The 461,373-nt window shown below is 71.0% G+C and carries 371 protein-coding genes, 2 tRNA genes, 22 pseudogenes and 2 riboswitches (1 of these 397 running past the window's edge); of the genes and pseudogenes, 221 read left to right on the forward strand and 174 right to left on the reverse strand.

From position 1 onward, the window contains the following. Nucleotides 1–26: 26 nt before the first annotated feature. From FHX80_RS30095 to FHX80_RS30120, 7 genes and pseudogenes are all read left to right on the forward strand, one after another. Nucleotides 27–899, forward strand: coding sequence for a peptidoglycan DD-metalloendopeptidase family protein (locus tag FHX80_RS30095; RefSeq protein WP_145767643.1), 873 nt, complete (start codon nt 27–29; stop codon nt 897–899). Nucleotides 900–1,031: 132 nt separating this feature from the next. Beyond that, nucleotides 1,032–1,607, forward strand: coding sequence for a GNAT family N-acetyltransferase (locus tag FHX80_RS30100; protein ID WP_145767644.1), 576 nt, complete (start codon nt 1,032–1,034; stop codon nt 1,605–1,607). A gap of 110 nt (nt 1,608–1,717) precedes the next feature. Continuing rightward, the gene (locus tag FHX80_RS30105; RefSeq protein WP_145767645.1) at nt 1,718–2,269 is read left to right on the forward strand and encodes a nitrobindin family protein; all 552 of its coding nucleotides are present in this window, start codon (nt 1,718–1,720) and stop codon (nt 2,267–2,269) included. A 580-nt stretch (nt 2,270–2,849) separates the two neighbouring features. Further along, nucleotides 2,850–3,038, forward strand: a riboswitch (cyclic di-AMP (ydaO/yuaA leader). A 3-nt stretch (nt 3,039–3,041) separates the two neighbouring features. Beyond that, nucleotides 3,042–3,914, forward strand: a complete 873-nt coding sequence (locus FHX80_RS30110) for a LysM peptidoglycan-binding domain-containing protein (RefSeq protein WP_145767646.1) — start codon at nt 3,042–3,044, stop codon at nt 3,912–3,914. Nucleotides 3,915–4,115: 201 nt separating this feature from the next. Then, nucleotides 4,116–4,211: pseudogene (locus FHX80_RS36885) on the forward strand (hypothetical protein); the annotation flags it as partial. A 198-nt stretch (nt 4,212–4,409) separates the two neighbouring features. Then, a complete protein-coding gene (locus FHX80_RS30115; protein WP_145768117.1) occupies nt 4,410–5,489 on the forward strand; it encodes an NAD(P)H-dependent amine dehydrogenase family protein in 1,080 nt (359 codons plus the stop codon). Next, nucleotides 5,486–5,965 (forward strand): carboxymuconolactone decarboxylase family protein, encoded by a 480-nt coding sequence (locus FHX80_RS30120; RefSeq protein WP_145767647.1) that lies wholly within the window; start codon nt 5,486–5,488, stop codon nt 5,963–5,965. Before FHX80_RS30115 ends, FHX80_RS30120 begins: the two co-directional genes overlap by 4 nt. Before the next feature lie 147 nt (nt 5,966–6,112). Here the strand turns inward: FHX80_RS30120 and FHX80_RS30125 are convergent, their stop codons facing one another. Further along, a complete protein-coding gene (locus FHX80_RS30125; RefSeq protein WP_145767648.1) occupies nt 6,113–7,699 on the reverse strand; it encodes a GMC oxidoreductase in 1,587 nt (528 codons plus the stop codon). 249 nt (nt 7,700–7,948) lie between these two features. Between FHX80_RS30125 and FHX80_RS30130 the strand changes: the two genes are divergently transcribed. Next, nucleotides 7,949–8,137 carry an antitoxin gene (locus FHX80_RS30130; protein WP_145767649.1) on the forward strand — a complete coding sequence of 63 codons (189 nt, stop codon included), beginning with the start codon at nt 7,949–7,951 and terminating at the stop codon, nt 8,135–8,137. Nucleotides 8,138–8,306: 169 nt separating this feature from the next. Here the strand turns inward: FHX80_RS30130 and FHX80_RS34925 are convergent, their stop codons facing one another. Then, entirely contained in the window at nt 8,307–8,483 is a 177-nt protein-coding gene (locus FHX80_RS34925; RefSeq protein WP_167523775.1) for a hypothetical protein, read from the reverse strand. A 330-nt stretch (nt 8,484–8,813) separates the two neighbouring features. Between FHX80_RS34925 and FHX80_RS30135 the strand changes: the two are divergent. Continuing rightward, a pseudogene (locus tag FHX80_RS30135) lies at nt 8,814–9,651 on the forward strand (PP2C family protein-serine/threonine phosphatase); the annotation flags it as partial. Between the two features lie 37 nt (nt 9,652–9,688). Here FHX80_RS30135 and FHX80_RS30140 read toward each other — a convergent pair. Further along, nucleotides 9,689–11,014, reverse strand: a complete 1,326-nt coding sequence (locus tag FHX80_RS30140; protein ID WP_145767650.1) for a geranylgeranyl reductase family protein — start codon at nt 11,012–11,014, stop codon at nt 9,689–9,691. Between the two features lie 915 nt (nt 11,015–11,929). Between FHX80_RS30140 and FHX80_RS30145 the strand changes: the two genes are divergently transcribed. After that, a complete protein-coding gene (locus tag FHX80_RS30145; RefSeq protein WP_244318742.1) occupies nt 11,930–14,527 on the forward strand; it encodes a SpoIIE family protein phosphatase in 2,598 nt (865 codons plus the stop codon). A 75-nt stretch (nt 14,528–14,602) separates the two neighbouring features. Here FHX80_RS30145 and FHX80_RS30150 read toward each other — a convergent pair whose 3' ends face one another. Then, nucleotides 14,603–16,789, reverse strand: coding sequence for a discoidin domain-containing protein (locus FHX80_RS30150; RefSeq protein ID WP_145767652.1), 2,187 nt, complete (start codon nt 16,787–16,789; stop codon nt 14,603–14,605). Nucleotides 16,790–17,263: 474 nt separating this feature from the next. Here FHX80_RS30150 and FHX80_RS30155 point away from each other — a divergent pair, with 474 nt between their 5' ends. Continuing rightward, nucleotides 17,264–18,715, forward strand: coding sequence for a helix-turn-helix domain-containing protein (locus FHX80_RS30155; protein ID WP_244318676.1), 1,452 nt, complete (start codon nt 17,264–17,266; stop codon nt 18,713–18,715). Between the two features lie 68 nt (nt 18,716–18,783). Here the strand turns inward: FHX80_RS30155 and FHX80_RS30160 are convergent, their stop codons facing one another. Further along, nucleotides 18,784–22,266 (reverse strand): M28 family peptidase, encoded by a 3,483-nt coding sequence (locus FHX80_RS30160; RefSeq protein ID WP_145768119.1) that lies wholly within the window; start codon nt 22,264–22,266, stop codon nt 18,784–18,786. A gap of 497 nt (nt 22,267–22,763) precedes the next feature. Here FHX80_RS30160 and FHX80_RS30165 point away from each other — a divergent pair, with 497 nt between their 5' ends. Continuing rightward, on the forward strand, nt 22,764–23,687 hold the full coding sequence (locus tag FHX80_RS30165) for an aldo/keto reductase (RefSeq protein ID WP_145767654.1): 924 nt from the start codon (nt 22,764–22,766) through the stop codon (nt 23,685–23,687). Further along, nucleotides 23,684–24,676, forward strand: a complete 993-nt coding sequence (locus tag FHX80_RS30170) for an aldo/keto reductase (protein ID WP_145767655.1) — start codon at nt 23,684–23,686, stop codon at nt 24,674–24,676. Before FHX80_RS30165 ends, FHX80_RS30170 begins: the two co-directional genes overlap by 4 nt. A 9-nt stretch (nt 24,677–24,685) precedes the next feature. Here the strand turns inward: FHX80_RS30170 and FHX80_RS30175 are convergent, their stop codons facing one another. The 4 genes from FHX80_RS30175 to FHX80_RS30190 all read right to left on the reverse strand — a co-directional run bounded on the left by FHX80_RS30175 (nt 24,686) and on the right by FHX80_RS30190 (nt 27,951). Further along, nucleotides 24,686–25,828, reverse strand: coding sequence for a serine/threonine-protein kinase (locus FHX80_RS30175; protein WP_244318678.1), 1,143 nt, complete (start codon nt 25,826–25,828; stop codon nt 24,686–24,688). Nucleotides 25,829–25,980: 152 nt separating this feature from the next. After that, entirely contained in the window at nt 25,981–26,721 is a 741-nt protein-coding gene (locus FHX80_RS30180) for an HAD family hydrolase (protein ID WP_145767657.1), read from the reverse strand. Nucleotides 26,722–26,745: 24 nt separating this feature from the next. After that, a complete protein-coding gene (locus FHX80_RS30185) occupies nt 26,746–27,231 on the reverse strand; it encodes an Lrp/AsnC family transcriptional regulator (protein WP_145767658.1) in 486 nt (161 codons plus the stop codon). 129 nt (nt 27,232–27,360) lie between these two features. Further along, nucleotides 27,361–27,951 (reverse strand): lytic polysaccharide monooxygenase auxiliary activity family 9 protein, encoded by a 591-nt coding sequence (locus tag FHX80_RS30190; RefSeq protein ID WP_145767659.1) that lies wholly within the window; start codon nt 27,949–27,951, stop codon nt 27,361–27,363. A gap of 357 nt (nt 27,952–28,308) precedes the next feature. On the opposite strand from FHX80_RS30190, the gene FHX80_RS30195 reads away from it, so the two are divergent. Together FHX80_RS30195 and FHX80_RS30200 are read left to right on the forward strand one after the other, a co-directional pair. Further along, complete coding sequence (locus FHX80_RS30195) at nt 28,309–29,817, forward strand: FUSC family protein (RefSeq protein WP_145767661.1); 1,509 nt, start codon at nt 28,309–28,311, stop codon at nt 29,815–29,817. 104 nt (nt 29,818–29,921) lie between these two features. After that, entirely contained in the window at nt 29,922–30,992 is a 1,071-nt protein-coding gene (locus tag FHX80_RS30200) for a lactonase family protein (RefSeq protein ID WP_145767662.1), read from the forward strand. Between the two features lie 132 nt (nt 30,993–31,124). On the opposite strand, the gene FHX80_RS30205 is transcribed toward FHX80_RS30200, so the two are convergent. The 3 genes and pseudogenes from FHX80_RS30205 to FHX80_RS30215 all read right to left on the reverse strand — a co-directional run. Continuing rightward, nucleotides 31,125–32,048 carry a sirohydrochlorin chelatase gene (locus tag FHX80_RS30205; protein WP_145767664.1) on the reverse strand — a complete coding sequence of 308 codons (924 nt, stop codon included), beginning with the start codon at nt 32,046–32,048 and terminating at the stop codon, nt 31,125–31,127. Nucleotides 32,049–32,143: 95 nt separating this feature from the next. Beyond that, the gene (locus tag FHX80_RS30210) at nt 32,144–33,148 is read right to left on the reverse strand and encodes an N-acetylglucosamine kinase (protein ID WP_145768121.1); all 1,005 of its coding nucleotides are present in this window, start codon (nt 33,146–33,148) and stop codon (nt 32,144–32,146) included. Nucleotides 33,149–33,243: 95 nt separating this feature from the next. Then, nucleotides 33,244–33,708 (reverse strand): annotated as a pseudogene (locus tag FHX80_RS30215) (uracil-DNA glycosylase); the annotation flags it as partial. A 217-nt stretch (nt 33,709–33,925) separates the two neighbouring features. On the opposite strand from FHX80_RS30215, the gene FHX80_RS30220 reads away from it, so the two are divergent. Beyond that, on the forward strand, nt 33,926–34,603 hold the full coding sequence (locus tag FHX80_RS30220) for a uracil-DNA glycosylase (protein WP_145767665.1): 678 nt from the start codon (nt 33,926–33,928) through the stop codon (nt 34,601–34,603). A 942-nt stretch (nt 34,604–35,545) separates the two neighbouring features. Here the strand turns inward: FHX80_RS30220 and FHX80_RS30225 are convergent. Further along, nucleotides 35,546–35,662, reverse strand: a pseudogene (locus tag FHX80_RS30225) (IS3 family transposase); the annotation flags it as partial. Between the two features lie 424 nt (nt 35,663–36,086). Here FHX80_RS30225 and FHX80_RS30230 point away from each other — a divergent pair. Continuing rightward, a complete protein-coding gene (locus FHX80_RS30230) occupies nt 36,087–36,815 on the forward strand; it encodes an SDR family oxidoreductase (protein WP_145767667.1) in 729 nt (242 codons plus the stop codon). Between the two features lie 308 nt (nt 36,816–37,123). Beyond that, nucleotides 37,124–37,873, forward strand: coding sequence for a nitroreductase (locus tag FHX80_RS30235; protein ID WP_145768123.1), 750 nt, complete (start codon nt 37,124–37,126; stop codon nt 37,871–37,873). Nucleotides 37,874–38,292: 419 nt separating this feature from the next. Here FHX80_RS30235 and FHX80_RS30245 read toward each other — a convergent pair whose 3' ends face one another. Together FHX80_RS30245 and FHX80_RS30250 are read right to left on the reverse strand one after the other, a co-directional pair. Further along, nucleotides 38,293–39,381, reverse strand: a complete 1,089-nt coding sequence (locus FHX80_RS30245) for a WD40/YVTN/BNR-like repeat-containing protein (protein ID WP_145767668.1) — start codon at nt 39,379–39,381, stop codon at nt 38,293–38,295. 270 nt (nt 39,382–39,651) lie between these two features. Beyond that, on the reverse strand, nt 39,652–40,710 hold the full coding sequence (locus FHX80_RS30250; protein ID WP_145767669.1) for a LacI family DNA-binding transcriptional regulator: 1,059 nt from the start codon (nt 40,708–40,710) through the stop codon (nt 39,652–39,654). A gap of 214 nt (nt 40,711–40,924) precedes the next feature. On the opposite strand from FHX80_RS30250, the gene FHX80_RS30255 reads away from it, so the two are divergent. The 19 genes and pseudogenes from FHX80_RS30255 (at nt 40,925) to FHX80_RS30340 (ending at nt 84,234) form a co-directional block, all read left to right on the forward strand. Continuing rightward, entirely contained in the window at nt 40,925–42,169 is a 1,245-nt protein-coding gene (locus FHX80_RS30255) for an extracellular solute-binding protein (RefSeq protein ID WP_208764856.1), read from the forward strand. A gap of 2 nt (nt 42,170–42,171) precedes the next feature. Then, nucleotides 42,172–43,101, forward strand: coding sequence for a carbohydrate ABC transporter permease (locus FHX80_RS30260; RefSeq protein ID WP_145767672.1), 930 nt, complete (start codon nt 42,172–42,174; stop codon nt 43,099–43,101). 4 nt (nt 43,102–43,105) lie between these two features. Then, nucleotides 43,106–43,996: a carbohydrate ABC transporter permease gene (locus tag FHX80_RS30265; protein ID WP_145767674.1), complete on the forward strand. Its 891-nt coding sequence runs from the start codon at nt 43,106–43,108 to the stop codon at nt 43,994–43,996. A 52-nt stretch (nt 43,997–44,048) separates the two neighbouring features. Further along, complete coding sequence (locus tag FHX80_RS30270) at nt 44,049–46,457, forward strand: beta-xylosidase/alpha-l-arabinosidase (protein ID WP_145767676.1); 2,409 nt, start codon at nt 44,049–44,051, stop codon at nt 46,455–46,457. 157 nt (nt 46,458–46,614) lie between these two features. Beyond that, a pseudogene (locus FHX80_RS36890) lies at nt 46,615–47,109 on the forward strand (glycosyl hydrolase 115 family protein); the annotation flags it as partial. A gap of 15 nt (nt 47,110–47,124) precedes the next feature. Further along, nucleotides 47,125–47,699: pseudogene (locus FHX80_RS36140) on the forward strand (glycosyl hydrolase 115 family protein); the annotation flags it as partial. A gap of 36 nt (nt 47,700–47,735) precedes the next feature. Beyond that, a complete protein-coding gene (locus tag FHX80_RS30280; RefSeq protein WP_145767677.1) occupies nt 47,736–48,128 on the forward strand; it encodes a hypothetical protein in 393 nt (130 codons plus the stop codon). 63 nt (nt 48,129–48,191) lie between these two features. Further along, nucleotides 48,192–48,464 carry a DUF1876 domain-containing protein gene (locus FHX80_RS30285; protein ID WP_145767679.1) on the forward strand — a complete coding sequence of 91 codons (273 nt, stop codon included), beginning with the start codon at nt 48,192–48,194 and terminating at the stop codon, nt 48,462–48,464. A 446-nt stretch (nt 48,465–48,910) separates the two neighbouring features. Then, the gene (locus FHX80_RS30290) at nt 48,911–52,195 is read left to right on the forward strand and encodes a LamG-like jellyroll fold domain-containing protein (RefSeq protein ID WP_145767681.1); all 3,285 of its coding nucleotides are present in this window, start codon (nt 48,911–48,913) and stop codon (nt 52,193–52,195) included. Nucleotides 52,196–52,300: 105 nt separating this feature from the next. Further along, entirely contained in the window at nt 52,301–52,813 is a 513-nt protein-coding gene (locus FHX80_RS30295) for a GNAT family N-acetyltransferase (RefSeq protein ID WP_244318681.1), read from the forward strand. Between the two features lie 799 nt (nt 52,814–53,612). Next, the gene (locus FHX80_RS30300; protein WP_145767682.1) at nt 53,613–53,831 is read left to right on the forward strand and encodes an MbtH family protein; all 219 of its coding nucleotides are present in this window, start codon (nt 53,613–53,615) and stop codon (nt 53,829–53,831) included. 402 nt (nt 53,832–54,233) lie between these two features. After that, on the forward strand, nt 54,234–68,732 hold the full coding sequence (locus FHX80_RS30305; protein WP_145767684.1) for a non-ribosomal peptide synthetase: 14,499 nt from the start codon (nt 54,234–54,236) through the stop codon (nt 68,730–68,732). Next, a complete protein-coding gene (locus FHX80_RS30310) occupies nt 68,729–76,288 on the forward strand; it encodes a non-ribosomal peptide synthetase (protein ID WP_145767686.1) in 7,560 nt (2,519 codons plus the stop codon). The genes FHX80_RS30305 and FHX80_RS30310 overlap by 4 nt, the downstream gene beginning before the upstream one ends. A 614-nt stretch (nt 76,289–76,902) precedes the next feature. Continuing rightward, on the forward strand, nt 76,903–77,988 hold the full coding sequence (locus FHX80_RS30315; RefSeq protein ID WP_145767687.1) for an ABC transporter substrate-binding protein: 1,086 nt from the start codon (nt 76,903–76,905) through the stop codon (nt 77,986–77,988). 194 nt (nt 77,989–78,182) lie between these two features. After that, a complete protein-coding gene (locus FHX80_RS30320; protein ID WP_145767689.1) occupies nt 78,183–79,835 on the forward strand; it encodes a sugar ABC transporter ATP-binding protein in 1,653 nt (550 codons plus the stop codon). Continuing rightward, nucleotides 79,832–80,806, forward strand: coding sequence for an ABC transporter permease (locus FHX80_RS30325; protein WP_145767691.1), 975 nt, complete (start codon nt 79,832–79,834; stop codon nt 80,804–80,806). Before FHX80_RS30320 ends, FHX80_RS30325 begins: the two co-directional genes overlap by 4 nt. Continuing rightward, complete coding sequence (locus tag FHX80_RS30330) at nt 80,803–81,864, forward strand: ABC transporter permease (protein ID WP_145767693.1); 1,062 nt, start codon at nt 80,803–80,805, stop codon at nt 81,862–81,864. Before FHX80_RS30325 ends, FHX80_RS30330 begins: the two co-directional genes overlap by 4 nt. Nucleotides 81,865–81,978: 114 nt before the next feature. Continuing rightward, complete coding sequence (locus FHX80_RS30335) at nt 81,979–82,992, forward strand: LacI family DNA-binding transcriptional regulator (RefSeq protein WP_145767694.1); 1,014 nt, start codon at nt 81,979–81,981, stop codon at nt 82,990–82,992. Between the two features lie 168 nt (nt 82,993–83,160). After that, complete coding sequence (locus FHX80_RS30340) at nt 83,161–84,234, forward strand: aldose epimerase family protein (RefSeq protein WP_145767696.1); 1,074 nt, start codon at nt 83,161–83,163, stop codon at nt 84,232–84,234. A gap of 78 nt (nt 84,235–84,312) precedes the next feature. Here FHX80_RS30340 and FHX80_RS30345 read toward each other — a convergent pair whose 3' ends face one another. Both FHX80_RS30345 and FHX80_RS30350 read right to left on the reverse strand, forming a co-directional pair. Further along, nucleotides 84,313–87,333, reverse strand: a complete 3,021-nt coding sequence (locus tag FHX80_RS30345) for a carbohydrate binding domain-containing protein (RefSeq protein WP_145767698.1) — start codon at nt 87,331–87,333, stop codon at nt 84,313–84,315. Between the two features lie 518 nt (nt 87,334–87,851). Further along, nucleotides 87,852–88,520 carry a DUF305 domain-containing protein gene (locus FHX80_RS30350; RefSeq protein ID WP_145767699.1) on the reverse strand — a complete coding sequence of 223 codons (669 nt, stop codon included), beginning with the start codon at nt 88,518–88,520 and terminating at the stop codon, nt 87,852–87,854. Between the two features lie 175 nt (nt 88,521–88,695). Between FHX80_RS30350 and FHX80_RS30355 the strand changes: the two genes are divergently transcribed. Next, nucleotides 88,696–90,186 carry an LVIVD repeat-containing protein gene (locus tag FHX80_RS30355; protein WP_145767701.1) on the forward strand — a complete coding sequence of 497 codons (1,491 nt, stop codon included), beginning with the start codon at nt 88,696–88,698 and terminating at the stop codon, nt 90,184–90,186. Between the two features lie 306 nt (nt 90,187–90,492). Here FHX80_RS30355 and FHX80_RS36145 read toward each other — a convergent pair. The 7 genes and pseudogenes from FHX80_RS36145 to FHX80_RS30390 form a co-directional block, all read right to left on the reverse strand. After that, nucleotides 90,493–90,716, reverse strand: a pseudogene (locus FHX80_RS36145) (hypothetical protein). Nucleotides 90,717–90,829: 113 nt separating this feature from the next. After that, nucleotides 90,830–91,009, reverse strand: coding sequence for a hypothetical protein (locus FHX80_RS30365; RefSeq protein WP_145767703.1), 180 nt, complete (start codon nt 91,007–91,009; stop codon nt 90,830–90,832). A 70-nt stretch (nt 91,010–91,079) separates the two neighbouring features. Beyond that, complete coding sequence (locus tag FHX80_RS30370) at nt 91,080–91,781, reverse strand: HAD family hydrolase (RefSeq protein WP_145767705.1); 702 nt, start codon at nt 91,779–91,781, stop codon at nt 91,080–91,082. Between the two features lie 47 nt (nt 91,782–91,828). After that, complete coding sequence (locus tag FHX80_RS30375) at nt 91,829–92,524, reverse strand: phosphatase PAP2 family protein (RefSeq protein WP_145767706.1); 696 nt, start codon at nt 92,522–92,524, stop codon at nt 91,829–91,831. A 90-nt stretch (nt 92,525–92,614) separates the two neighbouring features. Continuing rightward, complete coding sequence (locus tag FHX80_RS30380) at nt 92,615–93,550, reverse strand: M56 family metallopeptidase (protein WP_145767707.1); 936 nt, start codon at nt 93,548–93,550, stop codon at nt 92,615–92,617. An 86-nt stretch (nt 93,551–93,636) separates the two neighbouring features. Further along, nucleotides 93,637–94,227 carry a DUF5134 domain-containing protein gene (locus tag FHX80_RS30385; protein WP_145767709.1) on the reverse strand — a complete coding sequence of 197 codons (591 nt, stop codon included), beginning with the start codon at nt 94,225–94,227 and terminating at the stop codon, nt 93,637–93,639. A 144-nt stretch (nt 94,228–94,371) separates the two neighbouring features. Beyond that, nucleotides 94,372–94,758: a VOC family protein gene (locus FHX80_RS30390; RefSeq protein ID WP_145767711.1), complete on the reverse strand. Its 387-nt coding sequence runs from the start codon at nt 94,756–94,758 to the stop codon at nt 94,372–94,374. 141 nt (nt 94,759–94,899) lie between these two features. Here FHX80_RS30390 and FHX80_RS30395 point away from each other — a divergent pair, with 141 nt between their 5' ends. Continuing rightward, nucleotides 94,900–95,457: a GNAT family N-acetyltransferase gene (locus FHX80_RS30395; protein WP_145767713.1), complete on the forward strand. Its 558-nt coding sequence runs from the start codon at nt 94,900–94,902 to the stop codon at nt 95,455–95,457. A gap of 7 nt (nt 95,458–95,464) precedes the next feature. Here the strand turns inward: FHX80_RS30395 and FHX80_RS30400 are convergent, their stop codons facing one another. Next, nucleotides 95,465–96,148, reverse strand: a complete 684-nt coding sequence (locus tag FHX80_RS30400) for a glycerophosphodiester phosphodiesterase (protein ID WP_145767714.1) — start codon at nt 96,146–96,148, stop codon at nt 95,465–95,467. Between the two features lie 531 nt (nt 96,149–96,679). Here FHX80_RS30400 and FHX80_RS30405 point away from each other — a divergent pair. The 4 genes and pseudogenes from FHX80_RS30405 (at nt 96,680) to FHX80_RS30420 (ending at nt 100,603) form a co-directional block, all read left to right on the forward strand. Next, on the forward strand, nt 96,680–98,077 hold the full coding sequence (locus FHX80_RS30405) for a DUF6421 family protein (RefSeq protein WP_145767716.1): 1,398 nt from the start codon (nt 96,680–96,682) through the stop codon (nt 98,075–98,077). 26 nt (nt 98,078–98,103) lie between these two features. Then, complete coding sequence (locus tag FHX80_RS30410; RefSeq protein ID WP_145767718.1) at nt 98,104–98,871, forward strand: SDR family NAD(P)-dependent oxidoreductase; 768 nt, start codon at nt 98,104–98,106, stop codon at nt 98,869–98,871. After that, entirely contained in the window at nt 98,850–99,929 is a 1,080-nt protein-coding gene (locus tag FHX80_RS30415) for a threonine aldolase family protein (RefSeq protein WP_145767719.1), read from the forward strand. Before FHX80_RS30410 ends, FHX80_RS30415 begins: the two co-directional genes overlap by 22 nt. A gap of 75 nt (nt 99,930–100,004) precedes the next feature. Further along, nucleotides 100,005–100,603: pseudogene (locus tag FHX80_RS30420) on the forward strand (transglutaminase-like domain-containing protein). Nucleotides 100,604–100,876: 273 nt separating this feature from the next. On the opposite strand, the gene FHX80_RS30425 reads toward FHX80_RS30420, so the two are convergent. Continuing rightward, on the reverse strand, nt 100,877–101,599 hold the full coding sequence (locus FHX80_RS30425) for a lysophospholipid acyltransferase family protein (protein ID WP_145767721.1): 723 nt from the start codon (nt 101,597–101,599) through the stop codon (nt 100,877–100,879). Between the two features lie 218 nt (nt 101,600–101,817). Here FHX80_RS30425 and FHX80_RS30430 point away from each other — a divergent pair, with 218 nt between their 5' ends. From FHX80_RS30430 to FHX80_RS30450, 6 genes are all read left to right on the forward strand, one after another. After that, nucleotides 101,818–102,144: a TlpA family protein disulfide reductase gene (locus FHX80_RS30430; protein ID WP_145767723.1), complete on the forward strand. Its 327-nt coding sequence runs from the start codon at nt 101,818–101,820 to the stop codon at nt 102,142–102,144. 72 nt (nt 102,145–102,216) lie between these two features. Next, entirely contained in the window at nt 102,217–102,297 is an 81-nt protein-coding gene (locus tag FHX80_RS36895; RefSeq protein ID WP_401600229.1) for a putative leader peptide, read from the forward strand. 46 nt (nt 102,298–102,343) lie between these two features. Then, on the forward strand, nt 102,344–102,850 hold the full coding sequence (locus FHX80_RS30435) for a flavin reductase family protein (RefSeq protein WP_145768125.1): 507 nt from the start codon (nt 102,344–102,346) through the stop codon (nt 102,848–102,850). Nucleotides 102,851–103,051: 201 nt separating this feature from the next. Then, complete coding sequence (locus FHX80_RS30440) at nt 103,052–103,837, forward strand: electron transfer flavoprotein subunit beta/FixA family protein (protein ID WP_145766134.1); 786 nt, start codon at nt 103,052–103,054, stop codon at nt 103,835–103,837. Nucleotides 103,838–103,917: 80 nt separating this feature from the next. Further along, nucleotides 103,918–104,880: an electron transfer flavoprotein subunit alpha/FixB family protein gene (locus FHX80_RS30445; protein ID WP_145767724.1), complete on the forward strand. Its 963-nt coding sequence runs from the start codon at nt 103,918–103,920 to the stop codon at nt 104,878–104,880. A 181-nt stretch (nt 104,881–105,061) separates the two neighbouring features. Next, entirely contained in the window at nt 105,062–106,360 is a 1,299-nt protein-coding gene (locus tag FHX80_RS30450; protein WP_145767726.1) for a DUF6986 family protein, read from the forward strand. An 85-nt stretch (nt 106,361–106,445) separates the two neighbouring features. Here the strand turns inward: FHX80_RS30450 and FHX80_RS30455 are convergent, their stop codons facing one another. Then, entirely contained in the window at nt 106,446–107,474 is a 1,029-nt protein-coding gene (locus tag FHX80_RS30455) for a LacI family DNA-binding transcriptional regulator (RefSeq protein ID WP_145767727.1), read from the reverse strand. Between the two features lie 180 nt (nt 107,475–107,654). On the opposite strand from FHX80_RS30455, the gene FHX80_RS30460 reads away from it, so the two are divergent. Then, nucleotides 107,655–108,617 carry an ROK family protein gene (locus FHX80_RS30460; protein WP_145767728.1) on the forward strand — a complete coding sequence of 321 codons (963 nt, stop codon included), beginning with the start codon at nt 107,655–107,657 and terminating at the stop codon, nt 108,615–108,617. A gap of 59 nt (nt 108,618–108,676) precedes the next feature. Here FHX80_RS30460 and FHX80_RS30465 read toward each other — a convergent pair whose 3' ends face one another. Beyond that, nucleotides 108,677–110,725 (reverse strand): NPCBM/NEW2 domain-containing protein, encoded by a 2,049-nt coding sequence (locus tag FHX80_RS30465; RefSeq protein WP_145767729.1) that lies wholly within the window; start codon nt 110,723–110,725, stop codon nt 108,677–108,679. 263 nt (nt 110,726–110,988) lie between these two features. On the opposite strand from FHX80_RS30465, the gene FHX80_RS30470 reads away from it, so the two are divergent. From FHX80_RS30470 to FHX80_RS30490, 5 genes are all read left to right on the forward strand, one after another. Beyond that, nucleotides 110,989–112,278, forward strand: coding sequence for an ABC transporter substrate-binding protein (locus tag FHX80_RS30470; RefSeq protein WP_145767730.1), 1,290 nt, complete (start codon nt 110,989–110,991; stop codon nt 112,276–112,278). Between the two features lie 16 nt (nt 112,279–112,294). Then, complete coding sequence (locus FHX80_RS30475; RefSeq protein ID WP_145767731.1) at nt 112,295–113,209, forward strand: carbohydrate ABC transporter permease; 915 nt, start codon at nt 112,295–112,297, stop codon at nt 113,207–113,209. Next, the gene (locus FHX80_RS30480) at nt 113,206–114,117 is read left to right on the forward strand and encodes a carbohydrate ABC transporter permease (protein ID WP_145767732.1); all 912 of its coding nucleotides are present in this window, start codon (nt 113,206–113,208) and stop codon (nt 114,115–114,117) included. Before FHX80_RS30475 ends, FHX80_RS30480 begins: the two co-directional genes overlap by 4 nt. A 440-nt stretch (nt 114,118–114,557) precedes the next feature. After that, on the forward strand, nt 114,558–116,183 hold the full coding sequence (locus FHX80_RS30485) for a TROVE domain-containing protein (protein WP_145767733.1): 1,626 nt from the start codon (nt 114,558–114,560) through the stop codon (nt 116,181–116,183). A gap of 381 nt (nt 116,184–116,564) precedes the next feature. Continuing rightward, nucleotides 116,565–116,831 (forward strand): hypothetical protein, encoded by a 267-nt coding sequence (locus FHX80_RS30490; RefSeq protein ID WP_145767734.1) that lies wholly within the window; start codon nt 116,565–116,567, stop codon nt 116,829–116,831. A 258-nt stretch (nt 116,832–117,089) separates the two neighbouring features. On the opposite strand, the gene FHX80_RS34930 is transcribed toward FHX80_RS30490, so the two are convergent. Beyond that, nucleotides 117,090–117,266 (reverse strand): hypothetical protein, encoded by a 177-nt coding sequence (locus FHX80_RS34930; RefSeq protein ID WP_167523777.1) that lies wholly within the window; start codon nt 117,264–117,266, stop codon nt 117,090–117,092. A 195-nt stretch (nt 117,267–117,461) separates the two neighbouring features. Between FHX80_RS34930 and FHX80_RS30495 the strand changes: the two genes are divergently transcribed. Then, a complete protein-coding gene (locus tag FHX80_RS30495) occupies nt 117,462–118,499 on the forward strand; it encodes an NUDIX hydrolase (RefSeq protein ID WP_145767735.1) in 1,038 nt (345 codons plus the stop codon). Here FHX80_RS30495 and FHX80_RS30500 read toward each other — a convergent pair. Together FHX80_RS30500 and FHX80_RS30505 are read right to left on the reverse strand one after the other, a co-directional pair. Further along, nucleotides 118,458–119,080: pseudogene (locus tag FHX80_RS30500) on the reverse strand (MBL fold metallo-hydrolase). The gene FHX80_RS30495 and the pseudogene FHX80_RS30500 sit on opposite strands and share 42 nt — an antisense overlap. Nucleotides 119,081–119,306: 226 nt before the next feature. Continuing rightward, nucleotides 119,307–120,671, reverse strand: coding sequence for a dipeptidase (locus tag FHX80_RS30505; protein WP_145767736.1), 1,365 nt, complete (start codon nt 120,669–120,671; stop codon nt 119,307–119,309). A 183-nt stretch (nt 120,672–120,854) separates the two neighbouring features. On the opposite strand from FHX80_RS30505, the gene FHX80_RS30510 reads away from it, so the two are divergent. Continuing rightward, nucleotides 120,855–122,072 (forward strand): geranylgeranyl reductase family protein, encoded by a 1,218-nt coding sequence (locus FHX80_RS30510; RefSeq protein WP_145767737.1) that lies wholly within the window; start codon nt 120,855–120,857, stop codon nt 122,070–122,072. Between the two features lie 129 nt (nt 122,073–122,201). Here the strand turns inward: FHX80_RS30510 and FHX80_RS30515 are convergent, their stop codons facing one another. After that, nucleotides 122,202–122,660 carry a nitroreductase/quinone reductase family protein gene (locus FHX80_RS30515; RefSeq protein ID WP_145767738.1) on the reverse strand — a complete coding sequence of 153 codons (459 nt, stop codon included), beginning with the start codon at nt 122,658–122,660 and terminating at the stop codon, nt 122,202–122,204. A 128-nt stretch (nt 122,661–122,788) separates the two neighbouring features. On the opposite strand from FHX80_RS30515, the gene FHX80_RS30520 reads away from it, so the two are divergent. The 3 genes from FHX80_RS30520 to FHX80_RS30530 all read left to right on the forward strand — a co-directional run bounded on the left by FHX80_RS30520 (nt 122,789) and on the right by FHX80_RS30530 (nt 125,850). Then, nucleotides 122,789–123,589 carry a TetR/AcrR family transcriptional regulator gene (locus FHX80_RS30520; protein ID WP_145767739.1) on the forward strand — a complete coding sequence of 267 codons (801 nt, stop codon included), beginning with the start codon at nt 122,789–122,791 and terminating at the stop codon, nt 123,587–123,589. A gap of 156 nt (nt 123,590–123,745) precedes the next feature. Continuing rightward, nucleotides 123,746–125,098 carry a sensor histidine kinase gene (locus FHX80_RS30525; protein WP_145767740.1) on the forward strand — a complete coding sequence of 451 codons (1,353 nt, stop codon included), beginning with the start codon at nt 123,746–123,748 and terminating at the stop codon, nt 125,096–125,098. Nucleotides 125,099–125,184: 86 nt separating this feature from the next. Continuing rightward, nucleotides 125,185–125,850: a response regulator gene (locus FHX80_RS30530; RefSeq protein WP_145767741.1), complete on the forward strand. Its 666-nt coding sequence runs from the start codon at nt 125,185–125,187 to the stop codon at nt 125,848–125,850. Here FHX80_RS30530 and FHX80_RS30535 read toward each other — a convergent pair. The 3 genes from FHX80_RS30535 to FHX80_RS30545 all read right to left on the reverse strand — a co-directional run bounded on the left by FHX80_RS30535 (nt 125,811) and on the right by FHX80_RS30545 (nt 128,156). Beyond that, a complete protein-coding gene (locus tag FHX80_RS30535; protein WP_145767742.1) occupies nt 125,811–126,128 on the reverse strand; it encodes a DUF6332 family protein in 318 nt (105 codons plus the stop codon). The two genes, FHX80_RS30530 and FHX80_RS30535, sit on opposite strands and share 40 nt — an antisense overlap. Nucleotides 126,129–126,487: 359 nt before the next feature. After that, nucleotides 126,488–126,859 carry an SCO4225 family membrane protein gene (locus FHX80_RS30540; protein ID WP_145767743.1) on the reverse strand — a complete coding sequence of 124 codons (372 nt, stop codon included), beginning with the start codon at nt 126,857–126,859 and terminating at the stop codon, nt 126,488–126,490. Nucleotides 126,860–126,938: 79 nt separating this feature from the next. Further along, nucleotides 126,939–128,156 carry an MFS transporter gene (locus tag FHX80_RS30545; RefSeq protein WP_145767744.1) on the reverse strand — a complete coding sequence of 406 codons (1,218 nt, stop codon included), beginning with the start codon at nt 128,154–128,156 and terminating at the stop codon, nt 126,939–126,941. Nucleotides 128,157–128,278: 122 nt separating this feature from the next. On the opposite strand from FHX80_RS30545, the gene FHX80_RS30550 reads away from it, so the two are divergent. Continuing rightward, nucleotides 128,279–129,493 carry an ROK family protein gene (locus FHX80_RS30550; protein ID WP_145767745.1) on the forward strand — a complete coding sequence of 405 codons (1,215 nt, stop codon included), beginning with the start codon at nt 128,279–128,281 and terminating at the stop codon, nt 129,491–129,493. Nucleotides 129,494–129,782: 289 nt separating this feature from the next. Here FHX80_RS30550 and FHX80_RS30560 read toward each other — a convergent pair. After that, nucleotides 129,783–130,330: pseudogene (locus FHX80_RS30560) on the reverse strand (TetR/AcrR family transcriptional regulator); the annotation flags it as partial. A 101-nt stretch (nt 130,331–130,431) separates the two neighbouring features. Here FHX80_RS30560 and FHX80_RS30565 point away from each other — a divergent pair. From FHX80_RS30565 to FHX80_RS30575, 3 genes are read left to right on the forward strand one after another with little or no spacing between them, the layout of a single operon-like run. Further along, nucleotides 130,432–130,722, forward strand: a complete 291-nt coding sequence (locus FHX80_RS30565; protein ID WP_145767746.1) for an SHOCT domain-containing protein — start codon at nt 130,432–130,434, stop codon at nt 130,720–130,722. Further along, nucleotides 130,719–131,495, forward strand: a complete 777-nt coding sequence (locus FHX80_RS30570) for an ABC transporter ATP-binding protein (protein WP_145767747.1) — start codon at nt 130,719–130,721, stop codon at nt 131,493–131,495. Before FHX80_RS30565 ends, FHX80_RS30570 begins: the two co-directional genes overlap by 4 nt. Continuing rightward, a complete protein-coding gene (locus FHX80_RS30575) occupies nt 131,492–134,062 on the forward strand; it encodes an ABC transporter permease (RefSeq protein WP_145767748.1) in 2,571 nt (856 codons plus the stop codon). The genes FHX80_RS30570 and FHX80_RS30575 overlap by 4 nt, the downstream gene beginning before the upstream one ends. Nucleotides 134,063–134,802: 740 nt before the next feature. Here the strand turns inward: FHX80_RS30575 and FHX80_RS30585 are convergent. The 5 genes from FHX80_RS30585 to FHX80_RS30610 form a co-directional block, all read right to left on the reverse strand. Continuing rightward, nucleotides 134,803–134,877 (reverse strand) — tRNA-Trp (locus tag FHX80_RS30585). 113 nt (nt 134,878–134,990) lie between these two features. Next, nucleotides 134,991–135,809 carry a hypothetical protein gene (locus FHX80_RS30590; protein WP_145767750.1) on the reverse strand — a complete coding sequence of 273 codons (819 nt, stop codon included), beginning with the start codon at nt 135,807–135,809 and terminating at the stop codon, nt 134,991–134,993. Between the two features lie 45 nt (nt 135,810–135,854). After that, complete coding sequence (locus tag FHX80_RS30595; protein WP_244318682.1) at nt 135,855–136,325, reverse strand: hypothetical protein; 471 nt, start codon at nt 136,323–136,325, stop codon at nt 135,855–135,857. Between the two features lie 698 nt (nt 136,326–137,023). Continuing rightward, complete coding sequence (locus tag FHX80_RS30605; RefSeq protein ID WP_208764834.1) at nt 137,024–137,545, reverse strand: ATP-binding protein; 522 nt, start codon at nt 137,543–137,545, stop codon at nt 137,024–137,026. 219 nt (nt 137,546–137,764) lie between these two features. Beyond that, a complete protein-coding gene (locus FHX80_RS30610; protein WP_145767752.1) occupies nt 137,765–138,082 on the reverse strand; it encodes a hypothetical protein in 318 nt (105 codons plus the stop codon). 228 nt (nt 138,083–138,310) lie between these two features. Between FHX80_RS30610 and cds1 the strand changes: the two genes are divergently transcribed. After that, nucleotides 138,311–139,462 (forward strand): L-cysteine desulfhydrase Cds1, encoded by a 1,152-nt coding sequence (gene cds1, locus FHX80_RS30615; protein ID WP_145767753.1) that lies wholly within the window; start codon nt 138,311–138,313, stop codon nt 139,460–139,462. Between the two features lie 27 nt (nt 139,463–139,489). Here the strand turns inward: cds1 and FHX80_RS30620 are convergent, their stop codons facing one another. The 4 genes from FHX80_RS30620 to FHX80_RS30635 form a co-directional block, all read right to left on the reverse strand. Continuing rightward, nucleotides 139,490–139,969, reverse strand: a complete 480-nt coding sequence (locus FHX80_RS30620; protein ID WP_145767754.1) for an SRPBCC family protein — start codon at nt 139,967–139,969, stop codon at nt 139,490–139,492. Between the two features lie 185 nt (nt 139,970–140,154). Then, a complete protein-coding gene (locus tag FHX80_RS30625; RefSeq protein ID WP_145767755.1) occupies nt 140,155–142,158 on the reverse strand; it encodes a hypothetical protein in 2,004 nt (667 codons plus the stop codon). Between the two features lie 120 nt (nt 142,159–142,278). After that, on the reverse strand, nt 142,279–142,731 hold the full coding sequence (locus FHX80_RS30630) for an SRPBCC family protein (RefSeq protein ID WP_145767756.1): 453 nt from the start codon (nt 142,729–142,731) through the stop codon (nt 142,279–142,281). Between the two features lie 140 nt (nt 142,732–142,871). Further along, a complete protein-coding gene (locus FHX80_RS30635) occupies nt 142,872–143,714 on the reverse strand; it encodes a DeoR/GlpR family DNA-binding transcription regulator (protein WP_145767757.1) in 843 nt (280 codons plus the stop codon). A 184-nt stretch (nt 143,715–143,898) separates the two neighbouring features. Between FHX80_RS30635 and FHX80_RS30640 the strand changes: the two genes are divergently transcribed. Next, complete coding sequence (locus FHX80_RS30640; RefSeq protein WP_244318684.1) at nt 143,899–146,292, forward strand: hypothetical protein; 2,394 nt, start codon at nt 143,899–143,901, stop codon at nt 146,290–146,292. Here the strand turns inward: FHX80_RS30640 and FHX80_RS30645 are convergent. From FHX80_RS30645 to FHX80_RS30655, 3 genes are all read right to left on the reverse strand, one after another. After that, nucleotides 146,252–148,684, reverse strand: a complete 2,433-nt coding sequence (locus tag FHX80_RS30645) for a right-handed parallel beta-helix repeat-containing protein (RefSeq protein ID WP_145767759.1) — start codon at nt 148,682–148,684, stop codon at nt 146,252–146,254. The two genes, FHX80_RS30640 and FHX80_RS30645, sit on opposite strands and share 41 nt — an antisense overlap. Before the next feature lie 151 nt (nt 148,685–148,835). Beyond that, on the reverse strand, nt 148,836–149,444 hold the full coding sequence (locus FHX80_RS30650; protein WP_145767760.1) for an Rv1733c family protein: 609 nt from the start codon (nt 149,442–149,444) through the stop codon (nt 148,836–148,838). Between the two features lie 397 nt (nt 149,445–149,841). Next, nucleotides 149,842–150,315, reverse strand: a complete 474-nt coding sequence (locus tag FHX80_RS30655) for a DUF6643 family protein (protein WP_145767761.1) — start codon at nt 150,313–150,315, stop codon at nt 149,842–149,844. Between the two features lie 256 nt (nt 150,316–150,571). Here FHX80_RS30655 and FHX80_RS30660 point away from each other — a divergent pair, with 256 nt between their 5' ends. After that, nucleotides 150,572–151,927: a TerD family protein gene (locus FHX80_RS30660; RefSeq protein ID WP_145767762.1), complete on the forward strand. Its 1,356-nt coding sequence runs from the start codon at nt 150,572–150,574 to the stop codon at nt 151,925–151,927. 9 nt (nt 151,928–151,936) lie between these two features. On the opposite strand, the gene FHX80_RS30665 is transcribed toward FHX80_RS30660, so the two are convergent. Continuing rightward, nucleotides 151,937–153,109: a glycosyltransferase gene (locus FHX80_RS30665; protein ID WP_145767763.1), complete on the reverse strand. Its 1,173-nt coding sequence runs from the start codon at nt 153,107–153,109 to the stop codon at nt 151,937–151,939. Between the two features lie 58 nt (nt 153,110–153,167). Here FHX80_RS30665 and FHX80_RS30670 point away from each other — a divergent pair, with 58 nt between their 5' ends. Then, entirely contained in the window at nt 153,168–153,953 is a 786-nt protein-coding gene (locus tag FHX80_RS30670; RefSeq protein WP_208764835.1) for a glutamate racemase, read from the forward strand. Nucleotides 153,954–154,022: 69 nt separating this feature from the next. Next, complete coding sequence (locus FHX80_RS30675; protein WP_145767764.1) at nt 154,023–154,586, forward strand: hypothetical protein; 564 nt, start codon at nt 154,023–154,025, stop codon at nt 154,584–154,586. Between the two features lie 260 nt (nt 154,587–154,846). Here FHX80_RS30675 and FHX80_RS30680 read toward each other — a convergent pair whose 3' ends face one another. Next, complete coding sequence (locus tag FHX80_RS30680; protein WP_411977557.1) at nt 154,847–155,263, reverse strand: O-antigen ligase family protein; 417 nt, start codon at nt 155,261–155,263, stop codon at nt 154,847–154,849. A gap of 204 nt (nt 155,264–155,467) precedes the next feature. Here FHX80_RS30680 and lnt point away from each other — a divergent pair, with 204 nt between their 5' ends. The 3 genes from lnt to FHX80_RS30695 all read left to right on the forward strand — a co-directional run bounded on the left by lnt (nt 155,468) and on the right by FHX80_RS30695 (nt 159,431). Then, complete coding sequence (lnt, locus tag FHX80_RS30685; RefSeq protein WP_145767765.1) at nt 155,468–157,063, forward strand: apolipoprotein N-acyltransferase; 1,596 nt, start codon at nt 155,468–155,470, stop codon at nt 157,061–157,063. 29 nt (nt 157,064–157,092) lie between these two features. Beyond that, nucleotides 157,093–157,572, forward strand: coding sequence for an NUDIX hydrolase (locus FHX80_RS30690; protein WP_145767766.1), 480 nt, complete (start codon nt 157,093–157,095; stop codon nt 157,570–157,572). Nucleotides 157,573–157,727: 155 nt separating this feature from the next. Then, on the forward strand, nt 157,728–159,431 hold the full coding sequence (locus FHX80_RS30695; protein ID WP_244318686.1) for a serine/threonine-protein kinase: 1,704 nt from the start codon (nt 157,728–157,730) through the stop codon (nt 159,429–159,431). A 1,035-nt stretch (nt 159,432–160,466) separates the two neighbouring features. On the opposite strand, the gene FHX80_RS30705 is transcribed toward FHX80_RS30695, so the two are convergent. Then, nucleotides 160,467–161,201: an SDR family oxidoreductase gene (locus FHX80_RS30705; protein ID WP_145767767.1), complete on the reverse strand. Its 735-nt coding sequence runs from the start codon at nt 161,199–161,201 to the stop codon at nt 160,467–160,469. Nucleotides 161,202–161,486: 285 nt separating this feature from the next. Further along, entirely contained in the window at nt 161,487–161,669 is a 183-nt protein-coding gene (locus tag FHX80_RS30710; RefSeq protein ID WP_145767768.1) for a DUF6381 family protein, read from the reverse strand. A 196-nt stretch (nt 161,670–161,865) separates the two neighbouring features. Here FHX80_RS30710 and FHX80_RS30715 point away from each other — a divergent pair, with 196 nt between their 5' ends. Next, a complete protein-coding gene (locus tag FHX80_RS30715) occupies nt 161,866–162,594 on the forward strand; it encodes a ribonuclease H family protein (RefSeq protein WP_145767769.1) in 729 nt (242 codons plus the stop codon). 171 nt (nt 162,595–162,765) lie between these two features. Continuing rightward, complete coding sequence (locus tag FHX80_RS30720; RefSeq protein WP_145767770.1) at nt 162,766–163,500, forward strand: CDP-alcohol phosphatidyltransferase family protein; 735 nt, start codon at nt 162,766–162,768, stop codon at nt 163,498–163,500. On the opposite strand, the gene FHX80_RS30725 is transcribed toward FHX80_RS30720, so the two are convergent. Continuing rightward, nucleotides 163,469–163,915: an FAD synthase family protein gene (locus FHX80_RS30725; protein ID WP_145767771.1), complete on the reverse strand. Its 447-nt coding sequence runs from the start codon at nt 163,913–163,915 to the stop codon at nt 163,469–163,471. The genes FHX80_RS30720 and FHX80_RS30725 overlap by 32 nt on opposite strands. A 211-nt stretch (nt 163,916–164,126) precedes the next feature. On the opposite strand from FHX80_RS30725, the gene FHX80_RS30730 reads away from it, so the two are divergent. The 3 genes from FHX80_RS30730 to FHX80_RS30740 are packed head-to-tail and all read left to right on the forward strand — an operon-like array spanning nt 164,127 to nt 168,399. Beyond that, the gene (locus FHX80_RS30730) at nt 164,127–165,389 is read left to right on the forward strand and encodes a glycosyltransferase (RefSeq protein ID WP_145767772.1); all 1,263 of its coding nucleotides are present in this window, start codon (nt 164,127–164,129) and stop codon (nt 165,387–165,389) included. After that, on the forward strand, nt 165,386–167,158 hold the full coding sequence (locus FHX80_RS30735) for a lipopolysaccharide biosynthesis protein (protein WP_244318688.1): 1,773 nt from the start codon (nt 165,386–165,388) through the stop codon (nt 167,156–167,158). The genes FHX80_RS30730 and FHX80_RS30735 overlap by 4 nt, the downstream gene beginning before the upstream one ends. After that, nucleotides 167,155–168,399: an MATE family efflux transporter gene (locus tag FHX80_RS30740; RefSeq protein ID WP_145767773.1), complete on the forward strand. Its 1,245-nt coding sequence runs from the start codon at nt 167,155–167,157 to the stop codon at nt 168,397–168,399. The genes FHX80_RS30735 and FHX80_RS30740 overlap by 4 nt, the downstream gene beginning before the upstream one ends. Here FHX80_RS30740 and FHX80_RS30745 read toward each other — a convergent pair. Further along, nucleotides 168,368–169,882 (reverse strand): hypothetical protein, encoded by a 1,515-nt coding sequence (locus tag FHX80_RS30745; RefSeq protein WP_375882028.1) that lies wholly within the window; start codon nt 169,880–169,882, stop codon nt 168,368–168,370. The genes FHX80_RS30740 and FHX80_RS30745 overlap by 32 nt on opposite strands. 104 nt (nt 169,883–169,986) lie before the next feature. On the opposite strand from FHX80_RS30745, the gene FHX80_RS30750 reads away from it, so the two are divergent. Further along, complete coding sequence (locus FHX80_RS30750) at nt 169,987–171,147, forward strand: glycosyltransferase (protein ID WP_145767774.1); 1,161 nt, start codon at nt 169,987–169,989, stop codon at nt 171,145–171,147. A gap of 1 nt (nt 171,148) precedes the next feature. Here the strand turns inward: FHX80_RS30750 and FHX80_RS30755 are convergent, their stop codons facing one another. Genes FHX80_RS30755 through gmd form a run of 5 tightly spaced genes read right to left on the reverse strand, consistent with a single transcriptional unit; the run spans nt 171,149 to nt 178,722 of the window. Then, complete coding sequence (locus FHX80_RS30755; protein WP_145767775.1) at nt 171,149–171,976, reverse strand: glycosyltransferase family 2 protein; 828 nt, start codon at nt 171,974–171,976, stop codon at nt 171,149–171,151. After that, nucleotides 171,973–172,686, reverse strand: a complete 714-nt coding sequence (locus FHX80_RS30760) for an Rv1352/Rv1906c domain-containing protein (protein WP_145767776.1) — start codon at nt 172,684–172,686, stop codon at nt 171,973–171,975. The genes FHX80_RS30755 and FHX80_RS30760 overlap by 4 nt, the downstream gene beginning before the upstream one ends. Then, nucleotides 172,683–174,938 carry a LamG domain-containing protein gene (locus tag FHX80_RS30765; RefSeq protein WP_145767777.1) on the reverse strand — a complete coding sequence of 752 codons (2,256 nt, stop codon included), beginning with the start codon at nt 174,936–174,938 and terminating at the stop codon, nt 172,683–172,685. Before FHX80_RS30765 ends, FHX80_RS30760 begins: the two co-directional genes overlap by 4 nt. Then, nucleotides 174,938–177,712: a LamG-like jellyroll fold domain-containing protein gene (locus FHX80_RS30770; RefSeq protein ID WP_145767778.1), complete on the reverse strand. Its 2,775-nt coding sequence runs from the start codon at nt 177,710–177,712 to the stop codon at nt 174,938–174,940. Before FHX80_RS30770 ends, FHX80_RS30765 begins: the two co-directional genes overlap by 1 nt. Continuing rightward, nucleotides 177,709–178,722 carry a GDP-mannose 4,6-dehydratase gene (gene gmd / locus FHX80_RS30775; RefSeq protein ID WP_145767779.1) on the reverse strand — a complete coding sequence of 338 codons (1,014 nt, stop codon included), beginning with the start codon at nt 178,720–178,722 and terminating at the stop codon, nt 177,709–177,711. Before gmd ends, FHX80_RS30770 begins: the two co-directional genes overlap by 4 nt. 111 nt (nt 178,723–178,833) lie before the next feature. Here gmd and FHX80_RS30780 point away from each other — a divergent pair, with 111 nt between their 5' ends. After that, nucleotides 178,834–179,817: a GDP-L-fucose synthase family protein gene (locus FHX80_RS30780; protein ID WP_145767780.1), complete on the forward strand. Its 984-nt coding sequence runs from the start codon at nt 178,834–178,836 to the stop codon at nt 179,815–179,817. Nucleotides 179,818–179,916: 99 nt separating this feature from the next. Here FHX80_RS30780 and FHX80_RS30785 read toward each other — a convergent pair whose 3' ends face one another. After that, nucleotides 179,917–181,419 carry an exopolysaccharide biosynthesis polyprenyl glycosylphosphotransferase gene (locus FHX80_RS30785; protein ID WP_145767781.1) on the reverse strand — a complete coding sequence of 501 codons (1,503 nt, stop codon included), beginning with the start codon at nt 181,417–181,419 and terminating at the stop codon, nt 179,917–179,919. 418 nt (nt 181,420–181,837) lie between these two features. Here FHX80_RS30785 and FHX80_RS30790 point away from each other — a divergent pair, with 418 nt between their 5' ends. Next, entirely contained in the window at nt 181,838–183,097 is a 1,260-nt protein-coding gene (locus FHX80_RS30790; RefSeq protein ID WP_145767782.1) for an FAD-binding protein, read from the forward strand. 209 nt (nt 183,098–183,306) lie between these two features. On the opposite strand, the pseudogene FHX80_RS30795 reads toward FHX80_RS30790, so the two are convergent. Together FHX80_RS30795 and FHX80_RS30800 are read right to left on the reverse strand one after the other, a co-directional pair. After that, a pseudogene (locus tag FHX80_RS30795) lies at nt 183,307–183,801 on the reverse strand (MASE1 domain-containing protein); the annotation flags it as partial. Nucleotides 183,802–183,915: 114 nt separating this feature from the next. Further along, the gene (locus FHX80_RS30800) at nt 183,916–184,749 is read right to left on the reverse strand and encodes a PP2C family protein-serine/threonine phosphatase (protein ID WP_145767783.1); all 834 of its coding nucleotides are present in this window, start codon (nt 184,747–184,749) and stop codon (nt 183,916–183,918) included. A gap of 273 nt (nt 184,750–185,022) precedes the next feature. Between FHX80_RS30800 and FHX80_RS30805 the strand changes: the two genes are divergently transcribed. Together FHX80_RS30805 and FHX80_RS30810 are read left to right on the forward strand one after the other, a co-directional pair. Then, the gene (locus tag FHX80_RS30805) at nt 185,023–185,322 is read left to right on the forward strand and encodes a DUF1876 domain-containing protein (RefSeq protein ID WP_145767784.1); all 300 of its coding nucleotides are present in this window, start codon (nt 185,023–185,025) and stop codon (nt 185,320–185,322) included. 94 nt (nt 185,323–185,416) lie between these two features. Further along, on the forward strand, nt 185,417–186,037 hold the full coding sequence (locus tag FHX80_RS30810; protein ID WP_145767785.1) for a DUF6629 family protein: 621 nt from the start codon (nt 185,417–185,419) through the stop codon (nt 186,035–186,037). A gap of 107 nt (nt 186,038–186,144) precedes the next feature. On the opposite strand, the gene FHX80_RS30815 is transcribed toward FHX80_RS30810, so the two are convergent. Further along, entirely contained in the window at nt 186,145–187,845 is a 1,701-nt protein-coding gene (locus FHX80_RS30815) for an acyl-CoA dehydrogenase family protein (protein ID WP_145767786.1), read from the reverse strand. A gap of 58 nt (nt 187,846–187,903) precedes the next feature. Next, nucleotides 187,904–188,515, reverse strand: a complete 612-nt coding sequence (locus FHX80_RS30820; RefSeq protein WP_145767787.1) for a TetR/AcrR family transcriptional regulator — start codon at nt 188,513–188,515, stop codon at nt 187,904–187,906. A 462-nt stretch (nt 188,516–188,977) separates the two neighbouring features. Here FHX80_RS30820 and FHX80_RS36150 point away from each other — a divergent pair, with 462 nt between their 5' ends. Further along, entirely contained in the window at nt 188,978–189,631 is a 654-nt protein-coding gene (locus tag FHX80_RS36150) for a lamin tail domain-containing protein (protein WP_244318690.1), read from the forward strand. Nucleotides 189,632–189,770: 139 nt separating this feature from the next. Here FHX80_RS36150 and FHX80_RS30835 read toward each other — a convergent pair whose 3' ends face one another. After that, nucleotides 189,771–191,798: a SpoIIE family protein phosphatase gene (locus tag FHX80_RS30835; RefSeq protein WP_425281711.1), complete on the reverse strand. Its 2,028-nt coding sequence runs from the start codon at nt 191,796–191,798 to the stop codon at nt 189,771–189,773. 261 nt (nt 191,799–192,059) lie between these two features. On the opposite strand from FHX80_RS30835, the gene FHX80_RS30840 reads away from it, so the two are divergent. Continuing rightward, nucleotides 192,060–193,949, forward strand: coding sequence for a rhamnogalacturonan lyase (locus FHX80_RS30840; RefSeq protein WP_145767789.1), 1,890 nt, complete (start codon nt 192,060–192,062; stop codon nt 193,947–193,949). Nucleotides 193,950–194,037: 88 nt separating this feature from the next. Here FHX80_RS30840 and pgm read toward each other — a convergent pair whose 3' ends face one another. Together pgm and FHX80_RS30850 are read right to left on the reverse strand one after the other, a co-directional pair. Beyond that, entirely contained in the window at nt 194,038–195,678 is a 1,641-nt protein-coding gene (gene pgm, locus FHX80_RS30845) for a phosphoglucomutase (alpha-D-glucose-1,6-bisphosphate-dependent) (protein ID WP_145767790.1), read from the reverse strand. 46 nt (nt 195,679–195,724) lie between these two features. After that, complete coding sequence (locus FHX80_RS30850; RefSeq protein WP_145767791.1) at nt 195,725–196,462, reverse strand: 4'-phosphopantetheinyl transferase family protein; 738 nt, start codon at nt 196,460–196,462, stop codon at nt 195,725–195,727. A gap of 184 nt (nt 196,463–196,646) precedes the next feature. On the opposite strand from FHX80_RS30850, the gene FHX80_RS30855 reads away from it, so the two are divergent. After that, complete coding sequence (locus FHX80_RS30855; protein WP_145767792.1) at nt 196,647–197,141, forward strand: GNAT family N-acetyltransferase; 495 nt, start codon at nt 196,647–196,649, stop codon at nt 197,139–197,141. A gap of 121 nt (nt 197,142–197,262) precedes the next feature. Here the strand turns inward: FHX80_RS30855 and FHX80_RS30860 are convergent. Beyond that, nucleotides 197,263–197,578: pseudogene (locus tag FHX80_RS30860) on the reverse strand (MFS transporter); the annotation flags it as partial. Nucleotides 197,579–197,673: 95 nt separating this feature from the next. Next, the gene (locus FHX80_RS30865; RefSeq protein WP_145767793.1) at nt 197,674–198,120 is read right to left on the reverse strand and encodes a MarR family winged helix-turn-helix transcriptional regulator; all 447 of its coding nucleotides are present in this window, start codon (nt 198,118–198,120) and stop codon (nt 197,674–197,676) included. Nucleotides 198,121–198,518: 398 nt separating this feature from the next. Between FHX80_RS30865 and FHX80_RS30870 the strand changes: the two genes are divergently transcribed. From FHX80_RS30870 to FHX80_RS30895, 6 genes are all read left to right on the forward strand, one after another. After that, nucleotides 198,519–202,808, forward strand: coding sequence for a discoidin domain-containing protein (locus FHX80_RS30870; RefSeq protein WP_145767794.1), 4,290 nt, complete (start codon nt 198,519–198,521; stop codon nt 202,806–202,808). A 331-nt stretch (nt 202,809–203,139) separates the two neighbouring features. Next, nucleotides 203,140–204,567, forward strand: a complete 1,428-nt coding sequence (locus tag FHX80_RS30875) for an extracellular solute-binding protein (protein ID WP_145767795.1) — start codon at nt 203,140–203,142, stop codon at nt 204,565–204,567. Nucleotides 204,568–204,655: 88 nt separating this feature from the next. After that, entirely contained in the window at nt 204,656–205,615 is a 960-nt protein-coding gene (locus FHX80_RS30880; protein WP_145767796.1) for a carbohydrate ABC transporter permease, read from the forward strand. A 15-nt stretch (nt 205,616–205,630) separates the two neighbouring features. After that, the gene (locus FHX80_RS30885) at nt 205,631–206,590 is read left to right on the forward strand and encodes a carbohydrate ABC transporter permease (protein ID WP_208764836.1); all 960 of its coding nucleotides are present in this window, start codon (nt 205,631–205,633) and stop codon (nt 206,588–206,590) included. 143 nt (nt 206,591–206,733) lie between these two features. Further along, nucleotides 206,734–208,359 carry a glycoside hydrolase family 13 protein gene (locus FHX80_RS30890; RefSeq protein WP_145767797.1) on the forward strand — a complete coding sequence of 542 codons (1,626 nt, stop codon included), beginning with the start codon at nt 206,734–206,736 and terminating at the stop codon, nt 208,357–208,359. 90 nt (nt 208,360–208,449) lie between these two features. After that, nucleotides 208,450–208,776, forward strand: coding sequence for a cupin domain-containing protein (locus FHX80_RS30895; protein WP_145767798.1), 327 nt, complete (start codon nt 208,450–208,452; stop codon nt 208,774–208,776). A gap of 9 nt (nt 208,777–208,785) precedes the next feature. Here FHX80_RS30895 and FHX80_RS30900 read toward each other — a convergent pair whose 3' ends face one another. Then, nucleotides 208,786–210,054 carry an RNA polymerase sigma factor gene (locus FHX80_RS30900; protein WP_145767799.1) on the reverse strand — a complete coding sequence of 423 codons (1,269 nt, stop codon included), beginning with the start codon at nt 210,052–210,054 and terminating at the stop codon, nt 208,786–208,788. Further along, the gene (locus FHX80_RS30905) at nt 210,054–210,410 is read right to left on the reverse strand and encodes a YciI family protein (protein WP_145767800.1); all 357 of its coding nucleotides are present in this window, start codon (nt 210,408–210,410) and stop codon (nt 210,054–210,056) included. Before FHX80_RS30905 ends, FHX80_RS30900 begins: the two co-directional genes overlap by 1 nt. Nucleotides 210,411–210,565: 155 nt before the next feature. On the opposite strand from FHX80_RS30905, the gene FHX80_RS30910 reads away from it, so the two are divergent. From FHX80_RS30910 to FHX80_RS30955, 10 genes are all read left to right on the forward strand, one after another. Then, a complete protein-coding gene (locus FHX80_RS30910; protein WP_145767801.1) occupies nt 210,566–211,192 on the forward strand; it encodes a GNAT family N-acetyltransferase in 627 nt (208 codons plus the stop codon). A gap of 99 nt (nt 211,193–211,291) precedes the next feature. Continuing rightward, nucleotides 211,292–212,164, forward strand: a complete 873-nt coding sequence (locus FHX80_RS30915) for an ABC transporter substrate-binding protein (RefSeq protein ID WP_145767802.1) — start codon at nt 211,292–211,294, stop codon at nt 212,162–212,164. A 137-nt stretch (nt 212,165–212,301) separates the two neighbouring features. Then, nucleotides 212,302–212,565: a type B 50S ribosomal protein L31 gene (locus tag FHX80_RS30920; RefSeq protein ID WP_145767803.1), complete on the forward strand. Its 264-nt coding sequence runs from the start codon at nt 212,302–212,304 to the stop codon at nt 212,563–212,565. Between the two features lie 156 nt (nt 212,566–212,721). Next, nucleotides 212,722–213,957, forward strand: a complete 1,236-nt coding sequence (locus FHX80_RS30925; RefSeq protein ID WP_145767804.1) for a beta-ketoacyl-[acyl-carrier-protein] synthase family protein — start codon at nt 212,722–212,724, stop codon at nt 213,955–213,957. A 67-nt stretch (nt 213,958–214,024) separates the two neighbouring features. Further along, nucleotides 214,025–215,935 carry an acyl-CoA dehydrogenase family protein gene (locus tag FHX80_RS30930; protein WP_145767805.1) on the forward strand — a complete coding sequence of 637 codons (1,911 nt, stop codon included), beginning with the start codon at nt 214,025–214,027 and terminating at the stop codon, nt 215,933–215,935. 264 nt (nt 215,936–216,199) lie between these two features. After that, a complete protein-coding gene (locus FHX80_RS30935) occupies nt 216,200–216,460 on the forward strand; it encodes an acyl carrier protein (RefSeq protein WP_145767806.1) in 261 nt (86 codons plus the stop codon). Continuing rightward, nucleotides 216,457–217,680, forward strand: coding sequence for a beta-ketoacyl-[acyl-carrier-protein] synthase family protein (locus FHX80_RS30940; protein ID WP_145767807.1), 1,224 nt, complete (start codon nt 216,457–216,459; stop codon nt 217,678–217,680). Before FHX80_RS30935 ends, FHX80_RS30940 begins: the two co-directional genes overlap by 4 nt. 80 nt (nt 217,681–217,760) lie before the next feature. After that, nucleotides 217,761–217,949, forward strand: a riboswitch (cobalamin riboswitch). Nucleotides 217,950–217,985: 36 nt separating this feature from the next. Then, nucleotides 217,986–219,053 carry an ABC transporter substrate-binding protein gene (locus FHX80_RS30945; protein WP_208764837.1) on the forward strand — a complete coding sequence of 356 codons (1,068 nt, stop codon included), beginning with the start codon at nt 217,986–217,988 and terminating at the stop codon, nt 219,051–219,053. Further along, a complete protein-coding gene (locus tag FHX80_RS30950) occupies nt 219,050–220,141 on the forward strand; it encodes a FecCD family ABC transporter permease (RefSeq protein ID WP_375881981.1) in 1,092 nt (363 codons plus the stop codon). Before FHX80_RS30945 ends, FHX80_RS30950 begins: the two co-directional genes overlap by 4 nt. Continuing rightward, nucleotides 220,138–220,926 carry an ABC transporter ATP-binding protein gene (locus FHX80_RS30955; RefSeq protein ID WP_145767809.1) on the forward strand — a complete coding sequence of 263 codons (789 nt, stop codon included), beginning with the start codon at nt 220,138–220,140 and terminating at the stop codon, nt 220,924–220,926. Before FHX80_RS30950 ends, FHX80_RS30955 begins: the two co-directional genes overlap by 4 nt. A gap of 111 nt (nt 220,927–221,037) precedes the next feature. Here the strand turns inward: FHX80_RS30955 and FHX80_RS30960 are convergent, their stop codons facing one another. Next, on the reverse strand, nt 221,038–222,069 hold the full coding sequence (locus FHX80_RS30960) for a PRC and DUF2382 domain-containing protein (protein ID WP_145767810.1): 1,032 nt from the start codon (nt 222,067–222,069) through the stop codon (nt 221,038–221,040). A gap of 218 nt (nt 222,070–222,287) precedes the next feature. On the opposite strand from FHX80_RS30960, the pseudogene FHX80_RS36155 reads away from it, so the two are divergent. The 4 genes and pseudogenes from FHX80_RS36155 to FHX80_RS30985 all read left to right on the forward strand — a co-directional run. Beyond that, nucleotides 222,288–222,761 (forward strand): annotated as a pseudogene (locus FHX80_RS36155) (OPT family oligopeptide transporter); the annotation flags it as partial. Nucleotides 222,762–223,186: 425 nt separating this feature from the next. Then, nucleotides 223,187–223,582: pseudogene (locus FHX80_RS30975) on the forward strand (alpha/beta hydrolase); the annotation flags it as partial. Nucleotides 223,583–223,781: 199 nt separating this feature from the next. Beyond that, nucleotides 223,782–224,384, forward strand: coding sequence for an adenosylcobinamide amidohydrolase (locus FHX80_RS30980; RefSeq protein ID WP_244318692.1), 603 nt, complete (start codon nt 223,782–223,784; stop codon nt 224,382–224,384). A 56-nt stretch (nt 224,385–224,440) separates the two neighbouring features. Next, nucleotides 224,441–225,349 carry an NAD(P)-dependent oxidoreductase gene (locus FHX80_RS30985; protein WP_145767811.1) on the forward strand — a complete coding sequence of 303 codons (909 nt, stop codon included), beginning with the start codon at nt 224,441–224,443 and terminating at the stop codon, nt 225,347–225,349. Between the two features lie 57 nt (nt 225,350–225,406). Here the strand turns inward: FHX80_RS30985 and metX are convergent, their stop codons facing one another. From metX to FHX80_RS31020, 8 genes and pseudogenes are all read right to left on the reverse strand, one after another. After that, nucleotides 225,407–226,600: a homoserine O-acetyltransferase MetX gene (gene metX, locus FHX80_RS30990; protein WP_145767812.1), complete on the reverse strand. Its 1,194-nt coding sequence runs from the start codon at nt 226,598–226,600 to the stop codon at nt 225,407–225,409. Nucleotides 226,601–226,620: 20 nt separating this feature from the next. Then, nucleotides 226,621–227,983: pseudogene (locus tag FHX80_RS30995) on the reverse strand (bifunctional o-acetylhomoserine/o-acetylserine sulfhydrylase). A gap of 207 nt (nt 227,984–228,190) precedes the next feature. Next, nucleotides 228,191–228,292: a putative leader peptide gene (locus FHX80_RS36900; RefSeq protein ID WP_359456430.1), complete on the reverse strand. Its 102-nt coding sequence runs from the start codon at nt 228,290–228,292 to the stop codon at nt 228,191–228,193. A gap of 239 nt (nt 228,293–228,531) precedes the next feature. Further along, nucleotides 228,532–229,029: a thioesterase family protein gene (locus FHX80_RS31000; RefSeq protein ID WP_145767813.1), complete on the reverse strand. Its 498-nt coding sequence runs from the start codon at nt 229,027–229,029 to the stop codon at nt 228,532–228,534. Continuing rightward, the gene (locus FHX80_RS31005; protein WP_145767814.1) at nt 229,026–230,087 is read right to left on the reverse strand and encodes a 3-hydroxyacyl-CoA dehydrogenase NAD-binding domain-containing protein; all 1,062 of its coding nucleotides are present in this window, start codon (nt 230,085–230,087) and stop codon (nt 229,026–229,028) included. Before FHX80_RS31005 ends, FHX80_RS31000 begins: the two co-directional genes overlap by 4 nt. A gap of 57 nt (nt 230,088–230,144) precedes the next feature. Beyond that, nucleotides 230,145–231,038 (reverse strand): beta-keto acid cleavage family enzyme, encoded by an 894-nt coding sequence (locus tag FHX80_RS31010; protein ID WP_145767815.1) that lies wholly within the window; start codon nt 231,036–231,038, stop codon nt 230,145–230,147. An 87-nt stretch (nt 231,039–231,125) separates the two neighbouring features. After that, entirely contained in the window at nt 231,126–232,022 is an 897-nt protein-coding gene (locus FHX80_RS31015) for a TetR/AcrR family transcriptional regulator (RefSeq protein ID WP_145767816.1), read from the reverse strand. 101 nt (nt 232,023–232,123) lie between these two features. Beyond that, complete coding sequence (locus FHX80_RS31020; protein ID WP_145768133.1) at nt 232,124–232,996, reverse strand: SigB/SigF/SigG family RNA polymerase sigma factor; 873 nt, start codon at nt 232,994–232,996, stop codon at nt 232,124–232,126. 627 nt (nt 232,997–233,623) lie between these two features. Here FHX80_RS31020 and FHX80_RS31025 point away from each other — a divergent pair. From FHX80_RS31025 to FHX80_RS31040, 5 genes are all read left to right on the forward strand, one after another. Then, entirely contained in the window at nt 233,624–233,917 is a 294-nt protein-coding gene (locus FHX80_RS31025; RefSeq protein WP_375881969.1) for an MDR/zinc-dependent alcohol dehydrogenase-like family protein, read from the forward strand. Continuing rightward, a complete protein-coding gene (locus FHX80_RS31030) occupies nt 233,914–234,669 on the forward strand; it encodes a GNAT family N-acetyltransferase (protein ID WP_145767817.1) in 756 nt (251 codons plus the stop codon). Before FHX80_RS31025 ends, FHX80_RS31030 begins: the two co-directional genes overlap by 4 nt. A gap of 311 nt (nt 234,670–234,980) precedes the next feature. Further along, nucleotides 234,981–236,195, forward strand: coding sequence for a PP2C family protein-serine/threonine phosphatase (locus FHX80_RS31035; RefSeq protein ID WP_244318694.1), 1,215 nt, complete (start codon nt 234,981–234,983; stop codon nt 236,193–236,195). Nucleotides 236,196–236,259: 64 nt separating this feature from the next. Further along, a complete protein-coding gene (locus tag FHX80_RS34935; RefSeq protein ID WP_167523779.1) occupies nt 236,260–236,418 on the forward strand; it encodes a hypothetical protein in 159 nt (52 codons plus the stop codon). 123 nt (nt 236,419–236,541) lie between these two features. Beyond that, on the forward strand, nt 236,542–236,862 hold the full coding sequence (locus FHX80_RS31040) for a DUF6191 domain-containing protein (RefSeq protein WP_145767819.1): 321 nt from the start codon (nt 236,542–236,544) through the stop codon (nt 236,860–236,862). A gap of 111 nt (nt 236,863–236,973) precedes the next feature. Here the strand turns inward: FHX80_RS31040 and FHX80_RS31045 are convergent, their stop codons facing one another. Further along, nucleotides 236,974–237,576: a phosphatase PAP2 family protein gene (locus FHX80_RS31045; protein ID WP_145767820.1), complete on the reverse strand. Its 603-nt coding sequence runs from the start codon at nt 237,574–237,576 to the stop codon at nt 236,974–236,976. Continuing rightward, nucleotides 237,576–238,220 carry a DedA family protein gene (locus tag FHX80_RS31050; RefSeq protein ID WP_145768134.1) on the reverse strand — a complete coding sequence of 215 codons (645 nt, stop codon included), beginning with the start codon at nt 238,218–238,220 and terminating at the stop codon, nt 237,576–237,578. The genes FHX80_RS31045 and FHX80_RS31050 overlap by 1 nt, the downstream gene beginning before the upstream one ends. Nucleotides 238,221–238,487: 267 nt before the next feature. Here FHX80_RS31050 and FHX80_RS31055 point away from each other — a divergent pair, with 267 nt between their 5' ends. Both FHX80_RS31055 and FHX80_RS31060 read left to right on the forward strand, forming a co-directional pair. Next, nucleotides 238,488–238,844: a BlaI/MecI/CopY family transcriptional regulator gene (locus tag FHX80_RS31055; protein WP_244318747.1), complete on the forward strand. Its 357-nt coding sequence runs from the start codon at nt 238,488–238,490 to the stop codon at nt 238,842–238,844. Beyond that, nucleotides 238,841–239,779: a M56 family metallopeptidase gene (locus FHX80_RS31060; RefSeq protein WP_145767822.1), complete on the forward strand. Its 939-nt coding sequence runs from the start codon at nt 238,841–238,843 to the stop codon at nt 239,777–239,779. Before FHX80_RS31055 ends, FHX80_RS31060 begins: the two co-directional genes overlap by 4 nt. A 197-nt stretch (nt 239,780–239,976) precedes the next feature. On the opposite strand, the gene FHX80_RS31065 is transcribed toward FHX80_RS31060, so the two are convergent. The 5 genes from FHX80_RS31065 to FHX80_RS31085 all read right to left on the reverse strand — a co-directional run bounded on the left by FHX80_RS31065 (nt 239,977) and on the right by FHX80_RS31085 (nt 243,250). Next, entirely contained in the window at nt 239,977–240,483 is a 507-nt protein-coding gene (locus tag FHX80_RS31065) for an NUDIX hydrolase (RefSeq protein ID WP_145767823.1), read from the reverse strand. A 57-nt stretch (nt 240,484–240,540) separates the two neighbouring features. Next, nucleotides 240,541–240,951 (reverse strand): PTS sugar transporter subunit IIA domain-containing protein, encoded by a 411-nt coding sequence (locus FHX80_RS31070; RefSeq protein WP_145767824.1) that lies wholly within the window; start codon nt 240,949–240,951, stop codon nt 240,541–240,543. Continuing rightward, on the reverse strand, nt 240,948–241,562 hold the full coding sequence (gene dhaL, locus FHX80_RS31075) for a dihydroxyacetone kinase subunit DhaL (RefSeq protein ID WP_145767825.1): 615 nt from the start codon (nt 241,560–241,562) through the stop codon (nt 240,948–240,950). The genes FHX80_RS31070 and dhaL overlap by 4 nt, the downstream gene beginning before the upstream one ends. 58 nt (nt 241,563–241,620) lie before the next feature. Beyond that, the gene (dhaK, locus tag FHX80_RS31080) at nt 241,621–242,607 is read right to left on the reverse strand and encodes a dihydroxyacetone kinase subunit DhaK (protein WP_208764838.1); all 987 of its coding nucleotides are present in this window, start codon (nt 242,605–242,607) and stop codon (nt 241,621–241,623) included. 247 nt (nt 242,608–242,854) lie between these two features. Beyond that, nucleotides 242,855–243,250, reverse strand: a complete 396-nt coding sequence (locus FHX80_RS31085) for a TOBE domain-containing protein (RefSeq protein WP_145767827.1) — start codon at nt 243,248–243,250, stop codon at nt 242,855–242,857. 229 nt (nt 243,251–243,479) lie between these two features. Here FHX80_RS31085 and FHX80_RS31090 point away from each other — a divergent pair, with 229 nt between their 5' ends. Next, nucleotides 243,480–244,985, forward strand: coding sequence for an MFS transporter (locus FHX80_RS31090; protein WP_145767828.1), 1,506 nt, complete (start codon nt 243,480–243,482; stop codon nt 244,983–244,985). A 13-nt stretch (nt 244,986–244,998) separates the two neighbouring features. Next, nucleotides 244,999–246,030, forward strand: a complete 1,032-nt coding sequence (locus FHX80_RS31095; RefSeq protein ID WP_145767829.1) for a glutathione S-transferase family protein — start codon at nt 244,999–245,001, stop codon at nt 246,028–246,030. Nucleotides 246,031–246,036: 6 nt separating this feature from the next. Here FHX80_RS31095 and FHX80_RS31100 read toward each other — a convergent pair whose 3' ends face one another. After that, nucleotides 246,037–246,537, reverse strand: a complete 501-nt coding sequence (locus FHX80_RS31100) for a tetratricopeptide repeat protein (protein ID WP_145767830.1) — start codon at nt 246,535–246,537, stop codon at nt 246,037–246,039. 193 nt (nt 246,538–246,730) lie between these two features. On the opposite strand from FHX80_RS31100, the gene FHX80_RS31105 reads away from it, so the two are divergent. From FHX80_RS31105 to FHX80_RS31120, 4 genes are all read left to right on the forward strand, one after another. After that, a complete protein-coding gene (locus tag FHX80_RS31105) occupies nt 246,731–248,953 on the forward strand; it encodes an NADP-dependent isocitrate dehydrogenase (RefSeq protein WP_145767831.1) in 2,223 nt (740 codons plus the stop codon). Nucleotides 248,954–249,426: 473 nt separating this feature from the next. Next, entirely contained in the window at nt 249,427–251,157 is a 1,731-nt protein-coding gene (gene ctaD, locus FHX80_RS31110) for an aa3-type cytochrome oxidase subunit I (RefSeq protein ID WP_145767832.1), read from the forward strand. 74 nt (nt 251,158–251,231) lie between these two features. Further along, complete coding sequence (locus tag FHX80_RS31115) at nt 251,232–251,534, forward strand: hypothetical protein (protein WP_244318748.1); 303 nt, start codon at nt 251,232–251,234, stop codon at nt 251,532–251,534. A gap of 129 nt (nt 251,535–251,663) precedes the next feature. After that, nucleotides 251,664–253,025: an NAD(P)/FAD-dependent oxidoreductase gene (locus FHX80_RS31120; protein ID WP_145767833.1), complete on the forward strand. Its 1,362-nt coding sequence runs from the start codon at nt 251,664–251,666 to the stop codon at nt 253,023–253,025. Nucleotides 253,026–253,471: 446 nt separating this feature from the next. Here FHX80_RS31120 and rho read toward each other — a convergent pair whose 3' ends face one another. The 4 genes from rho to mutA form a co-directional block, all read right to left on the reverse strand. Continuing rightward, nucleotides 253,472–254,638 (reverse strand): transcription termination factor Rho, encoded by a 1,167-nt coding sequence (gene rho / locus FHX80_RS31130; protein ID WP_425281707.1) that lies wholly within the window; start codon nt 254,636–254,638, stop codon nt 253,472–253,474. Between the two features lie 351 nt (nt 254,639–254,989). After that, nucleotides 254,990–255,988, reverse strand: coding sequence for a methylmalonyl Co-A mutase-associated GTPase MeaB (gene meaB, locus FHX80_RS31135; RefSeq protein WP_145767835.1), 999 nt, complete (start codon nt 255,986–255,988; stop codon nt 254,990–254,992). Nucleotides 255,989–256,000: 12 nt separating this feature from the next. Further along, nucleotides 256,001–258,202, reverse strand: coding sequence for a methylmalonyl-CoA mutase (gene scpA, locus FHX80_RS31140; protein WP_145767836.1), 2,202 nt, complete (start codon nt 258,200–258,202; stop codon nt 256,001–256,003). Next, complete coding sequence (mutA, locus tag FHX80_RS31145) at nt 258,202–260,061, reverse strand: methylmalonyl-CoA mutase small subunit (protein ID WP_145767837.1); 1,860 nt, start codon at nt 260,059–260,061, stop codon at nt 258,202–258,204. The genes scpA and mutA overlap by 1 nt, the downstream gene beginning before the upstream one ends. 219 nt (nt 260,062–260,280) lie before the next feature. On the opposite strand from mutA, the gene FHX80_RS31150 reads away from it, so the two are divergent. The 6 genes and pseudogenes from FHX80_RS31150 (at nt 260,281) to FHX80_RS31175 (ending at nt 263,832) form a co-directional block, all read left to right on the forward strand. Next, entirely contained in the window at nt 260,281–260,709 is a 429-nt protein-coding gene (locus tag FHX80_RS31150; protein WP_244318696.1) for a DUF6325 family protein, read from the forward strand. Nucleotides 260,710–260,765: 56 nt separating this feature from the next. Beyond that, the gene (locus tag FHX80_RS31155; protein ID WP_145767838.1) at nt 260,766–261,071 is read left to right on the forward strand and encodes an SHOCT domain-containing protein; all 306 of its coding nucleotides are present in this window, start codon (nt 260,766–260,768) and stop codon (nt 261,069–261,071) included. Between the two features lie 338 nt (nt 261,072–261,409). Continuing rightward, nucleotides 261,410–262,207: a tyrosine-protein phosphatase gene (locus FHX80_RS31160; RefSeq protein ID WP_145768137.1), complete on the forward strand. Its 798-nt coding sequence runs from the start codon at nt 261,410–261,412 to the stop codon at nt 262,205–262,207. Nucleotides 262,208–262,276: 69 nt separating this feature from the next. Further along, nucleotides 262,277–262,588 (forward strand): annotated as a pseudogene (locus FHX80_RS31165) (hypothetical protein); the annotation flags it as partial. A gap of 295 nt (nt 262,589–262,883) precedes the next feature. Next, entirely contained in the window at nt 262,884–263,288 is a 405-nt protein-coding gene (locus FHX80_RS31170; protein ID WP_145767839.1) for a DnaJ family domain-containing protein, read from the forward strand. Nucleotides 263,289–263,340: 52 nt separating this feature from the next. Then, on the forward strand, nt 263,341–263,832 hold the full coding sequence (locus FHX80_RS31175) for a GNAT family N-acetyltransferase (protein ID WP_244318698.1): 492 nt from the start codon (nt 263,341–263,343) through the stop codon (nt 263,830–263,832). Between the two features lie 70 nt (nt 263,833–263,902). Here FHX80_RS31175 and FHX80_RS31180 read toward each other — a convergent pair whose 3' ends face one another. The 3 genes from FHX80_RS31180 to FHX80_RS31190 form a co-directional block, all read right to left on the reverse strand. Next, a complete protein-coding gene (locus FHX80_RS31180; RefSeq protein WP_145767841.1) occupies nt 263,903–264,292 on the reverse strand; it encodes a VOC family protein in 390 nt (129 codons plus the stop codon). Nucleotides 264,293–264,467: 175 nt separating this feature from the next. After that, nucleotides 264,468–265,295, reverse strand: a complete 828-nt coding sequence (locus tag FHX80_RS31185; protein ID WP_145767842.1) for a VOC family protein — start codon at nt 265,293–265,295, stop codon at nt 264,468–264,470. 167 nt (nt 265,296–265,462) lie between these two features. Continuing rightward, nucleotides 265,463–265,795 (reverse strand): DUF6479 family protein, encoded by a 333-nt coding sequence (locus FHX80_RS31190; RefSeq protein ID WP_145767843.1) that lies wholly within the window; start codon nt 265,793–265,795, stop codon nt 265,463–265,465. 197 nt (nt 265,796–265,992) lie between these two features. On the opposite strand from FHX80_RS31190, the gene FHX80_RS31195 reads away from it, so the two are divergent. The 4 genes from FHX80_RS31195 (at nt 265,993) to FHX80_RS31205 (ending at nt 268,995) form a co-directional block, all read left to right on the forward strand. Then, nucleotides 265,993–266,382 (forward strand): hypothetical protein, encoded by a 390-nt coding sequence (locus FHX80_RS31195; RefSeq protein WP_145767844.1) that lies wholly within the window; start codon nt 265,993–265,995, stop codon nt 266,380–266,382. A 109-nt stretch (nt 266,383–266,491) separates the two neighbouring features. After that, complete coding sequence (locus FHX80_RS36460) at nt 266,492–266,626, forward strand: hypothetical protein (protein ID WP_280118785.1); 135 nt, start codon at nt 266,492–266,494, stop codon at nt 266,624–266,626. Between the two features lie 204 nt (nt 266,627–266,830). Next, nucleotides 266,831–267,346, forward strand: coding sequence for an ATP-binding protein (locus FHX80_RS31200; protein WP_244318700.1), 516 nt, complete (start codon nt 266,831–266,833; stop codon nt 267,344–267,346). 236 nt (nt 267,347–267,582) lie between these two features. Beyond that, entirely contained in the window at nt 267,583–268,995 is a 1,413-nt protein-coding gene (locus FHX80_RS31205; RefSeq protein ID WP_145767845.1) for an NADP-dependent succinic semialdehyde dehydrogenase, read from the forward strand. 115 nt (nt 268,996–269,110) lie between these two features. Here FHX80_RS31205 and FHX80_RS31210 read toward each other — a convergent pair whose 3' ends face one another. Then, a complete protein-coding gene (locus FHX80_RS31210; protein WP_145767846.1) occupies nt 269,111–270,226 on the reverse strand; it encodes a baeRF3 domain-containing protein in 1,116 nt (371 codons plus the stop codon). 119 nt (nt 270,227–270,345) lie between these two features. Between FHX80_RS31210 and FHX80_RS31215 the strand changes: the two genes are divergently transcribed. The 3 genes from FHX80_RS31215 to glsA all read left to right on the forward strand — a co-directional run bounded on the left by FHX80_RS31215 (nt 270,346) and on the right by glsA (nt 272,880). After that, nucleotides 270,346–270,840 carry a DUF1269 domain-containing protein gene (locus tag FHX80_RS31215; RefSeq protein WP_145767847.1) on the forward strand — a complete coding sequence of 165 codons (495 nt, stop codon included), beginning with the start codon at nt 270,346–270,348 and terminating at the stop codon, nt 270,838–270,840. A gap of 121 nt (nt 270,841–270,961) precedes the next feature. Further along, nucleotides 270,962–271,528 (forward strand): hypothetical protein, encoded by a 567-nt coding sequence (locus FHX80_RS31220; RefSeq protein ID WP_145767848.1) that lies wholly within the window; start codon nt 270,962–270,964, stop codon nt 271,526–271,528. Nucleotides 271,529–271,542: 14 nt separating this feature from the next. Continuing rightward, nucleotides 271,543–272,880, forward strand: coding sequence for a glutaminase A (glsA, locus tag FHX80_RS31225; RefSeq protein ID WP_145767849.1), 1,338 nt, complete (start codon nt 271,543–271,545; stop codon nt 272,878–272,880). Nucleotides 272,881–273,100: 220 nt separating this feature from the next. Here the strand turns inward: glsA and FHX80_RS31230 are convergent, their stop codons facing one another. Next, a complete protein-coding gene (locus FHX80_RS31230; protein ID WP_145767850.1) occupies nt 273,101–273,925 on the reverse strand; it encodes an endonuclease I family protein in 825 nt (274 codons plus the stop codon). Between the two features lie 252 nt (nt 273,926–274,177). Between FHX80_RS31230 and FHX80_RS31235 the strand changes: the two genes are divergently transcribed. From FHX80_RS31235 to FHX80_RS31265, 7 genes are all read left to right on the forward strand, one after another. After that, entirely contained in the window at nt 274,178–274,378 is a 201-nt protein-coding gene (locus tag FHX80_RS31235; RefSeq protein WP_145767851.1) for a hypothetical protein, read from the forward strand. Nucleotides 274,379–274,480: 102 nt separating this feature from the next. Next, nucleotides 274,481–275,638 carry a methyltransferase gene (locus FHX80_RS31240; RefSeq protein WP_145767852.1) on the forward strand — a complete coding sequence of 386 codons (1,158 nt, stop codon included), beginning with the start codon at nt 274,481–274,483 and terminating at the stop codon, nt 275,636–275,638. 106 nt (nt 275,639–275,744) lie between these two features. Further along, complete coding sequence (locus tag FHX80_RS31245; protein WP_145767853.1) at nt 275,745–276,923, forward strand: acyl-CoA dehydrogenase family protein; 1,179 nt, start codon at nt 275,745–275,747, stop codon at nt 276,921–276,923. Nucleotides 276,924–277,112: 189 nt separating this feature from the next. Further along, entirely contained in the window at nt 277,113–277,622 is a 510-nt protein-coding gene (locus tag FHX80_RS31250; RefSeq protein WP_145767854.1) for a GPP34 family phosphoprotein, read from the forward strand. A 71-nt stretch (nt 277,623–277,693) separates the two neighbouring features. Then, entirely contained in the window at nt 277,694–278,593 is a 900-nt protein-coding gene (locus tag FHX80_RS31255; RefSeq protein WP_145767855.1) for an oxygenase MpaB family protein, read from the forward strand. A gap of 17 nt (nt 278,594–278,610) precedes the next feature. Further along, nucleotides 278,611–280,878 (forward strand): serine/threonine-protein kinase, encoded by a 2,268-nt coding sequence (locus FHX80_RS31260; RefSeq protein ID WP_145767856.1) that lies wholly within the window; start codon nt 278,611–278,613, stop codon nt 280,876–280,878. Nucleotides 280,879–280,935: 57 nt separating this feature from the next. Continuing rightward, nucleotides 280,936–282,480: a phytoene desaturase family protein gene (locus FHX80_RS31265; RefSeq protein WP_145767857.1), complete on the forward strand. Its 1,545-nt coding sequence runs from the start codon at nt 280,936–280,938 to the stop codon at nt 282,478–282,480. A gap of 9 nt (nt 282,481–282,489) precedes the next feature. Here FHX80_RS31265 and FHX80_RS31270 read toward each other — a convergent pair whose 3' ends face one another. The 11 genes from FHX80_RS31270 to FHX80_RS31320 form a co-directional block, all read right to left on the reverse strand. Beyond that, nucleotides 282,490–283,464 carry an acetylxylan esterase gene (locus FHX80_RS31270; RefSeq protein ID WP_145767858.1) on the reverse strand — a complete coding sequence of 325 codons (975 nt, stop codon included), beginning with the start codon at nt 283,462–283,464 and terminating at the stop codon, nt 282,490–282,492. A gap of 4 nt (nt 283,465–283,468) precedes the next feature. Next, nucleotides 283,469–285,901 (reverse strand): polysaccharide lyase 8 family protein, encoded by a 2,433-nt coding sequence (locus FHX80_RS31275; RefSeq protein WP_145767859.1) that lies wholly within the window; start codon nt 285,899–285,901, stop codon nt 283,469–283,471. A gap of 11 nt (nt 285,902–285,912) precedes the next feature. After that, complete coding sequence (locus FHX80_RS31280) at nt 285,913–287,064, reverse strand: GDSL-type esterase/lipase family protein (protein ID WP_145768138.1); 1,152 nt, start codon at nt 287,062–287,064, stop codon at nt 285,913–285,915. Next, entirely contained in the window at nt 287,061–288,140 is a 1,080-nt protein-coding gene (locus tag FHX80_RS31285; RefSeq protein WP_145767860.1) for a DUF1565 domain-containing protein, read from the reverse strand. The genes FHX80_RS31280 and FHX80_RS31285 overlap by 4 nt, the downstream gene beginning before the upstream one ends. After that, nucleotides 288,137–288,739, reverse strand: coding sequence for a YesL family protein (locus FHX80_RS31290; RefSeq protein WP_145767861.1), 603 nt, complete (start codon nt 288,737–288,739; stop codon nt 288,137–288,139). The genes FHX80_RS31285 and FHX80_RS31290 overlap by 4 nt, the downstream gene beginning before the upstream one ends. Nucleotides 288,740–288,741: 2 nt before the next feature. Beyond that, nucleotides 288,742–290,721: a hypothetical protein gene (locus tag FHX80_RS31295; RefSeq protein ID WP_145767862.1), complete on the reverse strand. Its 1,980-nt coding sequence runs from the start codon at nt 290,719–290,721 to the stop codon at nt 288,742–288,744. Between the two features lie 3 nt (nt 290,722–290,724). Further along, entirely contained in the window at nt 290,725–292,512 is a 1,788-nt protein-coding gene (locus FHX80_RS31300; protein ID WP_244318702.1) for a heparinase II/III domain-containing protein, read from the reverse strand. Next, entirely contained in the window at nt 292,500–293,264 is a 765-nt protein-coding gene (locus FHX80_RS31305; RefSeq protein ID WP_145767863.1) for an SDR family NAD(P)-dependent oxidoreductase, read from the reverse strand. The genes FHX80_RS31300 and FHX80_RS31305 overlap by 13 nt, the downstream gene beginning before the upstream one ends. Nucleotides 293,265–293,309: 45 nt before the next feature. Continuing rightward, nucleotides 293,310–294,233: a carbohydrate ABC transporter permease gene (locus FHX80_RS31310; protein WP_244318704.1), complete on the reverse strand. Its 924-nt coding sequence runs from the start codon at nt 294,231–294,233 to the stop codon at nt 293,310–293,312. Further along, nucleotides 294,220–295,062, reverse strand: coding sequence for a carbohydrate ABC transporter permease (locus tag FHX80_RS31315; protein ID WP_145767864.1), 843 nt, complete (start codon nt 295,060–295,062; stop codon nt 294,220–294,222). Before FHX80_RS31315 ends, FHX80_RS31310 begins: the two co-directional genes overlap by 14 nt. A gap of 138 nt (nt 295,063–295,200) precedes the next feature. Beyond that, entirely contained in the window at nt 295,201–296,472 is a 1,272-nt protein-coding gene (locus FHX80_RS31320) for an ABC transporter substrate-binding protein (RefSeq protein WP_145767865.1), read from the reverse strand. A gap of 225 nt (nt 296,473–296,697) precedes the next feature. Here FHX80_RS31320 and FHX80_RS31325 point away from each other — a divergent pair, with 225 nt between their 5' ends. Then, nucleotides 296,698–297,810, forward strand: a complete 1,113-nt coding sequence (locus FHX80_RS31325; RefSeq protein ID WP_145767866.1) for a LacI family DNA-binding transcriptional regulator — start codon at nt 296,698–296,700, stop codon at nt 297,808–297,810. Nucleotides 297,811–297,918: 108 nt separating this feature from the next. Here the strand turns inward: FHX80_RS31325 and FHX80_RS31330 are convergent, their stop codons facing one another. After that, nucleotides 297,919–299,310 (reverse strand): glycoside hydrolase family 10 protein, encoded by a 1,392-nt coding sequence (locus FHX80_RS31330; protein WP_145768141.1) that lies wholly within the window; start codon nt 299,308–299,310, stop codon nt 297,919–297,921. A 654-nt stretch (nt 299,311–299,964) separates the two neighbouring features. After that, a complete protein-coding gene (locus tag FHX80_RS31335) occupies nt 299,965–300,591 on the reverse strand; it encodes a TetR/AcrR family transcriptional regulator (RefSeq protein ID WP_244318706.1) in 627 nt (208 codons plus the stop codon). 120 nt (nt 300,592–300,711) lie between these two features. On the opposite strand from FHX80_RS31335, the gene FHX80_RS31340 reads away from it, so the two are divergent. After that, nucleotides 300,712–301,740 (forward strand): aldo/keto reductase, encoded by a 1,029-nt coding sequence (locus FHX80_RS31340; protein WP_145767867.1) that lies wholly within the window; start codon nt 300,712–300,714, stop codon nt 301,738–301,740. 133 nt (nt 301,741–301,873) lie between these two features. On the opposite strand, the gene FHX80_RS31345 is transcribed toward FHX80_RS31340, so the two are convergent. Then, nucleotides 301,874–303,724 (reverse strand): serine hydrolase domain-containing protein, encoded by a 1,851-nt coding sequence (locus FHX80_RS31345; RefSeq protein ID WP_145767868.1) that lies wholly within the window; start codon nt 303,722–303,724, stop codon nt 301,874–301,876. Nucleotides 303,725–303,907: 183 nt separating this feature from the next. Here FHX80_RS31345 and FHX80_RS31350 point away from each other — a divergent pair, with 183 nt between their 5' ends. The 4 genes from FHX80_RS31350 (at nt 303,908) to FHX80_RS31365 (ending at nt 309,310) form a co-directional block, all read left to right on the forward strand. Beyond that, complete coding sequence (locus FHX80_RS31350) at nt 303,908–305,017, forward strand: NAD(P)H-dependent flavin oxidoreductase (protein ID WP_145767869.1); 1,110 nt, start codon at nt 303,908–303,910, stop codon at nt 305,015–305,017. Continuing rightward, nucleotides 305,014–306,555, forward strand: coding sequence for an acyl-CoA synthetase (locus FHX80_RS31355; protein ID WP_145767870.1), 1,542 nt, complete (start codon nt 305,014–305,016; stop codon nt 306,553–306,555). The genes FHX80_RS31350 and FHX80_RS31355 overlap by 4 nt, the downstream gene beginning before the upstream one ends. A 58-nt stretch (nt 306,556–306,613) precedes the next feature. Beyond that, nucleotides 306,614–307,720: a calcium:cation antiporter gene (locus FHX80_RS31360; RefSeq protein ID WP_145767871.1), complete on the forward strand. Its 1,107-nt coding sequence runs from the start codon at nt 306,614–306,616 to the stop codon at nt 307,718–307,720. Nucleotides 307,721–307,810: 90 nt separating this feature from the next. Next, nucleotides 307,811–309,310, forward strand: coding sequence for an acyl-CoA synthetase (locus tag FHX80_RS31365; protein WP_145767872.1), 1,500 nt, complete (start codon nt 307,811–307,813; stop codon nt 309,308–309,310). Nucleotides 309,311–309,338: 28 nt separating this feature from the next. On the opposite strand, the gene FHX80_RS31370 is transcribed toward FHX80_RS31365, so the two are convergent. The 3 genes from FHX80_RS31370 to paaK form a co-directional block, all read right to left on the reverse strand. Continuing rightward, nucleotides 309,339–309,695 carry a DoxX family protein gene (locus FHX80_RS31370; protein ID WP_145767873.1) on the reverse strand — a complete coding sequence of 119 codons (357 nt, stop codon included), beginning with the start codon at nt 309,693–309,695 and terminating at the stop codon, nt 309,339–309,341. Nucleotides 309,696–309,905: 210 nt separating this feature from the next. Beyond that, nucleotides 309,906–310,697, reverse strand: coding sequence for an SAM-dependent methyltransferase (locus tag FHX80_RS31375; protein WP_145767874.1), 792 nt, complete (start codon nt 310,695–310,697; stop codon nt 309,906–309,908). 336 nt (nt 310,698–311,033) lie between these two features. Further along, nucleotides 311,034–312,329, reverse strand: coding sequence for a phenylacetate--CoA ligase PaaK (gene paaK, locus FHX80_RS31380; protein WP_145767875.1), 1,296 nt, complete (start codon nt 312,327–312,329; stop codon nt 311,034–311,036). Nucleotides 312,330–312,606: 277 nt separating this feature from the next. On the opposite strand from paaK, the gene FHX80_RS31385 reads away from it, so the two are divergent. Beyond that, on the forward strand, nt 312,607–314,130 hold the full coding sequence (locus FHX80_RS31385; RefSeq protein WP_145767876.1) for an alpha/beta fold hydrolase: 1,524 nt from the start codon (nt 312,607–312,609) through the stop codon (nt 314,128–314,130). A gap of 27 nt (nt 314,131–314,157) precedes the next feature. On the opposite strand, the gene FHX80_RS31390 is transcribed toward FHX80_RS31385, so the two are convergent. After that, nucleotides 314,158–315,792: an FAD-dependent oxidoreductase gene (locus tag FHX80_RS31390; RefSeq protein WP_145767877.1), complete on the reverse strand. Its 1,635-nt coding sequence runs from the start codon at nt 315,790–315,792 to the stop codon at nt 314,158–314,160. A 265-nt stretch (nt 315,793–316,057) separates the two neighbouring features. Here FHX80_RS31390 and FHX80_RS31395 point away from each other — a divergent pair, with 265 nt between their 5' ends. From FHX80_RS31395 to FHX80_RS31425, 7 genes are all read left to right on the forward strand, one after another. Beyond that, entirely contained in the window at nt 316,058–317,179 is a 1,122-nt protein-coding gene (locus FHX80_RS31395; RefSeq protein WP_145767878.1) for a SchA/CurD-like domain-containing protein, read from the forward strand. 76 nt (nt 317,180–317,255) lie between these two features. Then, entirely contained in the window at nt 317,256–317,690 is a 435-nt protein-coding gene (locus tag FHX80_RS31400) for a cupin domain-containing protein (RefSeq protein WP_145767879.1), read from the forward strand. Then, complete coding sequence (locus FHX80_RS31405) at nt 317,687–318,955, forward strand: beta-ketoacyl-[acyl-carrier-protein] synthase family protein (protein ID WP_145767880.1); 1,269 nt, start codon at nt 317,687–317,689, stop codon at nt 318,953–318,955. Before FHX80_RS31400 ends, FHX80_RS31405 begins: the two co-directional genes overlap by 4 nt. Beyond that, nucleotides 318,952–320,202, forward strand: coding sequence for a beta-ketoacyl synthase N-terminal-like domain-containing protein (locus FHX80_RS31410; protein ID WP_145767881.1), 1,251 nt, complete (start codon nt 318,952–318,954; stop codon nt 320,200–320,202). Before FHX80_RS31405 ends, FHX80_RS31410 begins: the two co-directional genes overlap by 4 nt. A 39-nt stretch (nt 320,203–320,241) precedes the next feature. Next, nucleotides 320,242–320,499: an acyl carrier protein gene (locus tag FHX80_RS31415; RefSeq protein ID WP_145767882.1), complete on the forward strand. Its 258-nt coding sequence runs from the start codon at nt 320,242–320,244 to the stop codon at nt 320,497–320,499. A 1-nt stretch (nt 320,500) separates the two neighbouring features. After that, nucleotides 320,501–320,980 (forward strand): SRPBCC family protein, encoded by a 480-nt coding sequence (locus tag FHX80_RS31420; protein ID WP_145767883.1) that lies wholly within the window; start codon nt 320,501–320,503, stop codon nt 320,978–320,980. Between the two features lie 81 nt (nt 320,981–321,061). Then, complete coding sequence (locus tag FHX80_RS31425; protein WP_145767884.1) at nt 321,062–321,394, forward strand: TcmI family type II polyketide cyclase; 333 nt, start codon at nt 321,062–321,064, stop codon at nt 321,392–321,394. Nucleotides 321,395–321,467: 73 nt separating this feature from the next. On the opposite strand, the gene FHX80_RS31430 is transcribed toward FHX80_RS31425, so the two are convergent. The 3 genes from FHX80_RS31430 to FHX80_RS31440 all read right to left on the reverse strand — a co-directional run bounded on the left by FHX80_RS31430 (nt 321,468) and on the right by FHX80_RS31440 (nt 325,437). Next, a complete protein-coding gene (locus tag FHX80_RS31430) occupies nt 321,468–322,541 on the reverse strand; it encodes a methyltransferase (RefSeq protein ID WP_145767885.1) in 1,074 nt (357 codons plus the stop codon). Nucleotides 322,542–322,576: 35 nt separating this feature from the next. Beyond that, on the reverse strand, nt 322,577–323,650 hold the full coding sequence (locus tag FHX80_RS31435) for a right-handed parallel beta-helix repeat-containing protein (protein WP_145767886.1): 1,074 nt from the start codon (nt 323,648–323,650) through the stop codon (nt 322,577–322,579). A 158-nt stretch (nt 323,651–323,808) separates the two neighbouring features. Continuing rightward, nucleotides 323,809–325,437, reverse strand: coding sequence for an acyl-CoA synthetase (locus FHX80_RS31440; RefSeq protein ID WP_145767887.1), 1,629 nt, complete (start codon nt 325,435–325,437; stop codon nt 323,809–323,811). Between the two features lie 166 nt (nt 325,438–325,603). On the opposite strand from FHX80_RS31440, the gene FHX80_RS31445 reads away from it, so the two are divergent. The 7 genes and pseudogenes from FHX80_RS31445 to FHX80_RS31475 all read left to right on the forward strand — a co-directional run bounded on the left by FHX80_RS31445 (nt 325,604) and on the right by FHX80_RS31475 (nt 332,989). Then, a complete protein-coding gene (locus tag FHX80_RS31445) occupies nt 325,604–326,404 on the forward strand; it encodes a crotonase/enoyl-CoA hydratase family protein (protein WP_145767888.1) in 801 nt (266 codons plus the stop codon). 15 nt (nt 326,405–326,419) lie between these two features. Then, nucleotides 326,420–327,361: a Zn-ribbon domain-containing OB-fold protein gene (locus tag FHX80_RS31450; protein WP_145767889.1), complete on the forward strand. Its 942-nt coding sequence runs from the start codon at nt 326,420–326,422 to the stop codon at nt 327,359–327,361. Beyond that, on the forward strand, nt 327,362–328,414 hold the full coding sequence (locus tag FHX80_RS31455; protein WP_145767890.1) for a thiolase domain-containing protein: 1,053 nt from the start codon (nt 327,362–327,364) through the stop codon (nt 328,412–328,414). After that, nucleotides 328,407–329,573: a thiolase domain-containing protein gene (locus FHX80_RS31460; protein ID WP_145767891.1), complete on the forward strand. Its 1,167-nt coding sequence runs from the start codon at nt 328,407–328,409 to the stop codon at nt 329,571–329,573. The genes FHX80_RS31455 and FHX80_RS31460 overlap by 8 nt, the downstream gene beginning before the upstream one ends. Before the next feature lie 267 nt (nt 329,574–329,840). Beyond that, nucleotides 329,841–330,248 (forward strand): ACT domain-containing protein, encoded by a 408-nt coding sequence (locus FHX80_RS31465; RefSeq protein WP_145767892.1) that lies wholly within the window; start codon nt 329,841–329,843, stop codon nt 330,246–330,248. A 141-nt stretch (nt 330,249–330,389) separates the two neighbouring features. Beyond that, entirely contained in the window at nt 330,390–330,890 is a 501-nt protein-coding gene (locus FHX80_RS31470; protein WP_073738907.1) for a hypothetical protein, read from the forward strand. A 274-nt stretch (nt 330,891–331,164) separates the two neighbouring features. Beyond that, a pseudogene (locus FHX80_RS31475) lies at nt 331,165–332,989 on the forward strand (glycoside hydrolase family 95 protein). Here FHX80_RS31475 and FHX80_RS31480 read toward each other — a convergent pair. Next, nucleotides 332,965–335,178 carry a terpene synthase family protein gene (locus tag FHX80_RS31480; RefSeq protein WP_145767893.1) on the reverse strand — a complete coding sequence of 738 codons (2,214 nt, stop codon included), beginning with the start codon at nt 335,176–335,178 and terminating at the stop codon, nt 332,965–332,967. The pseudogene FHX80_RS31475 and the gene FHX80_RS31480 overlap by 25 nt on opposite strands. 403 nt (nt 335,179–335,581) lie before the next feature. On the opposite strand from FHX80_RS31480, the gene FHX80_RS31485 reads away from it, so the two are divergent. Continuing rightward, on the forward strand, nt 335,582–336,913 hold the full coding sequence (locus FHX80_RS31485; RefSeq protein WP_145767894.1) for an N-acetylmuramoyl-L-alanine amidase: 1,332 nt from the start codon (nt 335,582–335,584) through the stop codon (nt 336,911–336,913). A 91-nt stretch (nt 336,914–337,004) separates the two neighbouring features. Here the strand turns inward: FHX80_RS31485 and FHX80_RS31490 are convergent, their stop codons facing one another. After that, complete coding sequence (locus FHX80_RS31490; protein ID WP_145767895.1) at nt 337,005–338,141, reverse strand: aminoglycoside phosphotransferase family protein; 1,137 nt, start codon at nt 338,139–338,141, stop codon at nt 337,005–337,007. A gap of 231 nt (nt 338,142–338,372) precedes the next feature. On the opposite strand from FHX80_RS31490, the gene FHX80_RS31495 reads away from it, so the two are divergent. Next, nucleotides 338,373–339,872 (forward strand): DNA-binding protein NsdB, encoded by a 1,500-nt coding sequence (locus tag FHX80_RS31495; RefSeq protein ID WP_145767896.1) that lies wholly within the window; start codon nt 338,373–338,375, stop codon nt 339,870–339,872. 151 nt (nt 339,873–340,023) lie between these two features. Here the strand turns inward: FHX80_RS31495 and FHX80_RS31500 are convergent, their stop codons facing one another. Together FHX80_RS31500 and FHX80_RS31505 are read right to left on the reverse strand one after the other, a co-directional pair. Continuing rightward, the gene (locus tag FHX80_RS31500) at nt 340,024–341,481 is read right to left on the reverse strand and encodes a PP2C family protein-serine/threonine phosphatase (RefSeq protein ID WP_145767897.1); all 1,458 of its coding nucleotides are present in this window, start codon (nt 341,479–341,481) and stop codon (nt 340,024–340,026) included. Nucleotides 341,482–341,820: 339 nt separating this feature from the next. Continuing rightward, nucleotides 341,821–342,114, reverse strand: a complete 294-nt coding sequence (locus FHX80_RS31505; protein WP_145767898.1) for a hypothetical protein — start codon at nt 342,112–342,114, stop codon at nt 341,821–341,823. A 230-nt stretch (nt 342,115–342,344) separates the two neighbouring features. Between FHX80_RS31505 and rpmG the strand changes: the two genes are divergently transcribed. Next, entirely contained in the window at nt 342,345–342,509 is a 165-nt protein-coding gene (rpmG, locus tag FHX80_RS31510; protein WP_145767899.1) for a 50S ribosomal protein L33, read from the forward strand. Between the two features lie 520 nt (nt 342,510–343,029). Here rpmG and FHX80_RS31520 read toward each other — a convergent pair. From FHX80_RS31520 to FHX80_RS31535, 4 genes are all read right to left on the reverse strand, one after another. Next, complete coding sequence (locus tag FHX80_RS31520; protein WP_244318707.1) at nt 343,030–343,698, reverse strand: YoaK family protein; 669 nt, start codon at nt 343,696–343,698, stop codon at nt 343,030–343,032. 96 nt (nt 343,699–343,794) lie between these two features. Continuing rightward, nucleotides 343,795–345,168: a cryptochrome/photolyase family protein gene (locus tag FHX80_RS31525; RefSeq protein ID WP_145767900.1), complete on the reverse strand. Its 1,374-nt coding sequence runs from the start codon at nt 345,166–345,168 to the stop codon at nt 343,795–343,797. A gap of 70 nt (nt 345,169–345,238) precedes the next feature. Then, nucleotides 345,239–346,768: an SDR family oxidoreductase gene (locus FHX80_RS31530; protein WP_145767901.1), complete on the reverse strand. Its 1,530-nt coding sequence runs from the start codon at nt 346,766–346,768 to the stop codon at nt 345,239–345,241. Nucleotides 346,769–346,890: 122 nt separating this feature from the next. Next, on the reverse strand, nt 346,891–347,514 hold the full coding sequence (locus tag FHX80_RS31535; protein WP_145767902.1) for an RNA polymerase sigma factor: 624 nt from the start codon (nt 347,512–347,514) through the stop codon (nt 346,891–346,893). Nucleotides 347,515–348,028: 514 nt separating this feature from the next. Between FHX80_RS31535 and FHX80_RS31540 the strand changes: the two genes are divergently transcribed. The 6 genes from FHX80_RS31540 to FHX80_RS31565 all read left to right on the forward strand — a co-directional run bounded on the left by FHX80_RS31540 (nt 348,029) and on the right by FHX80_RS31565 (nt 353,330). Then, entirely contained in the window at nt 348,029–348,895 is an 867-nt protein-coding gene (locus FHX80_RS31540) for a VanZ family protein (protein WP_425281708.1), read from the forward strand. A gap of 312 nt (nt 348,896–349,207) precedes the next feature. Next, on the forward strand, nt 349,208–349,723 hold the full coding sequence (locus FHX80_RS31545) for a DinB family protein (protein WP_145767903.1): 516 nt from the start codon (nt 349,208–349,210) through the stop codon (nt 349,721–349,723). 114 nt (nt 349,724–349,837) lie between these two features. Next, entirely contained in the window at nt 349,838–350,560 is a 723-nt protein-coding gene (locus FHX80_RS31550) for a DUF4230 domain-containing protein (protein ID WP_145767904.1), read from the forward strand. 531 nt (nt 350,561–351,091) lie between these two features. Beyond that, on the forward strand, nt 351,092–352,090 hold the full coding sequence (locus FHX80_RS31555; protein ID WP_145767905.1) for an alpha/beta fold hydrolase: 999 nt from the start codon (nt 351,092–351,094) through the stop codon (nt 352,088–352,090). Between the two features lie 149 nt (nt 352,091–352,239). Continuing rightward, the gene (locus tag FHX80_RS31560) at nt 352,240–352,686 is read left to right on the forward strand and encodes a nitroreductase family deazaflavin-dependent oxidoreductase (protein ID WP_145767906.1); all 447 of its coding nucleotides are present in this window, start codon (nt 352,240–352,242) and stop codon (nt 352,684–352,686) included. A gap of 245 nt (nt 352,687–352,931) precedes the next feature. Next, nucleotides 352,932–353,330, forward strand: coding sequence for a DUF6221 family protein (locus FHX80_RS31565; RefSeq protein ID WP_145767907.1), 399 nt, complete (start codon nt 352,932–352,934; stop codon nt 353,328–353,330). 109 nt (nt 353,331–353,439) lie between these two features. Here the strand turns inward: FHX80_RS31565 and FHX80_RS31570 are convergent, their stop codons facing one another. Beyond that, entirely contained in the window at nt 353,440–353,628 is a 189-nt protein-coding gene (locus tag FHX80_RS31570; protein WP_145767908.1) for a DUF6381 family protein, read from the reverse strand. A 152-nt stretch (nt 353,629–353,780) separates the two neighbouring features. On the opposite strand from FHX80_RS31570, the gene FHX80_RS31575 reads away from it, so the two are divergent. Together FHX80_RS31575 and FHX80_RS31580 are read left to right on the forward strand one after the other, a co-directional pair. After that, complete coding sequence (locus FHX80_RS31575) at nt 353,781–353,993, forward strand: hypothetical protein (RefSeq protein ID WP_145767909.1); 213 nt, start codon at nt 353,781–353,783, stop codon at nt 353,991–353,993. 60 nt (nt 353,994–354,053) lie between these two features. After that, nucleotides 354,054–354,127 (forward strand) — tRNA-Met (locus FHX80_RS31580). A 94-nt stretch (nt 354,128–354,221) separates the two neighbouring features. Here FHX80_RS31580 and FHX80_RS31585 read toward each other — a convergent pair. Next, nucleotides 354,222–354,503, reverse strand: a complete 282-nt coding sequence (locus tag FHX80_RS31585; protein WP_145767910.1) for a hypothetical protein — start codon at nt 354,501–354,503, stop codon at nt 354,222–354,224. A 463-nt stretch (nt 354,504–354,966) separates the two neighbouring features. On the opposite strand from FHX80_RS31585, the gene FHX80_RS31590 reads away from it, so the two are divergent. Together FHX80_RS31590 and FHX80_RS31595 are read left to right on the forward strand one after the other, a co-directional pair. Continuing rightward, entirely contained in the window at nt 354,967–356,292 is a 1,326-nt protein-coding gene (locus tag FHX80_RS31590) for a hypothetical protein (RefSeq protein ID WP_145767911.1), read from the forward strand. A 136-nt stretch (nt 356,293–356,428) separates the two neighbouring features. Further along, the gene (locus tag FHX80_RS31595) at nt 356,429–357,382 is read left to right on the forward strand and encodes a DUF389 domain-containing protein (RefSeq protein WP_244318708.1); all 954 of its coding nucleotides are present in this window, start codon (nt 356,429–356,431) and stop codon (nt 357,380–357,382) included. Nucleotides 357,383–357,984: 602 nt separating this feature from the next. Here the strand turns inward: FHX80_RS31595 and FHX80_RS31600 are convergent. After that, entirely contained in the window at nt 357,985–358,359 is a 375-nt protein-coding gene (locus FHX80_RS31600; protein ID WP_145767912.1) for a nuclear transport factor 2 family protein, read from the reverse strand. Nucleotides 358,360–358,858: 499 nt separating this feature from the next. Between FHX80_RS31600 and FHX80_RS31605 the strand changes: the two genes are divergently transcribed. Both FHX80_RS31605 and FHX80_RS31610 read left to right on the forward strand, forming a co-directional pair. After that, on the forward strand, nt 358,859–359,749 hold the full coding sequence (locus tag FHX80_RS31605; RefSeq protein WP_145767913.1) for a metalloregulator ArsR/SmtB family transcription factor: 891 nt from the start codon (nt 358,859–358,861) through the stop codon (nt 359,747–359,749). Further along, entirely contained in the window at nt 359,746–360,348 is a 603-nt protein-coding gene (locus FHX80_RS31610; protein WP_145767914.1) for a dihydrofolate reductase family protein, read from the forward strand. The genes FHX80_RS31605 and FHX80_RS31610 overlap by 4 nt, the downstream gene beginning before the upstream one ends. Nucleotides 360,349–360,728: 380 nt before the next feature. On the opposite strand, the gene rph is transcribed toward FHX80_RS31610, so the two are convergent. Beyond that, on the reverse strand, nt 360,729–363,329 hold the full coding sequence (gene rph / locus FHX80_RS31615) for a rifamycin-inactivating phosphotransferase (RefSeq protein ID WP_145767915.1): 2,601 nt from the start codon (nt 363,327–363,329) through the stop codon (nt 360,729–360,731). Nucleotides 363,330–363,782: 453 nt separating this feature from the next. Between rph and FHX80_RS31620 the strand changes: the two genes are divergently transcribed. The 5 genes from FHX80_RS31620 (at nt 363,783) to FHX80_RS31635 (ending at nt 367,356) form a co-directional block, all read left to right on the forward strand. Beyond that, on the forward strand, nt 363,783–364,787 hold the full coding sequence (locus tag FHX80_RS31620) for an ISAs1 family transposase (RefSeq protein ID WP_145767916.1): 1,005 nt from the start codon (nt 363,783–363,785) through the stop codon (nt 364,785–364,787). A 258-nt stretch (nt 364,788–365,045) separates the two neighbouring features. Further along, the gene (locus FHX80_RS31625; protein ID WP_145767917.1) at nt 365,046–365,387 is read left to right on the forward strand and encodes a hypothetical protein; all 342 of its coding nucleotides are present in this window, start codon (nt 365,046–365,048) and stop codon (nt 365,385–365,387) included. 379 nt (nt 365,388–365,766) lie between these two features. Then, on the forward strand, nt 365,767–365,928 hold the full coding sequence (locus tag FHX80_RS34940) for a hypothetical protein (RefSeq protein WP_167523769.1): 162 nt from the start codon (nt 365,767–365,769) through the stop codon (nt 365,926–365,928). Then, nucleotides 365,925–366,368 carry a sigma-70 family RNA polymerase sigma factor gene (locus FHX80_RS31630; protein ID WP_244318709.1) on the forward strand — a complete coding sequence of 148 codons (444 nt, stop codon included), beginning with the start codon at nt 365,925–365,927 and terminating at the stop codon, nt 366,366–366,368. The genes FHX80_RS34940 and FHX80_RS31630 overlap by 4 nt, the downstream gene beginning before the upstream one ends. Nucleotides 366,369–366,489: 121 nt before the next feature. Continuing rightward, nucleotides 366,490–367,356 carry a hypothetical protein gene (locus tag FHX80_RS31635; protein ID WP_145767918.1) on the forward strand — a complete coding sequence of 289 codons (867 nt, stop codon included), beginning with the start codon at nt 366,490–366,492 and terminating at the stop codon, nt 367,354–367,356. Between the two features lie 98 nt (nt 367,357–367,454). On the opposite strand, the gene FHX80_RS31640 is transcribed toward FHX80_RS31635, so the two are convergent. Beyond that, a complete protein-coding gene (locus FHX80_RS31640) occupies nt 367,455–368,384 on the reverse strand; it encodes a carbohydrate kinase family protein (protein ID WP_145767919.1) in 930 nt (309 codons plus the stop codon). A gap of 204 nt (nt 368,385–368,588) precedes the next feature. On the opposite strand from FHX80_RS31640, the pseudogene FHX80_RS31645 reads away from it, so the two are divergent. Together FHX80_RS31645 and FHX80_RS36465 are read left to right on the forward strand one after the other, a co-directional pair. Continuing rightward, nucleotides 368,589–368,909, forward strand: a pseudogene (locus FHX80_RS31645) (aldo/keto reductase); the annotation flags it as partial. After that, nucleotides 368,906–369,034 (forward strand): hypothetical protein, encoded by a 129-nt coding sequence (locus FHX80_RS36465; RefSeq protein ID WP_280118786.1) that lies wholly within the window; start codon nt 368,906–368,908, stop codon nt 369,032–369,034. The pseudogene FHX80_RS31645 and the gene FHX80_RS36465, both read left to right, overlap by 4 nt. Before the next feature lie 257 nt (nt 369,035–369,291). Here FHX80_RS36465 and FHX80_RS31655 read toward each other — a convergent pair whose 3' ends face one another. Beyond that, a complete protein-coding gene (locus FHX80_RS31655) occupies nt 369,292–370,338 on the reverse strand; it encodes a PP2C family protein-serine/threonine phosphatase (RefSeq protein ID WP_341874047.1) in 1,047 nt (348 codons plus the stop codon). Between the two features lie 610 nt (nt 370,339–370,948). On the opposite strand from FHX80_RS31655, the pseudogene FHX80_RS31660 reads away from it, so the two are divergent. Beyond that, a pseudogene (locus FHX80_RS31660) lies at nt 370,949–371,724 on the forward strand (SDR family NAD(P)-dependent oxidoreductase). Nucleotides 371,725–372,340: 616 nt separating this feature from the next. Here the strand turns inward: FHX80_RS31660 and FHX80_RS31665 are convergent. Next, nucleotides 372,341–373,309, reverse strand: a complete 969-nt coding sequence (locus tag FHX80_RS31665) for an alpha/beta hydrolase (RefSeq protein ID WP_145768146.1) — start codon at nt 373,307–373,309, stop codon at nt 372,341–372,343. Nucleotides 373,310–373,932: 623 nt separating this feature from the next. Here FHX80_RS31665 and FHX80_RS31670 point away from each other — a divergent pair. The 4 genes and pseudogenes from FHX80_RS31670 to FHX80_RS31685 form a co-directional block, all read left to right on the forward strand. Continuing rightward, nucleotides 373,933–375,279 carry a molybdopterin-dependent oxidoreductase gene (locus FHX80_RS31670; protein WP_145768147.1) on the forward strand — a complete coding sequence of 449 codons (1,347 nt, stop codon included), beginning with the start codon at nt 373,933–373,935 and terminating at the stop codon, nt 375,277–375,279. Beyond that, on the forward strand, nt 375,276–375,839 hold the full coding sequence (locus FHX80_RS31675; RefSeq protein WP_244318711.1) for a hypothetical protein: 564 nt from the start codon (nt 375,276–375,278) through the stop codon (nt 375,837–375,839). Before FHX80_RS31670 ends, FHX80_RS31675 begins: the two co-directional genes overlap by 4 nt. Nucleotides 375,840–375,909: 70 nt before the next feature. Next, nucleotides 375,910–377,760: a glycoside hydrolase family 15 protein gene (locus FHX80_RS31680; RefSeq protein WP_145767921.1), complete on the forward strand. Its 1,851-nt coding sequence runs from the start codon at nt 375,910–375,912 to the stop codon at nt 377,758–377,760. 11 nt (nt 377,761–377,771) lie between these two features. After that, nucleotides 377,772–378,236, forward strand: a pseudogene (locus FHX80_RS31685) (SbcC/MukB-like Walker B domain-containing protein); the annotation flags it as partial. Here the strand turns inward: FHX80_RS31685 and FHX80_RS31690 are convergent. The 3 genes and pseudogenes from FHX80_RS31690 to FHX80_RS31700 all read right to left on the reverse strand — a co-directional run. Then, nucleotides 378,209–378,848, reverse strand: a pseudogene (locus FHX80_RS31690) (IS256 family transposase); the annotation flags it as partial. The pseudogenes FHX80_RS31685 and FHX80_RS31690 sit on opposite strands and share 28 nt — an antisense overlap. A 61-nt stretch (nt 378,849–378,909) precedes the next feature. Next, complete coding sequence (locus FHX80_RS31695; RefSeq protein WP_411977561.1) at nt 378,910–380,433, reverse strand: acyl-CoA carboxylase subunit beta; 1,524 nt, start codon at nt 380,431–380,433, stop codon at nt 378,910–378,912. Between the two features lie 270 nt (nt 380,434–380,703). Continuing rightward, nucleotides 380,704–380,907 (reverse strand): acyl-CoA carboxylase subunit epsilon, encoded by a 204-nt coding sequence (locus tag FHX80_RS31700; RefSeq protein WP_145767922.1) that lies wholly within the window; start codon nt 380,905–380,907, stop codon nt 380,704–380,706. 329 nt (nt 380,908–381,236) lie between these two features. On the opposite strand from FHX80_RS31700, the gene FHX80_RS31705 reads away from it, so the two are divergent. The 5 genes from FHX80_RS31705 (at nt 381,237) to FHX80_RS31725 (ending at nt 385,642) form a co-directional block, all read left to right on the forward strand. After that, complete coding sequence (locus tag FHX80_RS31705; protein ID WP_145767923.1) at nt 381,237–381,647, forward strand: VOC family protein; 411 nt, start codon at nt 381,237–381,239, stop codon at nt 381,645–381,647. A gap of 374 nt (nt 381,648–382,021) precedes the next feature. Beyond that, a complete protein-coding gene (locus tag FHX80_RS31710) occupies nt 382,022–382,549 on the forward strand; it encodes a helix-turn-helix transcriptional regulator (RefSeq protein ID WP_145767924.1) in 528 nt (175 codons plus the stop codon). After that, nucleotides 382,546–383,214 (forward strand): VOC family protein, encoded by a 669-nt coding sequence (locus tag FHX80_RS31715; protein ID WP_167523780.1) that lies wholly within the window; start codon nt 382,546–382,548, stop codon nt 383,212–383,214. The genes FHX80_RS31710 and FHX80_RS31715 overlap by 4 nt, the downstream gene beginning before the upstream one ends. Before the next feature lie 61 nt (nt 383,215–383,275). Beyond that, complete coding sequence (locus tag FHX80_RS31720; RefSeq protein WP_145767926.1) at nt 383,276–383,761, forward strand: iron chaperone; 486 nt, start codon at nt 383,276–383,278, stop codon at nt 383,759–383,761. Between the two features lie 1,014 nt (nt 383,762–384,775). Next, nucleotides 384,776–385,642, forward strand: coding sequence for a helix-turn-helix domain-containing protein (locus FHX80_RS31725; RefSeq protein ID WP_145767927.1), 867 nt, complete (start codon nt 384,776–384,778; stop codon nt 385,640–385,642). Nucleotides 385,643–385,685: 43 nt separating this feature from the next. Here FHX80_RS31725 and FHX80_RS31730 read toward each other — a convergent pair whose 3' ends face one another. The 3 genes from FHX80_RS31730 to FHX80_RS31740 form a co-directional block, all read right to left on the reverse strand. After that, nucleotides 385,686–386,921, reverse strand: a complete 1,236-nt coding sequence (locus FHX80_RS31730; protein ID WP_244318712.1) for a ParB/RepB/Spo0J family partition protein — start codon at nt 386,919–386,921, stop codon at nt 385,686–385,688. 1,573 nt (nt 386,922–388,494) lie between these two features. Beyond that, on the reverse strand, nt 388,495–389,331 hold the full coding sequence (locus FHX80_RS31735) for an ABC transporter permease subunit (RefSeq protein WP_208764840.1): 837 nt from the start codon (nt 389,329–389,331) through the stop codon (nt 388,495–388,497). Further along, nucleotides 389,328–390,251: an ABC transporter ATP-binding protein gene (locus FHX80_RS31740; protein WP_145767929.1), complete on the reverse strand. Its 924-nt coding sequence runs from the start codon at nt 390,249–390,251 to the stop codon at nt 389,328–389,330. The genes FHX80_RS31735 and FHX80_RS31740 overlap by 4 nt, the downstream gene beginning before the upstream one ends. Nucleotides 390,252–390,480: 229 nt before the next feature. Here FHX80_RS31740 and FHX80_RS31745 point away from each other — a divergent pair, with 229 nt between their 5' ends. Both FHX80_RS31745 and FHX80_RS31750 read left to right on the forward strand, forming a co-directional pair. Further along, on the forward strand, nt 390,481–391,254 hold the full coding sequence (locus FHX80_RS31745; RefSeq protein ID WP_145767930.1) for a gamma-glutamyl-gamma-aminobutyrate hydrolase family protein: 774 nt from the start codon (nt 390,481–390,483) through the stop codon (nt 391,252–391,254). A 59-nt stretch (nt 391,255–391,313) separates the two neighbouring features. Continuing rightward, nucleotides 391,314–391,820 carry a carboxymuconolactone decarboxylase family protein gene (locus FHX80_RS31750; protein WP_145767931.1) on the forward strand — a complete coding sequence of 169 codons (507 nt, stop codon included), beginning with the start codon at nt 391,314–391,316 and terminating at the stop codon, nt 391,818–391,820. Between the two features lie 124 nt (nt 391,821–391,944). Here the strand turns inward: FHX80_RS31750 and FHX80_RS31755 are convergent, their stop codons facing one another. The 4 genes from FHX80_RS31755 to FHX80_RS31770 form a co-directional block, all read right to left on the reverse strand. Further along, nucleotides 391,945–393,327 carry an NDP-hexose 2,3-dehydratase family protein gene (locus tag FHX80_RS31755; RefSeq protein WP_145767932.1) on the reverse strand — a complete coding sequence of 461 codons (1,383 nt, stop codon included), beginning with the start codon at nt 393,325–393,327 and terminating at the stop codon, nt 391,945–391,947. Beyond that, a complete protein-coding gene (gene rfbB / locus FHX80_RS31760; protein WP_145767933.1) occupies nt 393,324–394,304 on the reverse strand; it encodes a dTDP-glucose 4,6-dehydratase in 981 nt (326 codons plus the stop codon). The genes FHX80_RS31755 and rfbB overlap by 4 nt, the downstream gene beginning before the upstream one ends. 116 nt (nt 394,305–394,420) lie before the next feature. After that, the gene (locus FHX80_RS31765; RefSeq protein WP_145767934.1) at nt 394,421–396,808 is read right to left on the reverse strand and encodes an ATP-binding cassette domain-containing protein; all 2,388 of its coding nucleotides are present in this window, start codon (nt 396,806–396,808) and stop codon (nt 394,421–394,423) included. Nucleotides 396,809–397,040: 232 nt separating this feature from the next. After that, complete coding sequence (locus FHX80_RS31770) at nt 397,041–397,397, reverse strand: VOC family protein (RefSeq protein WP_145767935.1); 357 nt, start codon at nt 397,395–397,397, stop codon at nt 397,041–397,043. Nucleotides 397,398–397,560: 163 nt separating this feature from the next. Here FHX80_RS31770 and FHX80_RS31775 point away from each other — a divergent pair, with 163 nt between their 5' ends. Beyond that, entirely contained in the window at nt 397,561–399,099 is a 1,539-nt protein-coding gene (locus FHX80_RS31775; protein WP_145767936.1) for an alpha/beta fold hydrolase, read from the forward strand. 174 nt (nt 399,100–399,273) lie between these two features. Here FHX80_RS31775 and FHX80_RS31780 read toward each other — a convergent pair whose 3' ends face one another. Next, nucleotides 399,274–400,620, reverse strand: a complete 1,347-nt coding sequence (locus FHX80_RS31780) for a nucleotide disphospho-sugar-binding domain-containing protein (RefSeq protein ID WP_145767937.1) — start codon at nt 400,618–400,620, stop codon at nt 399,274–399,276. A 68-nt stretch (nt 400,621–400,688) separates the two neighbouring features. Further along, a complete protein-coding gene (locus FHX80_RS31785; RefSeq protein WP_341874048.1) occupies nt 400,689–401,885 on the reverse strand; it encodes an MFS transporter in 1,197 nt (398 codons plus the stop codon). Between the two features lie 75 nt (nt 401,886–401,960). Between FHX80_RS31785 and FHX80_RS31790 the strand changes: the two genes are divergently transcribed. After that, nucleotides 401,961–403,250 (forward strand): ATP-grasp domain-containing protein, encoded by a 1,290-nt coding sequence (locus FHX80_RS31790; RefSeq protein WP_167523781.1) that lies wholly within the window; start codon nt 401,961–401,963, stop codon nt 403,248–403,250. Nucleotides 403,251–403,285: 35 nt separating this feature from the next. Here FHX80_RS31790 and FHX80_RS31795 read toward each other — a convergent pair whose 3' ends face one another. Continuing rightward, nucleotides 403,286–404,083, reverse strand: coding sequence for a phytanoyl-CoA dioxygenase family protein (locus FHX80_RS31795; protein ID WP_145767939.1), 798 nt, complete (start codon nt 404,081–404,083; stop codon nt 403,286–403,288). A 331-nt stretch (nt 404,084–404,414) separates the two neighbouring features. Between FHX80_RS31795 and FHX80_RS31800 the strand changes: the two genes are divergently transcribed. The 9 genes from FHX80_RS31800 to FHX80_RS31840 all read left to right on the forward strand — a co-directional run bounded on the left by FHX80_RS31800 (nt 404,415) and on the right by FHX80_RS31840 (nt 414,821). After that, nucleotides 404,415–405,782, forward strand: a complete 1,368-nt coding sequence (locus tag FHX80_RS31800; protein WP_244318713.1) for a formylglycine-generating enzyme family protein — start codon at nt 404,415–404,417, stop codon at nt 405,780–405,782. Next, entirely contained in the window at nt 405,782–407,188 is a 1,407-nt protein-coding gene (locus tag FHX80_RS31805) for an MBL fold metallo-hydrolase (protein ID WP_145767940.1), read from the forward strand. Before FHX80_RS31800 ends, FHX80_RS31805 begins: the two co-directional genes overlap by 1 nt. Then, nucleotides 407,185–408,198 carry an alpha/beta hydrolase gene (locus FHX80_RS34945; protein WP_167523782.1) on the forward strand — a complete coding sequence of 338 codons (1,014 nt, stop codon included), beginning with the start codon at nt 407,185–407,187 and terminating at the stop codon, nt 408,196–408,198. Before FHX80_RS31805 ends, FHX80_RS34945 begins: the two co-directional genes overlap by 4 nt. After that, nucleotides 408,186–410,027, forward strand: a complete 1,842-nt coding sequence (locus tag FHX80_RS31815) for an asparagine synthetase B family protein (protein WP_145767942.1) — start codon at nt 408,186–408,188, stop codon at nt 410,025–410,027. Before FHX80_RS34945 ends, FHX80_RS31815 begins: the two co-directional genes overlap by 13 nt. After that, entirely contained in the window at nt 409,966–411,069 is a 1,104-nt protein-coding gene (locus FHX80_RS31820; RefSeq protein ID WP_167523783.1) for a hypothetical protein, read from the forward strand. The genes FHX80_RS31815 and FHX80_RS31820 overlap by 62 nt, the downstream gene beginning before the upstream one ends. Further along, on the forward strand, nt 411,066–411,308 hold the full coding sequence (locus FHX80_RS31825) for a hypothetical protein (protein ID WP_145767944.1): 243 nt from the start codon (nt 411,066–411,068) through the stop codon (nt 411,306–411,308). The genes FHX80_RS31820 and FHX80_RS31825 overlap by 4 nt, the downstream gene beginning before the upstream one ends. A 2-nt stretch (nt 411,309–411,310) precedes the next feature. Further along, nucleotides 411,311–412,444 (forward strand): threonine aldolase family protein, encoded by a 1,134-nt coding sequence (locus FHX80_RS31830; protein ID WP_145767945.1) that lies wholly within the window; start codon nt 411,311–411,313, stop codon nt 412,442–412,444. Further along, nucleotides 412,441–412,902: a pyridoxamine 5'-phosphate oxidase family protein gene (locus FHX80_RS31835; RefSeq protein WP_145767946.1), complete on the forward strand. Its 462-nt coding sequence runs from the start codon at nt 412,441–412,443 to the stop codon at nt 412,900–412,902. Before FHX80_RS31830 ends, FHX80_RS31835 begins: the two co-directional genes overlap by 4 nt. A gap of 167 nt (nt 412,903–413,069) precedes the next feature. Further along, the gene (locus FHX80_RS31840; protein WP_145767947.1) at nt 413,070–414,821 is read left to right on the forward strand and encodes an FAD-dependent monooxygenase; all 1,752 of its coding nucleotides are present in this window, start codon (nt 413,070–413,072) and stop codon (nt 414,819–414,821) included. Nucleotides 414,822–414,943: 122 nt separating this feature from the next. Here the strand turns inward: FHX80_RS31840 and hemG are convergent, their stop codons facing one another. The 3 genes from hemG to FHX80_RS31855 form a co-directional block, all read right to left on the reverse strand. Beyond that, nucleotides 414,944–416,428: a protoporphyrinogen oxidase gene (hemG, locus tag FHX80_RS31845; RefSeq protein ID WP_145767948.1), complete on the reverse strand. Its 1,485-nt coding sequence runs from the start codon at nt 416,426–416,428 to the stop codon at nt 414,944–414,946. A 131-nt stretch (nt 416,429–416,559) separates the two neighbouring features. After that, nucleotides 416,560–418,020: an FAD-dependent monooxygenase gene (locus tag FHX80_RS31850; RefSeq protein WP_145767949.1), complete on the reverse strand. Its 1,461-nt coding sequence runs from the start codon at nt 418,018–418,020 to the stop codon at nt 416,560–416,562. A 44-nt stretch (nt 418,021–418,064) separates the two neighbouring features. Beyond that, on the reverse strand, nt 418,065–419,531 hold the full coding sequence (locus tag FHX80_RS31855) for an FAD-dependent monooxygenase (RefSeq protein WP_145767950.1): 1,467 nt from the start codon (nt 419,529–419,531) through the stop codon (nt 418,065–418,067). Between the two features lie 219 nt (nt 419,532–419,750). Here FHX80_RS31855 and FHX80_RS31860 point away from each other — a divergent pair, with 219 nt between their 5' ends. From FHX80_RS31860 to FHX80_RS31870, 3 genes are all read left to right on the forward strand, one after another. Further along, nucleotides 419,751–420,479 (forward strand): SDR family oxidoreductase, encoded by a 729-nt coding sequence (locus FHX80_RS31860; protein ID WP_145767951.1) that lies wholly within the window; start codon nt 419,751–419,753, stop codon nt 420,477–420,479. A gap of 30 nt (nt 420,480–420,509) precedes the next feature. Continuing rightward, entirely contained in the window at nt 420,510–420,785 is a 276-nt protein-coding gene (locus FHX80_RS31865; RefSeq protein ID WP_145767952.1) for an acyl carrier protein, read from the forward strand. An 81-nt stretch (nt 420,786–420,866) separates the two neighbouring features. Continuing rightward, nucleotides 420,867–421,745, forward strand: coding sequence for an NmrA/HSCARG family protein (locus FHX80_RS31870; RefSeq protein ID WP_244318714.1), 879 nt, complete (start codon nt 420,867–420,869; stop codon nt 421,743–421,745). A gap of 8 nt (nt 421,746–421,753) precedes the next feature. Here the strand turns inward: FHX80_RS31870 and FHX80_RS31875 are convergent, their stop codons facing one another. Then, nucleotides 421,754–422,371, reverse strand: coding sequence for a mycothiol-dependent nitroreductase Rv2466c family protein (locus FHX80_RS31875; protein ID WP_145767953.1), 618 nt, complete (start codon nt 422,369–422,371; stop codon nt 421,754–421,756). Between the two features lie 40 nt (nt 422,372–422,411). After that, entirely contained in the window at nt 422,412–423,197 is a 786-nt protein-coding gene (gene fabG / locus FHX80_RS31880) for a 3-oxoacyl-ACP reductase FabG (RefSeq protein ID WP_145767954.1), read from the reverse strand. 312 nt (nt 423,198–423,509) lie between these two features. On the opposite strand from fabG, the gene FHX80_RS31885 reads away from it, so the two are divergent. From FHX80_RS31885 to FHX80_RS31910, 6 genes are all read left to right on the forward strand, one after another. Next, complete coding sequence (locus FHX80_RS31885) at nt 423,510–424,541, forward strand: methyltransferase (RefSeq protein WP_145767955.1); 1,032 nt, start codon at nt 423,510–423,512, stop codon at nt 424,539–424,541. Nucleotides 424,542–424,631: 90 nt separating this feature from the next. Then, complete coding sequence (locus FHX80_RS31890) at nt 424,632–426,107, forward strand: FAD-dependent monooxygenase (protein WP_145767956.1); 1,476 nt, start codon at nt 424,632–424,634, stop codon at nt 426,105–426,107. Nucleotides 426,108–426,150: 43 nt separating this feature from the next. Then, the gene (locus tag FHX80_RS31895) at nt 426,151–427,116 is read left to right on the forward strand and encodes an aromatase/cyclase (protein WP_145767957.1); all 966 of its coding nucleotides are present in this window, start codon (nt 426,151–426,153) and stop codon (nt 427,114–427,116) included. Then, nucleotides 427,113–428,303 carry an FAD-dependent monooxygenase gene (locus FHX80_RS31900; protein WP_145767958.1) on the forward strand — a complete coding sequence of 397 codons (1,191 nt, stop codon included), beginning with the start codon at nt 427,113–427,115 and terminating at the stop codon, nt 428,301–428,303. Before FHX80_RS31895 ends, FHX80_RS31900 begins: the two co-directional genes overlap by 4 nt. Further along, a complete protein-coding gene (locus FHX80_RS31905) occupies nt 428,290–429,771 on the forward strand; it encodes an FAD-dependent monooxygenase (protein WP_145767959.1) in 1,482 nt (493 codons plus the stop codon). Before FHX80_RS31900 ends, FHX80_RS31905 begins: the two co-directional genes overlap by 14 nt. A gap of 73 nt (nt 429,772–429,844) precedes the next feature. After that, complete coding sequence (locus tag FHX80_RS31910) at nt 429,845–430,600, forward strand: antibiotic biosynthesis monooxygenase (RefSeq protein ID WP_145767960.1); 756 nt, start codon at nt 429,845–429,847, stop codon at nt 430,598–430,600. A 70-nt stretch (nt 430,601–430,670) separates the two neighbouring features. Here FHX80_RS31910 and FHX80_RS31915 read toward each other — a convergent pair whose 3' ends face one another. Genes FHX80_RS31915 through FHX80_RS31930 form a run of 5 tightly spaced genes read right to left on the reverse strand, consistent with a single transcriptional unit; the run spans nt 430,671 to nt 436,043 of the window. Further along, on the reverse strand, nt 430,671–432,557 hold the full coding sequence (locus FHX80_RS31915; RefSeq protein ID WP_145767961.1) for a hypothetical protein: 1,887 nt from the start codon (nt 432,555–432,557) through the stop codon (nt 430,671–430,673). Then, the gene (locus tag FHX80_RS31920) at nt 432,554–432,880 is read right to left on the reverse strand and encodes a 4Fe-4S dicluster-binding protein (RefSeq protein ID WP_145767962.1); all 327 of its coding nucleotides are present in this window, start codon (nt 432,878–432,880) and stop codon (nt 432,554–432,556) included. The genes FHX80_RS31915 and FHX80_RS31920 overlap by 4 nt, the downstream gene beginning before the upstream one ends. A 60-nt stretch (nt 432,881–432,940) precedes the next feature. Beyond that, the gene (locus tag FHX80_RS31925) at nt 432,941–434,446 is read right to left on the reverse strand and encodes a type I glutamate--ammonia ligase (protein WP_145767963.1); all 1,506 of its coding nucleotides are present in this window, start codon (nt 434,444–434,446) and stop codon (nt 432,941–432,943) included. Between the two features lie 2 nt (nt 434,447–434,448). After that, nucleotides 434,449–434,625: a hypothetical protein gene (locus tag FHX80_RS34950; protein ID WP_167523784.1), complete on the reverse strand. Its 177-nt coding sequence runs from the start codon at nt 434,623–434,625 to the stop codon at nt 434,449–434,451. Between the two features lie 2 nt (nt 434,626–434,627). Beyond that, a complete protein-coding gene (locus tag FHX80_RS31930) occupies nt 434,628–436,043 on the reverse strand; it encodes an amidase (RefSeq protein WP_244318715.1) in 1,416 nt (471 codons plus the stop codon). 172 nt (nt 436,044–436,215) lie between these two features. Between FHX80_RS31930 and FHX80_RS31935 the strand changes: the two genes are divergently transcribed. The 3 genes from FHX80_RS31935 to FHX80_RS31945 are packed head-to-tail and all read left to right on the forward strand — an operon-like array spanning nt 436,216 to nt 437,976. Next, nucleotides 436,216–436,662 (forward strand): carboxymuconolactone decarboxylase family protein, encoded by a 447-nt coding sequence (locus tag FHX80_RS31935; protein ID WP_145767964.1) that lies wholly within the window; start codon nt 436,216–436,218, stop codon nt 436,660–436,662. Nucleotides 436,663–436,681: 19 nt separating this feature from the next. Beyond that, nucleotides 436,682–437,350, forward strand: coding sequence for a sulfotransferase family protein (locus tag FHX80_RS31940; protein WP_145767965.1), 669 nt, complete (start codon nt 436,682–436,684; stop codon nt 437,348–437,350). A 20-nt stretch (nt 437,351–437,370) separates the two neighbouring features. Next, nucleotides 437,371–437,976, forward strand: a complete 606-nt coding sequence (locus tag FHX80_RS31945) for a dTDP-4-dehydrorhamnose 3,5-epimerase family protein (RefSeq protein ID WP_145767966.1) — start codon at nt 437,371–437,373, stop codon at nt 437,974–437,976. Nucleotides 437,977–438,062: 86 nt separating this feature from the next. Here the strand turns inward: FHX80_RS31945 and FHX80_RS31950 are convergent, their stop codons facing one another. Beyond that, nucleotides 438,063–439,061, reverse strand: a complete 999-nt coding sequence (locus FHX80_RS31950) for a Gfo/Idh/MocA family protein (RefSeq protein WP_145767967.1) — start codon at nt 439,059–439,061, stop codon at nt 438,063–438,065. Nucleotides 439,062–439,261: 200 nt separating this feature from the next. Here FHX80_RS31950 and rfbA point away from each other — a divergent pair, with 200 nt between their 5' ends. Together rfbA and FHX80_RS31960 are read left to right on the forward strand one after the other, a co-directional pair. Next, nucleotides 439,262–440,131, forward strand: coding sequence for a glucose-1-phosphate thymidylyltransferase RfbA (rfbA, locus tag FHX80_RS31955; RefSeq protein WP_145767968.1), 870 nt, complete (start codon nt 439,262–439,264; stop codon nt 440,129–440,131). A 69-nt stretch (nt 440,132–440,200) separates the two neighbouring features. Continuing rightward, on the forward strand, nt 440,201–441,277 hold the full coding sequence (locus FHX80_RS31960; RefSeq protein ID WP_145767969.1) for a nucleotide disphospho-sugar-binding domain-containing protein: 1,077 nt from the start codon (nt 440,201–440,203) through the stop codon (nt 441,275–441,277). 204 nt (nt 441,278–441,481) lie between these two features. Here FHX80_RS31960 and FHX80_RS34955 read toward each other — a convergent pair whose 3' ends face one another. Beyond that, the gene (locus FHX80_RS34955) at nt 441,482–441,673 is read right to left on the reverse strand and encodes a hypothetical protein (RefSeq protein WP_167523770.1); all 192 of its coding nucleotides are present in this window, start codon (nt 441,671–441,673) and stop codon (nt 441,482–441,484) included. Nucleotides 441,674–441,763: 90 nt separating this feature from the next. Then, nucleotides 441,764–442,945: a glycosyltransferase gene (locus tag FHX80_RS31965; RefSeq protein ID WP_145767970.1), complete on the reverse strand. Its 1,182-nt coding sequence runs from the start codon at nt 442,943–442,945 to the stop codon at nt 441,764–441,766. 243 nt (nt 442,946–443,188) lie between these two features. Between FHX80_RS31965 and FHX80_RS31970 the strand changes: the two genes are divergently transcribed. From FHX80_RS31970 to FHX80_RS31980, 3 genes are all read left to right on the forward strand, one after another. After that, nucleotides 443,189–443,452 carry a hypothetical protein gene (locus tag FHX80_RS31970; RefSeq protein WP_145767971.1) on the forward strand — a complete coding sequence of 88 codons (264 nt, stop codon included), beginning with the start codon at nt 443,189–443,191 and terminating at the stop codon, nt 443,450–443,452. 67 nt (nt 443,453–443,519) lie between these two features. After that, nucleotides 443,520–444,791: an adenylosuccinate lyase gene (purB, locus tag FHX80_RS31975; protein ID WP_145767972.1), complete on the forward strand. Its 1,272-nt coding sequence runs from the start codon at nt 443,520–443,522 to the stop codon at nt 444,789–444,791. Continuing rightward, nucleotides 444,775–445,176 carry a GNAT family N-acetyltransferase gene (locus tag FHX80_RS31980; protein WP_145767973.1) on the forward strand — a complete coding sequence of 134 codons (402 nt, stop codon included), beginning with the start codon at nt 444,775–444,777 and terminating at the stop codon, nt 445,174–445,176. Before purB ends, FHX80_RS31980 begins: the two co-directional genes overlap by 17 nt. A 69-nt stretch (nt 445,177–445,245) precedes the next feature. Here the strand turns inward: FHX80_RS31980 and FHX80_RS31985 are convergent, their stop codons facing one another. The 15 genes and pseudogenes from FHX80_RS31985 to FHX80_RS32055 all read right to left on the reverse strand — a co-directional run. Continuing rightward, nucleotides 445,246–447,177, reverse strand: coding sequence for a multicopper oxidase family protein (locus FHX80_RS31985; protein WP_145767974.1), 1,932 nt, complete (start codon nt 447,175–447,177; stop codon nt 445,246–445,248). A 125-nt stretch (nt 447,178–447,302) separates the two neighbouring features. Beyond that, nucleotides 447,303–449,104, reverse strand: a pseudogene (locus FHX80_RS31990) (ABC transporter ATP-binding protein); the annotation flags it as partial. Nucleotides 449,105–449,126: 22 nt separating this feature from the next. Then, nucleotides 449,127–450,350, reverse strand: a complete 1,224-nt coding sequence (locus tag FHX80_RS31995; RefSeq protein ID WP_145767976.1) for a ketosynthase chain-length factor — start codon at nt 450,348–450,350, stop codon at nt 449,127–449,129. Beyond that, nucleotides 450,347–451,618, reverse strand: coding sequence for a beta-ketoacyl-[acyl-carrier-protein] synthase family protein (locus FHX80_RS32000; protein WP_145767977.1), 1,272 nt, complete (start codon nt 451,616–451,618; stop codon nt 450,347–450,349). The genes FHX80_RS31995 and FHX80_RS32000 overlap by 4 nt, the downstream gene beginning before the upstream one ends. Continuing rightward, nucleotides 451,615–451,941 (reverse strand): TcmI family type II polyketide cyclase, encoded by a 327-nt coding sequence (locus FHX80_RS32005; RefSeq protein ID WP_145767978.1) that lies wholly within the window; start codon nt 451,939–451,941, stop codon nt 451,615–451,617. The genes FHX80_RS32000 and FHX80_RS32005 overlap by 4 nt, the downstream gene beginning before the upstream one ends. Before the next feature lie 32 nt (nt 451,942–451,973). Next, the gene (locus FHX80_RS32010; protein ID WP_145767979.1) at nt 451,974–452,198 is read right to left on the reverse strand and encodes a hypothetical protein; all 225 of its coding nucleotides are present in this window, start codon (nt 452,196–452,198) and stop codon (nt 451,974–451,976) included. A gap of 168 nt (nt 452,199–452,366) precedes the next feature. Continuing rightward, the gene (locus FHX80_RS32015) at nt 452,367–453,257 is read right to left on the reverse strand and encodes an ABC transporter permease (protein ID WP_145767980.1); all 891 of its coding nucleotides are present in this window, start codon (nt 453,255–453,257) and stop codon (nt 452,367–452,369) included. Then, nucleotides 453,241–454,053 (reverse strand): ABC transporter ATP-binding protein, encoded by an 813-nt coding sequence (locus FHX80_RS32020; protein ID WP_208764842.1) that lies wholly within the window; start codon nt 454,051–454,053, stop codon nt 453,241–453,243. Before FHX80_RS32020 ends, FHX80_RS32015 begins: the two co-directional genes overlap by 17 nt. A 91-nt stretch (nt 454,054–454,144) precedes the next feature. Further along, a complete protein-coding gene (locus FHX80_RS32025) occupies nt 454,145–455,281 on the reverse strand; it encodes an ABC transporter substrate-binding protein (RefSeq protein ID WP_145768155.1) in 1,137 nt (378 codons plus the stop codon). Next, nucleotides 455,278–456,651 (reverse strand): sulfate adenylyltransferase subunit 1, encoded by a 1,374-nt coding sequence (locus FHX80_RS32030; RefSeq protein ID WP_145767981.1) that lies wholly within the window; start codon nt 456,649–456,651, stop codon nt 455,278–455,280. Before FHX80_RS32030 ends, FHX80_RS32025 begins: the two co-directional genes overlap by 4 nt. 2 nt (nt 456,652–456,653) lie before the next feature. Next, nucleotides 456,654–457,592, reverse strand: a complete 939-nt coding sequence (gene cysD / locus FHX80_RS32035) for a sulfate adenylyltransferase subunit CysD (RefSeq protein WP_244318752.1) — start codon at nt 457,590–457,592, stop codon at nt 456,654–456,656. A 2-nt stretch (nt 457,593–457,594) separates the two neighbouring features. Beyond that, on the reverse strand, nt 457,595–458,179 hold the full coding sequence (cysC, locus tag FHX80_RS32040) for an adenylyl-sulfate kinase (protein WP_375887254.1): 585 nt from the start codon (nt 458,177–458,179) through the stop codon (nt 457,595–457,597). A 62-nt stretch (nt 458,180–458,241) separates the two neighbouring features. Continuing rightward, the gene (locus tag FHX80_RS32045) at nt 458,242–459,018 is read right to left on the reverse strand and encodes an alpha/beta hydrolase (protein WP_145767983.1); all 777 of its coding nucleotides are present in this window, start codon (nt 459,016–459,018) and stop codon (nt 458,242–458,244) included. Nucleotides 459,019–459,129: 111 nt separating this feature from the next. Beyond that, the gene (locus tag FHX80_RS32050) at nt 459,130–459,750 is read right to left on the reverse strand and encodes a response regulator transcription factor (RefSeq protein WP_280118787.1); all 621 of its coding nucleotides are present in this window, start codon (nt 459,748–459,750) and stop codon (nt 459,130–459,132) included. A gap of 70 nt (nt 459,751–459,820) precedes the next feature. Beyond that, nucleotides 459,821–461,373 carry the 3' portion of a sensor histidine kinase gene (locus FHX80_RS32055; protein WP_167523785.1) on the reverse strand. 514 nt of this gene lie beyond the right edge of the window, so only the last 1,553 of its 2,067 coding nucleotides appear in the window; its start codon lies off the right edge, out of view; it ends in the stop codon at nt 459,821–459,823.

The following is a 461,373-nucleotide window of genomic DNA, read 5'->3' on the forward strand; positions in this document are numbered from 1 at the left end:
GTCGTAGTAATAACAAGGGAGTTGCCGTGCACAAGAGCCATGGGCCCGACGGCGGCCAGGAGGTCCGGCCGCGGATCGAGATGAGCCGGCGCATGTTGCTGCGCGGCTCGGTCACCACGCTCGGTCTGGCGGCCGGCGGCGTGCTGTTCTCGGGGAACGCCGCCCAGGCGCTGGACATCTACAACCCGTTCAGCGGATATCAGATGACCGGTACCTGGCAGGACCACCTCAACGACGGCTCGCTGGGCGGACTCGACTACGGGATGGGCGTCGGCACCGCGCTGCCGGCTGCGGGTGCCGGTGTCATCACGAACATTCCGAACAACGGTACCGGTGGACACACGGTGACCATCACCCACGGCGACGGGTACCGGACGCAGTACATGCACCTGTCCCAGTTCCTGCTGGGCAACGGCGCCTCGGTCGGCAAGGGAGGGATCGTCGGGTACTCAGGAGGCGCCGTCGGAGCCCCGGGCTCGGGAAGCTCCACCGGACCACACGTGCACTGGCACCTGATCACCCCGGGCGGCACCCGGGTCAACCCGCTGGACTACCTGGGCGGGGGCGGCGGAGGCGGGCTGCCGAAGACGTCGACGGAGCAGGACGGTGTTCCCGGTGCGGTGATGTGGAAGCGGACGCAGAACTGGTTGCGGATCGAGTCGGGTTACACCGGTCCGATCGACGGGGTACCGGGGCCCAACACCTACGCCGCGCTCCAGCGGAACATGCGTAACTGGGGTTACACCGGCCCCATCGACGGGGTACCCGGTACCAACACCTGGGCCGCCGTCCAACGCCTGGCCGCCCAGAACGGTTACACCGGCCCCATCGACGGCGTGATGGGACCCAACTCCTGGCGCGGCTTCAGCCACTTCATCAACCAGGACCGCTGGAACTGACCCACCCCCCAGGGTTTCCGCGGACCGATCAACGAAGTTCGCCCGGTCGGTCCGCGGTTCTCCGCTGCTCTCGTCTGTCCGCGGAAGGTGTCCAGGTATTTCGCTGGGTGAGGGTTGGTTAGGCTGCGGGTCATGAACACGGCTTCGAACGGCGGTGGGACCCTTGAACCCGTCGTCCTGGACGCGACGGAGCCGACGTCTGATCCGGACCTGCGGGCCCGGTTCGCGGTGTCGGTCCATCGGATCCTGGCGGACCTGGTCCGTGAAGGCGCCGCGCTGGGGTGGGTTGATCCCCCGTCGTACGACGAGGTGGCGGAACTCCTCGACCACGTCTTCTCCGCGGTGCACGCGGGTGATGCCGCCCTGCGTGCCGCGTATCTGGACCGTGAGCTGGTCGGGGTGGGGTACTGGCTGCGCCACACGCGGCCTACCCATCGTCCGCACGCCGATCTCGAAAAGATCGCGGTGGCGGCGTCCGCCCAGGGCCGTGGTATCGGCCGGGCACTGACCGCCGCCCTGATCGACGATGCCCGACGGGCGGGGATCGAGGTCCTCACGCTGGATGTCCGCGGCGACAACAGCGGTGCACTGCACCTCTACCGGGCGCTGGGCTTCACCGAATACGGGCGCCTGCCCGGCTTCGTCGCTGTCGGTGAACGCCGCTACGTCAAGGTGTTCTGCATGATGGACTTCCGTCAGGAGGAGTGACTCCCTGTCAAAGGCGCGGTGCGTGAAGGCGTGGCATCGGCTTCCTCGCGTTCACTGGTCCTACGGTGCCACCCGGCACCGGCACCGTCCCCGACCCAGGAGCTCGCAAGATGTTCGACCCCGCCCGGAAACACCCGTACCCCGACGCGTTCCGACCGGACGAAGCGCCTGCCCCGCATCCGCTGCTCGCACCGCTGGCCGGCTTCCTGGGCACCTGGGCCGGGCGGGGCCGCGGCGGATACCCGACGCTCGCCGGGGAGTTCCGGTACGCGCAGGAGGTCACCTTCAGCCACGACGGGCGGCCCTTCCTCCACTACGAGGCGCGCGCCTGGCTGCTCGACGCGGACGGCGCCCCGCTGCGGCCGTCGGCACGGGAGAGCGGCTGGTGGCGGATGCAGCCCGACGGGCACGTGGAGGCGTTGATCACTCAGCCCACCGGTGTCGCGGAGATCTTGACGGGCCACGCGGTCGACGGCGTGGCCGACCTCGCCAGCCATCAGGTCGCCCTCGCACCCACCGCCAAGGAGGTCGGCGCCACCCGTCGCCGCTACACCCTGACGGACGACGGCACGCTCGAATTCGTCCATGACCTCGCGGCGGTAGGTCAGCCGCTGCAGCATCACCTTTCGGCGCAGCTCCGACGCGGGGGCGGAAGCCGGTAGCGCCTTGCGGCGGATGGTGCGGAGTTCCGCGTCGGTGCGGTGACTGGGGTTCGCGCCCGGCTTCACCGCACTCTGCTTCGCCGTGCCCACCGTGCCCGGCTTCACCGCGCCCGCGTCGTCGACACCAGGCTCGGCGAAGCGCTCGAAGTACTCGAAGCGCCCGAACGGCATCTTGCACCGGAGGCCGTCGGCGCCGGCTGCGGCCGTGAGCGGCGGGTGGGGCGCCGACCGATGCCGAGCCTGCCCGGAGTCCGGGCAGGCCGACTCCCCGAGACACCCAAATGTCTTGATTGGGGGCAATTGCTACGAATAAATCGCAATGAACCTCCTTGGGTAGTTTTCTACTAACCAAACGCTATCAAATCCATCAAACCGCCCCTTTCGGGCGCAGTGGTCAGCGTCACTTTTCCGGCCCCGCACGCGGGGTATCGGGCTTCGGTTCCCTGTCGCGCCAAGAGAATTGACTTCCTCGGCGAGGCCTGATTGTGAGCGTTTCCTTTAGTTGATCTTGCGAATCAATTGGGATTCGGAATTCAGGGCTTGTTTCGCTCGGCGCCTTTCGCTTACGGTCACCGTCAATCCGGATGGAACGCCGAATCCTGCCGCCGTCCGGTGACCCAACCCACTCGCGTACGGCAGGAGCGGGGGACCCAGTTTTGCCGCCGGTCCGGTATCCGGAGCGGCTAGGGGTGAAGTCGCCATCACGTGCGGCCGGACATCTCCAGTCCGAACCCGACAGCTCACCTCGCAGGCGGCGGAGAGGAAATGCGCCATGCCCATCATGGGTAAGCACCGTCGTTCCAAGTCCACCTCCCTGACCCGCGGTTTCATCGCCGTGAGCACGGGCGGAGTCGTTCTCGCGCTCCCCCTGATCGGGGCCGGGTCGGCTTCGGCCGCACCGGCGCACTCCGTCGCCGCGGAAAAGGCGAAGGCCTCGACTTCCGTTGCTGCCAAGGAAATTGCCGTCCGCGATGCGGAGCCGACCATCTATTCCGTGGTCTCCGGTGATTCACTTTCCAAGATCGCCCTGGGGTATTCCCTCAGTGGCGGCTGGGAGCGGCTCTACGAGGACAATCAGAGTGCGATCGGCGGAAATCCCGATCTGATTCACGTGGGCCTCAAGCTGACCATCGGTGCCAAGTCCGCGGCCACAGCGCCCGAGGCGGCCCCCACGGCCGAATCGAAGGCACAGCCCACGACTGAGTCCAAGCCCGCGGCCGAGGCCTCGCAGTCGGCCGACCGCGCCGACCGTTCCCAGCGGACGGCCACGCCCGTCGCGCAGAAGACCGCGGCCACCGCTCCCGCGCCGGCCGCGACGTCGTACACCAACGACCTCGACGGCTGGATCAAGGAGTCGCTGGCCGTGATGGCCCAGCACGGCATCCCCGGCAGCTACGACAGCATCTACCGCAACATCATCCGCGAGTCCTCGGGCAACCCGAAGATCGTCAACAACTGGGACTCGAACGCCGCCGCCGGCACGCCCTCGAAGGGCCTCCTGCAGGTCATCCAGCCCACCTTCCAGGCCTACCACGTACCCGGCACGTCGATGGACATCTTCGACCCCGTCGCCAACATCACCGCCGCGTGCAACTACGCAGCTGCCACGTACGGCTCGATCGACAACGTCTTCGGGGCCTACTGACGTCACACGGCTCCGCCCTCGGGAGGAGCCGGGCGCAGGGGTGGGAGGGAGCCGAGCGGCTCCCTCCCACCCCTTTCGCATGGCCGTACGACCCTTGCGCCGCGTAGGCGGTCAGACGCGGGCTACGTGACCGTTCGGTACGGCGCGGCGTCGGGCATCGGGACCTGCCTGCCCGTGGTGTTCAGCCAGAGCACCCCCGGGGTGCCGGGGGCCGCCGAGGCGGGTGACGCCTTCGGTGGCGCTCTCGCCACCGGCGACCTCGACGGGGACGGCTACGACGACGCGGTCGTCGGTCTGCCCGGCGAGGACGTCGAGCCGGTGACCGACACGGGCGGCATCGTCGTGCTGTGGGACTCCCTGAAGGGGCTCTCGGGCGGGGACAGCCGGGAAGCCGGCCGGCCGGGGCGGAGCCTGCGGGCCTGCCCCGGCCGCCCTCCTCAACCGGGTGGGCGATGGCACTATGAACCTTTCATCCCGCGCGCTACCCTCCGCCGCATGATTTCCACGGTGGTCTGGGGTACCGGCAATGTCGGCCGCGCGGCCATCCGCGCCGTCGAGGCCCATCCGGCCTTGAAGCTGGCGCATGTGCTCGTCCACGATCCCCGCAAGGTGGGCCGCGACGCGGGCGGCCTTGCCGGGATCGGCCGCGATCTGGGCGTCGCGGCGACCGATGACATCGACGCGGTGCTGGCCACCGCTCCCGGCGCGGTGGTGTACGCGGCCTCCGGCGACATCCGCCCCGACGAGGCATTGGCCGACATCGCCAGGGCGGTCCGGACGGGTGCGGTGGTCGTCACTCCCGCCCTGTACGCGCTCTACGACCAGCGGGGCGCCCCGCCCGAACTGCGTGAACCGGTTCTGGCCGCCATCGCGGACGGCGGCGGCTCGCTGTTCGTCTCCGGCGTCGACCCCGGCTGGGGCAACGACGTACTGCCCCTGCTGATCAGCGGACTCGGGACCGAGGTCGAGGTGATCCGGTGCCAGGAGATCTTCGACTACTCCACCTACGACCAGCCCGACTCGGTCCGCCATCTGATCGGTATGGGACACCCCATGGAGTACGAGCCGCTGATGCTCGCGGCCTCCATCCCGACGATGGTGTGGGGCGGGCAGATACGGCTGATGGCCAGGGCCCTGGGCGTGGAGCTCGACGACATCCGCGAGACCATGGCCCGGCGGCCGCTGGAGACGACGGTGACCACCCGGACGATGGGAGAGTTCGAGGCGGGCACCCAGGGCGCGGTGCGCTTCGAGGTGCAGGGCATCGTCGAGGGCGAACCCCGCATCGTCATTGAGCACATCACCCGCATCCACCCGTCCTGCGCCCCGGACTGGCCGGCACCGCCGGACGGGGCCGGTGCCCACCGCGTGATCATCGAGGGCCGTCCGCGCATCGAGGTCACGGTCGAGGCCACCGACGAGGACGAGAACCGTTCGGCGGGCGGCAACGCCACCGCGGTCGGACGGCTCGTGAACGCCATCGACTGGCTGGTGGACGCGGAACCCGGACTCTACGACGCACTCGACGTCCCCCTGCGCCCCGCAACCGGCAGACTCGGAAGGAAGCAGTCATGATCATCGACATACCCGAGGGCCAGGAACCGATCGGATACGTCTGGGGCGGCATGGTTCCCGGAATCGGGATGGCCGCCGCGAACTTCTCCCTGTCCGTGTACCAGCACACCTCGCTCGGCCTGCGTGAGTTCGAGGCCGCCCGGCTGCGGATCGCGCAGATCAACGGGTGTCTGTTCTGCCTCGACTGGCGCACCGAACGGGACGGCGACAAGGTCGAGGAGGAGTTCGCCGATGCGGTGAGCGAGTGGCGCACCGCCGAGGGCTTCGACGACCGGACCCGGCTGGCCGCCGAGTACGCCGAGCGGTACGCCCTGGACCACCACGGTCTGGACGAGGAGTTCTGGACCCGGATGACCGCGCATTACAGCCAGCGCGAGATCGTCGAGCTCAGCATGAGCATCGGCTCCTGGCTGGCGTTCGGCCGGCTCAACCACGTACTGGGACTCGACGCCGTGTGCGTGCTGCCCGGGCACTGAACCGGACATCCCGGGTGCTGAGCGGGGTGTCCCGGGTACTGGGCCGCCCCACCCCGGGCCCGTCGGTTCGGTTCGCACCCGGGGCGTAACCCGGTAGGAGGCCCGTCCCCCCGCCTCCTACCGGCCGGCCCGCCGCGTCGCGCCCTGTCACAGATCGGTGGCGATGATCTTCTCGATGTTCCGTTCGGCCAGGGCCGTGATCGTGACGAAGGGGTTGACGCTGGTGTTGCCGGGGATCAGCGAGCCGTCGATCACGTAGAGGCCCGAATACCCGTGCAGGCGACCATAGTTGTCGGTGGCCCGGTCCAGTACCGCGCCACCGAGCGGGTGGTAGGTGAGGTGGTCGCCCCAGATCTTGTACACACCGAAGAGATCGGTCCGGTAGATCGTTCCCTCCTTCGCGTTGATCTTGTCGAAGATCGTTTTTGCCATGTCGATCGACGGCTGCTTCCACGAGGTCCGCCAGTTCAGGTCGACCTTGCCGGTCGCGGCGTTCCAGGAGAACTGGGCGCGGTTCGGGTTCTTCGTGATCGACAGATAGAACGAGGCGAACGTCTCGATCCCGGTGGGCAGCGGCGCGACCTCGGCGAACGCGCCACCTGCGGCCCAGTTGTCGATGCCGCCGCAGGGGATGCTCGACTGGACCGCACCGGTCGGGTCCCACACATGGTTGGCGCGGCCGCACATGACGTTGCCGTTGTCGCCCCAGCCCTTGCCGATCTCGTCGTTGAGGCCGGGCAGTCTGCCGGTGGCCTTCAGCTCGGTCAGCAGTTTGCTCGTGCCGACGCTGCCGGCCGCGAAGAACACCTTGTCCGCGGTCACCGTCTTGGTGGCCTGGGTGCTCCCGTCGGTGCGGAGCTGGTCGATGACGACCGTGTAGCCGCCCGCCGATGCCGGGGCGAGCGAAGTCACCTTGTGCAGAGGCGAGATGGTGACGCTTCCGGTCGCCAGGGCCTGGGCGAGGTAGGTCTTCTGCAGCGACTTCTTGCCGTAGTTGTTGCCGTAGAGGATCTCGCCGTCCAGCGCCGACTTGGGCACCGTGCCGGCCGCCTCCTGCTCCATGTAGTCCCAGTCGTACACATCGGGCACGAAGACGAACGGGAAGCCGGAGCGCTGGGCCTGCTTACGGCCGACCCTGGCGTACTGGTAGCAGGCGACGCTGTCGAACCACGCCGGGTCGACGGTGCCGACGCCGAGGCCCGCGTTGGCGCGCGGGTAGTAGGTGGAGTACATCTCGTCGGCGTTGACCGTGGGGAGGACGGCGCCGAAGTTCTCCCGCCTGGGCGTGACCGCCATACCGCCGTTGACCAGTGAGCCGCCGCCGACCCCGCGCCCCTGGTAGACGGTGATGCCGCTGAAGTCCTCGGCGTCCAGGATTCCGGTGTAGCGGGGGATCGACCTGTCGATGGGGAAGCCGAGGAAGTTGCTGAGGGGCTGCTTGGTCTTGGTGCGGAGCCAGTACGAGCGGCCGTCGGGAGTCGTCGTGTTGGCGAAGATCTTGCCGTCCGACCCAGGGGTGTCCCAGGACATCCCCATCTCGACCATGTGGACGTGCATGCCCGCGCGGGCGAGCCGCAGAGCAGCCACGGAACCGCCGTACCCGGTGCCGATCACCAGGACCGGGACGTGCTCCCCGCTGCCAATCACCGTGGCCATGGCGCGGCTCGCCGCCAGGGAGGCGGTGGCGTGACCGGATAGGGCTGCAGCCCCCAGTATGAAACCTGTTCTAGCCATGAATGTGCGACGCGAGACACCACTGGATCCCTTGTGAGGTAAGATTGAGTCCGCCACGTGATGTTCCTCACTCTCGATGGAATGGAAACGAGTTCTACTGGCGCTCACGCAAGAAGTCACTACATACCTGTGAGTAATTTCCCGGGGTCGTGACCACCTGTCGCCTGTCTCGGCCCCCTCTGTCCGGGGTGCGGCGCCGGCGCATCGCATGGATGCTGGAAGCGTCAGCGTTCCATGAGGAGGACAGTCATGAGCATGCTCGACAAGATCAAGGGTCTGATGAAGGGGCACCCCGACCAGGCCCATCAGGGAGTCGAGAAGGGTGGCGACTTGATCGACAAGAAGACGAACGGTAAGCACAGCGGTCAGGTTGACTCGGCCCAGCAGAAGCTCAACGATCAGCTCGGTGACAGCCGTCCGCCCACCGACGGTCGCTAGAACGGGTTTTGAGGACTCGGGAAGCCATCGCGCGATCCCCTGCGGCCCTCGCGCAATCGCGACGGACGCCCTCGCGCAATCCGAACCGCGCAATCCGAACGGAGCGGCAGCCGCCATCGAAATGGTGGCTGCCGCTCCGTTCGTGATGTGGTGGCACTGGTGCCGGAGGTCAGTTGTGGCCGAACTTCCGCTCCCGCTTGTGCGAGACGTGCTCCGAGATCGCTTCCACCCCTTCGGGTGCGGGTGTGGGCGCGGTGCTCGTCTGCTCCTTGGGCTCGGCGGCCGAGGAATGCTCATGGCCGCCGCTGCGGGCGCCACGGTTGTGCCGACTCTGCTTCTTGCCCATGATCGTGCCTCCTGTGCGGATGTCGGACTATGGGCTTGCTTTGAGACTCGCATACAAGTGTAAAGGGTGCATTTCCTCTTGTAAGTGTTGCTTCTCCTGAAGTGCGGGGCGCAGCGGCCCAGGAGCATGCTTGGTGTGTGACCTGGTACGGCGCGGCCCGGGGCGCACCGCTCGGCGAACGCGGCAGTGCGCCCGGGCGACTGGAGGACGGCCGGGCGCCGGACGAACTGTCCCTGGTGCTCGCCCAGGCAGTCGTGAACGGGGTCGAGGCGGCGGGCGGGCAGGCGGGCGGCGCCTATCTGCGCTCCCGCACCCCCGGACTGCTGCGGCTCCTCCGGTCAGCACGTCGGCTCGTGCATCCTCGGTTTCGACCAGCCGCGCGGCTTCAGCCCCGAGGAGCGCACGATCCTCACCGCGCTGGCCGGCCTCATCGCCCAGGCACTGCACCGGGCCCAGCGGTACGACGCCGAGGCCGCCCTCGCCCGCGGACTGCAGGAAGTCCTGCTGCCGCACCGGCTGCCCGTCGTCGACCACGTGGACACCGCGGGCAGGTACCTCGCGGGCACCCAGGGCATGGACGTCGGCGGCGACTGGTACGACGTCATCGAGACCGGCCGCAAGCTGGCCCTGATCATCGGGGACGTCCGGGGCCACGGAGCCGCGGCCGCCGCGACCATGGGTCAACTACGCAGCGCAGTAAGGGCCTTCGCGCTCAGCGGACACGGCCCAGCCCGTGCTGCGCCATCCGGACGGCACGACCGAGGTCATGGACCTGCCGGGCGGAATCGTGCTCGGCGTCGACGCCGACGCGGCCTACCCCGTCACCGAACTGCACCTGGCCCCGGGCGCGATGCTCGCCCTGTACACCGACGGCATGGTCGAGCAGTCGGGAACGGACATTGACGTCGGCATCGAGCGGCTGCGCCGCACGATCGCCGATTTCGGCCCGGCCCCGCTGGCCGATACGGCGGAACACGTGATCGGGCGGGCCAGACAGGCCCCGGACCGGCCCGACGACATCGCGCTGCTGCTTGCCGCCCGCTGGGACGACGCGGACGGCGGGACGGCCCCCACCCCACGAGCGGCGGGAACCGGCCGTCCGGCGGACGGCTTTGGAACCGCACCACCCGCCACCGCGGAGGAGCAGGGGGAAGAGCGCGAGGGCTGACGGCGCGGATCCGCCCGGTACGAACGGCCCGGCCCGGTCAGCGGCGGCGCGCGTTCGGAGCGGGAACGAGACGTACCGCGGTGTTGAGGACATGGTCGATCACATCGCGCGAGGGGTTGTCCGTCAGATTGCTGAGCAGCCGGGCCAGCGTGTTGAGCAGGACCGGCGAGCCCATCACATGCCGGTTGAGGATGGGCTGGAAGCCCGACCGGCTGAAGACGAGATCGGCGGCCGCGTTGCCGAGCCGGTAGTAGCGCCCCCAGCGCCGGTTCATCTCGACCGGGTAGTGGTGGAGCGCCCGTTCCCGCCGCGGGCCCGGGGGCATGGCCAGGGCCAGCGCGGCGCTCTCGGCGGCGACCTCCCCGGCCTCCAGCGCCTGGCCGATGCCCTCACCGTTCCACGGACTGATCATGCCCCCGGAGTCGCCGACCAGGAGGAGGCCTCGGGTGTACAGCGGATGCCGGTTGAGACCCAGCGGCAGCGCGGCGCTGCGGACGGGCCCCTCTGCGTTCTCCTCACGGAGCCCCCACTCGGACGGGGTACGGGCCAGCCACTGGTCCAGGGTGGCCCGCAGATCGGGCTTGCCGTGGCGACGGTGCGGGATCGCGCCGAGTCCCACGTTGACCCGGCCGTCACCCATCGGGAAGATCCAGCCGTACCCTGGCAGATAGCGGTCGCTCCTGGGGAACCGGAGATCGGCCCAGAGTTCGAGGAACTCCTCCCGGGAACGATCGGGGCTGCGGTAGTAGCGGCGGGCCGCCGTGGCGATCTGACGTTTCGTGTCCCGCTGCAGCCCCATCGCGAGAGCCAGCCGGGCGGAGGCGCCGTCGGCGGCGATGACGACGGGCGCCCGGTGCACCACCGGCTCCTCCCTCCCGGACACCGCCGTGACGCCGGTGATCCGCCCGGCCCGGTCGGTCACCGGTTCCGTCACCCTCACGCCGGTGCGCAGCCGGGCGCCGGCGGCAACGGCATGACGGGCCAGGATGTCGTCGAAGTCGTGCCGGCTCCGGGTGAGACCGAAGTCCGGGTAGCCGCCCAGGGCCGGCCACTCGATCTGCACCTGCCGGTCCCCGGTCACCCATCGCATCCCGCGCGACCGCGTCCAGCCCGGTGCCTTGATGTCGACGCCCATCCTGATGAGCTGGTGCACCGCGCGCGGCGTGAGACCGTCCCCGCAGACCTTCTCCCGGGGGAAGCCGGACTTCTCCAGGAGCAGCACGTCCACGCCCGCTCTCGCGAGGTGGAACGCGGCGGACGAGCCGGCCGGCCCCGCCCCCACCACGATCACCTGGGCCTCCTCGGGCCGGCCGGAGGCGGACTGTTCGTCCGGCGGGGACTGGTCTGCGTGCTCTTCCCGCATCGGGAACCCTTTCCTGGGACGGCCGGAGCCGCCCGGGGAAGGCGGCCCTGTACACCGACATCCTGCCGGTTCGGGCCGCCCCGCGGCAGGGTGATCAGGAGTGCGAGGAGTGTGGGCTTTCGGTGAGTTCGGCGAAGCCGCCGCGACACGGATCGGGGCCGCACGGAGTGCGGCCCCGAGGACGACGGGCGAAGGGTGACGGGGTCAGTACGGCAGCGGACGCCCGGACGGAGTACGCAGATCGAGCGGCGGCGGCCGCGACGGAAGCTGGGGACGTCTGACAACCCTGATGCGGCCCACTGCCACCACCTCCTGTCGGTCACCCGACCTATGCCCGACAGTACGCCCTTCACACGTCCGGGGGCAGGTGATCACTTTCTGTTACTACTCTCCGTCTGCTCCCGGGGTATGGGGTGACGGTGGTGTGCCCGGCGTGCCTCGGCCATGAGCACCGCCCAGGAGCCGACGAGCACGGTCGGCACGAGGAGCACCGTCGCCCGGCCCACCGCCCTGAGACGGAGCGAACGGCCTTCCCCGCCGGAGCGGCAGCCCGACCGCCTCTGTCAGGAACACAGGCACCATTTCCGGGTCATGCCCGGCCCCGGCGGACGGGCGCGGCGGCGACGTCCGTATCACCCGATCGGAACGTCTCCACCGGGTCCCGCGCGGGGGTGCCGGGTCCCGCTCCGCGTTCCGGTCCCGGCGATTCGTGTTAGACCTGAGGACGTGTGTGGAACAGGTCGGTTCCGGGCGTGGATTCACCGCTCCGCCCGGCGGCCGCATCGGCGCGATGCCGGTCACCGCCCGGGCGGTGACCGGAATGCGCCCCCAGGTTCGGACGCGAAGCAGTCCTCACGGGGGCGCCGGCTGCGTGCCCTCGTCAGCTTTCGCACCGTGGCCGGTCAGGTCTTCTTCATGATGCTGGGCATCGTGGTGCTGCTCGTTGCCGCCGCGATCGCCTCGCTGGTGCTTCAGGGCCGGCGCGAGAGCATGGGCGACGCCGAGACCCGTTCGCTGAGCGTCGCCGAGGCGTTCGCCCACGCACCCGGGATGGTGGCCGCACTGGACAGCCCGGACCCCACCGCGGTGCTCCAGCCGCTCGCGGAACAGACGCGGATGGAGACCGGCGTCGAGTACATCGTCGTGACCGGGGCCAACGGGATCCGCTACACCGACTCGGACCCTTCACAGATCGGGAAACAGGCCAATCCGCGGTACAAGGAGGCCTTGCAAGGGCGGGGGTTCACCCGGACGTACAAGGGCAGCCACGGCCGCGCGGTCGTCTCGGTGGTTCCCGTGCCACGGCCCGGCGGCCCGCCTGCCGGACTGGTGACCGTGGGCATCAAGGTCGAGACCGTGAACAAGCTGGCCCACCCGAGCATCCCGTTCGCCATCGGCGCCGCGGTGACCGCTCTCGCCCTCACGTCGGGCGCCGCGGCCCTGGTGAGCCGCCGCCTGGGCCGACAGACGCGCGGCCTCGGTCCGGCCGAGATGACCCGGATGTACGAGCACCACGACGCGGTGTTGCACGCGGTCCGCGAAGGGGTCCTCATCATCGGCGCCGACCGCAGGCTGCTGCTCGCCAACGACGAGGCCCGAAGACTCCTCGAACTGCCCGCCGACGCCGAGGGGCGCGCCGTGACGGATCTGGGCCTGGAGCCCCGTACCGCCGAGCTGCTGGCCTCCGGCCGGGTCGCCACGGACGAGGTGCGGCCGGCCGGGAACCGGCTGCTGGCCGTGAACCTCCGCCCCACGGGTGAACGCGGTGGACCACCCGGCCTCGTGGCGACCCTGCGGGACACCACGGAACTGCAGGTCGTCACCGGCCGGGCAGAGACCGTACGGGAGCGTCTGATGCTCCTGTACCGCGCGGGTGACCGCGTCGGCACCACCCTCGACGTCACCACGACCGCACGGGAGCTCGCGGAGGTCGCCACCCCCGAATTCGCCGACTGCGTGACGGTCGATCTCGCCGACGCGGTGCTGCGCGGAGAAGAACCGGAGCCACCCTCCGGCGATGTGATCAACGTGCGCCGCACCGCCATCTCCGGCACCTCCACGGACCACCCCCTCTACCCGCTCGGCCGCGTCATCGGGTTCGTTCCCCTCGCCCCCGAAGCCATCGGCAGCAGCAGTGGCCACACCTGGATGGTGCCCGATCTGACCAGCTCCGAGCAGTGGCGGAAGGTCGACCCCGAGCAGGCCGCGAGAATCCTGGAGCACGGATTCCACTCGCTGCTCTCCGTGCCGCTGAACGCGCGTGGTGTCATCCTCGGCATGGCCAACTTCTGGCGCGCGGAGAACGAGGAACCCTTCGACGCCGAGGACCTGTCCTTCGCGGAGGAGCTGGTGGCGCGGGCGGCCGTCAGCGTCGACAACGCCCGGCGCTACACCCGCGAGCACGAGATGGCGGTGACCCTGCAGCGCAGCCTGCTCCCGCGCGGTCTTCCCGAGCAGAACGCCCTGGACGTGGCCTTCCGCTATCTGCCGGCCCAGGCCGGGGTGGGCGGGGACTGGTTCGATGTGATCCCGCTGTCCGGCGCACGGGTCGCCCTGGTCGTCGGCGATGTGGTCGGGCACGGTCTGCATGCCGCGGCCACCATGGGCCAGCTGCGCACCGCGGTGCAGAACTTCTCCACGCTGGACCTGCCCCCCGACGAACTTCTCAGCCACCTCGACGAGCTCGTCGCCCGGATGGACCAGGACGAGCAGGTCGTCGGCGGCATCGCGGTCACCGGGGCCACCTGTCTGTACGCGATCTACGACGCGGTCACCGGGCGCTGCTCGGTGGCCCGGGCCGGTCATCCCGGGCCCGCCCTCGTGCTGCCCGACCACACTGTGGAGTTCCCCGAGATTCCGGCCGGTCTGCCCCTCGGTATCGGCGGAATGCCCTTCGAGGCGACCGAACTGCAGGTGCCCGAGGGGAGCCGCCTGGTCCTGTACACGGACGGCCTGATCGAGCGTCTTGACCGGGACTTCGACAGTGGTCTGGAGCAGTTGAGCCAGGCCCTGGCCGACCGGGACCGGACGCCGGAGGAGACCTGCGACGACGTGCTGGAAGCCATGCTGCCCACCCGTCCGGGCGATGACGTGGTCCTGCTGGTGGCCCGTACCCGCACCCTGGACCCGGCCCGGCGCATGCAGTGGGAGGTGGCCCGTGACGCCTCGGCCGTCGCGGGCGTCCGCAAGGAGGCCACCGAGTGGCTGGCCGACCAGGGGCTCGACGAGGAGGGGTTCGTCACCGAGCTGATCCTCAGCGAGCTGGTCACCAACGCCATCCGTTACGGCTCCGAGCCGATCACCGTGCGACTGCTGTACGACCGGGCCCTGATCTGCGAGGTGTCGGACTGCAGCAGCACCTCGCCACATCTGCGCTACGCCGAGGCGACCGACGAGGGCGGGCGGGGGCTGTTCCTCGTCGCCCAGTTCGCCGAGCGCTGGGGCACCCGCTACACCGCGCGCGGCAAGGTGATCTGGTCCGAGCAGACGCTCGACGAACCGCCACCCGAGTAGGGCCGTACCGACGGCGACGCGGGGTCCGGCAGCAGCTGCCGGACCCCGCGCCGTTCGTTCATCTCAGGAGGTGCGTCACGGGAAGGACACCACGTTCGACGGGACGGTGGACGTCCCCGACGTGGGTGATCCGGTGTTGTTGATGACGTGTTCGTACTGGCCCTGGCCGCCGAGCGAGACGACGAGCAGGTCGTGGAACTTCACTCCGGGCTTCACCGGAGCTTCGAAGCCGTGGCCCTGGCGGATCGTCGGGTCCACGTTGAAGTAGCAGTAGCTGCCCAGGCCCCAGCCCTCATGGGTGGTCACGGAGTCGTCGACCTTGTAGGCCGCGTATCCCTTGGTGCCGCCGTTCTGGACGGCCGCCTGGTTCGGGGCGTCGTACGCCTTCTCGTTCTGGAAGAAGATCGTCTTGCCGTTCTCGCCGGACCAGCGGACGTCGTACTTGTTGAAGTGCTCGACGAACAGCCCGGTCGCCAGCACGTCGTCGCCGTTGACCTGGAGGCCGTAGTCGGACCGGTTGGTCTCCCAGCCGACGCCGTCACCGTGGTCGGCGCGCCACAGCCAGGTGTGGTCGATGATCGTGTCGTCGTTGTTGATCACCATGCCGGTGGTGGCCTTGCCCGCACCCGCGCCGCCGACCCGGATGAACACGTCCTGGACGGTGGTGGGGTTCGCCGAGTGGTCGGCCGAGGCGCCGGTGGGGCCGACCTGGACCAGCACCTGGGAGTTCTGCGTACCGGCGTCGACGAGGAGGCCGGCCAGCTTCACGCCGTCCACGTCACCGACCTTGATTGCCGTGACCCCGTTGTCCGGGATGATCGTGGCAAGACCCAGGCCCAGCACGACCGTGTTGGCGCGGTCGATGTTGATCGTCTGGTTCACGTGGTAGATGCCGGGCGTGAACAGCAGGTGCAGACCCTGCTGCACGGCCGCGTTGATGGTCGCGGCGGTCGCGCCGGGCTTGACCACGTAGAACTGGCTCAGCGGGATGGACTCGCCCTGCGGCGTGCCGTTCCACGAGACACCGCGTGCGTTGGTGCGCTTGGCGGGGACGAACACCTTGTAGTTGTTGCCGTCCAGGTACAGGAACGGCTTCTCGCGGGAGACCGGGGTGTTGTTGAGGGTGGTGTAGGGCGGCTCAGGGAAGCTCTGGGCGGGTGCGCCCTCGACGCCGGAGAACGTCATGTTCCAGACGCCGTTGCCCCAGCTGCCGATCGAGCTGTCGCGGGTGTACCACTGCTGCTGCGAGTACGGCGCGACCTGACCGTCGATCTTGCTGTCGGCGATGTACCCGCCGCTCGCCCAGCCGTAGCCGTTGGGGGCCAGGTTCAGCCCGCCCTTGACGTGCATCCGGCGGAACGGGGCGGCCTGGGAGACGGCCCAACGGTCCGTGCCGTTCACCGGGTTGAGTGCCAGGTTCTCCGCCGAACGCCAGAAGTTCTGGGTGGCGTTCCCGTTGAACCAGCCCGCGTCGACGGTCACATCACCGTTGAACGTGGTGTCGTCCGGCTTGAGACCGAGACCCGCGATCGAGGTGTAGAAGCCGATCTGCGCGTTGATGTTGTTGTACGTGCCCGGCTTGAACATCAGCGCGTAGCGGCGGGTGCCGAACTGCGCCGACTCCTGCTGCTTGAAGATCTCGTCGACCTTGGCCTGGATGTTGGGCGTCGAGGGATCGAAGACCAGGACGTTTGGACCGAGGTCGCCGCCGCCGGGGATCTGCGGGCCGCCCGGGTCGCCGCCGGTGGTGCCGAAGACCTGGAACTCCCAGAGCGAGTAGCCGTACTGGGTGGCCCGCTCGGTGCCGGTCAGTCGGACGTAGCGAGCGGTACCGGAGAGGTTCAGGGTCTCGTTTCCGCCGTGGCCCGTGGTGGTCGAGTAGGCGGTGCTCCAGGTGTTGTTGTCCGCGGAGAACTCGATCCGGTAGCTCTTGGCGTAGGCGGTCTCCCACTTCAGCGCGATCTGGCTGACCGAGGCGGCGGAGCCCAGGTCGACCTTGAGCCACTGGGGGTCGGAGGCGGCGCTCGACCAGCGGGTGCCGTTGTCGCCGTCCACGGCGGAGGTGGCCGGAGTGCCGTAGTTCTCCTGGCTCGAGGCGGTCACCGTCTTGCCCTGGGAGAGCAACGAGGGTGCGGCGCTCGCCGGGGCCGACGGCACGATGGCCAGGAGCGAGACGACGAGACCGGCGACGGCGGCCAGCACGCCAGTGCGTCTTCTGCCGGTCGAGGGCAAGGTTCTGTGGAACACGGGGGGTGCGTACATGGGGAATGTCTCCTGAGTCGCGGTACGGGTGCACGACACGAAGTCGGAGAGCGCTCTCTCCGACCGATGGGGATACTTCTCCCTCCGTTCCCTACGCGTCAATAGGTGTGCAACCACCGCTTGGCCAAGCGTCCTTGAGAACAAGAGTTGATGACTGATAGCTCACGATTAACCGACTTCCGCACCCCTTCAAACCTGCTCCGCCGAAGATCTGACGGGGCGTCGATTCAGGTGATGACGGTGCGTACGCGTGGCGTGACGAAGGCGTTGCATGCCGTTGCCACCGCAACCGGACGCCGGCCGGAGGCACGTGTGGCGGGTCGGAGGATCTGCGCACCGGAGGTCACCGCGTCTGTTACCGGACATCTTGCCGCCACTGCGGGGACACGGGGTGCGAGTGCTCGCTATCCTCCGGGGCATGAGCCGTGAGCGTGGCAAGCGCGGCGCCCTTGACCAGGCGCGACGGTGGTCCGGGTGACCGGGGACATGGGCCCCGTGCCGTCGGACGCCGGTGGCGCGGAGGCATGGAGATCCTTCGGAGTCCGCCTGCGCCAGTGGCGCAGGCGGGCCGGGCTGACACAGGCACAGGTGGGCGCACGCGTCGGCTACGACCACACCGCCATCAGCAAACTCGAACACGGCAGCCGCCGGACGCCGCTGCCACTGGCCCGCCGGCTGGACGACCTGTTGACGGCGGGCGGCGACCTCGTATCCGCCTGCGAGGCGGCCGAGGCGAGGGAGGCCGCGGGAGCCACCGGCGGGGCGGGTGAGGGTCCGCGCCCTGGGGACACCCCGGCCCGCCGGGGCCCGCTGCCCGGTGAACCCGCGGGCGGCGCGCTCCTCGCGATGCTGCCACCGGGAACGGTGCTGCCCAGCAGCCTTCCCGCGTACGGACTCGCCTGCCCGGTGCACGGCAGGGACGGCTGCGCCGTACCCGCGCTCAGCGACGTCGTCGAACTGCACGCGGCCTTCTGCGCCCTGGGCCCGGACGCGTCGTCCCACCCCGCGCTGGACGCCGAGACCGTGCACGCGCTGACGGCCCTGCTCGCCGTCTGTCTGCGCGCCGACGAGGAACGCGCCTGGCCGGGAGCGACCGCCGTCGTCGAACGCACGTTGCACGCCATGCTCCGGTGGATGGCGTTGCCCGCGGCGCCCTATCAGCGTCAACTAGCCCCGCTGGCAGCCGAGTACGCGCAGTCGGCCGGCTGCCTGCGGCTGCTGTGGGGCCGCAACGGCACCGCGATGGCCTGGCTCGACCGGTCGCTGCTCTGGTCCGCCATGGCCGGCCGGGTGGGGACCGAGGTCGCGGCGCTGAGCGACATGAGCACCCTCGCCCGGCTGGAGGGCGACGGGCCGTCGGCGCTGGCCTACGGCGGGGCCATAGCCCAGGCCGCGGCGGGCCGGCCCTGGGCGGGCGCCATGAGCGATCTGTACCAGGCACGCGGCCACGCGGTCCGGGGAGATGCCCCGCAGACCCTGAGGCACATCGACCGCGCCTGGTCCCAGCTGGACCGGGTCGAGGAGCGGGACGAGACGGAGGCGCCCTGGCTCTCCGTGGCCTCGGTGAGCCTGCGGGTGGAGTCGGGCGCGGCGGGCGCGCTGCGCGATCTCGCCGCGGCCACCGGGGACCGCCGGTTCGCCCTGCGCGCGGTCACGGCGGCGGTTACCGCGCTGGGCCTGCTGCCTCCCGGGATGCACTCGGCCCGGATGCTCTTCCTGGCCCGGATGGCCGACGCCCACGCCTGCGCGGGCGACCTGTCGGCGGCGCAGGCGGTGGCCGGGCCGGTGCTCGACACCACCGAGGTGACCCCGTCGACACTGCTCGGCCAGGAACTGCGCGGACTGCACGGGAGGCTGGCCGCCCGCGGAGCCGGCCGCCCCGAGACGGACGACTTCGTCCGCAGACTCGCCGCGGTGGTCCGCTGACGGTCCGCTGAAACGCCAGGGGGCGGGGCGTGTGGATCACGCCCCGCCCCCACCCCCCTGATGACGGGTCAGCTCACGTCGAGTGCGACATCGTCCACGACGAAGCTGGTCTGCAGGTAGGCGTCCTCCTTACTGGTGAACCCCAGCGTCACCGTCTGCCCCGCTGCGGAGCCGACGTCGAAGCTCCGCTGGACGTAACCGCTGCTCGCGTCGAGATTCGAGTACGTGGCCAGCGTCCGCGTCCCCAGCTTGACGGTGAACGTGTCGTACGCGGTCGCGTCGGCCGCCGACTCGGCGGTGTCGGTGCGCACGAAGAACGACAGCCGGTACGTCGAGCAGCCGGCCGGAACGGTCAGCGACTGCGATGCGCTGTCGCTGTGGGTGCGGCCCCAGCCACCGAACCAGGCCTGGTAGGAGCCGCTGTGCGCGGGCTTCTCCGAGGTCCGGTTGTTGATGACCCCGTCCGTCTGGGTCCACGGCGCCGTGCCGTTCTCGAAGCCGCCGTTGGCGACGACCTGCCGGGCCTGGCAGGTGCCGCCGCCCCCCACGACCAGCGAGTAGGTGGTGGTGTGGGTGGCGGTGCCCGTTCCGGTCACCGTGATCGTGTAGGTACCCGCGGTGACCTGCGTCCCCACCGAGACGGTCATCGTGGAGGAGGACCCCGACTGCACGGACGACGGCGCGAAGGAGACGGTGACACCGCTCGGCGCACCGGAGGCCGTCAGCCGGACACTCTGCCCGGAGCCGCTGGTGGTGGCCGTGGACACGGTCGCGGTGGCGGAGGCGCCCGGCTGGACGTTGCCGGAGACCGGGTTCACCGAGACGGAGAAGTCATCGGCCGGTGCCGTGCTGCCGACGGCCGTCTTCCATACGGTGTAGGCGATTCCGTCGGCGCTGCGGTCGAGAGCGGTCGCGTTGATGTTGCTGGTGGTGTCGCACGCCTGGTGGTAGCACGGGTCGTAGGAACGGCCCGCGGTTCCGCCCCACTTGGCCGCCTGGGCCGAGGTCTTGGTGGCGCTGGCACCGGTCGCGTAACCCGAGGTGGCGATACCGCCCTGCTGGAACGAGTAGTCGTCGGAGCGTCCCTGGCCCTCGGTGTTCTCCTCCGGAGCGAGGCCGAGCGAGGTCCAGTACTCCTTCATCGGGGCCGACGCGGCCGAGTTGAGGTTGTTGATGAAGTAGCCGCTGTTGGTGGAGGAGATCATGTCGAAGTTGTAGTACGCGCTGATGGCGGTGCGCTGGGCGGAGGTGAGCTGCCCGACGTAGTACTGGGAGCCCTGCAGGCCCTGCTCCTCGCCGTTCCACCAGGCGAAGCGCACGTGCTTGGTCATGGTCGGGTTCTGCTGGGCCAGCGCGAGGGCGTTCTCCAGCAGCGCGGCCGATCCGGAGCCGTTGTCATTGATGCCGGGCCCGGCGCTGACGCCGTCCAGGTGGGCGCCGAACATCACGGTCCGGTCCGTCGGTCCGCCCGGCCAGTCCGCGATCAGGTTCTTGCCCGCGTAGGTGCAACTGGTGCAGGTCTGCTCGCTGACGGTGTAACCGGCCGCTTGGAGCTTGCCCTTCACATAGGCGAGCGAGGCGGTGTAGCCGGCGCTGCCGGCCCGCCGGTTGCCACCGTTCTGCGAGGCGATGGTGTTGAGCTGCGACAGGTGGGACTGCACATTGGCGACGCTGATGTCAGGAGCCGTGCCGCCCGGATTGCCGCCGCCGTCATTGACGGTCAGTGTGTACTGAGCGGTGTGTTCCTGGGTGCCGGCACCCTTCACGGTGAGGGTGTACGTCCCGGGCACCGCGGCCGACGTCGTGGAGACGGTCATGGCCGAGGTCGCACCGGACTGCACTGCGGACGGGCTGAACGAGACGGTCACACCGCTCGGCTGACCCGTCGCGGACAGGTTCACCGTCTGCGCGCTGCCGGAGCTGACGGTCGTCCTGACCGTGGCCGTCACCGAGTTGCCCGGCTTCACCGAGCCGGTGGCCGGGTCCAGCGACATCGAGAAGTCGTTGTTGCCGCTCGGGGTGCAGGTCGGGTCGCCGCTCTGGGCGGGGACACTGACGGCGTCCCAGGCAGCCTTCGCCCGGTTGAACAGCACACAGGTGGCGTCGAGCGCCTTGGCCGAGGTGAGCGTGGCCGTGCGGTAGCGCTTGTACGTCATGCCGCTGGTCTTGAGCAGCATGCCGCCGTAGAAGACCTTGCCGGCGCTCTGGATGCCCACTCCGGTGACCGAGGAGCTGTTGCACGTAGGGCTGGACGGCTTGCCACCGCCGGGGCTCGATCCCTCGGCCAGCAGGTAGAACCAGTGGTTGAGCGGACCGGCCGCCGCGTGCTCCTCGGTGGTGGGTATGGAGGAGCTGTAGCAGTTCGGGTCGCCGGTCTGCCCAGGGTTGTACATGATGCGGATCGGCCCGTTGCCCACGAGGTTGATCTTCTCGCCGACGGTGTAGTCCGGGTCGTCGTACGGGGCCGGCTCGTTGGTGTACGCCTCGGTGAGCGCCCCCATGATGTCGCCGGTGGCCTCGCCGAGACCGGACTCGTTGTTGGCGCCGCCGGGCGTGTACTGGTCGATGCCGTGGCCGAACTCATGGCCCACGACGTCCATGGCCGCGATCCACTGGTTGGCGTTGTTGTGGCCTATGGAGACCGTGGAGCCGTCCCAGTAGGCGTTCACGTCGTTCAGCCCGACCTTGACCGGCCAGCTGCGGCCGTTGCCGTCGTGGCCGTTGCGCCCCAGCCAGTCACGCAGCATGTCCCACTCGTGCTGGGCCGCCCACATGACGTCGACGCAACCGGTCTCCTTGCTGGAGGCGCTCCCGGTGCCCCAGGAGTCGGTCGACTTGGTGAAGACGCCCCCCGTGCTGTAGTCGGCGCAGCTCAGTCCCGGCCTGCCGGGGTCGCGCAGCGAGTAACTGCCGCCGGAGGAAGTGGTGTTGATCGACAGCGGGGACGGCCCGTTCCACTGGCTGTTGCCGGTGCCGGCCTTGACGTCGTCATAGCTGTCGAGCACCGCGCCGGTGCCCGCGTCGACGAAGACGTGCAGACGGCTGGGCACCTTCGCCGTACGGCCGGTCAGCACGGTCTCCCAGGCCAGCCGAGCCTTCTTGCCGGTGGCCCGGACGACCAGCCGGTGGCTTTCCACCCGCTCCACCGATTTCAGCTTCTTGCGCGAGGTGGCCTCGGCCTTCCCGGCCGAAACGGTCGCGGTGGTCGGGACGTTGATCCGCCGGGAGACCGCCGACTGCGCGCCGCGGACCCGCCCCTTGGAGTCCGCCACCACGACGGCGTCCCCGCCGACGACCGGCAGTCCGCGGTAGGTGCGTTGGTACGCGACGGAGTAGAGCCCGTTGACCCACGGGGTCACGTTCTGGCGCTCGTAGCGCTCCTCGGGCCCCTTCGCCAGGGCATCCAGGCCGCTGACCGCCGCCCGGTCGGCGGCCGACACGGCAGCCGCGAGGGGGGTGGGGGCGGGGGAAGACGGTTCCGCGGAAGCTGACTGGCTACTTGTGGCGACCAGCATTCCGGCGAGGACGGCCAGGGTTGTCCCGGCCGTCATCGGTCTGCGTTTCATCGAGGCTCCTCGGTTCGTGGGGACCTCGATCACGGGCAGTGGCGTGGGGAGACGCACCCGCCCATGCGACTGCTGTCGGCTTCCGCCCAGGTGGTGTCCGTGATCGAGCGACCGAACACTCACACGTAGCCATGGCGTCGTCAACGAACTGGGGCCGCACTGAAGGGAGTTGGCAAGTCTGGTCAAGTCGCCCTGGTGGGATCGCACAGCAGGGGCACAGGAACGGCGGAAGCGCGCGAAGGGGGTGGTGTGCCGGCCGGGTGGCTCGCGAGAGATCGACGGCGCGGGGACACTCGGGCGCCGGAGGTCGCGAGGGGAGTGGACGTATCCGCGGGGCGGAGCTACTCTACATCCGCATTGAATGATCACGTCGTAGAAATATTCATCGCTACCTTATCACCCATCAGTCAATTACGCAAGCTCTTCTGGTGCTCCATCACCTGGCCTGCTCCGGCCCGCGACCAATGAGGAAGACGACAGTCATGACTTCGGGAACAACCACCGCGGCGGCCGCCGGTACCTGGCGACTGGGTGATCTGACCGTCAACCGGATGGGCTTCGGCGCCATGCGTCTGACCCAGGACGGCGCGGCGCTCAGCAATGACCGCACCCCGCACGACCGGGACCGGGCCATCACCGTGCTGCGCAGGGCCGTTGACCTCGGCGTGAACCACATCGACACGGCAGCCTTCTACTTCTCACCGATGCGCTCGGCCAACGAGCTGATCAACCGGGCACTGGGCCCCTACCCGGACGACCTGGTCATCACCACCAAGGTCGGCCCCGGCCGGGGACCGTCGGGCGACTGGCTGAACTGGGCCCGGCCCGAAGACCTGCGCGGTCAGGTCGAGGAGAATCTCCGTCAGCTCGGCCGCGACCATCTCGACGTGGTGAACCTGCGCATGAACGGCCCCGCCTCGATCGCCGACAGGTTCGGCGCGCTGGCCGAACTGCGGAAGGAGGGGCTCATCCGTCACCTGGGGCTCTCCAACGTCGGCGCCGGCCAGATCGCCGAGGCCCTGCCCATCGCGCCGGTCGTCTGCGTGCAGAACCGCTACGCCATAGCCGCCCGCAGTGCGGACTCCGAGGAAGTGCTCCGGATCTGCGGGGAACGGGGCATCGCGTTCGTGCCCTTCTACGCCATCGCCGGCGACGGCCGCGAGTCCGGGGCGGCCGCCGCAACCGAGAACGATGCGGTGTCCGCCGTGGCCAAGGCCCACGACGCCTCGCCCGCCCAGGTCCGGCTGGCGTGGACGCTCCAGCGCGGCCCGCACGTACTGGCCATCCCGGGCACCGGCAACCCCGACCACCTCGCCGAGAACGTCGCGGCGGCCGCCCTGCGGCTCACCGAGGAGGAGTCGCGGCTGCTCACCGAACTCGGCCAGGACGCCGGCCAAGTAGCATGATCTTCATGGAACAGCGCGAACTGGGCAGGACCGGACGGGACGTATCGGTCGTCGGACAGGGCACCTGGCAGCTCGGCGGGGACTGGGGCGAGGTGCGGGAGGCCGATGCCTTCGGCGTGCTCGACGCGGCCGTCGAGTCCGGCGTCACCTTCTTCGACACCGCCGACGTGTACGGGGACGGCCGGAGCGAACAGCTCATCGGCCGCTATCTGAAGGAGCGTCCGGACGCACCGGTCCTCGTCGCGACGAAGATGGGCCGACGCGCCGAACAGGTGCCGGAGAACTACGTCCTGGACAACTTCCGTGCCTGGAACGACCGCTCGCGGTCCAACCTCGGCGTCGACACCCTCGACCTCGTGCAGCTGCACTGCCCACCCACCGCCGTCTACTCCTCGGACGCGGTCTACGACGCCCTCGACACCCTGGTCGCCGAGGAGCGGATCGCCGCCTACGGCGTGAGCGTCGAGACGTGCGCCGAGGCGCTGACGGCCATCGCCCGCCCCGGCGTCACGAGTGTCCAGATCATCCTCAACCCGTTCCGCCTCAAGCCGCTGGACGAGGTGCTCGAGGCCGCGCTCGCCGCCGGGGTCGGCATCGTCGCGCGAGTGCCGCTCGCCTCCGGGCTGCTCTCAGGCAAGTACACCGAGGAAACCGTCTTCGCCCCGGAGGACCACCGCACGTACAACCGGCACGGAGAGGCGTTCGACCAGGGCGAGACCTTCTCCGGAATCGAGTACGCGACCGGGGTCGCCGCGGCAGCCGAATTCGCCGTACTCGCTCCCCAGGGGGCGACTCCGGCGCAGACCGCGCTGCGCTGGATCATTCAGCAGCCCGGCGTCACCAGCGTGATCCCCGGGGCGCGTTCGGTCGGGCAGGCGCGCGCCAACGCGGCCGCGGCGGCGCTGGAGCCGCTGCCGCAGAAGGCGCTCGACGCGGTACGTGACCTCTACGACCGCAGGATCCGCGCGGCGGTTCACGACCGCTGGTAGCGGGCGGGGCTACCGGCCCTCGTCCGGGGCCGGTGATTGCGCACCGCTCGTCGAGGTGACGTCGTCCGGTGTGGTGGCCGAGCTGGAATCGGGGGAGAACAGGCTCATCCCCAGGTACACGGCGGCGAGGAAGGCGACCGTGCCCGCGATGGCGCTGGCCACTCTCGGGCGGCGTCTTATCGCCTCGCGGGTGCTGCGCCGCCGGGTGCTCCTGGACCGGCCCGCCGCGCGCCGCCCATGGCCGGCCGCCTGGGGCAGCCGGTAGGTCGTTGGACCGCCGGAGTCCTCACCGGAGCGCTGCGGGGCCGGGGGAGTCGGTGCGGACGGCGGCGCGTAGGGCATGGCCGGTGCGCGCGGGGGAGCGGGCCGGTACATCGGCAGCGGCTCCGCCTGCCCCCGCCAGGCCTCGCTGTGGAACCAGTCGGCGACCTGCTGGGCCGTCGGCCGGTCCTCGGGCTGCTTCGCGAGCAGGCCCAGCAGATACGAGTCGAAGGCAGGGGACATCTCGACGCCGCGCTGCCGCAGCGGCACGGGGGGCGAGTCCACGTGCTGGTAGAGGGTGGCGGTCGGGGTGTCCGAGCGGAACGGCGGCTGACCGAGCAGCAGTTGGTAGACCACGCAGCCGAGGGAGTACATGTCGGACGCCGCGTCGGCCGTTCGGCCCAGGGCCCGCTCCGGAGCGAGGTAGAGGCTCGTGCCGACGATGTGGCCCGTGGTGGTGAGTGCGGCTGAGGGATCGTCGACGAACTGGGCGATGCCGAAGTCGCCGATCTTGACGGTACCCTCCGCGTCCACCATCAGGTTCCCGGGCTTGATGTCCCGGTGGACTATGCCCTGCCGGTGGGCCGCGGCCAGCCCGGCGGCCGCCTGGCCCGCGATACGGGCGACCTGTTCCGGATCCAGCCGTTCCTGAGTCAGCAGCAGATCGGCGAGGCTCCTGCCCTCGACGAGCTCCATCACGAGGAAGAGCCGGTCCTCCCAGGACCCGAAGTCGAACACGGCCACCAGATGGGGATGGCTCAGCCGGGCGGCGGTCTGGGCCTCCAGCCGGAAGCGCGCGGTGGCCGACTCGTCGGCGTGCTCCCCCAGCAGCAGCTTCACGGCGACGGACCTGCCGAGGACCTCGTCCGTGGCGCGCCAGACCTCGCCCATACCGCCACGACCGATAGCGGATATCAGTCGGTACCGACCAGCAACCAGCACCTGCGCACACCTATCTCGAATGTCTTGGGCCGAGGACCGCTTCGACTGCCGCGGCTGCGACCTCATCGGGAACCGGACGGGGTGGGGGACACGCAGCAAGATCAGGATATCCGGCGTGCGGCCTCCGGACGACCGTCGGCCGGCGTCGGCACCGATCCGGGGAACAGCCACGCGTATGCGCCCTGCGCGCTGAACTCGCCCTGCCCGCCGGGAAAGAGCAGATCAGCCGCCGTGAACACCGGATCGCCGGCCGTCGCCGGGACATAGGGGACGGCGATGCAGCGCATGCCCGCCGCCCGGGCCGCGGCGACGCCCGGCGCGGCGTCCTCCACCACCACGCAGTCGGCCGGCGCGGCGCCGAGACGCCTGGCGGCCTCCAGGAAGACGTCCGGCTCCGGCTTCCCGCGCGCCACCTCCTCGGCGGACACGTACTCGGTCAGATACGCGTCGAGGCCGGTGCCCTTCAGCACGGCGGCTATCGCGGCCGGCGACGAACCCGACGCGACCGCCATGGCGACGCCCCGGGCGTGCAGCATCTCCACGAACGTGCGCATCTCGGCGAAGGGTTCGGTCGAGGTGCGTGCCAGCTCCAGATAGATGGCGTCCTGCCCGGCCGCCAACTCGTCGACACCGGCCCCGATGCCGTACTCGGTGCGCAGCACGGCCAGCGCCTCGCGGTTGCTGATTCCGAGGAACCGGGCGTTCTGCTCCCAGGTGAAGTCCGGTACTCCGTACCGCTCCAGCAGCAGCCGTGCCGATTCGTAGGCATTCGGCTCACTGTCCACGAGTGTGCCGTCCAGGTCGAAGACGACCGAAGGGGCCTGTGCGCGCGATGAGTTCATGGCGGTCATGCTCTCAGTCGGCGATCACTGCGGGCCACCCGCCGCCGTCCGGCCCACCGATTCCACCAGGGGCAGCAGCCGGTGCGGCACCCGCTCGCGCAGGGCCACCTCGGTCCGGGTCCTGACCACGCCCGGCAGCTGGATCAGCTGCTGGATCACATCCTCCAGATGCCCGTTGTCCCGGGCCACCACCCGGGTGAGCAGGTCGCCGCCACCCGTGGTCGAGAAGGCCTCGACGATCTCCGGCACGGCGGCGAGCGCCTCGCCCACATCGTCCAGATGCCCCTGCGTGACCTCCAGGTGCACAAAGGCGAGTACCGGGTGGCCGAGCGCGGCGGGCGAGAGGATCGGGCCGCTGCCGGTGATCACACCGTCCCGTTCCAGCCGGTCGATGCGGGCCTGGAGGGTGCCGCGTGCGATGGAGAGGATCCGTGCGTACTCGCGCACGCTGGTGTGCGGCTGTTCGATGAGCAGCCGAAGAATGCGAGTGTCGAGTGCGTCGACCGCCATGGTCCGCCGGCCTCTTCCTGGTACGTCGGTCGGGGCAGCGACTGTACCAATGGCGCACCGTGGGCCTCCGTGGCGGGCCGCCACCCCGTACCGGCTGGAGGCCGGGCGGCTCGGGGCGGCAGCTGGACGTCAGAACTGCATGTCGGAACAGGCGTAGAAGGCGTTCCCGGTGTCGGAGATCGTCCAGACGCCGAGGATCAGATGCTTGCCGGACTTCTGCGGCAGCACACCCGAGTGGCTCACGGTCGAGCCGGGCAGCTTGCCGCCGAAGGGCACGGTGAGGAACGGCTGCGGTTCCAGGTCGGCCCGGGTGAGCGGCCGGGTCGGGTCGTAGCCGTCCTTGGTGATGTAGTACCGGAAGTCGGTCGTGGCGTGCCGCGCCTCGATCCGCCAGTTGAACGTGTAGTTCTGACCGGCGGTGACCTTGGTGGCGGGCCAGGCGCCGCCTCGCGGGTCGTCGAGCTCGGAGAACCGGCCGATGCCGCCCGAGCAGATGTGGCCGTCGGCCGGTCCGCGGGTGGGGAAGCCCTTGGGTCCCTCGACGCTCGGGGGCTCCCACTGGATCTGCCCACAGTGCTTGACGGTTCCGATCCCGCAGAGTTGCTGGCGGCTGATGGGGGAGTCGGTGTAGCCGTGGCTCTCGGCACTGCCGGAGGTGGCGAACAGTGCCGCACCGGCCAGGCCGAGCCCGGCCAGTAAGGAAGTGATCCTTCTGCGCATACGTAGCTCCTGGAGATGTGGGGTGATGTCCGGAGAGTTCTGCGGTCTAGACCAAGGGTGAGCGTAGTCATGTCAACCAACCGTGTCCATGCCGTCCTGAGCGGGCCGCCGCCCGATCCCGCCCGGGGCTGTCCCGCGGAGGGTGGGAGCGCCGCGGGCCTCGCATCGGGTGGTCCGTTGGTCGGCTGCCGGCGTGTCAGAGAGGCGTTTCGGTAAGCCAATGGTTCATCGTTTGGAACTCAATTTGAGCCAATAGGTTGATGGATGCTCTGATGTACCTGTCGATGGCGCTGCGGACCCCGCGGCGCCTTTTTCATGCCGGTACGCAGAGCCGGCGGCAGAGGCGGGGGAGCATCAGTGCTGAAGAGAGCGTTCGTGGCCCGGGACCCGGGGAGGCTGCGGCTGCGCAGCGCGGTCCGGGCGGTCCTCGGCATCGGTCTCGCGGTGGCCGTGTGCGGACTCGCGGGTCACTCGCTCGTCGCCGCCGTCACCGGTGGTCTGGCCGCGCTGCTCGCCCTGTTCACGGTCACCGACACGACGGTCCGCGGCCAGGCCGTCACCACCGCGCTGCTGCCCGCCGTCGGCTTTCCGGTGCTCGCGCTCGCCGCGCTGCTGCACGGCCATCCGGTGGCGCGCGGCGTGGCCTTCCTCGCCGTCATGGGGGCGGGTGTGTACGGGCGGCGGTGGGGGCCGCGCGGACACTCCCTCGGTGTGTTCGCGTTCATGGCGTTCTTCACCACGCAGTTCCTCCACACACTGCCCGGACAACTGCCCGAGCTGTACTCGGCGGTCGCCCTCTCACTGCTCTCCTCCTCGGCCGTCCGCTTCGGACTGTGGTGCTACGAGCGCGGGCTGACCCCGGCGGCCGTGCCCGCACCGGTGAGCGGCACGGGCCTGGCCAGGGTCACCACCCGCCAGGCGATCCAGGCAGCCACCGGCGGAGCCGTCGCGCTCATGGCGGGGCAGCTCCTCTCCGACCAGCGCTGGTACTGGGCCGTGGGGGCGACCTGGTGGGTCTTCGTGAACACGGCCTCGCGCGGCGAAACCCTGGTACGCGGCTTCCGCCGGGTCCTGGGGACACTGATCGGCATCCCCGTCAGCCTGTGCGTCGTCGTCCCGCTGCACGGCGCTCCGGTACCCACCGCCCTCCTCGTGGCGATCGGGGTGTTCGGGATCTTCTACACCGCCGCGGTCTCGTACACCTGGATGATGCTCTCCGTGACGGTGATGGCCGGGGCGCTCTACGGGGCGCTCGGAGTGCTCGATCCGGCGCTGCTGGCCCTGCGGCTCAGCGAGACGGCCGTCGGCGCGCTCGGCGCGATGCTCGCGGTGCTGCTCGTGCTGCCGGTCACCACGCATGCCGCCACCGACGCCTGGATCCAGCGGGCCCTGCGCTGCGTGCACGCCTGCACCGAGGAGGCCGCCGCGCGGCTCTCCGGTTCGACGACGGCCGACCCGGCGCCGCGGATCGCCGAACTGGAGGCGCTCCTGGGACGCGTCCGGCTGTCGCTCGCCCCGCTGGTGCACCCGCTGAGCCCGCTGCGCGCCCGCAGGGTCCGGGCCGGACATGTGCTCGCCCTGCTCGACGCGTGCGCGCGGGAAGTGCGCGGACTGGCCTCCGTGGCGGCCGACCCGGAGGCCTCCCACGACGCCCGGCTCGCCGCCGCCTGCTGGCGCGTCGAGAGCGCGGTGGAAGCGCTGACGGCTGCCGAGCGGCCGGCCCGCACCCTGCCCGCCGTCGGCGTCCCGGCGCACGCCGGCGCCACGGAACCCGCCCTCGCCCATCTGCACGGCCTGGAGCGCGCACTCGCCGAACTGGCCGCACCACTGCACAGCTCACCGCGTGCCCCGCTCGTCGCGAACTGACCCCCACCCTTTGGTCCAGACCACATAGGTGCACTGCTACCGTCGCCGCGGAAGATCGCGACGGTCCTCACCGCCGCGATCAGTCGGCGGAGAAAGGCAGTGCGGTGGACAGCAGCAACGGCGTCGGACGGGCATTCATCGGGTCGTTCACCTCGGGGGGCGGGCGGGGAGTCACCGCCGTCGCCGTGGACCAGGAGACCGGGGCGCTCACCGTCCTCGGCGCGACGGATGCCGTCCCGGATCCTTCGTACCTCGCGCTCGGCCGGGGCAGCGGCCCCGGCGGCGCCGTCCTGTACGCGGTCAGTGAGACCGAGCAGGGGGCGGCCGCGGCCCTCGACATCAGCCACGACGTTCCGCGGCCGATCGGCGCCGCCCGGCCGGTGAACGGCGACAGCCCCACGCACCTCGCGCTCGCGGGCGGCCACCTGATCACCGCCAACTACGGCTCCGGCAGCGTCACCGTGCTGCCCGTACTCGCGGACGGGTCGATCGGCGCCGCCTGCAGCGTGCTCCAGCACGAGGGGAGCGGGCCGGACACCGGGCGCCAGCAGGGCCCGCACGCCCACCAGGTCCTCCCCGACCCCTCGGGGAACTGGGTGCTCAGCGTCGACCTCGGAACCGATTCGGTACGGATCTGCGCGCTCGACCCGGACACCGGGGCGCTGCGCCTGCACGGTGAGACGCTGCTGCGGCCCGGCAGCGGACCGCGCCATCTCGCCTTCCACCCCGAGGGCGCCCACGCCTATGTGCTGAACGAGCTCGAACCCACCCTCACGGTGTGCCGGTGGGACGCCGCCGCCGGGGTCCTCGAAACGGTCGACGAGACGTCCGTTCTGCCCGTGGAGGCGACCGGGGACACCGCCGCGGCGAGCTATCCGTCCGAGGTCGTCGTCTCGCACGACGGCCGGTTCCTCTGGGTGGCCAATCGCGGGCACGACAGCATCTCCGTGCTCACCCTCGACGCCACGGGCGAGAAGGCGTCCCTGGTCACCACGGTGAGCTGCGGCGGGCACTGGCCGCGCGACCTCGCGCTCGACCCCACCGGCCGACGGCTGTACGCGGCCAACGAGCGGTCCGGGAACGTCGCCTGGTTCACCGTGGACCCGGAGACCGGGATCCCGAGCCAGGAAGGCTCCCTGGAGGCTCCTGCGGCCTCCTGTGTGATCTTCGCCTGAGGCCCGCACACGCTGGGTGGTGAACCAACCGGGTCATCAGCTGCGTCCGTACGTGTGCGGGGCCCGGGACGATCCGGGCCCCGCACACGACGCAGGACACACCGTTTCGCCGGGTCCACCCGGCGGAACGGATCAGTGGGCCTGTGCCCCCTGCGCCACGGGGGGAGCGATACCGAGCGCCGTGGTGTACATCGACAGCACCAGCTTGCCGATCGCCGGGTAGGCGCCGAGCGGCTCGGCCGTCGCGCAGCCCGCCTCCTTGACGGCGGAGTCCAGCAGCCCCTCGGCCACCTCGGGACCCACCAGGTACGGCGCGACCGCCAGCTGGAGCGAGCCGGAGTCCTTCAGCTGCGCGGCGATCGACGCGACCGAACCCTCGACATCGAGTGCGGCGGCCATCACCGGCACCGCGAGCCGCGCGGCCAGCAGCATCCCGGTGATCCCGGCGGCCTGCACGGCCTCCTCGCCGCCCACGGTGGCCAGCACGATCCCGTCGGCGGCCGTCGCCACCGTGAACAGCCTGGCCCGGTCGGCGCGGGCGAGACCGGCCTCGGAGAGGCGCACGTGCAGTGCCTCGGCGAGGAGCGGGTGCGGGCCGAGCACATCGGTCAGTTCGGTCGGTGCCTGGCTGTCCGTGATCGCGTGGCGTATCCGCTGCACAAGGGTGTTGTCCGGCCCCGCGAGCAGCGGCACCACGACGGCGGCCGGGCCCTCGGGCGGAGCGACCTCGCGGCCGGCGGCGGTCGCCTGCTCGAAGCGCGCGATGCGCTCGGCAGCGGAGTGCGCCAGCACGGAGGCAAGAGCGGGGTACTCGGCATCATCGCCGTCGAGGTAACCGATCAGGGCGTTCAGACCGGGCAGCTCGGAGCGGGCAATGCTGATCACCTCTTCGGCCAGGCTGCGGGTGGCCGAAGAGGGGGTACCGGGAACGGCGAGAACGAGCGCGGCAGCGCCCTCAGGTGCGACCACGGGCTCCGGGCGGCGGTGCCGTCCGGACTGGCGAGGTCGCGGCATTCGTACAGGCAGGCCGGAAGCGGGCCCAGTGGGGGTGCTCATGGCGCCGCATGCTACTGGTTTTGGGTACCCCGCTGCGCGGGGAGGGTCCGGTCGCGCGTTGTCTGTCCTTATTTATCCGATGGGCGGCTTACCGGTCAACTGCCCTGGTCTGTCACCCCTCTGCCGGGCTGTTGGTCCGGCCCGGACAGCGGAATCCGGAGCAGCGTCGGATGGGGCGGCAGGAGCAGGGCATCGGTGGCCAGCGCCTGCGCGATGCGCAGCGATCCGATCAGGGGATCACCCGAACCGGGGACCGCCCGTGCGTGCGGCAGCTGCCGGGCCAGCTCCTCGCGCAGCGGTACGAGCAGCGGGTCGCCCATCCGGAACAAGCCACCCGTCAGCGCCACTTCGCAGTCCTCGTTGTCCGCCCCGGCCTTCGGGCACACGGCGGCGGCCGCCTGTGCGATGTGCCCGGCGGCGTCGCGGAGAATGCCCTCGGCCACGGGGTCGTGTGCCGCGCAGGCGGCCACCTCGGGAGCGAACGAGGCCAGGACCGCGGGCCGGTCGGTACGCGGATAGAGCAGACCCGGCAGTTCGGGCGCCGGGCCGAACACCGCCTCCAGCCGGGCCAGCAGTGCCGGGGATCCGCCGCGCCGCCCGTCGTGGGCGCGCATCGCCGCATCGAGACCGGCCCGGCCGATCCAGGCGCCGCCGCCGCTGTCGCCCAGCAGATGGCCCCAGCCGTCGGCCCGCCGCCACTGCGTCAGGTCCGTGCCCAGGGCGATCAGGCCGGTGCCGCCCGCGACCACCGCGCCGGGCCGCTGCCCGACCGCTCCGGCGTACGCGGTCACCGCGTCGGCGGCGAGCGCCAGCCGTCGCACACCGAGCGCGTCCGCCAGGGCCGCGGGCAGCTCGGCCCGCAGCTGGTCGCCGAGGGTGGCCATGCCGGCCGCACCGATCGCCGCGGCGGTGATCCGGCTTCCGCCGCCGTGCCGCATGAGCAGTTCCCGGGCGGTGGGCAGCAGTTGTTCCAGCAGATGGGCGGCGTCGATACCGCGGGGCCCGGTCCGCACCGGTTCGGCACAGGCCGCCGTGGCCAGGGGTGCCTGCGAGCCGACGGTGCCCAGAGCCACCCGCAGGCCGGAACCACCCGAGTCCACCCCGAGGACGAACTCCGTGCGGACGTGCTCCCCGACGTCACCCGGCCGTCCGGGGCCGCCGGTCGCCGCCGGGCCGTGCCCGTCGGACGCAGCCGTCACGGCAGTCGCCAGTCGACCGGCTGGGCGCCCTGATGCTCCAGCAGCTCATTGGTCCGGCTGAACGGCCGTGAACCGAAGAACCCGCGGTCCGCCGACATGGGGGAGGGGTGCGAGGACTCGATCGCCGGGAACCCCCCCAGCGACGGACGCAGATTGCGGGCGTCGCGGCCCCACAGGACCGACACCAGCGGGGTGCCCCGCGCGGCCAGTGCCGAGATCGCCTGCTGGGTCACCTCCTCCCAGCCCTTTCCGCGATGCGCGGCGGGCCGGCGGGGCGCGGTGGTCAGAGCCTTGTTGAGCAGCAGCAAACCCTGCTCGGCCCACGGCGTCAGATCGCCGTTGGAGGGGCGCGGAAGCCCCAGGTCCGAGTGGAGTTCCCGGAAGATGTTCTCCAGGCTGCCGGGCACCGGGTGCACGTCGGGTGCGACGGAGAAGCTCAGCCCCACCGCGTGTGCGGGAGTTCCGAGATGTGGGTGTTCGGGACGAGAGGTTGGCCTGGCGTGATGACGGTGAGTGAGCGGCTTGATCGCTGGACGCAACGGGCCCCCTCGTTCCTGCTGAGCGGCTGCGAGCTGTACTTGAATGGCTTGATGATCTCGATGACGAAGGGTAGCGCCTTGGAGGTGGCTTCCCTGCAAGGGGGCGTCTCCTATGCGTGGTTGGGTAGGCTGACCGGTCATGGCACCACGACCCTTGAACGAGCTTGTCGAACCCGGATGGGCGAAGGCGCTCGAACCCGTAGCTGAACGTGTCGGCGCTATGGGCAACTTCCTTCGCGCCGAGATCGCCGCTGGCCGAACGTATCTGCCGGCCGGCCCGAACGTGCTCCGCGCGTTCCAGCAGCCCTTCGATGATGTCCGAGTCCTGATCGTCGGACAGGATCCATACCCCACCCCGGGAATGCCCATCGGGCTCAGCTTCGCCGTGGCCCCCGAGGTGCGAAACGTCCCAGGCAGTCTGGAGAACATTTACCTGGAGATGTGTCGCGACGTCGGTACGTCAAGGCCCTCCAACGGTGATCTGACACCCTGGACACAGCAAGGTGTTCTCCTCTTGAACAGAGTTCTTACGACTGCGCCCCGCCAGTCAGCGGCGCACCGGGGCAAAGGCTGGGAGGCGGTGACGGAGCAGGCGATTCGCGCCCTCGCGGCGCGAGACAAGCCGCTCGTGTCGATCCTCTGGGGCAACGATGCCCGCAGCCTGCGCTCACACCTCGGCCGGTACCCGGTCGTCGAGTCTGCGCATCCGTCGCCTCGATCGGCGGACCGTGGGTTCTTTGGCTCACGGCCTTTCAGCAGGGCGAACGATCTGCTCAAGCAACAGGGTGCCCAGCCGGTCGATTGGCAACTTCCGTAACGGCTGTTCATCCCGTCCCTTCCCTATGAGGGTGCCCCTGCACCTCGTACCCCCGTTGAGGTAGAAGACGGCGAGCACAGAGGCAGGCGCGTTTTAACCCGGATCCACCGGCTTGATGCCTGTGGATGGTTTCTCCGGATGAAGAAGTTCCTTGTGACCTGCGATGATGGGGTTTCTCTAGGACCGCATCAGGCACGATCGGCAAGGCACTTCCGAGATGCAGTCTTCCCATGCCGCAGCGGCGGTCTCATCCGTGTTCGATGATCCGAACCTGGTCGCGTACGGCGGACTGGAACCGGTGATCCGACTGGCCGAGCGGTGTGCTCTGCCGACCCTGGCCGATGAGCTCATCCGGCTGCCGTGCTCGAAGGACGGCACCGGCGCCTTCCCCGCCGCGAAACTGATGTCGCTGGTGGGCGGCATGGTGCGGGCGCCGACAGCATCGAGGACATGGACCGGCTACGGCACGGCGCGATGGGCCGTCTCTTCCGCGGGGTGCGGGACCCATCCACGCTGGGGTCGTTCCTGGTTTCCTTCACGCACGGACATGTGGAGCAACTGCACGCCGTGGCCCGCCGGTTCCTGCCCGAACTGGCCCGTCACACCCCGCTGCTGCCCGGCGCGGACCACGTCGCCCACGCGGACATCGATGACACCATCCGCCGCACCCACGGCTACGCCAAACAAGGCGCCGGATACGGATACAGGCCAGGAGTTCGGTGCTGTTCACGCGACCACCTCGAAGGAGTCGCGCCAGGCGGGTGTGGGTGCGGTGACCGAGCGCGTGTGGATGAATCCGGACGGGACGCCGGTCGTCGAACGGCGGGCCGAGTGAGCCGCCCGTTGGAAGGCGTATTGATCGTGGGCGGCGGCGCGGCCGGACTCAGTTCGGCGCACTGTCTGACGAGGACGCAATCCACCGCCGTGATCGTCGTCGCTCGTGTCCGGCACTGTGGTGATCACCCGCTTGCCGCGGAGGGCGCCGGCAATACCGAGCTCGCGCATCAGGCGTTCGACGGTGCACCGGGCCACCGCGTGGCCTTGCCGGTTCAGCTCGCGTCAGACCTTCCTTAGCCCCACCGACGACGACCGCCAGCCAGAAGAAAGCCACGGCAAGGGCAGTGAACCCGCCTGAACCGTCCTTCCTCCCGTGCCGGTCCGTGACTGGCACCACGGGGCGAGATGGCCAAGGGGTCCGGGCCAGGCAGGGGTTCGATCCGCCCCTCCTCCGCAATCCGGACGCAACGCCCCCGGACGCGGTCGCCGCTCGACCATCCCCCGGGCCGCACCGGAGTCCGCGTGCGCCGCGAGCCGTGCTGCGGGGCCATCAGGCGACAGCCGGGCGCTGCGCGGCGAGGCGGTCACGTTCGTCGACGGCCTCTGACGCCGTCCCTCATTGGTCGATCAACGAGCCGCTTCATGCTGCGTCCACATAACATTGCATATGCCATCTTGCGCACGTAATCCCCACGAAAGGTATGTCATGAAGATCGCAGTCATCGGCGGTACTGGGCTGATCGGGGCGCAGGTCGTCAAGAAGCTGAACGCCGCCGGGCACGAGGCGGTACCGCACTCGCAGTCCACCGGAGTCGACGTCATCAGCGGCCAGGGGCTGGACGAGGCGGTGGCGGGAGCCGATGTCGTCGTCAACCTGACGAACTCCCCGACCTTCGACGAAGCCTCCCCGGCCTTCTTCCAGACCTCGATGGACAACCTCCTGGCGGCGTCCCGCAAGGGCGGCGTCGGCCACTTCGTCATCCTCTCGATCGTCGGCACGGACCAGGTGCCGGAGCTGGACTACTACCGGGCCAAGGCGCTCCAGGAGAGCATCCTCACGGTCGGGCCGATCCCCTACTCGATCGTCCGGGCGACGCAGTTCATGGAGTTCATGGACGCCGTCATGTCCTGGACCGCCGACAAAGACACCGTCCGGCTGCCCGCCACGCCGATCCAGCCGATCGCCTCCAAGGATGTGGCCGACGCGGTGGCGAAGGTCGCCGCGGGCACCCCGCTGAACGGCGAGCACAACATCGCCGGCCCCGAGATCTTCCCCCTGGACGAGCTGGGCCGGATCACGCTGTCCCACAAGGGCGACAACCGTACCGTCGTCACCGACCCCACCGCCGGCATGTTCGCCGCCGTCAAGGGTGACGTCCTCACCGACAAGGACGCCCACCTCGCCCCTACCCACTACGCCGACTGGCTCTCCTGACATCCCCCGCCTCCTGCGCGTCCAGTCCCAGCCCGGCAGTCCTTTCGTTGCGCCCGCCGGGCGTGGCAGCTTGAGTCGGACGGGTATCCGGCTGCGGTCCCCCGGTCCCCGGTCAGGCGGAGAGCGGGGGACTCGCATGCACCCACTCTCGTCCCGCCGGGATAGACGGGCCACGGCTCTCGGGGTGGGACGGGCCCGAGGGCGTCGCGACAGTCGACCGCCGGCATGGCGCTGGATGCGCCGGTGCCCCAGCGGTCCCGGATTGTCACTGAGCGGACAGGTGGAGCAGATGAGGGAGGCAGATGATCCTGGATGTCTATGAGGCGGTCACGAGCCGACGGGCGGTGCGCGGGTTCACCGACCGGCCCGTCCCGAGGCGCGTGCTGGAGCGGGTGCTGTCCGCCGCGGCCTGGGCGCCGTCCGGATCGAACCTCCAGCCATGGCGCGCCTACGTGGTGACCGGTAGGCCGCTGGCCGAGCTCAAGAGGCGCGCCGGCGAGCGCGTGGCGGCAGCCGACCCCTGGGACGAGCGGGAGTACGAGATGTACCCGCCCGCACTGAAGTCTCCGTACCATGAGCGCCGATCCGCCTTCGGCCATGAGCGCTACAGCGCACTCGGTATTGCGCGCGAGGACTGGGAGGCACGCCAGAGGGCCGCCGCCGCGAACTGGGACTGCTTCGGTGCACCCGCCGCCCTGTTCTGCTACATCGACCGCTACATGGGCCAGCCTCAATGGTCCGACGTCGGCATGTATCTGCAGACCGTCATGCTGCTGCTCCGCGCCGAAGGGCTGCACAGTTGCCCGCAGATGGCGTGGTCGGTGTATCGCAGGACGGTCGCGGAGATCCTGTCACCACCGGACGAGCTCATCCTCTTCTGTGGCATGTCGATCGGGTTCGAGGACGCAACGGTGGGTTGCGCCCGTACAGGCCGGGCGCCGCTCGACGAGGCCGTCACGTTCGTCGAGGAGGAGATTCACGACTGCGTGACGATCACGATCGGCCGGGACGCCATCCTGGTCGGCGGCGACGCCGGTTTCCGCACCGGCTGCCACTGAGCACGACGTCCCGGCGACCGGACCACGGCCCGGCCATACCTATCGCGAGCTGTCCGGCGGCCCGCTGGACAGGCAGCTGATCGAAGTGACCCGCTGGACGGATCAGGAGATCACCGCCCGCGCGTACCTGATCAGCCCTCACAGCGCATACGGACCGGGCGGGCGAGCCTCGTACGCGCCGACCATCAGCCGTCCTGACGGCCCGTGGGTATGGGAGGGCGACCTACTCTGATCGACCGAGTGCGCGGCAGGTTAGACGGTCGCTAACGGGCGCGGCCTCCAGGCGGTCCAGGCGCGCGGACGAGGCGGGCGCGGTTCTGGACGCAGCGCACGGTGCCCTCCAGCTTCGCGGACAGCCGGCCTTCTGCGGAGGTCGTGCTGCCACGGGCGGCACTCCACTGCTGATACGACGGTATGGATCAACCGCCGGTGGCCGCCGCCCGGACGCACAGGACATCCGGAAGGTGTGAGATGAGCTGCTGCCAGCTGTCGCCGTCGTCCGCGCTCGCGTACACCTCGCCGTTGCGGTTGCCGAAGTAGACACCCGCCGGATCGGCGTCGTCCGTACAGAGCGCGTCGCGCAGCACCGTGCCGTAATGCGCCCCCTCCGGGAGTCCCGCCGACAGCGGCTCCCAGCTGTTGCCTGCGTCGCGGGTCCGGAAGACCCGGCAGCGGTGCTCGGCCGGCACCCGGTCGGCGTCGGCGTTGATCGGGAAGACGTACGCGGTGTCCGCCCGGTGCGGATGCGCGGCCACGGCGAAGCCGAAGTCGGAGGGCAGGCCCTCGCCGATGTCCGTCCAGTTGCTCCCGGCGTCGTCGCTGCGGAACACACCCCAGTGGTTCTGGAGGTAGAGCCGGTCGGGATCGACCGCGTCCCGGCTGACCTTGTGCACGCACTGGCCGAACTCCGGGTTCGGGTCGGGCAGGAAGACGGCCGACACCCCCTTGTTGGCCGGGGTCCAGCTCTCGCCGCCGTCCGCGGTCCTGAACACCCCGGCGGTGGAGACCGCGACCGTCACCGCCTGTGCGTCCCGTTCGTCGGTCAGGACCGTGTGCAGCCCCTCGCCGCCCCCTCCCGGCACCCACTTCGAACGCGTCGGATGCTCCCAGAGCGGGCGGACCAGTTCGAACGACTCGCCGCTGTCCCGCGACCGGAACAGTGCGGCCGGCTCGGTGCCCGCGTACACGACGTCGGGGGCCTCCGGGCCCGCTGGGTGCAGCTGCCAGACCCGCTCCAGCGACGTCCCGGTGAACTCCGGGAATTTCACGGCCGGTTGTCTGGGCTCGATCCAGGTGGCGCCCAGGTCGTCGGAGTGGAAGACGGACGGGCCCCAGTGCGCGCTGTCGCCGCCGACCAGCAGGCGGGGCGCTTTTCCGCGGGTGTCGATGGCGATCGAGTAGATGGCCTGGGCATTGAAATGCGGACCGTCGAACCTCCACGCACCCTCGTGCCTGCGGCCGATGAAGAGTCCCTTGCGGGTACCCACGGTGAGCAGAACATCGGTCATGACCGAACCTCCCGAAACGCCGTTGTGTCGGATACCGACCAGTCTGCACCGGGCCACTGACAGTGGCGCGCAGGACGGCTCGGGACACGGCCGCGTCCGCGGCGGGCCCGGTTCCGGGCGGGAGGGATGGCGTGTACGGGCGCGTTGAAGCCGACGAGGAGAGGCCGCCGGGTCGCACGGCTCCAGCCGCGGCCGGGCCGTGCGCGGAGAGGGAGTTCTCATGGCGTGCGCTCGCTGCGCGGACGGGCCCGCGCCCCGCCACGGCCTCGGTCAGCGGCCGGGTGCGGCCGTGCTGCTGCGCACCACCAGATTGGTGGCCAGGTCGACCCGGGTCGTCGCCGGCTGCCGGCCCCGGCCCAGGTCGACGACCAGGCGGGCCGCGGTCTCGGCCATCTCTATGAGCGGCTGGCGCACCGTGGTCAGCGGCGGTCCGATCCACCGGGTGAGCGGCAGGTCGTCGAAGCCGACGACGCTGAGGTCCTCGGGGATGCGTAGACCCAGCTCCCGCGCCGCCTCGTACACGCCGAGCGCCTGCAGGTCGTTGCCGGCGAAGATCGCGGTCGGCCGGTCGGCCTGCCGCAGCAGCTCCAGGCCCGCGGTGTATCCCGCCTCGTGCTGGAACTCGCCCTCGCGGACCAGCGCCGGATCGATCGGCAGGCCCGCGGTCTCCATGGCGGCGCGGTAGCCGTCCACCCGGGCCCGGCTGCACATCATCCGGGACGGGCCGCTGATGACCCCGATCCGCCGGTGCCCGAGCGCGGTGAGGTGGCGGGTGGCGGCCAGGCCGCCCTGCCAGTTCGTCGTTCCGACCGAGGGGATGTCGTCGCCGGGATCGCCCGCCGGGTCGACCACCGCGTAGGGGATGCTGCGGCTGGTCAGCTGGGCGCGCTGGGCGGCGGTGAGGTCCGAGAGCACCAGGATCACCCCGACCGGCCGGCGGGCCAGTACCCCGTCCACCCAGGTCTGCCCCGGGGTGAGCCGGCCCGCGCTCTCGGAGAGGACCAGGCTCAGGCCTTCCTCCCTGGCGACGTTCTCCACCCCGCGGACGACCTCCATGGCCCAGGCGCTGTCCAGCTCGTGGAAGACCAGGTCGATGAGCTGGGACTGGGTGGTGGAGCCGCGTCTGCGGCGGTAGCCGTGAAGCAGCAGCAGCTCCTCCACCTTGCTGCGGGTGCCCGGGGCGACGTCGGCGCGCCCGTTCAGCACCTTCGAAACTGTCGGAGCCGAGACTCCGGCCGCTCGGGCGATTTCCGCCAGGGTGGCGGTGCCTTCCGACGGTTCGCCGGCGGGCGCATTCTCCTGATGTGACTGGACGTTTGCGGGGCTCATAAAGGGATCGTAGCTTCCCGTGGTCCCGGCCGACGCCTGGGTCAGGCGGGAGTAAATACCGCTCCCCGACCCCTTGACGCACCCGAAACCCGACCGTACCGTTCCGGCAACATTCGGAAGTCACACCGAAACATTCGACAGAGGTGCGGTCATGCGGTCGGGTATTTTCACTCAGGGCACACGTACGGCGAGATGGACCGCGGCCGGCGCCGCCATGGTCATGGCCGGTCTGCTGGCCGGATGCGGTTCCGGAAGCGACAGCGGCGGCGGCGCGACCCTCACCGCCTACGTCTACGGGGACGACGCAGTAAAGATCCAGGAGGCGGCGGTCAAGGAGTTCAACAAGACCTCCGACGTCAAGGTCAAGCTCGTCTCCGTACCCGGCACCGACTACGTCAACAAGCTCCGCAGCGCCATGGGCTCCCCGAGCGCCCCCGACATCTTCTACAACTGGGGTGGCGGCTCCATCAAGCCGTACGTCGACGCCAAGCAGGTGGTCGACCTCACGTCGACGATCAAGAACGACCCCACCCTCAAGGACGGCTTCCTTCCCTCGATCGTCGCCGCGGGCAGCCTGGACGGGAAGATGTACGGCATCCCGATGCGCGGCATGCAGCCCGTGATGCTTTTTTACAACAAGACCCTCTTCGCCGAGCACAGGCTGCAGCCGCCCAAGACCTGGGAGGACATGCAGAAGGCCATCACCACCTTCAAGGGCAAGGACATCACGCCGTTCGCCCTCGGCGGCTCCGACAAGTGGCCCGAGCTGATGTGGATGGAGTACCTCCTCGACCGGATCGGCGGCCCCGAGGTCTTCCGCCGGATCCAGGGCGGCGACAGCTCCGGCTGGGGCGACCCCGCCGTCCTCAAGTCGGCCCAGGCCGTCAAGGAACTCGTCGACGGCGGCGCGTTCGGCAAGAACTTCAACTCCGTCGACTACGGCAACGGAGGCGCCCCCACCCTGCTCAACAAGGGCAAGGCCGCCATGCACCTGATGGGTTCGTGGGAGTACTCGACCCAGCTCGGCAAGGCGCCCGAGTTCGCGAAGAAGGACCTCGGCTGGACCGCGTTCCCGACCGTGGCCGGCGGCGTCGGTGATGCCGCGGACGTGGTGGGCAACCCCACCAACTACTGGTCCGTCAACACCCGGACCAAGCACAAGGACGAGGCCATAGCGTTCCTGAAGACCATGGCCGCCACGTCCTACAGCAAGGCCCTGGTCGACAACGGCGACATCCCGACCACGGCGAACGCCGCCTCGATGCTGGACTCCTCGCCCAACCCGCAGTTCGCGCACGACCAGTACACGATGGTCCAGAACGCGCCGAGCTTCACACTCTCCTGGGACCAGGCGCTGGAGTCGCAGATCGCCACCCCGCTGCTCACCGAGATCAGCAAGCTGTTCGCCGGGAAGTCGACCCCTGCGCAGTTCGTCGCCGCGATGAAGGCCGTCAAGTAACGATGTCCCACGTCTCTCCGTACACCAAGGTGCGTGGAGGAAGGAGGGCGGCCGTCGGCAACGTCGGCCGCCCGCCGGTCGGCTGGGCCCTGCCGGGCATCCTCTTCTTCGCCGTCTTCGCGATCGTCCCGCTGGCGATCGCCGTCTACCTGTCCTTCTGCCACTGGGACGGGCTCAACTCCCCGACCCCGGTCGGCGTGGACAACTGGACCCGGCTGTTCAAGGACCCCGAGTTCCGCCAGGCCGCCTGGCTGAGCCTGCTGCTCACCACCGTCAGCTGGGCCTTCCAGACGCCGGTGGCACTGCTGCTGGGCGTCTGGGCGGCGGGCAGACAGCGCAGCCGGACCTTCCTCTCCGCGGTCTTCTTCATCCCGCTGCTGCTCTCCACCACCGCCATCGCGATGCTCTTCCACGCCCTGCTGGACCCCAACTTCGGTGTGATCAAGCAGATCGGTCCCTGGTTCGGCATCGACCCGAACCTCATGGGCTCGTCCACCGGCGCCCTGCTCACCGTGGCCTTCGTCGGCGGCTGGCAGTTCATGCCGTTCCACACCCTGATCTACCAGGGCGGCGCCCGGCAGATCCCGGAGGTCCTGTACCAGGCGGCCGCCATCGACGGTGCCGGGATGCTGCGGCAGTTCTTCCACATCACCCTGCCGCAGCTGCGCAACACCATCACGACGTCGTCGGTCCTGATGATCGTCGGCTCACTGACGTACTTCGACACCGTGCTGATCATGACCAAGGGCGGTCCCGGCACGGACACCACGATCCTGCCCTACCTGATGTACCGCACCGGCTTCCAGACCTACGACCTCGGCTACGCCGCGGCCATCGCCACGGCCCTGGTGATCGTCGCCACCGGTCTGTCACTGATTCTGGTGCGCTTCAGCGGCTTCGGGTCCATGCGGTCGACACGGGAAGGTATGTGACGCCATGTCAGTCGACACCCGTCGTGCGGCGCGGCCCGCGCCGGCCGCGTTCCGGGCACGAGGCACCGCCGCGCGCCGCCGGAGGTGGGGAAACCCGCTGGCCGGCCTCGGCTCGCTGGTCTGGCTCGTCATCGTCGTCGTACCGCTCTACACGCTGGTCTCCTCGTCGCTGATGCACCAGGACGAGGCGCTCAGCGGCGATCCGCTGGCGTTCCCGACCCACCCCACCCTGGACAACTACAACACCGTTCTGCACAGCGGCTTCTTCACACTGCTGGGCAACACCGCGATCGTGGCCGCCTCCACGGTGGCCATCGTGCTGGTCCTCTCCGTGCCCGTCGCCTATGTCGCGGTCCGCACCCGCAGCCGGCTCTCCTCGCTGGCCTTCCGGACCTTCCTGCTCGGCGTGGCCATCCCGGCGCAGGCCGTGATCGTTCCGCTGTACCTGCTGATCGGCAAGATGGGCCTGTACGACACCCTGCCCGCGATCATCCTGCCGACCGCGGCCTTCGCGATGCCGGTGGCCGTGCTGGTCCTGAGCGGCACCATGCGCGACGTCTCCGAGGAGATGTACGAGGCGATGGCCCTCGACGGCGCCACGCCCCTGCGGATGCTGTGGCAGCTCGCCATCCCGATGTCCAAGGCCGGCATCAGCACCGTGGCCATCTTCTCGGCGCTGCAGGCCTGGAACGGATTCCTCTTCCCGCTGATCCTCACCCAGTCGCAGGAGAAACGCGTCCTGACGCTCGGTCTCTTCAACTTCATGTCCCAGTTCGGAGTGAACATCCCCGCCGTGCTGGCGGCGATCGTGCTCTCCGTCGTGCCCATCTTCGCCGTGTACCTCGTGGCGCGCCGGGCGCTGGTCAACGGACTGATGGGGGTGGGCGGCAAATAACGCACCCACGCCGCCCCGCACCACCGCACTCATGAGAGGAACCCCTGCCCCCATGGCAATCCCCGCTGGCCCGCACACCCGCCGCACCGAGGCGGCCCCGGCCGCCGACGGTCCCTGGCGCGACCCCTCGCTCACCCCCCAGGCACGGGTGGCCGACCTGGTCCCCCGGATGACCCTGGAGGAGAAGGCCGCCCAGCTGTACGGAATCTGGGTGGGCGCCGACGCCGACGGCGACGGGGTCGCACCGCACCAGAACGACATGGTCGACCCGGTCGACTGGGACGACCTCACCACCCGCGGCCTCGGCCAGCTCACCCGGCCGTTCGGCACCGCCCCCGTCGACCCCGGGGTCGGGGCGCTCGCCCTGGCCCGCGCGCAGCGCCGGATCGCCGGGGCCGGACGGTTCGGCATCCCGGCCCTCGCCCACGAGGAGTGCCTGGCCGGCTTCACCGCCTGGGGCGCCACCGCCTACCCCGTGCCGCTGTCGTGGGGCGCGGCCTGGAACCCCGAACTGGTCACCGGGATGGCCCACCGGATCGGCCGCGACATGCGCTCGGTCGGCGTCCACCAGGGCCTGGCACCCGTGCTGGACGTGGCACGCGACCTGCGCTGGGGCCGCGTCGAGGAGACCATCGGCGAGGACCCCTACCTCGTCGCGACCATCGGCACGGCGTACGTCCGCGGACTGCAGTCCGCCGGCATCGTCGCCACCCTCAAGCACTTCGCCGGGTACGCGGCATCGGCGGGCGCCCGCAATCTCGCGCCGGTCCGGGCCGGGGCCCGCGAAATGGCCGATGTGACCCTCCCGCCCTTCGAGATGGCGCTGCGCGAGGGCGGCGCCCGCTCGGTGATGTCCTCCTACACGGAGATCGACGGCGTGCCCACGGCGGCCGACCCCGTCCTGCTCACCGAACTGCTCCGGGACACCTGGGGATTCACCGGGACCGTCGTCGCCGACTACTTCGGCATCGGCTTCCTGGAGACCCTCCACAAGGTCGCCGCCGACCGCGCCGACGCCGCCCGGCTCGCCCTGGGCGCCGGGGTCGACGTGGAACTGCCCACCGTCCGCAGCTACGGCGACGTCCTCGTCGCCGCCGTGCGGGACGGAACCGTGGCCGAGGAACTGGTCGACCGGGCCCTGCACCGCGTTCTGCTCCAGAAGTGCGAACTCGGCCTGCTCGACCCCGACTGGTCGCCGCTGCCCACCGCCCTGAGGGACGCGGACCCCGCGCGGGCCCGGGACACCGTCGACCTCGACCCGCCGGAGAACCGGGCCCTGGCCCGGGAGCTCGCCGAGCAGGCCTGTGTGCTGCTCGCCAACCCCGGCGGCGCGCTGCCGCTGCGCGGCACCGGCCGGATCGCGGTGGTCGGTCCGCGCGCCGACGACGCGCTGGCCATGCTCGGCTGCTACTCCTTCCCCAGCCACGTCGGCGTCTCGCACCCCGAGACCGCGATGGGGATCGACGTGCCGACCGTGCTGGAGTCGCTGCGCGCGGAACTCCCGGGCGCCGGCGTCGAATTCGCCGTCGGCTGCGAGGTGGACGGTACGGACACGTCCGGGATCCCGGACGCCGTCCGGCTGGCCGGGGACGCCGATGTCTGTGTCGCCGTGCTCGGTGACCGGGCCGGACTCTTCGGCCGCGGCACCTCCGGCGAGGGCTGCGACGCGGCCGACCTCTCGCTGCCCGGCGTCCAGGGCGAGCTGCTGGACGCCCTGCTGGCCGGCGGTACTCCGGTGATCCTGGTGCTGCTGACCGGACGGCCGTACGCGCTGGGGCGCTGGGCGGACCGGGCGGCCGCCGTCGTGCAGGCGTTCTTCCCCGGCGAGGAGGGCGGTCCGGCGCTGGCCGGAGTGCTCTCCGGCCGGGTCAACCCCTCCGGCCGGCTGCCGGTCGGCGTACCGAACGGTCCGGGGGGTCAGCCGTGGACGTATCTTCAGCCGCCGCTGGGGCTGGTGAGCGGGGTCAGCAACCTGGACCCGACGCCGCTCTACCCCTTCGGGCACGGCATGTCCTACACCTCCTTCGACTGGGAGCCGGGAGCCCCGGTCCCGGACGAGATCCCCACCGACGGGTCCACCGACATCGAGCTCACGGTCCGCAACACCGGTGACCGCGACGGCGCCGAAGTGGTGCAGCTGTACGTCCACGACCCGGTCGCCCAGACGACCCGCCCCCAGGCGCGGCTGATCGGATACGCACGGGTGCCGCTCGCCGCCGGAGCGGCGGCCCGGGTCCGGTTCCGCTTCCACGCCGACCTGGTGTCCTTCACCGGCATCGGCGGCCGTCGTGTCGTCGAACCCGGCGAGCTCGAACTGCGGCTCGCCGCCTCCAGCGCCGTCACCGCCGTCCGCCGGACGGTGCGGCTGCGGCTGACCGGGCCCGAGCGTACCGTCGACCACCGGCGGCGGCTGGTCTGCGACACCTCGGTCGAGCCCGCACCGGAGCGCGCCGCGAACTGACCGGCTCCGCCCGCCGCGCCGCGCCGTCCCCTCGCTCCGCCCCGCCCGTGAACCTCCCCGCCGGATCTGCGGGGAGGTTCACGAAACTTTCGACATATCTCGGGGTGCAGATCAGTCCAATCAGTCATGAGTGCGAACAAAAGCAGGGGAGGGCAGCATGGGCAAGCACTTCCCGCGACCGGTCGGCCGTAGATCGGTCCTGGGGCTCGGCCTCGGCCTCACCGCCCTCACCGCGACACCCCTCGGCTCCCTCCTCGGACTCTCCGCCGAGGCGTCGGCCACCGGGCACGGCCCCGACGTACGGCCGACCGACCCCGGCGCGTACATCTCGTTCACGTCCCGCCCCGGCAGCTTTCCGCTGGTCCGCGACGGCCGCGCCGCGCCCGTCGTGGTCAGCGACCGCGACTGGGCGGGCGTCGTCCGGGTGGCGGGCGACCTCCGGGACGACATCGAGCGCGTCACCGGCATCCGGCCCGCCCTCGCGCACGGCACGGTGCCCATGGGGCGCGAGGTCACGATCATCGGGACCGTGGGACGCAGTCCGCTGATCGACGGGCTGATCGCGAAGGGCAGGCTCGACGTCTCGGCCATCGAGGGCAAGTGGGAGACCAGCCTCCAGACCGTGGTGGACAAGCCGCTGCCCGGCGTCGATTGGAGTACGCCTGGAACCCCGGTCGTCGATCGTCCGGTGCTCTCCCGCTCCCGGCCGGCCGGTTTCGTCGAGGCCAACGGGTACGTCTCCATCGAGGCCGACCACTACGGCCGGGCCGTGAACGGCGGCGGCGTCGGCTGGCAGCGCATCGCGGACATCGGCCGGACGGGCGCCGGGATGGAACCTTCCCGGTCACCGCACCCCGGCAGACTCCGGGCGGTGGCAGCCCGCGGTTGGAGTACCGGGTCAGCCTCTTCACCACCGGACCGGTCACCGTCCACGCATACCACCCGCTGCCGACCGACGGGCTGACGTACGCCGTCTCCTTCGACGACGACGCACCGCAGCCGGTCAACGTCACCCGGGTGACCGCGGCCGTCGACGGGACGATGAACGCGCAGTGGGCCCGTAACACCTCCGACAACGCCAACGTCACCAGTACGGTGCACCGCATCGGCACCGCCGGCGTGCATGTGCTCAAATTCTGGATGGTCGACCCGACGGTGGTGCTCCAGAACCTGGTGGTCGACACCGGCGACGGCCTCAAGCCCAGCTACCTGGGCCCGCCGGAAAGTCTCCGGCTGCGCTGAGGGCCGGGAGGCCCGGGCAAGGGGAGAAGAGAGCGAATGAAGAGCGCGAACGAGGACAGCGGTGCACCGGCCGGACACCTGGAGGTGACTCCGGTCGGTGCGGGGGTCGAGATCAGACTCGGCACGCCGTCGGGAGAGCTCTCGCTGATCTGCACCCCCGACCGGGCCCGGGAACTGGCCACTGCTCTCGGCCTCGCGGCGGACGAGGTCGAGAGCGTGCGCTCGGCGGACCCGGTCACGGTCAGGGCGGACGAGCTGCGCCGCGGAGACGTACGGGACGGCAGCCGTGCGATGACGGTGGACGGGGTCAGGGCCGACGGGGACACCGTCCATGTCACCTGGAAATCGGGCGCCGGGCGCAGCTGGAACCAGCTGTACGACGCCGACGCCGCCATCACCCTGCGCCGCCGGGGACGCCGGACACAGTGATCCGCCGCGCATGGCCGGGCGAAGGGGCGCACTCTGGAGACAGAGGCTCCGGAGGTGAGCACCATGACGCAGACCGCTGTCGGATGGCACATCGAGCTGGAATTCGAGGAGGACGCCCACCGCACCCGCGCCGCCGCTCTGGTGCGGCTCTCCGACGGGAGCGAGGTACGTGCCCACGGCTACGCCAGCCGGCACCCCTCCGACTCCGCGCAGCCCCGGGTGGGCGAGGAGATCGCGGGCGCCCGTGCGCTCAATGAGCTGGCGATGAAGCTGCTGACCAAGGCGCACGACGAGATCGACGAGGTGTCCGGCCGCACGTCCTACCCGCTGACCTGAGGGCTGGACCGGGGGCTCGCGCACGAGAGGCATCGGCTCGGCACGCGGTGTGCGAGCCGCTCGGCACGGTGCGTGCTCCCGAGCAGCACCGAGCCGCTCGGCACCGTGCGTGCTCCCGAGCAGCATGGCTGCGCGATCCGGTCGCACCCGCGACCATCCGCCCTCCCCGCACACGCCGTCCCGTGACGGCGTGTGCGGGGAGGGCGGATGCGTGCCGTGCGGACCGGCGGCATCCGTTTCCCGCGCATGCACGCGGTACGGCAACTTTTCCGACGGGGACCATTACCGGCAGCACGCTCGGCGGTGCTCCGGCAGCCTGTTTTTCTATCGTTGAAAATTCTCCATGCACGACTGTTGTTTTGCGTTTGGCGCTGTGGCTCAATGTTCGATTATGTGCTGTGCCTCACAGGTTTGAGGCACTTCAGCTCTCTCGACAGGACGACGCCTTGAGACGACAAACGCCCCGACCTCGTGCTCTGTTCAGAACGGTGGCCTGCGCCGCCGCACTCCTGATACCCGTCGGGGCCACCCTGGTCCCCGCCGCCGCTGCCACCCCGGCCCCCGCCGCCGCCTCCGCGTTCGCGGCCGACAATCCGGCCACCGCCGTGCACGGGCTGAAGGGCGAGTACTTCAGCATGTCCGCGCCCGGCGCGAGGGACTTCTACAAGCTCGGCGGTGTCGCCCTCGACCCGGAGATCAACTTCCCGGGTCTCACCGGCACGTTCGAGTCCGCGACCGGCCGGACCGAGAACACCACCGCACGCTGGACCGGCACCATCCAGGCGCCCGAGACCGGCGACTACACCTTCTTCGCGAGCGGCGACAACGGATTTCGGCTCTTCATCGACGGCAAGGCGGTCATCGACCACTGGGAGCCCGACTGGGACAACGAGCAGACCAGCGCCCCGGTCGCGCTGAAGGCCGGCGAGCCGCACGAGTTCAAGCTGGAGATGTTCCAGGACACCGGCGGCGCCAACATGTTCCTGCGCTGGTCCAGCGCGAAGCTCCCGAAGCAGATCGTGCCCGAATCGGCCTTCACCCCGCCGGCCGACTTCGAGGTCTACCCGGTCGGGCTGAGCGTCGCGAGCGACGGACAGAAGCTCCGGGCGACGTTCGACGACAAGGTCGGCAACCTCTCCGAGGTGAAGGACCATCTCAGGATCGAGGCGGACACCTCACCGATACCGGTGAAGTCCGTCGCCCGCGCGCCCGGCAACGCCGAGGAACTCCTCGTCACCCTGGCCGCGCCCGTCCAGAAGGGCCAGCAGGTCCGCGTCGCGTACGACGGCAAGGGCGGCCTCCAGGCAGGCGGCAAGGACGTCCCCGCGATCAGCCGCACGGCCAGGAACCTGTCCACGCACCGGCTGACCACGACCTGGGGCGACGAGCTCGACCGCAATCACCCGCTGCCCGAGTACCCCAGGCCGCAGCAGGTCCGCGACCGGTGGAAGAACCTCAACGGCCCGTGGGAGTTCGCCGGAGCCGCGGCGGGCGAGCAGCCCGTCTTCGGGAAGAAGCTCGGCGAGCGCATCACCGTGCCGTTCCCCGTCGAGTCACAGCTCTCCGGTCTTGAGCGCCACGAAGACCACATGTTCTACCGCAAGCTCGTCACCGTGCCGAAGAACTGGTCCGTGGACCAGGGCAAGGGTAAGCAGGGCAAGGACGGCAACCGGCTGAAGCTCAACTTCGGTGCCGTCGACTACCAGGCCCGCGTCTGGGTCAACGGCAAGCAGGTCGCCGAGCACACCGGCGGCTACACCTCCTTCAGCGCCGACATCACGGACGCGGTCAAGGGCAGCGGCCCGCAGGAGATCGTCGTCGCGGTCACCGACACCACCGGTGACGACCAGCCGAAGGGCAAGCAGTCCCGCAACCCCGGCGGCATCGTCTACACGCCGTCCTCCGGCATCTGGCAGACCGTCTGGATGGAGCCGGTCGCCCCCGCCTCGGTGGACGCCCTGACGACCACCCCCGACATCGACCAGGGCCGCCTGGCCCTGACGGTCAACTCCGCCGAGGCCTCGGCCGGTGCGCGGATCAAGGCCGTCGCCCGGGACAGGAAGGGCAAGGTCGTCGGCACGGTCACCGGCCCGGCCAACCACGCGCTGAGCCTGCTCGTCGGGAAGCAGCACCTCTGGACCCCGGACGATCCCTACCTGTACGACCTCGAGGTCACCCTCACCGACGGCCGCTCCAAGGACACCGTCGACAGCTACTTCGGCATGCGCTCACTCGGCATCCAGAAGGTCGGCGGCTACCAGAAGCTGGTGCTCAACGGGAAGCCGTTCTTCTCCCTCGCCATGCTGGACCAGGGCTTCTGGCCCGACGGCCTCTACACCCAGCCGAGCGACGCCGCGCTGACCTTCGACCTGAAGGCCCAGAAGGAGCTCGGTTTCAACGCGGTGCGCAAGCACATCAAGGTGGAGTCGGCTCGCTGGTACTACCACGCGGACCGGCTCGGCCTGCTGGTGTGGCAGGACTTCGTCTCCGCCGACATCACCGGCGCGAAGGGGCAGCAGGCCTTCCTCTCGCAGGGCAAGCAGATGATGGAGCAACTGCACAACTCGCCCTCGATCGGCGGCTGGATCGTCTTCAACGAGGGCTGGGGCGAGTGGGACCGCACCGAGACCGGCAAGATCACCGATTCGGTCAAGGCCGCCGACCCGTCCCGCGTCGTCAACGCGCACAGCGGTGTCAACTGCTGCTCGTCGAAGGGTGACTCGGGCAGGGGCGACATCATCGACCACCACGACTACGTCAACAACGACGCACCGTTCCCGGACGACCGGGCTGCGATGGACGGTGAGCACGGCGGCTTCACGCTCCGTACCGCCGGCCACATGTGGCCGGGCGCACCCGCGGCGATCTACAGCGGTGTCGCGGACAAGGACGCCCTCACGGCCAAGTACGTCGACAACACGCGTACGTACTACCTGGCGGCCGCCGGCGCCGAACTGTCCGGCGCGGTGTACACCCAGGTCAGCGACCTGGAGAACGAGCTGAACGGCCTCTACACCTACGACCGGCGCGAGATCAAGATCGATCGCAAGAAGGTCAGGCAGATCAACGAACAGGTCATCGCGGCCGGAGCGGCCGCCGGCCACCGCGACGCGGTGAAGGGCGGCGCCGCCTGGAACCTCGACGAGGGCAAGGGCACCAAGGCGAGCGACCAGGGCCCCAACCGTCTCCCGCTGACCCTCTCCGCGGGCACCACCTGGACGCCCGGCGTCCAGGGCTCCGCGCTGAAGTTCAACGGTGAGGGACAGTACGCCCAGACGGAGGGCCCGGTCGTCGACACCACCGGCAACTACACGGTGTCGGCCTGGGCCACGCTCGACGCGCTGCCGGGCAACTACGCGACGGTGGTCAGCCAGGACGGCCGACGCACGGAGAACCCGTTCTATCTCCAGTACGGGCAGGGCGCGTTCGCCTTCAGCGCCCCGGGCGGGAAGCGGGCCCGGGCGGAGATGACGCCCGAGACCGCCAAGTGGTACCACCTCGTGGGTGTGCGCGACGGCGACGAGCTGAAGCTGTACGTCGACGGCAGCCTCGCGGCCACGGCCCAGGCCGGTCCCGCGGACGTCAGCACAGGACCGCTCTCCGTGGGCCGTGCGCAGTACGCGGGCGAGAAGGGTGACTTCTGGAACGGCGCCATCGACCAGGTCAAGGTGTACGACAGGGCCCTGACCGCGGACGAGGTGAGCGCGCTGCACGGCACCGAGCAGCCGTAGACCGTCCGGCACAGTGAGCCGCTGCCTGCCGTCGCACCCGTGCGACGGCAGGCAGCGGCATGCCCGGCAGCCCCTCCGGGCGCGGCGTCGTGTGAGGATCAAGGGATGGAGCAACCCGAGATCCGTCGCCGCCGCGACGACGACATGGCGGCGTGTGCGGAGGCGCTGGCCACCGTGTACGTGGCGGACCGCTACCCGGCGCGCTGGCCGGCCGACCCGGGCGGCTGGTTGACCCCCGCGGGCATGCTCGCCGCCTGGGTGGCCCTGGACGGTACCGACGTCCTGGGGCATGTCGCACTCACCCGGACCGGCCCCGCCATGGCGGCGACGGCCGGGCTTCCTCAGGACGAACTGGCTGCGGTGTCAAGGCTGTTCGCCACGGCATCGGCCCGGCGGCGCGGAGTGGCGAGCGCGCTGCTGGCGACCGCCTCGGCAGCCGCGGTGGCCGACGGCCTGAGGCCGGTCCTGGAGGTGGAGGACGGCGGCGGCGCCGCCGTCCGGCTCTACGAGCGCGCCGGTTGGCGGCTCGTCTCCAGCCGCGTGGGCGACTGGACGACGCACGACGGCCGGACAGCGCTGCTGCACACGTACATCGCACCGGCCGGTGCGGCGCGGTAGCGCGCCTGCCGGTGCCGGACCGACGGCCCGGGCGCGACGCGATTGCGTCTCGTCCGGGCCGTCGGCGTGCGTGGTGCGGGGAGGGCAGGGAGCCAGGGGGGTCTCCACCGCCCAGGTGGTGTCCTCGGTGAACGTGGCCGGGTTGTCCCAGGCGTGTGTGCCGCCCGGTGTGGCCGGCCACACCTCGGAGCCGATGGGGCGCAGGCAACTGCCCGGCAGGCCGTTTCCTCTCCGCTCCCGCAGCCGTTGACTCTTCAGCGTGCACCGTGCGGAACGTACGGCCTGTCGAGGGCTCCGTCTGGTTGGACGGGGCGGGGTGCGAGCGGGGTGCGGGACCGGCGCACGGGAGCGCGTTGTGATCTGGGTGTGCCAGATCGTCTGCGGGCGTACGCCGTCGGCTATCCGGATTTGATCGGGTCGTATTCAGTAATACGCGCGCAATCGGGACATCGAGTGGCTGAATGTTTTCGTTGAGGGCGGTTCGGCCTGTGTCTCGGACGGGTCTCGGTCCTTCTCGGCCCATTGGGTGCTCCTGGGCAATGGGTTGAATTTTCATCTTCGGTCGACGAGGGTCCTCTATTGTGATCGGCGTGAGCGGACGAGGCCGGGAAGTCCGGCTCGGCCATGAGCGATACGTCGGTATCCCAGGGCGAAACGTATCTCCATCCCACGTGACGGAGATCGGGTCGTGCGGGGCGGGCGGTTCGACCGACGGCCGCATGAATTGATCGGTGCGGTGCGCTCGGAAGAGACTGATGAACATGTCGTGGAAAGCGTGAGAACAGGTGGGGGGACGGTCGTGGCCAATCCTTTCGATGACGAGTCGGGACGGTTCGTGACGCTGGTGAATGGCGAGGGTCAGTACTCGCTGTGGCCGGTGCACATTGATATCCCGGGCGGCTGGAGCGTCGGCGGCCCGGAAGGATCGCGTCAGGAGTGTCTGGACGCGATCGAGGCCGCGTGGACCGACATGCGACCCACCAGCCTGGTGCGGTTGATGGAGGCGGGCACCGGATAGTCGGACGTCCGAGCCGTCGGAGGTCTCGTGGGCCACCGCCGGGCCGGACGGATGCCGTCACTCCTGCCTGATCGAATGTGCTCCCAAGTGGGCAGAAATGATCAGGCGGGAGTGCTAATTGGTCATGTCTCGACTGTGAAAAGTCATGTTGCCCGTGCGGCTTTCATGAATCATCGGCGGACTGCTTCGCGGCTCGTCCTCGAATGAGTGAAGGCAGCGGAGTGCCCTGCCGGTTTGCCTGAGCCGGACGGTGCCCCGCCGGTGCCCGGTGCCTTGAGTGCGGCCACGCTCCACTTCACTTTATCCGGCCGCGGTCGGTCATGAATGCCCCACCGGCGCGGCCGGTTTTTGTTGCGCCTTCCTCGTCCCCCGCGAAATCTCTCCCCAAAGGTGTGGTTCGGCATGCGTGAAAACGGATCCTTCTCCTCGGGAACGGTTCCCGAAGAGTTCTTCGGGATGACCACTGCCCAACAGGGTGTGTGGTATGGACAGCTGGTCGATCCGGAGAGCCCGAAATACAACATCGGGGAATGCTTCGAGATTCGTGGCGACCTCGACCAAACCCTGTTCGCCGAGGCGCTCGACCGGGCCGTCGCGCTGTACGACAGCCTCAACGTCGAGTTCGTCACCGTGGACGACACCGTCCGCCAGCGTGTCGTCCCCAGCTCCCCGGCCGGAACCAGCCGGCTCTGCTTCGCCGACCTGTCCGGCGCAGACGACCCCGACGGCGAGGCCCAGCGCTATCTGGCCGACGACATGACCACCGTCGACCGTCTCGACGCCCCGCACCACCACTTCGCGCTGCTCCGGCTCGGCCCGCGGCTGCACTACTGGTACGTACGCTTCCACCACATAGCCGTCGACGGCCTCGGCGGCGCCGTCTTCGCCCGCTCCGTGGCCGACCTCTACGGACGAGCGGTGCGGGGTGAGAACCTCGCCGAGGCCGAACTGCCCGGCACGTCCCTGCGCGATCTCGTCGCCGACGAGGCGGCGTACCGCGACTCGGGCCGCTACGAGGCCGACCGGGCCTACTGGACCGGCCGGTTCGCGGACCTGGCCGCCGACCGCCCGTCGGACCCGGCCGGTGCCGGGGACGACGCGGACACACACGGCGGCGGAACGCTCATCCGCCGGCGCACCGACGCCCCGGCACCGCCCGGGTCCGACGGGCCGGAAACCGGCCTGCACACCGGCGAGACGCTGCCCGTCGCCGTCCTCGACAGCCTTCGCACGCTCGCCTCCGCCAACCGCACCAGCTGGAGCGCCGTCCTCGTGAGCGCGGTCGCCGCCTACGTCGGCCGGGCCACCGGAACGCGGGACATCACTCTGGGCCTCGCCTCCAACGGCCGGCACGGCGGACTACGGCACATCGTCGGGATGACGGCCAACATCCTGCCGCTGCGCCTGACCGTCACCGCCGACATGACCGTCGGAGCGCTCGTACGCGCCGTCGCCGCAGAGATGCGCGGTGCCCTGCGGCACCGCCGATTCTCCCGCGAACAGCTCGCGCGTGAACTGAACATGGCCGACGACGCTGCCCGTCTCACCGGTGTCGTCGTCAACATCATGGGCTACGACTACGACCTCGACTTCGCGGGCAGCCCCGGCGCCTCGCGCGTGCTGTCCATCGGGCCGGTCGACGACGTGTCGCTCTTCGTCTCCGAACGGGCCGAGGGCACGGGGCCGTTGATCGGGTTCGACGCCAATCCGGAGCTCTACCGGCCCGAGGACGCGCTGCTGCACCAGCGGGCCGTCGTCTCCTTCCTGTCCGCCCTGGCCGAGGCGGACAGCGACACGCCCCTGCGCGAGCTGCCCTTCCTCGACGGGACGACCGCCGTCGCCCTGCGGACCCAGGGGCGCGGCAGCGCCCTGCCGCCACAAGCCGTGGCATCGAGCCTGCCGGAGGCGTTCGCCGCACAGGCCCGCCGGACCCCCCGGGCCTTGGCGGTGGTGGACGGAGCCGTCACCCTCACCTACCGGGAGCTGGCACGGACGGCGGAAGACCTCGCGGGCGCCCTGTCCGGCCTGGGCATCGGCGCCGAAGACGGGGTCGGCGTGCTCGTCGGCCGCTCGGCGGCCGTGCTCTGCGCCACGCTCGGCGCGGTCCGCGCGGGAGCCGCGTACGTACCGATGGACGCCGCCTGGCCGGCCGAACGGCTCGAGCGCGTCGTGGAGACGGCCCGAGTCCGTGCCCTGGTGGCCGACGAGGCGGCCGCCGCCCTGCCGTGGGTACGGGAGGCGGCCGCCGGGCTGCCGCTGATCGTCCTCGACGCTCGCGGCCGGGCCGTGCGCGGCGCTCCGCCGCACCCCGGACCGCTGTCGCGCGTGACCGGCGGTGACCGGCTCGCCTACGTCATGTTCACCTCCGGTTCCACCGGTCTGCCCAAGGGCGTCGGCGTCACCCACGCCGACGTCCTCGCGCTGGCCGCCGACAGTGCCTGGACGGACGGCGTGTCCGACGCGGTGCTGATGCACTCGGCCTATGTGTTCGACGCCTCCACCTTCGAGATCTGGGCGCCGCTCCTGAACGGCGGCAGGGTGGTCGTCGCACCCGGCGGCGTCCTGGAGGGACCGGTCCTGCGCGACATGGCGGACCGGCACGGCGTCACCGCCCTGTTCCTCACGACGGCCCTGTTCAACGTGATGGCCGAGGCGGACCCCGCCGTGTTCACCGGGCTCCGCGTGGTCGCGACGGGCGGAGAAGCGGCGACCCCGGACCTGATGCAGCGGGTGGCCGCCGCGACACCCGGCACACTCGTCCTGCACGTATACGGCCCCACGGAGACCACGACCTTCGCCGCACGTCATCCGGTCGCACCCGGCACCGCGGGTGTGCCGCCCATCGGCCGGCCCCTCGACGGCATGAGCCTGTACGTCCTCGACGACACCCTCGCCATGGTGCCGCCCGGCGTCGTGGGGGAGCTGTACGTGAGCGGCCACGGCGTCGCACGCGGCTACCAGGGCAGTGCCGCGCCGACCGCGACCCGGTTCGTCGCCGACCCCTACGACGCCTCCGGCCGCCGGATGTACCGCACCGGCGACCTCGTGCGCTGGACCGCGCGGGGTGACATCGAGTACGTCGGGCGGGCGGACGGCCAGATCAAGCTCCGCGGATTCCGCATCGAACCGGCCGAGACCGAGAACGTCCTGCTGGCCGACCCGGACGTGCGTGCCGTCTGTGTCGTGGTCCGTGAGGACACACCCGGCGACCGCCGTCTTGTCGCCTACGTCGTGCCGGCCCCCGGAGCCCAGCCGGACGAGTCCGCCCTGGCCCGCCGCGTCGGGCGCGCCCTGCCCGCGTACATGGTGCCCTCCGCGTTCGTGTCGCTGGACGCGCTGCCCCTGAACCCCAACGGCAAGGTCGACCGGCGCGCCCTGCCCGCCCCCCGCGCGGCAGGCGGCAACGGCCGTGCGCCTCGGACCGCCTACGAGGAGGTCCTGGCCGGCCTCTTCGCCGACGTCCTCGGCATGACCGGCGTCGGGGTCGACGACAACTTCTTCTCGCTGGGCGGCCACTCCCTGCTCGCCACCCGGCTCGCCGGCCGGGTGCGGACGGCCCTGGGCGCCGAACTCGGCCTGGGCACCCTCTTCGACCACCCCACCGTCGCGTCCCTGGCCGCCGCCCTGGACACCACCGCGGCGCTCCGCCCCGCCCTCTGCCCGCAGCCGCGCCCCGAAGCCGTACCGCTGTCCTTCGCGCAGCAGCGCCTCTGGTTCCTGAACCGGGCGGAGGGCCCCGGCGACAGCTACAACGTTCCGCTGGTCCTCGAACTCGACGGCCCCCTGCACACGGACGCCCTGGCCGGCGCCCTCGCCGACGTGGTCGCCCGGCACGAGAGCCTGCGCACCGTCCTGGCCGAGCACGACGGCGTCGCCCGCCAGGAAGTCCTCGACGCGGACACCGCGGCACCGCTCGTCCCCCTCGTCGTCGAACAGCCTCCGGCAGGGGAGAGCGCCGACGCCTGGGCCGAGCAGACCGTGCGACGCCTGACCACCACGCCCTTCGACCTCACCGGCGGCATCCCCGTCCGTGCCCGCCTGCTCCGGCTGGGACCCGCCCGCCACACCCTGGTCCTCGTGCTCCACCATGTCGTCGCCGACGGCTGGTCCCTCGCCCCGCTCAGCCGCGACCTCGGCGCCGCCTACCGCGCCAGGAGCGAGGGCGCGGGTGCCCCGGACCTGGCACCGCTGCGCGTGCAGTACGCCGACTACGCCCTGTGGCAGCGGCGGCTGCTCGGCGACGACAGCGACCCGGACAGCCTGGCCGCTCGCCAGCTCGCCTTCTGGAAGGAGGCGCTGCACGGCGCCCCCGAACTGCTGGACCTGCCCCTCGACCGGCCCCGCCCGGCGGTGCCCAGCCACCGGGGCGGAGCCGTCCCCTTCGAGCTGCCGGCCCCCGCGCACGCCGCCCTGCTCCGGCTCGCCCGTACCGCGGGCTGCACACCCTTCATGGTGCTCCAGGCGGCCCTGGCCGTGACGCTCCAGGCCCACGGAGCCGGTTCCGACATCCCGCTGGGCACCGCGGTGGCCGGACGCACCGACGAAGCCCTCGACGATCTGGTCGGGTTCTTCGTCAACACCGTCCTACTGCGCGCGGACCTGTCCGGTGATCCGACGTTTCGCGAACTGCTCGACCGGGTCAAGGCGTTCGACATCGCCGCCCTCGGCCACGGTGACATCCCGTTCGAACGGATCGTGGAGGCACTCAACCCCGAGCGGTCCGGCGACCATCACCCCCTCTTCCAGACCATGCTGGTCCTTCAGAACCAGGAGCGGGCGCGGCTCGATCTGCCGGGCGTCACCGTTCACGACCGGTCCCGGCACCGCGGGGGCAGCAAGTTCGACCTGACGTTCTCGCTCACCGAAGTCACCGCCACGGAGACCACCGGGGCTGCCGACAGCGCAGCGGTCGCCGGAAACGCCGCAGGAGCCGGCCCCGCCCAGGACACCGCTCCGGGCGGCGCCGGCACCCCGTCCGGTGCCGGAGGCATCGGCGGATACCTGGAATACGCGACCGACCTCTTCGACGCCGCCACCGCGCACGCCCTGTGTGCCCGGTTCGCACGCGTCCTGACCCTGGCCGTGACCGACCCCGGCCGGGCCGTCAGCGACCTGGACCCGCTCGCGCCGGGCGAGCGGGACCGCCTCCTGGCCCAGGGGCGCGGCGCGGAGCACTCCCTGCCCTCCGGTACCGTCCCCGAGGCCGTCCGGGACCGGGCCGCGCGCGCACCGCACGCCGTCGCGGTGCGCGACGCCCACACGAGCCTCACCTACGCGGAACTCGACGCCCGGGCCGACGCCCTCGCCCGGCTCCTCGCCGACCGCGGCGCGGGCCGTGAGGGCATCGTGGCCATCGCCGCACCGGCATCCGTGGACAGCGTCGTGGCCATGCTGGCCGTACTGCGGGCCGGTGCGGCCTATCTGCCGGTCGACCCGCAGTACCCGACCGCCCGCATCCGCCACATGCTGGACGACGCCCGCCCGGTCCTGCTGCTCACCACCGCGGCCGTCCGCGCGGGGCTGCCCGACTGCGACGTCCCGTGGCTCGCCCTCGACGAACCGGCCCCCCGGAACACCGGCCGTTCCCGGAGCCTCCCGGACACCCCCCGTCCCGCGGACCCCGCCTACGTCATCTACACCTCCGGCTCCACCGGCCGTCCCAAGGGCGTGGTCGTGCCGCACGCGGCGCTGGCCAGTCACATGGCCTGGATGGCACGGCACCTGACGGTCACCCCGCAGGACCGGGTCCTCGCCCGTACCTCTTCCAGTTTCGACGCCTCCGTGTGGGAGCTGTGGCTCCCGCTGATGAACGGCGCCGAAGTCTGTGTGCTGCCGGACGGCGCCAACACGGAACCCCGCGCCCTGGTCTCCTGGATGAGGCGATTCGGCGTCACCGTCGTCCAGTTCGTGCCCTCCCACCTCGCCCTTGTCCTCACCGAGGCGGCCCACGCCGCGCCGCTGCCCAACCTGCGCGCCGTCCTGTGCGGCGGCGAACCGCTGCCCCGCGCCCTCGCCGCCGAGGTCGCCGGGCTGTGGCGGGCCGAGGTGCACAACCTCTACGGGCCGACCGAGGCGACCATCGACGCGACCGCCCACCTGATCGATGCTCCCGAGGACGACGTACCCGCCGAGCCCGGCACACCGTACGAGACCGTGCCGATCGGCCGCCCCGTCGACTCCATGCGCGTCTACGTCCTCGACGGCCGGCTGCGGCCCGTCCCGCCCGGTGTCACCGGTGAGCTGTACCTGTCGGGCCCCAACCTGGCCCGCGGCTATCTGGACCGGCCCGGCCTGACCGCCTCCCGGTTCGTCGCCGACCCCTACGACGGCGCCGGCGCGCGCATGTACCGGACGGGCGACCTCGTGCGGTGGAACCGTCACGGCCTCCTCGACTACGTGGCCCGCGCCGACGACCAGGTCAAACTCCGCGGCTTCCGCGTCGAGCCGGGGGAGGTCGAGGCCGCCCTGCTCGCGTGCCCCGGCGTCACGGCCGCCTGCGCGGTGATCCGTGAGGACATACCCGGCGGGCACCGCCTCGTCGCCTACGCCGTCACCGCCGACCCGGCCCTGCGCCCCGGCACCCTGCGCGACGTCCTCGCCGAGAGCCTGCCGCACTACATGGTGCCCGCCGCCGTCGTCGTCCTGGACGACCTTCCCCTCCTGCCCAACGGCAAGGTGGACCGGCGCGCCCTGCCGGAGCCCGCGCCGGGCTCCGGCACCACCGGCGGAGCGGGCCGGCACACCGTCCCGGAGGACCTGCTCGCAGGTGTCTTCGCCGATGTTCTGCAACGGCACCGGGTGGGCCCGCACGACAGCTTCTTCGAACTCGGCGGGCACTCCCTGCTCGCGATGCGCGTCGTCAGCCGCGTCCGGGCCGTCCTGGGCGCCGAGATCGCCGTGCGGACCCTCTTCGAACACCCGACCGCCGCGGGCCTGGCCCGCGTCCTGGACAAGCAGGGCCGGGCCCGACCGCCGGTGGTCCCCGCTCCACGGCGGCCCGATCCGCTGCCGCTCTCCTTCGCCCAGCAGCGTCTGTGGTTCCTCAACCGGCTGGAGGGGCCCGACTCCGCCTACAACATCCCGCTCGTGCTCGAACTCGAGGGCGCCCTGGACACCGAGGCCCTGCGCGCCGCGCTGCGCGACGTGGTCGAGCGGCACGAGGCGCTGCGCACCCTGTTCCCCGAACGGGACGGCGTGCCACACCAGTTGGTCCTTCCCGCCGCCGAGGCCACACCCCGGCTGCCCGTCGTGAGCACGGCACCCGCGGATCTGGAAGAGGCCGTCCTCGCCGCCGTGCGCGAGCCGTTCGACGTCGTCACGGACCCGCCCCTGCGCGCCCTGCTGCTGCGCTCCGCACCCGGTCACCACGTCCTGGTACTCGTCCTGCACCACATCGCGAGTGACGGCTGGTCCCTCGCCCCGCTCGCCCGCCACCTCGGGGAGGCCTACGGGGCCCGTCTCACGGGCCGGGAGCGCGGGCCGGCCGGCGGCACCCCGCTCCAGTACGCCGACTACACCCTCTGGCAGCAGGCCGCGCTGGGCGACGGCGTGGCACCGCAGAGCGTCCTGCGCCGGCAACTCGACCACTGGCACACCGCCCTCGCCGGACTGCCCGGACTGATCGAACTGCCGCTGGACCGGCCGCGCCCGGTCACCACCGACCCGCGGGGCGCCGTCCACACCTTCGGCGTACCCCCCGCTCTGTGCGGCCGGCTCCGGCGCCTGGCCGGGGAGTCGGGCAGCAGCCTGTTCATGGTGCTCCAGGCGGCGGTGGCTACCCTGCTGCACCGGCACGGCGCGGGCGAGGACATCCCGCTCGGCTCGCCCGTCGCCGGACGCACGGACGAGGCACTGGAGGACATGGTCGGCTTCTTCGTCAACACGCTGGTCCTGCGCACCGACCTGTCCGGCGATCCGACCTTCGCCGAAGTGATCCACCGGGTGCGGGAGTTCGACCTCGCCGCCTACGCGAACCAGGACGTGCCCTTCGAGCGCCTCGTCGAGAGCGTCAACCCGGTCAGGGCGCGCAACCACCATCCGCTGTTCCAGACCATGCTGGTCCTCCAGAACCAGGAGACCGCCCGTCCCGACCTGCCCGGCCTCACCGTGGAGAGCCGGCTCGTCCACAACGGCCTGAGCAAGTTCGACCTCACCTTCGCCTTCGAGGAGGAGCCGGGCGAGGGCGGCCTCAGCGCAGGGATCGAGTACGCCACCGCTCTGTTCGACCGCTCCACCGTCGAAGCCCTCGCGAACCGCCTGGTCCGGCTCCTGGAGCAGGTGGCGGACGACCCCGCCCGGCCGCTGGCGGGCTACGACCTGATGACGCCGGACGAACACACCCGCGTCACCCGATGGGGCACCGGCGGCGCTCTGCCCGCGCACACCGCGCAGGCCACCCTGCCCGCGCTCTTCGCGGACCGGGCACGCCGCACCCCGGACGCCGTCGCCGTCGTCGGCGACGGCATCGCCCTCAGCTACGCCGGACTCGACCGGATCTCCCTCGACCTCGCCCGCGCCCTGGCCGGCCTGGGCGTCGGCCCCGAGTCCGGGGTCGGCGTGCTGCTCGGCCGCTCGCCCGCGGTCGTCGCGGCGTCCCTCGGCGCGGTCCGCGCGGCCGGTGCGTACGTCCCGCTCGACGCGCGCTGGCCGGGGGAGCGGCTCGAACAGGTGGCCGCGGTGGCGGACGTGCGCGTCCTCGTCGTCGACGAGGACGCCCTCGCCTCTTCCTGGGTGACCGGGGCGGCCCGCCGGATGCCGGTCGTGGTCGTGGACCGGCTCGGCCGGATTCTGCGCGGCGCGCCCGAGCGGCCGGGAGAGCCCGCCGCCGTGCCGGGTCCCGGAGCACTCGCCTATGTGATGTTCACCTCCGGGTCGACCGGCCTGCCCAAGGGCGTCGGCGTCACGCACGCCGACGTGGTGGCGCTGACGGCCGACTCCGCCTGGCGGGGCGGTGCCGCCGACGCGGTCCTGATGCACTCGGCCTACGTCTTCGACGCCTCGACGTTCGAGATCTGGGCCCCGCTCCTGCACGGAGGCAGGGTCGTCGTCGCACCGGACGGTGTGCTGGAGGCCCGAGTCCTGGCCGACGCCGTCCGCGAGCACGCGGTGAGCGCGGTCTTCCTGACGACGGCCCTGTTCAACGTGATCGCCGACACCGCACCGGAGGCCTTCGCCGGCCTCCGGCTGGTCTGCGCCGGGGGCGAACTGGCCTCACCGGACGCGATGCAGCGGGTCGCGGGCACCGCCCCCGGCATCCGCGTCCTGCATGTGTACGGCCCCACCGAGACGACCACCTTCGCCACGCGCCACGACGTGCCGGCCGACCTGCCGCCGGGCCCGCCCCCCGTCGGACGCCCCCTGGACGGCATGCGGCTGTACGTCCTGGACGGCTCCCTGCGCCCGGTCCCGCCGGGCGTCACGGGCGAGCTGTACCTCGCCGGACGCGGCGTGGCACGCGGGTACACCGGCATCCCCGGCCTGACCGCCGCCCGATTCGTCGCCGACCCGTTCGACGCGGCGGGCGGGCGCATGTACCGCACCGGCGACCTCGTCCGGTGGACCCGCGAGGGGCACATCGCCTACGTCACCCGCGCCGACAGTCAGGTGAAGCTGCGCGGCTACCGCATCGAACTCGGAGAGATCGAGGGCGTACTGGCCTGCTGCGAGGGCGTCGCCGACTCCTTCGTCGTCGTCCGCGAGGACATCCCCGGCGACCGTCGGCTCGTCGCGTACGTGGTGCCCGCCAACGGTGCCCGCCCCGACCCCGCCGGAGCCGTCGGCCGTTCGCTGCCCGCCTACATGGTGCCCTCGGCCTTCGTCCTGATCGACGCGCTGCCGCTGACCCTCAACGGAAAGGTGGACCGCAGCGCCCTGCCCGAGCCCGCGCACCACGCACCGGTCCGCGGGCGCGCCGCCCGCACGGCGCGCGAGGAAATCCTGTGCGGACTCTTCGCCGACGTGCTCGGCCTCGACGGGGCGGGTGCCGACGACGACTTCTTCGCCCTGGGCGGCCACTCCCTGCTCGCCACCAGGCTGGCCGCGCGCATCCGTACCGCGCTCGCCGTCGAGGTCCAGGTCAAGGCGGTCTTCGAACACCCCACGCCCGCCGCGCTCGCGGCCGCGCTGGACGGCGCGGAGGAGGCCAGGAACCCGCTGGAGCGCGCCCCGAGCCGCCCCGATCCGTTGCCCCTGTCCTTCGCCCAGCAGCGCCTGTGGTTCCTCAACCGGTTCGAGGGACCCAGCGCCACGTACAACGTGCCGCTGGTGCTGCGCCTGGACGGCCCGCTGGACGCGGACGCCCTGCACAGCGCCCTCACCGACGTCGTCGGACGACACGAGAGCCTGCGCACCGTCTTTCCCGAGACCGGCGGGGTGGCGCGCCAGGTCATCCGTGCCGCCGAGGACGCCGACCTCGACCTGAGCCCCCGCGACACCGACCCCGCCCGCCTCGACACCGTCCTGACCGCCGAGGTCGCGCACACCTTCGACGTGAGCACCGAACTGCCCGTACGGGCGCGGCTGCTGCGGCTCGGCGCCGACAGCCACGTCCTCGTGCTGCTCGTCCACCACATCGCCGGCGACGGCTGGTCCCTCGCCCCGCTCGCCCGCGACCTCGGCGACGCCTACCGGGCACGCCTCGCGGGCGAGGCACCGGACTGGCGGGAACTCGCCGTCCAGTACGCCGACTACACCCTGTGGCAGCGCGCACTGCTCGGCGCCGAGGACGACCCGTCCAGCCAGGCCGCCCGCCAACTGGACTTCTGGCGCCGCGCACTCGACGGCGCCCCCGACCTGCTCGACCTGCCGTGCGACCGGCCCCGCCCCGCCGTCACCGCCTACCACGGGGACGCGTTCGCCTTCCCCGTCGACGCCGCGACCCACCGGGCACTCTCGGAACTCGCTAGGTCCCGCGGATGCAGCCTCTTCATGGTGCTCCAGGCGGCCCTCTCGGTCCTCCTCTCCCGGCACGGCGCCGGTGAGGACATCCCGCTCGGCACCGCCGTCGCCGGCCGCACCGACGAAGCACTCGACGACCTGGTGGGCTTCTTCGTCAACACCCTCGTCCTGCGCACCGACCTGTCGGGGGACCCCACCTTCGCCGAAGTCATCGACCGAGTAAGGGAGTTCGACCTGGCCGCCTACGCACACCAGGACGTGCCGTTCGAACGGCTGGTGGATGCCCTGGGCCCCGTCCGGGCCCAGAACCACCACCCGCTGTTCCAGACCATGCTCGTCCTCCAGAACCAGGCGGACACCGCGGTCGGACTGTCCGGCCTCACGGTGACCGCACAGCCCGTGCACACCGGCATCAGCAAGTTCGACCTGACCTTCACCTTCACCGAGACCCGCGACGCCGCGGGCCGCCCCGCCGGGCTCGACGGCGTCCTGGAGTACTCCACCGACCTCTTCGCACCCACCACCGCCCACGCCCTGGCCGCGCGCCTGACCCGGCTGCTCGCCCTGTTCACCGCCGACCCCGGCCGGCACGTCCACAGCGCCACGCTGCTGGACGCGGCCGAACTGGCCGCCCTGGAACGGGCCGCGCACGGTCCCGTCCGGCCGGTGGCGGCGCGCACCGCCCCCGAGGCCTTCCGCGGACAGACCGCCCGGACCCCCGCGGCGATCGCCGTACGGGACGGCGCCCACCGGCTCTCCTTCAGCGAACTGGACGCGCTCTCGGACGACTTGGCACACCACCTGCACGACCGCGGCATCGGCCGCGGCGACCTCGTGGCCCTCGCCCTGGAAGGCACCGCCGGCCAGGTCGTCGCGATGCTGGCCGTGGCCAAGGCCGGAGCCGCCTACCTGCCGGTCGACCTGGAATACCCCGAGGCGCGCATCACCTACATGCTCGACGACGCCCGTCCGGCACTGCTCCTCACCCACGGCACCGACCGCGCCGCACGATACGTCCCCTCCGTACCCTGCCTCGACCTCGACGACCGGGCGGCCTGGTCCACGGGCCGCGCCGCGCCGCCCGTCGCCGGACCGGAACCGCTCGACGCCGCCTACGTCATCTACACCTCGGGCTCCACCGGCCGCCCCAAGGGGGTCGTCGCCACCCACGCCTCCCTGACCAGCCACATGGCCTGGATGGCCGGCCACCTCGGCCTCACCGACGACGACCGGGTCCTCGCACGCACCTCGCCCAGCTTCGACGCCTCGGTCTGGGAGACCTGGCTGCCGCTGCTGCACGGCGGCTCCACCTGCCCCGTACCGCCCGCCGTCAACCACGACCCCTCCGGCCTGCTCGCCCGCATGCGCGAAGCCGGGGCCACCCTCGCGCAGTTCGTGCCCTCGCACCTCTCACTCGTCCTCAACGAGACCGCTCCCGAGGAGGCGCCCGCGACGCTGCGGGCCGTCCTGTGCGGAGGCGAACCCCTGCCCAGGTCCCTGGCCGAGCGCGCCGGACAGGCCTGGCGGGTCGAGGTGCACAACCTGTACGGACCCACCGAGACCACCATCGACGCAACCGCGCACCACCATCGGAGCGGCGAGAAGGGCACCGCGGCGGGGGAGGGGGGCGTGCCGCTCGGCCGCCCCGTCGACAACACCCGCGCCTACGTCCTGGACGCCTCCCTCCGGCTGGTACCGCCGGGCGTCACCGGCGAGCTCCACATCGCCGGCGAGGGCCTCGCGCGCGGCTACCTGGGGCGCCCCGGCCTGACCGCCGAGCGGTTCGTCGCCGATCCGTTCGGCCCCCCGGGCAGCCGCATGTACCGCACGGGCGACCTCGTCAGACGCGGCGCCACCGGGCTGCTCAGCTACGTCTCCCGCGCCGACGACCAGGTCAAGCTGAACGGCCTGCGCATCGAACTCGGCGAGATCGAGGCCGCGCTCACCGCACTCCACGGCGTCGCCGGCGCCTGCGTCCTCGTCCGCGAGGACCGGCCGGGCGAACGGCGGCTGGTCGCCTACACCGTCCCCGACGGACGCGGCGACGGTGCCGAGCGCCCCGCCGACGGCGAACTGCGCGCCCGGCTGACCTCGGCCCTGCCGCCGTACATGGTGCCGGCGGTCTTCGTCGCCCTCGACGCCCTGCCGCTCCTGCCCAACGGGAAGACCGACCGCAAGGCCCTGCCCGCCCCGGCCCGCCCGGCCGCCGCCCGGCCGGGCGGGCAGCCACGCACCGCACGGGAACGCGCGCTGTGCGACGCGTTCGCCTCCGTCCTGCGCACCCCCGCAGTCCGCACGGACGACGACTTCTTCGCCCTCGGCGGCGACAGCATCCTCTCGATCCAGCTGGTCAGCCGGGTACGCGAGGCCGGGCTCGGGGTCTCACCGCGCGATGTCTTCCTCCACCGCACCCCCGAGGGCATCGCGGACGCCGCCACCGACCTCGGCCGGCGCACCCCCGCGCCCGCCGACCAGGGCGTCGGCGAGATGCCGCCGACCCCCATCGCCGCCTGGTTCCTGGACAGACCGGGCGCCACCGACGGCTACAACCAGTCCGGGGTGCTGAGCACGCCCGCGGGGGCCGCCGAGGACACCCTCGTCGCAACCCTTCAGCTCGTCATCGACCACCACGACATGCTCCGCATGCGGGTCACCCGCCCGGCCGGGGGCGAACCGGTCCTCGAAACCCTGCCCCCCGGCGCCGTCCCGGCCCGCCGCCGCTTCACCCGTGTCGACATCACGGGTCTCGACGCGGAAGCGGCCCGCGCCGCCGTCACCGAGGCGGGCGAACAGGTACGCAGGCGGCTGCGCCCCGCCCGCGGGAACGTGGTCGAGGCCGTCTGGTGCGACGCCGGACCGCACCGACGCGGGCGACTGCTGCTCGTCGTGCACCACCTGGCCGTCGACGCGGTCTCCTGGCGCGTCCTCGCCGCGGACCTGGCCCGCGCGTGGCAGGTGGTCACCGGCGCCGCTCCGGCCGCCGCGCTGCCCGCCGTCACCACGTCCTACCGGGGCTGGGCGCACCTTCTCGCCGCCCAGGCGCGCGGCGAGGCACGGGAAGCCGAACTGCCCCTGTGGCAGGACGTGCTGAGCACCGCGGACCCGCAGCTGGGATACCGGCCGCTGGACCCCCGCCTGGACACCGCCGACGGGACACGCACCCTGGTCACCCGCCTTCCCGCCACCTGGACCCGGTCCCTGCTCACCACCGTGCCCGGCGCGTTCCACGCCGGCGTGGACGACATCCTGCTCACGGGCCTCGCCCTCGCCGTCTGCGCCTGGCGGGCGGAACGTGCCCCCGGCCCCGGCGGATCCCAGCACACCGGAACAGGTGTCCTGCTCGACCTGGAGAGCCACGGCCGCGAGCAGATCGCCGACCACGTCGACGTGTCGCGGACGGTCGGCTGGTTCACCAGCCTCTACCCGGTTCGGCTCGACCCGGGACCCGTGGACGCCCGCGGCCCCGGCGGCTTCGACGCCGCGCTGGTCGAACGCGCGGTCAAACGCGTCAAGGAGCAGCTGCGGACCGTTCCCGACCACGGTGTCGGCCACGGAATGCTGCGCCACCTCAACCCGGCGACCCGCCCCCGGCTGGCCACCGCGGCCGAACCCCAGATCGGATTCAACTACCTGGGCCGGTACGCCGTGTCTCCCGAGACCGCGGACGGCGGCCCGGCGGCCGACTGGGCCGTCCTGCTCGACGGCGGCGGGCCGCGCGCCCAGGACCCGGACATGCCCGTGCACCACGTCCTGGACATCAACGCGCACACCGAGGACCTGCCCGACGGCCCGAGTCTGGTGACCCGCTGGACCTGGCCCAGCGACCTCCTCAAGGAGGAGGACGTGGGAGCCCTGACCGAGGCGTTCACGCGCGCGCTGCGCGCCCTCGCCGACCACGCCGAACGGCCCGACGCGGGTGGCTACACGCCCTCCGACCTTCCCTTGGTGTCACTCAACCAGGCCCAGATCGACCGACTGCAGAACAAGTGGGGTGGACGCAAGTGACCGGCTTCCAGCTGGAGGACGTACTACCGCTGACGCCGCTTCAGGCAGGCATGCATTTCCACGCCCTGTACGACTCGCAGGCCGTGGACGTCTACACCGCGCAGGTCGTCCTCGACCTCGAAGGCACCGTCGATGTTCCCGCGCTGCGCGCGGCCATCGGCAGCCTGCTGCGCCGGCACGCCAACCTGCGCGTCGGCTTCCTCCACGAGGACCTGGACGAGCCCGTGCAGGCCGTCGCCGCCGAGGTCCCGGTACCGCTGGAGGAACTGGACCTGACCGCCGCGGCCGCCACCGGCACCGCTGAGGAGCGGCTGACCGCGTTCCTCGCCGCCGACCGCACCGGACGCTTCGACCTGACCACCCCGCCCCTGATGCGGTTCACCCTGGTGCGCACCGCGCCGAAGCGCCACCGTCTCGTCATGACGAGTCATCACATCCTGTTCGACGGATGGTCGATGCCCCTCCTCGTGCGGGAACTGTTCGCGCTCTACACGAGTGGGGGCGACGACAGCGCCCTGCCTCGCGTCACCCCCTACCGCACTTACCTGGGATGGCTCGCGCGGCAGGACCGCACCGCCGCGCTGGACGCCTGGACCACCGCTCTGGCCGGGATCGAGTCGCCGACCCTCCTCGCAGGGCCCGGCGGCGCGGGCGCGCAGGAATCCGCCGAACTGCCCGAAACGCTCGTCCTCGACCTGGACCCCGCCACGACGCTCCGGCTGCGCGAGACGGCCCGCGCCCACCGGCTCACCCTCAACACCCTGGTCCAGGGCGCCTGGGGCCTGCTGCTCGGGCACCTCACCGGACGCCCGGACGTCGTGTTCGGGGCCACCGTGTCCGGCCGCCCGCCGGAGATCCCCGGCATCGAGTCGATGATCGGGCTGTTCATCAACACCGTGCCGGTACGCCTCCGTCAGGAGCCCGGCGAAACCCTGGCCGGGCTGCTGACGCGGCTCCAGGAGGAGCAGGGGCGTCTCCTGGGCAGCCAGCACCTGGGCCTGAGCGAGATCCGGGGCGTCACAGAGCTGGACGAACTCTTCGACACCCTCGTCGTGTTCGAGAACTATCCGATGGACGACGAGGCCCTTCGCACCGCGCAGCGGGGGCTGCCGGGCCTGGCCGTCACCGGGTTCAGCGGCACGGACGCCGCCCACTACCCGCTCACCCTCACCATCGCGCCGGGCGACGCCCTGAGGATCACCTTCGGCTACCGCTCCGCCGTCCTGAACCGCGACGACGTGGCACGGACGGTCGCCCGTATGAGGCGCCTGCTGACGACGATGGCGCAGGGGCTCGACCGCCGCGCCGACGCCGTGCCCGTCCTCCTGGACGGCGAGCGGGAGACCCTGCTCTCACTGGGCGATGGCGCCGAACTGACCTGCCCGGCAACGGACATGAGCATCCCGGACGCGGTGGCCGCGCGGGCCGACCGGCACCCGGACACAGTGGCCGTCTGCGGCGCCGGCGAGCAGCTGACGTACCGGCAGCTGTCCGACCTCTCGGACGGTCTGGCCGGCGCCCTGACCGGGCTCGGGACCGGTCCCGAGGACGGCGTCGGGGTCCTCGTGGGCCGCTCGGCCGCCACGGTCACCGCCTCACTGGCCGCCCTGCGCGCGGGCGCCGCCTATGTGCCGCTCGACCCGCGCTGGCCGGCCGACCGGCTGCGCCGGGTGGCCGAGGTGGCAGCCCTGCGCGTCCTGATCGTCGACGGGACCACACGCACTCACCCCTGGGTGCGCCGGCTCGGCCCGGACACGGCCGTACTGACCGTCGACGCGGCAGGCCGCGTCCGGGAGGGGGCTCCGGTCCCCGCGGGCGCCCTCCCCGCCGTCACGGGCGGCGACCGGCTCGCCTACGTGATGTTCACCTCCGGCTCCACCGGCCTGCCCAAGGGCGTCGGCGTCACCCACGCCGACGTGACCGCCCTCGCAGCGCACCGGGCGTGGGCCGACGGCGCCGCCGACGCGGTCCTGCTGCACTCGGCGTACGTCTTCGACGCCTCCACCTTCGAGATCTGGGCTCCCCTCCTGAACGGCGGCCGCGTCGTCGTGGCGCCCGAGGGCACGCTCCAGCCCGCCGTGCTCAGGGACCTCGTCACCCGGCACGGGCTGACGGCGGCGTTCCTGACGACGGCCCTGTTCAACGTCCTCGCCGACACGGACGCGGCCGCCCTCGGCCTGTTGCGCCTGGTCGCCGCCGGAGGCGAGGCCGCCGCGCCCGGAGTCCTGCAACGCCTCGCCGCCGCCCACCCCGGCACCGCCGTCCTCCACGTCTACGGGCCCACCGAGACCACTACCTTCGCCACCGCCCACCGCGTCCGCCACGGCGCCGCCCCCGCCGGCGCCGCCCCCGTCGGACGGCCGCTGGACGGCATGCGCGCCTACGTCCTGGACGGGGCGATGCGGCCCGTGCCGCCCGGCGCCGAGGGCGAGCTGTACGTCGCGGGCACCGGGGTCGCACGCGGCTACCTGGGGCGGCCCGGCCTCACCGCCACCAGGTTCGTCGCCGACCCGTTCGCCGGGACCGGGGAGCGCATGTACCGCACCGGTGACCTGGTGCGCCGGGACGCCGACGGCACCCTGCACTACGTGGCACGCGCCGACCAGCAGATCAAGCTGCGCGGCCACCGCATCGAACCCGCGGAGATCGAGTCGGTGCTCCGCGCCGATCCGTCCGTGCACGCCGCCTGCGTCCTGGTCCGCGAGGATCTGCCCGGCGACCGCACCCTCACCGCCTACGTCGTCCCCGCCCCCGGCCACGCCCCGGACCCCGGTGCGCTCGCCGCGCACGTGGGACGCCGACTGCCCGCGTACATGGTGCCCGCGGTCGTCCAGCCGGTCGACGCGCTGCCGCTCACCCCCAACGGCAAGCTCGACCGGGCCGCCCTGCCCCGGCCCGCGGACCCGCCGGCCGGCCGGGGCCGGCCGCCGCGCAGCGCCACGGAGGAGATCCTCGCCGGGCTGTTCGCCGATGTGCTCGGCGTGGCGCGCGTCGGCATCGACGACGACTTCTTCGCCCTGGGCGGCCACTCCCTGCTCGCCACCCGCCTGGTGGGCCGGATACGCACCGCCCTGGACACCGAGACCGAGATCCGCACCCTCTTCGAGAACCCCACGGTCGCCGCCCTCGCCACCGCCCTGGAGGCGGCGGGCAGGCCCGCCCGCCCCGCTCTCGTCCCGCAGGAACGCCCCGCCACGCTGCCGCTGTCGTACGCCCAGCAGCGCCTGTGGTTCTTCCACCGGCTCGACGGCCCGTCCCCGACGTACAACATTCCCTTCGCCGTGCGCCTCGACGGACCGCTCGACACCGAGGCCCTGCGCCGGGCCCTGCACGACGTTGCCGGCCGGCACGCCGCTCTGCGCACCGTCTTCCCGGAGGGCGTCGCGGGACCGCACCAGCACATCACCGCCCCGCAGGACTTCCGCCTCCCGTTCGTCACGGAGCCGGTCGACGAGGACAAGCTCCACCACAGGATCAGAGCGGCAGCCGCCGAACCGGTCGACATCGAGCACCGCCCCCCGCTCCGGGCGACCCTGCTGCGGGTCCGCGACGACGCCCACGTCCTGGTGCTCGTGATCCACCACATCGCCGCCGACGGCTCGTCCCTCGCACCCCTCGCGCACGACCTGGGCGTCGCCTACCGGGCCCGTGCCCGCGCCGAGGAACCCGCACTGGGCGCACCGCCCGTCGACTACGTCGACCACACCCTCTGGCAGCGCCGCCTGCTCGGTGACGAGCACGACCCCGAGAGCGTCGTCTCCCGTCAGCTGGACCACTGGAAGGGTGCGTTGAGCGGCCTTCCGGAGATGATCGAGCTGCCGTGGGACCGCTCGCGCCCGGCCGTGCCCCGGCACACCGGAGGGACCCACGGGTTCGCCGTCGACCGCACCACCTCCCGGCGGGTCGCGGAGCTCGCCCGTACCAGCGGGTGCAGCGTCTTCATGGTGCTCCAGGCCGCCCTGTCGACGGTTCTGTCCCGGCACGGCGGCGGCGACGACATCCCGCTGGGCACGGCCGTCGCCGGCCGGACCGAAGAGGCCGCCTCCGGACTCGTCGGCCTCTTCGTCAACACCCTCGTACTGCGCACGGACCTGACAGGCGACCCGACCTTCCTCGAACTGCTCCAGCGGGTCAAGGAGTTCGACCTCTCGGCGTACGCGCACCAGGACGTCCCCTTCGAGCGGCTGGTGGAACTGCTCAACCCCGCGCGCGCCCAGGGCCACCACCCGCTGTTCCAGACCATGCTGGTCCTCCAGAACCACGCCCCGGCCGCCGGCATCGACCTGCCGGGCCTGAGCGTCAGCGGCGTACCGGTCGACGCGGGGATCAGCAAGTTCGACCTCTCGTTCACCTTCACCGAGACGTACGACGGGAGCGGCGCCCTCAGCGGCATGAGCGCCACCGTCGACTACGCGACGGAACTCTTCGACGCGGCGACCGTCCGCGGCCTCGCCGACCGGTTCGCCCTGCTGCTCGGCGCCGCCGCCGCCGACCCCGACCGCCCGCTGCACACCTACGACGTGCTCACGGCCGCCGAGCACACCCGCCTCGCCGCATGGAGCACCGGACCCGCCGGGCCTTCGGCAGGGCAGACGGTCCCCGCGCTCTTCGAACAGTGGGTCAGCCGTACCCCCGACGCCCCCGCCGTCCGCGACGCCGGCACCACCCTCACCTACGGCGAACTCGACGCCCGCGCGGCCGCCCTCGCCCGCCGGCTCGCCGCACGGGGCATCGGACCCGAGGACCGGGTCGCCGTCGCCCTGCCCCGCACCCACCACCTCGTCGTGGCCCTGCTCGCCGTCCTCAGGACCGGGGCCGCCTACGTGCCGATCGACCCCGACTACCCGGCCCGGCGCCTGACCTACATGCTCGACGACGCCGGCCCGCGCCTGCTCCTCACCACCCCCGCCATTCACCGGGGCCTGCCCAGCACCGAGGTGCCGCACCTGTACGCCGACGAACCCGGTGACGCGCCGGCCGCGTACGACGGTGCCGCCCCCACCCCGTTCCTCGTCCCGGAGCATCCCGCCTACGTCATCTACACATCGGGCTCCACCGGCCGCCCCAAGGGCGTCGTCGTCACCCACCGGGGCGTCGGCGCCATGGTCCGGACCCAGAGCGAGCGGCTGCGCGTCGGCCCCGGCAGCCGGGTGCTGCACATGGCCTCCGTCAGCTTCGACGCCGCGTTCTGGGAACTGTGCATGGGGCTGCTCACCGGGGCCTGCCTGGACATCCACGCACGCGAAGCGCTGCTGCCCGGCCCCTCCCTCGCCGCCCTGGTCCAGGAGCGGGGCATCACCCACCTCACCCTGCCGCCTGCAGCCCTCGCGGTGATGCCGCCCGGCTCGCTGCCCGCCGGAACCACGGTGGTCCTCGCCGGGGAGGCGTGCCCGCCCGCCCTGGTGCACGCCTGGGCACGGGACCGGTACCTCGTCAACGCCTACGGCCCGACGGAGACGACCGTCTGCGCCACCATGAGCGGTTACCAGCACGCGGACGGCCCGCTGGCCCCCGATCGCACGGTGCCCATCGGCGCCCCCGTGGACGGCACCCGCGTCCACGTCCTGGACGACCGGCTGGCACCCGTACCGCCGGGTGTGGCGGGTGAGCTGTACGTGTCCGGTGCGGGAGTCGCCCGCGGGTACCACGGCCGGGCCGCGCTCACCGCGTCCCGGTTCCTGGCCGACCCGTTCGACCGCGCGGGCGGCCGCATGTACCGCACCGGCGACGTGGTGCGCTGGACGGCCGACGGCGAACTCGTCTACCTCTCCCGCGTCGACGACCAGGTCAAACTGCGCGGCTTCCGTATCGAACTCGGCGAGATCGAGGCGGTGCTCGCCTCGATGCCCGGCGTGGCCGCGGCCTGCGCCGCCGTCCGCGAGGACCGGCCCGGCGACCGGCGCCTCGTCGTGTACACCGTGCCCGCGGACGGTGCGGCCGGCCCGGACGAGGCCGAGGTGCGCGCCCACCTCGCCGCGAGCCTGCCCGGCCACATGGTCCCCGCCGCCCACGTCGGTCTCCAGGCCCTGCCCCTCACCCCCAACGGCAAGACCGACCGGCGCGCTCTGCCCGCGCCCCACCGCACCGGAGCGACGGACGGCCGCGCACCGCGCACCGCGCGCGAACGCGTCCTGTGCGAGGTGTTCGCGGAGACGCTCGACGTGCCCGGCGTGGGAGTCACGGACGACTTCTTCACCCTGGGCGGCCACTCGCTGCTCGCCGTGACCCTGGCCCGGCGGATCGGGGAACGGTGCGGCCACCGCCCCTCCCTGCGGGCCCTGCTCGCGGAGCCGACCGTCGAGGGCATCGACCGGCTGCTGGGGAGCGCGGCGGGGGAGGCCGGCCCGCGGAGCACCGAGACATCCGGCTTCGCCGCCGAGGTCGCACTGGCCGACGACATCACGGGCAGGGGGAGGAGCCGGGACACGGCCCCCGCGCACAGGCGCCTCCGCCCGTCCGCACGGCCCCTCCTGACCGGCGCGTCCGGCTTCCTCGGCGCCTTCCTCCTGCGCGACCTCATCGAGGCGACGGGGGGCCCCGTCGACTGCCTGGTACGGGCGCGTGACGCCCACCAGGCGGCGGACCGGCTGCGGGCCAACCTGGAGCGGTACGGCCTGTGGCGCCCCTGGTACGCGAACCTGATCCGTCCCGTCCCCGGCGACCTCGCCGCCCCCGGCCTCGGTCTGTCCCCGGGCGACCGCACCGCCCTGGCCCGGCGCCTGGGCCCGGTCCTGCACAACGGTGCACGCGTGAACTTCGCCGCCGCCTACGGCGACCTGCGCGCCCCCAACGTGGCCGGCACCGAGGAACTGCTGCGCCTGCTCGCCGATTCGGCCTCACCGGGGATGCAGTACATCTCGACCACCGGTGTCTATGCCCACCGGCCCGGCCCCGTCGCCATCACGGAGTCGACCCCGACGGGCCCGGCATCCGGCCTGCCCGACGGGTACGCGCGGAGCAAGTGGGTCGCCGAGGGGCTCGTCGGCCTCGCGCGTGAACGCGGCCTGCCGGTGACCGTCCACCGGCCCGGCCGCATCAGTGGCGACACCGCCACCGGCGCCTGCCAGGACCGCGATCTGCTGTGGCAGCTCGTCAAGGGCTGCCTCCAGGCGGGGGCGGTGCCGGACCTGCCCTACGGGTCGACCGACTGGGTGCCCGTCGACTACGTCAGCGCCGCGGTCGTGGCGCTCTGCGGATCGGACCCGGCGGGCGTGCGGACGTACCACTTCACCAATCCGGACGCGCCGGGCCTGGACCGCGTCTTCGAAGCGGCCGCCCGCCTGGGGCACAAGCTGCGAACCGTTCCGGCGGCGGACTGGCGGGCCCGTGTGGCAGCCCGGCCCGACAACGCGGCGCAGCTGTTCCTCGGTGACGAGGTGCAGACCCGGCACGAGGCGACGGACCTGCGCCGCTTCGACTCCCGCCGGACGGCCGAGGCGGCGGCGGCCGTGGGAATCCGCCAACAGCCCCTGACCGACGAGATCCTGACCCGCTACCTGACGTACTTCCACGACACGGGCTTCTTGCCCGCTCCGGGGGCACCGGCCACGTCGTAGCGGACGCCGGAGCACCACCCCGGTCCCCGGCCGAAGCGACGGCCGGCGACCGGGGTGGTCAGCACGGCCGGAGGAAGCCCGTTCGCCGGGGCTTCTCCGGGATACCCGCAGGCGCGGGGCGCCTGAGCCCGTCGGCGCACGGCAGGTGCGGGCCGCCATGACGCACCGGTCCGCAGGGATGCCGGAACGCGCGCACGGCAAGGCGTGCCGTCGCGGCAGGAAGGGCCGCGTGGCAAAGGTCTTGCAACGTTAGAAAAATTGCTTCCGGCGGTATGACAGCACGGCGCCGGGCAGCTGTCCAGTGGTGCGGCGGCAACCGGTGGGATGGGGGCCGCCGTTCGGCCCGGTCGACTCCGAAACGTTTTGGAAACGCATCGACAACGCTCTTGCCGCCTGTGCCGCACCGCCTATATAACGTTGTAAACCGAGCCGCCGAGAGGCCGCGCAGGCTCTCACGACCGCAGTTCGTGCAGCTGGGGGCCACCCCGGTGAAGCACTGGCGGGGGTCGTGAGGAATGCAGTGACATCAGCCGCCGAGCGGCCGATGCATCGTCCAGCCATGCCCGACCGCACGCCCGTCGGTGTGCCGTCATCCCGCCAAGGAGCTCCCGCGCATGATGATCCAGCGCCGAACCCGTACCCTCGCCGTGGCCTGTCTCCTCGCCGCCACCGCCACGCTGGCCGCCTCCGGCTGTTCCAAGTCGGAGGGCTCCGACAACGCGTCCGCTGACAGCAGCCAGGGCGCCCAGGCGGCCAAGTCCCCTGAGACCTCGTCCGGTTCCGGCTGCTCGCTGCAGACCTACGGGTCGCCGAAGCTGGACCTGAAGGACGCGGTGGTCGGCTTCTCCCAGTCGGAGAAGGAGGCCAACCCGTTCCGGATCGCCGAGACCCAGTCCATCAAGGACGAGGCCAAGAAGGTCGGCGTCAAGAAGCTGCTCACCACCAACGCCCAGTCGCAGCTGTCCAAGCAGATCAGCGACATCCAGGACATGCTGTCCCAGGGCGCCCAGTTCCTCATCGTCGCCCCGCTGAACTCCGACGGCCTGGAGCCGGCGCTGAAGGCCGCCGCCGCCAAGAAGGTCCCGGTCCTCACCATCGACCGCAAGCTCAACTCCACCGCGTGCAAGGACTATGTGGCCTTCCTCGGCTCCGACTTCGTCGAGCAGGGCAAGCGTGCGGCCGACGCGATGATCAAGACGACCAGCGGCAAGGGCAAGGTCGCCATCCTCCTCGGTGCCTCGGGCAACAACGTCACCACCGACCGCACCAAGGGCTTCGTCGACCAGCTCAAGGCCAAGGCGCCCGGCCTGGAGATCGTCGCCCAGCAGACCGGCGAGTTCGCCCGCGACAAGGGCCAGCAGGTCATGGAGCAGCTCATCCAGTCCAAGCCCGACATCACCGCCGTCTACGCGGAGAACGACGAGATGGGTCTCGGCGCGGTCACCGCGCTGAAGGCGGCCGGCAAGAAGCCCGGCAAGGACGTCAAGATCGTCTCCGTCGACGGCACCCGCAACGCCGTTCAGGCCCTGGTCAACGGCGAGTACAACGCCGTCATCGAGTCGAACCCGCGCTTCGGCCCGCTGGCCTTCGCGACCGCCCAGAAGTTCTACGGCGGCGAGGAGATCCCGGAGAACGTCATCATCTCCGACCGCGCCTACGACGAGACCAACGCCAAGGCCTCGCTCGGCGGCGCGTTCTGACTGTGACCGGCCCCATCTGCCCGTAGTACCCGCAGGGATGCCACCGGGACGGGCGGGGCGCGTACCGATCCGTACGCGCCCCGCCCCCCCGCCCGCACCGGCACCCGGCGGCTGAACCGCCGCCACGACGCTCCCACCCGTCGCGGCGGCCACCGGGCCCACACCCTTGGAAGAGCGGAAGGCCAAGACCAGCCATGGCACCACCCGAAGCAGTACCGCAGCCGCCGGAGCCGGGCGCCGCCGCGAAGGAGGCACCCGTGCCGGCCGCCGCGGAGGAGATCACCGCACCGGCCGGCGCCGTCCTCGAAGCCCGCTCGGTTAGCAAGCGTTTCCCGGGCGTCGTCGCCCTCGACGACGTCACCTTCTCCCTGCGCGCCGGGGAGACCCACGCACTGGTGGGCGAGAACGGAGCCGGCAAGTCCACCCTGATCAAGGTGCTGACCGGTGTGTACCAGCCCGACGAGGGCGAGCTGCGGCTGACCGGACAACAGGTGTCCTTCGCCCGGCCGTTCGAGGCGCAACAGGCCGGTATCTCCACGATCTACCAGGAGGTGAACCTCGTCCCGCTGATGAGCGTGGCGCGCAACATCTTCCTGGGACGTGAGCCGAAGAACCGTTTCGGCCTGATCGACTTCGGCCGTATGCACCGCGAGACCACCGAACTGCTCGACGGCTTCGGCGTACGCGTCGACCCGAAGCGGCCCCTGCACACCCTGGGCATCGGCACCCAGCAGATGGTCGCCCTCGCCCGCGCCGTCTCGGTCAACGCCCAGGTCGTCATCATGGACGAACCCACCTCCTCGCTGGAACCGCGCGAGGTCGAGACCCTCTTCCGGGTCATCGAGGACCTGCGCGAACGCGGCATCGCGGTGCTCTACGTCAGCCACCGCATGGATGAGCTCTACCGGATCTGCGACCGCGTCACCGTGCTCCGCGACGGCCGCCACATCCACACCGGCGACCTCGCCGACCTCGACCGCATGCAACTCGTCTCGATGATGCTCGGCCGTGACATGGCGGAGGTCAGCCGCTCCGGCCTCACCAGCTTCGGCCCCGAGGGCCACGACGCCGCGCGCACCCCGGTGCTCACCGCGACCGGCCTTTCCCGCAACCACCAACTCCACCACATATCACTGTCGTTGTACGCCGGTGAGGTGCTCGGCCTCGGCGGTCTCCTCGGCTCGGGCCGCAGTGAGACCGCGAAGGCCCTGGCCGGTGCGCTGAGCCTGGACTCCGGTGAGATCGGGGTCGGCGGACGCACCCTGCGCAGGCTCACCTCCGCCGGCGCCATCCGGGCCGGCATCAGCCTGCTGCCCGAGGACCGCAAGGCCGAGGGCATCGTCCCCGGCCTCTCGGTCCGCGAGAACATCGTGCTGGCCGCGATGCCGCGGCTCTCCCGCGCCGGTGTCGTCTCCCGCGCCAGGCAGGACCGCATCGTCGACATCTTCATGAAGCGGCTGCGGATCAAGGCGGCGAGCCCCGAGCAGAAGGTCGGCGAGCTCTCCGGCGGCAACCAGCAGAAGGTACTGCTGGCCCGCTGGCTCTGTCTGGAGCCCAAGGTCCTGCTGCTCGACGAGCCCACCCGCGGCATCGACGTCGGCGCCAAGGCCGAGGTCCAGAGCCTCATCGACGACCTCGCCCGCGAGGGCCTCGCCGTCCTGCTCATCTCCTCCGACATCGAGGAACTCATCGAGGGCGCCGACCGCATCGTCGTCCTGCGCGGCGGCGCGGTCGCGGGCGAACTGGCGGGCGACGAGGTGGCCGAGAGCCATCTGCTCGAAGTGCTCGCCGACCACTCACCGGCGCCCGCAGGGAAGGCCCCGGCCGCTCAGGAGGACCCCCGATGACCCAGGCCACGCTCTCCACACCCGCCGCCCGCCCCCTGGCGCGGCTGCGCGACCCCGCCTGGTACCAGGAGTACGGCGTGTACCTCGCCGTCGCGGTGGTGCTCCTCTTCAACGCGCTGTTCACCGAACACTTCATGACCGCGGACAACCTTCGCACCCAGCTCGTCCAGGTCGCCCCCATCGTCATCGTCGCCCTGGGCATGGCCCTGGTGATCGGCACCGAGGGCGTCGACCTCTCCGTCGGCTCGACCATGGCGGTGGCCGCCGCGCTCCTGCCGCTCTACCTCGGGTACGGGCTGGTGCCCGCGCTCGTCATGGCGCTGCTGGCCGGTGCGCTCGTCGGAGCGGTCAACGGCACGCTGGTCTCCCTCGTCGGGCTCCAGCCGATCGTCGCCACACTCGCGCTGTTCGTCGGCGGCCGCGGCCTGGCCCTGGTCATGGCGGACGGTCAGCTCAAGCAGATCGTCAACCCCGACCTGCTCTCGCTCGGCACCGGATCCTTCCTCGGCATCCCGCTGGTCGTGCTCATCGCCGCGGTCCTCGCGGTCGCCGTCGCCTTCCTGGTCCAGCGCACCACCTTCGGCCGCCAGGTCGTCGCCATCGGCGGCAACCGGTCCGCCGCCTCCCTCGCCGGACTGCCCGTACGCCGGGTACTGATCGGTGTGTACATGCTCTGCGGAGTGCTGGCCGCACTGGCCGGCATCCTCGCCACCGCCAGGCTCACCGCCAGCGACCCCTCCTCTCTGGGCACCCTCATGGAGCTCTCCGCCATCACGGCGGTCGTGGTCGGCGGCACCCCGCTCAACGGCGGTTCCATCCGCGTACTCGGCACGGTCGCGGGTGCCCTGCTGATGCAGCTGCTGCGCGCCACCCTCGTCAAGCACGACCTGCCCGACTCCACCGCACAGATCGCCCAGGCGGCCATCATCATCGCCGCCGTCTACGTCGCCCGGGAGCGTCGGTCCCGATGAACGAAACCTCACCCGCCCCGGTGGCCCAGGCCCCGGCGCCGCGCAAGACCCCCGCAGCGGCCGGCGGCGGCGCGCCCCGCCCCGTGACCGGCGCCCCACCCCCGCTCGGGCAACGGCTCGCCGAACTCCTCCAGCGCCAGGGCGTGCTCGCGGTCCTGCTCACGGTCGTGATCGTCGCGTCCTTCATCTACCCGACGTTCGCCACCCTGGACAACGCCCGCGGCGTGACCGTACAGGCGTCGTTCCTCGCCGTGGTGGCCCTCGGCATGACCATGGTCATCATCACCGGCGGCATCGACCTGTCCGTCGGATCCGTCTTCGCGCTGGGCGGCGTCCTCGCCGCCTGGGCCTCGCAATGGGGCTTCCTGGCCGCGCTGTTCGTACCACTCGTGGTGTGCGGTGCGATCGGACTGCTCAACGGCTTCCTGGTCGCCCGCGCCGGGATGGCACCGTTCATCGTCACGCTCGCCACCCTGCTGGGGGCCCGCGGCATACTCCTCGCCTTCACCGACGAGGGGGCCACCACCTACCTGGTCCCCAAGGGTTCGGCCTTCGCCGAGCTCGGGCAGGGCAGCGTCCGGGGCTTCGGCTACCCGATCCTGATCGCCCTCGTGCTGTTCGGCATCGGCGGGCTGGTGCTGCAGCGCACCTCGTTCGGACAGACGCTCTTCGCGGTGGGCGGCAGCAGCGACGCGGCCACCCTGATGGGCCTGCCCGTGGCCCGTACCAAGGTCCTGGTCTACGCGCTCAGCGGACTGCTGGCCGGACTTGCCGGCGCGCTCAACGCGGCCAGGCTGTCGTCCGGGGTCACCATCGTCGGCGTGGGCATGGAACTCGACGCGATCTCCGCCGTCGTCATCGGCGGCACGCTCCTGATCGGCGGCGCCGGATCGATCAGCGGAACGCTCTGGGGCGTACTGCTGCTCGCCGTCATCCAGAATCTGATCAACCAGATCGGCTCGCTGAATTCCTCGTACCAGTCGGTGGTCAGCGGGGGGTTCCTTATCGTTGTCGTCGTGGCACAGCGCTACCTGGCGCGCAGCCGCAGAACCACTTGAACCCGTACCACTTGAACCCGTGCCGGGGCCGCGGTCCCGGCACGGGGCGAGCCGAACCGGGGCAGAGCCGGGCCACTGCGCTTCAACGCGCGTCAAGTCGATTCAGGGAGTGCCGTGGGCGTCAGCCTCAAGGACGTTGCGCAACGGGCGGGCGTATCCATCAAGACCGTGTCGAACGTGGTGAACAACTATCAGCACGTCACACCGAAGATGCGCGCCAAGGTGCAGCAGGCCATCGACGAGCTCGGCTACCGTCCGAACCTCACCGCCCGGCATCTGCGCAAGGGCCGCACGGGCATCATCGCCCTCGCCGTCCCCGAGTTCGGCAACCCGTACTTCGCGGAACTGGCCGGTGAGGTCGTCGACGCGGCCGCCCGGCACGACTACACCGTGCTGGTCGACCACACCGGCGGTCTGCGGGAGAAGGAGCTCCTGGTCAGCCAGGGATTCCGGTCCCATGTGATCGACGGCCTCATCCTCAGCCCCATCCATCTGGAGACCGAGGACCTGATGGCGCGCACCGAGACCGCCCCACTGGTGCTGCTGGGCGAGCGCGAGTACGAGGCCCCGTACGACCACATCGCCATCGACAACGTGGCGGCCTCCCGCGAGGCCGTGCGCCATCTCATCGATCAGGGGAACCGGCGGATCGCCTTCCTCGGCTCACGCACCGGCCGCGAACGGCAGCCGGCCCATCTCCGGCTGCGCGGCTGGCGTGAGGAGCTCGCCGCCGAGGGCATCACCCCCGACGAGTCGCTGGTCGTGGTCACCGACGGCTACGGCCGCGAGGACGGGGCCACGGCGATGGCGGCCCTCCTGGACCGCGGGGAGCAGCCCGACGCCGTGTTCGCGTACAACGACCTCATCGCCATCGGGGCGATGCGCACCCTCTCCGAACGTGGCCTGCGCATTCCCGAGGACGTCGCCGTCGTCGGGTTCGACGACATCGAGGAGAGCCTCTACGGAGCCACCACCCTGACCACGGTCGCTCCGGACAAGAAGGCCATCGCCCGGCTCGCCGTCGACAGCCTCGTCGAACGCCTCTCCGGCGACCCGGTGCCCGCACCCCGGCGGCCCCGGCCCGGCTACCGGCTCATCGTCCGGGAATCCACCGCCCCCCGGCCCTAGAAAATGCCCGGACCGCGCCGGACTCCGCGAGCCCGGCACGGTCCGGACGAAGACCGCCAGGGCCCGTCGTCGAACCGCGGTCCGCCCCGCGCGGCGCCCGGCACACCCGCTCCGGCCGTACCCGCCCAGCCCGGCCGTCCGCTCGTCCGCTCGTCCCAAGGATCTCTGATGCCTCGCCCCACCGTGAACCGCAATCCGTTCGGCGCCCATGGGAACACGGACGTCGATGTCTGGACGCTCGATTCCGGCGCCGGAGTCCGGGCCGAGATCCTCACCTACGGCGGCATCCTGCACCGCCTCACCGTGCCGGACACCGCCGGAGCCCCCGCGTCCGTCGTCCGGTCGCTGCCGGGCCTGGACGACTACACGGGCGGCAACCCGTTCTTCGGCGCTCTCATCGGCCGCTTCGCCAACCGCATCGCGTACGGCCGGTTCACCCTCGACGAGGCGGAGTACCAGGTCCCCGCCACCGACCGGGGGCACGCCCTGCACGGCGGGCCCGGCGGCTTCCACACCCGTGTCTGGCAGGCGGCCGGGGAGGCCACCGACGCGGCCGCGACGCTCCGACTCACCCTGCACAGCGCCGACGGCGACATGGGATTTCCCGGAGCGCTGGACGTCACCGTCACCTACGCCCTCGACGCGGCGGGCACGCTGGCCCTCGACTACACCGCGACCACGGACCGCCCCACCGTCGTCAACCTCACCAACCACGCCTACTTCGACCTCGCCGCACAGGGCGACATCCGCGGCCACACGCTCCAGGTGGACGCCGACAGCTACCTTCCCGTCGACGAGGACGGCATCCCCGAGGGCCCGGCCACGACGGTGCACGCCACCCCGTTCGACCTCACCGCCCCGTGCACCGTCGGGGAACGGATCGCGCTCCCCGACGAGCAACTGCGCAGGGCGGGCGGCTTCGACCACTGCTGGATCCTCCGCGCTCCCGGGACGGGACTGCGCCGGGCCGCCCGTCTCACCGCCCCCGGGGCCGGCCGGATCATGGAGGTGTGGACCACCGAACCCGGCATCCAGGTCTACACCGCCAACCAGCTCGACGGCACCCTCGCCGCCCCCGGCGGCGGGCGCCACGACCGCCACAGCGCCGTCTGCCTGGAGACCCAGCACCTGCCCGACTCGCCCAACCGGCCGGACCACCCCGGCACCGTCCTGCGCCCGGACGAAGTCTTCCGCAGCCGGACCGAGTTCAGGTTCCCGCACCTCGCCGCCGTCACGGGCTGAGCCCCCGGCCGCGCCCATGAAACGGCCCGGCCCGCGGATGTCGCACACTCCGCGGGCCGGGCCTCCTGGCATGCCGTGCTACTTCAGGTACGGACCCGCAGCCCCGACCTTCCCCGGAGCGGCGTTGCGGCCGCCGAGGTCCAGGACGTAGACCCGCATGTTGCCCTTGCCGGGGGCCGCCACGGTCAGCCTGCCGTTCGCCACCACCTGGGTGTCACCGGTGACGGCGTCCTTGTAGGTGCCGTTGGGGACACCGGTGTACGTGGCCGCGCCGGTGACCGTCACCAGGGCGAAGCTGTCCACTCCGCTGGCGGCGTCGGTATAGCGCCGCTTGTACGCCATTCCCCCGGTGATGCCCTCGGTGGAGTACTGGCCCATCTGCAGGGCCGGCACCGCACGGCGGATGTCGTTGAGCCGCTGGACATGCTTGACCAGGGGCTTGCTCAGCGTGTTCGCGACCTCGCCGGTGGCCGACGAGACCTTGCCGAAGTCGGACGCCTCGACCGTGCCCGCGAGACGGTCGCCGTAGTAGGCGCGGCCGGTGGTCGCCAGCGGGCAGCTGGGCCCGCAGTCGATCTTCTTGCCGGCCTGGAACTCAACCTCCGATCCGTAGTACAGGGTCGGGATGCCGCGGAACGTCCACATCAGGGCCATGTTCTCGGCCCAGGCGTCGGTGCCGCCCGCATAGCGCTCACCGCTCTTGTTGGGACCGTAGTCGTGGCTGTCCACGTAGACGACGTTGTACGTGGCGTCGTTGTAACTGTCGTCCGAGTCCTTGCCGTTGTTGTACGCGTTGTTGGCATCCCCGAAGTTCATGTGCATCCGCATGTCGATGACGTTCATGCCGGAGAACTTGCTGTGGTCGGGCGTGTGATAGGCGTTCCCGTCCAGGAAGGAGTTGGTGGACGTCGGCTGCGCCCCGGTGCCCAGCTTCTCCTCGTGGTCGTACATCTCCAGTGCGGCCTTGGTGTCGTCGGCGTCGTACTCCTTGCGCTCCTTCCACGTGAAGAACTGCGCGGAGTGGTTGACCGATCCGCGGTTCCACTTGTCGTTGACGAACGCGCCCACCTCACCGAAGACGAAGAAGTTCTTCGCCGCCTCCGCGCCGAACTGCTGGGTGACGCGCTCCTGGATCGCCGGCAGGAACCGGCGGTTCCAGGTGGTGCGCGGAATGTGAACGGCGGTGTCGATGCGGAAGCCGTCGACGCCCATGTCGATGTACTTGTTGTACGCCCCGATCAGGTAGTTCTGGACGGGTGCCGACTCGGTGTTGAAGTCGGCCAGGTCGTCGTGCAGCCAGCAGGAGCGAGAGTCCTCGCCCTCCCAGTTCCCCAGCCAGCAGTTGTGGTAGTACGCCTTCGGGAACATGCCGGAAGTGGGGTTCGGCCACTGGCAGTTGTAGATCCTGTAGCCCTCCGGGGAGGTGTACTGCGTGGGCTTGCCCCAGTCCACGCAGGTGTTGCCGGCCGGCTCCTCGGTGGACCACAGGTCACCGTTGTAGTACGACTTGCCGGTCTTGGGATCGATCGTCAGACCGTCGTACGCGAAACCTTCCTTCTTCTCGTCGTAGTACCAGCTCCATTGGCTGTCCCGGACCCCGTAGACGGTCGGCGTGTACAGGCCCTTGGCGCCCCAGCGCGAGGAGTGGTTGTAGACGACGTCCTGGTAGATCTTCATGCCCTTGGCGTGCGCGGCGTTTATCAGGTCCTGGTACGAGGCGCCCGCCGATTCGAGCCGGGGGTCGACCTTGTAGAAGTCGTAGCCGTGATAGCCGTGGTAATCGTAGTCGGACCGGTTCAGGACCACCGGAGTGATCCAGATCGCGGAGAACCCGAGCCCCTTGACGTAGTCGAGCTTGTTGACCAGGCCCTTGAAGTCCCCGCGGAACATCGGGTCGTTATTGGCGGCGTTGCCGGACTTCACATCCTGGTTGCCGCCTCTGTTGTTGCTCGCGTCCCCGTCGTTGAAGCGGGCGGTGAGGACGAAGTAGATCGGGTCCTTGCGCGGGTCGGTGCCCAGCGGCTTGCCCGTTGCCGGAGCCGTGGGCCTGGTCCCCGTGGTCGCCTTGGCGGCGGTCGAGGGCGCAGAGGTGTTGCCCGCCGCGTCGACCGCCCTGACGGTATAGCTGTATGCCGTCTTCTCCTCCAGGCCCGCATCGGAGAAGACGGTCGAGCCGACATCGCTCACCATCGTGCCCTTGCTGCCCCCGGTACGGGTGACCTGGTATTTCGTCACTCCCCGGTTGTCGCTGGACGGTTCCCAGGTGAGGACGACCGATACGCCGTCCGCGTCGGCCTTCACGGCGGTCGGGACGGTGGGTGCCTCGGTGTCCGGCGGTTCGGCGACGCACGGGTCCGCGGCGTCCTTGGTGACCTTCCGGTCCTTGACCGTGGTGACGCCCGCCGGGATGAGATAGTCGCTGCCGTTGTTGTTGTCCCAGACCCCGTTGCCGTTGTTGAACGCGGCCTGCATCTCCGTGGCGGCGCCGAGGTCGACCGAGCGCTTCACCCATCCGGTGCAGGCCGCTTCCATGCCGACGCCCGGCACGGTGGTCCAGGAGCCGCCGGTGGGCCGGTAGTGCAGGTTGGTGGTGCTCCAGCCGACGGTCGTGGTCGAGTAGTAGACCGTCGCGTTGTTCCCCGTACCGGGCGAGGGGCCCGGGTCGGTCCCGGTTCCGGCGCACGGGTCGCTGTGCGCCACCACGCCGTCCTTGACGGTGATGGTGCCGGTCCCCAGCGCGTAGTTCTTCCCGGAGTTGTTGTCCCAGATCCCTGATCCGTTGTTGAAGGTGGCGGCCAGTCCCGATGAACTGCCCAGCGAAACGGTCTTCTTGACCCAGTCCGTGCACGCGGCCTCCATGCGCACGCCGGGCACGGCGGTCCAGGAGCCGCCGTCGGGCGCGTAGTGAAGGTTGTACGCGGACCAGTCACGGGTCTTGGTGTAGTAGAAGACCGTTGCCGTGTTCTCCGCGGCCGCCACGGGTACGGCGGATGACGGTCCCGCCGGGTCCGGTGCGGCGGTGAGCAGGCCCAGCAGTCCGGCAGCGGCCGCGGCGGCTGCGAGGGGGCGTCTGAGCCGCAGGTGAGGGGAGCGTTTCATTCGTCTCTCCAGGAGGGAGTGCGACGACCTCCCGGCCGCCGCAGCCGACAACGCGGTGCTCATCGAGCGGCCGCGGGTCCCGCCGGAGAACCCGGACGCGCCTCGGGGTTCGGGCGAGCAGTGCAATCGACAGCAAGAACTATCTGAATTTTTCTGCAATCTTTTGCGGTCAGGAAGTTACCGGGGCATGACAGGTTCGTAAAGAGCCCGGACGGCGCCGGTTGTCCGGGCTCCTGCGGCGATCGGCGACGCTCGTCCGGGGACCGACCACCTGCCCCGACGCTCAAGAAGTTCGACCGGGCGGAGGCGGAACCGCCTTCGACCGGGCGGAGGCGGAACCGCAGCCCGATGCTCCGGAACGGCGTCCCGCCTGCGGTACATCGGGCGGCAGGGGATGCGTCACCAGAGCCTGGGCGACGCAGATCCCGCAGGGGCCGCAACGGGCGACGGCGACGCGTTGCACGGCGCACCTTTCCCCCCGAGGGACCCGGTGGGGGAGAGGTGCGCCGCGTGATTCGTCAGGAGGAGAGCGCGCGCATCCGGCCGATCTCGGCGGTCTGCTGGGCGATGACGTCGTCGGCCATCTCCTCGACCTGGACGTTGTTCCCCTCCGACAGCACCGCGGTCGCCATGGTGACCGCACCCTGGTGGTGGGTGATCATCCGCTTGAGGAACAGCTGATCGAAGGCCGTGCCCTTCGCGGCGCGGAGCTGTTTCAGCTGGCCGGCGGTGGCCATACCGGGCATCGCGCCGTGGTCGTGGCCGTCGGCCTGCTCCGGCCGGCCGTGGCGGCTGAGCCAGCCCCTCATCGCGCCGATCTCGGGCTGCTGGGCCGCGGTGATGCGCTCGGCGATCCGCTTGACCGCGGCCGAGCCGGAACGCGAGGGGACCAGTTGGGTCAGTACCAGCGCCTGGGCGTGGTGCTGGATCATCAGCCGAACGTAGCGCACGTCCGCCGAGTTGGGGGTGTCCACCCCGGCCTCCTTCGCGGCCTGTGAAGCCGACAGCGTACGCGCGGGCTCCCCCGGCTTCCCGGGAGCCACGACCGAACCACCCCCGCCCGCACGGTCCTTCGAGCCGTTGGCACCGCCGCCCCCGTCGCAGCCGGCCGAGGCGAGCACGGCGGCGCTGACGACGACGATGAGGGCGAATCCGCGGAACCGCCGGACCTGACGACAAATCAACAAAGCAACCTCCGTTGACACATGGGTGGTTGCGCTCTGTCCTAGCACGTCAACACACAGCTGCGATCAGAAACTTTCATTACGTCTCTGTTGCCATCTGTTGGTGTGCCCGTGAGAAGGACGATACTGCCGGGGTCCGTGAACCGGTCAACTACATTCGGATCCAAGGGAGGACGCAGTGACCTCGTTGCACACCACCCCGGTGCGGCGCAGACGTCTGGGCGTGGCGGCTGCCGCCGCCGGGCTCTTCGCGACTCTGCTGATGGCCGGACCCGCGGCCGCGACACCCGACCCAGGTGACTCGACCGCAATCCGAACCGACGCTTCCACACGCCAAGAGGCGGAGGCGACCGCCGCGATCAGGAGCGGGGAGATACCCGGCGTGGACGAGATCGTCCACAGCCGCAACATCACCCACCTCGCCAACGTCCCGAAGGACGCGCTCCAGGGGCTGAACACGGACCTGGCGTTCCAGGGGAAGTACGCCTTCGCCGGGAACTACGACGGCTTCAGAATCTTCGACATCAGCAATCCGAAGTCGCCGAAGACGGTTGCCCAGGTCCTGTGCCCCGGATCGCAGAACGACATCTCCGTCTCCGGGAACCTGCTCTTCCTGTCCACCGACTCCTCGCGCAGCGACAACTCGTGCTCGAGTACCACACAGCCCGCCACGGAGAAGTCCTCCTGGGAGGGCATGAAGGTCTTCGACATCAGCGACAAGCGCAATCCGAAGTACGTCGCCGCCGTCGAGACCGCGTGCGGATCGCACACCCACACGCTCGTCCCCGAGCGCAAGAACGTATACGTGTACGTCTCCTCGTACTCACCGAGTGAGGCGTTCCCGGACTGCCAGCCCCCGCACGACGGGATCTCCATCATCAAGGTGCCGCGCCAGGCACCCGAGGAGTCCCGCGTCGTGAACTTCCCGGTGCTCTTCCCGGACGGCGGAAACCCGGGCGCGCCCACGAACCCGGGCGTTTCCAGGACCACCGGCTGCCACGACATCACCGTGCTGCCGTCCAAGGACCTGGCTGCCGGTGCATGCATGGGTGACGGTCTGCTGTTCTCCATCAAGGACCCGGAGCACCCGAAGATCATCGACCGGGTGCAGGACAACGTGAACTTCGCGTTCTGGCACTCGGCGACGTTCAACCAGCGAGCGGACAAGGTCGTTTTCACCGATGAGCTCGGCGGCGGTGGAGCGGCGACCTGCAACGAGGAGATCGGCCCGAAGCGCGGCGCCGACGGCATCTACGACATCGTCGGCAGGGGTGACCATCGCAAGCTGGTCTTCCGCAGCTACTTCAAGATCGACCGTCCGCAGGCCGACACCGAGGTCTGCGTCGCCCACAACGGTTCGATCATCCCGGTCAAGGGCCGTGACCTGATGGTTCAGGCCTGGTACCAGGGCGGAGTCTCGGTGTGGGACTTCACCGACTCCTCGAAGCCGAAGGAGATCGGCTTCTTCGAGCGCGGTCCCGTCAGCACGGACCAGGTCACCACGGCCGGCCCGTGGTCGGCGTACTACTACAACGGCTACATCTACTCCAACGACATCGCCAAGGGCTTCGACGTCCTGAGGATCGACGACCGGCGCACCGATCCGGCGAAGCGGGTGCGGACGGACGAGCTCAATGTCCAGACGCAGCCGGACTACTTCGACCGCTGAGCAGACGGACCGGACTGCCGTTGGGCCGTACGGCCTGATGGTGCCGACCGCCGTTGGGCCGTACGGCCCCGTGGCCCGGCTGCCGCACCGGTCCCGCAGGGGTCCCTCACCTTGCGGGACCGGTGTTCACCCGGGAGCCGTACTTCACCCGCGTGACGGTTCATTGACCGCTGGGCCGCACCGGGACATGCTGTACACCCGCGTAGACCGGAGGCGGACCGTCAGGAGCCGCGCGCTCCGCGGGACCCGGTCCACCGGGGCGACCGCTGGTTCCGGCGACGCAGGGGATCGCCGGAATCAGACGTCTCAGGCCGCCTCGTACCGGTGCGCCCGAGCGCCCCGCCACTCGACCCACTCGGGCTTGTCCAGGATCCGCTCGGGTCGTCGAGCCCCGCACCCTCCAGGAACACGATCACATCGTGGTCGGAGTGCGCGAGGCCGAGTATCTGGACCCGCCCGTCACGCTGCACGGTGACGCGTCGCCCGCCCGAGGGGGACGGACGGAAGATCACGATCGGGGGAGAAGTCATGCCTCCAGGGTGCGACGCGCCGACGGTCGCCGCACAGCGAACCGGAAACCGGACGCGGAGCAGATCGTGGAGAGGTACGGAGGGCGAAAGGGGGTCGCCCGACCGGGCAGCGGTCAGGCGGCGGACCTGGCGCCGCCGCCCGTGGCGGCGGCCCACTCGACCAGCAACCGCTGGTACTCCTCCTCGTCCTCCGGCGACAGACGTCCGCCCGAGCGCTGCCACAGTTCGCGAATGTCTTCATTCACCACTGCGGCGGAACGCACGGAGCCGGACGGGCACGGAGTCGGGGGCATACCTACCAGGCTAAGGCCACGATGTGACAATCCGACCCATTGGGCGCAAGGGACATCTCTCACATGTTCGTCAGGCAACCTCGGGCACCAATCCGAGCTCCCGTAGTCCGTGCGGCCGCTCGGCCAGCGGTGCGTGCTTCACGAACCGCACCTCACAGCCCAGTGCGGCGGCTCCGCCGTCCGCGTGCCGGCTGTCGCCGACCATCACCACATCTGTCGGATGCTGTCCCAGAAGTGTGCAGGCGGTGCGGAAGAGTCGTGCGTCCGGCTTCTGGATGCCGTGCTCGAAGGACAGCACATAGGCGTCGACGAAGGCGTCCAGGCCGTGCGCCCGGAAGACCGGCCGCAGATCCCATCCGATGTTGCTGACCACTCCGATCCGGATGCCGCTGTCGGCCAGTGCGCCCAGCACCTCGGCCGCGTCCGGATACGGGGCCCAGGCCGCCGGGGTCCGGTGCCGTTCGTACAGCGCGTCGTACAGCCCGGGGTCCGGCAGTGCGACCTGGCGGGCCAGACCGGTGTACGCGACCCGGTGCAGGTGCGCGCTCTCGTCACGGGAGGCCCAGGCCTCGGCCAGGGTCTCCGGGACCCGCGGCGCAGTGGGCCCGCCCGGTAGTGCGCAGGCGGCCTCCAGCTCCGTTGCGTACCGGTCGAAGGCGGCCTCGTCCACGCTCAACCCCAGCTCGGCCAAGGCCGCGGCGAGCCAGGACCGGACGGACTCGATCCGGAACAGCGTTCCGGAGAAGTCGAAGAGCACACCCTTGATCTGCATGGCCTCGATCCTCTCCAACGCGCCGACGACGCGGCAAGGGCGACTTTTCAGTCGCCGGGCAAAGGCCGCCCACGCGACTCGTACCGTTCGAATCCGGCCACCGCGAACGCGACCAGTGCGGCCCCCAGCAGCCACCCGCCCAGCACATCGGACGGCCAGTGCACGCCCAGGTAGAGCCGGGTCGCACCGACCCCGAGCACCGAGACCCAGGCCGCCGCCAGAGCCGCCCGCCACATCCGGGGTCCGGTGCCGTGCCGCCGCAGCAGCCACAGCAGCAGTCCGCAGCTCACCACGGCCGTCATCGCGTGCCCGGAGGGGAACGCCGCGTAGTGGGCGGAGTCCACCGGGTCCGGCCACCGGGGACGCTCCCGGCCGACAGCGGCCTTGATTGCCTGCTGGAGCAGGCTGGAGGCCAACGTCGTCGCAGCGACCCAGCCCGCGAGCAGCCGGGCGCCGCGCCACCACAGGGCCACCACGGCAACGGCGATCAGCGCGCGCATTGTCCAGGGGTCCCACAGCCAGTCCGTCAGCACCCGGTTGACGTGGACGAGGCCGGGCTCCGTCACCGCCCGCCGGTGCAGGGCGTCGGAGACCGTACGGTCCAGGTCCATCAGCGGGGACCACCGCACGGCGACCAGGACCAGCAGCACCAGGGCGAGGGCCGCACAGACAGTCCCGGTCCGCAGGGCCTGCCGAGAGGAGCGGGTGTGGTTCGGACGGGAGAGGAGCGTGGAGTGATGCATGGAAGGATCCTCGCCGACGAAGGGTGTGCCGGGCCATCCCGGTACCCCGTTTCCGGGCGGGGCGTCCCGTTGTCCCCCGGCTCTGTCCCGCTAACCCAGGGCGCTGAGCGCCGGAACGACCGCGACCAGCAGCGGAATCGCCGGTACGAGCGCGGCCGCCGCGGTCAGCCGCAGCCGGCGGCCCGCGGTGAGGCGCCCCGCGGGCGCCAGCAGCCGGCTGACCCGAAGCGGCACCGACGCGTCCGGTGTCGGGCATGGGCCGAACACACCCCGGTCCTCGTTGAGTTCGACCAGCGCCAGGGCGATCGTCAGCCGGCCGAAGCGTCGTGAGGCCACATCGTCGGCGGCCAGCTCCACGAGCCGGTGCATCTCACCGCGGAAGGCCGCGAACACCGGCACCTGCGGAAACCCGGATGCCAGCGCGGCGGAGCAGTTCAGCAGCCAGTCGTGGCGCGCGTTCGCATGACCCTGCTCATGCGCGAGCACCGCATCCAGCTGACGGCCCTTCAGCCTTCCCAGCGCCGCTGTGGTGATGACCAGTTGGGGCGCCGCACCCGGCAGCCACCAGGCATCGGGGCGTTCCCCCTCCAGCACCACCAGCCGTTGACTTCCGGGCTCCTCGCCGGGCATCAGCGGGGAACGAACCAGGAGTTCGGCACGGCGCTGCCTGCGCCGCAGCTGCGCCCGGTGGATCTCCCGGGTCAGCATCGCGGCCGTCCACACACCGCCGAGAGCCAGCAGTACGGCCATCACCGCCGACCACGGTCCGTATGCCGCGAGGGCATACGCGTCGACGACAGCGTGCGGCGCGGGTGCGAAGACCTGGCCGCGCACCGCCTGCCAGGCCGCGGCCGCGCTGAACGTCATGGACAGTCCGAACGAGAGCAGCACACCGGCCACCACGCACTGCCACACCCACAGCGCCACAACGGGCTCGCGCTCCGGCCATTCGGCCCGCGCCATCAGCCGCGGGGTCACGACAGCGGCCAGTGCACCGAGCAGCAGCAGCGCGAGGGAGACCAACATGGCGTCAGCCTATGAGGGGTACGGCACACACGGGTATGGCTGCGCTCGCCAAGTGACGTACGCCACGGTTTGCCCGGCCCGCTCCCTCAAAGAGTGAGCAGCATCGCGAACATCGATATCCCCATGGTCAGCCGGCAGGCCAGCGCCAGCTCCGGCAGCATGGTCCAGCCCGTCGCCGGCGCTCCGCCCGTCGCGGGCCCGCCACTGGTCGCCGTCGCGGCCACCGGGATCAGCCGGGCGCCCGAGCGCAGTACGTAGACGGCGTAGTAGGCGAGGAGGAGTCCGGTCAGCAGCGGTACGCCCCCGGCCGCGGCCATGGCGTGCGATCCATGACCGCCGTGCGCCGCGCCGCCCGGCCCCGCCATCGCGACGGCCATGTAGACCATCGCCGAGGAACCGACCAGATGATGCAGATGGTGACCGCTGCGGCGGGAGAACCAGAGGGCGCGCAACGCGGCGACGCAGAACAGCGCCGCGTACACGGCCCATCCCCACGCGGGCGGGGCGAAGACGGCCGCGGGCACCGCCATCGCGGCCATGCCGAAGCCCATCAGGGCCTCCGCCCGCGCCGTCCTGCGCTCCTCCGCTGTCCCGCTGCGGGTACGCAGCAGGCAGTACGCACCGGTCAGCGCGCACAACGCCATCAGCAGCCAGCCGGACATCGCCTGTCCATGCACAGCAGACCTCCCCCGGGCGAACGACATCGCCGTTGCCTAGTCGATGCCCGGGGCAGGACACCCGTACGCGGCGCACTGGGGTACTGGGGGAGCGCGCGGCGGGGGTGCAATGGCGACGTGGCCCGGTGGGAGCGGCCCCGGACGTCAGGGCCGGAAGCGCAGTGGGTGGTCCCCCGGCACCTCGACGACGGCGATGCGGACCCCGTCCGGATCGGAGATCCACATCTCGTCGAGTCCCCAGGGCTCACGCCGAGGTGCCCGCAGGACCTCCACCCCGTGGGCCGACACCTCCTCGTACGCCGCCCGCACATCAGCCACCTGGAGCCACAGCAGCAGCCCGGGAGCCGGTGGCGCGTCGCCGCGTCCAGAGAGTTCGAGGAAGCCGCCGCCCAGGAAGTAGACCGTCCCCCGCTCGGGACCGGTGCCGAATTCCCGGTAGACCGGCAGTCCGAGGGACTCCCCGTAGAACGCACGTGACCGTTCGGGATCCGTGGGGCGCAGCAGGATCCGGCTGCTCAGCACATGAACCATGATCCGGAGCGTAGTGCCGCGAGCCAGGCCTTTCGTCCGGATCATGCCGGGCTCGCAGGGTCCCGGCGCGAGGACCTCGACTCCTGACGAGGGAGTTACTCTGCAGCGGCACGGCCACAGCAGAGAAACGGAGAGCCCCTCATGAACACCGCCCCGCCCCGGGACTCGGGAGAGCTGACCTTCCGAGACGCGACCGACGCAGATGTGCTCGCGCTCGTCGAGCTGATCCAGTCCGCGTACCGCGGTGACTCCAGCCGCGCCGGATGGACCACCGAGGCAGACATCCTGCAGGGGCAGCGCATCGACCCGCAGGGGGTCCGCGCGGTCGTGGAGGCCCCCGGCAGCCGGCTGCTCGTGGTGGAGCGCGACGGTGAACCGGTCGCCTGCTGCCAGCTCGAGCACCGGGGTGAGGCCGCCTACTTCGGCATGTTCGCGGTCCGCCCCTCGCTCCAGGGCGGGGGACTAGGCAAGGTGATCATCGCCGAGGCCGAGCGCACGGTACGGGAGAGCTGGGGGGCGCGGGAGATGCACATGACCGTGATCTCGGTCCGGCACGACCTGATCGCCTGGTACGAGCGGCGCGGCTACCGCCGCACGGGAGAGCTGAGCCCGTTCCCGTACGGCGATGAGCGCTTCGGTGTTCCGCAGCGCGACGATCTCGCCTTCGAGCTGCTGGTCAAGGACCTGTCGACGGGCTGAGCAGTGGTCATGCGGTGAATCGGCCCGCGCGGCGGATCTCCGGGAAGTCGGTGGTCGCGCCGTCGAGCCCGAGCCCGCGGGCGAGCCGCAGGTGGTCCTGGGTGTTGACCACCCAGCCGACCACCGTCAGCCCCTCGGAGTGCGCCCTCTCGACCAGTTCCAGGGTGATGCGCCGGACGTTGAGCACCAGCCGGGTGGCGCCCACCGCCTTCGCGCGGTCCGTCACGTCGTCGCCCCAGCGGCTGGCGACGAGCGCCGTGCGCACCCCGGGAACCAGTTGCGCGATCTCGGCGATCGCCTCGTCGTGGAACGAGATCACCTCGACCCGGTCGACGAGATCGCGCCGCCGCATCACCTCCGCCAGCGTGCGGGCGGCGGCCACGTCCTTGATCTCCGCCTGCAGCGGGGATCCCACGGCGTCGAGAACCTCCTCGAAGACCGGCACCCGCTCACCCCGGCCGGCGTCGAGTTCGCGCAGTTCGGCCAGGGTCTTCTCCGCGATCGGGCCCTTGCCGTCGGTCGTACGGTCCACTTCGGCGTCGTGCATGACGGCGAGGGCGCCGTCCTTGCTCAGGTGAAGGTCCAGTTCGATGAGGTCCATCCCGGCCTGCTCGGCGTGGACGAACGAGCGCAGGGTGTTCTCCGGTTCGACACCCATCACCCCGCGATGACCGATGGTGAGAAAAGGCAAGGCACTCTCGCTTCCGTCGACGGCGTCTCCCCGTGTGCTGCTCCTACCCATGCGGCACCACGGTATGACCGCACATCGGCAGCCCAGTGCCCCGCCGCGGCGAGCGGGCCGGCCGGGCGAGCGGGGCGCCGTGGCCCCGGACATCGGCTGCGGCGAGCAGGAACCCGGTGATGACGGCTGCGACCAGAACGGCAGGATGTTCACGCGGCGGTGCTCCAGGGCGGTACGGGAGGGGTTGACGCCGTCCGTCCCACCGGCAGCGGCGCGCGCCCCGCGAGCTGTGTCACTCATGCGTGGGCGTGTCCCGCACGCACTTGCCGGGCAGGTGTGCGAAGGCGGCGGGGGCCTCGTCCCCCTGGCCGACCCCGCACGGCCATCGTCCCGATGAAGCGTCTGCCGCAATGCGATGGCGCAGGAAAAATAGCGGTGACCATGGGGTCGGACAGGATAATTTTCAGGTCTCCACTTGTCTCAAGGAACCGCACACGGATACGGTTGCTTGACGCGAGGTTCTCCCGTGAAGGAAGTGTTATGACGGAAATTCTTGTGCACGACGTCGCAGTCGGCGGCATAACCGCAGCCCCGCGGGTGATCGAGCACCCGGCCTGGCCCGCGCTCAAGAATGCCGTGGAGGAGATCCGGCCCTGGCAGTCGAAGGACGGCTCCATCGACTTCGAGGCCGAGGGTGCGCCGTCCCCGGCGGTCGCCGGGGCGACGCTGGACCGGGTGACAGCCGCGGTCGAACAGCTCTCCCCGCTGCTCCCGCACGACGCCGCGTATCACCGAGCCCTTGTCATGGACCTCCGTCGCTGGGCGGCCACCGGCTTCGGCGTCCCGGACTTCCTCGACTCGCTGCTCGCCTTCCAGCCGGCCAAGGACCGCACCGACGGTCTCCAGCACCTGGTCGTCTTCGCGATGTACACGCAGAACGGCAACCCCGACCGCAACCTCGAAGCGGTCGTGCTCCGGATGGTCTGGCCCGAGTGGCTCGCCGACCTGGAGGCGACCCGCTACGACAACCCGCTGTTCTGCGGGATCACCTTCGAGGACTTCACCTCCGGGTACGACACCAACTCCGCGGTGCTCTTCCCGGAGACCATCGCCGTGCGCGAGGCCCCCGAGCGCTTCAGCTGGGGCGGCATCTTCTGCGACCGGGAGGCCGCCCGCTTCCGCCGGGTCACCGAGGCGTCCGTCGAGCTCCTCGGCGTCGAGCTGCCCGAGGACATCCGCGAGATGGTCGGCGACCAGCAGCGCTGCGAGCAGGCCTTCGTGCTCTGGGACATGGTTCACGACCGCACCCACAGCCACGGTGACCTGCCGTTCGACCCGTTCATGATCAAGCAGCGCCAGCCGTTCTGGATGTACGGCCTCGAAGAGCTGCGCTGCGACCTCACCGCCTTCAGGGAGGCCGTGAAGCTGGAGGCCGACGGCTTCGGCCAGGGCCGCGACGTGCAGTACGCCGTGCTGTTCGACCGGATGTTCCGCTTCCCGGTCACCGGCGAGCGCGTCCGCAACTACGACGGTCTCGGCGGCCAGCTGCTCTTCGCGTACCTCCACAAGCACGATGTCGTGCGCTGGACCGACAACACCCTGAAGATCGACTGGGAGCTGGCCCCGCGGATCACCAACCAGCTCTGCGACGAGATCGAGAAGCTCTACCGCGACGGCATCGACCGCCCCAAGCTCGTCCACTGGTTCGCCGCCTACGACCTGGTCGCCACCTATCTGGCACCGCACCCCGGCTCCCTGTGGGCCAAGGGCCCCGACGCCCTGGACCTCTCCCAGCCGCCCCGCAAACTCGTCGACGACGTGCTTCCGGACGAGTTTCCCCTGAGCATGTTCTATGAAGCGCTCTCCAAGAAGCTGAAGAACGTGATCGCCTCCACCAAGGGGATCACCGCCGCGGACGCCGGGCGGGCGGCCGCGTGAGTGCACGGAGCGAGGAGGCGGTGGCCATGAACGGAAACGGCAAGGGCAACGGGAGCGGTGCGCTCGAAGGTGCCGTGGTCGCCGTGGCGGGTGCGGCCGGACCGGCCGGCCGGGCCACGGTGCTCCGGCTCGCCGAGGCGGGTGCGGTCGTCGTCGCGTCTGACGCGAACGCCACCCGGCTCGCCGAGGCCGTGGACGCGGCCCGCTATGCCCATGGTGGCGCCACCGTCACCGGGGACACCGTGGATCTGCTCGACCTCGGTGCGGCCCGTGAGTGGGCCGAGCGGACGGAGAAGGAGTTCGGCCGGATCGACGGGCTCGTTCACCTCGTGGGCGGCTGGCGCGGAAGCGCAAGCTTCGCCGAGACGGACCTCGCGGACTGGACGGTGCTGGAGAAGCTGCTGATCCGTACCGTCCAGCACACCTCACTCGCCTTCCAGGGCGGTCTGCAGCGCAGCGACCGCGGCCGCTATCTGCTGATCAGCGCGGCCGGGGCGAGCCATCCCACTGCGGGCAACGCCGCGTACGCCGCGTCGAAGGCGGCGGCCGAGGCCTGGACCCTCGCGCTCGCGGACGCCTTCCGCAAGGCGGGGGGCGAGGACGGGTCGCGGAGCGCGGCTGCGATCCTGGTCGTGAAGGCACTGGTGCACGACGCGATGCGCGCCGAGCGCCCGAATGCGAAGTTCGCGGGCTTCACCGACGTCAAGGAGCTGGCCGATGCCATCGCCGGCGTCTGGGACCGGCCTGCCCCGGAAGTGAACGGAAAGCGCCTGTGGCTGACCCCGCAACCGTAAGGACCGACGCGCGTCGGCATCACGACCCGCAGGTACGCGGTTTCGCCAGTGACAACTACGCGGGAACCCACCCGGAGATCCTGGCGGCCCTCGCCCTCGCCAACGGCGGCCATCAGATCGCCTACGGCGAGGACGAGTACACCGGTCATCTCCAGCGCGTGATGCACAGCCACTTCGGCCCCACCGCCGAAGCCTTCCCGGTCTTCAACGGAACCGGCGCCAACGTGGTCTCGCTCCAGGCGATGACCGACCGCTGGGGTGCGGTCATCTGCGCGGAATCCGCCCACATCAACGTGGACGAGGGCGGCGCCCCGGAGCGGGTCGGCGGCCTCAAGCTGCTCACGGTGCCCACCGAGGACGGCAAGCTCACACCCGAGCTCATCGACCGGCAGGCCTACGGCTGGGACGACGAGCACCGCGCCATGCCGCAGGTCGTCTCGATCACCCAGAACACCGAGCTCGGCACGGTCTACACACCCGGCGAGATCCGCGCCATCTGCGAGCACGCCCACGGGCACGGCATGAAGGTCCACCTCGACGGGGCCCGGATAGCCAATGCCGCGGCCTCCCTGGACGTACCGATGCGTACCTTCACCAATACCGTCGGCGTCGACGTGCTCTCCTTCGGCGGCACGAAGAACGGGGCGATCTTCGGCGAGGCCGTCGTGGTCCTGAACCCCGATGCCGTCCGCGCCATGAAGCATCTGCGTAAGCTGTCGATGCAGCTCGCCTCCAAGATGCGATTCGTCTCGGTGCAACTGGAAGCACTGCTCGCAGGCGACCTGTGGCTCCGCAATGCCCGGCACGCGAACGCCATGGCCCAGCGGCTCGCCGAGGGGGTCCGCGCGGTGGACGGCGTGGAGATCCTCCACCCCGTCCAGGCCAACGCGGTCTTCGCGCGCCTGCCGCACGCGGTGAGCGAGCGGCTGCAGAAGCGCTTCCGGTTCTACTTCTGGGACGAGAAGGCCGGAGACGTGCGCTGGATGTGCGCCTTCGACACCACGGAGGACGATGTCGACATGTTCCTCCTCGCGCTGAAGGAAGAGATGGCGGCCTAGCCATTCATGCATGATTATGCGGCCGACCGGAAAGTGATTGACTTCCGGTTGGCCGCATACTTGCGCTCGGCGGCCATGGAACTGACTCAGCAGGTCCCCGCGATCTCGGCCTATCTCATGGCCGACGAAGCGATCGACCATGAGCATCCGCTGGTCAGGGAGACGGCCGCGCACCTGCGTTCCGAAACCGAAGACGCATACACATACGCCGCTGCCGCCTTCGACTTCGTACGTGACGCCATCGCGCACTCCGCCGACACGGGCGACACGCGGGTCACCTGGCGCGCCTCGGACGCCCTGGCGACCCGCAACGGCATCTGCCACGCCAAGTCCCACGCCCTGGCCGCCCTGCTGCGCGCGGAGGGTATTCCGGCGGCCCTGTGCTATCAGCGACTCGCGGGCGGCAACGGGGACCCGGGCCCGTGCACGGACTGATCGCGCTTCGGCTTCCCGGCCGGGACCGCTGGGACCGTCAGGACCCGCGGGGCAACCGGCCGGGCGTCGACGCGCGGTTCTCGCGGGAAGAGGAGCGGCTGGCCTGGCCCGTCCGGCCGGAGTTCGACGAAATGGACTATCCAGTGCTCTACGCCGCACCGCATCCGCTGGTTCTGCGCGGCCTGCGGGCCGCGGCCGACCGCGCCCAGCTCTGGCACACGCTTCCGGCAGCGCTCTGATCCGTGACGAGGCAAGGCGGCCCATACCCCTGGCCGTCACCGATTCCGGTGAGGCGCGAGCCCTCGCCCGGCACTTCACGCACCTCGCGGTCGGGGCGCACGGCTTGGCCGACGGGCCCGGCGGCGAAGCCCGGTCGGCGCTGCTGGGCGAGGTCACGCGCCGCCTCGCCCCACGACTCGACGGCCGGTCTCCGCACAAGGCCCCCGCATGGCCGCCGGGCGCGGCCCGTACGGCGGAGTGACGTTTCAGCCGTTGCCGCGAACCGGTCGGCGTCAGCTCCGCTCGCGGACCTCGGCGGGCGTCGGGGCCGTACCGCCCAGATGCGCGGGCACCCACCAGGTGTCGCTCGCGTCCTTCGGGCGCACCGGGTAGGCGCGCTGGGCGGCCTCGAGGAGCTCCTGCACGCGCTCTCGCAGCCGACGGGTGATCGCGCCCGCGTACTGGTCGGTGGGGGCCTCCACCGGCTCGCCGACGCGGATCGTCACCGGGATGTGGCTGCGCCTGAAGTTGCGCGGCCGGCCCTTGGTCCACAGCCGCTGTGTTCCCCACAGCGCCATCGGGATCAGCGGCACCCCGGCCTCCTGGGCCAGTCGTGCGGCACCCGACTTGAAGTTCTTCAGCGTGAAGGACTCCGAGATCGTCGCCTCGGGGAAGACACCGACGATCTCACCCGAGCGCAGCGAGGCGAGGGCGTGCGCATACGCGTCCTCGCCCTGCTTGCGGTCGACGGGGATGTGCTTCATGCCGCGCATCAGCGGTCCGGAGACCTTGTGACGGAACACCGATTCCTTCGCCATGAAGCGGACGAGCCGCTTCTGCGGCAGCGTCGCGAGCCCGGTGAAGATGAAGTCCAGATAGCTGATGTGATTGCTGACCAGAACCGCGCCACCAGTCTTCGGGATGTGCTCCGAACCCTGGGTGTCGATCTTCAGGTCGAGCGCCTTGAAAAACGTGCGAGCGGCGCCGATGACCGGCCGATAGACGAGTTCTGCCATCTGGGGGAGACCCTTCTTCAGCGCCTGGGGAGGGTTCTCCCGGCGGAAGTTACGCAGCCGTAGGTTTTCGGCATTGCGCCGATCGTGCCCCATGCGCGTCGCGGTGGCCAGTCTCGGCGGGCGCGGGGCGCGAGATTCTCGTCACGTGGAACGGCCGGGAATGTCCCGGCGACCGCGAGCGCTGACCCTTTGCGTAGAGCTCTGACAGGAGGCCGAAGGTGGACGGGCGGACAGACGTGAACAAGCTGGATTCCGCCCAACTCGGCGTGGAACTGGGTGAGCGGGCGACTCTCGTCCAGTTCTCCAGCGCCTTCTGCCAGCCCTGCCGGGCCACCCGGCGCACACTCGCCGAGGTGGTGGGAATGGTCGACGGCGTCACCCATGTGGAGATCGACGCCGAGGCGCATCTCACTCTGGTGCGAGCGCTCGACATCAGCAGAACCCCGACCGTACTGGTGCTCGATGCCTCCGGCCGGATCGTCCGACGGGCCGTCGGGCAGCCACGCACCGTCGATGTCGTGGCCGCGCTGGGGCAGGCGATATGACGGGCCGTGATGCATCTCCCACCTTGTGGGACGGTCTTGACTGCACCCACCACGCATCGTCAGTCTGACGTTATGCCGCCAGTACTCCTTCTCTACGGCCGGGTCCATGTCGACCTCGTCCGCTACGCGAGCGCGCGCTGTCCGGATGCCTGAGCATCCACGGCCCCGCACTCCCGACGCGCAGAAGGACGACATCTCCATGACGGCATCACCCGAGCTCGGCCATACCCGTACGGCATCCCCGGACCTCCTTCGCTCCGTGTTCCGGCAGCACGCCGCCGGAGTCGCCGTGATCACCGCCGCCGGTGACCGGCCGGTCGGCTTCACGGCGACCTCCCTCAACTCCGTGGCCGCCGAGCCACCGCTCATCTCCTTCGGCGTGGGGACCTCGTCCTCCAGCTGGCCGGTCATCGCGGAGGCGGAGCACATCGGCGTCCACGTACTCGGCGAGCATCAGCAGGAGCTGGCCGCCACCTTCGCGCGCAGCGGCGCCGACCGGTTCGGTCCGTCCACCTATTGGCGCAGTGGGCCGGAAGGTGTTCCGGTGCTGGACGGCGTGCTGGCATGGCTGGTGTGCCGGGTCGTGGCGCGGATTCCGGCGGGGGACCACCGGATCGTGATCGCCCAGGCGGTGGTCGGGGATCCGGCCGGATCCGGGCGGCCGCTTGTCTATCACCAGGGACGGTTCACGGCTCTGCGAGACTGAGAACCCCTTGGTGGCACATGGGCGCCGGGCGTTGGGCAGATCACAGTGCAAAGCGCTTGCTTATAGGGCATGCACTGGGTGTACTGGCGAGTAATATTACGGTCGGAGCGCCAGCCGCCCCGACCGGAAATCGCCCCATCAGGCGCCTATGCTGCGTGCAACAAGGCAGCCCGGAAATGACGATGCAGTAGGAGAGCCGGCGTGAGCTTGAGGATCGTTGTCTGTGTGAAGTACGTGCCCGACGCGACCGGTGACCGGCATTTCGCCGATGACCTGACGTTGGATCGTGAGGATGTCGACGGTCTGTTGTCGGAGCTGGATGAGTACGCGGTCGAGCAGGCGTTGCAGATCGCGGACGAGGCTGATGATGCGGAGGTCACTGTGTTGACGGTGGGTCCGGAGGATGCCAAGGACGCGTTGCGCAAGGCGTTGTCGATGGGTGCGGACAAGGCTGTTCACGTCGAGGACGACGATCTTCACGGTACGGATGCGGTGGGTACGTCGTTGGTGCTGGCGAGGGCGGTCGAGAAGACGGGTTATGACCTGGTGATCTCGGGGATGGCGTCGACGGACGGCGCGATGGGTGTGGTTCCGGCGCTGCTCGCGGAGCGGTTGGGGGTGGCGCAGGTGACGTTGTTGTCGGAGGTGGCGGTTGAGGGTGGTGTGGTGACCGGGCGTCGTGATGGTGATACCGCGTCCGAGCGGGTTGAGGCGTCGTTGCCGGCGGTGGTGTCGGTGACGGATCAGTCGGGTGAGGCCCGGTATCCGTCGTTCAAGGGGATCATGGCGGCGAAGAAGAAGCCGGTGGTGTCGCTGGATCTGGGTGATCTGGGTCTGGATGCGGGTGAGGTGGGTCTGGGTGGTGCGTGGACGGTGGTGGATTCGGCGGTGCAGCGTCCGGCGCGGACGGCGGGCACGATCGTGAAGGACGAGGGTGAGGGCGGCAAGCGGCTGGCCGAGTTCCTGGCGGGTCAGAAGTTCATCTGAGCCGGTTGTCCGTTTCTCGTTGTCCGTTGTCGTTGTCTGTCCTGGTTGTTTCGTCTCGATCTGCGGGAGATTGAAGTTTCATGGCTGAGGTTCTCGTCTTTGTCGATCATGTGGATGGTGCGGTCCGCAAGCCCACGCTGGAGCTTTTGACGCTGGCGCGTCGGATCGGTGATCCGGTCGCGGTGGTGCTGGGTGGTGGTGCGGGGGTGGCTGCCGGTGTGCTGGCGGAGCATGGTGCGGTGAGGGTTCTGGCCGCGGATGCGCCGGAGTTCGCGGAGTTCCTTGTGGTGCCGAAGGTGGATGCGCTGCAGGCCGCGGTCGAGGTGGTGTCGCCGGTGGCGGTGTTGCTGCCGTCGTCGGCGGAGAACAAGGAGATCGCGGCGAGGCTCGCGGTCCGGATCGGTTCGGGGATCATCACGGACGCGACGGATCTGGAGGCCGGTGAGGAGGGTGTGGTTGCGACGCAGTCGGCGTTCGCCGCTTCGTTCACCACGAAGTCCCGGGTGTCGCGGGGTGCTGCGGTTGTCACGGTGAAGCCGAACTCGGCTCCGGTCGAGGCTGCTCCGGCGGCGGGTGTGGTGGAGGAGTTGGTGGTGGTGTTCTCGGCGCTGGCGCGGGGGACGAAGGTGCTGTCGCGGACGCCGCGTGAGTCGACGGGGCGTCCGGAGCTGACGGAGGCGGCGATCGTGGTGTCGGGTGGCCGGGGTGTCAATGGTGCGGACAACTTCCGTGTCATCGAGGCGCTCGCGGACTCGCTGGGTGCTGCGGTGGGTGCCTCGCGTGCGGCGGTGGACGCGGGCTGGTACCCGCACACCAACCAGGTCGGGCAGACCGGGAAGTCGGTCTCGCCGCAGTTGTACATCGCTTCCGGTATTTCGGGGGCGATCCAGCACCGGGCCGGTATGCAGACGTCCAAGACGATCGTCGCGATCAACAAGGACGCCGAGGCCCCGATCTTCGACCTCGTCGACTACGGCGTCGTCGGTGACCTCTTCAACGTCGTCCCCCAGCTCACCGACGAGGTCACCGCCCGCAAGAACTGACCCGCCGGACAGCACACGGCACACAGGCACGACCCGCAGTCCGGGGCCGCACGGTGAACCCACCGCGCGGCCCCGCAGCCCTTCCGGTCGCCATTGACGCAGGTACGGCAGCCTTATAACTTCACCATATGGATTGTTGATTCCGGGAAGCGGAAACAGCGAGAGCGTGGAGGGTGCGGAAATGGGCCAGCAGGAGATGGTGGCGACGAGCCTCGCCGGTGCGGTCAGCGACGGGATCAGTGCCTCCCTCACCGAGGTGGACGCCGAACTCGCCCGCCGCTACCCCGGCGATCCCGGGACCCGTCAGCCCGTCCACACGGTCTACGTCCCCGGGGACACCTTCACCGCCGGCACCATCCGCTCCTGGGGCGACCAGGCACTGAAGGCCCTCGACGAGCACGCCCCCGACGCGGCCTCCCTCGCCGCGGTCCTCGGCATCCCGGACGAGCTCGCCGTGGCCGTCCACGACCGGGTGCGCGCCAAGCTGGAGCGCGAGCCGGTCGAGGACCTGCGGATCGACTTCGAGGACGGCTACGGTCCCCACTCCGACGCGGAGGAGGACGAGGCCGCGGCCCGGGCGGCGCGGCTGATCTCCGATGCGTACGGCAACGGCACGGCCGCCCCGTACATGGGCATCCGGATGAAGTGCATGGAAGCCGCCGTGCGGGACCGGGGAATCCGCACCACCGATGTCTTCCTCAGCGGCCTGATGCGGGCGGGCGGGCTTCCGGCCGGGCTTGTGCTCACGCTGCCGAAGGTGACGTACCCCGAACAGGTCACCGCCTTCGTCCAACTCCTCGAAGCCTTCGAGAAGGTGCACGGGCTGCCCTCGGGACGGCTCGGCTTCGAGATCCAGATCGAGACCAGCCAGTCCATCGTGGCCGCCGACGGCACCGCCGCCGTGGCCCGGATGATCGACGCCGCGCAGGGCCGCGCGACCGGGCTGCACTACGGAACGTTCGACTACAGCGCCTGTGTCGGCGTCAGTGCCGCCTACCAGGCGAGCGACCACCCGGCGGCCGACCACGCCAAGGCCGTCATGCAGGTGGCCGCCGCGGGCACCGGCGTACGTGTCAGCGACGGCTCGACCAACGTGCTGCCCGTCGGCCCGACCTCGCAGGTCCACGACGCCTGGCGGCTGCACTACGGCCTCACCCGGCGAGCCCTGGCCCGCGCCTACTACCAGGGCTGGGACATGCACCCGGGCCATCTGCCGACCCGTTACGCGGCCGTCTACACGTTCTACCGCGAGGGCCTGGAGCAGGCCGCGGCCCGGCTTGCCGCGTACGTGGCCAAGGCGGGCGGCGACGTGATGGACGAACCCGCCACCGCCAAGGCGCTCAGCGGCTACCTGCTGCGTGGCATCGACTGCGGCGCCCTGGGCACCGCGGAGGTGGCCCGGCTGACCGGGCTGACCCGCGCGGACCTCGACGGCTTCGCCTCACCGAGGCGCGGCGGGCTGACGGTCATGGCGCCGTAGCCGGTACCGCCGTCCATGGAGCCTCTCGGGTGACCTCTGATCGGGCGATCGAGGGTCACCCGACAGGCTCTTCGCGGCCCCGCGCTCAGGACGGGCGCAGTTCGCCCGAACCGCGCGGGATGAGCTTGGTGGGGAGCTCCACACGCACCGGTGCGTGGTCGGCGCCGTCGAGCCGGCGGAAGAGGTGCTCGGCCGCGGTGCGGCCGACGGCGGCGGCGTCCTGGGAGATGACGGTGATGCCGAGCAGGTCCGCGAGCTCGATGTCGTCGAAACCGACCAGGGCCACCGGGCGCTCCCGGCCGGCCAGGGCGCGTACCGCGGTCACCGTCACCCGGTTGTTGCCCGCGAACAGTGCGGTGACCGGTTCCGGGCCGCTGAGCATGGTCTCGACGGCCCGGCGGACCCGGTCGGGTTCCGTGGAGCCGAGTGAGACCCAGGAGTCCTGCACGGCTATTCCGGCGTCGGTCATGGCGGTGTGATACCCGCGCAACCGCTCGGTGGCGGTGTGGATGCGGGGCTGGTCACCGATGAACCCGATCCGGTGGTGGCCGTGCGCGATCAGATGGGCGACGCCCTGACGCGAGCCGCCGAAACTGTCCGAGAGCACCATGTCGGCATCGATCCGGCCCGCCGGCCGGTCCACGAAGACGGTCGCGATGCCGGCCCTGATCTCCTGCTCCAGATAGCGGTGGTCGTCGCCGGCCGGAATCACGATGAGCCCGTCGACCCGGCGCGCACACAGCGCGAGCACGAGCTCCTGCTCGCGCTCCGGGTCCTCGGCGCTCGAACCGTTGATGAGCAGGGCGCCGTGCGCACGGGCGACCTCCTCGACGGCGCGGCTCAGCGGCCCGTAGAAGGGGTCGGCGAGGTCCTCCAGGACGAGCCCGATGGAGGCGGTACGGCCCTTGCGCAGCACGCGCGCGCTGTCGTTGCGGCGGAAGCCCAGCGCGTCGATGGCCTCCTGGACCCGGCGCACGGTGTCGGGCGTGACGCCCGGCTCGCTGTTGACCACGCGGGAGACCGTCTTGAGCCCTACTCCGGCACGCGCGGCCACATCCTTCATGGTCGGCCGGTTGCCGTAACGGGGCTCGGGGTGACGGGTGGTCTCGGCCACGGTGCGCTGTCCTGTCGTCGGGTGCGGGCTGTCCGGCGGGGCCGCGGGGAGTAGCGCGGACGGGCCGGAGGCTGTGGCGTCGAGCATAGGCCCTGGACAACGTTGTCAGCTGAATGGAGACTGGGCAGACTATTTACTGAAGCCGCAGGTCCCACCCCTCACCATCCGGAGCCCACACCGATGCATACCGACCTCGTCACCGCGCTGGACATCGGCGGCACCAAGATCGCCGGCGCGTTGGTGGACGGCAGCGGCACGCTCCTCGTACGCGCGCAGCGCCCGACCCCCGCCCGCGAGAGCGGGGAAAGGGTGATGGAGGCGGTCGGTGAAGTGCTGGCCGAGCTGACGGCCTCACCGCTGTGGGGGCGGGCCTCGGCCGTCGGGATCGGCAGCGCGGGCCCGGTGGACGCCTCCGCCGGGACGGTCAGCCCCGTCAACGTTCCCGGCTGGCGTGATTTCCCGCTGGTGGAGCGGGTGAGCAGGGCGGCCGGAGGGCTGCCGGTCGAGCTGGTCGGCGACGGCGTCGCGATGACGGCGGCCGAGCACTGGCTCGGCGCGGCCCGCGGTTACGACAACGCGCTGTGCATGGTCGTGTCGACCGGTGTCGGCGGCGGGCTCGTCCTCGGCGGCACCCTGCGGCCCGGCCCGAGCGGCAACGCGGGACACATCGGGCACATCAGCGTCGACCTGGACGGCGATCCCTGCCCGTGCGGTTCACGCGGCTGCGTCGAGCGCATCGCCAGTGGGCCCAACATCGCCCGCCGGGCACTGGAGGGTGGCTGGCGGCCCGGCCAGGACGGCGACGCTTCGGCCGCGGCGGTCGCGGTCGCCGCGAGGGCGGGGGACGCGGTCGCCGTGGCCTCCTTCGAGCGGGCCGCGCAGGCACTGGCCGCCGGTATCGCCGCGACGGCCACGCTGGTCGAGATCGACATCGCGGTGATCGGCGGGGGAGTGGCCGGTGCGGGCGACGTCCTGTTCGCCCCACTGCGCAGCGCCCTGCGCCGCTACGCCACGCTCTCGTTCGTCCAGCAGCTGACGGTGACGCCCGCGGTCATGGGCAACGACGCGGGGCTGGTGGGCGCGGCGGCCGCGGCATTCGCGGCGCGGGCCGGCGCGGACGGGGCGGTCCCGGTACAGGTGTGAATCGTCCCCGAGGAGCGGGCCCGAGGTGCCGGGTCCGCCCGTCGCACGCGGGTGCCCGGTCAGCAGCTGATGCGGAGGTCGCCCCAGTCCGCGTGGTCGGAGTCGACACCGTCCCCTCCGTCGGTGACCACCAGGCGTACGACCTGCGCACCGCTCACATCCGCCGAGACAGGCTGCGCCGGCATCGCGTTGGTCAGTACCCCGGTCGAGGCCGCCTTCGTGCCGTCCGCCCATATCTCGAAGGTCACACTTCCCTTGGTGCCCTTCTCGTCGTCCACGCCGACCCGGGCCGTCACGGTGCCGCACGCGCCGCCCGCGTAGTACTCGACCGTGCTGTCCGCGTGCACCCCCAGCCCCTTCGCGTACACCTCGCCGCCGATGGTGAGCGGATTCCCGTCGCCCGCCGCGCTCTCACCGTTGCTGGTGTCCTTCTCGACCGGTCCGTAGCCGTTCGACGCGGAGAGCTGCGGCAGATCGCTCAGAAAGCCGCCGCCGGCCGGTGGTGCCACCACCACATGGGCCTGGAAGGGCACGGAGGCGCGCACGTGCTTCCCGGCGGGCGAGCGGTACCGCGCGGTGAGCGTCAGGTCGTAGGTGCCGGTGGTCGTGCCGGCCGGGGCCGTCACCCGCCAGCGCGTGGTCAGCGCCCGTCCGGTGGGCAGCGCCGCGGCGGTCGTCGCCGAGTCGGCCCGGACCTGCCAGCCCGACGGCCCGGTGAGCGCCGCCGAGACCTTCAGGGCGGGTGTACGGCCCAGATCGGTGACCGTGGTCGTCAGCGGTGCGGTGCGTCCGGCCTCGACCAACGGGCTTCCTTGCAGGCCGAGTTCAGCGGCCGGCGGATGTGAGGTCCAGGTGCTGTCGGCGGCGACGCGCAGCAGTACGGTGCCATGTGCCGCGACGGTCGCCGAGATGTCGCCCGCCGTGTTGTAGTCCGTGTGCTCCCACAGATCACGCATCGTGTACGCGGCGGCCCGAGGCAGTCCCGCCGCCGTGGCCGTCGTCGAGATCCGCTGTGCGCTCCCGGTCTCGTTGAACAGCGCGACCACCCGGCTGCCGTCGCGCATCTCCTTGGTGACGACCCAGCGTCCCCCGTCGGAGGAGAGCACGGTCCCCTGCTTGCCCAGCGGGTCCTGGTCGACCGCGATGACCTCGTGGTTGGAGAGGATGTCGAACGTCTCGGGCGTCACCTTGCGCAGATCGGAGCCGATGAGGAGCGGGGCGGCCATCACCGACCACATGGAGAAGTGGGTGCGGTACTCCGTGTCCGTCATCCCGCCGTTCCCGACCTCCAGCATGTCGGGGTCGTTCCAGTGTCCGGGCCCCGCGGCTGCGGCGAGCGGCAGATTCTGCTTCATGATCGACAGCATGCTGCTCCAGCTGTCGTTGATGTCGCCCGTCGTGCGCCAGAGGTTGCCGAGCTCCGCGGCCCATTCCCAGGGCTTGTTCTGCCCCCATTCGCAGATGCTGTAGACGATGGGCCGGCCGGTGGCGGCAAGCGCGTCCCGCATCGTCGTATAGCGCTCTTTCGCGTCGACGCCCTGATTGTTGCAGTTGTCGTACTTGAGGTAGTCGACGCCCCAGTCGGCGAACTGCCGCGCATCGCTGTACTCATGGCCGAGCGCGCCGGGAAGTCCGACACTGTCGCAGGTCTTGGTGCCCGCGCTGGTGTAAATGCCGAGCTTGAGGCCCTTCGAGTGGACGTAATCCGCGACGGACTTGATGCCGTTCGGGAATCGCGCCGGATCGGCCACCAGCTTGCCGTCCGCATTACGCTGCGGCACGGCCCAGCAGTCGTCCAGATTGACGAACTGATAGCCGGCGTCCTTGAGGCCCTTCTCGACGAAGATATCCGCGATGCCCTTGACCATCGACTCGTTGAACTCGGCCCGGCAATGGGTCGAGTTCCAGTTGTTGAACCCCATGGGGGGTGTGAGAGCGAGATCGCTGCCGGCCCGCGCGCCGGGAACGGACACCGGTGCGGGGGCCGGTTCCGGGGAATCCGCGGCGGCGGGGAAGGCGACCCCCGCCGCGCACAGGAGGCCTGCGGCCAGCGCTCCGATGACTCTGCGGCGGCCTGTGCGGGCTGTACGGGTTGGAAGATGACGCATCGTTACGTTCCTCCGGACTCGTGCCGAATCAGGTGACGACATGTGCACGCCAAGACGAGCGATTACGTTAGAGCGTGTTGAAGTCTGTTGGAAGAGGGGTGGCGCCGGTTGTTCGGTATCTCGTCAAAACCCTTGACGGGGACCCTGGTTGGGGGTGTGATCCAAGCGCACGTTCGGTTGTGTTGGGTTACCTTCCGGAGGAGGGGGTCATGGCGCGCTCGTACGACAGGTCAGATGTGCCCGGCAGTGTCGCAGGACATCGGATGTCCCGGCGAAGTCTGTTACGTGGCGCGGCAGTCGGTGCCGGAGCGGTCACGCTTCCCGCACTGCTCACCGCATGCGGCAGCGGTCCCGGCGGTGACGGCAAGACGATCACCCTTGGCTCGAATTCGTCCGACCCCGTTCCGAAGAAGGCGTTCGCCGAGGCCTTCAGTGCTTACGCGGCTCAGTCGGATGGCCGAAAGGTGAAGGTCAACACGGTTGACCACAACACCTTTCAGGAGAACATCAACCGGTACCTGCAGGGCAAGCCCGACGACGTCTTCATGTGGTTCGCCGGAAACCGCATGCAGTTCTTCGCGGAGAAGGGCCTGTTGCACGACATCAGTGACAACTGGCACGGCTACAAGGGCTTCTCCGCCGCTCTGAAGGCCCAGTCCAGCGGCGCGGACGGCAAGCAGTACCTCACCCCGTACTACTACTATCCATGGGCCGTCTTCCACCGTAAGAGCCTGTTCACCGAACGCGGCTATCAGGCGCCGAAGACGCTGGACGAGTACGTGGCACTCGCCAAGCAGATGAAGAAGGACAAGCTGGACCCCATCGCGTTCTGCGACAAGGACGGCTGGCCCGCGATGGGCACCTTCGACTACATCAACATGCGGACCAACGGCTACGAATTCCACAAGAGCCTGATGGCCGGCGAGGAAGCCTGGACGGACAAGCGGGTCAGGGAGGTCTTCGACACCTGGCGCCGCCTCCTTCCGTACTGCCAGCAGGGCGCCAACGGCCGTACCTGGCAGGAGGCGGCGACCAGCCTCCAGAAGCGCGACGCGGGCATGGCGGTCTTCGGCCTGCCGCACCCCGGGGCCCAGTTCTCCAAGACCGAACAGGGCGACCTCGACTTCTTCCCCTTCCCCGTCATCAACCCCGAACACGGCCAGGACGCGGTCGAGGCGCCCATCGACGGGTTCCTGCTGGCGAAGAAGTCGAAGAACCTCAAGAACAAGAAGTCCCTGGAGAGCGCCAAGGACCTGCTGAAGTGGCTCGCCACCGGCAAGGCCGAGGACATCTACCTGAAGAGCGACCCGAACAACATCGCGGTCAACGACCAGGCGGACACCTCCCAGTACTCCGCGCTCCAGAAGAAGGCCGTCGACCTGGTCTCCGGGGCGAAGCAGATCTCCCAGTTCATGGACCGTGACACCCGCCCGGACTTCTCCTCCACGGTCATGATCCCGGCGATCCAGAAGTTCATCAGCAGTCCGAACGATGTGGACGGCCTGGTCAACGACATCGAACGGCAGAAGAAAAGCATCTTCACCTCGGACTGAACCTGGAGCACCGACCGTGTCGTTCATCTCGGGGCGGCGCACCGGACAACGGGGAACGCGGCGGTTCACCCGCCGCGACCTCGTCGTGCTCGGCGTGCTGCTCGGCATCCCAGTCCTGCTCGACATCGCCATCGTCTGGGGGCCGACCCTCGCCTCCGTCGCCCTCTCGTTCACCAGCTGGGACGGCATCGGCGACATCAAGTGGGTCGGTACGCGCAACTACGCGAACCTGTTCACCAACTACCCGCAGTTCTGGCCGGCCGCCCGCCACAACCTGCTCTGGCTCGGCTTCCTCGGCCTGGTCGCCGCACCGTTCGGGCTGCTCCTCGCCGTACTCATCGACAAGGGCGTGCGCTTCAGCCGCTTCTACCAGTCGACCCTCTACATGCCCGTGGTGCTGTCCCTCGCCGTGGTCGGCTTCATCGCCCAGCTGATCTTCTCCCGCGACCAGGGCGCCCTCAACGCGATCGTCGGCGACACCCGGACGCCGACCGACTGGCTGGGCGATCCCGACCTCAACATCTGGATGATTCTGCTGGCCGCCGCCTGGCGCCACACCGGCTACGTGATGATCCTCTACCTCGCCGGACTCAAGGCCGTCGACCCCTCGCTGAAGGAGGCCGCCGCGATCGACGGCGCGAGCGAGACCCAGACCTTCTTCCGCATCGTCTTCCCCACACTCCGGCCGGTCAACGTCATCGTCGGGGTCATCACCGTCATCGAGTCGCTGCGCGCATTCGACATCGTGTACGCGGTCAACCACGGCCGCAACGGCCTCGAACTGCTCTCGGTACTTGTCACCGACAACATCATCGGCGAGGCCAGCCGGATCGGATTCGGCTCCGCCATCGCCGTCGTCCTGCTCGCCGTCTCGCTGGGATTCGTCGTGACGTATCTGGTCCAGGAGCTCCGAGGGGAGAAGAACCGATGACCACCCGAGCCGCCGCCGTCCGGCCGGCACCCCCCGCCCCCACCACTGCCCGACGCAGGCTCCGCCCCGGCCGGCTCGGCGTGCACGCCTTCCTGATGACGGTCTCGATCGCCTTCCTCGCGCCTCTCGTCCTCGCCGTGTACGCGTCGCTACGGCCGTACGACGAGACCTCCGAGTACGGCTACTTCTCGCTGCCGCGCCATCTCTCCCTGGACTACTACCGGCAGGCGTTCACCGACTCCGGCATGACGAAGTACTTCGTCAACACCATGATCATCGCGGTTCCGGGGGTGCTCGTCACCCTTTTCCTCGCCTCGTTCGTCGCCTTCGCACTCGCACGGCTGAAAATGCGCGGCGGGCTCGTCCTGCTGATGCTCTTCACCGCCGGGAACCTGCTTCCGCAGCAGGTGATCGTCACGCCCCTGTACGTCGTCTTCAACCGCATCCCGCTGCCGTACTGGATGTCCGACTCGATGACGATGTTCGACTCGTACTGGGCCGTCGTCCTGGTCCAGATCGGCTTCCAGCTCGGATTCTGCGTCTTCGTGCTGGCCAACTTCATGCGCACCCTCCCGCAGGAGATCCTGGAGGCGGCCGTCGTGGACGGAGCGGGCGTCTGGACCCAGTTCTGGCGGATCACCCTGCCCCTGTGCCGTCCGGCACTCGCCGCTCTCGGCACACTCCAGTTCACCTGGATGTACAACGACTTCCTCTGGGCCCTGGTCTTCATCTCCGACGGCGACAAACTCCCGATCACCTCGGCACTGAACAATCTGCGCGGCCAGTTCTTCACCGACTACAACCTGCTCGCCGCCGGCTCGGTGATCGTGGCGCTCCCGACCCTCGTGGTCTTCATGCTGCTGCAACGGCACTTCATCGCGGGGCTCACCCTGGGATCCAACAAGTGACGGCCCGACCTGGTGAGATGCCGGACACCGAGAGGGTCCCGCAGCCGAACGGCAGGCGCGCACACGCCCGCATGCCGTTCGGTGGCTAGCCCGCTCAAAAAATCCCTACGGCAAAACCGATGTGATGAATACAGTGGCCCTCAGATTCATGCACCTCCCGGTGCGCGGGGTCCGCCTACTTCTTCCAAGCGCCCGGCGGCCCCGTTCCTGATCTCGGGAGGCGCAGCATCGGGGTGCCCGGTGCGCAGGCGACGGATACTTCTCCGACTGAGACCGACCGGCAACTGACGGCCGGTCCACGAGAGGACCCGGGTTCGAATCCCGGCCGCCGTTCCACGGACCGACGGTAGCTCAGCGGCCCAGAGCACTATGTCTCCGTCACCGATTCTGATCTCGGGCACCCCATCGCTGAGCTTCCCCTCCATGCGAGGGGTTCTTCCATGTCCCGCTTCAACAAGCTCGGCACCCGTCCCGCCGCTGCCTCGGCCGTGCGGACCACGGGCATACGCACCAGCACGGCCAAGGGCGCCACCGGCTATCTCCGGGACGCCAAGTCCGAACTGTTCCTGCTGGCAGTGACCAACTTCGTCGCGCAGGACACCTTCTACGAGCGGGGCGGCGAGCGCGACGACCGCTACACCCAGCTCGTCCGCAAGCTCGCGGTGGAGGACCCCGAGTGGGTGGCCGGCCTGCTGAAGTGGCTGCGCGGCGAGGGCAACATGCGTACCGCCGCCCTGGTCGGTGCGGCCGAGTTCACCACCGAACGCCTCCTGCGGGAGGCGCCCGGCCACTCCCGCCAGGTCATCGACTCGGTACTCCAGCGCGCCGACGAACCGGGCGAACTGCTGGCCTACTGGACGTCGAAGTACGGCCGCCGGCTTCCGAAGCCCGTCAAGCGCGGCATCGCCGACGCCGTGCGGCGCCTCTACGACGAGCGGGCCCTGCTCAAGTACGACACCGGCTCCAAGGGATACCGGTTCGGCGACGTCCTCAACCTCGTCCACCCCAGCCCGGCGAACGACAGGCCGTGGCAGGGAGACCTGTTCAAACACGCCATCGACCGGCGCAAGAACCGGGACGAGGAGATCCCGCACCTTCTCCACACGCTGCGCGCCCGCGACTCTCTGATGAAGATGCCTGTCGAGGACCGCCGCGGCGCCCTCGGCGACCCGGACGTCACGGACCTGTTCAACGAAGCGGGCATGACGTGGGAGGCACTGGCCGGCTGGCTCCGGGGCCCCATGGACGCGGCGGCGTGGGAGGCGGTCATCCCGTCCATGGGGTACATGGCGCTGCTCCGTAATCTGCGGAACTTCGACGAGGCGGGGGTCGGCGACGACGTGGCGGAGCAGGTGGCGAAGCGGCTCTGCGCCCCCGAGCGGGTGGCCCGGTCCCGGCAACTGCCCATGAGGTTCTACTCCGCGCACAAGGCCGCACCGTCCCTGCGCTGGGGGCACGCCCTCGACAAGGCGCTCACCGCCTCGCTCGCCGGCGTTCCGCGGCTGGACGGCCGGACGCTGGTCCTCGTCGACACGTCCGCCTCGATGGACGAGGCTTTCTCCCGTGACGGCTCACTCATGCGCTGGGACGCCGCAACCGTCTTCGCCATCGCCCTGGGGCGCCGATGCGCACAGGCCGACGTGGTCTCGTTCTCCTCCACCCGTGAGTACTGGGACCAGCCGCCCGGTGCGAGGACGAAGGCGTTTCCGCTCGCCCCCGGTGGATCCCTCCTCGGCGATGTCCGGAAGTGGAAGGACGGGGGATGGTTCCTCGGAGGAGGCACCGACACCGCCCTGGCCCTCCGAGAGACGTTCCGCGACCACGACCGAGTCGTCGTCATCACCGACGAACAGGCCGGTCACGACGGCCAGGAGGTCACCGAGGCCGTTCCCGGGACGACACCGATGTACACCTGGAACCTCGCCGGGTACGAAGCCGGGCACGCCCCGTCCGGCCGCGCCCGGCGGCACACCTTCGGCGGACTCACCGACCAGGCGTTCCGCATGATTCCGCTCCTCGAAGCCGGGCGGGACGCGGCGTGGCCGTGGGAAGTCGCGGTCGCGTGAACCGGACCCACGGCGTCGCGGTCGCGTGAACCGGACCCACGGCGTCGCGGTCGCGTGAACCGGACCCACGGCGTTCCGGTCGCGTGAACCGCTGATCAGCACCTCTGCCGACGCGGCCCCGTTGACGCCCGGACCGCGCAACCACGCCTCGGCCAGGCGCTCGGAGGGACGAAAGCGTTCGGACAGTGCGGTCCAGGGCTCCCGGTCGGCATCGGTCTCGGCCATCCGTCGATTGAACAGCTCCGGAGTTGAATGATCAATGCCTTCTCATGTCCCTGGGCTGCGTACACACGCGGCCCGAACGGGCGGACATGCCTCCGATCGAGTCACACGGGCCCGCTGACCGAGGAAGTTGTCAGTGGGCGGTGCGATCCTTCTGATATGGACGAGATCATGCGGCGGCGCGTGTACGGCGCCGATCACGACGACCCCGACCCGGGTCCCCGGCCGGGGCGTGTCTACCGGGAACTGGTGGGCGGCCCGCTCGACGGCCTGCTGCTGGATGTCACCGGCTGGACGGGGGTCGCCCTCGCGGACGGCACCGCCCTGATCACCGAGATCGGCTCCTACGGGGCCGGCGGCAGGGCCGAGTACGGACCGCGGGCGAACGAGCCGTACAAGTGGGACTGGCGGGGCGATACCCCCTGAGCGCCAGGGCGTGTGCTGCACTACGGGCCGGTGGGATCGGCGGACGGCGGGCACTTCAACCTTCATGAGCCGGGCACCGTCCGCGCCCCGCTCGCCGAGGCACGGCCCCGCGGCCGGTGCGCCGACACCCCACGGTCCGGCAATTGGATGGCTGGGCCTCTTCGACGCCGTGTCCGCGCGCCGGAACGAGGCTGCGCCCCACCGGACAGGCAGGCCGACGAGCGGTACCGGTCGTTCACCTGCGTGTCCCGCCAGGGCTCAGCGGCCCCGGTCCGAGGACTGCTGGGGCACGACCACCAGGAACGCGTCTTGTTCCAGGTCCATCACGACCTCCGCCGCGACACCCTCGACGCGGCGGGCCGCCGCGAACTCCTCCGCCGGCCAACTGCCCCGCGGACCTCCCGCGGGGAACTGCTCAAGCACGGTGCGAGGCACGATGCACCCCCTGTCGTTCTCTCTGCTGTCGGCTCCAACGACGCCCGGCCTTCCCCGTTACGGCTCCGAGCCGCCGTTCCCGCTACCCCGGGACACCTGCCTGTGGCTGCGTTCGTGCAACGGCATCGCCTCAAACGGGTTTTCGAGGGAGGGTGTTGCGGGCAAGCCACAGGGGGCTACGGAAGAGGGGGAACCGTGATCGTCTGGATCAACGGTGCGTTCAGCGCGGGCAAAACCAGCGCCGCGCGCGAACTGATCGATCTGATCCCGAACAGCACCTTCTACGACCCGGAACTGACCGGCGCGGGGCTGCGGCATCTGCTGCCCCAGAAGAAGCTCGCCGAGGTCACCGACTTCCAGGACCTGCCGATCTGGCGGCGCCTGGTGGTGGACACCGCGGCGGCCCTGCTCGCCGAGGTCGGTGGGGTACTGGTGGTGCCGATGACGCTGCTGCGACAGGAGTATCGCGACGAGATCTTCGGAGGGCTCGCTTCCCGGCGCATTCCGGTGCGCCATGTGCTGCTCTCACCCGACGAAACGATCCTGCGGCAACGGATCGCCGGCCGAGTGGAAATCGCCGACGATCCGGAACACAGCGAACGGGTCCGTCAGTGGGCGTACGAGCACATCGGGCCCTACCTGTCGGCGCTCGACTGGATCACCGGGGACGCCCACACCATCGACAACAGCGCGCTCACCCCGCACGAGACCGCCGAGCTCATCGCCGAGGCCCTGGACACGGGGGCGGCACCGGCCTGCGAGATCGTGCAGACACCCGACCCGACGTCGGAGACCGTCGCGGCGGGGGTGCTGCTCTTCGACGAGGACGGCCGGGTCCTGCTCGTCGACCCCACCTACAAACCCGGCTGGGAGTTCCCCGGCGGCGTGGTGGAGTCCGGTGAAGCCCCGGCACAGGCCGGGATCAGAGAGGTCGCCGAGGAGATAGGCATACGACTCGAACGGGTGCCGAAACTGCTCGTCATCGACTGGGAGGCGCCCGAGCCGCCCGGATACGGTGGGCTGCGGCTGCTCTTCGACGGCGGCCTGCTGCCGGGCCGGGAGGCCGAACGGCTGATGCTGCCCGGTTCCGAACTACGCGGCTGGCGGTTCGTCACCGAGGCCGAGGCGGCCATCATGCTGCCGCCCACCCGGTACGAACGGCTGCGCTGGGCGCTGCGTGCCCGCGAGCAGTCAGCCGTGCTCAACCTGGAGGCCGGAGTCCCGGTCGGCTGAGGCGTGCAGTACCGCGGCGGCGTCGGCGGTGACGGGATCACCGTGGCCGAAGCAGACCGTGGCCGGTTCCAGTGCCGCCGGCCGCTGGAACGAGGCCACGGCCTGCTCACGGTGGATGTTGAAGACGTCCAGCATCACCTGCCCGACGCCCCCCACGCAGTCCCCGGTGAACAGCACCCCGTGCGCGGGGAGATGGAGACCGATGGAACCCGGGGTGTGACCGGGGGAGTGGATCACCCGCGCACCGCCGCCGAAGCCGATCGTCGAGCCGTCGGAGAGCTCGCGGTCGACCCGGGCCGGCGGGGCCGCGGGCACGGTCAGCGCGTGCTCGTACAACGGACGTTCCCCGTCCAGCAGCACCGGGTCGCCGATCTCCTCGTCGCCCCGGATCACTGGTGCGTCGAGCCGGTGGGCCAGAATCTCGGCGCCGTGGCGGTCGGCCAGTTCCTGGGCGGCGCCGTAGTGGTCGCGATGGCCGTGCGTGATGACGATCCGGGAGATGCGGGCGGGGGCCGGGCGATCAGGGTGAGATCCGCCCCGTCGCGCCAGAGGTACGCCTGACCGATCGGGAACCGGAACATGTGCAGCCGGGGAAGCACTTCGACGAGATCCGTGCGACGAACGTATGCAGCGGCGGACGTCCGCCGCACGGATCTACGCTCTGGGCGTGCTCCGCTCAACGCGTAGCGGAGGCCGGCGGGCAGGGGCCGGCGGGCCCGGCCCGGTGTGACCCGGCCCGGATCAGTGCGACCCGGTTCGGCCCCGCCCGCCCGACCGGCCCCGCCCGCCCGACACGGGCCGGGCTGCTCAGACCTTCTTGGAGGCGGCGTAGTTCCGCAGGAACAGCGCCTCGGCCACCGACATCCGCTCCAGTTCCTCGGGCGACACGCTCTCGTTCACCGCGTGGATCTGCGCCTCGGGCTCGCTCAGTCCGATCAGCAGGATCTCCGCCTCCGGGTACAGCCCGGCGAGCGCGTTGCAGAGCGGGATCGAGCCGCCCATGCCGGAGGACTGCATCTCCTCGCCGGGGTACGCGACCCGCATGGCATCCGCCATCGCCGTGTACGCAGGGCTGGTGACATCAGCGCGGAACGGCTGCCCCTGGCCCACCTGCTCGACCGAGATCCGGGCACCCCACGGGGCGTGCGACCGCAGATGTGCGGTGAGCAGCCTCGTGGCCTCGTCGGCGTCGCCGCCCGGCGGCACCCGCAGGCTGATCTGTGCCCGTGCGCTCGCCTGCACCGAGGGCGTCGCACCGACGACCGGCGGGCAGTCGATGCCGATGACCGTGACGGCCGGCCGCGCCCAGATCCGGTCCGCGACCGTCCCCGTGCTGATCAGTTCGACCCCGTCGAGCACCTTCGCGTCCTTGCGGAACTCGGCCTCGGGGTACTGGAGACCGTCCCACTGGGCATCGGAGGTGAGCCCGTCGACGGTCGTCGTTCCGTCCTCGGCGCGCAGCGACGCGAGGAGTTGGATCATCGCGGCCAGCGCGTCGGGCGCGGCGCCGCCGAACTGCCCGGAGTGCAGGTTCCCTTCGAGGGTGTCGAGCCGGACCCGCAGCATCGTCATCCCGCGCAGGGTCGAGGTGACCGTGGGCAGGCCGACGCGGAAATTGCCGGTGTCGCCGATGACGACGGTGTCGGCGGCGAGCAGTTCCGGATGCGCCTGCGCATACTGCTCCAGACCTCCGGTGCCCTGCTCCTCCGAGCCCTCGGCGATCACCTTCACGGAGACCGGCACCCCGCCGTTCGCCTTGAGGGCGCGCAGCGCGAGGAGATGCATGATGAAGCCGCCCTTGCAGTCGGCCGAGCCCCGGCCGAACCAACGGCCGTCACGCTCCGTCAGCTCGAACGGCGGGGAGAGCCAGGCGGACTCGTCGAGCGGCGGCTGCACGTCGTAGTGCGCGTAGAGCAGCACGGTGGGCGCACCGGCCGGACCGGGCAGGAAGCCGTAGACGGACCGGCTGCCGTCCGGGGTGTCGAGCAGGGCGACGTCCTGGAAGTCCTCGGCGCGCAGCGCCCCGGCAACCCACTCGGCGGCGGCGTCGCACTCGCTCCTCGGGTACACCGCGGGATCCGCCACCGACTGGAAGGCCACCAGCTCGGCGAGCTCCGCCTTGGCACGGGGCATCAGAGAGGCGATGGTCCCGGAAATCGGATGGGCGGTCATGGGCACGCTCCTAGCAGGTGCGACGTTATGTGTACGAATCCGTGTACTTGAGCGCTGCGAATGCGGCGTTGTGGTTACGACGGAGGCACGGCCGATCCTCCCACAGCAGGGGTCGGGCGGAACGCGCCGTAGGATGCCGTGAGCAGCTTGGGCCACTGGTGGGATCGGGAGCAGAAGCACATCGTGAGCAGCGAGAACGCAGACGCCGGACATGAGCACGAAGAGTTGTCCGTGTGGGATGTCGTCGTAGTCGGCGCCGGACCGGCGGGAGCCTCCGCGGCATACGCGGCGGCGGTCGCCGGCCGTCGGGTGCTGCTGCTGGAGAAGGCAGAACTGCCCCGTTACAAAACGTGCGGTGGCGGCATCATCGGGTATTCGCGTGATTCGCTGCCGCCTGGATTCGAACTGCCCTTGCAGGACCGGATCCACGCGGTCACGTTCTCGCTGAACGGCAGGCTCGCGCGGACCCGCCGCTCAAGGCGCATGCTCTTCGGGCTGATCAACCGCCCCGAGTTCGACGCGGGTCTGGTCGAGGAGGCGCAGAAGGCCGGTGCCGAACTCCGTACCGGCGCGACGGTGTCGCGGGTCGAGCAGCACGGTGCCGCGGTGCCGGACCGGCGCACGGTCGCGGTCGTGCTGTCCGGCGGCGAGACCGTCCTGGCCCGTGCGGTGGTGGGTGCGGACGGCAGTGCCGGGCGGATAGGAGCCCACGTCGGGGTGAAGCTCGACCAGGTGGACCTGGGCCTGGAGGCGGAGATCCCCGTTCCGCAGACGGTCGCGGAGGACTGGGCCGGCCGGGTGCTGATCGACTGGGGTCCCATGCCGGGGAGTTACGGATGGGTCTTCCCCAAGGGCGACACCCTGACGGTCGGTGTGATCTCGGCGCGCGGCGACGGTGGCGGTACCAAGCGGTACCTGGAGGACTTCGTCGCGCGGCTCGGTCTGGCCGGCTTCGAGCCGAAGATCTCCTCCGGCCATCTGACGCGCTGCCGCAGCGACGACTCGCCGCTGTCGCGCGGCCGGGTGCTCGTGTGCGGTGACGCGGCCGGTCTGTTGGAGCCGTGGACCCGCGAGGGCATCTCGTTCGCGCTGCGGTCGGGGCGGCTCGCCGGTGAGTGGGCGGTCCGTGTCGCGGAGTCGCACGACGCGGTGGACGCCCGCCGTCAGGCGCTCAACTACGCCTTCGCCATCAAGGCCGGGCTGGGTGTCGAGATGAGCGTGGGGCGGCGCATGCTGAAGCTCTTCGAGCGGCGCCCGGGTGTGCTGCACGCGGTGCTGACGGGATTCCGCCCGGCGTGGAACGCGTTCGCGGGGATCACCCGGGGGACGACCTCGCTGGCCGAGCTGGTTCGTTCGCATCCGCTGGCGCAGCGTGCGCTGTCCGTGATGGACCGCAAGTAGCCACCGCCGTTCGCGGCGGGAACGCCAGAGGCCCGGCCGGACCGGACAGTTGCGCGGATCCGGCCGAGGCGGCGTGAGGGAGCCGGTGCGGGGGAGGCGGCGCGGGGAATCGGTTGTCGGGCCGGGCAGTCAGTCCTCGACGGTGATCCGGAAGACGGGGTGGTCGGGGCAGGCCGCGAGGAGTTCGGCGTCCGTGGACTTCGCCGTGATGCCCTGGAAGTACTGGTTGACCTCCCAGCCCCAGCGCTCCAGGTAGGCGCGGACGACGATCACCTTCTGCTCGTCGTCCGCGATCTCCACGGCGGTGAAGACGCGGTTCCTGCGGCCCTTGCGCAGTTCACCGCCGCCCGCGGCCCGCATGTTGCGAACCCACTGCGAGTGGCCACGGGCCGAGACCAGGTACTGCGCGCCCTCGTAGGTGTGAGGGTTGACGGGGATGCGCTGCATCTGACCGCTCTTGCGTCCGCGCACCGACAACTCCTGCGAGCCGAGCAGGCTGACGCCGTGCCGGGCGAGCCAGCCGATGACGCTGTTCAGCCGGACGTTGAGCGGGCTTCCCTGAAGGTAGTAGGCCTGCGGCTGCGACATGGTGATCCCCACTAATTGGGAGAGCGGTGCTCTCGCTTGAGATCAGTGTGCACCGGAGTGGTGCACTAAAGCAAGAGCACTGCTCTCATTATTGGTCGCCGCTCTGATCGCGTGGCAGGATGATGCCCATGAGCGCTATCCGAGGAGCCAGGGAACGGGCCCGCATGGAGGTCACCGCCGCCATCAAGGACGAGGCGAGGAGGCAGCTCGCGGCCGAGGGCGCGGCGAAGCTCTCGCTGCGTGCGGTGGCGCGCGAGCTCGGCATGGTCTCCTCCGCGCTCTACCGCTACTTCCCCAGCCGCGACGAACTGCTGACGGCCCTGATCGTCGATGCGTACGACTCCGTGGGTGAGGCCGCCGAGAGTGCATACCGGACGGCCGGTCCGGGCCCTTCCGCGCCCGCTGCTCATCTGACCCGCTGGATCGCGGTCGCCTGTGCCGTACGCGACTGGGCGCTGGCGCACCCCCATGAGTACGCCCTGATCTACGGCTCGCCGGTGCCCGGCTACACGGCGCCGCAGGCCACCGTCGGCCCCGCGTCGCGCGTCGGCCTCGTCCTCATCGCCGTCGTCGAGGATGCCCACCGCACGGAGGGGCTCGCGCTTCCGCCGTTGGCCGAAGAGTTGCGCCCCGAGGCCGAGAGGCTCGCCGCGGACCTGGCCCCCGGCCTGCCCCCCGCGGTGGTCCCACCGCTCGTCGCCGCTTGGTCGCAGCTGTTCGGACTGCTGTCGTTCGAGATCTTCGGTCAGTTCAACCGGGTCGTGGAAGCCAGGGAGATCTTCTTCCGCCATGCCGTCGAGGAGCTGGCCCACACGGTCGGCCTGCTCGGCGGCGGCAGCCGCAGCGGCGGAACGGGCGGCAACCGCGGCGGTACCGGCACGGCAGGCCGAGCGCGGAGCCGACATCGCTCTGATCCCGGGCGCCCCTGATCCCGGGTGTCCAGTGGGCCGGCCGCTTCGGCTGCTTCGGCCCCTCCCGCCCCTCCCACCCCTCCCCTCTCCGTTCGCCGTACTCCACAGGGAGTACGGGTGATCACCACGCCCGGCGGACGCCCGCGCGGTGGTCCGCGGTCTAGCGTGGCCGGCATGGAACAGCAGCGCTCACAGACAAGCGACGGTCCCCCCGGTGACCAGGGCGGAACGCCGCGGCGACGGTCCTGGGCGCGCGCAGAACCGGACAGCGGGACTGCAGCGGCAGCGCACGGATCAGGGGGGCCCTGGAGCCACGGCGAGCCGCCGCGCTGGCTGACCGGAGTGCGGGCAGGGGCCACCACCCGTCTGCCGTGGCTGTCGACTCTGCTGCTCGGTGTCGTCGTCATGGTCGGATCGGGTATCGCGGCCCACGGCCAGCTCGGCGAGAAGGCCCCGCTGGACCTCTTCGCCCGGCTGCTCCTCCTCGTCTCCGTGGCCGTGCTGCTGCTGCGCCACCGCCACCCCGTCGTGGCCGTCTTCGTGAGTTCGACCGCGGCGATGGTCTACCTCGGTGTCGGTTACCCGTACGGTCCGGTCTTCCTGGCTGTCGCCGTGGGCTGCTTCAGTGCCGTCGTCGCCGGACACCGTCGGGCCGCGTGGTCGGCGGTCGGCATGGTGTGGCTGGGGCATCTCCTGGTCGCCCACTGGCTCTACCGCTGGCTGCCTCCCTCCGGTGACTCGGCCCCGCCCTGGGGGCAGGAACTGGGGGTCACCGCCTGGGCGGTGGCCATCGTCGCCGCCGCGGAGTTCGTCCGCGTACGCCGCGAACAGTGGGCCGCCCAGCGGATGGAACGGGCGGCCGCCGAGAAGCGGCGGGCCGACGAGGAACGCCTGCGGATGGCCCGCGAACTCCACGACGTCCTCGCGCACAGCATCTCCGTCATCAACGTCCAGGCCGGTGTCGGCCTCGCCCTGCTCGACTCGGACCCCGAACAGGCCCGCACGGCGCTCACCACGATCAAGGCCGCCAGCAAGGAGGCGCTCGGCGAGGTCCGACAGGTCCTCGACACGCTTCGCACCCCCGGGGACGCGCCCAGGACGCCGGCGCCCGGACTCGACCGGCTGCCCGAGCTGGTGGAGCAGGCCGCGAGCACCGGCCTGAGCGTCACCGTCACGACGGACGGCGCACGCGGCGCCGTGCCGCCCGGCGCGGACCTCGCCGCGTTCCGGATCGTGCAGGAGGCGCTGACCAACGTGGTGCGGCACTCCGTTTCGCGTACCGCGGAGGTCGGCATCGGTTACGATCCGGGCCGCATCCGACTCCGTATCGACGACCAGGGACCGGCCACCGGCACGGACGCCGGGGGCAGCGGCAACGGACTGGCGGGCATGCGGGAGCGGGCCGCGGCGCTGGGTGGCACGATCGAGGCGGGGACCCGTCCCGACGGAGGCTTCCGGGTACGTGCCGAACTTCCGCTGCCGACCGACGGAACGGACCGGGCGCCGCACCGCCAGGAGGCATCGTGAGCCCGGCGAACGGACCGGGCACCGCACCGCCAGGAGGCATCGTGAGCCCGGCGAACCGGCCGGGCGCCGCACCAGAGGGAGACACCGTGATTCGCGTACTGCTCGCCGACGACCAGCTGCTGGTCCGGGCGGGATTCCGGGCGCTCCTGGACGCCCAGCCGGACATCGAGGTGGCGGGCGAGGCCGCCGACGGCGGGGAGGCCGTCCGCCTGGTGCGTGAACTGCGGCCGGACACCGTGCTGATGGACATCCGGATGCCGCATCTCGACGGCCTCGCCGCGACCCGCGCCATCACCGAGGACCCCGGGCTGAACGAGGTGAAGGTGGTCATGCTCACCACCTTCGAACTCGACGAGTACGTCTTCGAGGCGATCCGTTCCGGAGCCTCCGGATTCCTGGTCAAGGACACCGAGCCGGAAGAGCTGCTGCGGGCAGTCCGGGCGGTGGTCGCCGGTGACGCGCTGCTGTCCCCGGGCGTCACCCGCCGTCTGATCGCCGAGTTCGCGGCCCGCTCGAAGGAACCCGCGACGCCGACGGGTCTGAGCGAACTGACGGAACGGGAACGGGAAGTGATGGCCCTGGTCGGCATAGGGCTCTCCAACAACGAGATCGCCCGCCGACTCGTCGTCAGCCCGCTCACGGCCAAGACCCACGTCAGCCGCACCATGGTCAAGCTCGGTGCCCGCGACCGGGCCCAACTGGTTGTCCTCGCCTACGAGTCGGGGCTCGTGCGACCCGGCTGGCTGGGCTGAACCGGTGGTACCGGATCACCCGGCGCCCCGATCTCGACAGTGGCGTCGCGGTGGCCGAACCGCCACAGTACGTCGATGACGCGCCCCATGAAGACGAGCCCGGCCACGCCGGCCGCGATCATGAGCAGCACGGACCGCACACCGCCGTGCGGTGCGAGGAACACGCTGGGGACGCTGACCGCGATGAACGCCCCTGCGGCCATCAGGGCTCCGGTCAGTACCGCGAAGCCGATCTCGACGGTCATGGCGTCACGGTCGGCCTGGCTGCGGTGTCCCATGTCCGAAGTGTCACAGGTGCGGTGACCGGGGGACAACCCCGCTCTGCGGGATTTCGGCAGGAGCACCCGGTCCGTTTCGTCGGCCGGCACCACACGGGCGCAGCGACGGCAGCAGCCCTGTTCACCAGGCATTCCGGCAGGGCAGCCGGGAAGGAACGCGTGCGCCGCCGGAACAACCCCGCCCTGGCGTGAGCCGGCGCCCCCATCCGCGGAAGGGGGCGCCGGCTCAGGACCAGGTGACGGCCGAGTGCTCGCGCCGCGGCCGGGCGAGATCGGGGTCGCCGGTCACGGTGAGGGCGGTGAGCAGCAGCCGCCGCGCTCAGCAGGTGAGCGGCGACGGCGCGGCGAAGAACCAGTGGTCAGGCACCCTGGGGGTGGGCGGAACGCGTCCGGCCGGAACCGCCGCGCAGCAGGCGCACGAACCAGCCGAGGGCGAACGACTGCACCAGCACGGACACCACCAGAGCCAGGTACACATACCAGTCGGGCCCGGCCGCCTCCGCGCCCCACATCGAGCTGCCGAGGAGGAAGAGGAGCACGGTGGGCGCCGCCAGGAAGAAGAGCCAGACACCTGAGAACGAGGCGTCCTCGTGGGCGACGAACAGGGTGTCCACGGTGACGAACACGGCAGTGGCTGCCACGATTCCCAGATAGATCAGTGAGGCGGTGTTGCCGAAGGTCAGGCGTGCGACCGTGCGAAGGTGCTGGTTGGTTATGACCGGCTTGTTCATCATTGCTCCCCGTTGGTGGCTGACCTCTCCATCGTGCGTCCGGGGAACCGTTTCTGCCTGAGTACGGCTACTCATTCGCTCAGGTGTGTGCCACGTTGCGGGCTCCGTACCCCAGCGCCGCCGCCGCGGTTGCCAGTAGGGCCACCGTGGTGAGAGCCGCGGGCAGTGAGAACCAGTCGGTCAGGAAGCCGATCGCCGGTGGTCCGAGCAGCATTCCGCCGTAACCGAGCGTCGAGGCCGCGGCCACTCCGCCGGGACCCGCCAGCTCACCGGCCCTGCTGACCGCCACCGGGAAGATATTGGCCAGGCCGAGTCCGGTGATCGCGAACCCGAGGAGCGCGAGCCAGGTGGTCGGGGCGAGTGAACCGAGCAGCATGCCCGCCGCCGCGGTGCCGCCGCCCGCGACCAGGGTCCGGGTCTGGCCGAGCCGTTCGAGCAGTGCCGTGCCGCTGAGCCGGCCGGCCGTCATGGCCAGGGCGAACAGCGAGTAGCCGGCCGCCGCGATCCCGGGGTGGGCGTGCAGGTCCTGTTCCAGGTGGAGGGCGCCCCAGTCTGCCAGGGCGCCCTCGCCGTACGCCGTGCAGAGCGCGATCATGCCGAAGAGAAGCACCACGCGGCGCGCCCGTCCGGACAGGCGCTTGGGGCGCTGCTCGTTCGCGGCAGTCTGCGCCGCGGGTTTCGCAACGGTGTGCCGCAGCAGTGCGGGGCCCGCGACGGCTGTCACGAGCAGTCCGAATCCCGTCAGGACGAGGAGATGCTTCGAGGGCGAGAGGCCGCCGGCGACGAGCCCGCCGAGCCCGGCACCGATCATGCCGCCGAGGCTGAACGCGGCGTGGAAACTGGGCATCACGGGGCGTCGCAGAGTGGCGACGAGATCCACCGCGGCACTGTTCATGGCCACGTTCATCCCGCCGTACGCCGCACCGAACACCAGCAGCACCAGGCCGAGCGAGAGTGCAGTATGGGTCTGTGCGGGCAGTGCGATGCTGAGCGGGAGCAGGACGCCGCAGACCACGGTCACCCGATGGCTGCCGAAGCGGTGGCAGAGCCGGCCGGTGAGCATCATGGTGATCACGGCACCGGCGGATACGCCGAGTAGTGCGAGGCCGAGGGTGGCGGCCGAGGCGCCGGTCTGCTGCTTGATGGCCGGGATACGGACCACCCAGCCGGCGAACAGGAACCCGTCGAGGGCAAAGAATACGGTCAGCGCGGTACGGAGGCGGGAGAACGAGGGTGGGGCGGTGTCGCCGCCCGGTCCCCCCGGCAGGGCCGTCCGCAGTTTGTTTAGTTGCGGCACAAACTCAGCATAGAGGCCTGCGGACAACGTACGCAAGACGGTTGATGGCCGGGGTGGCGCGGGGAGCGAGGCCGGCCACCATGGCGTCGGCAACACCTCCGGATCATGGGAGACTCGCCCCCATGAACGGCAAGGTGACCACCACCCGGACGAAGTTGGAGAGGGGCCGCAGCGCGCTCGGACCCGCACTGGAACTGGTCCATACCGGACGCGCGCCCACCCGCGCCGTCCTCACCTCCGAGCTCGGTGTCACCCGCGCCACGGCGGGCGCTGTCGCCGCGGAGCTGGAGGCCCTCGGCCTGATCAGGGTGGACTCCAGCCCCGGTTCGGCCGCGGGCTCGCAGGGCCGGCCCTCGCACCGGCTGGCCGTGCGGGAGTCCGGGCCGGTGGCCGTCGCGGCCCAGGTCCACGCGGACGGCTTCCGGGCCGCGCTGGTCGGGCTGGGCGGCCGGCTCGTCGCGACCGCCCCGGGCTGTGTCACCGTCACGGCGGACCCGGCGCAGGTCATCGGTGAAGTCGTGGACGACTGCGCCCGGTTGCTGCGTGACAGCGGGCTGAGGTGTGTGGGTGCGGGGCTCGCCGTGCCGTCCGCGGTGGCCGAGCCGGAGGGCACCGCCCTCAATCCGCTTCACATCGCCTGGCCCGCGGGCGCCCCGGTCCGCGAGATCTTCGCCACATGCGTCCGCGAAGCGGGCATCGCCGGACCTGCGTTCACCGGCAACGACGTCAACCTCGCCGCCCTCGCCGAGCACCGGCACGGGGCCGGGCGCGGCGCCCAGCACCTGCTCTGCGTGGCCACCGGCCACCGCGGCGTCGGCGGTGCGCTCGTCCTGGACGGCCGCCTGCACAGCGGGAGTTCGGGCCTGGCCCTGGAGGTCGGTCATCTCACGGTGAACCCGGAGGGCCGGCCGTGCCACTGCGGCGGCCGTGGCTGCCTCGACGTCGAGACCGACCCGCTGGCCTTCCTCACGGCGGCCGGGCGCGCACCCGGCCCCGAGGAGTCACTCCTCAAGCAGTCCGGGGACCTGCTGCGCAACGAGTACAACGACGTGGCGGTGCGCACCGCCGCCGAGGAGCTGATCGACCGGCTGGGCCTCGGTCTCGCCGGGCTGGTCAACATCCTCAACCCGGACCGGATCATCCTCGGCGGACTGCACCGCGCGCTGCTCGACGCCGACCCGGAACGGCTGCGGGCCGTGGTCGCCGACCGCAGTCTGTGGGGACGCAGCGGCAGTGTGCCGATCCTGCCGTGCACCCTCGACCACAACAGCCTGGTCGGTGCGGCGGAGCTGGCCTGGCAGCCGGTGCTGGATGACCCCCTGGGCGCTCTCGCCTGAGGCGCGGACGGGCGGACGGGCGGGTGGACGGACGGACGGCCGCGCGCCGGCGGGTCCGCGATCCCTCCGAACGCGAGGAACGCACCCGCCCGCGCCGCCGCCTGCTGAGCGCCGCCGCCCGGCGACCGGTGGAGGTGCCCGAGAACCACCCGGTGCGGTGTGACATCCAACTCCCCGCGCGGCAGGGTGAGTACGTCGGGTGTGGCGGTGTCAGCTCCGGATGGGCGGCGATCGGCGCACCCGTGTGGATGGTGCGCTGCCTGCTCGTTGCCACTACGTGCACGCCCGCCGAACCCGAGGCACGGGCCGGCACATGGCCGCCCTGCACCGTTGCGACGATCGTCGCCGCGCTGCCGTCCGGAACCAGGGGACGGGTGAACTCGCCGCGGTCCAGGCAGTCCTGGTCGATCGCGGACGGCCTGCCGCGAAGCCGCGCAATCGTCTCGTCCACGGGTGCCCGCAGTTCGTCGCTCGCCATGACCTCCGGGGCCATCGTCAGCCGGTCCACCGGGCAGCGCCGCAGTACATCGCGCTCACCCAGCGGGTGACGCGAGATCCGCTCGTACGCCGACCCGGGGGAGTCGAAGGCGCGGCCGGCCGGCGCAGCTCGAAGGCCGTACGCCGAATGGCCGCTGTGAGAGCAGGATCGGGCTTGCCGCTGACGTGGCGGTACATGCTGCCCTGGCCCGCGCCCGCGTGCTGCTGGATGGCCTCGGGACGCGTACCCACGTAGCCGCGCTCCCACAGAAGCTCCCGGTTGGCTTCGAGCAGACGGTCCGGCGGACACCGGGCGGGAGCAGCCGCCGACCCGCCGGCTACTCCCGCGGGGGTACGCACACGGCCGCTGGCCGTACGACGACGCGGACCCCTCCCCGGAGACAGGCTCGGAAGCGACAGAAAGACGTGCAGGAGAACCCTGAAACGAGGAGCTGACCGAGATGAACACCCTGGCCTTCAATGGCGGACCCGGACCGTGGATCCTCCTCCTCCCGCTCATCTGGGCGACCGCCGTCATCGGTGTCGTCACGGTCGCGCGTCGCACCGTATGGCGCCGCCGACGCGGCCCCTGGCAGGCCGGAGCCGCACAGGGCGGACCCGTCGAACCCTCACCGATCGCGATGCTCGGGCGCCGCTTCGCCGCCGGGGAGATCGACGAGGACGAGTACTGGCGCCGCCTCTCCGTCCTCGACGAGCAGTTCGGCATCCGTGGCAAGGGCGGTGCGGCATGACCGCCACCGTCGCGACCACCGGCACCACGACCGCCGCCCGGGTCGTCGACGCGGTGAAGCTCTACGGCACGGGCGACACCGAAGTCAGGGCCCTGAACGGGGTGAGCGTCGACTTCCCGGCCGGCCGCTTCACCGCGATCATGGGGCCCTCCGGCTCCGGCAAGTCCACCCTGATGCACTGCGCCGCCGGCCTCGACACCCTCACCTCGGGGGCGGCCTACATCGGCGACACCGAACTCGGCACCCTCGACGACCGCAGGCTCACCCTGCTGCGCCGCCGACGTATCGGATTCGTCTTCCAGGCGTTCAACCTCCTGCCGACGCTGACGGTCGCCGAGAACATCACACTCCCCATGGACCTGGCGGGGGAGCGCCCCGACCAGGCGCGGCTGGACGCGCTCATCGACACCGTCGGGCTGCGGGACCGCCTGCACCACCGGCCCAGCGAACTGTCCGGCGGCCAGCAGCAGCGGGTCGCCGTGGCCCGCGCCTTCGCGGGCGGTCCCGAAGTCGTCTTCGCCGACGAACCGACCGGCAACCTCGACTCGCGCTCCGGCCAGGAAGTGCTCCGGCTGCTCGGCCGCACCGTCCGGCAGACCGGCCGCACCGTCGTCATGGTCACCCATGACCCGGTCGCCGCCGCTCATGCGGACGAAGTCGTCTTCCTGGCCGACGGCAGGCTCGTCGACCGGATGCCGGACCCCACCGCCGAACGCGTGCTCGACCGCCTCAAGGCGTTCGACCCCGCGCCGAACACCCAGGGGACCGCATGACCAGCACCGGCGCCTCCGTACGCCTCAGCCTCTCCGCGCTCCGCGCCCACCGGCGCCGCTTCGTCGGCACCCTGACCGCCGTGCTGCTCGGCGTCGCCTTCCTCACCGGAACGCTCATCATGGGGGACACCCTGCGCGCGAGCTTCGACACGATGTTCGGCAACGCCGCGAGCGGCACCGACGCGGTCGTCCGCAGCACCAACGTCGTCACGGTCTCGGGCGATTCCGAGGGCACCCGGCAGCCGGTGAGCATCGCCCTCGTGCAGCCGATCGCGAAGCTTCCCCAGGTCGCCGCGGTCGCCCCCGACATCCAGGGCGCCGGCCAGCTGATCGGCTCCGACGGCAAGCCCATCGGCGGCCAGGGACCACCCACCCTCGCGGGCAACTGGATCGGCGACCCGAAGCTCAACCCCTACCGGATCGCCGAGGGACGGGCCCCGGCCGCGCCCGGCGAGGTCGTCGTCAACCGGGGCACCGCCGACAAGGGCGGGCTGAAGATCGGCGACACGACCGTACTGCGTACCCCTGACCCGGTACATGTCACCGTCGTCGGCCTGGCCACCTTCGGCGGCGAGGACGGCATGGCACAGGTCACGTACACCGGGATGACGCTCGCCGACGCGGAGAAGCACCTCACACCGAAGCCCGGCCAGGCGTCGAGCATCCAGGTTCGCGCGGGCGCCGGCACCAGTCAGCGGGAACTCGTCGACGCGCTGCGCCCCGTCCTGCCCCCGAACACCGAGGCCATCACCGGGCAGGCCTCGGCAGCCGAGAACCAGGACAAGATCTCCGGCGCCTTCCTCAGCCTGTTCACCACCCTGCTGCTGGTGTTCTCCGGCATCGTGCTGCTCGTCGCGACCTTCTCCATCCACAACACCTTCGCCATCGTCGTCGCCCAACGCACCCGGGAGAACGCCCTGCTGCGTGCCCTGGGGGCCTCCCGGCGGCAGATCCTCGGCTCGACCCTTGTGGAGGCGACCGTGGTCGGCGTGATCGCCTCCGCGGCCGGTCTGGCCGGCGGCATCGGCATCGCCGCCGGACTCCAGGCGCTCTTCCCGGCGATCGGATTCCCGTTCCCGGCGGGATCCCTCGTCATCAGCGGTGTGTCCATGCTGCTGCCACTCGGCGTCGGCCTCGTCGTCTGCGTTGGCTCCGCCCTCGTGCCCGCCGTCCACGCGGGACGCACCGCACCGCTCGCGGCCCTGCGGGAGACCGCGGTCGACGACTCGGCGGCCTCCCGGCCCCGTGCCGTCACCGGGCTCGGGCTGCTGCTCGCCGCGGTCGCCGTAGTCCTGGCCGGTGCGCTGGTCAACCCGTCCGTCTGGCTGTCGGTCGTCGGCGCGGTGCTGGCGCTCACCGCGTTCGTCGTACTCGGTCCGGTCGCCTCCACGTACGCCGTACGCCTCCTCGGGGCGCCGCTCGGCCGACTGCGCGGCGCCACCGGCCACCTCGCCCGGCGCAACGCGCTGCGCAGTCCCAAGCGGACCGCCTCGACCGCGACCGCCCTGATGATCGGTGTCGCGGTGGTCTCGCTCTTCACGGTGTTCGGAGCCTCGCTGAAGGCCACCATGAATCAGACGGTCGACCGTTCCTTCGCCGGTGACGTCGCCATCAGCGCACCCGCGTTCGGAGCCGGCGGCAGCGGTCTCAGCCCGCAGTTGGCCCCGGCCGTCGGCCGGCTGCCGGACGTGGACACCGCGGTGGGCCTCGGAAAGGGCGTCGCGGAGGTCAACGGCTCCGGGCGCGCCCTCACCGTCACCGACCCGGCCGCGCTGGCCAGGGTCTTCGACCTCGGCGAGGTCGACGGGACGATGAAGTCGCTGGGCACGAACGGCATCGCGGTCTCCGACACCGAGGCGGGCAAGCGCGGACTGCACACCGGCTCCACCGCCCGGCTGACCTTCACCGACGGCAAGGAACAGACGTTCACCGTCCGCGCCGTCTTCGGGCAGTCGGAACTGGCCGGGGACTATGTGATCACCCGGCAGGCGTGGGCGCCTCATCGCGCCCAGGACTCCGACTCACTGATCGCTGTGTCCTTCAAGGCAGGGGTGTCCACCGCCGACGGGAAGGCAGCGGTCGCGAAGACCGCCGCCGCATACGGGAACCCGGATGTGCAGACCCGCGGAGAGTACGCACAGTCCTCGGCGGGCGGCATCGACATGATGCTCACCCTGGTCTACGCACTGCTGGCACTCGCCGTGCTCATCGCCCTTCTCGGCATCGCGAACACCCTCACCCTGGCCATCCATGAACGAACCCGGGAACTGGGTCTGCTGCGGGCCGTCGGACAGACCAGGAGGCAGCTGCGGGCCATGGTCCGCTGGGAGTCCGTGCTGGTCGCCGCGTTCGGTACGGCGGGAGGCCTGCTGCTGGGCGGTGCCCTCGGCTGGGTGCTGGTCAAGGCGTCCGAAGGGGCGGGCGACACGGCGTTCGCCTTCGCCCTCCCGCCGCTCAGGCTCCTGCTGATCGCCCTGGTGAGTGTCACCGCGGGTGCCCTGGCCGGCTGGCGACCGGCCAGGCGGGCGGCACGGCTCGATGTGCTCCGCGCCATCGCCACCGACTAGCTAGCGCGAACCCCGTTCCGGCCACGCAGGCCAGGACGGGGCCACACCCGGGGCGGCCGCAGCCCTGAGGGCAGGAACGACGGCGCGCCGCACGGGTGGCGACAGTGCCACCCGTACCACCACACATCCATCTCTGAGAGGCACACGCATGGGCATCTTCCGGCACGACGAGAACACCGCGATCAACGGAGGCGGAGAAAGGTTCATCGTGCTCATCCCCCGCCCCCGCCGCAGGATCGGCCGCCCGCAGCCCAGCATCCCGGCCCCCGTTACCCGCTGCCCCAGCGTCGCCTTCCCGGTTCCTGGAGCAGGTGATGGCCGACCAAGACCTGGTCGACGTCGACCCGAACGACCCCGGCGACGGCTCGATACCGGTCCTCCGGTGGAAGCGGGCCGGGACGGGGGCCCGCACAGCCCGGGCGGCCGCAATCGCCGAAACAGGCAAGAGAGCGGTGGCGATGTCGGTGGTGAGGTCCTTGACGTCCCACTGGGTCTCGTGGGCGTTGGCGGTGGAGTGCAGGAGGCCGTCGTCGCCGGGCTTCTGGTAAGCCAACTGAAAGACGGCGGTGGACTTCATGTCATGAACGGGAAGTCCTTCTTCAGCTGGTCCGGGTCGTTAGCGGCCTTGAGCCGCCGCCACAGGGGGTGGGGGCACCGGCCGCTACTCTCCGAGGCCGCCGGTAACGGGCGGCTCACGGCTGCGCCGGGGGCGGTGCGCCTCGGCGAGGCCGTCGGGAAGGCGGAACCGGCCGGATTCGAACCGGCGTCCTCGCGGTTTTGGAGACCGCGCGCGACGACCTCTGCGCTACGGTTCCGCCCCGTCCGCCATCTTAGGGATCCAGCTGCGGCCGCGATTCCGTCGCCCACTGTCCTCGCGACGAGACCGGCGGCTGGACAGGCCGACGGGTGGCCAGTTGTCTCCCACTGCCTACGGTTCTCGGACATCCGAAGAGACCGCGATGAGGATCGGGCCCGATAGCCCCGTCACCGCCCGGGTCGAGTCCGCGAACACCTCCGTCGTCCACGCGGCCACATCCGTCGACCACTCGCGCACGTCGCAGCGGAAGGCGAGCGCCCGGCGCAGGCCCTCGGCCTGCACCACCCCGGCGAGGGGACGGGCGAGTCCCGCAGTCATCGTGCCGGCGGGCTTGAGGGGCTCGACCGTCATGTGCCGGTACGTGCGTTCAAGCGCCGCCTCGCGGATCTCGGTAGCGCGCGCGGCGAGGTTCGCCGACGGCAGGGCGGACACGGTGACCGTCAGCGAGGCCGCGCCGGACGGGTCGGCGAGGGCGAACCAGTCCGCCACTTCGGCGAGTTCGATGCGGGCGTCCCCGGCACGGTGCAGCGGCACGAGGGCGTGTGCGCCGGTGAGGCGGACGGTGCCGACGCGGCGTAGCGCGTCCGAGAGGACCGTGATGACGGGCAGGATCGGGAGGCGGCGGGCGCGCTGCCTCTTGCCCGGAGTGTTCACGGGCCGGGGCAGCGAAGACTGCAGCCAGGCCAGCTGGCGGACCTGCCCGTCCTGTGTCCAGTCGCCGTCGGCGTCGTTGTGGTCCCAGCAGTTGTCGGCGGGGTTGTCCGTAAGAGCGGTGGAGCTCCAGGCGTAGGCGGACGCCCGCTTCACGGCGAGGCTGAAGACGTCCTCTTCGAGGTCGAACTCGGCGCTCACCCGGTCGATCCAGGGATGACGGTCCAGTACCCCGTGCAGTCCCACGATGAGGGTGGCGCCCGGACCGGTGTCGCTCATGGTCGTACTCCTGGATCAAGCGGGTGCGATGGCGTAACCAGAAAATCAGACGCCGCACTTGACCGTGACCGGCTTCGTGTAGACCTTCTCCGGCGAGTCGCTCACGCCGATGAGGTCGACGTCGATCTTGGTGCGCCACTGGCGTTTGCTGAGGTTCGTGCACTTCTTGCGCGCGACGACCCGGCGAGCGCTGCCGCCGTTGCCGGACTTCAGGTTCTTCGCGTTCTTGGCGACCGAGTGCCACTTCTTGCCGGACTTCATCTGCAGCCAGATGGTGACCTTGGCCTTGGTGCCGGGGCCGCTGATGTGGGTCCACCAGGCGTGGGCCGACGCCGTGCGCGGCGGGGTGCTCGAGATGTGCACGCGATCGCCGTTGGTGATGAAGACGCCGGGGCCCTTCGCGGTGGCGGGCGCGGCCGTCGCGGGGGCGACGGTGGCGGGCGCGGCCGTCGCGGGGGCGACGGAACCGGCGAACAGCGCGGTGGTCAGAGCCACCGACGTTAAGAGGGTGCGCATGTGCATTGGTGTGGTGTCCTCCGTTGGTCGTGATGCCGTGTGCGCGGGATGCGCCAACGGTGGACGGAGCTGACACATGCGTGCCGTACCGGGCGTGCCGTACCCGCGTCGGTCGAGCGCGGGCGCGTGACATGACGTCAGCCCCGGGATCATCCCCGTGATCCCCGTTCCCCGTGGGCGGTCGGCAGGAGCGGTGCCGTCCGCGCGCACACCACGCTACGGGGGGAGCACGCTGCGGTGCAATCACACAATTGATGGCGATTCATCGACTCTTCGTGCGAGTTGCCGGTCAACTGGTGGGTTGACCGTTTCACGGTCATACCCGTTGACGCGGCCGGAAGCCCAGGGGCGATGGCCATCCTCTCGGTCTTGTGCAGAGGTGGAGCGTGGACCGCTCGGCTGTCAGTCAGGGCCTATCGGTGAGGTGCGGCCCCTGCTCGCCGAGCGAGGGTGCGCCATCAGTCCCGACGTGCGGCTGCGAACCCTGACCGCGTCGTTGACCTTCTCGGCGCGAGAGGGAAGACCGGTGCCGGCGCCAAGGGCTCGGAGTACGGACCGGTGGACGCGTCGTGCCTCGGCGCGGCTTGTCCAGAGGGCGCATCTCGCCGTTCGTTCGGGTGACCGACGAGCGCGTAGTGGCGGCTCACGTCGTGAACGATGACGAGCGGACGCCTCAAGAGGCGCCCGCTCCTACTGCGTCAGCCGACCGAAACGGACCGTGCCACCGAGGGCTGCACGTACTCCGGCGACATGATGCCGCTCAGGTCGAACGGCCCGTCGGTCGTCGCCCCGTACACCGAATGCGGTGGCTGGACGGCGAACAGGGAAGGGGCCGGAAGGGTGAACCAGACGATCTTCCCGGCTCCGCCCCGGGGGCGGACGCCCCAGCTCTCGCTGACCGCGGCGATCAGCGCGAGGCCGCGCCCCGATGTGCTGGAGTCGTCGGCCTGGCGCACGGTCGGCAGCCGTGGGTCGTGGTCATGGACGGACACCGTCAGCCGTTCGAGCAGCAACTCGATCTCGACGGTGCATGATTTGTCCGGCTGTGCGTGCCGGTGGACATTGGTCAGCAGTTCCGTGACGCCCAGCGCTGCATGGTCGATCAAGGGATCGAGATGCCAGTAGCGCAACTGCGCCGAGATGATTCTGCGGACCTGACCGATCCGCGACGGCAGGGCCTGGAGCTCCACCGTGCAGTGCCTGCTTGGCTCGCTGATCACGGCTGCGACTCCCCGAAATAGGTCCGGAAGAAGACGAAGGGACGGATCCAGCAGATGGCTGGCTGCTGATTCCGGGCCGGCGGGCTGGATCACAGAGTCACCGCCGGTTAACCATGAGTGACGTGTCTCCAATGTCGCTCAGGGGATACGACTCCGCAACTCGCGGTGTCCCCGCTTCGTCCGCCCCGCCCCGCCGGCCCCGTCCGTTGTGCCGCCGCGTCAGTCCCGTTCGCCGCCCGCGTTGCGTAGCGCTTCGAGGAACCGGCGCGCGGGACCGGCGCCGTCGGACTTTCCGGGGCGTCGCGGCATCGTCAGCCGGTATCGCGTCCCGTTGACCCGCGCCACCGTCGCGTCCCCGCCCGCGAACCACGCCCTGCCCGCGCTCACGGTCCCCACCGGTGCGCTGTCGATCTCCCGGCCGTAACTGGTCAGCAGGGCGACCCGGCCGTCCTTGACGGTCACCTGCCCGGCCCTTGAGAGTGATCGCGCCCACCGGTCGATCCGTACACCCGTCTCACTGAACTCCGTTTCGGACATGACCTCTTCGCCCCCTTCGTCGCGCCCCTGAGAGAAAGTGTGCACAACCCCGCTCGGGTGCACCAGACCGGGGCGGGGCGCAATGACGCATTTGCGCCGCGCAGGCGCCCACGGGGTCCCGCACGCAACACCAAGGCAGGGCTATGGACTATCAAAGTCAATGTTTGTGCAGGTAGGGGGAATATCGTGGGGCGCGCCGAGACCGGTCGTACGAGGAGAAGCGCGCTGATGGACACGAGTGAGCACAGGCACGACGGCGAAGCCGTGGCGACCGTCGACATCGACCGCACGGACCTGGCGTACCGGGCCTGGCTCAAAGAGGCCGTGCGCAAGGTCCAGGCCGACGCCAACCGCTCCGCCGACACCCATCTGCTGCGCTTCCCGCTGCCCGAGAGCTGGGGCATCGACCTCTATCTCAAGGACGAGTCGACGCATCCCACCGGCAGTCTCAAGCACCGGCTTGCGCGCTCGCTCTTCCTCTACGGGCTCTGCAACGGCTGGATCCGCCCCGGAAAGCCGGTGATCGAGGCATCGAGCGGCTCGACCGCCGTTTCGGAGGCGTACTTCGCCAAGCTGATCGGGGTGCCGTTCATCGCCGTGATGCCCCGCACCACCAGCCCCGAGAAGTGCCGGCTCATCGAATTCCACGGCGGTCGCTGCCACTTCGTCGACGACTCGCGCAGGCTGTACGAGGAGTCCGCCACCCTCGCGGCGGAATCCGGCGGCCACTACATGGACCAGTTCACCTACGCCGAGCGGGCCACGGACTGGCGCGGCAACAACAACATCGCGGAGTCGATCTACCAGCAGTTGAGGCTGGAGCGGTATCCCGAGCCCGCCTGGATCGTCGCCACCGCGGGCACCGGTGGTACCTCGGCGACCATCGCGCGCTATGTGCACTACATGCAGCACGACACCCGGGTCTGTGTGCCCGACCCGGAGAACTCCTGTTTCTTCGACGGCTGGACGCACCACAACCCCCTTGCCACCAGCGACTGCGGATCGCGCATCGAGGGCATCGGCAGGCCGCGGATGGAGCCGAGCTTCGTCCCGGGGGCCATCGACCGGATGATGAAGGTCCCGGACGCGGCCACTGTCGCGGCCGTGCGCGCCCTGGAGCGGTCCATCGGCCGCAAGGCGGGCGGTTCCACCGGGACGGGGCTGTGGAGTGCGTTCAAACTGGTCGCCGAGATGCTCGCGCAGGGCCGTACCGGCAGCATCGTCACACTGATCTGCGACCCAGGTGACCGCTACCTCGACAAGTACTACTCCGACTCCTGGCTGGCCACACAGGGTCTGGACATCGTGCCGTACACCCGTACCATCGAGCACTTCCTGGCCACTGGCAACTGGCCCGGCCAGGCGGGGGGCGCGGCCTGATCCACCGGACGCGGAACGCGACGCGCCTCAGGCCCCGGCCGCCGGGAGCCGCCGGTCGAGGTTGCGCACCGCGTCCCGGAACGACCTGCCCACCGCCGCCCGTCCCCGCCGCATCAGGAACCGGAACAGCGGCGAACCGTCGGCGGCGAAGGTCCACTGCACACGGGTGCCGGCACCGGCCGGGGCCAGCAGCCACTCCTCCAACAGGGCGTGCAGTCCGGGGGCGTTGGACGCGTCGACCCGGTACGCGTACCGCAGGCCGGGTTCCGCCGCGACGACCGTTTCCCGGAACGCGATGCCGCCCCGGAGCCGCACCTCGCGGCCCGCGCCCGCGTCGACCGGCCGCGCCGCCGTCACCTGGGTGAACCAGCCGGGCCAGCCCTCGACATCATCGGCCAGGGCGCGGTACACGGCATCGGGCGGCGCGGCCACCTCGGCGGCGAAGACCAGTCGCAGCGGAGCGGACTCGACGAAGTCGAGGCCCACGGAGCGGAGTCGGCGTGCCATGGAACGCACCTCCCGTGCTGTCGGCGGCGGACGGCCGCGACCCACCATATCTGGCGTACCGTCAGATGCCGTGGGTAGCAGCGGCGTCGGAACGTGCGGAGGGAAGCGAACCACGTCATGGTGCGGCTGTCACCGCGCCGCCGATCACGAGTTGCTGACACGGCACGCTGATCACCGAGTTGCTGTCACCGCACCGCTGTGAGCGAGCCGCCCTCCCGCAGCCGGCCCGTCAGCTGCACCGTGGCGTTCCTCGGCGCCCGCACCGCGAGCGTCGTGCCCTTCGCCGTGCCCCGGACCGCCCCGGCGGCCTCGATCCGGCTCACCGCTCGGCTCCCCGCGGCCAGCACGTACCACCGACCGGAGGATGCCCTCCAGTGCGTGCCCGCCAGGACGTGCTGACCGAAGCGGCTGCACAAGGCCGTGTCGCGCTCCTCGCCCACCACGGTCCCCGGCGCGGTGAGTGACGGGTCGGGCCCCAGGAACTGCACCAGAACGCGTCCGGGGCCCTGCCAGGTGTCGGCGCGGGTGCAGACCCACTGGGCCGGGGCATGGCCCTCCGGGAGGCGCTGTTCGGCGAAGTCCCAGTTGTTGACCGCACGGACGCCGGTGCCACGCAGTGCCCGCAGCGAACACGCGGTGCGCGCCCAGCTCAGCAGGGCGGGGCCACCCGTCGCCTCCCTCGGCTGCCGTGCGGGTGCGCCGCCGCCCGGCTTCGGTGTGAACGTGAGGTGGGCCGGGGTGGGATCACCCAGGTCGGTGACGAGGAAGGCGTGCTTCTCCACGATGCGTTCGGAGGAACGCAGTTGCATCACCGGCCAGGCGTCACAACTGCCGCCGGGGGACGGACGCGCGACGGCGGCGGTGACGCCGTCCGCACCCACCTTCAGCGCACGCGCCGGAGTGTTCGGCCTCAGCAGATCACGGGTCGTCGTCCCGGAGATCCAGGGCGCCAGCAGAAAGCGCGCACGGTCACCCCTGCGGCTGACGACCACGGCCGCGCCCGTTGTCACGTCCGCGCCATCGGTCCGGGCGAAGTCCAGCGCGGGAGCGCCGGGCCCGGACAGCGGTTCCGCGTAGCGCACCACCCGTACCCCGCCGTCGTGGAACAGCACCACGGCGGCACCGTCCACCTCACCCGCGTACAGCAGTTGCGGCGGCTGGACCGGGGGCACCGGGAGGGTCCCGGGCGTGGTCGAGACCGGGGTGTCCCGCGGGGTTCGGCCCCAGGTCCGCAGCGCCCGGCCGAGCAGGGCCCGGTCGTCGGCACGGTCACCGCGGACAGGCCATGCGGTGAAGTCGATGCGCGCGGTGTCCGCCCAGTCCTCGGCGGCGGTGCGCAGCAGCGTCGCCGGGTCGAGGGCGGGGGCGAGCGCGCTCCGGCCGTCGGGGAGACGGACCGCCGAGCCCTCCTCGGCCAGCGCGACCACGCCGCCCGCCATCACGCACAGCGCGGCGACGCCCGCCGTCACCCGCACCCGGTGTCTGCGCCGCAGCAGATCGTTCGGGCGCGTCTGCAGCACGCACGGGTCGAACTCCCCGGAGCGCAGCAGCGCCTCGGTGCCCGCACGGTCGGCGCCCCCGAGCAGCCCGGCCGCCCGCACCGCCCCCGCCGGGTCCAACGCGCCCGCGCGCGCGAGCAGCGCCTGCGCCTCGGGCTCGTCGAGTTCCTCCAGCAGCCGAAGCGCGAAGGCCGCTCGGACGGCTGCGGGGACCGCCGACAGCGCCTGGTCCAGCGCCAGTTCGGCCGCGCCGCCGGCACGCGGGAAGAGCCGCAGGCCCCAGACGGCCGGGAGCGAGGGGCGCAGCGCGGCAGGTGCCGGAAGTCGCCCCGGCCACCAGCGCGGCCGCCGCTCGTGGGCCAGCGCCGTACGCAGCACCCGCACGCGCATCCAGGCGTACGCGGACGTGGCGCCGTCCCGCGGAGCGGTCCGGTGCGCGGCATCGCGGGCCTGCGCCGGAATCCGGGCAGGGGCCGGCGCCTCGGGCACCGTACGCACCCCGGGCAGCGCACGCTGTACCGAGGCGTGGGCGGCCAGCACCCTGCGGTGCCGGCCGAGCGCCGGTGGCAGCACCAGATAGGCGAGCCGGACGAGACGCGGATAGTGCTCCACGAGCGCGGCCTCGGCCTGGGGGACGCCGGGGCGTTCGCCGCTGCCGGAGGACCGTTGCTGTGGTTGGTGGATCGGCATGAATTCGGTGCCTTCTGAGCCGTGGGCGGAAACCGTCACACCGACAAACGAGTCGATCGTGTGACGGTCACATCACCTGCTCCAGGCTTCCCTCAACCCCTGCACATGTGCGGCCGCCGGTCAGTGATACCCCTGCCCGGGCCGGTCGAGCATGGAGTCGAGCACCCGGCCGAAGACCCGTCGGCCCGCGCCGGAGATCAGCGGATCACCCCACCTCGGCAGCAGCCGGATGCTCAGCTCCTCCACCCACACCACATGGGAGCCGGCATGGGTGGGATAGACATCGATCGACGCCCGGCCGAGCACCACCCGGCCACGCTTCTCCAGACGGCACATCCCCGCCCGGCTGCCGGACGGCGGGGACCACCGGACCACTTCCATCGGATCGTCGAACGCCAGCGGACCGACTCCGGTGCGTGCCACGAAGACCGTCCCGGTCCGGGTCGGCAGCCCGGCGGGCACCGTGATCGTGGTCAGCGGGACATGAGCGGCGTGCCGTTCCCAGTCCGTGACCCGGCGCCAGGACTCGGCTGCGGGCAGAGGGGTGAAACGCTCGATCCGGAAGACGGCCACAGCACGATCCTAGGCCGTGGCAGCCCCGTCGCGAGCTGAGCGGAATCCGCAGCCCCGTCGTGAGCCGCGTGCAATCCGCAGCGCCACCTTGAGCCGCGTGGAATCCGCAGCCCCGTCGTGAGCCGCGTGGAATCCGCGGCTCAGCCCTGCGCGGGCTCGCCGTCCGCGTTCCGGCCCGCGACCACCAGACCGGGCAGATGCTCCTCGATCTCCTCGCGGGCCGCCGGGGACAGGCCCGCGTCCGTGACGAACGTGTTCACCTGCTCCAGCGTGGCGAATGAACTCAGGCCCACCGTGCCCCACTTGGTGTGGTCGGCGACCACCACCACCCGCCGCGCCGACTGGACGAAACGGCGGTTGGTCTCGGCCTCCGCCAGGTTCGGCGTGGACAGACCGGCCTCCAACGAGATCCCGTGCACACCGAGGAAGAGCACATCGAAGTGGAGCGAGGCGATCGCCTGGTCGGCGACCGGGCCGACCAGCGAGTCGGAGGGCGTCCGCACGCCACCGGTGAGCACCACGGTCGCGGCACCCGACCGGGCGCCCGGCGATCCCGGACGCTGCGCCGCATGGAACACATCGGCGACCCGCACCGAGTTGGTCACCACCGTCAAGTCCGGTACGTCCACCAGGTGCTGGGCGAGCGCGTAGGTCGTGGTGCCGCCGGAGATCGCGATCGCACTGCCCGGCACGGCCATCGCCGCGGCCGCCCGTGCGATGTCCTCCTTGGCGGTCAGCTCCAGCGTCGACTTGGCCTCGAAACCGGGTTCGTGCGTACTCGCCTCGACCACCGGTACGGCGCCGCCGTGCACCTTCTCGATGACCCCCTGCCGGGCCAGTGCGTCCAGGTCCCGGCGGACGGTCATGTCGGAGACGCTCAGCTTCCGGGTCAGCTCATTGACCCTGACTCCGCCGCGCCTGCGCACCTCGTCGAGGATCAGCGCACGCCGCTGCTCCGCGAGCAGATTCTGATTCTCGCTCAACGCCGGGTCCGGTCCTTCCCTCTGGCCGTGCAGGAGTCCGTTCGGACGGGGTCATCCTGCCACGCGGTGTCGCGGGCCGCCGCACTGGGGAGATTCCGTGGGAGCGGTACGGATACCGTCGCTCAGCCGCGATTCCGGTGACCGGCCATCGGCCGCCTTCCCACTTCGAGAGCGAGTCACCTCAGTGCCACCTCCCACCCAGACCCCGCAGGCCACCGGGCCAGCACTGGAACTGCTGGTCCACGGTGTGGGCGGAGCCACTCCCCAGGAAATGCTCGACGACCCGCGCACGGTGAGGGTCACCGGTGACGCCACCGCCGCCATATACCGGTGTTCCGGTGACATCGACGCGGAACAGCACCCCGAGCGGTACCGGGACAGGCCCATCCCCGAGGCCTACTGCTGGTCCAACCTGACGTCCGGCAACGGCTCCCGGGCGCTGTGGCTCCTGCTGCTCCCGTTCATGGTGATCAACCTCGCCCACTGGATGCGCCCGGCCGCAACGGGCCGCCCCCGCACCATCCGGCTCTACGGCGCGCTCGTCCGGCTCGTCGCGCTGAGCCTCACCGTCCTGCTGACGGCCGCGGCCTGCGAGGTCGCGCTCGACCTGACGGCCTGGCAGTGCGCCGGCGTGCCGGTCTGTTCCGACCAGCGGTCATGGCTGGGATTCCTGTCCTCCGCACAGGGCGGCTGGTGGTCTCAGCCGGGCCGCCGGATCGCGCTCGCCGCCCTGGTGCCGACCGCGCTGGTGGGACTGCTCTGGTACCTGTCCAACCGCACCTGGAGCGCTTACGAGTCCCAGCGCCCGCTGACCGGCACGGTCCCGGACGACGGCGAGCCGGGCACCGCCCCCGAATCCGGCGCCGCACCCGCCGCCGTGCCGCTGCGGCCCGCACTCGGACGCCCCGGATTCTGGTTCGGGCGCCGCCTCGTCGCCCGGCTGCGCGCCGCCCACACTGCCGCCGGGTTCCTGACCGTCACCGCTTCCGTCGCGGGCGCCGCGGCCCGGCACGACCGTTCCGCCGAGGGGCCGGTCCCCGCCGTGTACGGCCGGCTGATCGAGGCGCTGCTCGTCCTGGGCATGCTCGTGGTGCTCTGGGTCGTCTGCCGACGCGGCCGGAGCGAACGGCGCCTCGACAACCGGCTCGACCGCGCCGTCATCACATACCTGCCCGGGGCGGCACTGATCCTGCTCGTCCTGGCCTCGGTGCACGCTTCCTGGTCGCGTCCCGGCTGGGTCTCCGCGGGCACGCTCCCCGGTGACGTCGTGTTCCGCGTCGTCACCCTCGCCCAGGGCGCCCTGGTCGTCGCCCTGGCCGTGGTCGCGTGGAGCCTGTACCGGCGCAGCCCCGAACCGCGCACCGTGATGCGCGGACTCGGCGGCCCCGCGGTCGCGATGCTCGCCTGCGCACTCGGCGGCGTGATGACCGGCGGGGTGGCCCAGCGGGTCGCCGACTGGCTCGACGGACCCGGCAGCCCCGGCATGGGACGCAGCGCCGTCATAGAGGGCCCGCCGGTGCTGCTCAGCTGGCAGGCCTCCGTCATCCCCGTACTGCTGGTTCTGCTCCTGGTGCCCGGCATCGCGCTCGGCGTACGGACATACCTCACCGCCCGCCGGCTGGAGCCGGTCGTCGACGCCGAGTACGAGGAGTCGCGGCCCGACCCCGCCCGTACCAAGCAGATCGCCCGGACCCGGGCCACGGCCGCGCTCACCGACTCCGCGCCCGGCATGCTCGGCCTGGTCTCCGGCGCCACCCTGCTGCTCGGCGCCGCGGCGGTCGGCGGGGCCTGGGCGAGCGGACAGGTTCCCGGACTCGCGATGGACGGCAGCAGCCCCTTCGTCGAATCGGTGGCCGAGGCGGCGCAGTCGACCGGCTCCTGGATGATCGGCTTCGGCTTCCTGGTCTTCGTCGCCTGCGGCCGACGCGCCTACCGGGACGCCGCCGCCCGGCGCACCATCGGCATCCTCTGGGACGTCGGTACGTTCTGGCCACGCGCCGCACACCCCTTCGCACCGCCCTGCTACGCCGAGCGCGCCGTCCCCGACCTGGCCTCACGCATGTCCGGCTGGACCGCACGCACCCGCGGCAGGCTCGTCATCTCCGGCCACTCCCAGGGCAGCGTCCTCGCGGCGTCCGCGGTCTGGCAACTGCCCGCCGAGACCCGTCGCAGGGTCGCCCTGCTCACCTACGGTTCACCGATCGAGCGGCTCTACGGGCGCTGGTTCCCGGCCTACTTCGGGCCCGCGCAACTGCACGGGCTGCACCGCTCGGTGCACTGCTGGCGCAACCTGTGGCGGGCCACCGACCCGATCGGCGGCCAGGTCCGGCTCGGCATGGACTCCGGGCCCGAGGTGGACCGGGGCCCGCTGAAGGACCCGCTGGTCTACGGGCGCACCCCCGAACACCCGCTGCCCGAACCGGTGCTGGGCCACTCCGACTACCAGGCGGACCCGGTCTTCGGCCAGGAGCGGGCCGCGCTCCTGGAACGGCTCCTCCCGGTCCTGCCCCATCAGGCCGACGAGTCCCGCCGCGAACTCAAGGGAGTTCCGGAAGGTCCTCCGGATACAGCAGGGTGAGGTCGTCCGTGCTCATCTCGGCGAGCTGGGCGACCCGCCCCGCATGCCGCTCCACCATCGACTCGAAGGTCTGACGGGCCGTACGGCCGTTGCCGAAGGCGGGCCCCTTGGGGAGCTCGGTGAAGTACTTCAGCAGCGCCTCGTCGGTCCCGGGGGCCAGGCTGTACTCCTGCTCCTCGGTCTGCTGCTCGACGATCCGCAGCAGTTCCTCCGGCTCGTAGTCGCTGAAGGTGATGGTCCGTGAGAAACGGGACGCCACGCCGGGGTTGACGGTGAGGAACCGCTCCATCTCGTGGGTGTACCCGGCGACGATCACGACGACCGCGTCCCGGTGGTCCTCCATCAGCTTCACGAGCGTGTCGATCGCCTCCCGGCCGAAGTCCCGGCCGGAGTCCTCCGGGGACAGGGCGTACGCCTCGTCGACGAACAGCACCCCGCCGCGCGCCCGGTCGAAGGCCTCCTGGGTACGGATGGCGGTCGAGCCGATGTGCTCGCCGACCAGATCGACCCGGGACACCTCGACCAGATGGCCCCGCTCCAGCACGCCGAGGGAGGCCAGGATCTCGCCGTACAGCCTGGCCACCGTGGTCTTGCCGGTACCGGGGGAGCCGGTGAAGACGAGGTGGCGGCGGACCGAGGCGGCCTTCAGACCGGCCTCCCGGCGTCGCCGGCCCACCTCGATCATGTCGGTGAGGGCGCGCACCTCGCGCTTGACGCTGTCGAGGCCGACCAGCGTGTCCAGCTCGCCCAGCACCGCCTCGGACGTGCGCGACGGTTCGGCCGGCTCCTCCACGGCGACCTGCTCGACCGCGCGCGGTGCGGGGACCGCGCCGAGCAGTCCCGGCGTCGTCTGGGTCGCCGTCAGGACCGTGGGCGGCGGGGGGGTGGCGGTGCGCAGCGCGCTCTCGTCGCTGGTGCAGTCCTCCACGACCGGCCCGGTGCCCGACCCGTCGCCGTGGGAACCGCCTTCCGCGAACTCGTAGCCGCCGCGGGCGCACCGCTCGGTACGGCACCGGGTGAGCGTCGTGCGGCAGCCGTCCATCACATGGAAGCCGTAGCCCTCGCTCCCGGTGACCCGGCAGCTGTGGAAAGTACCGCGGCCCTCGGCCGACACATAGAAACCGGCTTCGGCCGGCGAGGTGACCGTGCAGCGCTCGATCGTCGGATCGGCGCCCTTGGTGACGATCACGCCTGTCTGGGCGGAGTCGATGGTGCAGTTGTTCAGGGTGCCGCCGCTGCCGTGGTCGCGGAACCAGGCACCGGTGGACACCTCCCGGATCCGGCAGTCGTCGAGCTGCGCGGTCGCCCCGTCGCTGACCGACACCGCCGTATTGCGGACCTGGGACAGATCGCTGTCCACGACGTCGGCGCGCGAGCCCCGGTCGAGCACGAAGATGGCGTCCGGCACGTCGTGGACGCGGCAGGAGTCCAGTATCACGGTCGCCCCGTCGCTGACCCAGACCGCCGGGTAGTCGCCCGTACTGTCGTGGATCTCGCACTGGTTGGCGTCGACCCGGGTACCCGGGTCCCACACCGAGAGCCCGTTGCGGCCGAACCGGCGCACGGTGGACCGGGTCAGGGTGAGGATCGAGCGGGAACGCAGATCCACCGCGTTCTCCGGGATGTCGTGGATGTCGCAGTCGGCCAGTGTGAGAACCGCGTCGGTGTCCAGGGTGACGCCGTCCGCGGACGTGCGGTGCACCGTGCAGTTGGTGAGGTGGGCGGAGGCGCGGGCGGCCACCTGTATTCCGCTGCCCTTGATCTCGTAGATCTCGCAGCCGACCGCCTCCAGCCCGCTGCCCTCGCCCGTGACGGACAGGCCGGCACCCGAGGAGTGGTGGACGCGGCAGCGCTCCAGCCGGGGGCGCCCACCGTCGCGCACCGAGACACCGGCCTGGCCGGCCGAGACGATCTCGCACTCCTCGAACACACCGCCCGCGCCCTCGAGCACGGCGATGCCGACGCCGGCCGGATTGTCGACGGTGCAGCGGCGCACGGTGGGCCGGGCCGCCCCCCGCACCTCGATACCGGCGGCCGAGCGGGTCACGATCCGCAGGTCCGCGAGTTCCGGAGCGCCTTCCTCGATCAACAGGGCGGGGGCAGCCGAGTCCTGACCCTCCACATGCAGATCCAGGACGACGGCCGAGGCACAGAGGGTCAGCGGTACGCCGTCGACGGGGGCGATCCGGACGGATCCGAGGGAGCCCTCGGGCCCGCGCAGCGTCACCGCGCGGGCGATGACCAGATTCTCCCGGTAGGTGCCCGGAGCGACGGTGAGCACATCACCGTCCGCCGCCGCCTCCAGCGCCGCGGTGAGGGAAGCGTATTCGCCAGTGCGGCGCCGCCACCGCGAAGTGCCGGTGTGCGTCACCTGGACCGTGCCCTGTGCCATGGCGCTGTTGTGCCCCCGCCTCGTGCGTGTGTGATGCCCGGGTCACCGGCCTCGCGGCAGTGACCACCCAGGGTCCGCCTGCCGAAGTGACGGGCGGGCCGGTCCACCGTAGCGCGCGTGGAGGGCGGCAGTTGACCCGATCAGCAGCTCTTCAGCTGCCGGTGCCCGTCCTGCCCCAGTCCGGACCGGCCTCGGCCCATGCCCGGTCGAGCCGCTCGTACCGCTGTTGCACCATGCGCCATACGATCAGACGCCGTCCCGCCTCGATCAGCAGGGCGGCCAGCATCGCCGCGCCGAACCCGGCCAGTACGGCATGGGTGTGCGCCGTCGGCGCGTCCATGGGGCGCAGCGTGGGCTGCCCGTCCCGGTCGGTCCAGATCCGCACCCGGGCCCCTGGCGCGGTATTGCGCGAGGAGGTCGTCACCGTGGCGCTGCGGGCCGTGCCGTCCGGTGCCTGCCAGCGGGCCGACACCGTGGTCAGGGCCGCCCGGTCGGTGGATATCTCGGGGTCGGCCACGAAGCGCCGTGCCCCTGTCGCCCGGCGCACCACGACGGCGGTGGTGAGATGGCTCCGGGCCTGCTGGGCCCGAACGGCTTCCTGGAGTGTGTCATCGGCGCGCGACCCGAAGAGCCAGCCGAGCGCCGGCGCCGCCAGTACGAGCAGCAGGAACGCGACCAGGGCCACCCACGCCTCGCGCCGGTCCGTGGCACGGCGCAGGGGGTTGCGCCGCCAACGCCAGACTCCCGAGAGCGCCCGCACAGTTCCGCACCCCCTTCCGTATCCGCCTCGACCCGATACGGTGCGGTCCGCGCGCCGGAGCAGCGCGGAGAGAGTATTCTCACCCGGCCCAACGCACCGGGCGTCCACGAGAGTTCCCGTCCGGGCAGGGCCGCCCGGACGGCGTTCGTACCGGATCCCCGACCCGAATGACGTCACGTCGGCCCTGCTCCCCGGCTACGGGGCTTCTGCCGCGGGCATCGGCAGGAATCGGGCGAGGTCCGCAGTCGAGTCCCCATGGCTCGACTGCGGTTTCGCCGGTCGTCAGTGCCGTCGGAGCTCCGGCCGGATCACTGCGGACGGGCCTCGGTACGGCAGGGCGCGGGTGTCCAGTGCGTCAGCCAACGCGCACAGCCCGCCCCTTGTGCGGCAGTGCCCGCTAGTACCCCCGGCCCTGGTACGGGCGGTTGTACGGGTCCTCGTACGGGGACTGCGCGGGGGCCGGCCGCGGCGACGCCGGGCGCATCGACTCGTAACCGGTACCCGGCGCGGGCCGCTGCTGCTGCTGCGGGGGCTGCTGGTAGCCGCCGCGGCCCGCGATCGGCTGCTGCGGAATGTACGGCGCGGGCGCGTGCTGCAGATGCGCCGGCTGCATCGGCGGGTAGCCCTGCTGCGCCGCCGGCTGCTGGTAGCCGTACTGCGGACTGGGCTGGGAAGGCGCCGCGGGAAGAGCAGGCAGGGCAGCCGGGAGGGCCGGGAGATAGCTGTTGCCGGTGTCGTAGGCGGCAGGCACTCGGATCGGCGCGATCTGAGGGGTTCCCCGCTCCGCGACCAACGAGTCGTAGATCGGGGTATCAGGGAACGACGGTGCGGCGTAGTAGCCGCCGCCGTAGGTGGAGCGAGGGGAGGTCATGCCACCTAAGTTAAGCCCACGATGTGCTGAATGGGGAGCCCGATAAGAGGGTTGTTTGACGTGTTGTGAGTGAACCAGGATCCCCAATGCGAGCGAACTTGGGAAAAAAGGGCACCGGAACGCATCTTGATCGTGTAAAGAGCGAGTTTACGGGGGGTTGCCGGTGGGTGCGTGGGCGCCTCCCGGTGCCGCAGTGGGTTCTGTGGTGGGACGGGCATTAGGTTGACCGGGATAGGTCTCGGCAGCCGGACTCGCGATGGGGGCGAGCATGACCATGCTAAAAGGAACCAACGTTCCAGTGGCGGCACAGGCCGTGCGCGTCGAATTGGGGTGGCACAGCGCCCCGGGAACACCGGACGTCGACGCCTCGGCGCTCCTGCTCCAGGGATCGGGAAAGGTGCGCAGTGACGCGGACTTCGTTTTTTACAACCAGCCGGCCCACGCATCCGGTGCGGTACGCCACGAAGGCAAGCGAGTCGCCGGCGGCGCGACCACCGACACCCTGACCGTCGATCTGGCACGGGTGGAGCCGGTCGTCGAGCGCATCGTGCTGGCCGCCTCGGCCGACGGCGGCACGTTCGGCCGGGTGACAGGCCTGTACGTACGGATCCTGGATGCGGCGAACGGCTCCGAACTGGCGCGGTTCGAAAGCGCCGACGCCACGGTCGAAACCGCGTTCATCCTCGGGGAGCTCTACCGGCGTCAGGGCTCGTGGAAATTCCGGTCCGTGGGCCAGGGATACGGAACCGGCCTCGAAGGCCTCGCCACGGACTTCGGGATTTCCGTCGATGAACCACAGCAACCGCAAAGGGCTCCTCAGCCCCAAACGCCCGCGCAACCTCAACAGCCCAACCCGGCAACGCGGGTCCCCTCCATGCCGCCGCCGCAGCCTCAGTACCCCCAGCCCGCGGCCGCCGCACCGATGACATCTCCTGTCCCTCCCGCGCCTCCGGCGCCGCCCGTCACCCAGCCCGTCCGGCTCACCAAGGTGACACTCACCAAGGAGGCGCCGTCCGTCTCGCTGGCGAAGCAGGGCGGCACTTCGGGATCCATGCGCGTCAATCTCAACTGGGAAATGCGCAAGCAGTTCAAGGGATGGGGCAGCAAACTCGGCAGGGCCGTCGCGAACCACGCGGATCTCGACCTTGATCTCTGTGCCCTCTACGAACTGGCCGACGGACGCAAGGGCGTGGTGCAGGCGCTCGGAAACGCCTTCGGAGCCCTTCAGCAGCCGCCGTACATCCACCTCGACGGCGACGACCGGACCGGCGCCGTCGCCTCCGGCGAGAACCTGACCATCAACCTCGACCAGAAGGCCAGGATCCGCCGGATCCTGATCTTCGTCACCATCTACGAAGGGGCCCGGAGTTTCGCCGATCTGCACGCGACCGTGACCCTTCAGCCACAGCACGGCGCCGCGATCGACTTCTCGCTCGACGAATGCACCGTCCCGTCCACGGTCTGCGCACTAGCGCTCATCACCAGCAATGGGGGCGACCTCACCGTGCAGCGCGAGGCCCACTACCTCGTGCCGCAGCGCGGAGTGAGCCCGCAGCGCACCATCGACCAGGCCTACGGCTGGGGCATGAACTGGACCCCCGGCCGCAAGTGAGCCCACCGGTCACTGGTCTGGTGCGGCCTCGGGACGGGCGTACGTACGCCCCTTCCAGGCCGCACCGCGGCCCCGGTAGTGCTGCACCGCCGAATCGACCGTCATCAGCAGGTACAGCAGCGCGGTGAACGGCAGCAGCGGTGCCGGCCACAGAGACTGCCGGTAGTACCCCAGCATCGGCATGTACGTGCACGCCATCACCCCCCAGGCGACGCCCCCCGCCCAGGCGGCCGCCGGTTCGCCGCCCAGCAGCCCCGCCACGAGCGTCACGGGCGGCGCGAGGTAGACGAGCGCGAGCCCCAGCACCGTGCCGAGCAGCACCAGCGGGTTGTGCCGCAACTGGGCGTATGCGCTCCGCGAGATCATCCGCCACAGGTCGGCCAGGCACGGATAGGGCCGCACGCTGTCCACCCGGTCCGCGAGCCCCAGCCAGATCCGGCCGCCGCCGCGCTGTACCGCACGGGCCAGCGACACATCGTCGATCACCGCCTGCCGGATCGACTCCGGCACCCCCGCCCGTACCGCGGCCTCGGTCCGCAGCAGGACGCATCCGCCCGCGGCCGCCGCGGTCCGCGCCCCCACCCGGTTCACCCACCGGAACGGGTAGAGCTGCGAGAAGAAGTACACGAAGGCCGGCACGACGAGCCGTTCCCAGACGCTCTCCACCCGCAGCCGCGCCATCTGCGAGACCAGATCGAACCCGCCCGACCCGGCCGCCGCCACCAGCTCCCGCAGACTGTCCGGCTCGTGCGCGATATCGGCATCCGTGAGCAGCAGGTACTCCGGGTCCCGGGCCCGCGCCAGCGCCATCCCGTGCCGCACGGCCCACAGCTTGCCCGTCCAGCCGGGCTCGGGCTCCCCGGGCGACACCACCGTCACCGGCAGCCCACCATGCCGTACGGACAGCGCACGGGCGAGATCCCCGGTGCCGTCCTCGCTGCAGTCGTCGACCAGAAAGATCTCGGCCGCTCCCGGATAGTCCTGCGCCAGCAGCGACGGCAGGCTCACCGGGAGCATGTCGGCCTCGTCACGTGCGGGGACGACGATCGCGACGGACGGCCAGTGCGCGGGGGCCGCGCGGTCCGGCAGCCGCTGGTCCGTCCGCCAGAAGAACCCCTGCCCCAAGAGCAGCCATACCCAGACGGCAAGCGAACCCACGGCGATCCAGACAACGGCGCTCATTGGCCGAAGTCTGCCCCACTGAGCCGGGACCGCAAGGGGGGTCGACTATGGTGACTGGGTGAAGATCGCGCTCATGGACTCCGGAATCGGCCTGCTCGCCGCCGCCGCCGCAGTACGCCGGCTGAGGCCGGACGCCGATCTGGTGCTCTCCTCGGACCCCGACAGCATGCCCTGGGGCCCCCGCACCCCCGAAGACGTGACGGCCCACGCGCTCGCGGTGGCACGCGCGGCCGCCGCCCACCGGCCCGACGCACTGATCGTGGCCTGCAACACCGCCTCCGTGCACGCGCTGGCGGCCCTGCGGGCGGAGCTCGAACCCGCCCTGCCGGTCATCGGCACCGTCCCCGCGATCAAGCCGGCCGCGGCAGCCGGCGGCCCCTTCGCGATCTGGGCCACCCCGGCGACCACGGGCAGCCCGTACCAGCGCGCACTCATCAGGGACTTCGCCGGCTCCGCGGCCGTCACCGAGGTCCCCTGCCCCGGTCTCGCCGACGCCGTGCAGTACGCGGACGAGGCGGGGATCGACCGGGCCCTCGCCGCGGCCGCCGCGCTCACCCCGCCCGACGTACAGGCCGTCGTGCTGGGCTGCACCCACTACGAGCTGGTCGCCGAGCGCATCCGCAGCGCCGTGCGGCAGCCCGGCCGGCCCCCCGTGGCCCTGTACCCCTCCGCCGGAGCCGTCGCGGCCCAGGCACTGCGCCGGATCGGGGCCGTACCCGCTCCATCGGCCGAACCGGGCACCGGACTTGTCGTGCTCCTCGGCGGCCGCGAGTCCGAGATGCCCGAAGCCGCTCTGGCCTACCCGGAAGGGCTTCGGCTCTCGGTGGTCAGCCCCGCCCGCTGACCGTCCGGCGAACTGCAGGGTGCCGTTGGACCCGTTCCGCCGTGCGGTTTCTTAAGTACGCTGCTTGCCATGAGGGACCATCCCCGAGAACCGAGGCAAACCGGAACCGACTTCCACTCGGCGGTCTGGACCGGCCGGGCCACCAACCGGACCCAGTGGGTGCTCGCCGCAGTGGGCGCCGCCTGTCTGGCGCTCGGCATCCAGCTTGCCGTCAGCTCCACCTGGACCTCCGGCATCGCCCCGCTGCTGATGTCCGTGATCGGCTGCATGGCGGCCGGACTGCTGATGCTCTTCGGCACGCTCGCCTTCGTGAACGTGGCCGTCCGGGTCGACGGCGACGCCCTCGAAGTGCGCTGCGGTCACATGGGGCTGCCGCGTCGCCGGATCCTGCTCACCCATGTGGTGGGCGCGGAGTTCGTACCCCAGGTCACGCCACGCCAGTGGGGTGGCTGGGGCTACCGCTGGCGCCCCGAGCAGGGCACCGCCGTGGTCGTACGACGAGGCGAGGGCCTGGTGCTCCGGCTCGGCGACGGCAGGACCTTCACGGTCACGGTGGACGACGCGGAAGCCGGCGTCCGGTTCATCCGCGAGCGGCTGCACCTGTCGGCCACCGGCGCACCGGCCGAAGCCTGAGACACCGCGCCGACGCCCCACGTCCGTGGCCGCCTCACAGCCCGGCGCGGTCTCGTCGCGGATCATGTCCGGGCACGCCCTCCCCACCTTGCGGAGCAACCGCTCCGTGCCGGTGAAACGGTCCGCCCCGCCGTCCCCGATCGGCCGCTTGGCGGACGCCGGCCCGGCCGGCAGGCCGGCCCCCGCCGTCACCGGCGTGAAGCTCAGCGCGCTGCCCGCACTGGCCGGTGCGGCCAGTGCCGTGAGCGCGGCACCGGCGGTCAGGACGAGCTGGGTGCCGCGCGGCGAGCGCCACAGCATGTACAGCAGCCAGCCCCAGCAGCACTACCCCACACTCCCTGCTCGGCCGCCTGCTGCAACGGCGCCGAGTGCGGCTTGCCGTCGGAGCGGAGGGTCTGCCGCGCGGTGGTGCTCAGCTCGGCGAAGCGGTCGGAGCCGATGCCGCGCACCGGGTGCTGCCCGGCCAGCTGTACCGCGTCCTGCCAGAGCTGAACCCGGTTCCTGGTGAGCAGGCCCTCCAGGGAGACCGTGAGCCCGTCGGGAGACACGTCCTCGGCCGTCCCCACGGAAAGGCCGACGACCAGACCGGCGGCCGGGGCGAGCCCGACGAGGCCGGCCGGCCGACGGCGCATCCTGGCCGCGGCGAGTGAGCACAGCAGCACCCCGAGTGCCGCCACGCACCCCGCCACCGAGCCGAGTCCGAGCTGTGACGGTCCCGTGCGCGACGGCCGGATCCGACCGGTCGGCGGGGGACCGGCGCACAGGTTGACGGCCCCGGCGGGCATATGTGCAGAAGATGCGGAGAATCGATCCGGCGGTGAGGATTCCGGCGTCACGACAGAGCTGCCGGGCACACAGCGGGCCACCGTAGACTCCGCCTGGTGAGCACCATCATCGCCCCGGTCGGCGACCCGCAGCAGCCCGCCTCCGTCCCCCGAGCCAGGCGCCTGCTGCCTCGACTCGCCCGCCCCTGCGCAGCCGTGCTCTCCGGGCTGATGTTGTACGTGAGCTTCCCGCCCCGGCCTCTGTGGTGGCTGGTTCTGCCCGGGTTCGCGCTGCTCGGCTGGGTGCTGTTCGAGCGCAGGATCCGCGCCGCGTCCGGGCTGGGTCTGCTCGCCGGGCTGGGCTTCATGCTGCCGTTGCTGCACTGGACCGGGGAAGAAGTCGGCCCGGTGCCCTGGCTGGCCCTGGCCGCCGCCGAGGCACTGTTCATCGCGGTGGGCTGCATCGGCATCTCCGCCGTGTCCCGGCTCGCCGGCTGGCCGTTCTGGGCTGCCGCCGTCTGGACCCTGGACGAGGCGGTACGGGCCAGGGTGCCGTTCGGCGGCTTCCCCTGGGGCAGGATCGCCTTCGGCCAGGCGGACAGCGTGTTCCTGCCGCTCGCGGCGCTCGGCGGCACACCGCTGCTCTCCTTCGCCGTGGTCCTGTGCGGCTTCGGTCTCTTCGAGGCGGTCCGCCGGTTCCGGGTCCGCCGCACCACGGGCGAGCTGCCCCGACTGGCCGCGGCGGTGACCGCGGCGGCCGTTCTGGTGCCCGTCGCCGCGGCCCTCGCGTCGCTGCCGCTGGTGGACGACTCGGCCGAGGACGGCACCGCGACCGTCGCCGCGATCCAGGGCAACGTGCCGCGGCTCGGCCTCGACTTCAACTCCCAGCGCCGCGCCGTCCTGGACAACCACGCGAACCGTACGGAGCAGCTCGCCAAGGACGTGAAGGCGGGCAGGGCGCCGCAGCCCGACTTCGTCCTGTGGCCGGAGAACTCCTCCGACCTCGACCCCTACCGCAACGCCGACGCGAGGATCGTGATCGACGACGCGGTGAAGGCGATCGGTGTGCCGACCGTCGTCGGCGCGGTCGTCGAGCCCGACACCGGGAATCTGCGCAACACCCTCATCCAGTGGGACCCGGACAAGGGCCCCGTGGCCACGTACGACAAGCGCCACATCCAGCCGTTCGGTGAGTACATGCCGATGCGTTCCTTCGTGCGCATCTTCAGCTCGGACGTGGACCGGGTGCAGCGCGACTTCGGACCGGGAAAGAAGGTCGGCGTCTTCGACCTCTCCGGAACCTACGTCGGGCTCGTCACCTGCTACGAGGCCGCGTTCGACGACGCCGTACGGGACACGGTCGAGCACGGGGCCCAGATGATCGCCGTCCCCAGCAACAACGCCACCTTCGGCCGCAGCGAGATGACCTACCAGCAGCTGGCCATGTCCCGGGTGCGCGCCGTCGAGCACAGCCGGTCCGTCGTCGTCCCGGTCACCAGCGGCGTCAGCGCGGTCATCCGCCCGGACGGCACCGTCGTCCAGAAGACGAAGATGTTCACCCCGGACGCGCTGGTGGACGAGGTCCCGCTGCGGTCCTCGCTGACCCCCGCGACCCGGATGGGACCGCTGCCCGAAGGAGTCCTGTCCCTGCTCGCGGTCATCGGCCTCGGCTGGGCGGCGACGCGGACGGTACGGATGCGACGCGGCCGCTGAGCCGATACGCAGCCACGTAGGGTCGGCCCATGGCAATTCCTGACTTCATCCGCGAGATCCGCGCCACGGCGGGTCATCAGTTGCTCCTGCTGCCCGGCGTCACCGCCATCGTCTTCGACGAGGAGGGCAGAGTGCTGCTCGGACGGCGTGCGGACACCGGCAAGTGGTCGGTCATCGGAGGCATCTCCGAGCCGGGGGAGCAGCCGGCAACGACGGCCGAGCGCGAGGTGTACGAGGAGACGGCCGTGCACTGCGTGGCGGAACGCGTGGTGCTGACCCAGGCCCTGCCGCCCGTGCGGTACGAGAACGGCGACCACTGCCAGTACCTGGACGTCACCTTCCGCTGCCGGGCCACCGGCGGCGAGGCCCGCGTCAACGACGACGAGTCGTTGGAGGTGGGCTGGTTCGGTGTCGACGCGCTGCCGCCGCTGGAGGAGTTCGCGCTCCTGCGCATCAAGCAGTCGCTCAACGACGGACCCACCTGGTTCGAGGCCACCGCCTCGCACTGAACAAGACGGAACGGACGGAACGGGCGAGCCGCGAGCGGCCTCCGTTCCGGTCCGAAACCCCTGCCGGATCAACGGGGTTGCCGCTCGGCGCGTGGACACCGGGTGTTCGGGCAGGAGTCGTGGCCCGGCGTCTGCGGATGTGGCACAGTCGGGCCGTGGACGCACTGAGGCCCCAGGACCCCGCGCGAATAGGCGCCTATCAGCTGCTCGCCCGTCTCGGTGCGGGAGGCATGGGGCAGGTGTATCTCGGCCGGTCTCCCGGCGGACGGCTGGTGGCTGTGAAGGTCATCCGCGACGAGATCAGCGATCACCCCGACGCGCTGGCCCGGTTCCGGCGCGAGGCCGCGACCGTCGAGACCGTGCGCAGCGCGTACACCGCCCAGTTGATCGAGGCGTCGCTCGACACGTCCCCCTACTGGCTGGCCACCGAGTACGTTGCAGGGCCCACGCTGCACGGCGCCGTCCGCGTGAGCGGCCCCTTCCCGCCGGACAGCGCCCTGCGGCTGCTGGCCGCGCTCGCCGAGGGGCTGGCCGCGGTCCATGTGCACGGAGTCACGCACCGGGACCTGAAACCGCACAACGTCATCCTCTCGCCACAGGGACCACAGCTGATCGACTTCGGAATCGCGCGGGGACTCGAACAGTCGATCCTCACCCGGGACGGGATGGCATCGGGAACGCCCGGCTACGCGGCCCCCGAGGTTCTGCTGCGCAACGAGGTGGCTCCGGCGGCGGACGTGTTCGCGCTGGGGGCGACGCTCGCGTACACGGTGACGGGCCGTCCCCCGTACGGCACGGGCGACGCCGCGTCGGTCAGCTACCGGACCGTGTACGAGGACATCGATCTGTCGGGAGTACGCACGGACCTGGCCACAGTGATCCGGATGTGCGTCGCCAAGGACCCGGCGGAGCGTCCGGCGCCGGCCGCGGTGATCGCGCTGTGCGGGGTGGACTCGCCGCTGGCGTCGGACGCCCACTACCACGCGCTGGTACGCACCGCCGAACCCGTCCTCGTACCAGGAGACTTGAACACGCTGTCCGGGGCGTACGGTGCGCACGCGGAGCCGGGAACGGTGCCGGGGCCCGCGGCCCGGACTCGGCGGGCGGGGCGCGAGCCGGCCGACCAGCCGGCGGACAGACGGCGGCACCCCGGCAGCCCCCGGCGGGGGAGGGTCTGGCTCGCCGTGTGCGCCGTGGCGCTCGCGGTTCCGGTGACGGCCTGGCTGTTCCTGGAGGCGGACGGCAAGGGCGCCGACGCCGCACCCGGGTCCGGGGCCACGTCCGGCCGGCCTGCCGCGAGCCGTTCGGCAACCGCGGACAAGACGGCCGGCCCGCCGGACCACATCGTCAACGACCGTGTCTCGAAGGACCGTTGGACTCTGTCGCACGATCAGAAAGAGGCCGCTCGGGGCAGCGGATCCTGCGATCTGGCCGGTATTGCCGAGTCCCTTCCACTGTCGGGTCTGTTGTCGTCCGTTTCGCACACCACCGGCTCCGGCACCGCCTCGGTGTCGATGCGGCCCGAGGGCGCCGGGGAAGGGAAGAGGCCCGCGCCCTACTACGTCTCCGTGGGGGTGCGGCCCCCGCACGAGACCGACCGCTCCACCGGACGGCCGCTGCGGTCCACCGCCAAGGGCATCGGTTTCACCAGCAAGCCCGTCGATCTCTACTCCCGCTGGAACTCCGGCGGAACCGTGGAGTTCAAGTACCCCGACGACTTCCGGGCCCACTTCGGTGACAAGGTCCTCGACGCGATCCCGGTGGGGGACGACCGGGGCGACTGGACCGTGGTGATCTACCACGTCGAGGGCGGGCCCACGAAGTACACATCCGTCGCGTGCCTCGGCTTCCACGCCTGAGGCGGACGCATCCGCGGCTCTGCACGGGGCCCCGCCCGCCGCGGACGCCGTAACAGGGGCCCGAGACGGTGGCTGACCGCCCGCCGTCACGGCCTTGAGCTCGTCGAGCGACTTCCGGATGAGCTCCGACTTGTCCGGCCGGCCGGTTCCGCTGATCCAGCGTTCGAACGCGACCTGGAAGACGGATATCCCCACCTCGGATGCCAGGCTCGCGGCCGGGTCCGCGACGCCGCGCCGACGGAGCGTGTCAGCGAGAGCAGTGGGCAGTCTCACGAGCGTGATCAGCTCGCGTTCCTGCAGCTCGGCATGGGCAGTGATGATCATCTGGCGCTGCCGGGCATGTTCGTGGCGGCCCCGGAAGACGCCCGCAGCTGCATCGGGCGCCGCGGCCACACCGCGTCGATCGGTGCAGTGGACTCCGGCACGCCCGTGAGCGTGTCCACGAAGAGTTCCTGAAGGGCGGACGCGCCCGCGAACAGGACCTCGCGCTTGTCGGCAAAGTGCCTGAAGAACGTCCGCTCGGTGTGCCCGGCCCGGCTCCCGCGCGGGAGGCGGGGCTTTCACGTACGAAGTCCTCGCCGCGGATCGGCGTGAACCCGCTGGACAGTCGTGCCCAGCGTCAGCGCCTCATGGAGGTTGTGTTCGACCACTTCCCGCATGAACTGCCGGTTCAGGATGACCGGACTGCTCAGCGCCGCCATCTGTCGTTCGCGATGCGTACCTCGATCCGGACGAAGGCCGAATCCGCCGCTCTCAACTGCCCGTCCACGGCACCCGGTCCCGAGCCGGGAAGGGATACACGGTGCGCCTTTCCCCGTTCGGTGCGAAAGCCGACCGTGCCGGCCGGCACACCGTGCACGTCCACCCTTGCCACGGCCGGATCACCGCCCGTCGCCAACAGCTCACCGGTCCCGGCGCCCCGCCCGCCTGCCGAAACCGTGAACGACCGCTCGACCGCTACAGATTCCGCGATCCGACTCCGGCTCCGGCATCCGTTCGGACGCCCGTCGCAACGGATCGTCGTGCATCGGCGCGTCAGCGTCCGCCCGCCACGCGCAGAATCGCCCCGGTGGCGTACGAGGCATCGTCCGAGAGCAGCCAGGCAACGGCGCCGGCGACTTCCTCGGGCTGCCCGGGCCGGCCCAGCGGGATACCGGCGGCGGCCTTGTCGGGGCGCTCTGGGTCCTCGTGGAAATCGGTGCGGATGATGCCGGGCGACACCGCGTTGACCCGGATGCCGGCCGCGGCGACCTCCTTGGACAGGCCGATGGTCATCGTGTCCACGGCCGCCTTGGCGGCGGCGTAGTGGACGTACTCGCCGGGACTGCCGAGGGTGGCGGCCGCCGACGACATGTTCACGATGGCCCCGCCACCGGTCCGGCTCATATCGCGCACGGCCCGCCGCGCGCAGAGCAGATACCCGACGACATTGACGTCCAGGGCCCGCCGGAGCCCGGCCGCGTCCGCGTCCGCGAGCGAGCCCGTCGGACCTCCGACCCCCGCGTTGTTGACCAGCCCGGTGACCGGGCCGAGATCGGCGGCCGCGGTCTCGAAGAGCCGGTCGACACCTGCCTCGTCGGTCGTGTCCATACGCACCGTGACACAGCGCCGGCCCGTCTCCCGCACGGCCTCGGCGACTGCGTCGGCCGCTGCCGCGTCGGAGCGGTAGCCCAGCGCGATGTCGTGGCCGTCGCCCGCCAGACGTACGCAGACCGCCGCGCCGATTCCGCGACTGCCGCCGGTGACCACGGTGACCGGATGACGGCTCATGAATGCCCCTGACTCCAGTGCGAGGACCCGATGACCCCGGCGCAGGGACCCATCGTAGGGAGTGATGATCGATTCGACCGGATCTTCGTCGGACCCGGGCGGATGCTCTTCCGGCGCACTCCGGCGGGCCGGTCCGATCCGGGCCGCGCGGCGACTGAACCCGGCGTATCCGCAGACCCGCAGCGGGCCCATTCACGAACGGGGCCGGACAGCACTGAGCGACCGATGGACGCCACCCACTCATGGAAGAGTGGCGGTCCATCGGTCGCCCGTGTGATGCGGTGACTACATGGGGGGTTCGCTGCCGCCCCGGCCGGCCTGCTGCTCGCTCTGCTCGTGCAGCTTCCGGGCCTTCTCCTGGAGCCGTCGGCGCTGCTCCGGGTCGTTGGTGCGCTCCGCGGCCTCGGTCATGTGCTTGGCCTTTTCGCGCATCTGCTGGGCTCGGCCGGTTTCTCCTGCAACGCTCATCGTCGCTCCTTGAACGGTAGGGAAGAGCGGGCTCCCTCAGAGAACCAGCGCTTCGCGTCCGCCGCACCCCGAACCGCTACGCACCGTGAAGGTGCCAGGTGAGGCGGGTGTCGGGTGCCGGTGGTCACGGCGGTGCGGGCGCCGGCGTCCGCACCGGCGTGACTCACGGTCCCCTGACGCTGGCATGATCAGGGGTATGAACGAGCGCATGATCGCCGCGTGTGACGGGGCGTCGAAGGGTAATCCGGGGCCTGCGGCCTGGGCGTATGTGGTGGCCGACGCGGCGGGCAGGCCGTTTCGGTGGGAGGCGGGACCGCTGGGCACCGCCACCAACAACGTCGCCGAGCTCACCGCGCTGCAGGAGCTGCTGGAGTCCGTCGACCCCGGTGTGCCGCTCGAGGTCCGGATGGACTCGCAGTACGCGATGAACGCGGTGACCAAGTGGCTGCGGGGCTGGAAGCGCAACGGCTGGAAGACCTCGGCGGGCAAGCCCGTCGCCAACCGCGACCTGGTGGCCCGCATCGACGCCCTGCTGACCGGCAGGGCCGTGGACTTCGTCTACGTACCCGCCCACCAGGTGGACGGCGACCCGCTGAACGCCCTCGCCGACCAGGCGGCCAGTGAGGTGGCCGTGGCACAGCGTGCGGCAGGCACCTCGCAGGGTTCCGCGGACCTGCCGGTGCCCGTGGCCGCCCGCGCCTCCGAAGGGCGGCGGACCGGCGGTACGGCGAAAAGCGCCGACGGTACGGCGAAGAGCACCGGCGGTCCGGGGAAGGGCGCGGGTGGCGCGCCGCGCTCCGGCGCCACCATCCGCGCCAGGTTCGCCGGGCGGTGCCACTGCGGGAAGCCGTACGCGGCCAAGGACACGATCGCGAAGAACGACCAGGGCTGGGGCCACCCGGAGTGCCGGACCGTCTCCGCCTGACCCACGCCGTCCCCGCCCCGCGGCCCGCTCTCCGGCCGGCCGGGGCGGGAACCGCCGTCCGGACCGGGCGAACCGGCCCGCGGGGCGGGTTCCGCGTGCCATGATGCGGCTCCGGCGGAGAGATCGATACGCCGCCGGGGCCGCGGAGAACGGCGACACGCTGGGGGGCGTATGGAAAGCACGGTCACGGTGCTGCGTGAACTGCGCGGGGCACAGAAGTCGGCCAAGGGAGTTTCGCTCTACTCGCGGTACGTGAACCGGCCGGCCGGCCGGATCTTCGCGGCCGTCGCGTTTCGGCTGCGCATGACGCCCAATCAAGTCACCTCGGTGAGCGCGGCGTTCACATTCGCCGCCCTCGCCTCCGTGGCCCTGGCCAGGCCCACATGGGGGCTGGCCGTCCTGGTCTACCTGGGGCTGGCCGTGGGCTTCGCCCTCGACTCGGCCGACGGGCAGCTCGCCCGGCTCACCGGCCGGGGAGGCCCCGACGGCGAATGGCTCGACCACGTCGTCGACTGCGCCAAGATGATCCTCGTCCACACCGTCGTACTCATCTCGTTCCACCGGTATTTCGCCCTGCCGGCCGACGGCTGGCTGCTCCTGCCCCTCGGCTTCCTGTTCGTGGCCGTGCTGACCTTCTGCGCGGGGCTGCTGCGCGAACAGCTGGGCAGGGCCGCCGCCCGCTCCGGGCCGGCCGGTGACGCCGGGCCCCGGCAGGCGGTCTCCCGGCTGCGGGCCGTGGCGCTGCTGCCGGCCGACTACGGGGTGTTCTGCCTGGTGTTCCTGCTGCTCGGCGACGAGACGGCGTTCCGTATCGGCTATGCCGTGCTCGCCGCCGTGCACGCGCTGTTCCTGGTCGCGTTCCTCGTCAAGTGGTTCAGGGAGCTGAAAGCGCTCCGGGCGGACTGACCAGCGAGTCCAGCGCCCGGCGTAGCTGGGTGCTGGACGTGTGGACGGTGTACGGGAAGTAGACGACCTCCACGCCGACCTCGGCGAAGTCGCGTTCGAGCCGTCTGCCCTTCTCCGTGTCCCGCCAGTCGTCCCCCTTGAAGATGACGTCGAACCTGACCTGCTGCCAGGTCTCCACCTTGTCCGGAACGGTCTCGACGAACGCGGCGTCCACGTAACGCACGCTCCGTACGATCTCCAGCCGCTCCGGCAGTGGAATCACCGGCCTGTGGCCCTTCGCGAGCGCGGCCATCTCGTCCGAGACGACCCCCGCGACCAGGTAGTCGCACTGACTGCGGGCATGCCGAAGGATATTGAGATGACCTATGTGGAACAGGTCGTAGACCCCCGGCGCGTAGCCGACCCTGTGCACCATCCGTTCTCTCCCCCCACGGTGAACGTAATGTCCGTGTCCCGCCGACAGGTATCCGGACATGGCATCCGGTCCGGTGGGATATCGGTATCGGTGTTGATCGTGCAACGACCTTACTGTGAAGACCACTTGCTCATCTCGTGAACGGATAAGCTCACTTTTGGGGCTGTTCCTTGGGGGAACACAGATGGCTCCGGGGGAGGGCGATCATCCGATGCCAGACGAAGACCAGCACAGACCGTTCCAGCACCGCCGTCTGCTGGTGGTCTCGACGAACTACGCACCGGAGCTGACCGGAATCGGCCCGTACGCCGCGCAACTCGCGGAGCACTGGGCCGCGTCCGGGGCCGAGACCCATGTGCTGACCGGGATGCCGCACTACCCGTCCTGGCGGACCGAGCCGGAGTACCGGGGCGTGTGGCGGACCGATGAGGACCGCTCGGGGGTGACGGTCCACCGGCGAAGACACTATGTGCCGAGCCGTCAGAGCGCCCTGCGCAGAGCCGCCTTCGAGGCATCGGTCCTCGCGCACGGCCTGATCTCACCGCCCGCCGTGCGGGCGGACGCGGTGATCTCCCAGATGCCGAGCCTCGCGGGCGGCGTCCTGGGCGCCCGGCTGGCCCGTCGCCACCGGGTCCCGTACATACCCGTCGTGCAGGACCTGATGGGCGCCGCCGCGGCACAGAGCGGCATCCGCGGCGGCGGCAGGGCGGCGGCGGTGGCATCCGCGGCCGAACGGTACGCACTGCGTGCCGCCTCGCTCGTCGGCGTCATCCACGAGAGCTTCGTCCCGCGTGTCACCGCCTACGGAGTCGATCCCGGACGCATCCGTCTGGTCCCCAACTGGACCCACGTACAGGCCCCTTCGGCCGACCGCGCAGAGACGAGGGCGCGCCTCGGCTGGCGCGAGGGCACCCCGGTGGTCCTGCACTCCGGCAACATGGGACTCAAACAGGGCCTGGAGGTCCTCGTCGACGCGGCCCGGCTCGCCCCGGGGATACGCATCGTGCTGATGGGCGACGGCAACCAGCGCGAAGCCCTGCTGGCCCGCGCGGCCGGACTGCCCAACCTCGACTTCCTGCCGGCGGCCGGGGCGGACGAGTTCACCGACGTCCTGGCCGCCGCCGACGTCCTCGCCGTGACCCAGCGCGCATCCGTGCTCGACATGAGCGTGCCCTCCAAACTGACCTCGTACTTCGTCTCGGGCCGCCCCGTCGTCGCCTCGGTGGCCGACGAAGGCGGCACCGCCCAGGAGGTTCAGCGCTCCGGCGCCGGACTCCTCGTCGCCCCCGAGGACCCGGCCGCGGTGCTGGCGGCCGTCCGCAAACTCGTCGAGCAGCCCGCCGCCGCCGACGAACTCGGCGCCAACGGACCCCGCTACGTGGCACGTCACCTCAGCCGGGAAGCCGGTCTCGCCCGCTTCGACGCACTGCTCACCGAGGTCCTTCACGACGCCCAAGGGAGACCACGCCGATGACCCAGCCGATCCGTGCCCTGGAGGATCAGGACGAACCCGCACTGCTGCGGGACCAGTTCCGCCAGCTCCTGCGCTACCGCGCCCTGCTCGCGTGCGGTGTGGTCGTCGGACTGCTCGGCGGCGGCTGGCTGGCCCTGAGCGGCGAGGACACCTACAGCTCCACCGGCGAGGTGTCCGTACGCTCGGCCACCTCGGACCCGTTCGCCGCGGGCGCCTCGGCCGACAAGGGCATCAACATCGGCTCCGAACGCCAGACCGCCGTCAGCGACGCCGTGGGCACCGTCGCCGTCGGCTCGCTGGTCAAGCACGGCGACCGGGTGGAGGTAGGAAAGCTGCTGACCGGCCTCCAGGTCACCAACCCGCCCAACACCCTGGTGCTCAAGTTCTCCTACACCGCCCGCAGCCCCGAACAGGCCAGGGCCAGGGCCCAGGCACTCGCCGAGGCGTACCTGGAGATCCGCAGGGAGCGCACCGAGAACAGCATCGACAACATGGTCGACGGCTACCGCGCCCAGCTGAAGCCGCTCACCGAACAGCGCGACCGGCTGGCCGAGCAGACTACCGGCACCGTCGGCAGCGACGTCACCAGCGCCCGCGCCAACCTGATCGTCGCCATCTCCGAACTGAGCCAGAAAATATCGGAGTTGCGCGCCCTCGACACCACACCCGGCTATCTGAACACGAAGCCGGTCGCGCCGGAGCACCCCACCGGCGCGGGACTGCCCCTGCTCCTCGGACTCGGCGGCGTCGTCGGACTCGCGCTCGGCCTGCTGCTCTCCTGGGTACGGCTCGTCTTCGACCCGGCCGTCCGCTCCACCCGGGAACTCGTCCGCTCGCTCGGCGCCCCGCTGCTCGGCACCCTGCCCAGGGAACGCGCCGCTGCGGGCCGGCTGCTCGCCATCGGGCGCGGCGGCAGCCGGCTGGCCGAGGAGTACCGGGCGGTGGCCTTCCGGCTCGCGTACGACCCCTCGTTCGCCGAGCGCCGGCGGGTCCTGGTCACCGCGCCCCGCGGCGACAACGACATGGCCGCCGCCGCCGCGGTCAACCTGGCGGCAGCCTTCGCCGAGATGGGGCGTGACGTCCTGCTGGTCGAAGCCGATCTGCGCACCCCGTCACTGGCCAGGGACCTCGGTGCCGCGGCGCAGGGCGGCCGGCCACGCTGGGCCGCGGAGCGCGACGAGCGGGGCTGGCCCTCGGACAGCCGCACCAACGTGGACGTGCCCGGATCGGGGGCCTTCACCCTGATCGCGGGCCGCCGGATGGACAACGTGCCGCGCGCCCTCACCTCCGCGCCCGTCGGCCGGATCGTCGCCGAGGGCGGCCGGCCCGGAGCCGTCGTCATCGTGCTGGCCCCGCCCATCCTCTCGTACGCCGACGCCGTCGCGCTCATCGACCGCGTCGAGGGCGTCGTGGTGGTCTGCGACCCGCGCGAGGTGCACCGCAGCGACCTGGAGCGGATCCGCGAGATCATCGGCGCCGCGGGCGGATCGGTGCTCGGCACCCTGCTGCACCCCGGCCACGGACGGCTGGAGCGCCGGGCGCGCAGGAAGGCCGCCAAAAGCCGTGCCCGCAACCGGCAGACACCCGGACAGGGACGGGACGAGCAGGACGGCCACGGACAGCCGGACGGACCCGACCGGACCGACGGCGGGCGCACGGGCGACCCCACCGAGACACTCGGCCTGCGCACCCTGGACAGCGGCACCCGGCACAGCGGCAACGGGCACAACGGCGACAGCGACCACAGCAGCACAGCCGGACGCCGATGAAGGCACGCACCGCGATCGTCTGCTCGGTCGCGGACCAGGGGGTGGCGGCACTCACCAACATCCTGGTCCTGGTGGTGGCGGCCCGGCTCTCCACCGTCGCCGACTTCGCCCGGTTCTCCGGCGTCTATCTGGTCTTCACCGTGCTGCTCGGCGTCTTCGGCGCCTACACCGGACAGCCGCTGGTGCTGCGCCGCGGAGCGAGCGACGAGACACGCGGCGCCTGCCGGTCGGCGGTCGCCTTCACCCTGCTCGTCTCGGCCGCACTCGGCGGCCTGCTCGCCGCCGTCTGTACTGTCCTGCCGGGGGACACGGCACGGGCCCTGATGATGCTGGGCATCGTCCTGCCCGTCGTCCTCGGACAGGACACGGCCCGCTACGCCTTCGCCACGCTCCAGGCGCAGCACCTGGCCCTGGCCGCGGACACACTCCGGCTGGTCTGCGTGCTCGGCGCGCTGGCCGTGCAGCCGCACGGCGCGTCCGCCGCCCGGCTCGTCACCGTCTGGGGCCTGTCCGCACTGCCCGCACTCCTGCTGTCCGCCACCGTGCTGTACCGCAGGACGGCCGGCACCTCCGTGCGACTGCGGCCCCTGCTGCGGCGCGGGCACCTCGGCCGGAGGTTCGTCGTCGAGTTCGCCGTGGGCAACGCGACCAGCCAGCTTTCCGTGCTCGGCCTGGGCGTGGTCGGCAACCCCCTCGTGGTCGGCGCGCTGCGCGGCGCGACCACGCTCTTCGGCCCGCTGAACGTGCTGTTCACCTCGGCCACCGGCTTCGGCCCCCCGTTGCTCGGACGGCTCGCCACCGACCGGCTCAGGGTGCGGGCCACCATCGCCCTGGCCGCAGTCCTGGCGGCGACCGCCGCCGGCTGGGCCACCGTCCTGGCCCTGCTGCCCGGATCGGCGGGCCGCCATCTGCTCGGCGACACCTGGCCCACGGCGGCGGCGCTGCTGCCCGCGACCGGCGGCCAGTACGCGGCGATGGCCGTCGGCACCTGCGGACTGCTGGCGCTGAGACTGCTCGACCCCCGCACCACGCTCTCCATCCAGGTGGTCTTCTCGCTCGCCTCGGTCGCTTTCCTGACCGGCGGCTATGTGCTCGACGGGGTCCCGGGCGCCGCCTGGGGCCTGTGCCTGGGCTCCGTCTGCAAGGCGATCGCCACCTGGACCCGGGTGGCGCGGCTGACCCGTCCCGGCGCGGCGGGGCGGGCCCCGGTCAGTGCGACCGCCGTCCGCTCCGGTCCCTGAAGCTCGTGACCAGCAGCAGACACAGGGCGGCGATGGCCAGCTTCCCGGCCGCCTGCAACAGCGGGCCGCGCAGCAGGATGAAGGTGTACCCCGCGATCAGCGGAGCCGCGATGGCAAGGATGCTGCCGGACCCCGGACCGTCCCGGGAGACCGCCCGCGCGTGCCGGCGGTCGGTGCGCGCGGCCGCGTACCCGATCACGGCGAAGCCGCCGATCATGCCCGGGGCTCCGAAGTCGACCCAGAGCTCGGTCCACAGCGGCGCCGAGAGGTTGGTCATGTTCATCCCCATCCACTGCCCGACCCGTACCCCGGTGTCCTGCGGCTTTCCGCTCCACGCCGACCGGGGCACGAAGAAGAAGGCGGAGCCCGCCAGTTGGCGGCCGTAGGTGTGGCCCCGGGTGCCGACCCAGGAGATGGTGTTGGCGAACATGACTGTCTGGTCGTAGTCCTTGGTGGCCAGCGGCTCGAAGACCGAGGACGACTGCACCGGCCGGTACCCGGAGTCGTCGTAGCGGAACCGGTCGGCGTACGGGAACAGCACCAGTGCCCCGATCACGCCCATGGCCAGCACCGAGCGGTACATCGCCGCGCCGGCCGGGAACGCGGTGAACAGCAAGGAGACCAGCACCGTCAGGAACCAGTAACGGGCGTTGGAGACGGGGTTGTTCACGACCAGGTTCACGATCAGCAGCGCGAACCAGACCAGCACGGTGGACGGCGAGCGGCGGGCCCGGCGCGAGGTCACCAGCCGCCGGGTGTAGAAGAGGAGCGCCAGCAGGGCCGGAACCGTACCGAACCCCTTGAGGAACGCCGACCCCACATTGGACTCGCCGGACATCACCCCGCTGTCCGCGACCGAGGCGCTGATCTCCTGTCTGCTGGAGAAGAAGACCGCGGGCCCGCCGAGCTTCAGCACGTAGTAGCCGCTCGCCGCGAACGCCAGCAGCACCAGCAGCCGAAGCCGGACCGGATGCGCGGTTGCAGGAGCGCCGCCCCCGCGCGCGGCGGTACGCCCGCGCAGCGGACGCCGGGAGGCCAGCAGCGCCCCGAGGTCGAACGCGGCGCACCCCACCAGGACGAGCGCGACCGCGGTCACCAGGTCGGAGCGCGGCCCGACCATCGGCGTCGGGGTCTGCCCGATGACGGCCTGGGCGAACGGGGCCACCCCCATCGCGATGTACACGAACATCCAGAAGACGCCCTGCAGCAGCCGGCGCCGGGTGGAGAGGATCATGGTCGCCAGTCGCGCCCCCGAATAGCACGTCAGCACCAACTGCAGCCAGTACGCGGTGTCCCGGACCCCGGTACCTGCCTGCGCGGCGATCAGCGCAGGCAGGAAGCAGACCAGGCCGAGGATGAGCGGAACGGCCATCGCGCGCGACAGCATCGCCCAGGACATGGGCTTGGCCGGTGGCTCGGCCGGACGGCGCGGTCCGCCCTCCCGGACGGGAGCGGACGGCGTCGCCCCGTGCACGGACGTCATCTCTTCCCCGTTCCGTGATCCTGTGAACACTCTAACGAATCAACCCACTTGGGGCGATGCGATGACTAGTCTGTGAACTGCTGCCGAGGTCGAGGGGAACCCTGGTGAAGATCCTGCACGTCGTCACACTGCACACCCCGGACCACGCCTTCGGCGGTCCGACCCGGGTGGCCCTGAATCTCTCGAAGGTCCAGCGGGCCGAGGGGGACGACGCCCGCATCATGGCCCTGGGTGACGGCTTCGACGGCCCGCTGCCGTCCCGGGTGGAGGGGGTGCCCGCCCACCTCTACCAGGCCCGCCATCTGCTGCCGATGTTCGAGGTCAGCGGCATCACCTCGGGGCCGCTGCTGCTGGCCGCGCGCCGGATGATGCGCGGCGCCGACGTCGTCCACGTCCACCTGATGCGCGATCTGGTGACGCTGCCCGCCGCGCTGCTGGCGCTGGCCTCCGGAACCCCGCTGGTCGTACAGACGCACGGCATGGTGGACCCCACCGAGAAGCGGGTGGCGCAGCTGACCGACCTGCTGGGCGTTCGGAGGGTCCTGCGCGGCGCGGACGCGGTGCTGCACCTCACCGAGGCCGAGCGGATCGATGTGAACGCCGTCGCGGCCCCGGTGGAGCTCACCCGGACCGTACGCCTGGTCAACGGCGTGCGGCCGCAGGAGCGAAAGCCCGACCGGGACCCCGCGCGACCGCCCACGGTGCTCTTCCTCGCCCGGATACAGGAGCGCAAACGCCCGGAGGACTTCGTCGCCGCGATGCCGGAGGTCCTGGCCGAGCACCCGGACGCCCGGTTCGTGCTGGCGGGCCCGGACACCGGGGCACTCGACGGGACGCTCCGGCTGGCCCGCAGGCTGGGCGTGCTGGACTCGCTCGACCACGTCGGACCGCTCGGCCACGAAGAGGTGCTGGCGGCGGGGCGGCAGGCCGATGTGTACGTCCTTCCGTCGATCGAGGAACCCCTCGGTGTCTCGGTCCTCGAAGCGATGTCCGTCGGCACCCCCGTGGTCATCACCCGCACCTGCGGCCTCGGACCCGACGTGGCGAAGGCCGGGGCGGGCCGGGTGATCGACAGCAGGGTCGGCGAGGACGCGGCCAATGCGGGGAAGGTCGCACGGGCCGTCCTGGAACTGCTGGAGCCGAAGGCCAACGCCGAGGCCGGGCAGGCCGCCTGGGAGCTGGTCGGTGACCACTTCACCATCGACGCCGTGACCCGGACGCTCCGGCGGACCTACGAGAACGTGGTCCGCCGGAAGCGCCGGTGACTCAAGAAGCTGACGCCCCACGCGACTTCAGGGCGATCTGCCACCGGTAGAAGCTCATCGCCAGGGCGAAGTCCAGGCCGGCCCGCCCGTCCAGGAAGCCCCGCCGGTACACGTACATGTACGCGAAGGACACCAGCGGTTTGAACGGTGCCTTGTGGAACAGCTGCCCCTGACGGGACTTGACCCTGCGGACCTGCTCCTTGACCTCGGGGTGATGCTCCAGCCACGCCTCCCAGTCCGAGTACCGGTTGTGCCGCTCGAACCAGGCGGTCACCGGGTCGAGATCCTGATGCTCGATCGGGTTACGGAGTGTTCCCGCGCTCACCGCGACCGGCTGGTAGTGGCCCTCGACCTCACCGATGCCGGGGGCATCGAGATCGCCCACCTCCGGATACCGGCTGCGGGTCCGGTCGGTCAGCGACCGCTTGCGGATGGTGTAGCCGTGCCGCAGCCGCTTCCCGGAGAACCAGTAACCCAGCGGGATGTCGTACGCGGCGGGCCTCGGCGCGTCCGGGTCGGCGAAGACCTGCCGCAACTCGGCCAGCAGACCGGGGCTCAGCCGTTCGTCGCCGTCGAGCAGCAGGATCCAGTCCAGGTCCGTGCGGACATGGTCCAGGCACCACTGCTTCTTGCGCGGATGCCCGCCGTCCCAGGTGTACATGACGACCTCGGCCCCGCACTCCGCGGCGATCTTCGCCGTGTCGTCCGTACTGTGCGAGTCGACCACCACGACCGCCTCGAAGTGGCCGAGGACCGACTTCACCGCCTCGGCGATGTTGAGCCCCTCGTTCTTCGTGGGGATGGCCACGGCTATCGGCAGCCTGTTCATCCGTTGCCTCCTTCGGGCAGCCAGGCGTAACAGCCTGTGGAGGTGAAGGCGCGGGCCGCCACCGGGATCGTGATGCGGCTGCGCTTCCCGTCGCCGGACGAGCCCGACGCCAGGACCTTGCCGTTCGCCCCGGTGATCTCCCAGCCGCAGTTCTTCGTGGGTGCGACATCGCGGTAGCGGCCCGGCCGCAGCCGCGCGCCCTTGTACGTGCCGTCGGGGTACGCCAGCGAGGCCTGCTCCACGAGCTCCTTGTGCTGCGTGCACAGGTGTCCGGCGGCGGGCTCGGCATCGGCGATCTCGCCCGTGGCCACGGCGCCGACCGCGATGTCCCGGTCGACCTTGACCAGATACGTCAGCCGGTCGCAGGTCTCCTGTCCGCTCTGGAGCACCGCCGCCGGGTCCATGCCCTTGGGCACCCGGTCGACCAGGTACTTCTTCTGCTTCTTGGTGAACGTGCCTGTGGCCGGGGTGAGTTCGACGGTGGGTGTCTTCGGCGGCTCACTGGAGCGCGAGGCCCGCGGACCGGCCGGGGCCGCGCCCGGCCCCGCGGAGCCGTCCGGGCTCGCGGGCGCGCCGGCCACCGGCCCCGCCGAGGCCGCAAGGCCGGCGCCGGCCGTCTTCTCCCCGCCTCCGTCGGAGGAGGAGCCGCAGGCGGCCAGCGCCGCCGTCGTGATCACGACGACGGCGCCGGCCAGGAACGGATGTCTCATCCACCTGTCCTCAGGGCGTAGTGGGCACTGACCTGGGCCGCGGTCAGCGCGGTCGGGTACACGGCGGTCTCGTCGATCTGTCCGGCGAAGAAGTCGCTCGTCGGACGGTTCGGCCAGGTCGCCAGGTTGTCCCCGCCCACCCGCCAGTAGCCGGTGTAGTTCTCGTTCGTGGTGTACAGCGCGTTCGAGACACGGAGCTGTCCGTCCACGTACAGGGCCATGCCGCCTGAACCCTGGGTCGCGACGACGTGGTGCCAGGCACCGTCGTTGTAGGCCGTGGATGTGCTGACGGTCCGGCCGCCGCCGTCGTGGGTGCCGAAGGTGAGGCGCCCGTTGTTGAGCATGTACACATGCTTGTCGTACTGGCCGCTCACTTCCATGGTCTTGCTGCCGAAGCCGATGATCTTCCCTCCCCGGATCGTCGTCGTCTTGATCCAGGTCTCCACGGAGAACTTCGTGGCCTGGGCGTGGCTCCGGTTGCTGTACGCGTACTGAGTGGTCCCGTTGAACCCGATGGCGGTCGAGGGCCCGGCCACGGCGGCCGGGGTCTGCCGATAGGAGGGCGCGTTGCGCAGGAAGCCGTTGTCCAGACCCGCTCCCGTGTCGGCGGCGAAGGTAGACGTGCCCTCGTCGTAGCGCCAGTACAGGGTGGCGCCGTCGGACAGCACCCTGGCCGGGTAGCTCTCGGCCTTCGACGCCACGATCGCGGTCACCGCGGGTGACTTGGCGCTGGTGTTGATGCCGTCGCTCGCACTGATCCGGTAGGTGTGCGTCTCACCCGGTGCGACGTCGGTGTCGGTCCATCGCAGCTGCGGGCGGTCCCAGAACACGGAGTAGCCCGTCGTGGTGTGGACGGGTGTGCTCGCGCCGTCCCGGTAGACGCGGTAGATCAGCTCCCCGTCGTCCGTGTCGAAGCTCGTCTGCCAGTTCACGTCCACCTTGTTCGGGGCGACCGTGGAGACGCTCACGTTGGGCACCCACGGGGCCCCGGTGTCGGGGCCGTCGGCGAAGCGGGTCAGCCCCTGCTGCGGTGAGCTGTTGACGGTGGTGAACTCGCCGCCCACCCACAGGTAGTGATGCCCGCCGCTGTCGGTCTGCGCCATCACCCGGGGGCCGACCGGCTCCCCGATCCCGTCATTGGTGTCGGGGAACCACGGAAGCAGCTTGGGGTCGTCGACGGACTGCGCCAGCAGATGCTTGCGCGGCTGGTCCGGGAACTCACCCATCGAGGCGCAGTCATGAGCGTGACTGCCGCTGTAGAGCACCCCCTTGTGCACCAGGACGGCCTGTGTGGCACCGAGACAGGTGTCCCGCCACACCTGCTGGAAGGTGGTCAGGTCAACGGCGATCCGGCCGTCGAAGACACCACCCCCGGTGCCCTCGTTGGCGGTGTAGAACTTGGTGGCGTCCGTGGTGAGGTCCTGCACCGTCGAGGTGTTCGGGATGAAGCCCGGGTAGCTCTTGTCCAGGGCGCCCGTCGTCGCGTTCACCACCGCGAGGGCGTGCGACGCGGTGCCGTTGACGGTGAAGAAGTCGCCCCCGATCACGACGTGCTGCCCATCGGGAGTGACCTCTACGGCCCGCCCCACCTCGTCCGTGTTGGCCGTCCACGGCTTCAGCGCGGCGCCCGTGGTGACCGCGGCGAACTTGTTGCGGGTCTGCCCCGCGACACTGTTGAAGTCACCGCCGAGATAGACCGTGTCGCCGGTGACGGCAAGGGCCCGGACGGTCGCGGAGACGGCGATCTTGAAGTTCGTGCGCGGGGTGCAGGTCGCCGTGTCGATGGCCACGATGTTACTGACGCCGACCCCGTTCACCGAACCGAACTGGCCTCCCGCGTAGAGGGTTTTGCCGTCGGGGGAGAGGGTGAGGGCCCGCACGGTCGCGGTTCCCGAGGAGAGGGTGAACGACAGGCTGCAGCCGGTCGGCGCACCGGTCGCGGCGTCGAACGCGGCGAAGTTCACCGCGGGCTGTTCGGACGATCCGGCAGGCGCGCCCGGCGGCCGTACGGTGGAGAAGGTGCCGCCCGTGTAGACGACCCCGTCGTCCGACGCGGCCATCGACCAGACGATGCCGTTGGTCTGCCAGGTGGAGAGATTGTCGGCGGTGAGCGAGACCGGCGCGGTGAGCGCTGTGGCCGGGGAACCCCCGGCAGCGGCGGCGCTCAGCGCCCCGGCGAGCAGGCCGAGCGCGGCGGCCGCGGCCCGTACCCGGCCACGTCCACGGGATCTGCGCCCCGTACTTTCGTTCATCATTCAGCTCCGAAGGTGAGAACGAGCTGCGGCCGGTGGGCCGCGGTTGCGACCTCGCTCGACCAGATGCGGAGAGAGTCCGTTCCGCCGCTGGTGAGGGCGAGTGAGTAGGAGGAGCCCAGGGCTCCGCCCAGCGCCGGCGCGTCCAGCTCCACCGCGTAGTCGGTGGAGACGGCGGTCGCGCCGGAAATGGTCCCGAGCACCGTCGCGGCGAGCGACGGCCGGGAGTTGTAGGTGACCGCCGACTCGGTCCACGCGCCGGTGACCGGCACGAGGGTGTGGCTGTCGGCCGAGCCCGCCGTGGGGTCCGACGAGGTACGGAAGGTGAGCCGGGCGCTCTTGAGTTCCTGCCCGGCCGGGGCGGCGGGCAGGTCGTACCGGAGGTAGCTCAGATAGGCCGTGGTGCCCCGGGAAGCGAGCTGGTTGTCGTCGTACGTGGTGTTCGCGGCGACGCTGTTGACGTACGCGTCCTCGGTCGGTGTCAGGGTGACGGTGGTGTCGCCCGGACCGGACGGGGTGTCCGCCAGATCATGGTGCGCGGCCACCTGCGCCGCGGTCAGCGCCGACGGATAGATCGCCGTCTCGTCGACCTGCCCCGCGAAGTAGGTGCTGGTGGGGCGGTTCGGCCAGCCGTTGGTCATGGCGTCCCCGCCGACCCGCCAGTACCCGTTGTACGAGCGGTTGCCGGCCGTGGGGTTGGAGCCGACGGACACGCCGTCCACGTACAGCCTCATGCCGGACGGTCCCTGGGTGGCCACCGCGTGGTGCCAGGCGTTGTCGTTGTACGAGGCGGCCGAGGTGACGGTGGGGCGGCTGCTGGTGCTGCCGACCTGGACACCGAAGGTGAGGCGCCCGTTGTCGGTGAGGTACAGGAGCTTGTCGGAGATCCCGCTGGTGTGCCCCTGCGCGCTTCCGATGTTGTTGCCGTAACCGACGATCCGGCCGCCCCGGCCCGTGTCGGTGCGGAACCAGGTCTCGATGGAGTACGGGGTCGGCGACGTGTAGTGGTGCAGCCGGTCACTGTAGACGTACTCGTCGGTGCCGTTGAGGGCGAGCGCCGCGGAACCGGCCACGGCGGACGGCGTCGAACGGTACGAGGGCGCGTTCATGTACACGCCGCCGTCTTCGTTGTCCGAGGCATCGGCGGCGAACGCGCCGCCCGCCTCGTCGTAGCGCCAGTACAGATCCGCCCCGTCGGCCAGTACCCGCTGCGCGTACGGACTCGACGAAGCGGCCGCGGTGACGGAGAAACTGGGGCTGAGCGCACTGGTGTTGGTGCCGTCGCTCGCCGTGATCCGGTACGAGTAGCTCCGCCCCGCCACGACATCGGTGTCGGTGAACGTGAACTGCGGCCTGCTGAAGAAGAGCGAGGAACCGGTCATGGTGCGGACGGGCGTCGAGCCGCCGTCGCGGTATACCCGGTAGGTGAGCAGGCTGTCGTCCAGGTCCAGGCTCGCCCGCCAGCTGACCCGCACCTCACCGGCCCGCGGCGCCGAAAGGCTCACCACGGGTACGGAGGGCGCCCCGGTGTCCGGGGCGTTGGCGAACCGGGTCAGGGCCTGCTGCGCCACCCCGTTGACGGTCGTGAACTCCCCGCCCACCCAGAGGAAGTCGCGGCCGCCCCGCGACGAGACGGTCAGGGCACGCGGCCCCACCGGTTCACCGATGCCGTCATTGGTGTCCGGGAGCCAGCCCAGCATGGCCGGATCGTCGACCGACTGGGCGGTGAGGTGCTTGCGGACCTGGTTGGGGAACCCGCCCATGGTCGAGCAGTCGTGGACATGGCTGCCCGCGTAGAGCACCCCCCGGTAGACCCGCAGGGCCTGCGTGGCGCCCTGACAGGTGTCCCGCCAGCGCTGGTCGAAGGTGTCGAGCCCCATGGCCAGACGGCCGTCGAAGGAGGCGCCGCCGGCACCCTCACCACCGACGTACCAGCCGTTGGACGCGGTGTCGGTGATGATGTCCTTGATCACGGCGGAGGACGGGATGAAGTTGCCGGTGTAGGCACGGGTCAGCGCGCCCGAAGCGGCGCTGGTCACCGCGAGGGCGTGAGAGTTCGTGCCGCCCACGGTGAAGAAGTCGCCGCCGATCAGCACGTTCTGCCCGTCCGGGGTGACCTTCAGGGTCCTGCCCGGATCATCGACGTCCGGGTTCCAGCCGGTCACCGCACCGGCGGCCGTGACCGCGCCGAAGAAGCGGCGGGTCCGGCCGTTGAGGCTCTGGAAGTCGCCGCCGGCGTAGACGGTTCCGTCTGCCGCCACGTCCAGCGCCCGCACGGTCGCCCCGAAGTTCGGTGCGAACCCCGGGCGCAGCGTGCAGTTGCCGGTGTTGATGGCGACCAGGCCGTTGGCGCCCGTCCCGTTGACCGCGTTGAAGTAGCCGCCCGCGTACAGCGTGGACTTGTCGGGCGAGACCGCGAGCGCCCGCACGGTCGAGGTGCCGCTGCTCCGGGTGAAGGAGAGCGAGCAGCCGGTGGGTGCGCCGGTGGCCGCGTCGAACGCGGCGAAGTTGACCGCGGAGGTGGTGTTGCCGCCCGCGGGGGAGCCGGCCGGGCGCACACCGGTGAACGTGCCTCCCGCGTAGACGACGCCGTTCGCCTCGGCGAGCGACCAGACGATGCCGTTCGTCTGGTACGTGGCGAGGCTGTCGGCGGTGAAACCGACGGGCGGAGTCAGCGCGGCGGCCGGGGGAGCGGTGACCCCGGACACGGTGAGGACCCCGGCCGCCAGGGAGAGCACCGCGGCGAACACCCCGCCACGTCCGGGGCGGCTCACCGGTCGACCCGCACGGCGGCCCCGGTGAGCTGGTCGGCCAGCTGCCGGACATCGGCGTCGACCATGATCCGGGCCAGCTCCCGCGATTTCACGGCCGGCTTCCAGCCGAGCTGTTCCGCCGCCTTGGACGCGTCCCCGATCAGCGCGTCGACCTCGCTGGGCCGCTCGTACTTCGCGTCGTACCGGACGTGGTCGCGCCAGTCCAGACCGGCGTGCTCGAAGGCGTACTCCAGGAACTGCCGGACGCTGACCCCCTCACCGGTGGCCACCACGTAGTCGTCCGGGGCGTCGCACTGGAGCATCCGCCACATCGCGTCGACGTACTCGGGGGCGTAACCCCAGTCGCGCACCGCGTCCAGGTTCCCCAGGTGCAGATGCGTCTGCAGGCCCGCCTTGATCCGGGCCACCCCGCGAGTGATCTTCCGGGTCACGAATGTCTCGCCGCGACGCGGGGACTCGTGGTTGAACAGGATCCCGTTGACCGCGAACATCCCATACGCCTCACGGTAGTTGACCGTCGACCAGTACGAGTAGACCTTCGCGACGCTGTACGGGCTGCGCGGATGGAACGGCGTCCGCTCGCTCTGTGGCGGCGGGTTGGCGCCGAACATCTCCGAGGAGGACGCCTGGTAGACACGGGTGTCGATGCCGCTGGCGCGCACGGCCTCCAGGAGGCGGATCGTGCCGAGCCCGGTGATGTCACCCGTGTACAGCGGGGCGTCGAAGGAGACCCGGACATGCGACTGCGCGCCGAGGTTGTAGACCTCGTCGGGCCGGATGTCGCGCAGCAGGTTCACCAGGGCGACACCGTCGGCGAGATCGGCGTGATGCAGGACGAAGGAGCGGTTCTCCTCCTCGGGACCCTGGTAGATGTGGTCGATCCGCTCGGTGTTGAAGCTCGACGAACGGCGGATGAGTCCATGGACCGTGTATCCCTTTTGGAGCAACAGTTCGGACAGGTACGAACCGTCCTGTCCGGTCACGCCGGTGATGAGCGCGGTCTTCGCCACGTCTCCCCCTTCTGTGGTCGCCGAGAGGCTGTTGGCCGACGAAATTTCAGAGTTTGAGCGATCTGCGGTAAAACGTCACCGCGACATGGAGCTGCTGGCACAATCCGAGCCATGACGACTGATCTCCCCGGCCCTTCCCAGGAATCCGTCCCGTCCCTGCTACGTCCCGGCGCCCGTGTGTTCGTCGCCGGCCATCGCGGTCTGGTGGGCTCGGCGGTGGTGCGCCGACTCACCGCCGAAGGCCACGAGGCGATCACTCGCGGCCGTGACCACCTGGACCTGCATGATGCCGAGCGGACCGCGGCCTTTCTGCGGGACGCGCGTCCGGACGCCGTGGTGTTGGCCGCCGCCAAGGTCGGCGGGATCATGGCCAACAGCACGTATCCCGTGCAGTTCCTGGAGGACAATCTGCGGATCCAGCTGAGCGTGACAGCCGGGGCGCACGCGGCGGGCGTCGAGCGGCTGCTCTTTCTCGGCTCGTCCTGCATCTACCCCAAGCGCGCCCCGCAGCCCATCCCCGAGAGCGCCCTGCTCACCGGCCCGCTGGAGCCGACCAACGAGGCGTACGCGCTGGCGAAGATCGCCGGGATCGTGCAGATCCAGTCCTACCGCCGGCAGTACGGCGCCTCGTACATCAGCGCCATGCCCACCAATCTCTACGGACCGGGTGACAACTTCGACCTGGAGACCTCGCACGTCCTGCCCGCGCTGATCCGCCGCTTCCACGAGGCGCGGCGGAGCGGGGCGCCTGCCGTCACGCTCTGGGGCTCCGGAAGCCCCCGGCGCGAGTTCCTGCACGTCGACGACCTGGCAGCCGCCTGTGTACTGCTGCTGGAGCGATATGACGGTGACGAACCCGTCAACGTCGGCTCCGGAGCGGATCTGACGATCCGTGAACTCGCTTCGACAGTATCTGATGTGACGTCCTATCAGGGAATCGTCGAATGGGACACCGCCAAGCCGGACGGCACGCCGCGCAAGCTGCTGGACGTGTCCCGGCTGGCCGCCCTCGGCTTCGAACCGCGGATCGGGCTGCGTGAGGGAATCGCCAGGACGTACGCTTGGTGGCTCCAGCAGCAGGGCGCCCAGGTCTGACCGACGGCCGGGACCGGCCCTCCCGGCCGGGTGGGTGGACGCCTTCGCGCTGCCGCCCACCCGGCCCTCTCCCGCTCCTCGCATCTGCCGCCGCCGCTCTCAGTACGCCCCGCGGCCGTCGGTGACGGCGCGCAGCGTACGGGCCATGAGCCCCATGTCCGTGGCCACCGACCAGTTGTCCACGTACCACAAATCAAGCGATACGGTCTCCTGCCAGGACAGATCGGAGCGCCCGCTGACCTGCCACAGGCCGGTCAGTCCCGGTTTGACCGCGAGCCGTCTCAGCTCGCGCTCGTCGTAACGGGACACCTCGTCCGGCAGCGGTGGACGCGGTCCGACCAGGGACATGTCACCTCGTAGAACATTGAAGAGCTGGGGCAGTTCGTCGAGGGACGAGCGGCGCAGCAACCGGCCGACGCGGGTGACCCGGGGGTCGCGGCGCATCTTGAACATCGGGCCGTCGTTCTCGTTGGCCGCGGCGAGCCGCGCCCGGTGCTGTTCGGCGTCCGCGATCATCGTGCGGAACTTCCACATGGTGAAAGGCCGGTTGTGCTGCCCGTGGCGGATCTGCCGGTGGAAGACCGGTCCGCCGGAGGTGAGCCGGACCGCCGCCGCGACCAGCAGCAGCAGTGGGGCCAGTGTGAGCAGGCCGAGGGCGGCGCCGGTACGGTCCACCGCGGCCTTGAGCACGGGCTGCGGTCCGCGCCGCAGCGGCGGCACGATGTGCAGCAGAGTCAGTCCGGCGGCCGACGTCGGACGGACCCGGCCCACCGCGATCTCCGAGAGGTGCGACAGCACGGACAGTTCGAGTCCGCCGTCGTGAAGGCCCCAGGACAAGCATCGTAATCGCTCCTCGGCGAGCTCCGGCCCCGGTATCACCAGAGCCAGATCGGCGTCGTGCGCGAAGGCCGCGCCCAGCACCGTCGAGGCGTCGTCGTCGGCAGGCGCCGGCGCGAGCCGCCCCGGGACCGGGGCGTCGCAGTCCAGTGCCGTCGTTCCCACGGGTACGGCGGCCACCACGAGGTACTCGTGGTCCGAACGCGAACCGAGCAGTCGCACCGCCCGGTCCACCCCCGCGGCCTCGCCGACCACCAGCACCCGGCGGGGCGTCCGCCGTTTCCCCCACCGCGGCAGCTGAAGCACTCCGGACACGGTCGTGGCCGCCAACAGGCCGGGGATCAGTGCCACGACCGCCGCCGCCGGATCGATGGACCCGTCGGCCACCGTCCAGAGCACCGCCAGTACGCCGATGAGCAGCAACCAGTCCCCGGACGCGGTCAGCGCTCCCGCCGCGGGGCCGGGGGCCCGGAACGAGTACCGGCCGCGCGCGGCCCGCACCCCGGACCACACCAGCGCGGCCGCGGCCGCACCGGCCAGGGCCCCGGGCTCTCCGTCGGTGCGCAGGACGAGCCAGCCGGGAAGCCCGAGGCCGAACAGGTCGAAGCAGATGACGAGTGGCAGGTACCGGCCGGGCCTGTTCCTCGGCCCGGTCCGGGCGGAACGCTCGCGCTGTACGGTCGGGCCCTGCGGCAGCCGGTCGAACTTCTGGCTGCGAGGGCGGTTGGAAACGGTCCTTGGACGCGGCGCCCCCGCCAGTCCCACAGGTCCTGATATCTCGGATTCGGGTAGCTCGACATGCCCCATGAACCCCCCAGTCACAGTCGCATCTCCACAAACGGGGCGCATCCGCCGATCCTGTGGACTGACGGACGCGCCCTCGCTCGGTGCACGATATCCACACACGTGCCATTTCGCTGGAGTTCCAGTGAAGTTCAGACATGCGGTGTGAGCCGGAACTCGTCCCGTTCCGTGCTGGATCAAGGGTTCTGTGCGCGGGTGTCGGTATGTGGGACGCACCGGAATCGGGTGGTGTGCGGATATGTACCGCTCCTCAGTCAACCACCTTACGTGGCCGATTCGTTGGTCCGCGCTGCCTGCTCGCCGGACGGGTCCGGCGGGCCGTCTGGGAGAATGCACCGCCGGGGGACTTCGCCCGGCCACGAGTGAAAGAGGACGCACGGTGACTCCCGCGGAGAAGAACTGGGCCGGCAACGTCACGTTCGGGGCGAGGCGACTGTGCGTGCCCCGCTCGGAGGCCGAACTGCGGGAGACGGTGGCCGCTTCCGGCGCGGTGCGTGCCCTGGGCACCCGGCACTCCTTCAACACCGTCGCCGACACCTGCGGGGACCTCGTGTCGGTGGCCGGTCTGCCGCGCGTGGTCGAGATCGACCCGGCGGCGGGAGCGGTGACGGTGAGCGCGGGGCTCCGCTTCGGCGAGTTCGCCGACGAGCTGAACGGGAGCGGCTTCGCCCTGCACAACCTGGGTTCGCTCCCGCACATCTCGGTGGCCGGCGCCTGCGCTACCGGAACCCATGGCTCGGGTGTCGGCAACCGGTCGCTCGCGGGAGCCGTCCGGGCACTGGACATGGTCACGGCGGACGGCGGGACCGTGTCGCTGCGGCGTGGCGACACGGACTTCCCCGGAGCGGTGGTGTCCATGGGGGCGCTGGGCGTGGTGACCCGGCTGACGCTGGACATCGTCCCGGCCTTCGACGTACAGCAGTGGGTCTACGAGGACCTTCCCGAGTCCCGGCTGACCGGCGGTTTCGACGAGGTGATGTCGGCCGCGTACAGCGTCAGCGTCTTCACCGACTGGCGCCCCGGACCGGTCGGCCAGGTATGGCTCAAGCAGCGGGTGGGGAGTGGGGGAGTGCGGCAGGCGCCCGGCGAGTGGCTGGGCGCACGGCTCGCCGACGGCCCGCGCCATCCGATCGCCGGTATGCCGGCCGGTAACTGCACCCGGCAGCAGGGCGCCGCCGGAGCCTGGCACCGGAGGCTGCCGCACTTCCGGCTGGAGTTCACCCCCAGCAACGGGGACGAGCTGCAGTCGGAGTACTTCGTGGCGCGGGAGGACGCCGCAGCCGCCTACGAGGCCGTGGCCCGGCTCCGCGACCGGATCGCCCCACTGCTGCAGATCTCCGAGATCCGTACCGTCGCGGGTGACGACCTCTGGCTGAGCCCCGCGTCCGGCAGGGACTCGGTGGCCTTCCACTTCACCTGGGTACCGGACACCGCGGCGGTGGCACCGGTGCTCGGGGAGATCGAGGAGGCGCTGGCGCCGTTCGGCGCGCGGCCGCACTGGGGCAAGGTGTTCACCACCGCCCCCGATGTCCTGCGCACGCTGTACGGGCGGTACCCGGACTTCGAGAAGCTGATGGCCCGCTACGACCCGGCCGGCACCTTCCGCAACGACTTCCTGGACCGGCACTTCCCGCGCTGACCCCGGCACTTCCCGCACCGGCCCCGCCGCTTCCCGCACCGGCCCCGCCGCTTCCCGCACCGGCCCCGCCGCTTCCCGCACCGGCCCCGCCGCTTCCCGCACCGGCCCCGCCGCTTCCCGCACCGGCCCCGCCGCTCCCCGTGCTGCGCCGGCGCTTTCCGAGGCGGCCCGGTGTGGCGGCCCCGTTCGGCGGCCCCGCGCGGCGGGGGTCAGCGCCGCTCGCGCTCGTCGCTCGCCCGGGACGGCCACACCGCCGCCGACCGGCCCGGTGCGAGCTGGTCCACCACCTCGGTCGGCTCCCCGCAGGCGCGCTCGATCCGGCGGCGGACGTTCTGCTTCTCGGCGACGACGGCGGCCAGCAGCAGCGAGGTCAGCGCCACGGCTCCGTTGAGAACCGTGAGGTTGACCATCACCTCGACCATGCCGTGGCCGGCGAACGGACCCAGCCGGTCCGTCCCCGCGACCACCGCCAGGACGGACACCAACAGGGCGCACGGCGCGCTGCCCGCCAGCTGGAACCGCAGCGCCGCCCAGATGAGGATCGGGAACACCAGACAGAGCATCGACAGCGCACTCCGGGTGGCCAGCAACGAGGCCGCGACCGCGACGACCAGCAGCGCACCGGCCTCGACCCATCGGTCGGTCACCCGGGGCATCCGCGCCGTGAGCAGCACGACCAGTACCAGCGGGGTGACCACGAGCACCGCAGGGGTGCCGCGGCCTTGCGCCGGTACTTCTCGCTGCGGATCACTGTTCTCATCAGACACCGGCCCCCGCCGGAGGCGGCCGCGTGACACGTACCGGCCCGGATCGCTCGGTCATCCGGGGGCGGCGGGGAACTCCTCGTGCCGCAGGACGAGCACGGCGGCGTCGTCCTGGTGCCCGGTACGCTCCGCCGTCCTCAGGATCGCGTCGGCCAGCTCGCCCGCGTCGTCACCGACCCGGGAGCGCACCAGCCGGACCACGGCGTCCATCCCGTCGTCGATCGAGTAGGACGGCCCCTCGATCACCCCGTCGGTGAGCAGCACGAAGGCCCCGGCGGTCGTGAGGTGCCGTGTGGTGACCGGGTACTCCTCACCGCTCTGGATCCCGAGCGGCAGACCGCCCTCGTCCTCGGTGGTGCCCGACAGCCCGTTCGCCGGGGCCCACACCGCGGCGACATGACCCGCCCGCGCACTCTGGAGCTCCCGGGTGAGCGGGTCGAGCCGGACGAAGGCACAGGTGGCGAGGAGGTCGGAGTCCACGGACAGCAGCAGTTCATTGGTCCGGCGCACCACTTCGCCCGGATCGGCCGCGGTGACGGCCGGCGCACGCATCGCGATCCGGATCTGGCCCATGAAGGCCGCCGCCTCGACGTCGTGTCCCTGTACGTCCCCGATGGCGAACGCGAGCGAACCGTCCGGGAGCCGGAACCCGTCGTACCAGTCGCCCCCGATGTCCAGACCGCTGCGGGCGGGCGTGTAGCGGGCGGCGGTCTGCAGCCCCGGCAGGGCGGGCAGGGAGGAGGGCAGCATCTCGCGTTGACTCACCTCGGCCAGTTCCGTCCGCGCCTGATGCCGCTCCACCTCGCGGCGCGCCCGGGAGGTGAGGTGCTGGAGCGTGGTCAGGAGTTCCTCGGAACTGGCCGAGTGGGGAGGACGACGCCGGTTCATGGACCGCTCCGCGGTGCGTGTGGTGGCGAGCCGCACTACAGGGTCTGTCGTGGCGGGACGATCCGGGAGGCACATGCCTCGGATTCGGTACGGGGCCGCGCGCCGACTGCTCCGGAACACGGCCCACGTCATCCTCATTCGGTGCGGGGATCCGCGCAGGACGAGCCGTTCGGGCGGCCGGGAACGCGCGCGGCGTGCCGATCGGGTGGATGCTGGGAGTGAACCCGTGTGGCGGCTGTCGAACGGCGGCCGGCGCGGGCTTGGAGGTGTGCGATGAGCCGGACGATGGAGTGGACGGTCCGCGTCGATCTGTCCGAGGAGGACGGCGCGACGAAGGCGGCGGCGGTGCTGGACACCGGCACGGCGAAACTCACCGGCCACGGGGTCGCCCATTGCAGCCCGCAGGATCCGGACGTTCCCACCATCGGCGACGAGCTCGCGGCGAGCCGTGCGATGCGCGATGTCGCGGCCCAGCTGATGAGCGTGGCCGACCGCGAACTCGGTGAGGCCGGCGCGGGGTCCGCGGACGGGCCCGTGCCGCCGCCGTACGCCTGGTCGGACGCGACGACCTGAGCCCGCCGCGTCAGTCCTCGCGCACGGCGCGGGGGTCGTAGCGTGCCCGGGGAGGAGACCGGTTCACGCGAACGAGAAACCCCCGGGTGACGCCATGTGCTGGAGCGCGACCGCCGATCTTGTCGCCGGCACCGCCGTCGCGGCGATCGGCGTGGCCTGTGTCGTACGGACGCGGCGGCTCCAGGACCTGCCGCTCGCCGCGCTCCCACTGCTGCTGGGCGCCCATCAGATCATCGAGTCCGAGGTGTGGCGCTCGGACGGCGGCACCGGCCCGGCCACCGTGGCCTGGGCCGTCATCGCGCTCCCGCTGCTGGCGCTGTGGGTGCCACTGGGCGTCCTGTGCGCGGCGCCGCCGCAGGCCCGGTGGCAGCTGGTGCTGCCGCTGGCGGCCGGAGCCGCGACGTCCGCCGCCCTCGGGTACAGCCTGGCCGTCCGGCCCGTGACCGCGCAGATCCGCGGGCACACCCTCGGCTATGTGCTCGACCTGCCCCGCCCGGGACTGCTCGTCGCGGGCTATCTCCTGGCCACCGTCGGATCGCTTCTGCTGTCCGGCGACCGGTGGCTGTGGTGGCTCGGGGTGCTGGCAGCGGGCGGGGCCGCGGTGTGCGCCGCCCTGTGGCGGTTGGAGTTCATCTCGACCTGGTGCGCGTTCGCCGCCGTGTGCTCGGTGGTCCTGCTCGGCTGGTCCGGGAGGCGCCCGGCCGACGCGGTGTGACAGACAGGGGCGGGCCCCGCGCCTCCGCATGGTCCGGCAACCCGAGGCACCGGCCTCACCCCCCGCCTCAGCCTCCCGCCTCAACCTCCAGCCTCAGCCCGTCGGCCTCACCCCTCGCCGAAGTGCCGGGCCACGATCGCGGCGGCGTCCGTGCCCCGCGGCAGGATCCCGTACTGGTGGCCGCGGGCCTCACCGAGCCGGGCCGCCACGAACGCCTCGGCCATCGGCGCGGGAGCGTGGCGCAGCATCAGCGAGGACTGCAGGGCCAGCGCCATGCCCTCGACCGTGGCGCGTGCACGGGTCTGCGCGGCGACCGGGTCGCGCAGGTCCTCGGCGAGGTCCCGCCGTACCCGGCCGATGTGCGCGTCCAGGACCGGGCTGGCTCCCGCCGTGCCCTCCAGCTCGGTCCAGAACGCCTCCAGCGACTGCGGGGTGCGGGCGATCCCGCGCAGCACGTCGAGCGCGATGACATTGCCCGAGCCCTCCCACACCGCCATCACCGGCTGCTCCCGGTAGCGGCGGGCCAGCGGCCAGTCCTCGGTGTAGCCGTTGCCGCCGAGGCACTCCAGCGCCTCGTAGGCGTGGTGCGGGCCCCGCTTGCAGATCCAGTACTTCGACACCGCGGTGGCCAGCCGGCGGAACATCGCCTCCGGCTCGCCGCCGCCGTCCTCGTACGCGTGGGCCAGCCGCATCGACGTCCAGGTGGCGGCCTCCGTCTCCAGTGCCAGGTCCGCGAGGACCGCGGTCATGGCCGGCTGGCCGGTCAGCCGCGCGCCGAACGCGCTGCGGTGGTGCGCGTGCCAGATCGCCTCGGACACCGACTGGCGCATGCCGGCGGTGGTGCCGAGCACACAGTCGAGACGGGTGTGGTTGACCATCTCGATGATGGTGGGCACACCCCGGCCCGGCTCGCCGACCCGCACTGCCCAGGTGTCGTCGAACTCCACCTCGCCCGACGCGTTCGACTTGTTGCCCAGCTTGTTCTTCAGCCGCTGGATGCGGATGGTGTTGCGGGCGCCGTCGGGCAGGACCCGCGGTACGAGGAAGCAGCCGAGGCCGGCCCCGTCCTGGGCCAGGACCAGGAACGCGTCCGACATCGGCGCCGAGAAGAACCACTTGTGCCCGGTGAGCAGATGGGCCCGGCCGTCCGGGTCGGAGGCCACCGGGACCGCCCTCGTGGTGTTGGCGCGCACGTCGGACCCGCCCTGCTTCTCCGTCATCCCCATGCCGAAGGTGAGCCCGGACTTGCTGCCCGGGGCGATCGGCCGGGGATCGTACGAACGGCTGAGCAGGCCGGGCAGCCAGTCCCGGCCCACCTCCGGATCGCGTTGCAGGACCGGGACCACGGCGTGCGACATCGACATCGGGCAGGCGTGCCCCGGCTCGATCTGGGCGAACAGCATGAAGGCCGCGGCCCGGCCCACGGCGGCGCCCGGTCCGGGGTCGGCCCACCCCCCGGTATGCGCGCCGTGCCGCACGGCCGCGCCCATGACCTCGTGATACGCGGGGTGGAAGTCGATCTCGTCGATCCGGTTGCCGTACCGGTCATGGGTGCGCAGAACGGGCGGGGAGGTGTGGGCGAGTTCGGCATCGGCCTGGAACGTCTCCGAGCCGACCAGCCGGCCGATTCCGTGCAGCTCCGGCTCGTGCCGGCCGGCACCGAACACGGCGACGGCCTCGGTGAGCGGCACATTGGTGCCGTACTCGTCGAGCCCGCTCCGGGGCGGCGCCTGGTTGGTGACCTCGTGCGTACGGTGCGCCGCGGCGGCCCCGGTGTGCGGGCCGGCCGGGTGTGCGGTGGTGGTCATGGCGGGATTCCTGTCTGCGTCCGGCGGCGGGCGGCGGCTGTTTCGGCGGGTGGCCGGGTCAATCGGCGGGGGATCCGACCGCCCTGAGGCACAGCGCGGTGATGCCCTCCACCACCGCGGTGGGGTCGGTCCGCTCGCCGACGGGGGACAGCGGACCGAGCAGCGCCTCGCCCACCGCCCCGATCAGGGCGGCGGCCGAGAGCCGCGGATTCTGCCCCGGCAGCTCACCCGTGGCGACACCCGCCGCGACGGCCGACTCGGCGAGCGCGTGATAGCCGCGCCGGTAGGTCAGCCGTTCCTGCTCGACGAGCGGGTCGACCGGCTCGGCCAGCAGCGCCCAGGCGGTACGCGGGCTGCGCAGCGCCCGGTACGAGAACGCCTCGACCAGGGCCCGCAGCTGTTCCGCCGCCCCGCTCCTGGCGTGCACCGCCTCCCGCACCGCGGCGAGCTCGTGATCGGCGACATGGCGGAAGACCGCGGCCAGCAGCTCCTGTTTGGAGGCGAAGTGGTTGTAGACGCTGCCGGTGGCGACACCGGCCCGCTCCGCGACGGCGGAAATGCCGGCCGCGGCGTAGCCGCCCTCGGCCAGCAGCTGCCTCGCGGAGTCCAGCAGCCGCTCCCGGCGGGCGAGCCGGGTCGCCTCGGTACGAGCGGTGGGTCGGTAGGCCACGATGTTCTGAACCTCGATTCATTACTTACCCTGCCACTCAACCACTCCCGGTCCGCCGGTGCAATCACTCGCTTCGCCCGATGTTCGAGAGAACTTGCGTGCACTCCTTCCCGGAGTAACGGAACGGGCATTCGGATGCGGCGGTGTGGCGGCTGTTACAGATTCCGGGTCCGGATCCGCGGCGCCCGTGCGGGCTTGCGGCGGAGGACGCGCCGGGGTGTCGGTCTCCGTCAACCCGGTGCCGTACGGCTGGATGCAGCGGACAGGAATTGACAGGTACCCGGACGGGTTCGGTGGGTGGCGCCTGCAGGCGTGTGTGACGGATATGTCATCACTTCGTAACACGTACCGGGGTGGTTTCCACTGATCGGGCAACAGCGCCAAAGTGTGCCTTCTCGGCATCACGCCGGGACCGAACAACGCCCGGACCGCACGGCCCGGGCCTGCATCTGAGGGGTCTTCATGTCCCGTTCCGCACGGCGGATCACCGCCACCGTTCTCGCTTCCGGCGCGCTTCTGGCCGCTGCCGCTCTTCCGGCGACCGCAGACGGTCGCGACCACGGCCGCGATCGTGACCGCGACCACGGCCACAGCCGCGACGATGGCCGCGACCACAGCCGCGATCATGGCCGTGACCAGGGCCACGGCCGCGACGATGGCCGTGACCAGGGCCACGGCCGCGACGATGGCCGCGATCACGGCCGCGATCATGGCCGCGACCACGGCCGCGACCACGGGCACAGCAAGCCGGCCCAGCGCTCGGCCGTCGTCCTGGGCAAGATCCAGTACGACAGCCCCGGCCGCGCCAACGGCTCGAACCGGAGCCTGAACGGTGAATGGGTCACGGTCACCAACACCGGCCGCAGCCCGGTCAACCTGCGTGGCTGGACGCTCAGTGACGAGAGCCGCCGCGTCTACCGCTTCGACCTGCGTCTGGCCGGCCGCTCCTCGGTGCGCGTGCACACCGGTGTCGGCCGTGACAACAGCCGCGATGTCTACCAGGACCTCCGCCACTACGTCTGGGACGAGAGCGACACGGCAACCCTCAGGGACGCGCACGGTCACAAGGTCGACTCGAAGTCCTGGGGCCGCCACCACCACGGCGGCCGCCGCTGACCGCTGACCGCCGCCCCCTGAACCCGGGGCCGCTGCCGGCTTCCTGACCGCGGCGCACCACGGCCCACCCGGCCGCGGTGCGCCGCACCCGTGTCCGCGGAGCCGGGCAGCCGGCCCGCCCGCACCGGCTGCCGGTCCGTCAGGAGCTGTCGTCGGGGTCCGGGATCTCCTGTTCGGTCCACAGGGCCTTGCCGTGGGTGCCGTACCGGGTGCCCCAGTGCGTGGCGAGCTGCGACACGATGAACAGGCCGCGGCCGCCCTCGTCGACGGTGCGCGCGTGGCGCAGGTGGGGCGCCACCGGGCTGGAGTCGTGGACCTCGCAGGTGAGGGTGCTGTCCAGCATGAGCCGCAGGTGCAGCGGCGGCGTTCCGTAGCGGACCGCGTTGGTGATCAGCTCGCTCGCGATCAGTTCGGTCGCCCCGATCGTCTCCTCGTCGAGGTTCCACCCTTCGAGCCGGTCCCGGACCAGCGTGCGGGCGACGGCCGGTGTGGTCGTGTCGTGGGCCAGTTCCCAGGTCGCGAACCGGTCGGGCGGGACCACACCGGTCCTGGCGAGGAGCAGCGCGGCACCGTCGGGAGGGGTGTCGGCGGGCAGGCTGTAGACGATGTCGTCGCACAGCTTCTGCAGCGGGCGGTCCGGATAGGCGAGCGCGTCCTGCACCCTGGCCACGGACCGGGCGTCCGGCAGCAGCGAACCGGTGAGGAACGCCAGCACACTGCCCTCGTCGAGCTCGAACGTCGCCGTGGCGAAGGGGGCGCTGTCGTCGGAGAAGAGCGGCGGACCCTCCGGGACGTCGAGGACGATCGGGCTGCCGTCGGGCGCGACGGCGACCGGCGCCGGATGCCCCGCCCGTGCCACGGTGCAGGTCCGGGCGAACGGGTCGTAGACCGCGTACATGCAGGTCGCCGTCAGGGCCTGGTTGTGCAGCGAGTCGCCCGGCGGCAGCGACCTGCGTTCCTGGGCCAGCCGGTCGGCCGTGTCGTTGAGACGGGCCAGCACCTCGTCGGGCTCCAGGTCGAGACTGGCCAGCGCAAGGATGGCGATGCGCAACTGCCCCATGGTGATGGCCGTCTGCAGCCCCTGCCCCTCGACGTTGCCGATGATCAGCGCGGTGCGCGCACCGGACAGCCCGATGGTGTCGAACCAGCAGCCGCTGTTGCGCCCCGGGAGCAGCACGTGCGCGGTCTCGACGGCGATCCGGGCACCGTTGTGCCGCGGGAGCAGCCGGCGCTGGACGGTCGACGCGATCACATGGCTGTGCTCGAAGCGCCGCGCGTTCTCGATGCTCAGCGCAGCATGGGCGGCCGCCGTCAGCGCGAGGGAGAGGTCGTCCTCGTCGTACGGCTCGACGCCGCGGAACCGGTAGAGGCTCACCAGGCCGAGGACGGCGCCGTGATGTTTCAGCGGGACCACGATCAGGGAGTGGGCCCCGGACACCTCGACCATCCGCGCGCTGTCCGGATCCTTGGCCAGCCACGGGGTGTCCGGGCCGAGCGCGGACAGCCGGGGGCGCAGATCCGTGACGGCCAGCGCGAACGGCGTACGGCGGGGCAGCCGCCGCATGTCTCCGGCCACGTGGTCCCCGCCGAGCCCCCGCTGCGCCGCGCGGCGCAGCGGCACGTCGTGCCCCAGCGGACTGAGCGGTGGGGGTGAACCGCGCAGGACCTCGTCCACCACCTCGACCACGGCGAAGTCGGCGAACCGCGGCACCAACGCCGCGACCAGCCCCTCGCAGGTCGCCGCCACATCGAGGGATTGGCCCGCCTCCCGGCGCACGGCCGTCAGACAGTTCGCCCGGGCCCGCGCCTTCTCCCGTTCGTTGACATCGACGACCGCTGCCAGCAGTCCGAGCGGCCGCCCCTCGGGGTCGTCCAGGCGGTGGAGGGTGACCATCAGGCTGCGATGGGGGCCGGGGGCGCTCATCAGCCGGCCGCGGATGACCCGGTTGAGCACGGGAACGCCGCTCTCCAGCACCTTGCGCAGCACTCGTTCCGCCTCGTCCGGATCATCGAGCCGGTACGCCTCGGTGAAGTGCAGTCCCACGATCTGTTCGGCGCCGACCATGTCGGGCAGGGGGTTGACGCGCTCCACCCGCAGCTCGGTGTCCAGGACGTGCAGTCCCACCGCGGACTGGTTGAACAGGGCGTCAAGGAGCGCCGCCGTCATGACATCGCCCGTGGTCGTCCCGGGAGCCTGCCCACCGGCGTCCGTCACGTCGCACCCCCGTCCGGAACCGCCGCCCCATGAATCGGCAGCTCTCGGGACAGCCTGCGTACGTCCGGTCCGGCCCGCCACCGCGCAGGGCCGTACGGGTGAACCGGCTTCCGCGCGCACCGCCGTGATCCGGGTACGGAGGGACGGCAACCTTTCCAGGCCCTGTGGTCACTGACGTTACGAAACCCGCCCCCACCCCGGAAGGCATCCACCGTGGCTCCTGAGCAACCCCGATCCGCCCGCAGACGCCGCACCATCGGTCCCCGCACGCTGCTCGGCGCGGTGGCGGCGGGTCTGCTGGCCACCGCCGGACTGGTCGTCTCCGGCCAGATCTCGCAGGCCGCGACCGTACGCCAGGCAGAGGCGCTGGACCGCGGCGTCGTCAGCGTCCACACCGACGCCGGCAACCTGATCAGCTGGCGCTGGCTCGCCACCGACGCCGACGACGTCTCCTTCAACGTCTACCGGGCCGGAACCAAGGTCAACGCCTCACCGGTCACCGGCTCGACGAACTACTTCCACGCCGGGGCGCCCAACTCCGCGGACTACACCGTGCGCGCGGTCGTCGCAGGCGTCGAGCAGAGCGACTCCGTGCACGCGATCCAGTTCCGCACCGGCTACAAGGACGTGCCGATCAGCCCGCCCGCCGGGGGCACGACCCCCGACGGCGTCGCGTACACCTACGAGGCCAACGACGCGTCCGTCGGAGACCTCGACGGCGACGGCGCACTCGACTTCGTACTGAAGTGGCAGCCCACCAACGCCAAGGACAACTCCCAGTCCGGCTACACGGGCAACACGATCGTCGACGGGATCAGGCTCGACGGCACCCGGCTGTGGCGCGTCGACCTCGGCCGCAACATCCGCTCGGGCGCGCACTACACCCAGTTCCAGGTGTACGACTACGACGGCGACGGCAAGGCCGAGGTCGCGATGAAGACCGCAGACGGCACCGTCGACGGGCAGGGCAGGGCGATCGGCAGCACGTCCGCCGACTACCGCAACTCCTCCGGCTACATCCTGTCCGGGCCCGAATACCTGACGATGTTCAACGGCAGGACGGGTGCCGCCATGGGTACGGTCGACTACGTTCCCGCACGCGGCACCGTGTCCTCGTGGGGCGACAGTTACGGCAATCGCGTCGACCGCTTCCTCGCCGGCACCGCCTGCCTCGACGGTGCGCGCCCGTCACTGATCATGGCCCGCGGCTACTACACACGGACCGTCATCGCCGCCTGGGACTGGCGGGACGGGGCGTTCACCCGGCGCTGGACCTTCGACACCAGCAGCTCCACCAACTCCGGCAAGGGATACGACGGCCAGGGCAACCACCAGCTCTCGGTGGCCGACGTCGACGCCGACGGCAAGGACGAGATCATCTACGGCGCCATGGCCGTCGACGACAACGGCAACGCCCTGTGGACCACGAAGAACGGCCACGGAGATGCCATGCACGTCGGTGACCTGGACCCGTCCCGTGCCGAACTGGAGGAGTTCAAGGTCGACGAGGACGGCTCCCGGCCCTCGTCGTGGATGGCGGACGCGAGGACCGGCCAGATCCTCTGGTCCACGCCCGCCAACGGTGACAACGGACGCGGCGTCAGCGACGACATCTGGTCGGGCAGCGCCGGCGCCGAGTCCTGGTCGGCCGCGGTGGACGGGGTGCGGAACCCGAAGGGCACCGTCGTCGCGAGCCGAAAGCCCTCCAGCTCCAACTTCCTGGTCTGGTGGGACGGCGACACCACCAGGGAACTCCTCGACGGCACCCACATCGACAAGTACGGCACCTCGTCCGACACCCGGCTGCTGACCGGGGCGTCGGTGCACTCCAACAACGGCACCAAGGCCACCCCCGCGATCTCCGGCGACCTGTTCGGCGACTGGCGCGAGGAAGTGGTCTGGCCGACCACCGACAACACCGCGCTGCGGATCTACTCCACGCCGTACGAGACCGGTACGAGGATCACCACACTGCTCCACGACACCACCTACCGCATGGCTCTGGCCTGGCAGAACACCGCGTACAACCAGCCTCCGCACCCGAGCTTCCACATCGGCAGCGGGATGGCGACGGCGCCGCGGCCGAAGGTGTCCACTCCCTGACACCGGCGGCCGGGCCCGCATGACGCGAGCCGCACCCCCGGCGGACCGGCGCCGGGGATGCGGCTCGCGCAGTGCCGCGCGGGCGGCGTCAGGCGTTCAGGGCTGCCGAGACGACGGCCTTGGCCTCCTCCTGGACGCGGCCGAGGTGCTCGGCACCGAGGAAGGACTCGGCATAGATCTTGTAGACGTCCTCGGTGCCCGAGGGCCGGGCGGCGAACCAGGCGTTCTCCGTCGTCACCTTGATACCGCCGATCGCCGCCCCGTTGCCAGGCGCCGAGGTGAGCACGGCCGTGACCGGCTCGCCCGCGAAGGTGTCGGCGTCGACCTGCTCGGGGGAGAGCCGCGCCAGCACCGCCTTCTGCTCGCGGTCCGCCGGTGCGTCGATCCGGGCGTACGCCGGCGCACCGAACCGGGAGGTCAGCGTGGAGTAGTGCTCGGACGGCGAATTGCCCGTCACCGCGAGGATCTCGGAGGCGAGCAGCGCGAGAAGGATGCCGTCCTTGTCCGTCGTCCAGACCGATCCGTCACGGCGCAGGAAGGAGGCCCCGGCCGACTCCTCGCCGCCGAACCCGAGCGACCCGTCGGCCAGACCGTCCACGAACCACTTGAATCCCACCGGTACCTCGACGAGCTCCCGGCCGAGCTCGCCGGCGACCCGGTCGATCATTCCGGACGACACCAGGGTCTTGCCGATGCCCGCTCCGGCGGGCCACCGGTCCCGGTGCGTGAACAGGTAGTTGATGGCGACGGCGAGGTAGTGGTTCGGGTTCATCAGCCCCTCGTCGGGCGTGACGATGCCGTGCCGGTCCGCGTCGGCGTCGTTGCCGGTGGCGATGTCGTAGAGGTCACGCTGCTCGATCAGCGAGGCCATCGCGTACGGCGAGGAGCAGTCCATCCGGATCTTGCCGTCCCAGTCCAGCGTCATGAACCGCCAGGTGGGGTCGGTGAGCGGATTGACCACGGTCAGGTCGAGCCGGTGCTGCTCGGCGATGCGGCCCCAGTACGCGACCGATGCCCCGCCCAGCGGGTCGGCGCCGATCCGTACCCCGGCCGCGCGCACCGCGTCGAGGTCGAGCACGGACGGAAGGTCCGCCACATAGCTGCCGAGGAAGTCGTACGTCCCGGTCGACGGGGCCGCCAGCGCGCGGGCGTAGGGCAGCCGGCGCACGTCCTTGAGGCCGTTCACGATGATCTCGTTGGCCCGCTCCTGGATCCAGCCGGTCGCCCCGGACCCGGCCGGGCCGCCGTTCGGCGGGTTGTACTTGAACCCCCCGTCACCGGGCGGGTTGTGGGACGGGGTGACCACCACACCGTCGGCGAGATGCGACGTACGGCCGCGGTTGTACGTGAGGACGGCGTGCGAGACCGCGGGCGTCGGGGTGTAGCCGTCGGCGGCGTCGATGAGCACGGCCACGTCGTTGGCCGCGAACACTTCGAGGGCGGTGACCCGTGCGGGCTCCGACAGCGCGTGGGTGTCGGCTCCGAGGAAGAGCGGCCCGTCCGTGCCCTGTTGGGCCCGGTACTCGCTGATGGCCTGGCTCGTCGCGGCGATGTGGTCCTCGTTGAACGCGGTGGCCGTCGACGACCCCCGGTGCCCCGAGGTGCCGAAGGCCACCCGCTGGCCGGCCTCGGCCGGATCGGGATGCAGCGCGTAGTACGCCGTCACCAGCCGTGCCACGTCGGTCAAATCCTCGGGGCGTGCCTGCTGTCCGGCTCGTGTGTGCGGCATCTGCCACTCCTCCGTATCGGTCGGTCGGTGCGATCTGCCCGCCGGATCATTTTCGCCGCTCGTCGTCATGTGCGGGCGGCTGCCCCGCCGTGCGGACGGCCACCGCCGCCGCGTATCCGGCGGGGACCGCGACATCGGTGACGGTCCAGCCCGCCGGGCCGGGCTGCGGACGGGGGCCGGTCCCCACGTGGTCGTGCGAGAGACCGCCGGCCAGACCGATTCCCTTGCCCTTCAGATACGCCTCCTTGCGGGTCCACGCCCGGACGAAGGCGGCCGGCCGCTGTTCCTCCGGCAGGTCCGCCAGCTCGCGGCGTTCCGCCGGATGGAGCTGGTCCCCGATCTCCGACACGGTCCGCGCCTTCGGGGCGCGCTCCACATCCACCCCCACCGGCTCGTCCGCGAACGCCAGCAGCGCGACGCCCCGGGTGTGCGACAGGGAGAAGTGCACACCGCCGTCGGTCGCGGGGCGGCCGTGCGGCCCGCCGCAGGACGGACACCGCTCCCGCGTCAGCCGCACGGCGTCGGGGGCGACACCGAGCCGGGCCCCCAGCAGGATCCGCAGCGCCACGTGCGAGGCGGTGTAGCAGAGGCGGTCGGCCTCGACGACCAGTCTTCCGGCCCGTTCCAGCTCCTCCGCGTCGAGGATGCCCGGGGCGAGCCGCTGCGCCCGCTCGCCCTCCTGCCGCGTGTCCACGATCCACAGCGCGGGGGTGGCGGGGGCCCAGGAGGGCGCCGGGCCCCGGTAGCCGGTCTCGGTGAGTGCGAACTCGTCGGGCTGGTACACCGTTACGTCTTCCCTCGGCCGGGGCGGGTGCCGTGAGCGGTCGTCAACGGCGGAGCGGTCGCACATATTCTATGGAGAAGCGGGCCGGTGCAGACGTACGTTCGACCACGGGTGGCCAGGTCACCGTGCCGAATGAGGTACGGCGGGCCTTTCGGCCACCGCCCTTTCGAACAGGAGACACCGGATGCCATCGGACAACCACCCGCAACTCGGCACCGTACGGCTGCGGGACGCCCGAGCCGACGACGCCGGTTCCCTCACCCGGCTCCTTCTCGCTTCCCGGGCCGCCGCCATGCCGTACCTGCCCAGAGTGCACAGCGACGAGGCCACGCTCGGCTGGATGACCCACGTCGTGCTGCCCGACACGGATGTCTGGGTGGCCGAACTCCACGAGGAGGGCGGTGCGGCGGAGATCGTCGGCTTCGTCTCGCTCGACGGTGATGAGCTCGAACAGCTCTACCTCAGCCCCGGTGCACGACGCCGGGGCATCGGAACCCGGCTGCTGGCGAAGGCCAAGGAGCACAGCCCCGAGGGTCTCGCCCTCTACGCGTTCCAGCGCAACACCGACGCGCGGGCCTTCTACGAGCGGCACGGCTTCACCGCGGTCGAGTTCAACGACGGCAGCCGCAACGAGGAGGGGGAGCCGGACGTCAGATACCGCTGGACCGCGAAGGGCTGACCCGCCGGGCGTACTGGCCGGGGGCCGGGAACATCCGCACGGCCGGGCCGACCACGCGGCGTGGCGGCGAACGCCGACCAGGCGGCATGGCGAGTGCTCGCGGCGTGAAGTCCCGGGTGGGCTAAGACGCTTGCGGCGTTCCGGCCGCGGCGTCCCCGTCCGTCGCGCGGCCGAGAGTGCCGTCGAAGACGGTCAGGAGGAGGTAGAGCACGCCTGCGCCGAGCATGATCCAGGTGAGGTGGTGCATTCCGCCGGTGTCCGCGCGCTGGCCGAAGGAGGCGGCCGCCGTGGAGGAGGCGACCATCGAGCCGACATAGGCGAAGGTGCGCAGCAGACCGGGCCGAGGAGGCGGTGCGCTCGGGATCGGCCTGGTGGTAGACGGAGTTCTGCAGGGCCAGGCTGTTCAGTCCCTGCGGGACGCTGGATATCAGGGCGACTGACCGGGTTCAGGACCGAGCCCAGCATCATCGGCGGCAGCAGCCGCCGGTCGAAGCCCGCCGTCGCCGTCGTGTCCCGCCCCGCTGTCGTCCGGTCAGCCATGGGTGAGACGCTCCAGTACCGCCATGGCGGCGATCACGGCCAGCCGTTCCTCTTCGGTGCACTTCTCCTGCAGCTCACCGGCAAGCCACTCCTGCCGGGCCTGCCGGCCCTCCGCCACCCGCCGGTGCCCCTGTGGGGTCAGCGCGATCAGCAGGCGGCGCCCGTCATCGGGGTCGGGTCGCCGTTCCGTCAGCCCCAAGGCGGTCAGCGACGCGACCGTCGCCGTCATCGACTGGTGGCGCACCCCCTCGGCCGCGGCGAGTTCACTGGCCGTGACGCCCTGCTTGCCGGACAGGCGGGTCAGTACGGACTCCTGCCCGAAGGTGATGTCCTCGGCCTCGGCGGCGTTCAGGATGCGGCGCCGCAGGCGGCCGATGACCGTACGGACCTCTCGTGAGGCCTGAACCGCTGAGGGCGACGTGCGCGGGCTCTCATTCATGCGCCCCACGGTAGAACCACAGTTTGGGGTGTACAGGTTCACCTGTACACCTTGAGTTTCCTCCCGCTCCTCTCTCCCCGCCCGAGCTGGCACCTTTCAGTGGCTTTCACTTTTACGCAAATATATTGCGTAAATTGCAGACCGTTTGCGGAGTGGTCGGCGAACGAGTGATGGGCGCTCCATTGCCGTATTTGTCAAGGAAGTTGAAGCGGTGATGGAGAGTCCGTTTAAGTTGCGGGTTCTGCCGCGACAGTGGACGCCCCGTCAATTCTCTGCAACTCTCTGACCGGAATACGCAAAAGTCCATCCTGTCGGTGCAGGAAATCATGCCCCAGCAGGTACGCAGACAGAGCCGCGCCTTGGACGCGCCCTGCGCCGAGGCCGAAGATCGGGGACATATGAGAACGCAACGCTGGAGATGGCGGGTCCTTTCCGCCGCTGTCACCACCAGCATGCTGATGATCGGCGGGCCGGCGCTCAACGCTGCGGCGGCCGGTGGTCCGAACCTCGCCGTCGACCACCAGACGGCCGCGAGCAGCGCCGGCAGCGGGAAAGCCGCAGGGAACATCGCCGACGGACAGCAGTCGACGTACTGGGAGGGGTCGAGCAGTGCCCTGCCCCAGTGGGTGCAGAGCGACCTGGGCAAGGTCACCCGCATCGACCAGGTCACCCTGAAGCTTCCCGCCGACTGGAAGAGCCGCCGGCAGACCCTGTCGCTCCAGGGCAGCGCCGACGGCACCAGCTTCTCTACGCTGAAGACCTCGGCCGCCTACACCTTCGCGCCGGGCAGCTCCAACAAGGTGACCATCAGCTTCCCGGCCACCAAGGCCCGGTTCGTACGGGCGAACATCACCGCGAACACCGAGGCGAAGAACGGCCAGCTCGCCGAGCTGGAGGTCCGCGCGGCGGCCGAGTCGTCGGTGAACCTCGCCGCCGGCCGTACGCTCACGGCCAGCAGTTACACGCAGAACTACATCCCGGCGCAGGCCAACGACGGCAACGCGGCCAGCTACTGGGAGAGCCGCAACGGCGACCTGCCGCAGTGGATCCAGGCCGACCTCGGCTCCTCGGTGCGGGTCGACCGTGTGGTGCTGCGCCTGCCGGACGGCTGGGAGACCCGCACCCAGACGCTGAAGATCCAGGGCAGCACCAACGGCTCCGACTTCACCGACCTGACGCAGTCCAAGGCGTACACCTTCAGCCCGACGGCCGGCGAGTCCGCGACGATCACCTTCGACGCCACGACCACCCGCTACGTGCGCGTCCTGGTCAGCGCCAACTCCGTCCAGCCGGGCGCCCAGGTCTCCGAGCTGGAGATCTACGGCCCCGACTCCGGTGACACCCAGGCGCCGACCGCGCCGACGCAACTGGCCTACACCGAACCGGCCACCGGGCAGATCAAGCTGACCTGGAAGGCGTCGACGGACAACGTCGCCGTCACCGGCTATGACATCTACGCCAACAACACGCTGCTGACGAGTGTGGCCGGCAACGTCACCACGTTCACCGACACCCGTCCGGGCGATGCCACCGTCTCGTACTACGTCCGCGCCAAGGACGCGGCGGGCAACGCCTCGGCCAACAGCAACACCGTCACCCGTACCGGGAGCTCGGGCGACACCCAGGCGCCGACCGCGCCGACCGGTCTGAGCTTCACCGAGCAGACCGCCGGGCAGATCAAGCTGACCTGGCAGGCATCCACCGACAACAAGGGCGTCACCGGGTACGACATCTACGCCAACAACGTGCTGCGCAAGAGCGTGGCGGGCGATGTCACCACCTACACCGACACCCAGTCCACCACCACCACGGTGTCCTACACCGTCCGGGCGAGGGACGCGGCGGGCAACGTGTCGGGCGACAGCAACACCGTCACCCGCAACGGCAGCACGAGCGCGGCGTCCAACCTCGCGATCGGCAAGCCCATCACCGCCTCGTCCGTGGTCCACACCTTCGTGGCGGAGAACGCCAACGACAACAGCCTGACCACCTACTGGGAGGGCGCCGGGGGCAGTTACCCGAACACCCTGACCGTCAAGCTGGGGGCCAACGCCGACACGGAGAACGTCGTCGTCAAGCTCAACCCGGACAGCAGCTGGGGAGCCAGGACGCAGAACATCCAGGTGCTCGGCCGTGAGCAGAGTGCCTCGTCCTTCACCAGCCTGGTCGCGGCGAAGGACTACGCGTTCAGTCCGGGCAGCGGCAACTCGGTGACCATTCCGGTCAGCGGCCGGGTCGCCGACGTCCAGCTGAAGTTCAACTCCAACACCGGCTCGGGCGCGGGCCAGGTCGCGGAGTTCCAGGTCCTGGGCGCTCCGGCACCCAACCCGAACCTCCAGGTCAGCTCGGTGACCGCGGCTCCCGCCGCACCCGTCGAGTCGGACCCGATCACCCTGACCGCGACGGTCCGCAACAGCGGCCCGGTCGCGGCGCCGGCGAGCAAGCTCGAATTCCGGCTCGGCGGCTCCAAGGTCGCCACCGTGGCCGTGGGCACGCTGGCCGCAGGGGCCTCCACCCAGGTCAGCGCCGACATAGGGCCGCGTGACGCGGGCACGTACGAACTCAGTGCCGTCGCCGACCCGGCGAACGAGGTCATCGAGCAGAACGAGACCGACAACACCTACACGAGCGCGACCGGCCTGGTCGTCAAGCCGGTCGCCAGCTCGGACCTGGTGGCGACCGGGGTCAGCACCTCCCCGTCCGCCCCGTCCAACGGGCAGAACGTGGCCTTCTCCGTCGCCATCAAGAACCAGGGCACGGTGGCCTCGGCCGCGGGCGGGCACGCCATCACGCTCACCCTGCTCGACTCCAAGGGCGCCACGGTGAAGACCCTCACCGGCACCTACACCGGGGCGATCGCCGCGGGCGCGACCAGCGCTCCGGTGAACCTGGGCAGCTGGACGGCGGCCAACGGCTCGTACACCGTGCGGACGGTCATCGCGGACGACGCCAACGAACTCCCGGTGAAGCGCGAGAACAACACCTCCACCAGCTCGCTCTTCGTCGGCCGCGGCGCCAACATGCCGTACGACATGTACGAGGCCGAGGACGGCGTCACCGGCGGCGGCGCCCAGGTCGTCGGTCCGAACCGGACCGTCGGGGACATCGCGGGCGAGGCGTCCGGCCGCAAGGCCGTCACCCTCAACAACACCGGAAACTATGTGGAGTTCACCACCAGGGCGAGCACCAACACCCTGGTGACCCGGTTCTCCATCCCCGACTCCGCGGGCGGCGGAGGCATCGACTCCAAGCTGAACCTGTACGTGGACGGCACCTTCCTCAAGGCGATCGACCTCACCTCGAAGTACGCCTGGCTGTACGGCGCCGAGACCGGACCCGGAAACTCCCCGGGCTCGGGTTCGCCGCGGCACATCTACGACGAGGCGAACGTGATGCTGGGCAGGACCGTCCCGGCGGGCAGCAAGATCCGGCTGCAGAAGGACGCCGCGAACACCTCCACCTACGCGATCGACTTCGTCAGCCTGGAGCAGGCGACCCAGATCGCGAACCCGGACCCCGCCGCCTATGCGGTGCCCGCCGGATTCACCCACCAGGACGTCCAGAACGCCCTGGACAAGGTCCGGATGGACACCACGGGCAAGCTGGTCGGCGTCTACCTGCCGGCCGGTGACTACGACACCGCCAGCAAGTTCCAGGTCTATGGGAAGGCCGTGAAGGTCGTCGGCGCGGGCCCCTGGTACACCAGGTTCCACGCGCCCGCGTCCCAGGAGAACACGGACAACGGATTCCGTGCCGAGGCCAGTGCGAAGGGATCGACGTTCGCGAACTTCGCGTACTTCGGCAACTACACCTCGCGCATCGACGGACCCGGAAAGGTGTTCGACTTCTCCAACGTCTCGGACATCACCATCGACAATGTCTGGAACGAGCACACGGTGTGCCTCTACTGGGGCGCGAACACCGACAGCATCACCATCAAGAACTCCCGCATCCGTGACACGTTCGCCGACGGCATCAACATGACCAACGGCTCGACGGACAACCACGTCGTGAACAACGAGTCCCGGGCGACGGGCGACGACAGCTTCGCGCTGTTCTCGGCGATCGACTCCGGCGGCTCGGACATGAAGAACAACGTGTACGAGAACCTCTCCTCGATCCTCACCTGGCGTGCGGCGGGTGTCGCCGTCTACGGCGGCTTCAGCAACACCTTCCGCAACATCTACATCGCGGACACCCTGGTCTATTCGGGCATCACGGTCAGTTCGCTGGACTTCGGCTACCCGATGAACGGATTCGGCACCGTTCCGACGACGATCGAGAACGTGTCGGTCATCCGCTCGGGCGGACACTTCTGGGGGACGCAGACCTTCCCCGGGATCTGGCTCTTCTCCGCCTCCAAGGTGTTCCAGGGTATCCGGATCAACAACGTCGACATCGTCGACCCGACGTACAGCGGCATCATGTTCCAGACCAATTACGTGGGAGGACAGCCGCAGTTCCCGATCAAGGACACCGTGCTGACCGGCATCACGATCTCCGGCGCCCGCAAGAGCGGGGACGCGTTCGACGCCAAGTCCGGCTTCGGGCTCTGGGCCAACGAGATGCCGGAGGCCGGCCAGGGGCCCGCCGTCGGTGAGGTCACCTTCAACGGCCTGAAGCTCAGCGGCAACGCGCAGGACGTGAAGAACACCACCTCCACCATGAAGATCAACATCAACCCGTAGCGACCGGCGTGCGCAGGGGCGCCGTCCGGCCTGCCGGACGGCGTTCCGGGGTGCGCAAATTCCTTGCGCCCGGGCGTGCGAAGTTTGCAGTAACGGGACTGCCGGCCGGTCACGAACCGTGCGGAACCACCCTTGGCGTGCTGCCCCGGCTCCGTGGAGCCGGGACAGCACGCCTCTGTCGTGCGTCACATGGTGCGCGCAACGAACTGTCAAACATTTACGAAAACTGCGCGAGATATTGCGTTCACATGTCGGCGCTGGTTGAGTGTGCCTCGCCCCGGCAGAGAGTCGGCCGAGGGCCTTCCATGCTCATGCCCGAAGGGGACCATCGATGAGAAGTGCTGGGTTCCGCCGCACACGCCGTACAAGCCGTGCCTCAGCGGCCGCCCTCGTCACCGCACTCGCCCTGACCGCTCTCGCCTCTTGCGGCACGAGCAGCAGCAGCGACAACGGTGACAAGGACAGTGGATCCAAGGGTTCGTCCGACCCCTCGGCTCCGCTCGACCCGAAGACGAAGGTGACGATCTCGATCGACTGCATGCCGCCGGCGGCCAAGGCCGCGGAGCTGCGTGAGTGGAACGAGGACATCAAGACGTTCAACAAGACCTACCCGAACGTCACGATCAACGGAAAGTCCACCCCCGGGCAGTGCCTGGAGCCTCCCCGCTTCACGGCCATGCTGAAGGGGAAGTCGCAGCCAGACGTTTTCTACGCGTACTTCACCGACCTTCAGCAGGTGCTGGACAACGACGGGGCCGAGGACATCTCCGCCTACGTCAACGACAAGTCCGTGCCCGCGCTCAAGGACATCCAGCCCCAGGTCATCGATGTGGCCCGCAAGGACGGCAAGCTCTACGCCCTGCCGACCAGCAACTACACCATGGGGCTGATGATCAACCGGAAGCTGTTCACGCAGGCCGGTCTCGACCCGAACAGCCCGCCCGCCACCTGGGACGCGGTCCGCGCCGCGGCGAAGAAGATCGCGGGCCTGGGCAAGGGCATCTCCGGCTACGGCGAGTACAGCGCCGGCAACAACGGCGGCTGGCACTTCGCCGCCGCCCAGTACGGCCTCGGCGGGGACGTCGTGGACGCCTCCGGCAAGAAGGCGGCCTTCAACGACGCATCCGGCAAGCAGGTCCTCCAGCAGCTGCACGACATGCGCTGGGAGGACGACAGCATGGGCAAGACCCAGCTGCTGAAGTGGGGCGATCTGCAGAAGCAGATATCCACCGACAAGCTCGGCATGTTCCTCGCCGCCCCCGACGACATCACGTACATGGTGCAGCAGCTCGGCGCCAAGTACGAGACCTTCGGCCTGGGCCCGATCCCCGGCGGCAAGGGCACTCTCTTCGGTGGCAACAACTACATGATCAAGAAAGGCAGTTCGCCCGACCAGATCAAGGCCGCTGTCGCCTGGCTGAACTTCAAGAACCTCACCCCGGGCAAGGGCCAGTTCGACTGGGCCCGCACCAAGGCCGACAAGCTGCCCGTCGGGCTGCCGCAGCCGAACTTCTTCCTGGGTGACAGCAAGGCCAAGGACGACGCCTCACGCACCACCAACGCGTCGATGCCGATCGAGAACTTCAAGGCCTTCATGGACAACCCCATCCAGGGCAAGGCCGAGCCGCCGAAGGCGCAGGAGATCTACAAGATCCTCGACAACGCCATGTCCGGTGTCCTGACCAACAAGGGCGCCGACGTCGACAAGCTGCTCTCCACCGCCGAGCAGCAGGTCAACCAGGTTCTGGCGAACCAGTAACGGACGCGCGGGGCCGGGTCACGCGGACCCGGCCCCGCATCCGGACCCGTCCGACTGCGCTTCAGTTCACCGGCACCGAGGAGACACCATGTCGGCCCCTACCCTGTCCCCGAGCAAGGCGACCAGGCCACGCCACGGACACGCAGGACCCACCCGCCCGAACTCCGCCCGCGAGGAGTTCCTGCGCACCCTGCGCCGCAACATCTCAGCGCACGGCTTCCTGATCGGAGCGGTGCTCTGCTTCTCGTTCTTCTCCTGGTATCCGATGGTCCGGGAATTCATCCTGGCCTTCCAGAAGACCGAGAACGGCAAGACCACCTGGGCCGGCTGGTCCAACCTGTCCTACGTCGTCAACGACCCGGCGTTCTGGCAGGCCTGGCGCAACACACTGCTGTTCTCCGCGCTCGCGCTGGTGTTCGGCTTCGCTATCCCGTTCGTCGTCGCCGTCGTGCTCAACGAGTTCCGGCACGGTCAGGGATACCTGAGGCTGCTGGTCTATCTGCCGGTCATGCTGCCGCCGGTCGCCTCCGTACTTCTCTTCAAGTACTTCTACGACCCCGGCTACGGACTCTTCAACCGCATCCTGGAAATCTTCCATCTGCCCGCACAGCAATGGCTCCAGGACACCGACACCGCCATGCTCTCGGTCGTCATCGCGGCGACCTGGATGAACATGGGCGGCGCGACCCTGATCTACCTGGCCGCGCTCCAGGGGATCCCCGGCGAGCTGTACGAGGCTGCCGAACTGGACGGCGCCGGGCTGCTGCGCAAGATCTGGCACGTCACCATCCCGCAGACCCGGCTCATCCTCTCGCTGCTCCTGCTGATGCAGATCATCGCGACGATGCAGGTGTTCACCGAGCCGTTCCTGCTCACCAACGGCGCCGGCCCCGAGGGCTCGACGACCACCGTCGTCTACCTCATCTACCAGTACGCCTTCAACTTCAACAACTACGGCAGCGCGGCGGCACTCGGCCTTGTCCTGCTCGTCGTCCTCGCGGGATTCTCCGCGGTGTACGTACGACTGAGCCGCAACAGCGAAGACTAGGACGGGAGCACGACCATGGCATCGAACACGCTTGTCTCCCGGCCAGGGAGCGATGCGCGCAAGGCTGGGCGGCGCAGGGCACAGCGTCCCGCCGACCTCGGGCGCCAGCGGACCCTGATCTCGCCGGCCCAGCTCGGCAGAACCCGCGGCAAGGCCGTCTACTGGATCGTCTTCGCCCTGGTGATCCTCCTGTTCACGGTGGCCTTCCTCGGCCCGCTGTACTGGATGGTCACCGGCGGCCTCAAGGCCACCCAGGAAGTGGTGCAGAGTCCGCCCACGGCCTTCCCCAGCTCGATCCACACGGAGAACTACAGCCGGGCCTGGACCGTGATGGACCTGTCCAGGCTGCTCTTCAACACCCTGTACTACGCCTTCGGCGCGCTCGCCTTCCAGTTGGTGTTCGACGTCGCCGCCGCCTACTCGCTGTCCAAGCTGCGGCCGGTGTTCGGCAAGGTCATCCTCGGCATGATGCTGGCCACCCTGATGATCCCGGCGACCGTCCTGGTCGTACCCCAGTACCTGACCGTCCTGGACGTGCCGATCTTCCAGCGGAACCTGCTGAACTCACCGTGGGTGATCTGGCTCCCGTCCGTCACCAACGCCTTCAACATCTTCCTGCTGAAGCGATTCTTCGACTCCATCCCGAGAGAACTCCTGGACGCCGCGGCCATCGACGGCGCATCGCCCCTGCGCACCCTGCGCTCCGTGGTCCTGCCGATCTCCCGGCCGATCCTCGGCGTCGTCTCCATCTTCGCCGTCGTCGGGGTGTGGAAGGACTTCCTCTGGCCCATGCTCACCCTGCCCGACCCGAGCAAGCAGACCCTGAACGTGGGCATCTACTCGCTGGCCAGCGGCGTACCGGAGAACGTACTCATCGCCGCGCTGACCATCGCGTCCATCCCGACGCTGCTGATCTTCCTCCTGTTCCAGCGCAACATCATGAGCGGTCTGACCGCGGGCGGCCTCAAGGGCTAGGAGTCCTCCGGGACCCGAGCCCGCCCCCGCCCGGGGGACACCCCGCACAGCCGCCCTCCCCTCAGCACTCCGCCGCCGGCTCGACCGTCCTGCCCCGCATGCGGGCCGGCGGCGGAGTACCACCTGCCCGAAAGGAACGTCACGTGGCAGCCAACCGTCCGTCCGAGGTCACCGCGAACTGGTGGCGCGACGCAGCCATCTACCAGATCTATGTACGCAGCTTCGCCGATGGCGACGGTGACGGCACCGGCGACCTCGCGGGAGTGCGGGCCAGGCTGCCCTATCTCGTCGAACTCGGCGTGGACGCACTCTGGTTCACCCCCTGGTACCTCTCGCCGCTCGCCGACGGCGGCTACGACGTGGCCGACTACCGCGCCATCGACCCCGCGTTCGGCACCCTGGCGGAGGCGGAGAAACTGATCGCCGAGGCCCGCGAACTCGGCATCCGCACCATCATCGACATCGTGCCCAACCACGTCTCCGACCAGCACGCCTGGTTCCGGGCAGCCCTCGAAGCCGGCTCCGGCAGCCCCGAACGCGACCTCTTCCACTTCCGCAAGGGGCGCGGCCCGGACGGCGCGACACCGCCCAACGACTGGGTCTCCGAATTCGGCGGCACACCGTGGACCCGGCTGGACGACGGCGAGTGGTACCTCCACCTGTTCGCCACCCAGCAACCCGACCTCAACTGGGCGCACCCGGCGGTCCGCCAGGAACACGAGGAGGTGCTGCGCTTCTGGTTCGAACGCGGCGTCTCGGGCGTACGCATCGACTCAGCGGCCCTGCTCGCCAAGGACCCCGCACTGCCCGACTTCGTCGAGGGCAGCGACCCGCACCCCTTCGTCGACCGCGACGAACTGCACGACATCTACCGCTCCTGGCGCGCCATCGCCGACGAGTACGGCGGCGTCTTCGTCGGCGAGGTCTGGCTCCCGGACACCGAACGGTTCGCCCGCTACCTGCGCCCCGACGAACTGCACACCGCCTTCAACTTCAACTTCCTGGCCTGCCCCTGGGACGCCGCACTGCTGCGGACCGCCATCGACGACACGCTCGCCGAGCACGCCTCGGTCGGCGCCCCCGCCACCTGGGTCCTGTGCAACCACGACGTCACCCGTACCGTCACCCGCTACGGCCGCACCGAGACCGGCTTCGACTTCGCCGCGAAGACCTTCGGCACACCGACGGACCTGGCCCTGGGCACCCGCCGCGCCCGCGCCGCCGCCCTGCTCTCGCTGGCCCTGCCCGGCGCGGCCTACCTCTACCAGGGCGAGGAACTCGGCCTCCCGGAGGTGGACATCCCGCTGGACCGGATCCAGGACCCGATGCACTTCCGCAAGGGCGGCGCCGATCCCGGACGCGACGGCTGCCGGGTGCCACTGCCCTGGTCGGCGCAGGGACCGTACGCGGGCTTCGGCGCCACCGCCGAACCCTGGCTCCCGCAGCCGGCCGACTGGTCCTCGTACGCCGCCGACCTGCAGAGCGACGATCCGGACTCGATGCTCACCCTGTACCGCGAGGCGTTGAGGCTGCGTCGCGGCGAACCGGGATTCGGGACGGCGGGGGAGCCCGGCATACGGCGGCTGACCTGGCTGGACGCGGCGCCCGGAGTGCTTTCCTTCACCCGGACCGACGGACTCGTCTGCGTGGTCAACCTGGCCGCAGAGGCGGCCGAGCTGCCCGGCCACTCCGCGGTGCTGCTGGCCAGCGGCCCGCTCGACGAGGCGGGCGGACTCCCGCAGGACACCGCGGTCTGGCTGCGGGCCTGACCTCCGGACGGATGACGCACCTGCCCCTGGGCCCGGCGGGGTCCATGGGCAGGATCGCGGGGGAACGTGGGCTGCGGCAGAGTAGAGCATATGGACGTCCCCAATGATCTGAATGCCCTCGCCGACGAGCACCTGGCCGCGGCCCGCACCTCCGCGCACGGCCGCAGCGCCCACCTCCTGCTGCACGAGGAGCCGCTGCGGCAGACCGTCATCGCCCTGACCTCGGGTTCCGCGCTCGACGAGCACAACGCCCCGCCCGCCGCCTCCCTCCAGGTGCTGCGCGGCACGGTCCGGCTCACGGCCGCGTCCGGCGATGTGGAACTGGCACCCGGACGGCTGCACCCCATCCCGCAGGAGCGGCACGGGCTGCTCGCGCTGGAGGACGCCGTGGTGCTGCTGACGGCGGTCAACGGCTGACGGCCCCGGTCAGCCGTCGGGCAGCGCCCGGCGGCGGCGCCGCAGGAAGTCCCGCTCGGCCGTGTTCCGCGTGCGGTCGGCCGCCGCGTCGTACGCGGACGCGGCCTCCCGGGTGCGGCCCAGCCTGCGCAGCAGATCGGCCCGCACGGCATGGAACACGTGGTAGCCGTCGAGCCCCAGCCGGTCGACGAGCGCGAGGGCCGCTTCCGGACCCGCCACCTCCGCCACGGCCACCGCACGGTTCAGCGCCACCACCGGGCTCGGCCCGACGGCGAGCAACTGGTCGTAGAGCCGCAGGATCTGGCCCCAGTCGGTGGCGGACGCGGTCGCCGCGTCACTGTGCACGGCGTTGATCGCCGCCTGGATCTGGTACGGACCCGGCCGGCCCCGCCGCAGGCACTGCCGGACGAGCGACTGCCCCTCGGCGATCAGCGCTCCGTCCCACAGATCGCGCCGCTGCTCACCCAACGGCACCAGTTCACCGCCCGGTCCCGAGCGCGCCGGGCGCCGCGACTCGGTGAGCAGCATGAGCGCGAGGAGCCCCACCGCCTCCGGTTCGTCGGGCATCAGCGCGGTCAGCAGCCGGCCGAGACGAATGGCCTCCGCGCAGAGTTCCTCACGCACCAGCCGGTCGCCCGAACTCGCCGTGTACCCCTCGTTGAAGACGAGGTACACCACGGCGAGCACCGAGCGCACCCGCTCGGGCAGATCGGCGTCGCAGGGCACCCGGTAGGGGATGCGGGCGTCACGGATCTTGGCCTTCGCCCGCACCAGCCGCTGCGCCATGGTCGGCTCGGGCACCAGGAACGCGTGTGCCAGCTCCGCGGTGGTCAGGCCGCCGAGCAGCCGCAGGGTCAGGGCGATCTGCGCGGCGGTGGAGAGGGAGGGATGGCAGCAGGTGAATATCAGGCGGAGCCGGTCGTCGCGCACGGGGCCCTCCTCGGCCGGTTCGCTCCCGGCACGCAGCAGCGCGGCCTGGGCGTGCCGGTCGGCGCGCGAGGCCTCACGGCGCAGCCGGTCGATGGCCCGGTTACGCGCGGTGGTGATGATCCAGCCGGCGGGCGCGGGCGGTGGCCCGGTCACCGGCCACCGGTCGAGCGCGGCGGTGAACGCCTCCTGGACCGCTTCCTCGGCGATGTCGATGTCACCGAAGGAGCCGACGAGCACGGCAACGCAGCGGCCGTACTCGGCGCGGAAGAGACGCTCGATCTCCCGGGCGGGCACGGCCGGCTCGTCCGGTCCACCGCTCGGGGCGGACCGGCCGGGCGAGTCCGTCATCAGCCCTCCACTTCTCCCTCGAACGGGCGGACCTCGATGGGGAGCCCGATCGCCAGCGCGGCCTTGCGGCCCCAGTCGAGCGCGGCATCCAGATCGGGGGCCTTGATGATGCTGAGCCCGCCGAGGTACTCCTTCCCCTCGATGTACGGCCCGTCGGTGAGCACCGTGCCGCCGTCCTTCGCCCGCACGACGGTGGCCGTGCTCGGCGCACTCAGCCCGCCGTCGAAGACCCAAGCCCCGGCCTGCTGGAGCTCCCGGTGAAAGCCCTCGACGTCGCGCATGATGCGTTGCAGCTCCGCGGGAGCGGGCGGTACGCCGTCGGCCGGTGTGACGACGCTGAGCAGATAGTGCTTCATGGTGTGCCTCCTCGGGTGCGACGCCGGCGTCGTGCCGGCCTCTCACCCTCTATACGAACGGCTGCCGCCCGGATCGACACGGAACACAGTCGTGTTCGACGTCTTTCTTTCCCAGACCCTTTTGGGAGCGCTCCCAAAAGGGTCAGGATGAGGGCATGACCTTGCGACCCGGCATCCGCGAGTACCACCCGGCCGACCGTGCGGCACTCGCGGACATCTGCGTCCGGACGGCCGACAACGGCGGCGACTCCCGGCATCTGTACCCGGACCCGGAGCTGATGCCGTCGATCTTCGCCGCTCCGTACACCTATCTCGAACCCGGTCTGGCCTTCGTGATCGACGACGGTACGGGCCGGGCGGTCGGATACATCCTCGGGACGGCGGACACACCGCGGTTCGTGACGGAGTTCCGTACACGCTGGCTGCCCCTCGTCCAGGACCGCTACCCGCGCCCGGACGGCGCGCCGCGCGGTCCCAGCGACGAGATGATCGCCCTCCTGCACAACCCGGAACGGATGATCCTGCCCGAACTGGCCGGCCACCCGGCCCACCTGCACATCGATCTGCTCCCCGAATGGCAGCGCAGGGGGTACGGGAGAGCGCTGATGCGTACGTTCCTGGCAGCCCTGCGCGCCAAGGGGGTGGGGCGGGTGCACCTGTCCATGCTCACCGCCAACACCCCGGCGAGAGCCTTCTACGACCGGCTCGGCTTCACCGGGATCCGGGTGCCGGACCCCGGGCCCGTCACCTACCTGGGGCGCGGCACCGAGGCGGACCTGTAGAACGACGCCGCGCCGGGGGTGCCACGCCGGATCGCTGGGCAGGTAGTGGTGTACGACCCCGAAACGGGGCGAAGCGGCCGGTGGCGAGAGGCGTGTGACGTGAACGAGCAGAGCGTGTGGCAATTCTCCGACGACCGCGGCCAGTTGACGTCCGCCGAGCGGCGACCGACGCGAGTGCTCGCGTATGTCCAGGCCGGAGCGACCTTATGGGACCACGGGATACGGCCGAGCGCGGTATTCGGCTCGGGCCATGACGACCCTGCCGTGCCCGACACCGCGAAGACCGGCTCGCTGCCCCTGGCCGAGGTCGCCTATGCCGGCGCCGGCGCCGCTTTGGACGTGGAGACGCTGCTGAGCGGCGAGCCCGACCTCGTGGTGGCCGTCAGCTACGGCGGCGGCCAAGTCTACGGCCTCGCCCCGGAGACCGCCAAGCACCTGGAGGAGCACGTCCCGGTCGTCGTCATCGACGTGGGCCAGGCGCGCACCCTCGCGGAGATCGGTGAGCGGTTCGCCCGGCTGGCCCGTTCGCTGGGAGCCGAGGAGCCCACGTCGGCCGCCCGGGAGCTGGACGCCGCCCGCGACCGGCTGCGCGCGCTCGCCGCCGGACCGGCCGGGGCCAGGGTCCTCGCCCTGTCCCCGGCCGGGCAGCACCAGGCACACCTGGCCCGCCCCCGCATGTGGCCCGAACTGCGGGTGCTGGCAGAGCTCGGCGTCAACCTCGTGGAACCGGCCGAAGGCCCCGGTGCGAACTGGTCCACGGTCGGCTGGGCGGAGGCCGGGGCGCTGCGCCCCGCCGTCGTGCTCGCCGACATCCGGGTCAACGCCACCCCTCTCGGCGAGCTCCGGACGAGCGAGGCGTGGGCGGCGATCGAACGCACCGCGCGGGTGGTGCCCTGGAACCCGGAGCCGGTGTGCAGCGCGCGGGCCCACGCACGGTTCCTGGCCCTGGTGGCCGACGCGCTGGAGGCGTAGCCGAGCCGCTCGGTGACATCGCGGCCTGCGTGCGCCGATGCCCCGTACGGACGTCTGCGATCGCGCGGGCCGCCGCGGTTCGGGAGGCTGGCCGGGAGTGTCCCGTCCCGGTACCCGCACGTCCCCAGGAGCAGACAATGCAAAACGACAAGCACCCTTCCTACGGTCCGGTCGTCTTCCGTGACCGTTCCGCGGGCTACGCCTTTCTGACCCGGTCCACCGCGTCGAGCGAACAGACCATCGACTGGGACGACGGGAAGAGCTACCCCGTCATCGACGTGGAGATCTCCGCCGAGAGCCACCCCTTCTACACCGGGAAGGCCCGGGTGGTCGACTCCGAGGGACAGGTCGCCAAATTCGAGCGCAGGTACGGCGAGGACGGGGGCGCGGACGCCTCCTGACCCGTACGGGACCCGAGTTCCCGGCCCTCTCCACCGGAGCGCGGCACGGTGAGCGGCGTCCGGGAAATTAACCCGTTCGGCCCAGTGGGCGCATCCTCTCCCAGGACACCGCCGTTCGAACGAAGGCGGGGTGAACGACGACGGGAGGGCCGCGGCATGGCGTGGGACGGGGCAGCAACTGTGGTGACGGGCCTGGGGCTTGTGACCCCGGCGGGCGCCGACGAGGAAACGGTCTGGGCGGGGCTCTGCGCAGGGGCCGGAATGGCCCGGCACTGCGACGAACTGGCCGGCCTGCCGGTCGGCTTCGCCTGCCGGGTCGACGGCGACCTGGACGAGGCGGTGGGCGGCCGCGCGGTGTTCCGGATGGCGCGGTTCGTGAAGATGGCCCTCGTCGCCGCGCGCCGGGCCGTGGCGGACGCCGGGCTCCGCCCGGACCGCTGGGACGGCGCCCGGGTGGGCGTCGTGCTGGGCGTCGGCGTGGGCGGGGTCTCCGTACTCGTCGACAACGTCCGCAGGCTGGACGCGGACGGGCCGCTCGCGGTCTCCCCGCTCCTCGTGCCGATGATGATGCCGAACGCGGCCGCCGGGGAGGTCGCCATCGACCTGCGCGCCCACGGGCCGAGTCTGGCCCCGGCCACCGCATGCGCGTCGGGCGCCACCGCGATCGCCCTCGCCCGCGACCTGCTGACGAGCGGTCAGTGCGATGTGGTGGTGGCGGGCGGGGCGGAGTCCGTGGTGACCCCGCTGGTGGTGTCCGCGTTCGCCGGGATGGGGGCGCTCTCGGTGCGCACCGGTGATCCGGCGGCCGCGTCGAGGCCGTTCGCCGCGGACCGCGACGGGTTCGTGCTGGGCGAGGGCGCCGCCGTACTCGTACTGGAGCGGGCCGGGGACGTCAGGGCCCGCGGCGGGCGGGCGCGGGCTGTACTGGCCGGTGCGGGCGCCGCCACGGACGCGCACCACCCCACCGCACCCGACCCGGCCGGCCGAGGCGCTCAGCGGGCGGTCGAGGCGGCACTGGACCGGGCGGGCTGGGCCGCCCGCGACGTGGACCACATCAACGCGCATGGCACCTCCACCCCGCTGAACGACGCCATGGAGTCCGCGCTGATCGCCCGGCTCTTCCCGCACCGGCCCTCGGTGACCGCGCCGAAGGGCGTCATCGGGCACACCCTCGCGGCGGCCGGTGCGATCGAGGCGGTGGCCACCGTACTGACCCTGGAGCACGGTCTCGTCCCGCCGATCGCCAACCTCGACGCGCCACCGGCGGAGTCCGGCCTCGACTGCGTGACCAAGGAGCCCCGCCGCCAGCGCGTCGAGCGGGCCCTCAGCCACTCCTTCGGATTCGGCGGCCACAATGTCGCCCTGGCCTTCCAGCGGGCCGAACCCCGCTGAACAGGAAAGGAATAGCCGCGACTGCTGTTTTCGGGTGTCCTGGCTGATTCCTGATCGTTCCTTTCGTATGACCACAATGATCGACAGCCCCGTTGTGACCGGAACCGGCACGGAACGGGTCGCGGACCGGCTCACCGCGGTGCTCCTCGGCACGGACGCCCGCCGGGAGCACGGCTTCTGGCAGCGCATCATCGCCACCGAACCGTTTCGCAGGCCGGCGGCCCCCCTGCCAGGTCCCACCCCCGACGAGAGGCTCGCACTCGCCCACGCGCGGCTGCGCACGCTCAACAACGCGCTGGACAGCGGCGCCAGGCTGGCAGCCGACCCGCGCGCCCTGGCCGCACTTCACGAATGGCTCGCCCCGGTGGATCCGTCACTCGCCACCGTCGCGGGAATCCACTACAACCTCTTCCTCGGCAGCTTGCTGGACCACGACGCCGACCGGCTCCGAGATCTGTCGGACTTCCTGGCGATGCGACGCATCGGGACCTTCCTCTGTACGGAGGTGGCGCACGGCAACGACGCCGCCGCGGTCGAGACGACGGCCACCTACGACCCTGCCCGGGACGGATTCGTACTGCACACGCCGCACCTGGGCGCGCAGAAGTTCATGCCCAACACCAGCCGGGCCGGCGGCCCCAAGACGGGCCTCGTCGCCGCCCGGCTGATCGTCGGGGAAGCAGACCACGGCGTCTTCCTGCTGCTGGTGCCGCTCACCGACTCGTTCCGGGCCCTGCCCGGGGTACGGATCCGCAGGCTTCCGGCACGGATGGGCAGCCCCGTGGACCACTGTCTGACCTCCTTCGACCAGGTATTCGTGGGGCGCGAGGCGCTGCTCGGCGGGGAGCAGGGGCGGGTCGGCGACGACGGGGTGTTCCGCAGCGGCACCGCCGGCCACAGACGCCGGTTCCTCGCTTCCATCGGCCGCGTCACCGCGGGCCGCATCTGCATGAGCGCGAGCGCGGTCGGCTCGGCCCGGGCCACCCTCGCCATCGCGGTCCGCTACTCCGGCCACCGGTATGTCTCCGGGGGCCGCGCGTTGCCGCCGTTGGCGGTGATCGCCCACCGCAGCCATCACGGCCCCCTCGCCGGGGCCATGGCCACCGTCTTCGCCATGAGCCTCCTGCACCGACGGGCCCTCGACCGCTGGGAGGCGGCGGCGCACCGGCCGGCGCCGGAGCGCGAGGCGGCCGGGCGGCTGGTCGACATCGCCAAGGGGTGGATCACCTGGCAGGCCCGGTCCGTGATCGTCGAATGCCGGGAACGGTGCGGCGCCCAGGGCCTGCTGGAGAACAACGGAATGGCCGAACTCGTCACCGGGGTGGAGGGTGCCATCACCGCCGAGGGCGACAACATGGCCATCCACGCCAAGGCGGCGGCCGAGATGGTCATCTCCGCGATGCCTGAGGCGATGGACGCGGGGGGCACCGCGGACGCGGGCGCGCCGGCCGGCGGCCTGGACGATCTGCGGTACCTCGGCCGGCTCCTGGCCCAGGTGGAGCGGATCCAGTTCGGCCGCTCCCGCGCCCGCATGGCACGGGCCCCGCACGGCGGCCCGCTGAAGCGGTGGAACGCGGGATCAGGGCCCGCGCTGCGAGGAGTCGAGGCCCATGCCTGCCGGCAGGCGGCCGACGCCTACGCGGACGCGGTCGAGGGCCTGCCCGAGGGGCCTGCCCGCGAGCGGCTGACCGATCTGGCCCGGCTGTTCGCGCTGCGCTGGGTCGAACGCAACAGCGGGGACCTGCTCGTCGCCGGTCACCTCACGGCCGACCAGGTCGAGGGCCTGACGGAGACCATCGAGCAACTCGTCGCCGCCGTCGCGGCCCACCTTCCGGACCTCGCCGACTCCTTCGCGCTGCCGGAGGAAGTGCTCGCCGACTGGCCCATCGCGGGAGCCCGCTACGCCGAGGCGTACGACGACCCGGGTGCCTCCTGGCACACGGGCGGGCGCCGGGTAACGGTCGGGGGTGATCGATGAGGGCCGAGCCGGAGCCGGCCGCACCGTCGGGCCCGCGCCGTGGCCGACGCGGCACAGGGACTCTGCCGCGGTGCCGTACTCCTGGCCTTCTGGGGTACGGCGGCCGTGTTGTCGCGTTGGTGCACGGGGCCGCGGACCCACGGAGGCGAATCGGTTCGCTGCAAGGCGTAACTGGACGGACGCTGCTCAGTTACTTCGGCGTCGGGGTGGTGAGAGGCGCCGCCCGGACATCCCCGCCGGACGGGCATGATGGAGAGGAAGACCATGAGCGCGATTCACCCCACGATCACCGAGGTACTCAGCCGTACCTTCAGGGTGCCCGTGGCCGAGATTCTCCCGGAATCCACGATGGAGAGCCTGGACATGGACTCCCTGGCAGTCGCCGAGTTCGCCGTCGTCATGAGGGAGGCCGTCGGCGTCGAGCTGGACCCGGGCACACTGCACCGGGACACCAGCCTCGCCGGGCTCACGGAGTTCCTCCGGGCGTCGGCCGGCAGCGAGGCGCCGGTGGGCACCGCCCGATGAAGATGCCGGCCATCGCCGTCACCGGCCTGGGAATGATCACCCCGGTCGGCAACGACACCGAGTCCACCTGGGACGGGGTGTGCGCCGGGGTCAGCCCGGCCCGCACCGTCCCCGCGCTCGCAGGGTGCGCGATCGACTTCGCCTGCACCGTCGACGGTATCGACCTGGACGCCTCGATCGGCCGCCGTACGGCCTTCCGCATGGGCAGGTACACCAAATTCGCCGTACTCGCCGCGCGGGAGGCGGTGGCCGACGCGGGACTCGACCCGGGCGGCTGGGACGGCGGCCGGGTCGCGGTCGTCGTCGGCACCAGCAGCGGCGGCTCCGCCGGTCTCACCGATCAGGCACTGGTGCTGGAACGGCGCGGGCCCGAGGCGACCTCGCCGTCCGGGATCCTGCTCACCATCCCGAACATGCCCGCGGCCGAGATCGCGATCGAGATGGGAGCGACGGGCCCCAGCCTGGCACCCTGCACCGCCTGTTCGTCCGGGATCACCGCACTGTCCGTGGCCCGGGACCTGCTCGTCACCGGGCAGTGCGATCTGGCGATCGCGGGAGCCACCGAATCGACCCTCTTCCCGATCGCCATGACCGGATTCGCCAGATCCGGCGCGGCCGCCCGCGCGGACCGGGACCTGTCCCGGCTCAGCCGGCCCTTCGCGGCCGACCGGGCGGGGCTCGTCATGGGAGAGGGCGCCGCCGTCATGGTGCTGGAACGCGCGGCCGACGCCGAGGCCCGGGGTGCCGAGCCGCGCGCGCTGCTCGCGGGCACCGGCGCCACCACCGACGCCCACCACCCCACCAGCCCGCACCCCGACGGCCGACTCGCCCAGGCCGCCGTCGAGGCCGCGCTGCGCGCCGCGGGCTGGCAGGCCGCGGACGTCGAGCACATCAACGCGCACGGCACGGCCACACCGCGCAACGACGCGGCCGAAGCCGCCCTCATCGGCCGGGTCTTCCCGCACCGGCCGCCCGTCACCGCGCCCAAGGGGGTGCTGGGTCACTGCATGGGCGCGGCCGGAGCGATCGAGGCGGGGCTGACGATCCTCACACTCCAGCGCGGAATCATCCCGCCGGTCGCCAACCTGGACGCGCCCGCGCCCGGGTTCGACATCGAGTGCGTCACCAAGCAGCCCCTGGTGCTGCCCGTCCGGCGTGCCGTCAGCCACTCCTTCGGATTCGGCGGACACAACGCCGTGGTCGCGCTTCTGCGTCCGTAGCGACCGGGCCGGTGGTGGTACGGGCCGAGGCCGGGCCCGATTCCACCGGCCGCACCGCCGCTGAGCTGCGCAGAGGCTCGTGGTAGCGTGCCTGGGCCAGTCGAACTCCATGGTGGAGTCAGGGAATCCGGTGCGAATCCGGAACTGACGCGCAGCGGTGAGGGGGACGGGCGGGGCACACGGCCACTGGGAGACCCACAGGGTTCCCGGGAAGGCGTCCCGACCGTACGAACCCGAGTCCGAAGACCTGCTGGCACCCGCGGTCCGGCACCGGGCCGCGGAACTCCGTACAGCGGGCCCCGCGCATGGGCCCAGAGACGCCGAGGTACTTCGTGCCGCCCATAGCCGGCCACGCCCGCTCCGCCGCCCTGCTCACAGCCGGAATCGTTCTGCTGACCGCCTGCGGCGGTGCCAAGGACAGTTCCGCGGCCAGGTCCACGGGGGCCGACGGCTATCCCGTGACCCTGGAGAACTGCGGACGCACCGTCACCGTGGACGCCGCTCCGCGCCGTGCCGTCCCGGTCGACCAGGGGTCCACCGAGATTCTGCTCTCGCTCGGCCTCGCCGACCGGCTGGCGGCCACGGCCACCTGGACCGACCCGGTGATGAAGGGCCTGGAGAAGGCCAACGCCGGCGTCCCGAGGATCTCCGAGAACCGTCCCTCGTCCGAGAAGGTCCTCGACCAGGAGCCCGACTTCGTCAGCGCGTCCTTCGAGTCGACGCTCGCCAAGGGCGGCGTGGCCCCCCGCGAGCAGTTCGAGGAACTGGGCGTCCCCACCTACGTCTCGCCCGCCGACTGCACCGCCAAGGACAACAGCAAGGACGGCGACGGGGTCCGCACCGGAGCGCTGACCATGGACAGTGTCTACGCCGAAGTACGCGACCTGGCCAAGGTGTTCGGTGTTCCGGAGCGGGGCGAGAAGCTCGTGGCGGACCTGCGTGCCCGGGTGCGGAAGGCGACCGGCGGCATCGACGCCTCCGGCGCCACCTTGATGTACTGGTTCGCCAACTCCGAGTCCCCTTATCTGGCGGGCTGTTGCGGAGCGCCCGGTGTCATCACCCGTGAGCTCGGTGCGAAGAACGTCTTCGACGACACCCATGAGGAATGGCCGCAGATCAACTGGGAGACCGTCGCCGACCGCAACCCGGATGTACTGGTCATCGGCGACCTGACCCGCAAGTCGGAGACCGCCGAGAGCGCGGTGCGGAAGATCGCGTTCCTGGAGTCCAACCCCGCCACGAAGAACATGGACGCCGTACGGCACAAGCGCTATGTGCTGCTCAGCGGCCAGGCCATGAACCCGTCGATCCGTACGGTCGAGGGTGTGGAGCGCGTGGCGGCCGGGCTGCGTACGTTCGGGCTCGCGGGGTGACGGACACCGGACAGGCCGCGGAGGTGGGCGAGCGCACGCTCCCCGCGGCCGGTGAGCCCGGGCGTCCGGGCATCCGGGGTGTCCGCAGCGGATTCCTGTGGGCCGGCGGGCTCCTGCTGCTCGTCCTGTCCGTCGCGGTGGCCGTCACCATCGGTCCGGCCCGGATCTCCGTCGGCGACGTCCGGTCCACGGTCGCCTCCCACCTCGGGCTCGGGGAGTCGCCGCTCAGCCCGATCCGGGACGGCATCATCTGGAACCTGCGCATGCCCAGGACCCTGCTCGCCGCCGTCTGCGGCGCCGGGCTGGCGGTCTGCGGCACCGTCATGCAGTCGCTCCTGCGCAACCCGCTCGCCGACCCGTTCGTCCTCGGCGTCTCCTCCGGGGCGTCGACCGGCGCGGTCGTGGTCGTCGTCCTCGGGGTCGGCGGGGGAGCGGTGTCCCTGTCGGCCGGCGCGTTCATCGGGGCGCTGTGCTCCTTCGCGCTGGTCCTGCTGCTCAGCCACACCCTCGGCGGCAGCACCGACCGGGTGGTCCTGTCCGGGGTCGCGGCCATGCAGCTCTTCTCCGCACTCACCTCCTTCGTCGTGATGACCGCCGCCGACGCCGAGCAGACCCGCGGGGTGCTGTTCTGGCTGCTGGGCTCGCTCGGCGGCGTCGGCTGGACCGATGTGTGGATCTGCTCCGCCGTGCTCGCCGTGACGCTGACGATCTGCCTCGGCCATGCCCGTACGCTCGACGCCTTCGCCTTCGGCCAGGACGCCGCCGCAACCCTCGGTGTCCACGTCGGGCGCACCCGGATCGTGCTGCTCTGCACGACCGCGCTGCTGACCGCCGCACTCGTCAGCTCGGCCGGCGCCATCGGCTTCGTCGGCCTGGTGCTGCCGCACGCGGCCCGTGCGCTCACCGGTTCCGGACATCGCAGACTGCTGCCTGTCACCGCGCTGGCCGGGGCCGTGTTCCTGGTGTGGGTCGACACCCTCGCGCGAACCGTCCTCGATCCGCAGGAGGTTCCGGTGGGCGTCGTCACCGCCCTGATCGGGGTGCCCGCCTTCGTCCTCGTCCTCTACCGCACCCGGCGGTCCGCATGACCCCGCCCGCCCGCGACGGGCTGCGGGCCGACCGGGTCAGCCGGGAGGCGGGCGGCCGCCTCATTCTGGACGGGGTGTCGCTGACTCCGCCGCCCGGTGCCACCGTCGGGCTGATCGGCCCGAACGGCTCGGGCAAGTCGACCCTGCTGCGGATACTGGCCGGAGTCCTCGCCCCACACGCCGGCACGGTCACCCTCGACGACGACCCGCTGGCCGCTATCGGCCGCCGCACGGTGGCCCAGCGGGTCGCGGTGGTCGACCAGCACTCCCTCACCCAGGTCGAGCTGAGTGTCGTGGACGTCGTACGTCTCGGCCGCATCCCGCACCGCCGTGCCTGGTCGGCGCCGACGGCCGCGGACGAGGCCGCGGTACGCGAGGCCCTGGAGCGGACCGGTCTCACCGGCCGCCGGGAGCAGTCCTGGCACACCCTCTCCGGCGGGGAGCGCCAGCGCGTCCAGATCGCCCGCGCGCTGGCCCAGCAGCCGCGCGAACTGCTGCTGGACGAACCGACGAACCACCTGGACGTCCAGCACCAGCTGGAACTGCTGTCCCTGGTCACCTCGCTGCCGCTGACGGCTGTCATCGCCCTGCACGACCTCAATCTGGCCGCGATGTTCTGCGAGCGGATCGTGGTGATGAACGGGGGCCGGGTGGTCGCGGGAGGGTCCCCGGCCGAGGTGATCACCCAGGAGCTCATCGCGGATGTCTACCGGGTCAGGGCCGTCGTGACACCGGACGGCCCCGAGGGACGGCCCTCGGTGCGCTTCCGTCCCGGGCGGCCCTGAACACATCCGGCACAAGGCGGGCCCGGAGGGACACGAGAGGGCGGACCCCCGTACTGCGGGTCCGCCCCTCGCTCCTGTCCGGTACGGCTGGTCCGGCGCGGTGCGCGGGGGTCAGCGGCGCCGTCCCTGACCGAACTCGCCGCCTATGTCCTTGCCGTCCTTGGTGATGCCGTCCGCGTAGTCGATCTGCTCCTTGCGCAGTTCCGCGGAGACTTCCTTCTGCTCGGTCACCTTCTTGGTTTCCATCCGTACCCGCTCGACCGGCACGGTCTCCTTCCGCATCGTGGCGCGTTCGGCGTGCAGAGTGACCTCCACATCCTGCTCGTGGATGCCCGAGCGGGCCGTCTTGTCGCCGGGCCGCAGCGGCTCGCGCACCACGCGAACCTCTTCGTGCGTCACGGGCACGGTCCTGGTGACGTTCTCGGTCACGACGTACTTGTGCAGGCGGGCCTTGCCGCTCTCGTACTCCTCGGTGCCGATGCGCAGTTGTTCCTCGGAGCGGATGAGTTCCTCCTTGCCGCCCAGGTCGGCGGAGGACCGTTCGGCGCCCGCTCCGGCTCCGACCAGCGGACGCGCCGTACCGGAGGTCTCGGTGTCCCGGTGCCTGCCCATGCCGGTGCCGGAGGCCGCACCGGCGGTGCCGGTCGCCGGCTTGCGGTCTGCGGTGGTGTTGCGTGCGGCGCCTGCCGCGCCCATGGCCCCGGCTCCGGCGGCCGCGCCCGCTCCGGCCGCGCCCATGCTGCCGGTCCCGGACGTGGTCGGTGCACCGGTGCCGGTTGTGCCCGCGGCCCCGGAACGGTCGCCGAGATTGGCGCCGGTGTTCCTGGTCAGGCCGTAGTGCCGGTAGAGCTCCTCCTCCTCGGAGACGGAGAGATGTGCGTCCGCGTCCACCCGGGGGGCTTCCTTGACGCGGTCCTTCGGATGGGAGATGTGCAGGTCGGAGCCCACGCGACGGGCTCCGGCGAGAGGCACGAAACTCTCCTTCATACCGAACAGGCCGGTCTTCACCGTGATCCAGTCCGGTCGGCCGGTGTTGTCGTCGACATACACCCGCCCCACGTTGCCGATCTTCTCGCCCGCGGTGTCGTACACCGTCAGGCCGTCGAGCTCTCCGGAATCCGTGAAACCGTCAGCGGCTCCCATGACCGGTTCCTCCTAGCCCGGGCGCGTCCTGTGGGTGGGTCCATCAGGGGAGGCGCGTCCGGATTCCATCGCGCCTCACCCGGATGGACGCTGCAACTTCCCGGCCGGTGGGGCCAGGTGCCCCATGCGCGACATGTGGGCGCAGGCCCCGTGCGATGCCGCTGCGGGTTCCGTGACCCGGTTAGACCAATCGAGTGAATGGCCGGGCAGGTACGGGGCCGCACGTCTTCGGGCGCACGGACCTGGTCTGGCCGATGCCGGCCGGCGCGTTCATCGGGCTCGTCGTGGACGCCTGGGTGCTCTACCGCGCCTTCGGCTCCCGGCTGCTGCCCGCCGACGCCGCCTGGCCGCCCGGCACCGCGGCAGCCGAGACCATCAAGGCCGGCCACCGGGGAGGACGCCGGGCCCTGATCCTCGCGGGCGCCACCGCGGTCGGCCTCGCCGGAACGCTCATCAGCCTGCCGCTCTCCGCCGCCGGGGTCGCCTTCCTGGGCAACGTCTGGGCGCTGATGATGTTCGGCATCGGACTGATGCCGCGCCAGTACGGCCCGGACCCGTTCCACACCGACCTGGGAGCCGGGTACATCCCGCACGGCGTCATGGTCGGCGCCGGGATCGTGGCACTCGGCCAGGCCGTGCGTCTGCTGCTCGGCCGTCGCGAGCGCAAACGAGCCACGGTCGCGGAGGAGGCCCGGAGATCAACCTGCGCGGCAAGCCGGCCGAGAAGCCCGGTGAGACGGTCATGCTCTCCGGCCAGATCTCCTGGAACCCCCTGGAGGAGACCCAGGACGGCGTGCTCGTCTTCGACGGCGCCCTGTGGCCGCCGGACGAGATCGGTCTGCTGCGCACCCCGGTCCGCTGCACCGTCGAGGCGTCGTCACCAAGATCGAGGGCGGCGCCGACGCGGGCACCTTCCGCCGCTGGATGGAGTCCTTCGACGACCCGGACATGTTCCGCGTCGCGCACTGGTCGCTCGGCTTCAACCCGGGCGTCCTCGCCCCGACCGGTCGCATCGTCGAGGACGAGCGTGTCTTCGGCTGCGTCGAACTCGGCATCGGCACCAAGGGCGCCTGGATCGGTGGCGAACCGTGGGGCGCCGCCGCGCCCACCGACGGCAGCCACCGACTGGTCCGCGCACCGCGTCCGTCAGGAGTTCCCGGACTTCGACGCCACCGCCGGGGGCCCTCTCCGGTTCACCGGCGAGATGGTCTACCCCTGGCAGTTCGAGGAGGACCCCGCGCTCGTTCCGCTGCGCGGCGCCGCCGAGGCGCTCGCCGCCCGCACCGACTGGCCGGCCCTCTACGACCTGGACCGGCTCGCCGCCAACGAGGTCCCCGTCCTCGCCGCCGTCTACCACGACGACATGTTCGTCGACCGGGAGCAGGCGCTGGTCACCGCGGACGCCGTACGCGGCCTGCGCACCTGGGTCACCGACGCCTACGCCCACGACGGGGTCAGGGCCGACGCCGCCGTGCTGGACCGGCTGATCGCGATGGGCCGCGGCGAGGTCTGACACGGGCACGGGGCACGAGGTGCGGGGGCGGGGTGCGGGGGCGGGGCACCGCTCAGGGGCGCCCCGCCCCGCCGCATATGCTCTACGGGTCGCAGGCCGACCGTCGTCCTGCCGCGTCACCGAGGGGTGCCTCATCAGTTCCGTACGCATCCGGCTGCCCGAACAGCGCGGTGAACTGCTGGCCCGGCACGAGGACGGCGTGAACCTGCACCATCTGGTGTGGCGGCTGGGGTCCGGGTGGCGGGTGTGCAGCAGCGCCGTGCTCGGCGGCGGCATCGGCCCGCGCGACTGGATCCTCAACGCCCAGGTGCCCGGCGGCTATCCACGGATGGACCCCGACCGCCACCTCGCCGAGATCGCCGCAGCGGAACACCTCACCGGGCCGGGCGCAGGACTGATGACGGCCGCCGACGTCACCGCGTACACAGTCGCCGCGGAAGACGGCGTGACGGCCACCGCCACCTGCGGCCTGGGAGTACGCGGCTGGGCGGCGGCCCCGGGAGAGGACACCGGAACACCGCCGCGGCCCGGCACGGTCAACATCGTCGTCACCCTCCCCGTGCCGCTCTCCGACGCCGCACTCGTCAACGCCGTCGCCACCGCCACCGAGGCCAAGGTCCAGGCCCTCCTCGATGCCGGACTCGACTGCTCCGGCACCCCCACCGACTCCGTCTGCGTCGCCGCCCCCGCACCGGAGGCCGGACCGGGCGAACCGTTCGCCGGGCCGCGCTCGCGCTGGGGCGCGCGACTCGCCAGAGCCGTACACGCTGCGGTACTGGAAGGCGCGCTGCGGCAATCCTGAGAGTCCGAAGCGCCGCGAGCCGGTCCGGCCGGCGGCCGACGAAGGGAATCGCCCTCATGGGTCCAGCAACAGCCGACGCCGTCCCGCAGCGGCCGGTCGTCGCCGTCCTCGGTACCGGAATCATGGGATCGGGCATGGCCCGGAGCCTGCTCCGGGCCGGGCTGGAGGTCCGCGCCTGGAACCGCACGCAGGCCAAGGCGGCGCCGCTCGCCACGGACGGCGCCACGGTCACGAGCACGGCGGCGGATGCCGTACGCGGCGCCGATGTCGTCCTCACCATGCTCAACGACGGGACCTCCGTCGCCGCCGCGCTCACCGCCGCATCCGACGGGGTGCACCGCGGCCAGATCCTGCTGCAGAGCTCCACGGTGGGACCGGACGCCTCGGTCGAGCTGGCGCAACGCGCCGCGGACCTGGGCCTCGTCTACCTCGACGCCCCGGTCTCCGGAACCAGGCAGCCCGCGGAGCAGGGCGCACTGACCGTCTTCGTCTCCGGGCCGTCCGCCGTTCGTGGAGTGGTCGCCCCCGTGCTCGACGCGATCGGACAGCGCACGGTCTGGGTCGCCGAGGAACCGGGAGCCGCCTCCGGGCTGAAGCTCGTGGTCAACACCTGGGTGATCAACTTGGTGGGCGGCGTGGCGGAATGCCTCAACCTCGCCGAGGGGCTCGGCGTGAACCCGCAGCTGTTCCTCGACGCCGTGCGGGGCGGCCCGCTCGACTCCGGCTATCTGCAGGGCAAGTCCGCCGCGGTCCTGTCCGGCGACCTCACCCCGAGCTTCGCGCTGTCCACGGCCCTCAAGGACACCCGCCTCATCCTCGAAGCCGCCGAGCGGTCCGGCGTACGGCTGGACCTGACCGCCGCCTCGGCCGCCCGCTTCGAGCGCGCCGAAGCGGCGGGGCACGGCGGCGAGGACATGATCGCCACGTACTACGCCGGCCGGGCCACGGAGGAGGACGGCGGCTGAGCCCGGCGGCTTCCGGGCGTGGTGGCATCAGCGGTGGTGGCGTGAGCGGCGGTGGGATCAGCGGCCCCGATCCGGCTGGTCGCGATCCGGCTGGTCCCGATCCGGCCGGTCTTGATTCGGCCGATCCCGCAGCAACTCCCTTACCAGAGAGTCGACTTGGTCCGTTTCGATCAGGAACCCGTCGTGGCCGTAGGGCGACTCGACGATTCGGACCCGGTCGGCGCCCGGCAGCAGCGTGGCCAGCTCCGCCTGCTGGGCGGGCGGGTAGAGCCGGTCGGAATCGATGCCCGCGACCAGCGCGGGCATCCGCGCACGGCCCAGCGCCTGCGCGGTGCCACCCCGCCCACGCCCCACGTCGTGCCCGTTCATCGCCTCGGTCAGCGCGACGTAACTGCCCGCGTCGAAGCGGCGCACCAGCTTGGCCGCGTGATGGTCGAGATACGACTCCACCCGGTACCGCCCGCCCTGCCGGGGGTGTTCACCGGGCTGCGCCTCGCCACCGAACCGGGAGCCGAGCTCCGGCTCGCTGCGGTAGGTGACGTGGGCGATCCTGCGGGCCAGGCCGAGGCCCCCGTGCGGGCCCTCGCCCGGTGCCGCGTCGTGGTAGTCGCCGCCCCGCCACGCGGGATCGGAGCGGATCGCGGAGATCTGCAGAGCCCCCCAGGCGATCTGCTCGGCCGAGGCCGCGGCGGGCGCCGCGAGCACCAGCAGCGATCCGGTGCGCTCCGGCAGGCCGACGGCCCATTCGAGCGCCCGTATGCCGCCCATCGACCCGCCGATCACCGCCGCCCACCGGCCGATGCCCAGCGCATCGGCCAGTGCCGCCTCGGCCGCCACCTGGTCACGGACCGTCAGATAGGGGAAGTCGCCGCCCCAGCGTGCCCCGTCCGGGCGCCTCGACGACGGACCGGTACTGCCCTGACAGCCGCCGAGCACATTCGGCGCGACGACGAACCAGCGCTCGGTGTCCAGCGCCCTGCCGGGACCGACCAGCGCGTCCCACCAGCCGGCCGAGGGGTGCCCGGGACCCGCGGGCCCGGCCACATGGCTGTCCCCGGTCAGGGCATGCAGCACCAGGACCGCGTTGGAGCCGTCGGCCGCCGGGCGTCCCCAGGTCTCGTACGCCAGCTCCACACCGGGCAGCACACCGCCCGACTCCAGCGGCAGCGGCCGGTCCAGGCGCACCCAGGAGCGACGGCCCGGCGGATCCCCCTCCCGCCGGCCTCCGGTGGCCGGCGGGAGGGGGAGCACGGGTGAGGGGGCCGTCCGGTTCAGGACGCCGCCTTCGCGGCCCGGAATCCGGTCTCCAGATCGGCCTTGAGGTCGTCCACGTTCTCCAGCCCGACGGAGAGCCGGACCAGACCGGCGGTCGCCCCGGTGGCGGCCAGCTGCTCGTCGGTCAGCTGGCTGTGCGTGGTCGACGCCGGATGGATGATCAGGCTTCGTACGTCACCGATGTTGGCGAGGTGGCTGAACAGTTCGACGGCGTCCACGAACCGCTTGCCCGCCTCCCCCCCCGTCCCGCAGCTCGAAGGCGAGCACGGCACCGGCGCCACGCGGCAGATAACGGCGCCCCGCCTCGTGCCACTTGCTCGATTCGAGCCCCGCGTAGTGCACGGCCGACACCTCGTCACGGCCCTCCAGCCATTCGGCCAGCGCCTGGGCGTTCGCGGTGTGCCGCTCGAGCCGGAGGCTCAGCGTCTCCACGCCCTGCAACAGCAGGAAGGCGGAGTGCGGGGAGAGCGCGGGGCCGAGATCGCGCAGCAGCTGCACCCGGAGCTTGACCGCGAAGGCGCTGGGGCCGAGGTCCGGCCAGTAGCGCAGACCGTGGTAGCTCGGGTCGGGGGCGCTGAAGTCCGGGAACCGCTCGGCGTGCGCCCCGAAGTCGAACGTACCGCCGTCCACCACCACACCGCCGATGGTGGTGCCGTGCCCGCCGAGGAACTTGGTCGCCGAGTGGATGACGACGTCCGCGCCGTGCTCGATCGGACGCAGCAGGAAGGGCGTGGGCACGGTGTTGTCGACGACCAGCGGTACCCCGGCCGCGTGCGCGGCGTCGGCGACCGCCCGGATGTCGAGGACGTCACCGCGCGGATTGCCCAGGGTCTCCGCGAACAGCGCCTTGGTGTTCGGGCGGATCGCCGCCGACCACGCCTCGATGTCGTCCGGGTCGTCGACGAACGACACCTTGATGCCGAACCGGGGCAGCGTATGACGCAGCAGGTTGTACGTGCCGCCGTACAGCGAGGTGGACGAGACGATGTGGTCCCCGGCGCCGGCCAGCGTCAGCAGGGCGAGAGTCTCGGCCGCCTGCCCGGATGCGAGGGCCACCGCGGCGACTCCGCCTTCCAGTGCGGCGATCCGCTGCTCCAGGACGTCCTGGGTGGGGTTGTGGATCCGGGTGTAGATGTTGCCCGGCTCGGCGAGCGAGAACAGGTCCGCGGCGTGCTGGGTGTCGCGGAAGACGAATGACGTCGTCTGGTAGATCGGCACCGCGCGGGCGCCGGTCGTCGGATCGGGCACGGCCCCGGAGTGGATCTGCTTGGTCTCGAACGACCAGGCGGCACCGGGATCCTGACGGTCCTGGTCCTCGGGGGTGTGCCCTGCGGTGACGGAGTCGACGGGCTGGCTCATGGCGTTCCTCTGTGGTTCTCGGTGCGGGCGTGGTCAGGCACCGGTGCCGGGACCTCGCCGGGGGCCGGTCAGGGCTCAGCGGCGGCCGTCCGTGCCGACGGGGACGGGTGCGTGGGCAGTGGCGCGGCAGGCCGTGGGCGCGCCGGGGCCGGGGCGGTGCCTGAAAGGGGAATCGACGCTGTGGCGGCGTCCGTGCGGGTCAGCTGCTCAGCGGAGCAGGGCGCAGCGGAGGCGGCGGCTACACGCCGAGGATGCGAGGCGTCCCAGATCGACGTGCCGCCGCGAGACGAGTGTCACGGTCGCGGGCATGCGGCGAGCGTGTCAGCGGGGTCGGCTGTGCGTCAACCGCCCGGTGCCGCGGCCGCGCCGTCCGCAGCGGTTGTTCGAAGCGTACGGAGCAGAGGATGAGGGACAGCACCCGTACCACATCCGACCTGCATCGATGGCCGAGGAACAGCCCTCTGCCCGGACCTCCGGGGGAACCGGTGGCCCGGGCAGGGGGCGGGGCACGATTTCATCCGGCCGTAACAACAGGGGCCGGCCGCCACTCAGCGTGCGGCGGGAACCTCGGTGATCGAGCGGCCCGCCCAGGAGGGCGCCGCTTCCGTGAGAGCGGTCAGGCACTCGCGTACCTGGTCGGGGAAGGGCACGGTGCGGCCTGCCTGCTGATCCACATGGAGGGCGAGCAGTTCGGTCGTGGCCACGGGCTCGGCGTCCGGGCCCGGTTCGGCGTCCTCCTGCGCGTCCGGCCCGAGCACGTAGAGCTCATGGGTGAAACGGGTCTTCTTCGCGTCAGCGCCGAGCACCCGGGTACGGACGGCGAGCCGGTCGCCCTCCGCGACATCGCGCAGATAGCGGATGTGGGACTCGACCGTGTACAACGAACAGCCGGTGCGCTCCCGGTACTCGGAGTGCAGACCGGTCTCGATCATCATCCGGTCCGTCGCGAAACCGAAGACGAGTACGTAGAACGCCTCGCTCATATGGCCGTTGTAGTCGATCCACTCCGGGCGCACCGTCTCCCGGTGCAGGGGCAGCGCGGTCACTTGGCCGCTCCCTCGGTGCGCCGATCGGCGAGCCGGCCGGTCGCGCGCAGGACATCGATGACGCCGCGGTCGCGTTCGGCGACGAGCTCGGCGATGGTACGGCCCGCCGCCGCCTCCTCGCAGCCGCGCACCACCGCGTCGTACAACTCCCGGTCCAGTTCGGGGGCTTCGAGCCGTGTCCACGGAGCCTTCAGGGAAGGGCCGAAGTGGTCCAGCATGTGAGCCATACCGCCTTCGCCGCCCGCGAGCGCGAACGTGAGCATCGGCCCCATGCACGCCCAGCGCAGCCCGGGACCCTCGGTGATGGAGGCGTCGATCTCCGCCACCGTCGCCTCACCGTTGGCGACCATGTGCAGCGCCTCGCGCCACAGCGCCTCCTGAAGGCGGTTCGCGATGAAGCCCGGGACCTCGCGTTCCATCGTGATGACGGACTTTCCGGCGACCTCGTAGAAGCGGGACGCCCAGCCGACCGCGGACGGCGCGGTCCGTTCGCCGCCCACCACCTCGACCAGCGGGATCAGATACGGAGGGTTGAACGGGTGTCCCACGACCAGCCGTCCGGCGCCCGCGGCCAGGGTCTGCATCTCGCTCATCGGGTAGCCGGACGTCGAGGACGCGATCACGACCCCCTCGGGCGCGGCCGCGTCGAGGCGGGCCAGCAGATCGCGCTTGAGCTCCAGCTTCTCGGGGGCGCTCTCCTGGACGAACTGGGCGTCGGACACGGCCTCTTCGAGCGTCGCGGTGACCGTGAGCCGGTCCGGCGAAGCCCCTTCGGCGAGGCCGATCTGCTCCAGCGCCGGCCAGGCGGCGGCCACCAGCCGACGCAGCTTCTGTTCGGCGTCGGCGGCCGGGTCCCAGGCGGTGACGTCGTAGCCACGGGCGAGGAAGTGTGCGACCCAGCCGCCGCCGATCACTCCGGCCCCCACGCACGCCACCCGGCGTACGTCCTCGGGTGCGCAGGGAGCAGGGGCGCTGGGAGCAGGGGCGCTGGGTGCCGGCTGAACGGACTTCGCTGCCTGGGCGGGGTGTGCGGGCGGGCTGGGCTGTGCGGGGTTCATCGTGCGGTTCTCCAGAACGAGTGGGGGGAGCGTTGCTGCGGGTGAGGCGCGGCCCGGTCAGCCGCGGGGCTTGAGCCCGAGCCGCTGCCGGGCCTCGTCCGGGGTGGCGACCCGGGAACCCAGCGCCTCGGTGATCCGCACGGCGCGCTCCACCAACTGGGCGTTGGTGGCCTTGACACCCTTGCCGAGATACAGGTTGTCCTCCAGGCCGACCCGGACATGGCCACCGAGGAGGATCGACTGCGCCACCCACGGCATCTGCATCCGGCCCAGGGCGAAGCTCGCCCACTGGGCGCCCTCGGGCAGCATGTTCACCATCGACTGGAGCACACCGGGGTCGGCGGGCGCGCCCCAGGGGACGCCCATGCAGAGCTGGAAGACGGTCGGAGTGTCGAGCAGCCCCTCGGCAAGGAGTTGCTTGGCGAACCACAGCTGTCCGGTGTCGAAGATCTCCAGCTCGGGCCGTACGCCCAGCTCCTGGATGCGGCGGGCGCCGGCCCGGAGCATGTCGGGGGTGGAGACGTACAGATTGCTGCCGTCGCCGAAGTTCAGGGAGCCGCAGTCGAGCGTGCAGATGTCCGGCAGCAGCTCCTCGACGTGCGGGAGGCGTTCGAGCCCACCGACCAGGTCGGTACCCGGCAGCTGCCGCAGCGGGGCGTCGGGGTCGACCACCAGGTCGCCGCCCATTCCGGCGGTCAGATTGATGACGACATCGGTCCCGGTCTCCTTGATCCGCTCGACGACCTCCCGGTAGAGGCGGGGGTCGCGGGACGGGGCGCCGGTCTCCGGCTCACGGACATGGATGTGCACGACAGCGGCCCCGGCCCCGGCCGCCTCGACGGCGGAGCGGGCGATCTGCTCGGGGGTGACGGGCACGTGGGGGCTCTTGCGGACCGTGTCACCGGCCCCGGTGAGGGCACACGTGATGATGACGTCCTGGTTCACGGGCATGCGGAAGCGGCTCCTGAATCGAATGGGTGGGAAACGGCGGAAGCGTGCGAGGGGGATGTGGGGGAGGGGCAGGGCGGCAGGAAGGGGTCAGCCGGCGGTCAGGGTCGCGTCCACATAGCGGAGCAGTGCACCGTGCATGTCCCCGGCACTGGTGCCCGGTTCCCCCGGCGTCGTGGCGAGCACCTGGGAGGCCAGCCCGTCGATGAGGGCGGTGAGACTCAGTGCGGCCGCCTCCGGATCGACCGGCCGGAAGACCTGCTGGGCGATGCCGCGCCGTACCACCTCGGCGACCGTGGCCCGCCACTGCCGGTAGTACTCCACATGGAGTTCACCGACCGCGGTGGAGCGCGCCGCCTCGGCCCAGAGATCGAGCCAGACGCTCCACTGGCGCCGCTGTTGTGCGGTGTACGGGGTCTGGAGCTCGATCAGCAGCCGGAGTTCGTCACCGGCGTGGTCCGTATCGGCGGTCCTGGCCGCGCGCCTGGCGGTGTCCTCGTCCATGCACCAGCGGGCCGCCGCCTCCAGCAGCTCGTCCCGCCCGGGGAAGTGGTAGTGGATGGCGGCGGTACTGGTCCCGCAGGCCTCGGCGATGTCCGCGACCCGCACGGAATGGAACCCGTGCTCCGCGATCAGCCGGACGGTCTGCCGGACGATCTGGAGCGGTCTGCCGCTGTCCGCCGCGGGCTGCCCGGCCGCTCCGGCGTTGCGGGCGCGCCGCGGTCGCCGTGCGACGGACGGCGGGGCTTCGGCCTGCTGCGAGGGCGCCGCGCCGTGCCCCGCGTGGGCCCCGAGCAGCCAGCCGGCGTCGACGTCCGCGATGTCGGCGACCCGGGCCAGCTCGGCCGTGGTGAAGCGGCGGGTGCCGCCGAGCGAGCGCGAGAGCTTCGACGGATCGATGACCATCCGCCGCGCGAACTCGCGCTGGCTCACTCCGGCATCCCGGATCACCTGCCGGACCCGCTCGGCCACCTCATCGTGCTGCATGGTCGGTCACGGTACCCATGCGTTGAGAAGATCTCAACATCAGGTGCGGATAATCGTGCAGATGGAAGCATGTTGAGGCGCTGACTGACGCATCAGTCAGCTCATTCGTCGACGAGCATCCCGTTCCGGAGCTTTCCGAGGATCCGGCTGATCAGTCGCGAGACGTGCATCTGTGAGATGCCGAGCTCGGTGCCGATCTGCGACTGCGTCAGCTCCTGGCCGAAACGCATCTCGATGATGCGGTGCTCGCGCGCGTCCAGATCGCCGAGCAGCGGCGCCAGCGTCTGCAGATTCTCCACGGTCTCCATGGCGGGGTCCGCCTCGCCGAGCGCGTCGGCGAAGGTGCGTCCCGATGTGCCGTGCCGGTCCGTGTCCGCCGCGTCGGTTGGCATTTCCAGGGACCCTGCGGTGTACCCGTTGGACGCGACGATCCCCTCGGTCACCTCGTTCTCGGTGATTCCGAGGTGGACGGCCAGCTCCTGGACCGTGGGGTCGCGGTCGAGATCCGTGGCCAGGGACTCCTTCGCCTTGGCGATGTCGACCCGCAGCTCCTGGAGCCGACGCGGCACATGGACCGCCCAGGTGGTGTCGCGGAAGAACCGCTTGATCTCTCCGACGATGTACGGAACCGCGAAGGAGGTGAACTCGACCTCGCGGGACAGGTCGAACCGGTCGATCGCCTTGATCAGTCCGATCGTGCCGACCTGGATGATGTCCTCCATGTCGCCGCTGCCGCGGTTGCGGAACCGGCCCGCAGCGAACCGGACCAGCGAAAGGTTCATCTCGATGAGCGTGTTGCGCGCGTACTGGTGGGCGGCGGTGCCCTCCTCCAGTACCTGAAGCCGGTCGAAGAACAGCTTCGACAGCGCCCGTGCGTCCTTGGGCGCGATCTTGCCGGCGTCCTCGATCCACGGAAGTTCTTCCGTCGCCCCTGCGGCGTCCGCGGCGGTGGTACTGCGGGCCACACCCGTCATGTCCGTGGTGTCCACCATGACCGCCGCGTCTGCTGCGGCGGTCGCGACGGGCCTTCCCGTCGCCGTCGAGCGTGCACTCTCCGCTCGCTCCGCACCGGCGGTCTGCGCAGTGTGCGCCGTCATCTCGTCACGCTCCCCTGGTCGTAGGCCATGAGGTGTAGGCGTATGCCCGCGGAGAGAGCGCTCATGCGGGTAAGTGAGAGTTGATCAGGTCACAACGCGTCAATGGCCGAGAATCGACGTTATCCCTCACCGTATCCGTGCAGGGGCCCTGGTCTCGGCAACAGAACCGCCCCACCGGTACGGGGGAGCCCGGTGGGGCGGTCATCACCAGAGTGCCACAGCCCCGGGTGCAATGGGCGCCGACCGGCGCATATCCAGCGGTAGTTGAGTTGAAATCGATGGTGTCCCGGTTCACGGCATCCGGCCAACGGATTCAGGCGTGTGTGTGACCGGCGGTCCGTGCGGTTCGTGATCGGCGCGTCAGGATCGGACACGACAACGGTGACCGAGGCGTGGCCGCACCTTTCCGGGAATACCCGCACGCGGAGGGGCCTTTCCGCTGGTGCAGGGATCGGAGCCCGGTGCGGGCGGCCGGGGCGATGGGAAGCAGGAGAGAGGGAGCTCATGCCGAAGGCGTACGTGTTCACCCGCAACGGCGGTCCGGAGGCGGAGGCCTTCGTAAAGCAGGACGCGCCGGTGCCGGGGGCCGGGGAACCGCTCGTCGCCGTACGGGCGGCGGGGGCCAAACCGGTCGACCGGAAGCGGCGCACCGGGTACACCCGGCCCGGCAGCGAACCGCAGCCCTTCCCCACCGTCCTCAGCAGCGAGGCTGCCGCGGACGTCGCGGTTTTCGGCCTGGTCGGCGGCGGCACCCTGAAGGATGCCCGCGGGCAGACCGTCACCGAGGTGACCGCATGAGCGCGCCGCAGCCCCGTGCCGGTGGCGCGCACCCGCTGGACGACCCGGTCGGCGCCTCACTGACCGGTCCGCACGCCCATTTCGCCGAGCGGCGTGGCCGAATCCTGCGGTACCCGGCCGACGTCACCCCCTGGGTAGCGGTTCCGGACCGGCCGGAGGCCGCGGACTGGGCCGATGCGGCGGCGCTCGCCGGACCCGGGGGAGCGGTCACCATCACCGCTTTCCGTGAGCCGCCCCCGGACGACTGGGAGACAACGTTCCACGCCGAGGGCGTGCAGCTCGTCGACACGGGCGTCGCGGCGGCCCCGGACCCGGAGGCCGTACGGCTCGGACCCGCCGACGTGCCCGAGATGCTCGACCTGGTGGCACGCACCCGTCCGGGACCGTTCCTGCCCCGGACGGTCGAGCTCGGCACCTACCTCGGTATCCGGCGCGAGGGGGCGCTGGTGGCGATGGCCGGGGAGCGACTGCACCCGCCCGGCTGGAGCGAGATCAGCGGCGTCTGCACCGACGAGTCCGTACGGGGGCAAGGGCTCGCCACCCGGCTGCTGCTCGCCGTCTCCCACGAGATCAGGGAACGCGGCGAAACGCCGTTCCTGCATGCGGCGGCCGCCAATACCCACGCCGTGGGGCTCTACGAATCCCTCGGATTCGCGCTCCGCCGACGGACATCGTTCCTGTCGGCGCTCGTACCGGACGGCAAACGGCCACGGACGACGGCGGAGACAGCCGGAGCAGCAGCGCGGAGCTGATCCCCGGCACACCGGGACCGGAGATGAGTCGGGCGACACCTGCGGGACTCCAGATGCGGGACTCCACACGCGGGACTCCACACGCGGGACGACCTGACATACGGGACGACGTGACATGAGGGACGTCACATGAGGGACGTCCTGTGTGGGACGTCCGTCCGGGACTTCCGGCCCGGAGAGCGCCGCGCCACGATGATCGGTGACCTTCGGCGTGACTCATGAGGCCAAAAGCCCCCTGCGCCGACGTCCCGGTCCGGGTGGACTGGAACAGTGCGCCGGGAAGGGCCCGGCGACTGCGGGAGGAGCTGGCCGTGACCATCGGGGTAGAGCGTCTGTCGACGGCGCGCGGCGCGGAGTCGCCGGTGCCCGACGCGGGGGAGCGGGCTGCCATAGCGGCCCGGATCGGTACCCCCACTCTGATCGGCGCGCTGGCCCTGCTGTCCCTGATCGTGGTGAGCCTCGATGTCCTCACCGGTGAGGACCTGCGGCTCATCCCGCTGCTGGTCGTGGTGCCCGCACTCGTCTCGGTCTTCTGCACGGTCCGGCAGACCGTCGCCGCAGCGGCCTGGATCATGCCCATCGTCGTCGTCTCCCGGCTGGTGTCCGGAGGCGCCTTCTGGGACATCGCGAGCGGCGTCTGCTTCACCGTACTCGCCTGTGCCCTGGGCGTCGGCGCCTGTTCGCTGAGGATCCGGCACGCCTCCGAGATAGCCAGGCTGCGGTCCGCGGCAGTCGCCCTCCAGCGGCAGATCCTGCGCCCGCTGCCCGTACTGACCGACCAGGTCCTCGTGGAGGGTATCTACGCGCCGATCGAGGAGGACCGCCTGGTCGGCGGCGACATCTACGAGGTCGTGCAGTCCCCGTACGGCACCCGCGTCATCATCGGCGATGTACAGGGCAAGGGCCTCGCCGCCATCGGGGCCGGCTTCGCCGCGCTCGGAGCCTTCCGGGAGGCCGCCATCCGTGAGCCCGCCCTGACCGGTGTGGTGGACGCGGTCGAGGACGCGGTCGCCCGGCACAACGCCTTCTCCGCCCAGACCGGCGAGATCGAGCGCTTCGTCACCGCGTTGGTGCTCGGCCTCGATGGTGACGGCCGGGTGCAGGCCGTCAACTGCGGCCATCTGCCGCCCCGACTGCTGCACGACGGTGTGGCAGCCCCCGTTCCGCTGCTCCGTACGTCGGTGCCGCTCGGCATGGCGGAGCTCAGCAACGAGGCGAGGGTCCCGGAATGGCTGGACTTCCCGTCCGGCGCGACGCTCCTGATGTTCACCGACGGGGTGACCGAGGCGCGTGACGCCTCTGGAGCCTTCTATCCGCTGGACGCACGCCTGAGCAGCTGGACGCGGCTGGGCGCCCGCGAGCTCCTGGACACCCTCCACACGGACCTGGAGGACTTCTCCGGCGGTGTGCGGCGCGACGACATCGCGGCGCTCACGTTGCGCCGTTCGTCGTCCGGCAGCCGCAGCCACCCCTTGACGGTCGGCGCCGACGCGCGGCGCGCCGCGGAGGCGTTCAGCGGGCGGTAGGCCCGGCCCGGCGCCGCGAGCCCGGGAACCGCGACCGGAGCCGAATCGGGAACCGTCAGGCCTCGTGCCCCTTCCCATGTCCCCGGGGAGCGTTTGGCGCATCGGGACACCATCGGTCGAGGCGCACGCCGAGACGGTGTCGCCGGCCGAGGCGCCGCCGCCGTACGAACGACCGTGCGACGGCAAGATCTACGGCCGGGCCGTTGTCCTCCCCAACGGCTGACCGTCCGAGCTTTTCCTCACGACTCCGCTGGCCGTCGCACTGTGCGACGGCCAGCATCGTCATACCTGCATCGTCATACCCGCGGCCGATGCGCATCGCAGCGCAGGGATGGATACTCCCCGCATGGAATTCGCTGCGATGATGACGCTGCCCGGACTGGTGATCGGTCTGACCGTCGTCGCCCTCCTCGATCAGCTGATGCTCCGCGCGGGCCGGGCCGGTCTGCTGCCGTGGCGCAACAGTGCTCGCCAGGGCCAGGTGTCGGCGACCGGTTTCGAGCAGTTGCACGCGACCTTCTCACCCGGCAAGCAGAGCGAGCTCAAGGAGCGACAGAGCGCCCTGCTGCTGCGCGACGACGAGGAGGACGGCGCCCCGCCCCACCGCTCCACCGTGGACCTCGACGGCGGCCTCGCCGTCATCCGCCTGCCCGGCCACGGCGGCTAGGTTTCCGTCGCTCGCACGCTTGCTCCAGGCCGGGACGCGGCGTCGGTAGGCTTCCGCCGCGCCCATCGCACCGGGGTGCCGCAGCGGCCGCGGTGCGATGGGCCTCCTCGCTCACCGCACCGCCACCAGTGGACGCAGCCGGCTGTCACGCAGCCGGATCACCGCCGGGGCGCAGCGGCCCGCCGCAACGGTCAGCGGCCATGCGACGAGCGCCCCGACCAGCAGTCCGACGAGCACATCGTGCGGGTAGTGTGCCCCGATCCATACCCGGGACGCCGCCATCAGCAGCGCAGCCGGCACCGCGATCGCTCCGAGCCGCCGGTCGGTCAGCCAGATCGCCATGGCCGCGGCCGCCGCGATGGCGGCGTGATTGCTGGGGAAGGACCAGTCGCCGAGCGCCGGGCACGCCTCCACCGTCACGACATGCAGTGTCCGGCAGGGCCGTTGTTCGTGAACGGCGGACTTCACCAGGTCGTTGACGAGATACGTGGCGACCACGACGAGCGGGGCGCAGAGCGCCATGGCCGTACGCGCGGGATCCGCGGAACGGGAGCGCCACCAGGACGCGAGCATGAGTACCGCGAACAGGGCGAGCCCGTAGGCCGACCACACCCGGACGGCGGAGTCCAGGACGGCGGGGGAGCGCTGGGCCAACTCGGTGACCCAGGTGTACAGCCCACCGTCGATCGAGGTGGCCGCGGAGGCGAGCGGCATCAGTTGTTGTCTCCTTCAGCAGTGCCCCGGTTGCGGGAACGGAGCAGTTCGGCGGCGAGCGGAATGAGGGAGACCACGACCACGACAGCGACGATCGGCAGCAGATAGCGGTCGACGTTCGGCACCGAGGACCCCAGTGCGTATCCGGCGAGGACCAGCCCGGCCGTCCAGACCACACCGCCGACGGCCTGCCACAGCGTGAACACCCTGGCCGGCACGTCGAGCGCCCCGGCCAGCGGGTTGAGCACCGTGCGCACGACGGGGACGAAGCGGGCCAGCACGATCGCGCGGGCGTAGCCGTATCTGGCGAGCATCTCCGCCGCGCGGTCCGCCCCCTCGTGCAGTCGCTTGGAGCGGCTGCGGGCGAGCAGCGCCCGGCCGCCCCGGCGGCCGAGCCAGTAACCCGTCTGCGCACCGAGCAGAGCTCCGGCCACAGCGGCGACCAGCACCTGTGGCAGCGACAGCTGGACCGGACCATGGGTGCCGGACACGCTGAGAAGGCCCGCCGTGAACAGCAGCGAATCACCGGGGAGGAAGAAGCCGACGAGCAGCCCCGTTTCGGCGAAGAGCACGACGGCGATGCCGAGCGCGCCGAACGTTGCGAGCAGCGAACCGGCGTCCAACAGGTTCACCGCTTGTGGCATGGTCGCCAGTGAGAGTACGGACACGGTGGAGGGTCTCCCATAATGGTGAGCGGGCGGCCCTGTGGAACGCCCGGACTGACTACAGTGATGTAGACGGTCGACACCACTGTAGACGCCCGAAGGGGGAGGAGAGTTCCCATGTCGCAGGTGAACGGGATATCCGGCGGAGCATCCGCCCCCCGACCGTACGGCGAATCCGGCGCCCCGCAGGCGTTCCCGGCCGGGCAGGAGCCCGCCCCGCAGGCCGCTGCGGCGGGTCACGTCCCGGTGGAGCGGCGCCCCGCCGGTGAGCTGGAGTCCACGATCCTGGCAGCCCTCTGGGCGGCCGGCACCCCCCTCACCGCCGGTCAGGTGCAGGGCGCGATCGGGGCGGAACTCGCCCGTACGACGGTCACCACCATCCTGTCGCGCCTCCACGAGAAGGGCACGGTCGCCCGTACCAGGTCGGGACGCGGATTCGCGTACACCCCCACCGAGGACGCGGCCGGACTGACCGCCCGCCGGATGCACACCGAGCTGCGCAAGGACGAGGACCGCAGCACGGTACTGGCGCGGTTCGTGTCACAGCTCAGCGACGAGGACGAGCGGCTGCTCCGCGATCTGCTCGACGGGGACGCCCGATGATCTACGCCGTCTGGATTCCGCTGCTGGTGCCGTTCCTCGTGGTTCCCGCGGCCCGCCGGCTCGCGGACGCGCTGTCGCCCGTACAGGCCGTGCGGGTGCTCGCCGGGACGGTCGTCGGCCTGGCCCTCTGCACGGTGCTCGCACTGGCACTGCTGGTGGTGCCCGGCGCAGGCCGGCTGTCCGCCGTCGCGGCCGCCGGCGAGTTCGTGCACCCCCTCACCGCCGCCGCACCGGCCGTCGCCGTGCCGCTCTCGGTCGCCGCACTCGCGCTGCTCCTCGGCTGCGCCGCGGCCGTGACCGGCGCGGCACGCAGGCACTGGGCCCAGTTGCACCGGGCCACCCGCCCCGAACAGGGCGACGGGAGCGAACTCGCCGTGCTGCGCGACACCCGCCCCGACGCCTACGCCCTGCCCGGAAGGCCCGGCAGCCCCGGCCGGATCGTCGTCACCACCGGCATGCTGCACGCCCTGGAACCCGTCGAGCGGGACGCGCTCCTGGCACACGAACGCGCCCATCTCACCGGCCGCCACCACCTGTACCTCGCCGCCGCCGAGCTGTCCGCACGCTGCCACCCGGCGCTGCGCGCCCTTCGCGAGCCCATGGGGTACGCACTGGAGCGCTGCGCGGACGAGGCCGCCGCGCATGCTGTCGGGGACCGTCGCGTCGCCGCCCGCGCGATCGGGCGCGCCGCGCTGGCAGCCCGGACGGCCGGAGGGGCCTCCTCGCCCCGCCCCGCGCCGGCGCTCGCGGCAGCGGCCGGGCCCGTCCCGCGCCGGGTCGCCGCCCTGCTGGGCAGGACCGCCGAGCGCCCGCGCATCGGCCTCGTCGCCGCCGCGGCCCTGATCGCCTGCCTGGTCGTCTCGGGAGCGGCCGCCCTCGACGCGACGCACGACCTGCACAGCAGCATCGAGGCCGCCCAGGGCGAGAACCCGTAGCCACCCGCCCGGCTTCCGCGCCCCGGCCCCTCCTCGCCGTGAGGGTGCCCCGCCCTGACGCTGTGCCGTCGTGGTCGTCTCGCACGACCGCGGCTTCCGCAGCCGCTTCACCGGCGACCGGCCCGAACTCCGCGGCGGCGGACCGGTCGCCGGGCCCCGACCCGCCGGCCGTACGACGGCACGGCCCGCCCCGGGCCTCAGGACCCGTCGTGCGCGGACGGCCCACACCGGCCCGTCACAAGGTCGCGCAGCCGGTCCACGAAGACCCGCTGACCCTTGACGAGGCGCTCGGCGGCAACCTCCGGCGTGCACCAGGCGAACCGGTCGATCTCCGGGAACTCCCGCTGCACGCCGGACCCTCGCGGCCACTCCATCGTGAACGTGCCCAAAACGGCCGCCGCCGGATCGAGGTCGGCCTCCACCGCCCACACCGTCACGATCTTGCCGCCGGACTGACGGGACTCGCCCAGCGCCACCCACGCACCGTCCGGGGCCGGGTGGCCGAACTCCTCCTCGAACTCCCGCCGGGCGGCGGCCGCCGCTTCCTCCTCGGGACCGTACTCACCCTTCGGGATCGACCACGCGGCGCTTTCCCGGCCCGCCCAGAACGGCCCGCCCATATGTCCGATGAGGACCTCGAGACCGCAATCCCCGGTGGTGCGGAACAGGAGGAGCCCGGCGCTGCGCCGCTCGTTGGGTGACATACCGTCAAGTGTGAGTGCACGGGGGAGCAGCCGCGGACGCCGACACGGCAGCCCGATCTACACCTTGCGGTAGTCGTACGCCTCCGATGCGGCGGCCGCCACGGCCGCGAGATCGCCGCCCGCCGACGCGGTGACCACGGCGGCCACCGCACCCTCCACGAACGGGGCGTCCACCAGCTTTGCCCCATCAGGGAGTTCGTCGCCCTCGGCCAGCATCGCCTTCACGGTGAGCACCGCACTGCCCAGGTCGACCAGCACGGCGACCCCCACGCCGCCGTCCACCGACCTGGCCGCCTCCGCGATGAGCTCCGCACTCGTCCCGAGCCCGCCCGCGGGCGTACCGCCGGCGGCGGCCACCGGCGCTGTCGCGCCACCGGCCGCGAGCCCCCTGGCCAGTGCGGCAACCGCCTCGGCCACCGGTCCGCTGTGCGAGACCAGCACGATCCCGACCTGCTTGTCCGCACTCATGCGTCACCCCCGGTCGCACCGTCGGTCGCGGCGAGCGCGGCGATCAGCAACGCGGCGGACGTGGCCCCCGGATCCTGATGGCCGATGCTCCGCTCGCCCAGATAGCTGGCCCGGCCCTTGCGCGCCTGCATGGGCACGGTCGCCAGCGCGCCCGCCCGCGCCGCGTCCCGGGCCGCCTCGAACGACGTCCCGAGCGCCTCGGCCGCCGGCAACAGGGCATCGAGCATCGTCTTGTCCCCGGCCTGAGCCCCGCCCAGCTGAGCCACCGCCGCCACGCCCGCCCCGAGCGCCCGCGCCAGCTCCTCGACGGTCACGGTGGGGGCATCACCCAGCTCCTTGCCCGTACGCCGCAGCAGCGTCCCGTACAGCGGACCGGACGCACCGCCGACGGTCGAGATCAACTGCCTCCCGGCCAGCATCAGTACGGCTCCCGGCGTCTGCGGCGGCTCCTTGTCCAGGGCGGCGGACACCGCGGTGAATCCGCGCTGCAGATTGCTGCCGTGATCGGCGTCCCCGATCGCCGAGTCGAGCTCGGTCAGATGCGCCGCCTCGCGGTCCACGGAGGCGGCGGTCCTGGTCATCCAGCGGTGGAAGAAGTCGGCGTCGAGCACATGATCTCCTTGGGTCCATCGAGTGTGACGGCGTGCGCCGCAACGGGGATACGGAGGGTCAACGGCCCCAGCGCAGTGCCGGCGTCTCCACCGGAGCGTCCCAGAGCCGCACCAGCTCCTCGTCCACCTGGCAGAGCGTCACCGAACAGCCCGCCATGTCGAGCGAGGTCACATAGTTCCCCACGAGCGTACGAGCCACGACCACGCCCCGCTCGGACAGCACCCGCTGTACCTCGGCATTGAACCCGTACAGTTCCAGCAGCGGTGTCGCGCCCATCCCGTTGACCAGGGCGATCACCGGCCCGCGCGGCCGCAGGTCCTCCAGCACGGCGTCCACCGTGAAGTCGGCGATCTCCCGCGACGTCATCATCGGACGCCGCTCACGCCCGGGCTCGCCGTGGATCCCCACCCCGAGTTCGAGTTCGCCCGCGGGAAGATCGAAGGTGGGGGAGCCCTTGGCGGGGGTGGTCACGGAGCTCAGTGCCACCCCGAAACTGCGTGACGACTCGTTCACCTGCCGCGCGACCTCCGTCACCCGGTCCAGCGGGGCGCCCTCCTCGGCCGCCGCCCCGGCGATCTTCTCGACGAACAGTGTCGCCCCCGTGCCCCGTCGCCCCGCCGTGAAGAGGCTGTCGGTGACCGCGACATCGTCGTTGACGAGTACCTGGGCGACCCGCACCCCCTCCTCATCGGCGAGTTCGGCGGCCATCTCGAAGTTGAGTACGTCACCGGTGTAGTTCTTGACGACGAAGAGCACGCCCGCACCGCTGTCGACGGCGACGGCGGCCCGCACCATCTGGTCCGGCACCGGGGACGTGAACACCTCTCCGGCGCACGCGGCCGACAGCATCCCGGGCCCGACGAACCCGGCATGCAACGGCTCATGCCCGGACCCGCCGCCGGACACCAGGGCGGTCTTTCCGGCCACGGGTGCGTCACGCCGTACGACGACACGGTTCTCGACGTCCACGGTCAGTTCCGGATGGGCGGCGGCCATACCGCGCAGCGCATCCGCGACCACGGTTTCGGGGACGTTGATCAGCATTCTCAACGGTAACCTCCCAGTAGAACCATCAGATGGCACCCTGAGCAGGGATTCCACAGCTCAGGGGCCGCTTCGTGAGCCGTTGGTCCCGGCGGCGGACGGCCTTGGGCGGCCGGATCCGACGGGACCGGTGTCGACTCGTCGCCGAGTCTACTGACGGCCCGTCATCGCTGCGGTGAGGTGTGTCCGGTGACCGCGGCGCCGAACGCCGCACCCTTTCGGGGTCCGGCCCGTTTCCGCGTTCGGATCAGGTGCGGTCGATGTGGACGCTGGTCGACTTCACCCGGGCGGTGGCCTGCATGCCCACCTCGAGGCCGAGCTCCTCGACCGCCTCCCGGGTCAGGAGTGACACGAGCCGGTGCGGACCGGCCTGGATCTCCACCTGCGCCGCCACATCCCCCAGCTTGACGGCGGTGACGATGCCGGGGAACGCGTTGCGGGCCGAGGTGTAGGACGCGTCCTCCTCGCCGGCGCCGCCCTGGGCGACCTCGACGGAGAACGCGGCCAGGTCGCGGCCGTCGATGAGGCGGCGCCCGCCGTCCTCGCGGTGGGTCGCCACCCGGCCGGCATCCGCCCAGCGGCGCGCGGTGTCCGGGCTGACGCCCAGCAGGCGGGCGGCCTGTCCGATGGTGTAGGACTGCATATGCCGCACCTTAGGGGTCTATAGCTTGCATGTGCAAGCTTTGTCTGTGTATTTCCTGGTGAATGTGAATGAGCGGCGACGGTGTTCACTGCTGCCCGCGCACAGCGGTCGGCCGGCCGGTCCGCATCCTCGTCCGCACACCGACGACCGCGCCAATGTAACGCGCGGCCCACGGCCGGGTGGCCCTGCCGGGATGAGGAATCGGGGCATGCGATCTAGGGTGCGAGCCATGGCAGAGAGTGCGGCGTACCGGGGTTCTGCGGGGCGGGGTGCGGAGTCCGTCGCGGCGCCGGACGCGCCCGACCCCCGACGGTGGAAGGCGCTCGCGGTCTGCCTGGTCGCGGGCTTCATGACGCTGTTGGACGTGTCGATCGTCAACGTCGCACTGCCGTCCATCCGGGAGGGACTGAACACCCCGGAGTCCGACCTGCAGTGGGTGCTGTCCGGTTACGCCCTCGCCTTCGGGCTGTTCCTGATCCCCGCCGGGCGGCTCGGCGACGCGCGCGGGCGCCGCGAGGTCTTCATGGCCGGGCTGGTGCTCTTCACACTCGCGTCCGCGGCCTGCGGTGCCGCCCAGTCCAGCCTCTGGCTGGTCATCGCCCGACTGGTCCAGGGCCTGGCCGGCGGGCTTCTGTCACCCCAGATCTCCGCCCTCATCCAGCAGATGTTCTCGGGGCGCGAACGGGGCCGGGCCTTCGGCATGTTCGGCACGGTGGTCGGCATCTCCACCGCAGTGGGCCCGCTGCTGGGTGGACTGCTGATCCAGGCGGCCGGTGCCGAGGAGGGCTGGCGCTGGGTGTTCTACGTCAACCTGCCGCTCGGAGCCGTCTGCCTCGTACTGGCCCGCCGGCTGCTGCCGGACACCCCGTCCGCGGGCCCGGTGCGGCTGCGGGACCTCGACCCCCTCGGGATCCTGCTGCTGGGCGCGGCGGTCCTGACAGTGCTGCTGCCCTTCGTCCAGGCCCACCAGTGGCCGGGCGACGAGAAATGGCTGCTCCTGCTGCTGGCCGCGGTGCTGATCGCCGCCTTCGTCGGCTGGGAGTCCCGGTGCGGCAGCCGCGGTCACCAGCCGGTCGTGAACCTCGCACTCTTCCGCGTCCGGTCCTACTGGCTGGGCTGTCTGCTGATCCTGCTGTACTTCGCCGGATTCACCTCGATCTTCTTCATCACCACGCTCTACCTGCAGAGCGGACTGCACTACACCGCCCTGCAGGCAGGTCTCGCGATCACACCCTTCGCCCTGGGGTCCGCCGCGGCGGCAGGCCCCGGCGGCAGGATGGTCGGCCGGTACGGTCGCCCCCTCGTCGTCATCGGCATGACGACCGTGGCCGTGGGCCTCGGGGCCACCGCGCTCGCCGTCCATCTCGTGCCCGGCAGGGGCGCCGGATGGGCGATGGCCGCCCCGCTGCTGCTGGCCGGCCTGGGCAGCGGCCTGGTCATCGCACCCAACCAGACCCTGACCCTGTCCCAAGTGCCGGTGGCCTTCGCGGGCAGCGCCGGAGGCACCCTCCAGACCGGCCAGCGCGTCGGCTCCGCGATCGGGATCGCCGCGGTCGGCTCGGTCTTCTTCGCCCAGGTGGGTGCCGCCGGCTGGTCCAGCGCGTACGACCACGGGCTCGTCGTCTCCGTCGCCTTCGTGGTGGCCGGACTGATCGCGGCGCTGGCCGACGTGGGCGGGGAACGGCGGGGCAGAAGCCGTACCGAGCAGTCCGCCCGGCCCAAGGACCCGTCGTAGAGGGAGTAACGCGATGAACGACCCCGCCCGTACCGAACCCGAGGGCAACACCGAGTACGGCCACAAGCCCTTCAAGCGGTCCAGGAGCCATTTCGCCGACCGGATCACCGCCGACGGCCGGGACGGCTGGCCCGTCGAGGCCGGCCGATACCGCCTGGTCGTCAGCCGTGCCTGCCCCTGGGCGAGCCGCGCACTGGTCTCCCGCCGACTGCTCGGCCTGGAGAGCGCGCTCTCGCTGGCCATCGCCGATCCGCTGCAGGACGACCGCAGCTGGCGCTTCACGCTCGACGAGGGCGGCCGCGACCCGGTGCTCGGCATCAAGTACCTCGGCGAGGCGTACGACGCACGGGAACGCGGGTACCCCGGCGGGGTCAGCGTCCCCGCCGTCGTCGACGTACCCAGCGGCAAACTCGTCACCAACGACTACCAGCAGATCACCCTGGACCTCGCCACCGAATGGACCGCGCTGCACCGGCCCGGGGCGCCCGACCTCTACCCCGAGCCGCTGCGCGAGGAGATCGACGAGGTCATGGAAGGCATCTACCGTGACGTCAACAACGGCGTCTACCGGGCCGGGTTCGCGACCGGACAGGACGAGTACGAGGCCGCGTACGGGGATCTGTTCCGCCGCCTGGACCTGGTGACCGAACGCCTCGCGGACCGGCGCTACCTCGTGGGCGACACGATCACCGAGGCAGACATCCGGCTCTTCACCACACTCGTGCGCTTCGACGCCGTGTACCACGGCCACTTCAAGTGCAACCGCTCGAAGCTGGCCGAGAACCCGGTCCTGTGGGGCTACAGCAGGGACCTCTACCAGACCCCCGGCTTCGGTGACACGGTCGACTTCCACCACATCAAGCAGCACTACTACCGGGTCCACACGGGCATCAACCCCACCGGCATCGTGCCCGTCGGCCCCGACCTGTCGGGCTGGCTGACCCCCCACCACCGGGAGCAACTGGGCGGCCGGCCCTTCGGTGACGGCACCCCGCCGGGGCCGGTACCGGCCGGCGAGGAGGTCCCGGAGCAGGGACGGCCCTGAGGTGTCCTATTCCGTCTCGTCCAGGCGGTCGGCGTAGTGCTCGATCGCGGGACGGTACGCCTGGACCCGCTGATCCGCACTGGTGGCCGCCGTGACGTTGAGCAGGGTCCGTACGGCTTCGCGGGACTCGCCGAGGTTGTACAGCGTCATCGCCAGGAAGGTCAGCAACGAGGCGTCGTGCGGGAACTCCGTCAGGCCGCGGCGGAGCACCCCGCGCGCCGCCTCGTAACGGCCGAGCACCCGCAGCGTGCTGCCGAGGCCGAGGAAGGCCCCGTGGCGGTCCTCGGCCGGGAGTCCCGGACCGTCCAGCGCACGCTCGTAGAACGGCACGGCCTGTGCCTCCAGGCCGAGGGAATCGTGTGACCAGGCGGCCTGATAGGCGATCGCGGCGTCCTGCGGATACCGCGCCGCCAGGGCCAGCAGCTGCTCGTGGGCCCGCGGGTTCTTCTGCTCGCGCAGCTGTACCGCCTGCGTCAGCGGCTCGGTGTGTTCGATTTCTGCGCTCATGCACCGCACGCTGCCAGGACCGGGGCGGTACGCCAAATCAATCGCAAAGTGCGGCGGCCGGTGCGTCCGCCCACCCGGCCGTGGGGCGGTACGCCGGGTTCCGGTCCGTGCGGGGCAGGGCCCTGTCGAGACAACGGCGGTCACGAGATATCTTGATGTCAAGCAATGTTGCAGACGTGGAGCGGAGCACAGGGTGACTGACTCGACCATCATCTATACACACACCGACGAGGCCCCGGCCCTGGCGACGTATTCGTTCCTGCCGGTGATCGAGGCCTACGCCTCGAAGGCCGGGGTCACCGTGGAGAGCCGTGACATCTCCCTGGCGGGCCGGATCATCGCCAGTTTCCCCGACCACCTCCAGGAGAACCAGCGCATCGAGGACGCGCTCGCCGAGCTTGGCGCGCTGGCCACGACTCCCGGGGCCAACATCATCAAGCTGCCGAACGTCTCGGCCTCGATCCCGCAGCTGAAGGCCGCGATCGCCGAGCTCCAGGCGCAGGGCTACGCGCTGCCGGACTACCCGGACGACCCGAAGTCCGACGCGGAGAAGGACACCCGCGCGCGTTACGACAAGATCAAGGGCAGCGCGGTCAACCCCGTCCTGCGTGAGGGCAACTCCGACCGCCGCGCCCCCGCGTCGGTCAAGAACTACGCCAAGGCGCACCCGCACCGCATGGGCGCCTGGACCGCCGACTCGAAGACGAACGTCGCGACCATGGGCGCCGACGACTTCCGCTCCACCGAGAAGTCCGCGGTGATCGCCGACGCGGGCTCCCTGCGCATCGAGCTCATCGGTGACGACGGCACCACCACCGTGCTGCGCGAGTCGGTACCGGTGCTCGCGGGCGAGGTCGTGGACGCCGCCGTCATGCGTGTCGCCGCGCTGCGCGAGTTCTTCACCGAGCAGGTCGCCCGCGCCAAGGCCGAGGGCGTGCTGTTCTCGGTGCACCTCAAGGCCACCATGATGAAGGTCTCCGACCCGATCATCTTCGGCCACGTGGTCCGCGCCTTCTTCCCGAACACGTTCGCCAAGTACGGCGAGGCGCTCATCGCCGCGGGCCTGTCCCCGAACGACGGTCTCGGCGGGATCCTCAAGGGCCTGGACGCGGTGCCTGACATCGGTGCCGAGATCAAGGCCTCGTTCGAGGCCGAGCTCGCCGAGGGCCCCGCCCTGGCGATGGTCGACTCCGACAAGGGCATCACCAACCTGCACGTCCCCAGCGACGTCATCGTGGACGCCTCGATGCCGGCCATGATCCGCACCTCCGGTCACATGTGGGGCCCGGACGGCGAAGAGGCCGACACCCTCGCCGTGCTGCCCGACAGCAGCTACTCGGGCGTCTACCAGGTCGTCATCGACGACTGCCGTGCCAACGGCGCCTACGACCCGGCCACGATGGGGTCGGTGTCCAACGTCGGTCTGATGGCGCAGAAGGCCGAGGAGTACGGCAGCCACGACAAGACCTTCGAGATCCCCACCACCGGCACGGTGCGGGTCGTCGACGGCAACGGCGATGCCGTCCTGGAGCAGGTCGTCGGCGCCGGTGACATCTTCCGTATGTGCCAGGCCAAGGACCTGCCCATCCAGGACTGGGTGAAGCTCGCCGTCACCCGCGCCCGCGCGACCGGCAACCCGGCCGTGTTCTGGCTCGACGAGGACCGGGCGCACGACGCCAAGCTCATCGAGAAGGTCAAGACCTACCTGGCCGACCACGACACCGACGGTCTCCGGATCGAGATCATGTCGCCGGTGAAGGCCACCGCGTTCTCCCTGGAGCGCATCCGCCGCGGCGAGGACACCATCTCGGTCACCGGCAACGTCCTGCGTGACTACCTGACCGACCTGTTCCCGATCCTCGAGCTCGGCACCAGCGCGAAGATGCTCTCCATCGTCCCGCTGATGAACGGCGGCGGCCTGTTCGAGACGGGCGCCGGCGGTTCCGCGCCGAAGCACGTGCAGCAGCTCGTCAAGGAGAACTACCTGCGCTGGGACAGCCTGGGTGAGTTCCTCGCCCTCGCCGTCAGCTTCGAGCACCTCGCGCAGACCACGGACAACGCCGGTGCCCAGGTCCTCGCGGACACGCTGGACCGCGCGACGGCCACGTTCCTCAACGAGGACAAGTCGCCCAGCCGCAGGCTCGGTGGCATCGACAACCGCGGCAGCCACTTCTACCTGGCCCTGTACTGGGCCCAGGAGCTGGCGCAGCAGACCGCCGACGCCCAGCTCGCCGAGGCGTTCGCGCCGCTCGCCAAGACGCTGGCCGCGCAGGAGCAGACCATCGTCGACGAGCTGATCGCGGTCCAGGGCAAGCCGGTGGACATCGGTGGCTACTACCAGCCCGACCCGGCCAAGGCCTCGGCCGTCATGCGCCCGTCGGCGACGTTCAACCAGGCGATCGCGAGTCTCGCCTGATCCGATCCGGTGGACGGGGGAAGGGGCCGCACCTCTTCCCCCACCCCGCACCGTTTCCGACTGCTCCGCCCCGGCCGACACACCGTCGAGCCGGGGCGGAGCTGTTTCCAGGACCGGACCGGTGCTGTGGAGTTGTCCCGGACCCGCACTGAACACCCGCTTCGACAAGGCGAGTTGCCCGTCGTCCCGGCTCCTTTCGCGCGCCCCTGTGATTCGCCGGCCGGCCGATGAGTATGCACCGTCCGGGACATCCGGCCTGCCCGGGAGCGCGGACCGGCCCGTCCGGAGACGCCCTGACGGGTGAATGTCGCGCCACGGCGGGCGCAGGGCCACCCCAGGCGGCCACCCGGCTGGTTTGCTGCAACCGGAAACTCGCGCGACGCGTGGGGAGGGCCGTTCGGCCGACCCCGGTGGAGGCGGCACCCCGCCGGGTGCGCAGTCCACCCGCGGAAGACAATCGAAGGAGCGTCCCAGTGACGACGACGAGCACAACAGGGACGGCGGAGGACGACGAGTCGTACGCCAACGAGCTTCCGGTACACAGCAAGGAGCCGGGAAACGTCGTCATCAAGTGGATGACCACCACGGACCACAAGACGATCGGCTCGCTGTACCTGGTCACCTCGTTCGCGTTCTTCCTCATCGGCGGTCTGCTCGCGCTCGTCATGCGCGCCGAGCTGGCCCGTCCGGGCACACAGATCGTCTCGAACGAGCAGTTCAACCAGGCGTTCACGATGCACGGCACGATCATGCTGCTGATGTTCGCGACCCCGCTGTTCGCCGGATTCACCAACTGGATCATGCCGCTGCAGATCGGCGCGCCCGACGTGGCGTTCCCCCGGCTGAACATGTTCGCGTACTGGCTGTACCTCTTCGGCTCGGTCATCGCAGTGGCCGGTTTCCTCACCCCGGACGGAGCGGCCGACTTCGGCTGGTTCGCCTACTCGCCGCTCACCGACGCGGTCCACTCGCCGGGTATCGGCCCCGACATGTGGATCATGGGTCTGGCATTCTCCGGATTCGGCACGATCCTCGGGTCGGTCAACTTCATCACCACGATCATCTGCATGCGCGCACCCGGCATGACGATGTTCCGCATGCCGATCTTCGTCTGGAACGTCCTGCTGACCGCTGTCCTGGTCCTGCTGGCCTTCCCGGTGCTCGCCGCGGCGCTCCTGGTGCTGGAGGCGGACCGCAAGTTCGGTGCGCATGTATTCGAAGCGGCCAACGGCGGCGCGCTGCTCTGGCAGCACCTCTTCTGGTTCTTCGGTCATCCCGAGGTCTACATCATCGCGCTCCCGTTCTTCGGGATCGTCACCGAGATCATTCCGGTGTTCAGCCGGAAACCGGTCTTCGGCTACATCGGCCTGATCGGTGCGACGATCGCCATCGGGGGCCTGTCCGCGACCGTGTGGGCCCACCACATGTTCGTCACCGGCGCTGTGCTGCTGCCGTTCTTCTCGTTCATGTCATTCCTCATCGCGGTGCCGACGGGGGTGAAGTTCTTCAACTGGATCGGCACGATGTGGAAGGGCTCACTGTCCTTCGAGACACCGATGCTCTGGTCCATCGGCTTCCTCGTCACGTTCCTCTTCGGCGGTCTGACCGGTGTGATCCTGGCGTCGCCGCCGATGGACTTCCAGGTCTCGGACTCGTACTTCGTCGTGGCGCACTTCCACTACGTGGTCTTCGGCACCGTGGTCTTCGCGATGTTCGCCGGATTCCACTTCTGGTGGCCGAAGTTCACCGGCAAGATGCTGGACGAGCGGCTCGGAAAGATCACGTTCTGGACGCTGTTCGTGGGCTTCCACGGCACGTTCCTGGTGCAGCACTGGCTGGGCGTCGAAGGCATGCCACGCCGTTACGCGGACTACCTCGCGGCGGACGGCTTCACCGCGCTGAACACGATCTCGACGATCTCCTCGTTCCTGCTCGGCCTGTCGATGCTGCCGTTCCTGTACAACGTCTGGAAGACGGCCAAGTACGGCGAGAAGATCGAGGTCGACGACCCGTGGGGCTACGGCCGCTCGCTGGAGTGGGCGACCTCCTGCCCGCCGCCGCGGCACAACTTCCTCACGCTGCCGCGGATCCGTTCCGAGTCCCCGGCGTTCGACCTGCACCACCCGTCGGTACGCGAGATCGACGAGGCCGCCAACCGCGCCGACCACTCGGTGACGGTGGCCCCGGGGGACAGGCAGGCGTGAGCGGAGCGGCCGGCGGAGAGGAGGACCGGGTGGGCACCGACCCCGACAACGACAGCGCCCGCGGGCTGGCCCAGATGGAGGGCTATCTGCTGTGGAACGCCGAGATCGAGGAGGCGCGACGGGACGCTCGTCGATTCACCGACGAGCTGCCCTGGCTCACCACCACCCAGCGCGAGGACGTGGAACGCGTCTACGCGGCAGACCGTGCCGAGGCCTCGCGGAGGATGCTCGTCCGCGTCTCCGCCCGTGCCACCGAACTGCGAGGCGAATACAGCCGGCGGTACCGTCGGCTCAGGGCGCGCTGTGTCACGGCCGTCGTGGTCTGCGTGAGCACGGCCGGCGGCGCCTGCACCGTGGTGACGTACCTGGCCAGGTGAGCACCGGTCGTCCGTTCTGCCGCCCCAGCAGGCGAAGTCGCACCCGTCTCGTAAGGATGAGGGGGACGGGCGCGTGTGACAGGGCAGGCGAACGGACGACCGTGCAGACCCCGAGAAGGGACGAACACTGTGGCACGACCCAGGATTCTCGTTACCGGAGCCGGTTTCGCCGGGGTCGAGTGCGTACGCCGTCTGGAACGCCGGCTCCGTCCCGGTGAAGCGGACATCGCACTCGTGGCACCGTTCTCGTACCAGCTCTATCTGCCCTTGCTGCCTCAAGTGGCCTCGGGTGTCCTCACCCCGCAGTCGGTCGCGGTGTCCTTGCGCCGCAGCAGCCGGCACCGCACCCGGATCGTTCCCGGCGGGGCCATCGGAGTGGACCCCATGGCGAAGATCTGCGTCATCCGCAAGATCACCGACGAGGTGGTCAACGAGCCGTACGACTACATCGTGCTCAGCCCCGGCAGCATCACCCGCACCTTCGACATCCCCGGGCTGCTCGATAACGCCCGGGGCATGAAGACCCTGGCCGAGGCCGCCTACGTACGCGATCACGTGATTGCCCAGCTCGATCTCGCGGACGCCAGTCACGACGAGCAGGAGCGGGCCTCGCGGCTGCAGTTCGTGGTGGTCGGCGGCGGGTACGCGGGCACCGAAACCGCGGCCTGTCTGCAGCGGCTCACCACCAACGCGGTGCGCCACTACCCCCGGCTCGACCCGAAGCTGATCAAGTGGCATCTGATCGACATCGCCCCCAAGCTCATGCCGGAACTGGGCGACAAGCTCGGGAAGAGCGCCCTGAAGGTGCTGCGCGATCGCGGGATCGAGGTGTCCCTGGGCGTTTCGATCGCCGAGGCCGCCCCCGACAAGGTGACCTTCACGGACGGCCGGGTGCTGCCCTGCCGCACGCTGATCTGGACGGCCGGCGTTGCCGCCAGCCCGCTGGTCGCCACCTTCGACGCGGAGACGGTACGCGGCCGTCTTGCGGTGACCCCCGAACTGTCCCTGCCCGGCCACGACGGCATCTTCGCCGTCGGTGACGCGGCTGCCGTGCCCGACCTGGCCAAGGGCGACGGCGCGGTCTGCCCGCCCACCGCGCAGCACGCCATGCGCCAGGGCCGCAGGCTCGCCGACAACCTCTTGGCCACCCTCCGCAACCAGCCCCTCAGGCCGTACGTCCACAAGGACCTCGGGCTCGTCGTGGACCTCGGTGGCAAGGATGCCGTCTCCAAGCCGCTCGGCATCGAGATGCACGGCGTCAGCGCACAGGCCGTCGCCCGCGGCTACCACTGGTCGGCGCTGCGCACCAACGTCGCCAAGGCGAGGGTCATGACGAACTGGCTGATCAACGCCGCCGCGGGCGACGACTTCGTCCGCACCGGATTCCAGTCCCGCAAGTCCGCAACGCTGCGCGACTTCGAGTACACGGACGGATACCTCACCCCTGAGCAGGTCCGCGAGCACACCGCCTCGCTGAGCACCCGGATGTGACCCGCGGCTGTGGAGGGGCCCGGCCGGGCCCCTCCACGTCAGTTCGGCTGTGCCCCTGGTGGCCGACGGTGAGTCCGGGATCCCGCTGCGCCGCCGGGTCCAGGACCCGGGCGACGGCCTTCAGCAGGTCCGCGTCCAGCCGCACACAGGCGGCCACGGCGTTCTCCGTCACCTGACCACCTCGTCCTCGATGACCCGCCACCGTGCCGAGTGCTGCGGCTGGTTGGCGATCAACGGCACCCGCGGTTCGCGGGCCGACGCGTGTCCGGCGCGGAGCCGGCCGGCCACTCCGAGACTCCGATGGAGAGCGCCTTGCCGGAGCGCACCACATCGGCGCACGCTTCCCGCTGATCGGCAGACCGCTGCGGCCGAGTCGGCGGAATTCCATGTGCCTGCTCTCCCTCTGCTGGTACGTACCGTTGCAGGGCGGGACGTGTGACCGGCGATCAGACGGCCGGAACCGTGTTGCGGATCAGCCGGAGGAAGGCGGCGTTGTCCGGGGTGTGCCGGATCCGGTCCAGCAGTGTTTCGAGCGAGGTCTGCGCGTCCCTCGAGTGCAGGGCGCGCCGCAGGCCGCGTACGGCGGTCAGTTCGTCGGCCGGTACGAGGAGTTCGTCGCGGCGGGTACCGGAGCCCGCGATGTTCACGGCCGGGTGGATCCGCTTCTCGGCCAGGGTGCGGTCGAGCCGCAGTTCCATGTTGCCGGTCCCCTTCAGCTCCTCGAAGAAGTACTCGTCGGCGCGGGAGCCGGTGTCCACGAGAGCCGTGGCCAGAATGGTCAGGGAGCCGCCCTCCTCGGTGAGCCGCGCGGCCCCGAAGAGGCGCTTGGGCCCGAGCAGCGCCGCCGCGTCGACACCGCCGCTGAGGGTGCGGCCGCCGGCCGAGGCCGCGTTGTTGTGGGCGCGGCACAGCCGGGTGAGGGAGTCCAGCAGGATGACGACGTCCCGGCCCTGCTCGACCAGCCGCTTGGCACGTTCGAGCGCGAGTTCCGCGAGTGCGATGTGCTCCTTGGCGGGCCGGTCGAAGGTCGAGGCGTAGACCTCGCCACGCACCGAGCGCCGCATGTCGGTGACCTCCTCGGGGCGCTCGTCGAGCAGCACCACCATCAGGTGGCACTCGGGGTGGTTCTCGGCGACCGAGGCCGCGATCTGCTGGAGCAGGACCGTCTTGCCGGTTCTGGGCGGGGCCACGATGAGCCCGCGCTGTCCCCTGCCGATCGGGGCGACGAGGTCGACGATGCGCGTCGAGGGGCTGCCCGAGGGCGTTTCCAGGCGCAGCTGCTGCCGGGGGTGGAGCGGGGTGAGGTCACGGAAGTGAGGCCGGGCCCGAAGTGCTTGCGGGGGAAGGCCGTTGACGCGCTCGACGGTGCTCAGGGCGCGGGGCCGGTCGCAGGTTCCCTCGACCGCGTCGCCCTTGCGCAGGCCGTGCCGGCGGATGAGCGTGGCGGGGACCTGGACGTCGCGGGGTGTGGAGTGGCCGTCGGCGGGGCGCAGCGTGCCGTGCCCCTGGTGCGTGATGTCGAGGAGACCGGCCGCGGTTGTGGGTGCGGCGGGCCTGGTGGTGACGGGGTGTTCGAGTGTGGTGGTCATGCGGGGTGGTCCTTTCGCGGACATGCGAATGAAGGGGCCCGGCAGAAACGGGGGCGGAGATCTCACGCCCCGGACGGCGGGCAGGAAAGCCCGGTGGGAGAGCCCGTACCGGACTGAGGAAAGAATTACGGTGAAGCTGGATCGCCGCTCTGAACGAACGAGCGCATCAGCCTGATGAAAAATGATCCGGCACCGGCGCCTGAATCTCTGGGCGTACACGAGTACCAATGGCAATGTACCACGACTGCTGGGGGTGGCCGCCGGATGCGCACGCGGATGTCGCGGTCGGGCGTGGCGCGCACAGCGGGGGACGTACTCACGCTTCGGGGTCAGTGCTCCGGAGCCCTTGGCCGGCTCCGGAGCACGGACGCGTGGTCAGGCCGTCGGCCCCGTCTCCCGGAACGTCTCCAGGATCTGCTCGGCGGCCAGCGTGGCCGGCAGGGTGCCTTCTCGTACCCGCAGTTCGAGTTCCGGTGCGAGCGCGCGCACCCCGGGGTGCGCGCGCAGACTGTCCAGCAGCTCGTCGCGCACCATCGTCCAGGTCCAGTCGACCTGCTGCTCGCGTCGTTTGGCCGCCAGCCGACCGGTCGATCCGAGTAGCGTCCGGTGCTGTTCCAGCCGTTCCCACAGGCTGTCGAGGCCGCTCCCCTCGCGGGCGCTGCACGTCAGCACCGGTGGGGTCCAGGCCGTGTCCGCCGGGTGCATCAGCCGCAGTGCGCCCGCCAGTTCGCGCGCGGCGGCGCGGGCGTCGCGCTCGTGCGGCCCGTCGGCCTTGTTGACGGCGATGGCGTCGGCCAGCTCCAGCACGCCCTTCTTGATGCCCTGCAGCTGGTCGCCGGTGCGGGCCAGCGTCAGCAGCAGAAACGTGTCGACCATATTGGCGACCGCCGTCTCCGACTGGCCGACCCCGACCGTCTCCACCAGCACCACGCCGTACCCCGCCGCCTCCATCACCACGATGGACTCCCGGGTCGCCTTCGCCACCCCGCCCAGCGTGCCGGCCGTGGGGGAGGGGCGGACGAACGCCGCCGGGTCCACCGCGAGCCGCTCCATCCTGGTCTTGTCGCCCAGGATGGAGCCGCCGGTACGGCTGGAGGACGGATCGACGGCCAGCACCGCGACCCGGTGCCCGAGCCCGGTGAGCATCGTGCCGAGGGCGTCGATGAACGTGGACTTGCCGACCCCGGGCACACCACTGATACCGATGCGGCGGGCGTTGCCGGAGTACGGCAGCAGCTCGCGCAGCAGCTGCTGGGCCGGCGCCCGGTGGTCGGGCCGGGTGGACTCGACGAGCGTGATGGCGCGCGCGATGTGCGCCCGCCTCCCGTCGAGTACCCCCTTCACATAACTGTCGAGATCGATCTTCGCAGCCATGGGTTCAGCGGCTCACAGCTCGTGGCCGAGTGAGGCTCCGAGCCGCGTCACCAGGTCGTGGGCCGCGTCCGGGATCACCGTCCCGGGCGGGAACACGGCCGCCGCCCCCGCCTCGTGCAGCGCCTCGATGTCCTGCGGCGGAATCACCCCGCCCACCACGATCATGATGTCCTCACGGCCCTCGGCCGCTAGTTCCTCGCGAAGCGCCGGTACGAGGGTGAGGTGGCCGGCGGCCAGGGACGAGACGCCCACGATGTGCACGTCGGCCTCGACCGCCTGCCGGGCGACCTCGCCCGGCGTCTGGAACAGCGGGCCGACATCCACGTCGAAGCCCAGGTCGGCGAAGGCGGTCGCGATCACCTTCTGCCCGCGGTCGTGCCCGTCCTGGCCCATCTTGGCGACCAGGATGCGCGGGCGCCGCCCCTCCGCCTCCTCGAACGCGTCGACCAGCGCGCGGGTGCGGTCCACGGACGGCGACTCCCCTGCCTCGTTGCGGTACACACCGGAGATCGTACGGATCTGACCCGAATGCCGGCCGTACACCTTCTCCAGCGCGTCCGAGATCTCACCCACGGTGGCCATCGCCCGCGCCGCGCCGACGGCCAGCGCCAGCAGATTCCCTTCGAGCCCGGGGCCCGGCTCCCGGCCCGCCGCGTCCGTCAGCGCGCGCAGCGCTTCCTGGCAGGCCTGCTCGTCGCGCTCCTCGCGCAGCCGCCGCAGCTTCTCGATCTGCTGGGTGCGCACCGAGGAGTTGTCGACCTTGAGGACGTCGATCTTCTCGTCGGTCTCGACCCGGTACTTGTTGACACCGATGACCGGCTGACGCCCGGAGTCGATGCGCGCCTGGGTGCGGGCGGCGGCCTCCTCGATGCGCAGTTTGGGGATTCCGGCGTCGATGGCCTTGGCCATGCCGCCCGCCGCCTCGACCTCCTCGATGTGCTGCCAGGCCCGCCGCGCCAGGTCGTACGTCAGCTTCTCCACGTACGCGCTGCCGCCCCACGGGTCGATGACCCGCCCGGTGCCGGACTCCTGCTGGAGCAGCAGCTGGGTGTTGCGGGCGATGCGCGCGGAGAAGTCCGTCGGCAGGGCGAGTGCCTCGTCGAGGGCGTTGGTGTGCAGCGACTGGGTGTGCCCCTGGGTCGCGGCCATCGCCTCCACACAGGTCCTGGTGACGTTGTTGAAGACGTCCTGCGCGGTGAGCGACCAGCCAGAGGTCTGCGAATGGGTGCGCAACGAAAGGGACTTGGGGTTCTTCGGCTCGAACTCCCGGACCAGTTTGGCCCACAGCAGCCGGGCCGCCCGCAGCTTCGCGATCTCCATGAAGAAGTTCATGCCGATCGCCCAGAAGAACGACAGCCGCGGCGCGAACGCGTCCACATCGAGCCCGGTGTCCCGCCCGGCGCGCAGGTACTCCACCCCGTCGGCCAGCGTGTACGCCAGCTCCAGATCGGCCGTGGCCCCGGCCTCCTGGATGTGATAGCCGGAGATGGAGATCGAGTTGTAGCGCGGCATCCTCTGCGAGGTGAACGCGAAGATGTCGGAGATGATCCGCATCGAGGGCTTCGGCGGATAGATGTAGGTGTTGCGGACCATGAACTCCTTCAGAATGTCGTTCTGAATGGTCCCGGCCAGCTTCTCGGGCGGCACGCCCTGTTCCTCGGCGGCCACGATGTACAGCGCGAGCACGGGGAGCACCGCGCCGTTCATCGTCATCGACACCGACATCCTGTCCAGCGGGATGCCCTCGAACAGCTGACGCATGTCGTAGATCGAGTCGATCGCCACGCCCGCCATGCCGACGTCGCCGGTCACCCGCGGGTGGTCGCTGTCGTACCCCCGGTGGGTCGGCAGGTCGAAGGCGACGGAGAGCCCCTTCTGCCCGGCCGCGAGGTTGCGGCGGTAGAAGGCGTTGGACTCCTCGGCGGTGGAGAAACCGGCGTACTGCCGGATCGTCCAGGGCTGGTTGACGTACATCGTCGGGTAGGGGCCCCGCAGATACGGTGCGACACCCGGGTAGGTACCGAGGAAGTCGAGCCCCTCCAGGTCCTGGCCGGTGTACAGCGGCTTGACCGCGATGCCTTCCGGTGTCTCCCACCGGAGGTCGCCGTCGGAGGTCCCGGCGGACTCCTTCACCGCCGCACGCCACTGGTCCTCGGTCGCCTCGGCGCCGCCGCCCGGCCCGAGCTCGATGTCGGAGAAGTCGGGGATCCGCATTACGCCACACCCATACGGTCGAGAACGGAGGAAAGCACGGCCACCACATCGCAGCCGGCGAAGACGTACTCGTCGACACCGGCGTAATCGCCCGGCCGCCCCGCCAGGTACACCCGCTGCGCACCCGCCGACACGAGCGCCCCGGCGACCTCGCCGGCCTGCTCGGCGTAGAGCGCGTCACTGGAGCACAGACACGCGAGGTCCGTCCCGGCGGCCGTGAACGCGGCGCCGGCCGACGAGGCGTCCACCTCCACCGGCTCGTGGACCGGCTCGATGCCGCCCGCCTGGAAGAGGTTCGCGGCGAACGAGGCCCGCGCGGTGTGCGCCGCGGCGGGCCCGAGCGCGGCGAGGAACACCCGCGGCCGGCGGCCGGTCGCCGCCAGATGGGCGTCCGAGCGGGCACGCAGCGCCTCGAACGCCTCGTCGCGACGGACCACCGGCAGACCGCCCGGCGCGACGGCCGACGGCACGGCCTCCCGCTCCACCGCACGCTCGGCGAGCTGCGGGAACTCGCTCACGCCGGTGATCGGCTCCTTGCGCCGCGCCAGGTTCTTCTTGCGCGCCGCCCAGGTGGCCGCCAGCCGCTCCGCCACCATGCCGGACTCCAGCGCGGCCGCCTGACCTCCCGCCCGCTCGATCTCCTGGAAGAACCCCCAAGCGGCGTCCGCGAGCTGGTCGGTGAGCCGCTCCACGTACCAGGAGCCGCCGGCCGGGTCGATGACCCGGGCCAGATGCGACTCCTCCACCAGGATCGTCGACGTGTTACGGGCGATGCGCCGCGCGAACGCGTCCGGCAGGCCCAGCGCGTGATCGAACGGCAGCACGGTCACCGCGTCGGCCCCGCCGACGCCCGCGCCCAGACAGGCCAGCGTGGTGCGGAGCATGTTCACCCACGGATCGCGCCGGGTCATCATCACCGGCGACGTCACGGCGTGCTGACGCTGCCCCCCGGCCTCCGGGGCGCCACAGACCTCGGCGACCCGCGCCCACAACCGGCGCGCGGCCCGCATCTTGGCAATCGTCAGGAACTGGTCGGCGGTGGCCGCGTACCGGAACTCCAGCTGCGCGCAGGCCTCCTCGACACCGAGCCCCGCCGCGGTCATCGCCCGCAGGTAGGCGACCCCCGTGGCCAGCGAACTGCCCAGCTCCTGAGCGGCCGAGCCGCCCGCCTCGTGGTACGGCATCGCGTCCACGGCCAGCGCCCGCAGCCCGGGATACTCGCGGGCGCAGCGCTGCGCCCAGCGGACCGCGGCCGTCAGGTCGGGCGCGGCGCCGCTGCGGGCGGCCTGCCCCAGCGGGTCCGCGCCGAGACTGCCGCGCGCCGACTGCGGTGATACGCCCCGCTCCGCGTAGAGGCGGAGCAACTCCGTCGCCGCGGCGTCGAGTTCGGTCCCCGCGTCGAGCACGACCGGAGCCAGGTCGAGATGGACGCCGCGCAGCGCCCGTGAGAGACCGGAGACGGGCACGCCACCGCCGGCCTCCCCCACGGTCAGCCACAACGAGGTGACACCGTTCTCCAGATCCGCGAGCACGGCCTCGTTGAGCCGGGCGGGATCCGGCGTACCGTGCCGCTGCCGTACCCCCCAGCCGCCCGCCGTACTTCCCTCGGGCCTGCTGCCGCGAGTGAAGGGGGCGAAGCCCGGGAGACCGGCATCGGGCGCGTCGTCGCGCGAGGTGTAGAGGGGGCGGGTGATGAGCCCGTCCTCCACCGTGGTGGACAGCGCTTCCTCGGCGGCCGAACCCGAAACGTCCTTGCCCGACTTGCGCAGCACACCCTCGACGAGGCTCTGCCACTGCTCATGGGCGGGGTCAGGGAATTCGGCGGCCAACGAAAGCCCGTCAGCAGGCAGGACCGTCATGCCCAGATGCTAGGGCAGGTCTCAGATGAGCAGCAGAGGCGCTGGCTGTGACCTTGCCCTCCCCGAACGCACTTGATCCTTTACGTACTGTCGAGTAACACTCCGGAGCGTGACATTTCCGCGTCTCTGTCGGAGCAGTCGTGGGGGATTTGTCGCAATGCGGCACTGAATGACCGAAGTTATGCTGCTGGCAATCCATCCTTCCGGAGAGGACACACCGTGGCTGTGGGACCTGTGGAGTACCTCGTCATCGCCTTCCCCGGTGGTCGGTTCACCGGTGCGATCGCCCCGGCGCTGGCCGAGGCGGTCGCGTCGAAGGCGGTGCGCATCATCGACCTGACCTTTGTGTACCGCGCCGACGACGGCGCGATCGAGATGGTCGAGCTGGAGGACCTCGATCCCCAAGAACTCGTCTCGTTCGAGCCGGTCGAGGGCGAGATCACCGGGATGCTGAACAGCGACGACATCCGGAAGCTGGGCGAGCGCGTGCCACCGGGCAGTTCCGCGGCGCTGATCGTGTGGGAGGACCTCTGGGCGGTGCCGCTCACCGAGGCCGTTCGCGCATCGGGCGGGCAACTCGTCGCACATGAGCGGATCCCCGCCGACGTCGCGGAGGCGGCCGTGTCCGCAGCCGGTTCCACCCGCTGACACCTCATCCCCACCCGCACCGGAAGGCGCACGACATGCCGATTCTAGGATCCGGAATGAACCGCCGCGGGCCCGGCCTGCTCGGCGCGATGGCGCGGACGGCCGTTGTCGCGGGCACCGCTTCGGCGGTCGGCGGCAGGGTCCAGCGACGCCAGCAGGCGAAGTTCGCCGAACAGGACGCGGAGCAGGCGGCTGAGCCGCAGGCGGAGCAACAGGCTGCCGAGCCGCAGACGCAGCAGGCCGCCGAACCGCCCCCGGACGACCCGATCAGTCAGCTGGAGCGGCTGGCCGCCCTGAAGAAGCAGGGCATTCTCACGGACGCCGAGTTCGCGGCGCAGAAGAACAGAATTCTGGCGGAATGAGCGTGGCGGACCCGACGGGGCCGCCGCAGGCGCTCCCCGGCGGTCGCCCACGGGCGCACGCGCCGTCGTACTAACGGCCGGTCCTGGGGCGCGTCGGTGGCCGGTCCCTGGGGCGCGCAATCGTTGGGACGGGGCGCTGGACGGGGTGTCCGTGCCGATCCCGCCGAGACTTCGCTCCCGCCCATTTCCCGCTCCCGCCCCTTTCTGTCGTGTGTACCGCCGAGCCCGATTGATGGTCCTCGCTTTTTCTCTTTGTCGATTTCCCGACCCCATGCGACTTTTGATCCGGCCAGGCCGAAACGAATTCGGATACGTGTCGGGAAAAGAGGAAATTCATGGTGCAAACCGTCAGGGTGGCCCCGGCAGTCTCCGTTCTCAATCTGCGTGACCTGGGCGGCATCGCTCTGGCACACGGCCGTGAGGTGCGGCCGGGTCTGGTGCTGCGCTCCGGTCAGCTCAGCGGACTCGATCCGGCGGACGACGCCGAGTTGGCGGCGCTCGGTATCCGCACGGTCGTCGATCTGCGGACCGCGGACGAGCGAGCGTCGGCCCCCGACCGCCTGCCGCCGGGAGCCCGGCTGTTCGTCGCCGACGTACTCGGGGACAACCCGGGCGTGGCGCCCGCCCGGCTCCGGGCCCTGCTCGCCGACCCGGTCGAGGCGGAGCGGCTGCTCGGGGGCGGAAAGGCCGAGGAGATGTTCGCGGAGACGTACCGGCAGATGGTGCTCTCGCCGCGCGCCGGGGCCGCGTACCGGGCCTTCGTCGACACGGTCGCCGACAGCACCGCGTGTCCCGTGCTCTTCCACTGCACCGCGGGCAAGGACCGCACGGGCTGGGCGGCGGCCCTGCTGCTGCTCCTGCTGGGTGCCTCGCGGGACGTGGTGAGGGCCGAGTACCTCGCGGTGAACCCGGTGGTGCGGGTTGCCTTCCGGCCGTACGTGCAGAGCTTCCTCGACGCCGGCGGTGACCCGGAGATCGCTTCCGCGATCATCGAGGTCCGCCCCCGTTATCTCGACACGGCGCTCGACGCCATGGACGAGCGGTGGGGCGGACTCGACGGCTATGTGCGCGACGGGCTGCGCATCCCCGTAATCGTCCTGCGGCGTCTGCGCGCCGAGCTGGCCATCTCCCTCTAGCCTCGCCCCCTGCTTCCGCCCCCGGTCCCGCCTGTCCTCCGCCGCGCGCTCTTCTCCCTCCGCCTCCATCTCGAACTCACCGTCAGCAGGAATGGCAAGCCGGTCACCGGCCTTCAGCCCTATCTCGGCGCGTACGGGCATCTCGTCGCCCTGCGCTCGGGCGACCTCGCATACCTGCACGTGCATCCCGCCGCGGGTGGCCCGGGACCGGCCGTCTCCTTCGCGGCGACGGCGCCCAGCGGCGGCACCTACCGGCTGTTCCTGGACTTCCGGCACGGCGGAAAGGCGCACACCGCCGCGTTCACGGTCGAGGCCGGGACGCCGGCGCAGCCGGAAGAAGGCCGGGCGCAGTCCCCGGCGCCCGCCGGGCACGCGCACTGACCCGGGCGCGTCCGGGCCCCACGTTGCCGAAGGCGGTCGCCGCCGGTCCCGCCCGCGCCCGCCCGCGGTCGGGCGCGAGATGCGCGATCGGCAGAGTGCCCTCCACCCGCCGCTGGTTCAGCGAACGGTCCGCCGGCGCCCGGACTCCGGCGACGTGCAGGCCGCATCCCTCCGGTGCCAGACGGAAGGAAGAGGTACGCCTGCCGGCTGCCCGGCGCCTCCTGCAACGATCCGTCCGCTGCGCCTCGGTATCGTGAAGGAGCCGAATCATGAGTTCTCCGAGAGGGGCGTCACGGTGACCGAACGCAAACCCGCGGGCATCAGCTTCGAGTCCTGGGTCGACAAACAGATCCGCGAATGCGAACAGCGTGGTGACTTCTCGCAGCTGCCGGGGTTCGGCAAACCGCTCGACGGCCTCGACCGCCCCTACGGCGACACGTGGTGGATCAAGGCGAAGCTGCAGCGCGAAGGGGTTTCGGTGCTTCCGCCGACGCTGGCCCTGCGCAAGGAGGCGGAGGACACCCTCGCGGCCCTGCCCGGGGTCCGGACGGAGGCCGAGGTGCGGCGGATACTGACCGAGGTGAACGAGAAGATCGCCGAGGCCATCAGACGGCCGCCACCGGGACCGCTCCTGAACCTCAAGCCGTTCGACGTCGACGCACTGGCCGGGGAGTGGCGCGCGGCGCGCGACCCCTCCTGAGGCGGCCGCCGGAGGACCTGGGCCCCGCACCCGGATGCGTAATACTCGATGCATGAGATCAAGCGTTACGCAGCCGGGGCGCCGGGCGCCGGGCGAAGGCGTACGGATCAGGCGGGCCGCCGCTCGTGACGCGAAGCGGCTGACCCGTCTGGTCCGGACCTCGCGGGCCTACGAGGGTCCGTACGCCCCGATGGTCGCCGGATACCGGGTGGGCCCCGACTACATCGAGACGCACAGGGTCTTCGCGGCCGTCGAGGAGGACGCCGGGCGCCTGCTCGGCTTCTACTCCCTGGTTCTGGATCCGCCCGAGCTCGATCTCATGTTCGTCGCCGACGACGCGCAGGGCGCCGGTATCGGGCGCCTGCTCATCGCGCACCTGCGGGACGAAGCGCGGGATGCCGGACTGACGGACGTGCGCATCGTCTCGCACCCGCCGGCCGAGGGCTTCTACCTGAGCGTGGGGGCCGAACGGACCGGCACGGAGCGTGCCGCTCCGCCCGCCGTGATGTGGGACCGGCCCGAAATGCTGCTTCCGGTCATCTGAGGAAGGGAAAGGGCCCGGCCGGACCCGCGGTGCGGCGGATCCGGCCGGGCCCTTGGAACGGCGCGTGCCGTCAGGACTTCCAGCCCCCGTACGGACGCGTGATGATCTCCATCGCATGACCCGCGGGGTCCATGAAGTACACGCCCCGGCCGCCGTCGTTGTGGTTGATCTCGCCCGGGCGCTCTTGGTGCGGATCGGCGTAGTACGTGGCGCCGAGCTCCTGGATACGGGCGTACGCCTTGTCGAATTCCGCCTCCGACACAAGGAAGGCGTAGTGCTGCAGCGCGATGGTTCCGGCGGGAGCGGTCGCGAAGTCCAGGGTGACACCGTTGGCCGTGGTGACGGGGACGAACGGGCCCCACTCCGCGCCGACCTCCAACCCAAGGATGTCGGCCAGGAACTCCGCTGAGTCCCGGTTGTCCCGGGAGTGGATGATGGTGTGATTCAACTCGACTGACACTGTGGAATGCCTCCAACGGGCATCTCACGGGCACCTCCACGCCTCACCCGGCCGGTGACCGACGCGCGATGCCGTACTCATGATTCTAGGCGTCGTCCCCCGGACGGTCGAGGCGGCCGGTGACGCGCAACTGCCCGGATCGCGTCCGGGCAGTTGACGGAGGACGGCCTCGCGGTCAGGCCGGGACGGTCGTGGTGGGGTTGTTGACGTCCGTGACGGTGAAGAGTCCGCCGTCCGGATCGAGCAGAGTCGCCTCCCGTGCGTCGGGCCGCGACAGATCCATGACGAGCGAACCGCCCTGCTTCTGCGCCGATGCGACGGCGGCGGCCACGTCGGGGACGGGGAAGTTGACCTGCCAGTGCGGCCGGACCAGCGGATCGGGGGCCGCCTCGACCGCGCCCGAGCTGATCCGCGCCAGCTGACGGCCGCCGCAGGTGACGATCACCTCGTCCTTCGCGTACGACACCTCGCAGCAACCGGGTCGCCCGCTCGCCCAGTCCAGCACCTCGCCGTAGAAGATCGCGGCGTCGAAGGCGTTCCTGGTGTGCAGCCGCAGCCAGGCGTGCGAATGGCCGTCCGGCGCGGGCGGCGAGGTCGCGGGCTCGGTCCGCTCCCAGATGCCGAACCCGGCCCCCTCGCGGTCGGCGGCCAGCGCGCCGCGCCCCTTGCCCAGGGTCAGCGGCCCCACCGCCACCGTGCCGCTGCGCTCACGGATCCGGGAGGCGGCCACATCCGCGTTCTGGACGGCGAAATAGGGCGTCCACGCCACCGCGACGCGGAACGTGGTCGCCACCGCACCGAGACCGGCGACCGGTACGTCGCCGCGGCGGGCGACCGAGAACTCCTGGCCGAGCCTGCCGGGCCGGAAGTCCCAGCCCATCACCGGGCCGTAGAACTTCTGCGCCGACTCCAGGTCCCGGGTCATGAGATTGACCCAGCAGGGGGCCGCGGGCCCGGTCAGAGGCGCGGGCGCGGATGCCGTACCAGAGGTGCTTGCGGTCATGGTCCTACTGCCTTCATGGGGTGTGCGGCAGATGCGCCGGTTGGCTTGCGGGCCTTCACCAGCCTCACCGCGGGCGCCCGCTCCCGCAACACGCGGCGACGCAGGCCGCCGCGTACCCGCCCGCGGACAGCCCGGAACCCAGGCGGTCGGGGCCTGCGCCGCACCGGTCAGTCGCGCTTCTCGTCAGTCTCGGGGCGGACGATGTCGTGCCCGTGCTCACCGAGCTCGTACGGGGAGAGCCCGCGGCCGTCGGGCGGGAAACTGTCGTCGGCGTGGACGTCGCGCTCCTCGACGTGGGCGCGGTGGTCCGGCACCACCGGCTGCTCCTCGGGCCGGGGCGGCGGCGGATCCTGGGCGCGCCGTCGTTTTCCGAGCCACACGGCACCGATCAGCAGGGCCACCAGGATCACTCCGACAACGGCCATCACCACCCCGGCCGCGCCCCGTCCGTCCGCGAGGGTGAGGGCCAGGGAATTCAGGGCTCCATGCGATACGTCCATGCATGCCGGATACCCCGGGACACGGCCGTCAGTCGAAATAAAGGTCGAATTCATATTTAAGTGGATATCTGAGTAGAAAGAGTTTGATCGGCGCGAGCCCGGTCGCGGCCCGCATCCGCGCGCCGGCGGGGCCGCTCATGTCGCAGACACCCGGTCGCGGGGAGAGCCTGGAGATGACCCCTTCGGAAGGAACCGCGGTGAACAGCACACAGGAAGCGCATACGGAGGAGAACCGGCAGGGCGGGGAGGTGTCGGTGGTCCTCAGCGGGTGCGCGAAGGGCGACGCGGGCACGGTTTTCGACGTGCTGCGAGCCGCATTCGCCACCGACCGGGCCTCGGTCGATGTGCCGCAGGACGTCGCGGGCAGGCAGCCCACCGCCTGGGTCGCGACCGTCGATGTGACCGAGGAGCGGGTGTTGTCGGGGCCCGTGCGGCTCGGCGCGCCCGTAACGGTCGATGTACAGGGCGGCTACTGGGCGGTCGAACGGCTCAGGCGGAGCCTGACGGGCGCCTTCGCGGTCCAGGTCGTTGGCACCGTCTCCGGGGACCAGGAGGAGGAAGTGCGGCTGCGGCTGTCGAGCGAGTAGGCCGCCCGGCAAGGAACGTGAATCCGATCGAAACGCGAGTCCGGTCGGAAGAAGAGAAAGCGACCGTGGGCGATGCGCCCAAGTGCGTGGTTCCCACCACCCGGCGGGAGTGGCGGCAGGCGAGATCGGCATCGTCGGTGCGGCGGCGGCGATCGCCGATGCCGTCCGGCGCGCCACCGGTGCCGGGCCGCACACCCTCCCGCTCACCCGGACCGACTGCTGCCGCACCTGCCCTGAGGGGTGAGGCGCCGACCGGGGTCGGGTGGCACCCCTTCCAGGGGTGAATACGCAGGTCAACGTGGGTGTGTGGTCGGATGTGTTGCGCAACCGGCTCTGCCGGGTCACCCTATGGAGTGACCCAGAAGTGACATCTGCTCACTCTTTGCATTCGGGGGTCGTTGGTTCAACGGGGCGAAGCATGTGGGCCTCGATGTGAGGAGCCTCGACGATGACCGTTCCACTCGACCGGCACTATCTGGTCGAACTCCAGGTTTCGACAGAGCGCGTTTCCCAGCTGCGGCGGATCGTCGCCGCGCATCTGCGCCACTGGAGTCTCGAACTTCACATCCGGCCCGTGTGCCGTGCTGTGGAGGAGCTGCTGACCAACGTCCAGCGGCACGTCGGTGACGACAACACCTGTGTCCTCGAAATCCGCTGGTCCGGCCGGCACCTCACGGTCTCCGTCGCCGACAACGGCGCCGAGATGCCGCGGCTGCTCCACGAGGGCGGCGGCCTCAGCCGGGTGATGGCCCTCAGCGACAGCTGGGGCACCTGTCGGACCACCGAGGGCAAGGTCGTCTGGTTCACCCGGTACGCACAGGAGCCGCAGCACATCGAACGGGTGCCGCTTCCGCCGCTGCCCGGAGTGCGCGAGTTCCGCCGTCCGCCGGCCGTGGTCACGGACTTCCCCGCGGCCACGCCCGCCCGGACCGACGACCACACCCACACCCCCGCCCTCGTCTGAGGCGCGCGGCACGGAGCGGAGCCGTGCGGCCCTTCGGCTGCCGCCCCGTACCCCGTACCCGACGCCTCTCTGTCCCCGTAGTCCTCCCTCCCGTCGCGGTCCAGGCATGCGCATCGCATTCCTGGACCGCGACGGGAGGGAGTGTGTGTGTGGGGGCCCGCGTTGCACCACCGTGCTCGGCGCGGCACGGTCGAAGTACCGAGGCGTCGAAGTACCTAGGCAAGGAGGCCACAGTCATGCCCATCGCGACGGTGAACCCCGCGAACGGCGAGACGCTCAGGACGTTCGACGCCCTGGGAGCGGACGAGATCGAGCGGCGGCTCGCCGCGGCTGACAGCACCTTCCGGGAGTACCGCACCACCCGGTTCGGCGAACGGTCCCGTCTGATGAACCGGGCCGCGGACCTCCTCGACGAGGACCGGCAGGACATCGCCCGCACCATGACCCTGGAGATGGGTAAACCGGTCAAGGCGGCCCGCGCGGAGGCCGCGAAGTGCGCGAAGGCCATGCGCTGGTACGCGGCCCACGCCGAGGGACTCCTCGCCGACGAGCACCCCTCGCCCGCCGACGTCGAGGACTCCGGTGCCTCCCGCGCCTACGTCCACTACCGCCCGCTGGGCACCGTGCTCGCCGTGATGCCGTGGAACTTCCCGCTCTGGCAGGTCGTACGGTTCGCGGCGCCCGCTCTCATGGCGGGCAACACGGGGCTGCTGAAGCACGCGTCGAACGTGCCGCAGACCGCGCTCTACCTGGGGGATCTGTTCCGCAGGGCCGGATTCCCGGCCGGCTGCTTCCAGACCCTGCTGGTGGGCTCCGGAGCGGTCGAGGCGATCCTGCGCGACCGCCGGGTGGCCGCGGCCACGCTGACCGGCAGCGAACCGGCCGGCCGCGCGGTCGCCGCCGTAGCGGGCGACGAGGTGAAGCGGACCGTTCTGGAGCTGGGCGGCAGCGACCCGTTTCTCGTCCTGCCCTCGGCCGACGTCGCCAGGGCCGCCCGCACCGCCGTCACCGCCCGGGTCCAGAACAACGGGCAGTCCTGCATCGCCGCCAAGCGGTTCATCGTGCACACCGAGGTGTACGAGGAGTTCGCCGAACGCTTCACCGTGGGCATGCGCGACCTGACCGTCGGTGACCCGCTGGAGGAGTCCACCGACGTCGGCCCGCTCGCCAGTGAGCAGGGCCGCACCGACCTGGAGGAACTCGTCGACGACGCCGTACGGCAGGGCGCGGGCGTCCTGTGCGGCGGCGGCCGGCCCGAGGGCCTGAGCGGCGGTCTGGAGCATGGCTGGTTCTACGCCCCGACCGTGCTCACCGGCATCACGCCCACCATGCGGATCCACCACGAGGAGACCTTCGGTCCCGTCGCCACCCTGTACCGGGTGAACAGCCTCGACGAGGCGGTGGAGCTCGCCAACGACACCCCCTTCGGGCTCAGTTCCAACGTATGGACCCGCGACGCCGAGCAGAGCCGGCGCTGCGTGCGCGATCTGGAGGCGGGCGGGGTCTTCTTCAACGGGATGACGGCGTCGCACCCCGCGCTGCCGTTCGGCGGGGTGAAGCGCTCCGGCTACGGCCGTGAGCTCGCCGGACACGGCATCCGCGAGTTCTGCAACGCCACGACGGTCTGGTACGGACCGGAGCCGCGCTGACCGCAGGCGCCGAGGCCACGCGCGGCAGGGGCCCGGACGGATGCCTCCGATGCATCCGTCCGGGCCCCTGCCGCGCCCACCCTGTGGCAAACGGTGCCGGGTCGCCGCGATGGGCTCAGTAGCGCAGCGTCGCCGCGATCCGCCCGTGCTCCTTCAGCGAGTCGTCCGCGACGAACACCACGTCGGCCCCGCTGTCCAGCGCCGCCTCGACCAGCTCGTCGACGATGTCCTCGCGGACCTTCTCGTCCGCGAGGTCCACGGCGTCCCCGGTCACCGGCTCCAGGTGCTCCTGGGCGACCCGGACCGTCTGCTGGTAGTGCTCCTCCACCGCCACCAGCCCGGCACGCGCCTCCCGCACGGCGGCCCACACCTCGTCGAGACCACCGGCGAAGGCCCGACGGCCGCGTGCCTCGTCCAGCTTGCCGTCGATCTCCGCGGTGAAACGCTTCTGCCTGGCCTCCAGCGCGGGCTGCAACTCGGTGAGCAGATCGCTGGGCGTCGTGTCGGCGGGCGCGCCCTTGGTGACCCGCCCGGCCGCGGCCAAGGTGCTCTCACCGACGTCGTCCAGCAGTGCGAGTGCGGGGGCGAGGCCGACCAGGTACAGCGGGCGCGGGTCCGTGGCCAGGACCCCGCGCAGCTTCTCGTCCACCGTGCGCAGGAACTGGCGGGTCTCCTCGTCGCTGAAGGTGCTCGGGGTGTCGCCGATCCGCTCCTCGCGCTGTGGGTTGGGTGCCTCGCGCGGAGCCGTCAGCGGGAAGCCGCCGATGTGCTCCTCGTGCGCGGTCTCGGCCGTGCCGCTGAACAGCGACGCGTGGTCGGCGGAGACGGTGAGTGCCCAGAACGGCTGGGCCTGGGCCTTCGCCGCGACCAGGTTGCGGGTCAGGTAGGTGTCGCTGAGCACCACTCGTTCGGGTGCTGTGCGGGGGAGTTGCCAGATCTGGTACTCGTCCGCCGTCGCGAGGATGACCAGCGCGTCCAGGGCCCGGCGCGGATCGACCTCGGCTACCGCCCGGTCGAGTTGCTGCTTGATGGCGGTCCGGACCTCGCGGTCGACCTTGGGGTCGGCATCGAGCCGGCTGCCCGCGGCGGCTACCAGATTGCGCAGCCGGACGGCGTCCTGGGCGTTGTCCGGTGCGCGGCGGTGCGTCGGCATGGTCAGGGACAGGGCGGGATAGGGCTTGGTCGCCCGGAGCTCCTGCAGGAGACCGGCGGTCAGTGCGTCCGTGTCCATCTGTTCCCTCCCGGGGATTTGGCGTGCTGCCGTGCGAAGCGGGTGATTCGACGAGTCAATTCATACCGTTTGATCATAATATGGGCGAATTGGTGATCCCGGTCCAGGAGGTACGCGCGATGTCCACGCCCACTGTGTGGAAGTTCCAGTCCGCCGAAGGCGCGGAGACGGTGGAGGCGACACTGATCTCCCTTCAGAAGGAGGGGCTGATCAAGATCCTGGACGCCGCGGTGGTGAGCTGGCCCGCGGACCGGTCGAAGCCGCGGACGAAGCAGCTGCTCAACCTGGTCGGCGCGGGTGCGCTGAGCGGCACGTTCTGGGGAATGCTCTTCGGTCTGATCTTTCTGATGCCGCTGCTGGGCGCCGCCATCGGTGCGGCGGCCGGGGCGCTCGGCGGAAAGCTGGCCGATGTCGGCATCGACGACGAGTTCATCGCCGAGGTCAAGGAGAAGGTCACGCCGGGAACTTCGGCGCTGTTCCTCCTCACCATGAACGAGGTGCCCGACCGCATCAGCGCGGCGTTCCCGGGCGGCGGCGCCGAGCTGCTCCACAGCAATCTGGACACCGGTAGCGAGGCCCGGCTCCGCGACATCTTCGGAGAGGACGAGGCATGACCCCTCGGGAGGGCGCCCGGCGTCGGCGCCCTCCCGCCGAACGCCTCGCCTGTTCCTTCGTGCCCCTTTCCTTCGTACTCCCTTCGTACTCCTTTCGTAATTCCGAGCAGACGGAGAGTCCGTGAACCAGCCCAGCCCCTTGCGGCGCGCCCTCGGCCGCCGTGCAGCCCGCAGCCTGCCCCCCGCCGTACTGGCCGCGGTGATCGTCGCCGGTACCGCCGCCTGCGGTAGTTCCGACACCTCCTCGCCGGGCACGGCCAGAAGCACCCGTACGGTGTCCGAGGAACCGGCCGTGTCCCCGAAAGCCTCCCAGAGCCAACGCTCCCACGAGGACTTCGCGGCCTCGGTCTCCGCCGAGGCGGAGCGCAACCGGCAGAAGGCCGTCGCGACGCTCAAGGGCGTGAAAGGGAAGGGCAACGCGATCGGGGACGTCTCCGTCAGCGGCCTCGCGGTGGAGCCCTCCGAACAGTTCCGCAGCGCCCTCGTCCGGGTGACCAACCCCACCGACAAGGCGGCCTTCTACGCGGTCCGGGTGGATTTCGTCGACTCCTCCGGCAAGGCCCTGGACTCCGTGGTGCTCGGCTTCGCCGACGCCCCGCCCGGCCGTATGGTCAGTCAGCATGCCAACAGCCGCAAGGCCGCGGGTGTCAAGACGTTCCCGCGCATCGTCCAGGCCGAGCGCGGCTGACGGTCGGGACCACGGTGAACGCCGCCACTGACGCGGTCACGGACGCACTGCGTGACCTCCACTCCCGGTTCGCCGGGATCGACGACGGTGAACTCGCCGACTACATACCGCAGTTGGCCCTCGTCGACCCCGAAGCCTTCGGGCTGGCCCTGATCAGCATGGACGGTCACCGGTACGGCGCGGGGGACGCCGGTGTCCCGTTCACCATCCAGTCCGTGTCGAAACCGTTCGTCTACGCCCTGGCCCTGTCCGTCCTGGGAATCGACGAGGTGTCCCGCTGGGTGAACGCCGAGCCCAGCGGCGAGGCGTTCAACGCCATCAGCCTGGAACTGGGCACCGGACGGCCGGACAACCCCATGGTCAACGCGGGCGCCATCCTCACGACCGCCCTGATCCCCGACACTCCCGGCGCTCCGCGATTCGGGCGCATCCTCGACTGTCTGAGCCGGTTCGCAGGGCGGATGCTGGACGTCGACGAGCAGGTGTACTTCTCCGAGGTGGTCGCGGGGGACCGCAATCGCGCCCTGGCCTATCTGATCCGCAGCACAGGACCGCTGCCCGTGGACCCGGTGGCGGCGGTGGAGACGTACTTCCGCCAGTGCTCGGTACGGGTCACGGCAATGGACCTCGCCGCGATGGCGGCGACCCTGGCGAACGGCGGCGTCAACCCGCTCACCGGGGACACGGTGGTCACGGAACCCGTTGCCGTCCGGGTGCTGGCCGTGATGGCGACCTGCGGGATGTACGACGCCTCGGGGGACTGGCTGCTCCGAGTGGGGCTGCCGGCCAAGAGCGGGGTGTCCGGCGGCCTGATCGCGGCGGGACCCGCCCGGTTCGGCCTGGCGTCGTACAGCCCACTCCTCGACCCGACCGGGACCTCCGTACGCGGCCACCGGGCGATCGGAGCGCTGTCGGAACGGCTCGGCCTGCACCTCATGCACAATCCGGCCCCGGCGGGGTCCACCGTCACCCTGGTCACCACCGCCGACGACCTGCCCTCCGCGCCGAAGGCGGAGCGGGAGCGCGCCCGGCGCGAGCGGGTGGCGGTCGTCGCGGCCCAGGGCGCTCTGGACTTCACCGCGGCGGAGCGGGTGCTGTACGCCCTGGACGAGGCGGACTCGCGGGAGGCCGTCGCCGTGGTCCTGGACCTGCTCCGGGTGACGGACGTCGGCACCGTGGCCCGTGCGATGCTGCGCAGCGGATTCGCCGGGCTCACGGCCGGCGGCCGGCGCACCGCGGTGGTCGACCCGGCCGGCCGGCTCCGGGAACCGGGCGACGAAGTCGTGGCTCCGTGGTGCTTCGCCACCCGTGAGGAGGCGGTCGCCTGGTGCATCAGGGAACCGGGCGGCTGAGCCGCACTGCATGGGCGCGGCGACCGGCACCACGAGCAGGGTCACCGCCATGTACCGGACCAGTACCGCCGGCCCGGACTTCCGGTGGCGTGGCCGCCGAAGCGGCGGCCGCCCGGCCCCGTCACCATCAGGCCGGCGACGTCGCCACCCGGGTGAGCGGGGCGGCCGCCGCGGCGACGGCCACGCCCGTCAGCACCGGCCGGACGGAGATCCGAGGGGGCTACCAGATGGCGCCCACCCACTCGGGGTGGTCTATGAACGGGTTCCGGTTGTGCTGGTACTGGTTGAATATGACGTCGTTGCGCCGCTTCTCGAAGGTGTCCGGCGGGTCCTCCTGGCTCCACGCCTTCAGTACGGAGAGCCGGCCGATGTGCGGTGCGGAGCCGTTCGACACCTGGTCGTTGGGTTCGAGATCGGCGAAGGAGTCGTCGCCCTCGTACCGCACCGCCATGTAGAGGATCATGCGAGCGACGTCGCCCTTGACGGCGTCGCGCGGTTCGAAGGAGTCGCTGTCCGTGTAGTTGCCGGGAGCCCCGCTCACCTGGCTGCCGCCGCTGTCGAAGTCCTTGTTGCCGCGGATGGAGTTGACCGACACGTCCGCCGGGCGCAGATGGTGGATATCGGTGCCCGGGCCGGTGGCCGTGCCGAAGTCGCCGTGGGACTTGGCCCAGACGTGCTCACGGTTCCACTGGCCGACGCCGCCGCCGTTGTCGCTCTTGGGCTCGGAGCGGCCGGAGTAGAGAAGGATCACGTTCGAGGAGTTCGACGGGTCCTGGTCCGTGGCCTTGAGCGCGTCCCAGACCTGGCTGTAGGTGAGCTTGGACTGGTCGCTGATGATTGTGTGCAGGGCGCCCTTGAGCGCGGTGCCGGTCTTGCCGAGCGCGCCCTGGTAGTACGTGTCGTCCAGCGCGCCGAGCGAGGTGGCGGCGGCCGCCGGGGCCCGCGGGGTGTCGGCCGGTGCGGCCGCTGCAGTGCCGGTGAGCGCAGCGAAGGCGGCGAGCGTGGCCAGCAGAGGGCGCCGGTAGGGAAGGTGACGACGGGACATGTGGGGTGTCCTCTCCGGAAACTACGTGCACCGCGGCGCCGACGCAGGGTGGGGGCGGCTCCGCGGTGGTCGTGGGGTACGTGGTCAGCGGGAGCCTTCCACACGCAACGTTGCCCAGGTGTGAACGCTGCGTACCTATCATGTGCAGGTCAAGTGAGGGGTCGGTTCCGGGGTGGCCGGACGTTGCGGCAGGGCATCGGATGCGCTCCCGTCGGTGCGGGGCGAGAATTGCCGCAAGGACGAGGAGGCGGCATGAGCGACGAGCCCGAATCCGTATCCGTAAGGCGGGGAGTGACCCCCGACAGCCTCTTGCACACCGGAGCGACCGACGATCCGTCGCCCGAGGACCTGGTGCTCGCCTCCGGGCGGGACCTGACGCCGCACACTCTCGAGTGGGCGCGGCGCAGGCTGGCGAGTGAGGGCCGGGCGGCCCTCGACAAGCGGCTGCCGTAGCCGTTGTTCCGTGTCGCGGCGGGGGAGTGCGGTCGCTCCTCACCGCCGCGGCGGCCGGAAGTGTGCGGGTGTATCCCGCTGCTCGGTTAGCCTGAACGCACAATGAACCGTTTGACGACGTCAGGGGCCGGTTACGACCTCGCCCGATTCCCCGAGGACCCCCGCGACCCCTTCCGTGCCTGGGACGCGGCCGACGAATACCTGCTGCGGCACCTGGACGGGATCGACGGAGCCGAACCGGTCGACCTGTCCGGCAGCGTCGTCGTGGTCGGCGACCGCTGGGGCGCACTGAGCACGGTCCTGGCCGGCCACCGTCCCGTACAGATCACCGACTCCTACCTCGCGCAGCGGGCGACCGCGGCGAACCTGGAACGCAACGGGGCCGGCGCGGACGCCGTACGCCTGCTGTCGGCGCGCGACGCCCCGCCGGACCGGATCGACGTCCTGCTCGTACGGGTGCCCAAGAGCCTCGCGCTCCTGGAGGACCAGCTGCACCGGCTCGCGCCCGCCGTCCACTCCGGCACCGTGGTCGTCGGCACCGGGATGGTGAAGGAGATCCACACCTCCACCCTCAAGCTGTTCGAGCGGATCATCGGCCCCACCCGCACCTCGCTCGCGGTCAAGAAGGCCCGGCTCATCCACTGCACACCGGAACCGGCCCCGGCCCGCACCCCCAGCCCCTGGCCCCACCGGTACGAGCTGCCCGCCGACGTCGGGGCCGTCGCCGGGCGGACCGTCGTCAACCACGCCGGGATCTTCTGCGCGGAGCGGCTCGACATCGGCACCCGCTTCTTCCTGAAGCACCTGCCCGGGCGTAGCGGCGCCGAGCGGGTCGTCGACCTCGGCTGCGGGAACGGGGTCCTCGGACTGGCCGCCGCGCTCGCGAACCCCGAGGCCGCGCTCACTTTCATCGATGAGTCGTATCAGGCGGTCGCCTCGGCCGAGGCGACCTTCCGCGCCAATGCCGGCGCCGACGCCGAGGCCCGTTTCGTCGTCGGCGACGGAATGGCCGGCACCGCGCCCGCGAGCGTCGACCTGATCCTCAACAATCCGCCGTTCCACTCCCACCAGGCCACCACGGACGCGACCGCCCGGAACATGTTCCACGGCGCGCGGGCCGCGCTGCGCCAGGGCGGCGAGCTGTGGGTCGTGGGCAACCGGCATCTCGGTTACCACACCCAGCTGCGCCGGACGTTCGGCAACTGCACCACGGTGGCGGGCGACCCCAAGTTCGTGGTGCTGCGCGCCGTCAAGCGCTGACACCGGCCGTCCGGGGGCCGCGTGCCCCTTCCGGATTCTTGCAACGCGTTCTACTGTGTGCGCCGCCGCACACGGGCGACGCGACCGCGAGACTCCTGGAGGGGCCGTGCACCTCGAATACACGCCTGAGCAGCAGCAGTTGCGCGCCGAACTGCGCACGTACTTCGCCGCTCTGGTCCCCGACAACGCCTACGCCCGTTACGCCGACCCCATGGCGCAGAAGCGCTTCTACCGGGAGACCATCCGACGCCTGGGCGCCGACGGCTGGCTCGGCGTCGGCTGGCCCACGGAGTACGGCGGGCGCGGCCTGTCGCCGATGGAACAGTTCATCTTCTTCGACGAGGCCGCGCAGGCCGGCGTACCGCTGCCGCTGATGGCCCTCAACACCGTCGGTCCGACGATCATGCAGTTCGGCACCGATGAGCAGAAGGCCTACTTCCTGCCCAAGGTCCTCGCCGGGGAGATCGACTTCGCGATCGGCTACAGCGAACCCGACGCGGGCACCGACCTCGCCGCCCTGAAGACCCGGGCGGTTCGCGACGGCGACACGTACGTCGTCAACGGGCAGAAGATCTGGACGACCAACGGCGACACCGCCGACTGGGTCTGGCTCGCCGCCCGCACCGACCCGGACGCCCCGCCGCACAAGGGCATCACCATGCTCCTGGTCCCGACATCCGACCCGGGCTACTCCTGCACGCTGATCAACACTCTCGCCTCCCACGACACCACCGCCAGCTACTACGAGAACATCCGCGTCCCCGTCTCCCACCGGGTCGGCGAGGAGAACAAGGGCTGGCGGCTCATCACCAACCAGCTCAACCACGAACGCGTCACGCTGGCCGCCCACGGCACCATGGCCATCCGCGCCCTGCACAACGTCCGCCGCTGGGCCGCCGACACCAGGCTCGCTGACGGCCGCCGCGTCATCGACCTCGGCTGGGTGCGCGCCCGCCTCGCCCGCACCCACACCCGCCTCGACGCCATGAAGCTGCTCAACTGGCAGATGGTGTCCGCCGTCCAGCACAACACCCTCACCCCGCACGACGCCTCCGCCGTCAAGGTCTACGGCTCCGAGGCGCGCCGCGACGCCTACGCCTGGCTCATGGAGGTCGTCGGCTCGGCCGGCCCGCTCAAGGAGGGCTCGGCAGGCGCCGTCCTGCACGGCGAACTGGAACGCGGATACCGCTCCGCCGTGATCTTCACGTTCGGCGGGGGGAACAACGAGATCCAGCGGGAGATCATCTCCTGGATAGGCCTCGGGATGCCCCGAGTTCGGCGCTGAGGGAGTGCCCCCAGGGGTTCGTCAAGAGAGACCGGGCGGTGCGACTGAGTTCGGGAGAGCTGGGACAGTCCGGATTCTGCATACTGGGCATCGGTTGTCTGCGGGGAGAGCTGATGAGCGCTTGGTCAGAGGTTGGATGGCGTCTGGTCTTCGGGATCGCCACCTTGGTGGTGACGTTCAACTACCGCAATGTTGCCTCGCGAGTCCATGGCGGAGGCGGTCGCCGTCGACGGCGACCGCATCGTGCCGGGAGCGTCCCCGGCGCCGGACGACCAGCTCATGGGCGAGGCCGCGGCGGCGCTCGTCCGCCAGGAGCCCTACGAGCGGATCGAGGACTGGCTGTGGCGCCGAGGCCGGGACCTCTCGGCCGCGTACCAGAGCGCCCTGGAGCAGGCCGGTGAGCTGGCGCCGAAGCGCGGCGGCCGGCTGTCCTTCGGCTCGCAGCGCGTGGAACCGGCCGACACACCCGCGCGCCGCCGGGCGGCCGGCCGCTGGGCGGAGCGGGAACCCGTCCTGGCCGCACTCGCCGCCGTCGTGGGCATCGACGGCGAAGACCCCGGCGAGGAGCCCGGCTTCGACGACGAGGCGGTGACGACCGTCGTGGCCATCGTCCACGACGCGGGGATGGAGCTGGAGGCCGTACGCCAACGGAGGTCCATCGAGAACGCGGCGTTCGCCAACGTCTGGCGCGGGCCGTGAGCCGTACGGAGGGCGGTGCGCGGTAGGACGCGACGGCGTGGGGCGGATGGTCGAGCGGGAGGCAGGACGACATGACGGAAGCCGACCCCGGGCTCTTCGGGCCCGAATCGGTCACCTGGCAGATGCACGGCGACCCGATGATGTGGGTCGCGGGGGTGCGCGCCCTGTACCTCCAGGCGCTGCACCCGCGCGCGGTGCGCGGCGTCATGCAGAACTCCGATTTCCGCAAGGACGCCTGGGGCCGGCTGATGCGCACGGCCGACTTCGTCGGGACCATCACCTACGGCACCACCGAGGCCGCCGAGAAGGCGGGCGCCCGGGTCCGCAGGATCCACCGGCTCCTCAAGGCCAACGACCCGCGCACCGGCGAGACGTACGGCGTCGACGACCCCGAACTGCTGCTCTGGGTCCACTGCGCCGAAGCCGACTCCTACCTCCAGGTCGAACGGCGCTCCGGCTTCCCGCTCACCGACGCACAGGCCGACCGGTACATCGACGAACACCGCCGCGGCGCCCGGCTCGTCGGCCTCGACCCGGCAGGCGTACCCGCTACCACCGCACAGCTGGCCGCCTACTTCGAGCGAGTACGGCCCCAACTGGCCTTCTCGCCCGATGCGTCGGACGTCGACGACTTCTTGCGAAGGCCACCGGTCCACCCCCTGCTCGTGCCGGCGCGCGCCCTGCTGTGGCGGCACGTCGCAACCCTCGCCTACCAGTCGCTGCCCCCGTACGCCCACGAGCTGTACGGCAGACCCGGGCCGCCGGCGGCCACCGTCGACCGTCGTCTGCGCACCACCGGAACCGTCCTGCGGGGCATCCCGTCGCGGCTGCGCCGACAGCTCCCGCCGGGCCATATCCTGAAGGCGATGGCACGCCTGGGTCCCGGCAGCCGCCCCACCCCGTACAAACTGAAGAGGCAGGCAGCCATACTGGACGGGCCGGGGAGGGCGCAGCAACAGCAGGCGGAGTGACGGGGGCGATATCAGGGATGGCGGAAACCAGGCTGATCCAGAGCCGGTACCGACTGCTCGATCTGATCGGGCGCGGCGGCATGGGCGAGGTGTGGCGTGCCCGCGACGAATCGCTCGGCCGTCAGGTCGCCGTCAAATGCCTCAAGCCGATGGGCCCCCAGCACGACCAGGACTTCACCCGCATCCTTCGCGAGCGCTTCCGCCGGGAGGCCCGGGTCGCGGCCGCGCTCCAGCACCGGGGCGTCACCGTAGTCCACGACTTCGGCGAGCACGAGGGCGTGCTCTACCTGGTGATGGAGCTTCTGGACGGCCGCAATCTCAGCCAGCTCCTGGAGGACAACGAGCAGCACCCGCTGCCGGTCGACGACGTCGTCGACATCGCCGAACAGGTCGCCGACGCCCTCGGCTACACCCACCAGCAGGGCATCGTCCACCGCGATCTCAAGCCCGCCAACATCATGCGGCTGGCAGACGGGACGGTGAAGATCTGCGACTTCGGGATCGCCAGGCTCGGCCACGACATCAGCGTCACCTCACGCCTCACCGGTGTCGGCATCGCCATGGGAACCCCCCACTACATGTCGCCCGAGCAGATCAGCGGCGGCCAGATCGACCACCGCAGCGACCTCTACTCGCTGGGCTGTGTGCTGTACGAGATCGCCACCGGAGCGCCGCCGTTCGACCTCGACGACGCCTGGGGCGTCCTCGTCGGACACCGCGACACCCAGCCGGAGCCACTGCGCACCCACCGGGCCGAACTCCCCGGATTCTTCGACCGCGTCGTCCTGGAACTGCTCGCCAAGACCCCGGAGCAGCGGCCCGCCGACGCCGGTGACCTGCGCCGCCGCATCGCCGTCGGCCGAACCGGCGAACAGCCGCACCTGGAGCCGACCGGACGGGTGCTGCTCGCGCCGCCCGTCCCCGTCGGGCATCCCGGCGGACGGGCCGGTCCCGGACCGCGGCTGCCCGGCTGGACCCACGGCATGACGAGCGGCATCAAGGCGACGGGCACCACGGCGCCGGGAATCCTGCCGCCCGACCATTCGGCGGGCCTGACCGGCGAGTGGACCACCGGCACCGACCCGCGGGCCGGCACCGGATCCGTCCCGCCCGCCGGGGCGGAGCGGCCCACGCCCTCGCCGGAACTCCTCGCCATACTCGCCAGCCGCCACAGCGCCGGCCTCAACCTGGGCCGACTCGGCCACTGGGACGAGGCGGGCGAGGTCCACCGGGCGGTCGCCGCCGAACGCGAGCACGCGCTCGGCCCCGACCACCCCGACACGCTCTCCAGCCGCTACGAGGTCGGGTTCACCCTCAGCCGCACCGGGCGCGCCGCAGACGCGCTGCGTGAGTTCGACCGCGTCGCCCAGGGCCGCGAAACGACGCTGGGCCCCGACCACGCGGAGACCCTCGCGGCCCGCCAGGAGGTGGCGTACGTACTGGGTCAGCTCGGCCGCCACTTCGAGGCCCACCAGGTGTACGCCGCCGTACTCGCCTCCCGGGAGCGCTCCATGGGCCCCGATCACCCCGACACCCTGCGCTGCCGCCACAACCTGGCGTTCAACCTCAGCAGGCTCGGGCGCCTGGAGGACTCGTACCGCATGGCCCACGACGTGGCGGCGGCCCGTGCCCGGCTGCTCGGCGCCAACCACCCCGACACCCTGGTCACCCGCTACGAGGTCGGCTACACGCTGGGCCGGCTGGGCCGGTGGACGGAGGCCCTGCAGGCCTACCAGGAGGTCGTCCAGGGCCGGTCACAGGTGCTGGGCGCCGACCACCCCGACACCCTCGCGGCCCGCTACGAGGTCGGCATAAGCCTCGGCCGGCTGGGCCGCAGCGCCGAGGCGCTGGAGCTGTACCGGGCGCTCGTCGACGACCGGACCCGGGTCAGCGGCCCCGCCGACCCCGAGACCCTCCGCGCCCGCCACGGACTGGGCGTCAACCTGGGCCGGCTGGCCCGCTGGGAGGAGGCGCTGGCCGAATCGCGCGAGGTGTGCGCCACCCGCGAACGAGTCCTGGGCGCCGACCACGCCGACACCCTGGTCAGCCGCCGCGAGGTCGCGGTGGGCCTCGGCTGGCTCGGCCGCTGGGCCGAGGCGCTCACCGTCTACCGGAGGGTCGCCGAGGTGCGGACCCGGCTGCTGGGCGCCGACCACCCCGACGCACTGGCGAGCCGCAACGACGAGGCGCACTGCCTCGAACAGCTCGGCCGGGGGACGGAAGCGGTCGAGCTGTACCGGCAGGTCGCGGCCCTGCGCCGGCAACGGGGCATTCCGTCGTCCTGACCGGCACACCCGGGCACAGGCTCTGGCCAGGGCCCGTCGTCCGTGTTACCAAGAGCCATGCCCGTACCCGACAGCTATGACGCAGTCATCGTGGGCGGCGGCCACAACGGCCTCGTCGCCGCCGCCTATCTCGCCCGCGCCGGGCAGTCCGTCCTGGTCCTGGAACGCCTGGGCACCACCGGGGGAGCGGCCGTCTCGACCCGGCCCTTCGCAGGCGTCGACGCCCGGTTGTCGCGCTACTCGTACCTGGTGTCGCTGCTGCCGCGGAAGATCGTCCGGGAGCTCGGCCTCGACTTCGCCGTACGCAAACGGACCGTCTCCTCGTACACCCCGGCCGTACGCGACGGTCGCGCCACCGGGCTGCTCGTCGGTGGCGACGGCACCCGTGACTCCTTCGCCGCGCTCACCGGATCGGACCGGGAGTACGAGGCCTGGCAGCGCTTCTACCGTCGCACCGGGCAGGTCGCCGAACGGGTCTTCCCCACCCTCACCGAACCGCTGCCCACCCGCGACGCGCTGCGCGCGCGGATCGGTGACGCGGACGCCTGGCGGATGCTCTTCGAGGAGCCCATCGGCGTCGCCGTCGAGGAGAACTTCGACGACGACCTCGTACGCGGCGTCGTGCTCACCGACGCGCTGATCGGCACCTTCGCCGACGCGCACGATCCCTCGCTGCTCCAGAACCGGTGCTTCCTCTACCACGTCATCGGCGGCGGCACCGGCGACTGGGACGTGCCGGTCGGCGGCATGGGCGCGCTCACCGACGCCCTCGCCGGGGCCGCGCGGGCGGCCGGTGCGCACATCCGTACCGGACACGAGGCGATCCGTATCGACACGGACGGGACGCACGCCGAGGTGACGGTACGGGCGGACGGCGAGGAGCGGACCGTCGGGGCGCGCCGCGTCCTGGTGAACGCCTCGCCCCAGGCACTGGCCGCGCTCCTCGGGGACGCGCCGCCGGCACCCGCCGAGGGAGCCCAGCTGAAGGTGAACATGCTGCTCACCCGGCTGCCCCGGCTGCGCGACCGATCCGTGGACCCGCACGAGGCGTTCGCCGGTACCTTCCACATCGCCGAGGGATACGGGCAGCTGGCCGACGCCTACCGGGACGCGGCCGCGGGGCGGCTGCCCGCCGCCCCGCCGTCCGAGATCTACTGCCACTCGCTGACGGATCCCTCGATCCTCGGCGCGGATCTCGCCGCCCGCGGCTACCAGACCCTCACGCTGTTCGGCCTGCACACCCCGGCACGGCTCTTCGCCGCGGACAACGAGGCGACGCGCACGGCCCTGCTCAAGGCCACCCTCGCCGAGCTCGACGCCCATCTGGAGGAGCCGATCGCGGACTGCCTGGCCCTCGACGCGAACGGCGAGCCCTGCATCGAGGCCAGGACACCGCTGGACCTGGAACACGACCTGCGGCTGCCCGGCGGCCACATCTTCCACCGGGACCTCGCCTTCCCGTACGCCACCGGGACGACCGGCCGCTGGGGCGTGGAGACCCCGCACGCCAACATCCTGCTGTGCGGGGCCGGCGCGGTGCGCGGCGGTGGTGTCAGCGGGGTCCCCGGCCACAACGCCGCGATGGCGGCGCTGGGCCGGTGACCGTGACCGCTACTGCCCGAACACGCCGCGCAGGGCCCCGATCTTGCGCGGCAGGTCGTACTCCGCGCCGCCCTCGTGGCCGTTGTACGTGAACACCTCGATCTGCGCCGGGCCCGCATAGCGGTGGTAGGCGGCGAACACCGTGGACGACGGGCAGATCTTGTCCATCAGCCCCACCGAGAACCAGGCCGGAGCGGTGGCCCGCGCCGCGAAGTTCACCCCGTCGAAGTAGGACAGGGTCTCCATCGCCTCGTCGATCCGGAACCGGTGCCCGGACAGCCAGCGGGCGATCTCCGCGTACGGCCCCGCGTCCGTGATCTGCGAGGCACGCCGGTAGTGGCAGAGGAACGGCACATCGGCGACGGTCGCCACGACGTCGTCGCGCAGCCCGGCCACGGCGAGCGCGAGACCGCCGCCCTGACTGCCGCCGAGCACCGCCACCCGTGAGGCGTCCACGCCGTCGTGCGACTTCACCGCGTCGACGGCCCGCACCGCGTCCGTGATCAGCCGGCGGTAGTAGTGCCGGTAGGGGTCCTCGATGCCCCGGGTCAGGAACCCGGGGGAGGAGGAGCCGTTCCCCTCGGGGCCGATGTCCACGGTGTCGGCGGTGTTCTTGCCGCCGCCGCCCTGACCTCGGTTGTCCATGACCAGATGCGCGTAGCCCAGGGCGCTCCAGGTGAGCCAGGAGTACGGGATGCCCCGGCCGCCGTTGTACCCGATGTACTGCACGACGGCGGGCAGAGGACCGGAGCGGGCCCTGGGCAGCATCAGCCACGCCTTCACCTGCTGTCCGCCCCAGCCGCGGAACGTCACGTCGAAGACGTCGACGGTGGCGAACCCCGCGTCGTACGGGACGAACTCGGCGTCCAGGTCATGGCGGGCCGTCTCGGCGAGGGTCTTCTCCCAGAAGGCGTCGAAGTCGGCCGGCTCCTCCGGCTCCGGCCGGTAGTCGCGCAGCCGGTCCAGTGGCATGTCGAACAGCAAGGGTCTAGCTCCTCTTCAGGGTGAGGTTGAGGGTTGCGCCGTGCCGTCCGGCGGTGTCGGCGGTGATCCGGATGCCGCCGCCGGCCGGTGCGGTGCTGACACCCGGGTCGGCGGAGGCCACGGTCAGCCCCCGCAGCGCCAGATCGAGCACGACGGAGGACCGCAGCTGGGTCGGGTCGGACAGGGAGACCGTCACCGTCTTGCCCTCGGGCCTGACCAGGACCGAGGCGGGACCGTCCGAGGTGAGTTCCTGCGCGGTCCCCGCCGCCCAGAAGTTCGCGGCGAGCAGTCCGTCCGCGCAGCGGCGTACCGCGTGCACGGCGGTGGAGTCCGCGACCAGTTTCACCGGCGGCGCTGAGGACCACTGCTCCGTGCGCTCGGCGGACGCCGCCGGGGCCTGGAGCCAGAAGTAGCCCGCCCCGTTCGGCGCGGTTCCGTGGTCCTGCCACAGCGTCAGATAGGGGCGGGTGACGGAGGTGTCCGTGCCGTACTTGAGGTTGATCTCACGCCAGGTCGCGGTCCGGTCCTCGCGCAGGCCGTGCAGCGTGACGGGCTCCGGGAAGACGTAGCCGCCGGTCCCGGCGACGTGCAGCCACCGCACCCCGTCCAGCCGCGCCGACCAGCCGGTGTCCGCGGGAGCGGCGTCGCCGTTGACGAGCAGCGCCGCCCGCGGGTCCCGCAGCTTCCGGTTCTCCACGACTGTCTCGGCCCTGCCGGCGTCGGCGGTGATGCCCGAGCCGACGCACGCGATGACGTCGTCCAGGCAGAACCAGCTCTTCAGGCCGTGCAGCGAACTGCCGAACGCCCGCAGTTCCATGCCGTACGCGCCGAGCGTCGTCCCCGGGAGCGCGGCGCCGCCGGCCCAGTCGGCGGTGCTGGTGGTGCGCTGCCCCGCGGCGTCGGCGGGCCGGCCCGCTATGACCGTGGTGCCGGGGAGCCGCGCCGGGTCGACCGTCGGCCAGTAGTCCTCGCTGTAGTGGCCGAGGTCGTCCGTGTAGAGGAGGACCATGCCGTCGGAGAGGTGCCAGGCGTGCAGGTTCTCGTTCTGGATCGACTCGTAGTTGTAGATCCGGGACGAGTACGCGGAGATGCCGAGCGCGAACGAGGGCCGGTGGTGGGCCGCCTTGTCCATCCTGGGGTGCTGCTTGTGGGTGACCAGTGGACCGCGCGCCGGAACCGGCGAGGCGATGACCTGTCGGGCGGCGACCAGCGAGGCGAGGTCGGTGACGGCGAGGAAGTCCCGGTAGGTGTCCGCGGCGATCCACTGCTTGACCAGGGCGGTGAACCGGTCGGCGGTCTCACCGGGGAAGCCCGGGATCAGCCGCACCACCGCCTCGATGACCGTCTGCGCCGAGACGTGGCTCTGCTTGCTCGGGCGGGCGATCTCGCGCCCGCACACCGACGCCATCACGTCGCCGCGTACCAGCAGCGGGTCGAAGCCCTCGTCGACCCAGCCGCGGACGTTGTCCAGGTCGGGATCGGTGACCGTCCACGTCGTACCGGCGAGAAGGTTCAGCAGCCGCGAGAAGCTGTTGAGCAGTTCCTTGCCGTAGCCGCCGTTGTACGGGTGCTTGTAGTGCTGGAGGAACGAGCCGTCGGAGTAGAAGCCCTCGCCCGTGCCCTCGGCCGCCGCGCTCGCGTCGTTGAAGGCGAGGACGCTGTTGGCGCCCGAACCCTCGACGTCCGAAAGAGCGTCACGGACGCGGACCAGGTCCTCGCCGCTGTCGCGGAGCACGGCGTTCACCGCGACGACGGTGGAGACCCACACCCGGTTGGCGCCGGTCGCGATCTGCCGGTCGGCCCGCCACAGGTTCGGGTCGGGCGTGTAGTGGCGGACGGCCGCGGTGATCCGGGCGAGCCGCTCGGCGCCGAGGGCGTCGTGGAGCAGCACCGTCGCGTCGTTGAGCGCGAGCGCTGAGCCGATCTCCCAGTCCCAGTCGTTGTCGAACCGGGTGTGGCCGGGGCCGTAGCGGTTGGTCAGCATCCAGTCGATGCCGGCCAGCAGCAGATCGCGCAACGCGGTGTCGCCGTAGTGCGGGGTACCGGGTACGGCCCACGCGGTCGCGACCGTGGCGAGCCGCTTGAACGACGTCGTGACGTGGTTGGAGAGCGTGGTGCTGGTCAGGTCCGGGAAGAGCCCGTCGGTACGGGAGGGGTCCAGGCCCTTGGCGGACGTCGTCGCGGCCTTGCCGATCCTGGCCACGGCGGCGGCGATCTGTGGGTCCGTCAGGTCGAGACCGGGGCCGCCGGTGAGCAGCGTGTGCCACCGGGTGCGAAGGGAGGCGGCGTCGTCGACCGGGTCCGCGGTGGCGGCCCACGCGCTGCCCGCCGGGAGTACGAGCGGCAGGGCGGCGGCCGCGCCGAGGGCCGCCGCGCCCGCCAGGACGGTGCGGCGGGAGGTGCCGCCGTTGGTGCCCCGGGTGGTGCCTGGGTTCATGGGTGCTGCCCTCACAGAAGGTGTCGGCGGTCGACGGCCGCGGCGAGCGCCGCATGGCCGGAAGGGTTGGGGTGGAGCCCGTCGCCGCTGTCGTACGCGGGCCGCAGCCGCTCCGGATGGTCCGGGTCGCGCAGCGCCGCGTCGAAGTCGGCCACGGCGTCGAAGACTTGGCCGGTGCGTACCGCCGCGTTGATCCGCAGCCGCACCGTCTCCAGCTCGGGCGTCCAGCGGGTCCAGCCCCCGAACGGGGCGATGGTCGCGCCGACCGCCCGCAGCCCTGTGTCACGGGCGCGCAGCACCAACTGCCGGTAACCGGCCAGGACGAGCGCGGGGTCGGTCTGGCTCGGCGGCTGCTGGAGGTCGTTGACGCCGAGGTGGACCAGGACGGTCCGCAGCCCGGGGAGGGAGCGCACATCGCGGTCGAAGCGGGACTGTCCGCCCGGACCGAACCGGGCGTCGTCCAGCAGCAGCCGGTTGCCGCTGATCCCGAGATCGGCGACCGCCGCACCGGGCAGCCGCCTGGCCAGCTGGTCGGGCCAGCGCAGATCGGAGTCGTCGGGCGTGCCGACGCCCTCCGCGATGGAGTCGCCGAGCACCGCGATCACAGGCCCGCGCGCGCCTGTCACCTCGACGCCCGTCAGCAGGTACACCGAAGTGGTGCGCTCCCCGTCGATGTCGTGGGAGGCATGGGTGTTGCGGTGGAAGGACAACGGCCCCGTGGGACCCGGCAGTTCGGTCCGGACCGTCAGCAGGGACGCCTCGGCGGCCCGCAGGCCCGCGACCGCGTCACCGGTCAGTGAGGCGCCCGCGGCGAGCCACGCCTGCCGCTGCCCGCCGAACGTCACGGGCCTGCCGCCCGCGGTCACCGGGCCGATCAGTACGGGCGCCGTTCCGAAGGCGTGCCCGTAGCGCAGCCGGACCTGTCCGCCGGCCGACAGCCGGACGTTCGCGGTGAACGTGCCGTCGGTCAGCCCGGCGCTCGCCACCGGATCCGCTTCGGTCGGCGCTGTCTGCGCGGTCGCCCAGGAGGTCGTCCAGCGGGGGCGGCGGGCACCGCCGCCCGGTCGGTCGGCGGCCTGGGCGCCGGGCGCCGCCACCGCGACGGCGGCCAGGCCGGCCGCTGCCGTCAGTACCCCGCGTCTCGCGGGCCCCTGCCCGCTCACTGCGGGCACGCACCGGTCGGGGAGTACTCGCTGCCGTAGGGGCCCACCGTGTCGCCGCCGGTGTTCCCGCTCATCGTGTTGGTGCAGACGGGGCCCTGCGGGGTGCGCATGAACTTGATGCCGCCGCCCGCGTTGCCCGTGATGGTGTTGCCGTAGACGCTGGTGGCGGTGCCGTCGGTCGCGGTGTCACCGCCGAGCCGGATGCCCGCGCCGACGTTGTGGTGAATGGTGTTGTAGCGGAAGATGTTGCCGCTGCCGCGTGCGTCGAGCCCGCCGGAACCGGAGTCCTTCTGACCGCTGCAGTCGTTGTACTCGACGTAGTTGTTGGTCGAGTTCTCCTTCACATCGACGCACTCGTTGCCCTGGGTGGCGATCGTGTTGTGGTGGATGCGGTTGTTCCGGCTGATGTCGGGGGCCGCGTCCGGGGCGCCGTTCGCGCCCTGCTGCTCGGGGGCCGTGCCGAGGTAGATGCCTTCGCCGTTCTTTCCGCCGCCGCCGAACTTGAAGTCCGCGACGCCGCAGTTGGTGATGGTGTTGCCGGCGATGTCGGCGCCGGTCACCAGATAGCGCACCCGCAGACATTCGTCCGCTGCGTTCTTCAGGGTCATATCGGTGATGCGCAGACCACCCACACCGTTGCCTGGAGTCGTGCTCATGACATATATGAGCTTGAGGCGGTAGCCCGACACATCGGTGGACGAGCCGTGCAGCCCGTCCACGGTGAAGCCGCTCAGCGTCGTCGAGTCGTGCCGCACCTGGATGATCCGGGCGTCGCCGGCACCCTTCACCACGGCGTTCGACGGACCCGTGACGGTGACTCCGGCGCGCTTGGTCACGACATCCTGCTTGTACGTGCCGGCGGCGAGGTTCACCACCGCGCCCGTCGGCGCCAGATCGACGGCCTGCTGGATCGTCGCGAACGGGGAACCTGCCGACGTACCGGAGTTGGTGTCGCTGCCGGACGGCGACACGTAGTAGGCGGTGGCGGCGGCCGCGGCCACCGAGGGCGGTGGGAAGAGGAGCGGTGCGCCGACGGCGAGCGCCGCGACGAGGGTGGTGCGCAGTGCGTGGCTCATGGGGTGTGCCTCCTGGGATCAGCGAAGGACAGAGCGAGCAGTACGGGGATGCTCGGGCCGAGAAGCAGTGGCCCCAGCGGAACGACGAGAGAGAGCAGTACGGCGGAGACCACCGCACCGAGCAGGGCCGTGCCCCGGGCGGCCGAGCCGAAGCCGAGCGCCAGAGCGCCGCGGGTCCAGCCGCGCACGCCGCCGCCGGGCGCCCGGCCGGGCTCGGCCGCGAGCGCCACATGGTGGATGACCAGGGCGGCCGCGATGCCGACCTGGGCGGCGAGCAGCACGAACGTCCACGGCTCCGAACGTCCCAGCAGATAAGCGATGTTGGCGGTCAGGACGGCCGCCGCCGCCGTGGAAGCAAGCCCGTGCCGCCACAGGGCGCGCCAGTACCGAGGGAAGGACGTGAACGTGTTGGCGAAGCAACCGCTGTCGCCCTCGGCCCGCCACCGCTGGAGACCGTGCGCCATCGCGGCGAGCGCGGGCAGCCAGGTGACCACGCCCAGCGACAGCACGACGAACGCGGCACCGGCGGCGGCAGGGTAGGCCACGAACTCCAGCCGTCGCAGCAGCGTGGGCCGGCTGGACGAGAGAGCTGCCCGCATGATCAGCCGACCTTTCCTGTGTACGGTTCCGGCACATCGAGGAGCACCGCGCCGTCCAGTTCGAGCCGGGTGGCCGCCACCACGTAGGGGGCGCCGCCCGAGGTGAGCAGTACGGCCGCGGCGTCGGCGCGGACGCAGTCGGTACGGATCCGCCGGGCGACGGGGGAGAGCAGCACGCTCTCCGTACCGAAGGTCACTCCCCGGCCCGGCGCACACGGGACCTCCAGGGCGTCCGTCCCCGTGTCCGGGACGATCGCCGTGAGGAACAGCCCGTCCGTGGACCGGGCGGTCGTCGAACGCAGCGTGTGCAGGGTCCGGGTGAGACTCAGTTCCGGCGTGCTGGACGTCGGATTGGCCACCACCTCGGTGACCTCGCAGACGACCCGGCCGTCGGCGGGCGCGAACTGCCGCACCCGTGCCGAGGCCGCCCCGGACCGGATCAGCCGACTGCCGTCGGGCAGCGCCTCGGTGGGCCGGTCGGTCTGGAGCAGGAACGTCCACTCACGTGGCGTCTCCGCCTCGGCGAGGTCCAGCAGCACCAGTTGCCCCGACGGGGTGAACACCAGCGTCCGGTCCAGCCGCCGCACCCCGAGCGCCGGGTCATACATCGCGGCGATCTCCGCCGTGGCGTGCGCCCATCCGCAGTCGGGGGAGACGAGCACATCGCGCTGCCGGGCCTGCCGCTCGTACGGGATGTCGCGGTACACGTGGTACCGGTCCTCGTCCGCGTACCCCTGCCCGTCCACCAGCAGCAGATTGTGATGGGCGGCCCGCTTGCGATTGCTGTAGCCCTCGTCCACCGCGAGGAACGCACCCTGCGAGACCAGTACGAAGGAGCCCGAATCGGGGTGGTGGTGCCCCTGGTTCAGGGTCTCCCAGCCCCGCTCCACGCGGTGCTTCTCGGCGGTCTCCCAGGCCCGGTGGCCACCACCGGGGCTGGCCTTGAACGAGACCAGGGTGGCGTCGTCGTCCCAGCCCGTGCGTGCGGCGAGCAGCCCGAGGTCCGGGAAGAACGCCCGTGTCTCGGTGGGCCGGGCCGCCGGTACGGACGGGTCGTACCAGAGGTATTCGAGGTAGGCCTCCGGCAGGATCCCCGGCCGTACCCCGCTCTCGGCCGCCTCCTGCCACAGCAGATCGCCCGACGCCAGATCACCCATCCACTGGGCCTCCGGGATTCCGTACCGGGCGCCGAGGCGGTAGTAGAGACCGGCGCTGTGGCCGCTGCGCCGGTCGTGGCAGTCACCGTGGTCGACGTTGAACGCGAAACCGGGCGCCGTCTGGTGCAGCCGGTAGCGGAAGGTGTGGGACATGAATCCGCCACGGTCCCACCAGTCGATGCCCTCGGCCTCCTGGAGGAGGTCCAGGTGGACGGCGAGGAAGGGCACGCCGTAGCGCCAGTACACGACCCCCTCCGCGTGCGAGCCGTCCTGCGGCATCAGATCGAGGACGGTCCCGAGATTGTCCCTGGCGCGCTCGGTCCACTCCTCCTTGCCCAGGACGTACCCCGCCGTCGCCAGACCCGCGTAACAGATCCAGTTGTGGTTCTGCCAGTACGACGACGACCACCAGCGGCCCTCGCTCGCCACCGCGAACTCGTACATCCGCCGCCCCTGGAGCAGCAGCTTGTAACGCAGCAGCGCCCGTACCCCGTCCGGCAGGTCGTCGCCGATCCACTTGAGGGCGAGGGCCAGGTGGTGCAGCAGCCAGCCGGCGTCCAGGTCGTGGTCCGGCATGTGCGCCCTGCCCCAGTGGGGCAGCCGCACCGCGGCCTCGATCCAGCGCCGGCTCTCCGCCAGATGCGCCGGATCGCCGCCGACCCGGTAGGCCAGCGCCGGGTTGGACGCGGCGGGGCCCAGCCAGGTGATGCTGGCCGTGGGGTGCGTGCGGGGCGGAGTGAGCCCGCGGCGGCGGGCGGCCTCCTCGAACAGCCGCACCTCCTGCGCGGGCCGCGGTCCGGGCGGCGGGGTCGCCGAGAGCAACAAGGGTCAGTCCTCCGATCGGAACCGTGCGGTACGGCCGTCGGCGAGCCGGACCGTCAGCCCGTCGTCCTCCAGCCGTACGTCCGTGACGGCGGGCCCGGCCGACGCGGCCTGGTACACCGAGGCGAAGGTGACCCGGTCGGTGACGGCGGTGAAGTCGACCCGGGTCCGCGCCCGCTGGGGGTCGTCGGCCGGGCCGGGACCAGGCGTGCTCACCGGGCGCACCGGTACCCCGGCACGGTGTGTGTGCCAGCCGTGCAGGGTCTCGTCGCCGTACCAGGTGGTGCGCACCGGGCCCGTGCTCTGCACCTGGACATCCAGTGCGGTGCCGGGGCGTAGCTGCGCGGTGATGCGCCGGGACTCCTCGGCGTCCACGGTCAGCAGGTCCACCAGGTAGCCTTCGCCCGCCACGATCCGCCGGACCGCGCGCACCCCCTCGTACGCGGTGCTCACCCCGGCGGTCACGGAGTGGCCGTCCGAGCCGAGCAGCGCTCCTGTGCACTCGGCCTGTTCCGCGTCGTCCACCCGGAACGCCGGATGCGCCTCGGTCGACGCGTACAGATCACGGAACTCGGCGTGGGCGTAGGGGACCTGACCCGGATCGGGCTGCCACGGAGTCGTATCGCCGTAGAGATAGAGCGACAGCTTGTCCCGGTGACCGTGCGAACCGCCGTGCGGACCGAAGTCCAGCACCGCGTGGATGCCCGCGACGCGCAGCACCGCGTAACCCGCAGCGGTGAACACCGTGAGCGCACCGGGCGCCGGGCGGGCCGGCAGCGCCGGTCCGGCGAACCAGCCGCCCAGCTCCCGGTCGAGCCCGTCGTCCGCGGCGCCCAGCTCGGCACGGGCCCGCCCGGCCACCGCTTCCAGCGCGGCGGACGGTACCAACTGCTGTGCCAGTGCCACCAGTTCGAGCCACTCCAGAGCCAGCGGGCCGCGCAGATAGGGGCCGTCGTGCAACGCGGGCAGAATGCCGCCCGGGGTCGCGATCGTCGCCAGCACGTCCGTCATCCCGGCCAGCACACCCACCACATCGGCCGGAACAGCCGCCGGATCACTGCCCCGCAGCGCCAGCAGCGCCGCCCGCAGTACGAACCCGTGGTAGTAGGTGCTGCCCTCCCACTCCCAGCCGTCCTCGGCGACCGCGACCCGCAGATGCGCGTAGAGGCCGTGTTCGCCCTCCAGCCACTCCTCGGCGCCGTCCCACTCCTGCCCGCGCGCCGCGGCTGCGCCGCGACCGGCGGCCACCCCCGCGGCATTGAGCCACGCGGTGTAGTTCGAGGCCAGCTGGCCCTTCCCGGTCAGCACGTCCCGGGCGTCCAGGGCCGCCCGCTCCAGCGCGTCGAGGAGCGGCAGCACCCCGGCCAGGTCGTCCGTGCCGTGCTCGGCGAGGGTGATGACGGCGTGGCCGATGTTCACCGCCCAGATCGCGTCCGTCAGCGCCTGGTGGAAGAGCCGGCCACGCAGCATCCAGCCCTGCGCCTCGCCGTGCTGCGCGGTGGCCAGTTCCTCGTACAGACCCGCGTACTCGACGAGCCGCGCCACCACCTCGGCGCGTTCGCCGCGATGGGCCAGCACCCGCAGGTGCCGCGCCCACGCCTGGTGCGACAGCACCAGCCAGGCGCCGCGCACCGCCTCGTTGTCGACCCGGCAGCCGTACGCACAGCGCGCGCCGCCCTCGGGGAACACCCCGGCGAGCACGTCGCCGTGATCCAGCTCGATCCCGTGAGCCGGGCACACGTACGCGTGCCACCAGCCGCCGCGCTCCCGGGCTATCCGCCTCAACGCGGCCACACGCCACCGTCGATGTCCACCGTGGTGGCGGTCAGGAAGCCGGACGCGGGCGACGCGAGGTGGACGACGGCCGAGGCGACGTCCTGCGGAGTGCCGGCCCGGCCCACCGGGATGCCCGCCTCCATCGCCTGCTGCGCCTCGGGCGCGGTGAACGTGTCGTGGAAGGCGGTGCCCTTGATGAAGCCGGGCGCCACGGCGTTGACCGTGATACCGCTGCCGCCCAGCTCCTTGGCGAGGCCCTTGGTGAATCCCACGACTCCGGCCTTGGCCGCCGCGTAGGCGACCGAGCCGGGGCCGCCGCCGTTGTGCGCGGCCAGCGAGGACATGGTGATGATGCGCCCGGCCGACGACTTGACCAGATGCGGCAGGGCGGCCCGCACGGTGCGGAACGTCGAGGTCAGATTGGTCGAGATGACCTGGTCGAAGTGATCGTCCGACATCTCGGCGATCTTCGCCCGGCCGATCAGATGGCCCGCGTTGCAGACCAGGACATCCAGACCGCCGAGGAATCCGGCCGCTTCCTCGACGAAGCGGTCCACCTCGCCCGTCACCGTCACATCGGCCTGGAACGCCTTGGCCCGCCTGCCCAGCGCCTCGATCTCGGAGACCGTCTTCGCGGCCTCGTCGGCGGAGGAGTGGTAGTGGACGGCGACATCGGCACCGGCCTCGGCAAGGGCGACGGCGATGGCACGGCCGATGCCGTGGCCCGCTCCGGTCACCAGTGCGCGGGAACCTTGGAGATCAGCAGACATGGGGGGGAACCCTTTCGATAACCGGTCGCTGAGGACCGGGACCGGTCACTTGAGACCGGCGGTTGCGAAGCCCTGCACGAAATAGCGCTGGCCGATGAGGAAGAGAACGACCATGGGCAGGGTGGCGAGCGTGGTGCCGGCCATCAGGAAGTGCCACTGGGTGCCGTTCTCGGTCTTGAAGACGGAGAGCCCGACCTGGATCACCCGGAGGTTGTCCGAGTGGGTCACCAGCAGCGGCCAGAGGAAGTTGTTCCACGAGGACTCGAAGGTCAGCAGGGCCACCGTGATGAACGCCGGCTTGACCTGCGGGGACATGATCCTGGAGTAGATCCGGAACTCTCCGAGACCGTCGAGCCGGGCCGCCTCCTCCAGTTCCACCGGAAGGTCCAGGTAGAACTGCCGGAAGAGGAAGACCGCGAACGGGGTGACCGCGCCGGGCACGATGAGCGCCCACCAGGAGTCCAGCCAGCCGCTGCCGCCCTGGCCGAAGAGGTCGTTCCCGCCGGCCAGCGGCATGAAGCGGACGATCAGGAACTCCGGCAGCACCTTCGTGTACGTCGGGATCATCAGCGCCGCGATGAACAGGTAGAAGATGACGTCGCTGCCCCGGAACCTGATCCGGGCCAGTGCGTACCCCGCCATCGACGCCACCAGGACGTTGATGAGGGTGTGGCTGAACGCGATGATGAAACTGTTGCGGGCGTACGTGGCGAAGGGCGCGGCCTTCAGCGCGTCGGCGTAGTTGCCGAACTCCCAGTGCTCCGGCAGCAGTCCGGCGTCCTGCGACGCGATCTCCACCGGTGTCTTGAGGGAGGTCAGCACCATCCAGATGAACGGCACCATCATCAGCAGCGAGACGACGCAGAGCGTCAGGAAGAGCGCGATCCGGCCGGCGGAGCGGCGCCTGCCCTTCGCGGCGGGCCGGGGTGGACGCAGGGCCCCGGTCTTGTGCAGCTCAGCTGTGGCCACGGGTGCCTCCCATGATCCGCCGGTTGACCAGGGTGAAGCCCATCAGCAGGACGAACAGCACCAGGGACTGGGCGCTGGCGTAGCCGACGCGGAACTCCCGGAAGGCGGACTTGTAGATCTCATACGTCATCATCGTGGTGCTGTTGGCGGGTCCGCCGTCGGTAAGGATGTAGATCTGGTCGAACGACTGGAACGCGTTGATCATCGAGGTGATGAGCACGAAGAACGTCGCGGGCTTCAGCAGCGGCAGCGTGATCGAGAAGAACTGCCGCACCTTCGAGGCGCCGTCCACCGAGGCCGCTTCGTACAGTTCCTTCGGCAGGGACTGCAACGCGGCCAGATAGATCAGCATCTTCATGCCGATGCCCTGCCAGATGCCGACCAGGATCACTGACGGCATGGCCCATGAGGTCGAGGCGAGCCAGGCCGGACCATTGACGCCGAGGAACGACAGCAGGGTGTTGAACAGCCCGTTGCCCGGGTTGTAGATCCACAGCCAGACCAGGGCGATGGCCACCGTCGCGGTGACCTGCGGCAGGAAGATCGCGGTGCGGAAGATGCCCCGCGCCTTCAGACCCGTGTGCAGGGCGAGCGCCGTCAACAGCCCCAGCATCATGCCGAACGGCACGGTGAAGAAGGTGTAGATGATCGTGTTGACGATGGACTTGCGGAAGACCGCGTCGCCCATCATGTCCTGGAAGTTGTCGAACCCCACGAACTGCGGCGGCGTCAGCACGTCGTACTTCGTGAAGGCCAGAACGACCGAGGCGAGGACCGGCAGCCCGATCCAGAGGGAGGCGTGCAGCAGGGCGGGTGCCACCATGAGCATGCCGGCACGTTGCCTGCGACGCCCGGGACCCGTCGGGGTCCTGCGGGACCGCCGCGTCTCCGGTGCGCTGGCCTCAGGCGGGGAAGGAAGGCCCTTGGGCCGTGCCTTCAGTACGGATACAGCTCCCACGGTGACGCCTCACATCCGGCCGATGGCGGCCTCGGCGAGACGGCCGAGTTCCGCGATGGCGTCCTTCGCGGACTGACCGCCCACGATCGCGGGCTCCAGCGTCGGCTTGATCTTCTCGCGGATCTCCATCCACGCGGCGGTGCCGCCCTCCGAACGCGCGGCGCTCAGGTTCTGCAGCGAGAGCTCGACGAACTTGTTCTCCCTCACATAGCCGCTGTCGTTGAGGTCCTTGAGCCCCGGCACGGAACCGCGCTGCTTGGCCGCGCCCAGGATCGACTCCGGGGTCGCGAGGTACTCGACCAGCGCACGGGCCGCCGCGGGGTGCTTGGACTTCGCCGACTGGGTGACCAGGGTGCCGCCCTGGAGCATCGCCGGCCGGCGGTTGGCCAGGATGAAGCAGCCGAGTGTGTCGTCCTTCAGCAGCTCCGGGTTCTGCTCGCGGACCTGCTCCCACAGGGCGCTGGTCGTCATCATCATCGACGCCTTGCCCGTCTGGACGTTCGACGGGGCGCCGGCAGCCGTCTTCTTCGTGTAGTCGGCGGAGCCGTCCCTCGACAGGTCCTTGAAGAACTGCAGCGCCTCGACGCCCCGGTTGTCGGTGAACAACACCTTCTTGCCGTCCTCGCTGAACAGCTGACCGCCGTTGGCGAAGAGGAAGGTCTCCCAACACTGGCGCAATTCTATGGAGAACGGGTCGAAACCGAGCCGTCCGTCCTTCGTCAGCTGCTTGGCCACGGCCCGCAGTTCCGCCCAGTTGGCCGGTGTCTTCTTGATCCCGGCCTCGGCGAAGTGGTCCTTGCGGTAGACGACGATGCGGGTGTCGAGGACCACCGGCAGCGCGTACAGCTTGCCGTCGTAGCGGGACGGTTCCAGGACCCGCTTCTCGTAGTCGTGCGCGGCGGCGAGCTTCTCGGGCAGTTCGGCGATCGCCTTCTTGGCCGCGAACGGCGGGATCCAGCCGACGCCCATCATCAGCACATCGGGCAGCAGGCCGCCCGCGAGACCCGTGGTGATCTTCTCGTTGAGCTGCGCATACGTGGTGTAGTCCACGTTCACCTTGACGTCCGGATACTTCTCCCGGAAGCCGCCGAGGATCTGCTTCTCCAACAGCGTCTTGCCGTCGGCGCCTTCGTAGATCGGGGTGAGCAGCGTGATCTCGCCCTCGGCGGGACCGTCGGCGGAGCCGGCCGCCGAGGAGCCGGTACTGCCGCAGCCGGAGAGTGCGGCCGCGGCGGTACCGGCGCCGATGGCGGCGAGCAGTGACCGTCGTTTGAGTTCCATGGGCACCCCTTTTGAGGTGGAGGCAGTGGATCGATCCAGCGATGGCAACCCAGACATGGCTGAGAAGCGCTGGTAAATCGATGCACTGAGACTAAGAACGCGCCAAGAGGTGCGTCAACAGCTGATGCACAACAATTTTCAGGGAAGTTAACGGGTGTACCGGTGAAGAGGGTTCAGTAAATCGGTACACTAGTCTGGCTGAACGCGTTCCCAACCGGAGGTGGCATGAGCGGGGTTACGATCCATCAGGTCGCGGAGGCCGCGGGTGTATCCGCGAGCACCGTGTCGAACGTCCTCAACGGGCGTACGGACCGCATGCAGGCGGCCACCCTGGCCCGCGTGGAGCGGGTGATCGAGCAGCTCAGCTACCGGCCCAACCGCGCGGCGCGCATGCTGCGCACCGGCCGGATCAAGGTCATCGGCCTGATCGTGCCGTCGGTCGCCAACCCGTTCTGGGGCGCGCTCGCCCGGGAGTTGGAGGCCATCGCGCTCGCCGAGGGCTACCACGTACTGCTCTGCAACAGTGAGCGCGACCCGGCCCGCGAGCTCAAGTACGGCGAGGAGCTGCTGGCCGACGGGGTGAGCGGAGTGGTGCTCTGTTCATCGCTGCCCTCGCTCGACCATGTGGCGCCGCTGCTCGGCCGCGGTCTGAAGATGGTCGCCTTCGACCGCACCGCCCAGGCCGGCGACCCGCCTTCGCTGGCCTCCATCAGCGTCGACAACGCGATGGGGGCCGAGCTCGCCACTCGTCACCTGCTGGAACTGGGCCACCGCAGACTGGCGTTCGTCTCGGGGTCGGTCAACAGCGTCAACCGCCGCGAGCGGCTGCGCGGCTTCCGGGCAGCCCTGGAGTCGGCCGGCCTCGACCCGGCCGACGCCATCGTCTGGCCCGGCGCCGACACCACCGAATTCGGCGACAAGGACGCCGCCGAGCTGGGGCGCAACGCCGCCCGCGAGCTCCTTGGCGGTCCGCGCCCGCCCACCGCGTTCGTCGCCATCAACGACATGTGCGCGATCGGGATCTGCCGGGGCGCGAAGGACGTCGGCCGCCACGCCGGGCACGACGTCTCCGTGGTCGGGTTCGACGACATCCTGCTCGCCGACCTCTTCGAGCCACCGCTCACCACGGTCCGCCAGCCGCTGCCGGAGATGGCCGCCGAGACGTTCCAGCAGCTGCGCGCCCGCATCGACTCGGCCCCGGTCGCGGGGCGTTCGCTCCTGATCAGGCCGAGGCTGGTGGTACGGGCGTCGACCGCGCCCGCACCTGCCGAGGCGACCGTGCCGGCGAGCCGTGCGCGCATCGGTGAACCGGCGGCCCCGACGGCGGTGCGCGGGTGAGCGGACACGAACGAGGGCACCGCCACTGAGGCGGTGCCCTCGCGCCCGGGACCGGGCGGGCGTCCGGGACGCGGCCACCGAGCGCCCGCCGGGCCCCGGACGCCCCGATCAGGAGGCGGTGCAGGCGCCGATGGAGGGCGCCGAGGTGTTGCCGTTCGTCATGACGGTGAACCCGAAGGACACCGAGGCCCCGGCGGCCAGATTCCCGTTGCCGTTGGGCCTCATGGTCATCACGTTGCCACTGCTGTCCCAGGACGGGGAGCCGTTCCAGGTGGCGGAGACCTTCTGCGGAGACGTCACCGTGACCGGAACCGTCCAGCCGCTGATCGCGGAACTCCCCGCCTTCACCGTCACCTGCCCGTTGAACCGGTCGCCCCAGGTGTCCGTTTTGACATACGTCGCGGTGCAGGTGGCACCACCGCTGCCGCCGTCGCCGCCTCCACCGCCGCCGGAACCGCCCAGCGCCGTCAGTACCGCGGTGTACGCCGGCTTCTTGCCGTAGTTGCCGTCGAACAGCAGCGGAGTGCCGCTGCTGCGCCACGAGTACTTGTCGGTGACGCCCCAGACGGTCATCCCCGCGCAGCGCGACACGGCCAGGCAGGCGTTCACGACCTTGGTGTAACTGGCGGCCTGCGCCGAACCCGAGCCCTCGATGTCCAGTTCCGTGATCTGGACATCGACGCCGAGATCGGCGAAGCGCTGCAGATTGGCCTGGTAGTCGCCCGGAACGGGCGAGTTGCTGTTGAAGTGGGACTGGAATCCGACGCAGTCGATGGGTACGCCGCGCTGCTTGAAGTCCTTCACCATGGCGTAGACCGCGTTGCTCTTCGCGTTCTGCCCGTCGGTGTTGTAGTCGTTGTAGCAGAGCTTGGCGCCGGAGTCGGCGGCGCGGGCGGTGCGGAAGGCCTCCTCGATGAAGCCGCTGCCGAGCTTGTCCTGGAAGGGTGAGCTGCGCCGCGCCCCGCTGCTGCCGTCCTGGTACGCCTCGTTGACGACGTCCCAGGCGTAGATCTTGCCCTTGTAGTGGTCCATCACCTTGGTGATGTGGTTGTTCATCGCCGAGCGCAGATCGTCGGCGCCGAGCCCGCCGACCCAGCCGGGCAACTGGGAGTGCCACACCAGGGTGTGGCCGCGGACCTTCATGCCCTTGCCCTGTGCGTGGCTGACGATCTGGTCCGCGGGCCCGAAGCCGAACGAGTTGCGGGTGCCTTCGACGGCGTCCCACTTCATCTCGTTCTCGGGCGTCACCATGTTGAACTCGGTGTCCAGCGTCGAGGCGTACGCGGACTCGCCCAGGTGGCCCGCGGCGACAGCGGTGCCGAAGTACCGGCCCTTGGCGGCGGCCGACGCGCCGAGCGTGGTCGCGGCGTCGGCGGTGCCCGCCAGGGACAGGACCCCGGCTGCGGTGAGAAGTCCCGCCGTGGCGAGGGTGAATGCCCTTCGTGCCCGGGATCGCGCCGAGGGGTGTGCGGGGTCTCCACCGGGTGGGGAATTGACGATCACTTTCCAACACCTTCTTCCGATTGATCGGGTGGCGCAGGGAGTGAGGGAGAGTATGCGCGCGCCGGAAAGGCTCGTCAACGCCGCATTTCCGAAATATTTCGAGAAGATGAACCGGCTGGAAGTCTCGCTGAGCCGAGCTGACCTGCACGTATGTGCGCTCTTTGGTCCCGTGGCCGGCTGGATTGAGGGACGGATGCGTACATTCGCATCTGAGAGTTACGAAAGTACGTCGAAATCTCGCTCGGTCGAAGGGGTGGATGTCGATCGCAATTGCAGAACGTGTTCATGGCGTCCGCGATCGACCTGGGAGTTTCCCCTTCGTGTTATCGCTGTGAGTAATTTGCGGCCCGAAACCTGAGTGATCCCTTATCGAAATATTTCGAGGTGAAAATTCTTCTCGACTAGGGCCCGGGAGAGTGCAGGGACGCGCGGAGAAGCCGCCGCCGACGGGCTTCGGCGGCCGGAAGGAGCGGATCGCGCACTGAGGTCCTCGGGGCGCAAAGGGGTGACGCTGCGCCAGGGGCAAGGGGGCCCGGATCGTCCGCAGACGGCAGCCGCCGGAAGGAAGCGAGTTCGGCTGCTCCGGGCCGGTCGTTCAACCGCGCTTCGGCGGGGGCGACTTGCGAAGACGCCCCCGGACCCGGGGTTCGGTCAGCGGGTTCCCTGGGGGCGGGCGCCGTAGCGGAGTCCGTCGACGAGCAGCTCGACCATCCGTTGCGTATGGCGTTCCCCGTCGTCATGGGCGGGCATGGCCAGGTTGCCCGTGGCGCGCAGCAGGTCGTCCGGGCTCACGTCGGAGCGGATCTCGCCGGCTCGCGCCGCGGCGTCCAGGAGTGCGCCGAGGGCGGGCACGAAGCGCTGCTGGAAGTACCCGGGCAGGGTGTCGTAGGCCCGGTCGCCCGAGTGGAGGGCGGTACTGAGCCCGCGTTTCGTGCCGATGAAGACCGCGAAGCGCTGGAGCCACTTGGCGAGCGCCTCCGCCGGCTCGTACCGAGCCGCGAGGGGTTCCGCTGCGTCGGCGCAGGCGTCGACCTCGTTGCGGAAGACCGCGGCGATGAGGTCGGAGCGTTGCGGGAAGTGCCGGTAGAGGGTGCCGGCGCCCACGCCCGCCCTGGTGGTGATCTGGCGTACGGGCGCGTCCACCCCCGAGGTGGCGAAGACTTCTGCGGCCGCCGTGAGCAGAGCCTCGGTGCTGCGCTGCGCGTCGGCGCGCACGCGCTTACGGGGCTGCGCCCCAGTGGTGCCGGCGCCGGCCTCCTGGTCGGTGTCCTCGTGCACGACGCCCCCTTGCTAAGCGGAACACTGTTCCGTATCGTCTGAGTGGAACAGTGTTCCGTTTGTGTCAGCGTAGCGCGTGGACGCGTTGCGCCGGGCGCCGATCGAGGCAAAAGGTGATTCATGAAATACCGCACACTGGGCCGAACCGGCATCAAGGTCAGCCCCTACTGCCTGGGCGCGATGATGTTCGGCGCCGCGGGCAACCGCGATCACGACGACTCCGTCCGGATCATCCACAAGGCGCTCGACGCGGGGATCAACTTCGTCGACACCGCCGACGCCTACTCACGTGGTGAGTCCGAGGAGATCGTCGGAAAGGCACTCAAGGGCCGCCGGGACCAGGTGGTGCTTGCCACCAAGGCCCACCTCCCGATGGGCGACGACCCCAACCAGCAGGGCAATTCGCGGCGTTGGCTGGTCCGTGCGCTGGACGACTCGCTGCGCAGGCTCGGGACCGACCACGTCGATCTGTTCCAGGTCCACCGGCCCGCACCGGACACCGACGTGGAGGAGACCCTCTCCGCCCTCACGGACCTGGTGCGCGCGGGGAAGGTCCGGGCCATCGGCGCCTCCACCTTTCCCGCCTCGGACATCGTCGAGGCGCAGTGGGTCGCCGAGCGGCGCGGCCTGGAGCGGTTCCGCACCGAGCAGCCGCCGTACTCGGTCCTCAACCGGGGGATCGAGCGCGAGGTGCTGCCCGTCTGCGAGCGTTACGGCATGGGCACCATGGTCTGGAGCCCGCTCGCACAGGGCCTGCTCACCGGCCGCTTCCGCAAGGGCCGGCCCACCGACAGCGTCCGGGCGGGCCGCGGCCTCAGGCACCTGAGCGACGAGCGCCGGCTCGACACGGTCGAACAGCTCATCCCTGTCGCCCAGGACGCCGGGATGTCGCTGACCCACCTGGCGATGGCCTTCGCGATCGCCCACCCCGGCGTCACCTCGGCGATCATCGGACCGCGCACCATGGAGCACCTCGACGACCTCCTCGCGGGTGCGGGGGCCGCGCTGAGCGACGAGGTCCTCGACCGGATCGACGCCATCGTGCCGCCCGGCACCGATGTCGGGATGCTCGACATGGCCTACGACCCGCCCGCTGTCGGGCAGGACGGACTGCGCCGCCGCCTGCCCGACGAGCGCTCCGCCGCCTGATCCGGTCCGTCCTCGGCCGCCGGAGTACGGCCCGCGGCCGCCCGGGAACGCCCCGCGATCCGTCCGCGGTCAATCCGCGGTCCGTCCTCGGGCCGGGCCGCCGCCGACCCGCATCGGTGTACGCCGGTCGGTGTCAGTTCGCCGAGGCGGACCATCCGTTGGCCTCGATGCGGCGGGCGTCGCCCGGTCTGCCCTCGTCGAAGACCGTGCGGCCGCCGTCCTCGACCCGTATGGCGTCGACGTAGACCCCGCGGCCGACGTACAACTGGTCCGTGGCGTACCGCCACCGCAGTCGCACCTCGGTGCCCTGCCAGGCCGACAGGTCCGCGTCCATCCGGTGCCAGACCCGCCCCGACCAGCCGGAGACGGACCCGGCCGGATGGGGTTCGGGCTGCGGATGCTGGTTCTGCGACGCCGGGACGGTGGTGAAGGGCACCGGCCTCCAACTGGCCCCGGCGTCCGCAGAACCCTCCAGGAGAAGGAAGTCGGAGTCCGGTTCCGTGTCCCACCACAGGGCGCAGCGCAGCCGGGCCCGCGGCGACGCGACAGTCAGCGGCGGGAGTGCCAGCGTGGCCGAGGACGCACTGGCCAGACCGGAGAACCATGCCGTGCGGCCCCGGACGGGCGGGACCGCGACGGCGCGCGCCAGTTGGTTGGCGGTGGCGACACGCGGTGCGCTGCCGGAGCGCCAGTTGCGCACCGGGTGCACCGAGTTGCCCAGCACGATCAGGAACGAATCCGTCGTCGGGTCCAGGACCAGGCTGGTGCCGGTGAATCCGGTGTGGCCCGCCGTGCGCGGGGTGGCCATCGCCCCCATGTACCAGTGCTGGTAGAGCTCGAAGCCCAGGCCGTGCGCGTCACCGGGGAACGCCGTGTTGAAGTCGGTGAACAGCAGGTCCACCGAGTGGGCGGAGAGGATCCTCGCGCGCCCGTAGACCCCGCCGTTGAGCAGGGTGCGGGCGAGGATCGCCAGGTCCCAGGCGCACGAGAAGACACCGGCGTGACCGGCGACGCCGTCGAGGCTGTACGCGTTCTCGTCGTGCACCTCGCCCCAGACCAGCCCGCGGTCCAGGCCGGACCACGGCGGTCGCGCGTCCTCGGTCGCGGCGATCTTCGGCTTCCAGGAGGCCGGCGGGTTGTAGCAGGTGCGTTGCATCCCGAGCGGAGCGGTGATCTGCTCGCGGAGCAGTACATCCTCGGTGTGGCCGGTGATCTTCTCCAGTACCAGCTGGAGCGAGATCAGATTGAGGTCGGAGTAGAGGTACGCCGTGCCGGGCGTGCTCGCCGGCACCTCGTTCCAGATCAGTGCCAGCTTCCCCTCCCTGGTGGGCGCCGTGTAGAGCGGGATCCAGGCACGGAAGCCCGAGGTGTGGGTGAGCAGCTGACGGATCGTGATGTTCTGCTTGCCACCACCGGCGAAGTCGGGGAGGTACGAGGCGACGGTCGCCTCCAGCTCCAGCCTGCCGCGCTCGATCTGCTGCACGGCCAGGATAGAGGTGAACAGCTTCGACACCGACGCCAGATCGAAGACCGTGTCCTCGGCCATGGGGATCTGCTGCTCCGGCGGGAACTCCACACCGGTGTCCGTCTTGTCGTCGTACGCCGCATAGCGCACCGCCTTGCCGATCGGCCGGTGCAGTGCGACCGTTCCGCCCCGCCCGGCGAGCAGCACCGCACCCGCGTACCAAGGATGCTTGGGGGAGTCGGCGAGATATCTCTCGGCCTCGGTGACCAACCGGTCCAGGGGTTCCTGAAGCAGCCCGGCGCGGGCGGCGGACCCGCGCCGCAGCGTCGGCCGGTTCTGCCCGGACGGCGACCCCGCCGCGGTTTCTGCGCGCATACGAGATGACCCCGCCCCCGACTCAGTGGCAGACGCCCGCTCCGCGAACGGAATCGGCGCCAGGGCGAGTGCTCCGCCCAGGGCCAGCATCCCACCGCCCAGCTTCCGCCGGCTGATGCCCCCGCCCGCCGTGTCCTCGGTCATCCGGAACCCCTTCCCGCTGCGTGAAAGTAACTTTCGAAATCTCTTTCGGCCTTGAAACTTCCTGCCGGAGCAGAGGGTACTGGCACCCCCGGTCACCCTGGAGGCCCCCGGAGTCACAAAGAATCTGACACTGCATCAGAAAAGCTCTTCCTTCGGCTGTCCGACTGCGGCATCCTGCCGCCCATGGAGACGGAGCTGAGCAAGAAACTGGGGATCGAGCACGCCATCTTCGGCTTCACGCCGTTCCCCGCGGTGGCCGCGGCCATCACCCGGGCCGGCGGATTCGGCGTGCTCGGAGCGGTCCGCTACACCGCCCCCGACGACCTCGCACGTGACCTCGACTGGATGCAGGAGCACACCGACGGCAAGCCTTACGGCCTCGATGTCGTCATGCCCGCGAAGAAGGTGGAGGGCGTGAGCGAGGCCGATGTCGAGGCGATGATCCCGGCCGGGCACCGGCAGTTCGTCCAGGAGACCCTCGCCAAGCACGGCGTCCCCGAACTCGCCGAGGGCGAGGCCTCCGGCTGGCGCATCACCGGCTGGATGGAGGAAGTCGCCCGCAACCAGCTCGATGTCGCGTTCGGCTACCCCGTCAAGCTCCTCGCCAACGCGCTCGGCTCACCGCCCGCCGACGTCATCGCCCGCGCCCACGACCACGACGTGCTCGTCGCCGCCCTCGCCGGCAGCGCCCGGCACGCCCGGCGCCACGCGGACGCGGGCATCGACGTCGTCGTCGCCCAGGGCTACGAAGCGGGCGGCCACACCGGGGAGATCGCCTCCATGGTGCTGGTCCCGGACGTCGTCGACGCCGTCGGCCCGCTCCCCGTCCTCGCCGCGGGCGGCATCGGCAGCGGCGAACAGGTCGCCGCCGGGCTCGCCCTCGGCGCCCAGGGCGTCTGGCTCGGCTCCCTCTGGCTCACCACCGAGGAGGCCGATATGCACTCCCGCGCCCTGACCGCCAAACTCCTCGCCGCGGGCTCCGGCGACACCGTCCGTTCCCGCGCCCTCACCGGTAAACCCGCGCGCCAGTTGCGTACCGAATGGACCGACGCCTGGGACGACCCGGCGGGCCCCGGCACGCTGCCCATGCCGCTCCAGGGGCTCCTGGTCGCCGAGGCCGTCTCCCGTATCCAGAAGTACGAGACGGGAGCCCTGCTCGGCACCCCCGTCGGCCAGATCGTCGGCCGGATGAACACCGAGCGCAGCGTGCAGGCCGTCTTCGACGACCTGACCCGGGGCTTCGAACGTGCCGTGGACCGGATCAACCGTATCGCCGGACGGAGCACCACATGAACCAGCCGCCCAACGGCTTCTGGGCCCAGGCCACCGCCGACCCCGACCGTACGGTCCTGATCGCGCCCGACGGCGAGAAGTGGACGGCCGGACGGCTGCACGCCGACGCCAACCGGATGGTCCACGGACTGCGCGCGGCCGGGCTGGAGGAGGGCGACGCCTTCGCCGTCGTCCTGCCCAACGGGGTCGAGTTCCTCACCGCCTACCTCGCCGCCTCGCAGGCCGGGTTCTACCTCGTCCCCGTCAACCACCACCTCGTCGGCCCCGAGATCGCCTGGATCGTCTCCGACTCCGGCGCCAAGGTGCTCATTGCCCACGAACGCTTCACGGCCGCCGCGACGGCCGCCGCCGACGAGGCGAAACTGCCGGCCGGCCACCGCTACGGCGTCGGCGCGGTCGAAGGCTTCCGACCGTACGGCGAACTGCTGGAGAACCGGCCGGTCTCACCGCCCGAGGGGCGCACCCTCGGCTGGGTCATGAACTACACCTCAGGCACCACCGGCCGGCCGCGCGGCATCCGGCGCCCGCTGCCCGGGAAGCTTCCCGAGGAGACCTACCTCGGCGGCTTCCTCGGCATCTTCGGCATCAAACCGTTCGACGGCAACGTCCACCTGGTCTGCTCACCGCTCTACCACACCGCGGTCCTCCAGTTCGCGGGAGCCGCCCTGCACATCGGCCACCCGCTGGTCCTGATGGACAAGTGGTCGCCCGAGGAGATGCTGCGGGCGATGGACACCCACCGCTGCACCCACACGCACATGGTCCCCACCCAGTTCCACCGCCTCCTCGCCCTCCCCGACGAGGTGAAGCAGGCGTACGACGTGACGGCGATGCGCCATGCCATCCACGGGGCGGCCCCCTGCCCCGACCACGTCAAACGGGCCATGATCGACTGGTGGGGCCAGTGCGTCGAGGAGTACTACGCGGCCAGCGAGGGCGGCGGTGCCTTCGCCACCGCCGAGGACTGGCTGAGGAAACCGGGCACCGTCGGCCGGGCCTGGCCGATCAGCGAACTCGCGGTGTTCGACGACGGGGGCAACCGCCTCGCGCCCGGCGAGCTCGGCACCGTCTACATGAAGATGAGCACCGGCGGGTTCAGCTACCACAAGGACGAGGGCAAGACGAGGAAGAACCGCATCGGGGACTTCTTCACGGTGGGCGACCTCGGCATCCTCGACGAGGACGGCTATCTCTTCCTTCGCGACCGCAAGATCGACATGATCATCTCGGGCGGGGTCAACATCTACCCCGCCGAGATCGAGAGCGCCCTCCTCACCCACCCCGCGGTCGCCGACGCCGCGGTCTTCGGCATTCCGCACGCAGACTGGGGCGAAGAGGTCAGAGCGGTCGTCGAAGCGGCCGAGGGGCAGCAGCCGGGTGACGCGCTCGCCGCCGACATCCTCGCCCACTGCGCCGAGCGGCTCGCCGGGTACAAACGCCCCAAGACCCTCGGCTTCATCACGACGATGCCCCGCGACCCCAACGGCAAGCTGTACAAACGACGGTTGCGCGAGCCCTACTGGGAGGGACACGCCTGACACCTCACGGGCCCCGTCCACCGAGCGGGCCCCGGCCACCTCTGGCAGCGTATGGCTCATGAACACGAGCGCGACGATCCGGTCGCTGGCGACCCAGTGGACCGTGGTCGTGCCGCTCCTCGCAGCCGTCGCGCTGGTCCTCAGCTGGGGGCGCGAGCCCGCCCCGTTCGCCGTCGCCGTGATCGCGCTCTGCCTCGCGGGCGCCGTCCTGGCCGCCGTGCACCACGCGGAGGTGATCGCCCACCGGGTCGGTGAACCGTTCGGATCGCTCGTTCTGGCCGTCGCCGTGACCGTCATCGAGGTGGCGCTCATCGTGACCCTGATGGTGGACGGCGGTCCCAAGACGTCCGCGCTCGCCCGCGACACCGTCTTCGCCGCGGTGATGATCACCTGCAACGGCATCGTCGGACTGTCCCTGCTGGTGGGGGCGGTCCGCACCCGGGTGGCCGTCTTCAACGCCGAGGGCTCCGGGGCGGCCCTGGCGACCGTCGCCACGCTGGCCACCCTCAGCCTGGTACTGCCCACCTTCACCATCGGCAAGCCGGGTCCCGAGTTCTCCTCCGCCCAGCTCGCCTTCGCCGCCGTCTCCTCCCTCCTCCTGTACGGCCTCTTCGTCGCCGTACAGACCGTCAGACACCGTGAGTACTTCCTCCCGCTCACCCAGGAGGGCAGGCTCAAGCCGGACGAGCACCACGCAGCGCTGCCCGGCAGGGGTGCCACCGTTCTGAGCCTCACCATGCTGCTGGTGGCACTGATCGCGGTCGTCGGCGACGCGAAGGCCGTCTCCCCGGCCATCGAGTCCGGGGTGCAGGCCGCAGGAATGCCACAGGCCGTCGTCGGCGTCGTCATCGCCCTGCTGGTGCTGCTCCCGGAGACACTGGCCGCCGTCCGGGCCGCGCGCCGTGAGCGCGTCCAGACCAGTCTCAACCTCGCACTCGGCTCGGCGATGGCCAGCATCGGCCTGACCATCCCGGCCATCGCACTCGCCTCGATCTGGCTGTCCGGACCGCTCCATCTCGGACTGGGCGCCACCCATATGGTGCTGCTCGGGCTGACGGTGGTGGTGGGCGCACTGACCGTCGTACCGGGACGGGCCACCCTGCTCCAGGGCGGCGTCCACCTCTCGATCTTCGCCGCGTTCGTCTTCCTCGCGATCAGCCCCTGACCGCTCCGGCCCGCCCGCCGTACCGCTCTCGACATCCCGGCCGGCATCCAGGCCCTTGACCACCGGGCTCCGTCCGCACAGGATCTCGCCATGACAGGTGTACGCAGCAGCACAGTCGACGGCGTCGTGACCCGCAGCGCACGGCGCACCCCCGAGCGCACCGCCCTGCGGTACGCCGACCGGACCTGGACCTACCGCGGGCTCGACGAGGCGGTCGACAGCGCGGCCGCCGTCCTCATGGACGGCCACGGGCTGCGCCCGGGGGACCGGGTGGCCTCCTACGCCCACAACTCCGACGCGTATCTGATCGGCTTTCTCGCCTGCGCCCGCGCCGGACTGGTCCACGTGCCGGTCAACCAGAACCTCACGGGCGAGGACCTGACGTACATATTGAGCCAGTCCGGCAGCTCCCTGATCCTCACCGACCCGGACCTTGCCGGCCGCGTCCCGGACGGATACGCCGTACGGGCGCTGCGCGACGCCCCGGACTCCCTGCTGGCCGAACTGGCCACGCCGCGCGCCTTCACGCCCGCCCACGAACCGGGTGCCGACGACCTGGCCCAGCTGCTGTACACCTCGGGAACCACCGCGCTCCCCAAGGGCGCGATGATGACGCACGGCGCCCTCGTCCACGAGTACGTCAGCGCCGTCACCGCCCTCGACCTGCGCGCCGGTGACCGGCCCGTCCACGCCCTGCCGCTCTACCACTCCGCGCAGATGCATGTGTTCCTGCTGCCCTACCTCGCGGTCGGGGCCGAGAACACGGTCCTTGACTCCCCGGACGCGGGCCGGATCTTCGACCTCGTCGAGTCCGGACAGGCCGACAGCCTCTTCGCCCCGCCCACCGTCTGGATCGGCCTCGCCAACCACCCGGACTTCGCGCGGCGCGACCTCGGCGGACTGCGCAAGGCGTACTACGGCGCGTCGATCATGCCCGTACCCGTACTGGAACGACTGCGCGACCGGCTGCCAGGACTGGCCTTCTACAACTGCTTCGGCCAGAGCGAGATCGGCCCGCTCGCCACCGTCCTCGGACCCGACGAGCACGAGGGCCGGATGGACTCCTGTGGCCGGCCCGTCCTCTTCGTCGAGGCCAAGGTCATCGACGAGAACGGCAAGGACGTCCCCGACGGCACGGCCGGCGAAGTGGTGTACCGCTCACCCCAGCTGTGCAGCGGCTACTGGGACAAGCCGCAGGAGAGCGCCGAGGCGTTCCGCGACGGCTGGTTCCACTCCGGCGACCTCGCGGTACGCGACCCGGAGGGCTACTTCACGGTCGTCGACCGGGTGAAGGACGTCATCAACTCCGGCGGCGTCCTCGTCGCCTCCCGCCAGGTCGAGGACGCCCTCTACACCCACCCCGCGGTCGCCGAGGCGGCCGTCGTCGGACTGCCCGACGAGCGCTGGATCGAGGCCGTCACCGCCGTCGTCGTGCTGCGCGAGGAGGCGACCGAGGCCGAACTGATCGGCCACGCCCGCGAGAGCCTCGCCCACTTCAAGGCCCCGAAGAAGATCCTTTTCGTGGACGAGCTCCCGCGCAACGCCAGCGGAAAGATCCTGAAGCGGGAGCTGCGCGACCGCTTCGCCTAGGGACACGAAGGCGGGTGGGCCCCGCGGGTCACCAGGCGCCGTGGTGGATCAGGCCGAGCGTCAGGGCGGCCACCGCGGTGGCGAGGAACACGATCCCGCCCACGATGTTGCGGGAGCCCACCCGCAGATGGGCGATGATCGCGCCGATGAAGTACAGGATGAGGCCGGCCGCGGCGAGGGTTCCCAGGAGCGGCACGGCCGGCCCGGCAAGCAGCCCCACGGTGCCTGCCGCCAGCAGCATCCCCAGCACCGGTACCCACTTGCGGGGCAGGCCCTTCATGTCCGCCTGGGTCTTGGGGTATTCGTGGCCGATCAGGTAGGTGACGGCGGCGGCGCCGTTGAAGACCGCGCCGAGGATGGTGACCGTGACGTAGGCGGTGAACACGATTTCTCCGTTCCGTGGGGAAGGGTGCCGGCGGGCACTCCCAAGTGGGAGGCCCTTCCCCCGCACGACGAGCCGGCGGCCCATCGTGTGACATCGGTGGACCGCCGGCGCGTGGCAGTGCGCTCTAACCCCGTCACGAGAGCCGATCCGCACATTGACCACGACTGGGTACGCGCCGCCCCGGCAGCGACCGTTGTGCCCGGGAAGGGGCTACCGCAGGACGCGGGCGACTCCGACGTGGAAGCTGTCGGTGGCCCCGTCGCTCTCCGGGGCCGGGGTGTCCTTGCACCACTGGGGGGCCGTCACCAGGCCCGGCCCGACGAGGTCGAGCCCGTCGAAGAACCGCGCGACCTCGGCGCGCGTCCGGGGCCGCAGGCTGATGCCGCTCGTCCGGTACTCCTCGGTCTTGTCCTGGGCTGCGGAGAGGAAGTCACTGGTGAAGTGCGAAAGCACCAGACAACTGCCGGAGGGCAGCGCGTCGACGAGGGTGCGGGTGATGCCGTAGGGGTCGTCCGCGTCGGGAACGAAGTGCATGAGGGCGATGAGGGACAGCGCGATCGGCCGGTCGAAGTCCAGCAGGGCCCGCGCGTGGTCGAGGATCCTCCCCGGCTCGCGTACATCGGCGTCGAGGTAGTCGGTGGCGCCCTCGGGGGTGCTGATGAGCAGCGCCTCGGCGTGACGCAGGACGATCGGGTCGTTGTCCGTGTAGACGATCCTGGCCGCCGGGTTGATCTCCTGGGCTATCTGGTGGAGGTTCGGCCGGGTGGGAATCCCCGTCCCGATGTCGAGGAACTGGTCGATGCCCGTGCGTGCCGCCCAGCCGACCGCTCGGTGCATGAACGCCCGGTTCTGTGCGACACCGGCCTTCGCCACGGGCGGCATCTGCGCGCCGAGTTCCTGGTCCACCGGGTAGTTGTCCTTGCCGCCCAGCAGATAGTCGTAGACGCGCGCCGGGTGCGGCCTGCTGGTGTCGATCGGAGAGCTGGCCGGACGCGGCGTCATGGAGTGCTCCAGAGTTCTTCGGTGCGCGGAATGCGCGCAGAACGCAGTGTGCGCGGAACGGGCGGGAGGGGTGCGGGCCGGGAGGGTGCTGAAGGTCCTGGCCGCCGTGAGCCGGGCCGAGATCTTCAGCGTCCTCCCCGGGCACAGCCCCAGTGGGCCGTCGCCACATCGACGCATACTGCCACAGCAACCACATGGGGCCCATGGCAAGTTCAGCCGAACTCCGCCGAACAGCCCTTGGTACGCCGGTGCTCACGGCGGAGCAGCGCGATGGCACCCCTTCCCGGCCTTCGGCCTGCGCCGATCTCCACGGCCCCGTTCATCCAGGGCCTCGGGTCAACTGCCCGGCCGGTCCCGCTCGTCCACGATCCTCCGGAACTTGCCGACCGACCTCTCCAGCGTCTCCGGGTCGAGGATCTCCACCCCGACCGAGACCCCGATCCCGTCCTTGACGGCCGCCGCGACCGACGCGGCGGCAACCGCGCGCTCCTCCGGGGTCGCCCCCGCCCGGGCCTCCGCACGCACAGTCAGCGCGTCCAGCCGGCCCTCGCGGGTCAGCCGCAGCTGGAAGTGCGGCGACACCGCCGGTGTACGGAGAACGATCTCCTCGATCTGCGTAGGGAAGAGGTTCACCCCGCGCAGGATCACGAGGTCGTCACTCCGCCCGGTGACCTTCTCCATACGCCGGAAGACCCGTGCCGTCCCCGGCAGCAGCCGGGTCAGATCCCGGGTCCGGTAACGGATCACCGGCATGGCCTCCTTGGTGAGCGAGGTGAACACCAACTCGCCCTCGGCGCCCTCCGGCAGCACCTCGCCGGTGAACGGGTCGACCACCTCCGGGTAGAAGTGGTCCTCCCAGATGTGCAGCCCGTCCTTCGTCTCCACGCACTCCTGGGCGACGCCCGGGCCCATCACCTCGGACAGCCCGTAGATGTCGACCGCGTCGATCGCGAACCGCTCCTCGATCTCGCGCCGCATCTCCTGCGTCCACGGCTCGGCGCCGAAGATCCCCACCTTCAGTGAGGTCGCCCGCGGATCCACGCCCTGCCGCTCGAACTCGTCCAGGAGCGTCAGCATGTACGACGGCGTCACCATGATGATCTCGGGCCGGAAGTCCTGGATCAGCTGGACCTGCCGGGCCGTCATGCCGCCGGACGCGGGGATGACCGTGCAGCCGAGCCGCTCCGCCCCGTAGTGCGCGCCGAGCCCGCCGGTGAACAGCCCGTACCCGTAGGCAACATGGACCTTCTGCCCGGGTCGGCCACCCGCTGCCCGGATCGAGCGGGCGACCACGTCCGCCCAGGTGTCCAGATCGCCCTGGGTGTAGCCGACGACGGTCGGGCGGCCTGTCGTGCCGCTGGAGGCATGGATCCGGCGCACCTGCTCCTCCGGCACCGCGAACATCCCGAACGGGTAGTTGTCCCGCAGATCGGCCTTGGTGGTGAACGGGAACCGGGCGAGATCGGCGAGCGAGCGGCAGTCGTCCGGGTGCAGCCCCGCCCGGTCGAACGCCGCCCGGTAATGGCCGACGTGGGTATACGCGTGGCGCAGTGTCGCCCGCAGTCGTTCGAGCTGGAGCGCCCGCAACTCCTCGTGGCCCATCCGTTCCGCCGCGTCCAGCAGAGCCGTCATGCGGATCTCCCTCTTCCGTGCACACCGTGCAGACGACCGATCATTCGGTCGTTCCTCCCGGGAGCAGTAATTCAGGATCATCCGCACCCTGGCAAGAGGCGCGACACGACGCATGTCGCGCGACCGGGCCCGATGCGCCCGGCCCACCGCGCACGCATCCGCCCCGGGACGACGGCCGGCCCGGCACACCCCACCAGCCAGGAGCCGTTCCGTACAGCGGATACGCTCCTGCCGAACAGGGCTGCGCCACCCGGACGGCCCTGTTTGGATGGATTCCATGCCGACTTTCCAGACGTACGACGGAACCGAGCTCGCGTATCACCTCGTCGGACAGGGCACCCCCCTGATCTGCCTGCCGGGCGGCGCCATGCGGGCCAGTGCCTACCTCGGTGGCCTGGGCGGACTCGACGCCCAACGGCAACTGGTGCTGCTCGACCTGCGCGGCACCGGCGACTCCGCCGTACCGGACGACACCACCACCTACCGCTGCGACCGACTGGTCGACGACGTCGCGGCACTGCGCGAACACCTGGGGCTGGAGCACATCGATCTGCTCGCCCACTCGGCGGCCGGAGACCTCGCCGCGCTCTACGCCGCGCGATACCCGCAGACACTGCGCAATCTGCTCCTCATCGCCCCCGGAACGAGGGCCGCCGGATTCGGATTCGCCGAACGCGAGGCCCGCGAGGCCGCCGGGCTGCGTCGCCTCGAACCGTGGTACGAGGAAGCGCTCCCGGCCCTGGAGGAGATCTGGGCGGGACACCTCACGGACGAACTGCGCGCCGCCGCACGGCCCTTCCTGTACGGCCGCTGGGACGCCGCCGCGCAGGCCCACGCCACATCGTCCGCGGCGCAGATCAACGCCGTTGCCGCCCAGGGCTATTACGAGCACGGGGCATTCGACCCGGCCACGACGGTGACCGCCCTGCGTGAGCTGCAGGCCCCGGTACTCGTCCTCGCCGGAGAGTACGACGGCGTGACGCCCCCCGACCGCGCCGCCGCACTGGCCGCGCTCTTCCCCCACGCGGAATTCGCCGTGCAGCGCGGCGCCGGACACTTCCCATGGCTCGACGACCCCGGAGCGTTCGTCCGCACCGTCACCGCCTTCCTGGACCCGGAGGTGCACAGCGTGCAGGCCGGCGGGATACGGCTCGCCTACCGGGTGTGGGGAGACCCCTCCGCGCCGCCGGTCGTCCTGGCCCACGGACGCAGCGCGGACAGCCGCACCTGGACCCGGATCGCCGAGAACCTGGCAGCCGAACACCGGGTGTACGCGGTCGACTTCCGCGGCCACGGCCTCAGCGACTGGCCCGGCCGCTACTCCTTCGAGCTCTTCCGTGACGATCTGCACGCGTTCCTGGAGGTCCGCAACCTCTCCGGCGCCACGGTCATCGGGCACTCCTTGGGTGGTGCGGCGGCCTATCTGCTCGCCGAGCGGCAACCCGGACTCATCGGCCGGCTCGTCATCGAGGAGGCCCCGCCACCCTTCCCGCTCGACCCTCCCCGCGGCCCCGCCGAACGCCCCGAAGGGGAACTCGACTTCGACTGGTCCGTGGTGCCGTCCATCAACGCCCAGCTCAATGAACCCGATCCGGTGAGCCGCGAACGCCTCGGCGAGATCACCGCCCCCACCCTGGTCATCGGCGGCGGCCCGAGCAGCCAGGTCGACCAGGAGAACCTTGCCTGGATGGCCCGGCGGATCCCGGACTGCCGACTCGTCACCATCGACGCGGGCCATCTCGTCCACACCGAACGGCCGGAGGAATTCCTCGCGGCACTCCGGTCGTTCGGCGTGGCCTGACGGAGCCGTACAGCAACGCCCGCCGCTTCAGTCCCGGCGCAGCAGCGACACCATGACGTCCAGCAGTGTCGCCTCCGCGTCCGGAACGCCCGTCTCCGAGCGCCAGGCGACGAACCCGTCGGGGCGGACCAGCACGGCACCCTCGGTGCTCGTGCCATGCGCCGCGGCCCAGTCGGCACCGGCCTCCGGCTCCAGATCGCCGCCGGGACCGGTGCCGATGCCGAACGCGTCGAGCCGCACCGCCAGCCGGTCACCGACCCGCGCCGCCGCCCGCCGCCACGCCACGTCCGCGCCATCGGCGAGCAGCACGAACGACCGCTCGTACAGATCCAGGGTGGAGATCCGCTCGCCCGCCCGCCGGAGCCACAAGTGCGGTGCCCGGCTGCCCGGTTCACCCGTCAGCTGCATCCCCTGCGGCACCACCGGCTGATCCGGGCCGACGCCCAGCACCGCGCCTTCCACGTAGCGGTAGCCCAACGCCACGTTCAGCATCCCGCCGCGCTTCCCACCGCCCACGGTGGGCGGCGGCGCATACCCGGGGTGGCTGTGCTCGCCGGACCGCGCCGAGGCACGTTCGCTCGTCGCCCGCGCCACCGGAAGCCGCTCCGCGCCGTAGGTGTCCAGCAGACCCGGCCCCGCCTCACCACGCAACACGGTGGCGAGCTTCCACGCCAGGTTGTGCGCGTCCTGGATACCTGTGTTGGAGCCGAACGCCCCGGTCGGCGACATCTCGTGGGCCGAGTCGCCGGCGAGGAACACCCGGCCGCGGGAGTAGCGGTCCGCCACCCGTTCCGCCGCGTGCCACGGCGCCTTGCCGGTGATCTTCACATCGATGTCCGGGGCACCGACCGCCCTGCGGATGTGCTCGGCACACCGCTCGTCCGTGAAGTCCTCCAGCGTCTCGCCCCGGTCGGGCTGCCACGGCGCGTGGAACACCCACTGCTCCTTGTTGTCCACCGGCAGCAGGGCGCCGTCCGCCGCCGGATCGGTCAGGTAGCACACGATGAAGCGCCGGTCCCCGATCACCTCGGCGAGCCGGCGGGAGCGGAAGGTGATACTCACGTTGTGGAACAGGTCGCCGGCCCCCGAACGGCCGATGCGCAGCTGCTCGCGGATCGGACTGCGCGGACCGTCGGCAGCGATGAGATAGTCCGCCCGCACCGTGGTGTGTTCGCCCGTCTCCCGGCTCTTCAGGACCGCCCCGACCCCTGACTCGTCCTCCTCGAACGAGAGCAGTTCGGTGGAGAACCGCAGGTCACCGCCCTGCTCCCGGGCCCGGTCCAGCAGAACCGGCTCCAGGTCGTTCTGGCTGCACAGGCACCAGCCGGTCGGGCTGAAACGGGCGAGCGCGCCACCCGGGTCGATCTCCTTGAACAGCCACTCCTGGTCGTCACCGGTCAGCGATCCGGCCTGCAGAATGCCGTGATTCTCCGCCAGCACCGACGCGGCTGCTCGGATCTCCTGTTCCACCCCCGCTCTGCGGAAGACCTCCATCGTGCGCACGTTGTTGCCGCGACCGCGGGGATGTGTCGAGGTGGCGGCGTGTTTCTCGACGAGCAGATGCTCGACGCCGAGCCGGCCGAGGAATAGGGACGCGGACAGGCCCACCAGGGAGCCGCCCACGATGAGGACCGGTACATGGAGGTCGACGTTCTCGTTCATCAGTTGCTCCAGCTCGGACGCCTTACAGATGCAGTGTTCATGCCCTTGCCGGAGCGGTTCGGACGCCCGCTCACCTGAACGGTTCATAAATCTCGCGTCAGCCGGACCAGCGTTTCACGATCGGTGACGGAGACGACGCCCGCGGTCCGGGGCGGACCGTGCATATCCGCCGGGAGACTCCCCGCTCCGATCCCACTCGGCAGCCGCCGGTTACCCAGCGAACCGGAAGGCCTGACCACCCCACCGTCTCGAAGGAGTTCACAAGATGACCACCACCCTCTCGGAACGGATCTCCCAGTCCGCCTTCGACGGATCCAGGTTGCGCGTCGTGCTGCTGCTGGACCTGTACGACGGCGCTCAGACGCAGTTCCTGGAGGCGTACGAGCGCCTGCGCAACCAGGTGGCATCCGTACCCGGACACATCAGCGACCAGCTGTGCCAGTCGATCGAGAATCCTTCGCAGTGGCTGATCACCAGCGAGTGGGAGAGCGCGCCGCCCTTCCTCGCCTGGGTGAACAGCGAGGAGCACGTCGCCACCGTCCAGCCGCTGCACGGCTGCGTACGCGACACCCGCTCGCTGCGCTTCAGCGTCCTGCGGGAGACCGGCAAGGCCTTCGAGCCCGCCGCCGCCCCGCTCATGGGAAGCCTGCAGTCCTCCCCGCGGCTCGGCGACGGAGTCGTGCGCCACGCACTCACCTTCACGGTCAAGCCGGGCACCGAGGAGATCGTGGCTAAGATCCTCGCCGACTACGACTCCCCGAAGGCCCAGGTCGACGAGAGCACCCGACTGCGCCGCACCTCGCTCTTCATGCACGGCAACCGTGTGGTGCGCGCGGTCGAGGTCGAGGGCGACCTCCTCGCGGCCCTGCGCCACGTCTCCAGGCAGCCCGAGGTCCGGGCGGTCGAGGAGGCCATCAACCCGTACCTGGAGCAGGACCGCGACCTCTCCGACCCCAACTCCGCCCGGATGTTCTTCACCCGGGCGGCGCTGCCCACCGTCCACCACGTGTCGGCGGGCCGGCACGCCCCCGTGGACGTCCGGCGCCACGCGCTGTTCTACCAGGCCAAGGAGGGCTGCGGGATGGCCCTGGCCCGGCTGCTGGCCGGCAACGACGAAGAGGCCGCGGACGACGTCACCAGCCCCGTCGACAGCAGCACGATCTTCCAGCGCGACGACATCGTCGTCCGCCTCCTGGAGGTGGACGGCCCGCTCGACGCGCAGCCCGCCCAGTCGCTCGGCATCCACGGCCACGGCAAGGCGGCCAGGCTCGCCCGCCTCCTGGACGGGGACGCGAACGCCGCCCCGACCAGCGATCAGGACGCCGCGCGCTTCCTCGCACGCTCCGAGATGCGCCTGATCACCGACCGGAGCGCCGCGGAGTCCTGAGCCGCGCTTCCGCACCCTGGGGGGTTCTCGCTCAACCCGTCGAAACACCGCGCAACGCGCCAGGAGGAAAGCAGTCATGACCATGCACCGGCCACGCATCGTGGACCTCAGCGAGACCCAGCCCAACCGCAGGCGCGGAGGTGACCTGCGCGCTCTGCTCACCCCGACGGCGGTGGGTGCCACCAGCGGCTTCATGGGACTGGCCATTGTTCAGCCGGGAGACCGCATCGGTGAGCACTACCACCCGTACTCGGAGGAGTTCGTGTACGTCGTGAGCGGGCTCCTGGAGGTCGACCTGGACGGTGAGCCGCATGCCATGCGGCCCGACCAGGGGCTGCTCATCCCTCCGCACGTCCGGCACCGCTTCCGCAACGTCGGCGACATCGAGGCCCGCATGGTCTTCCACCTCGGGCCGCTCGCCCCCCGCCCGGAGCTCGGCCACGTCGACACCGAGCACACGGACACCGCCGAGCACGGCGCGCCGCCAGAACGAACCGAGGCCGCCTCATGACCCGGCGGGTGGCGGTCACCGGAGTCGGTGTCGTCGCGCCGGGCGGGATCGGCGCACCGGCCTTCTGGGACCTCCTCGCCAACGGCCGTACCGCGACCCGCGGCATCACGCTCTTCGACCCGGCCGGCTTCCGGTCCCGGATCGCGGCCGAGTGCGACTTCGACCCGGCGGCGTACGGACTGGACGCGGACGAGGTCGCCCGCGCGGACCGGTACGTCCAGTTCGCGATGGTGGCGGCCCGCGAGGCACTCGCCGACGCGGGCCTCGACCAGGAGCGGACCGACCCCTGGCGCATGGGCGTCTCGCTCGGCTCCGCGGTCGGTGGAACCACCCGGCTGGAGCACGACTACGTCGCGGTCAGCGGCTCCGGCGCACGCTGGGACGTCGACCACCGTCCGGCCGGGCCCCATCTGGAGCGGGCCTTCTCACCGAGTTCGCTGGCCTCCGCCGTCGCCGAGCAGGTCGGCGCGCACGGTCCGGTGCAGACCGTCTCGACCGGCTGCACCTCCGGCCTCGACGCGATCGGCTATGCCTTCCACTCCATCGAGGAGGGGCGCGTCGACGTCTGCATCGCCGGGGCGTCGGACTCCCCGATCACCCCGATCACGGTGGCGTGCTTCGACGCGATCAAGGCGACCTCGGCCAACAACGAGGACCCGGAACACGCCTCCCGGCCCTTCGACTCCCGCCGCGACGGCTTCGTGATGGGCGAGGGCGGAGCCGTACTCGTCCTGGAGGAGCTGGAGCACGCCCGCGCCCGCGGGGCGACGGTGTACTGCGAGATCGCGGGCTACGCGACCTTCGGCAACGCCTACCACATGACCGGGCTGACCTCGGAGGGCCTGGAGATGGCGGAGGCCATCAACCGGGCGCTCGGGCACGCCGGGATCGCCGCATCGGACATCGACTACGTCAACGCGCACGGCTCGGGCACCAAGCAGAACGACCGGCACGAGACCGCCGCCGTGAAGCGGGCCCTCGGCGCGCACGCCCACGACGTGCCGATGAGCTCCATCAAGTCGATGATCGGCCACTCACTCGGGGCGATCGGCGCGATAGAGATCGCGGCCTGTGTACTCGCACTGGTCCACCAGACGGTCCCGCCGACGGCGAACTACGAGTCCCCGGACCCCGAGTGCGACCTCGACTACGTGCCGCGCACCGCACGTCCGCTGAAGTTGCGCAGCGTCCTCTCGGTCGGCAGCGGCTTCGGTGGCTTCCAGTCCGCTGTGGCCCTGACCAGAACCGGTGGGAGGACACCATGAGCATCCGAGAGGACCGGCGCACCGTCGTCACGGGCATCGGCGTCGTCGCCCCCAACGGCACGAGCACCGAGACCTTCTGGAAGCAGACCCAGGAGGGCATGAGCGTGCTCGACCGCGTCACCCGCGAGGGGTGCGAGCAGCTGCCGCTGCACGTCGCGGGTGAGGTCAGGGGCTTCGACCCGGTCAGCCTGATCGAGGAGCGCTACCTCGTGCAGACCGACCGGTTCACGCACTTCGCGATGGCCGCGGCCGACATGGCCCTGGACGACGCCCGGCTGGGCCGTGCCGACTACGAGGACAAGCCGTTCAGCGTGGGAGTGGTGACCGCGGCCGGTTCCGGCGGTGGCGAGTTCGGCCAGCGCGAGCTGCAACGGCTGTGGGGCCAGGGTTCCAAGTACGTCGGCCCGTACCAGTCGATCGCCTGGTTCTACGCCGCGAGCACCGGCCAGATCTCCATCCGCGGCGGCTTCAAGGGGCCGTGCGCGGTGGTGGCCAGCGACGAGGCCGGCGGGCTCGACGCGCTGGCCCACGCCGACCGGTCCATCCGGCGCGGCACCGACGCGGTGGTGGTCGGCGCGGCCGAGGCCCCGCTCGCGCCCTACTCCGTCGTCTGCCAGCTCGGCTACCGGGACCTGAGCACCGGCGAGGACCCGACGCGGGCCTACCGCCCGTTCACCTCGGACGCCTGCGGATTCGTGCCCGCCGAGGGCGGCGCGATGTTCGTGGTCGAGGAGGCCGGAGCGGCCAGGGAGCGCGGCGCCAGGATCAGAGCCGAACTCGCCGGTCACGCCGCCACCTTCACCACCGCGATGCGCTGGGAGGAGTCCCGGGAGGGCCTCGCCCACGCCATCGAGGGCGCACTGCGGGAGGCCGGCTGCGCGCCCGAGGAGATCGACGTGGTCTTCGCGGACGCCCTCGGCGTACCCGCCGCGGACCGGGCCGAGGCGCTGGCCCTGGCCGACGCACTCGGCCCGCATGGCAGGCGGGTGCCGGTGACGGCGCCCAAGACCGGTATCGGGCGGGCCTACTGCGGTGCCCCCGTGCTGGACGCGGCGGCCGCCGTGCTGGCCATGGAGAACGGTCTGATCCCGCCCACGCCCAACGTCTTCGAGGTGTGCCACGACCTCGATGTCGTCACCGGACGGGCCCGCGCCGCCGAACTGCGGACGGCGCTCGTGCTCAGCCGCGGGCTCATGGGCTCGAACGCGGCGATGGTGCTGCGGCACCCCGCGGGCCGCGACGCGTGAGCACCCCACCGACCCCCTCGTGACAAGGAGAAGTCCCTCATGACCGACCGACTGACCTATGACGAACTGGCCGTCCTGATGAAGAAGGGCGCCGGACTGACCGTCGACCCCCGGGAGATGGAGAGCCGGCCCGGCACCGCCTTCGACGATTTCGGCCTCGACTCACTGGGCCTCCTCGGCATCGTCGGCGTGCTGGAGAACCGGCACGGACAGCCGCTGCCGGCCGAGGCCGACCGGTGCAGGACGCCCCGTGAGTTCCTCGACCTCGTCAACAACAACCTCATGACAGGAGCCTGAAGTGTCCGGACACACCGAGAACGAGATCGTCATCGCAGCCCCCCTGGACATCGTCTGGGACATGACGAACGACCTCGAGAACTGGCCCAGTCTGTTCAGCGAGTACGCCGCGGTCGAGATCGTCGAGCGTGACGGCGAGCGGACCACCTTCCGCCTGACCATGCACCCCGACGAGAACGACAAGGTGTGGAGCTGGGTCTCGGAGCGCACCACGGACCGGCCCGGCCGCACCGTCCGGGCCCGCCGCGTCGAGCCGGGCCCGTTCCAGCACATGGACATCCGGTGGGAGTACTCCGAGGTCCCCGGCGGCACCCGTATGCACTGGGCGCAGGACTTCGCGATGCGCCCGGACGCCCCGGTCGACGACGCCTGGATGACCGACAACATCAACCGCAACTCGCGCGTCCAGATGGAGCTCATCCGGGACAAGATCGAGCAGCGCGACCGCGAGCGCCGCTCGACGTCCGTCACGGCCGGCTGACCTGTCGTCCCGACCGCCGACGGTCCGGCCACCCGGCCTTCCGGCCGGGTCCCGGGCCGGGTACCAGAAAGGCACCACCCGATGCACCACGCCCTGATCGTCGCCCGGATGGCGCCGGAGTCGGCGCCGGACATCGCCGAACTGTTCGCCGCCTCCGACAGCAGTGAGCTGCCGCACCTGGTCGGCGTCACCCGGCGCAAGCTGTTCCAGTTCGGCGACGTCTATCTGCACCTGATCGAGTCCGAGCGCCCGCCGGGTCCGGAGATCGCCAAGGTGACCGGACACGCTGCGTTCAAGGACATCAGCGACCGGCTCACCGCCTTCATCAGCCCGTACGACCCGCAGACCTGGCGGGGGCCGAAGGACGCGATGGCGCAGGAGTTCTACTGCTGGGAGCGCGACACCACCGCCTGACAACGACGATCGCCCCGGGTCCGGCCGCAAGGCCGGACCCGGGGCGATCGTCGTGCTGCCCGGGACAGGGGAGTCAGCCGGGGATCACGCATTCGAACGCGTGGAGGTAGGGGTTGACCGGCCGGACCTCACCGATGAGCAGCCCTGCCTCCGACAGCCGGTCGACCAGACTCTGCCGGGTGTGCTTGGCACCGCCGACGTTCAGGAGCAGCAGCAGATCCATGGCGGTGGTGAACCGCATCGAGGGGGTGTCGTCGACGAGGTTCTCGATGACGACGACCCGGGCTCCCGGACGGGCCGCCGCGACGACGCTGCGCAGCGCCCGGCGCGTGCTGTCGTCGTCCCACTCCAGGATGTTCTTGATGATGTAGAGGTCGGCCGCCACCGGGATGCCCTCACGGCAGTCCCCGGCCACGATGCCCGCCCGGCCGGCGAGCGGTCCGCCGTCCCGCAGCCGCTCGTCGGCCCGCGCCACCACACCCGGCAGATCCATCAGGGTGCCGCTCAGCGACGGGTGCTTCTCCAACAGGCTCGCCAGTACGTGCCCCTGACCGCCGCCGATGTCGGCGACCACGGACACCCCGGTGAGGTCGAGGAGGGCGGCGACGTCCTGCGCGGACTGCATGCTGGACGTGGTCATGGCCCGGTTGAACACCTGGGCCGACTCGTGCGCGTCCTGGTGGAGGTAGTCGAAGAACTCCTTGCCGTGCACGTCCTCGAAGACATTGCGGCCGGTGCGCACCGCGTCGTCCAGCCGCGGCCATACGTCCCAGGTCCAGGGCTCGGTGCACCACAGCGAGATGTACCGGAGGCTGTTCGGGTCGTTCTCGCGCAGCAGCCGTGACATGTCCGTGTGGGCGAACGCGCCGTCCGCCGTCTCGGTGAAGATGCCATAGCAGGTCAGGGCGCGCAGCAGCCGTTGCAGCGGTACGGGTTCGGTCTTCACCACCGCGGCCAGCTCGGCCGCGGTGGCGGGCGTCTCGCCCAGCGCGTCGGCGACACCGAGCCGGGCCGCGGCGCGCACGGCCGCGGCGCGGGCGGCACCGAACACGATCTCCCGCAGCCGCATCGCCGGCTGCGGGACGGGAACGGCCTGGACGGGAGTGATGGTGGGGGTGGAGGTGGGGGGTGTGCTCACGGTGGTCATGCCGTCTCGCTTCTCCTCGTACGGGGGTGCACCGGTCAGCACATTCCGGCCGGTGTGGACGTCGTGCAGACGTTGCCGGTGAAGACGTTGCCCGTGCCGGCGTATTCGTTGGCCAGATCGGCCGGCCGATTGCCCGTCACGACGTTGCCGCTGATGGTGTTGTCGCTGTTCTTCGCTCCGACGAAGCTCTTGAACAGCACGACGCCGCCCGAGAGCGGTGTGGCCCCCACGTTGTCGCGGATCACGTTGGACCGCACCTCGGTGGTCTCGGCGCCGGTGAGGACGATTCCGGAACCCTGGAGCGCGGGCAGCCGGGCGGAGGCGGCGCAGAACTTGTTGTTCCGGCTGATCCGGTTGGACCGGATGGTCATGGCGCCGGCCTTCGGTGTTCCCTCGTCGCCCACGACGAACAAACCGGTGCAGTTGGCGGTGAGGGTGTTGTCGCGGACATCCAGATTCCGGACGCGGCGTGCGGTGAAACCGATCCGGTTGTCGGTGAGCGTGTTGCCCCGGACCCGAGTGCCCCCGGTGTCGGTGGCGCCGCCCTCCTCGTCGACGCTGTTGGCGACGAAGATGCCCGCTTCGCCGTTGCCGCGGGCGGTGTTCTCACGGATGTCGGACCGGGTGGAGCGCTGTTGCGCGATGCCCCAGATGCCGTTGGACTCGGCGGTCACGTCCCGTACGTCCAGCCGGTCGGTCCAGGAGGCCCAGACACCGTTCCTGGCGAACCCGGCGACGGTCAGGGACCGGACGGACACGTTGTCCACGGTGTGCTGAGCCGTGCCCAGGACACAGACCCCATGGCCGGCCCCGGCACACGCGTTGTCCGGCTGCGCGCCGCTCGCGCCCGGCACGATGACCGTGCGCTCCCCGGAACCGCGCAGGGTGAGACCCGGTGTGCTGATCAGCACACTCTCGCGGTAGGTGCCGGGCCGGACGACGACGGTGTCGCCGGGCCGTGCGGCGTTCACCGCTGCCTGGATCGACTGGCCCGGGTACACCACATGCCCGCCGGCGGCAGCGGCCGAAACGGACGGCACGGCGGCGCCCAGTCCGGCGGCCGTGACGGCTGCGATGCTTACGAGGCAGTCGAAGTGTTGTTTCCTCATGAGCCGAAGTTATGGGCGATCACTCCCCGATGCCACACAGGGTGACCGGTTGGGCGCGGGGCGTGCCCGAATGGCTTACGTCGCTCCCCGCGCCCCGCGTCCGGTGTGGGCGCGGGGCCGCCCACACGGGTGATTCGGCGACGGACGCCGCGCCCGTCTCAGCCGTCGGCCGGGAGGACGGGTGCGACGACCGAGCGGGCCCACCGGTAGTCCGCCTTGCCGCTGGGGGAGCGCCGGATCTGCGGGGTGATCACCAGGTGACGCGGGATCTTGTAGCCGGCCAGCCGTGTCCGGCAGTGCGCCTGGACGTCGTCGAGCGAGGGTGCCTCGGCGCCCTCCCGCAGTTGCACCACGGCGGCGACCTGGCTGCCCCAGCGCTCGTCGGGTGCGCCGGCGACCAGCGCGTCGTACACGTCCGGGTGGGCCTTGAGCGCCTGCTCGACCTCCTCCGGGTACACCTTCTCGCCCCCGGTGTTGATGCACTGCGAACCCCGGCCGAGCACCGTGACGATGCCCTCGGCGTCGACCGTCGCCATGTCGCCGAGCAGTACCCACCGCTCCTCGCCCTTGCGGAAGAACGTCTCCGCGGTCTTGCGCGGGTCGTTGTAGTAGCCGAGCGGCACGTGGCCGTGCTGCGCGATCCGCCCCGCCTCGCCCGGCCCGACCGGCTCGTGCGTCGCCGGGTCGACCACCGCCGTACGGGAGTTGACGCGGAGCCGGAAGCCGTTCTCCGGCCCGGAGTCGGCTGTCGCGGTGCCGTTGAACCCGGACTCGGACGAGCCGAAGTTGTTCAGCAGCATCACGGTGGGCACCAGTTCCTGGAACTCCGCCCGCACCGAGTCGGACATGATCGCGCCCGAGCTGGAGACGGAGAACATCGACGAGCAGTCGGTGCCCTTCAGCGGTCCCTTCAGCGCGTCGATCAGTGGTCGCAGCATCGCGTCGCCGACCAGCGACACGCTGGTGACCTTCTCCTTCTCGATCGTGCGGAGCACCTCGTGCGGCACGAACTTGCGGTGCACCACGATCCGTTGCCCGAAGTTGAAGCCGATGAACGCCGTGAGCGTCGAGGTGCCGTGCATCAGCGGGGGAGTGGGGAAGAAGGTGATGCCGTCGCCGCCCGCGGCCACCCGCTCCGCCAGTTCTTGCGGGGTCTTCACCGGCTCGCCGGTCGGTGCGCCTCCGCCGAGGCCGGAGAAGAAGAGATCCTCCTGACGCCACATCACGCCCTTGGGCATGCCCGTGGTGCCGCCCGTGTAGATGATGAACTGGTCGTCGGGCGACCGGGGTGCGAAGCCGCGCCCCGGATCCCCGGCCGCCTCGGCCGCCGCGAACGCGACGGCATCGGGGCCCGGCGCCCCCTTCGCGGGCGCGCCCACCCGGACGAGATGGCGGAGCTTCGGCGCCTGCGGCGCGGCGGCCGCGACGCGCTCGTCGAACTCGGCGTCGAAGACGAGCGCCGCCAGGTCCGCGTCCTGGTAGAGGTAGACCAGCTCCTCCTCCACGTACCGGTAGTTGACGTTGACCGGGACGATGCGTGCCTTCAGGCAGGCCAGGACCGTCTGGAGATACTCGATGCCGTTGTACAGGTGCAGGCCCAGATGCTCGCCGGGGCCGATCCCCGCCTCGATCAGGTGATGGGCGATGCGGTTCGCGGCGACGTCGAGTTCCGCGTAGGTGAGCCTGCGCTCGGCGCCCGTTCCGGGATGGTCGACGTAGACGAGTGCCTCGCGTTCCGGGACAGCGTCGACGACCGATTCGAACAGGTCGGCAAGGTTGTACTCCACCGTTCCTCCTCACGCCGGTTGCTGAGTGGCTCGGCGGTCATTAGAGCGCCGACCGCCACAAGTGGGAAGAGGGCCCGGCGAAGAAATCTGACTGCCTGTCAGAAAACTATTGAACTGCCTCCCCTCCTACTGCAACCTGTTCTAGCCTTGAGACGGGAGACAGACCATGGGCGGTACGGAACACCTCACCGTGCAGCGCGAAGGCGCCACACTGGTGCTCACCTTGAACAGGCCGGAGGCAAAGAACGCGCTCTCGCTGCCGATGCTGGTCGGCCTGTACGACGGCTGGCTGGCCGCGGACGCGGACGAGGAGATCCGCTCCGTCGTCCTCACCGGCGCCGGCGGCTGCTTCTGCGCCGGCATGGACCTCAAGGCCCTCGCGGGCGGCGGCATGGACGGCGAGCAGTACCGGGACCGGATGACGGCCGACCCCGACCTGCACTGGAAGGCCATGCTGCGCCACCACCGCCCCCGCAAACCGGTCATCGCCGCAGTCGAGGGCCACTGCGTGGCGGGCGGCACCGAGATCCTGCAGGGCACCGACATCCGCATCGCCGGTGAGAGCGCCACCTTCGGCCTCTTCGAGGTCAGGCGCGGCCTCTTCCCCATCGGCGGCTCCACCGTACGGCTGCCCCGCCAGATCGCCCGGACCCACGCACTCGAAATGCTCCTCACCGGCCGTCCGTACGACGCCGGGGAAGCGGCCCGGATCGGGCTGATCGGCCGGGTCGTTCCCGACGGCGCCGCGCTGGAAGCGGCCCTCGTCGTCGCCGAACAGATCAATGCCTGTGGCCCGCTCGCCGTCGAAGAGGTCAAGGCGTCGGTGTACGAGACCGCGGAGATGACCGAGACCGACGGCCTCGCCGCAGAACTGAAGCGCGGCTGGCCCGTCTTCGCCACCGCCGACGCCAAGGAGGGCGCCCGCGCCTTCGCCGAGAAGCGCCCGCCGGTCTACCGGCGGGCCTGAACCAAGGAGGCAACCGTGCCCGAAGTCCTCAGCGCACCGCTGGTGGTCGAATTCCCCTTCACCCGTTCCCTCGGCCCGGTCCAGAGCGCCTTCCTCACCGGACTGCGCGAACGCACCGTGCTCGGCGTACGGACCGGCGCCGGCCTGGTCCTGGTCCCGCCCGTCGAGTACGACCCCGTCACCGCCGAGGAGATCCACGACCTGGTGGAGGTCGCCGCCACCGGCACGGTCACCACCTGGGCCTGGAACCCGACGCCCCGCCGCGACCAGCCACTGGAGACCCCCTTCGCCTGGGTGCTCGTACGGCTCGACGGCGCCGACACCGCACTCCTCCACGTCCTGGACGCACCCGGACCCGAAGCAGTCCGCACCGGCATGCGCGTACGAGTGCGCTGGGCCGCGACGCGCGCCGGCGCCATCACGGACATCGCCTGCTTCGAACCGTACGAGAGCGAGCCCGGTGAACCCGCGCCGCACGACGGCGAGTTCGCCGACCCCGTCACCGGCATCGTCACCCCCGCCCGCCTCGACTACACCTACTCACCGGGCCGCGCCCAGAGCGCCTACCTCGAAGCGCTGGCGGGCCGACGCGTCGTCGGCGAGCGCTGCCCGTCCTGCCGCAAGGTGTACGTACCGCCCCGTGGCGCCTGCCCCACCTGCGGCGTCGCCACCGACGAACGGGTCGAGGTCGGACCGTGCGGCACGGTCACCACTTTCTGCGTCGTCAACATCAAGGCCAAGAACCTCGACATCGAGGTCCCCTACGTCTACGCGCACATCGCCCTGGACGGCGCCGACCTCGCCCTGCACGCACGGATCGGCGGCATCCCCTACGACCAGGTGCGGATGGGTCTGCGCGTCGAGCCCGTATGGACCGAGGGCAGCCGCCATCCCGACCACTACCGGCCGACCGGTGAACCGGACGCCGACTACGACGCGTACAAGGAGCTGGTCTAGATGCGGGACGTAGCGATCGTCGCCTTCGCGCAGACCGACCATCTGCGGCGCACCGACGAACTCTCCGAAGTCGAGATGCTGATGCCCGTCCTGCACGAGGTCCTCGACGCGACCGGCCTCAGGACCAGCGACATCGGCTTCACCTGCTCCGGCTCCAGCGACTACCTCGCGGGCCGCGCCTTCTCCTTCACCATGGCGCTCGACGGCGTGGGCGCGCACCCGCCGATCTCCGAGTCCCATGTGGAGATGGACGGGGCCTGGGCCCTGTACGAGGCCTGGGTGAAGATCCAGACCGGCGAGGCGGACACCGCACTCGTCTACGCGTACGGGAAGTCCTCGCCCGGCCAGGTGCGCGACGTACTCACCCGGCAACTCGACCCCTACTACACCGCCCCGCTGTGGCCCGACTCCGTCGCACTCGCCGCCCTCCAGGCCCAGGCACTCATCGACGCGGGCGACACCGACGAGGACGCGCTCACGGCCATCGCCGCTCGCAGCCGCGCGGCCGCGTCGGACAACCCGCACGCCCAGCTCAGCGGCGACGTGCCGGCCGGCGATTACCTCGTGCGGCCGCTGCGCACCGGCGACTGCCCGCCCATCGGCGACGGCGCCGCCGCCGTGATCCTCGCCGCCGGGGACACCGCGCGGGCGCTGTGCGAGCGCCCCGCCTGGATCCGCGGCATCGACCACCGCATCGAGGCCCACGGTCTCGGAGTGCGCGAGCTGACCGATTCACCGTCGACCCGGCTCGCCGCCGAACGGGCCGGGGTCTTCGAACGCCCCGTCGACACCGCCGAACTGCACGCCCCGTTCAGCTCCCAGGAAGTGGTGCTGCGCAAGGCGCTCGGGCTCGACGGCCGTGTCCGGGTGAACCCGTCGGGCGGTGCGCTCGCCGCCAACCCGCTGATGGCCGCGGGGCTGATCCGCCTCGGTGAGGCCGCCGCCCGCATCCACCGCGGCGAGTCCGACCGGGCGCTCGCCCACGCCACATCCGGCCCCTGCCTCCAGCAGAACCTGGTCGCCGTCCTCGAAGGGGAGAGCACTCATGCCTAAGGAGCCCGTGGCCGTCGTCGGCATCGGCCAGACCAAGCACGTCGCCGCCCGCCACGACGTCTCCCTCGCCGGACTCGTCCGCGAGGCCGCCGTCGCGGCGCTGAAGGACGCCGCGCTGACCTGGGCGGACATCGACGCGGTGGTCATCGGGAAGGCGCCGGACTTCTTCGAGGGCGTGATGATGCCGGAGCTCTACCTCGCCGACGCCCTCGGCGCGGTCGGCAAACCGATGCTCCGGGTCCACACCGCGGGATCCGTCGGCGGCTCGACCGCACTCGTCGCCGCCAACCTCGTCGCCGCACGCGTGCACCGGACCGTCCTCACCCTCGCCTTCGAGAAGCAGTCGGAGTCCAACGCGATGTGGGGCCTCTCGCTGCCCATCCCGTTCCAGCAGCCGCTGCTGGCCGGTGCGGGCGGATTCTTCGCCCCGCATGTGCGCGCCTACATGCGGCGCACCGGCGCACCCGACACCGTCGGCTCCCTCGTCGCCTACAAGGACCGGCGCAACGCGCTGAAGAACCCGTACGCGCACATCCACGACCCGGACATCACCCTGGAGAAGGTCCAGTCCGCACCGATGCTCTGGGACCCCATCCGCTACTCGGAGACGTGCCCGTCCTCCGACGGCGCCTGCGCGATGATCCTCACCGACCGCACCGGCGCGGACCGCTCACCGCATCCGCCCGCCTGGGTGCACGGCGGCGCGATGCGCAGCGAACCGACCCTCTTCGCCGGCAAGGACTTCGTCTCGCCGCAGGCCGGCAAGGACTGCGCGGCCGATGTCTACCGGCAGGCCGGGATCAGCGACCCGCGCCGGGAGATCGACGCCGTCGAGATGTACGTCCCGTTCTCCTGGTACGAGCCGATGTGGCTGGAGAACCTCGGCTTCGCCGACGAGGGCGAGGGCTGGAAGCTCACCGAGGCCGGAGCCACCGAACTCGACGGCGACCTCCCGGTGAACCCCTCGGGCGGGGTGCTCTCCACCAACCCCATCGGCGCCTCCGGAATGATCCGCTTCGCGGAGGCGGCCCTCCAGGTACGGGGACGGGCGGGGGAGCACCAGGTGGACGGCGCGCGGCGGGCGCTGGGTCACGCCTACGGCGGCGGGGCGCAGTTCTTCTCGATGTGGCTCGTCGGGGCCGAACCCCCCACCGGCTGACCGCGGCCCTCCCGGACAGGCCGCACCACCGCGTTCCGCGGCCTGTCCGCCCCGTTCGCGACCGCGGCGGCTCGCTCACCCAACCGCCCTGCCGAGAAAGGAAGTTGAGACGTATACGCCGGGCTCTGCGGGCCCCGTGCCCGAACCCCGCGCCGCGCGGCCCCGAGGGGCACCCGGGCCAGGAGCGGTGCGAGCCGTGCCGCGGGAGCCGCGCCCGCGTCGCACGCCAACGCGAGCGACACCGCACAGGTGGGTAGCGTGGTGACGGTGACCGCCGAGAGTGATCTTCGAACCCTGCTGAGAGACCTGCGCCCGGAGCTGCACCCCGGCCGCTACGTCTTCGCGACCGCGCCCGACGGCGTGGTGCCCGCCGGAGCCGCCCCGATCGTCACGGTCGGTGAGGCCGAGGGGCTCACGCTGGTGCTCCCCGAGCCGGAGGCCGTGGCGGCGGGGCTGAGCCACTCCTTCCCGGCGGGCTGGATCACACTCCGTGTGCACTCGGCTCTGGACGCCGTCGGGCTGACCGCCGCGGTGTCCCTCGCCCTCACCGACGCGGGGATCAGCTGCAATGTGGTGGCCGGGTTCCACCACGACCACCTCTTCGTCCCGCACGGCAGGGCCGCCGAGGCCGTCACGGTACTGAAGGCACTGGCCGCGGAGTCGGGCGCGGGGTGACCGGGGGCCACCGCGTGCCGGGGAACGGCCGCACACCCGCCCGGCGCGGCGGGACGTCCGGGCGGGGGTGTGTCTCCGGCGCCGTCCGGGCCCCTGCGGGCCCGGCTCCGCGACCTGGGCCCGGCCACGTAACATGTCCGCATGTCCTTCCTCCGCCGCCGTAGCGCCGCCACACCCGCGGGCCCCGACTTCGACGTCCTGGCCATGGACCCGGGGGACTGGCCCGGCAACCTCGGCGCCGGTCTGCTGCCAGCCCCCGACGGCAGCTGTCAGGGCGTCTTCCTCCGTTACGACCTGTTCGGGGGCCGCGGCCCCGCGATGATCATCGGCAATCTCCCGGAAGGCTCGCCCGCACGCGAGACCGAAGAGGGCCAGGTCCCCTTCGAGGTGGCCCAGCTGCTGCTCGCGCTGGAGAACGACGAGCCGGTCGAGGTCACCGGGACCGAGGACATGCCCGTGATGCAGGGCGACAACCTGCTGATCGTCCGCCGCGTCAAGCTCTCGGAGAGCCGGATCGCCTGCGTCCAGTTCGACCGCAGCGACGGCGTGCTCGTCACCATCGCCAGCTGGGACCGCCCGATCACCGACGATCTGTACACCCTCCTGAAGCCGCTGCCCGCGGAGCTCTTCCAGCAGGGCTGAGCCGGCCCCGGCAGAGCCGTCGCGCGGCCCGCGCTGTCCGCTCTGGTGGCGCCACTTCCGTCCACGTACATACGGCCTCCGTCCAAGAGGCCGTTTTGCCATGCGTCTTGCCCGGCGAGTCCTCCGACCTCTAGCGTCGTTCGGCACGACATCTGGGATGACGCGACGCACCACAGTGAAGACAGCGATCGGCGCAACAGGCGCTCTGGCACTGGGAGTTCCAGCGCTCTCCGGTACGGCAGCAGCCGTCGGTACCTCCGATGAATCGGTGAAGGTGAGAGGCAAGAAGGAGCTACCGAACCCGGTACTCCACTACCTTGCCCCGGCCGCCGACTGGGAGCGCGAATCCCTGCCCATCGGAGGCGGCGCCCTCGGCGCGAGCGTCCATGGCACGCTCGCCACCGAGCGCCTCACCTTCAACGAGAAGACCCTGTGGACCGGCGGACCCGGATCGGCCGAGGGCTACGACTTCGGGAACTGGACCGCTCCCAGGCCCGACGCTCTCGCCGGCGTCCGCCGGCGCCTCGACAGCGAGGGCGCCCTCGGCCCCGGCGCGGTGGCCGCCGAACTCGGACAGGCGCGCCGCGGCTACGGCGCCTACCAGGTCTTCGGGGATCTGCTGCTCGACGTGCCGGGCGCCCCGGCCGCCCCCGACGCCTCCTACCGCCGCAGTCTGGACCTGAGCACCGCACTCGCGACCGTCGCCTACACCCAGGGCGGGGCCGCCCACAGCAGGGAGTTCTTCGTCTCCCACCCCGGCGGGGTCATCGGCGGACGGCTCACGGCGGACCGGCCGGGGCGGGTGACCTTCACCCTGCGCTACACCTCGCCGCGCACCGACTTCACCGCCACCGCCACCGGCGACCGGCTCACCGTACGCGGAGCGCTCAAGGACAACGGGCTCCGCTTCGAGGCCCAGATCCGGGTCCGCACCAAGGGCGGCACGGTCACCGCCGGCGCCGACGGCAGCCTCGACGTCACCGGCGCCGACAGCGCCTGGTTCTTCCTCGCCGCGGGCACCGACTACGCGGACACCCATCCGGCCTACCGGGGCGAGGACCCGCACCACAAGGTCACCACAGCCGTCGACGCCGCGGCGGGCGCCACGTACGAACGCGTCCGCGACACCCACACGACCGACCACCGCACCCTCTTCGACCGGGTGGCACTCGACATCGGCCAGCAACTGCCCGGCCTGCCCACCGACCAGCTGCTCCACCGACTATCTGCGCTCCACCGCCTACCCGGCGATGAAGGAGGCCGCCGAATTCTGGCTGGCCAATCTGCGCACCGACCCGCGCGACGGGCTCCTCGTCGTCACCCCGAGCTACTCGCCCGAGCACGGGGACTTCACCGCCGGCGCCGCGATGTCCCAGCAGATCGTCCACGACCTCCTCACCAACACGCTGGAGGCCGCCCGCACCCTCGGCGACACACCGGCCTTCCGCAGCAGCCTGGAGGTGGCCCTCGACCGGCTCGACCCCGGCCTCCGGACAGGCTCCTGGGGCCAGCTCCAGGAGTGGAAGGCCGACCGCGACGACCCGGCCGCCGACCACCGTCATGTCTCCCATCTCTTCGGCCTCCACCCCGGCCGGCAGATCGAACCCGGGAGCGAGTGGGCCGAGGCGGCCAAGGTCTCCCTCGGCGCCCGGGGCGACGGCGGCGCCGGCTGGTCCAAGGCCTGGAAGATCAACTTCTGGGCGCGGCTGTGCGACGGCGACCACGCCCACAAGATGCTCTCCGAGCAGCTGAAGAACTCCACCCTGCCCAACCTCTGGGACACCCACCCGCCGTTCCAGATCGACGGGAACTTCGGTGCCGCCTCCGGCATCGCGGAGATGCTGCTGCAGAGCCAGCACGACACCGTCGAGATCCTCCCCGGCCTCCCGGCGAACTGGCCGGACGGCTCCGTGCGCGGCCTGCGCGCCCGGAGCGGATTCACCGTCGACATCGAATGGGCCGCGCGCAGGGCCCGCCGTGTGGTGATCACGGCGAGCCGCACCCGCGAGGTGACCGTCCGCGGCACGCTCTTCACGAGCGGCGAGAAGACCTTCAGGGCGCGCGCCGGACGGAGCTACACACTGACCCTCGAGAGCTGAGCGAACAGCGAGGTCGCCCGCGCCGCAGAGGTGCCGAGCCCCGTGGGACCACTCAGGTGCCACGGGGCCGCCGTGCCCCGCCGCAGATCCTCCTCGCGGTAACGCCGGCAGCCCCGGTGCCAGATCAAGATGCCCGCGATCCAGTGCTTCAGCTCCAGCACATAGCCCGCCAGGATCTCCCGCGCCTCGTCATCCAGACCGAAGTCGTCGTACAGCAAAGGGAGTTCATGCTCCGCGACATGCAGGAACTGGCGCAGCCGCGACTTCATCAGGTCGTACACGAGCCTCATCCCGGTCGGATAGTCCACCCCGAAGAAGTTCTGCACCACCAGGACGCCGTTGTGCACCTCACCCTCGTACTCGATCTCCTTCTGGTACGAGAACAGGTCGTTGAGCAGTGCGGCGTAGTCCGCCGCCGCGTTCTCCAGGGAGCGCAACGGGCCGCTCTCGTAGATCTCCGCAGGCACCTTCCTGCCGTGCCCGAGCCGGCACAGACTCATCGTCAGGTCCGAACCGAAGGTCATGCGCCGCATCTCGACATAGTCCACCGGGTCGGGAATCCGGCTCTGCGCCTGATTGGCCAGCTCCCACACCCAGCTGGCCGTCATGTCCTCGATGCACGTGCGGAAGGCGCGCCGGCCGCTGTCGTCCATCGGCGCCGACGTGCGCTCCCACAGATCGGCCAGCCCGCGCTCCAGCGCGTTGACCGGCTCGGGCACCGTCGTCCCGTCCAGCGGCATGAACTGCGACAGACGTGCGTTGGCCGCCTTGGCCCCCGTGAGGTCGCGGGCCCGCCCGTGCACCACCGGGAACCAGTCGTCACCGTAGGTCCCCCAGGCCAGCCACTGCGAGGACAGGTCGAGCTCGTCCGGGGTGGCGTCGGGGTGGATCCCGGCCGCGCACAGCGGAAGGTCGATCGCCAGCAGCCGTTCCTCGTCCCAGATGTGTGAGCCCGGCACCCCCGGCTGTGCCTCCAGGATGCCCATCCGGGACGACCAGCCGACGAGCCGCACCCGGGCGCCGTTCAGATGCGGACTGAGCGTGGTGCCGAACGGCAGCTCGAAGTCGGGGAGCAGGGACGGGCCGACGTGCTGATAGGGCAGGTGGGTGTGGCTCCGCAGCCTGGAGGACTCCGACCGTGGAGTGAACCGGATCGACGCGGCCGCCATACCGAACCCCGGTGTCGCCCGGGTGGCCCCTCCGTCGTTCATGTAGCGGCTGGAGCGCATGTGCCACTCATGGCCGCCGGACTGCCAGTCCTGGAGGCCCTTGACGTACGCCAGGACCGCCGCGGTCTGCGCGGGATCCAGCCCCCTCTCCGCGCAGAGCGGACCGAGTTCGGTGAGCGCGGTGTTCTCGAACTGCTGGAGCCGTGACGTCAGCAGATCGTTCACCGCGTCGGCGGCCTCCTGCGTGGAGCAGCCCAGGAAGTGCTCGAGGACCAGCACACCGTTGCTGTTCTCGCCCTCGTCCTCGACCTCACGCTGGTACGAGAAGAGGTCGTTGCGCAGATGAACACTGTCGGAGAAGGCGTCGCGCAGCACGCGCAGCGCCCGCTCACCGGCCACCTCGTCGGGCACCTCGGCGCCGGCCGCGTACTCCACCAGCCCCGCGGACCAGGGGGCACCACCCACCTTGCGGCGCATCTCGATGTACTCGACGGGATTCGCGATGCGGCCCTCGTTGATGTTCGAGAGCTCCCACAGCGACTCGTTGAGCAGGTTCTTCGTCGACTCGGCGAACCGCACCCGCCAGGCGTCGGACATGCCCGGCACGGTCCGCGCCCACAGGTCGGCCAGCCCCGCCTCCACCGGGTTCGCCGGCTCGGGCGTCGGCGCACCGCGCTCCATCGGCATGAAGGCGGGCAGCCGGTCCAGATACCGCTTGCCGCCCTCGCGGTCCGGGGTGCGCTTGAAAAGCTCCAGGAAGTGGTCGTCGAAGAAGAAGACCCACACGTACCAGTCGGTCACCAGCGACAACGCCTCGGCCGAGCAGTCGGGGTGGGTGTACGCGCACAGCAGTGCGTAGTCGTGGGAGTCGAGGTCCTTCTCGTCCCAGATACCCGATCCCTCCAGCATCCCTATGGTCCGCGCCCACACCTTGGTGTGCCGTCGCGCCTCCTCGACATGAGGATTGAGCCGCGCCGGATACGGAACATAGAAGTCCGGCAGGGTGAAGGGCTGAGCCATGTGCGTCCGGCCTTTCCGAGAGCCTCCGCGTGAGCGTCACGCGGTTCGGTCGTGTCCGCGCGAGCACTACCCTTCGGCCGTTCGGGGCACGCACAACCGCGATTAGTCACACAAGAAATGCGCTCGTTCGAGGGACGTTCCACTGTTTCGCGGCCGGCTAGGCCGCTCCGTAAAACTCAGGTAACGCGACACCGTCACGAACCCGTCGCCCGTTTTCCTTCGCAGGTCAGCACCCCTGTCAGTGGTCTGGTCCACTGGCTCGACTCGCGTCCCCCGCACCGCTCTTGACGTGCCAACACCTCAGGTCACAGAGTGTGCGCGCACAACGGAACAGAGAGATCGGAACACGAACACCTCTCGATACGAGCAGCTCAGCAAACGCACAGCTCCAAGAAGGGTTGTCATGACGTCCAAGCAGAGGACCGGACTCGCGGTCGCGTTCACCACCGTCGGCGCGCTGAGTCTCGCGCTCCTCAGTCCCGCGGCACCGGCCGGCGCGGACGGGGTGCGGCCGGAGTGCCCGCGCGGCCTCGAATGCGACTGGGTCCCGGCGGCCTACCAGCAGACCGGCGACCCGGCCGACAAGGAGACGTACGGCAACTACGACACCGCGGACCGGCCGCACAGCAACAAGATCAGATTCATTGTCCTCCACGACACCGAGGAAGACTTCGCCACCACCCTGAAGATCTTCCAGAACCCGCTGAAACAGACCTCGGCCCACTACGTGGTGCGCTCCGGCGACGGCCACGTCACCCAGATGGTGAAGAACAAGGACATCGCCTGGCAGGCCGGGAACTGGTACCTCAACTCCAACTCCGTCGGCATCGAGCAGGAGGGCGTCGCCGTCGACGGCGCCAAGTGGTACACCCCCGAGATGTACCGCTCGACGGCCGCACTGGTGCGCTACCTCGCCGCCAAGTACGACATCCCGCTCGACCGCCAGCACATCATCGGCCACGACGGAGTGCCGCCCACCAGCGCCGGCGGAGCAGCGGGCATGCACTGGGACCCGGGCACCTACTGGGACTGGAACCGCTTCATGGCGCTGCTCGGCAAGCCCACCGTGCCGACCGCCCGCACGAGCAGCGAACTCATCACCGTCAGCCCGCGGTTCAAGGACAACAAGCAGGCCTTCCGCGACTGCGAGAAGGGCGTCGATCTGCCCGTACAGGGCTCCAGCGCCGTTCCGCTCCACACGGAGCCCGCCACCGACGCACCGCTCTTCTCCGACCCGGGGCTGCACGCGGACGGTTCGCCCGGCACCAACTGCGCCGCCGACTGGGGCAGCAAGATCGGCGCCACCCAGCAGGCCGTCGTCGCCGGCCACGCGCCCGGCTGGACGGCGATCTGGTGGGCCGGCCGGAAGGCCTGGTTCGAGACCCCGGCCCGGACCCGCACCACCACCCCCACCGCCGGCTACGTCGTGAGGCCGAAGGCGGGCAGGGCCGAGGTGCCGGTGTACGGCGTTGCGTACCCGGAGAAGTCCGAGTACCCCGCAGGCTTCGCGGACCAGCGGGTGGGCACACCGCTCCAGTACACGATCAAGGCGGGCCAGTCCTACCCCGGCGGCGGCGAAGCCCCCACCGGCTTCTTCTACGCCCCGACGATCGATGCCTCGTACCCGCTGGACCACTCGTTCTTCCGGGGCAAGGAGAAGTACGTGACGGTCCAGATCGGCCACCGCATCGCCTTCGTGAAGGCCGCAGACGTGGACATCGTGCGCGCGCACTGAGGACGCGCCCGTCCGGCGGCGGGCGCACCGAAGCGCGCTGCGGGCCCGGTGTGTCGGCACCGGACCCGCAGCGCGCACCCCCGACGGAAGGTCAGCGAGTGCCGACCGCGGCTCGGACGGCCCGCCGCGCCATCGCGCAGTCGTCGTGCAGCCGGCGCAGCAGCAGACGCTGCTCCTCGCCCGACGAGAGCGCGCCCGGCCGGTCCTGACCGGCCCTGGGGGCCGTGGACTCCCGCATGGCCCGCTGCACTGCCGTCTCGTACGTACGGATCTCCCGGGTCAGCACGAGCATCAGGTTGACCAGGAACGCGTCCCGGGCCGCCGGACCCGCGACCTGGGCGAGCTGGCTGATCTGACGCCGGGCCACGGGTGCGTCGCCCAGCACCGCCCACAGCGTCGCCAGGTCGTATCCCGGCAGATACCAGCCGGCATGCTCCCAGTCGACCAGCACCGGGCCGGTGGGTGACAGCAGGATGTTGGAGAGCAGCGCGTCACCGTGGCAGAACTGCCCCATACCCTGGCGTCCGCCGGAGTGGGCCAGACCGTGCAGCAGCTTCTGCAGGTCACCCAGATCACGGTCGGTGAACAGCCCCAGCTCGTGGTAGCGGGCGATGCGCGCCGCGTAGTCCAGCGGGGCGTCGAACAGACCGGCCGGGGGCCGCCAGGCGTTGACCCGGCTGACCGCGCCGAGCACCGCCCGCAGATCGGCCCGCGGCGGCGCCTCCGACGGATGCCGGGTCAACGCCGCTACCCGGCCTGGCATCCGCTCGATGACCAGGGTGCAGTTCTCCGGGTCCGCCGCGATGAGCCGGGGTACCCGTACCGGCGGGCGGTGCCGGACGAAGGCCCGGTACGCCGCTATTTCGTGGCGGAACCGCTCCGACCACTCGGGGGAGTGGTCCAGTAAGCACTTGGCGACCGCGGTCGTGCGTCCGGTGGAACCGACGAGCAGCACCGAACGGCCGCTGCGCCGAAGCACCTGGACCGGGTTGAACTCCGGGCAGATCCGGTGCACCGAGGCGATCGCCATCCTCAGCTGCGCGCCCTGGGGACCGGACAGGTCGAGTCTCCCGCTGAGCGATTGGGCACCCGGCCCTGCCACGCGCCGGGCCCGCCCCATGCCGGGCGCCGGAGCAGCGGTGCGGGGGGCGAGATACGGCCCGCCGCCCCCCCCGAGGGGACGGAGCGGCCGGGGAGGGGCGGACACGGAGGACGATGCTGTGTACATGGGCGAGACAGATCCCTTCGTGCGCCGACAAGTTGCGTGCGCCGCCCCGGCCGGCGGCCGTTCGGCACCCTGGGGAGTACCTAGGGCTGCCGGGCGGGGTGGCGCTTTCCTACCTGACACCGTCGCGTGGGTGGCAGACCATGTGGCGGACCCTGGCGAACCCTGGCGAATAGTCACAGGGCATCTGACAGGGGGTTACTGTCAACACAGCCGAGAACCTGGGGGCTTGACGTGACCGGAGAACCCAACACCCGCCTGTCGGACCTGTTCGGCCTTGCCGGCTGGTCCAAGGGCGAACTCGCGAGAATGGTGAACAGGCAGGCGGCGGCCATGGGCCACCCCCAGCTCGCCACCGACACCTCGCGGGTGAGGCGCTGGATCGACATGGGGGAGTCCCCCCGTGACCCCGTGCCCCAAGTGCTGGCAGCCCTGTTCACCGAGCGGCTCGGTCGTGTCGTGACCATCGAGGACCTCGGGTTCGGCCGGCGCGGGCGTGTGGGGAAACGGCGAGAGACCGGGACGGAACACAATCCCGACCAACTCCCGTGGGCGCCCGAACGGACGGCAGCGGTCCTCACCGAATTCACGGGAATGGACCTCATGCTCAACCGACGCGGCTTGGTGAGCGCGAGCGCCGCGCTCGCCGCCGGCTCCACCATCGCCGGCCCCATGCACGACTGGCTGCACACCGACCCCGTACTGGCGGGCGACGCCCCACGCCTCGACGACCCCGTGCACGCGGACCCCGCCGGCTTCGACCGGTACGAGGCCGCGCCCATCGGCTCGGAGGAGATCGAGGCACTGGAGCGGTCCGTGGAGGTGTTCCGCGCCTGGGACGCCTCCCACGGCGGCGGCCTCCAACGCAAGGCCGTGGTGGGCCAGCTCAACGAGGTGGGCGGCATCCTCGCCTACCGGCACCCCGACCATCTGCAGCGCCGCCTCTGGGGCGTGGCTGCCAACCTCGCCGTACTCGCGGGGTGGATGTCCCACGACATCGGCCTCGAACCCACGGCCCAGAAGTACTTCGTCATCGCGGCGCACGCGGCGCGCGAGGGCGGCGACCGGCCGCGCGCGGGCGAGGCCCTGTCCAGGGCGGCCCGCCAGATGGTCCACCTGGGCCGTCCGGACGACGCGCTCGACCTCATGAAGCTCGCCAAGTCCGGCTCGGGCGACATGGTCCTGCCGCGCACCCAGGCGATGCTGCACACCATCGAGGCCTGGGCACAGGCCTCGATGGGAAGCGGCCAGGCCATGCGGCGCACCCTCGGCAGGGCCGAAGAGCTCTTCATCTCGGACAAGGGCGATGTTCCGCCGCCCAGTTGGATGCAGATGTTCGACGAGGCGGATCTGCACGGCATGCAGGCCCTGGCGTTCCGCACACTCGCCGAGTACGAGCCCTCCGCGGCCATCACGGCCCAGCGCCACGCGAAGCAGGCACTGGAACTGCGGGTCAACGGGCGCCAGCGGTCCAAGATCTTCGACTACATCTCGCTCGCCTCGGCATGCTTCATCGCCGACGACCCCGAGCAGGCCGACCGCTACGCCCGGCTCGCCCTGGTGACGATGGGGGAGACCTCCTCGCACCGCACCTGGGACCGGCTGCGCGAGATGTACCGGCTGACAGGCCAGTTCGCGGGTTACGCGAAGATCGAGGATCTGCGCCAGGAGATCGAACTGTCGATGCCGCAGAGCCCCCTCGTCAAACAGCGGACCAGGAGTTCCGAGATCTGACCCCTGGGCGCCACAGGGAAGAGGCGCCGTTCCTCAACACCCGTCCGGATGCCACGCCATGGACACCGCACCATGGACCGCCGGGCGTACTGCGTACCCGTGCCGCGTGTTCTCCGTGTGCCCGTGCCTCCGCGTGCGGTGTGTCTGTGCCCTACGCCCCGATCCGGGCGATCAGCACACATGCGTCGTCCAGTCGCTGGGTGCCGCCGAACTCCTCGGCGACGATCCGTACACAGTCCTGTGCCGTCCGGGCCTCGGCGAAGCGCGGCGCAAGTCCGAGCAGTGCTTCCGTGCCCGGACATAGACCGTCGCGCCCGTCGTAGGCCCGGGCCAGTCCGTCGGTGTGCAGCACCAGCACATCGCCGGGCAGCAGATGTGCCTCGTCCTGCTCGTAGGCGACCGCGGAGGCCGCACCGAGCAGGACTCCGTCGGGCTGGGCAAGCGGGCGCCCGGCTCCGTCGCGGAACAGCAGCGGAGCGGGGTGTCCGGCCTGCGCCCAGTCCAGGGTGCGGGTCGCGGGGTCGAAGCGGCAGCACACCGCGCTGCCCAGAGCGGGCTGGACAGATGTCTCCAGCAGCTGGTTCAGATGCCCCATCAGGGCCCCGGGATCGATGCCGGCCACCGACATACCGCGCAGCGCACCGAGGATCATCGCCATGGCCGACGTCGCCTGGATGCCGTGACCGGTCAGGTCGCCGACGGTGAGCAGCGTCCTGCCGTCCGGCAGTTGCATGGCGTCGTACCAGCCGCCGCCGATCATGGCGCTCGACTCGGAGGGCAGATAGTGGGCCGCGATGTCCAGCGCTCCGGGTCCCTGGTCGGGCAGGTGCAGCGAACCCCGCCACGGCGGGAGCACGGCCTCCCGCAACTCAACCGCGATCCGGCGTTCGGTCCGGTCGATGTGCTGCTGGCGGCGGAGCGAGTCATGGGTGCGGTGCACCACCTGCTGGCTGCGCCTCAGCTCGCTGACGTCACGCAGCACCGCCCACATGGAAGCGGTGCAGCCGTCCGCGTCGAGGACGGGCTCGCCCATCATGTGCAGCGTCCGTGACCGTCCGTCGGTGCGCTGGATCCGGAACTCCCCGTCTATCGGCTTGCCGTCGACCAGACAGTCCGTCACCAGTGCGGTGAGCGTGGGCTGGTCCTCCGGAAACAGCACCGAAGGGAGATCATCCAGGGAGAGCGGTCCGGCCTCCGGGGTCCGGCCGAAGATCTGGAGCAGTTCGTCGGACCAGCTGACCTCGTCCGTCAGCAGATTCCACTCGGCGCTGCCCACCCGGCCGATCAGCGAACCCGTCGGCACCTCGCCGACGGCCTCCGGAGCCGTTCCCGGCGACAGCTCGCCCACGAGCTGTTCCGCGGACTCCGGCGGCAGTCCCTCCTTGAGCTGTCCCAGGTGCGCGCCGAGATCGTCCAGGTGATGGACCGCCAGATCACAGAGCGCCCGCTGCCAGCGCATCTGCGGATCGTCCTCGTCGACCAGCACGGCGTCACGCCTTACCGCGTCCACATCCCCGCGCAGCCGACGCGTCCTGTTGATCAACGCGTCGACGGCATCGTACTCGGGCGGTTGTGGGACGGGGCGGTCCGCGGACAGATGGGACGGCATGACGTACTCCGATACAGGCGGTACAACCAGGTCTGAGGGTGGACCGAATACGACTGTCGCACAGCCGACTGGGGCCCGTAAGCGGTTTGGCAACACTCGACGCGTCCTTGCATCTGGCATATGCCGCAGGCCGAGTGCTGCCGCAATTTTTCGAACAGCCGTGCTTTTGGGGGGCGTTGACGCAAGTCGTCCGACGTCGGAGGCCTTCGGCGCGCCGGATCGCGCCGTTTCTGCGCGGTGCGAACAGTGCGGGCAGGGGCATATGCGGGCCGGAGGAGCGCGGGTGGAGAGGCTCCGGCCCGGGTGGTGCTGGACGTCGAGGTGGTGGGGCCTGCGGCGTCAGCAGACGGCGATGCGGCCGTACGAACCCACCTTCCATGTCCACTTGAGTGTCTCGCCGGGGGAGGTGGTCCAGCACTGCCTGTCGGGGCCGTTGTCGATGACCAGCTTGATGTGCATGTTCCGGCCGCAGTTGTTGGTCGTCCAGGCCGTCTTGTCCTGCTTGACGACCTCGCGCGCCACGCATGCGGGCGCGGTGCGCCCGGCGGCCACCGCCGGGTCGGCCGCCGTCATCGCGCAGGCGGTGATCATCGCGGTGGCCGCGATGACGGAGAGGCTGTTCTTCAGACGCATGGGTCACGTTCCTCGGGTGGTCGTCCGCTGTGCCGGGCACTGCGGTCAACGATCGTGACGGCCTCGCGTGACGGCATCGCCGAAGAGCGCAGGGCGCGCGTCGCCCCCCTTTCCCCGCCCGGCCCGGGCCGGGCGGGAATGCGGCCGGATGCCCCGGTGTTTGTACCGGCGTAACGAAAACGAATCCCGTTCTCATGAAGGGGCGGGAGTTCACGAGTCCGGAGGTGCCCATGGCCCGAAGTGAAGCCCGTCCCGTTGTCACGCTCCGTTCGACCGCCGGAACGGGCCAGAGCTACGTGACGCGCAAGAGCCGTCGCAACAATCCCGACCGGCTGGTCCTGCGCAAGTTCGACCCCGCAGTCGGGCAGCATGTCCTCTTCCGCGAGGAGCGCTGACCGCAGAGCGGTTCGCCGTTTGCGGATCGTGGGGCGGGCGGTTCGGCCGTTTCGCCCCGCACTCCGCTCTCGGTGACAAGGGGGGTGTGCGGGCGAAGTCCCGTATTCGCCCAGTCTCCCGTCATCGACGTGGGGACCTCGTCGGCGAGCCACCCCTCCTGCGCCGGAGGGCACCAAGCCCTGGATGCCGCACGCTGAATCGAGCGTTTCAACCGTTGCTTCGGCTACGGAGTGCCCGCCGGTAGCGAGCGACGCGCACCACCGTCCGGCCTGCGCGTCCGTGCCCTGGATCACAGTCCGGGGTGCGGGTTCCCGGGAACACGAGTCGGTGGTTTATCGTTCACCTACATGTGGTGACGTGCTGAACGTCCCCACCCAGAGCCGCCCCGGCTGGATTCCCCCGATCCGGCCGGGGCTTTCTTTTTGCCTATGCACGGCACCCCCAGAGCCCTGCCCGGCGCGCGATACGCCCACGCCTCTGCCCGGGACGCGCTACCCCGCAGCGAGGCACGGTGCCGGTTCACCGCCGCCGCTGTGCGGCCTCGACCAGCAGCGCCGCCGCCGCGAGCGCGGCCGCCGCCAGGGCCCCGGTGGCCGGCCAGTCGCGCACGGCCAGTGCGGTCACCGCCGCGCCCGCCACCACGGCGGCCAGCCGGCCGGCCACCCAGCCGTCACCGCGCCGCCACGACCCCACCGCCAGCCGGCCGACGAGGGATGTCAGCGTCCCGGTGAAGTAGTTCGTCGGCGTGGCACGGATCCGGCCCTGAATTCCCATCGCGAGCCCCAGCAGAGCCAACAGGCCCAGCCGGTCCGCGTCCGACGTGATCAGATCCAGCCCCCACAGCACCGCACCCGCGGCGAGCAGCACCACCTCGATGGTCAGCATGACCGGCAGCCGCCGCCACACCCGCTCGCCCGTCACCGCACCCCAGGCCACCCCGCAGCCGTACGAGACGAGCGCCGTGACCACGCGCAGCGCCACTCCCTCCTCGCCCGCCCCGGCGGCCGAGGCTCCCAGCAGGACCAGGTTCCCGGTCATCACCCCGGCGAAGACCTGGCCGACGCAGATGAAGACGAACGCGTCCGCCGCCCCGGAGGCCGCCGACAGGAGCAGCAGGGCCGCATGGCCGCGCGGATCGTCCACGGTGTCACGGCCGGCCGGGTCGGGGGATGAGCGGAGAGTCGGCATGCCGGCATCCTCGCTGGCATCCGGCCCGGCGAGGTGCCTTGCCCCCGGTGCGGCGCGCCGTGCCCGCCGTCCCCACAGGGGGCGTGCCCGCCGATCTCAGTCCAGGCCGCGTGCCCGCTTGAATCGCGCCAGTCCGTCGGCCAGTTCCACCACCGGAGCCGGATACTCGAACCGGGCGCGCTCCGCACCGCGCAGCTTCCACGGCTCGTGCACGGCGGGTCCGGCCAACGCCGCCAGCTCCGGGACCCACCGCCGGACATAGTCGCCGTCCGGGTCGTAGCGCTTGGCCTGGAGCACGGGGTTGAGCACCCGGTTGGGGCGGCTGTCCGTTCCCGTCCCGGCCATCCACTGCCAGTTGAGCTGATTGTTGGCGACGTCGCCGTCCACCAGCAGCTCCAGGAAGTGCCGTGCGCCGATACGCCAGTCCACGTACAGGGTCTTCGTCAGGAAGCCCGCCGTGAGCAGCCGGCCGCGGTTGTGCATCCAGCCCTCGTGGCGCAGCTGGCGCATGGCGGCGTCGACCACGGGATAGCCGGTGCGCCCCTGCCGCCAGGCCTCGATCTCGTCGGCGGCATCCGCCTCGGACCGCCAGTGATCGTGCCGGGTGCGGTAGTCCAGCCGGGCCGCTGCGGGCCTGGCCGCGAGGACCTGGTGATGGAACTCGCGCCAGCACAGCTGTCGGACGAACGCGTCGGCTCCGGCACCGCCTGCGGCGCGTGCCCGCTGGATCAGTTCGACGGCGGACAGAGTGCCGAAGTGCAGATGCGGCGAGAGCCGGGACGTCGCGTCTCCCGGCAGGTCGTCGTGGCGGTCCTCGTACGCCGTCAGCCCGTGGAGTCGCCAGGCGGTGAGCCGCTTGCGGGCCTGTGTCTCACCGCCCTCGGCGAGCCCCGCGGAGACCCCCGGCACACCGGCGCGGACCGGTACCTCCTCCGACCCCGGACCGTCCGGCACCGGTACCGCACGCGGGGCACCGAAGGCATCGCGCACCCGCTCCGCGGACCAGCGCCTGAAGTACGGGGTGAACACGGCGAAGTGGTCCGAGCCGGCGGGGGTCACGGCACCGGCCGCGACAGCCGTGACCACACCGTCGTGGACGTGCAGCCGGGCCCCGCCGGAGTCCAGCGCCCGACGCAGCCGCTCCTCGCGGCGACGGGCGTAGGCGCTGACTCCGGCGGCCAGGTGGATGTCGCCCGCACCGGTCTCGGAGACGACCCGGCACACCTCGGCGACCACATCGCCCGAGCGGATCACGAGCCGGCCGCCCCGCTCACGCAGCCCCGCGTCGAGATCCCGCAGACAGTCGGCCAAGAAGGCGCGGCGGTTCGGTGCACCGAACCCCGCCGCGTCGATCCCCGTGTCGCGGACGAACAAGGGCACGACCTCGTCCGCGGACGCGAGCGCGGCCCGCAACGGCGGATGGTCGTGCAGACGGAGATCGGCGGTGAAGAGGACGACCGCTACGGTCATGGTGCAACTCCTGGGCGGGGCCGTGTACGTGTTCCTGTTCCGCCCAGCGGCCCTCGGCGGACGCAACCGGTCACCGGGACAGTGCGCCGCGTTCTCCTGAGGAGGACGGAACCCCTGCGGCAGCCCGTGCGATATTGCGGGCCATTCCACCGAATACGATCGCGTGGAACGGCGACACACTCCACCAGTACGCGTGGCCGAGCAACCCGCGCGGATGGAACAGGGCCCGTTGCCGGTAGTGCGCCCTGCCCTGTTCGTCCCGTTCTGCGTACATTTCCAGCCACGCCAGGCCGGGCAGTCGCATCTCCGCGCGCAGCCGCAGCAGGCGACCCGGCTGGATCTCCTCGACCCGCCAGAAGTCCAGGGAGTCACCCACCCGCAGCCGGTCGGTGTCCCGCCGCCCGCGACGCAGGCCCACCCCTCCCACCAGCCGGTCGAACCAGCCACGCATGGCCCAGGCCAGCGGGAACGAATACCAGCCGTGGTCGCCGCCGATGCCCTCGATGACCTTCCAGAGGGCCTCCGGCGACGCGTCGACCTCGAGTTCCCGCACATCCGTGTACAGGCTGCCGCCGGCCCAGTCGGGGTCCGTGGGCAGCGGGTCGCTGGGCACCCCGGGCACCGACGCCGAGGACCACCGGGTGGTGACCCGGGCCTCGCGCACCCGCTGAAGGGCCAGTCTCAGCGCCTTCTCGAACGTGAAGGGCTGCCCCGGCCCGTCCGGCACGTACTTCACGATTTCGTGTTCCCGGCACACGACCTCGTACCGCAGCGACTCGGCGAGCGGCCGCGCGATCGACCTGGGAACGGGCGTGACCAGACCGATCCAGTGACTGGACAGCCGTGGCGTCAGCACCGGGACGGGCAGGATCAGGCGGTGCCGGAGGGCCGCGACCTCCGCGTACCGCTGCATCATCTCGCTATACGTGATGATGTCCGGCCCCCCGATGTCGAAGGCACGGCTCACCTCCCGGGGCATCCGGGCGCTGCCGACCAGGTAGCGCAACACGTCCCGGACCGCGATCGGCTGGATCCGGGTCGACACCCAACTCGGCGTCACCATGACCGGCAGCCGTTCCGTGAGATAGCGCAGCATTTCGAAGGATGCCGATCCGGATCCGATGATGACCGCGGCCCGCAGGGCGGTGGCCGGTACCCCGGAAGCCAGCAGGATCCGGCCGACCTCGGCGCGTGAGCGCAGATGCGGCGAGAGCTCCCGCTCGGGTACGCCGGGCGGTGTGAGACCGCCGAGGTAGACGATCCGGCCGACGCCGCGCGTGCGGGCCGACTCGGCGAAGACCGTGGCCGACCGCCGGTCCGTCTCCTCGAAGTCCGCTCCGGTCGTCAGAGCGTGTACCAGGTAGTAGGCCACGTCGATGTCCGCCATGGCCGACGTGACCGACGCCGTGTCGGTGACATCACCCCGGACGACCTCCACGTCCCCGGCCCATGGATAGTCCCGCAGCTTCTCCGGGCTGCGCGCCATGCAGCGCACCCGGTGCCCGGCCTCCAGGAGTTCGGGCACCAGCCTGCCCCCGATGTATCCGGTGGCGCCGGTCACCAGGCAGTGCAAGGGCTTCTCCGTGCTGTTGCTCGTCATGGGGTCTCCACATCGGCTGGGTGTTGCTCGGTTCACCGTGCCTCGGCGCCGCGTGTCACGCTCTTCGAGGCGTCCGGATGCGGTGACGGATCACCGGTTCGTCGGTCGCTCCTCCGCGTCGGTCACTGCTCCGCCTCGTCCGGTCCGCCGGACAGCGAGCGCCGGATACCGTGCAGCGCGCGGCGCACGTGGCCCTTGACCGTGCCGAGCGGGAGCCCCGTCAGTTCGGCGATACGGGTCTGGGGGAGGCCGTCGTAGTAGGCCATCCGCAGGATGCGGCGCTGCACCTGGGGCAGCTTGCCCAGCTCCGTACCGATCAGGACCCGGTCCAGTGCCGACTCCGGACGCCCGGCCGCGCCGGTCTCGGTGAGCCGCAGCCGCGCCGCCGTCGCAGCGGCCAGTTCCACGCGGCGGGTGCGGGCGGCGAGCGCGTCGGCGATCTTGCGACGGGTGATGCCGACCAGCCAGCCGGGCAGCGGGCCGCGCTCCGGGCGGTAGCCGAGTCTGCCGTGCCAGGCGGCCATGAAGACCTGCTGGGTGACGTCCTCGGCCTCTCGGCTGTCGCCCAGGGACCGGACCGCGAGGGATTGTACGAGTGCGCCCCACCTCCGGTAGGCGGCGGCGAAACAGTCCTGGCTGCCGCGCATCAGACCGGCTGCCAGCTCCTCGTCGGCGAGATCCATTGCGGCGCACGGTCGCGGGCCCTGCCCGCCGGGCAGCGTTTCCTCCAGGGCGAGCGCGGTCATGGCTGTCCTTCCTCCGGGCGGCCCGGCCCGGGAGCTGCGTCTCCCACTGCGGTCGGCCCGAGCCGTCCGGTTGCTTCTCCGATGGGCACCCCCGACCGGCAGTGTTCCGACAGCGCACTCGCCGCGACAACCTGCGTCGATGCTGCGGCATATGACCAAACGCATGACGTCCTGCGCGGAACGGGCCCGGGTGAGAACCCTCGGCCACGGCCTGACCACCGGCACAGTGACACGTCGTTTCGGCGTCGCGCCCGCGACACTCCGGAACCCCGCCCAGCCGGGTCTGCCGTTCGTGCCGGGTCTTCCGCTCCTGCCGTCCCTGCCGCCCTTGCCGTCTCTGCTGTACCCGTTGTTCTTGTCAGGCGGCTTCCTGAGATCCCTCGCGTCCTGAGCGCGCGGCCCGGCGAGGTGTGGTCCGACCGGACGGGGGCACTCGTCGCCCATGAACGCAGAGGCTGAGAGTGGTACGCGGGACGGAACGCGGCGCAGAACATGGGGAAGCGTTCTCCTGCAGGTGACCTTTCTGGTGCTGGCCTTCCTGGCCATGGTCGGTTTCTCCGTTGTGCTGGCGAAGGTGACGCTCACACCGTCGCCCGCCTCGGAGGAACTGGTGAAGTCGAACCTGCGGCCCGGCCGCTCGCTCCGGCAGTACGCCGAGGACTACACCTTCCTCGCGGCCTGCAAACAAGCGGGCGGAAACCTGGTGCTGGGCATGCCGTTCGGCGTACTTCTGCCCATCCTCGTGCCGCGCCGCCTGAGGATGATCCGCATGGTCCTGCTGACCGTGCTGGTCATCGCGATTGTCGAACTCGTCCAGGGAGCCCTCGTCCAGGGACGCGCCTTCGACGTGGACGACGTCATTCTCAACACCACAGGGGCGCTCCTCGGGTATCTGTTGCTGGGCCGTCGGCTGAGTCACCGATACCACGTGCTCGCGGAAGGGCAGGAACGGGAACCGGAGCCCGCTCCTGAACGGACCCGTGCTCCGAAAACGGTCGGTTCCGGCCCGGCAGGGCGCGACGGGCGCGGAACCGCGTCACGCCAGCGGCCGTGGCAGGGGGCATGGGCGAAGGCCAGGGCGAGAGCGAAACCGAAGGCCGGGCCGGACGAGAAGCCCCGGCCCGCGCCGAAGCCGAAACGGAAGGCCAAGACCGATACGAAGCCGAGGCCCGCGCCCAAACCCAAGGCCGATACGAAGCCGAAGCCGAAGGCAGGAGTAAAGGCCGGTGCGGATTCCAGGACTGCTCCGAAACCCGAGGCCGCGGCGAAAGCCAAGTCCTCGGCCGCAAGCGGCAGGACCTCGCGCGGCGACCAGGGCCGCGGTGACCGCCTCCGCGGCGGCGCGGGCCGTGCGCTGCTGGACCGGTTCCGCATCCGCTGACCGGGTACGGGCAGCGGGGTCAGCACACGGGTGGGCGTTCGGCACGGGCTCCTGGAACTGAGCGGAGAGCCGCTGCCCGGACATCGGGGCCTCGGGCAGTGTTCGCACATGCTGTTGCGCCCATTGTCCTTGTACGTCGGGTCGCGGATCCGGTCGAAGCCCGGGCAAGGTGCTGTTGGTCCGCTTCCCGGTCCTCGGGCTCGTGAGCGCCATCACGAGCCCGAGGACCAGGTCGTCGTCCGACGACGCCGAGATGCAGATGCGGGAGCAAATCACTCGCGCGGCCCGTCCCTCAACAGGCATGATCGCGCGATGATATGGACAGCACCTGAGGCGACTCGTACTGGCGGCTCATTCGTCGCGGGTGAGCGCGAAATGCTCACCGGATATCTCGGATGGTTCCGCAGCACCCTCCTGCAGAAGTGCGCCGGTCTGACCGGTGAGCAACTCGCCGAGCGGACCGTGGAGCCGTCGAACCTCTCTCTCCTCGGACTCGTACGCCACATGGCCAAAGTCGAGCGCATCTGGTTCAGGCAGCGCTTCGCCGGGCAGACGATGGAGCCGATGTACGACCCGCAGAAGGGCAAGGACGCGGACTTCGAGGACCTCGACCCGGCCAGGGCCGCCGAGGACTACGCCCGCTTGGTCGAGGAGTGCCGACTGGCGGACGAGGTCGTCGCCGGTGCCTCGTTCGATGAGACGTTCGTCCATGACGACGAGGTCTACTCGCTGCGGATGGTGCACATCCACATGATCGGCGAGTACGCCCGCCACATCGGCCACGCCGACCTGGTGCGCGAGCGGCTCGACGGCGTCACAGGGGCATGAGGGCCGGCCCGGAACCGGCCTGGCACGGCGGGCCCGTCTGTATCAATGTACGAAATCGGGCGGAACCGCGGCGGATGGCGGAGTGAATCCGGGCGGCCGGGTCAAACGGAGAGCATGACCTCAACCGACTTGCCGAGAGACGTACCGAGCACGCCCGAGGAATCCGGACGCGGTGGCCACGGCAACGGCCCCCGCCGCACCCGCCGATGGGGGAGGGTGGCCGCGATGTGCGCGGCCGCCATCGCCCTGCTCGTCCTCGGCACGCGGCTCAGCCTGCTGCCGGGGCTGGGCGACATCTTCGGCGAGAAGACCCACGACCGCTCAGGTCCCGCTGTGCTCAAGTCGATCCGCGACATGAGCAGATACGAGGCGGCAGCGGGCAATTTCCAGGTCGTCGTCGATCTGGAGAAGGACACGAAATTCCTCCCGGACGCGATCCGCGGCTCCCGCACCCTGTACGTCGGCGCGGGCACGGTCGGTGCCTCCGTCGACCTGGGCGAGGTGGCGAACAACGGAGTCGTCATCAACAAGGACCGGACCACGGCCGAGCTCCGGCTGCCGCACGCCGTCCTCGGGAAGCCGACGCTCGACCCTGACCGCTCCTACGCGGTGTCCAAGCAGCGCGGCCTCCTCGACCGTATCGGGGACTTCTTCTCCGACAACCCCGGCAGCGAGCAGGCGGTGAACAAGCTGGCAGCCAGGCACATCGGCGAGGCGGCCAAGGAGAGCGGCCTGACGCAACGCGCCGAGAAGAACACCACCGCCATGCTCCGTGGGCTCCTCGTCTCGCTCGGCTTCAAGGAGGTCACGGTCCACTACGGTGACGCCGGCAGGTAGCCACGGGCATCATTCCCCCTCAGCTCCCAGCCTCAACCCACAGCCTCAACTCACATCCCCAACTCCCAGCCACAGCTGCGGTTCCGAACTCCCGCTCTCAACGTCTCCCCTCAACTTTTCTTGTTTGCAGCTCCCTTGACGGCTACACCTCGATAGGTAACGTCAGCTGACGCCCCACGCGCCATCCCGCCATGCCGGACGACGGTGGCCGGCCACGGCGCCACCATCGGCGAGCTGGTGAAACAGGGAACCCTCGCCCTGCACAGGGCGAGGGTTCCTGCCGTGGCGCCGCGATCCGGCCCGTCGGACCGAGACGCGTGACTCGGCGAGGGGCGCCTACCAGAGGGATCAGCGGCAAATCGAACAGTCCGGGCAGCGAGGCGCCCGGACTGCCGCTGCCCGTGTCACCGTGGTCCGGCCCGCGACACCCGGATGGTCGGCTCCGTCACTCGTCTGCTGTCCGGGCCGCGCCGATTCGGCCGAGCGCGGCAACGCTGGGTCCGTCACCGCGTCTGCAGAATCGGGACCAGCATGCTCATATCGACCCACCCCGGCCTCGGCTCGCGCAGCCGTTCGCGTCGCGGGTACGCCTTCACCGCCGCGCTCACCGCGGCGGTGTACGGGGGAGTGGCGCCGGCCGCAGCGGAGGGGGTGTCCCCCATCGCTCCGGGCGGGGACGGAGGCGTCAGGCCCACGGTGGTGCTGGTGCACGGCGCGTTCGCCGACGCGTCCAGCTGGAACGGCGTCGCCGAGCGTCTGCAGCGCCGCGGATACACCGTCGTAGCCCCCGCCAACCCACTGCGCGGGCTGGCGGGAGACTCCGCCAGCACGGCCGACGTGCTCAAGCGGATCACCGGCCCGATCGTCCTGGTCGGCCACGCCTACGGTGGTGCGGTCATCAGCGGCGCGGCGGCAGGCAACCCGCAGGTCAGGTCGCTGGTCTACATATCCGCTTTCATGCCGGACACGGGCGAGGCCCTCGGCCCGCTCGGTTCCCGGTTCCCGGGAAGTGAACTGGGTACGGCACTCAGACGCATGCCCGTCCGGAACGCGGACGGCAGCCGTGGCACCGACCTCTACGTCCAGGACAGCAGGTTCCACGACATCGTCGCCGCCGACCGGCCCTCGGCCTCAGCCGCAGTGATGGCGGCCTCTCAACGCCCTTTGAGTGCAGCGGTGTTCGAGGACATGGCCACGACGGCCGCCTGGCGGACCATCCCGTCCTGGGCGCTGGTGGCCACCCGGGACAAGGTCATCGCCCCTGATCTGGAACGGTTTGAGGCCAGGCGTGCCCACTCACACACCATCGAGGTGAACTCCTCGCACATGGTCATGGTCTCCCGCCCCGATACGGTCACCGATCTCATCCTCGCCGCCACAGGTGAGCCCGCGACCGCGCATCGGCCGCTCGCCTCGCCGGGAACCAGGACACTGGTGCTCGCGGTGATCGGAAGCGCCGCGGGGCTGGCGGTGTTCGTGGGCGGCGGCCTGGTGACGGCCGTCCGCAGACGCAACAGCTTCGGACGCTGATACTGCCGCTGCCGCCGACGTTGTCACAACCCGACGCGACACGTCGGTTGTGGCGGGATTTCTGCGCGGCCGATGGTGTGGGAAGCAATGATGAGGAACCGCGGCCGATGAGGTGTCACGGCCGGATCGTCGACGATTGGACAGAAGTCATGCCTCTCCAGGGTGAGTACGAGCCGAGTCCCACTCAGTGGGTGCGGGACCAGGTCGAGCAGTACGAGAGTTCAGGCGGTAAGGAAGGGACGACGATGCGGGACATGCCCGTCATCATTCTGACCACCCGTGGTGCCAGGAGCGGGAAGATCCGTAAAACGCCGCTCATGCGCGTCGAGCACAACGGTTCATACGCGGTGGTCGCCTCACAGGGCGGAGCCCCGAAGCACCCGGTCTGGTACTACAACCTCACCGCCGACCCGCGTGCCGAACTGCAGGACGGGCCGGTGCGCCAGGACATGAACGCCCGGGAGGTGACCGGGGACGAGAAGGCGCTCTGGTGGGAGCGCGCCGTCGAGGCGTTTCCCGACTACGCCGACTACCAGAAGAAGACGGACCGGCAGATCCCGGTCTTCGTTCTGGAGCCGGCGGAATCCGGCCACTGACGAGCCCGGCGCACGCCCCGGAGGCCCCACCGGTTCTTTTGGACCGGTGGGGCCTCCGGCCGTCTCTGCGGTGGGCGCAGTCCCTGCGGCGGCCGGGGAAACTCCTCAACAGCCCCGTACGCAACGGCGGAGGCACGGCGGACACTCGGCGGGCGGCGAGCTGTTACGCGGGTGGCGGGCGCGGCGGGATACTGTCCAGCACGGCCCCTTGAGCTGTGGGCCGAGTGGGAAGGATTCAGAACCTGATGGCAGACAATTCCTACCTGGTCGCGTTCGTCCGGGCGCGCCTCGACGAGGAAGAAGAGGTCGCACGAGCGGCCGGCGGCGAGGGGTGGCGGTGTCCGGCCGAGGTGCCGGGCGAAATCCACGACCGGACCGGCGCGATCGCGTTCAGCCTGAGGACACTCGGCTACAACCACCACATCGCCCGGCAGGATCCCGCGCGAACCCTCCAGCGCATCGAGACGAGCCGCGTTCTCCTGGACGAGTACGCGGAGGTCGCCGAGCTGGACACCGACCGCCCCGACCGGGACTTCGCATCGGGGCGGGCCTTCGGGCTGGGCTTCGTGGTCCGGCAGATGGCCGCGGAGCAAGCGGGGCACCCCGACTACCAGGTGAAGTGGCTCCCGCGGTTCACGCAGTAGCGCCGCGGCCCGGTCTCCCGCGACGGCCGGGCCCGGCGATCCGGGCGGCGGCCCCTTCGTATCCATCGCACCCCTCGAAGGGCCGTCGGCCGGATCTCACCAGGCGCGCTCAGAGGGGATTCATGCGCCCGTCACCCTTGGTGCTCACCTGGTCACTCCGCTCGTTGAGGCGGCGCGCCTTGTTCTTGAGGCGCTCCCGCTCCTGTGGATCGGAGGCCCGCTCGGCAGCCTCCTGCATCTCCTGCGCCTTGGCGCGAATACGCTCGGCGCGGCCTCCGGATTCATCCGCAACGCTCATGATCACTCCTGGATCTCGGGGGAGAGCCGACGCCACCAGCGAATCAGCGCTCCCGCGCACCTGCATCTCGAACGGTGACCGACTGCTACGGGTGCGTGCGGCGCGAGAGCGTTTTCGAGAGCATGCCGCCAGGGGCGAAGACCACCCCGCCGGTGTCTCGGTTGTTCAAGTTCGAGGCCGGCTGCCACAACCGGTCCTACGAGGGCGGAGCGAACGCCTACCGGTGCGGTGCGGAATCCGCCCTGGAGTTCCGTACGACCGCGGTCGGCCTCGTCGCAGGGTGGGAGCAGTACGGATTCGAACGCGAGGTGGGGGTTGCGATGAGCACATCGGGACAGCGGCCGGACCGGACCAGGCCTGGATGAGGCCGGGCGGGAGGTGGTCGGGCTGCCCGCCGGAATGGCGTACGGTAGGGACCACAACGACGCGGGGTGGAGCAGCTCGGTAGCTCGCTGGGCTCATAACCCAGAGGTCGCAGGTTCAAATCCTGTCCCCGCTACTGCCAGAACAGGGCCCGGAACCATATGGTTCCGGGCCCTGTTGGTTTCTGCGTCCACCCTCGTGGACAGAGCGACCGCCCCCGCATGCGCGCGTCAGCCGAATGGGCTGTTGTTCGGCGAACCGTCCTCTGCGCGGTCCCCGAAGATCGTGGAGTACGCGATGAGCGCGATGAACGGGAAGACGATGACATCGACCCACATCCAGGTGCGCGCGCCGATGACCAGCGGGCAGACGATGGATGCCGCGTAGACCACGAGCACCGTCACGACGAAGACCGCGATCGCGGCCCGTGCGGCGGCCCTGCGCAGATACTCGGCGGCGCGCCGGTCGTCAGCGTGCGCGAAGGAAGTGAGAGGCGAGGGTGTCGACGCCATCGGGGCGGCGCAGAACCGCATGGGCGGCCGGCCCGGCTGCGGCGGCCGCGGACGGTGGACCAATCAGCCGGCCCGTGACGGTGAGCGCTGCGGCCGCCCATGCGGCGGTTCTGCGCCCAGCGATCGGGACAGGTACATCGTGAAGGTCCTCCAGAAACGGTGCGGGGGGAGCTCGGACGGTAGAAGGGCACCGTTCGCGAGCATTGCAACGCCCTGGACCCGGCCGAGACTACGCAGCGGTTTGACCAGCACGGAGCGCAGCGGCGAGGGGGCCGGCGCGCACGGCGATGCGATCTGCAGCATCGTCCGAGTCAAGGTAGAGCAAGTCTCCCTACCGGGATTGCGTACCCCCAATGCCCTGAATGGCCCAGTCCCGCTCGCGCCAGCGCGCCGCAGACAGTTCCCTGACAGACAGACAGACAGACGAGCAGGGCCGGGCAGTGCAGGGGGCAGGGCAGGAGGCATGGTGGAGGACGGAAGGGAGCGGGATGACGACGGCTTCGAGCAGTCCGAGCAGTCCGACCTCCAGGGTCTGCGCACGCGGGTGGCAGCCCTCGAACGCGATCGGGTACGGCAGCCCCGTCATCACGGCCGCTCCCTCCTCGCCGCGGTGCTGATCACGGTCGGATGCCTCCTCGTCCCCCTCTCCGTCGTTGCGGCCTGGGCGGCCGATGAGGTTGGGGACACCGGCCGCTACGTGGACACGGTCGCGCCCCTGGCCTCCGACTCCGATGTCCAGGACGCTGTGGCCGGACGAGTGACCGACGCGCTCATGACCCGGATCGACCTCTCGACCCTGCTCGGGGACACGGCGCCCGCGGACCGGCCCCGCCTGGAAAAGGCGCTGGGCCTGCTGGGTGACTCGCTGGAAAGCGCGGTCCGCAGCTTCGTGCAGGACAAGGCGCGCGCCGTCGCCGCCTCGGACGGGTTCAAGACGATCTGGACCGAGGCCAACCGCCGGGCGCACAGCGCCGTGGACAAGGCACTGACCGGCTCGGGCGGCGGAGCGATCGAGCTGACGAACGACGCGGTCACGCTCGACCTCGCCCCCGTGGTCGACCGGGTCAAACAACGCCTGGTCGACGAGGGGATGACATTCGTCGGACGGCTCCCCGAGATCCACACCGACATCACGCTCGTCAGGTCCGATGACATCGGCAAGGTCAAGATGTACCTGCGGGTGCTGCAGTTCCTGGGCAACTGGCTCCCGGTGCTCGCCCTCGTCCTGATCGCCGCCGGTGTGCTGCTCGCGGTGCGACGACGCCGGGCTCTGACCGCGGGATGCCTCGGCGCCGCCGTCGCCGCCGGAGTCCTCGGCATCGGGCTGCACATCTTCCGGCTGATCTACCTGGACGCGCTGCCGGCCGACGTCTCCCCGGGCGCGGCGGGCGCGTTCTACGACATCATGACTCACTTCCTGCAGACCATGGTCCGGATGGTCGTCGCGCTCGGCGTCGTCATCGCCCTGGCGGCATGGCTCACGGGTCCGGGCCGACGCGCCGGACTTGTACGGCGGCTGTGGGTCTCGGGCATCGCGGCGATGCGTTCCACCGCTGACGGTGCCGGGCTGCGTACCGGACCGGTGGGCCCCTTCGTACGTCGCTGCCGCATCTGGATCACCTGGGTGCTGGTAGCCGCCTCGCTGCTGGTGTACCTGTTGTGGCCGTATCCCACCGGCTGGGTGGTGGTCGCCATCGCGCTGTGCCTGCTGTTCCTGCTGGCCGTGGTGGAGTTCCTGGCGGCCCGGCCGGCCACGGGGGACCGGGAACCGGCGGCGCCCCCTGCCTGACCGGCTGAGGTCACCCGACAGAAAGGACCTCTGCCATGGCGGGAGTCGAGGCGGAAGCGGTCCGGCGGATGACCGGAGCCTTGTTCATCGAGCGCGGACTGCGCAGTCGGGCTCGACCTGCTTCTGTGGCCTACTCGTGCTGGCCGCCGTCATCGCCGGTGCCGGTGTGGTCGGGGACTCGACCGCCACGGTGATCGGCGCGATGATCGTCGCCCCGTTGATGACACCCATCCTAGGGTGCGCGCTGGCACTCGTCCTGGCACGTCGACGACAGGTGACGCGCTGCCTTCTGCTGGTGATTGGGGGCGCCCTGGCGGTGATCACGATCGGGGTGCTGCTCGGCTGGATTGTCTCCTCGCCTGACGCCTACACCTCCAACAGTCAGGTCTCCTCGCGCATCAGCCCCCGCCTCATCGACCTGCTGGCAGCGCTGGCCACCGGTACCGTCGGCGCGTTCGCCCTCGTGCGCGCCGACATCTCCGACACCCTTCTCGGCGTCGCGATCGCCATCTCCCTGGTGCCGCCGCTGGCCGTGACCGGGCTTCTGCTCACGGTGCACCGCTATCACGACGCCGGGCAGTCGGCGCTGTTCGCCACGAACGTGGCCGCCATCGTGGCCACGGGAACCGTGGCCTTCCTGTGCTACGGCGTCCGGGCGGGAGCCGAGAGAGCGCACATGCGCGTAGGCCAGTTCCGTGGAAGAACGCTGGGTGCGGTGGTGTGCGTGGTCGTGCTCGTCGCGGTTCCGCTCACGGTCGGCACCGTCACTGTCGCCCAGGACCGCTCGCTGGCCACCGACGCCCGGCCGGTCGCGGAGAAGTGGGCCGCCACCGGGACATGGCAGATCATGTCCGTGGAGGCACGCAACGGTATCGTCGTGATCAGCGCACTCGGACTGCCTCCACAGCCCGCGCCGACCGCGCTGCGCACCGCCCTCGACGACCACGGCATGCGTGACGCTGATCTCGAACTCCATCTGGTCGGCGGGCGTACGCAGTGGTGCCCCTCCGAAACGGACACCTGCACGGTCCAAGAGGGCGGCCGCAGTTGTCTGCGCCCGGACTCGCGCGAGGTGTATGCGCCGCCGTGATCGGAATGCGCGATGCAACCGCGCGTCAGGTTCAGGCAGTCCAAGGCCCGACCGGGAGCCACGGCCGTGGCAGGAGCGGCACGATGTCGTACTGCTGACACGGCGTTGTGATGCATTGTCTGGGCGCCGGGACACAGACATGGCCGATGGGTGCGACGACGGTGGCGCAGGGGTTCGCCTGCGTCACCGCCGACCCCTCCGCGGCGTGTGCAGAACCGGTCAGGGTGAGAGGAAGGGCGGCGAGAACAACTGCCGTCCCGACGTGCAGCAGATTCTTGATCACGGACAACAGGCATAGCCGCTCTGCCGACCCGGGGGAAGTCCTTGAAGGGCCAAGTCACCCGCATGGGGCGACGATTTCACCGTAGAAGCGATGCCGCGTAGGCAACCGTCAACTGTGCTGTGAGGATGCGTCTCGCGGCGCTGCGAAGTCATTCGCTGTGGTCCGGCCCGGATGCTTCAGGGAAGTCCATGAGGATCCCGAGCGGGCACTGAGCCACGGCAGCAACTGCCTTACGCTGGAACGGATTCCGTCTCGGTCTCGGATCTCGGCCGCCAGGAATGGCCCCCTCCGGTATCGACTCCTCACCGTACCGGGCGCATCAATCAGATCCGGAAATGTCACCCGCGAAAACGATCATCTGGTCGATCCTGGTATCCCGCAGGTGCACCACATCCGTGCCGGCCAGTGTCGGCCCGCTGCCAGGTGTGCTGTACACCCAGCGGTAACGCGCCCATTCCCCCGGTACGTCGACCGCTGACGCGCGCACCATCGAGCCCGGTCCCGCAGGATGCCGCCGCATCTCCAGCACGAAACGCTCGACCGCTTCCACGCCTTCACTGCGCCCCAGTGGTCCCCAGAAGATCACGTCGGGGGTGAGCGCTTGGGCGAGCAACTCCGTGACGTAGCTGTCGGCAGATGCGTTGAACGCCGAGACGAACGTATCGATGGCTGCTTGAGCGGGTTCTTCCTGCATCGTCAATTTCTATCAGAGCCCGGACGCCGAGCCCTTGAGAACAGCTCCGTCGACCGCGCACCGGGAGGGGGTGCGGTCCCTGCCGAGAGAACTTCAGGAGTCTGCGACGTCGGGCGGACGGCTGAGGAGAGAAGCAGTAAGCCGGCGTCGGTCTCGCGGTATTCGGCACGGCGGGCAGGGCCGCCGGGCTCGCCCGGGAGTCGACGCAGGCCATCCGTGTGGACTTCGCCGCGGCGAACAAGTGGGCGTCCTACTCCATGGTGGGTGTCCTCGTGCTCGCCTTCATCTGTTCGCTGTGGCACCCGGACCCGCGCGTGACGGGAGTGCCGGGAGCGCACGACCAGTGGAGGAGCCCACGCAGAGCCGCATGGCTCCGCCTGCTTACGCCCTGCGGGGCTCCCCCTCTTGCTGGACCCCGCCCTGCCTGCCGAACCCGGCCCCGCCAGGCGTCGCAAGATATTCCTTGACGTGAATATTCGTAGTGAGGAATATTTCTCTCATGGCAGATGCACTCCTCATCGCACTGGCTGACCCGGCCCGCTGGCGGCTCGTCAACCTGCTGGCCGAGCGGCCCCGCTCGGTCGGCGTCCTTGCTCAGCTGGCCCAGGCGCGCCAGCCCCAGACGACCAAGCACTTGCAGACCCTTGAGCGCGCAGGCATCGTCACCGCGCAGCGCACCGGCCAGCGCCGTATCTACGCACTCCGGCCGGGTCCACTGCGGGATCTGGCGGCTGCGCTCAACCTGCTGGCCGACACCGCGGAGCAGGTCGATGGCCCGCGCGCGACTTACGATCGCTACGGGCTCAGCCTCCACGCGGAGCGGCTTGCCGCCGAGGAATCAGGGTGGGCCGACGGCCGCTCGTTCAGGTTCCTCAGGTCGATGACGGTGCGCCCCGACCTGGTCTGGCGTCATCTGACCGAGGCCTCCCTGCTCGCCCGATGGTGGACGCCCGACGACCTCCGCACATCTGAGCTCGTCTTTGATGCGCGACCGGGTGGGCGCATCGTCCTGGAGTACCGCGATGCCGGGGACGCAGAAGGCTCCGCCCTGGTCGCGGGGCGCGCCGAGGGAGCCGTTGACGAGCTGAGTCCTGGTGAACGCCTGACCTACCGGCTTTCCCCACTGCTTCCCGACGGAGGCTTCGCCTTCACCGCACACGTCGATCTCGACCTGAGCTCCACCGATGCCGGCACAGACCTGGACGTCCACTACCGGATCACCGACAGCACTGTCGACTCCGCGGACTTCATCGCAGGCATCGAGATCGGCTTCGGCCAGAGCCTCGACAAGCTCGCGGCGACCCTTGCAGCCGACTCGCATCACCCCGTCAGCGCCAACGGCACTCACGACACCGGCGGCACCGAAACCGACACGAGGAGCACGAAGTGACAGAGCGGACCGCCCGCCGCAGGATCGTCACCAACATGAGCCTGTCCCTCGACGGCCGCTACGCCGCGCCGGACGACCCGCTGGACATGGGGTGGGTAATGCCATACGCAGTCACCGACGTCGCTCGCGACCACCTGGCCGGGATCCGGGAGCCGGCGACGACGGTCCTGCTCGGACGGGTCAACGCCGAGGGGTTCCTCGGCTTCTGGCCCACCGTCATCGAAATGGAAGGGGCCGACCCGCGCGACGTGGGCTTCGCGAAGTGGCTCGTCGACACCGACAAGGTGGTTCTGTCCTCCACCCTCGAAGAAGCCCCTTGGGAGCGGACGACGATCGTCGACAAGCCGACCGCCGAGGTGGCAGAGGACCTCAGAACGACCGAGGGCGGAGACATTCTCGTGCTCTCCAGCGGGAGCGTCATCAAGGCCCTGCTGGCGGCCGACAAGGTCGACCGGCTGGCGCTCACGATCTTCCCGGTCTTCCTCGGCGGCGGTCCGCGCCTCTTCGACGACGGGCTGCCTGTAGGACATTGGACGCTCGTCAGCCAGGCTGCGGGCGAGCACGGCACGTTGGCCCTCGTCTACGACCGAGTCCGCTGAGCCGGTCGTTCAACACGGTCGCCCTCCGAGCCCGGCCCGGGCCCGGAGGGCGACCGCAACACATCGGCCTGCTCGACGAGGCCTCGTCGCACGCTCACCGCAGACTCCGCCCCGCGACTCTGCAGCGCCCGCAGCACCTGAGCGACTCTTGACGGGCGAGGCCACGGACGAACCGGACAGAGGATCCGCGGACACGGTCATCAACGATGCCGCATCGCTCAGTGCCCATCGCTGCAGCACGGAAGAGGCTCTTCCCAGGTGAAGAACAGTTACGGGTCTTGTCCGCGGGGCCGCGTTGGGGGCGGCGGTCGTGGGGTGGTCAGCAACTGCTTGGCATCGTTGAGCCGGGAGCTACGTATGGGGCTTCTCGCTACGGTCGGTCAAGGCAGGATCTCGACGTACCCGTCGGTTCCGTGTACGCGGATCCGCTGCCCGTCGCGCACCAGCCGGGTGGCCTGCTCCACGCCCACGACGGCCGGCAAGCCGTACTCCCGGGCGATCACCGCGCCATGGGTCATCAGGCCGCCCACCTCCGTCACCAGGCCCGCGATTGCGACGAACAGCGGCGACCAGCTGGGGTCCGTGAAGGTCGTGACCAGGATGTCGCCCGCTTCGACATCGGCTTTCGCCATGTCAAGGATCACGCGGGCCCTTCCCTCGACGGTCCCGGCGGAAACAGGTAGGCCGATCAGGGCGCCGGCCGGTACGTCGTCGCGCCGGTAGGCCCCGGTGACGGCCTCACCATCCGAGGTGAGTACCCGGGGTGGTGTGAGCGCGCCGTATGACCGGAACGCGTCCTTGCGCTCCTGGATGAGCTGGTCATCCACCTGGTTCGAGCGCACGACGTCGTGGAGTTCCTGGAACGTGAGGTAGAAGACGTCCCCCACCTCACGAAGCACGTCGGCCTGCACGAGGCGCTCGGCCTCCTCCAGCAGGGCCTGCTTGTAGACGAAGTAGCGGCTGACGATGCCGTACTTCGGGTACTCCCGGTACCCGATGAAGGTTCTGACCCGGTCGATCATCCGCTTGGCCTCGTCAGCCTTCCGGTCCCCGTCCGGCAGGGCCCGCAAGCGTGACAGCACGTCCTGTTCCTTCTTCCGGGCCTTCTGCCGCCCTTGCTCGAAGCGCCGCTCGGCGGCGCCCGGCTCGAAGTTCCTGACGTTGTCGAGGATCACGGGCACGAGCGTGGTCGGGCGCTCGCGCCAACGTGGCCTCGTGATGTCGATCTCGCCGACGCAGCGCATACCGTACCGGTCGAGGTAGGCCTCCATGGCGTCGCGCGCCTCGGTACCGCCCTCGAACTTCGCCAGCTCGTCCAGGAAGCCCTCGTCCTCGACGCCCTGCAGGAACGCCACCACCTCCGCATGCGGGCGGATCACGTCCGCGACGTCGAGCAGCGCCAGTCCCATCTCCGACGTGATGTTGTCGGGGGCGGACAGCGTGAGCGTGTCAGCCGCGTTCTTCTCGCCCAGCCACTCCTGCAGCTTGTCGTTGAGCCACCACGTGGCCTCCATCCCCGCCATGATCACCTGAAGGTTCAGCGGATCACCGAGGACTCGCTTGTGCTCCTCGAAGGTCTCCAGTAGGAATTCGAACAGCGCCGGTCCGGTCTTCGTCCGGATGTTGCGCTCCAGGGCGGCGACGGAAGCCTGACTGCGCTCGATCAGCGCGGTCACGAGGGCCGGATCGGTCTCGATCGGGGCGGACGCACCGCCGCCCGGTAGCCTGTCGCCGGACCCCGAGTCCGGGAGTGACGGGACGAAGTCGTCGCGGTCGAGGACGGTTTCCAGAGCGTCCCTCACCAGCGGATCGTCTCTCCCCATGACGTCCAGGAGAGCGGCGCGGCTAGCAGGCGAGACCAGGCGCCGGGTGACGTCCACGAACAGCCTCCCGCCGGCCTCGTGCATCGGCACCATGGCCGTCAGCTGCCACATGGAGAACCCCAAGGGCTTCATGGGGTCGGTCATCATCTGCTGATGACCGACGGAGACGTAGACGTGATTCTCCTGGTCGTCGGCCACGGGGATGGGGAACAACGTCGTGATCGGCCGGCTCTGAACAATCTGGAAGCCGTCATCGACCAGGCACCATTCGACGTCCTGCGGACGGCCGAAGTGCGCCTCGATCCGCCGCCCGAGCTCCACGAGCCGCACGACCTGCGTATCCGTCAGCGCCGGCTGCTCCTGCTGCCGCGAGTCGATCGCCACTTCCCGCGTACCGCCGGCTGGCAGGGCGTGGACGGCACGCTGTTTGGTGGAGATCGCCCTGGCGACGACTTCGCCGCCCCGCACCTTGAAGACATCCGGGTTCACCAGGCCGGAGACCATGGCCTCGCCGAGGCCGAAGCCGGCGTCCACGGTGGCGACCTTCCGGTTGCCCGTGACGGGGTCGGCCGTGAACAGGATGCCGGCAGCATGCGGGAAGACCATCTGCTGCACGACCACGGCCATGTGGACCGTGCGATGGTCGAAGCCGTTCCGCTGCCGGTAGGTCACGGCCCGCTCGGTGAACAGCGAGGCCCAGCAACGGCTCACGTGCTGGAGGATCGCCGTCGGCCCCACGACGTTCAGGTACGTGTCCTGCTGGCCGGCGAAGGAGGCCGTCGGCAGGTCCTCTGCCGTCGCACTGGATCGGACGGCGTAGGCGGTGTGCTCGCCGAGCCGGGCGAGCGCGCGGGTGATCGCCGCCGCGAGATCGCCCGGGACGGCAATCCCTTCGATGGTCCGACGAATCTGCGCGCTGAGCGTGCGGATCGCCTCCCGGTCGTCCGGGTTCAAGCGCGACAACTGATCGAGCCGCTCGTCGATCGACGGCGCTTGCTCCATGACCCGCCGGAAAGCGTCCGTCGTCACACAGAATCCACTCGGGACAGAAATGGCTTCGATCCGTGACAGCCCGCCCAGGTGCGCGCCCTTGCCGCCGACGACCGCGACCCGCATCTCGTCGACCTCTTGAAGGTCCCACACATCCGGCTCAACCATTGTGATACCTCCGCGGCAGCCAAACTCCGTTGCCCTGTGGTGTGCCGATCGAATCACCGGCGCCCCCAACTCTGTCGAACCTCTTGTTGGGCAAGGCCTTGTCCCTGGTCGCTTTCCCTCTGACGAGTCGGCTGCTCCGCCCAGTCGGGCGCCGCGGACCCCCGCAACTGCACTGCCGGTCCCACCGCTGGTTCGACGTCACCGCGTCCGCCATAGGTCGACAACAACACACGTTCGTCGTGCCCTCATTTCCGCAGGTTGTGGCATAGGCCGACGATTCTGCGCCTTGACCGGGGTCTTGTGGCAAGCCCCCCAGTGCGCTATACGTTGAGAGTGGCAAGGAGGGAGTTCTCCTTGCCTTTTCCTTTTGCCGGCCCATGGAACTGACAAGCCTTTCGGGACGTGGCGGCGCGCCGGGTACTCGGGTACGCGTTGTTTGGCGCAGGGCATCCGGTGGGCGCTCTGATCGCGGTGGCGGTATGCGCGGTGGTGGCCGGGGCCCGAGGGTTCACCGCGATCGGGGAATGGGCCCGGGACGCCGGAAGTGCCGCGCTGGAAAGGCTGGGACTTGAGCGGGGCGGGGTGGACGAATCTACTCTGCGACGCCTGTTCGCCCGTCTCGACGCGGATCGTCTCGATGCGGTGCTGGGCGCCTGGGCCTTGGCCGGGACCGTGCTTGTCGCGGGCCGCAGGGTGATCGCGATCGACGGCAAGACGGTCCGCGGTGCACGCGGTGGCGGCTCCTCGGCCCCGCACCTGGTCGCCGCCCTCGCTCACGGGTCCGGGGCGGTGCTCGGCCAGGTCGCGGTGGGTGAGAAGAGCAACGAGATCCCCGCCGCCCGGGAACTGCTTCAACTCCTCGACCTGGACGGCGTGGTCGTCACGATGGACGCACTGCACACCCAGCACGACACGGCGTCCCTGGTGACCGAGGCCGACGGAGACTACGTCCTGACCGTGAAGGCCAATCAGAAGTCCTTGTATGCACAGCTCAAAATGCTTCCCTGGGCTTCGATACCCGCCGTCACCAGGACGGACCGAGGACACGGACGTCGGGCCACCCGCACGATCAAGGTCGTCGACGTGCCGGTACGGGTCGAGTTCACCGCTGCCGCGCAGGTCGTTCAACTGCGGCGCACCGTCACCAGGAAGGGCCGCCGGAGCGTCGAGATCGTCTACCTGATCACCAGCGCGGACGCCCACACCGCGCCGCCGGCATTTCTGGCCACATGGGTGCAGTCGCACTGGGAGATCGAGAACCGCCTGCACTGGGTTCGCGACGTCACCTTCGACGAGGACCGATCCCAGGTCCGCACCAACGCACCCCGTGTCATGGCGGGCCTGCGCAACACCGCGATCACCCTTCTCCGCCTGGACGGACACCACAACATCGCCGCCGCCCTGCGACATCACGCCCGCGACACCGACCGCCCCATCAACCTGCTGCTGGCAGCGTGATCAACGACTTTGCCGGGACCCTGGGGTAACCCGGGGGAGCGCCCGGGTCATTCCTGCATCGGGTTGTGCCTCGTCTTCCTGATCGTGCGGTGCCGTTCGTAGCGGCGGCCGGAGCCTTCCTCGGTGCCCTGCGAACGTCGACGGGGTGATGCCGTTTCTGGCTGTGGCCGGATGGCTCGGCGCCCGGTTCCAGGGCGCGAGGCGCGGTGGTGGGTCCCGGCGCCGGCGGCCGCCGGAACTGCCCCGCCGATCCTGGCCGTGGCGGTGCTCGTGGAGGCGGGCCTCCTGGCAGGGCTCGGCGGATGGCTCGCGGTGACGGCCGCGCTCGCCGACACCGCGGTGGTCGCCCGAAGGCTGCTGCTGCCGGACCGCCCGCGGATCTCCGGCGGCGCGATGTTCGGGCGGGTGGCGCTGTACGGGACGCTCGCTGTCGTCACCGTCGGCACGCTCGCCGGCATCGGCCTGTACGCCGGGATCGGATACGAGTCTCCGCCGCTGAGTACGGAACGGGTCGCTGGACATGGGCCGACGGAAAGGGCGGCACGCTCATCCTCGCGGCGGACGGCAAGGCCGTGGCAAGGTCCTGCTTCCTCTGGGTAGCCCCACTGAGCCCTCTCCACTGGTTCATCCCGTCGGAATGGCACCCGTCACGCCGACGATGATCCACTCCCGGACTGTGATCTGAGTCACGATCAATGTTTGCTAAGTTCACGCAAATTTATGCAAAGCGTCGCTCCTAAGGTGTGTGTGCTGGTGGCGGTACCGGCGTGCAGGTGGCGCGAGGTGGCTGATGGTGCTGGATGAGCAAGAGGGAACGTCTGTGCGCCAACGCGATGGTCGCTCCGTGACTTTTCCACGAATTGCCCCTGCACACTTGTTCGTTCCCAAGTGTTGTTGAGAGTGAAGGGCGCACGCCCCGCGTACTTCCCGGGCTCAAAGCAGCGCGCCCGGCACTTCGCACGAACAGAGGCCCTCGCCTGTGACGATCCACCTCGTAGGTGACCTGATGATCCTGGCGGTCACGATCCGCGTCTTCGGTAGGGACGCCGTCACTCTGCTGCGCCATCTGGCCGCTGCGGGAGTCCGGGTCGGGGTGAGCGAGATGAGCCGCCGTCCCCACGACGGGAAGGAAGGCCGGTGACCGAGTCCCGAAGCCGCACGCGTCCGGGCGCCGATCCGATGACCCAACAGCTCCCCGACCTCTCCTTCACCGCTTTCCACCAGATGAACCGCCCGCGCTACATCCACTACGCCGAGACGTTCCTGCACAACCGCCACGACGCCGAAGAGGCGATCGACAGCGCCTTCGAGCAGCTCCTGCGAACCTGGGACAAAGTCCTGCGCGTCGAGAATCCCTCCGGTTACGCATGGACGGTCATGCGCAACAAGGTCAACGACCACAGCCGCGCGCGCCGGCGCCGGCCCCCGCTGCTCGACGACGAGGCCTTCAACACCTTCGCCCTGCGCGACGCCGTCGATCCGTACGGACAGATCACCGAGTCCCTCGCACTCATGAGGGCCATGCGCCAGCTCACCGAGCGTCAGCTCGACGTCATGGTGATGACCTACCTCACGGACTGAACGCACCCGAAGTCGCCGACGTCCTCGGCATCACCAGCGCCACCGTCCGCTCCACGGTCCGCCATGCGACGCGCCGGCTGCGGGACATCCTGGGACCCGACCGCGCCATGGAAGGACGACGATGACACGCCACATCACGGAGTTCCTCTCCCGCGCCCGCCTCGTCACCACCCCCTACACACAGGACGACATCGACGCCGCCGAGACCCGCCTCCTCGCCCGGCTCCCGACCACCAGCCCGTCCTCCGCGCCACCCGCACCCTATTTCCCCGCGCCTGAGGAAGCGACGGAGTACGAAGCAGCCCAGAACCTGCAGACCCTCTGTGAAACCGTCGTCACCCGCAACACCGCCCTCAGCACCCTGGACACCTTCCTCACCCCGCAACTCCCCGAACCGCCGGGCGCACGCGTTCTGGGCTGCATCCTCCAGCTCGCCGAATCCGAGGAGAACGCCCGCTTCTGGTGGCAGTACGCAGCAGGCGCCGGCGACCCCGCGGCCTCCTACTGCCTCTACCTCCACCACCTCGCGCTCGGCGAGCACGGTGAAGCCCGCTGGTGGTACGAGCAGACCGAGCAGATCCAGAGCGCTCCGCCCTCCACCGACGACTTCACCGACGCCGCTTCCGACGTCACCGCTGACGACGTGCCGGGCATCGTCAGCGACGCGCTCAACGCCGTGACGACCACCGACGCGAGCCTGCTGCCCACGGCGCTGCGCATTCTCGGCGCGCTCAAGACCGACCCGGCCCCGGTGCCCGCCATGGTCGGTGCCGTACTCGACTACGTTCCTGCGGCCGTCAGTTACATCGACGACTTCGAACTTCCCCTGCCCGCACCCGGCTTCACCGACCACATCCGCACCCTCACCGCCACCAGCACGCCCACCCCCGGACGGCCTCCCATACGCAACCAGCTCCAGCCCCGCCCCAAACCCACCCGGCCGCTCATCGCCGCCGCCCGCCGGTGCCCCCAATGGTGCTGGGGGTAGCCGCCCGGGGCCGGCCGGGCGACGAAGCAACTCGGGCAGGACGTCGCGATCAGCTCGTCGAGGAGCACCGGTGCTCGGCATCCGGCTGTCAGCGGCAGTCAAGGACCGAGCGCCCCGGCGAGCTCCGCCGCGTCGGGCGGGTTGGCCCCGGCCCTTGCCACGGTGACGGCCGCCGAGGCCGACGCGTGGCGCAGGACGTCGGTGACCGTTGCCCGGTCCAGCGAACGGAGCCGATCCCGGCCGCCCGGGCCGAGCAGTCCGTGTGCGGCCAGTGCATGCAGGGTGCCCGACATGAAGGCGTCCCCCGCCCCGACCGTGTCGACGACCTCGGTGGGCAGCGCGTCGACCGTCACCTGCTCGTCGGGCAGGACCGCCAGGGCCCCGTCGGCGCCCCGGGTGACGAGGACGACGGCCGGGCCGGTGGCGAGCCATCGCTCGGCGACCTGCCCCGGTTCCTGGCCCGGATACAGCCATTCCAGGTCCTCATCACTCGCCTTGACCACATCGCTGAGCGCGACGCAGCGCTCGACCTCGCGGACGGCGGCCTCGTGGTCTCCCATCAACTCCGGCCGCACGTTGGGGTCGTAGCTGACGGTGGCGGCCTTCCGCAGCGAGTCGACTGCGGCGACGACCGCGGTCGCCCCGGGTGCCATCACCGCGGCGATCGACCCGGTGTGGACGTGCCGGGGCGGCTGTTCCAAGGAGACGGGGCCGAGCGTCCAGGTGATCTCGAAGGTGTACGTGGCCGTCCCGGTGTCGTCCAGGGTCACGGCGGCGGACGGGGTGGCGGCCATCGCGCCGTCCGTGCGGACCTCGACCCCGGCGTCGTTCAGATGGTCACGGATCCGCCGCCCGTTGCCGTCCGGGCCGAGCTGGGTGAGAAGGGTGACGCCGTGCCCGAGCCTGGCCAGGCCGTACGCGACGTTGGCCGGGCTGCCTCCCGGGTGGACCTGGTCGGGCGCATCCGGCAGCCGGACGATGTCGGCGACGCATTCGCCGATGACCAGCAGATCGATTCTGTCGAGCATGAGGGTGAGGTCTCCTGGAGTGCGGTGACGTACGTGTCCTGGCAGGCGGCACAGACTCCCAACACATTGAGCCCGATCCTGCCGCGTGCATAGTGGCTATCGGCGGCATCGGCGACCTGCCGGCCGTCGACGAACGCCTCGATGCGTCCCCCGTACGACGCGCCGGGGCCGACCAGATCCGGACGGATGGCGGCGGCACGCTACGGGGCGCCCTTTAGCTCCGGCATCCTCGCCGGCGGCAACCGCTACGAGTACGCCGAGGCGCCCGCCCACATTGTCGAGAAGGTGAGCCGGATCAAGGGACTGGCGCAGGAGCACGGCATCGGCATCAAGTCCGCCGCTCTCCAGTTCGTGCTGGCACACCCGGCCGTGGCGGCGGCGATCCCCGGCGCGACCCGTCCCAGCCGCATCGCCGAGGATCTCGGCGCCCTCACCGAAAACGTGCCGCATGCCTTCTGGAAGTCGCTGCGCGACCAGAAGATCATCGCCCACGACGCACCCGTTCCCATGAAGGACGCGTCATGAGCTCCACCACCGCCACCCTCACCACCCCGAAGACCGCCGACCGGGTCTGGCAGCTCATCGGCGGCTTTGGCACTGCCGTACATCAGGGAGCCGGCTCGGCGAGGGCGGCCGGCTGCGCACTCTGACGAACGAAGAGGCGGCGTCATCGTGGAACGCCTGGAGTCCTTCGACGAGTCGGCCCGGTGTCCCGGGCGGCAGGCCAGGAGGCGAGATGCACCTCGACGGTGGCCAGGCCCAGGCGGACTGTGACCTCGCAGCCTGCGAGGGAGGTCGGCTCCCGGCGAAGGCGTCCGAACAGCCGACTTCATCGTGGCTCGCACGCCGGTCAGCCGGTCTCCGTGAGCGCCTCACCGGAGTGCGTGCGATGGGAGGGCTGAGGTGCTCAGTGGTCTGTCAGGCGTTCGATGGCGATCATGGCGGCGTCGTCGCCAAGCCGGCCGCCCGCGTAGGCGAGCAGGTCGGCGCGCAGGTGCTGCAGGAGGACCTCGGGACGTTGCCCGGTCCAGGCGGCGGCGCGTTCGGCGAGTGGGTAGAAGTCGCCCTGGGAGTTGCGGGCTTCGGTCACGCCGTCGGTGTACAGCAGGAGAACGTCGCCGGCCGTGAAGTCGAACGTGTCGACGTGGTGGCGGGGTGTGACCAGTTGCAGGCCGAGCGGGGGGCTGGGCCGGTGGGCGGAGAGTGCGGTGATCCGCCCCTGTCGTAGCAGGAGTGGCGAGGGGTGGCCGCAGTGGACCGTCTTGATGGTGGGGCTGTGGTCGGGGATGTCGAGGAGCAGCGCGGTGATGAAGCACTCCTGCGCCAGATCGCCTTCACCGGGCTCGGCGAGGTTCCAGCAGACGCTCGCGTCCAGGTAAGCGGTGAGATCCGCCAGGCCGACCTGCCGGTGCGCCGCTGCTCGGAAGGCACCCAGCAGTAGCGCGGCGTCGCCCACGGCGGTGAGGCCGTTGCCGCGGACGTCGCCGACGAGCAGCCGGGTGCCGGAGGTGGTCCGAGTCGCCGCGTACAGGTCGCCGCCGATCTGCATCTCGCTTTCCGCCGCCAGATACACCGCGGCTACGCGCAGCGGCCCGATCCGTGCGGGCAGCGGGCGAAGCACCAGATTCTGGGCGATCTCGGAGACCTGACGCACTCGTGTCAGCTCCCGTGCCCTCCGGTCCCGTGCCTCGGACAGGAGCGCCGCGAACACGGAGACCAGAACCACGCTGAACACCTGCGCCATGCGTTCCGACGAGGCGAGGTCCTTGAGTGCGACGCCCAGGATCACCTGGCCCGCCACGGCCAGCACTCCGGTCAGCGCGATCAGCCTCGGCCCGGCGCTGGCCGCGGCGAGCGCCGGGGCGGCGACCAGGAGCGGTCCGAGGTGCAGGTGACCGGGGGTGGCCAGGTTGATGGTGGTGATCGCGACGATCAGCGCGAGCGGAACGGCCACCAGGCCAGGGGTCTCGTGCCACGGTCGGCGGCGAGTTGCCGGTTTTCGGGAGAGCACCTTTCCGTAGTACACCGCGAATGCCTTCGCCGCAGGGCGAGCACAAGCCCGGATGCCGAGGAGTGGACGATGATCTGTCGGGCGACATCGAGGGCGAGGGCGGGGCGCTCCGAAGCGGCAAGTGACCGGTACCGTGCCGCCCCACGGTGGCAAGGTCGCGCTTGCTCGTGTTGGTCACTGCCTGGGGCCGTTTCATGAGGGACCGGCCGTCCCCCTATCAAGCTGTGCGCAGCACCGGTCGCGCCCGACGCGGACCTCAACGCGCGCGTGGTGGCCGCGCTCGACGCCGGCATGGGCCGCTACGTTGGCGCGCACCTCAACGCGGGGCGTCGAAGACCTGTTGGAGAGCGGCGCGGCACCGGTCGATGCCATGTGCGACGCGCATCGGGCCGCCTTCCGGGGGTCCTCGACCGCTCTTGTCCCAGCCACCCAACCCCTCTGATCCCAGCAGCAAATCGTGGATGGGGCTAATTTTAGATGCATCTAAGTTGCTGGTTACAGTAGAAACTGCCCCGGTGGTCGGTTCCGGAAGGTCGGTTCCGAAGGAGGCATCATGGGCAAGGTCTGGTTCATCACCGGTACGTCCCGCGGCCTCGGCCGCGCGTTCGCCGAGTCCGCCCTGGAACGCGGGGACAAGGTCGCCGCGACCGCCAGGAACAGGCCGCACTGGATGATCTCGTCACCAAGTACGGCGACGCAGTTCTGCCCCTGGCGCTCGACGTCACGGACAAGGCGGCCGTCACCGCATCGGTGGCCGCCGCGCACGAGAAGCTCGGCCGCCTCGAGGTGGTCGTCAACAACGCGGGCTACGGCCTGTTCGGCATGGTCGAGGAGATTACCGAACAGCAATTGCGCGACCAGATGGAGACGAACCTGTTCGGTGCGTTCTGGGTCACCCAGGCCGTACTGCCGATCATGCGCGCCCAGGGCAGCGGCCACATCGTGCAGATCTCGTCCATCGGCGGCGTCGCCGCGTTCCCCTCGTTCGGCGGATACCACGCCTCCAAGTGGGCGCTCGAGGGCTTCAGTGATGCCCTTGCCCAAGAGGTCGCCGGTGCGGGAATCAAGGTCACCCTGGTCGAGCCGGGCGGCTTCAGTACCGACTGGGCCGGCTCCTCCGGCGTGCACGCAGACCCGAACCCCGTCTACGACCAGGTCCGGGAGGCCACCGCGGCCCGCCTGGGTAACGCTCGGTACGCCGAAGCTTCCGGCGCCGGGGCCGCACTGCTGCGGATCGTCGATGCCGAGAACCCGCCGCTGCGCGTGCTGTTCGGCACCGAGCCCATCGAGATTATCGAGCCCCTCTACGCCCAGCGCCTGAAGACCTGAAACGAATGGCAGGACGTGTCCCGGATCGCGCAGGGCTGACCGGGCGCGCCACGCTGGACCACCGGCCAATACTTCGAGAGCTGCGCGGAGGCCAAACAGGTCACCGAGCGGGCCAACGGCGTCACCCCGTACGCCCTCGGCCGCGACAACGCCGTACGCCTGCGGGCTGTCCCCGGGGTTTCGTGCGCCAGTGGCCTGCGCTGCACGCCATGAACCCGCGACGCAAACAATGGGCCCGGCTGCGACGCCAGTTGTGCCAGTACCCGCGCCCCTAGGGTGAGCCGTCCGCCGCCGGAACACGGGGTCGAGTCCGCCGGAGCTCTTCTGCGACCGGGTCACGGTTGTTCTGCCGCCCGGGTGGCCCACCATTTCGCCGAATACCCCACCCGGCACGAACCGGGTGAGTTCGCCACGGTGTTCGCGCTGATGTGGATTGCCTGGCTCAACGACAGCATCCGCCTTCAACTACTTCGCCAGCAAAGAGGCCGTGGGGGTCGGCGGGGAACGCCTCGATGCCGTAAAGGTTGCACCGGCAGGCGCCGGTGGGCGTCGAGGTGCTCGCGCTCGGCTCGAAGCGGATCGCGGCTGGTCCACCGCTCGCCCGGTTGCCGGCCGGTCAGGTCAAGGCCTTCTTCAGGAAACTGATGGCCAGTTCACGGGCGACGTCGGTGGCGTGGCAGTCGCGGAGTCTGTCGAGCATCAGGAAGTCGTGGACCATGCCCTGTACCCGCACCGCGGTCACATCGACGCCGGCCGCGCGGAGCTTCGCCGCGTAGGCTTCACCCTCGTCGCGCAGGACGTCGGCCTCGTCGGTGATGACAAGGGCCGGAGGCAGGCCCCTGAGCTGATCAGTACTCGCCCGCAACGGGGAGGCGTAGGGCTCGGCCCGCTGGTTCGGGTCGGTTGTGTACTGGTCCCAGAACCAGAGCATGCCGTCCCGCGTGAGGTAGTAGCCGTCCGCGAACTGAAGGTATGAGGCTGTGTCGAAGTCGGCATTCGTGACCGGGTACAGCAGCACCTGAGCCCTGACGTCCACACCACCGCGGTCCTTGGCCATGAGGGCGAACACCGCGGACATGTTGCCGCCCACGGAGTCACCGCAGACCGCGAGACGGGAGCCGTCCAGACCGTGCTCGGCACCGTGCTCAACGACCCACTTGCCGACGGCCCAGTTCTGCTCGATCTGAGCCGGGTACTTGGCCTCGGGCGCCCGGTCATAGACGGGGAAGACCGCGGCGGCGTCCGCACCGGTGGCCAGTTCCCGTACGAGACGGTCGTGGGTGTTCTCGTCGCCGAAGACCCAGCCGGCCCCGTGGATGAAGAACATGACCGGAAGATCACCGGCTGCGCCCTTGGGGCGAACGATCCGTGCGCGGACACGGCCGTACGGGCCGGCGTCGACCGTCACCCACTCCTCGTCGACCTCCGGTTTGTCGACGCCCTCACCCGTCTGGAGCCCTGCCAGGATGTCCCGGCCCTGCTCCGGTGGCACCTCGTAGATCCTCGGGTGCGGCGACGTGGCCTCGGCGAGTTCCAGCGCGGCGGCTTCGAGGACCGGGGCGGGCGGGGGCGGTAGCACGGCCATGCCGACCTCCAGTGTGTTGCGCGAATGATGCTCCTCCACCCATCCATGCTCCAGGGTGATGCACCCCGCGCAACTCGGAAGCTTCTGCGGACACAGTGCGCCCGGCTGAGAGGCGCCTCTGCCCGGAGCTGAACCTGCTCAACTGCACCGGCTCGAACCCGGACACATGCGAATACCGCGAGAACGTCGGCGTCCGCGCCACGATGCACCCCGCGGCTCCCACGTCGGCCCCCGGTGCCCCTTCGGCAGCGCTGGGCGCCTGCGTTCACGTATCGCTTGGCGCACAGGTCCAAGGCGCTGAGGACCGGTTGCGGCACCAGGAGCGGATGCGATGTTGCCGAGCACACGGAACATTGCGTGCTGCGACTCTGATACACGGGCTCGTCCGGAGTAATGCCGTGTCCCTGGCGATACGGGAGATATCGTCACGTTTCTGGACGGTTGTCTTCCGTCGTGTCCGATTCACGAGGGGCGTCATGGACGACAGGCAGGCCGAGGACGGGACAGCCCCCAACGACGGGGCACCCGACCCGCACGGTACGGTCGAGCCACTCGACGGGGCTGACCAGTCCCGCGCGGCCGGCCCGGCAGCATCGCGTGACTCGCGCTCGGCTGGGACCTCGATGGCCTCAGGGCGGACCGGTTCGACGCTTCAGCAATCGGCGGGACACAAGCCCGGGATCTCGGATCTGCTGCGGGACGGGCCGCCGGTCGGTCCGACCCGGCGGGGTTTCTGGCGCAGCCCGCTGCGCGGGCCCTGGCTGACGTCCGTGCTCGGCGCGGTACTGCTGGTGGGCATCACGCTGATGTTCGTGACGGGACTGCTCTCGTACGCCGCGTACAACCCCGACCTCGGCGCGAACGACAAGACTCCGGACCGGGGCTGGCTGGGATTCTACCTGTTCTCCTGGCCCACGCATCCGTACTGGCTCTACCGGCTCACACAGGGCGTTCACGTCACGCTCGGCATCGTCCTGATCCCGGTGCTGCTCGCGAAGCTGTGGTCGGTGGTCCCCAAGCTGTTCTCCTGGCCCCCGGTCAAGTCGGTCAGTCACGCACTGGAGCGGCTCTCCGTACTGCTGCTCGTGGGCGGTGTGCTGTTCGAGTTCGCCACCGGAGTGCTCAACATCCAGCTGGACTACATCTTCCCCGGCTCCTTCTACCCGCTGCACTTCTACGGGGCCTGGGTCTTCATCGGCGCCTTCGTCGTCCATATCGCCTTCCGTATCCCCCTCATGGTCCGGATGCTGCGCAGCGGAGGCCTCCGCGAGGAACTGCGCAGCCCGGCGAAGGCGGGGCGGAATGACTCGGAGGACCCCACGGGTCTGGTGACCCCGAACCCCGCAGCGCCCACGATGTCGCGCCGGGGCGCGCTGGGCATGGTGGGGGCGGGCTCTCTGGCGCTGCTCGTCGTGACGGCGGGTCAGAGCATCGGAGGTGCGCTACGGCCCACCGCGCTGCTCGCGCCACGCGGACAGGACCCCGGGCCGGGCCCCAACGGGTTTCAGATCAACAAGACCGCGGCCAGCGTGGGGATCAGAGCGCGTGATGTGGGTCCGGCCTGGCGCCTCGTCGTGCGGGGGCCGGGGCGGGAGAAGATCTTCATCCGTGATCAGGTCCTGGCGCTGCCGCAGCACACTGCGGCGTTGCCGATCGCGTGTGTGGAGGGGTGGTCCACCGAGGACCAGGAGTGGAGTGGGGTGCGACTCGCGGATCTGGCGGCACTCGTCGGGTTCACGGACGCGGCGCCAGGTGTGTTCGTCCAGTCCGTTCAACGGTCGGGGTCGTTCCGTTCGACGACGTTGCGCGACAACCAGGTCAGCGATCCGCGTTCCTTGCTGGCTCTGCGGGTCAACGGGGCCGACCTGTCACCGGATCACGGATACCCGGCACGGATCATCGTTCCGGCCAACCCGGGAGTCCACAACACCAAGTGGGTCAACCGGCTGACGTTCGGAGAGAGCGTGTGAACCGCTTCCACAGTCTGTACGGGGCCTCTCCGCTGCATCTTCTGCTGGTGCTCTGCTCATTCGCCCTCACCGGCTATGCCGGGGTACGGCTGCTCAGCGGCGAGGAGCCCTGGAAGGTCGTCGTATGGTTCGTCGGCGCCGCACTCCTGCACGACTTGGTGCTGCTACCCCTGTACACGGTGACCGACCGAGCCGCCCAGACCATCCTGAGCGAGCGCCGGGAACCTGCCGCAGCAAGTGAAGCGCCCCATTCAAGACAGAGGTGGATCAACTACGTCCGGGTTCCCGTCTTCCTCTCCGGCGTGCTGCTCCTGACGTATTTTCCTCTGATCCTGCGGCGGGTGAGTGACCGATACACCCTGTACACTACGCTCTCCGCCGATGTGTTCCTCGGGCGCTGGCTGCTCATCACAGCCGTCCTCTTCGCGCTCTCCGCCGTGGCCCTGCTGAGCCGGATGGGCCGTTCCCGCCCTCCACGGCAGGTGCCGCCCGCCACCCCGACCCGGGCCGCACCGCGCGAACCGGGCAAGAGCGGACCGGACCCCGAGACATCGCCGTGAACGAACGCGAGGATCCGGTGGCATCGAGGGCCTCCTTCGCCGCCCGGCCTGCCGGTCAGGCCGGGCAGCTGTGAGCACGCGGCCGATCGGTGACTACGCCCTGCTGTCGGACTGCCGTTCGGCAGCACTGATCTCCACAGAGGGTTCCCTGGACTGGCTGTGCCTTCCCCGCTTCGACAGCCCCGCGGTCTTCGGCCGCCTGCTCGACGAGGAGGCCGGCCACTGGTCGATCCGCCCCACCGGGCCGAGCGAGGCGGTCCGTCGCTACGTGCCGGAAACTCTGGTGCTGGAAACCACCTTCCGGACCTCCACCGGCACGGTCGTCCTCCTCGACGCTCTGGCGATGGGGCACCGAGAACGCGGACACGCGCTCGGAGCATCCTCACCGGGTGTTCTGCTGCGTCAACTGACCTGCACCAGTGGCTCGGTGGCCGTGGAGACCAGTTTCGCGCCACGGCCCGAGTTCGGCCTCATCCACCCGGTGATGTCCGTGGTAACGGGAGGGATCAGCGCCTACGGAGGCAGCCAGCGCCTCATCCTGTCCGCCCCCTTCCCCCTGCGCATCGACGGTTCGACCGCACATGGTGAGACCGAGCTGCGGGCGGGCGATCGGCTCGAATTCGCCCTGTCGTCCCTCTCCGTCTGGGGCGATGAGAAGCCGGATCCGTGGCGAGGCAGACGCATCCGACGCCGGCTGGGCGACACGATCAAAGGATGGCGCTCGTGGACACAGATCCACCAGGGCTACCGCGGCCCGTGGCAGAACGAGGTCAGCCACAGCGGACGCGTGCTGCAGGCACTGACCTTCACTCCCACCGGAGCCATCGTCGCAGCAGCCACCACGTCCCTCCCGGAGAGCATCGGGGCCGACCGCAACTGGGACTACCGCTACACCTGGGTCCGTGACGCCAGCTTCACCCTCCAGGCCCTGTCCACGTCGGCCTGCGAAAAGGAGAAGGCCGCCTACTTCGCATTCCTCGCCCAGGCTGCGGCGACCCAGCTCGACCGCGGCGTCGACCTCCAGGTCATGTACGGCATCGGTGGTGAAAGAGACCTCAGCGAGCGCACCCTCACCCACCTCTCGGGCTGGCGCGGCAGCGCACCGGTGCGCGCTGGCAACGACGCGTGGCGCCAGCACCAGCTCGACGTCTACGGCGAACTCCTCGACGCAGCCCAACAGACCCACCCCCGCAGCGAATGGTTCAACCCACCCACCCGCACGTTCCTCCTCCAGGCAGCCGAGACCGCCGCCCGCCGTTGGCACGAGCCGGACCAGGGCATCTGGGAGGTACGAGGACCCAGCCGCCACTTCCTCTACTCGAAACTCATGTGCTGGGTCGCGCTCGACCGCGCCATCGACCTCGCACCCACGCTCGGGGCAACCGCCGAACACGTCACGTCCTGGCGCGACACCCGCCAAACGATCCGCACCGCCATCGAAACCCAAGGGTGGAGCCCGCGCATGGGAGCCTTCACCCAGTCGTTCGGATCAGACGAGCTCGACGCCTCAGCCCTCATGCTGCCCCTCGTCGGCTTCCTGCCCGGCGACGACCCCCGGATCCGGCCCACGGTGAAAGCGATCATGGACCGGCTGACGGACCCTCGCGGACAGGTACGCCGCTACCTCGGCGACGACTTCGCATCCGACGAGGGCGCGTTCCTGCTGTGCACCTTCTGGCTCGCCCACGCCTTGGCCCTGACCGGAGACGTCACACGCGCCCGCGAAGTCTTCGATACCGCTCTCACCTGTGCCAACGACGTCGGTCTGCTCGCCGAAGAAGCGTCCTCCACCACCGGAGAGGCCCTGGGCAACTACCCCCAGGCATTCAGCCACATCGGCCTCATCAACGCGGCACGCGCCATCCACCAAGCCGAAGACACACGCCACGATGTCACTACAGCGACCGCATCGGACCGATGATCCGTTTGTAGTCCTACGTCCTGGCAGCCTGCCTGGAAGAAGTCGTCACCGCCGCCAACACCGGCCTCAACCTCATGTCCGAGGGCCGCTACACCCTTTCCCACTCCGACCATCAAGCGGCCCGCGGCGCCCGCTCCGGCCTGGGCCTTGAGATCACCGACTCCTGGACAGGCCGCCCCCGCAAGACCAACACCCTCTCCGGAGGCGAATCCTTCTTTGCCTCCCGGTCCCTGGCTCTTGGACTGGCCGACGTCGTCACCCACGAAGCAGGCGGCAACCCCCTGGACACGCTCTTCATCGACGAAGGCTTCGGAACGCTCGACGAAGACACCCTCCACAAAGTCCTCGATGTCCTGGACTCCCTGCGCGCCCACGACCGCCCCGTTGGGGTCATCAGCAACGTCCCCGAACTACGCCGCCGCATCACCCACCGCCTTCACGTCCGCAAATCCGCCGTCACGGCCAGCGCCATGTAGACGGGCCGGTTGGCGACCTGGCCGTCCCTGACCTTCACGTTCACGCAGTCGATGAACACGACCGGGTACACGCTGTCCAGGGGGCAGTTCTGCCACTCGGCCATGCCGGCCATCACGCTGTCGGTGATCGTCGAGATGGTGGACTTGGAGACCTCCGTTCCGTAGACCTCGGCCAGATGGGCGGAGATCTCACCGTGGGTGAGGCCCTTCGCGGACAGCGACAGCACCATCTCGTCGACCCCGCCCAGACGCCGCTGGCGCTTCCTGACCAGCTGCGGCTCGAACGTACCCGCCCGATCCCGCGGCACCGTGATCTCCACCGGGCCGACCTCGGTGGCACACCGTCTTGGACCGGTGCCCGTTGCGGTAGTTCTCCCGCCCGCCCTCGGCCCGCTCACCGGGCCCGTGCCCGAGGTGGTCGGTCAGCTCGCCCTCCAAGGCGGACTCCAGCACCTTGCGGGTGAGCTCCGCCAGCAGGCCGCCCGCACCGGTCAGCTTCACCCCGCCGGCCTCGGCCCGTGCCACCAGCTCGGCAACCAGACCATCATCCACGGCATCCACGGCATCCACGGCGGCCTCCCCGGCCTCAATGTCACTCATCACGTCAGTCATCAACTGTCGCTTCCAGCTCGGGAGTTACACCGTTCACCGTACAGACCCGTGCGCTGGGCTGTTATTGCGGGGGGTTGCCGTGTTTGCGGTGGGTTGGGTCGGTGTGTTTGGTGTGGAGCATGGTGAGGGCGGCGATGAGTGTTTCGCGGGTGTGGGTGGGGTCGATGATGTCGTCGATGAGGCCGTGTTCCGCTGCGTGGTAGGGGTGCATGAGTTCGGTCTTGTATTGCTTGATGAGGTGGGCGCGGGTGGCCTCGGGGTCGTTGGAGTGGGCGATCTGTCTGCGGAAGATGATGTTGGCGGCGCCCTCGGCACCCATGACGGCGATTTCGTTGGTGGGCCAGGCATAGGTGAGGTCGGCGCCGATGGACTGGGAGTCCATGACGATGTAGGCGCCACCGTAGGCCTTGCGCAGGATGAGGGAGATTCTGGGCACGGTGGCGTTGCAGTAGGCGTACAGGAGTTTCGCGCCGTGGCGGATGATGCCGCGGTGTTCCTGGTCGATGCCGGGGAGGAAGCCGGGAACGTCCAGGAGGGTGATGACCGGGATGTTGAAGGCGTCGCACATCTGGACGAACCGTGCGGCTTTTTCGGAGGCTTCGATGTCCAGGACACCGGCGAGTGCCTGTGGCTGGTTGGCGACGATGCCGGCGACCTGGCCGTCGAGGCGGCCGAGTGCGCAGATGATGTTGCGGGCCCAGCGTTCGTGGATTTCGAGGTAGTCGCCGTCGTCGAGGATTTCCTCGATGACCTGGTGCATGTCGTAGGGGCGGTTGCCGTCGGCGGGCACCAGGTCCAGGAGGGCCTGGGAGCGGCGGGTCCGCGGGTCGGCGCACGGCAGACGGGGCGGGTACTCGCGGTTGTTCTGCGGGAGCATCGACAGGAGGTAGCGGACCTCGGCGATGCAGGTCTCCTCGTCGTCGTACGCGAAGTGCGCGACGCCGGAGGTCTCGGCGTGCACATCGGCGCCGCCGAGGCCGTTCTGGGTGATCTCCTCGCCGGTGACCGCCTTCACGACGTCCGGTCCGGTGATGAACATCTGCGAGGTCTCGCGGACCATGAAGACGAAGTCGGTGAGGGCCGGGCTGTAGGCCGCGCCGCCCGCGCACGGGCCGAGCATCACGCTGATCTGCGGGATGACACCGGAGGCCCGGGTGTTGCGCCGGAAGATCCCGCCGTAGCCGGCGAGCGCGGAGACGCCCTCCTGGATCCGGGCGCCCGCGCCGTCGTTCAGGGAGACCAGCGGGGCACCGGCCGAGAGGGCCATGTCCATGATCTTGTGGATCTTCGTGGCGTGGGCCTCGCCCAGAGCGCCGCCGAAGATCCGGAAGTCGTGCGCGTAGACGAAGACCGTCCGGCCCTCGACCGTCCCCCAGCCGGTGATCACCCCGTCGGTGTAGGGGCGCTTGTCCTCGAGTCCGAAGCCGGTCGCCCGGTGCCGGCGCAACTGTTCCACCTCGCGGAACGATCCCTCGTCCAGGAGCAGTCCGATGCGCTCCCGGGCGGTCAGCTTGCCCCTGGCGTGCTGCGCCTCGGTGGCTTTCTCGCTGGGGCCGCCGATCGCTTGTGCACGGACCGCGTGCAGTTCGCCGGTCCGCGCGTGGGCGTTGGCGGGTTCCCCGCCGGGGCCACAAGTTGTTTGCGCACGGGCCGTATGCGGTTCGGCCGTCCGCACGTGGGCGCCGGCTGTCTCAGCAGAGGCCCGAGGAGGGTTGTTCACTCCTGTCACGACACGTCCCTTCCTCTCTCAGGGTGCGGCCCGGTCGGCGCTCCACCGCAAGAGGGACCGCTGGTGCGGTGTGTGCGGGTGGGGCGTGGCGGGCACGTGATTCAGCCGGGGTGGAGGGGCCGGCTGCTAACGCCAGCTGTACGGGGAGTGGTAGACCGTGCCGGCCCGTTCCGGTTCCCACCGGGGGGCCGGGGGCGGCCGTACGTCGCTGTTCTCCTCGTCGCGTCCCGCGAGCAGTGAGCACAGCACGGCGGTGACCGCGGCCAGTTCCGCGTCGGTGGCCCGCCCGCGCTCCACCCGGAACGTGGGCGCGGTGCCGGTATCGCCCATTTTTTTCCTCCCTCGGAGTTTCGTTCACGGTCCGCCACCGGCCTACAGGAGTGCTCCGGCCCCGCTTGAGGATCGCCGGGGACCGTCCTGGGGAATGCTGCTCGTGGCGCGGGCCCGGGGGAGGGCCGGTGTGCCGGAGCGGAGGGGCCGGCGCCGAGCCTGCACCGCTCCCACCGGGGCGGCTGACGGGCGGCTGACGGGGTGTCGGGTGCGCTGCCGCGGGGAGGGCGGGTGCGTTCCGGGTGACATGCCGGTGAACGTCATGAGGTGTCCGGATCGAGCAGGAATCGAGAAGCACCGTTCACGCGGTCGCGTCTAGCCTGCTCTCCATGGACATCACCATTCACACGACGGCTCTGCCGCACGACGACCCGGACGCCTCGCTGGCCTTCTACCGCGACGTCCTCGGCTTCGAGGTCCGCAGCGATGTCGGACAGGGCAGGATGCGCTGGATCACGGTCGGTCCGGCCGGTCAGCCCGGCACGTCGATCCTTCTGGCACCGCCCGCCGCCGATCCCGGCGTCACGGAGGACGAGCGCCGTACCGTCACCGAGATGATGGCCAAGGGCACCTACGGGTGGATCCTGCTGGCCACCCCGGACCTCGACGCCACGTTCGAGAAGGTGCAGGCCGGTGACAGCGAGGTCGTCCAGGAGCCGACCGAGCAGCCCTACGGTGTCCGCGACTGCGCCTTCCGCGATCCCGCGGGCAACCTGGTCCGCATCCAGGAACTGCGCTGAGCCATGCGGGCAGCGGTGCGGCCGCGCGGGCGGCGTCACGACCGCCCATGAGACGCACCGGGCACACCGCACCGGGCACACCGCACCGGCCACACCGCACCGGGCACACCGCACCGGGCACACCGCACCGGCCACACCGCACCGGCCACACCGGACCGGCCACACCGGACCGGTCACTCCGGGCCGGGCACTTCGGGCCGGGCACTTCGGGCCGGTCACTCCGGGGCGGGCACTCCGGGCCGGGCACTCCGGGCCGGGTCCGGTGGCCCGGTCCGTGCCCCCGGGTGTCGGGGCACCCGGCCTCGGCGGGGCGCCCCCCGGCACCCGGGGGCGCGGACGGCATGGGAAGACGAACGACGAGGGGGAGGGTTCTCATGTGCAAGCCCGAATGGCGGCGTGCACGCGTCCAGGCGCAGCGCCTGGACGATCTCGCGCGGCTGCGCCGGGTCCGTGACCGGATCGACAGGGAGTACGCGCAGCCGCTGAACGTGGAGGCGCTCGCTCGTGATGCGCACATGTCCGCCGGGCACCTCGGGCGGCAGTTCCGGGCCGCCTACGGTGAGGCGCCGTACGGGTATCTGATGACGCGTCGCATCGAGCGGGCGACGGCGCTGCTGCGGCGGGGCGACATCAGCGTCACCGAGGTCTGCCTCGCGGTCGGCTGCGCGTCGCTGGGCACGTTCACCACCCGCTTCACCGAGCTGGTCGGTATGCCTCCGGGGGCCTTCCGGCGCCAGGCCGCGGAAGCGGCGTCCGGCCCTGCCGGTGCCGATAACGCGGTCACGGTCGGTGACGCGGGACCGGCGATCACGGTGGAGGGGATGCCCGCGTGCGTGGCCAGGCAAGTGGCGGGGCCGGTCAGGATTCGAGAAGCTCCGGCCACCGCCCGGCGCCTAGCATGACGGACATGGCAACCACCGCTTCCACCGCAGTCCACACGGTTCTCGCGTCCGTCACCCTCGAGGTGGCCGACCTCGAGGCCGCCCGCCGCTTCTACGACGCCTTCGGCGTGAACACGTACATTCGCCTGCGGGCGTCCGAGGCGCACTCGACCGGGTTCCGCGGCTTCACCCTGGCACTCACGGTGTCCGGGCCGGCGACCGTCGACGGCTTCGTCGCCGCCGCCGTGGACGCCGGCGCCACGGTGCTGAAGCCCGCCACGAAGTCGCTGTGGGGTTACGGCGGCGTGGTCCAGGCCCCGGACGGGACGATCTGGAAGATCGCGACGTCGGCGAAGAAGGACACCGGCCCCGCCACCCGTGAGATCGACGAGTTCGTCCTGCTGCTCGGTGTCGAGGACGTGAAGGCGACCAAGCAGTTCTACGTCGACCGGGGCCTGGCCGTGGCCAAGAGCTTCGGCGGCAAGTACGCCGAGTTCGCCTCCGGTCCGTCCAGCCCTGTCAAGCTGGCGCTGTACAAGCACCGCGCGCTGGCCAAGGACCTCGGTGTTCCCGCCGACGGCACCGGCTCGCACCGTATCGTCCTCGGCGGCACCGTCGACGCCTTCACCGACCCGGACGGCTTCGCCTGGGAGACCGTCGCGCCGCCTTCCCCCGCACAGTCCTGACGTCCGGTCCGGCACTCCCGAACCGCCCTGTCTCACTCTTTTGCACGAGAGGAAACCTGCTATGCCGTCGACGAAGTCACCCGCCAAGAATTCCGGCACGTCCGCCGAGAAGTACGACGGATTCACCGCCGAAGAGCGGGCCGCGATGAAGGATCACGCACGCGACCAGAAGAAGACGGCGGCGCGGCGTGGTTCGTCCCGGGCGGAGAAGGAGGCCGCGGCGGAGCAGGACGTCCTCGCGAAGATCGCCGAGATGCCGGAATCGGACCGGGTCCTCGCCGAGCGGATCCACGAGATCGTCAGGGCCGCCGCTCCCGGCCTCGCACCCAAGCTCTGGTACGGGATGCCCGCGTACGCCAGGGACGGCAAGGTCGTCTGCCACTTCCAGAGCGCGGAGAAGTTCAAGTCGCGCTACGCCACGCTCGGCTTCAGCGACCAGGCGGCCCTCGACGAGGGCGCGATGTGGCCGACCGCCTATGCACTGAAGGAGCTGACCGCGGCCGACGAAAAGGTCATCAGCGCCCTCGTGAAGAAAGCAGGGGCCTGAGGCCGGCCGGGACACCCCGGCCGGAAGTCCCGGGCCGGGCCGTCTGTCCGCGCGGGGCTGTTCGTCCAGCTCCGGCCGCTTGTCCGTGCCGGGCCGGATGTTCCGAACACCGCTACTCCGTTCGGGTGTTGTCGCGTGTCGTGCTCTACGTCGGGCAGGGCCCGACTCCACGTTGCCGCGGTGATCGCCGAGGATGTTCCACGGGGACGGAGGGTGACCTTCCCCGGTCCCGGAGGCCGCCGGCCGTGTCGGCGGGGGAGCGGGTTCCTCACCCCCTGTGCCCGATGGCGGTGCGCAGCCGTGACACGCGCGCAGGTGCGTGTACGGGATCGGGCCGTGGCTGAGCTTCCTGGCCGTGGGGGGCCGGGGCCGGCCGCGGGCGGTGCCCGCCGACGCGGACGTGTTCGGGTGTGCGAGTTCTGGCGGACAGCGGACAGCGGACAGCGGACAGCGGATGGCGGTTGGCGGGGGGCGGTTGGCGGGGGCGGTTCCGGCCGGTCCGCGGCGGGCGGCGCCCGGGGCGCTTCAGGGGGATCCGGTGATGCAGGACAGGCTTCTGCGGCGGGGACGGCACGCCGCCACGCAGTGGTCGGTCCGGTGGAGGTGCGGGAGGTCCGTGTGCCGGCCCGGTGCGGCCGGTGAGGGGCGTTGGGGCCGCCCCGGCGGTAGCGCACGCCGCTCCACGGGTTGCCCTCACCTGAGCTGCCGGGCCTGCGGCCCGACCGGTCCCGGCGCCGGCCGTGCCACCCGCACCGTCGTGTTTCACCGGCTCGCATCCGGCCGTATCCGGCTCTCGGCCACGGCACCGGCAGGCGCCCGTACGTGCACGTGTCCCGCAGGACGTGGGCGCGGACCCGTCCGGGAGAAAGCACCCCCGGCCGCTTTTCCTCATTCTTTTCCGCCCATGCATTTCCGGGGGAAAAGCACAAGTGAACATCTCACGAGTGTTCTTCGAGTTGTGCGCGACGTCGCCGCGCGATCCTTCTGTCTGGATCGAGACGTAGTGAGGTGCGTATGGACAACGCAGCAGAAAGGGCGATCGAGTGCATTCGGGAGCGTTACGGCGAGCCGCTGACTCTCACGGAGATCGCCGAAAGTGCTCTGCTCAGCCGCTTCTATTTCGCGCGGCTGTTCAAGGAGGAGACCGGGATCACTCCCGGGAGATTCCTGGCAGCGATCCGCATTCACGAGGCCAAGCGGCTCATCAAGCACACCTCGATGAGCATCATCGATATCTCCTACGCGGTCGGCTACAACAGCCTGGGGTCGTTCACCAACTCCTTCACGTCCGGTGTCGGGGTCTCCCCGAGCCGTTACCGGCGGCTGTCGCGGGACGGCGGGGACGGGCTGCCGGGACCCGAGCCCGATCTCCGTGCCGGGTACGGCACGATCGCGGGCACCATCAGTCTCCCGGCCGGCCACGGCAACGCGCGCGTGTTCCTCGGGGCCTTCGGCACCCCCGTGGTCCAGCACCCGTCCGTCGCCTCGGCCGTCGTCGACGTACCGGCCGGCCGGCCGTCCTGCTACGTGCTCCAGAACGTTCCCGAGGGGGAGTGGCACCTGCTCGCGGTGGCGGCCGCCGACGGCATCGGGCCCGAGGCCCGCACCCGGCGGACCGCCCTCGTCGCGGGGCGCGGCCCGGCGACCGTGCCCGTCACCGCCGGCGTGATCGTGAGCGCCGCAGTACGGCTGCGGCCCGTACGGGCCACCGATCCGCCGGTCCTGCTGGCGTTGCCCGAACTCGTCCCGCCGGCCGAGGTCGTCTCCCACCCCGGCTGCGTCTCCCTCGGCCCGCAGGCCGAGCCGGTGGCCGGGGGGCGCCGGGACGCGGGCCACCTCAAGGTGGCGTCCGCGGCGCCGGAGCCGGCCCCCGTGGCGTAGACCGCCCCGGGCCCTGCCCGCCGGGCGGCCCTGGCCGGGCAGGTCACGGAGCCACGTCCTGCTTGGCCTTGAGCTGCTCGGCGAGCAGGTGCCACTCGCGGCCGATGCGCTCGGCGATCGGGGCGATGACACCGGCCCAGTGCGCCGGGACGGCGTCGACCAGGTCGCTCCGCTCCTCGTTCGGGTCGGTGACGTGCGCCTGCATCCAGCGCAGGAATTCCCGGCCGCCCGCCGTGTACCGGATGGCCGGGTCTCTGGCCATCTTCGCCGCGACCGCCGCCCACGCGGGCGGCGTCTCGCTGTGGTTCCTGCGCTGCGGTGCGGTGTCGGCGCCGGCCGCCACCCGCAGCGGGCCCTGGGAGGCGCCGCCCGCCGCCGGAGCCGTACGCGCCGGCTCCTCGGGGCGGCCCACGGACGGTACGGACCGCAGGGCCTGGAGCGGCCGGACGGCCGGCAGCGGCTGCACCGGGTACGCGGGCGGTGCGAACGGACCGGGGTACGTGAACGGGGCGGGGTGCATGAACGGAACGGGCTGCGCCGGGTGCCCGGGGCGGCCGAACGGGCCCTGCCGGCCGGTGCGGTCCTGCGGTACGGTCGCGGCGGCGTCCTCCCGTGCGGCGGCCGTGCGGCGGCTGTCCCGCTCCGGGCCCTCGCCGCGCCGCAGCCGCGCGCTCACGTCGTGGACGGTGCCGAGCGACACGTCGGTCTCGCGGGCGACCTGCCGCAGCGGTGCGCTCGGGTGCGCGGCGATGTACTCGGCGGCCCGCCGCCGGCCCTCGCCCGCGTCCACCGGACGCCTGCGGCCGTCCCGGCCGACGCGTTTGCCGTCGAGCGGTGTCGCCTCTGCCGTGCGGTCGCGCAGCGAGGCGATCGTCTTCGCGCTCAGACCGGTGATGCCCGCGATGGCCCGGTCGGACCAGTCGGGGTGGGAGATCAGGACGCGCTGGGCACCGGACACGCGGTCCGCCTTCGACAGCGGCAGACCGTGTGACCCGTTCGCCTTCATGGCGATGACGAGCGCCTCGGAGTTCGAGCAGTCGAGGAAGCGCGCCTTGATGGTGGCATCGCCCCGGAGCCGCGCGGCCTCAAGCCGGTGCAGACCGTCGATGATGCGATATCCGTCCATCCTGACGAGAATGGGCGGGAGTTCCTCAGTTTCCGCGGCGTCGACGAGCAGCTGGATATGGGCGGCGTCCGTGCCGCCCTGGCGCAGGGACACCCCGGCCGACAGAGCGCTGACGGGAACGTCGCGCGCAGGCAGTTTTCCGAAGTTCCTCATATCGAATTCGCTGCGTCCCGAAGACTCGGCGAGCTCCGTCCTGACGGAGCTGAATGCACTCGATATCAAGACGGCTTGCGCATTGCTGTGAGACATTCCGTTTCTCCCTCTCTGCTGCCGCTGTTCAGAGAGTCGCAGGGCAGTCTTCAGCCGCAGTCGAGGGAAGGTGGACGCTTCCTGGACGCACGGCACCGCAGACGCCCGCCGGGTGCCCGTCCCGAAGGCCGCGGGCAAGCCCCTCGCCCGACGGTGCGACAGGCGAAGGGAATCTGTTACGGCCAGGCCATGGCCGGATCATTTTCCGGCGCTCTCAGGGGACCGGTCCGTGACACGCATGGCAGGCACCGCACGAGGAGGGGTCGGGCGGGGCATCGCGAGGTGCATCGCGTTCCGGTGCGATCGCGGGCTGCTTCACTCCGCGGCCGGATGCCTGACGCCGTGTGAGGCCTGCACTGGGCGCCGCAGCAGGCGGCGTGCCGCGCGGGCCCGGCCGTCCGGCGACTGTGCGGGAAACGCGGGGCCCCGCAGCCCGGCGTGCTCGTGGTTCACACACCGGTCCTGGTCGTCTGCCCGGCGGTGGTCCGGGGGCGGCCCCGGGTACCGTCCCACCACCCGGCGCGCACCACCCGGCGCGCACCACCCGGCGCGCACCGCCCGGCGCGCACCGCCCGGTGTGCATCGCCCGGATCCGCTCGCCGGGTGCGGTATCGGACCGCTCGTGTGCGGTGCGGGCCTTGCGGCCGGCCTGCCACGTGCAGAGGCTGGAGCGGGCCATCTCCCGCACGGCCGCAGCCGCTTCACGCCCCGGGCGCGGTGGTGGTCCTCACGGGACCGGATAGCGGGTGACCAGGCCGTCTCCGGTGCGAACGGCTCTGCCGCCCTGCGCGGGGTGCCGTGCCCGGTTCCCGGTTCTCCTTGCGCACCGCCGCCGGTTCCCGGCGCAGGGCCTTGTTCTCGGCCCGAGGCCCCCTCGGCCGCCGGCGGGGGAATCCCCTCCGCTCTTCTCCGTGCTCGCCCTCTTCGTGCCGCCCCCGCCGTGCTCGCCCTCTTCGTGCCGCCCCCGTCGTGGCGGGCCCGCTCGGCCCGGAACCAGTTGCGCAGCGTCTCCCGGCTGAGCGCCGGATCCTTGCCGGTGTCCTCGAAGGTGTGGCCCGGGTCCGACGGGCACGGTGCGACCGTGTTCGTCTCGGCCCCGGGCGAGTGGGTGGACTGTCATCGCCACGGAAGACCCCCCGGCCCGGCCCCTGCCGGGCTCAGCGGTGTCCGCCTCCCGGGGCCAGGCGCCGGGAGGCGGACACCGCTGGTGGGTCAGGTCCTTGAGGTGTCACCGCTCGGGGGCAGGTCCCCTCCGGCGGTCACCGCTCCCCGGACGGTGCCCCGGACCGGCCCCGTCCGCGGACACGGTCCTGGCGCCTGCGGAGCCGTCCACCGCGCCTTCACCGGCAGCTTCGCGGGCACCGCCCACCGAACAGCACCTCTGACCAGGCGTTCTGACGAGCCGTCACCGGCCGTACCCCTTCGTTGCGCAGGGATGCCCCGCCCGGTCGGCGGACACCTGTGGTGGGCGGGGAGGTCAGGCGTCCCTGCGGCGCAGCAGTACCGCGGCGACGGCCAGCAGCACGGCCGTCCACAGGGCGAGGACTCCGATTCCCTGCCAGGGCCCCAGCACGTCGCCGGTACGCGCCTGCTGCTGGGTCATCATGGTGCCGGCCGCGGTGGGCAGGTAGGCGTAGACATACGTGCCGATCTTGCCGGGCAGCATCGCGGCCACCGGTGTGAGCACCAGGACGAAGCCGATGACACCGGTGATGCTCGCTGCCGTGTGCCGGACGATCGCGCCGACGGCGAGCGCGAACAGACCGAGCAGGGCCAGATAGAGGCCGGTGCCGGCGACGGCCCGCAGGACGCCCGGGTCGCCGAGCGCGACCGGTGCCTTCTCCTTCAGGAGCGGCGCGCCGATGAAGAACGAACCGAACGCGGTCACCTCGCCGACGACGAGGACCAGGAGACCGAAGACGGCGCCCTTGGCCGCCAGGACCGGGACACGCTTCGGGACGGCGAGCAGGCTCGCGCGGATCATGCCCGTGGAGTACTCCGAGGCGATGACCATCACGCCGAGCACACAGACCGCGAGCTGGCTGAGCAGGATGCCGCTGCCCAGGATCGTGCCGGTCGGGTCCATCCGCATCTCGGCCTGCTGGGATGGTTCGCTCTTGTCCCAGTTCGAGACGCCCATCTGCATGAACAGCGCGGTGAAGATCAGGGTCACCACGACCAGGATGGCCAGCGACCAGACCGTGGAGCGCACCGAGCGGATCTTCGTCCACTCCGAGAGCATCAGCCGTCGGAAGCTCAGCCTGTGCTGCGTGTCGGCGGCGGACGCCGGGGCGGGGGTGGTCAGGGTGCTCACTTCGCGCCTCCGGTGGTGGGCACGGCGGCGTCGTACTCGACGGCGTCCTTGGTCAGTTCCATGAAGGCCTCCTCCAGCGAGCCGCGGCTGGTGGAGAGCTCGTGCAGAGCCAGGTTGCCGGCGGCGGCGAGTTCGGAGATGCGCGGGGCGTCGAGCCCGACGACGGCCAGGCCGTCCTCGGTCTCGGTGACCGTGGCGCCCTGCGCCCTGAGCAGCCCGGCGAGCTTCTCCTGCTCCGGAGTCCTCACCAGGACCGACTGCTTGGTGCTGCGCTCGATGAACTCCGCGGTCGAGCAGTCGGCGACCAGCTGACCGCGGCCGATGACGATGAGGTGGTCGGCGGTCACGGCCATCTCGTTCATCAGGTGGCTGGAGACGAAGACGGCACGGCCCTCGGCCGCCAGCGACTTCATCAGATTGCGGATCCAGAGGATGCCCTCCGGGTCCAGGCCGTTGACCGGCTCGTCCAGGATCAGTGCCGCCGGGTCGCCGAGCAGCGCGGCGGCGATACCGAGCCGCTGGCTCATGCCGAGGGAGAAGCCGCCCGCGCGCTTGCGCATCACCGACCCGAGGCCGACCTGCTCGATCACCTCCTGGACCCGGCGCTTGCCGAAGCCCTGGGTCTGCGCGAGGCAGAGCAGGTGGTCGTAGGCGCTGCGGCCGGTGTGCACGGCACGCGCCTCCAGGAGAGCGCCGACCACCCGCATCGGCTGCGCGAGGTCACGGTAGGCCACACCGTTGATGGTGGCCCGGCCCGCGTCGGGCCGGTCCAGGCCCAGGAGCAGCCTCATCGTGGTGGACTTGCCCGCCCCGTTGGGGCCCAGGAATCCGGTGACCCGGCCGGCCTCGACCGTGAACGACAAGTCGTTCACGGCGGTCTTGCCGCCGTAGCGTTTCGTGATGTTCTTCGCCTCGATCATGGTCACCTCAGGTGAAGGGGCTGCGAGAGATATCGGGAGACAGAAAGATCCCGCCCCAGTGGTACCAGGACCGGCATTCCGTTCAGTAGCTCTCCGCCCGGATCCGAGGTTGAACACGGGCCATGGATTCACACCCCGCCGACATTTTTGACGGCAGGCCGTCACCCGGGGACGGTTGGTTCATCTGCTTCTTTTCCTCAGTCGAACCCGGAACCCCCCAAAGGCGGTCATGAATTCAACCCCGAATGACCCGGCAAAAGCGCCCCGGCGGCCCGTCATCGGGATCGTCGCGCGGACCGCGCCGGTCACACTCCAGGGCTCCGGCCTGGTCGTCAGCCTCGCACTCCAGGCCCACATCGCCTACCTCCACGAGGCCGGCTGCGCCCCGCTGCTCCTGCCGCTGCTGCCCGGCGCCGAGGAACTCCTGGACCGGGTCGACGGGCTCCTCGTCCCGGGCGGGCCGGACATCGATCCGGCGCTGTACGGTGAGGCCGCGCACCCGGTCACCCGGGCCATGACCCCGGACGCCGACCGCCTCGAACTGGCCCTGCTCGGGGCGGCACTCGACGCCGGACTGCCCGTCCTGGCCATCTGCCGCGGCATGCAACTGCTCAACGTGCTGCACGGAGGCTCCCTCCAGCAGCATCTTCCGGACACCACCGGTCACGACGGCCACCGTCCTGACACACCGTCCTTCACCCTGGGACGCCACCCGCTCGACCTCGTGGCCGGCAGCCGTATCGCCGGCGTCCTCGACGAGGACGAGCCGGAGTCGGCCTGCCACCACCACCAGGCGGTGGAGCGGCTCGGTGACGGCCTCACCGTCACCGCACGGGCGGCGGACGGGACCGTCGAGGCGGTCGAGGTGACGGACCACCCCTTTGCCGTCGGGGTGCAGTGGGAAGCCGGACACACGGCCGACCGGCGACTGCACCACGCATTCGCCGGGGCCGCCGGAGCCACGCAGGGAAACAGTTGTCTGCCGGAATTCAGCACCACTTGAGAAAGAACAGCCCCTGAGGGCAAGCTGCTTTCCGGTCCCTATCAGAAGGAGAATTACAGATGTCGCCGCGCATGCCTAACCCGTCGCTGGTCGTCCCCGATGTTCTGCCCCCCATGCGGGCCCTGGTCAAGGCCATCAACAGTGTCGGTGTGCCGTTGCAGACGCTCGTTCTCATCCACCTGAGGGTGAGCCAGATCAACGGCCGTCCGGTCCAGATTCCCGTGAAGAAGCGCGAGTTCGAGGAGGCGGGGGAGGAGGACTTCCGTCTGCCGCTGGTGGAGACCTGGAGGGAGCAGACCTGCTTCACCGACGCCGAGCGTTCGCTGCTCGCGCTGGCCGAGGCCGCCACCCGGATCAGCGATGTGCGGGACCCGGTCTCGGACGAGGTCTGGGACGAGGCCGCCACGCACTGGGACGAGAAGCAACTCGGCGCCGTGGTGCTCCACATCGGTCTGGTGAACCTCTGGAACCGCGTCAACGTCGCCACGAAGCAGCAGCCGGTCGACTGGCGTGTGAACCCCAAGGAGTGGACCCCGATGACCACGCGGCTCGCCGCGACGAAGTAATGGCCCGACCGCCCCGCACAGCACGAAGGCCCTGGTCGGTGGGGTTCTCCACCGACCAGGGCCTTCGTGCTGTGCAACGTGTGTGTGAGGCCCCCGGAGCCGGAGCTCCGGGGGCCTTCCCGGGTCAGGAGGTCCCCGCGCCCGCGGTGGTGAGGACCGCGAGGAGTGTCCGCGCCTGCACGTTCACATAACGGCTGTGTCCGGCGAGCCAGTTGAGCTGGCCCGTGCTCACCCAGTGGAAACCGGGCGGCGCCTCCGCCGGCGTCGTCGCCTCGTCGGTCTCGACGATCAGATAGCGGCTCTCGGCGTCCAGGAACCGGCCGCCCTCCTCCGAGTGGACCGTCGAGTAGCGGATCCGCTCGGGCGAGGGGTTCAGCATCAGGTCGAGGAACGCGGGCCGCTGCCCGTCCGGCAGGTGCGCGTAGTTCGACGGCACGCACTGCACGGTCGGCGCGAGCTCCGCGGTGTCGAGGAAGCCGCCCTCCACGCGCGCGTGCACCAGGACATGGGGGAGGCCGTCGAACATGCGGTACGCGAAGGCGACCAGGCCGGGACCGACCGGCTCGATGATCGGCTGGGTCCAGCCGCGGACCTCACGTCCGGCGCCCTTGACGGAGACCGCCACGACCCGGAAGAACCGCTCGTCCTCGCGGCGGATGGAGTGGGTGTCCCGCCGCCAGCCGGAGATCTCACGCAACGGCATGCGGCGGGTGCGGACGTCCTGGCGGGCCCGCTCGCCGGTGAACCAGGCGAGCAGTTCGGCGTCGGAGGTCAGCGCGCCGGCCTCCTCGGCGGCCATCGGGGCGCTCGCCAGGACGGTGCGCGCGTCCATGTTCACCACGTTGTCCAGGCAGAGCAGCTCCACGATCTGGCCGAGGGTCAGCCAGGCGAAGCCGTCGTGGACCTGGACGGGGACGCCGGCGTCGACCTCCACGATCATGTTCCGGTTGCGCTTTCGGTAGAACCAGGCGCCGTGCTCGGACTGGAGGACGTCGGTGAGCACCCGGTCCCGGTCGGGCTCCAGGAAGTGCTCCAGGTACTTCACGGCCGCGCCGCCGTGGGCCTTGGTGTAGTTGCTGCGGGTTGCCTGCACGGTGGGGGAGAGCTGCACCAGGTCGGGGTTGCCGGGCTCCATCTTGGCCTGCATGAGGAAGTGGAGGACCCCGTCGAACTCCTTGGCCAGGATGCCCAGGATGCCGATCTCCGGCTGGACTATGATCGGCTGCTGCCACGTGCCGTCCGGCCGGGTGACGTGCAGGCCCTCGACGGTGAAGAACGCCCCGCTGCTGTGCCGCAGGTCGCCGGTGTCCGGGGCGAAGGACCAGTTGTCGAGCTTGGCGAAGGGGATCCGCCGGATCTCGGTGCCGCAGGTGACCCGGTGGAAGCCGAGCCAGTCCAGGGTCTCGGCGGTCGTGCGGTGGGCGCCTTGCGGCGTCGCGGCCGAGCGGGCGAGCCGCTCGGTGACCCCGGCGCGCGAGCGCGGCACGAGCCGGGTCCGGGTGCTCATGCCCGGCCCCCGCTCGCCTTGACCGGCTTCCACCACTGCGGGTTGTCCCGGTACCAGGCGACGGTCTCCGAGAGGCCGCGGTCGAATGAGGTGAGAGGCCGGTGGCCGAGCTCCTCCTCGATCTTGGACTGGTCGAGGGCGTAGCGGCGGTCGTGGCCCTTGCGGTCGGTGACGTGGTCGATCATGTCGGTTCCCACGCCGCAGAGTTCGGCGAGCCGGTGGGCGAGCGTCAGGTTCGGCACGGCCGATCCGGAGCCGATGTTGTACACCTCACCGGCCCGGCCGCCGGTCAGGACCCGCTGCACGGCGCGGCAGTGGTCATCGACGTGCAGCCACTCGCGGATCTGCTGCCCGTCCCCGTACACCGGGATGCGGCGTCCTTCGAGGAGGTTGGTGACCGCGAGCGGAATGAACTTTTCGGGGTGCTGATAAGGCCCGTAATTGTTGGAGCAGCGGGTCACCGAGACGTTCAGCCGGTGGGTGCGGAAATAGGCGAGCGCGATGAGGTCGGAGGAGGCCTTGGAGGCGGCGTAGGGGGAGTTGGGGAGGAGCGGGGATTCCTCGGTCCACCAACCCTTGTCGATGGAGCCGTACACCTCGTCCGTGGAGATGTGCACGACCCGCTCGACGTGGACCGCGAGGGCGCACTCCATGACGGCCTGGGTGCCCTCCACATTGGTGCGGACGAAGTCGGCGCCGCTCTCGATGGAGCGGTCGACATGACTCTCGGCCGCGAAGTGCACCACCGCGTCCTGGCCTTCGAGCACACTGCACAGCAGGTCACGGTCGAGGATGTTGCCCCGGACGAAGGTGAGCCGCGGGTGCGCGGCGGGGAGGTTCTCCCGGGAGCCGGCGTAGGTGAGCGCGTCGAGGACGGTGACGTGCGCGTCCTCGTACCCCGGGTATCCCCCCTCGAGAACGGTCCGTACGTAATGGGAGCCGATGAATCCGGCGCCGCCGGTGACAAGGATTCTCATGAGACCACATCGCAGTCGCAATTCCACGGTCGAAACATGTTCCTGTGCCCTTTTCGTTTAAGGGGATGAGGTGCCGTGCAATGCACGCTAAGGAACTGCCCGGACACGGGCATCTTTCAGATTGCCGGTTCAGCCGCTGAACGCCCGACATAGGCCGCCAGGTGTTCACCGGTGAGCGTGGGACGGCCGGCGACGAGCTCGGCCGGGGTGCCCTCGAAGACGATCCGGCCGCCGTCCTGGCCGGCGCCGGGGCCGACATCGACGATCCAGTCGGCGTGCGCCATCACGGCCTGGTGGTGCTCGACGACGATGACGGACTTGCCGGCGTCCACGAGCCGGTCCAGGAGCCGCAGCAGCTTGTCCACGTCGGCGAGGTGGAGCCCGGAGGTCGGCTCGTCCAGGACGATCACCCCGCCCTTCCCGCCCAGGTGCGCGGCGAGCTTCAGCCGCTGCCGCTCACCGCCGGAGAGAGTGGTGAGCGGCCGGCCGATGGAGAGGTGGCCCAGGCCCACGTCGAAGAGGCGCTGCAGGACGCGGTGGGCGGCGGGGACGCGGGTGTCGCCCGCGCCGAAGAACTCCAGGGCCTCGTGGACCGGCATCGCGAGGACCTCGCTGATGTCGAGGCCGCCGAAGAGGTGCTCCAGGACGGACCCGTCGAAGCGCCGCCCCTCGCAGTCCTCGCAGGTCGTGGCGGTTTCGGCCATCATCGCGAGAGTGGTGTGGAGAACACCGATGCCGTCGCAGGTGGGGCAGGCACCCTCGGAGTTGGCGCTGAAGAGCCCCGGCCGCACACCGTTGGCCTTGGCGAAAGCCGTACGGATCGGGTCGAGGAGACCGGTGTACGTGGCGGGGTTGCTGCGCCGGGAGCCCTTGATCGGCGACTGGTCGACGGCCACCACACCCTCCCGGCGCGCCACCGAGCCGTGGACGAGGGAGCTCTTGCCGGAGCCGGCGACACCGGTGACCACGCAGAGCACGCCGAGCGGCAGGTCGACGTCGACGTCGCGGAGGTTGTGGGCCGAGGCGCCGCGGATCTCCAGGTGCCCCGCCGGCTTCCGTACGGCCTCCTTCAGCCGGGCCCGGTCGCCGAGCCGGCGGCCGGTCGGGGTGTCGCTCGCGCGGAGCCCGTCGAGCGTGCCCTCGTACAGCACCCGGCCGCCCTCGGCGCCGGCGCCGGGGCCGAGGTCGACGACGTGGTCGGCGATGGCGATGGCCTCCGGCTTGTGCTCGACGACGAGAACGGTGTTGCCCTTGTCGCGCAGCCGCAGCAGCAGCCCGTTCATGCCGTCGATGTCGTGCGGGTGCAGACCGGTGGTCGGCTCGTCGAAGACGTACGTGGTGTCGGTGAGCGCGGAGCCGAGGTGGCGGATCATCTTCACGCGCTGGCCCTCACCGCCCGACAGGGTGCCGGCGGTCCGCTCCAGGGAGAGGTAGCCGAGCCCGATCTCCACCAGCGACTGCAGGGTGTGCAGGAGAGAGGCGAGCAGCGGCGCCACCGGGGGCTCGTCCAGGCCGCGCACCCAGGAGACGAGGTCCCTGATCTCCATCGCGCAGGCGTCGGCCATCGAGACCCCGTGGATCTTCGATGACCTGGCCTCGGCGGAGAGCCGGGTACCCGCGCAGTCGGGGCAGGCGGTGAAGGTGACGGCCCGGTCGACGAAGGCCCGGACGTGCGGCTGGAGCGACTCCCGGTCCTTGGACAGCATCGACTTGCGGATCTTCGGGAGGAGGCCCTCGTAGGTGAGGTTGACCCCGTCGACCTTCACCTTGCGGGGATCGCCGTGGAGGAACTCGCGCATCTCCCGTTCGGAGAAGTCACGGATGGGCTTGCGCGGGTCGAGGACACCGGACTCGGCGTAGACGCGGGTGGTCCAGAAGCTGTCCTGCTTCCAGCCGGGGATCGTGAACGCGCCGTCGCCGATCGCGCGCGTGTCGTCGTACAGCTGGGTGAGGTCGACGTCGGAGACGGTGCCGCGGCCTTCGCAGCGCGGGCACATCCCGCCGTGGTAGACGGCCCTGCGGACGACGATCCGCTTGCCGCCGGCCTTGTCGACGTTCATCGTGCCGCTCGCCGTGCGGCGCGGGACGTTGAAGGCGAAGGCGCTGGGCGGGCCGATACGGGGGGTGCCGAGCCGGCTGAAGAGGATGCGCAGCATGGCGTTGGCGTCGGTGGCGGTGCCGACGGTGGAGCGGGGATCGGAGCCCAGGCGCCGCTGGTCGACGACGATCGCGGCGGTCAGCCCTTCGAGGACGTCGACCTCGGGGCGGGACAGCGTCGGCATGAAGCCCCGGACGAAGGCGCTGTACGTCTCGTCCACCAGCCGCCGCGACTCGGCGGCGATCGTGCCGAACACCAGGGAGCTCTTGCCGGAGCCGGAGACCCCGGTGAAGACCGTCAGCCGGTGCTTGGGGATCTCGACGTCGATGTCCTTGAGGTTGTTCACCCGCGCGCCGTGCACCCGGATCCGGTCGTGGCGGCGGACGGGGGCGGGTTCCTGGCTCATTGCTCTCCCTCACTGAGGCCTGAGGACCGGGCCGCGGTCGCCCGGCCCGTCCGGCGAGGGTGCTGCGGTCCGCTCGATTCCCGCTCGCATACGACTCGAGCCCCGCTCGGGAGGAAGCCGAGCGGGGCCCGAGCGGGAATCCAGCCGGACTCGAGCCGGACTCGAGCCGGATTCGAGCCGGACTCGAGCCGGATTCGAGTGGAAATCGAGGAGGAATCGAGAGGGTTTTGCCTCAGCTGTCCTGGAGCAGCCCGAGAACGTTGCCGTCGACGTCCGTGACGGTGGCGATGAGGCGGCCGCCACCGACGTCGGCGGCCGGATTCCGGACGACGGCGCCCGCCGCGGTCACCTCCGCGAGCTTCGCCTCGATGTCCGGCACGTGCCAGTACGTGACCGGCGCGGACATGCCCTGCGTATCGGCACCCGGCACCAGGCCGATGTGCTGACCTGCGATGTCGTAGCCGACGTAGAAGTCGGAGACGGTCTGCGGCTTGATGCCGAGCAGGGCGGTGTACACGCTCCTGGCCACCACCAGGTCCTTGACGGGATGCAGCACGGTCTTGATTCCCTGGATGGCAGGGTCGGACATGATCACTCCTGAGGTCGGGATCTCGAATTGCATGCTAGGGAAATCCGCCGACTCCGCGCTTCTTCGATCACGCTCACCTTCAGTGAGATTCCAGCCAGCGTTGACCGGAAATAGAGGTCCCGTTGTCAGGCTGCGAGCGCGTTGTATTCAGAAGGGGAACCACGTGAAGAAGCTCGCATTGGTCACCACCGTCATCGTGACCGGTCTGGTGGGCCCGACCCTCACCCCGGTCGCGGCGGAGGCCGCCGTCACGCCGGCCGCCGGCACCATCGCATGGGCTCCGTGTCCGGAGAACGACCCGGTCCTCGGTGCCATGCTCAAGGGCCTGGACTGCGGCACGGTCGAGGTCCCGCTCGACCACAGCAACCCCGCAGGCCAGAAGATCAAGCTCGCGCTGACCCGCGCCGAGCACACCGTCGCCGCCGCCGACTACAAGGGCGTCGTCATCCTCAACCGCGGCCAGTGGCCCGGCGGCATCGGCCGTGACCTGCCCACGCGCTACGCGCAGGGCACCACCGGCCTCGCCTCCGACGTCGGCCCCGCCTACGACTGGATCGGCTTCGACCCGCGTGGCGTGGGCGCCAGCGAACCGGCCATCGTCTGCGATCCCTCCTACATCAACCCCGGCCAGGCCCAGCCGGACCCGGTCCCCAGCTCGCAGGCCACCGAGCAGGCCTGGGTCAACCGCGCCAAGGCGTACGCCGAGAGCTGCGGCCGGCAGTACGGCGACGTACTCAAGCACCTGACCACCAAGGACGCCGCGCGCGACCTGGAACAGATGCGCATCGCCCTCGGCCAGGAGAAGATCACCTTCTTCGGCACCGACTGGGGCACCTACCTCGGCTCGGTCTACGCCACCCTCTACCCGACCCGGGTCCAGCGGCTGCTCCTGGACAGCGTCGCCAGCCCGAGCGGCGCCGGCTTCCCCAACCAGTTCAGCAAGAACTTCACGTCCGAGCAGAACGCCGACCGGTTCTTCGCCTGGATCGCCGAGTACGACGGCGTCTACCACCTGGGCACGACCGCCGCCCAGGTCGAGGCCAAGTACTACGAGGGCCGGAACAAGCTCCGCGCCGCGCCCGTCGACGGCAAGATAGGCCCGGCCGAGTGGGCCGACGTCTTCGAGCCGGTCGTCTACCGGCACTGGACCTGGCTGAACCGCGCGAAGATCCTCTCCGACTTCGTCGTCAAGAACGACCCGGCGTCACTGAAGGCGAACTACTCGGACCCGGGCTTCCCGCACCAGAACCGCCACACCATGACCAACGCGGTCAACTGCACCGACGGCCCCTGGCCGAAGGGCTGGAGCTCCTACAGTGCGGCCTACTCGGCCCAGTACGCCCTCGGCGCCAAGTTCCTGACCTGGACCAACGCCTGGTACACCGCACCCTGCGCCTTCTGGCCGGTGCCGTCCCAGACACCCGTGCAGGTCGGCAGCAACGTGGAAGTCCTCATCGTCCAGCCGCAGTTCGACTCCGCGCACGGACTCCTCGGCGCCTACGAGACACACGCGCGCTTCCCGGACTCCCGGCTCATCCTGGAGCAGGGCGGCCACAGCGTCGGCGCGTCCCTCTCCGCGAACAACAACACCTGCCTGAACACCTACGTCAGCAACTTCCTGCGGGACGGCACCCGGCCGTCCGCCGCGTGGGGCGCCGACGCGACCTGCCAGGCGGCCCCGGACCCGGTACCCACCGCCTGACCGCAACTCCGGCCGGGCAGCGGGCCCGGGGGAGCGGGCCCGGCCCCCGCCGGCTCACCATCCGGGTGCCCGGCCCAGGGCACACCGCGGGCCCCGCACGAGCAAGGTGCGGGGCCCGCTTCCGGCGGGAGCACCGCCGCCCACCGGGGCGCCGGGGCCGCCGCGCCACGGCCCTCAGCGCGCGGCGACCCCGGCACCCCGGTGGGCCACCGCCCGATGCGCCAGGACCAGCCCCTCCAGGGTGCGCACCACCTCGTTCGGCGCCGGCATCGCAAGGACCTCCCGCCGCAGCCGCTGCGCGTTGGCCCGGAGCGTCCCGTCCTCCAGAAGCCGCAGCAGCGCCTCACGTACTGCGGGACCGTCGACGTCCGAGGGCTTCATGGAGAGCCCCGCGCCCGTCCGTTCGAGGCACTGCAGCTTCAGCGGCACGTCGAACGCCCGGCTGACGAGCAACTGCGGCACCCCGTAGCGCAGCGCGCAGCCGAACGACCAGGTCCCGCCGTGGTGCACCATCGCCGAGCAGCCCGGCAGCACCTCCGAGAGCGGCACCGACTCCACGAGACGGGTGTTGGCCGGGACACGGCTCAACTCCTCCTGGGCCTGCCGGGGCAGCGTGAGGACCAGCTCGATGTCCAGGTCGCCCACGGAGTCCAGAATCTCCTGGATGCGCCCGGCCGGCAGCAGATGGCGCACCGGCCCGTCGTTGACGTGGTCGCCGAACGTCATCAGGACACGGGGCGCGCGCGGCGGCTCCGCGAGCCAACGGGGCACGACATTGGTCCCGTTGTAGGGGACGAACTGCATGGGAAGCGTCGTCGGCCGCGGATCGGGCCGGAAGGCGGCGGGGAGCGGGTCGATCGTGAACTGCCCGTTCACCAGGTCCTCGCAGAACACGCCGCCGTACTTCTCCACCCAGCCCGTCAGCCACTCCTGGAGCCCGTCGGCCCGGTCGTCCGCGGGCTGCAGCGCCTTGGCGTGCAGGAAGTCCTCCCGCATCCGGGTGTAGACGTCGACCGAGTACAGGACCCGGACGTGGGCCGCACCCACGGCGGCGGCGGCGACCGCGCCGGCGAAGGCCTTGGCACCCCACAGCACCAGGTCGGGCCGCCACTCCAGGGCCAGTTCGACCACGTCCTCCATCATGGAGTCGTTCGACCGGCGGGCCTGCGGCAGCACCAGGTCCTCGAAGACCCGCGTGGCCTGCTCCCAGCCCAGCCGCTCGCGCCCGGGCCGTACGTCGAAGAGCGGATCGAGGCCCCCCGCCCCGGCCGCCCCGCCACCCGGCACCGGCGGGGCGGCCCCCCGCTCCCGCTGCTGGCGCCGGTCGCCGGCCTCCCGCTCCCGCCCGCTCTCGCCGGGTCCCACACCCACGCCCAGGAGACCGGCGCCGGTCACGGCGTCGAGGAGGTCGGGCCACCCGGCCACCCGCACCTCGTGCCCTGCGGTCTGCAGGGACCAGGCGAGCGGCACCAGGTTGAAGACATGGGTCTTCCACGGGAACGGGACAATGAGAACGCGCACGACGCGATTCCTTCGGTCAGGGGAAGCGGGACGGACGAACGCCCCGCAGGCCGGCCCTGCCAGTCTGGTCACGCGTCAGGTACGGGGCTTCTCCGAGTTTGCCGACTGCCGCTGGTCGCGGCGCCGACCGCGAGCGTGGTGACGACGACCACCAGGACGGCCGGCACGGGACCCGCCAGATCACTCAGCGCGCCCATGACCAGGATCGACACGGCCACGCCCGAGGGCAGCAAAGTCGCCCGCAGCGTCACCACCGAGGGCAGCTCCCGGGCCGAAGCGGCCGCCAGGAGACGGTTGTTGCAGTGCACGAAGGCAAGCTCGAAGAGCATGAGGAAGACCGCGTACAGCACCAGCGTCGGTACGGTGCTCGCCGCCAGCACCGCCGCGAGCAGCGGCGCCATCGGCAGCACCAGCCACACGGCCGAGGGCACATGACCCAGGTACCGCTGGGCCGGCAGGGCGGCCAGCGAACCGGCGAAGACCGCGACCGCCGAGGCCGCGACGAACACCCCCACGAGCCGGGTGCCGCCGTCGAGGAGACGCAGCGGGATCACCGTGACGGCCACGGTGTGGAAGCCCTGCCAGAACGCCACCAGCAGGAAGCGGACGAACAGCCTGCGGACCACCGGGTCCTCCACCCGCAGCCGCGCCCCGGACCCTGCCGGTGACGCGGCGCTCTCCCCGGCCGCCCTGGTCGCGGACGGCAGCGCCCGGGCCAGGAGCGCGGAGAGCGCGAGCGTCGCCACGTTCAGCGCGATCAGTCCGCGCGGCGAGAGCACCGAGGCGGCCGGCCCGGCGAGCGCGGCACCCACACTGACCCCGGTCAACTTGCCTATCTCGGCATACGTGTTGACCCGGTCGAGCAGCGCCTTCGGCACGGTGCCGCGCAGCACGACCGAGGTGGCCGAGCGGGTCACCGCCTCGAAGAAGCCACGGGCTACGACCAGAGCGGTGGCGACCGCGAGCAGCGCGCCGCCGGGCACAACCAGGGCCGCCGCCGTGAGCAGCAGGCTCGCCGCCTCGGCGATCCGGACGAGCCGCTGCGGGGCGTGGCGGGCGAGCAGCCGGTTGAGCGGCGCGGCGAGCAGCAGCGCCGGCAGCCAGGGGGCGCTCAGGACAGCGCCGGCGAGCAGTCCAGAGCCGGTGACGGAACCGACGTGGGTGGACAGGCTCACCAGAAGCAGAAAACTCCCGCACGTATTGAAGAAGAGCAATGCGGGAGTGCAGCGGGATGAGCGAGCACACGCGCGGAAAAATATCATCATCAGTCCTCCAGGAAGGGGAGGATGTCAGAGACGAACAGATTTCGACGAACGAGCCGAATGCCTATCGTTGAACATATGACAACAGCCGTCCAGAGTCTTCCTGGCAACCCCTGCATCGTGATGGTTGACGCCTATGCGGGCGTCCGTTCACTCGTTCTTGAATTCCTCCGGCAAGGATGCTCCGTCGTCCGCGTCCAGAGCACGCGCGAGACTCCGTACGTCTACATCCCGGCCCCTTACGTCGCCGAGGATTTCATCGCCGACCTCACCCATGAAGGCGATGTCGACGCCACCGCGAAAGCGGTGGCGGCGTTCGCACCGGTCGCGGTCGTCTCCGGCGGCGAGATCGGCGTCGAACTCGCCGACCTGCTCGCCGACCGCCTCGGACTGCCCGGCAACGGCACCGCCCTCAGCGCCGCCCGCCGCGACAAGCACCTCATGGTCGAGACGGTCCGCGCCGCCGGACTGCGGGCCGCCCGCCAACTGTTCGCCACCGACGCCCGGGAACTCGCCGCCTGGCACCGCGACCTCGGCGGCCGGGTCGTCGTGAAGCCGCCGCGCAGCGCCGGCGGCCAGGGCGTCACCTTCTGCGACACCCCCCAGGAGTCGGCCGCCGCCTTCCGTGCCCTCGCCGACGCCGACGACGTCTTCTCCCAGCCCAACAACGGGGCCGTCGCCCAGGAGTACCTCGCCGGCACCGAGTACATGGTCAACACCGTCAGCCGCGACGGCCGCCACCACGTGTGCGACGTCTGGCGCACCGGCCGCGCCAGCCGCAACGGAGTCCTCGACCTCTGCGACGCGCTCTCGCTCATCGACTCCGGCAGCCGGGTCGTCGAACCCCTCACCGACTACGCCTTCCGCGTCCTCGATGCCCTCGGCATCCGGCACGGCCCCGCCCACCTGGAGATCCGGATGACCCCGGCCGGGCCCTGCCTGGTCGAGGTCGGCGCCCGGATCGCGGGCGGCGGCATCCCCGCCGCCGCGGGCCTGGGCATCGGCGAGTCCCAGCTGGAATGGACCGTCGACGCCTTCCTGCGGCCCGAACGCTTCCACGAGAGGGCCGGCACCCCCTACGAGATCCGCCGGTACGCCGCCATCTACGGCATGGTCTCGCCCGTCGAAGGCGTGCTCCGCGGCTACGAGGGGATCGAGGAGATCGAGCGCCTGGAGGGCCTCCACACCCTGACGCCCCTGGTCCGGCCGGGCCAGAGGATCCGGCGGACCGTCGACGACCTCACCTACCCGGTCATCGTGACGCTGCTGCACGAACTCGACGAGGTCGTGCAGCGCGACCTCAACACCATCCGGCACCTCGACGGCACCGGGTTCTACGCCCTCGACGGGGCCTCGACCGCCTCCTGAGGAACGTTCGACCGCCGCCCCGCCGCAGACGAACATCACACCGGGGCGGCGGCCGGCTCCATCCGCGTCCACGCCGGGCGCGGCACCCGGTACACGAAACTGACCGCCGTACGCGGCTCCGAAACCGTGGTGTTGGGCGCCGAGCGGTGCAGCACCATGCCGTCGAACATCACGGCCGACCCCGGCTCCAGCGGCATCGCGACCGCACCGGCCGTACACGGCAGGTGCCCGTTTGCCACGTGCGGCTCCACCGGGACCCGCAGCGGCGCCTCGCCCGGCAGCCGCTCCCGGTCCCCGGTGTGCGGGAACAGCCCCAGGACGTGCGAGCCCGGGATGAACTCCAGGCAGCCGTTGCGCCGGGTGGCCGGCTCCAGGGCGACCCAGATCGTCACGATGCCGTCCTGCCCGGCGGCGAACCCGGGCGGTGCGAACGCCATGTCCTGGTGCCAGGGCTTCGCCGAGCCCACCACCGGCGGCTTCGCCCACAGGAACGAGTTGACCAGCGTGCCCGTCGCGCCCGACGCCGCCCGCACCGGGCCCTCCGCCAGACCCAGCGCCCGCTGCACGGCGCCGAACTCCGGCTCGTGCACATGGATGCGGTCCGCCGACCGCAGCACGCCGGGCAGCGCACCGGAGCCCTGCTGCCAGGCCGCCCAGCCGCCGATGCCCGGTGCCTCCAGGACGAAGTCCCCGGCCGAGGCCGTACGGTCGCGGGCCAGCTCCTCCAGACGCCCCGCCGCGCGCCGCAGCCCGGCGAGCTCCGCGCCGCCGGCCAGCCCGGGCAGCCGTACGAACCCGTTCTCCCGCATCCCGCGGGAATAGCTTTCCACCATTCTTCCTCCCCTTTATCCGGTTCGAATGGCCGCGAACCTACCCGGACGATTCGGGCGCGTTCATGTTCAACCACGGACTTTCCCTGGCCCGTTGCCGCCCGTTCCGGCGGATCCGTAAGCTCCTCGGCCATGAGGGCGACCGCCCCATGCATTCCCGAGAAGAAGGAGTGACTCATGAGCGACCGTGACTTCATCGAGACCCGCGACGCCCAGCAGGAGACCAGCAAGTGGTAATTCGCTGACCCGGCGAATTGCACACGCACGACGCGTACGCGCCGCCCGTACGGAACCCGCTTCCGTACGGGCGGCACGTCGTCCGAGAGAGGTTGACATGGTAGGCAATCGCGTTTCACAGGTCATCGACATTCCCGCCGACATGACGGTGACCGACGACTCCACCGACGACCGCTACTGGGCGTCGGTCGAGCGCGTCGTCGCACTGGCCGGCCAGAAGGGCCGCACCGCCGACGGCATCCCGCTCCTCGCGAGCATCGCCGTCTCCCACCCCGAGTGGCCCGTCCGCGCCGGCGCCGTCCGGCTCCTCGCCACGCACCACGCGGGCGACGAGGCCGCCGGCGCCGCCGTCGCCGCCGCCACCCACGACACCGTCGACTGGGTCGCGTTCACCGCCCTCAAGGTCATCACCGAGCACCGCATCGCCGCCGCCGTCCCCGACCTCATCCGGATCTCCGGCTGGCCCAGCAACTTCACCCGCCCCGACTGGGCCCGCAAGCCCGTCGGCTGCGGCGCCGCCCTCACCAAACGCGCCCTCATCGCCGTATTCGGCACCAGGGACCCCGTCGAACTGCGCCGCCTGGAGGACGAGTACTTCTCCGAGATGCGCTCCCGGATCGCCGCCGCCCGCAAACGCGTCCGCCGCCACGAGGACGTCGTCCTCGTCCCGGCCGGCCCCGCGATCATCGGCGCCGACGAACAGCCCGACGCCTTCCGCATGGCCCAGGACGACACCACCCTGCGCGCCGTCGACGTACCCGCGTTCCTCATCGACCGGACCACCGTCACCAACGCCCGCTACCGCGAGTTCCTCCAGGAGACCGGCGAATCAGGCGAGTTCGACCACCCCGACCAGCCGCTGGAGCGCTCGCACCGCCCCGCCCACTGGCACGACCCGCGCTTCAACGCCCCCGACACCCCCGTCGTCGGCATCGACTGGTACGACGCGTACGCCTTCGCCGCCTGGGCCGGCGGCACACTGCCCAGCGAGGTCCAGTGGGAGAAGGCCGCCCGAGGCGTCGACGGCCGCCGCTTCCCCTGGGGCGAGGACTGGGACCCCGAACGCGTCAACGACGTGGAACGGTCCTTCGGCCAGGCCGTCGCCGACCTGGACTCCCTCGAAGCACTCCTCGTCACCATCGAGCAGGGCCAGAACCCGGCCCACCCCGTACTCGCCGCCGACGCGCTGCCCCAGGGGGCCAGCCCCTACGGCGCCCTGCAGATGTCCGGCAACGTCTGGGAACTCACCCGCACCAACTTCTACACCGGCCAGGACATGGACCCCTTCTTCAAAGGCCGCCACCCGCTGGACTTCATGAACCGCAAGGAAGCCTTCCACGTGCTGCGCGGCGGCACGTTCACCTCCCCGCCGGCCTGTCTCACCACCTTCTACCGCGGCAAGGACCTCATCACCGACCGGCACATGGAGGTCGGCTTCCGCTGCGTGTACGAGGCGGACAACTGATGCGCCTCACCTCCCTCGGCCACGCCGCGGTCCTCGTCGAGACGGGCCGGGAGCGGATCCTCTTCGACCCGTGGCTGACCCAGCGCCTCGACCGCTTCTGGGAACACCACCCGCCCCTGGAGGAAGGCCTCGTGCGCAAGGTCCTCGACGAGGGCGTCGACTACGTGGTCCTCAGCCACCACCACTTCGACCACCACCACTTCCCCTCCCTCGGCCTCCTCACGGACGGCGCCGACGTCGACTTCGACGACAGCCCCCGCCAGAGCACCGGCGTCACCTGCATCTACCCGGCCGGCCCCGTGCCGCCGACGCTGACCGCCTCCGGCCTCGGCCACCAGGCGATCTCCTGGACACTGCGCCGTTTCGGCTTCGAACGGCTGCACCCGGTGACACCCGGAGACACCGTCACCCTCGGCGGGGCAACCCTGCGGACCTTCCCCTCCGCCGTCCCCTTCCCCGAGATGAGCGTGCTCGTGGAGACCGAGGACGCCGCCGTCATGGTGTGCGGCGACGCGCTCCTGCACGAGGCGACCACTGAGGCCTTCCAGCGCGAGGACGCGCCGAAGCTCGACCTCGTGCTCGTCCCCACGCACAGCATCTCGCCACCCGGCGTCCTCACCGAGCGCCGCCCGCTCACCGACCCGGAGGGCGTCCGCGCCCGCGCCGTCGCCAACTTCGACCGGTACGTCGACTCCCTGCCGGCCGCCCTGACCGTGCCGTCCTCCTTCGGCTGGCGCGTCAGCGGCGACACCGACCGCGACTACGACTGGTGCAACCGCACGATGTTCCCGTTCACCCCGGCCCAGGCCCTCGCGCGCCTCACCGAGCGAGGCCGGGCCGGCCTGCTGTGGGGACCCGGCCAGGTCCTGGAGGCCGGCGGAGGAAAGACCACCCCCGTCGACGGGCCGGTCGCCCCCCACGCATACGACTTCGACGAGATCTACGCAGCCGTCCGGCTCGACCCGAAGACCCCGGTCCCGCCCTTCGACGCCTCCCTGGACCGCTACGGCCGGCAGACCCGGCCCGCCGAGCAGATGCTCCGCGAACTCCTCGACCTGCTCGTCGCCACCGACTACTGGTACCGGGCGCTCGACGACGGCGCCGGAGGGCACGTCGTCTCCCTCTACGAGGACACCGGCGACGAGACCTCCTACCTCCTCGACCCGGTCACCGGCCGGGTGACGAAGCTCGGCGCGGGCCCCGCACGCTCCCACGTCACCGGCGCCGAGGGCTGGACCGAGACGGCCGCGAGCACCCTGGAGGCCATGCTCGGCGCCGACCTCCTCTTCGGCAGCTCCTTCGGCCTGTGGGCCAGCGACGGCGTCCTGCTGTCCGCCGTCTTCCACCACCCCTCCTACTACACCCGCCACGTCGAGCGGCAGCTCCGGGAGGCGACCCGGTCGTGAGCGACTCCAGCGAGACCGTGCTCTTCGACCACGAGAGCACCTGCCTGCGCGACAACCCGCTGGGCGACCCCCACACACGCCGGGTCGAGGTACACCTCCCGCCCGGGTACGACGGCGTCCGCCCGTTCCCCGTCATCTACTGGCTGCCCGGCTTCGGCGCCCACCCCAGCCTCTGCGGCAAGGCCCTCGCCTTCGGCACCACCGTCGCCGACCGGCTCCGCTCAGCCATGACCGACGGCCGGGTGCCGCCCGCCCTGATCGTCGTCCCCGACGGCACCACCGCCTACGGCGGCTCCCAGTACATCGACTCCGCCCCCTGCGGCCGCTACGCCGGCTACCTCGCCGAGATCGTCGCCGCCGTCGACCGGCGGTTCACCACCCGGCCCGCACCACGCTGGCGCGCGATCGGCGGCAAGTCCAGCGGCGGTTACGGCGCGCTGATCGCCGGCATGACCTGCGACCTCTTCGGCTCGGTCATCGCCTGCTCGCCCGACGCCGGCTTCGAGCACAGCCACCTGCCGCTCCTGCCGCGCACCCTCGACACCGTCCGGGCCGCCGGCGGCATGGACGCACTGCTCGCCCGCCGCGCCACCGGCCCCGTCGACGCGCCGTTCATGGTCGCCATGAGCATCATCGCCCTGGGCATGTGCTACGCCCAGGACCCCCGGACCAGCCCGTCCGACGCACTGCCCTGCGACCCGGAGACCGGCGTCTTCCGCGACGAGGTGTGGCAGCGCTGGCTCACCCACGACCCCGTACGCATGCTGGACGAGCACGCCGGGGCGCTCACCCGCCTCGACCACCTCCACCTCGGCGTCGGCGAGCGCGACGAGTACGGCATGCACTGGGGCGCCCGCGCCCTGCACACAGCCCTCGACGCCCACGGCGTCCCCCACCACTACACCGAGCACGAGGGCGGCCACCACGGCATCGAGCACGTCTACACCGACGCCCTGGCCGGCCTGCGGCACGTCTGGTCCGAAAGGACGGTCGGCACATGTGCGGTATAGCCGGCTTCATCAGCCTCGACGGCCCACGCGACACCGCCCGGCTCGACGCCCTGGGCCGCACCATGACCGAAGCGATGGCCCACCGCGGCCAGGACTCCTGCGCCCCCTACGTCTCCGAGTGCGGCACCGTCATGCTGTGCGCCACCCGCCTCGCGGTCCGCGACCGCTCCCACGCGGGCGACCAGCCCATGACCGACCCCACCGGACGGATCGTCCTGGTCCACAACGGCGAGGTGTACGGATCGCGTTCGCCGGCCCCGCCGCTCTGGCCCCGCCGCACCACCTGCGACACCGAGTTCGTCCTCCAGCAGATCTGCCGCCAGGACGAACCCGGCCCGGCACTGCGGCCCCTGGACGGCATGTTCGCACTCGCCTGGCACGACACCACCACCGGCCGGGTCGTCCTCGCCCGCGACCACTTCGGCGTCAAACCGCTCTTCTACGCCCACGCCGACGGCGGCCTGATCTTCGCCTCCGAGCAGGGCGTCCTGCTCCGCACCGGCCTCGTCCGGGCCGAGGTGGAGCCCGAGGAGTTCGTACTGCGCTCCTGGATCCGCATGGACGCCGCCGACGACCACACCTGGCTGCGCGGAGTCCGGTCGCTCCAGCCCGCCGAATACCTGATCATCGACCGGCCGCAACTGCGCACCCACCGCTACTGGAAGCCGGCCTCCACCGACGAGCCCATCGAGGCCGACGAGATCAGGGCCGCCTTCGACCGGGCGATCGAACAGCGCTCCGTCTCCGACGTACCGCGCGCGGCCGTCCTGAGCGGCGGCGTCGACAGCACCGCGATCGTCGCCGGCCTCACCGCGCGAGGCACCCCGCTGGACGCCTACGTGCTCCGCTACCAGGACGGCATCGGCGGCTCCGGCGACGACGTCACCTACGCCACCGAGGTCGCCGGACGCCTCGGCGTCCCGCTGACCGTCTGCGACCTCGACCAGGACACGGCCGCCGGACTCGTCCCGCTCCTGCCCACCCGGCTGATGCGCCCGCTGCTGCACGGCGCCGAACTCGCCATGCACCACCTGTACGGCACGATCGCCGCCGACGGGAACGTGGTCGTCTACTCCGGACACGGCGCCGACGAGCTCTGGGGCTACCAGGACGGCCGCTACTTCCCCATCGTCGACCCGCTCGCCCCCACCTACATCCACGGCCGGCACTACCTCACCCACCGGCTGCACGCCGACGAACGGCCCCTGTGGTCCCAGCTCGTCAGCTGGATGGCCCACGAACTCGACGTCGACATGAACGAGGTCACCGACCGGATCTGGGCCCGCACGATGGACGAGTACCGGGCCATCAGGACGGCGTCCCCGCTCAAACGCGGCCGGCACCACCTCATGCGGCGCTTCCTCGTCTACGTCAACGACATGGTCGACGCGACCTCGGCGACCCACACCCTGGAGGACCGGCCCGTCTTCCAGGACGTCACCCTCACCGAACTGGCCTTCCGCTGCCCCGAACACCTGAAGGACAGCCACCAGCCCGGCACCCACAAGGACCTCCTGAAGACCGCCCTCGGCGACCTGCTCCCCCAATCCGTGCGGCACCGCCGCAAGCAGGGCTTCCCCAGCCCCGCCGACCCGGGCTACGTCCGCCGGCTGACCGAACTCGCCGACGACCTGGGCACCCCCTTCGGACTGCCCCCCGTCCCGGCCGGACTCCGCGCCGGACTCGGTGTCGGCGAATGGATGTTCCTGGCCTCCACCTCCGCCTGGCTCGGCCACATCGCGGAGTTCAGAACCGAACCGAGGAGTCATGGTGAGCAGTTCCGTCCCGCGCTGGCGCCCGCAGGTCCTGGCCAGCGCGTCCGACCTTGACCCGGTCCCCCCGGCCATCGAGGAGGAACGGGCCCAGGAATGGTGCCCCTTCGTGCTGTGGCGGCCCACCGCCCTGCCCCGGGGCTGCGACACCTCCGTCGGCACACTCCGCCGCGAGGCACCCCCCGGACGCGTCGAGGCCCAGGGCCGCAGCCCCTGGAGCGACGCCAACCCCGCCGGATACCGCACCGAGATCTCCGGCGGCGGACGGCGGCTGCGCCTGAAACAGTTCCTGTACGACTGGGCGTTCCCCGCCGCCGACCACCCCTGCCTGTGGGGCAGCGCCACCCGGCCGCACGAGATCGGCGACGGCCGGGTGGCCTGGCTCGGCACCGACTACAAGGCCCACCGGGCCGGCAGCGCCCGCCTCGCCGGGACCACCGTCGAACTCTCCGTACTCGAAGGAGAGTTCACCGACCATGAGCTGATCGCCCTCTACGCCGGACTGCGCCCCGCCGTGCCCGAAGCGGTACCCCGCGTCCTCGCCACGCCGTTCTCGGAGCTGAGCTACTGGGCCCAGCACCCGGCCGACATGGTCTCGGTGCCCACCGGCCCCTACCACTTCCACCGGCGCGGCAAGGAACACGAGGGCGACTGGATCCCCTCGGACCGGGTCACCGCCTTCCTCACCGCACAGGGCGTCCCCGCCACGGTCGGCCCCTTCCGCGCGAACAGCGCCGCCACCTTCGGCGACGGCGACACCGCCCGCGAACTCGAGGTCGTCTACACCACACCGACCGGAGACGAACTGCGCCTCACCCTCCAGAAGACCGGCGGCGGACGTCTGGAGTTCCCGCCGAAGCGCGACAAGCACCCGGCCGCGGACGAGCTCCACACCCTCGCCGACGGACGCCCGCTCCACCTCGCCCACCTCAGCGCCGTGTACGGCGCCTGCGACGCCTTCTGGCAGCACCCCGACGGCTACGAACTCCGCCTCCTGGGCAGCGCCGGCACGGGCATGGGCCGCGACCCCGTCCTCGCCCTGGCCGCCGCTCTCGACACGGAACTACGCCTGGCCGGCCACGCGGAAGTGCTGGGATGACCGACAGCCCAGCACTTCCCGAACCGGGCCGGGCCGTGCCCGGCCCCGCCACCGGGCAGGCGACCGGGCGCGCCGCCCACACCGGCGCGCCCGGCACCGACCGGGCCGCACGGCACACCGGGGCCGCGCCCCGCGGCGGCCCCGGCCACCGCGGACACGGGCACGGGCCGGCCCTCCGCACGGCGGGGCGCCGCACCGGACCGCCCACCGTCCGGGCCGCCCACCGGCCGGGACACTAGCCGTGGCGACCGGCGCCCCCGAGCCCGTACCCGACCCCCGGCTCGACTTCCGCAGTGACACCCGGACCGTCCCGGACCAACGGATGCGCGCGGCGAGCGCTCTGGCCGAGGTCGGCGACGACGTGTACGGCGACGACCCGACAGCCGCCGCGCTCGAAGCCCGCACCGCCGAACTCCTCGGCACCGAAGCCGCGCTGTTCGTACCCACCGGCACCATGGCCAACCTCCTGGCGCCCCTCGCGGCCTTCCCCGGCCCGGCCGGAACCCGGCTGATCGTCGGGGCCGACAGCCACATGGGGTTCCTGGAGGCCGACGGGCTGCGGCGGTTCGGCGGCCTCGACCCCGTCCTGGCCGAGCAGGACGCCGACGGACTCCTGAACCCCGGCCACCTGGAGGAACTGCTCGCCGCCGGCACCGGCCGCCCCACCGTGGTCTGCCTGGAGAACACGAGCATGATGCGCTCCGGCAACGCCCTGGACGAGGCCGCGACCCGCACGGTCGCCCGCCTCGCCCACCGGTACGGCGCCCACTTCCACCTCGACGGGGCCCGCCTCGCCCACGCCGCCGTCGCCCTCGGCGTCCCGCCCGCGACGCTCGCCGCACCCGCCGACAGCGTCGCCTTCTCGGTCTCCAAGGCCCTCGGCGCACCCCTCGGCGCACTCCTCGGCGGCAGCCGCACATACGTCGCCCGCGCCCGCGAGCTGCGCACCGGGCTCGGCGGCTCCCTGCACCAGACCGGAGTGGTCGCGGCGCCCGCGCTCATCGCCCTGGGACGGCTGCCGGAGCTGGCCGCCGACCACGCCACGGCCGCCGCGCTCGCCGCCGGACTCCGGGCCCTACCCGGTGTCGAGGTCCTCGGTCCGGCGCACCCGACGAACATGGTGATGGCACGCGTCCCGGGACTCACCCCGGACGCCTGCGCGGCACGCCTCGCCCTGCACGGCGTGCGCGTCCTGCCGCTCCCCAACGGACATGTGCGCTTCGTGACGCACCGGGCACACGACATGATCGGTGTGCGCGAGGCCGTGGGGGCGCTGGCGGCCGTGAGGGCCGCCGTGCCCTCTGACCGGCCGGACGGCCCCAGGAGACAACTCCCCGACCGGGGAGGCTCCCTGACAACGATGGAGGAAGCATGACGGACGCGGCGGCACCCCGGACCCTGGACGAGCGGCTCAAGGACACCCGTACACGCCTGGAGAACGACGTCGACCTGTGGCTGTCGACGACGGGCGCCGACGGCGGCGGGGTCCACCTCATCCCGCTCTCGTTCCTGTGGGACGGCTCCGCGATCCTCGTCTCGACCCCGCGCGCCTCGGTCACCGGGCGCAACCTGTTCGCCGACGGCCGGGTGCGGATCGGCATCGGCCCGACCCGCGACGTGGTCATCGTCAACGGCGTCGCGGAGCCGGTCGACACCGAGGAGCTCGGCCACAGGACGGGCGACGCCTTCGCGGCGAAGACCGGCTTCGACCCGCGCGAACAGGACGAGCCGTACCAGTACTTCCGCATCCGCCCGCAGCGCGTGCAGGCCTGGCGCGAGGCGAACGAACTGGCCGGCCGCGGCCTGATGCGCGACGGCGCCTGGCTCGGCTGAGACACCGCCCGGCCGCGGCACCCCCCGCGCCCCCGACGACACCGCCTCCACCGGCCGGGCCCCCGACCGGCCGGGCGGAGGCGGAGTCCAGCCGTTCTTGACCGGAGCTGCAGAGTGCCTTGCCAGGCTGCGCGGGCAAGGCATCCGTCATTTCTGGAAGGGCGAACATGGAAGCAATCGAGGTTCCGGTCCTGATCGTCGGCGGTGGCGGGTGCGGTCTCACCGCCTCCGTCCTCCTCTCCGACCAGGGCGTCGACCATCTGCTGGTGGAGCGCCATTCGGACACGTCGAGGATTCCCAAGGCCCACTATCTCAACCAGCGCACGATGGAGATCTTCCGTCAGCACGGGATAGCGGACGACGTCCTCGCCGAGGCCGCGCCGCTGGAGCTGTTCGGCAAGGTCCGCTGGATGACCACGCTCGCGGGCGACGGCCCGATGGACCGGCGCCTCATCCACGAGATGGACGCCTTCGGCGGCGGAGAACTGACACCGGCGTACGCGGCGGTCGGCCCGGTCCTGCCGGCCAAGCTGCCGCAGATGTGGCTCGAACCGATCCTCAAGCGCCACGCGGAGGAGCGCAATCCGGGCCGCGTCCTCTTCGGCCACGAGGTCACCACCTTCTCCGACGAGGGCGACCACGTCCTCGCCGAGCTGCGCAACGTCGAGACCGGCGAGAGCACCACGGTCAAGGCCAAGTACCTCATCGGCGCCGACGGCGGGAAGTTCGTCGGCCCGAAGGCCGGCATCCGCATGGAGGGCCCGCCCGGACTGGTCAACACCACCACCGCGTACTTCTCCGCCGACCTGTCCGCATGGTGGCAGGAAGGCACACTCATCACCCACTTCCTCAGCCCGAAGGACCCGGACCTCTCCAGCAACCTCATCGAGATGGGGCCGACCTGGGGCAAGAAGTGCGAGCAGTGGGGCCTCCACTTCGCCCCGGGCCCGCCCGGGCGCTGGAACGCCGAGACCGTCATCCCGCGCATCCGCGAGCTGCTCCGCATCCCGGACCTGGACATCACCGTGCACAAGGTCACCGACTGGATCGTGGACGCGGTCCTCGCCGACCGCTACCGCGTGGGCCGGGTCCTCATCGCCGGCGACGCCGCCCACAAGCAGCCGCCGGCCGTCGGCCTCGGCCTCAACACCGGCATCCAGGACGCGCACAACCTCGCCTGGAAGCTGGCGGCCATCCTCAGCGGCCGGGCGCCGGAGAGCTTCATCGACACCTACGAGGCCGAGCGCCGGCCGATCGGCCGCCAGAACGTCGACTGGGCCGTCGCCGCCGCCCAGCACCACCAGACGGTCATCGACGCCATCGGCGCCGGCCACAACATCCCCGCGGACCGCCGCGGCCGGCGTCTGGAGGCGTACTTCGACCCGTCCTGGATCGGCGACACCACCCGGGCACGCGCCCTGGAAATTTTTCACACCCACCGCGGCGGCTGCCAGTCACTCGACATGGAGGTCGGCTTCGGCTACGAGAGGGGCGCGATCGTCCCCGACGGCAGCGAGCCGCCGGCCCGCGTCCCGATGCGCAACGCGCACACGCCCACCTCCCGCCCGGGCCACCGCCTGCCGCACGCCTGGCTCGCCAGGGACGGCGAGCGCCTCTCCACCCTCGACCTCACCGGCACCGGCCGCTTCACGCTGATCACCGGCGCCCAGGGCGACGCATGGACCCGGGCGGCGGCGCGGGCGGCCGAGAAGTTCTCGGTCCCCATCACCACGGTCCGGATCGGCGCGGGCTGCGCGTACGAGGACGTGGACGGCGGCTGGGCGGCCGTGCGCGGGACCGGCGAGGCCGGCGCACTCCTGATCCGCCCCGACCAGCACGTGGCGTGGCGCGCCACGGACGGCGCCCAGGACCCGGAGCAGGCCCTGACGGAGGCGTTCGCCGCCGTCCTGGACCGCTGACGCCCGACCGTACGCATGACGGGTGTGGCCGTACCCCGAGGGGTACGGCCACACCCGTCATGCGTACCGCTCCTGCGGACATGAAGAAGCCCGGAACGAGAACTCGTTCCGGGCGGACCTCCTCAGACCGCTGCCGCGACCGGCCGCGCCGCGTCGCCCTTCTTCGCCAGCCAGGACAGCACCTCGCCGACAGCCTTGCGCGCGGTGGCCATGCAGACACCCACACCCACGCCGTCGTACAGCGCACCGCACACCGCGAGACCCGGCTGGGTCGCCACGGACGCCCGGATACGGTCCACCCGGTCCAGGTGGCCCACGGTGTACTGCGGCAGGGCGTCCTGCCAACGGCTCACCCGGGACTCGACGGGCACACCTCTCACCCCGGTCGCCCCGGCGAGCTCCGCCGCCGCCACCGCGACGAGCGAGGCGTCGTCCCGCTCCAGCACCCGGTCCTCGCCGAAACGGCCCAAAAAGCAGCGGACGATCTCCACCTCACCGGCCAGATGCGGCCACTTCACCGTGGTGAAGGTGACCTCCTTGACCAGCTTCCCCTCCACCGCCGGCACCCGGTACGCCGAGTAGCCGCGGCCCGAGAGCCCGCCACCGGGGAACGCCGACTTCGGGTACGCGAGGGTGACCACCACCACGCCCGCGTACCGCACCTCGTCCAGGGCGGCGACGGCCGCGCCGGCCCCCGGAACGCCGCCGAGCAGGCCGCCCGCCGGTCCCGCCGGGGTGGCGATGACGACCGCATCGGCCTCGATCAGCTCCGGCGACCCGGCCGGGCCGACCGTGATCCGCCAGCCGTCGGCGGAGCGCGCCAGCTCGCGGACCGGGGCACCGGTACGGAAAACGGTGCCGGGGGCCGCGGCGAGCGTCTCCCGCACGACGGCCTCGGGCAGCGAGCCGAAGCCGCCCTCAAGGGTCGCCACACTCACCGGCGGCGGCTTCTCGCCCGGGGCGAGGACCGGCACCAGGGCGCCCGCCGCCTCCGCGAGGGAGGCCTGGCGCAGGGAGGCCTTCGCCAGCGGCGTCAGCGTCGCCTCGAAGGACAGGTCCTCGGCGCGGCCGGAGAACACCCCCGCGAGAAAAGGCTCGACGAGGCGGTCCACGACCTCCTTGCCGAAGCGGCCCCCGACGTAGTCGGCGACCGACACGTCCGCGTCCCGGTCGAAGGAGGGCAGGAACAGGTCCTGCCGGGCGCGCTCGACACCCTCCTCGGACAGGACACCGGACCGGGCCAGATCCTCCATGTCACAGGGCACACCCATGAACTGACGGTCCGGCTGGTTCCGGATCACACCCCTGGACCAGATCGCCGAGGCGGTCACCCCGGCCGGCAGGATCCGCTCGCCGAGCCCGGCATCCTTGATCAGACCGGTGGTCCTGCGCCGGTTGGCGTACAGCGACTCCGCACCCTCGTCGACGGCGACGCCCGCCACCTCGGAGACCTTCAGCTTGCCGCCGAACCGGTCCGACCCCTCCAGGACCGTGACCCGCACCGGCTCGTTGCGCAGATGGAACGCCGCCGAGAGGCCCGCGATCCCACCTCCGACGACGACCACGTGCGGCGTGCCGGTCACCTGATCCCGTTCGCTGCCAGCCATTCCACCAGCTCCTTCATGGTTACGGTGTAGTCAGCCGCCCCCGGACGCCGCGATCGGTGCCCGGGGACGGCTGTGTCCGCAGTCTCGGTGGCGCTCCCGGAACCCCGGTCGAGACCGGCTGGACCCCCGCTCTACGACCGCTGGGCGGTGCCGAACCAGCGGGCGAGGGTGCCGGTGAGCTCGTCGGTGGTGCCGGGGGAGGTCCAGGCGACGTAGCCGTCGGGGCGGATCAGGACGGCGTCGAGGCCGGGTTCGTAGGCCTGGTTCCAGGTGCCGGTGACGATGTCGAGGCGGTCCTCGAGTCCCTCGGCGAGGCGGGCGAGGGCGGGGTCGGTGGTGATGAGGAGGCCGTGTCCGGTGCGCAGGAGGCCGGCGACGGGGGTCACGGTGCCGTCGGTGAGGGTGAGTTCACGTCCCGGCGGCATCCGCAGGCCGAGCAGCGGGTGCTCACCCTTGCCGAGCTCGTAGCGGACACCGAGGTTGCTCACCATCCCCGCCAGGTGCCCGGCGGGGCCCTCGTGGCGCACCAGCTCACCCATGATCTCGCGCACCGGGTCCATGTCCTCGCCGGTGAGCCGCAGTTCGATCGCCGCCCGCGCATTGCGCGCCAACTGCTCGCCCACCGGACGCCGTTCCGCGTCGTACGTGTCGAGCAGCCCCTCGGGAGCCCAGCCCCTGACCGTCGCGGCCAGCTTCCAGCCGAGGTTCACGGCGTCCTGCACGCCCACACTCAGACCCTGCGCCATCGCCGGCGGCTGGATGTGCGCCGAGTCGCCCGCCAGGAGCACCCGGCCGCGCCGGTAGACGGCGGCGGACCGCGAGGCGTCGGTGAAGCAGCCGAGCCACCGGCACTCCCCGTGGTGCAGGGACTCGCCGGTGAGCCGCTGCCAGGCGTCCGCCAGATCGGTGTACGTGAGGGAGGCACGGTCGTGCGGCGCCATGCCGGCCTCGTGGACGACGATGCGGGTGACACCGTTCTCCAGGTCCATCGCCATGATCATGCTGCCGCCCGGCAGGTTCTCGCCGATACGCCGCTTGCGGGTCTCGATGCCGGTGACGTCGGCACTGAGGAAGCCGCGCCGGCCCTCGCTGCCGGGGAAACCGATCCCGGCCAGCTTGCGGACCGAGCTGCGCCCGCCGTCGCAGCCGACGAGATACGCGGCGCTCTCCTCGGCCGGGCCGTCCGGGCCGGCCGCGAGGACACGTACGGCCTCGTCGGTCTCCTCGAAGGCGGTCACCTCCTGGCCGCGCCGGATCTCCGCACCGAGCCCGGTCACCCACTCCTCCAGCATCCGCTCGGTGCGGAACTGCGGCACGCCCCGGCGTCCGTGGTGGTCCTCGGCCAGCGGGGCGAGGTCGATCGGCACCCCGCCGAAGTGCGCGTCGGCGGGCTCGGTCGGGCCGAGGCCACCCAGCAGCCCGCGCTGGTCGAAGCATTCGGCGGTGCGCTTGGTGAGGCTGGCGCCGCGCGACTCGCGCGCGGGGGCCGCCAGACGTTCGTAGACGACGACGTCCGCGCCGCCGAGCGTCAGTTCGCCCGCCAGCATCAGGCCGACCGGGCCCGCTCCGACGACGATGACATCCCTGGGCATGTGTGTGCTCCTTATCGGTTCCTGGGTTCCGCGGGAGGCGCCGGTCACCGCTGGGCGGTGCCGAACCAGCGGGCGAGGGTGCCGGTGAGTTCGTCGGTGGTGCCGGGGGAGGTCCAGGCGACGTAGCCGTCGGGGCGGATCAGGACGGCGTCGAGGCCGGGTTCGTAGGCCTGGTTCCAGGTGCCGGTGACGATGTCGAGGCGGTCCTCGAGTCCCTCGGCGAGGCGGGCGAGGGCGGGGTCGGTGGTGATGAGGAGGCCGTGTCCGGTGCGCAGGAGGCCGGCGACGGGGGTCACGGTGCCGTCGGTGAGGGTGAGTTCACGTCCCGGCGGCATCCGCAGGCCGAGCAGCGGGTGCTCGCCCTTGCCGAGCTCGTAGCGGATGCCGAGACCGCTGACGATCCCCGCGACCTGCTCCGCCGCGTCCTTGTGGGCGAGCAGCTCGCCCATGACCTCGCGGACCGGGTCCATCGCCTCCTCGCCGAGGTAGATTCTTCCGGCGGCACGGGCATTGCGGATCAACTCCCTGCCCACCGGCCGCCGTTCCGCCTCGTACGTGTCCAGGAGCCCCTCGCCGGCCCAGCCCTTGACCGTGGCGGCCAGCTTCCAGCCGAGGTTCGCGGCGTCCTGGAGACCGGCGCTCAGGCCCCAGGCCGCCAGCGGCGGGATCTCGTGAGCGGCGTCGCCCGCCAGCAGGACACGGCCGCGCCGGAACTCCTCGGCCAGGGCGGCGGAGTTACCGGTGGCCCACAGCCACTGCGGCTCGGCACCGTGGATGGACTCGCCGGTCAGCCGCTGCCAGGCGTCCGCGACCTCCGTGAAGGTCAGCGTCTGCGTGTCCGGGTCCGCGGGCAGCGCGAGGTCGTGGACCACGACCCGGAAACGGCCCTCGCCGACCGGGGTGCACACGACCATGGAGCCGCCGGGAAGGCGCTCGCCGATCGGCCGCGGACGCAGGGCGAGGCCGGTGATCTCGGCGGTGTACATGCCGCGGGTGGCCGTCCACCCGGGGGCCGCGATGCCGGCGAGCCGCCGGACGGTGCTGCCCGCGCCGTCACAGCCGACGACGTACGCGGCGGACCCCTCGCCCGGACCCTCGGGGCTGTCGTACGCGACGACGACGGCGTCCTCGGTCTCCCGGAGCCCGGTCACCTCGCGCCCGCGCAGCACCGGCACACCGAGTTCGGCCAGCCAGCCGGCGAGCGCCTCCTCGGTGCGTGCCTGGGACAGGCCCAGCACTCCGCTGTGGTCCTCGTCGAGCATGCCGAGGTCGAAACGGACCCCGCCGAAGTGGCCCATCGGACCCCAGCGGAACGCGCCGATCCGGTCGAGCACCCCGCGCTGTCCGAGCGATTCGGCGGCACGCCGGTTGAACCCGAGGGCGCGCGATTCCCCGGAAGGGGCGGGCTCTTTGTCGTACACGGCCACGTCCACTCCGCCGAGGCGGAGTTCTCCGGCCAGCATCAGGCCGACCGGGCCGGCTCCGACGACGATGACGTCAATGTTTTTCATGTGAGGGGAAGCTACCCAGCGGCCTGTTCGGTCGCAATGAAAGGAATACCCGCGCGGGGGAGGGGCGTTCGACTGCGCAATACACCTGCTTGAACACCGATATTCCATGGTTGAACACTGAACCCGATGGCAATGTCGGAGGTGCTCCCGGGTTTTGCCACTTACTACCTTCACTCCATGGGTCATTCGGTCCCCGAGAAAAGGGAGAGAGGCAGGGACATGCCGGTCGAGAAGATCGCCCTCATCACGGGCGCCAACAAAGGCATCGGCTTCGCCGTCGCACGGCAGCTCGGTGAGCGGGGGACCGTCGTGCTCCTCGGCGCCCGCGACGAGGTCCTCGGCAAGCAGGCCGCCGACGCCCTCGCCGCCGACGGCATCACCGCGCAGGCAGTGGTCCTCGACGTGACCGACCCGGCCTCCGTGGCCGAAGCCGCCGCCACGATCGAGCGCCGCCACGGACGCCTGGACATCCTGGTGAACAACGCCGGCGTCGCCGGCCGCTTCACCGGCACCACCCCCGGCGCGACCGCCGCCGACCTCCGCGAGGTCTACGAGACCAACGTCTTCGGCGTGGTCACCGTCACCGGGGCGATGCTCCCGCTGCTGCGCCGCTCCCCGGCCGGCCGGATCGTCAACCTGTCGAGCCACGTCGGCTCGCTGACGCTCAACGCGGACCCGGACTCCCCGCTGGCCGGCCTCGACATGATCGCCTACCAGTCCTCGAAGACCGCGCTCAACGCCGTCACCGTCGCCTACGCCAAGGCACTGCGCGACACCCCGATCAAGGTCAACGCCGCCCTCCCCGGAGTGGTGGCCACCGACATCAACCACCACCGCGGCCACCGGACGCCCGCCCAGGGCGCCGGGATCGTGGTCCGGCTCGCCCTCCTGGACGAGACCGGCCCGTCGGGCACCTGCCTGGCGGACGAAGGCCCCGTTCCGTGGTAGCGCGGAACGCCCATCCACACAGAAAGAGGCATGGCCTTGCAGCAGATCACGATCGGTGACCTCCAGACCATCATGCTCCAGTGCGCCGGCGAGGCCGAGGACGCGCTCTCGCTCGAGGAGGCGCCGGACCGCGCCTTCGAGGAGCTGGGCTACGACTCGCTCGCACTCCTGGAGACGTACAGCCGGCTGGAGCGGGACTTCGGCATCGAACTGTGCGAGGACGAACTCGACGCCATCAACACCGCACGGCAACTGGTCGACTTCGTCAACTCGCTGCTCCAGCTGAAGGTGCTGTCGGCAGCCTGAACCCGCCCCACCCCAACGACGCGCACGACCCGACGGCACGCCGTACGCGGACGCGGCGGACCACAGACATGGAGGCAGACAGTGGCGGTTGAAGAGACGATCATGGTGCTGGGCGGTACCGGCCGGCAAGGCGGGGCGGTGGCCCGCGAACTGCTGCGCCGCGGCCACGCGGTGCGGGCACTCGTCCGCGACCCGGCCAAGGACGAGGCCAGGGCCCTCGCACGGGCGGGCGCCGTACTCGTGCGCGGCGACCTCGACGACGAGACCTCGCTGGTGGCGGCGATGGACGGCGTCCACGGCGTGTTCAGCGTCCAGACCTTCCGCGGCCCCGGCGGCTGCGAGGCGGAGGAGCGCCAGGGCAGAGCGGTGGCCGACGCGGCCGTACGGGCCGGGGTGAAGCATTTCGTCTACAGCTCGGTCGGCGGCGCGGACCGGGACACCCGGGTCCCGCACTTCGAGAGCAAGCTGCGGATCGAGCAGTACCTGAAGTCGCTCGGCCTGCCGCTGACAGTGCTGCGGCCGGTCATGTTCCACGACATCCTGCTGGACATCGCCCCGCGCCGGGTCCAGGACGAACTGGTCCTCGGTATGTGGCTGGACCCGGAGACCTCCGTGCAGCTCATCGCGACGAGCGACATCGGCGTCTTCGCCGCGGACGCCTTCGAGGACCCGGAGAGCTGGCTCGGCAGGACGGTGGAGATCGCCGGCGACGACCTGACCGGCCCGCAGATGGCCGCGGCCTTCGAAGCGGTCTCCGGAGTCCCCACCCGCTTCCAGCAGCTGCCCATCGAACCGCTGCGCGCGGCCCGCCAGGACCTCGCCAACATGTTCGACTGGTTCGAGCGGGACGGCTACCGGGCCGACCTGCCGACGCTGCGCGGCAAGCGGCCCGGCCTGGTCTCCCTGGAAAGCTGGCTGGCCGAGAACTGGACGGCTCCGACAGCCGGTGCGCACCACTGACCGGGCCCTCAGAAGAAGAGCGGATCGTGGGTGCGGGTCCGCTTGAGCTCGAAGAAGCCGTCGGTCCCGGCCACGGCGAGGACGCCGTCCCAGAGCCGTACCGCGTCCTCGCCCCGCGGGGCGGGAGTCACCACGGGACCGAAGAACGCCACGTCGCCCACCGCGATGACAGGAGTGCCCACATCCGGGCCGACCCGGCCGATGCCCTCGTCGTGCGAGGCGCGCACCGCGTCGTCGAACGCCTCGGACCCGGCCGCATCGGCCAGGCCGGGATCGAGGCCCGCGGCGGCCAGCGCCGCCGCGTAAGTGGCCCGCTCCTTGGGCGCCTTGGCCAGGTGGAAACGGGTGCCGAGCTCGGTGTAGAGCCGGCCGAGGACCCCGTGCCCGTACCGCTCCTCGGCGGCGGCACACACCCGTACGGGTTCCATGCGCAGCGCCAGATCGCGGTGCCAGCGCTCGTCCAGGCCGGCCCGGCCCTCGTTGAGGACCGCCAGGCTCATGACGCGCCAGCGCACATCGAGGTGCCGGTGCGCCGCGACCTCCAGGACCCAGCGGGAGGTCAGCCAGGCCCAGGGGCAGGTCGGGTCGAACCAGAAGTCCACCGGGGTCGGGGTGGTGTGCGGCACGTCGGCCTCCTTGATGTCTCTGCCGCCTCGGCGGATGCGATCAGAAATTGCCGAGGCCGCCGCAGACGTTGAGCGCCTGCGAGGTGATGGAGGCGGCGGTGTCCGAGGCCAGGTAGCCGACCAGACCCGCGACCTCCTGCGGCGTGGAGTAGCGGCCGAGCGGGATCTTGGCCTGGAACTTCTCCAGGATGGCGCCCTCGGAGGTGTCGTACGCGGCGGCGTAGCCCTGACGGACACGCTGGGCCATCGGCGTCTCGACATACCCCGGACAGACGGCGTTGACCGTGATGCCGGTGGGGGCGAGCTCGTTGCCGAGAGCCTTGGTGAAGCCGACGACACCGTGCTTGGAGGCCGAGTACGGGGCACCGAGGACGACGCCCTGCTTACCGGCCGTGGAGGCGATGTTGATGACCCGGCCGCTCCGCTTCTCGCGCATGCCGCCGGTGGTGAGGACGGCACGGGTCATCAGGAAGACACTGGTGAGATTGGTGTTGATCACGTCGTACCAGAGCTCGTCGGCGATCTCCGCGGTCACACCGCCGCCGCTGCGGCCGGCGTTGTTGACCAGGATGTCGATGCTGCCGTAGCGCGCGACGGCGGCATCGACGAGACGAGTGACGTCCTCCGGCTTGCTGACGTCGGCGGCCGCACCGTCGGCCTCGTAGCCCTGCGCGCGCAGCTTGCCGACCGTCTCGATGACGCTCCCGGCGTTCCGCGAGCAGATGAAGACGCTGTGGCCCTGGCGCGCGAAGTTCTCGGCGACGGCCAGGCCGATGCCGCTCGTGCCGCCGGTGATCAGCGCTACCTGCTGTCCCTTGTCCGCCATTCCGCCTGCTCCTTCTCGGGGTGTATGTGGTGCCGGGACAACCTGACAAGGAAGGCCGGATTCCCGGTCGAGACGAGGTGGAGGTAACGGCGGCCGGCGCATTTTCACAGACGGTTCCCCACCCGCCCGCCACCTGCCGCACCATCAGATGACAAGCCCGGCCACAACCTTCCGAACCAATATCGTTCAACCGCCCGAATTCTCCGGTTGAACGTTCAAGTCAACAAATTCAAAAAAAGCATGGTTGCGGGACCGAGAAGTGCAGACCTATCGTCCATGAATCCACGGAAGAAGCGCTTCGAAAGGAAATTCATGTCCGCAACGCCCGAGGTCCGCGACCAGTCCGACTCCTACGCGCTGCTCAATCTCATCCAGGGTGCGGTCATCACCCAGGCCCTTTCCGTCGCGGCCAAGCTCGGTGTCGCGGATGTCCTCGCCGACGGCCCGCTCACGGTCCAGGAGATCGCCAAGCGCGTCGGCACCGACGCCAAGTCGACCCGCCGCGTGCTGCGCGCCCTCGCCGGCCACGGCGTCTTCGCGGTCCGCGAGGACGGCTCCTTCGAGAACACCGCGCTCTCCGACAAGCTCCGCGAGGACGCCCCGGACACCATGCGCGGCTTCGCCGTACTCATGAACCACCCCATCCTGCACGAGGAGTGGGGCCACCTCCTCACGGCCGTCGAGACCGGCGAGCCGAACCTGCCCAAGCTGCGCGGCATGGGCGCCCTGGACTTCTTCCACGCCAACCCCGAGTACGCGCAGGTCTTCTTCCACGCGTTCGGCGGCCTCTCCGAGTCCGAGACGGCCCCGCTCGTTCAGGCGTACGACTTCTCGCAGTTCAACACCGTCGTCGACGTCGTCGCGGGCCGCGGCAACCTGCTCGCCGGCATCCTCCAGAAGGAGCCGGACCTCAAGGGCGTCCTGTACGACTCCGAGGTCGCGACCGTCGACTCCCAGGCGTACTTCGAGGCCGCCGGTGTCGCGGACCGCTTCACCATCGAGCACGGCGGCTACCTCGACAAGCTGCCCCCCGGCGGCGACGCCTACCTCATCAAGCACATCATCCACGACTTCTCCGAGGAAGACGCCGTAACGGCGCTGAAGAACGCCCGTGAGGCGATGGGCCCCGAGGGCAAGCTGCTCGTCATGGAGTACGTCCTCCCGGAGGGCAACGACCACCACCTCGGCCAGGCCATCGACCTCTGGCTGATGCTGATGCTGGGCGCCCAGGAGCGCACGCTCAACGAGTACCGCGAACTGTTCGCGAAGGCCGGCTTCACCCTCACCCGCGTCGTCCCCACCTCCGCGCCGATCTCCATCATCGAGGCCGTCCCGACCGTCTGAGGCCGTCTCGATCGTCTGAGGCCGATCCGCCCGGACGCGACGCCCGTTCCCCTCCCATCGCAGAAAAGCCGAGGATCAGGACAGGAAGCAATGAATACCGATGTCATAGTGATCGGGGCAGGGCCCGCGGGTCTGATGCTCGCGGCCGAGCTCCGCCTCGGCGGCGCCGACGTCGTCATCTTCGAGCAACGGGCCGAGCGGAGCTGGGAGTCGCGCGGAATCGGCTTCACCGCCCGCGCCACCGAGATGTTCGAGCAGCGCGGCATCCTCGGACGCCTGGAGAACATCGAGATCACCCGCCAGGGCCACTTCGGCGGCATCCCGATCGACTACGGGATCCTGGAGGGCTCGCACTTCGGCGTCCGCGGCGCCCCCCAGTACAAGATCGAGGAGATGCTGGAGGACCGGGCCACCGAACTCGGCGCGCTCCTGCACCGCGGCTACGAGTTCACCGCTCTGACCGAGAACGCCGACGGCGTGACCGTGACCGTGAACGGCCCGGAGGGGGTCCAGGAGCACACCGCCCGCTACCTGGTGGGCTGCGACGGCGGCCGGAGCACCGTCCGGCACCTGGCGGGCTTCGATTTCGCCGGCTCCGACGCCACCCGCGAGATGTACCTCGCGGACGTCAAGGGCGCCGACATCAAACCCCGCATGATCGGCGAACTCCTCCCCGGCGGCATGGTCATGGCCGCGCCACTGGAGGAGGGCTACACCCGGATCATCGTCTGTGAGAACGGCACCCCGCCGGACCGCGGCGAGGTCACCTTCGCACAGGTCGCGGACGCCTGGCAGCGGCTGACCGGCGACTCCATCCACCACGGTGAGACGCGCTGGGTGAGCAGCTTCACCGACGCCACCCGCCAGGCCACCGAGTACCGGCGCGGCCGGGTGCTGCTCGCCGGCGACGCCGCGCACATCCACCTGCCGGCCGGAGGCCAGGGCCTCAGCATCGGAGTCCAGGACGCCTGCAACCTCGGCTGGAAACTGGCGGCGACGATCGCGGGCCACGCCCCGGACGGACTCCTCGACACATACCACTCCGAACGGCACCCGGTCGGCGCCCGCGTCCTGCGGGGCACACTCGCCCAGGGCACGCTCAACCTCACCGGCAGCTCGGTGCAGCCGCTGCGGACCGTCATGGCCGAACTCCTCGCCATCCCGGCGGCGGCCCGGCACATGTCCGGCATGGTCAGCGGCTTCGACCTCGCCTACGAGGTCGGCGCCGGGAGCGCCGGCCACCCGCTGCTCGGCCGCCGGATGGCCGACCGCGAGCTGGAACTCGCCGACGGTGGCACCGACCGGATCGCCAGGCTGCTGCACCCGGCCCGCGGCGTCCTGATCACGGCGGACGCGACCGGCGCCACCGCCGCGACGGCCGCCGGCTGGTCCGACCGGGTCGACGTGGTCCACGTCCGGACCTTCCCCGCCGGACCGGAGGAGGGCGGGGCCACGACCGAGTCGGTACTCGTCCGCCCGGACGGCTACATCGCCTGGACCGCACCGGCCGGAGGCGGCCTGGAGGCCGCGCTGCAGCGCTGGTTCGGCGAGACCACCGCCGCCTGAGGCAGGCCACGGGCCGCCCCGCTACTTCTGAGGAGACACACACGTGACCGAGCACGTCATCCACCGCACCGAGCACACGATCGACGTCGACGCCCCCGCCGAACGGGTCTACGCACTGGTCGCCGACATCACCCGCTGGCCCGAGACCTTCCCGCCCACCGTCCACGCCGAGGTCGTCGAACGCACGGGCGACCTTGAACTGATCCGGCTCTGGGCGACCGCCAACGGCACCGCCAAGACCTGGACCTCCCGCCGCGAACACGACGCCGGGAAGCTCACCGTGACGTTCCGCCAGGAACGCTCACAGCACCCCGTCGGCGGCATGGGCGGCGCCTGGGCGGTCGAGCCCCTCACCGAGACCACCTCCCGGGTCCGCCTCCTGCACGACTTCCACGCCGCCACCGACGACCCCGCCGACCTCGAGTGGATCCAGCAGGCCGTCGACCGCAACAGCGACTTTGAACTCCAGGCCCTCAGGACGAGCGCCGAGGCCACCGGCCCCGACCGGCTCATCACCTTCGAGGACACCGTCCACGTCGACGGCCAGGGCAAGGACGTCTACGACTTCCTCAACGAGGCCCAGCTCTGGCAGGAGCGCCTGCCGCACGTCGGCCGCGTCCAGCTGGACGAGGACGTGCCCGGCCTCCAGATCCTGGAGATGGACACCCGCGCCAAGGACGGCAGCACCCACACGACCCGCTCCGTCCGCGTCTGCACACCGGCCACGACGATCGTCTACAAACAAATCGTCCTGCCCGCCCTCATGACCCTGCACACCGGCCGCTGGCTCATCGAGGAGCGCGACAGCGGCGGCGTCGCCGTCACCTCCCGCCACACCGTGCGCATCAACACCGAGAACATCACCAAGGTCCTCGGCGCCGACGCCACGCCCGAGACCGCCGCCGCGTTCGTCCAGAGCGCACTCAGCACCAACAGCCTCGCCACCCTCGGCCTCGCCAAGGCCCACGCCGAAGCCCTCACCGGCCAGGGCGGGGGCGCGGAGTCGTGACCCCGGCCCGGGCGGACGTACCGGTCCTCATCGTCGGCGCGGGCCCCGTCGGGCTCCTGCTCGCCTGCGGGCTGGGACGAGCCCGGGTCCCGGTGGTCCTCGTGGAGAAGCGGGCCCGCCCGATGACCGAGTCGCGCGCCACCCAACTCTCCACGCGGACCGCCGAACTGCTCCACGAGCACGGCTTCGACGCCCTCCTCGCCGAAGCCGCCCACGAACCCCGAACGCACTTCGGCGGCCTCGGCTTCGACCTGAGCCCGGTCGACAGCCCGCACGCCGGGAACTGGAAGGTCCCCCAGTACCGCACCGAAGCCGCCCTCGGCGCCCGCGCCGCGGAACTGGGCGCCGAAACACTCCGCTCCCACCGGCTGACCGGACTCACCGAACAGCCCGACCACGTCCTCTGCCGGATCCAGGGCCCCGAAGGACCGCTGGAGCTCCGCGCGGCGTACGTGGTCGGCTGCGACGGAGCCCACAGCACCGTCCGCCGGCTCGCCGGCATCCCGGTGACCGCCACCCCGGCCACCAAGGAACTGCTCCGCGCCGACCTCCGCGGACTCAACCTCCGCGACCGGCGCTTCGAGCGGCTCACCGACGGCTTCGCCGTGGCCAACACCCGCGACGGCATCACCCGGATCATGGTCCACGCCTTCGGCGCAACCGTGCCCACCCGCACCGGCCCGCCCCGCTTCACCGAGATCGCCGACGCCTGGCGGCACGTCACCGGAGAGGACATCTCCCGCGGCACCCCGCTCTGGCTCGACGCCTTCGACAACGCCAAGGGACAGGCCGACAGCTACCGGCGCGGCCGGATCCTGCTGGCCGGCGACGCCGCCCACTGGCACCCGCCGGTCGGCGGCCAGGCCCTCAACACCGGACTCCAGGACGCGGCCGACCTGGGCCCCAAACTCGCCGAGACCGTACACGGCACGGCCGCGCCCGGACTCCTCGACAGCTACCACCAGGCCCGCCACCCCGCCGCCGCCCGGGTCCTCGACCACGTCGCGGCCCAGGAACAACTGATGCTCGACGGCCCGGAGACCGAACCACTGCGCGCGGTCCTCTCCGAGCTGATCGGCCTCGACGAGGTCCGCGCCCATCTGACCTCGATGGCGAGCAACCTCAACGACCGGCTTCCGGCAGCAAAGACACCCATGGAAGGAAGGAACGACAGTGCAGGACTTTGACACCGACGTGATCATCGTGGGGGCCGGCCCCACCGGACTCATGCTCGCCGGCGAACTCCGCCTCGCCGGCATCGAGGCCCTCGTCCTCGAGCGGCTCGCCCAGCCGATGCGCCAGTCACGCGCCCTCGGCTTCTCCGCCCGCACCATGGAGGAGCTCGGCCAGCGCGGCCTCCTGGAGTCCTTCGGCGAGATGGGCGTCATCCCGGTCGGCCACTTCGGCGGCCTGCCACTCGACTACACCGTCCTCCCCGGCGGCCACTTCGGCGTACGCGGCGTCCCGCAGGCCTTCACCGAGGCCAACCTCACCACCTGGGCCACCGGCCTCGGCGCCGAGATCCGCCGCGGCTGGGAGGTCACCGGCCTCACCGACGACGCCGAAGGCGTCGAGGTCACCGCCGACACCCCCGAGGGCCCGCGCACCCTGCGAGCCCGCTACCTGGTCGGCGCCGACGGCTCCCGCAGCATCGTCCGCAAGCTGTCCGGCATCGACTTCCCCGGCACCGCGGCCACCATCGAGATGCTGATGGCCGACGTCACCGACGTCCAGGTGCGGCTGCGCCCCACCGGCGAGCTGGGCGACGCCGGCATGGTCGTCGTCCTACCGGTCGGCCCCAACACCACACGCGTCGTCTGCTTCGAGCGCGACGCAGGCGTCCGTCCGACCTCCGAGCCGCCGACCTTCCAGGAGGTCGCCGACTCCTTCAAGCGGGTCACCGGCGACGACATCTCCGGCGGCAACGCCGTCTGGCTCAGCTACTTCACCGACTCGAGCCGCCAGGCCGCCGCCTACCGCAAGGGCCGCGTCTTCCTCGCCGGCGACTCGGCGCACATCCACATGCCGATCGGCGCCCAGGGCATCAGCGCCGGCCTCGGCGACGCCGTCAACCTCGGCTGGAAGCTCGCCGCCACCCTCAAGGGCCACGCCCCCGAGGGGCTGCTCGACACGTACGACACCGAGCGCCGCACGGTCGCCGCCCGCATCATCGCCAACACGCTCGCCCAGCGCAGCCTGTACCTCGGCGGCCCCGAGATGGACCCGATGCGCGCCGTCTTCGCCGAGCTCCTCGCTTACGAGGACGTCCGCAAACACCTCGTCGGCCTCGTTACCGGCTTCGACATCACCTACGACGCCGGGGCCGGCGAGCACCCGCTGCTCGGCCGCCGTCTGCCCGACTTCGCATTCACCCGCGAGAACGGCGCGACGACCGCCTACAAGACCCTGCACGCCGGGCACCCGGTCCTGCTCGACCTGACCGCAGACCCCGCCGTCGCCGAGGCCGCCGCACCGTGGGCCGACCGCGTCGATGTCGTCACCGCCCAGGCCCGCCCCGAGGGCCCGCTCGCCGAGGTGGACGCGGTCCTGGTCCGCCCCGACGGCTACACCGCCTGGATCGGCGCCGGCCGGGCCGGCACCGAGGGCCTCGCCGACGCACTGAGCCGCTGGTTCGGCGCCGCCTCCCAGAACTGAGCGACATCCGGTGCCCCGCCCGTCCGCGGGACGCCGCCCTCTCATCCGCACACCACATGTTCAAGGAGCAGCGATGCCGTTCATCAGCCCCGAGGCCGGCCACCTGACCGTCCTCAACCTCTTCAAGACCGACTCCCGCGACCGGGTCGACACCCTCGTCGACGAGATGAAGAAGATCGTGGACGTCGCCGCCTACCCGGGCTGGATCTCCAGCACCGTCCACCGCGGCCGGCAGAACCCGGGCACCGCCAACTTCATCCAGTGGCGCGGCATGGACGACCTGGAGTCCCGCTACAACGACTCCGAGTTCAAGCACCACACGGTGCCGGTCTTCCGCGAGATCACCACCTACGTCCGCCTGATGCAGACCGAAGTGGCGCTGAGCCAGCGCCACCCCGAGTACGGCGAGGTCACCGAGGTCTCGCCCGAGCGCGACGACTACACGGTCATCGAGATCCTCGGTGTGAAGCCGAAGCAGCAGGGCACCCTGGTCGACACCCTCGGGGCCGCCCACGAATGGCTCGTGGACGTCCCCGGCTACCGCTCGCAGAGCATCATGCGCGGCATCCGCTCCCGCAACCTGGACGGCGGCGAGGGCACCCTGGCCACCGTCGGCACCGACCAGGACTTCGTCGTCGTCTACTCGCAGTGGGACGGCAAGGTGTTCTACGACTCCTTCCGCAACCAGCCCGAGGCCCAGTGGATCCGGGCCCGCGACGCCTACCAGGAGAAGCGCTACGCCCTGACCACCGGTGTGGACTGGAACGGCTACCGCGCGGTCCACACCCGCTCCGCCGAGCAGCCGGTGGCCGAGGCCGCCGCGGCCTGAACCTCCGGACCCCCCACAGACGCAGGGCCCCTGGCGAAAGCCAGGGGCCCTGCGCGGTGTTCACCCCGCGTCACTCGGCGATCGTGGCCCAGTGCCACCGCGAGTCGAAGGCGGTGACCTCGATGTCCCTGCCCCCGGCGACCAGCGCCGCCGCCAGACTCGTGGCCCCCGCGATGAAGGCGGACGCACGGTCGGCGGCCAGCAGATCCTGCTCGTCGAAGGGAAGCCCCTCGCAGCGCAGCAGCCGCAGGTCCATGAAGCCGTTGAAGCGCCGGCCCAGGACCTCCACCGCCTGCGGGCTGCGGACGGTGAACCGCACCCGGGCCGCGACATGCCCGTTGTGGTGCTGGTCGGAGTAGTACGCGATGTCCGGGATCGCCGGCGGCACGAAATGGTCGCGCGCCGCGATCTCGGGCACCTTCGGCAGGTTGCCGACCAGGAAGTGCCAGGAGTTGTACTGCATCCGCGAGGAGATCGCCCACGTGGTGTCCGCCAGCCGGGACGCCGAGCCGCCGAAGATCCGCTTCGACTCCTTCGAAGGCACCACACAGCAGAAGAAGTGCGGGATCTCCCACCCGGCGATCCTCGGGTACGCCTCCGCGCGCAGCGCCTCGATCAGCGCCGGCAGCGACCGCATGCCGCGGCTCATCGCGAAGTCCGCGTCGAAGACGGCCGTGGCGGCCGCCACCGCCTCGTACACCAGCGACTCCAGACCGGAGCCGAAGCCGCCGTGCGGCTCCGCCAGCCAGCCGGGGGAGCCCTCCAGAGCGGCGGACAGCTCCGCGAACGTGGCGCCGCGGACCGGCAGCCGCTCGCTCAGCCGGGCGCACAGCGCGGCCTCCAGGCGCGCCGCGTCGTCCTTCACGGGACCCGCGACCCGCTCGACCTTGTGCATCAGCGGTCCGTGTATCTCCCGGTAGAGCCGCACCGAGGAACCCGTCAGCTCACGGCGCCGGGCGGCCAGCGCGTCGGCCAGCCCCCCCAGGGCGAGGACGCCGTACGCGGCCGGGGCCGGCACCGCGGGCAGCCCGGGCGCCGCGGCGTTGTACGCGGCGCGCGTGCGCTCCAGGAGCAGCGCCACGTGATCGAGCGTCAGCTGCGTCCCGTTGGCCTCCTCGATGCGGGCGTACCCGGCCGAACGCACCAGCAGCGTCAGACAGGTGACGAACAGGACGTCGCTGTCCGCCCACAGCTCCAGCGGGGTCGTGCGCAGGCTGCTCAGCACACAGTCGGGGTGCCCCGGGCGCAGCGTCTTGCCGGTGAGGTTGTTCTGGTCGCGGAAGTTCGTGTACTGCCGCTCACCGGCGTACAGGACGAACGGCGCCGTCCGCAGAGCCGCCTCCGTCAGCTGCTCCAGGATCTCGCGCCGGCCCTCGTCCTCGGCCGCGAGCAGCCAGTTGCGGCAGTCGCGCACACCGGCGTGCCAGCGGCCGGCGGCGAGGGCCAGCTCGACCTGGTAGTCGGCGAGGTCCTCGGCGGACCACGGCACCCTCAGGACACCGTCGACCAGGTCGGCCTCGCGGCTCAGCGAGCCTTTGGACGGGACCCGGACGAGGACGCGGCCGCTACGGTCGAGGCCGATCTCGCCGAGGAACGCGGTGCCCGCGTCCTCGGACCGGTCGGTGGCCCGGCCGTCCTCCCACCAGCTACGGCCGACCAGCACCTTGAGCGCGCTCTCCGCCTCCACGGACAGTGCCCGCAGCTGGATGTCGGCCGGAACGTGCCCGGCGAGCGTGAGGAGCGTGTCGACGGCCGTGCCGAGGTCGGGGGCGTCGGCCGCCCGCTGCCAGGTCTGCCGGAGCAGCGCCGGGAACCCGGCGTCCTTCCCGGTCAGGTAGTCGGGTTCCCCGGCGGCCCCGGCGGCCCTGCCGAGCCTGCTCGGGCGGCGGCTCTGCCGGGCCTTGGCCATCGCGGCCCGCCGGTCGAGCGTCCGGTCCGGCTCGGTGGGGATGGTCATGCGCTTCCTCCCGTGGTCAGTTCGATGTGGTCCCACATGCGGGCCTCGGTGGCGGTCCAGTCCTCGTCGACGTAGATGCAGTCGACGGGGCAGACCATCACGCACTTCGGACAGCCGGAGCAGAGCTCGGGCACGATCACGACGTTGAGCCCGTTGTCGAAGATCGCCCCGAACTCGGGCGGGCAGCCGCGCAGGCATGTGTCGCACGTGATGCACTCCGACGTCTCGATGCGACGTGGGGGCTTCTTCCAGTTCTCGTCGCGGGAGCGCTCGGCGATCCGCAAGGCGCGAGCGGCGGCTTTGGACGGAGTCTCTTCCGGCATGGTGTGCTCACCTTCCTTCTCTCTGGCGGGGCACCCGGGTGCGGGTGGGGGAACGGCGGTTCAGAAGGCACCGAAGTACTCGCGGTGCTCCCATTCGGTGACGACGCCGGCGAGGGCCTCGGGCGGGGCGGTGGCGGACCAGGCGTCGAACCGGTCGGCCTCGCACTCCTTCAGCCTGGTCAGGCAGGCCTTGAGGGGGGCGCCGAGCAGCCGCTCGGCGCTCTCGCTCGCGCGAAAGGCGTCGAGCGCCTCGCGTAGCGACCGGGGCAGCAGAGGGCGGGGGGCGAGGGCGGCCGGAAGTCCGGCGAGCAGCCCTTCGAGGCCCGCGTGCAGCTGGGAGGCGATGAGGAGGTACGGGTTGGCGCAGGGCTCCCCGATGCGGTTCTCGACATGGGTGGCGCTGCCGCCGCTGAGCACCCGGACCATGGCGCTGCGGTTCTCGAACTGCCAGTCGACGGTGGTGGGCGCGAGCGTGAACTCGGGGGCGAGCCGACGGTATCCGTTGACGGTCGGCACGGAGAGCAGGCAGAACTCCCGGGCGCGGGTGAGCAGTCCCTCGATGTACGCCTGGCCCTCGGGGGAGACCGCGTCCTGGAGGCCGTCGCCCTCGGCGAAGAGGTTCCGCTGCGTCTTGGTGCTGCTGACGGACTGGTGGAGGTGCCAGCCGCTGGCGTCGAAGCTCTCCAGGCGCGGCAGCGTCATGAACGACGCGTGGTGGCCGACACGCCGGCACTCCTGCTTGAGCTGGGTGCGCAGCAGCAGCATCGCGTCGGCGGCGTCGGCCGCCCGCATCGGGTTGAAGGTGGTCTCCAGCTGGCCGGGGCCCGACTCGTGCTCGAAGGAGCGCAGCGGCAGGCCGAGGCGCATCAGCATCGCGGCGAGCGGGTCGGCGATGTCGGCGACGCAGTCGTAGGCGCTGTCGAGGTTGAACTGGTAGCCGGGGTCGACGGCCACCACCTCGGGAGCCGGTCCCTGGACGCCGAAGCCGTTGCCCTCGTTGCCGACGGGGCCGCCGGTCAGCCGGGTCAGGTACCACTCGACCTCCAGGCCGATGACCGGCGACAGGTCGTGGAGGGCGTACTCGGCGAGGACCCGGCGCAGCACGCCGCGCGAGGAGAGGGGGTGCGGGGTGCCGTCGCGGAGGTACTCGTCGCCGAGCACCCAGGCGGTGCGCGCGCCGTTGGCCCGGGGCAGCACCTGGAACGTACGGGGGTCGGGCACGAGCACGAAGTCGCCCGCGCCCAGGAGTTCGCCGACACCGACGCCGGCGTCCGCGAGGAAGTCGACGGCGACGGCGTGACCGGTGTCGAAGAGGAACGGCCCGGCGCTGAAGTCCATGCCGTTGCGGAGCACCGAGCGGAACACGCCGGCCGGGACCGTCTTGGAGCGGGCGAGCCCGTGCGGGTCGCAGAACACGACCCGCACGAGGTCGACCTCCTCCAGCTGGAGCTCGACCTGCTCGGCCGCCGCGATCTGGCGTTCGTCCCAGAGCCCGAACTCGGCGATGAAGCAGGGGCGTCCGACACCGCTGTCCTCACCGAGCGTGGCCCACGACCTGGAAACCATGTTCACTTTCCTTCCGTGAAGAGGTGGGGGCGCGCCGGGGTGCGGCCGGGGACCCCCGCGCGGAGTCCGCCGGCCGGGAGCGCGAAGCCGCCGCCGGTCCCGCCCATGTGCCCGGCGGCGTACGGGGGACCTCCCGTGCCGCCTTCTTCGCGGTTCGGGAACCACGACACGAAGACCATGATCATTTTCCTTCCGTCGGGAGGCCGGGGGGAGCCAGAGAGAGGCCGAGAGCCGACTCGACGAGCTCGGCGGCCTGGAGCACGAGACCGTCGTCACCGACGCGGCCCACGAGTTGGAGCCCGACCGGCAGCCCGGCCGGCGTCAGGCCGACGGGCAGCGACAGAGCGGGCTGACCGGTGAGGTTGAAGGGATACGTGGCGGGCGACCACGACAGCCAGCGCAGTTCGGCCGGGTCCGCTGCCCACGGCGGGGCGATCGCCTCGGCCGCGAACGGCTCGATCGGCACGGTCGCCATCACCAGGAGGTCGTAGGAGTCCATCACCGCGGCGAGCCGGGCCCGCAGCGCGAGCCGGGTGCTCTCGGCGCGCGCCACCGCGGCAGCGCCGAGCGAGCGCCCGTACCGCACGACCGCGAGCCGCCCCTGGTCGCACCAGGCATCGTCCCCGGGAGCGGTGCCGTGCGCGTCGGCGGCGGCCAGGATGTCCACGAGCGCGTCGTACGGATCGGGGAAGGGCACCTCGACCCGCTCGACCCGGTGGCCCAGCGCGGTGAGAACCGGCATCACGCCCTCGGTGACATCACGCACCGGAGCCGACGTACCGGGGAACTCGATCCAGCCGATCCGCAGCGGCCCCGCCGCCCGCCCGGACACCGGGGGCACCCCGGCCGAGTCCGGGTCGCGGACATCGGGACCCGCGAGGACCTCCATCAGCGCGGCGACGTCCGCCACGCTCCGCGCCAGCGGCCCCACATGGGACAGCCGCTCCGGGCACGGCGGGACGTACGGCACGTGCCCGTACGAGGGCTTGAAACCGACCACACCGCAGAAGGCGGCGGGGATACGGACCGAGCCGGCGCCGTCGGTGCCGAGCGAGGCGGTGCACAGACCCGCCGCCACGGCCGCCGCCGACCCGCCGCTGGACCCGCCGACGGTCCGGTCCAGCGCCCAGGGATTGCGGGTGGGGGAGGAGACCCGGCCGACCGTGCTCGCGCTCCAGCCGTACTCGGACGTGGTCGTCTTGCCCACGACGATCGCGCCCGCCGCGCGCAGCCGCGCCACCGACGGCGCGTCGGCCGGCTCACGGCGGTTCGGCAGCAGCGAGCCGCGCCGGGTCGTGAGGGACTCGGTCTGGATGAGGTCCTTCACCGACACGGTGACACCGAGCAGCGGCCGGCTGCGGAAGACGGCCGGGCCGAGGGCGGCGAGCAGCCGGTCGGCCGCCCCGGCCTCGCGCAGCGCACGGTCCCCACAGACCTCGACGTACGCGCCGAACTCCGGGTCCGCCGCACGGATCGCACCGAGCACGTCGAGGACGTGACCGGTGACCGTGGAATGACCGCCGAGAAGAAATTCCCGTGTTTCGTGAATGCTGCGGCAGACCGGCTGCCTACTCTTCGTCGTTGTGGAATCTGACACGAGACCACTACAAGTCATCGTCCGAATTACATGCAACTTACGGATCGCGAGCGAGCGTTACAGCTGCTTCCCCTCCGCAGTTGAACGGGATTCCTTGCGAATGTGACAGCGGCCGGAGCAGCATGTTTCCCAGGTAATTCCCACATACATATCGCACAGGAGAAGAAACCCGATGACTCCACGGATGGACAACCCCTCCCTGGTCGTTCCCGGTGCCCTGCAGCCCCTGCTCGACCTGTCCGAGGTCATCGGCAAGGTCGGCATCCCGCAGGCGACCCTCGACCTGATCCGCCTGCGCGTCAGCGAGATCAACGGCCGCGACTGGACCCTCGTGGACCGGGCCGGCGTGGTGAACGGCGCCGACGACCGCCTTCCGCTCGTCGCCACCTGGCGCACCGAGACCGTCTTCTCGCACGCCGAGCGCTCCGCCCTCGCCATGGCCGAGGCCGTCACCCTCATGACGGACCCGCAGGACATGGCCTCTGACGAGGTGTGGGAGGAGTGCGCCAAGTACTTCGACGACAAGCAGCTCGGCGCCCTCCTCATGCACGTCGGCCTGGTCAACATGTGGAACCGGGTCAACGTCGCCTCCAACCAGGCCCCCGCGGCCTGGCGCTGACGAAAGGGGATGCGTACCCGTGAAGCTCATCAACGCCGGCCTGGGCAGGACCGGCACGACCTCGCTGAAGGTGGCCCTGGACCGGCTGGGCCTGGGGCCCTCCTTCCACATGTTCGACATCGTGGGCGACGAAGAGCGCCTGGAGCACTGGGCAAGGATCGTCTGCGACGGTGAGGAACCCGACTGGCGGGCACTGTTCGCCGGATACTCCTCCGCGGTCGACGGCCCCTGCACCGTCTATTACCGGCAGCTCGCCGAGGCCTTCCCCGAGGCCAAGGTCATCGTCACCGTCCGGGACGCCGAGGGCTGGTACCGGAGCACCTACGACACGCTCTACCAGTTCGTCCTGCGCAGCAAGGAACACCCGCCGGAGCCCGGCTCCCGCCAGGAGCGGCTGCTCCGCGTCGTCAGCACCATGGTCTGGGACGGCATCTTCGAGGGCCGCTTCGAGGACAAGGACCACGCCGTCGCGGCGTACCACCGGCACAACGAGGACGTCGTGCGCGCCCTCGGCGCCGACAACGTCCTCGTCTACGACGTGCGGCAGGGCTGGGAGCCGCTGTGCGCCTTCCTCGGGGCCGACGTCCCCGACGAGGAGTTCCCGCACGCCAACGACTCCGCCGCCATGCGGCAGCGGATCGCTCAGGCGGCCGGCGCCCCGGAGACCACCCCGGTCGCGACCGGCTGAGTCAGCGAGGAGCTAATTCTGTGTTGATCACGGAAATGACGGTCCCGGGCGCCTACCGCGTCGAGCCGGAACCGCTGAGCGACCGGCGGGGACATTTCTTCGAATCGGTACGCGCCAGCGCGATCCAGGCCGAGAGCGGCTGGGACTTCTCGGTCCGCCAGGTCAATTACTCGGTGTCCAAGAAGAACACCCTGCGGGGAATTCACGGCACCAAGGTCCCGCCCGGCCAGGCGAAATTCGTGAGCTGTGTACGGGGCAGTGCGCTCGATATCGCGGTCGACCTCCGGGTCGGTTCCCCGACCTTCGGGCAGTACGACGTCACCTACCAGAGCCCGGAGACGGGCACGGCCGTGTACCTGCCCGACGGCATCGGCCACGCCTTCCTGGCCCTGACCGACGACACCTGCATGAGCTACCTCTGCTCGCAGGAGTACGTGCCCGGCACGATGATCGACGTCGACGCGCTCGACCCGGAGATCGGCCTGCCGTGGGGCCTGGAGGAACCGCCGGTCCGCTCGGACAAGGACGCCGTGGCGCCCACCCTCGCCCAGGCGGCCGCGATGGGCCTCCTGCCCACGTACGAGCAGTGCCTGCCGCGTCCCTTCGGAGTCCTGCGCAACGGCTGACCTCCGCGGGTGCGCCCACACGGGAACGGCAGCCGGTGTCCTCGGACACCGGCTGCCGTTCCTCGCGTCCCGGCACGAGGCCGGCCTCACCCGGCGTGGGTGCGGATCCGGGCCATCAGACCGGCCTGCCGCACCAGTTCCCGGTGATGTGCCGGACGTGCCGACGCGTCCCGGATCGCCGCGTGGAAGGCGCCGAAGACACCGAGGAACTGGTCCGAGGCCGGCGCGATGATCCGCGTCTCCCGGTCCCGCTGCTCAAGACGCAGCACGGGACGGGCATCGCGCGAGGGTGTGAAGGCCCACTCGAGGGTCAGCCGCCCCTCGCTGCCCCAGAGGTCGTACGTCGAGCGGTAGCTGTGCGAGAGGCCGAAGGAACAGTTCGCGGTCACCCCGGCACCGTCGCGCAGCAGCGCCACCCCGGACACGTCCACGCCCTGCTTCGCGTCGAACTCCAGTGCCGCGCCCAGGACTTCGGTCGCCTCGCCCAGGTACTCCTGGGCCGCCCGCACGGGATAGCAGCCGACCTCCCACAGGGCGCCTCCGCCGAGCTCCGCCTGGTACTTGATGCCGTTCGGGTCGGTCGGCGGGATACCGAACACGCCGTTGAAAGAGCGGAGTTCACCGATCGCGCCCTCGGCGAGCAGATCCTGTGCCCGGTCGTGCTGCGGGTGCCGGAGGAACGCGAAGTTCTCCATGACGAGCAGCCCGCGCTCCTCGGCGAGTTCGACGAGCCCCCGGGCGGTCCCGGCGCTCTGCACCGCCGGCTTCTCGATGAGGACGTGCTTGCCCGCCTCCAGCGCCCGGCGCGCCCACTCGGCGTGCTCGCTGTTCGGCAGCGGCACGTACACGGCGTCGACGCCCGGCATCCGCAGAAGGGCCTCGTACCCCTCGACGGCCGCGCAGCCCGTGCCGGCGGCGACGGACTCGGCCTTCGCCAGAGAACGGCTCGCGACCGCCACGAGATCGAACGGAGACTTCCGAATCGCGGGGATCGCCCGGCGCACGGCGATGTCGGCGCACCCGATGATGCCGATACCGGCCCTCCGCTCGGATTCTTGGCCGGGTGTCAGATCTTCGATGTTCACAGGTCCACCTAAAGGGCAAGAGGAATTCGCATGCCTGAATCGGGATGAGGTCAGAGTGGATAAGCGGCACTTTGTTTGTCAACACCTGCCGACATCATGGCCGGTACGCCCTCGAACACGACTTTCGGCCGCTCGTTCTCCCGCTATAAAGTGCGGACATTCGCTCGCATCGACATGAAATACACGGAGGAGGCGCGACGGTGAAGGGCATCATCCTGGCCGGCGGCAATGGTACGAGGCTCTATCCGATCACGCTGGGTGTCTCGAAGCAAATGCTCCCGGTTTACGACAAGCCGATGATTTATTACCCGTTGTCGGCGCTGATGCTGGCAGGTATCCGCGACATCGAGATCATCACCACCCCCGAGGACCAGGAGATGTTCCGCCGCCTCCTGGGCGACGGCTCCTGGCTCGGCATCAACCTGACCTACGCGGAGCAGGACAAGCCCCGCGGTCTCGCCGACGCCTTCCTGGTCTCCGCCGACCACATCGGCGACGACTCCGTCGCCCTCGTCCTCGGCGACAACATCTTCCACGGCTACGAGTTCGGCCCCATGCTCCAGCGCGTCGGCCAGGACATCGAGGGCTGCGTCCTGTTCGGCTACCCGGTCCGCGACCCCGAGCGCTACGGCGTCGGAACACTCGACGCCCGGGGCCGACTGATCGCCCTGGAGGAGAAGCCCGCCAAGCCGCAGACGAACATGGCCGTCACCGGGCTCTACCTCTACGACAACAAGGTCGTCGACTACGCCCGCGAGCTGAAGCCCTCCGAGCGCGGCGAGCTGGAGATCACCGACCTCAACCGGGTCTACCTGGAGCGCGGCGAGGCCCAGCTCATCCCCCTCGGCCGCGGTTTCGTCTGGCTCGACACCGGTACCCACGACGCCCTCATGGAGGCCGGCGACTACGTCCAGGTCCTGGAACACCGCCAGGGCGTGCGCATCGCCTGTCTGGAGGAGATCGCCTGGCGCATGGGCTTCATCGACCGCGACGCCTGCTACCGCCTCGGCAGCCGCCTCGCCAAATCGGCCTACGGCAAATACATCATGGAGATGGCCCTGGCCGGCTGAATCCGCACACCGCGCCGCACGGCGCGGAACCCAGGAAGACACCCCACTCACCGGAAGAAGCCCCTCGTCATGAAGATCCTGTTCACCGTCGGCGGGAGCCAGGCGGCCGTCTTCGGCGTCGCCCCGCTCGCCGCCGCCGCCCGGAGTGCCGGGCACCAGATCATGCTCGCCGCCGACGAGCCGCTCATGGCCGCCGCGGCCTCCGTCGGACTCCCCGCGGTCTGCATCACCTCCGAACGCATGCGCTACGGCCAGGAGTCGATGACCGCCACCGCCCGCCTGGACGCCCTCCTGGGGCTCACCGCGAACTGGACCCCCGACGTCGTCGTCGGCGGCCTCTCCCACGTGCCGCGCGTCCTCGCGGCCCACCTTGGGATCCCGTACGTCCGGCACATCTGGCACATCGCGCCGATGGCCCGCCGCGACCGCGCCGCCGTCGCCGAACTCCGTCCCGAGCTGGAGCGCCTGGGCCTGGACGAGCTTCCCGAGCCCGACCTCTTCATCGACCTGTGCCCGCCGCCGATACGCCCCGAGGGCGCCCCCGCCGCCCGCGCGATGCGCTGGGTCCCGCGGGTCAGCCAGCAGCGTGTCGAGCCCTGGATGTACACCCGCCCCGAGGGCCGCCCCCGCGTCCTCATCACCGCCGGCACCCGCAACCTCATGCTCGACACCCCTGGCAGCTCGCTGCGGAAGCTGGTCGACGAACTGACCGCGACGGGCGCCGAGGTGCTCATCGCCGCGCTCCCCGAGGCCGCCGAGAAGTACGGCGCGGAGCTCGGCGACGTACGCATCGGCTGGATCCCGCTCGACGTGGTCGCCCCCACCTGCGACCTGGCCGTCCACCACGGCGGCGCCACCACCGCGATGACACTGGTGAACTCGGGTGTGCCGCAGCTGATCATCCCCGACAACGGTTACGGCAAGGCCGTCGCCGAGGCCGTCGCCTCCGCCGGGGCGGCCATCGTGGTCGACAGGAACCGCCCGCAGGAGGGCCGCGACCCCGACGAGGTCATCGCCGCCGGCTGCCGGGAGATCCTCGCCGACCCCGCGTACGCGGCGCGGACCCGGGCGCTGGCCGCCGAGGCCGCCACGCTGCCGACGCCCGGCGAGGTCCTGCGCGAGCTGGAAGCCCTCGTCGCCTCCTGACCCCCGCCCCCCGAGGCCGGCCGGTTCCCCACCGGCCGGCCTCCGGCGTTCCCCACGCGGCCCGTGACCCGCGCCCCCGACCCCCGGCCCCCGACCCCCGTACGACACGCGGCACACGACCACGCGCATCGCCCCGAGACCGGCGGTCTCGGGGCGATGCGCGTGGTCCGGCAGGGCGGTTTCGCCGGATGATGCAGCGGCGAATCATGCTGCGTGGGTGGCGTGGTCGGTGCCGTCGGGGGCGAAGTGGCGCAGGGCGCTGAACTGGGCCTCGATGCGGTTGGGCCAGGAGCTGCCGGCCGGGGCGCAGGCCATCAGATCGAGGGGCCCGAACCCGTCCGTGCGGAAGACGACTTCGGGCTCGCCGTCCCCGCGGACCCGCACTCCTGCCGCCACCCGGACAGGGAAACCGGCACACGCCGCCCGGCACAGCACCCGGACGGCGTGTCACATCACAAGCAGGGCAGACGTTGCCCGATCCGGCACCTAGCTGTGGAGCAGGGCCTCCAGCCGGGGGACGATGTCCTGCGGCGTCGGGAGCGTGGAGATCTCCTTGGCCAGGAACCGCGTCCGCTCGGTGTAGCTCGGCTCCTCCAGGAGCTCACGGCAGGCGGCTGCGATGGTCTCGCCGGGCGCCTTGTCCGGTGCCTGGGCCACCGGCCACAGGGTCTTGCCGGCGCCGAAGTCACTGATGGCCTTGGCGATGGCCTCGCGGTGGTAGTTCGGCGGGAACTCCGGCGGGTTCTCCGGGATGATCAGCTGCGGCACGCCGTTCGTCATCAGCGTCGTGGCCGTGGTCGCACCACCGTGGTGGACGGCCAGGTCACAGGTGGCCGCGGCCACGTCCATCGGGATCCAGCCGACGCGGGCATCGCCCAGATCCGCGCCGAAGCGCTCGGCCGCACCCGGGGAAGCGGCGATCAGGACCTCGGCGTTCTGCTTGTTCAGCTCGCTGACCAGCAACGGCATGGACCAGCCCGGATCGCGGAACATCAGGCTGCGGAAGCCCGAGGTGATCAGGACACGGCGACGGCCCTCGGGGCGGGTGTACATCCACCGCTCCAGGCGACGCTGCGGGTTGCTGGGGATCCAGCGCAGCGACTGCGCGTCCGGGTCGTGCGCCGGGCGCAGCGACGGCGGGGTGGAGTCGAGAAGCAGGTCGGGCTTGAGCAGCCCGTCCACGCCCAGACGCTCCAGCTCGGGGCGCAGCTCGGCCTCGGCGCCCGGGTCGATGCCCGTGAGCGGGATGCCCAGGTACTCGACATGACGGACGTACGGGACCTTGAGGTGGGCGGCGAGCAGCATCGCCGCGTAGCTCTGTGAGCTGCCCACGACCACGTCGGGCGTCCAGTCCTTGGCGAGCTCGAGCAGGGACTTGACGCCGGCGAGGCCCATCTGGGCGAAGCCGCGGCCCTGGCCGAACATCTCCTCGTCCCCGAGCTCACGGGGGAACCGCAGGCCGCGGCCCGGGTTCGTCACCCGCATGAAATGGCGGATCGGGTCGGCCGTGAAGCAGAACGTAGGGATTCCGATGGCTTCAGCCGTTTCCACCCACGGCTCGTGGGCGGCCAGCATGACCTGGTGCCCCGCGTTCCGCGCGGCCGTCGCCAGCGGCGCGGCGGCATAGTAGGTGGCCTGGCTGCCTGTGGTGACGAACAGGATTTTCATGGCACTCCGGATGCTTTTCGTGAGTCGCGGCCTGACGTATACGAGAACAGCTTCGATATTCCACAGCGCGCAGTTTTTCTGTCAAACACCGCGAATTCGCAGGGCCGTGTTCGAATGAGCATTCCACGCAGTTGAACGCATTGAACATCGCATCCGGTTCACCGGCCCGCCCGCCGTGGCAACATGTCGTGCGGCGAAAACAAGTCCTCAGCACACAGCGGACATTGAAAGACGGTGGCTCTTATGAATAACCTCATCTACAACGCCCGTATGGCTCTCCGGGACATCATGGAAGTCAACATCTTCACGCAGGGCAACGACAAAGTGCACCTGACCGTCTTCCCCGACCTCGTCTGGGAGGGCACCGCGCAGACGCAGACCGACAAGGTCGTCCAGGAGGTCCTCGGCCGTCTGAACGACATGGACATGGACATCGTCGGCGGCGACACCGGCATCAGGACCCTGCTGGACGGCGGTTCCGTGGAGATCGTCCGCAAGGCCGCCTGAGAACCGCTGCCGTGCCGTCGCGCCCGGCAGGGTGCCGACGGCCCACGCCCGAGGAGGTAGGACGCCTGTGATAGCCCGATACTCACTGCCCGAGATGGCGGAACTCTGGTCCGACCAGGCCCGCTACACCACCTGGGCCGAGGTGGAGGTCCTGGCCTCCGAGGCGCAGGTGCTGCTCGGCAGGGTTCCCGAGGCCGCCCTCACGGACATCCGGAGCGCCCGGGTGCCGGCGGCGGCGCGCGTCGCGGAGCTGGAGCGTGAGCGCGACCACGAGATCCTCTCCTTCCTCGCGGCCTTCTGCGAGGACATGCCGGAGGACTCCGCCCGCTGGGTGCACCTCGGCATGACGAGCTACGACCTCGTGGACACCGCTCTCGGGCACACCCTCGCCCGCGCCTGCGACCTGCTGGCCGGCGCCGCGCGCCGGCTGCGCACGGCGCTGGTCGAGAAGGCCGTCGCGCACTGGGACACGGTGTGCATCGGCCGCACCCACGGCATGCACGCCGAACCCACCACCTTCGGCCACAAACTGGCCGGGTTCGCCTTCGCGATCGACCGCTCGGTACGGAGGCTGGAGGAGGCCCGCGAGCAGGTCGCCGTCGGCACGATCTCCGGCTCCGTCGGCACGTACGCGCTGATCGACCCCTTCGTCGAGAAGCACGTCTGCGAGACCCTCGGCCTGGGCGCGGAGCCGGCGCCGAGCCAGGTCGTGGCCCGCGACCGGCACGCCCAGCTCGTGCAGGCGATCGCCACGCTCGGCGCCTGCGTCGAGCAGATCGCCCTCGAGGTCCGGCTGCTCTCCCGCAGCGAGGTCCGCGAGGTCGAGGAACCCCGCACGGCCGCGTACCAGGGGTCGAGCGCCATGCCGCACAAGCGGAACCCGACGACCAGCGAGCGGCTCACCGGCCTCGCCCGGCTGCTGCGCGGCTACGCGGGAACGATGCTGGAGAACGTGGCGCTCTGGCACGAGCGAGACCTCTCCCACTCCTCCGTCGAACGGATCGTCCTGCCGGACGCCTTCACGGTCGCCCACTACCAGGTGACCTCGGCCACCGAGCTCATCCGGGACCTCGACGTGCACCCCGACCGGATGCGCGCCGCGATCGACCACACGGGCGGGCTCGCCTACAGCTCGGCGGTCCTCGCCGACCTGCTGGAGAGCGGGCACGAGCGCGAGCGGACCTACCGGATGATCCAGGACGCCGCGAACGGGGAGGACTTCTTCACGCTGCTCAGGACCGAGGGCGTACGGACCGATCCGCTGGGGCCCGATCGTTTCCTGGTACACCATGACGTCATCTACAAGCGATTGGAGCGCCTTCGTGAGCTGGACCATTGAGCGGGAGAACGGCCCCGACCTCAACCTCGACGAGGTACTGAGGGTCTACCGGGAGTCCGGCCTCGGCGAGCGCCGGCCCGTCGACGACACCGAGCGCATGGCCGCGATGGTCCGCAACGCCAACCTGGTCGTCACGGCCCGGGCCGACGGCGAGCTCGTCGGCATCGCCCGCAGCGTCTCGGACTTCGCCTACGTCACCTACCTCTCCGACATCGCCGTGGTCCGCGCCCACCAGCGCTCCGGCATCGGCCGCGAGCTGATCGACGCCACCCGCAAGGAGGCGCCGCAGGCCAAGATCGTGCTGCTGTCGGCGCCGGCCGCGGCCGCGTACTACCCGCACATCGGCTTCGCCGCCCACAACTCCGCCTGGGTCCTCAACCCCTGAGCGGAAGCCGCGAGTGCCCGCGCCGTCCGTCCCCCGGCGGCGCGGGCACTTCGTGTCTCCGCCGCCCGGTCAGTGGTGGCCGCCGGCGTGCAGATGCGCGGCCGGGCTCACCACCAGCGGGCGCATCATGTGCTGCTCGTGCTCCAGCATGTGGCAGTGGTGGACGCCCCGGCCGACGACCGGGAACCGGACGGCGACGCTGACCAGTTCGCCCGGGGTGCCGTCGGGTCCGGGGACGATGTCCCCGGCGGTCCCCACCCGGATGACGTCCTTCTCGCCCGTCTCGTGCGCGTCGAGGGCGGCCGCCCCCTTGAAGGTCACCGGCCGGCTCGTGCCCCGGGTCACCCGGTCGAAGCCGGTCACGTCGTAATGCTCGCGCGCGAGCACCTGGAAGTGACCCAGATGCATGTGCATGGGGTGCGGGACGCCGGTGAGATTGAGGTAGTTCCAGATCTCCACGCTGCCGTGCGCGATGGTGAACGTGCGCCCCTCGTCGTACGCGTACGACGTCCTGCGCAGCGTCCGCAGTGTCCCCCCGGCATCCCGGACCTGCACGACACCGGTCGTCGGGAAGGTGAGACCGGCCGGGTCGACCTCCTCCATCTCCCACATCTCGGGCACGTTCGAGGAGCCGGGCCCGCAGATGAGGACCCAGCGCGGCGCCTGCTCGTGCGGCAGGTCCGCGTGCCCGACCCGCTTGAACGAGGTCGACAGGACGACCGGCGGGGCGTAGGCGGTGTCCGGCCGGCGGTCGGCGACACGGAACTGCATCACATCGGGTTCCAGGAGGTCGTTCTTCCGGTCCGGGGCGCCGGGCGTGATCCCCTGGAAGGTGTTGACCAGCTTCAGGGTCCGGCCGCGGAAGGCGGTGAAGTCGACCAGGACCTCGGCCCGTTCGCCGGGGGAGAGGTTCAGCGCACCGTCCACCGGGACCGGCCGGTCCAGCAGCCCCTGATCGGTGCCGATCACCCGCAGCCCGCCCGCCACAGGCACCCCGTCCGCGAGCAGCATCAGCCGGTACATGCGGGAGTTGGCGGCGTTGACGATCCGGAAGCGGTACCAGCGCGGCTTCACCTCCAGATACGGCCAGACCACCCCGTTGACCAGCGTGAACGGGGCGGCGTGCGCGCGCATCAGCCGCTGCGCGCCGATCATCCCCACCTTGTGCACCGAGCCGCCGGCCAGCGCGCCGGAGGCATCCGTGTCGAAGTTCCGGTCGCTCAGGACGAGCGGCACGTCCTGGCCGCCCCCGGGCAGGCCGAGCGCGGGCTCCTCCTCGGTGCGCGAGGTGAAAAGGCCGACGAGCCCGGCGTAGACGCTGAAGCGGCTCACGTGGTGGGTGTGGTCGTGGTACCACAGCGTCGTCGAGGCCTGGTCGTTCGGGTACGCGCTGAGCTGGACGTCCCCGGGGCCGATCAGGTTCTCCATCCAGCCGTCGTTCCCGCCGCCGGCGAGCATGCCGTGCAGATGCACCGCGACCCAGGGCGGCAGACCGGCGACGCCCGCCACCTCCTGGCAGCCCTCCGTGCCGGGGTAGTTGGAGAGCGGGTCGGGGGAGGAGCCCTGGGGCTGGTCGAAGTCGACGGCCTTGACGGGGATGTTCCCGGTCAGCCGGTTCTCCCAGGTGATCCGGAGCGGCCGGCCGGCGGTCGCGGCGATCGTCGGACCCGGGTAGACACCCTCGTACGTCCACATCGGCACCGGCGGCAGCTCCGAGTGCAGCGTGACGTCGGCGGTGACCAGACGCACGGTCAGCTCGTCGTGGCCGCCCCGGCCGCGGGGCCGGAGCACGGGCGGTATCCGCAGCGGATCCTTGAACTTGGTGAGCCCCAGCCCGGGCGCCGAGGGCTCGGGGCCGCCGGGCGCGGCCAGGGCGGCCGATCTGCCCAGGAGCGGGACGGCCGCGGCGGCTAGCCCGATGCCGGTGACCGTACCGGCGCGGAGAAGGGCGCGGCGATCGAGCCCCAACCCGTCCGAATTGTTGACAAATGTAGGTTCCATGCGGCCGACGGTAGGGACGCCCGGTCACAGGACGCTCGACTTCCGCTCCACCGAAACGGAAGCGACGGCACCGCCGGCCGGAGCACCGGCGGCGCCGTCGTACGGAAACAGGGAACGGCAAGGGATCAGGCGGCGGCGGCCAGCTCCTGCGCGTCCCGGTTCACGAGCGTCGCATAGTGCCCGCCCAGGGCGAGCAACTCCTCGTGCGTGCCCCGCTCCACGACCTGGCCCCGCTCCAGGACCACGATCTCGTCCGCGTCCCGGATCGTCGAGAGCCGGTGCGCCACCGTGATCGTGGTCCGGCCCGCGCTCGCCGCGTCCACGGCCGCCTGCACGGCCTTCTCCGTCCGCGTGTCCAGCGCACTCGTCGCCTCGTCGAGAACCAGGACCGGCGGATCCCGCAGGATCGCGCGGGCGATCGCGAGCCGCTGCTTCTCCCCGCCCGAGAACCGGTAGCCGCGCTCACCGACCACCGTGTCGTACCCCTCGGGCAACGACATCAGATAGTCGTGGATGTGCGCGATCCGCGCCGCCGCCACCAGCTCCTCGTCCGTCGCCTCCGGCTTCGCGAAGCGCAGGTTCTCCGCGACCGAGGCATGGAACAGGTACGTCTCCTGGGAAACCACGCCCACCGTCGCCGCCAGCGTCCCGAAGGACAGGTCCCGCACATCGACCCCATCGATCGTCACGACACCCGACGTCGGGTCGTACAGACGCGGGATCAGATAGCTCAGCGTCGTCTTGCCCGAACCGGTCCCCCCGACGATCGCCAGACTCCGCCCGGCCGGCACCCTCACATCCACCCCGTCCAGCGTGGGCCGCTCCGCCCCCGCGTACACGAAGCCCACCCCGCGCAGACACACCTCGCCGCGCACCACCCCCGGCTCCACCGGGTGCTCCGGCTCGGCGACGTCCACCGGCAGGTCCAGGTACTCGAAGATGCGGGCGAACAGCTCCAGCGAGCTCTGGATGTCGATCCCGATCGTCAGGAGCCGCTGCGCCGGACGGAACAGGGCCTGCTGAAGCGTGGTGAAGGCGACGAGCGAGCCGATCGAGACGGCCATCTGCCCGCCACTCGCCGTCAGCCCCGCCACCCAGTAGATGACCGCGGGCATCGACGCCATGACGACCCAGATCGTCGACTGGTACCAGAGCCCCGCCGTGGTCGCCCGCACCTCGATCGCGGTCAGCCTGCGCGACTGCTCCGCGAATGTGTCCGTGAGCGAACGCGACCGGCCCATCGTGTGGCCCAGCATGATCCCGCTGACCGACAACGACTCCTGCACGTTCGCCGACAGCTCGGCGAACTGTTTCTGCCGGTCCCGGACGATGACCCGGCGCTCGTCCCCGACGTGCCGGCTCACCCACACGAACCCCGGCAGCATCAGCAGCGAGGCCAGCGTGAGCCGCCAGTCGATCAGCACCATCGCCGACGTCGTCGCGACGACGGTCGTCACATCCGCCACCAGCGCGGTCGTGGTCGTCGTCACCGTGACCTGCATCCCGCCGATGTCATGGGCGATGCGCGACTGCACCTCGCCCGTCCGCGTCCGGGTGAAGAACGCCAGCGACATCCGCTGGAGGTGCGAGTAGACGGCCGTCCGCAGATCGTGCATGACCGACTGGCCGACCTTCGCCGACGCATGGGTCTGCCACACATTGAACGAACTCGTCGCGACCGACACCACGATCATGCCGAGCGCGAGCACCGACAACAGCCCCGTCCGCCCCTGCGGCAGCGCCGTGTCCATGATCTCCCGGATCAGGAACGGGTTCACGAGGGAGACCAGGGACGAGCCCGCGACCAGGAGCACCACGAACAGCAGACTCCTGCGGTACGGGCGGAACAGCCTGACGATGCGACGCTTCTCTACGGGGGGACGATCGCTTGCCGGCCCGGTGGTGCCCACCCTGGTCTCCTTCTCTTCGGTCAGTTCCAGTCGACTCGGTCAGTTCCAGTCGACGGAGCGCAGGACGACGGCGGAGTTGAAGCCGCCGTGGCCACGGGCGAGGACGAGCGCCGTGGACACCGGGGTCTCCCGGACCGCGGTGACCAGGTCGAGGTCGTAGTCGGGCGAGAGCGTGACGTTCGCCGTCGGCGGGATCACCCCGTGGCGCATGGCGAGCAGCGCGGTCGCGACGTCCAGCGGCGCCGCGCCCGAACCCAGCCGGCCCGTCATCGTCTTCGGCACGGTGACCGCAACTCCCCGCGGCCCGAAGACCTCGGTGAGCGCCGTCGCCTCGATCCGGTCGAGCTCCGGCACACCGGACGCGTCCGCGAAGACCACGTCGATGTCGCCGGCCTCCAGACCCGCGTCCGCGAGCGCGATCTCGATCGCCTTCTGCAGCGTCGGCCCACGGCCGCTGTCCGGAGCCGGGTCGAAGGTCGATCCGTAACCGCAGATCTCCCCGTACACCTCGCTCACCCCACGCCGGCGGGCCGCCTCGGCGTCCTCCAGGATCAGCAGCGCACCGCCCTCGCCTGGCACATACCCGCAGGCAGCCGCATCGAAGGGCAGATAGGCGCGGTCGGGCCGCTCCTGCGTGCTCATCCTCCCGGTAGTCAGCTGGGCCACCCAGCCCCACGGGCAGATCGCCGCGTCGACGCCACCCGACAGGATCAGATCGCTGCCCTTACGGACCAGACGGCGCGCGTGCGCCAGCGCGTCCAGACCGCCGGCCTGGTCGCTGACGACCACACCGCTGGGGCCGCGCAGCCCGTGCCGGATGGAGATCTGGCCGGTGTTCACCGCGTAGAACCAGGCGAAGGACTGGTACGCGGAGACGTACTGACTGCCCTTGCTCCACAGGTTCCGCAACTGCTCCTGGCCGAACTCGAAGCCGCCCGAGGAACTGGCGGTCATCACGCCCATGCCGTACTCGTCGGCCTCCTCCACGCTCACCCCGGCGTCCGCCAGGGCGTGCTCGGCGCCGACGAGCGCGAGCTGCGTCATACGGTCCGTCTGCGGCACGAGCCGGCTCGGCAGGTGCTCCTTGACGACGAAGCCGTCGATCTCACCGGCGAGCTTCGAGGGGTACTGCTCCGGGTTGAAGCGCTCGATACGGCCGATGCCGCTCTTCGACGCGCGCGTCGCCTCCCAGTACTCCCTCACGCCGAAACCGTTGGGCGACACGACACCGATGCCGGTCACCACGACCTTGGTCGAGCTCATGCCACTGTCCTGTCCGGTCGGGCGAGAACCATCGCGCTCTGGAATCCGCCGAATCCGCTGCCGGCCGTCAGCACCGCGTCCGTGCGCCAGTCGCGCGCGGTCAGCGGCACGTAGTCGAGATCGCACTCGGGGTCGGGCGTGTGCAGGTTCGCGGTAGGGGGCACCACGTTGTTCTCCATGGCCAGGACGGACGCGGCGATCTCGATCGAGCCGATCGCGCCGAGCGAGTGGCCGACCATCGACTTGATCGAGCTCACGGGAGTCCGGTAGGCGTGCTCGCCGAGGCTGCGCTTGAAGGCGCTGGTCTCGTGCCGGTCGTTCTGCTTGGTGCCCGAGCCGTGGGCGTTGATGTAGTCCACGGCCTCCGGGGCGAGCCTCGCCTCGTCCAGCGCGGAGCGGATGGCCTCGGCCATCTCCCGCCCGTCGGGGCGCAGCCCGGTCATGTGGAAGGCGTTGCAGCGGCTGGCGTAACCGGCGATCTCGGCATAGATGTGGGCGCCGCGCCGGCGGGCCGACTCCAGCTCCTCCAGGACGAACATCGCCGCACCCTCGCCGAGGACGAACCCGTTGCGGGTCAGGTCGAAGGGCCGGGAGGCGTGCTCGGCGTCGTCGTTGCGCGAGGTCGTCGCCTTGATCGCGTCGAAGCACGCCACCGTGATCGGCGAGATCGGCGCGTCCGAGGCACCGGTGACCATCACATCGGCGGAGCCGTCGCGGATCAACTCGGCCGCATAACCGACCGAGTCGATGCCCGACGTACAGCCGGTGGAGACCACCGTCGAGGGCCCCTCGGCGCCGACCGCCCAGGCCACCTCGGCCGCGAACGAACTGGGCACGAAGTAGTTGTAGAGGTGCGGGACGGCGTACTCGTGGTCGACCAGGTCCAGCCGGCCGCCGTCGCTGACGACCCGGTACTCCTCGTCGAGCCCCATCGTCGCGCCGACCGCGCTGCCGACCGCCACACCGATCCGGTGCGGCGCGTGCGCACCCACGTCGAGCCCGCTGTCCGCCATCGCCTCGCGCGCCGTGACCAGCGCGAACTGCGCCGCCCTGTCGGTGCGCCGGATCTCCTGCTGGCCGAGCCCGTGCTCCTCCGGGTCGAAGTCGATCTCGGCCGCGACACGGGAGCGGAACGGCGCAGGATCGAAGAAGGTGATCCCCCGCGTCGCCGTCCGGCCCTCGCTCAGCAGGCTCCAGAAGTTCTTGGTCCCGATCCCGCCCGGGGCGGCCACGCCGACCCCGGTGATCACCACACGCCTGCCGGTCACCGGGACTCCCAGCCGTAGAAACGCTTCGCCATCGCGTCCGCGGGGGAGCGCCAGGTCGCCGGGTCGAAGGCCTCGATGAACGGCTTCAGGTCCTGGCTGATCCGCACGAACCGCGGATCGGTCTTCGCCTCCTCGATCAGCTCTCCGCCGTTCTCGCCGTCGAAGTCCTGAAGATGGAAATACAGACCGTTGAACATGAACAGCTGACGCCGCCGCGTTCCCATGCGGTGCGGCATCTCGGTCTCGTCGAAAGCGCCGAAGAGCCGCGCCACCTCGTCACTCGAGCGGGAGTCCATTCGGGCCACTATCAGATTGCTGTGCATTCGACCGCCTCCTCGGGGGGTGTGCTGCGCCTCTACCGCAGTTTCTTGACCAGTACCGACCATGTGGCGAGCTCCTCTTCCGACAACGGCGGCAGACAGGGCTGGTCGGCAGGGCGAAGCGGGGGCCGGAAGTCCTGCCATTCCAGAGGCGGATACATTCCGTTCCACGCAAAACCCATCCACATCAGGCCCTTGCCGAATTGCGTCCACATGGATCGCATGGCGGACCTGAGCCTTGAGCCCATGTCGATCTCCATTCGCCGGGAACCACCCAGTGCCCACCTTGGGCGGCCTCTCTCGAGCCGGGGTCGGGGGCCTGTCGAACTCCGCTGGAGCGTGCGGGAATTGGCGGGATTCGGGGGCACGGGAAAGGGGCGGCTCCGGTGGTACCGAGAACCGCCCCCGGGGGGTGGGCGCCGACGCGGTCAGCGCGCGGCGGCGAGCAGCCCCCGGGACCGCAGCACCCGGCGCTCCAGCGGGCCGAAGCACAGCAGGTCGACGGCGACACCGACGACGAGGATCAGCACGATCCCGAGGAGCACGCCGGGCATGTCGGAGAACTCCCGCTGGTTCTCCAGATAGCGCCCGAGGCCGAGCCCGAGTTCGGGTGAGGAAGTGATCAGCTCGGCGGCCATCAGGGAGCGCCAGGAGAACGCCCAGCCCTGCTTGAGCCCGGCCAGGTAGCCGGGCAGGGCGGCCGGCAGCAGGACATACCGGGCGCCGCGCGGCCCGGTCGCGCCGAGCGTCCGGCCGGCCCGCAGGAAGAGCGGCGGAACCTGGTCGATCCCGGAGATCAGCCCGTTGGCGATCGACGGCACCGCGCCGAGCAGGATCACCGCGTACATCGCCGAGTCGTCGATACCGAGCCAGATCACGGTGGCCGGCACCCAGGCGACCGACGGCAGTGACTGGAGCCCGGTGAGGAGGGGGCCGACGGCGGCCCGGACCGGACGGACCCGGGCCACGAGCAGACCGACCGGGGTGCCGATCGCGACGGCGAGCAGGAAGCCCGAGCCCCCGCGCCACAGGCTGGTCCAGATGATCGAGAACAGTGTGCCCTCGTACCAGAGGTCGGTGAGCGCGACCCACACGTCGGCCGGCGCCGGCAGCTTGTCGGGGGCCGTCAGGCGCAGGCTGTGGGCGAGCTGCCAGGCGCCGAGCACCAGGGCGACGCCGAGGAGCGGCGGCAGTGCCTTCTGCCGCAGCACCCGGCCGAGCGGGACGCGCTCCGTGGGCACGGTCTCCAGCGCGTCGAGCCCGGCCCCGACCCCGGCGGACTCGTCGGCGCGCGGGCGCAGTTCAGTGCTGGACGACATGGCGGCGGATCTCCCCACGCAGGTGCTCGGTGATCTCGCAGGACAGCGCCGTGACACCAGCGGATTCGGCGCGGCGCGGCTGCGGCAGGTCGACGCTCCACTCGCGGGCGATCCGGCCGGGCCGCGACGACAGGAGCACGACGCGCCCGCCGAGCCGGACGGCCTCGCTCACGTTGTGCGTGACGAACAGGACGGTGAGCCCGCGCTCGGCCCAGATCCGGGTCAGCTCGTCGTGCAGGACGTCCCGGGTGATGGCGTCCAGCGCCGCGAACGGCTCGTCCATCAGGAGCACGCCCGCGCCCTGGGCGAGGGCGCGGGCCAGGGCGACGCGCTGGCGCATGCCGCCGGACAGCTCGTGCACCCGCTTGCCGTGGGCGCCGCCGAGCCGGACCAGGCCGAGGAGCCGCTCGGCCTCGGCCCGGCGCCGCTCGCGCGGCACCCCGGCCAGGCGCAGCGCCAGCTCGACGTTGCCGCCGGCGGTCAGCCACGGGAACAGCGCGTGGTCCTGGAACATCAGGGCCGGCCGGGGCCCGGGCACCTCGATGGTCCCGGAGTCGGGCATGTCGAGCCCCGCCACCAGGTTCAGCAGCGTGGACTTGCCGCAGCCCGAGGCGCCGACCAGCGTGACGAACTCGCCCGGGGCGACGTCCAGGTCGATGCCGTCGAGCACGGGCGCTCCCGCGCCGGGGCGCCCGAAGGCCTTGGAGACCCGCGCGAGCCGCACGGCGGGGGGCGGCGCCGGGGCGGCGGCCCCGGCACGGCGGGTGTCCTTCTGGGGGGTCAGTGCCGTGGTCACGGGCAGCCTCCTGAGGGAGTGGTCGGGCAGGACGGACGGGGTGCGGCCGTACGGCGTTCGAGGTGCGGCGGCGGGGTGCGGCCGTACGGCGTCAGGGGACGACACCGAGTCCGGCGTCCGGCACGGGGGGCCGCCCGGCCGCCGCGAGGACCCGGTTCAGCGGGCGCAGGTCGTAGACACCGCTGAGGTCGGCCTCCTTCAGGAGACCCGCGGCGACCGCGTGGCCGGCCTGGGTGCGCAGGGTGGCGGCCAGCGGATCGTCGAGGAAGTCGATGCCGCGCCAGGCCCGGTCCAGGACGGCGGGTTCGAGCCGGCCGCCGGTGAGCCGTTCGGCACCGGCGGCGGCGTCGGCCCGCGCTTGCTCCGGGGCCGCGGCGATGGCCGCGTTGGCGGCCACCGAGCCCCGCAGCATGGCCTCGACGACATCCGGATGCGCGGCCAGGAAGGGCTGCGCGACGACGAGGTGGGTGATGACGAACGCGCCGCCGGGCCAGCGGGACCGCTCGTCGAGGAGGACCTTCGCGCCGAGCGAGACCATCTGGGCGGCGGCCGGCTCGGGCACCCAGGCGCCGTCGACGGATCCCGAACGGTAGGCGCCCGGGAGGACCTTGCTGTCCGTGCGGACGACGGAGACCTCGCCGGCGCCGGTGGCGGGGTCCACCGCGTACCCCTGCTCCGCGAGATACGTGAGGAGGGCGACGTCCTGGGTGTTGCCGAGCTGGGGAGAGGCGATCCTGGCACCCCGGAGGTCCGCGGCGGTCCTGATCCGCGCCGGGTTCACCACGAACCGGACGCCGCCGGAGGCCGCGCCGGCGACGATCCGCAAAGACGTACCGCCCGACCGTACCCAGCTGTTGACCGCGGGGGAGGGGCCGATCCAGGCGAGGTCGAGGGCCCCGGTGCTGAGGGCCTCGACCGCGGTGGGACCGGCACCGAAGACCTGCGTCCTGAGCCGGGTGCCGCCCAGCTCCTTCTGGAACAGGCCCCGGCGCAGTCCGACGAGCGCGGTGCCGTGCGTCAGGTTCGCGAAGTGGCCGACACGTACGGTGCCGGCGGAGAGCCGCGGGCCCGTACCCGCGGTGAGGGCCGCCGGGTCGCCACCGGCCCGGTCGGCGGCCCGGGAGCCGTAGCCGCAGGAGGCGAGGAGACCGGTGGCGGCCAGCGCAGCCCCGCCCCGCAGAGCCGCCCGCCGGGCCGGTCCGCCGGGCGCGCGGCGCGGGGCCGTCAGACCCACGGCTCGTCGTCCGCCGCCGGCCCGGCGGTGCGGGCGGAGCCGAAGGGCTCGCCCGTCATGCCGGCCGCGAGCGTCGTACCGTCGGCGGGGTCGATCAGCAGGAAGGACCCGGTCCCGCGGTTGTCGGCGTACGCGTCCAGGGCCAGCGGCTCCGCCGTGCGCAGCACCACCCGGCCGATGTCGTTGATGTGCAACTCCCGCACACCGCGCCGCTGTTCGAGCGTGCCGATGTCGATCTGGTACGTCAGCTCGCGGACCACGGCGCGCACGGTCCGGGTGGTGTGCTTGAGCAGCACCTTGGCGCCGACGCGCAGCGCACGCTCGTCGAGGTGGCAGAGCCCGGCCTCCACGTCCCGCGTCGGCACGGGCGCCGGACCGGCGGCGATCAGGTCGCCGCGCGAGACGTCGATGTCGTCGGCGAGCCGCACGGCGACCGACTGCGGGGCCCGGGCGAGGCCGACCGGCTCCCCGAAGGCGTCGATCCCGGCGACGGTGGTGGTGCGGCCGGAGGGCAGCACGGTCACCGGGTCCCCGACGGCCAGCACACCGGAGGCCAACTGGCCCGCGTAGCCGCGGTAGTCGGGGTGTTCGGCGGTCTGCGGCCGGATCACGTACTGGACGGGGAACCGGGCCGGTTCGCCGCTCGGGTCGCTGCCGACCGGGACGGTCTCCAGGTGTTCGAGCAGTGTCGGGCCGCCGTACCAGTTCATGTGCGCGGAGGGCTCGACGACGTTGTCCCCGGCGAGCGCGGAGAGCGGGACCGCCACGACGTCCCGGACACCGAGCTCGGTGGCGTACGCCGTGAACTCCTCGGCGATGGCGGCGAAGACGGGCTCCGCGTAGCCGGCCAGGTCCATCTTGTTCACGGCCAGGACCACGTGCGGGACCCGGAGCAGGGCGGCGACGGCGAGATGGCGGCGGGTCTGCTCGACGACGCCGTTGCGGGCGTCGACGAGGACGACCGCGAGATCGGCCGTCGAGGCGCCGGTGACCATGTTCCGGGTGTACTGCACATGGCCCGGGGTGTCGGCGAGGATGAACCGGCGGCGGGGCGTGGCGAAGTAGCGGTACGCGACGTCGATGGTGATGCCCTGCTCGCGCTCGGCCCGCAGCCCGTCCGTGAGGAGGGCGAGGTCCAGGGTGCCCTGGCCGCGGTTGCGGGAGGCGTGCTCGACGGCCTCCAGCTGGTCGGCGAGGACCGACTTGGAGTCGTGGAGGAGCCGCCCGACCAGGGTGGACTTGCCGTCGTCGACGGAGCCCGCGGTGGCCAGGCGCAGCAGCGAGGCGGCGGAGCCCGGCCCGGGTGCCGCGTGCTGGGGTGCCGTGTCGTGCTGCGTGGCGGTGGCTTCCTGTGCGGTGGTCATGGCTAGAAGTACCCTTCGCGTTTGCGGTCCTCCATGGCGGCCTCGGACAGCTTGTCGTCGGCGCGGGTGGCCCCGCGCTCGGTGAGCCGGGAGGCGGAGATCTCGGTGATGATGTCCGCGTCGGTGGCGGCGGCGGAGTCGACGGCGCCGGTGCAGGACATGTCACCGACCGTGCGGTAGCGGACGAGCCGCTTCTCCACGGTCTCGGACTCCTTCGGGCCGCCCCAGTGCCCGGCCGTCAGCCACATGCCGTCGCGTGCGAACACCTCGCGCTCGTGGGCGTAGTAGATCTGCGGGAGCTCGATGCCCTCGCGCTGGATGTACTGCCAGATGTCCAGCTCTGTCCAGTTGGAGAGCGGGAACACCCGCACGTGCTCGCCGGGGGAGTGCCGGCCGTTGTAGAGGGCCCACAGCTCGGGGCGCTGCCGGCGCGGGTCCCAGGCGCCGAACTCGTCACGCAGCGAGAAGACGCGCTCCTTCGCGCGGGCCTTCTCCTCGTCGCGGCGGCCACCGCCGAAGACCGCGTCGAAGCGCCGGGTCTCGATGGCGTCGAGCAGCGGCACCGTCTGGAGCGGGTTGCGGGTGCCGTCCGGGCGCTCGCGCAGCCGTCCCGCGTCGATGAACTCCGCTACGGAGGCGACGTGCAGCCGCAGCCCGTGCCGGGCCACGACCCGGTCCCGGTAGGCGATGACCTCGGGGAAGTTGTGCCCGGTGTCCACGTGCAGCAGCGCGAAGGGCACCGGCGCGGGCGCGAAGGCCTTCAGCGCCAGATGCAGCATGACGATCGAGTCCTTGCCGCCGGAGAAGAGGATCACCGGCCGCTCGAACTCGCCCGCCACCTCGCGGAAGATGTGGACGGACTCCGATTCCAGAGCGTCCAGGTGCGACAGCGCGTAGGGGTTCCCCGGAGCCTCGATCGGGCCGCGGGTCCCGGTCGGCACGCTCACAGCAGGCCCCTCCCGGTCAGGAACGCGTGCAGCTCGGCCGTGCACTCGGCCACGGACCGGCCCCGGGTCCTGATGCGCAGCTCGGGGTCGGCCGGGATCTCGTACGGGTCGTCCACACCGGTCAGACCGGTGATCTCCCCGGCAGCCTGCCGCGCGTACAGGCCCTTCACGTCGCGCGCCGAGCAGACCTCGACGGGCGTGGCCACATGGACCTCGAGGAACGCCGTGCCGCGCCCGGCGTGGCGCTCCCGCACGGCGGCTCGCGAGGCGGCGTACGGGGCGATGACCGGCGCGAGGACGGTGACGCCGTGCGCGGCGAGCCGCTCCGCCACGAAACCGATCCGGGTCACGTTGGTGTGCCGGTCCTCCCGGCTGAACCCGAGCCCCGCCGACAGATGGGCGCGGACCTCGTCACCGTCGAGCACCTCGACCGGGTGCCCCTCGGCGCGCAGCCGCCCGGCGAGGGCGCGGGCGAGAGTGGTCTTCCCCGCACTGGGCAGCCCGGTCAGCCACACGGTGGCGCCGCGCGGCCGGAGGAGGTCCGCCGGGGTGGGGGCCGGGGCGCCCACGGCGGCGAGGATGGGAGCAGTGGTCACGGTGATGCTCTCCTGCACGTGAGTCGGCTTCGGTGGGGTCGCTCCGCTCAGGCGGTGGCGAACTCGGCGAGGGTGCGGCCGAGGACATCCATGTCGATCCGGTGCCAGGAGCCCGGCAGTTCGAGACCGCGCCCGTTCGGGAGGGCGTCGGCGGTGGCCCGCGCGGCGGCGCGCAGCCACTCGCTCGTCCCGCTGCTGTTGAGGACCAGACTCTCCGTCCCGTACGCGGCGAGCCGCTCGACCGGCACCTCGTGGTCGCCGCAGATGGCGATGTCGTACAGCAGGGTGTGGGCGTTCGTCTCGTTGATCGCCCAGATCGGGCCGCGGCGCCACTCGGCGACGTTGTCGGGCGTGAGGCCCAGGAAGGAGCCGAGGAAGTACTCGACGGCCTCGTGGCGCCGGTCCTCCGAGAGCAGCACGCGCGTCGTCTTCGCCACGTTCCACGGGGGCTTCGGGAAGCCGTCGACCCGGTAGAACGGCTCGTGCAGCGCCAGCTTGGTGATCGGCAGGCCGGCGAGCGCCGCCTCGATCGCCAGATTGGCGCCCGTGGAACCGGCGAACACCACGGCCTCGCCACCGGCGGCCCCGATCACCGCGGCGAGGTCCTCGATTTCGCGCTCGACGGCGTACTCGGGCGCGTCGCCGCTCTCGCCGCGCCCGCGCCGGTCGTACACGTACGTGGTGCAGTGCGGCGCCAGCTCGGGGACGAGGGCGTCGAAGATCGTGTGATCACGGAACGCGCCGTTCAGCAGCACGATCGCAGGGCCGTCCCCCGACTTCTCGTAGGCGATCGTCGTGCCGTCCCGGGAAACGACCTTGCGCATCACGCACTCCTCACGCCGCACGGAGGTGCTCTCACCTCACTGAATGTCGGCATTCTGGAGCGCGCTGGTGGACGGCCGGTCGAGGACTGGTCGCGGGTGTTCCCGCGCTGGTCAGGAGAGCCAGCCGGCCTCGGTGGCGATCCGGACGGCATCGATCCGATTGCGCGCGTTGAGCTTCATCACCGTGGTCGTCAGGTAGTTGCGCACCGTGCCGAGAGACAAGTGCAGTTTCACCGCGATCTCCCGTGGCTCGTCCCCCTGCGCGGCCATGCGCAGCACCTCGGTCTCGCGTTCGGACAGCGGGTTCTCACCGATGTCCCAGGCACTCATCACTAACTGAGGGTTGATCACACGCCGGCCTGCCGCGACCTCCCGGACCGCCTGCGCGAGAGCTTCGGCAGGGGAGTCCTTCAGCAGGAACCCCGACACCTTCGCGGACATCGCGCGACGCAGTAGACCGGGACGCCCGAGCCCGGTCATGATCAGCGTGCGGCACTCCGGCAGCTTGTCGTGCAACGTCTCGGCCGCGGTGAGACCGTCCATCCCGGGCAGATCGACATCCATGATCGCCACATCGGGCCGACAGCTCAGGGCGGCGGGGACGATCAGGTCCCCCCTGTCCACCACGGCGACGACTTCCAGGTCCGGTTCCAGTTCGAGCAGCGCGACCAGCGCCCCCCGCACCATGTGCATGTCCTCGGCCAGGAGAATTCTGAGTCGCCGATTCCCCACGTTGTCCCCCTTTTTTTTGGCTTCCGCCAATGAGAAATGGGCATCCAATGTTCCGGATGCCCATCAAATATCAGATGGCAGCGTCCTCATGTTGCAGTGTGAAGGGTCGTTCCTCCGACAGGGAAGCACCGGGGTCCGCATCATGGGACCGTCGATGTTCCGGCGTCTCCTGCGCGCCGGGCCGGGCACGGTATCCGCGCGCCACGAGCCGTACGTCCGCGAGGGACTGGCGGGAGAGATCGAGCACGGTGGTCAGCTCGTCCTGGGCGGGCCCCGGGGCACCAGGCAGCAACCGGTGGACGAGCGCGCACTTCATGGTGATCGTGGAAAGGCTGGACCCGAGCACCTCGTGGAGCTCGCGTTCCACGAGCAGCCGCTCCCGGTCGACGGCCAGTCGGGCGAGCGCGCCACGGGCCTCGTGAAGAGCGATCACCAGCCGGTACAGCACCGTGAACCCGTAGAGGACGAGTCCCGCGACGAGCGAGGAATCCGTCAAGTAGACGACGTCGTACACAGAAACCCCGGCCATGACCGCCAGGGGCGCGACGACACCGACCGCCGCTCCGTACAGCCAGAGCCGCAGGGTGCCGGCGGTGGTGATGAGGAGCGAGCCGGCGAAGAACCCGGCCATCGAGCCCCAGGGGGCACCGAGCCAGAGGAGCGGCGCGTACGTGGCGAGGGCCTGGAGCACGAGGGTGAGCGCGCGGGTACGGGCCGGCCAGGTGCGCGGGCGGCGCAGCGAGTGGAGGAACTGGAGCGCGACGACGACGGCGAAGCAGCCGAGGAAGCCGAGCAGTTCGAGACCGGACGCCGCGCCGCCGGCGGCATTGATGAGGACGATGAGGACGTAGCCGACGAGGACGGCGATGAGCATGCCCCGGGCCATCCGGACCGCCCAGTGCAGGGCGACGGGCTCGTGCTCCTCGGCGCCGGCGCCGGCCCCGTTCGTCCGGTCCCCGGCCCCGTCGGTGTCCTCGCCGGCCTCCGGGCCCCTCACCGGCTTCACCGGCGCGTGGGCGAGGACCTCGAACCAGCCGTCGTCCGTGGGCCGTCCGGCGAGGTCGCCGCCGACGTCCCGCACCCGGGTCGCCAGGTTGCCGAGGCCGCTGCCGCCCCCGCCGACGGTGTCCGGGCCGGTCTCCCGGACTCCGTCGTTGCGGATGCGCAGCGTCACCGTCCCGCCCTCGCGGACGGCGGCGATCGCGCAGTGCTCGGCCTTGCTGTGCCGGAGCGCGTTGGTGACGGCCTCGCGCAGCACGATGGCCAGGACGGTGTCCAGCTCTTTCGGCAGCGGGCCGCAGTCCAGTTCGGTGACGGTCTCGATCCCGGCGTCGGCCAGGACGGAGCGGGCGGACTCGGCCTCGGCGGCGAGCGACATGTCGCAGTAGCCGGTCGCGACCAGGGTCACGTCGGCCAGGGCCTCGCCGGCGATGCCGAGCACCGCGGCGACCTCGGAGCGGGCGCGGCCGGGCGCCGACGGGATCAGCCGGTGGCCGAGTTCACTCTTCAGGACGATCGCCGAGAGGCTGTAGCTGAGGAGGTCGTGGAGGTCGCTCGCGACCCGCAGCCGTTCCTGTATGACGGCCATCCCGGCGAGTTCGCGCCGGGTCTCGCGGAGCTCGG

It is taken from the genome of Streptomyces brevispora, from assembly GCF_007829885.1.
In the GTDB taxonomy this organism is placed as follows: domain Bacteria; phylum Actinomycetota; class Actinomycetes; order Streptomycetales; family Streptomycetaceae; genus Streptomyces; species Streptomyces brevispora.

Excerpts from the sequence above, each read along its gene's own strand:
- FHX80_RS30100 (WP_145767644.1), top strand. The coding sequence starts at position 1,032 with ATGAACACGGCTTCGAACGGCGGTGGGACCCTTGAACCCGTCGTCCTG.
- FHX80_RS30105 (WP_145767645.1), top strand. The coding sequence starts at position 1,718 with ATGTTCGACCCCGCCCGGAAACACCCGTACCCCGACGCGTTCCGACCG.
- FHX80_RS30110 (WP_145767646.1), top strand. The coding sequence starts at position 3,042 with ATGCCCATCATGGGTAAGCACCGTCGTTCCAAGTCCACCTCCCTGACC.
- FHX80_RS30115 (WP_145768117.1), top strand. The coding sequence starts at position 4,410 with ATGATTTCCACGGTGGTCTGGGGTACCGGCAATGTCGGCCGCGCGGCC.
- FHX80_RS30120 (WP_145767647.1), top strand. The coding sequence starts at position 5,486 with ATGATCATCGACATACCCGAGGGCCAGGAACCGATCGGATACGTCTGG.
- FHX80_RS30125 (WP_145767648.1), bottom strand. The coding sequence starts at position 7,699 with ATGGCTAGAACAGGTTTCATACTGGGGGCTGCAGCCCTATCCGGTCAC.
- FHX80_RS30130 (WP_145767649.1), top strand. The coding sequence starts at position 7,949 with ATGAGCATGCTCGACAAGATCAAGGGTCTGATGAAGGGGCACCCCGAC.
- FHX80_RS34925 (WP_167523775.1), bottom strand. The coding sequence starts at position 8,483 with ATGGGCAAGAAGCAGAGTCGGCACAACCGTGGCGCCCGCAGCGGCGGC.
- FHX80_RS30140 (WP_145767650.1), bottom strand. The coding sequence starts at position 11,014 with ATGCGGGAAGAGCACGCAGACCAGTCCCCGCCGGACGAACAGTCCGCC.
- FHX80_RS30145 (WP_244318742.1), top strand. The coding sequence starts at position 11,930 with ATGATGCTGGGCATCGTGGTGCTGCTCGTTGCCGCCGCGATCGCCTCG.
- FHX80_RS30150 (WP_145767652.1), bottom strand. The coding sequence starts at position 16,789 with ATGTACGCACCCCCCGTGTTCCACAGAACCTTGCCCTCGACCGGCAGA.
- FHX80_RS30160 (WP_145768119.1), bottom strand. The coding sequence starts at position 22,266 with ATGACGGCCGGGACAACCCTGGCCGTCCTCGCCGGAATGCTGGTCGCC.
- FHX80_RS30165 (WP_145767654.1), top strand. The coding sequence starts at position 22,764 with ATGACTTCGGGAACAACCACCGCGGCGGCCGCCGGTACCTGGCGACTG.
- FHX80_RS30170 (WP_145767655.1), top strand. The coding sequence starts at position 23,684 with ATGATCTTCATGGAACAGCGCGAACTGGGCAGGACCGGACGGGACGTA.
- FHX80_RS30175 (WP_244318678.1), bottom strand. The coding sequence starts at position 25,828 with ATGGGCGAGGTCTGGCGCGCCACGGACGAGGTCCTCGGCAGGTCCGTC.
- FHX80_RS30180 (WP_145767657.1), bottom strand. The coding sequence starts at position 26,721 with ATGAACTCATCGCGCGCACAGGCCCCTTCGGTCGTCTTCGACCTGGAC.
- FHX80_RS30185 (WP_145767658.1), bottom strand. The coding sequence starts at position 27,231 with ATGGCGGTCGACGCACTCGACACTCGCATTCTTCGGCTGCTCATCGAA.
- FHX80_RS30190 (WP_145767659.1), bottom strand. The coding sequence starts at position 27,951 with ATGCGCAGAAGGATCACTTCCTTACTGGCCGGGCTCGGCCTGGCCGGT.
- FHX80_RS30205 (WP_145767664.1), bottom strand. The coding sequence starts at position 32,048 with ATGAGCACCCCCACTGGGCCCGCTTCCGGCCTGCCTGTACGAATGCCG.
- FHX80_RS30220 (WP_145767665.1), top strand. The coding sequence starts at position 33,926 with ATGGCACCACGACCCTTGAACGAGCTTGTCGAACCCGGATGGGCGAAG.
- FHX80_RS30230 (WP_145767667.1), top strand. The coding sequence starts at position 36,087 with ATGAAGATCGCAGTCATCGGCGGTACTGGGCTGATCGGGGCGCAGGTC.
- FHX80_RS30245 (WP_145767668.1), bottom strand. The coding sequence starts at position 39,381 with ATGACCGATGTTCTGCTCACCGTGGGTACCCGCAAGGGACTCTTCATC.
- FHX80_RS30250 (WP_145767669.1), bottom strand. The coding sequence starts at position 40,710 with ATGAGCCCCGCAAACGTCCAGTCACATCAGGAGAATGCGCCCGCCGGC.
- FHX80_RS30255 (WP_208764856.1), top strand. The coding sequence starts at position 40,925 with ATGGTCATGGCCGGTCTGCTGGCCGGATGCGGTTCCGGAAGCGACAGC.
- FHX80_RS30260 (WP_145767672.1), top strand. The coding sequence starts at position 42,172 with ATGTCCCACGTCTCTCCGTACACCAAGGTGCGTGGAGGAAGGAGGGCG.
- FHX80_RS30265 (WP_145767674.1), top strand. The coding sequence starts at position 43,106 with ATGTCAGTCGACACCCGTCGTGCGGCGCGGCCCGCGCCGGCCGCGTTC.
- FHX80_RS30270 (WP_145767676.1), top strand. The coding sequence starts at position 44,049 with ATGGCAATCCCCGCTGGCCCGCACACCCGCCGCACCGAGGCGGCCCCG.
- FHX80_RS30280 (WP_145767677.1), top strand. The coding sequence starts at position 47,736 with ATGAAGAGCGCGAACGAGGACAGCGGTGCACCGGCCGGACACCTGGAG.
- FHX80_RS30285 (WP_145767679.1), top strand. The coding sequence starts at position 48,192 with ATGACGCAGACCGCTGTCGGATGGCACATCGAGCTGGAATTCGAGGAG.
- FHX80_RS30295 (WP_244318681.1), top strand. The coding sequence starts at position 52,301 with ATGGAGCAACCCGAGATCCGTCGCCGCCGCGACGACGACATGGCGGCG.
- FHX80_RS30305 (WP_145767684.1), top strand. The coding sequence starts at position 54,234 with ATGCGTGAAAACGGATCCTTCTCCTCGGGAACGGTTCCCGAAGAGTTC.
- FHX80_RS30315 (WP_145767687.1), top strand. The coding sequence starts at position 76,903 with ATGATGATCCAGCGCCGAACCCGTACCCTCGCCGTGGCCTGTCTCCTC.
- FHX80_RS30320 (WP_145767689.1), top strand. The coding sequence starts at position 78,183 with ATGGCACCACCCGAAGCAGTACCGCAGCCGCCGGAGCCGGGCGCCGCC.
- FHX80_RS30325 (WP_145767691.1), top strand. The coding sequence starts at position 79,832 with ATGACCCAGGCCACGCTCTCCACACCCGCCGCCCGCCCCCTGGCGCGG.
- FHX80_RS30330 (WP_145767693.1), top strand. The coding sequence starts at position 80,803 with ATGAACGAAACCTCACCCGCCCCGGTGGCCCAGGCCCCGGCGCCGCGC.
- FHX80_RS30340 (WP_145767696.1), top strand. The coding sequence starts at position 83,161 with ATGCCTCGCCCCACCGTGAACCGCAATCCGTTCGGCGCCCATGGGAAC.
- FHX80_RS30345 (WP_145767698.1), bottom strand. The coding sequence starts at position 87,333 with ATGAAACGCTCCCCTCACCTGCGGCTCAGACGCCCCCTCGCAGCCGCC.
- FHX80_RS30365 (WP_145767703.1), bottom strand. The coding sequence starts at position 91,009 with ATGCCCCCGACTCCGTGCCCGTCCGGCTCCGTGCGTTCCGCCGCAGTG.
- FHX80_RS30370 (WP_145767705.1), bottom strand. The coding sequence starts at position 91,781 with ATGCAGATCAAGGGTGTGCTCTTCGACTTCTCCGGAACGCTGTTCCGG.
- FHX80_RS30375 (WP_145767706.1), bottom strand. The coding sequence starts at position 92,524 with ATGCATCACTCCACGCTCCTCTCCCGTCCGAACCACACCCGCTCCTCT.
- FHX80_RS30380 (WP_145767707.1), bottom strand. The coding sequence starts at position 93,550 with ATGTTGGTCTCCCTCGCGCTGCTGCTGCTCGGTGCACTGGCCGCTGTC.
- FHX80_RS30390 (WP_145767711.1), bottom strand. The coding sequence starts at position 94,758 with ATGGTTCATGTGCTGAGCAGCCGGATCCTGCTGCGCCCCACGGATCCC.
- FHX80_RS30395 (WP_145767713.1), top strand. The coding sequence starts at position 94,900 with ATGAACACCGCCCCGCCCCGGGACTCGGGAGAGCTGACCTTCCGAGAC.
- FHX80_RS30405 (WP_145767716.1), top strand. The coding sequence starts at position 96,680 with ATGACGGAAATTCTTGTGCACGACGTCGCAGTCGGCGGCATAACCGCA.
- FHX80_RS30410 (WP_145767718.1), top strand. The coding sequence starts at position 98,104 with ATGAACGGAAACGGCAAGGGCAACGGGAGCGGTGCGCTCGAAGGTGCC.
- FHX80_RS30425 (WP_145767721.1), bottom strand. The coding sequence starts at position 101,599 with ATGGCAGAACTCGTCTATCGGCCGGTCATCGGCGCCGCTCGCACGTTT.
- FHX80_RS36895 (WP_401600229.1), top strand. The coding sequence starts at position 102,217 with ATGCCGCCAGTACTCCTTCTCTACGGCCGGGTCCATGTCGACCTCGTC.
- FHX80_RS30435 (WP_145768125.1), top strand. The coding sequence starts at position 102,344 with ATGACGGCATCACCCGAGCTCGGCCATACCCGTACGGCATCCCCGGAC.
- FHX80_RS30445 (WP_145767724.1), top strand. The coding sequence starts at position 103,918 with ATGGCTGAGGTTCTCGTCTTTGTCGATCATGTGGATGGTGCGGTCCGC.
- FHX80_RS30450 (WP_145767726.1), top strand. The coding sequence starts at position 105,062 with ATGGGCCAGCAGGAGATGGTGGCGACGAGCCTCGCCGGTGCGGTCAGC.
- FHX80_RS30460 (WP_145767728.1), top strand. The coding sequence starts at position 107,655 with ATGCATACCGACCTCGTCACCGCGCTGGACATCGGCGGCACCAAGATC.
- FHX80_RS30465 (WP_145767729.1), bottom strand. The coding sequence starts at position 110,725 with ATGCGTCATCTTCCAACCCGTACAGCCCGCACAGGCCGCCGCAGAGTC.
- FHX80_RS30470 (WP_145767730.1), top strand. The coding sequence starts at position 110,989 with ATGTCCCGGCGAAGTCTGTTACGTGGCGCGGCAGTCGGTGCCGGAGCG.
- FHX80_RS30480 (WP_145767732.1), top strand. The coding sequence starts at position 113,206 with ATGACCACCCGAGCCGCCGCCGTCCGGCCGGCACCCCCCGCCCCCACC.
- FHX80_RS30485 (WP_145767733.1), top strand. The coding sequence starts at position 114,558 with ATGTCCCGCTTCAACAAGCTCGGCACCCGTCCCGCCGCTGCCTCGGCC.
- FHX80_RS30490 (WP_145767734.1), top strand. The coding sequence starts at position 116,565 with ATGGACGAGATCATGCGGCGGCGCGTGTACGGCGCCGATCACGACGAC.
- FHX80_RS30505 (WP_145767736.1), bottom strand. The coding sequence starts at position 120,671 with ATGACCGCCCATCCGATTTCCGGGACCATCGCCTCTCTGATGCCCCGT.
- FHX80_RS30515 (WP_145767738.1), bottom strand. The coding sequence starts at position 122,660 with ATGTCGCAGCCGCAGGCCTACTACCTTCAGGGAAGCCCGCTCAACGTC.
- FHX80_RS30520 (WP_145767739.1), top strand. The coding sequence starts at position 122,789 with ATGAGCGCTATCCGAGGAGCCAGGGAACGGGCCCGCATGGAGGTCACC.
- FHX80_RS30525 (WP_145767740.1), top strand. The coding sequence starts at position 123,746 with ATGGAACAGCAGCGCTCACAGACAAGCGACGGTCCCCCCGGTGACCAG.
- FHX80_RS30535 (WP_145767742.1), bottom strand. The coding sequence starts at position 126,128 with ATGGGACACCGCAGCCAGGCCGACCGTGACGCCATGACCGTCGAGATC.
- FHX80_RS30540 (WP_145767743.1), bottom strand. The coding sequence starts at position 126,859 with ATGAACAAGCCGGTCATAACCAACCAGCACCTTCGCACGGTCGCACGC.
- FHX80_RS30550 (WP_145767745.1), top strand. The coding sequence starts at position 128,279 with ATGAACGGCAAGGTGACCACCACCCGGACGAAGTTGGAGAGGGGCCGC.
- FHX80_RS30565 (WP_145767746.1), top strand. The coding sequence starts at position 130,432 with ATGAACACCCTGGCCTTCAATGGCGGACCCGGACCGTGGATCCTCCTC.
- FHX80_RS30570 (WP_145767747.1), top strand. The coding sequence starts at position 130,719 with ATGACCGCCACCGTCGCGACCACCGGCACCACGACCGCCGCCCGGGTC.
- FHX80_RS30575 (WP_145767748.1), top strand. The coding sequence starts at position 131,492 with ATGACCAGCACCGGCGCCTCCGTACGCCTCAGCCTCTCCGCGCTCCGC.
- FHX80_RS30590 (WP_145767750.1), bottom strand. The coding sequence starts at position 135,809 with ATGAGCGACACCGGTCCGGGCGCCACCCTCATCGTGGGACTGCACGGG.
- FHX80_RS30595 (WP_244318682.1), bottom strand. The coding sequence starts at position 136,325 with ATGCGCACCCTCTTAACGTCGGTGGCTCTGACCACCGCGCTGTTCGCC.
- FHX80_RS30610 (WP_145767752.1), bottom strand. The coding sequence starts at position 138,082 with ATGTCCGAAACGGAGTTCAGTGAGACGGGTGTACGGATCGACCGGTGG.
- cds1 (WP_145767753.1), top strand. The coding sequence starts at position 138,311 with ATGGACACGAGTGAGCACAGGCACGACGGCGAAGCCGTGGCGACCGTC.
- FHX80_RS30620 (WP_145767754.1), bottom strand. The coding sequence starts at position 139,969 with ATGGCACGCCGACTCCGCTCCGTGGGCCTCGACTTCGTCGAGTCCGCT.
- FHX80_RS30625 (WP_145767755.1), bottom strand. The coding sequence starts at position 142,158 with ATGCCGATCCACCAACCACAGCAACGGTCCTCCGGCAGCGGCGAACGC.
- FHX80_RS30645 (WP_145767759.1), bottom strand. The coding sequence starts at position 148,684 with ATGGCACAGGGCACGGTCCAGGTGACGCACACCGGCACTTCGCGGTGG.
- FHX80_RS30655 (WP_145767761.1), bottom strand. The coding sequence starts at position 150,315 with ATGACCTCCCCTCGCTCCACCTACGGCGGCGGCTACTACGCCGCACCG.
- FHX80_RS30660 (WP_145767762.1), top strand. The coding sequence starts at position 150,572 with ATGGGGGCGAGCATGACCATGCTAAAAGGAACCAACGTTCCAGTGGCG.
- FHX80_RS30665 (WP_145767763.1), bottom strand. The coding sequence starts at position 153,109 with ATGAGCGCCGTTGTCTGGATCGCCGTGGGTTCGCTTGCCGTCTGGGTA.
- FHX80_RS30675 (WP_145767764.1), top strand. The coding sequence starts at position 154,023 with ATGAGGGACCATCCCCGAGAACCGAGGCAAACCGGAACCGACTTCCAC.
- FHX80_RS30690 (WP_145767766.1), top strand. The coding sequence starts at position 157,093 with ATGGCAATTCCTGACTTCATCCGCGAGATCCGCGCCACGGCGGGTCAT.
- FHX80_RS30705 (WP_145767767.1), bottom strand. The coding sequence starts at position 161,201 with ATGAGCCGTCATCCGGTCACCGTGGTCACCGGCGGCAGTCGCGGAATC.
- FHX80_RS30710 (WP_145767768.1), bottom strand. The coding sequence starts at position 161,669 with ATGAGCGTTGCAGGAGAAACCGGCCGAGCCCAGCAGATGCGCGAAAAG.
- FHX80_RS30715 (WP_145767769.1), top strand. The coding sequence starts at position 161,866 with ATGAACGAGCGCATGATCGCCGCGTGTGACGGGGCGTCGAAGGGTAAT.
- FHX80_RS30720 (WP_145767770.1), top strand. The coding sequence starts at position 162,766 with ATGGAAAGCACGGTCACGGTGCTGCGTGAACTGCGCGGGGCACAGAAG.
- FHX80_RS30725 (WP_145767771.1), bottom strand. The coding sequence starts at position 163,915 with ATGGTGCACAGGGTCGGCTACGCGCCGGGGGTCTACGACCTGTTCCAC.
- FHX80_RS30730 (WP_145767772.1), top strand. The coding sequence starts at position 164,127 with ATGCCAGACGAAGACCAGCACAGACCGTTCCAGCACCGCCGTCTGCTG.
- FHX80_RS30735 (WP_244318688.1), top strand. The coding sequence starts at position 165,386 with ATGACCCAGCCGATCCGTGCCCTGGAGGATCAGGACGAACCCGCACTG.
- FHX80_RS30740 (WP_145767773.1), top strand. The coding sequence starts at position 167,155 with ATGAAGGCACGCACCGCGATCGTCTGCTCGGTCGCGGACCAGGGGGTG.
- FHX80_RS30745 (WP_375882028.1), bottom strand. The coding sequence starts at position 169,882 with ATGACGTCCGTGCACGGGGCGACGCCGTCCGCTCCCGTCCGGGAGGGC.
- FHX80_RS30755 (WP_145767775.1), bottom strand. The coding sequence starts at position 171,976 with ATGAACAGGCTGCCGATAGCCGTGGCCATCCCCACGAAGAACGAGGGG.
- FHX80_RS30760 (WP_145767776.1), bottom strand. The coding sequence starts at position 172,686 with ATGAGACATCCGTTCCTGGCCGGCGCCGTCGTCGTGATCACGACGGCG.
- FHX80_RS30765 (WP_145767777.1), bottom strand. The coding sequence starts at position 174,938 with ATGAACGAAAGTACGGGGCGCAGATCCCGTGGACGTGGCCGGGTACGG.
- FHX80_RS30780 (WP_145767780.1), top strand. The coding sequence starts at position 178,834 with ATGACGACTGATCTCCCCGGCCCTTCCCAGGAATCCGTCCCGTCCCTG.
- FHX80_RS30800 (WP_145767783.1), bottom strand. The coding sequence starts at position 184,749 with ATGAACCGGCGTCGTCCTCCCCACTCGGCCAGTTCCGAGGAACTCCTG.
- FHX80_RS30805 (WP_145767784.1), top strand. The coding sequence starts at position 185,023 with ATGAGCCGGACGATGGAGTGGACGGTCCGCGTCGATCTGTCCGAGGAG.
- FHX80_RS30810 (WP_145767785.1), top strand. The coding sequence starts at position 185,417 with ATGTGCTGGAGCGCGACCGCCGATCTTGTCGCCGGCACCGCCGTCGCG.
- FHX80_RS30815 (WP_145767786.1), bottom strand. The coding sequence starts at position 187,845 with ATGACCACCACCGCACACCCGGCCGGCCCGCACACCGGGGCCGCCGCG.
- FHX80_RS36150 (WP_244318690.1), top strand. The coding sequence starts at position 188,978 with ATGTCCCGTTCCGCACGGCGGATCACCGCCACCGTTCTCGCTTCCGGC.
- FHX80_RS30835 (WP_425281711.1), bottom strand. The coding sequence starts at position 191,798 with ATGACGGCGGCGCTCCTTGACGCCCTGTTCAACCAGTCCGCGGTGGGA.
- pgm (WP_145767790.1), bottom strand. The coding sequence starts at position 195,678 with ATGCCGCACACACGAGCCGGACAGCAGGCACGCCCCGAGGATTTGACC.
- FHX80_RS30855 (WP_145767792.1), top strand. The coding sequence starts at position 196,647 with ATGCCATCGGACAACCACCCGCAACTCGGCACCGTACGGCTGCGGGAC.
- FHX80_RS30865 (WP_145767793.1), bottom strand. The coding sequence starts at position 198,120 with ATGAATGAGAGCCCGCGCACGTCGCCCTCAGCGGTTCAGGCCTCACGA.
- FHX80_RS30870 (WP_145767794.1), top strand. The coding sequence starts at position 198,519 with ATGAGAACGCAACGCTGGAGATGGCGGGTCCTTTCCGCCGCTGTCACC.
- FHX80_RS30875 (WP_145767795.1), top strand. The coding sequence starts at position 203,140 with ATGAGAAGTGCTGGGTTCCGCCGCACACGCCGTACAAGCCGTGCCTCA.
- FHX80_RS30880 (WP_145767796.1), top strand. The coding sequence starts at position 204,656 with ATGTCGGCCCCTACCCTGTCCCCGAGCAAGGCGACCAGGCCACGCCAC.
- FHX80_RS30885 (WP_208764836.1), top strand. The coding sequence starts at position 205,631 with ATGGCATCGAACACGCTTGTCTCCCGGCCAGGGAGCGATGCGCGCAAG.
- FHX80_RS30895 (WP_145767798.1), top strand. The coding sequence starts at position 208,450 with ATGGACGTCCCCAATGATCTGAATGCCCTCGCCGACGAGCACCTGGCC.
- FHX80_RS30900 (WP_145767799.1), bottom strand. The coding sequence starts at position 210,054 with ATGACGGACTCGCCCGGCCGGTCCGCCCCGAGCGGTGGACCGGACGAG.
- FHX80_RS30905 (WP_145767800.1), bottom strand. The coding sequence starts at position 210,410 with ATGAAGCACTATCTGCTCAGCGTCGTCACACCGGCCGACGGCGTACCG.
- FHX80_RS30910 (WP_145767801.1), top strand. The coding sequence starts at position 210,566 with ATGACCTTGCGACCCGGCATCCGCGAGTACCACCCGGCCGACCGTGCG.
- FHX80_RS30920 (WP_145767803.1), top strand. The coding sequence starts at position 212,302 with ATGCAAAACGACAAGCACCCTTCCTACGGTCCGGTCGTCTTCCGTGAC.
- FHX80_RS30925 (WP_145767804.1), top strand. The coding sequence starts at position 212,722 with ATGGCGTGGGACGGGGCAGCAACTGTGGTGACGGGCCTGGGGCTTGTG.
- FHX80_RS30930 (WP_145767805.1), top strand. The coding sequence starts at position 214,025 with ATGACCACAATGATCGACAGCCCCGTTGTGACCGGAACCGGCACGGAA.
- FHX80_RS30935 (WP_145767806.1), top strand. The coding sequence starts at position 216,200 with ATGAGCGCGATTCACCCCACGATCACCGAGGTACTCAGCCGTACCTTC.
- FHX80_RS30940 (WP_145767807.1), top strand. The coding sequence starts at position 216,457 with ATGAAGATGCCGGCCATCGCCGTCACCGGCCTGGGAATGATCACCCCG.
- FHX80_RS30945 (WP_208764837.1), top strand. The coding sequence starts at position 217,986 with ATGGGCCCAGAGACGCCGAGGTACTTCGTGCCGCCCATAGCCGGCCAC.
- FHX80_RS30955 (WP_145767809.1), top strand. The coding sequence starts at position 220,138 with ATGACCCCGCCCGCCCGCGACGGGCTGCGGGCCGACCGGGTCAGCCGG.
- FHX80_RS30960 (WP_145767810.1), bottom strand. The coding sequence starts at position 222,069 with ATGGGAGCCGCTGACGGTTTCACGGATTCCGGAGAGCTCGACGGCCTG.
- FHX80_RS30985 (WP_145767811.1), top strand. The coding sequence starts at position 224,441 with ATGGGTCCAGCAACAGCCGACGCCGTCCCGCAGCGGCCGGTCGTCGCC.
- FHX80_RS36900 (WP_359456430.1), bottom strand. The coding sequence starts at position 228,292 with ATGCCCGCGACCGTGACACTCGTCTCGCGGCGGCACGTCGATCTGGGA.
- FHX80_RS31005 (WP_145767814.1), bottom strand. The coding sequence starts at position 230,087 with ATGAACCCCGCACAGCCCAGCCCGCCCGCACACCCCGCCCAGGCAGCG.
- FHX80_RS31010 (WP_145767815.1), bottom strand. The coding sequence starts at position 231,038 with ATGCCCGTGAACCAGGACGTCATCATCACGTGTGCCCTCACCGGGGCC.
- FHX80_RS31015 (WP_145767816.1), bottom strand. The coding sequence starts at position 232,022 with ATGCAGCACGATGAGGTGGCCGAGCGGGTCCGGCAGGTGATCCGGGAT.
- FHX80_RS31020 (WP_145768133.1), bottom strand. The coding sequence starts at position 232,996 with ATGACGGGTGTGGCCCGCAGTACCACCGCCGCGGACGCCGCAGGGGCG.
- FHX80_RS31025 (WP_375881969.1), top strand. The coding sequence starts at position 233,624 with ATGCCGAAGGCGTACGTGTTCACCCGCAACGGCGGTCCGGAGGCGGAG.
- FHX80_RS31030 (WP_145767817.1), top strand. The coding sequence starts at position 233,914 with ATGAGCGCGCCGCAGCCCCGTGCCGGTGGCGCGCACCCGCTGGACGAC.
- FHX80_RS31040 (WP_145767819.1), top strand. The coding sequence starts at position 236,542 with ATGGAATTCGCTGCGATGATGACGCTGCCCGGACTGGTGATCGGTCTG.
- FHX80_RS31045 (WP_145767820.1), bottom strand. The coding sequence starts at position 237,576 with ATGCCGCTCGCCTCCGCGGCCACCTCGATCGACGGTGGGCTGTACACC.
- FHX80_RS31050 (WP_145768134.1), bottom strand. The coding sequence starts at position 238,220 with ATGCCACAAGCGGTGAACCTGTTGGACGCCGGTTCGCTGCTCGCAACG.
- FHX80_RS31060 (WP_145767822.1), top strand. The coding sequence starts at position 238,841 with ATGATCTACGCCGTCTGGATTCCGCTGCTGGTGCCGTTCCTCGTGGTT.
- FHX80_RS31065 (WP_145767823.1), bottom strand. The coding sequence starts at position 240,483 with ATGTCACCCAACGAGCGGCGCAGCGCCGGGCTCCTCCTGTTCCGCACC.
- FHX80_RS31070 (WP_145767824.1), bottom strand. The coding sequence starts at position 240,951 with ATGAGTGCGGACAAGCAGGTCGGGATCGTGCTGGTCTCGCACAGCGGA.
- dhaK (WP_208764838.1), bottom strand. The coding sequence starts at position 242,607 with ATGCTGATCAACGTCCCCGAAACCGTGGTCGCGGATGCGCTGCGCGGT.
- FHX80_RS31085 (WP_145767827.1), bottom strand. The coding sequence starts at position 243,250 with ATGCAGTCCTACACCATCGGACAGGCCGCCCGCCTGCTGGGCGTCAGC.
- FHX80_RS31090 (WP_145767828.1), top strand. The coding sequence starts at position 243,480 with ATGGCAGAGAGTGCGGCGTACCGGGGTTCTGCGGGGCGGGGTGCGGAG.
- FHX80_RS31095 (WP_145767829.1), top strand. The coding sequence starts at position 244,999 with ATGAACGACCCCGCCCGTACCGAACCCGAGGGCAACACCGAGTACGGC.
- FHX80_RS31100 (WP_145767830.1), bottom strand. The coding sequence starts at position 246,537 with ATGAGCGCAGAAATCGAACACACCGAGCCGCTGACGCAGGCGGTACAG.
- FHX80_RS31115 (WP_244318748.1), top strand. The coding sequence starts at position 251,232 with ATGGAGGGCTATCTGCTGTGGAACGCCGAGATCGAGGAGGCGCGACGG.
- rho (WP_425281707.1), bottom strand. The coding sequence starts at position 254,638 with ATGTCCGCGAAAGGACCACCCCGCATGACCACCACACTCGAACACCCC.
- meaB (WP_145767835.1), bottom strand. The coding sequence starts at position 255,988 with ATGGCTGCGAAGATCGATCTCGACAGTTATGTGAAGGGGGTACTCGAC.
- scpA (WP_145767836.1), bottom strand. The coding sequence starts at position 258,202 with ATGCGGATCCCCGACTTCTCCGACATCGAGCTCGGGCCGGGCGGCGGC.
- mutA (WP_145767837.1), bottom strand. The coding sequence starts at position 260,061 with ATGACGGTCCTGCCTGCTGACGGGCTTTCGTTGGCCGCCGAATTCCCT.
- FHX80_RS31155 (WP_145767838.1), top strand. The coding sequence starts at position 260,766 with ATGAACCGCCGCGGGCCCGGCCTGCTCGGCGCGATGGCGCGGACGGCC.
- FHX80_RS31175 (WP_244318698.1), top strand. The coding sequence starts at position 263,341 with ATGAGATCAAGCGTTACGCAGCCGGGGCGCCGGGCGCCGGGCGAAGGC.
- FHX80_RS31185 (WP_145767842.1), bottom strand. The coding sequence starts at position 265,295 with ATGACCGCAAGCACCTCTGGTACGGCATCCGCGCCCGCGCCTCTGACC.
- FHX80_RS31190 (WP_145767843.1), bottom strand. The coding sequence starts at position 265,795 with ATGGACGTATCGCATGGAGCCCTGAATTCCCTGGCCCTCACCCTCGCG.
- FHX80_RS31200 (WP_244318700.1), top strand. The coding sequence starts at position 266,831 with ATGACCGTTCCACTCGACCGGCACTATCTGGTCGAACTCCAGGTTTCG.
- FHX80_RS31205 (WP_145767845.1), top strand. The coding sequence starts at position 267,583 with ATGCCCATCGCGACGGTGAACCCCGCGAACGGCGAGACGCTCAGGACG.
- FHX80_RS31210 (WP_145767846.1), bottom strand. The coding sequence starts at position 270,226 with ATGGACACGGACGCACTGACCGCCGGTCTCCTGCAGGAGCTCCGGGCG.
- FHX80_RS31215 (WP_145767847.1), top strand. The coding sequence starts at position 270,346 with ATGTCCACGCCCACTGTGTGGAAGTTCCAGTCCGCCGAAGGCGCGGAG.
- FHX80_RS31230 (WP_145767850.1), bottom strand. The coding sequence starts at position 273,925 with ATGTCCCGTCGTCACCTTCCCTACCGGCGCCCTCTGCTGGCCACGCTC.
- FHX80_RS31235 (WP_145767851.1), top strand. The coding sequence starts at position 274,178 with ATGAGCGACGAGCCCGAATCCGTATCCGTAAGGCGGGGAGTGACCCCC.
- FHX80_RS31240 (WP_145767852.1), top strand. The coding sequence starts at position 274,481 with ATGAACCGTTTGACGACGTCAGGGGCCGGTTACGACCTCGCCCGATTC.
- FHX80_RS31250 (WP_145767854.1), top strand. The coding sequence starts at position 277,113 with ATGTTGCCTCGCGAGTCCATGGCGGAGGCGGTCGCCGTCGACGGCGAC.
- FHX80_RS31255 (WP_145767855.1), top strand. The coding sequence starts at position 277,694 with ATGACGGAAGCCGACCCCGGGCTCTTCGGGCCCGAATCGGTCACCTGG.
- FHX80_RS31260 (WP_145767856.1), top strand. The coding sequence starts at position 278,611 with ATGGCGGAAACCAGGCTGATCCAGAGCCGGTACCGACTGCTCGATCTG.
- FHX80_RS31265 (WP_145767857.1), top strand. The coding sequence starts at position 280,936 with ATGCCCGTACCCGACAGCTATGACGCAGTCATCGTGGGCGGCGGCCAC.
- FHX80_RS31275 (WP_145767859.1), bottom strand. The coding sequence starts at position 285,901 with ATGAACCCAGGCACCACCCGGGGCACCAACGGCGGCACCTCCCGCCGC.
- FHX80_RS31285 (WP_145767860.1), bottom strand. The coding sequence starts at position 288,140 with ATGAGCCACGCACTGCGCACCACCCTCGTCGCGGCGCTCGCCGTCGGC.
- FHX80_RS31290 (WP_145767861.1), bottom strand. The coding sequence starts at position 288,739 with ATGCGGGCAGCTCTCTCGTCCAGCCGGCCCACGCTGCTGCGACGGCTG.
- FHX80_RS31305 (WP_145767863.1), bottom strand. The coding sequence starts at position 293,264 with ATGTCTGCTGATCTCCAAGGTTCCCGCGCACTGGTGACCGGAGCGGGC.
- FHX80_RS31315 (WP_145767864.1), bottom strand. The coding sequence starts at position 295,062 with ATGCTCATGGTGGCACCCGCCCTGCTGCACGCCTCCCTCTGGATCGGG.
- FHX80_RS31320 (WP_145767865.1), bottom strand. The coding sequence starts at position 296,472 with ATGGAACTCAAACGACGGTCACTGCTCGCCGCCATCGGCGCCGGTACC.
- FHX80_RS31325 (WP_145767866.1), top strand. The coding sequence starts at position 296,698 with ATGAGCGGGGTTACGATCCATCAGGTCGCGGAGGCCGCGGGTGTATCC.
- FHX80_RS31340 (WP_145767867.1), top strand. The coding sequence starts at position 300,712 with ATGAAATACCGCACACTGGGCCGAACCGGCATCAAGGTCAGCCCCTAC.
- FHX80_RS31345 (WP_145767868.1), bottom strand. The coding sequence starts at position 303,724 with ATGACCGAGGACACGGCGGGCGGGGGCATCAGCCGGCGGAAGCTGGGC.
- FHX80_RS31350 (WP_145767869.1), top strand. The coding sequence starts at position 303,908 with ATGGAGACGGAGCTGAGCAAGAAACTGGGGATCGAGCACGCCATCTTC.
- FHX80_RS31355 (WP_145767870.1), top strand. The coding sequence starts at position 305,014 with ATGAACCAGCCGCCCAACGGCTTCTGGGCCCAGGCCACCGCCGACCCC.
- FHX80_RS31360 (WP_145767871.1), top strand. The coding sequence starts at position 306,614 with ATGAACACGAGCGCGACGATCCGGTCGCTGGCGACCCAGTGGACCGTG.
- FHX80_RS31365 (WP_145767872.1), top strand. The coding sequence starts at position 307,811 with ATGACAGGTGTACGCAGCAGCACAGTCGACGGCGTCGTGACCCGCAGC.
- FHX80_RS31375 (WP_145767874.1), bottom strand. The coding sequence starts at position 310,697 with ATGACGCCGCGTCCGGCCAGCTCTCCGATCGACACCAGCAGGCCGCAC.
- paaK (WP_145767875.1), bottom strand. The coding sequence starts at position 312,329 with ATGACGGCTCTGCTGGACGCGGCGGAACGGATGGGCCACGAGGAGTTG.
- FHX80_RS31385 (WP_145767876.1), top strand. The coding sequence starts at position 312,607 with ATGCCGACTTTCCAGACGTACGACGGAACCGAGCTCGCGTATCACCTC.
- FHX80_RS31390 (WP_145767877.1), bottom strand. The coding sequence starts at position 315,792 with ATGAACGAGAACGTCGACCTCCATGTACCGGTCCTCATCGTGGGCGGC.
- FHX80_RS31395 (WP_145767878.1), top strand. The coding sequence starts at position 316,058 with ATGACCACCACCCTCTCGGAACGGATCTCCCAGTCCGCCTTCGACGGA.
- FHX80_RS31400 (WP_145767879.1), top strand. The coding sequence starts at position 317,256 with ATGACCATGCACCGGCCACGCATCGTGGACCTCAGCGAGACCCAGCCC.
- FHX80_RS31405 (WP_145767880.1), top strand. The coding sequence starts at position 317,687 with ATGACCCGGCGGGTGGCGGTCACCGGAGTCGGTGTCGTCGCGCCGGGC.
- FHX80_RS31410 (WP_145767881.1), top strand. The coding sequence starts at position 318,952 with ATGAGCATCCGAGAGGACCGGCGCACCGTCGTCACGGGCATCGGCGTC.
- FHX80_RS31415 (WP_145767882.1), top strand. The coding sequence starts at position 320,242 with ATGACCGACCGACTGACCTATGACGAACTGGCCGTCCTGATGAAGAAG.
- FHX80_RS31425 (WP_145767884.1), top strand. The coding sequence starts at position 321,062 with ATGCACCACGCCCTGATCGTCGCCCGGATGGCGCCGGAGTCGGCGCCG.
- FHX80_RS31430 (WP_145767885.1), bottom strand. The coding sequence starts at position 322,541 with ATGACCACCGTGAGCACACCCCCCACCTCCACCCCCACCATCACTCCC.
- FHX80_RS31435 (WP_145767886.1), bottom strand. The coding sequence starts at position 323,650 with ATGAGGAAACAACACTTCGACTGCCTCGTAAGCATCGCAGCCGTCACG.
- FHX80_RS31445 (WP_145767888.1), top strand. The coding sequence starts at position 325,604 with ATGGGCGGTACGGAACACCTCACCGTGCAGCGCGAAGGCGCCACACTG.
- FHX80_RS31455 (WP_145767890.1), top strand. The coding sequence starts at position 327,362 with ATGCGGGACGTAGCGATCGTCGCCTTCGCGCAGACCGACCATCTGCGG.
- FHX80_RS31460 (WP_145767891.1), top strand. The coding sequence starts at position 328,407 with ATGCCTAAGGAGCCCGTGGCCGTCGTCGGCATCGGCCAGACCAAGCAC.
- FHX80_RS31470 (WP_073738907.1), top strand. The coding sequence starts at position 330,390 with ATGTCCTTCCTCCGCCGCCGTAGCGCCGCCACACCCGCGGGCCCCGAC.
- FHX80_RS31480 (WP_145767893.1), bottom strand. The coding sequence starts at position 335,178 with ATGGCTCAGCCCTTCACCCTGCCGGACTTCTATGTTCCGTATCCGGCG.
- FHX80_RS31485 (WP_145767894.1), top strand. The coding sequence starts at position 335,582 with ATGACGTCCAAGCAGAGGACCGGACTCGCGGTCGCGTTCACCACCGTC.
- FHX80_RS31490 (WP_145767895.1), bottom strand. The coding sequence starts at position 338,141 with ATGTACACAGCATCGTCCTCCGTGTCCGCCCCTCCCCGGCCGCTCCGT.
- FHX80_RS31500 (WP_145767897.1), bottom strand. The coding sequence starts at position 341,481 with ATGCCGTCCCATCTGTCCGCGGACCGCCCCGTCCCACAACCGCCCGAG.
- FHX80_RS31505 (WP_145767898.1), bottom strand. The coding sequence starts at position 342,114 with ATGCGTCTGAAGAACAGCCTCTCCGTCATCGCGGCCACCGCGATGATC.
- rpmG (WP_145767899.1), top strand. The coding sequence starts at position 342,345 with ATGGCCCGAAGTGAAGCCCGTCCCGTTGTCACGCTCCGTTCGACCGCC.
- FHX80_RS31520 (WP_244318707.1), bottom strand. The coding sequence starts at position 343,698 with ATGCCGACTCTCCGCTCATCCCCCGACCCGGCCGGCCGTGACACCGTG.
- FHX80_RS31525 (WP_145767900.1), bottom strand. The coding sequence starts at position 345,168 with ATGACCGTAGCGGTCGTCCTCTTCACCGCCGATCTCCGTCTGCACGAC.
- FHX80_RS31530 (WP_145767901.1), bottom strand. The coding sequence starts at position 346,768 with ATGACGAGCAACAGCACGGAGAAGCCCTTGCACTGCCTGGTGACCGGC.
- FHX80_RS31535 (WP_145767902.1), bottom strand. The coding sequence starts at position 347,514 with ATGACCGCGCTCGCCCTGGAGGAAACGCTGCCCGGCGGGCAGGGCCCG.
- FHX80_RS31545 (WP_145767903.1), top strand. The coding sequence starts at position 349,208 with ATGATATGGACAGCACCTGAGGCGACTCGTACTGGCGGCTCATTCGTC.
- FHX80_RS31550 (WP_145767904.1), top strand. The coding sequence starts at position 349,838 with ATGACCTCAACCGACTTGCCGAGAGACGTACCGAGCACGCCCGAGGAA.
- FHX80_RS31555 (WP_145767905.1), top strand. The coding sequence starts at position 351,092 with ATGCTCATATCGACCCACCCCGGCCTCGGCTCGCGCAGCCGTTCGCGT.
- FHX80_RS31560 (WP_145767906.1), top strand. The coding sequence starts at position 352,240 with ATGCCTCTCCAGGGTGAGTACGAGCCGAGTCCCACTCAGTGGGTGCGG.
- FHX80_RS31565 (WP_145767907.1), top strand. The coding sequence starts at position 352,932 with ATGGCAGACAATTCCTACCTGGTCGCGTTCGTCCGGGCGCGCCTCGAC.
- FHX80_RS31570 (WP_145767908.1), bottom strand. The coding sequence starts at position 353,628 with ATGAGCGTTGCGGATGAATCCGGAGGCCGCGCCGAGCGTATTCGCGCC.
- FHX80_RS31585 (WP_145767910.1), bottom strand. The coding sequence starts at position 354,503 with ATGGCGTCGACACCCTCGCCTCTCACTTCCTTCGCGCACGCTGACGAC.
- FHX80_RS31590 (WP_145767911.1), top strand. The coding sequence starts at position 354,967 with ATGGTGGAGGACGGAAGGGAGCGGGATGACGACGGCTTCGAGCAGTCC.
- FHX80_RS31600 (WP_145767912.1), bottom strand. The coding sequence starts at position 358,359 with ATGCAGGAAGAACCCGCTCAAGCAGCCATCGATACGTTCGTCTCGGCG.
- FHX80_RS31605 (WP_145767913.1), top strand. The coding sequence starts at position 358,859 with ATGGCAGATGCACTCCTCATCGCACTGGCTGACCCGGCCCGCTGGCGG.
- rph (WP_145767915.1), bottom strand. The coding sequence starts at position 363,329 with ATGGTTGAGCCGGATGTGTGGGACCTTCAAGAGGTCGACGAGATGCGG.
- FHX80_RS31635 (WP_145767918.1), top strand. The coding sequence starts at position 366,490 with ATGACACGCCACATCACGGAGTTCCTCTCCCGCGCCCGCCTCGTCACC.
- FHX80_RS31640 (WP_145767919.1), bottom strand. The coding sequence starts at position 368,384 with ATGCTCGACAGAATCGATCTGCTGGTCATCGGCGAATGCGTCGCCGAC.
- FHX80_RS36465 (WP_280118786.1), top strand. The coding sequence starts at position 368,906 with ATGAGCTCCACCACCGCCACCCTCACCACCCCGAAGACCGCCGACCGG.
- FHX80_RS31665 (WP_145768146.1), bottom strand. The coding sequence starts at position 373,309 with ATGGCCGTGCTACCGCCCCCGCCCGCCCCGGTCCTCGAAGCCGCCGCG.
- FHX80_RS31670 (WP_145768147.1), top strand. The coding sequence starts at position 373,933 with ATGGCCTCAGGGCGGACCGGTTCGACGCTTCAGCAATCGGCGGGACAC.
- FHX80_RS31700 (WP_145767922.1), bottom strand. The coding sequence starts at position 380,907 with ATGGGCGATACCGGCACCGCGCCCACGTTCCGGGTGGAGCGCGGGCGG.
- FHX80_RS31705 (WP_145767923.1), top strand. The coding sequence starts at position 381,237 with ATGGACATCACCATTCACACGACGGCTCTGCCGCACGACGACCCGGAC.
- FHX80_RS31710 (WP_145767924.1), top strand. The coding sequence starts at position 382,022 with ATGTGCAAGCCCGAATGGCGGCGTGCACGCGTCCAGGCGCAGCGCCTG.
- FHX80_RS31715 (WP_167523780.1), top strand. The coding sequence starts at position 382,546 with ATGACGGACATGGCAACCACCGCTTCCACCGCAGTCCACACGGTTCTC.
- FHX80_RS31720 (WP_145767926.1), top strand. The coding sequence starts at position 383,276 with ATGCCGTCGACGAAGTCACCCGCCAAGAATTCCGGCACGTCCGCCGAG.
- FHX80_RS31725 (WP_145767927.1), top strand. The coding sequence starts at position 384,776 with ATGGACAACGCAGCAGAAAGGGCGATCGAGTGCATTCGGGAGCGTTAC.
- FHX80_RS31730 (WP_244318712.1), bottom strand. The coding sequence starts at position 386,921 with ATGAGGAACTTCGGAAAACTGCCTGCGCGCGACGTTCCCGTCAGCGCT.
- FHX80_RS31740 (WP_145767929.1), bottom strand. The coding sequence starts at position 390,251 with ATGATCGAGGCGAAGAACATCACGAAACGCTACGGCGGCAAGACCGCC.
- FHX80_RS31745 (WP_145767930.1), top strand. The coding sequence starts at position 390,481 with ATGAATTCAACCCCGAATGACCCGGCAAAAGCGCCCCGGCGGCCCGTC.
- FHX80_RS31750 (WP_145767931.1), top strand. The coding sequence starts at position 391,314 with ATGTCGCCGCGCATGCCTAACCCGTCGCTGGTCGTCCCCGATGTTCTG.
- FHX80_RS31755 (WP_145767932.1), bottom strand. The coding sequence starts at position 393,327 with ATGAGCACCCGGACCCGGCTCGTGCCGCGCTCGCGCGCCGGGGTCACC.
- rfbB (WP_145767933.1), bottom strand. The coding sequence starts at position 394,304 with ATGAGAATCCTTGTCACCGGCGGCGCCGGATTCATCGGCTCCCATTAC.
- FHX80_RS31765 (WP_145767934.1), bottom strand. The coding sequence starts at position 396,808 with ATGAGCCAGGAACCCGCCCCCGTCCGCCGCCACGACCGGATCCGGGTG.
- FHX80_RS31770 (WP_145767935.1), bottom strand. The coding sequence starts at position 397,397 with ATGTCCGACCCTGCCATCCAGGGAATCAAGACCGTGCTGCATCCCGTC.
- FHX80_RS31785 (WP_341874048.1), bottom strand. The coding sequence starts at position 401,885 with ATGATGATATTTTTCCGCGCGTGTGCTCGCTCATCCCGCTGCACTCCC.
- FHX80_RS31790 (WP_167523781.1), top strand. The coding sequence starts at position 401,961 with ATGACAACAGCCGTCCAGAGTCTTCCTGGCAACCCCTGCATCGTGATG.
- FHX80_RS31795 (WP_145767939.1), bottom strand. The coding sequence starts at position 404,083 with ATGGTGGAAAGCTATTCCCGCGGGATGCGGGAGAACGGGTTCGTACGG.
- FHX80_RS31800 (WP_244318713.1), top strand. The coding sequence starts at position 404,415 with ATGGTAGGCAATCGCGTTTCACAGGTCATCGACATTCCCGCCGACATG.
- FHX80_RS31805 (WP_145767940.1), top strand. The coding sequence starts at position 405,782 with ATGCGCCTCACCTCCCTCGGCCACGCCGCGGTCCTCGTCGAGACGGGC.
- FHX80_RS31815 (WP_145767942.1), top strand. The coding sequence starts at position 408,186 with ATGTGCGGTATAGCCGGCTTCATCAGCCTCGACGGCCCACGCGACACC.
- FHX80_RS31820 (WP_167523783.1), top strand. The coding sequence starts at position 409,966 with ATGGTGAGCAGTTCCGTCCCGCGCTGGCGCCCGCAGGTCCTGGCCAGC.
- FHX80_RS31825 (WP_145767944.1), top strand. The coding sequence starts at position 411,066 with ATGACCGACAGCCCAGCACTTCCCGAACCGGGCCGGGCCGTGCCCGGC.
- FHX80_RS31835 (WP_145767946.1), top strand. The coding sequence starts at position 412,441 with ATGACGGACGCGGCGGCACCCCGGACCCTGGACGAGCGGCTCAAGGAC.
- FHX80_RS31840 (WP_145767947.1), top strand. The coding sequence starts at position 413,070 with ATGGAAGCAATCGAGGTTCCGGTCCTGATCGTCGGCGGTGGCGGGTGC.
- hemG (WP_145767948.1), bottom strand. The coding sequence starts at position 416,428 with ATGGCTGGCAGCGAACGGGATCAGGTGACCGGCACGCCGCACGTGGTC.
- FHX80_RS31850 (WP_145767949.1), bottom strand. The coding sequence starts at position 418,020 with ATGCCCAGGGATGTCATCGTCGTCGGAGCGGGCCCGGTCGGCCTGATG.
- FHX80_RS31855 (WP_145767950.1), bottom strand. The coding sequence starts at position 419,531 with ATGAAAAACATTGACGTCATCGTCGTCGGAGCCGGCCCGGTCGGCCTG.
- FHX80_RS31860 (WP_145767951.1), top strand. The coding sequence starts at position 419,751 with ATGCCGGTCGAGAAGATCGCCCTCATCACGGGCGCCAACAAAGGCATC.
- FHX80_RS31865 (WP_145767952.1), top strand. The coding sequence starts at position 420,510 with ATGGCCTTGCAGCAGATCACGATCGGTGACCTCCAGACCATCATGCTC.
- fabG (WP_145767954.1), bottom strand. The coding sequence starts at position 423,197 with ATGGCGGACAAGGGACAGCAGGTAGCGCTGATCACCGGCGGCACGAGC.
- FHX80_RS31885 (WP_145767955.1), top strand. The coding sequence starts at position 423,510 with ATGTCCGCAACGCCCGAGGTCCGCGACCAGTCCGACTCCTACGCGCTG.
- FHX80_RS31890 (WP_145767956.1), top strand. The coding sequence starts at position 424,632 with ATGAATACCGATGTCATAGTGATCGGGGCAGGGCCCGCGGGTCTGATG.
- FHX80_RS31910 (WP_145767960.1), top strand. The coding sequence starts at position 429,845 with ATGCCGTTCATCAGCCCCGAGGCCGGCCACCTGACCGTCCTCAACCTC.
- FHX80_RS31915 (WP_145767961.1), bottom strand. The coding sequence starts at position 432,557 with ATGACCATCCCCACCGAGCCGGACCGGACGCTCGACCGGCGGGCCGCG.
- FHX80_RS31920 (WP_145767962.1), bottom strand. The coding sequence starts at position 432,880 with ATGCCGGAAGAGACTCCGTCCAAAGCCGCCGCTCGCGCCTTGCGGATC.
- FHX80_RS31925 (WP_145767963.1), bottom strand. The coding sequence starts at position 434,446 with ATGGTTTCCAGGTCGTGGGCCACGCTCGGTGAGGACAGCGGTGTCGGA.
- FHX80_RS34950 (WP_167523784.1), bottom strand. The coding sequence starts at position 434,625 with ATGGTCTTCGTGTCGTGGTTCCCGAACCGCGAAGAAGGCGGCACGGGA.
- FHX80_RS31935 (WP_145767964.1), top strand. The coding sequence starts at position 436,216 with ATGACTCCACGGATGGACAACCCCTCCCTGGTCGTTCCCGGTGCCCTG.
- FHX80_RS31960 (WP_145767969.1), top strand. The coding sequence starts at position 440,201 with ATGAAGATCCTGTTCACCGTCGGCGGGAGCCAGGCGGCCGTCTTCGGC.
- FHX80_RS31965 (WP_145767970.1), bottom strand. The coding sequence starts at position 442,945 with ATGAAAATCCTGTTCGTCACCACAGGCAGCCAGGCCACCTACTATGCC.
- FHX80_RS31970 (WP_145767971.1), top strand. The coding sequence starts at position 443,189 with ATGAATAACCTCATCTACAACGCCCGTATGGCTCTCCGGGACATCATG.
- FHX80_RS31985 (WP_145767974.1), bottom strand. The coding sequence starts at position 447,177 with ATGGAACCTACATTTGTCAACAATTCGGACGGGTTGGGGCTCGATCGC.
- FHX80_RS31995 (WP_145767976.1), bottom strand. The coding sequence starts at position 450,350 with ATGAGCTCGACCAAGGTCGTGGTGACCGGCATCGGTGTCGTGTCGCCC.
- FHX80_RS32005 (WP_145767978.1), bottom strand. The coding sequence starts at position 451,941 with ATGCACAGCAATCTGATAGTGGCCCGAATGGACTCCCGCTCGAGTGAC.
- FHX80_RS32010 (WP_145767979.1), bottom strand. The coding sequence starts at position 452,198 with ATGGAGATCGACATGGGCTCAAGGCTCAGGTCCGCCATGCGATCCATG.
- FHX80_RS32015 (WP_145767980.1), bottom strand. The coding sequence starts at position 453,257 with ATGTCGTCCAGCACTGAACTGCGCCCGCGCGCCGACGAGTCCGCCGGG.
- FHX80_RS32030 (WP_145767981.1), bottom strand. The coding sequence starts at position 456,651 with ATGACCACCGCACAGGAAGCCACCGCCACGCAGCACGACACGGCACCC.
- FHX80_RS32045 (WP_145767983.1), bottom strand. The coding sequence starts at position 459,018 with ATGCGCAAGGTCGTTTCCCGGGACGGCACGACGATCGCCTACGAGAAG.